Below are 401,948 nucleotides of genomic sequence, written 5' to 3' on the forward strand. Positions count from 1 at the left end.
GGCCCCGTGGCTCAACTGGATAGAGCAGCCCCCTCCTAAGGGGCAGGTTGCAGGTTCGAATCCTGCCGGGGTCGCCACTGATCTTACAGCGTAGTCAGTAGTTTGCGTGCTCAGCATGTGTTGTTGAACACTGCGGGCAACTACAAGCGCTGCGCCTCCGCTGCACTGACAGCCGTAGCGCTGCACGCAGATCGCCCTTTTACGCACAAAGGAGTGATGCGAGATGGCGACGATAAACAAGCGACCAAGCGGCAAGTGGCAGGCAACGGTAAGGTATCAAGGACGAAGCAGCAGCAAGTCCTTCACCAAGAGAGTAGACGCGATAAAGTGGGCCCGCGAAGCGGAGCTCCAAGCTGAGCGCGGTATGATAACGCAACGCAAAGGCGGCATGTCGGACAAGTGCACGCTCAGCTTTGCCCTCGCAAAGTACAGAGATACTGTAGCGCCTACACATCGCAGCGGAGACCGAGAGCAACGTTGCATCGACGCGATGTTGAAGCATCATCAACGGTTCACGCGTCTTCGGTTGGACACACTAACAGTTGCGGACGTATCCAAGTGGCGCGACGAGCGTTTGCAGAAGGTTGCCGCAAGCACAGTCGTTCGAGAGTTGACGCTGTTACAGGGTGCAGTTGGCCACGCGCTTGATGCAGGTGCCGTCAACGTGGTGCAGCAAGTGAAACGACCGCGCGTCGATGATCGCAGGGAACTACGGCTGCAAGCTGGCGAGTGGCAACGCTTGATGCAGGCATGCGATCAAGATCGCAACAAACTGCTGCGTCCGTTGCTTGTGTTGGCTGTTGAAACCGCGATGCGTCGTGGTGAGTTGCTTACGATGCAGTGGCGGCACGTTGATCTGCAACGTTGCACGGCACTGTTGCCAAAGACCAAGAACGGCCACGCGCGCACTGTGCCTTTGTCGCCCGTTGCCGTTGACTTCCTGTCAGCACTCTCACGCAACGATGATCACGTGTTTCCACTGAGCGGAGACTGTGTACAGCAGGGCTTTGAGCGTTTGCGCAGGCGTGCACAAGTTCAAGACCTACGCTTTCACGACTTGCGCCACGAGGCCTTGAGCAGACTTGTTGAACGAGGTTTGTCGCTGATCGAAGTGCAGCAAGTGAGCGGTCACCGCACGTTGCAGATGCTTCAACGCTATGTGCACCTGCAAACTGCCGACATCGTAGCCAAGTTGCATGCTGCAGAGTGACATGTAGCGTGAGTGCAAGCACTGTATGTTGTGTCATGCAGTGCATTCTCGTAGCATACACACATCATGTTGTACCTTCTGGCTTGACCTTTGAGCCAGTTTGTGCCACCTTCGGACGTACTGGGAAAGTGTCCCAGAAGTCCTGACCAAAGACCGCAACGTGCCATCACTCTGTCGGAGTGGCGTTGCGCAGGCGGCACCAGATCACCAGACATCGGAGCCGCCAACTTGCCACCGCTCAGCAAGCAAGAAACCGCAGATCGCATCGGGGTCTCACTCCGAACTCTGAACCGCATGATGATGGATCATCGGAACGGCGACACAACCGCTTGTCCTCCTTGGTATCGGCTTCGAGGTCGAGTGCAGTTCGACCAGTGTGAGGTCGATGCTTGGCTGAGAGCACTGCGGCGTCGGAACGATGGCTGTGAGACCCGATCGGCTACCCGAGATCAGGCAAAGCGGCTTGAAAGTGAGCAGATGACAGGGGCGGCGCTTCGCTTCGCCGAGGGGTCTGGATCTATTACCGTTCAGAAAGGCGGCCCAGTGACCAACGCGAACCAAGGATACAGCGATGACTGATCGACGTCGCATCTGGCTTCACAAACTGGTTGATGCACTGCCCTGCGAAACGTTCGACATACGCATCATCTCCCTTGGCGGCAAAGTCGTGGCTTGCCGTCAGTTTACACCAAAGCAGTTCGTCGCCGCAGCCGACTGGTTTGCAGCGATGTCGGCAAAGTCGCATCACGTTTTCTTCCGCCCTGACGGACCTCTGACCCATGTACTTGTTGACGACTTCAGCGCCGATGCACTCCACCTGATGGCGTGCGATGGCATAAGACCGAGCGCAGTTGTGGAAACCAGCGATGACAACTTCCAAGCTTGGGTCACGCTGTCTGGTCGTAACCACCCGCCCGATGTGCATGCAGTGGCTTGCCGTATCTTGGCCGAGCAGTACGCAGCTGATCGCGGTAGCGCCAAACCAACGCAACACGGCAGAGTGCCAACGACGCGCAACCCAAAGCCAGAACGCGTGTTGCCGGATGGAAAGCCACCACTCGTTCTGGTGCACCAAGATCGCCACCACACACCGCGCCTTCGTTTCAACTCGCGCCTGCTGGTAGAAGCGCAGGAAAGGGCCGCGCTGACAGGGACACAAGCATCGGTGAGAGCCAGTAACGAAGCATCGGACATCGAGGTTGTAGCGATGACTGACGATGCGCTCATGCAAGCGATGTTTGACGAGGTGCTTGCTCGCTTCCCTGATGACACGAGTAAGGCCGACGCTCACATGGCTACCTTCCTGCTATCAAGTGGCGCGACCCCAGAAGAGGTCACTGCGGCACTGCTGGCTTACTCTGAGAAGACCAGAACAAGAGTGGGCGAAGCGCGTGTTCGCTACGCTGAACAAACGGTTCAAGGCGCACTTCAGTACATCAACTAAGTGGCAAAGACAGTGCAGGCTACGGCGAAGCCGGGACAGAGAACAAACGGACGCGACAGCAGGACGAAGATGCCTGGGCGAACTGAGAGGCTCGATACAAACCAAACGAACGAAAGGAAGGAGGTGGCAAGGGATGACTGATGACCAAACAAACTCAGAGGGTCACGCTGCCAGTATGACCGGCCAACACGACAAGGGCGACGACACTCAGCGCGAGATAGAGAAGAACGGCCCTTCAAACTTGAACACTTCCTCAGATACAGAGGGCGGCTCTCTGGGGAACTGTTCAAGCTCGGAGAAGCCAGATCAGGCCAACATACAGGAGCATGCACTGCTTGATGCTGCATGCACAGCGACACGTATGACGGTCCTTGGGTATCTGCCAAAGGCGAAACGCAACGAAAACGGCAGCGTGAAGCTCATCAACGGCGAGGTGATGTTTGAGCCTGACTTTGATCGCCGACGCGAACGCAGTTCATCATGGACAGATGACATCGCGCTCCGACTTGTCCACGCGTTGCCTTCTCACAAACATGCGCGCTTCCTTGCTGCGGTGCAGGCGATGGTGAACCCGTTTGACTTTGCAGACTGTAAACCGCTTGGGAGTTGGAACCCTGACGGCACGTTTGAGCCTGACGGGGACGATCTGATGCCAGACGAGTGCAGGTACACGGTTCCGACTTTATGCATGCGTGTTGCCGATCTCTCGTTTGAGAACGCGCGCCGTTTCTTGCACCCGTCAGCGGACTTGTTGCGCGGTCGCTTGGCGAACGACGCCACGAGAGATGGTAAACCTTTCGACGGAGAGGTAGCCGGACAGTTGCACGTGGAGGTGTTCACCGAAGACGAGTTCAACGACGTGGTTGAGTGGTTCGCAGGTATCGGGCTGCTGCATGCCGCCGATGCCCCTAACGGCACGCGGCCAGCGTCAGTGAACACGTTGTCGATGGCGCAGTGCACGCCGACGATGAAACCGACACTGTTGCAAGGCGCACCAGTACAGGGCGTGGTAGCTCCACAGAAGACCAAGCGCGACGGGTTCAACAGCACTGGCGACGAACAGGCTGAGACGAAAGAGACCCCAAACGGCGTGACGTATCTGCGCCGACGCAACAAAGAACTCGTGGCCGAGAAGCGCAAGATGCGTTCCCAACGCGACGAGGCGCGAAACGAGCGAGACGAAGCAAGAGGCAGCAGCAAGCGTAAGTCGGAGTTGATCGAACTTCAGGAAGAGAGACACGCCAAGGAGCACTACAAACTAAGCAACCAAAGAGACGACGCACTTGCAAAGCTTGATGCACTGTCTCGCGTGTTCGAGGAAGGCATGGCGATCATACGTGGCGACGACACGCCACAGCAGAAGGTCGATGCACTTGGTAGCGTCTTCGTGGCGTCAGAGAAAGAACATGTGACCACAAAGAGCAGTCGGAGGGCGGCACGATGAGAAGCGGTCAGTCAACTACAAGGCCACACAACCAAGGAAAGTCGGCGGACGTTGTTGAACCTTCATACGCTTCGAAAACACTGAGTGTTCCGGACGTACAAGTCGAACTTTCGAACTCAGCAGCACTGCGCGCCTTTCACGGCTTGTCGCGGCATGGACAGGCGATGCTGATGGCGATGATACGGTGGGTGTCGCGCGGGGATCATGTCAGCGACAACAGCCCGATACTGCGTACAGCGGCAGAAGATGCAGGCGTGCCTGAGTGGTCGGCGCGTCAAGGCGTGAACGAGTTAATCGACTGCGGTTTGCTCGGGCGCACCCAAGAAGGCGTTGTGGTGCTACACCCGATGTTCTCTGTGATCGGGCATCGACTACGACGTGCTGGGCGGATGACCAAAAGCAGTGTCGGAGGTGATGACAACGTAGTGTTGTTCGGCTGACGGCACATCCCACGAGATAGTTTGTCTGATCTGGCTCGTTTCCCAAAGTGTTTGGCAGTTGCGCGAAAGACCTTAGTAACGAGTTCCACTAAGTCTTTGCCCAACTGAAAGACTATGGAGTTTGACAGATGCGAGTTCTGCGTTCGTTTACAGCCGGGTTTGCGGCACTTCTTCTTGCAACAGGTGGAGCGCATGCAAACGTGTGTGAGAGACAAGACAGCGCAGAGGACATAGCAACTGACACGTTCGTGTTTAACTCGGATAACACGGTAACGCATACGAAAGGGTTTCCAGAATATGGTGAAACCGATGCACTACCGTCTGAAGTTTACACTTGGACGTGCAACAGTGATGGTTGGCGAGGGTGTCGCCATAAACTTGAAGGTGGCGGCGCAGGCCATGTTTCGTTTACGAACTACAACGGGCAAGCTTACATAAGTGTAGTCTATCTTCGACGGGGCTGGTTCGGCAGGACTGATCGGTGGGAGGAGAACTACCCTGTGCGCTGTAACTTTCGCCTTCCCTTCCACAAAACGGTGACAACGAACTAACAGGCACGCTCGCAGATCGTTAGCCAGAACCAAACCCCTCGCGCTTGCGCCCTGTCATCTTCTCCGACCTTCATCACCTTATTGCGCTGCGCCATGCAAACTCCGCCTTCGCATAGCATAGTGTTGCAACAGTTCGTATAAGCAGGCGTCTGGTGTATCGGTGGAGGAAGTATGACGGCGGCTGAACTCGAAGACTATCTGCGCAACAAGATGCGCATGTCTCAGGTCTATCAACCAGCTATGCTGCGGGTGTTGCTTCAAGCTGGTGGACAGGCATCTACGCGTGACATCGCGCAAGGGCTGCTGTCTCACGATCAGTCGCAAGTTGAGTACTACGAGGACCGAACGAAACAGATGGTCGGCAAAGTGTTGACCAGTAACGGTATCGTCGAACCTATCAAGAAAGGCGCGCGCACTATCGGTTACAGGCTCGCGGTTGAAAACCTAACAACTGAAGATGCCGAGAGGCTTTCCGCCCTATGCGATGAGAAGATCAGCACTTACATCGACAAGCGCGGTGCAGCTATCTGGGACCATCGCCGAAACACTTCTGGCTACGTTCCCGGGTCAGTCAGGTACAAAGTTTTTTCACGTGCAAAGATGCGATGTGAGTTGTGCGGTGCACACGAGCATCAAGCGGCACTGCAAGTTGACCACATCATACCGCGCAACAAAGGTGGCAGTGACGACATCAGCAACTTTCAAGCGCTATGCAGCACGTGCAACGCAAACAAGCGCGACACAGACGACACCGACTTTCGAGGTATCCTCAAAAGCTACGACGAACGCGTAGAGGACTGTATTTTCTGCAACGTTGAGCAGGAACGCATCATCGCTGAGAACGAGTTGTGCTTTGCTATACGTGACGCTTACCCCGTCACGCACTTGCACACGCTCGTGATACCTAAGCGCCACGTCGCGGACTACTTCGACCTGCACCAACCTGAGCATAACGCAGCGAACGCCATGATGCGTGAACTCAAAGCCGACATAAACGCGCTGGACCAGTCTGTGTCTGGGTTCAACGTCGGAGTTAACGCTGGCGCGTCAGCGGGACAGACTGTGTTCCACGTTCACTTTCATCTTATACCGAGACGTGAAGGCGACGTTGCCGAGCCGCGCGGTGGAGTGCGGGGTGTCATACCCAGCCGCCAAGCCTACTAAATAACGGCATGTGCTTAGTTTCGAACGGACTTTGGCTTAACAATCGCGTCGAAGACTGCACTAGCCTGCAAAGTGGGTCAAAGGTCTATGGTTGCAGTGCGAGGCTTGAAGCGTGGTTGTAATCACTGTCCTCGCTGTCCACTCACCGCAGATCAGGACTTTAAAAGTGGCGAGAGAGAGTGTCGCAGCTTTCACTGCTATCGCGTGTGCCGGTTTGAGCTTACGAAACAAGGGTATGCACACACGCTGTTTGCTGTTGATAACCCGCCACTGATCGACTGTGAAAGCGGGTCTTTGGTTGAGATAAACATGGCTGCGAACGTTGCAGATCATATGTGTGCGCGGCACACTGGCGTTATGTGTAGGGGATGTTGTGGAGTTGAAGATGCACTTTAAGAACGTCGCGGCCGCCGTTGCCTTTGTGTTCACGTCGTCGGCTGCATCGGTTGCGCAGGAACAACCGATGACGGTTGAGCGTGCAAATCAGTTACTTGCGGTTCTTGGTCAGGCGCAACAGTGCATCGGACTTGCGTCAACCGCAGGGGATAACGACGAAAACAGGCGCATCGCAGAAGTCTTCCATACAGCAGGACGCGAACTTGTCACTGCTGTGAGAAGTGGGCAGATCGTTGTAAACAACTTCTATGAACTGCCGATTTGCGTGGGTTCTTTGATGCCGACCGACCGACCGCGTCTTCTCGCGGATGCAGAGGAGGCCTTCCAAGTTGGGTTAACTGTCGGTCGAGCAGTGCAGAGGTGTTGGGATGATGTGCAAGATGACTTGAAGGAAGCGGTGCCTCCACCAACGCAGATGACGCAAGAGACGATGAAGAAGTGGATCGACGACCGAAGTGTGCGTGCCCAGATATGGATGCGTGAACGTGGTTGTGCGCTCGTTCAACTGCCGAACTGACACGCATCGACAGCCGCTGAGGGGTGCTCGTGCGACATCCCTCCCACCGGCACCGGTTGCATCCTCCACGGCTTTGGGAAGTTGGCGGGGGAGTGTTGCCGTTGTTGGCCGATGTCCTTCGCATCTGTGCTTGATGTTCCGCTGCACTTCCGCTGCACTGCACTGCAATTCGGATCATGTTTGACACTTCACATCGCGTGTTTGTCGTAGAGGCACGTGCACTGCTGAACACCTCGCGTGTTGCACTTCACGGTACGGCATGCGACACTCAACCTACTGACAACATGGGTACTTCTGCGTGACAGAACGTGCATGTGGCGACAGTGCATGGCATCGTTTGTATAGTCGTGGCCCCGTGGCTCAACTGGATAGAGCAGCCCCCTCCTAAGGGGCAGGTTGCAGGTTCGAATCCTGCCGGGGTCGCCAGTTTTTGTAAGTCTCTATTTTAGTGATCATTTGGCGTGCGTGGTGTCACGGGGGTGGTGGACTTACACGACGAATTTAAAACACGAAAAGTAGGCCATGAGTAATGATAGGAACCTTGAGCAACCAAGCGGACCCGGTACAGCTTGGCGGGTTAGGATGTCTACGCCCAAGATTTTAAAGGGCACCACTGATCCAGAGACGGGTAAACCTTTTGGTCGAAACATCACAAGAAGCCTTGGAGGTGTTTAGCACAAAGTCACGGCACGACTAAGTTACGCGAGGTGGAACTTAGCAAGGTTCGAGAGTTGGAATTACAAGCGCTAACCTCAGAGCTCATAAGCAGTATATGACGATAGCCGCGAGTGCGATTGCTTACAGGAAAGCCTTCGGGCAGCGGTCGTATCGCGTTGAAACTCACCGCCAATCTTTCAACCTGCCGAACATGATCTCAATACGGTTGCGACGTTTGTAGCGTCGCTTGTCGTATCGGATGGGCTTCTTTCGCTGTCTTCGACCAGGTGTGCAGGCCTTTATCCCTTTGTCTTGTAACGCTTCTCTGAACCAATCGGCATCATATCCACGATCTCCAGGCAGCCAATCCACGTCCGGCAGACCGTTTAGCAGGGCCTTTGCACCGGTATCATCACTGACCTGACCGGCGGTCATAAAGAAGTTCAACGGGTGCCCCTGGCTGTCACAGATGGCATCTAGCTTCGTGTTCATGCCGCCTTTGGTGCGTCCCCTCTCGGCAGCATCCTGTAGATGCGCCTGCCAGGCAGTGTATCAGTCGTCATCGCCCCCTTTTTTGACCCCGAGGCTGGATGCCATGCGGTGCGCCTTCAGATAGGTCGCATCAATCACCACGGTCTTTTCTTCGCCGTGATCGGCGGACAGGCCCATCATCATTTCCGCGAAGATGCCCTTATCACTCCACCGCTTCCAACAGTTGTACAAGGTCTTGTGTGGCTCGTATTCCTTGGGTGCATCACGCCATCTTAACCCGTTACGATTAATGAATATAATCCCACTCAAAACACGCTTCTCATCGACGCGAGGTTTCCCGTGGGACTGCGAGAAGAAAGGCTCAAGACGCGCCATCTGCGTGTCCGTTAGTCAGAAGTGATCAGACATGTTAATCGCTCGTTTTCGAACCGTGAATCACGCCGCATAACTTAATCCAATGGGTCATGAGGCTGGTAAAACTAGTGTTCCGTTTCCAGCAAGCATCCTAATCTGGCTAGTATCCTGACTTTTTTTCTACTTTCCGACAAGAATTGCGTGTTCCCGTTCGATGACCTTTTCCCAATCGCCTTGCGCCTTCAGACCAGTCGAAGAGTCTCCCATTAGCGACGTGACCATGAGTCTTCCACGCGCTTTCGCTTCCTCATTCGAGAAACCGGCCTGTTCAAACATCCAGGCGGCAAATTGGAAGCGTTTGCCGATGGTTCTTTGATACGATTCTTTCACCTTCTCATCGGTATTCGCCCAGACTGAGACAGCGTGATCAGGCAATGCGGCGTCCTCTTCAATGACCTTTTTCATAAGAAGAAGAATTCGGTCTTCCGGGGGGCCGCCAAATGTCTTTGCCTGTGCGATCACTTTGTCAGTCAGTTCCTGCTCCCAATATCTGAGAACCTCATCCAAAAGCTCACGGACGTTTTTGAAATGCCAATAAAAGCTACCGCTTGTCAGGTTCATTCGCTTTGCCATTGGTACGATTTTTATCGCGGAAACGCCGCCCTCGTTCAGGACTTTGTAGGCCAGCAATATCCAGTCTTCTTTGGTCGCGGCGTTTTTGGGTGAGGCTCGGGTGATAGTTTCTGACATTCAGATTACAGCATTCTTTGTTTGACATAGAGCAGTCTATGGACTTACCGTAGAGAAGTCTATGGTTGACTGGGAGTTCACGACATCGTGCTCTCCCAAACGACATGCAGAAAAGGGGGGGATCAATGAATAGCATTATGAATTCCACGACTGGCGCACTATTGGCATTGGGTTTGTCGTTGGCTGGCACCGCTTCAGCGCAAAACGCGCTGCCGACTGGTCGAACTGCTTCTGCAATTGAAAATGGTGTTTATCCCGCGTCATACTTTCCCAACACTGAAATCCTTGGCGCGGATGAGATGCGTATCACTGCATTGGGGACGGGGATGCCCAACCAAACCAAAGCTGCCGTTTCGATTTCATTTTATGTTGAACTAGGAAATGGAGACGTTTTCCTGTTTGACGTGGGCACGGGTGCAACTGGAAACTTGTTTTCATTGAGACCGGATTTTGCGAAGGTCGATAAGGTCTTTTTCAGTCATTTGCATGTAGACCACGTTGGAGACTTCATGGGTCTTCATGTTGGGGGTTGGCTTTCGGGCAGATATACTCCGCTCCGCGTCTTCGGCCCGTCCGGATCAGAGGATGAACTGGGCACCAAAGCCTATGTAGAAGGAATGTCAAAAGCCTATGCTTGGGATCTGGCCACACGTACGGGGGCGCTGCCGGATGATGGTGCCAAGCTTGAAGTTACCGAATTCGATTACATGCAGGAAAACGAGATCGTTTATCAGGAGAACGACGTAACTATCCGGTCCTGGCCTGCCATCCACAGCCTAGATGGCTCGGTGAGTTATTCTCTGGAATGGAATGGGCTGAAATACGTCTTTGGCGGAGATACTTACCCAAACAAATGGTATGTAGAATATGCCAAAGGGGCGGATATCGCTTCTCACGAGGCTTTTCTGCCACCTGATGCTTTGGCCCCATATTTTGGCTGGGACATGAAACAGGCAACCTATGTAGCCACGCGCGTTCATACCGAACCTGCGGCGTTTGGCAAAGTGATGTCTGCGGTCGAACCGCGTATGGCGCTGGGGTATCATTCTGTTCTTTCACCCGAGAATTATCAGGCGATTTTGGAAGGTGTCCGTTCGACTTACGATGGACCGCTCACACTCGCGCGAGATCTTCAGGTGATCAACGTGACCAAGGACCAGATCGTTGTTCGGGAAGCGAGTGTTGATGACTATGCACTGCCACCAGCCGTGAGCGACGAGTATATCAATGCCCAACGTTCAAAAGAAAAAGAGCCGTCCGACAAAGTCAAAGCGGGAAAATGGGATGGTTACAGGCCACCGCCAATGCCGGAAAATTAAAGTTCAGGGGTGAACAAAATTCCAATTTGGCAGTATCTGTGCCGACTATTTCTGATGCTGAGCCTGATGGCCTCAGGTGCACGCGCCGTTTCGGCGGATGTCGTTCTGACTAACGGATCAGAAGTCGCCCCCAACATCGCTGTCCTTCATATCAAAGACGATGGGGTCTACGTCGACCTTGAGATCTATATCGAAGATATTCCGTTGTTTACTGATATGTTGCCAATCGGTTGGTCATCGGATTTCGTCGAGAGTAAGCCGGAGGCTGAAAAAGAGACCAATCAAGGTTTTGCCCAAGCCGAAAGTCGGGCGTTATCGATTGTTGGAAGGGACAATCAGCCCCTAAACGCTGAAATCAGAAATTTAGAATACCGAACACGCATCGACCGGGCCTCGCCACTTGCAGGTCAGCGGAATCCATTCTCGGGTCAAATTGTTCCCAGCCCGCCAAAAGATCCGCGTGTTCTGTTCGTCAAAGTGTTCTTTGCGTTTCAAAACACAGTTCCCAACGAGCTGACTATTATGCCTCCATCGCGGGATGGTGAACCACTGGCGACTATCGGGATGCAGGTTTTTGACCGACAGGTTCCGGTCACCGATTTCAGCTTCTTGTCAAAGCCGGCAGAGTTAAGGATTCACTGGCCTGATCCGTGGGATAGCCGTTTTTCTGCTGAAAGCCTAAATCGACAAGCGCAGGACGGGACATCCACCTTTCTCTACATCGAACCTCGTGAAGTTCGGCATGAGACGCTGATCCGCTTGCGTGAACTGGCGCCTTGGATTGGTGAAACTACCGAAGTCGGTCAAACACTTTCGCCACAGCGTAGCGCCATGATCGTAAACCAAGCGGCGTCCTTCCTGGCTTCTCGTAACCCGGTGACAATTGATGGCAAATTAGTGCAACCGTCGAACGCTACAGCAAAGCTCCTGGAGCTGACATCGCAGGGTTATCAGGTTGTCGAGCCTGGAAAGGAAGTGTCCGTGAACAATGCGTTTATCGGGGCTATCCTGTCTTTCTCATCGGCAGACCTTCCCAATCAGGTGACAGTCACATGGGATATGTTTGACGAGGAGATTTCCCGCGTCGCAACGATTTCAAACGATATCGCAGGGCCGTTCTTTGGGGCTGTTTCATCTGCTGACCCGCAGTTTCACTGGCAGAACCACCTGCTCCAGTACCAAAGAGCATCTGTTACTCAGATTCCAGTTGAGCAGCAGAAACGGCAGGACCCGGCTTTGGCGTTGATCGCCGGGATTATCAGCGCCGTCTCACTCGGTTTTCTCCTGCTAACCAGGGACAAAGTCGCAAAGTGTGCCAGTTGCGTTACTATGATTGCCGCTGCTTCGGCAACGTTTGTATTTTCGGGATATTTGCCGGAATTACCCTGGAATAAGCCCGAGCCCCCTGAGCAGCAGGTTGCGGAAGACATACTGCGCTCGATGGTCAAAAACTTGAACACGGTGACCCTGGAAACTTCGCCGGCAGCAAGAAAGGCGGAGCTGGCCCACATTGTAACGGCGGCATCTCTGGGCGACATCGCAACAGAGGTAGAGCGTGGTCTCGTGATCCGAACGCCAGGAGGCAGTCTTGCTACAGTTACAGATATTAGTGCCCTGAAAGTAGAGCGCGTTGACCCGACCCTTAAACCGGGTGGATTCAGAACTCTGGCAAAATGGACAGTGAAAGCCCAAGGTGGTCATTGGGGGCACGCCCATATACGCGCGGTTACGTTCCGAGTGCTGGCCGAGGTCATACCTGAGTCAGGGCAATGGAAGCTGGATGGATTAACTGTAATCGAGGCTCGCGATCCAAATGCATAAGTATTTAAGATCAAAGGTTTTTACTTTCGGCACTCTGTTTGTCGGTGTGTTTTTGTCACTGACGCTGTCAGCCTCGGCGCATTTTTTGCTTAACCTCAACGTTCGAATTTCGCATGTCGAGCATTCCGAAGGCGGTCTGCGTGTCTACATGCGTACGCCCATGCCTTATCTTGTTGCAGATAAGGTCGGTGATCAGAATGGTGATGCCTTGCCGGAAGCTGCACCATTCACGACCAATGCCATGAGCGACGGTCAGTTAGTCCACTTTGTCGACTTGCAGGCTTTCATGAGCGATCCCAATGGGCTGGGGCAATTCGCGGAAGGTGCGTTGCATCTGTTGGTCGACAATCAGCGCTTGAGAGGAACAGTTAAGTCCGTTCGCTTGCATCGCGTTGGAAATGAGCCCGGATTTGCAACTTTGGCCGAAGCTCAACAGGCCGTGGACACCGAAACGGCCTTAACGCCACCGCTTTTTGTTGGTGATACGATTGTCGATCTCGTCCTGTATTATGAGACTGACGGCCCGATCCAATCGTACAGCATTTCTAACGTACTAGACCCCGGCTTGCCGGATCAGCACCAAACGGCCAACCTCATTCTCGACTACGCGTCTGACACGCCTCAGATATTCCGATCTCGGGGCCTGATGACTGAACCATTGGTGGTTCAGAAGAAGGGGTATGGAGGATTCCTCAGTTTCGTCTGGGAAGGCATACGACATATCCTCGAAGGGTTGGATCATGTCTTATTTGTTGTGTGTTTGGTCATCGGAGCGCAGACACTCAGGGCACTATTGCTGCGTGCAACCGGTTTTACCGTTGGACATAGCGTAACTTTGTCGCTGGGGTTCTTCGGGTTTGTGCCATCGGGCGCGTGGTTTGTTCCTGCCGTCGAAACCGGGATCGCGCTTTCCATCATATTTGCAGCCGTCGCAGCGTTTATGAGTTTTAAGGACAGCGCGCGCTCTGAGGTCACGATGGTGCTTCTGACAACGCTAATTGGCCTCTTGCACGGGCTTGGGTTTAGCTTTGTTTTGCACAAGATCTTGCAGGTCACATCTCCAAACATCTGGCAAAGCCTGCTTGCTTTCAATCTTGGCGTCGAGCTTGGCCAAGTTGCCATTATTCTTGCACTCTGGCCCGCCTTGATAATGTGTCGGCGTGTGAACTCCAGTTTGTGGATGTCCCTGCGAGTGGGTTTAGCCGGTGGGTGTGCGGCTATCGCCTGCTTTTGGACCTTTCAGCGAGTTGCCGAGGTTTATTCCACGTTGGCTTAGGGTCATTGCGAAGGCGCGGTCCGTGATGGTCGCCTAAAACATGCGGACTTCGGCTGTTCCGAAGCATAAGACAGATTAGGCTCGTTGCAGTCGTTTGCTGCACTTGGGATGAACGCCCCCTATGTGGACAAATTAGACGCGTGAACTCAGCCGTGAGAAAAACTCCGCACACAACTGGCAAACTGGCTCAATGCTGTGGTCAGAACCTGACTCTGAACGCCAGCCCAACCAATGGCGCTGTTTCATAGCTCTGACGACTAATTTCCAATCCATTCGCATCATCTAGCGTCAGGCGGCCGTCAAATTCTGCGCCAGCAAAGACACTTAATGAAACCCCAGGGTTCGGGTTGTACCCAACAGAAAGAACTACAGGGATACTTTTATCCTCACCCACACCATTCGGGGCAAGGCCATCCCCATCCAACCTGAATCGAATCCTTTCCGATCGCGCGGTCAACGAAATGTCCAAGGTGTCATTCAACGCGTAACTCAGTGTCAGTCCAGGACCTTGCGTCGCTCCGACACCAGAGCCAGTATTCAAGTTCCAGCGATCGTTTATGTCCCAGTCGATCAGCAGTGCTGGAAAAAAATCTGTACCGCTTTCGTCAAATTGAGAAAACGCGCCAAAGGCCGGACCTATCGTCAAGCGCTCGCTCAGTTGCCAAGCAATTCCTGCAAAAATACCATGGGTTCTTCCTTCAGATGAGGAGGCCCCGCTTTGATAGTCCCATCTGATCTGTGGCGACACAAAAACTGTTGCTGTATCACTCACTCGAAGCCGCACAGGAACAGCGACGCGGAGGTCACGGATGTTTTCCCATGGCTGGTTGTTTGATTGGCTGAAGCGATAATCCAGTTTGCCAAAGCTGGTGGAAAGCCCAACTGAATTTCCTCCGTCCAGATTGTATAGTGCGGTCGCACGAAGAAATGTTCGACTTGCAGAGAATTCGCCAACGCCGCTCAAATCCGCATCCCCTTGAAAAGCGGCAAGCCCATCAACCTGATACGCCCAACCTAGCCGCGGCTGTGCAGTCAACGGAAACGCTGTGAAACATAGGGAAATAGTTCCAAAGCAACACGTTAGAATAAGGTTTTTCATATGACGTTTCCTAAGTGACGCTGGTTCCCTTTCGGGTTGCCACTCCTGAACCAGCGGTTCAAGTGCTTTAAAGTCTGTTATACGGACTTTGCATCCTTCTGCATTCTTGCTCCAAAGTACCGCAATCAGCCCAAAGCGGTCCTTCAAAAACGAGTCTTGGACAGGTCCACGCGCGCGGATGGGGGACGGCGGACCCCACTCACTTGAATATTTGATTTTATGCATGCTTTGTCGTACACTTTTGCTTTGGTTTTTTTGTCTGGGGGGCAGTCATGAAAACTCATTTTGAACCCACGATTATGTTGCATGCTGCAACCGCCTTGGCGCTTTCATTAGGAACGCAAGCAGTTGGCTTTGAAGGCGAAGTACCTCCAGATAAGGTGGTTCCTGCACAGACCTACTCTCCGTTTGTCGACCGATCTTATCCTGATCAGGTTCTATTTGGTGATCTTCACTTCCATACTGAAATCTCATTCGACGCAGGGCTTGTTGGGACTTCTTTGAACATCCACGACGCCTTCCGCGTGGCCCGCGGTGAGAGGATAACCTCAAATACCGGACAACCTGTTCAACTCATTAGGCCCCTCGATTTCCTCGCGATTACTGAACACGCGGAAATGTTGGGACTTGCGACCGCCGTTCGAGCAGCTGACCCTCGGCTTTTGGCTGACGAGTGGGGTCGTTTGACTTACGAAAGGTTCAATTCCGGGCAAGAAGGTCGGATGGAGGCGTTCGCTGATATCATCGAAATCGCATCAATCGAAGGGCGAGACCCGACCGCTGGATTGGATTTGGACGGTGACCTTTGGCAACAAATCGTGGAAACGGTCGACGAATACTACGAACCCGGCGTCTTCACATCATTGGCTGGGTACGAGTGGACATCAACTCCGAGAGGTAACAATCTCCACCGGGTGGTGATCTTCGGAGACGGCGCCGATAAGACCGGTCGAACCCGCCCATTTACCTATTTTGAAAGCGAAGACCCTGAGCCGTTGTGGGACTATCTGGCTGCGTACGAAGAAGAGACGGGTGGAAGCGCAGTATCTGTTCCCCATAACGGAAATATATCCAATGGAATAATGTTCGCGCCTACGAAATTCGACGGCTCACCTATGGACGCGGAATACGCCGCCAAACGCATTCGTTGGGAACCGATGCATGAGGTAACCCAGATCAAGGGGGACGAGGAAACGCACCCATTCCTGTCACCTGATGATGAGTTTGCGGATTTCGAAACCTGGGACGTTGCGAATATCTCGGGCACCGTCGCAAAGACCCCTGAAATGTTGCGCTACGAGTATGGGCGCTCTGCCTTGAAGGTCGGGCTCGAAGTTCAGCGGGAGACAGGCGTTAACCCATTCAAGTTCGGCTTCTACGGCACGACGGACACGCACACCGCGCTCCCGACCACGCGGGAAGACAACTACTTTGGTAAGTACCAACACACAGAGCCTTCAGCGAACCGTCACAACTTTGATGTAATCCCGGCCGAAGACCCGGCATTGCGTATCCTTACGGCGCAAGAATCGGCTGCAGGCCTCACCGCTGTTTGGGCGCGCGAAAACACCCGCGAGGAAGTCCACGGAGCAATCAAGCGTAAAGAGGCCTACGCTACGACCGGGCCGCGAATGCGAGTCCGGGTCTTTGGCGGCTGGAATTTTGATGCCGATGATCTGTACGCCTCGGATTTTGTTTCCAACGGGTATAAGAACGGCGTGCCGATGGGCGGAGACCTTAGGAACGCGCCGAATGGGGTTTCTCCCAGATTCCTGATCCGGGCGCTGCGCGACCCAGACGGCGCGAACCTCGACCGAGTCCAAATTATCAAAGGCTGGATCGACGAGAGTGGCGAAACTCATGAGCGGGTCTTCGACGTGGCCGTCTCCGATGGCCGAGAGATTGGAGAGGATGGCCGTGCACACGAACCAGTAGGCTCGACGGTAGACATTGAAAACGCGACATACAGCAACTCAATCGGTTCTGTGGAACTCGCCGGTTATTGGCAAGACCCAGATTTTGACCCGAACAACAACACGTTTTACTACGTGAGAGTGATCGAAATTCCAAAGCCGCGATGGACGACCATAGACGCAGCTTTCTACGATATACCGCTGCCCGAGGCGGTTCCCGCAGAAGTCCAGGACCGTGCTTACACATCGCCGATCTGGTTCAGCGCTGAATAGTGAAGCTAGTATTGCGACAAAGCTGGTTTTGAGCAATTTCGATTCCCACGGAACACGTCGGCAACCAGTTCCAATGGCTCGGAAACGTCCAAAGCGTGAGGACACCTTCTGGCTCTGTTGCAGTACAAATCAAACCCGTTCTGATGCCACCGCGTCTGCTCGCTGGTAACGCCGGCAGTGGCCGCACGCTGTTCTTTGCAAGATCAACTTTTTGCGCGTTGCCGTCGTTTGTGCGGAGCGCAGCATCCGTTTACTTCGGGCTCGTTGCAGTCATCTGACCAATTCTGTTGGATGACTTCTTTCTACCAAATTGCCGTCGTCGCGTGACCGCAACCACGCCGGTGATTCAGTCGGGGAATCGATTCTCAAAGACCAGATCACGCATTGTCACGACCCTTCGGCCTTCGGTCACAACCACCCTATACCACTTCCTGATTTTCAATGACTTACCAACCATGAGAGTCACGTCTTCCCAGTATCAGACTACATACTTTTGGTCTTCTGATACTCAGATTAATCGCCGGAAGCGGGACGGAGTGTCGGCACTCTTGCTACTGATTTACACTGGATGTCGCCTCAGCGAGATTCTGACGCTGCGCTGGGGCTATGTAAGTCGCACCATCTGGAATTGCAGGGCAGCAAGACCGGACGCCGCCGCATTCCTCTACCGAGAGAAGCCCATGACATCCTGATGGAATTGCCTCGTCAACCGGGAAATCCATGTATAAAATTAAGCGCTTCTGACAGTGGACCGCGAAATGACCTGTAAAAATCGCGGCGGCGCATACGTAAGTCGGCGGGCTTGGACGATGTCCGTATTTACACCCCCATTTGACCCTTCTGATGCGTCTCAAAGCTGCGTGTGGCGCGTTGCGGGGAACAGCTTGCCATAGATCGTTGGCAGATCAGGACGTGGTCCCAGTTCGATGCCTTGTTCGGCGATGCCATTGCCGAGGCTTTAGAGAAGGTACGATACTGCGAGCCTGATCTTGACGATGGAAACCACGCGCGGTGGTCTAACCATACAATGTAGGGCTTGGTTGCTGGATCATACGAGGATGACCTACTGGAAATGCGCAGCCACATCGACACCACAAGCGTTAAGCGCGCGCATCGCTATCAGCATATTAGGTTGATAACGACGCAATTGGCAGGTCTTGGAGTTACATTGGCCGCACTTGAAGGCATTCAGGAAAATGAACTGAGTGATTCTATCGACAGTGTTAGAGGCAAGCTCGCAGAGAGCATTAAGGCGGATCCTCAGCGAGCCGCAAAGAAACTGCATGAAGCCAAGAACAAATTCCGGTTCAAAGCGTAAACTGCCGACGAGGACCCACCTACTTTTGAACTGCGTCCGCGAGGGAAGTTTGCTCACTTAGCAGCCATTGGTGCGTTACTTCAATGCTGAGTTTGCAAAGTGCCACCTTCAAGGTAACCAACCCATCATTAAGCAAGACCCAACCTTTCGCTTCAAGTCGACACCAGCGCGACAACTTGCCTGCAACGTGAGATGTTCTAGGGTGTTAGTATTTGCACGCGACAAAAAAACGCCGATCTGTGCGTTGTTGGTTTAGAAAAACTCTTCGCGTGGTCAAAAATAGTCAAAATAGCAATGCCTTAAGTGTTTACTTGAAAGAATAAGACTACACATTCAACGAAACGGTTTTGTACACGTTTCTTCGTCAATCTATGCCGCGTGGTTGCTTGGTGGTTGCTGTAGGCGTGAGAAAATCTCGCCTATTCTTGCTAACTCTTTGAAAAAAGTGGTGAGCCGTGCAGGATTCGAACCTGCGACCCACTGATTAAAAGTCAGAAGCACCAGTATCCTACTTCACTATCTACACTTGTCCAAAATCGTCTGAGGGTGTCCAAAATATGCTATATTTTACTTGCATTTCCGACGAAATCCTTATTGCCCACCAGGTAAGTGGCGTCTACAATAGTCCGTGGCCGTCCAGCGGAATCCAACTAAATTTGTCCCCCATAAGTCCCCCAGAGGCCATTTCGTGAAGAAAGAGCTTACCAACGCATTCCTGATGAAGCTCAAACCCCCGTCTGTTGGGCGGGATGAGATATCCGACACGAAACGCTCCGGTCTGCGGTTGAGGGTTTACCCTGCCCGTGCGGTCTGGATGTACGAAAAGCGCGTCAAGGGCGGCGCGAAGCGCAAGCACACTTTTGGCACTTACTGCACATGGTCATCTACCGGAAAGCGGGAGGATGGAGCGATTGGGCTGGGGGAGGCGCGGGCACTTGCCCTAGAAATAGAGGCTGAGGCCGCACGTGGGATTGACCGAGTGCTTGAAGCCCAGCAAGCCCGCAGAGATCAGGAGCGCGCCGCCGCAACGGCCCAAACCCTTCAAGACGTTTTGGACGTATATGACGAACTGCACCTTTCCACCCTTAAACGTCAGGGTGAGAGAAAGCGCCAGCTTGAGGACGCATTGCGCAAACACCTTGCCCAGCCTATCGGCGACCTGACTCGTGCCAGCCTTCAAAAGCCGATTGATGATAAGGCCAAAGAGGGCAAGATGTTCATGGCGAACCGGATAAGGGCGGCTTTGAAACACTTCACGCGCTGGGCGTGGCGTCGGGAGTATCTGAGCGAGGATGTAGGTGACCGGTTGGAACGCGCCACCAAAGAGCAAATCAGGGATCGAGTGCTTAGCCTAGATGAGATACGGGCAATATGGAAATTGACCTATGAGCTTGGCGACCTTTGGGGGTCACCTGTTCGCCTTCTATTGCTGACTGTTCAGCGCCGCACCTCAATCAATAACCTGCGCAAAAGTGAACTGGAACTTGCAAAGTCGCGGTTCAGGAAGGCCATTTCGCAGGAAAAGAACGACCGAGGACACATCACCCACTTATCGGCCCCGGCAATGGCTGAGATTGAAAAGGTCCTAGCTCGCCAAGAGCAAGCTAAGGCAGAGGCCAAGAAAAGCAAAAAATCCGGTAAGACCCCTGCCGCATCAGACTTCCTATTCACCACAACGGGCCGCACCCCAATATCTGGGTGGAGCAAAATGAAAACCCGGCTTGATGAATTGCTTGGCGATGAGTTTGAGCCGTGGCGGCTACACGATTTCAGGACGGCATTTGCAACGCACATGGCCGAACGTGGGATACCTGAATCTGTGGTTGACCGGGTGTTGAACCACGCGGCCACTGCATCAAAGGCCAGTGCTGTTGCCCGTGTTTACAATCAGGCCGAATTGCTGGCGGAGCGCGCCGTGGCGCTGGATAAATGGGCCGAGTTAGTGACGCAGGAAAGCGCGGATGTGATTGAGCTTGAGGGGCGGCAAAATGTTTAACCCAATCGGATATGTGTCTCTCTATGAGATTGCCTCAAAATACCGCAGTGCTAACGTCAGTTGGGATGATTTCGCCAACCAGATTGGTCAAGTTGGATCGGTGGCGATTTACAGTCCCGGTGAACAGCCGGTACAGGTTTCTCTAGACTTGTTAAGCATGATCCAATGGGGCGAACGGATGGAGTTTGCGTTCATTGATGCAGGCTCCGGTGTGGTCTCACTCGCCAAGATTCGAGACGCGGCAAAAGGCATGGAACCTGAGTTGTTTGTTGGTGTCGCTATTCTATTTCGCCTTGATACGGCCAATCTGACAGGGCACCAAATTTCCCTAGATTTTGCACAGAAGTTGGAACCCTTTGAAGGGCAGCAGATTATCGTATCGGACATTGAGGCAGACAGGATCCGAGTTGCACTCAAGAACCTATCTCCTAAGCCCGCCAAGCGGTTCGCAACCACTGCTGAAAGAGACGCAGCTTACAACACATTTCTTGATAGCTTCCCTGGTCGAAAACCAACTCAGAAACAACGTGAAGAATGGCGAAAGGCTCATGGTATCACTAGGGACAAAGAGCGCCAATTGTGGGATGCCTACAAGCCCGATGATGGCTCTAGGCCGGGAGTAAAGTCCAAACGCGGGTAAATCGCGCGAAAATCTATCCATATTAGTAAACGGCGCGATTGGCGCGAATTCGGCGGTATTTTCGGCGCGAATAGAGCCTGACACCCTGTGTGCATCGAAGCAACACAGAGGTGAGCAGGATGGATAGCACTACTCAAATCACCGTTAGGCCGCGCGCCACGGATATCATTGGCGCAGTTGCCTACACCGGCATGTCCCGCGCAACACTGTATGCAGAGATGAAGACGGGGGCTCTTAAGTTTGTCAAAATCGGTGGCGCAACTCGTTTGGAATACAACGAGTTAGACCGCTGGTTTGACGAGAAATCAAAAGAGGTCGCTGCTTAAAACGAAACCCGCGCACCATGGGTCAAACATGGGCACGCGGCATTTCGTTTGTAAGTCGGTGGCTATGACTGCAAGAAATGTAACGTGTTCTGACCTAAAGCGCAAGCTTGAGGAATTGAGCATGAATACCAAAACACCCGAACTACTCGTAAGAAACGCATTGTGGGTTACCGCATGGCGTGACCTATCGCCAGACACCGAACCGGCTGAATACCGGGTAACCGATGAGTCAAGTGAAACCCGCAACATCTGGGTAAGTAAGAAAAGCGCCGCATGCTGGATTCGTTGATTGACGGCCCGGTTCACTGCGCATCACCCTGCAGTTTGAGCCACTTCGTCATGGGCCTACGAGAAGAGCAGAGCCTAAACATTGAGACGGTATGGTTCGACAAGGACCCAAAGGACGGACGCAGCCGGTTTGGTGTTTACAACCTTTTGGACAGCGTGACCCGTATTGGCGGTCAGGAGTTAGCGGCATGAAAACCCGCGAACTTCAGATCCACACTTCGTCGCAAGCATGGCCTCTCGGACTCTGCTGCACGCATCGTCGCAACGCTGTACTACGGGGAGGGCCGCTAATGGCTCTCATCACCCAGATCCCCAAGAACAGCCACGAGGAATACCGTGTCAGCCGGAATGACTTTCAGGGGCATGACCTCATCAATATCCGCGTGTTCTTCACCTCAAAAGACGGAGAGATGCTACCGGGCAAGCAAGGCGTCGCTTTCAAGGCGGAGTTGCTACCGGAATTCATAGACGCGCTTAGCAAGGCGGAGGTTGCTTAGATGGGGCGCGACAAGAGAAACGAAAAGCGCGTCGAGCATTGGACCAAGCTTGTTCGCAACATGATGGAGGAGCCCGCTTGGCGGGCTCTCTCTTCCACCGCGCAGGCCTTGTATCCATGGCTTAGGCTGGAATGGCACGGAGCGGCCAACAATAACAACGGCAGGATTTGCTTGAGCGTCAGACAAGCCGCTGAACGGTTAGGCGTGTCGTACAACACAGCCGCCAAAGGGTTTCGTGAATTACAGGCGAAGAGCTTCATCGCCGTGACGCGTCCGCCCAAACTCGGCACCAGTGGCGTCGCATCATCTCCGCTGTTTGAACTGACCGAAATTTCGCTGCCGACCGCACACGGGGAGGCAGGTCGCAGATTATACAAGCAGTGGTCTGAAGGGGCAGATTTCCCGGTCGTAAAAGCTCCAGTTCACAATCCGACTGGCAAGGGCGGAAAAACAAAACCCTGTCTTAAAAACTGCGACGAGACCGTCGTAGATTTTGCGACGAGAATGACGGAGGCGACGCAATAAATGCGACGGGCCGTATCAATATTTGCGACGAAAACGCCCGATTTCGGCAAGTCCCCGTCGCAGTTTTTAAGACATCCTTAATCTACCAGGGGGTCTGGGGGAAACAGACACCTTCTGGACCAACAGTCCAACAAACGAGGCATAAGTAATGACGGATGAACCCGACCGAAAAAACGGAACCAATACGGACGAACGAAACCCGGATGGCACTTTTGCGACTGGCAATCCCGGCAAGCCCAGAGGAACCCGAAACCGGGTCACTCGGGCAGTAGAGGAACTGCTTGAGGGGCAATCGGAGGCAATCACGCAAAAAGCGGTTGAGTTGGCGCTTGAGGGTGACAGCACGGCCCTGCGGCTTTGTCTAGAGCGGATAGCACCCACCAGAAAGGACGCACCGGTCAATTTCGACCTTCCCCCCATCAAATCCGCTTCCGACGCCTCAGAAGTCGCACAAGCGGTGCTACAAGCCGTTTCTCAGGGTGACGTGACACCTTTGGAGGGAGCGACGGTCATGGGGCTTATTGAGCAATACAGGCGGGTTCTGGAAACGACGGAACTAGAGAAACGAATAGCAGCTTTGGAGGCTTCAAAATGAGTGTTCGTAGCAGGGTGGAAAAACTGGAAAAGGACGCAGGAAACCAGTTCAAAGTCGTCGTCACTCAGGGCGAGTTCTTTGACAAGCACGGGAACCCAATTTCGACCGAAAACGGCTGGCCCCCCAATCTAAAAGAGGACGTTCATCGTGCCATAGTGAGCATTTCGGATTCAGAGGAAACTGTCACTTTGCAACGGAGACAAGACGAGTCGGGCGCTGAGTTCATGCGTCGCTTCGACCAGACAGGCATCGAGATAGGTAAGAAGGTTGGCACGACCGTTTGCCTGCCCTGGGATGCCAAGTGGACTTAATTGCATGTTTGAGCTTCGAGCCAGCCGGAGTCTGAGCGTGAAAAGACTGATTAGGATCATATTGACCAGCTCTGGGCCTACCAAGACAGGTACTGCCGCTCAGGTTCTAGCCCAAGGATTACTATTCGTGACAATCTCCTCTGGCTTGTGTCTCTTCGTTGCCATGCTGATCTTCGGTTTTCCCAAGCATAATGGCGGACCACTTCATTGGGGGAGGATCAGGCCAACTCATTTTGGCGTTTCAGTCGCGGCAATCATTTTAGCGACTCAGCCCGATGACCGCACCTCCGTTGCTCAAACCCCTAATTTTGCCTGAAGAGTGCTGGCTTCAGGCACCTGGGGTCAACAGTCAAGGTTACTCTGCCGCGATCGCTTTTTCTCGCTGAGTCTTTTCGCCTTCAATCAACAGAGTGCGGGTCGGAAACGGAATATTGATATCCGCTTCGTCCAACGCCTCTTTGACTTTGCGCTTCATGTCCGCCTGGTATTGGAAGTAGTCCGAAGACTTGCACCACACGCGGACAAGAAAATCGACGCTGCTGCTGCCAAGATTGTTCACCTGGATGAACGGTTCGGGGTCAGCCAACGAACGGGCGTCCGACATGATCGTCTCGCGAATGACGCGCTCGGCCTCCGCCAAGTTGACGCCGTATCCAACGCCGAACGTCCACTCGGCACGACGGGTCTCGTAAACGGAATAGTTCTTGATGGTGTTTCCCCACACCTCGGCGTTGGGAACGATAACCTTGACGTTTCCCATATCGGCAATTTCGGTGTAGTTCAGAGTGATGTCTTTAACGGTTCCGAGCACGCCATTCACGTCGACGAAATCGCCGATCTTGAGCGGCCTGAACAGGATGATCATCACGCCGGCTGCAACGTTGGACAATGTGCCTTGCAACGCAAGACCAATGGCCAAACCGGCGGCACCGATCAGCGCAATGATCGACGTCGTCTGCACCCCGAACGTGTTCAGAATGAACAGCCCGGTAAACGCCAGGATCGTATAGCGCGCCAGATTGCCAAGAAAGTTGAACAACGTATCGTCCAGGCGTTCCGATTTTTCACCGACGCCCCGGATCTTCCGGCTGACATATCTTGAAATCACAAGCCCGAGAACCAGAAGGATCAGCGCGGCAATCGTGTTCGCGACGAGGCCAAGAAGGGCCTCGAGCGTCAACAGGTCGCTCAGCGATTTCCCGTCATACAGCTCGGCATTCAGAACTTGCGACAGTTCGGCCCAAACGGTGTTCGTCACGGTCTCTGCGGTCTGTGCAATCTCGTTTTCCATGGGGTTCCTCGTCGTGTCTAATCGCCTGAGTTTTCGTGTCTTGCAGCGCGGCCCTGCCGCGTCAGACCTCGATCACGGCGCTAGAGGCAAAGAACATGGCCTGGCTGACGGCCGATTTGACCTGTTCTTCGGTGTAGGGTTTGGAAATCAAAAAGGCCGGTTCGGGCCCTTTGCCCGTCAGAAGGCGCTCGGGGAATGCGGTAATGAAAATGACGGGACAATCGCCGTGCTGGGCAATGATGCGGTTCACTGCATCGATTCCACTGGATTTGTCCGCCAGTTGGATGTCCGACAGGATCAGGTCGAACGGCTCGCGCTCGGCCAGTTCGATGGCGGCCGTCTCGGTGCGTGCGACCCCTGTGACCCGGTGGCCCAGGTCGGTCACCATAGTTTCAAGATCCATCGCGATGATTGCCTCGTCTTCGATGATCAAAATGCGCCCAGAAGTGTGGCGGGCCATTTCCTCGTAGGCGATATCGATCAGCTTCTGAGCCTCGGCGGGTTCTATCTGCATGATTGCGGCGATATCGCTGACCGAGAACTCTTCGACCGTGCGCAGCAGCAAGGCCTCGCGCGTGTTCGGCGTAAGGCGTGCCAGCTGGGCGTGGGCGCGCGTTTGGATGTCAGAGCTGTGGCCATCTGCGTCAACAGGCATTCCCGATGTTGACCAGATGCTGTGAAACACACGAAACAGCGCGACCCGCGGCGCGAGATCGGCATCGAACTGGGCGGGATCTGCAAGGATCGCTTCAAGCGATGCTGCGGCGTAGGCGTCGCCACTGTCCTGTGAGCCGGTGAGGGCACGGGCATAACGGCGCAGAAACGGCAAGAGCGGGCCAATTTGATCTGCGACGGAAACTCCGGTCAGCTCGGTCATCTATGTTTTCCTCATTTTTTTCTCTAAACTCGGGAACCAAACGCATACTGGGGCGTTATGGTTCCAGCAAAAGTAAAAAATTTTTGATGATGCCATGACAAAACCACAGCCCAGCCGAAGCCATCGGCAAGAAATAGAGCAAAGGATCGACGAAAACCTCAAGCGGGCTTTCGATGAGGTAGCCAACGAACCGGTTCCGGATCGGTTCGTCGATCTTCTTGAGAAACTGCGCAATCAGACCAGTGTTCCCAAAAGCGGTGACACGGGAGGCTCGGATGGTTGATCCGCGAGAAGAGCTTGTCGAACATATTGGCGCGATGCGTGCCTTTGCGATCAGCTTGTGCCGAAACGGGGCCACGGCCGATGACATCGTGCAGGACGCATTGATCAAGGCATGGAGCAATATCGACTCGTTTCAGGAAGGCACCAACATGCGGGCGTGGTTGTTCACCATCGTTCGGAACACCTATTTTTCGCTGCACCGCAAGCGCAAACGTGAGGTCGAGGATGTGGATGGCGCGATGGCCGAAAGCCTGTCGCAAAAGCCCGACCATGACGGACGGTTGGCGTTAAAGGATTTTGCTGTTGCATTTGGCCAACTGACGGATGAACAGCGCGAAGCCTTGGTGCTGGTCGGTGCACAAGGGTTTTCCTATGAGGAAGCAGCCGAGATGTGCGGCGTCGCTCTTGGAACGATCAAAAGCCGGGTGAACCGTGCCCGCGCGCAACTGGCCGAGCTGATGGATTTGGAAGATGACGAACCCATCGAATTGACCGATGCGGTGACGGCGGCGATCGTTCAGACGCAACCGGCGGCCTGACGATCGATGGATGCGAAACCGCGCAGCCTAACCGTCTATCTTGCCGCGCTGGTCACCTTGGCGCTTTTGCCTTTGGGGCTGATTGCGGTATTGCAGACACGCGCTGTGATTACCGAGGCCGACGAAAGATCTCGGGCCTCGGTTTTGGCGCGCACCATCGAAGCTGCCACCCGGGAACGGGAGCTTCTGCAGAAAGCTGTTGGTGCCAGTTCGGGACTTACCGCCGCGCTTTCGGCTGGAGGTATGGACAAAGCCGCTTGCTCGGACCTTATGCGCCGGTTCGTCGAACGCCAGCCCGAGTTTGTATTTGCCGGGTTTATCCAGGCGAACGGTGTCATGGCTTGCTCAACCGTCGAGAAGGACATCGATTTGTCGGACGCGCCCGGTTTCGGGCAGATCTCGGAAAATCCGCAGCTTACTTTTTCTGTCAGTCGTGCCGGGGCGGCGACAGGGCAATCAGTGATCATCGTGACCCAGCCGGTCCTGAACCGGACCGAGCTTGTGGGGTTCGTTTCCATCTCGATACCGCATGCGCTGGCTCGGACGCCCTTGGATGTTGGCAACATTGGAAGCGACGTCGTCATCGCCCTGTTCGACGCGACCGGAGAAGTGCTGTCGTCAAATGTGGGCTTGGATGAGGTCCAGAAATTCCTGCCGCCCGCGCAGGAAAATCTGTTGGTTCTGTCCAGTTCCGGCAAGACCTTTTCCGCCAAGACGGTCGGCGGCGAGGATCGGGTTTTTGCAGTTGCCACCATCATTCCGGGCGAAGTTGCCGTGATTGGCAGTTGGCCACGCGAGGCGGCGCTGGCCTCTGTCGGTGCAGGCAGCACGGCCCTGACGATTGCGTTTCCCATCCTGATGTGGGTGACCGGACTGGGAGTTGCCCTGTGGGGCCTGCATCGATTGGTGATCCGGCATCTCGACAGCTTGCGTTCGGCCGTGCGTCGTTTCGCGTTGGGCGAGCGCGACCCAATTGAAAGCCTCGCAGGCGCCCCGCAGGAGTTTCAGCAAATACAGACTGCATTCAACCGCATGGTCTTGGTGATCCGCGAGGCTGAGGCGCAGCACGAACGCGACCTTGTCGAAAAAACGCTGCTGTTGCGCGAGGTGCACCATCGCGTCAAAAACAACCTGCAACTGATCGCTTCGATCATGAACATGCATTTGCGCAAGGCCGAAACCCCCGAGGCCCGGCGCTTGCTGGAACAGTTGCAGCGTCGGGTTCGCGGCTTGGCCATGGTGCACCAGACCCTGAACCAGAACTCGCAGATGACGACGATCAACACCGAGGCTCTGATCGGGCATTTGGTCGCCGAACTGGCGCATCGACCGCCAATTCTGGGTCAGGTGGTCGAGGTTGACTGCCGGATCGCGCCTGTCGAACTGGGGCAGGATCAGGCCGTCACGCTGTCGATGCTGGTGGCCGAGGCACTGACGAACGCGGTCAAATACGTAGGCGTTCCGCAGGACGGACCGCCGACAATTTCGGTGGAATTGACCCGACCCGACGAGAGCACCCTGCACCTGAAAATCTCCAACACGCGCGGGCAGTCGGACGACGGTGCGGATCTGTTCCACAGCGGCGGGATCGGTCAACGGCTGATGCAGGCCTTCCTCCGCCAATTGGACGGTTCCGAAACCATAACCGAGACGTCATCGCATTATGTGTATGAGGTGACCTTCGAAATCTCCGAAGTAGAAGGCGATAGCGAACCTCAGACCATTGCGGATGAGAGAGGCGGTGATGCCCGTGCCGCAGCAGAATGACTTTGAGGTCCTGATTACGGCCGCGCAAGCCTGGCCCGCCTTGGAAAAAGCGGTTCTTGAGGCCCGGCACCAGATCAAGGCAAGTTTTCGGATATTCGATTTCATGACACGGCTGCGCAGCGACGAGGCGCGCCAGATCGGCGATACCTGGTTTGACCTGATCGAGCATGTCATCCGCAAGGGTGTCTCGTTTCAATTGGTCATCAGCGATTTCGATCCGATCTTCGCGACCGAGTTGCACGAGCTGAGCTGGCGCACGAAACGGCAGGCGGTTGCGCTGGCGGAAATCCTGGGTCCAGAAATCGCCTCGCGCTTGACCGTTCGCGTGTCCATGCACCCGGCACAGGCTGGCGCATTGCCGTGGGCCGCGCTGTTGCCGGCGGTTCTTCGGAAAAAGGCGCAGCGGATTCAGGAGCTGTCCCGCGAACGACGCGAACGGCAGGCAGTACGGCTGGGGTCGGACACGTTACCCCGGCTTCACACCGTGTCGCACCATCAGAAAGTCGCCGTGATCGACAATGAGATCTGCTACCTCGGCGGATTGGACTTGAACGAAAGGCGCTTTGACACACCGGATCACGATCGTCTGGCCAAAAACACCTGGTCAGACGTTCAATTGCTGGTCCGCGGACCCGAGGCCGCCGAGGCCGCGCGCCATATCGACCGGTTCGAACATGAAATCGCAACCGGACAAACGGCCCCACAGGCAACCCACCTGCGCCGCACCCTGTCCAGCCCGCGCCGGTTTGCATTCTGGCGGCTGTCGCCAAAGACCATCGCGCATGAGATCGAGGATGAGCACATAGCCGCCTTTCAAGCCGCGCGGCAACTTCTGCACATCGAGACCCAGTATTTCAGATCAACCCGGCTGGCCGAGGCCTTGGCTGAGGCGGGCCATTCCAAGCAGGATCTGAAACTGGTACTTGTTTTACCAGCCTTGCCCGAGGAAGTGGCCTTTGGCGGCCATGACGGATTGGACGCGCAATACGGGTTGGACCTGCAGGCCAAATGCCTGGAGATCATTCAGCAGGGGTTCCAAGACCGGGTTTCGGTGTCGACCCCGGTCCAACCGATTTCGGCCAGTGGGGCCGATGCCAGCGCTGAAGTTCTGAGCGGCTCTCCGATCATTCACGTTCACAACAAAGTTCTGGTGTTGGATGACCATCATGCTTTGGTCGGGTCCGCCAACCTGAACGGACGGTCTTTGCGGTGGGACACAGAAGTCGCCCTTCGGGTCACCGACCGGCAGAGGGTCGCGGTTCTGCGGCAGGCCCTGGTGGACCATTGGTGGTTCTCGGATGATCTGAGCAAACCGATCGAGCCCGATGCCATGTTCGCGTGGTGGGGGCGAGAGGTACAGGCCAACGGCGTGCGGTGCCCCGAAGCGCGCAGCGGCTTCCTGGTCCCGCATGACGCAGACGTTGCGCGCGACATGCGGCAACCGCTTCCGGGGGTAACTGAAAACATCGTTTAGGTGGGCGCGACCGGGCTCATGACCTTGGGGTTCATCAACACGCCGAACCACAGCAGGATCGGGAGTGCGACGATGGCGCCGACCGGCCCCCACAGCCAAAGCCCAAAGATGATGGCGATGAACACGACCAACGGGTTCACCTGCAGACGTTGGCCGACGAAGGCGGGTGTTACGAATTGTGCTTCAGAAAGATTGATCGCCAGGAAAACCAGGGGGGGCAACAGGGCCGCGGCTCCACCGAACTGGGTTAAACCGGCGATCAGAAGGCCGGTCAGGATCATCAGCGGGCCGAGATACAGCACAAAATTCAGAAGGCCGGCGGCCACCCCCCAGACCACGGCGTCATTGATGCCGATCAGCCCCAAGGCCACAGCCGTTACCGTCCCGAGGCCGATATTGACCAACGTCACGGCAGCGAAATAGCGATAGACCGCACGGTCAGCCAGATACAGCCGCTCTTTCAGGGGACCGGCTGCGGCATAGAGCTCGGGCCGGGTCAAAACGAAAAAGAACAGCGTGCCGATGAAAATCAGGATCTTTGATCCGAAGTTGGGCGCCAGCCACAAGGCATCCATCACCGACGGAAGGGCGGATTCCGTTTCCGCTGCCCCATCGGCCCCGACGGTTTCCTCGATCTCGCGTCCAAGCGTTTCGATACCCCGAATGAATTCGGACATCGCGGCGACCCAAGAGCGCAACTCGCGTTTGATGGCAGGCAACTGTTCGACCAGCGTGGACAGCAATGGTTCGAGCAGAAGGAACGCCGCGACAATGACGGTGCTGGTCACGAACAACAGTGCCGAGGCGGATATCACACGTGGGCAACCGACCTTCTCAAGCTTGTCGGCAAGCGGGGCGACCACGACCCCCAAAACCAACGCAAAGGTGATCGGAGCGACGATGGACCGGGCCAGGTACAAAGCGGTGATGATGGCGATCCCGGTCAGGATCGCCAGCATTGCACGCAAGGCCGATGGAGAGCTGAAGACAGTTGGCATGGGCGCGCTTCACTGACTGCGCAAAGCGTCAGAGGCCCGATCAGCCGCGTCATCCAGCCGTGCATTGGCCGCGGCATGCAGCTTGTCCAGTTCTTCGTTGAAAACCTTTTGGGCGTGACGCATCAGCTGATCGCGCCGATGGCCCAGCAGCTTGTCCTCCTTGCGAGTGTTGGGCAGCAGAGCGCCAGCCAGAATACCTACGCCCAGCGCCAATGCTCCGGCCGCCAGAGGCTGATCATGGACGAAGGTCTGCGAGGCCTTCGCCGCCTTCCGCGCACGCTTCTCGACCGCTTGCTGCGCACCGATTGCGGCCTTGCGCGCTTCGATCACACGGGCACGGGCCTGGGGTGAGAGCTTGTCCAGACCACGATCCAAGGCGGCGGACAGCACGCTGGCAGATTGGCTGTGTTCAGTCATTCCGGTCATCTCCTGTTTCATGCGGCTATCAGCGTCGGCAACACGCCGGTCGAACCCGTCGAAGGCCTGCTGCGGAGGTACGGCCTGGGGCGGGGATTGAGTTCTTTTTGCGCCAGACCCGGGACCCGCAACCAAAAGGGCTGCTCCTGCACCGAGCAGAGCAAAGGCGGCCGGGTTTTTTTGAGCCGCGGACCAGAGTTGCGCACCGATCTGCCCGCCATAGGCTTCGAGCGTCGATTTCGCCTCGTCTGCCAGGCGCGGCGGTGCCAGCGTATCCGACAGAGCATTCAGCGAGCGTGCAAGAGCGCTGCGTTCGTATGCGATCTGCGTTTCAAGAGGTGTCAGGTCAGACATGGGTCGACTCCTTCATCGCTTCGATGTCGCGCTGCAGGTTTTTCATGGCTTGCTCGGGGACCAGCGCGGTAGCGGACAGGCGGGACCGGCCAAAAAGCGCCAGGCACCCAGCAACCAGTGCCAAGCCCGCGCTAACGAGCAACGAGGCCATACCCACCGAAAAACCATTGGCGGCGATATATGCGACCAGGGATGTCGCCATGAGGTTCAGTGCGATCATCAAAAGGATCAGAGCAATGCCAAGGCAGGCCAGCCCTAAGCCCGCTCGCGTCAGGTTTCGGGACAACTCCTCCTTGGCAAGCTTTACCTCAGCCTGAAGCAAACCCGACAGATGTTTGAGCGCGTTTGCCAAAAGCCCCGGTGCAGATCGCAGATCGTTGGGGTTATGCATCGCGGCCACCATTCATTCGCGCCAACGCGCTGGTGTGGCCCGAGGTATCGACCGAGGTCCCATGCAGCAGCGATGGATCAATGTCCCAAGGATCTGCCCCAAACGATGCGGATTGGGCCGCGCCCGTATTGCGCGCGCTCAGGAAACGGGCCGCGGCAAACCCGGCCAGGGCAGCCGATCCGACGAACAATAGAGGGTTTTCGCGGGCGAAATCAGACACCTTTCGGCTCATACTGGCCAAGTCGGCAGAGCGGACTTGCCCAGCCACAGCTTCCATGTTGTCCGCAATCCTCGACAAGACCTGATGCTGCACCGATTGGTCGGGAAATGCATCGGCAGCTGCTTCGGCTGCATGAGCGGCGCTCTCAACCTCCTGCGCTGCGCTGTCCTTCAGTGATTCGGCCCGGGCCGAGGCTTCGGCGGTCACGGTGTCCTTGACCTTGCCGGCCAGATCCTGGGCATGGGCTTTTGCTTTCTCCGTGGTCTCGGTTCGACGTGGCATGGTTCGATCTCCTGTGTTGAGGTCTCGGTCCTCCAACGCATGGCCGGCGAGATTGTTCCCAAGACCAGTTCGAACGCCACTGAGGACACAGTTCGATAACTGCCCGACCCACTTTTTTTCCGGGGCCAACGCAGAAATATCGCCGGCGCCCGGAACCAGCTCGCGTTTGGCGCGTTTCATCGACAGCGAAGAAGCAATCGAAAGGAAATTACGATGAACTGGGACCAAATTCTTGGACGCTGGACCGAATTCAAAGGCAAGCTGATCGAGCGTTTCGGCGATTTGACCGATGATGAGATCGAGCAAGCCCGCGGCGATCGCGAGCAACTGGAAGGCATCATCCAAAAAAAATACGGAGATTCGAAAGAAGACGTTCGGGAAATCGTGGATCGCCTGATCAAGGACATGTAGCCCGAAGGTGGATGCGCACATCGCGCGGGGCGGCATCAAGTCAATGGCGCCCCACATACTCCCAAGATCGACCCCAACAGGTAATCACGAGCGCCATGAAACTGTCTTCCCTCATCAACACGCCCGTTGTCCCAGCTGGAACCGACCACGCAATTGGTCGCATTTCCGATATCGCCATTCGCGCTGGGCAGACCGAGTTGGAGTACGTCTTGGTCAATTTGAGCGTGGCCGGAGGGAATGACCCGGTGGCTTTCACCGCCGATACGCTCGAACTTGGTGCAAGCGAGGTAGTGTGCGCGTTATCCCAACACCAAGTGAATCATCTTCGACAACGCGAAGGAGGCGAAGATCCCCTTGCAGTGGACATTGAAGGCCTGCCGCCCCTGGTCGTAGGGCCGTTCGGCAACGCGATTGCGCCGGTTGTGATGGGGGCGGTCCTGAATGACGCTCTCCGCCAACGCCCGCAACCCACGCCACCCGGTAGCAACTTCCGATGGTTTACGAAGTTGCAGGGCAACCCAGTGTTTGACGTGACTGGTGAGTTGGGCAGATTCAAAGAGATTGAGTTCGACCCTGACACCAAGGCACTGCGGTTTCTTCTGATCGACGGGCGACCCGATATCCTGAGTGTTCCGTTCGCTGAGTTACGCAATATTCCCGACGACGAACACTACATGGTTCTATCCAGGTCTTCCGACCCGCTGCACCCGGTCTGAAGGTCTGGACACGGCTTTTCAAACCGCGCAGTTGCGCGGTTTTATTATTTTAAAACAAATATTTCCGAAATTTTTTGGGAACAAGTCGGGCCGTCATTCGTTTGTTCAACAAGACCGCGGGAAATGCGGTCAGAACAGACCAAAGGAGTGAGCTATGAAACGTTTTCTGACCACAACTTCGATCGTTCTGGTGATGTCGGCATCGGCCTATGCAGAAAGCTCGAATGTCGAAGAAGTCGGCAAGAACCTGGAAGAGGCAGCCGAGGCAGCCGGTGATGCGCTGTCGAATACCGCGCAGGACATCAAGAACGCTGCGCAGAACACGGCGGAAGACGTCGACCAGGCAGCCGAAGCAACCGGTCAGTACATCAGCGAAAAAGCCGGACAGATGGCCGATGTGGTTGACCCAACCACCATCGACATCGAGGGTTATGTCCCCGTTGCCCAAGGCACCATCCCGGCCGAAGATCTGACCGGCATGCGCGTCTATGACGTCTCGCAAGAGTGGATCGGCGAGATCGAAGAGGTCGTCGTCGACATGGGCGGATCGGTCGATGGGGCCGTGATCGGCGTTGGCGGGTTCCTCGGCTTGGGGGAAAAGGATGTTCTGATCGATTTCTCGCGCGTGTCGCTGATGCGTGAAGTCAATGGTGACAACACCTATGCCTTCGTTCACGCTGACAAGGAGATGCTGAAGGATATGCCGGCCTACGAAGGGTCATAAAACGGCTCCTCAGTCGCAAAGCATGTGATCAAGCCGCCGGCCGATTTTTCGGTCGGCGGTTCTTTAATTCCTGTCCATCCGCCACGTTTAGATCAGCGGGCGCGGAACGGCTTCGGTAATTTCGACCAAGCCAAGCTCGGCTAGACCCTCAAGATCGTTAATCTGCAGCACATTGTTGGACCACTCGGCCAGACCGAGATCCTTCAGCCGGCGCAGGGTCTTGTTCGTGTGAACCAGCGACAAGCCCAACGCATCCGCAAGATCCTGCTGCCGGTAGGGCAGCGGACACTGCAAGCCTTTGGCCAATCCGACAGCCTGCGACCTTGTGTAGAAGCGGTGCAGGCTCCACGCGATCTTCTCGATCGCGCCGCGCTGGCCGACGGTTGTCAGGGCGTCGCCCAGAAAATGCTCTTCGACGGCGGCCAGGAATGTCAGGTCAAAGGCGCGATCAGGCTGGTTCTGATATAACTCGAACAGCCGCGAGCGATTGAAAACGCACAGCCGCATCGTGGTTGTCGCTTCGACCGAGTGCCGCATCTCGCCCATGACGCCAGCCTGCAGCCCGACGAGATCGCCTGGAAGCACAAAGCCTATGACCTGCCTACGACCGTTTTCCAGCGTTTTGTAGCGAACGCCCATCCCGCTCAGGACCGTGAACAGATGCGCGGATTTCGCGCCCTCGATGAACAGTTGTGTTCCGGGTTCGGCCTGCATCTCGCCGGTTTTGAAACCCTGCATGAATCGCAGGTCGTCTTCCGAAAACGGCAGGAAGACGTCCATCTGCCTCAGCGGACAGTCCGCACATGCGATCAGAGAAATTTTTCGTTGCTGTGTCATAGTTTATTGCGGCGCTGCGGGATTGCCCTACGGTGGCATCGAACAGATTTTAGGATGGTATTTATGGAAGCCTCTTCCCGCAGCGTAGCAGATGTTTTGATTGTTACGGAAAACTTTATCGAAGCAGCGGACATCAGTGACGCCATCCCCGGAGTTTCGACCGATCGCATTGTCCATATCCGCGAGCTGCACGCGGGTGGGCATTTCTGGCAGGACCCCGAATTCGCCCCGGCCTTGAGCGTTCTGAGCTATCGCAGAAGTGAGACGTCATTTGACGCCGTCGCGCGGCTGTTGGCCGAGCGCGGCAGTGCACTGTTGCTGTTGGACCCGTCCCCCGAGGTGCAAGCGCAATTTGAATGTGCGGCACTGATACGGCCTTTTACTGCCGCAGATCTTACCCGCAAGATCGCAGCCATTGATTTCAGTGGGAACGGCTTGAAGATCGGCGCTGATCCTGGGTGAACTGGCACAAGGCCCATTTCACCATCTATACAATTGACTCAAAAAAAGCGCGGCCGATGCCGCGCTTTTTTATACCGACAATTTCCGCGCTGATCAGATCGCGCTGCGCGCTGCCTTCGGGCCAAAGATCAGCCAGCAGATGAAGCCAATGACCGGAAGCAACAGAACGAAAAGGACCCACAGGATTTTTGCACCGGTCGTCGCAGACGAGCCGATGATCGAAATAATGGCCCAGATCGACAAAACCAGGACGATCAGACCGCCAATGCCATATACTTCCACCATACCGAAGTTCCTTTCGAATTACTTGTCGTTGTTCCTACAAGGACACAACGCGATAGGTGGCTAAAAGTTCCCGACAAAGATCTGGGTGTGATCCCAGTTCTCGCACGAGGCTTGAGGATTTTTTGCGCCTGATGGAACCAAAACGACCGGCAGAACGTTGGGTTTGAAGGTCGATACAAGGGGTCAAAATGTCCAATACACACAACGCGCCGCGAGACGATCTTGTCGAGAAAGAGAGTGAGCGCGAAGCGGTCGAAGAAGCGTCCGGGCTGTCTCCGCGCCTGATATTCGAGACCATCCGCCAAAACGGTGAGGAGGAACTGGACCGCCCGACCAAAGCGTTGTTCTGGTCCGGGATTGCCGCTGGAGTGCTGATCAGCTTTTCGGTGCTGGGCGAAGCGATCTTGCGGGCACATCTGCCCGAAACCAGCGGGCGCTTTCTGATCGAGAACCTGGGTTATTCCCTCGGCTTTGTCTTGGTCATCCTGGGGCGGATGCAGCTATTCACCGAGAACACGATTACGACCGTCGTTCCGGCCATGATAAATCCGTCCGTCGCGTGCTTCACCAAAACCGCGAGGCTGTGGGCAATCGTTCTGGGTGCCAATGTGCTGGGGGCGTTTGCGATATCTGCCTTCCTGATCCATACGCCGGTGTTGTCGCCCCAACTCGTCGCGGTCATCAACGACCTGAGCCACCACGCCACCGGCATGGGCGCCTGGGTTGGCTTTCTGCGCGGAATACCGGCGGGGATCCTGATTGCGGCGATCGTTTGGATGCTGCCTTCGGCACAGAACAACGAGGTGCTGGTCATCGTAATCTTCACTTGGATGATTGCGGCCGGTGACTTTACCCACGTCGTTGCCGGATCGGTGGAAATGGCGGTTCTGATGCTTCAGGGGCAGTTGCCACCAGGCGCAGCCGTTTTCAGCTTTTTCCTGCCCGTTCTGGCCGGCAACATCATCGGCGGAACCGCTGTCTTCACGATGCTGGCCTATGCCCAGATCAAACCCGAAATAGAAGAAGATCCAAAGCGCGGTTGAGGCGCTTTGGGTCTTTGGGATGGCGGGTTGGTTGGCATGGCAGTGACGAATAGCGCTGTCAGCGATTCCTGATGAAAAACCAGATGAGTAGACCGGCCAAACCCAAGCCGAGCATGGCCGGCAAAACGTACTCGAAGCCCATATCGGTCGCGGTGTACCGCGTGTTCTAACCGCGGTCCGCCTTGCGCAACGCGAGGCCCAGCAGGACACCTACGCCCAACGCTCCGACCATTGCCAACCCCGGGTTCTCGCGCACGAATGCAGCACTTTTCTCGGATGTTTGTGTCAGCTGCTTTTGCGCCTCGTCGCGCGCCGTCTTCAACGCGTCACGCGTTGCGGTTACGCCATCTTCCAACGCTGATTTTGCCTCCTTGGCCACTTCGTCGATCCGCGCCGCCATCTCCACATGCGGAGTGTCCTGAGGGGCCTTCTTCGCCGTTTTCTGTGTCATGTCAGATCTCCTTTCATCGACCCAACGCGGGCGTTCGCCAAAGGTTCCACCAAAATGATCCGGAACCAATCTGGGGTTCTAAGCGTTGACCCGTCACTAGTCACAAAAATGAAAGGAAATCCCATGTTGTCCTGGGCGCTGATCTTTTTCGCACTTGCTATCGTTGCTGGCATCTTCGGGTTTGGCGGCATCGCGTCGGCCTCGGCCGGAATCGCGCAGATCCTTTTCGTGATCTTTCTGGTCCTGTTCATCGGTTCGCTGATCTTGCGACTGATCCGTGGGTAAACCCCGGCGCATCCGCACACCCTGAAACAGTACCCCGAGGTTCAAACCCCTATGAAAGATGCCGTCCATACCCAAACTGCCGCCGAATTGCTGATTGCCTGCCTGGAAGCCAACGGCGTGACCTGTGCATTCGGTGTTCTGGGTGAGGAAACAACCGATCTGATCGCCGCACTCGACAAGTCGAGCATCGACTTCGTCCTGTGCCGGCACGAGCAGTCGGCGGCGTTCATGGCATCGGTTCACGGTCGATTGACGGGGAACCCGGCGGTATGCCTCTCGACACTTGGACCTGGAGCGACCAATCTTGTCACCGGTGTGGCGGATGCCACGCTTGACCATGTGCCGCTGATCGCCCTCACGGGGCAGGGTGCGCGGTCCAGGCTGGGCCGCGAAAGCCATCAGATCATCGATCTCGAAGCGCTCTTCGCGCCAGTCACCAAGTTGAGCCGAACGCTGATGGTCGCGGATGAAATCCCCCAAGTCGTGGCCGAGGCCGTGCGATTGAGCAAGCTCGACAAACCCGGAGCCGTCCATCTTTCCCTGCCCGAGGATCTGGCCGAGGTCCCGATTCTGGCCGAACCTTTCGTGGCGCCGCCGCCAGCCGAGGTGCGACCGGCGGCAGATGCGGTCATCCGTTCCGCGCGCCTGCTGGCTGAGGCGAAAAAGCCCTTGATTCTTGCAGGGCACGGGGTCATCCGATCCGGCACCGCAAGCGACGTTCGGGAACTTGCGGAAAGCCTGTCGGCCCCGGTCGTCACGACGTTCATGGCCAAAGGCGTTCTGCCTCCGGGACACCCGCTCTCGCTGCATTCGATCGGTCAGCCGGGCAAAGAATTGGCATCAGAAGCCTTCGACCTGTGCGACCTGATCATTGCCATCGGGTTTGACCCGGTTGAATATCCACCCTCGAACATTTCGATGGGCGGTAAGAAGCCGGTTCTCGAGATCTCGGACGTGGCCTCGACTGTTGATGTGGACTGGCCGGTAAAGGCCGCTCTGACTGGCGACCTTCCACACTGCATCGACGTTCTTGCGAAGGCCACGGCCGAACGTCCCCCGCAAAGCTGGTTCAAAGGTCTCCAGCGGAGGATTGACGCCTCGCTGGAAGGTGGGCCAACACCTTCCGATGCCGCTTGTGTCGCGCCGTCGGAAATATGTCAGGCGATTTCCGAAACGCTTCGCGAAAGCGACGTTTTGCTGTCTGGCGTGGGCCTGCACAAGCTTTGGGTCGCCAGCAAGGTTCAAGCACGCCGGGCGGGTCAAATCATCATTCCGAACGGCCTGGCCGGTATGGGCCTTGCGCTGCCCGGAGCGATCGAGGCTGCCCGTCTGTTGGACGAGGGTCGGGTGATCGCCGTTTGCGGTGATGGGGACTTCCTGATGAATGTTCAGGAGATGGAGACGGCGGCCCGGTTGTGCGTGCCCGTGACTGTTCTGGTCTGGGAAGACAACGGCTATGGTCTGATCGACGAAAAACAGCCTGGTGCGCGCGAGTTTTCCTTCGGCAACCCCGATTGGGAGTCTCTGGCCCGATCCTTTGGCTGGATCTACCAAGATATCGAAAGTCACAGCAATCTTGCTCCTGCGCTGCAGGCGGCGGCTGACGTCGCCGTTCCAACCCTGCTGCGGGTGTCGGTCGACTATTCGGCTGATGGCGGGATGCCCACCGTCAACTGATTTTTCCGCCGAAAGTGGAACCAAATCCGGTTTTGGGCGTTTCTTCCCCAGTAGAAAAAAAGGAGTTGTCATGACCGACGCATTGAACGTTGTCCCGAACGAAAACCCGGTTTCCACTGGCGTGCGCGACACCGCACCCTTGGCCAAAGGTCTGGCTGATGTTCTGGCCGACACCTACCGGCTGACCTTCAAGACACATGCGTATCACTGGAACGTGGAAGGCCCTCTGTTCTATTCGATCCACAAGCTGACCGAAGAACAGTACGAAAACATGTTCGCCGCCGCTGATGAGATCGCGGAACGCATCCGCGCGCTGGGACACCTGGCGCCCTCGCGCATGTCCGACATCCTGGATTTCTCGGCCATCAAGGATCGCGAAGGGGACCTGTCCGCCGCCGACATGATCGAAGATCTGGCTGCTGATCACGAGCGGGTGGCGCACCGCCTGCACGCCCTGACCGAGCTTGCAGGAAGCCGCAAAGACGTCGTGACCGAAGATCTGGCGACCGAACGTTCGGCATTTCATGAGCAGGCAGCTTGGATGCTGCGGGCGATCTCGAAATCAAGCTGACGCGGTGACCGGGCGCGTGTGTCGTTTTGCGACCCAACTGTGCGCGTTTAAGGTCTTGGGAAGGCTTGCCGAAAAACCGGCAAGCCTGCACATTCCGATCTGGTGACTAGTCCAAAGGGCGGCAATGTCTGAAAAAAACACGAAAAGCCAAAACTTGGCCGAGGAGCGGACCGACTGGGCCGAAGACCGCACTATATTGGCAAATGAGCGTACGTTTGCTGGCTGGATGAGAACCGGAATGGCATGCGTGGCCATTGCCCTTGGCCTCAAGGCCGTATTTTCCGCCGTCGAACCCGAGTGGCTGGCGAAGGCTGCAGCCACTCTTTTTGTGTTGATCTCGCTGCTGATCTATTGGGGAGCGTGGATGAACGCCCGCCGCGTGTATTCCCGATTGGAAGCGCACAGCGCCCAACCGGCATCTCGCTTCCACTTGCAATTGGTTGTTGGAAGCCTGTCCCTCGGATCAATCGCATGTTGCCTTGTGTTGTGGCTTGTCTAAGCGGGCTTGCGCGGACATCGCCTTCGTGCCAGTCAAGACCGGACTCCTGAATCTCGTGGCGATCGCGGTCTAGGCGTCGTATAAGGCTCTGAGCTGTCGTTCCAACGACATGACGCATGTTGACTTGTGTGTCGAGGCCTGGAACGAGGCCATCATTGCACATAACCCGCCCGCGCAAATCAATAAACACTCGCCGATGAAAGCTGGTCAGCGTTTTTGACGAAAGATGATGCAGACGCACTTCCTTTGAAGGAATGCTAAAAAAACCTGACATCAGCTAGGCTGGCTACGGGTTTGAACTAGGGTTAGAAATCAGCGGCTTTTGTCCCCCCTGTGTCCCCCATTCAAAGCAACTGTTCTGCTGAGCAAGTAGCAACACAATCTCTACAGCGCATAACACATTATTCTAACTTAGAAAAAAGTGGTGAGCCGTGCAGGATTCGAACCTGCGACCCACTGATTAAAAGTCAGTTGCTCTACCAACTGAGCTAACGGCCCACTCTTTTGTTGGATCTGTCGATCCGTGGCGCTCTTTACGGCAATTCCCTGACCGGGTTCAAGCCCTTATTTCGCGCCTCGTTTCGCCGTAACAACGCGTGTTTCCGGCAACCCGATAGGCGGCCTAATTAGGCAGGTGGCGCTGGAGGGTCAACCCCTTTTTTGAGGAATCTTCGCGACAGGGTGGATTCATGTTCGGACCGACGTTATATGCCCGCCATGCAACAGAGACTCGACACCGGACTGCCCTTCATAAAGATGCACGGGCTGGGCAATGACTTTGTCATTGTTGACGCACGCGCACAGGATGCCCCGATCACGCCGGAACTGGCCCGGGGAATCGGGCATCGGCAATTTGGTGTGGGATTCGATCAGTTGGCCGTTATCGAAAAAGGTGAAGCCGACGCGCATCTGGTGTTCTACAATTCCGATGGATCAACCTCTGCCGCCTGCGGCAACGCCACCCGCTGTATTGCACGGTTGCTTATGGATGAGACGGGGCGCTCTGCCCTGAAGCTCACCACGGAACGGGGAACCCTTCATGCGCGGGATGCCGGCGATGGGCTCACTTCGGTCAACATGGGGCACCCGCAGCTGAACTGGCGCGAAGTTCCTCTGGCAGAAGAGATGGACACGCTGGAATTGCCAATCGAAGGCACCCCGACGGCAACGGGAATGGGCAACCCGCATTGCACGTTCTTCGTTGACAACGCCGAAGCGATCCCGTTGGCAGAATTCGGTGCGCGTTACGAATACCACCCGCTTTATCCCGAACGCACTAATGTCCAGGTGGCCCAAGTCATTGGCCCGGATCACATCCGTATGCGCGTCTGGGAGCGCGGAGTTGGCATTACTCTGGCATCTGGGTCTTCGTCCTGTGCAACAGCCGTGGCTGCCGCGCGACGCGGGCTGACCGGGCGCAAGGTGCGGATTGATTTGGATGGTGGCACGCTTTGGGTCGACTGGCGCGACGATGGTGTCTGGATGACCGGCCCGACATGTCACGTTTTCTCTGGCACTCTGACGCCTGAATTTCTGAGGTCGCTGGGATGAACCCGCCCAAGTTCACCACGTTGGGCTGCCGCCTGAACGCATATGAAACCGAGGCGATGAAAGAGCTGTCGCAACAGGCCGGTCTGACAGACGCTGTGGTGGTGAACACATGCGCAGTGACGGCTGAGGCCGTGCGCAAGGCCCGGCAGGAGATCCGCAAGCTACGGCGCGAGAATCCGAATGCCCGCCTGATCGTCACAGGCTGTGCCGCCCAGACCGAGCCCGAAACCTTTGCCCGGATGGACGAGGTCGATGCGGTCATCGGCAACACTGAAAAGATGCAGCCCGAGACCTGGAAAGGCATGGCTGCCGATTTCATCGGTCAGACCGAGGCGGTGCAGGTGGATGACATCATGTCGGTCACGGAAACGGCCGGCCATCTGATCGACGGGTTCGGCACCCGCTCGCGCGCCTATGTGCAGGTTCAGAACGGCTGTGACCACCGCTGTACCTTCTGCATCATTCCCTATGGCCGGGGCAACTCGCGAAGCGTCCCGGCCGGTGTGGTGGTGGATCAGATCAAGCGGCTTGTCGACAAGGGGTATAACGAGGTCGTGCTGACCGGGGTCGATTTGACATCCTGGGGCGCCGACCTGCCCGCAAGCCCCAAGCTGGGCGATCTGGTGATGCGCATCCTGAAGCTGGTGCCCGACCTGCCGCGCCTGCGCATCAGCTCGATCGATTCGATCGAGGTGGACGAGAATCTGATGCAGGCCATTGCAATCGAGCCGCGCCTGATGCCGCACCTGCACCTGTCGCTTCAGCACGGCGACGATCTGATTCTAAAGCGCATGAAACGCCGCCACCTGCGCGACGACGCCATCCGCTTTACCGAAGAGGCACGCAAGCTACGCCCCGACATGACCTTTGGCGCGGATATCATTGCAGGCTTCCCGACCGAGTCCGAAGCGCATTTCGAAAACTCGCTGAAGCTGATCACCGACTGCGACCTGACCTGGCTGCATGTCTTCCCCTATTCCAAGCGTGAAGGAACACCGGCAGCCCGCATACCGCAGCAGGTGAATGGAACGGTCATCAAGGATCGCGCCGCCCGCTTGCGCGCAGCAGGCGACGCTCAGGTCACAAAGCACTTGTCACAACAAATCGGCAAAACCCATCACATCCTGATGGAAAACCCGCATATGGGCCGAACCGAACAGTTCACCGAGGTTTCGTTCAAAGCACCTCAACCCGAAGGCCAGATCGTGCGCGCTGCAATCACCGGGCAGACCATGACCCAACTCACGGCCTGATTCCCTTCATCAGTAAAGAAAGACCCCGGGAAGAAACTGGCCAATGGCCAAGAAGGGGGGGCAAGGCCCTGTGACCCCTTCTGGAAACAAAAACCCCCGCAACCGGATGGCGCGGGGGTTTCAATTTATGCTTACTGAAAAGGGTCTCAGTCTTCTTTACGAAGTTTGCCCTTATGCGGAGCCCACAGGCGCTTGTTGACCAGATAGAGAAGCACCGACAGAACGGTCAGGAAAATCACGCCAACAAAGCCAGCGTTCTTGCGCTCCATCATCTTCGGCTCGGCCGCCCACATCAGGAACGCCGAGACGTCTTCTGACATGTGTTCGACCGAGTTCGAGTGCCCGTCAGCGAACTCGACCTGTTCATCCGCCAGCGGCGGTGCCATCGAAATCCAGCCGCCGGGGAAGGCCTTGTTTTCGTAGAGGACAGTTCCTGCCTCTTCCTTCTCTTCACCAGTATAGCCGTCCAGCAGTGAGGCAATGTACTCGGCTCCGCCCATGCCTTTGACCAGCTGATTGATGCCCAGACCGTAAGGTCCGTGGAAGCCCGCGCGGGCCTTGGCCATCAGGCTCAGGTCCGGTGCGCCGACACCGTTGTTCGCCGGGAAGTGGTCAGTCGGAATCGCCGGGCGGAAATCGTCCAGCTCGGGATCGAACACTTCGAAGTTGTCAGCCGCATAGGCGATGACTTCTTCTTCTGAATAGCCCAGCGCTTCCAGATCGCGCAGAGGCACGTATTGCAGACCGTGGCAGGCTGCGCAGACCTCGGTATAGATCTGAAGGCCGCGCTGCAGCTGATGCTGGTCCCAGGTGCCGAAGGGTCCTTCGAACGAGAAGTCGAAGTCTTCGATATGCTGCTCACCCCCACCTGCTGCAATGGATGCAACAGGGGTCAGGGCCAAGGCAAACGCGGCGCCGATTGCAAGTTTCTTGAACATGTTTCCGGTCCCTCTTCTTACTCGGCCGGCGTGGCGTCGGCATCAGCCTTGCCATAATGCGCGTTGAAGTCTTCTTCGATGGTCTCGGGCTCTGCCAGAGGCTTCTCGATCACTCCGAGGATCGGCAGGATCACGAAGAAATAGGCGAACCAGTAGGCGGACGCGATCAGCGAGAAGGTCGCATAGGGCTCTTCCGCGGGCATCGCACCCAGCCACATCAGGGCAAAGAAGTCGATGACCAGCAGGTAGAACCACCATTTGAACATCGGACGGTACTTACCTGAACGCACGTTAGACGTGTCCAGCCAGGGCGCCAGCGCCATGGCCAGGATCGCGCCGAACATCGCAAGAACACCGAAGAACTTGGCATCGATGATACCGCCGGTGATGAAGCTGGCGAATTGAACGACCCAGACCTCACCGGTAAACGCGCGCAGGATCGCGTAGAACGGCAGGAAGTACCATTCGGGAACGATGTGTGCAGGTGTCACCAGAGGGTTGGCTTCGATGTAGTTGTCGGGGTGGCCCAGGTAGTTCGGCATAAAGCCCACGACGGCCCAGAACACGACCAGGATCACGGCCAGCGCGAACAGGTCCTTGATCACGAAGTACGGCCAGAACGGCAGCGTGTCTTTCTCGGCCTCAGCTTTCGAGCCCCGGCGCACTTCAACACCTGTCGGGTTGTTGTTGCCGGTGGTGTGGAAGGCCCAGATATGCACCACAACCAATGCCGCAATGATAAACGGCAGCAGATAGTGCAACGAGAAGAAGCGGTTCAGCGTGGCGTTGTCCACGGCGGGCCCGCCCAGCAACCAGGTCTGAAGCGCGTCACCAACAAACGGGATCGCACCAAACAGGCCGGTGATTACGGTCGCACCCCAGAAGGACATCTGCCCCCAGGGCAGAACATAGCCCATGAAGGCGGTGCCCATCATCATCAGGTAGATCAGCATACCAATGATCCACGTGATCTCACGCGGGGCTTTGTACGAGCCATAATAAAGGCCGCGGAACATATGGATGTAAACCGCCACAAAGAACAGCGATGCGCCATTCATGTGCAGATAGCGGATAAAGTGACCGCCATTCACGTTGCGCATGATGTGCTCGATGCTGGCAAAGGCCAGATCAACATGCGGGGTATAGTGCATCACCAAAACGATACCGGTGATGATTTGCAGCGCCAGGCAGAACGCCAGAACGATGCCCCAGATCCACCACCAGTTCAGGTTCTTGGGGGTCGGGATCATAAGGGTATCGTACAGCAGGCCAACAATCGGCAGGCGGCTGTTCAGCCACTTCTCGCCGTTTGTCTTCGGCTCGTAATGATCGTGGGGAATTCCGGACATAAGTTTGGGTCTCCCTTAGCCGAGTTTGATTGTGCTGTTGTCCACCCATTCTGCGGGCGGGACAGGCAGGTTCTCAGGCGCGGGGCCTTTACGGATACGACCGGCGAGGTCGTAGTGCGAGCCGTGGCACGGGCAGAACCAGCCACCGAAGTCGCCGGCATCCCCCAAAGGCACACAGCCGAGGTGCGTACAAACGCCCATCTGAACGATCCAGGCACCCGGCGCTTCGCCTTCCGGTGACGGCATGACGCGGTTTGCGTCAGTCGCAGGCGCATCTGCGCTCAGGTTGAAGTTGCGTGCAAGCGGATCTGGCAGCGCATCAACACCTTCGGCGTCCTGTTCCTGGGCTTCCTGAATCTCGGCACCGGTGCGGTGACGGACAAAAACGGGTTTTCCCAGCCATTTTACCGTCAGTTGCGTGCCCGGCTCGACGCCGCTCACATCCACACGGATCGAGGACAGCGCCTGAACGTCTGCCGACGGGTTCATTTGGTTGATCAGTGGCCATACGGCTGCACCCGTTGCAACGACACCTGCGCCGCCAGCGACGTAGTACAGGAAATCTCTGCGGGTGCCTTCGTGGTCTTCTGCGTGGGACACGAGGTTATCTCCGATTATCTGGCGCCCGCGGACGGGCAAATAGCTCGCGCACCGCACGAATGCGGTGTCTTAACCGCGCTTACTATCGGGGAGAATAGTGTTCGTCCAGCGTTCATAAACGCGCAATACGCCGCATGTGTCCCTTCATGCACGTGACGAGGGGCTTTTTTTTGGTGATTCTCGTCCGCAACTTTGCCTGCGGCTTCGAATCAACGGGGGTTGATTCGAACCTCGAACTCCGTTTTGCAGGCGAAATCCAGCCCGATTCTGACCACCAGTCGGCCAGTCATTTGAGCGCGTATTCTTGACAATCAGCATCACGAAGCAACGATTGTCTGCTGGGTAAATCATATTCGCCAAATAGATGATTTAAATCGAAAATTGAGCGCAATTACACAGTTGCACTTTTTCCGTGAATACCGGACAGCGCGAAAATCGCGCGAACTCCTGCAAGGAGACCCCTATGTTAAAAATCATCCTGGCCACTGCAATATTCACATTGGCCCTGTCCTCGCAAACACTTGCAGCAGGTGATCCTGCGAAAGGCGAGGCGATGTACAACCGCTGTTCATCGTGTCATGCGATCATCAAGGACGGCGAAGTACTGGTCAAAGGCGGAATCACCGGCCCGAATCTCTATGGCGTCGTCGGACGTGTCGCCGGGTCCGAAAAAGACTATCGCTATGGCAGCGAGCGCCTGCCGGTCGGCATGTTCACCGATGACATGATCCGCGCCGGCGAAGAAGGTCTGATCTGGACCGAAGAAAACATCGCCGCCTATTCCAAAGACCCCATCGGTTTCATCAAAGAGTATCTGGATGACGAAACCGCCCGCCCGAACATGAGCGTCAAGCTCAGGAAAGGTGCGGAAGATATCGCCGCCTATCTGGCAACTTTCAGTTCCGAGTAATCCTGTTTCCCGGTGCTGGTTACGCCTTGTGCATCAAGGCGGCCAGCTGACCGGTTTCACTGCCAAATCCGCCGGGCACTTTGTCGGCGGCAGCGATTCTTGCCTCCTCCGGCTTGTTCTGGCCCAGTTTCCAGGTGCCCTGGATATCCTCTACCTGCATCCGGCATGGTACGATCATCCGCATCATTCTGGCCAACGCGTCATCAGACATTTTCCCGGTGACCCATGGCGCCTTGGGCAGCAGTCGATCTTCAAAGAATGCGGTTTGTCGATCCAGCAAATCACGCAGCTCGTCCTGCGGGCGCAGTTCAAGTTGTCCGGTCAGGTGCACGGCGACATAGTTCCACGTCGGAACTTGATCGGCGACACCGTACCAGTCGGGCGAGACATAGCCATCAGGCCCCTGCACCGCGATCCTGACCTCTTTCGGCCCGTGCAGCATACGGACAATGGGGTTTGATCGCACCAGATGAAGATCGACCACCGCACCGTCCTCAGACAGCAGAAAGGGCACGTGACTGATCAATGGCGCGCCGTCGCCGGAAATCGCCAGAACGCCAAAAGCCCGGTCACGGGCGAATTCAATATGACGCGCTCGATCCTCGGCGCGGAAGGCTGGATTTGGGTGCATGGGCGACCTCCTGCCAAATCTCTTGCAGATGGGGTTGGTTCTTGGCAAGGTCTGCCTCGTTCTCAGGGCGGGGTGGAATTCCCCACCGGCGGTATGCGGGCCATGACCCGCAAGCCCGCGAGCGGCTCTGCCGTGTCCACGATCCGAACGGCAGAGGCCGGTATTTGGACAAAGTGTGGAACCACGAAAGAGTGTCAGCAGATCTGGTGAGAGGCCAGAGCCGACGGTCAAAGTCCGGATGGAAGAGAACGTGCAAGCCGTGCCGGTGAACCGGCGCGCCTGCTCGTGATCGCCTTGGGTGACGTGTCATGCCAGGCTGGCAGCGAAGGTTTTCGCGACCGCCAGCAGGCCACCGAACTGAAAGGAGATCACGATGACACACACCCGCTATGCTTTTGTCAAAGCCAACTGGCATTCCGACATCGTCGACCGCGCGCTTGACGGATTTCTTGAACTGATCCCGGCCGATCAGGTCGATGTTTTCGACGTACCCGGCGCGTTCGAGATGCCGCTGCTGGCCCGCGATCTGGCCCAAACCGGCCGCTACGCCGCTGTCGCCTGCGCCGCATTTGTCGTGGATGGCGGTATTTACCGGCACGATTTCGTGGCGCAGGCCGTTGTCGATGGGTTGATGCGCGCGGGCATGGATACCGGCGTACCGGTCCTGTCCGTTTCCCTGACGCCGCACCAGTATCAGGAAACCGATCACCACAACGCCATCTACCGCGCGCATTTTGTTGAGAAAGGCCGCGAAGCCGCACAAGCTGCGCTGAAAATCACAGCGACCCGAACGGCGCTGATGCAGGCCGCCTGATCTTCATCTTTTCAAAAATACTCATTCGCGCCACCGCAAGGTGGCGCCCACCAATTCGCAAATCCCCTTGAGGCTCAAGGCGCTCCCCGCTAATCACGACGCTCAAAGGAGCACGCCCCATGTCGATGAACAGTTTTGGCCATCTATTCCGCGTCACCACCTGGGGTGAAAGCCATGGACCCGCCTTGGGTGCCACCGTTGACGGCTGTCCGCCGGGTGTCACGATCGACGAGGGCATGATCCAGCACTGGCTGGACAAGCGCAAACCGGGGCAGAACAAGTTTACCACCCAGCGGCGCGAACCCGATCAGGTGAAAATCCTGTCCGGCGTGTTCGAAGGGCAAACCACCGGAACGCCTGTGCAGCTCATGATCGAGAACACCGATCAGCGCTCGAAAGACTATGGCGATATCATCGACAAGTTCCGTCCGGGGCACGCCGATATCACCTATTGGCAGAAATACGGAATCCGGGATTATCGTGGCGGCGGGCGCAGCTCGGCACGGGAAACAGCATCACGTGTTGCAGCAGGTGGACTGGCGCGTGAAGCGATCAAACAGATCGCGCCCAACGTGCAGATCACCGGCTACATGACCCAGATAGGGCCGCATAAGATCGACCGCGCCAACTTCGACTGGTCCCAGATCGAACAGAACCCGTTCTGGACACCCGATGCATCCGCCGCAGAAGACTGGGCCGCGTACCTGGATGATCTGCGCAAGTCCGGCAACTCGGTCGGGGCCGTGGTCGAAGTCGTTGCGCGAGGCGTCCCCGCCGGGATCGGAGCGCCGGTTTATGCCAAGTTAGACACTGATCTGGCCGCAGCGATGATGTCGATCAATGCCGTCAAAGGTGTCGAGATCGGCGAGGGCATGGCCGCGGCTGAACTGACGGGCGAGGCCAATGCCGACGAAATATTCATGGGGCAGAACGGTCCGCAATACAGCTCGAACCATGCGGGCGGGATTCTGGGCGGTATCTCGACCGGGCAGGACATCGTCGTGCGCTTTGCGGTCAAGCCGACCTCGTCGATTCTGACCACACGCAAAACCATCACCAAATCAGGCGAAGAGACCGAGATCATCACCAAGGGCCGTCACGACCCCTGCGTCGGGATCCGAGCTGTTCCAGTGGGTGAGGCAATGATGGCCTGCGTGATCCTCGACCACCTTCTGCTGCATCGCGGCCAGATCGGAGAGAACCGTGGACGGATCGGCTGATCTGCGCGCACGTCTGCGCGCTGTGGTCGCACATCGCATGGAAACGGATCCGGCCCATGATCTGGCCCATCTGGATCGTGTTTGGACCAACGCCCGGGCCATCGCAGATGATCAAGCCGATATGTCCGTGCTGCTGGCGGCAAGTTATCTGCACGATCTTGTAAATCTGCCCAAGGACGATCCCGACCGGCATCTTGCCTCGCGCAGATCCGCAACGGAATCAGAGCCTATTCTTAAGGAAATCGGGTTTGAAGCCGATCAGATCCGCGCGATCCAGCACGCGATCGAAGCCCATAGTTTTTCGGCCAATATCCCCCCTGAAACGATCGAGGCGCGCATTCTGCGCGATGCGGACCGGCTTGACGCCCTGGGCGCCATCGGCATCGCCCGCAACTTTTCCGTTTCCGGAGCCTTGGGGCGCACTCTTTATGACCCGGCAGATCCTTTTGCCCAAGTCCGGCCACTGGACGACCTTCATTTCTCGCTCGACCATTGGAAGGTGAAGCTGCTGCGGCTGCCGGGTGACATGCTAACCGAAACCGGCCGACTGATTGCCGAGCAACGCACCGCGCGCATGATCCGCTTTCTTGAAGAATTCGCCGAAGAGATCGGCTGCTCCTTGCCGCAATCCTGGGTGAATTGCTGAACCCACCCGTTGATCTTTGCCCGGCAAAGGCGCAGGTTCGCGCCGATGACAAAACCCTTAACTTCGCATCGACCTCTGCTTGCGGTAACGCTGAAGCTGTGCGCCTTGTTCCTGTTCACGTCGATGTCCGCGCTGGTCAAAGCACTGTCGGATGAGTTCCCACCGGGCCAATTGGTGTTTTTTCGGTCCCTGTTCGCAATCCCCGTGATCATTCTTTGGCTCATCGCGCGAGGGGAGTTGTCGAAAGGCTTTGTGGTCAAGAAACCCATGGGCCATTTCTGGCGTGGCGTTCTGGGGACCAGCGCCATGGGTCTTACCTTTACCGGCCTCAGCCTGCTGCCGCTGCCCGAAGTCACCGCAATCGGCTATGCGACGCCGATCTTCACCCTGATTCTGGCCGCCGTCATGCTGGGCGAACGCATTCGGCTTATCCGTATCGGCGCGGTGGCTTTGGGTCTGCTGGGCGTCCTGATCATGATCTGGCCACGTCTTGGCACCACCAAGATGGAGGTCGCCGCCACCATCGGCGCGGTGTGCGTGTTGGGCGCAACCCTCGCCCGTGCCTTCGTTCAGATCCATATCCGGCAATTGGTCAAGGTCGATCACCCTGCGGCCATCGTGTTCTATTTCTCGATGACCGCGACGCTTCTGTCCGCCCTGACGGCATTCTGGGGGTGGTCAATACCAACGTGGAATCAGGCTCTGATCATGGTCATGATGGGCCTGATCGGCGGCGTTGCCCAGATTTTGGTCACATCCTCCTATCGGTTTGGTCAGGCCTCGATGCTGGCACCTTATGACTATGCAACCATGCTGTTTGCGATCGTGATCGGCTATGTCTGGTTCGACGAACTGCCAACGCTTGCAATCCTGATCGGGGCCGCACTGGTGATCGCAGGCAATGTTGTCGTCATCTGGCGCGAACACCAGTTGGGGCTGGAGCGCGGCAAGGTCCGGTCGGTTACAGACCCCAAAGCATGACTTTACCTTTTGCAATCTTCCCCTAGGTTGGGCCGAACAGTCAAAGAGGTTCCAAAATGAGCGACGCGCAGGATCACAAGGAAAAGATGCAGAAGGTGCAGGCCCAGCACCGCAAGAAAGTGTCCGAGGCCGTGGATCCAGGCCGCGGTCTGGTCCTGATCAATACCGGCAAGGGCAAAGGCAAGTCCTCGGCCGCGTTCGGCGTGGTCATTCGTGCCTTGGGCTGGGGCCAGAAGGTTGCTGTGGTGCAGTTCATCAAGGGCAAATGGAAAACCGGAGAGCGCCGTTTCTTCGAAGAGCGTGATCTGGTGACATGGCATACGATGGGCGAAGGTTTTACCTGGGACACACAGGACCGGGAGCGCGATATTGCAGCTGCCAATGCCGCCTTCGACAAGGCCTGCGCCCTGATGTCCAGCGGCGAATACGATCTGGTTGTGCTGGACGAGATCAACATCGCCCTGCGTTACGAATACCTGTCGGTCGAACAGGTCATCGAAGGTTTGAACGCGCGCTCGGAAAAGACCAGCGTATTCCTGACTGGCCGCGACGCGCCGAACGGGCTGCGTGACTATGCTGATCTGGTCACGGAAATGACCGAGGAGAAACACCCGTTCCAAGCGGGCATCAAAGCACAGCGCGGCGTGGATTTCTGAAGCAACGTTGCTGCAAGGCTGGCGGTGCATAGCCGCCAGTTCCGGTCATCGCCCTACCGCGTTGACCGGTTCTGTCATGTTGCAGGTTCCGGGAAACGCTGGCGTGTTCGGTTGGCGAAAGCCACAAGCGACAGCATCACCGGCACTTCGACCAGGACCCCCACGACCGTCGCCAATGCCGCGCCGGAATGAAGACCGAACAAGCTGATTGCGACGGCAACGGCCAATTCAAAAAAGTTCGATGTCCCGATCATGGCACAGGGCGCTGCGATCCGGTGGGGAACCTTCAGCGCATAAGCGGTGCCATAGGCAATGGCAAAAATCCCATAGCTTTGGATCAGAATGGGAACGGCGATCAGAACGATGACCGTAGGTTTCGCCAGAATGGTCTGACCTTGCAGGCCGAACAGGATGACCACGGTTGCAATCAATCCCATGACGGACCACGGCTTCACCCGCGAAGAAAAGGCTTCTATCGCCTGTTTAGAGCCTAATCTGCGGCGCGTGATCAACCCGGCGACAAGCGGCAGCACCACATAAAGGACCGTGGCCAAAACCAAAGTCTGCCACGGCACTTCGATGTCGGTGACACCCAGCAAAAAGGCCACGATCGGCGCAAATGCCACGACCATGATCAGATCATTGACCGAGACCTGAACCAGCGTGTATGTCGCGTCGCCTCTGGTTAGCTGCGACCATACAAACACCATGGCGGTGCAAGGGGCGGCCCCCAGCAGGATCAGACCGGCAGTGTATTGCGCCGCATCTTCGGGCGCGATCCAAGGTGCGAAGACATAGTCGAAAAACAGGACGGCCAGCAGTGCCATGGTGAAAGGCTTTATCAGCCAGTTCACCACCAGCGTCACAATCAGACCACGTGGCTGGCGGGCGACTCCGGCGACTGCGCCGAAATCGACGTTTACCATCATCGGGTAAACCATTGCCCAGATCAGCACCGCTACCACCAGATTGACGCTGGCGACTTCGGCGCTTGCCACCAGCTGCACCAGCCCCGGCGCGGCCAGCCCGATCAGGACGCCACCGATCATCGCAAGTGCAACCCAGATCGTGAGATATCGTTCAAAAATGCTCATGACAGCGCCTCAGCCGTTTGACCCGTAAGTTTGCCAGAGGTCAGCGCGGCAAGCCCGACCATCACGGCCGCTGTGCCCAGCACCATGGGCAGCCCCCCGACTTGATAGGTCAGGCCAGACAAGACGGTGCCGGCCAACCGCCCCGTCGCATTTGCCATGTAATAAAAGCCGACATCCATCGTCACACGCTCGGACCGGGTGAAGGCAAGAATCAGATAGGAATGCAGCGATGAGTTGACCGCGAAGATCGCACCAAAGACCAAAAGCCCTGCGACCAGCGTCAGGGTCAGCCAGGTCTCGGGCCCATTTGACAGCAAAACAGCCAGTGTCAGAGCCGCAGGAACACAGAACAGGATCGCCGCCCAGCTGCGTGCGGCACGGATCAGATCACCTTCGGTTCGATCTGACGCACGAAGAATCCTTGGCGCGTTGGCTTGCACGGCGCCATAGAGGATGATCCACACCGCCATGAATGTTCCGATCATGAAGAACGCGGCCCGATTGCCCTCTTCGGTGCCATCTGAAAGAACAGCATAGAAATAGATCGGGATGCCGACCACGAACCAGACGTCCCGCGCGCCGAACAGGAAGGCACGCGCCGCGGACAACCAGTTCACATTTGCTGATTTTGAAAAAACCTCAGAGAACTTTGCGCCCTTGCGCCCCTTCGGCAGGCCCGCTGGCATGAACAACATCACCGCGACCAGGATCACCGCCAGAGCGGCGGCCATGGCAAGCACTGCCGGAAGGAAGCCCAGTGTTGCAAGCATGGCGGCACCCAACAGGAATCCCAGCCCTTTGACCGCGTTTTTCGAACCCGTCAGAACCGCAACCCATCGAAACAACGCGCCTCCTTCGGAGGGAGCCAGCAATTTGACCGCCGATTTCGAAGACATTTTGGCCAGATCCTTGGCCACTCCGCTGGCCCCTTGCACGATCATGACAAAAGTGACCGAAGCCGCGACGGTCCAGTTCGGATCAAGCTGCGTCATGGCGAGCAACGCGACAATCTGCACCCCTAGCCCTGCATAGAGGGTCGAGGTCAACCCGAACCGTGCGGCGATCCAACCGGCGGACAGGTTGGTGACAATCCCGGCGATTTCATAAAGCACAAACAGATAGGCAAGTTGCACCGGCGAGAAGCCCAGGGTGTGAAAGTGCAACAGCACCAACATCCTGAGCGCCCCGTCGGTCAGCATGAAGGCCCAATAGGCAGCCGTGACCGCGATATAGGCCGACAGTCCTTCGGGGCGTTGCGTCACAATGATGCCCCGACCATCAGCGCGACATCCACCAGCCGATGCGCATAGCCCATCTCGTTGTCGTACCACGCATAGATTTTCACCTGCGTCCCGTTCACAACCATGGTCGAGGGCGCATCGACGATCGAAGAGCGTTCGTCATTGGTGTAATCGGTGGACACCAGCGGGCGCGTCTCATAGCCCAGAATGCCCTTCAGTTCGCCCTCGGCAGCGGCTTTGAAGAAGGCGTTGACCTCTTCAACCGTGGTTTCACGCTCAACTTCGAACACGCAATCGGTCAGCGAGGCGTTCAGCAACGGCACCCGAACCGCATGGCCGTTCAGACGACCTTTGAGTTCCGGATAGATCAGAGTGATGGCCGTGGCCGACCCGGTCGTGGTCGGGATCAAAGAGTTCAGTGCCGAGCGTGCACGCCTGAGATCCTTGGCAGGCCGATCCACGATTGTCTGCGTATTGGTTACGTCGTGAATCGTCGTCATCGATCCATGGCGGATGCCCAGGTTTTCGTGAATGACCTTCACGACAGGCGCAAGACAGTTTGTCGTGCACGAGGCCGCCGTCACGATCCTATGCGCCGCGGGGTCGTAGGTTCCGTCATTCACACCCATGACGATATTGGCCGTCGGCCCGTCCTTGACCGGAGCAGAGACAACAACCTTCTTCACCCCAGCGTCAAAATACGGTGCCAGCTTCGCTTCGGTCTTGAACACGCCGGTGCAGTCGATCACCACATCAACACCGTCCAGCGGCAACGCGCTCAGGTCTTTTGTGCCAACGAACGGCAGGCGGGTACCGTTGACCGTGATGCTGTCTGCATCATGGTCGAATTCCGCGTCCCAGCGCCCATGGACAGTGTCGAACTCCAGCAGATGCGCATGCATCTCGGGATCACCGACGGCATCGTTGATCCAGGCAATCTTTGCGCCTTTTTCAAGCAAAGGCTTCAGGGCCAGTTTTCCCATACGGCCAAGGCCGTTCAGTGCGTAGGTGGTCATTTCGTTTCCTCGGTAGGCGTGCGCCCGATTTCATCGACGGCGGATTGCAATGCGATCCGGTCAAGGCTTTCGACCGGCAATGACGAAAAGGCCTGAATCCGGCGCTTCAGTTCGCCGTAGGCGGTTTGAAAGGCCAGGCTTTTCTCGGCGTCGGTACCTTCGGCCTTGACCGGATCTTCCACGCCCCAATGGCCACTTATCGGTTGGCCCTCCCAAGCCGGGCATTCCTCGTTGGCGGCCTGATTGCAGACAGTAAAGACAAAATCCATGACAGGCGCGTCCGGCGCCGAAAACTCGGACAGATTCTTCGGCCGCAGGACCGAGATATCGTGCCCCTTGTCGCGCAGAACCTGCACCGCAAAGGGATTGAGTTCTGAACTGGGCCGCGTCCCGGCTGAAAAAACGTTGAACCGGTCGCCGCCGATCTGTCGCAGCAAGGATTCGGCAAAAATCGAACGGGCGGAGTTGCCGGAACAAATGAACAGCACATTGAACTTTCGGTTCGTCGCGGTGTCTTTGGGAAAGGGCATGCAGATATCCGGGCGGCCACGGCAGCAATCCACGATCAGGAAATCGAGCATTTGCTGCACAGTTTTCATTTCAATCGAATAGAGCAGAGACGTCCCGGATCGTTCCTGTTTCACCAGCCCCGACCGCTGCAAAGCATTCAGGTAGTTCGACATGGTGCTGGGTTTGATATCCAGCTCCGCCGCCAGCTCGCCTGCGGGTACCCTGTCAGGAAACCGTCGCATCAACATGCGAAACACGGTGATGCGCTGCGGGTGGCCAAGGGTGGTCAATTGATCGGTTATCTGTTCTATCATATTTCATGAATTATTGAAGTATAGCGAACGAGTCAATTTCATTCCGCGTCGTCACAAAAAATTCACGGACCAGAGTGCCAATTTGAAAGGTTGGCCACAGGCTTCCGGTTCACAACTTAAGGCCCGGCCGCACTGAGCAACGCCAAAACGGTTACAACCGGGCTTGCAGGCGCCAGACTGACAGTTTAAACGAAGCTTCGCATCCGGTCATAATGTGTTCGGTATGACCTACGGTGCCGCTGTAGCTCAGCTGGTAGAGCACGTCATTCGTAATTAGCGGGTCCCCGCTAGAATGACTTGCAAAACCAAAGGGTTCGCGGCAAGAGTATAGAATTAGTAGGGCCATAGTAGGGCCTGAAGGCCTCAATAGCTCAGCTGGTAGAGCAGGTCCTTCGTAAGGACAAGGTCGGGGGTTCGAGTCCCTCTTGAGGCACCATTATTTTTCTATTGTCTATCGGCCGAATTGTAGTTTCCGGCTCTAATCGGCCGTTCGATTTCGGCAAGCCGCCGCGTTGCAGCGTTACCTAAATCGGACATACGCTAAACGCATCCTTGCCAAAGCCGGCTAACAGCCTCATGTCTTGGCCTGGCATGAAATTCTGGGAGACGATCGTGGACGAGGAAATTGCAGAATTCATGCTCTTGGCCTCCAAATTCGAGTTTTTCTTGGTGAACCTCGACCAAACGTTTGCCCACGTGGACGGAGAGACAAGGGCGGTTATTGGCATTAATTGGGACCGTGTCGGCACGTCGTTGGAAGACAAGTTTCCTTTCGCTGATTTTAATTTTGCGAACTCGGGGTTTCGGATCTTCAAGGAAGAAGCACCCCAGTATCTAACCGCGAAAGAAGATGGCGGCCTTAAATGGGATAGCGATCAAGTTAACGTTTCGGATTGGCAGGTCTTACTGGGACGTAGCTATGCTCGCCTTCGAAACAATGTTGCGCACGGCAACAAGGCGCAGCTTCCAGCACCTTTCACACATGAGCGAACAAAGGAGTTTCTTGAAGCAGGGCACTGCCTGATCCATTTTGTCGCGAGAGCGCATGCCGCCGACGACAGTTGGAGTTACGCAATTCAGTTCCAGTAGCGATTTCTAATCCCACAAGTGAAGCGTAGCCGACCGTCAACCCGCAGTAGGCCCAAACCTGCCGTTCTTGAAGCCTTTCGAATGCTGCGTCGCAGCGCGTCAAAGTTGATTTTCGCTACGCACCCGAAATCGATGGTGGTTCGAATTCACTCAAAGTCGGGCGAAAGTGCCATTTCGCAGCGGTTTTTCCGACTTCAACGAGATTTAGCCTCGTTCCTAAAAGCGGGGCCTCATGAAGGTGACGAGGCCACCTCTGATGCAAAGGGTTGGTCCCGAGGTTTAGTGGCGTAGTAGGTCGATATAGGCCGCGCTACACGCGGTGATCGATTCACACAACGATCCTGGCCGCTTCCTGTAGTGAGATGGAAGGATATTTTTTGCGCGTTAAACGATGTTAGTTGAATGCTCTTAGGTTGAGTGCTTTAAGCGGCATGCACGCAAAGCGAACAACAAGCACGAACGCAGACGCGGTTCATTCTGACGGGGTAGAGATAGATGCATCTGTCGCGGATAACGATTGAGAATTTTCGTAACTTTTCGAAACTGGACGTGACCCTCGACGGGAATGTCGTTGTGGTGGGTGAGAACAAGGTCGGCAAGAGCAATCTGATGCACGCTCTCAGATTGCTATTCGATCCTTCTCTACCCGACAGCGCTCGGGAACTGGGCCTCGCGGATTTCTGGGACGGCCTTGATGGCCCTGACGAGGATGACAAAATAGCCATCAGTGTCGAGATCGAAGAATTCGACACCGACCTCGATATCCTTGCCCTTCTCACCGACTTTCGCCTCGATGATGACCCAGACACTGTCCGCCTGACCTACGAGTGTCGCGCACTACCAGGCCTGGGCCACGCGCCGGCTTCGGACGACGATCTGGAATTCATTTGCTTTGGAGGAGAGAGCGAAACCAAGCGCTTCGGGCACGACCTACGCCGCCGTCTGACAATGGACTTGTTGCCAGCACTTCGCGATGCAGAGGGTGATCTGGCAGCCTGGCGTCGATCGCCGCTGCGCCCGCTTATTGAAGAAGCCTTCTCCGAAATCGACCAGGCAGACCTTGACGAGATAGGTGAAGCGATCGAAGAGGCAACTGAAAAACTGACAGCTTTCAAGAGTGTCGGTGATCTTGAGAAAGACCTTGGTCATCTCTTTGCCGCCATGAGCGGCCCAAAGCAGGATGTCAAACCACGTCTGGGTTTTGGCGCAACCGATGTCACGCGACTGTATCGCAACATAAGGCTGTTGATCGATAACGGCCGACGGACAATCAACGACGCAAGCCTCGGCTCCGCCAACATCATGTTTCTAAGCCTCAAGGCGCTGGAATTGAGCAGGCTGATTGCCGAAAACCGTCGTGATCACACGCTTTTGGCCATCGAAGAACCTGAGGCACACCTTCACCCACATCTACAGCGATCAGTTTACCGCCACCTTTTCCAGTCGGTCGACAACCCTGACCAGCACAAACAGATGTCAGTGCTACTAACTTCTCACTCGCCGCATATCGCCAGCGTAGCCCCGCTACGTTCAATTCTCCTGCTTAAAGAAAAGGCTGACGAGGGCACGATCGGTCGCTCTACTGCATCGATAAAATTGACAGACGACGAGGCTGATGATCTGGCGCGATATCTGGATGTAACGCGCGCCGAGATGCTCTTCGCCCGCGGCATCATCTTGGTAGAAGGCGATGCCGAAAAGTTTCTTGTGCCTGTTTTTGCCGAGGCTCTCGGCCATTCTCTCGATATGCTCGGAATAACCGTTTGCTCGGTGGCGGGGACAAATTTCGCGCCATATGCAAAGTTCTTAACTTCACTGGGCATTCCCTTCTCGATTGTCACGGATTGGGACCCTATGCCGAAGAGCAAGCCCTTAGCCGTAAACCGGGGCATCAAACTTGCTATCGCGATCGAGCGAGCCAGAACGAAGAAGATCCAAAAGGCACTCGCCAAGGAACTCAAAGATATTGCCGAAAACAAGGATGAAGACGATCTTGCTGATCGCTTCGAGGATTTCGGCATCTATACCAATATCCGCACCCTTGAAATCGATCTGTACGAAGGTGGATTTTCAGCCGACATTCTTGCAACCCTCAACGAGGGAGAGTGGAGCAAAGCACGGCAGGCGCTGATTGATGGCTGGCTTGCCGATCACGACGGCATTGACCACGACGAGTTGCTCAAGCTGATCGATGCAGTCGGCAAAGGGCGTTTTGCCCAACGGCTTGCCTCGAAGATCGAAGGGCGAAAGCCACCGCGCTATATCGAAGACGCTATCCATTATGTGGTGAAACGTGTCTGATACGTCCATCTACCTGAAGGCTGCCGAAGACCTACGTAACAACCCAGCGCAATCGGCAGCCTACGAGTCCAAGGGAAACTGTGTTGTCCTTGCCGGACCCGGCAGCGGGAAGACAAAAACTTTGACCGTTAAGCTGGCGCGTCTTCTGTCCGAAGATATTCAGGAACCACGTGGCCTCGCCTGCATCACATACAACAATGAATGCGCACGGGAACTGGAAACAAGGCTCGCCGCTCTCGGTATAGAGCCCGGACGAAGAGCTTTTATCGGTACGGTCCATTCCTTTTCACTGACGCAGATCGTCCTTCCCTATGCCAAAGCCGCGGATATGGGGTTGCCCGATGAGTTCTGCGTAGCAACCCGAGCCGAACGGCGCCGGGCACTTGAGACAGCGTACAACCAGGTGATCGGCGGGCGCGAAAACCCGCAACAGCTTGATTTCAAAATGGGCACATACCGGCGGTCCATTCTCAACAGAAACAGCGCAGAATGGCGTGAGACCGATCCTGAGATGGCTTCATTGGTGGAGGCCTTCGAAGCCGAGCTCCGAGCGATGGGCCGAATTGACTTTGACGATATGCCGCTTCTCGCCGTAAGGGCGCTACGCGAGCATGAATGGCTGCAACGCGCTATTCTCGCTAAGTACCCCGTCCTCGTCGTCGATGAATACCAAGACCTCGGAAGGGCGCTCCATCGTATGGTCATGGGCCTCTGCTTTAGTACCGGGATGCGGCTGTTCGCGGTGGGAGATGCTGACCAGTCCATCTATGAATTCAATGGCGCAAACCCTCAGCTTCTCCGTGAATTGGCGGCCCGAAAAGATGTCGAGTGCGTGCGATTGCGGCTGAATTATCGATCTGGGTCCAAGATTGTCGAGGCATCAAGTTTTGCGCTTGGCGAAGCGCGGGATTATGAGGCCGCTGAAGGTGCAGAGGAAGGTACGGTCTACTTTCACCCTCAGCAAGGCAGCTACGAAAACCAGGCCGCTGAGGCCTTCAGTGTAGTCATTGCTGACATCGCCAAACGACATCCAGATTTGAAACCCGGGGACATCGCTATCCTCTACCCCGCCGCCTGGCTGGGCGACAAGGTTGCCGAAGTAGCGCAGCAGGTCGGCCTGTCAGTTATTAGAACAGACACTAACGCGATTTATTCTCGTACCAGCCGCCTGATGCGGTGGCTTGAACGATGCGCTGAGTGGTGTTGCGGTGGATGGCAGACTGGAACACCTCGCTTCAGCCATCTAGTCAACGAGGGAGCGCGCCTGTTCGCCGAGGAGATCAACACACCAGGGGCGCGCCTGGCTTTCCAACGTGCGCTCATGGACAGCCTATGGTCGCGGCGCGAAAGCGCATTGTCGCTGAGACAATGGCTTACGGATATTCGCGCCGCCTTCATCACTGATCTGATTGCCAAGTGCCGCACGATGAAAGACGAGGGCGAAACGTTGGACAATTTCATAGGACGCACCCAAGCGGGCAAGGACTGTTCAGATATGACTGTCGCTCAGTTTGCCGGCCAAGGCGAAGGAAACGAAAGCCTTCACTTATCGACGCTTCACAGCGCAAAAGGTCGAGAGTTCCCAATCGTAATCATGTTTGGCATGGACCAAGGGAACATTCCAAGAAAGGGTAGCAATGAATCCCAGAAACTCGAAGCGCGACGGTTGTTCTACGTCGGCTTCACGCGAGCCAAGTCAGAGGTACATGTCATGCATTCGGCGACACGCCCTTCGCCATTCGTGACGGAACTCAAAACACGGCTTGATGTACAGTGAGATTGATCCCGAACGCGGAAAAGGTGTCGAGGCATTCAAGCTTTAGTATGTCTGCTTTCCCATTTTTGAGATCGCGCTTTTTAGCCGCGGAGAATGTCCAATTCCCGCCCGTATTTACCATGCCCAAGAACAGTATCCTGGATAAGTACCCTTGAACGGACCTGCTGCCGCTTGAACCGTGGCGTACGTTCGAAATGGATCATACCTTGCGCATCTGCCACACAACCCTTTTGAAATCATAACCGCGCCGATGTCTTGGCCGTTGGGAAGTTCGCAGCGCCCTACTTCCCGATCATAGGTCCTATCGCCGTTTAAGGTGCATTTAAGAGTTTGACCTGAAACGAGCGTTCGCATTGCCGCTGTTGCCTGGTTTCCAAGAGGGGAACCTCTTTCATCACAAGTTAGACCATTCAATCGAATGGGCCGATCTGCGACCTCAATGGTATCTCCGTCGCGAACATGTGTGACCGAGCCCACGAATGTTTCTGAGGTGCTGAAAACTTGTAGCTCTGGGTTTGACCAGTAGACAGCCAGACCTATGGCCAAAGCAACAAGCCACAGAGGACTAATTCGCACCTGTTTCAGAGCCGGTCGTCGTCGGCGTTTTTGCCTAGGCTTCTGAAATTTTACGACATTGCCCGATCCCGATGCCGGCGAGCTATGATGTCTACGGCGGCGAAAACGGGCCATGACATGGCGCAATACGAAAACAACAACAAAACAGACGCCGACCAAAAACCCCAATGCAATCACATCGCTCGAAATCTCAGCCATGCTATCAACTTCTATCTAAATGGGACGCTCGAGCTCTGATATGAAATGCATCACATTGCATGTTCATATCAAATTGCCGCCGTCTGTCGCGCCAGACCAGAGTGGTGCTTTTCAGGCGAAACGATACCTCTGTCGCTACCGATAAGAACCTCAGTTTCATTACTGATTTCGGGGATCCCACACTGCAGCAGATACGCGTAGGTTTCGTCGTAAAATGCTGGTGGACGAGTAAGGTCTGTAAGTTCGCCATAGGGAACAAAGATCACAAACCCCTGCCGCGCCCTTGTTAATAAGACGCGATATGCATTCAATAGATAGCTGCGCTTTGTTTGATCTCGCACGTTTTGCCATTTTGTTCCTTTAAAGGCATGGAACTGCCATTCATCTTCAACCCTGCGTAGGTCTGCATCCCAACAGACGCCTGCCCAATCGAGCTCGAGCCCTTGAACGTCAAATTGTGTGGCAACTTCTTCCAGATAGTACGAGGATCGCACGTCAGTCTTTTCGTTTAGAAACCAGCTTGCTGGGTCGATGCTTGATTTGACGTGAATCCCTTCAGGGCGAAGTCTTAGGGCCCCTGACGAGGCGACAAGGCCATAGCGTTCCGTGCCTCGAGCATGATTTCGTAGCCAATTGCGCGCCAAATTTAGATCACGTGTGATCGCAACTGGGTAGCGGTCTCGGAGTTGGTCTAGCGTAGCACGCGCTCCATCGGCATTGCCATCTAAGATATAGCTGACAAACGCCGAGAGCTGCTCAGCCCGAAACGAGCGCATCGAAACTGATAGATGAAGGTCATGGTGTTTCTGAATATGCGGTGCCGACAACATTTCTATGGCCGTTCGATCAGCCGTGTAGTGGCGATCACTGAGCAAATCGGAAGCATGAACGTCCCAATTGGAAAAACGCGTTTTTAGCGCAGTTAGCCATTCTGAAAGCCCTGCCTCGCCGGTGTTGATTTCTTGCCCGCCGCCAATCAAGCAAACGATCGTGCACCAATCCTGACGGCGATCCATCACACTAATCAGAAATTCGGGCTCAGACATGTCAAAGTCGGTTTGCCCTCGTTTGGTTTGCATGAATTTTGAGGCTTGGTCACTTGTCCAAGCGCGTTGGGCCTCATCGAAGACGACCACCTTTTCAAATGGTACTTCATCTGAACCGACGTAGTGGTCTCGGAAATGATGGATATTTTGGATGAACTGTCGAACCGAGCGCAACGCATCGCTTTTCTTGATGCCATCACGGGTGACCTGGTCCCGAGCGAGCGCTTCTCTCAGTACGTCAACCAGCGGGCCATTGCCCGACAAAAACACGGCGTGTTCATCTTCGTGACGCTGGGCGCGTTTGGAGGCGATGTTCAGACCAGCTAAGGTTTTCCCGGCTCCCGGTACTCCGGTAACGAAGCAAATGGATTTTCGATTGGCTCGTTTGGAGGACTCGATGATTTCAGCAATGCGGTCAGACGTGGCCTTAAGGTTTATCGCGCCGGCGTCAGAACGCGAAATCTCATCGACGGAATGATCCCGGTACAGGGCCTCAGCTGCTTCTATGATAGTGGGCGTCGGGCGGTACCCCGATGCACGCCAGGATGAAACATCTACTTCGTCCGCGGGGGCGCCCTGCGGTCCCTCCAGGGTCAGTGCGGCACCCAACCCCATACCCCCTACCAAAACTGGGGCGGCCACCAGGTCGTCTGCCCAGCGCGTCTCTGTTGGCGTCGCTTGGGCCCGTGTCGCCACAAGAATGGGTACGATCGCCAGAGTGTGACTGCCGAGGTGGAAATTCTTTAAGTCCAGCGCGTAGTCGTGAACTTGGTCAGTCGCGTAGCGATCAAAGGTTGCTGAGCCTACTTTGAACTCGATCACGAAGACCATGCCGTTTCGGACCAGAACGACATCAGCTCGCTTACCCATGCGAGGAATGGAAAATTCCAAGAATATGTAACCGGTTCGATCAGCCTTCAGTTGATCCTTAAGTATCGTGATTTGCTTGATCCACGCGTCGCGTTGCTGGTGTTCCAACGCGTGGTGATGGGCGCGGGTAAGTTCACCAAGGATTGCGTCATCAGAGGCATACAGGAAATCAGCTACAGAAGAAAAAAAGTAAGAATCTTTCATGGTTTGTAATGTTTGCCTATCGGCGAATGAACACAACCAAAAAACGTGCAGGTTCGAAGGCAAATGTTTCGGAAGTAGAGCCCTTGTGTGCCCTCCTGCCACGCGTAAAAAGCGGCTGCGAACGGTTTTTCTGATTTTGAATTTAATACGGACCAAATGACCGGGCATTTGCAACCGGTGGCGGTGCTTAAACAAACCCGGCAAACCATACAAAGCCGGCGCGGGTGCCGCTTCCCGCGCCGTTACCTGGTATCTGATGCTCTCTGCAGTTCAGAACGGAAAATCATCTGGTGGTTGGCGTTCATATGCCGTTTCAGAACGCCCAACCACCTCGACGCGGTAGAGCTTGGATCCAGCTGAATCCGATTCCGCGCGAAGAACGCGCCCGTTCACGATCCGGTCTTTGTGTTTCATCAACAAACGGCCGATGCTCTTAGCGTTGAACTGTCCGCCTCGGGTCATGGAGGCCAGGGCCCGATAGAGGTCGCCAATCTTATGGGATTTGTTCTCTTCGGCCATCACCCCGATTTCCGCCAAACATTTTGCTTGCTGCCCGAGGGCGGCTTCCCAAACGTGAAGAAGGTTTGCCAATTCCGATTTCTGGGGATCGTCGATTTTATTGCGTTCCACAGTAATCACCGGGTCAGGCAAACCGAGCCAGATGATTGCATCCCGGATCAAATTCCATTCGCGAAACGAACCCAGGGGCGATGACTGCTTCGGCTGGCCGGCCGCGATGTACGCGCGCAAAACCGTCAACCCGGCGGAAACCAAGGCCGCGCGTTTCTCTTCTGCTTCAACTCTGGGATCAAAGTCGTGCTCTGCCAATTCTGGGTGCTCGGTCCGAGGATCGAGGCGGCAAACCAAAGTACGGCGAGCCATGTCTCCTGCAATTACGAGGTTGTTCCCGGTTGCCATGAAAAGCGCATTCGTAGGGGTACGCGCGAGTTCCGATTTACCCAGAATGCGAGCCGCCCAAATATCGGTGGTAAGTACAGCGCAGAGGGTATCGCCTCCGATGGGGCGTTCGCAGTTGTCGATTACTACGTTCGAATCGCCAGCGATCAACACTGTTGCAATACGCTTCTCGTCTTCTTCGTCGCTTTTCCCCTGCGAAATGATAGTGGGTGTGTGACCTGAAGCGATGATGCCGATTGTCTGGGCTATATAGGTTTTCCCGCTACCGGCGGTGGGCGCATCGATAGCAAACAACGGTGCCGTACGAAGCGATCTGCGCATAAGGGCAGTCAAGGTGGCTGCCAGAAGAACACTTTTGTCGACAGATTCCGCGAAAGGGAATTCGCGAAAGGGCATCAAGAGTGTCGGCAGGCTGTTCAGGGCATCGTTACGCGACGGGGCGTCAGGGACCGGTTCGAATTCAAAACCTTGAGGATTGTAGAGCAGCCCTGATTCATAATCGAAACCAGGTTGCTGCAGGATCGAGCCATCGGCACGCAACGTGGGCGTGGAAATCATCCCGGTCAGAACAGGTACGCGCCATTCACCCACGCGAGCCAGATAAGCGGCTGCGTGTTCATAGGGCGGATGCACAGGAACGCTACCGTCTTTAGTTACCTTTTCCCAGTTTGCCACGCGTGCAAACTTCTCACGCAGCCAGGGCGAAACGACCCTAGTCAGCACCAACGCACCGCCTGGGCGTTCGATACCCTCGGCACTGATTTGCTTCGGAATGCGGCTCACCCGAACGAGCTGTTCCCCACGTTGATAGACATCTGCCTTCGCCTCAATCAGCGCACCCTCGGCGTGATCGACTTCTTCAGGCAAGTTACCAGCCTCCACGAGAATGGTTGGATTGGCGTTGTTTTTCGAACGCGAAAATCCTTCACTTTTGAGGCCGATCCACTTACGCAACGTGTTTTCGAGCTCCTGAATATCCAAGCGGTCACAGAGCTCCGGCAAGCCCCAGATGGGATCACCTGCCCGCAGCTTCTCCCGAGATGCCAAAGACTTTCCGCCGCGATTTTCGGCCTCGTCGTCTCCAGCCGCAAACGCAACGGCGACAACGAGACGATCAACTTCTTCGTCGCTCAGTTCGGTACGGATCAGGGTTCCAGTAAGAGCCAAGCAGATGTTGTCCCGATCTCCTTGATGACGCGGATAGAACCGCAACACCACGGCCAACGCTGCGCAAATCCCGCACCGTTTTTTAAGTTCCTCGGCCGGTACGGTCGGGATCTTTGTGGGATCGCCCATCCATTGCACCTGTTCTCCTTCGGGGTGCATGGAAGGGGGGAACATGGTCTGTGCACCATCGCTGCGGATTTCGAGAACGACGCTGCGGCCAAATTTCAGGCTTTTTGCTGCCTTCGGTGGAATCTGGAACCGGGTGCTTTTCATCGGTGTGGTCATTGCCACGCGGTGACTGCGCGGGGAACTCATGCGCCCAAATGCGACGAAATCGCCAAGGATTTGATCGGCAATCGGGATTGCCTCCGCAATGTCTAGGTCAATGTCCGCCAGGCCATTCGAGCGTGCACCCAGTGCGACGCCGATATTGCTATCCGGCGAAAAAGCGGCGTCAATATCCGCGTCTTCCCACTTGCGGGATTCACCCCAGTTGCCGGCGGGTTTCTTGGAATTCGGAGGGAGCCGCAAAGGCTCCCATCCCATTTTTACATATGCCTTTGCTGCAATAGCAGGGCTTAAGTTTGCCGAAAGGTTCTGCGTTTTTTGCTCAGTCATCACCAACCCCCCGCTTGGCGAAAACATTGTCTTCAAGCCAGTCTTGGACGTCCTTGAGCGTGTACCAAAATTCACCGAGTTTTTCGGTGTACTTGGGACCGATGCCCATGACACGCTTGGTTTCCCAGTAAGTTGCGCTGGTTGCGGTCAGTTTCGCGAGTGCGCTGGTGTGCAGCAGCGTCGTTTCGCGAGAATGGTATGTTTCGACGCAAAGGACAAAAAAATCCCAAGTGACGCAGGGGGTCTCAGTCTTCATTGCGGCCTCCATCGATGAACGCCTCGATGGCGTGGCTGCAATAACGAACCGATTTGTTACCAAGCTTAACAAAATTCGGACCGACACCCTGAGTGCGCCATTTTTCGAGTGTCTGGGGACTAAGTCTCAGCAGGCGCGCAGCCTGCTTGGTTGTCAAAAGAGAAGTGTCTTTGGTGTGCATTTTGATGCCTCCGTTTTTTCCTAACGGTTCATCAAATCGCAGGTGTTTGGGCGCCAGAATATCGCCGCCAAACGGTTTATTTTTTCTACCGTTTAGCGAACAGCACCTTGGCGGCCGTTTTCAACATAGATTCGGGGGCTTTAGCGCCGACTAAGTCCGGCAATTTATCGTAAAGGTGATTTACCCAAATTGAGAATAGGTTATCTGTTCCTGTACGATATGGCAGCGTTGTACCACCGCTCATGTGTCGAAACCAAAATTCCTGGCACTTTACGCAGAATTCATTCACCCAGTCTGGATTTTCGCGCGATCCCCCTTTCCCCTCGAACTCTGCAGCTTCTGTTAATATCTCGTGTAGTTCGCCAACTTTGGAATTTAGCTCCGGGATTTCGTCAAATCTCTCCATACGTTCCAGCGCTGCACGTACTGTTTCGTTGCCAACAAGTGCGAAAACAGCCTCGTAAGCTTGCCCTAGTTTAGTAGCAGCTGTCTTAATAGATTTACGGGCGTCTTTGATCGTCGGTTGGTCTTTGGGCGGTGAAATATTGCCATCTATTTCACGCACCACAGATCGTGTGTTGATTAGCCGAACAAGATCGTAGAGCAGTTCCTCATGCTCAGCGCGAGCCTGAATATTGTGCTTGTTACACATTTCCTCATTGATTGCGGCCAACGCACTTCGCTGATCACTTGTCAGAGGCCGACCGTCCCACAGCCACGTGTTAGGAAAATCGGAATAGTCATACTCAGGTTCGTCATTCACGCGATCTGTTCCTTTCCCTGTTCATCGGTGTTTATCAGTTCCAATACGCGTGCTGAGACCTCGTTCACAGGGCCCCTCAGCCTTTCCACGTCACTGACAATGTAACCAGCTGTGACATCTCCTGATAGCCGGTGATTCAGAAGGCGCTTCAAAGCGTAGTGCGGGATGTCGAGGCTTTCCGCGATGGTGATGAAGGTGCGACGCAGGTCGTGCAGGGTGAACTTAACGCCGCTACGCTCACTCACGCGCGCAGTGAACTTCTTGGTTTCAACGACGTGGCCCTTGCGGCTCGTGCTAGGAAAAACCCAGAGCGACTTTTTGGTATGCATGCGCCGGTCCCGCAACAAATTCACGAGATAGTCTGACAGCGGAAGGTCCAGGGGGTCTCCGTTTTTGGTCTTTGGGATATGCAGGGCCCTTTCTTCCAGATCGATGTACTCCCACCGCAGCGAAGCAATTTCGGTGCGGCGCATACCAGTGAAAAGAGCGATCAAAAGAAAGTCGCGTGAATAGTCAGGCTCTGCCATGACGCCCTGCCACCATGTCGGGAGATCTGACGCTGAGACCACTGTACGCCGTCGCTGCTCCGGGAACCAGGCGCGCGCTTGCGTTAGTATTTTTACCGGGTTGGGAGGAAATTCATCGTGTGCAGCTGCTGTGACGTTATAGACAGACCGGAAATGACGCATAACGTTGTTGGCTGTGACTTCACCATGGACCATGGCGATACGCTGGTGACGCTTCAGAACCATCTGGCGACTGATCCCGGTAACGGGCTTACATTTCCAGTCTTTCAGATAAAGGTTGATGCTACGTTGATACCTGTCACGTGTACTCTCCGCTAGGTTGGGCCTGGTTTCGAAGAAGTTGTCAAATGCTTGGCCTAGGGTAACGCTCTCTTGTGCTATGCGCCGTTTTTCGGCATTTGGATCGATACCCGCAGCCATGTCGCTAAGAATGCCCAATGCACGTTTGCGAGCTGAATCCACGCCAAGCACATCAGCCCGTCCAATAGTTACACGGCGGGTACGGTTCTGTACTTGCCCTTCAGCAAAGTAAACTTTGGAGTTGGAACCAACCCGCAACCCGAACCCGCGTAACATTTCATCGCGGTAAAGAACCTGACCTTTGTGGGTATGTGGAAGCGCTTCGATCGCGCGTTTCGTAAATCTAAGTGTTGGCATTGAGACCTCCTTTGGCCTCAACTCAACTTAAGCGTAAAATCTCGAAATTACAATCATTATCAGATACTTATCATGTTTAAGGTGGCGTGTTCGCGCACGCGCACGCACGAGCAAAGAGGCACAGGATCACCCGATAAACAGATGTGGCAAGCGAACATGAATGTGTTTTTTGTGACTTGGGTGCCTTCAAGTGAGTATCTTGCACCGGAGCATTAGTACTCGCTGAGCCAGCCGAACCCGGTGCACATTTGCGCCTGATTGATCCGAGATCTGTCGATAGTGTGGGGTTGCCTGGGTTTCATTGACTATCAGAATTGCTCTGATGGCTTGATTTGCATTTCAGACCGGTTTTCCATTGCTTCAGTACCTAAGTTGGGTGGCGCTGTTTAGACGCACACGCAAAAGGCCTAGGTTATTTACGCGAGTCGGCGACTAACGGGGCAAACCTGGGTTAATGACAACACAGACCTCGTCTATTGGATTGGTCCGAGGAAATTAACCAATTCTGTTGCGTTACTTCTCACTTGGTCTTGGACAATGTTTTTTGTATCGCAGGGATTATGAATTTTGATGTACAAAAAGCACTTAGTCTGCCCGGCATTGATCACATCGTTTCCAAACGTGACGAAGTGGTTCACCGTTTTGGACCTCTTTTCCGAGATCCTTCTAGCCTTTCGCAGCAGGATTACCTCGATTTCCTAAGCTTCCAACACAATCACCACTGGACGGGCTTGGAGCGCTTGGGCCGCCCTGCGGCGGACAATATGGATAATTTGCGGAACGCCATAGCCATTTTAGTATCCACGCATTGGAGCAAACCCTCCGACTTCCAGTCGGAACTGCTTCAGCGCGAAGAATCGTGCTATGACCTTACCCTCTGGAATATGAGCCGCAGCCGGTCGGAAGGCTCATTTTCCAGAGGGTAAGGTCATGCAGTATGACACTGGCAAGCACTGCGTTTTCTACTACCGCTACCACTTCTACCACCGCTACCACATCGTCTGGTCGACGAAATACCGCTACAAGGTGCTGACCGGCCGGGTGCGCCTGCGGGTGCGCGACATCATTCGGCAGGTCTGCCGCGAGAACGAGGTCGACATCCTGCGCGGGGTGCTGTCATCCGATCATGTCCACTTGTTCGTATCGGTGCCGCCGAAGATCGCCATTTCCGATCTGGTGCGCAGGATGAAGGGCCGTTCGTCCCACAAGGTGCAAAGGGAATTTCCCGCGTTGCGCAGGTGCTATTGGGGCCGTCGGTTCTGGGGCAGGGGGTATTTCTCAACCACCAACGGCGCCATCACCGAGGACATTGTCCTGCAATACCTCGAAAATCACATCGCCGATCCTACCGACGCCTGTCGGTAGTGGTTCAGTCGACGAAACTGCGCCCTTGTCAGAGAGGTTCGATAATGCATCGGCCATGGTGCACGGTGTAGGCGCAGGCACTCTAACCCCGATTTTGCTTTTAGCATTTCCTGATCGCTTCGGAGTTTGGAACGGTACCAGTGAGCCGGAGATGCGTGAACGTGGGGTTTGGCCCGCATTTCCGCGCGGTGCCACCGACGGCAAAAAGTACGAAATTGTTAACACTGTACTGCTCGATCTAGCCGAAGACATGAATATTGATCTGTGGACGTTGGACGCTCTCTGGTGGCAGAGCAAGCTGGAACGTCAGAACACCGGCCACATAAAAGATGCAAGGTTTAAAGCAGTTTGGTCTATGGCGAACCAAGCGGAACAAACGGCAAAGCAGTCATACGGGCAGACTGTTGAACGCAACGTAAAAAACAAAGACCTCAGATTTGCGAAAGAGGCACTGATTGCACATCTGAATGAGTTGCTCGATGAGACCGGTGATCGTTGTGCTGTTACGGGTCTCACTTTGCAATTTGAAGGTTTAGATAACCAGTTGCGGCCGTCTCTGGATCGAATTGACAGCGGTGGCCATTATGAAGTGGGAAATTTACAGGTGGTGGCACGCTTTATCAACTTCTGGAAACGCGACACCGCAGACATCGAGTTCCGCCGACTTATTGCAATGGTTCGGGGCGAATAGGTAGTATCATCGCTCCTACGATGAAGTTGGAAGCCTGATGCCGCAGAAGAGCGCTATCGATCAATTCAAGAGCAGCATAACCGATGGCATAAACCTGAGCCGTCACCGAGGCTTTCCAATTCCGTTGGAGGGGGTAAGGCTGGCGGGCTGACCTGCTCGAAACCCGTCGATGGGGTGGGGTTGCCGGGGTTTGCATGGTTTGCCGGGTTTGCACTGGCGCATTGCCCCGCACATCTACCTGCTTTTTCGCCTGGCCATCTGTCGCGCTCAATATAAAGGCGCTTATTGGTCCTCGGGCTACTTACTGATCTTGCATAGGTTGTGTTTCCGAATATAAGTTGTCCGCAAGCTAGATGTCCTCGCGATTGGTCTAACTGGCAGAATAGATGCGCCAATCCTTGGAGGAGATATTGAATAAAAGCGTTTACGATGTGCGGAGAAACGTCGCAAAACTCCTGAACGGCGAGCTTAGCAACGAATATGTGGTTGTTGCCGCACCGGATCACCCCTTGTTGTTGCGTCCTGCTGATGTGGTGATCGGTGGTCAAGGAGGGCTAACGGCAATTGTTACGCCAACCCAAAATGAACTGAGGCGGCCTCAAGAGTTTTCGGATCGAATTGTCTTAAACATGATGGCGCTCCCGCCAAATACTAACTTCGTGTTTCTGGGGAGCGACATGCCGAAGTTTTCCGGGAAGCTGAAGTTTGCGGCCGAAATCAGTCCAGAAGAACGTAGTTGGAAGCGGGATTTGCAATTGGTTTCAAGCCAGTCTCAAACTACTCGGGAAGTTGAAAGGGCTGAGAAATATCAAAAGTTGTCTGCAGCTAGATTCGCAGATGCGTACCGTTTGGCACGTGCTCTTCAAAGGGGGCGGAAAAACTTCGACCAAAATTCAAAATCGGGAACAGTGCGGAAAGTGAAACGGGACCTAATTGCGAATGAAATTGAGGGAGCGTTTTTCGACGGAATTCCAGCGCTTCAATCGATCGCCGAATTGACCTTTGAAGGTGCGAGGCGCTGGTACCAGGACTTGGATGGCGAACCTGCTCCTAAATCAGCACCCGCAGGGGCACTTTTTTCTGACGTGGTCCCAGCCCGGCCGGGTGATCCAAACAAAGTACTAAGAGCTGCGGCGTTTGCTGGTTGGATTATTGCCCCTATGGCTTCTAGCCGTGCGATGGATGAAGTCGGAGAACTTATTGCACGTCATACGAGGCTTCTATGAGTACGATGCGTTCGAGAAACAAGCTCATGCAGGCCCTGGTTCGCGGTTCCACCATCTATGGGACAACACCGGAACTAAACCATGTAGATGCGGAACTAGAAGAACTGGGGCGTTGCAGAGGCATGCAGCCTGTAAAGCGTCAAAGGCTACTACAGGTTTTTCACGCAAGCCGAGCGCTGGACACTTGCTTGGCGAGCGTTCTCCGGAGTCATAACAGGACGCCGCGTTCCGGTATCGGAACGATGTTGAACCAATTGAAGACGCTTCCACCCAACGCCAGGGGTTATCTAGACCACAACACTGCCAGAGCGTTCAAATCAACGATTGCACATAAGCGGAATAGATATGCTCATCGCGCCGGAGAATTTCCGACTTCTTCACAAGAAGCCGACAGTTTGGTCGCGGAAGTTCATGCTTGCATGGCAATGATCCTGTGATCCTGTTCCTTGATCATCCCGATAATCTGCGCCTCGGTGAAACGGCTCTTTCGCATTCGTCTGCTCCTTCAAGGTTGGGCAGACTCTACATCATGGCGAGGGATTTCGCGGGGGGCAGGTCACATGGTTTGGCGGGTTTGGCGCCACCCCTAGCGCCGGTGCTACGGGGCAACCAAACAGCACTATACGCTAATCTTACATAAGGGCGCTTATCTGACCTTTGATATGAAGCGGACGCCAGCGGCTACATTGGTTGAACACTGCTGTTCACTTTACGATTTATGAACTCCGGAAAGGTCTGGCCATATCTTTCCAAAGTGGAAGCAGAGCAAACCACTGTAAGCCAACTTCCTTCTCTGCTTCGTTTAAGACGCGTCAATCCTGCATAAACCAATGCCAGGCTTTCCGCGTGTATCGCTTCAGTGACGTACACAACAAGTAGACGCGATTCCCAACCTTTGAAGCTATGTAGAGTTGTCGCTTTGATCCTGGCGTCACCCATGTAGAATCCCATTTTGCGGCGGCGGCTTTCCTGTGGATCCTTACTAAAGGTGCTCACTGCGTGAATGCGGTAGTCCGATAGACGATCTACAACACCGGAACCAGATTTCATATCGCCTACCAACACTGTGATATCTGCGTTGGCCAAGTCGTTTTTTCCAGTTTGGCGCATAAGAGCGAGAATTTCATCGGAACACACCTCTTCCGCATTATGTGGATCGCACTGCACCCAACGGAGATGGCTGCCACCAAAGTCAAATGCCCCCTGTTCCGGCTCAGGAAGGTCGATGGTGTCTTTGGGAAGAAATGCTTCAGCAAAGTTCCTAGCGAGGTCCATTGCGTCAGAGGGTAATCTGTAGCTCACGCTCAACTGAGACCAATCACCACGAAAGCCAGCCCCTTTCATGACGTCATCCGTCCACGACTGAGCGGTGCCGTAAACGTCTTGAGTTGCGTCCGCGACCAGTAGCATTTCCCCGTTCGGATTGCACGCTTTGCGCAACACGTTCCACCAAAGTGGGTGATAGTCTTGCCCTTCATCTACTAGTATGGCGTCATACGATTTCGCTCCCGGCTGGCTGAGTGCTTCTTCAGCCAGTTTCGGCAAAATGTTGTTCAATATGTCTTCTTGATGACCGCTTTTCCAGAGGTCGTTATACTTCTGTTCCCAGCCTGCGTCATGACAGGCATGTTTGCACCAAAGATGGAAGTGCGTGAATTGGATATTCTGGATGTTTGACGGTGTTTCCAGATCGCGGACGATGAGGTCCCGAAGGTAATGCCAAAGTGTGATGTTGAACGTCGCAACCAGGACTGACTTTCCTTCGTTAGCTAGCCTAGCTGCGCGTGCCGCCAATACTAAAGACTTTCCCGAACCTGCGGGCCCCTTTATGCGGCGAAAGCCTGTTTCAGTACGAGTTTCGGCAAGGGACCTCTGGTTCCGGTCTAGGGTCAATGGCGTTCTTTGCCTCGTTGAAAAATCTGGCTCAACCAGCCAACCACGCAAGTCTTTCGCATGGTCTTCTGACATTACTTTGGAGCTGGTTCGGAAAGACTCTGGGAAGACCGATGATATATCTCCAGATGACAGTTCTTCCATCCCGCTCACAGGTTGATACTTGGCGTAGGTGTCACCGGATGTTGATCTCAAAAACGGCTCGAAAAGATTTTTAACTTCGTTGGTACGAGCAAATGGAAAGATGACACCAGCGGTAATTGCAGCCCAACCGTTTCCCTTCTGTAGGCGAGGGCAATACAGATCAAAAATTTCTTTTTTATAAAGGTTTACCTTGCTGACTGGGTTGTCTTTTTGAACACAAAACGTTTTTCCATCCCGCTTTGCCCAGAGCGAATGACCCCCGACTTCTTTCTCGGTGAAGTATTGCATTGAGGCAAGGTTCCAGTCCTTCACTTCGAACACGCCGATACCACCATTAGGGTGTAGAAGGACAAAATCTGGCCTCAACCCATTCAGGTGAGGTTGAATGTAAATTTCCCAACCGTCCGAGAGTTTCTTGTTAAAGAGCTGTAATACCCTTTCTTCTCCAACAGTTAGTGGTTGCCGAAGTTGCGCATGCTCTGACAACGGTGGATAAACTACTCTTTGCTTCATTGATAAATTGGACCTTGTCTTACTGGTCTTATGAAAATGGGTTTGTCTTTGTGTCCATTTTAGCATTTGCCCAATGTTGTTCTTTTACCACCTTGACCTGGTAACTCTGGACGTAGCCCACCGATTGTGGGCGTATGAGCAAACTCACTGAGTCACGTTCTCTCCTGTCCCAAATTTTTGAATACATTTTGATCTATCGGCTATGTTGGTCATTTCTCTCGGACACCTAGGCTTTGAAAAATCGTGTTAATCTCCGACTCCAAATGCTGGCCTCTGTAGACAAATGAGGTTTCGTGTCGCGCGTACTTTCCGTGTCGATCGGCGCTAAGCCAGTTGTACGATCCAATTGCCAACAAGTTGTCGTCGACTGCTACGATCTTGCTATGCAGCCGAGGTACTTCGTGAAGTTGAACTCCGATATTGGCGAGGCTGTCTTTGGCCAATGACATCTGGGTTTGACCTTCATTTGTAGTTTTGGAGTTTAAAAGGGGATCTGAGAATACATCCACCTTGGCACCCCGACTAATCGCCTTCGCGAAAGCAGTTAGTAAGCCAACGTTCTCCATGGTACGTGCAATGATCCACGGACTGACGATTGAGTATTGGCGCCCATTCCCAGCGAGGGCATCAATCAAGAAAGCGTCGTGCTCAGCCGCATCGCGAAGCATCTGGAGCTCGCCACTATTATCCTGCAGATCGCTCCTGGGCTCCGTTTCAAACTCAAGTGCATTCTCCGTTGAGCTGAACAGGAAATCACCAAGCATCGAACGAGGTGATCCCGGAGAAGCAGTTGCCAGAACGTCCATGTCTCCGAAGACAAGACAACTGTCTTTAGCGCGGGACACAGTGACGTTGAGCATGCTGGCCGAGGCGTCGATGAAATTGCCGTCTGCATGTTTCGAGTAGACAGGGGAGAAGATAACCACAGGTCGCTCTGCACCTTGTAGTGAGTGAACCGTACCTATTGTCATGCCATCGCGTAAATCGACGGATATGCCTCTATTCGCACAGGCTGTCCTAATTTCACGCACTTGTCGGCCAAATGGCGTCACGACGCCAACAATTTGCTCAAGGCGCGCCTGATAGCGGCTTTCCAGTTCCGCTCTATTGGCGTCCAGCCACGCAGCAATCGTCCGAGCCTCAAGCAAATTTGCGCGACTATTTCCCAGCCGGATTGCTCGTCCGTCTACGTGCAAATATCCCAAACCTGGCAACTTGGCGTCAGCGGGAACTGGACCTCGAAGAGGACGCAGTTTGCCTTTGTAACAAAGTGCATTGCTGTATCCTATGATCTCGTCATAGCAGCGCCGATGTTCAAAGAGGTACAGCCCTTTCTCAAGTTCGGAATATGGTGAAACCTTACAAGCTTCCTGCGCAATCCTCATGGCGCTGCCGGACGTGGTGCATAAACCTCTCGCCGACAACTCACTCCAATCTTCATCGTTTTGGAGCAACCCAACTTCTCGTAGGTTCCCGACATCTACCGGCTTCGGCACGGACGAGATGGGTTCAATCTGCTGGGTGTCGCCAATCACAAGAGCACGTCTAGCCAGGGAAAAGCTCGCCCCGGAGACTTCCGGCAAGACTTGCCCAGCCTCATCCACAATCAACAAATCAATAAAGTTATACAAATAGTCTTTCGCCCATTTACCTCCGGTTTTGCGACTGTAAGTTAGTTTTCCCGGCAAACTGGCGAATGTGGCAACAGCGCAAGGTGTTAGCATCATGCGTCTATGCCAGCGAGGAACGAGCGTCGCCTTCCCTCTCTTGTTTGAGGAGCCTGCGATGCCCGCGAGGTCTTCCTCCATAGACAGCAACCAACGCCCTTCCCAATAGTGGGTCGCGAGCTGAAAGAGTCTAAAGCGAATGCTCAAATCGGCGGCGCGTTCCAAGTCCACGTTATCCTCGGCGCCGCAAACAGAGCATTTTGCGCGATGCCAGCGGTTCTGAGCATTCGCGAATGCGAAACGAAGACGACGAGCATTTTCTAGGTCCTGCTCGGCCTGTTTTGCCAATTGTTCGACAGAACTAAGGTTTCCAGTGACATGAGCTTCAACGTCCGCAACACGATTGAACCCATCAGCGTCCGGCATGAACTCGTGGATCGCCTGTTGGGCCGATAGTACCCGTTTTCTTTTGATGGTTGGCAGAAAACCTAAGATCGCCGTTAAGGTAGACTCAGCTGTTAGATGCTTTTCCAAGGCAGTTTTTGCGGCTTTGATCCGTTCCTCGTTGTGCTGCGCTTCTGCTACCGCCTCAGTTAGCCTCTCTTCTGCTTCGTCAGGGTTCTCACCGAGAACCGCTTCTACCGCTTGCTTTGCCTCTTTGAGGGTCTTGGCAGCCTCGTCCAGTTCTGAAAGCTTTTGAGCCTCTCTTGCCATTTCATTCTGAATGGTTCCGACAACGAGCTCTACGTTAACTTCCGACAGATCGGAAAATGCGAGCTTTGCTTTTTGAAGATACTCTTCCTTGGCTCGTGAGAAATACTCGACACTTTCGCAGGCTGTTTGAAAATCTTCTGTTTGGTACTTCTTTGCTGCTTCCAACTTACGAGAGTGCGATGGAAGGAATACTCCGAAACTCCAGATATCTGGTAGCCATCGTCCGGCAAATGGACCTTCTCCCTTGGCGAAGTCTTTTCCAAAGGCATCAATGATGTTTGTCACCGCCTGATTGTTGGTGGACGCAGCAACGATGATCGGTGGTTCCTTACCTTTGAGGGCAGCTTTGATCCAGAGACTAGCCACCGCCGAAAGCAGCATTGTCGTCTTGCCCGTGCCTGGCGGTCCATTCACAGCGATAACTTCCGCAGGAGACATGGCGTCAACGTAGGCCAATACCTGACGCTGATGCTCAGAAAGAGGAAAATGTGGATTAGAGTGGCCTAAGCGGCGACTGAATTCACTCTCAACCTTAGGGTCCGGAGGAGATTTCGATTTGCTCGGTGCAGCGACCTGCCTCAATAGAGGCGCATCTGGCTTCTCACTAAGCAACTTGTCGTAAAGATCTACGATGTTGCGGATTGTGGCACTGGCATCTTCTGCCAACTCGAGAAAACCGAAGCCCATAGACTGGTAGTCTTCGTCGCCATTCGGCCAGCCCTCTGCCACAGCGTCCACCATTTGACGACAGTGCCCGAGGTATTCTTGCCACGCGTTTTCATCGATCATGTCAGGCAAGGGTGACTCGGTCAGAAAATCATCGAGGTCGTCAACACTACCGATTGAAAATTCTCCGGATGGAAGTGGTGAAAGGACGTCTCGCGCCAGCGCGTTGCGCAATGGGGTGATCTGGCCATCACGGTCCACTGTTGCTTCCGTCACAACTGGTGCAACGATCTCCGGTAAGCCGTCGACACGCGCTGCGCCGTGCGAGGACTTTCGAGCCATAACGAGCGGCCAAAACCTCACGGCAACGTTCTTGGCCGATTTCTGGCCCCCAAAGACCTTGTCCAGGATCGCATCCGGCAGTGTCCCCGAACGGACCGTCTCCCTGGACACCTCTATGAACCGTTTTCGATCCCGTTGGGTGAACTTACCGTCACCTAAGGCACTGTCCGCTAACGAAACACGCCAATATTTGAGGATCTTCTCTGCTTCTTTGTCCATAATTCGCTTTTTCGCCGCGGAACTACGCGGTTGTTTGATTGGGAGCCGAGCCGGTGGCGCAAGTAGGCCAACAAGCCGAACAAAATAACTGAATTGAAATGCTAGCGCATTGTTTTGCAAAGATTATGGCGCGCGATTTTGAACTTAGCTAGAGAGAAAGAACATCGGCTTCGCTCCATCGTCACGAATTTTGAATCAAAGCAGCCGAATACGAGCGAAAAACAGTGGACCAGGTGGCTGCCGACGCCTTGTCTCAAAAGTAGGTGACTATTGACCAATCTACCTATCAATGGCGCTGTATCGGCGGCTCCAGGGCATATCACTCAAGTTCTTCTTGTGGTCGGGTCGTCATTTCCTTGAGCTCGATGCTAAACCAAAGCTTAGATGCAGCCGCAGAGCGCGATATCCAAGAATCATAAGCCTCTGATTTAAATTTAAAAATTTATGTCGCCAATTCACCGCCTGGTTTTGGAAGAAAGCCTCGTGGATCTTCTCAGTTGTGAAAACAAAGGAGCAATCACATGCCAAAACGAACTTCAATGACCTCCTCCGCAGTTAGCCGGATCAATAGTGCTACGGCAAAATCTTCTGGCGGAAAAGTGCCCAAAGGTTCCTTCGCGGCAAGGGCGGAATCTGCAGCCGCCAAGCGGGCCAGTTCCAAAGTTTCAAGGCTCAAATAACCAGAACTCATTGTGGCGGACGCCAAGAGTGTCCGCCATTATCAAGGATACAAATATGAAGTACTGCAACGACAAAGACATCCACAAAATGATTAAAACAGAAGTGAAGCTTGGGTCGGTTTTTTACCGCGGGGGCAAGCATGGAAAGCTTACTCTGCCCAATGGTGGCGTTCTTATCGTGCCCTCAAGCCCGAGCGATCGAAAAACGCTGTCGATATTGAAAGCACAAGTACAGTTTTTGAAGTCTCAGGGAGTTTAAGGGCAATGGAGAAAAATGAACTTAGCCCGATCCCTCAGATTAGTGAGATTGTCGCGTTCTTTTTGCAGAATTTCACTGCGCAGCCAGATGTAAAAACCAAAAAAGCAATGGATAAAGCCATCGAGAGACTTCGCGATGACACTCCTTTGAGCGTTGAAGATGCCGCGAAAATACTGAGAAGGTACGCTTCCAAAACAGTGGGTCTTTTGGATCCATCAAAGCAACTGATCAACGACCTGCGGATTGCCTTGCAAGGCTATATCGAACACGTGTCGGAAATTGATTGCGGGCCGCTTCCATCACACGAAGTGAGGCGTACCTTTGATCGATACGCGAGAAGCTATTGGTACATGGTTTTTTCCTTGTATTGCCCGCTTCTGGACGACCAACAAGTGCGGACGTTGATGAACGACCCGAATTCCGCGGTTCCTATTGCTTGGCGTGCATTTCGAGAGGGAAAATCTTGGAGCGAAGCGCTGGTTAAAATTTCCACTCTCAGGTGTTCAAAACGACAAGAAACTTGGGAAGCACAAGTAAAGGGCTGGGAAAACGGAACGGAAATGCGCGTTTCTACAATCTTGGAAATTGCTACCGTAGAGCGTGAGCAAGCCGTGGCGCTTCTTTTGGCGAGGGCTTACGCGCGCTACTGCCAACAAAACCTCGCTGCGAATTCCGCATACATGCCCGCCTATATCATCACGATTGAGCAAATTCAGCCAGCGCTACAGTCTCTGCTAGCCGGACCATATGCGGACTTAGAAACATTCGATCCAGTTACAGAAAATTCCGTGCTCGAGCTGGTAATGTTACTAGATCCAAACCGCCGCAAGGAATTGGGTGACCTAACCAAGGCAAGAGAGTGTATTAATGCCATCGAAGCGAGGCCAGAAAACCGTCTAAGGCTGCCTGAGTTACACATTTTCCAAGGATTACTTGAAGTTCAGTGTGGAAACTTTGAACAAGCGATGCTTGAGTTTGAGCAATCCGCAACATGGTCCAAGTGGCGCAGCCCACTTCAGTTTAGGACAGCACTATATCTCATCCTCATCACTGCTCCTGCTCTCAAAAGAAAACAAAAAAGCGTTTTCAAAAAATGGCGAGGTTGGGCTGAAGCCTATGGTTTAGCCACCGTTGAATTTGAGCAAGCCGGAAAGCTCGGAGAAAACTTTCCTTATCCTTTCGTAGAGACAAAACAACGCAAAACAATACCCACTTTGGAAACCAGTGAGAGCCTCGTGACCGTGCAAGACGTAATGCGCGCAATTATGGAAACAACAGGGGAAAATGCTGATCTCCCTGCACGCACAATAATAAACCAACAGGACAAAAGCGGTCGAACGTGCTTGCATCTAGCGGTTTGTCTTTGCAAGCCAGTTTGGGTGCAAAAACTGATCGATGCTGGTGCTGACGTTGAGGTGCAAGGCAAGTTTGGCCAAACGCCGCTCTATGACGCTGTTTCTTTGTTCCGAAAAATTTGGGCTGGAAGTTCGTGGTGCCCAAAGACGGAACTTCAAAACGCAGTGGGTCTGTTGCCGAAAAGATCACAAGCGAGCGTATCGCCGTTCTTGAGCGATGAGATCAAAGCACTGCTGTCGTCCCGTCCCGAATTTGCGCGATTGCTGAATGTACTTAACGAAGAGTTCGCGCCCAAGTTTCCCAAGGACGCCTCGAGGAGAATTGTGATGACATTGCTCCACGACGGAGGGGCCAACCCTAATACGCGCGTGGCAAATGAAGAGGATGGTCTGACGCCATTCTTGTGGGCAGCGGAAATCGGGGACCCTTGGTTGATCGAAACCTTACTGAACGAAGATGCCAACATATGCGATGCTAGCCAGGGGGCTAACGCTTATGATCGCCTTGTGCGCTTCGGGCACGTCGATGTGGCGAAATGTTTCGAAGATCGACTAAGGGATACTGACCAGAATAATGACGCGCAGCCCGAACGCATGCATTGATAGTGCGCTGGCGTATCGAATGTTGCCGTGCGGTTCTTTTGTGTCTCTTCGATGATCCACGCCGACTGCAGGCGAATGGCCGCTGTGTCGGTCGCTTCCGGTGGTCCAGGATTGGTGGTCTGAGCACCAATTCGAGGCCTCTCTGTGAAATGGAGAAAAATTTAGAGCTCCGATCACCAGAAGCACGGCTCACAACTTACACGTTAGCCGCACTGTGGCTAACGCTCTCCAATTCCGTCGGAGCGGGAAAGACCAGCGGGTGAACTTACTTGAGTGCCGTCGATGGGGTGGGGTCACCAGTAGGGCGTTGTTTGTGATTTAGTAGGGGATTAGTAGGGGATGTACGTCAAACGTTCGCGGGTACCATCCGACACAATCCAAGACCTGGACCGGAATTAATCAAATATTTGTAGTGCGTTATCCAAATCGAGGCGGTTTGAGCCGGTCACGTCCAACCCATGGACGCCAAAATTCGTAATGATGGGGTCGGGGGTTCGAGTCCCTTCAGCGGCACCAAATCTCAGATGTAAATATTTGATTTAAAAGGTATTATCAGTTTTCCTGCCCTTTCTATCCACCCCGATATCCACCCTTTGTAACACCGTGTCCGCGTTTTCCGATGGATATTTAGGGATTCCGAAGGTTGGTGACTGTTGGTGTAAACAAATGTTGAACTGCGGAAGCACGCGAAAGCCTGAACGGCGGGTCTAGCGAAAGAAGCACGGTGAAGAATTCACCGCCCCCCGAAGTGCTCTGAGTTCACGTTGCCTTAAGGTTAACTGCCAGCCTACCCAAGTATCGCAGCAGCGACTTGTTCGACATTTCCTCCCAATGCTCCAACTCCGCAACAAGGCGATAATACGTGCGCCAGTGCATCCCCTTCGGCTTCGTTCCTTCCATCAGATCCGGATCGTTCAACCAACCCAGGCGTTCGCGTATTTTATCAGCACGACTTTGGTTACGTTGAAAAGTAGTTTCTCGCTGGGACGGATATGCGAGTTGGTGGCAATGACGACACGCGAAAATACGCCCACCATAGAGCTTAGCGACACGTCGACCGCAACCGCGCGCTGGGCAAGCGAACCAGTAGCGATGGCCCCCGTAATGACAAGGCTGAGAAAGCAATCGCACCGGGTAGTCGAGGCTCTCCCACTCGTCGCCGTGGTCTCGGCTGCGATAGATGAGTCTCACACACCCATGCTCTGCCAGTACATCGATGCTGGCGACTTTTTTGCCTTCGATAGACCATTGCCATGAAAAGCGTCGTCCAGGCGTCAGAAAGCCCTCACGCGCCCAGCGCCGCGCATCGATGCTGCGATAGTCGGAAGTCGTGTTCTTTGCTCCCCAATGCCAGTGCCGACCACTTCCAATACCGCCCATCTGCTTCTCCAGATTTTATCGAAATCATAAGGGAGAAGCTTCCGCAAAGAAAGAGATGTTCTTACTATGTTCTTATGTCGGTATTTGTACAACGCACTCAAAGCGAACGTCCAAACTCTCTCCAGTGAATGACCGCTTCGAGCCCGAAGCGGACGTTCTTGCAAAGCAGGATGACCTGCAGTTCAACGCCTTAAAAACTCTATACCTTACGTCACCCTTTTCATCGGGTTTACCGGATGGTTTTACACGCGCGCCTGAGGTAGCCTTCAACAACTTCTTCGTCATCTTGAGGGGTAAGTTATGATCACCAAACGCGCATTTTTGTCCAGTCTCGCATCGACCACTGCGCTGGCGCTGGTCCCGGCGCGAGTCCGTGCTCAAGCCCCGGATGCCACGCTCTTCACGAACGTGCGTGTTTATGACGGGATGTCCGATGAATTGACCGAGCTCACGAACGTCCTTGTCGAAGGGGAAGTGATCAAGGATGTCTCGCCCGCTGCCGATGCTGCGCAAGAGGTGCCGCGCATCGATGGGGATGGGCGGACCCTGATGCCGGGGCTCCTCGACATGCACGTACACCTACAGTGGAACCAGGACCCAGCTGGCTTCCTGACGGCACGTCCAGATTACATTGCTGCATTGGCATTGAGCGAAAGTGAAGCCACCCTGATGCGTGGCTTTACCAGTGTTCGAGATACCGGTGGCGGCATTCTCGGTTTGGCTCGCGCCATAGACGAAGGCCTCCACCCCGGCCCGCGTATTCAGGCGTCAAACGCTGCGATCTCAATGACCGCCGGTCATGGCGACCTTCGGCCGCGGTCTGTGCGTCCGAGAGCCTTCGGCGGGCCGCCGTTCACGGAAGCGGAGCGACTTGGGATCACACTTTTTGCAGACGGAGTTCCTGAAGTTCTGGCGGCTGCACGCGAGCAGTTTCGGCAGGGTGCGCACTTCATCAAAGTCTTTTCAGGTGGCGCCGTGACCGGCCTCTACGACCCATTGGATATCAACGAGTATTCGCCGGCAGAACTCGAAGCGGCAGTAGACGAGGCCAAACGTTGGAACACTTACGCGACCTCGCACGCATACATGGACACATCGGTTCGGGCGGCTATTGAGGCAGGTTACCAATGTATCGAACACTGCAACCTCATGACGCCCGAGTCGATGGAGTTGGCCGTGGAAAAAGGCGTCTGGCTTTCAACCCAGGTTGGCTTCTTCGCGGCAGACATTCCGGCAGGGTTCTCGCCCGCCCAAGCAGAGCGCCAACAGATGGCGTTTGATGGTCTCGATGCCATGCTTCGACTAGCGCGAGAATCTGGCGCCAAGATTGCACTCGGAACAGACTTCGTCGGATCGAGGGAAACGAAAGCAACGCAGTTGGAGGAATTGCAGCTCAGGACGCCATGGTTCAGCAACGCCGAGATTCTGCGGCAGGCGACAGGTCTGAATGGACAGCTTTGGGACCTGACCGGCCCGCGTAATCCCTACCAGGCTGGTCCAGTCGGTGTCATCCAACCCGGAGCCTACGCCGATATTCTGCTCGTGGACGGAGACCCGATTGCCGACCTTACGGTCATGGCCTCTGCGGACAATTTCGATGTGATTATGAAGAACGGCAAAGTTCACAAGAACAATCTGGCCTGAGCCATTTGCCAAGGGTCAAGATAGACACTGGTGTTGCACGCGAATGACCGAAGAGTCCGCCTTGCTGACCTTGATGCCGATTGAACCGACTCAATGACCTACTGAAACCGTCAGATGACCGGTCTGAGCCCAAAGCGGCAGATTGCTGCACCTATTTCGAATGTCCGCTTCCGGACTGCCGCCCAGGATAAAGAAACAGACTATCTCGATAATGCGGATAACGGCATCAAAGTTGGCCTGACAAAGTGGCAACGCTATTGGAGTGCTTTAGTCAATGCAGAGACCAGCGCGTTCGGATCTTCCTCCATGCGGGGGAGAAGTACTGTTCTCACGACGTCGTTCAATGCCCTATCCGCTCGGGCAGCGGCTGGGTCATCGTGATCGACGAAGACTTCGAATGCTTCAGTGGCGGCTAAGACTGCGCCCGGCACATGCGCCACGCCCTGTAGCAATGCGCTAATGCCCAAATGTTCCACTTGGTTGCTATTGGTAGGGGGGCCGACGAACGCGGGATTGAACCCGTCAACTCCCCAAACCTGGCTCGCGGTTAGGCCTTCGCCCGTTGCATATTGATGGATGTGCGGCACACTAAAGTGGCCGATGTAGCCGTGGCTCCACAGGGGGCGGTGCGTTAAGGGATTGTACCTGCTTGTGCCTGATAACAGAGCTTGCCAGATCAACAGAGTGGCCTGTCCCTCTGTCTTGGCATGGCGTTCACGCTCTGCTCGCGCACTCTCTGGCAGCGTTTCGACATAGTTACGGGAAAGCGGCAGCAGCGCCAATGCGCCTTCCAATGCATTGGGCTTGCGCTCGAGAAAAGCCGCGTAAGCATCAGATAGAAGTGCGACGTGAATTGCTCCGGCATCTGATGCCATTGCTTCGGTGAGTGTGTATACAGTCCAGCCCGCCTCACGAAGCGCTGGCGTGCTCACATCCCAAAGCGTCGGCGGCAAGGCTTGACCGCGATCCGCGCTGACTGCCGACAATTCGCCTATGGCATCGGCATACGCGCTCAGTGTAGCTGCGTCGACCTTGTCGGCTTCCAGCCGAGCCAGGTGGTCATCGACGCCGAGATCGCTTAGCAGACCGGTCGGGTGAAGGCCGACTGCCAGAAGGCGTTGCTCCAACTCTGATGCGTTCAGGAGCGCCGGTTCAGGCGGTACTGCCTCCGCCAAGTCTCTGAGTGTTTCAATCCGTAAAAAAGGGCGAGATACAAGCCAGGTCGTGCCCGCCGCTATAAGAAGAGCAGCCGCTAGCCAGAGAAACGCTGACCGCTTCATAAAGTCTCCGACCCGCGCCACGTTTTTGCAAAAGACGGCAAGGGTCTTGTCCTATTCCTGCGCCAGATAATCTTCAAAACCCTTCACCGCGCCGTCAATGATCGTGCAGTTACCAGCTGCGCGCACTGTTGGGTCGTCCCAATACACATTCCAGAAAACGACGATACTTTGATCGTTCAAAATGCCCGGAAATACGGAAATCGCGGCGTTTGGCAGGTCAGCATATTTGGGTACATCCCACAAATAGTCGTGGCACAGTTGAAGCGCGTCAGTCGTTTGACGATCAAATGCATGGGCAGACGATGCAAAGCCAACCGCCAAAATCGTTGCTGTGATCAGGGCCTTCATTGGAGTCTCCATTTGCTTACGCAGTCTTCAATTCTCGACACTATGCAAGCTGCCGTCCGGCATCAAATACGGTAGCCTTAGATCCGAGACGCATGTGCTATCGATGCCTGCCCCGGGGTTTTCCAGAAACGCTTCACCAATATCGCGGGCGCATTGGCTGAAAACAAGGGCCCCGTGCCCTGTTTCCGGGAACAGGAACGACTGACTGTTGTGCAAAGTGTCTGCCGCTAGCCCACCCCAGGAAGATGCGGTCTGTGTGTCAATCTCACCAGACAGGACCAGTACCGCGATGTCGGAAAGCACGGGTTCAAGATAGTTGTCTCGAGGTATTGGTGTGAACTCACTGCAATCTGCAAATAGGCTCGGAATTTCAGCTAGAGCCGCTGTCATCAATGGACCGTAGCCCAACTCTGCTACCAAAGCGCCAAATCCCGCCGCTGAGTTGAAACCGTCCACAAAATCTTCCTGGCAAGCGTAGAGCAATAGCTCGAATTCACCCTCCATAATGGTTTGCAAAGCTGCGTTATCTGTTGCGATCAAGTTGAAAACGCGCTCGACATCTTCGGGGCCGAGCAAAGCGATCAATGAGGCCAACCGTCCTGCTGTCGCTTCATTAAAATGGGCGCGGACTAGGTCCAGCAACGCTCCAGCACGCGGCGTTTCAAACCGTAGGTTTAGATAGTCTTGCGCAAACGCCAAACGATCCGCTCGATCAGGCAACCCGGCCAGAGCATCTTCAAGAGCATCGTCAAAGAACTCTCCCAAGGAGGCCGGTTCTAGATCTCGGTCGCGATCCGCTTCAAGTTGCTCCAAAGCCGAGGACGCAGTGTCGGAAGCAATTTCCATTTGCGACATGGCGTTGATTGCAGCTTGCGCCAGAGCCTTTTCATCGGCGCTCAGGTCCAACGTACCCGCCAACAACGTTTCTGCGGAGGGCTGGGGAGGAAGGTCACCGTTGATGATTTGTGTGATGAGGTCGACCGTTCCGTCCTCAAGCTCTCTGACCAGTGCGGGCGCGTAAGTGGTGAAGCCCCGGATCGTTGGGTCGGACCAATCGTTTCTGCCGGAAAAAATGCTGAAAAGCATTTGCCCGGATATCTCGATCCCCGCAGCCTCCAATGGACGTGCCTCTAAGTCTTCAAGGAGGTTAAAATACCGCTGCGTTATATCGGGATACGCCTCCGCACAGACAGGATCCGCTTCACACGGTGCAAACGTATTAAAAATGGCCTCGGTGTGTGGGACGAACAGAGTGTCGTAAAGCGCGATTTGGGGTGGGGCGACGCTGTCTAAAACGACCGCACGCACACCCGCTGGCGCAGAGCGCATGACTTCTAGCGCGAGCTTGGTGCCATATGAAACGCCATAAATGTTGTACTCAGCGTAGCCAAGAGCCGACATAACAGCTCGCACATCTAAAGCATTTTGGGTCGTGTTGAACTGCGGAAGATCGAAGCCTCGTTCGGTCAATTCCGAAATGCAGTCGCGAACAAGTGCCGTCTCAAGCTGAGGTAGGTCAGCCCCGCCCAACTGATCGACGATTGGCTCCAGATTTTTTGCCAGAGTCCCGAAGCAATCCATATCCGGGGCACTTGCATCGACGCCGCGTTGATCGAACGCCACGACGTCCCTTCGCCCCCGCAAATGGTCAAAAAACAGACTGAGCGAGCGCACAGATTCAACTGAACCGCCGCCCGGTCCCCCGTGAAGGTAGACAACCGGGTCTGCCACGGGTGCCAGCGAATGAGCCTTGAAAACGATGAAGCTCAGGTCCAGGGTCCTGCTTTGAGCATCTCTGTGGTCCTCAGGTACTGCCACGATACCGCAGATTACAGTTTCTCCGTCAATCTCATCAGGGACCACGGGGCGCGAGCACGGAGTGATTTCGACCGGATAGCGCGTGTCGGCTCCACCCACGAATTGAGCTTCAAAAGCCGTCGGATCAGAAGGCTCTCCAAGCAAAGCAGACAGGACGGCAAATATTTGTTCGGGATTCATGGTCACACCACATGAGGCTGTTGATTTTTCTATAACCTTAGATCAGTGGACTGCATTTGCGAAGCGATTGAGAGTTGTCCTTCCGTCGCTTCAAATCCAAACACTACGGATTGAGAGGTTGTGTCAGAGCATCTTTGCAAAGGGCACCACCCTGTAGAATACGGAGATCGAAAACTAAACAACCAACGACAGCTTTGTCAGCATTTCGGAAGTCACCTTGCTTGGAATTGAAGGTCTGCTTTGGGCTCAGAGCAGTCGTTCGCTTCACTTGGCATGAACGGCCACTTTGCGGACAAAGCCGCTATTCAGCCTCAGCGACTGATCCGTCAGGATAGAGCCCAAAGCGGACATACCCAACCTCCGCAAAATGTGTTGCTTGATAAAGGGCAGACTGTCCGCCACTCTTTCCGGATTGGTAGTTTGGGGTTTTGTCATGACGGATAGTTTTGACGTTATTATCGTTGGCGCCGGAAGTGCAGGATGCGTGCTCGCCGCTCGTTTGACCGAAGATGTAAAGCGTTCCGTTTTGCTATTAGAGGCCGGTGGATCGGACGACGACCCCCGGGTTTCCACACCCGCAAAATTTGGCGCTCTCACTAATACACGCTTCGATTGGGCCTTTCGGACAGCTCCGCAGGGCGAACTTTCGGGACGCCAGATCGCCTATCCGCGCGGTCGATGTATCGGCGGCACTGGTTCGATTAACTACATGATATACCTGCGCGGGCATCCGGCAGACTACAACACTTGGTCCCAAATGGGCGCAACGGGCTGGGGATGGGACGGTGTGCTGCCCTATTTCAAGAAGGCTGAGAATTGGGAAGTCGATGGAGATCCGTCGATCCATGGAGACGGTGGCCCGCTGACTGTGACCAAGCCAGGTGAACGGTCGCCCTTGACCGAGACATTTATCCAAGCCTGCCAACAGGCCGGGATTCCGTTTAATGGCGATCTGAATGGCACGGAACTGGACGGCTGCGGTTATTTCCCCGCGACTTTGCAGGATAACCGGCGGGGCGGCACCGCGCAGACATACCTCTCCGCGGCGATGGGGCGCCCCAACTTGACCGTTGTGACAGGCGCGACGGTTATGTCGTTGCAATTTAAGGGCAGTTCTGTGACCGGTGTGAACTATGTCGCCAAGGGAGAACTGAACAATGCAACTGCACAGGAAACCGTCTTGGCAGCGGGCGCCATAGGTTCACCACAGATCCTGCAACTCTCGGGCGTTGGCCCAGCAGACCTGTTGAACAATGTCGGCGTCCCGGTGAAGCATGACCTGCCCGGTGTGGGCGAAAATTTGCAGGATCACTTTCATTACCGCGCCCGTTGGGAAATCGATCAACCCTTGACCTTCTTTGGCCGAAGCTCTGAGCAAACTGCGGAAGTTGAGCGCCTCTATTCAGAGGAGTCGCGCGGGCCCCTGACAACGAACCACTTTGAGTCTGGTGCATTTCTGAGATCCGGACCTCATGTCGATATTCCCGATATAGAACTGCTTATGATCCCATATTTCATAAGCTTGGGAGCCCCGGAGTATCGCCCACCGGATCGCCACGGTTTCACAATCTCTGGTTTTCCGACCCGTCCATGGAGCCGAGGGCGTGTGACTATTGCATCAAACGACCCATTGGATCGGCCCATTATCGATCCTAGATATCTTAGCGATCCGGCGGACGTCGATCTGATGCGCGCGATCATCAAAGAAGCGCGGAAGATTGTGTCACAGGAAGCTTTTGCGAAGCTCAATCCAGTTGAGATATCTCCGGGGGCGGACGCCCAGAGCGACGAAGAACTTTTTGCGGACATCCGCGAGATTTCGTCGACGTCCTTTCATCCTGTCGGCAGTTGCAGGATGGGGCAAAGCGATGATTGCGTCGTTGCTCCCGACTTGAAGGTGCGCGGGCTTGAAGGGTTGAGCGTTGCCGATGCGTCTGTGATGCCGCAGATGAACACCGGACATCCCAACGCGCCGGTGATTATGATTGCTGAAAAAGCTGCCGAAATGATCGCCGCGCGGGTCTGAGTGAAAAACTGCTAGGCGTCAGATAAGAGACATTTTTGCGAAAGGTTCACCAGTAACTTTGTCCCGCTTATGGGGATTTGCATAGTTTAGTTGCGAATGTCCGGTTTGGGCTGCGAGCGGCCACCGATGCGAAAAGCGGCGAATGGCCGTACCGAGCCCAAAGCAGTCAATCGTTTGACTTTTTTGAGCATTTCACAAAACTCACCGTGTATCACAATTGGGTGTACTCTCGCTTATCAAGTAAGAGGAGAAAGCTGATGGCAACACTGGGCCCGACACTTGCGGCACTATACGCTCAGCGTGCATTTATTATTAAGTTGTCACTGGGAGCCTTGGCTTATGTGTTAGTGGCGGGCGACGCACAGGCCCAAAGCGCACAGGGTTGCGTAGAATTGGGCTCTCCTCGGATAGAATATTCATCCGGATCTGAAAGCACTCGCGTTAATCAAACAATTTCAACGACGGAACGCACGTGTCTGCCGATCCCAAACGGACCCATTACAGGACTTACAATTGGAAACTCCTCTATCACGTCCTCTGGTGAAATTGAGTTGTATGTCCCGGGCCAGAATACCGTTCCAAGCAATGCTTCAGTTTTAACTCTCCTAAACGTTGATGTTGCGGCAGGTAGCGGAGACTTTGTTTCTCGTGAGGCCTTGGCTACGAACATCAACGGGAAGCTTAGAGTGAACCTCATTGGAACTTCGATTGGTTCCGGCAGATCAATGACGTTCGTTCCGTTCAACGGCGCGAATATCGACCCCACTGAAGTTTACTTCCAGTCAGACCGACCGTTAACCTACGACAACCTTACCGTTATAGGGGCTACCGAAGTGGTTTTCGGGGCGTACTATATCCAAACCCGGGTTGCCGAGGCTTCTGATTTCACACTGACGAATAGTTCGATTTCTTCAACCAGTGACATGGCGATAGCGGCAGGCACGACTGTTCGGCTTGATGCGGCAAGCAGTTTGAACACCGTAAACTTTGAGAATTTTGGCACGCTGGCCGGAACGGGAACCGTGAACGCATTCAACTTCACGGTTAAGAACGGAGGGGTGCTTTCGCCGGGCTTTTCAATTGGTACGCTCAACAATAGTGGCGGAATCGCCTTTGAAGCTGGGTCAAGGATCTTAAGTGAAGTCGATCCGACGGCCGGGCAGAAAGCCGACTTGGTTTCATCCAGCGGGCCAGTGACGGGGATTAACCGCGCTACCATACAAGTCGAAGCCGCTCGACCTGGTCTGTCTGCACAAGACTATGCTGCTGGCAACGCCTACACAGTTTTTCAAGCTTCGAGTTTTGATGGAAACTCTCCAACTCTTGTTGCCGGGGGATCTCTGCCCGCCCTATCCAGTCTGAGTATCTCAAACACACCAACCGCGGACGGTAGAATCGACATAGCGTTTTCGACCCTCCCCGTTTCGAGTTTACCGCAACATCCATCAGTTGTTGGATCGCCCAATGCAAGCAACCTTGCTGGTGCGGTGGCCAACACCACAAACACGTCGCCTGGAACCAACCTGACCAACGGCACAAATTTGGGCAATGCCGTTAACACGCTTACCAATTCAGGTTTGGCTGGGTTTAATCGTGTGCACGCAGAACCATATTCCTCCAATTTGACCGTTGGTCTGGAGCAACTTGACCTGATAACTAACACAGTGCTGAGCCACGCTGACTGCCGCAAGTATCAAGCAGTTGGCTTCAGCAATGAGGATCAACCCGTTGCAGCAGGCGATATCGACTTGGCCCAGAGCCCTAGCGGCGCAATAGACTGCTCAGATCGGCGTTGGTGGATCGACACGGCCTATGTGAGCGGGGACGTTGATGGAAGTAACGGCCTCGGGACATTCGACTATTCGCTGGGCACCATTTTGGTCGGAGCGGATGTCGCAAGTACCAATAGAGGTGTGGTCGGCGTGTATGCAGGTTTCGGAACGTCCTCCATGGATGAGCACGATCAAGTCGATCAGGACTTTTCGACCGACAGCTATCACGTAGGCGTCTATGGGCGTACAACAACCGGAACGTGGGAGTTCTCAGGGCTGATCGGTTACATGTTCGGTGAAACGGACGCCAAACGGAACAACCCTTCTGTTGATGGTTTTACGGGAGGCGAGGCAAAGTCGGATTTGGACCAAGAGGGCATCCACGCTGGTATCCAGGCACGGAAGTTGTTTAGCCTGGATAGCGGTACAAGGGTTTCTACGGTTTTTGGATTGAACTACGGGCGTATTCAACAAGGTTCAGGCACAGAGACCGGCGGTGGTGATTTCAACTACTCGATTGAAAAAGCGAACGCAGAGTCTCTGGTCGCTTCAATTGGGATTGACTATCAACAAGACTTCTTGACGGACAACGGGCTACTCACCCCAATCGCCTTTGCTCGATACGAATACGACTTCTTTGCCAACAAAGACAGTGAGCACGAAATCACAGTCACAAGTCCATTGTTCGGAACATTTACACAAGTCGGACAAAATCGAGGAGCAAATGGCTTCGTTCTCGGGCTTGGCCTGGGCTATCAGATTTCTGAGCAGGCCAGACTAACGGCAGGATATGGTTATTCAGTTCGATCCAATGGCCAAGAACATGGCCTAGGTGCAAACTTAAGTGTTCGGTTTTGATTTGGCAGTACGGTTGTTTCAAATTTAGGAATCACACACGCCGACCATCGTTGTTGGGCCTTTACAAACGGACCCAGCGGACGTCCGCTTTGTCCGCTACTCGGACCATGGTCCTGTTCAAACCAAAGTCCGGTTCCGCACATAAGCAGTCAGAGGGACGTCAAAGCAGACGTTGCCCCCGTGCTGAGCCCCATGGCTATATGTATATGTGTCCTGTTTCTTGTGACGCCTCTCGGATCAATTTCCGGTTTGGCGTCACAGTATTTAGGACGGCCTCAATTCAAACTGGCTCAACCACCACCCAACCGTCACAACCATTGGGACGGAGTGTCCTGTTTTTTGTGCGGGGCTTCTGTTTTTGCCGCCAAGACACGAAACGCTTCGTTGCTGGTTTTCCGTCGCGTGTCGGCACTTCGCCCAGCGCCCAGACTGATGCCTTGCCGATACCAGACGGACCAAGATGCGGGGATTTTGTCATGGTAATGAACCCGCGTTGCTGAAGTTCACGAAACCAAGGGCCAACCGTGTTGCGGTGAACGTTTAACGCCGTTGCCGCGTCGCGGTGGCTTAGAATGATATCGCCGTTGTTTGATCCGTTGTAGCGGCGTTTCAGTTCGACGTAGAGCGCCCTTGGACCCGGTGGCAGGGTTGCCCAGGCTTCAGACGCTTGCAGCCACTCAGGAAGCTGGACATGACGCCCAGTCCCCTTTTTCTGACGTTTGTACGGCCTTGCCATTACTTGCACCCTTTCTGGGTCATCAGGGCCAGCCAAACGCTCACTTCGCGGATTTCGGTCTTGTGTGAAATTATGCGCTCGTCCAATAGCGCCTTGCACGTCCAGAGAATCCGTCTCTGGTTTGAATACCATTGATTGCTGCTCATAACCGTGTGCCCTTCGTTGTTGAGCAAACAAGGCGCTGGGCGTATGGTGCAGACGTTCCCGCAAAGAACATTCCCGCCCCACGCCCAGGCGCCAGGTCTGGGTGGGGTGGGTCTTATTGCCTATGTGCGGCGATTGCAGCGTCGATATCAGCTTCGGCCCAATACAGGCGCGAACCGATTTTCACGGGCTTGGGCAATCGGCCCAATTCCACGTCGCGGTAGATAGTGGTGCGGCCTCGGCCACCGAGTTTTTCTTGCAGGTCGCGGAAGGTGAGATAACGCATCTGAGAACGCTCCTTTGTGCTGCGCGGTACACAAAAGGTCGGCCATTTTTTCGAATAGGGGAATAAGGAAACAAGATGTTCCCCTAGGGGACTATCAACTTCCCCCACTTGCTATAATCCGTGTCAGCTAGGCCTCAAACTACGTATCTGACTTACTAATTCGTTGGACGGTGTAACCGGTGGGTAACTGTTCTCAATCGTGCCGCCTTCAAACTGCACTTTCCATAAGTTCCAGTCTGATACGCTAGGCCAAGCTTCGATAATTCGCTGATAGTGCAAAACGGTGGACACCAACTTGAGTGTTTTAGGCAGTGGTTGGACCATAGGATGTGAGGGCCCACTATCAGCCCCGATAAGAGTTTTTGCCGCACAAATATGTGCTGCTGACCTGTATTTTCGGAAATAGGATTTGATCGTGGAGATGTCTCCAACAATAGCTTTCTCTTGGTAATCCCACCCGTTGGGTTTAGGTACCTTAAACAGTATCTTGTCGGAGCTGTACGCTAGCTCAGATGCGATTTTACTCGCTTCGTTGATGCTTGTTGGACTGCCGTCTTCATTTAAGTGCGCCATTATCAACGCAACTATGCCAGACAGATACACTTGTGCAGAGCGTTTATTTAGAGCGTGCAATACACTCTGAGTCACATCGCTGAAACGCCAATTCTTAGGGTCAGAATGATGGCTATGAAACTCTGATTGCAAAAGCTGAAGCGCCTGCAACGCACTTTTGTCGTCGTATGCGTAGAACGCCAGAATATCGAGGCTTTGAACAGCCGTCGGTTTAATACTTCCGTCGTTTTGGTTAATATAGAAGCAACGATTCATAGCTGTACAATCTTCTGGTCCGCTTTAGCCAATTGTTGCCGCGCCCATCGATCCATTAGCGTTTTTCTTTGTTCAAGAAAATCCGTTCGTCGATAACTCCGCTCCACAGCTCCGCCGACAACATGGCCCAGCGCCGTCTCTGCAATATCGTGCGGGGTATTGGTCGCCTCGGCAACCCAATCGCGGAAGCTGGATCGAAACCCGTGCGGACGCTCCACCATGCCGCGCCGCTCCATAAGCTTGCTCATGGTCATGTCCGATATCACGCCCTTGCGGACACCGGGGAATAGGAAGCCATCTCTCGCAAACGGAGTGGCCTCAGCAATTACACTTTGGGCCTCTTTCGACAACGGCACCCGGAAATCACTTGTCGCACCCTTGCGCCCTTTCATGGCCTCTGCGGGGATTGTCCAGATATCACCGTCGATCTGGTCAAGGTGCAGGTAACGCAGGGGATAGCTACGCACCGCTGTCAGTATCAGAAGGCGCAGCGCCAGTTCAGCGGTCGTGCCGCCATCCAAGGATTGATAGAACGCGGGCACATCCTTCCACGGCATGGCCGGGATATTGGTCACCTTGTGCCTTTGCTTGCCCAATAGGGCTTTAGCCTTTTCCGTCGCCTGCAGATCCACGTCCAAGCCCAGCGCTGCCGCATGGCGCATACAGATAGACAGGCGGTTCATGGCTTTGCGCGCCGTATCGGCCTTGGTGTGCCAGATCGGAGCAAGGGTGTCGCGTATGTCGCGCTGGTCAATCTGCGATACGGGCATTTTTCCCAGCTTCGGCAAAACGTGCAGTTCCAAGGGGCTGAACCACCGCCCAGCCTTCCCGTCGCCTTTCAATTCGGCCTTGCGGCTTTCAAAGGCGTCTTTGGCGATGTCGGCCAGAATGTTGAGATTGCGTTGAGCTTCGCGGCTCTGGCGTCCCCGCTCCTTTATGGCGTCTTTGCCAACCCGCACCACCGCCTGCCATTTCTCGGCTGCTTGCCGCGCTGCTTTCAACGAAACCGCCGGGAAGCTGCCAAGCCCCATTTCATGCCGCCGCCCGAACAGGGTGTAGCGCAGAAACCATTGCGCGCCGCCATCGGGCCGCTTGTGAAACCATAGACCGCCCCCGTCCGAATACTTGCCTGGGGCTTTAGCCTTGAGTTCAGCGCTGGAAAGTTTGTGTTTTGGCCGTGCCATTCTATATCCACCTTTCTACCCACCCCTAGATATGGGGTATAGTGGTACAGAATGGTATGGCGTGAAACAAATAAATGTATATTTCAGACATGGTTAGAGCAAGATGGGTGTTCCATGGTGCTCCAAGATTTTAGTTTTGGATGCTCTTCAGCGGCACCAGATTTTATCGAAATCGTAAGGGAAAAACTTCCGCAAAGAAAGATTTGTTTTTACTATGTTCTTGTGTCGGGATTTATATATAACGCGGTTAAAACGGACATCCGCACGCTCTATAGCGAATGAACGCTTCGAGCCCGTATTGACCGATGCTGTATTGATCACGAGCGTCTGGTCTCAAAAAAACGGGCCAAAATGTCACAAAATCAAAAGCGATGTTGTCAATGGTTCGTGACACAAGATTTATGAACGATTTCGGTGATGGTGCGAAAAGTGACAGAATCGACCGTTTTTGCAACAAACCGACCTGAGTTCTGCCACTTTGAGTAGAGACTGTGATGGGTTCGGGGCACTTATCTTCCCAAGGAATGTGTTGACACTGGCGGCTCCCATTCCGAGACTATGCAAACCGTTTCACCTCCTTGAGGTTCGCCGTTTGCCTAACCTAATTGCCTGTCCATCATGCGGCAAAGAAGTCAGTCGAAGGGCTCGATCCTGCCCACAATGCGGAGAACCAGAACCGGGAACGGCACAGCGGCAATATGACAAAGAGAGGCTTCTGAGCGAGTTTCAGGATCGAGTTTTGCCCGCCAAAGTGATCCATATCGTCGATTTTGGCGCTTATGCGCAAATCTCCTATGATGGGATGATTTTTGATGGTCTTGTCCACGTCTCACAACTCTCGAACTCGCGCTTAGAGCATCCTAATGAGATAGTTTCAGAAGGAGATACTATCTCCGTAAAAGTCCTGGGAATAAGTGAGCACGGTATACCCCGCTTATCAATGAAGGATGCGTGACCGGGAATTCTAAGATTTACATCGATCAACTCAGGGCGGTGCACGCACTTCAAACCCAATTCGACCGTTTTTGATAATGCGGCAATCGTCAAAGCAACCATTGGCGTAGCCGCAGCGAAGGGGCGCTTTGTCCGAATAGTGATCGCTCGCGATATTCGGGCGAACGACTACAACGAACCCATTTTAGCCATGAAACATGAGCGCGTTTTTGGTGAAGTGCTATCCCTCCGGAGTGTACCAAATGGGCGAAGTATAAGCCCGTTCTTGTGTGGATGTCGGTACTTCTTCAGGTAGTTCGTCGCCGAACCGAATAGCTTCGTAAACCGTCCATCGCGGCGTGGGGATTTCAAGCACGCGCGCGTAGTAAAAAGCCTTTTGTTCCGGATCAAATTCGGGATCAGACCAGACGGTTATCAATTCTGGCGATCCGATTGAGTTCGTGAACGTACCGGTTTCGACGTTCACGGTATTGCCGACAGGCGGCAGCTTGCCTTCCGCGCCGAGATCCCGATCGCCGGACCAGACGACATCAAAAACCTTTTCTTGTGTCTCACCGTCTTCTGTTACCCAGCCCTTGACTATCTGAATACGATCCAGATTACCCGAGTACGGATCCTTGAGTGCAGCGACGAGAAAATTTGGCGCTAAGGCATCACCGGGCGCTTCCGGTAGATCTGCCCCCATGGGTACGCCTTTGTCATAACCAATCTTCGCAGGAAGCCGCGATTGAGCGTCGTTTTCTTCGAAATCCCATCCCCCGAAGAAACGTACCGTGATCCGACTACCTGTTGTCCCATATACTTCCTTACGTTCCATCGCGTCGAAAATAGATGCTCGTGTATTTTCTTCGGCCCAAACCGCCGCATAACCAGAGGCAGCCATCTGCCAGCCCAGAATTTTGGTCGCTTCAAACTCGCCGACAACATGCTGCCAACGCCCAGGCTCAGGTTCCACGCCCGAGTGCTTACCAAAAAAGTTATCTTCCTGGGCTGTCGCCAAAGCCGTGTGACTGTCTGTGGATCCCACGACGCCGAACTTGTAAGGGTTGGTCCCAAGTTGCGCCTCAAGCTTCAGGCCATTTTTTAAAGCCTCGCGAGCATACTCGTACTGCAACATCCAGTCTTCTTTTGGGACAGGGCCAAGGTTTGCGACGTCCCATGTTTCGTAATCTGCAAACTCGTCATTTGGGCTCAGAAACGGGTGGGCCTCGCCGTCGCCTTTGATTTGAGTGATCTCGTACAGTGGCTCCCATTTGGCGCGTCTTTCCGCGTAATCTCCTGTGAGCGGTTCGCCGGTATCGGGGTTTGTCTCGACAGGAAACATCAAACCATTAGAAACATTTCCGTTGTGCGCCAATGCAAGGACGCGCCCGCCTGTCGTTTCTTCGTATCTTTCCATCCAATCCCACAGATCTTCCGGATTGAATGTCTCGGCAGTCGTAAACGGCAACATTTGCCGCGCCCGAATCCTGTCGTCCCTATAGATGACATTGCGGTGCAAGTTGTTGCCACCTTGCGTCGAGGTCCATTCGTAGCCGATAAACGCGGTAAACGATCCCGGTTGATGCATAAGCATCTGCAGTTTCCGTAAAGTCATCCCAAACTGACTGTACGAAACGACGGTCAGCAATCGCCTCCGGCAAAGCTTCACCGGTAATTCCAGCGAAAGTCTCGATAACCTCCATTGTCGCTCCAAGGGCAACATTCCCTCCTTGGTTCAACCTGTCGTTCCAGTCACGTAACGTTGGGTCGCCCATCAAAGTTGCGTTCCCCGCGACGATCTCGTTCATCGCGCCCATCGCGTCTGAATGGTCTGAAACAACGAGCCAATCCAGCTGGCGAGACAGCTTCGCCCGTAGGCCGTGAGAAGTAGTTACTTCTTCTCCACGCGCAAACCGAAACGCGTCTGAAGGCGAAAGAAGTACACCAAACGCACGCGCGTCGAGTGAGAGCGATGTATGCAAGTGGGTGTCGCCCCAAAGAGGTCTAGTTGGAAAGTCGCGTCCTGCATAAGGCGAAAACGCATCTGATGCAGGGGCATGCATGTCGGCCCCCGAGATGGTCATTTCACCAACTTGTCCACCCTCGGCGGTTTCCTGTGCCCAAGCAGAGGTCGAGGACAAACAGAGACAAAAGAATAAGGTCGCACTGAAAGGAACATTCATGGCTATATTCCCAGCTAATCAGATTATAACTCATGCGACCATTCTCATTTGCTTGCTGTCAACCTCGTTTTTGTTTCCGCGAAGAGCTTCTGTACTTGGTTGAATTGGTGTGTAAATACCCAAATCCCTCGCCGCGTCTTAGTCTCGTTTGCGGCGGAACCAAACAGCGGCTTTGTCCGCAGAGCATTCACTGATGCACTGCGCAACGAGGACTGCTCCGAGCCCAGATCAAACGTTCATTTCTAACCGCTTATAGCCTTTGAAAGTCGCATGCGGGCGTTCAGCTTAAGCCTGATGGTAGCTGCTTTCGTTGACTTCCGACTTCCTCAAAGTACGCACATGCGATTGCACTAGAGCTTGATGCGGAATGCCGCGAAGCCATCTGCACCATCTCCGGCATCTTCGATTAAAACGCCTTTGACATCGGCGATGTAGTCTCGGGCCTTTGGGCCGGTCTCGAATAGCACGGTTGTGTTCTCTAAAGGAGCAAATGACCAGTTGCCGTCCGCTTTTGGGTTGATCGTTCCCTGTTCGACAATATAGCGCACGATGACGTCGCGATTAGTGTCCGGGGCTTCGAACACGATTGTATCACCCAATGCGCCGGGGAATGAACCGCCACCCGATGCACGATAATTGTTGGTGGCAATGATGAACTCCATGTCATCGGTGACCGGTTCGCCTTGGAAGGACAAGTTCACAATTCGGGCCGCATCGGGATTCACCTCTTCCCCCTTTGGTCCAAAGCGCGACGGCTGCGACAGGTCGATCTGGTATGTTACGCCATCCATCACATCGAAATTGTAGGATGGAAACTCTGGATTCAGAAGAACCGCATCCTCTGAGCCTCGCTCGATCTGGTTGAACATACCGGCCGAACGCTCCAGCCAACCACGCAGTTGAACACCGTTCACTCGCACCGCGCGCACTGTGTTGGGATAGAGATACAGATCAGCCACATTTTTGATAGCAACATCCCCGACCGGGACGTCGGTGTAATAGTCCGGGCCCCCGCGACCACCCGCCTTGAACGGCGCCGCCGCTGACAGGATCGGCAATCCTTCGTGCTCGGTGCCTTTCAGCATTTCTTCGACATACCATTTCTGTGCGATCGAAACGATCTGTACAGACGGATCATCAGCAACCAATGCAAAATAGCTGTGCAACGGGGCAGATGTTTTGCCAACGGCTCGACGGACATAGGCGAGCGTTTCGTCGTGATCCTTCGCAACCGAGTCGAGAACCTTCTGATCGTCTCCGACCAATGCAGTGATTGAGCGGTCTTCATTGCGTTTGGAAATCGCGCGGGCCTCGGACGTGGTGGTAACCACGCGCCACTCATTTCCTTCCCGTTCCAGCAGCAGGTCCAACAACCCAAGATGTGAGCCCCAGAAGCCGCCCATAACAGCAGGTTTACCCATCAGGGTGCCCTTTTCGACGTCAATGCCGGGTCGGTCCGCAAATGTCGGCGAGGGAAAGACAAGGTGATTGTGCCCCGTGACCAGTGCGTCGATTCCGTCAACACCCGCCAAAACGACTGAGGCGTTTTCCATACCGTCCACATGATTGGCGTCCCCGATCCCAGAATGTGAAAGGGCGATGATTAGGTCACATCCTTGTTCCTTCATCTCTGGCACGTATGCCCGCGCGGTTTCGACGATATCGCGGGCCTGAACATTGCCTTCCAGATGCTTTCGGTCCCAGTTCATGATCTGCGGCGGCGTAAAACCTATGACGCCGATTTTGATTGAGTGCTTGGTCCCATCACCCATTTCGATTTCACGGTCGATGATTGTGTAAGGTTTTATCAGCGTTTTGTCGTCACGCGGAGTTGCGCCTTGTGTCTTTGAAACATTGGCCAAAACGACCGGGAACTCTGCGCCCGCGAGTGATTTTTCCAGGAAATCCAGCCCGTAGTTGAATTCGTGATTGCCCAGAGTTGCAGCATCATAGCCAACCGTGTTGAACGCGGTAATGATGGGGTGCGCGTCCCCTTCTTTCATGCCACGCTCATAGGCGATGTAGTCGCCCATTGGGTTCCCTTGAAGAAAGTCACCGTTGTCGACCAAGATCGAATTTGTCGCCTCAGCGCGAATTTCGTTGATGATTGAGGCCGTACGGGACAAGCCCACCGTGTCACGGGGTTTGTCAGCATAATAGTCATAGGGGAACACATGAACATGGATGTCCGTTGTTTCCATGATGCGCAGATGCGCTTGATTGTTGGATGCCAAAACTGAAAAAGGATGCAAGGTGATGGCCGCTGCACCGGCTGTTGTTGCAAGAAATTGGCGACGCGAAATTGACGAGCGGTTGGAAAAAGACATGGGTCACCTTTCGAGTTGGCTGGCAATGAGAATAGTTGCCGGTATTGCATAACGATCTTATGACAGTGTCTTCTAACACATTTTACAGACTTATTTCAGGGGGTATGGACGAGGCCATGCGCCAGATCCGTGAAGTCGCTAAATGATTGGATCAGGTGAAACCAAGCCGGGACTGGTGTGACAACGTATGTGAAGAATAGTCAGTGCCTTTTCCCATCACCCGTGCTGTATTGTCGGCGCAAAACTATTCTGGAAATGGTTGTTGGAGCCGGCATTTGCCGATGTGTTGCCCATGCCCGCCAGCGACGTACACTACCGATAATCGATGTGAACGACGCTGCCCGCGTTGCCGTTGCCATGACTTAAGAAGGACGCACCGGGATACATCTTTTGTTGTCACGCAATCTCCGTACCTGAGGCCCAGTGAAAGCTGACTGTAAACATTTGGCCAATCGTCGACTCAGAGCAGGCGGCCGAAAAACATTTAGCTCCGCCGCGACATTTCGAAAGTCTGGTGTTACTGACGGTGAGTTATGATGCTAAAACCCTCTTCGGGTGATGGTGGCACAAAATGCCGCGCAATACGCCGATATTGATCTTCCGTCGCTGCAAATGCATGCGCGCCTTCTCTGTTGCGCTTGTGCAGCCGGTGCAGACAAACCTCATCTGACACATCCAAAAAGTGAAGGTGGTGCTTCGCAGCAGTGTCTTCCAGCAGGTCGCGCATCCAGGCCCTGTTTTCAATTGTGTTCGCTGGAAAATCGAGAACGGCCGAAACGCCAGCCTTCAGCAGAGCAGCCACGTGAGGACCCATGACCAGTCGCAGTTTCAAAGCGCAGTCTACATAATCCTGCAGGGACTTCATTTGATCCCCAAACAGCGCGCTAAGCCATTCATCTTCTGAAATGAGCATGGCCCCGTCACTTTTCGCAAGTCTCGCTGCCAGAGTTGATTTTCCAGAAGCAATTTTGCCGCATAACAAGTGGAGCGTTGGAATAGCCTGTGACATAGAGCGAACTCCCGGATTACCTGATGGTCCCTGCGCTAAGTTGGTCTGCCAATTGATCAAACACCAACCTGATCCTTCGTGCGGTATGTAGCTCGGAGTGCGTCGCCAGCCAAATCGGGAACTTAAACGGCTCATGGTCGGGGAGCACGCGCTCGACGCCGGGTGTTAGGGCAGCCACGTCATCCGACATTACACTTATGCCAAACCCTTGGCGCACCAACTCCCAGGATACAATCCCGCTTTGTGAGCCGACCCGGAAGCTTTTTCGGGTGACCTTAATGCCCGCCGGATCAAGAAAACCGATCATCGTGTCAATGTCACCAAATCCGACAAAGTCCAACTTAGCGAGTTCGCCTTCATTTTTTGGCCGTCCAACCTGATCAAGGTACGAAGGTGCCGCGTAGAAATGTGCCGTGGCCTCGGCGACAAGCTTTGCCGTCAGATCCGGCTGCGTCGGACGTACATGTCGGATGGCGATATCAGCCTCACGTCGCTGTATGTCTCGTATGTCATTTGCAGCAACGATGTCTATCTCCAGTCGCGGTGCTGCAAGTCGGATCTTTTTCAGTATTGGCGGCAGCTGATAGGCAGACATCACATCGGACGCAGTTATCCTGACTTGCCCTTCAACAGCTTGCGATTGGCTTGTCGCAGTAAGTGAAATCCTGTTTGCCACATCCGCCATTTCTCTGACGTGCAACAAAAGCTCGGCGCCAGCAGTCGTCAAATTAAGCGACTTGCCGACTCTTTCGAACAGGGTGATGCCAAGCGCCATTTCCAGCGCGGCAACTTGCCGGCCCACAGTGGGTTGAGTTTGCTCAAGAACGCGCGCCGCTGCGGAAAACGAGCCTTCTTCGACGGTCGCAAGAAAGGACCGCACCTGATTCCAGTCGAAATTGATGGCTTTCCAGTTCATGCATTTATGCATAACACTTCTGCGAATTGGGGCAATTCCATAAATTAATGTTTGGTATTACAGGATACGGCGACAACCTTGTTAGAGAGTATTGAAATGGCTGCTTTGTCTAAGGATGCCGCGTTCTGGAGCAAAATCTCGCGAAAATATGCGGCAGACCCAATCCGCAACATGGAAGGGTACCTGAAAACACTGGAACGTACCAAGTCGTACCTGAAAGCGGAGGACAGCGTACTCGAAATCGGGTGCGGGACGGGTTCAACTGCGCTGCTGCTTGCACCGAATGTCGCCCATGTCACTGCCACGGATCTCGCTCCGGGCATGATCGAGATTGCCGATGAGAAGCTTGATAAAGAAGGGCTGGAGAATGTCACTTTCAAGGTGGCCGACGTTCTTGAGCACAGTCTTGACGAAGGCTCTTACGATGCCGTCTTGGCGCATAACTTGCTTCATCTTCTGCCCGATTTGGACCAAGCGCTCGAGCACATTGCTGCGCTGACAAAACCGGGTGGGCTTTTCATATCCAAAACCGTTTGCGCGCCTGAGAGCGGTGGTTTCAAGTTTGCGATGATCAGTCGGATCGCAATCCCAATCATGCAGGCTCTTGGGAAAGCCCCATTTGTGAATTTCGTGTCTGGATCGGTACTTGAGAGGAAAATTGCGTCCGCAGGCTTCGAAGTTTTTTATACTTCTGATCAAGCCTCGATGCTCCAGAGTCGTTATATCGTCGCGCAAAAATCATGAAGCTCCAGTTCGTACAGCTTCGTCCTTTGAAATGATCTTTGCATCACAGTGTTCTATATAAACCATTCTCAAGTGATCGGATGTTACAAAGGTCTGTTTCCAATTTAATTAAGCGACTGCGAGTGGCAGCATTGTCCGCATAGCGATCGTTCGCGATATTCAGGCGAATGTCAGCATCGATTCTCAAGCAGAAAAAAAAGTGGTCCAACAAACGCTTTGGCGTGGTTCCGAAATGCGGCGAATTCAGTCTTGACCAATTACGTGTTTGAAGCGCTGGAAAAAGGTATCGGCCAGTTCGTTTAGTAAAGCCATTTAAGTCGACAGGGTTTTAAAATTCACTTGCGCGTTTCCGCCTGAAATCCTGGAAACCACAAGGGCCCCAACAAAAAACTTCGAATTTGTGGTAGGTTATTCGGAGTTAACAAGAAATTTTGGGAGGACGAATATGAAAAACAGAACAAAATCCACCATAGTGGCGGCACTATTTGCCGCAACCGCTACGGCCGTTTACGCACAAGATGAACCTCCTATGAACTTCCTGATTATTTGGGGAGATGACATTGGGTTTTGGAATATTAGTGCCTACAACCATGGCATGATGGGTTATCAGACACCCAACATCGACCGTATAGCCAAAGAAGGCGCGCTATTTACTGACTGGTACGGAGAGCAGTCCTGTACTGCAGGACGAGCGGCTTTCATAACTGGACAATCTCCCATTCGTACGGGTTTGACGAAGGTCGGCCTTCCTGGCGCACCTGAGGGTATGCCCGTGGAAGACCCCACCATCGCTGGACTACTCAAAAACCACGGGTATATGACAGGCCAGTTTGGCAAAAACCATTTGGGTGACCGTGACGAGCACCTCCCCACCAATCACGGTTTCGATGAATTTTTCGGGAACCTCTACCACCTCAACGCAGAAGAAGAGCCTGAAAATCCAGATTATCCCAAGGATGAAACCTTTAGGGAGAATTTCGGCCCGCGCGGGGTGATCAAGTCAACCGCAGATGGCTCGATCGAGGACACCGGGCCGCTTACAAAAAAACGCATGGAAACCGTTGACGAAGAAGTCACGGCAAGCGCGTTGGATTTCATGGATAGAGCTGTTGAACAGGACAAGCCTTTCTTCCTTTGGTGGAATTCCACTCGCATGCACATTTTTACGCATCTTAAGGAAGACTCCGACGGAGTGACGGGACTTGGTGTTTATCCTGACGGCATGGTCGAGCATGATGGGCACGTCGGTGTACTACTTGATAAACTTGAGGAGCTTGGGATCGCCGAAAACACTGTCGTAATGTATTCAACAGACAACGGAGCCGAGACCTTCACGTGGCCGGACGGTGGTACTACACCTTTCCGCGGCGAGAAAAACACGCAATGGGAAGGTGGCTATCGTGTCCCGACGGTCATCAAGTGGCCGGGCGTCATCGAGCCGGGATCGAAGATCAATGGCGTAGCTTCACATGCGGACATGTTGCCAACCATTATGGCTTCTGTCGGCGAGCCAGACATCAAAGAAAGGCTACTTGATGGTGGCGTTGAAGCGATCGGTCGCCAATACAAGGCACATCTGGACGGCTACAATCTACTTCCGTCGCTCTCAGGTGAAACTGATGATTGGCCACGCAGTGAATTCATTTATTGGACTGACGATGGCAGCGTAGCCGCCTTGCGCTATGAACAGTACAAGGTGACATTCCTAAAACAGAACGCACATGGACTTGATGTTTGGCTCTCACCTTTCGAGGTGTTGCGCGCACCGATGCTTTCAAACTTACGGAGTGATCCGTTCGAGAGAGCCGAGGAAGAGAACGCTATGGGTTACCAGCGCTGGTTCCTTGAACATATGTTCGCGATAGCTCCTGCTGCCGCCTACGTTGGGCAGTGGTTGCAAAGCTTCGAGGAGTTTCCGCCAAGGCAGAAACCCGGCAGCTTCAACCTCGACAACGTTATGGAGGAACTCACCAGCCGTGCCGGCAACCAATAGCTCTGACGGAAGCCAGTGAGCTTGAATTCAAAGACAACACTCTGTCGAATTTCAACGCGCGAATCATCCCCTTGGACTGAAAATTGGCGCAGTCCATTGGCGCAGTCCAAGGGAGAGAATGAACGGCGGCTTTGTCCGCGAAGCAGTCGTTCACGCCGAGTGCACCGAATGACTCTGCCGAGCCCATTGCCGACTTTGCCGGGTGATTGAAAACAGAATTGACTTGAGTAATCCCAAAGCGATTGAGCGAGAAATTGGTTAACATTCCTGCCCGACACCCACGGTGGGAGCGCAACAGGGTTTTGGAAAAATGCAAGAAAATTCAAAAAATTCTATGTATGTATAAATCCCTTGGTATTCTTACGTTATGAATTCACTAACGAGAATTACGCGAGGTATAGGCGTCGCCTTTAAAGACGGCAGGGTGAAGGGCCTTCTAGCATTCACAGCTGGCATGATCCTGTGGGCGTCGGTGTTTTACCGTTATGTCGAAGGTTGGAGCTGGCTTGACTCTATCTATTTTTCTGTTGTGACAATTTCGACCGTTGGGTTCGGTGACTTTTCTCCTGAAACAGCGGCAGGGAAAATATTTACAATTTTCTACATCATCGTTGGGCTCGGTATCTTCGTGACTGCAGCGACTACGGTGGCAGATACAATCCTGTCCCAGGACGACAAGCAAGAGGACAACTAGTTTTGCCCCGCCGAGCCACTGCGATTTCATACCCAGGCAATACGTCGACCGAACAGCCCCTCTGAAATCCAGATTTGCGATATACTTCAAATGGTTGCAGGTTTTTTGGTATTTTAAATATACATATTAATTTTTTTGAGTGTAAAGTTTGAACAAACAAATCTTGGAGGGATGGTATGGAAAAGACTCAGGACGCGAAGATTGTCGATCTCGCGATTAGATTGCTGTTTCTCGGGCTATTCCTTTACAGCGCTTTGGTAATGGTGGCCCCGCTGGCAAGCGTGGTCATCTGGGCGACGATCCTGTGCGTCGCACTCTATCCGGTTTTCGATTGGCTGCAGTCCAGGTTGGGCGGAAGAAAGAAGCTTGCGACGACGATACTGGTATTGTTGGGCCTCGTTCTGACCTTGGGGCCGGTAGCGACAGCGGTATCCGGAGCAGCCGAACTTGGGTCTGGATTTGCAGAACAAGCTGACAACGGCGAGCTAAAAGTCCCACCGGCACCCGATGGCTTAAAGGAGCTGCCGCTGGTCGGAAACAAAATTGCTGAAGTCTGGGGCTTGTTTGAACGAAACCTTGACGGCGCGCTTGCCAAATACGGCGCGCAGATTCTTGAGATCACCAAATCACTGTTCGGAAAGGTGCTAAGCATCGGGCTTGGGCTCTTGGCGTTGGCCCTGTCCGTCTTGATCATGGGGGCTTTGTTCAGCCCTGGTCCAAGTCTGGTGCAAGGCCTGCAGCGCTTTGCCAACCGTGTCTTTGCGCCCCGTGGCGGTGAGTTCGTTACACTTGCCGGCGCTACGATCCGCAATGTGACAAAAGGTGTGATTGGCGTGGCTGCGATTCAGGCGGTCGTGGTTTGGATATTGTTGGCGCTGTTCGGAATTGGCTCGGCCGCCACGTTGGCGTTTGTCTGTTTGATCCTCTCGATTATCCAGATCGGGCCCGGCTTGGTTCTTTTGCCAGTGATTATTTACGCTTGGAGCACCATGTCCGGCGGTGCCGCGTTGATCTTCACAATACTGGCTATTCCCGTTGCGATAATGGACAGTTTCCTAAGGCCTGTATTCATCTCAAAAGGCCTCGAAACACCAATGTTGGTCATACTCATTGGTGTTCTTGGCGGCATGATGGCCTATGGCTTGATCGGCATTTTTATGGGACCTGTTCTGTTTGCCGTGTTTTATGAGCTGTTCAAGGTCTGGATCGACGCCCCTGCAGAAGCTGAAAGCGCGGCTGAAGGAGCCACGAAATGAGAAAGACGATTTGGACCACTTTGGCCGTCATTCTTGTTTTTCTTATCTGGTATCTTGTCGCTGACCGAAAAACGCCGTTTACCGGGAATGCCAGAGTAAAGGCCATTGCGACCCAGATCGTTCCACAGGTCACCGGTACAGTGACCGAAGTTCTTGTCGAAAACGGACAGATCGTCTCGGCAGGTGATATTCTGGTTCGGATCGACCCCAGGCCCTACGAAATTCAACGCAACAAGGCGGAAGCTGATCTAGAAGCGGCCACGCAGGAGGTGGGTGCATCCTCGGCAGAGGTAAGAGCCGCGCAAGCCAAACTGGCGCGGGCCCAGAGCGATCTGGACACAATACGCATTCAAACAGAGCGTGTTTTTGCGCTGGAAAGAAAGGGATTGATCGCCGTCTCAAAAGCCGACGATGCCCGAGGTCAACTGGCAGAGTCCGAAGCAAATTATGAGAACGCCAAAGCGGATCTTGAAAAAGCAAAGCAGAGGCTGGGTGACGACGGGATCGAAAATCCAAAAATTCAGCGCGCGTTAGCTGCCTTGGCGGATGCAGAGCTAAACCTGGAATGGACTGAACTGCGTGCTCCGGCGACGGGTGTCATATCCAATCTGTTGATCGCACCTGGTACGTATGCACGGTCCGGTCAGGACCTTTTGACGTTCCTGGATGCAACCGACATATGGATAGAGGCGTATTTTACGGAAAACAACCTAGGCCGGGCAGGGGTGGGTTCTCCTGTTGATGTCGTGTTGGATATGCACCCCGGTCAAATTATCCCAGGTGTCATTGAGAGCTTCAGCGCGGCTGTATCCTTGAGCGGTGGCGATGAACCTGGCCAGTTGGCCAGCCCGCCAAGTACCAAGGGGTTTCTGCGCGAACCAGAACGGTTTCCCGTTCGGATCGTGCTGCCGGGATATGAGGCCGGAAACGCCAAAGACGAACTGCGCTTCCAACTCAACGGGCAGGCCGACGTGATCATGTATTTGAGCGACAATTCCCTGCTGAATGTGGTCGGCCGGACCTATATCCGTTTGGTCTCAATACTATCCTATGCCTATTGAGGATCGAAAATCCGTTATCCGGCTTGCGCTGGGTGTGACCGGCGTTTTCGCCTTGGGTTTGTTTCTTGGGTGGCCTTTGGCGGTTGTGGGGTCAGTTTTCACCGCGCTGTTCCTACAAGCGCCCACCGCGCTGCCGTTGGCGGCATTCGCAAAGCTGTTTGTTTTCTCTATAGGATTGATGTTCATCTCATTCCTGTTGTCGTCCGTTTTCGCACCCTATCCCGCGGTATTCCTTATTCTGGTTGCCATCGGGATCATCCTGTCCTTCATGTGGTCAGTTTCAGGGGCCGGTGTTCTACCCGGTGTCATAGCACTCATGGGGGCGTTGATGATCCCGAACCTTGTATTGCAATCGCAGGATCTGGCGCTTGTGCTAGTATTTTGGATACCGATTAACCTGCTATTTGCAGGTTTCGTATCTACGCTGATGTTTGTGATGATCCCAGCGGAACCTCAAACAGTCGCCCAAAAGAAAGCCGACGCGCCACCAGATTTTGACCGGTACCGGCGGATCGTCAGAATGTCGCTTGTGACGCTTCCATTTGCCATGGTGTTTTTTGTGTCCGGGGCATCTGCTTTGTTGGTTCTGTTCTTTGTCGCTCTTTTGAGCCAGCAACTGGCCGCCATGCCGTCGACGGGAAAAGCCGTCGCCAAAGCTATGCTTACGGCAAACCTGCTTGGGGCAGCGGTGTCGATCATTTGTTACGAGGTAAACGTGATCGCACCGGTTATTCTGACGCCCATTTTGTTATGTCTGTTCTTCTGCTTCACCCTAGGAGCGCTTGGGAAATCGCAGGTCGCACTCGCAACAGCAGCCGGTTCGGCGTTGACAACGGTTCTGATCGTTTACGGTGGGTCGGTTGCGCCGTTTTCGGATGAGGCTGACGTCAAAAGTATCACGCGTGTTTTGCAAGTTGCAGGGGCCGCTTTCTTCGTGATTGTCGCTTATGTCATAGTGGACGAGTTCTGGCCGGAGAGGGAAATGCAAGTTTCATGAGTTGCCTGAAGTAAAGCTTTCAGGCGTCCACTCCAGCATCAAGAAGAATGTGCTTCGAAATCAGTGTTACTATCCAAGCGCGCGTCGACAAATCGGGTTAATCCGTTGCAGATTCAACACTGTTCTTCCGAATTTGGCAAACACGGCGCGCTTTTATTGCGGGCAGAAACACGGTTGCGATCGTATAAACCATCGTCTGCCTAGCCCGCCAAGTAGACACTCAAGCAAAGCTCAGCGAAAGTCGGCAGTGCGGATTAAAGCGGACGCTCAATCGCTTGGCTTTCGCTCTGGTTTGTATTCTGGAAGCTTGGACAAGGCCGATTTCAACGCGTCGCCCCACACCTCGGAAATGGTGCGAAAGTACTGATCGTCGGGTTCGAATCTGGACCGTGTGCCGCCTTCAAGACTGTCTTCATCGTAAAGAAGAAGGTCAAGCGGAGCTCCGACAGATAGATTGGCCTTGATCGTGGAGTCGAAGCTGACAAGCAGGAGTTTCACAGTTTCCGCAAAGCTCATCTCCGGATCATAGGCGCGCACCAGAATTGGACGACCGTATTTCGTCTCTCCAATCTGAAAGAACGGAGTGTCAGCGCCAGCCTCGATAAAGTTGCCTTCGGGGTAGATCAGAAACAGGCGAGACGGGCCGCCTTTGATCTGGCCACCTAAAATGAGTGTCGCATGAAAGGCGCTGTCGGCTTGCTGACCGGATTGGGAATGCTCCTGTATGACGTCGTTCAACGTAGCCGCGACCAGTTGCGCGACTTGGAACATTGTCAGTGCTTCCAGTATGGACGGCGAGCGATCTTCTGGCGCTTTGGTCCGCTCTTCCAGAAGGCTTATGGTGGCCTGAGTAGTCGCAAGGTTTCCGGCCGTTAGGATAGTGATCGACCGATCGCCATCAACTGTCCAATTGAACATCTTGTTGAAGGTCGAAACATTATCGACGCCTGCATTCGTGCGCGTGTCAGACATGAACACCAACCCGCGATTCAGCCGCATACCCACAGCATAGGTCATCAAATTCTCCGTTATTGCTGTGCGACCTGCAACTGCACTGTCAATTGCTCACCCGCTGCCCCAATTCTGTTCCCTATTACTGGGGCAGCTTGGGAATAGTCCAGACCGGTCGCGACGCGTACGTATCGATCGTCAGGTGAAATCCCGTTTGAAACGTCGAACCCGACCCACCCAAGCCCGTCCAAGTACACTTCGGCCCAGGCATGGGTCGCGTCCTGTAGTTCCGTTTCGTTCATCATCAGGTAACCCGATACATAGCGTGCCGGAACTCCGATCTGTCGTGCGCAGGCAATGAAAATATGCGCGTGGTCCTGACACACGCCGCACCCGGATTCGAGTGCGTCTTCTGCGCTCCAGCCCGGGTGCGAACTTCCAATCTCGTACGCGACCTCCGTGCGAATGCTTTCGGAAAGGGCATGCATCTTTTCCAGCGGTTCGCCTTTGGGCAACGCGCCTATCACTTCGGCAACCCCTTTCCCCGGCGTTGTCTGAGGGGTGCTCCTTTTGAATAGCCACAATGGAGTCGACCCTTCGTGACGCCCGAGGACGCCATGTGTGTCTTCCACTTCTACAACGCCTTCTGAAATCAACGAGATGCTTTGGGTGTTTACGTCGAAACTGATCAATTCCACGGTGTTGCGGTGGTAGTCTTCAAAAGTCAGTTCTTTGCGCCCGCCAGTGATTTGGGTGCTCCAACTTACAATGTTCTGATTGCGGAATGACTTTGGTGTCTTTCTCAGCTGTTGCAGCCCGAAGGGAACGGGTGCATCGAAATCGTATCGTGTCTCGTGTCGAATGTGCAGTTTCATTGGCTACTCGTAGAACCTGTAATCAACCTCGATCTGTCGACTTAAGCTGCCGAGATCTGTCAGAAAATCCTGAATGTACTCATGCAGACCGATTTCGAAGATATCAGAGATTTTTTGATCCAGGTATTTCTCGTAGAGGCCATTCGAGGCCTCGCAGGAAGGCCCGGCAAAGCCATAGTCTTTCCTTAGGTAAGAAAGGTTTTCTTGAATTTTTCTGCAGCAAAAGTGAAGGCTGCGCGGCATTCGCTGATCCAAGATCAAAAACTGTGCGATATCAGACGGTTGGGTTTTCTCACCGTGGGTCATTCGATATCCTCCGCCAGCGCCGACGGAACGGAGAATGCTTTCCCATTGGATGTTGTCCAGTGATGAGCCAACTGAGAAAGCTGTGGGCAGAAGAACGTAGTATTTCACATCCAGAATGCGCCCGGTATTGTCGGCTCGTTCGACGAAGGTACCAATGCGGGTGAAGTCGAAAATGTCATTGCGTAGCATCGTGCCCAATGTAGCGCCACGAACCAGGGCCGCCTGTTGGCGAATAAGCTCCAGCGTCGCAGGCAGGTCCCGCTCATTCACGCGGCGCTTCATGACATCATCAATCTGCATCCAGGTAGAGTTTACTGCGCTCCAAACATCGTGTGTCAGTGCGGTTCGGACAAGGCGCGCATTGTCTCTTGCCTGCTTGATGACTGACTTGATCGAGGATGGATTATCCGCATCACGCAGCATCCAATCCACCGCGTTGTCTTTCGAAACATCATCGTATTTGGCGTGGTACCCATCCAGAACGCCGGCCGTTTTCAGAACTGAACCCCATTCTTCGGTCGAATTCTTGGTGCGGGTCAACGCCATCCGCTGACCTGTTTCAAGCAGCCTGGCCGTGTTTTCCGCTCGTTCCAGGTAGCGGGACATCCAGAACAACCCACCAGCAGTTTTTCCCAGCATGGTCAGTCCTCCAGAACCCAGGTGTCTTTGGTTCCACCGCCCTGGCTCGAGTTGACGACCAATGACCCCTTTTTAAGTGCCACGCGGGTCAGGCCGCCGGGAGTGATCTTGATCCCCTCAGGCGACACTAATACGAAAGGCCGCAGATCGACATGTCTGGGGGCCAGCCCCGACCGCGCGAAGATCGGAACGGTTGAAAGCGACAGTGTCGGTTGAGCAATATAGTTCGCCGGCCGCGCTTTGAGCTTGTCGCGGAAAGCTGAAATCTCTTTCTTGCTGGCGGTCGGGCCGATCAACATCCCGTAGCCGCCAGACCCGTGCACTTCTTTCACAACAAGCTCGGACAGATTGTCCAGTACGTAGGACAGAGATTCGGGATCGCTGCAACGCCACGTGGGAACATTTTGAAGCAGGGGCTTCTCACCCGTGTAGAATTCAACGATTTCAGGCATGTATGAATAGATCGCCTTGTCATCGGCTATGCCTGTTCCCGGGGCGTTCGCAATCGTGATACCGCCAGCGCGATAAACGTCCAGAATACCCGGCACGCCTAATGCGCTGTCGGGGTTGAAATTCAACGGGTCCAGAAAGTCGTCATCCACTCTGCGATAGAGAACGTCGATGGGTTTATAACCTTTGGTGGTGCGCATGCAGACACGCCCGTTTACAACCCGCAAGTCGTGACCTTCGACCAATTCCACGGCCATCTGATCTGCCAAGAAGGCGTGCTCGTAGTAGGCTGAATTGTAGATGCCAGGCGTCAACACGGCGACAGTGGGTTCTCCCTCGGCGCAAGCTGGCGCGCATGCAGCCAGGGACCGTCTTAAACTACGCGGGTAATCGGAAACATTCCGGACATTTGTGGCGCTAAACAGTTCCGGGAACATTTTGAGCATGGTTTCCCGGTTCTCGAGCATATAGCTCACACCGGACGGCGTACGCGCATTGTCTTCCAGCACAAAAAACTCGTCCGGCCCGGTTCGCACCAAATCAACGCCGACTATGTGCGTATAGACCTTACCAGGTGGCGTGATGCCCAACATCTGCGGCAGGAACGCTTCGTTTGCGGCGATCATCTCAGCCGGCACACGGCCAGCGCGAACAATTTCCTGACGGTGGTATATGTCATGAAGAAACGCGTTGATTGCCCGAACTCGCTGTTCGATACCTCGTTCCAGCCGCTGCCACTCTCGTGCCGAAATGACACGCGGCACGATATCAAACGGTATCAGTCGTTCTTCTGCCTCTGCTTTGCCGTAAACATTAAAGGTGATGCCCGTCAGCCTAAAAACTTCTTCGGCTTCACGCTGTTTCGCCCTCAGCCGTGATACGTCTTCAGCATTGAACCAGCGGCCGATCTCTTCATATGGACCTCTGAGTGATCCATCGCCGTTGAACATTTCATCAAAATACTCACTCATGTGTTAAGTTTCACGCTCAAATCAGAATTTTCAAGTCGTTCAGGCTCGATTTGATACTGTCGTCGTAAGTAACGTCTAATTTTCAGGCGAATTGAATATCGTGGTGATCCTAAAACCGTGGCGTTGTTCGCGTTTCCAGCTGTTGAAGCACAACGCAGCGAACGGGCAAATGAAGCCTATAGATATTGCCAATTTTCTGTGAAGGATGACCGCCCAAACTCGGATAGAGAGCGTTAAGTTCGCGCCAAGACGCCACGAACTCCTCCAATGGCTTCATCAATCAGCCTAGCCATTTTGAGTAGTCGCTGACCAGAAGATGTGTCGGCGCGACGTCCTCCTGAACCTCGGCAAATCGGCCAATTGGGTCGCGAAAAACATTGTCGGTCTCGTCGTCATTGACGGTCGAGACCTCGCCGATCAGCACATCGCCACCTTCGCCCCAAAACGCGTGCCAATCACCAGGGCGAAGGGTGACGCTTTCACCGGGGGCCAGGCGCAGTTTCTCGCCCGGGCCGTAATCGCGGCGGATACCATCCAGCCAGACTACGCCGCCGCGATCCTCTGCAAAACCTCCGGCATCATCCGAGCCGAAAAGCTCGACCACTAGGGTCGCGCCACCACGGTTGATGATATCTTCTGCCTTCAGAACATGCGTGTGCATCGGCGAAAGCTGATCCTGCCGTGAAATCAACAGCTTCTCAGCGTAACACATGCCACCGCCTTTCGCTAAGTCGTTCTGCAGACCGTTGCGCAGGGTGAAAAGAAACAGGCCCATCCGATCAAAATCACCGTCGCCGTAATCAGTGATATCCCAACCGCAACGCGCGTCAATCACGTGACGGGCATCGCTTTCACGAGCCTTAAATTCTTCTGGCGTCCAATAGGCAAACGGCGGCAATGTGAAACCGTGAGAGCGTATTAACTCATCTGCTTGAGCCATAATCTCGTTGATGCGCGAACGTTTCATGCGGGCACTTTTTGAATCTTGAGAATTTCAATCACCATTGCAGCTGTCCAAGTGAAATCTCCACCCCCACACGGTTCACCGCTGATGGGATCATAGTATTCCGCAAAGCCGCTTTTCTCAATGAGGCGCAAGCTGCCAGCAAGGATACGTTGTGCCATTGCTTCCTGTCCTGATTGGATAAGCCCTTCGGCAATCATATAGTTCACGACCAGCCATGTCGGTCCACGCCAATAGCGTTTACTGTCAAAGGCGTCATCCGCCGGGTCGTGGCTTGGCACCAGATAATCGCATCGCTCGGACAGCAAGGCGATCCTTCGCACCAGGGCTTGGGCGCGCTCGGGAGGCACCTGAGCAATTGCCGCAAGTAACCCGCCGACCGTTGGCGTGTCTTGCAGAATCCCGGCGGCGCGGTTGTAACACGTGTATTGTCCAAGATTTGCATTCCATAAGCTTTCCAACGCTTCACGGCCCTTGGTGGCCATTTCGCGCGCTTCAGAGGCCATGGCAGGAATACCCAAAATCTCCGCTAATTCCGCAACATCGTCACAAGACCGAATAAGGATGGCATTGAACCCCGGGTCAACCAATCGGAAAGGCGAGGCGTCATGTAGTTTTGTGTTGTCCCATCGCAATCCGCGGAAGTGTTCCACCAACCAGATATACCTTTGGTACTGATCATCTGTCGGGCGATGATCGGGATTGGCATGTGTTGTATCGCGTCGCGTGAACGGTGCTATGCCCTCAGTCGGTACAGCATCCAGCCCTTCGTCCCAGTCCACCGAGTTGTCTCGCCCGGATTCCCACGGGTGAATGATTGCCACCAGCCCGGTGTTTTCTGGATCGCGGTTGCGGTAGAACCACTGATGCCATGCGTGGACCTTGGGCAGAAGTTCAGCAAGCCGCGTCCGGGTGGCGGCTTTGTCTTCGGCCCGATTATAGAGTTTGCGCAGGGCAAGTCCCGCAACCGCCGGCTGGGTGATACCGGTCGTCGGTACAGATTGGCCGGTTTGCCAGACGTCAGGACCGGGGAAATAGCCGTCATCGGGTTCGTGAAAAACGATATGGGGCACCATACCGTCTTCCCACTGATGGGCCATTAGGGTCTCGACCTCGACCCAAGCCCTGTCCATGTCAAAATGCGAAAAGCCTAGCGCAGACAATGCGCTATCCCAGTTCCACTGAAAGGGATAGAGACCGTGGGTAGGCACGGTATAACTGCCACGGTCGTTGCCTTCCATTACTTTGCAGGCCTGATCGATCAGCGCTTGGCTCATCGTGGTTCTCCTTTACGCAACGGCCAGAGTTGTTTTGGGGTCAAACCAGCGTCCGCGACCCTCTTGCGGCGCCAAGGTGAGTACGTCACCTGGTTTCACGTCGAGCTCACTATCCAGCACAGCGCGGAATTGGTGTCCGTCCACATCGCAAGTCACCAGCAAATGCGCGCCCAGAGGCTCCACAACTTTGGCCCGCGCTCCGAAACCCTGATCTGCAATGCGCAGATCTTCCGGTCGAATCGCCCATTTCAGCTCTTTGCCGTTTGCCGGCCCGTCAAGGTTTTGCCCTGCCACATTCCAGCGCCCGGAACCCGCTGCTTCGGCAGGAAGGAAGTTCATTGGCGGATTGCCGATAAAGCTGGCCACAAACTCGGCCGCGGGATCCCGGTACACCTCGATAGGCGAGGCGGCCTGAACTATTTTGCCCTGATGCATGACGCTGATCCGGTCAGCCATGGACATAGCTTCGACCTGATCGTGGGTCACGTAGATTGCTGTGGTTTTACTTTCAGCCAGAACACCCTTCAGCTCGGCCCGCATCTCCATCCGCAACAATGCGTCAAGGTTAGACAGCGGCTCGTCCATCAGGATCACATCCGGTTCCATCGCCAATGCACGGGCAACGGCGACCCGTTGGCGCTGACCACCCGATAGCTCGCCCGAATAGCGTTTCAGAAGCTGCTCGATATGCATCAATCCAGCGGTGCGTTCGACCCGACGTTTGACTTCCGCATCGGGCAGTTTCTGCATCCGCAGACCAAAGCCGATATTTTCGAACACCGTCAGATGCGGGAACACCGCGTAATTCTGGAACACCATCGAGATACCGCGATCCTTTGGCGACAGGTGATCCACCCGGCGACCACCGATCCAGACCTCGCCGGTGGTCGCTGTCTCGAGCCCGGCAATGATACGCAAAAGCGTGGACTTGCCGCAGCCCGAAGCACCTAAAAGCACCATGAATTCCTGATCCGAGATGGTCAGGTTGATGTCGTGCAGAGCCTGGTAGGACCCAAAGTTCTTGGCGATGTTTTTGATCTGTATTTCAGCCATAACAGTTTCCTTTCAGCCACCGCTCAGCGGTTGGCAATACCCCACATGGCAAAGAGATATTTGCGCACGGCGAAGATGAAAATCAGTGCAGGCACCACGAGAATGAACCCGCCTGCAAATTTCAGATGCAGCGGTGCTTCGCCCAGGGTCTGCAACAGGAACGCGGGAAGCGTCCGGTTTTCGATGGTCAGAACGGCGGCTGCGAAAACCTCGTTCCACGAGATCACGAAGGCAAAGATAGCCGAGGCCGTGATCCCCGGGAGGACCAACGGCAGGATCACCTTGGTAAAGGCGGTCAGCCGCGTGCAGCCCAATGTCCAGGCCGCTTCTTCCAGCTCAAGCGGAATGCCTGAGAATAGCGAAAAGGTTATGAGCACCGCAAAGGGGATTGCCAGTGTGGTGTGGACAAGGGCCAGACCGAAGGCTGTGTCATCCAGACCCGTGCGGATAAAGAGAACCGCCAGAGGCAACGCCAGCAGTGGCAGTGGGAAAGCCCGTGTCAGCAGGATCAAAAGGCGGAACAGTTCCTTCCCCCGGAAGTCGAACCGTGACAGGGCGTACCCAGCCGGGGCTCCGATCGCGATGGACATCACCATCGTCATCAATGCAACCACAACTGAATTCCACAGTGCCGTCAGCATTCCCTGGAACCCCGCAAAGAATTCCAAGGATCCCATGTCAAATTCCGGGAGGAAGCTCTTGGGGAAGCTGTTCACAGTATCCGGTGAGGACATCGTGTTCACAAACAATAGGTAGAGCGGGACGATCACCCAGGCGCACAGCAGGATAACCCCGGCCCGGTAAAGCCCCTTCCCCGCCTTACGTGCGTCGGGGGCAACTACGTCTGCAACAGCCGTCATATCGTGGCTCCTTTCGGGACGCGCAAGGCGCGCATAATGATCAGAGTGAAGACGATCGAGATAATCAGAACGATGATCGCGAGTGCTGCTGCTGCACCGCCATTTTGCAGATCAAACTGATAGGCGTAGATCTCGCCCATAAGCACCGGGAAAATCGTGCCCCCAAGGGCTGCGACCACAGCAAAAACCTCAAAGGCAAGGATGACGCGCAGGACCAGGGCCGTTTGCAGGGACGGGCGCAAAAGGGGCAGGGTGATCCGCGTGAATTGCTTCCAGCGCGAGGCTCCGAACACGTCTGCGGCCTCGTAGTATTCCTTGGGTATCAAGCCGATGCCTGCGACAAGGATCACAAGCATAATCGCGGTTGCGCGCCAAATCTCGGCCAGCATAATCGCAAGGAATACAATCCAGGGGGTCTGATAGCTCAGCAAACTCACAGGTTGGTCAGTGACACCCAATCCCACCATCATCGAATTCAGGAAGCCTGACTGCTCGAAGATAGCCAACCAGATGATACCAGCTGCAAGGTCCGAAATGCCCAGCGGAATGGTCCAAATGTACAGAACCAGATCGCGTCCCTTTTGCATCTTCGTGACCATTGTGGCCATCAGAAGCGAAAGGGCCAACTGGATCGGCACCACAGCCGCTGCCAGAAGAAAAGTGTTCTTCATTGAAATCGGGAACTTCCAGTAGTTCACAACCTCGCGAAAATTATCCAGTGAGAAACCGCTCTCGGTTCCAAAAGCCTGCTGCGCCACCAACGCAAACGGGTAAAGAAAGAACAGGCAGAGAAACAGAGTCACCGGGAGGATCAGAAGGTATGGCAATAGCCGCGCTTCCATCGGACCGCTCCTTCAAGTTGGGAAAATGCTGGGGAGCCGGGCCGCTATTTCAGCGGCCCGACCGTTGGAAAGGTCTTACTCAACCGGGCAAGCGCCTTCCGAAGGCGCATCAGGTGCCCAGCAGGGCGCGCCGGTTTCAGTCATGATTTTTTCAAGCTGTTTCTTCTGATCATCCAGTACCTGCTCGATGGGCTGGCCAGCCAGAACAATGCGTTCAAATGTATCTACGTAGACACGATTGAAATCACCGCCCATGCTGCCCAGACCTGCGGGCAACAATCCAGGATTGGCATCTGCCGAACCGCTCATCTTGGCAACGGCTTCACCGGCAGCTTTTACCGAAGGCGGCAAATCGTCTGGCAACTCGACGTCAACTACAGGGAAGAAGTTAGTGGCTCTCAGAGTTGCGATCTGCGTCTCTGGCTGCATCAGATAAGTTACCAGAGCTTTGGCACCTTCTGCATCTGGCGCGGTGCGCGGGATGGCAACACCTGCCAGAACAGGCATGAAGCCACGGCCGGTCGGACCTGCGGGTGCCGGGAAGGCGACGAAATCATCGGGGCGTTCATTGAATGCCTGCGCCAGGCGCGAGGTGTGATCGAAGACGATCCACGCATCTCCGTTCAATAGCTGTTCCTGCATAAACGAGAAGTTGGTTGATGCAGGGTTTGTATGGCTCCAAAGCTCTTTGAACTTCTCCCATGCGGTCACAGCCTCGGGCGAAGCAAACGTTCGCACGACACCGTTAGTGTAGGACGGGTAAAGATAGCCTTGGAAGAAACGGTGTTTCAGCCCTTTGGGCCCAGCCGGAAAACCGAATTTCTTCTGACCAGTCGCTTGTTCGACATTGGCTGTCCATGCGATCAACTGGTCATAGGTCAGCGCGTTAATGTCTGCACCTTCTGGCAAGTATTGCAGCGCTTCCTTGTTGGCGGCCATGATATAGCTCGCTTGCATCCACGGCATGTATTGCAGGCTGTCCGTTCCCAGCTTAGCCAGATCGTTGAAAGTGTCCGACGCCGACATCACACCCAGATCGCTGAGATCCATCAGATCATCGGGGTTCATTGCCGAGAAGTTGCCGTGCAAAGAGCCCAGCAGATCAATACTACCCGAGCCCGCCTGCAACTCGGCTTGGAGCCGGGTCAACCAAGGGCCATCTTCGTTTGGCTGGTAATCAACTTCGCCATCAAATCCACCAAGCACCTCGGCCCGCATGGCTTGCGCCTCTTCAGCAGGACGGGCTTGGGTCGACCAGAACAGAGTTTCGGCTTGTACGGCAGCTGCGCCAACAAGAATAGCCAAACCTGATACGGCACCCGCAAGTTTCGATTGAATGGACATGTTTTCCTCCGTTTGTCTGAGGCTGGCCAAAATCTGGCAACCTCCCTCCCTCGCCGACAATCTTGGATCAGTCTATGGCGAACGTTGGCACTATGATATATCGTTTTATCATGAGTCAAGTCGGATAGCCCGTTTATGCTTCCATATTTTACTTGAAGTATTCGATTTCGACTGCAAAATAGACAAAACGTTATATCTGCAAAAAAATCATCCATGGCGAAGAAACCCACCCTTTCCAGCGTTGCCAAAGAAGCTGGCGTGTCAGTACCAACTGTTAGTCAGGTCTTGCGCGACACAGGTCGAATTTCAGAAAAAACGCGTCAAAAAGTTTTGAGCGCGGCTAAGCGGCTTCGATACGTCCCAAATCACGCTGCGGCCACAATGCGATCGGGCGACAATCGCGAAATCGGCTTTATCCTTAACAAGTTGGCAAACCCGTTCAACGCGGAGGTCGTTAGCGGCGCTGTTAACCTGCTGGAGGCCGAGGGCTTTATGGTTTCGGTCCTCGATGCTCAAGGAGACCTTCAGCGCCAGGACCGCCTTCTGGAAGCCTGCATCAGATTTGGTCGACGTGGTCTGATATGGGTTCCGGCACTCAACACCAGCGGGGACGCGATGGGGCTTCTGGATGCTCACGGTGTTCCTGCTGTCACATTCATGCGAAAGGTGTCTCAGTCTCTGGATCACGTTGGTGTTCTAAACAAAGAGGCCCTCGTGCAGGCCACGCAACACTTGATTGATTTGGGGCACAGGCACATCGCCTACTTAGGCGGAACCGAACAGACGTCTGTGCGCGAAGAGCGCATCGCTGGTTATCTGAGTGCCTTGGGAAAATTGGGCGGCGTGCATCCGGTTATCTGGCCATGCGAAGAAACCAAACGCTCTGGTGTTGAAGCAATCACCGCACTTCGTCAGCAACACCCTGAGGTAACAGGCGTTGTTTGCAATGGCGATGTTGTTGCACTTGGGGCATGCTTTGGCTTGATCCAATCCAATTTGAAACCCGGGCGTGACTTTTCAGTAGTAGGTTTCGACGACATCGAAGATGCCGCCGTCTCGACGCCTGGCCTCACAACAATGGCGATCAACCCAAAAAAATTGGGTACGCGATTGGCCGAGATCCTTCTGGACCGCATGCGAACACCTGAAATGCCAGTTCGTCATTTCGAGTATTCTGCAACCCTGACAATTCGAGGAACATCAGGGGCAGCCTCTGACCAATAAAATGAACGTCTTGGTTGCTGTTGCGCGTCCATTCCGGGTAACGCACTGTACTGTCCGTCTTGCTATGGGCAAGCAACAGTTGGACAGCGCGCAAAGTACCCGTTTCTGATAGATCAACTTAGTCAACGCCGCTTTGGTGCGTCTGAGTGAATGGGTTCTCTGGCATGATGACACTCATCCAATCGCTTACACCTACTCTCGGACAAGCTTAGCGTATTGGCTCCGGGCCCAAGCTTCGACACCGCGCCGACGAACACATTATCCACTGCCATGATTGATCAACCGGTCTGCGGACGATGAAGTCGTCAGTTTGAGCTGATTGCCGCAAGGGGTCGTCTGCGAGGCGCGTGTCTGTGATCATGTTTTCGTTGTTTTTCCAGATGTGCGGTCATTTGACTGACCGCCAGAACCTCTTCAAACCCTTGTAAGGGTGCTCAGGAACGGCCGCGGGGAACAACCACGGGCATTGTGGGGCTCTCTCTTCTCGCGTTTTCGATAACAGCATAATGGCCGGCGAAGACAAAGGCAGATGCTCGCGCCGCGTCTGTGAGATGGCGGGAAAGCCCCGAAAGCGCCGGACATCCGGCCACCCGATCTGGCCCGGATTCTGCAACGGGTAGAAAAACCGCGCCGAAAACCGCAGCGGGTGTCAGCCACGCTGCGGCTTTGATCGTGATGCGAAGCGCCTAAACCTCGACTTTGACCTTGCCGATCGGGTTCGAGCAGCAGGCCAGAATGTACCCCGCGTCGATGTCGTCTTCCGAGATCCCTCCGTTGTGGACCATGTGGACCTCTCCGGCAGTTTTCTTGACCTTGCAGGTACCGCACACGCCGAAGGTACAGCCTGACGGAATGTTCAGGCCAACCGAGCGGGCGGCGGCAAGCACCGTGTCGGTCTCGGCAACCTTGGCCGTCACGCCCGAGGTCGCGAACAGGATCTCGGCGCTGCTGTCGTCGTCCAGAACAACGTCATCCAACTCGGGCTGATCCGCCTCGGTTTCCACCGGCGCGCCGAAGCTTTCCTGATGGTAGTTGTTCATATCAAAACCAAGACCGGCCAGCGCGTCGCGTACTGCTTGCATGAAGGGCTCAGGACCGCAGCAATAGACTTCGCGCTCAAGGTAATCCGGCGCCATCAGGCCCAGCATCAATTGGTTGAACTGACCCTGATATCCCGTCCATGGGCGGTAGCGGTCCGGCTCTTCCACCACGAATTTCAGGTCCAAACCATCCGTGCGGCTGGCCATCTGTTCCAAGCGCTGGCGGAAGATGATCTCGGATGGCCTTTTGGCGCAGTTGATGAAGACAACGTCCAGATCGCGGCCTTCGTCCCACATGCAGGTGGTCATCGACATCATCGGGGTGATGCCCGAGCCAGCCGAGATAAACAGGAACTTGCGCGCATCGCTCAACGCGTTGGTGAACAGGCCCGCGGGCCCAATGGCCTTGATCCGCATGCCGGGTTGAAGATTGTCCAGCATCCAGCGCGTGCCGATACTGTCGGGTTGCGCTTTGGCGGTGATGGTGATCGACCGCGGCCGCGACGGCGACGATGAGATCGTGTAGGTGCGATGCACAACGCCTCCGGGCTGGCCGGGCGCCGGAATCTCGAGCGTCAGGAACTGACCGGGGTGATAGGCGAACTGCGCCCCCGAGGGGGCCCGGAACGAAAAGCTGGCAGTGTTCGGCATCTCGGGCACGACCGAGACACATTCCAGCATCTCTCCATCTTGCCAGACGGCTGATGAAAGCGTGTTCAGGTCTTTCATCAGACTTACTCCGCCGCAATGGAGTCAGGGGCCAGGCGGGCCGACACTGTGTTGCAATACCAATCCACGAATTGCAGCACGCCGGATTCCTGAATGGCTGAATATGGGCCGGGCACATAGGCCGGGCTGTTGATGCCCTGCTGGTTGTCCTCGACCACCTGTCGATCTTCGTCATTCGTGGCGACCCAGACTTCGGTCAGGCGTTTCACGTCATAGTCAACGCCTTCAACCGCATCCTTGTTGACCAGCCATTTGGTCGTGACCTCGGTCTCTGTCGGGCCGATCGGCGTGACGCGGAAAACAATCGAGTGATCGGCAAGAAAGTGGTTCCACGTGGTCGGATAGTGGAACTTCAAAAGCGATCCCGCATCCGCAAAGGGCGACCGGCCCAACCAACGGCGCACGGCGGATTTCCCGTCCATCGTATAGCTCTCGGCCCCTTCTTTCAGTGGCATCCGCGCCAGTCTATATTGGCCGTCCTCGTGCAGATGGAACTGCGATGGCATACCCGCAGCCTGGCACCTGTCGAAATGGGCTTGCATGTAGGCTGGGGTTTCACCGCCTTCGATCCCCGTCACGCCCGGATCATCAGGGAAGGTCCGGCACAGCGCAGGGTGGTTGCCGCCGCAGTGATAGCACTCGCGATTGTTTTCCCAGACCAGCTTCCAGTTGCCGTTCTCGATGATCGTGCTTTCGAAGGCGATCTTGGCATTCGCAAGATCATGCGGCTCAAGATACGGGCGCGCGATATTGGCGAACGTGTCAAAATCCGGGGCGACATCCGCCAGACAGATATACACCAGCCCGGCAAGCTCGCGGCAATGAACCGTCTTCAAACCATGCTGTCTGGGATCAAACTCCGGCCCCATGTCGCGGGCCCACAGCAATGAGCCGTCAAGCTCGTAGGTCCATTGATGATACGGGCAAACCAGCTTCGGCGCGTTGCCTTTTGCCGCCTTGCATATGATCGAGCCGCGATGGCGGCAGGTGTTGTGAAACGCCCGGATCTGGTTGTCGGCGCCACGCACGATGATCATGCGATAGGCACCCACGTTGTATGTTACATAGTCGCCGGCTTTCACCAGTTCACAGGCCGGAATGGCAAAGAGCCACTCACGATAGTGGATGGCTTCCAGGTCGGTCTGAAAGATCTCGGGGTCGGTATAAAAGGCCCGTTCCAGAGCATAGCCCGGGATTCGACGCGCCAACAGGTTTTGGACATTGTTCACTTCTGGCTCTCCTGCCGCGCCCCGCGGCATTGCTTGGGCAGATGACAGGGAGGAACCGTCCGGAGGCGCGCGAGGACCACGTCCGAAACCCGTGCCCCCACCGCCACCCGCGGTTTGACATATCTGCAAGGCTGGTTTCCGGACTTGAAAGGGGCTTGCACCCGGTTGCGACACCTTCCCGGGATCCTCGTCCCAGTGGTTGATTGTCGAACCTGACCTTCCTTACCGTTGCGGGGGCAGTGCCGGAATTCCACCGGCTTCCCAATTCTCCGCTGTCTGAGAATCAAACAGCGGCACCTCACGATGGCAGCCTACTTTTTACCCGCTTGGGCGCTGAAATGCTTGCGACATTTCCGGTTTCAAAACAGACATGGAAATTTTCCGGCAGCGTGGACGGCGCCGGGATCACGGTCCTTGGCACAGGGGCGTGGCAGGCCCGCCAGCACGGCGTTCTGCAGGGGCCAATGGCCTTGCGATGGATGCGGCCACGTCTGACATCGGCGCCGTCAAATTGTCCCCCAACCGCGACGGCGAAGGCCCGGCTGCTCTGATCAGAAACGAAACGCTGCGCGTCGCCTGAGCATGGCTGGAAAAGAGAGTGTCGGGCCAAATGAAGGAGGTTTGCAGCAAGCCCTTTTGGGTGAAGTTGTTCCGTTCGGGATAGTGCTGGCTTGCCATGGGGCAGGTGAAGAAGGTGAATATCCGTCATGCGAGAGTTGCCAGTCCATCCTGTCAACGGCCGGTAGAAAACCTCATTTTGTCCATAAAAAATTGTCTTTTTCGGGAAAAACCATTACGTTTTCCGAAAATGGTGGAAAACACCGGAGGCAGTAAGAGAGCAGATGCCAAAACCGAAAACAGGTGTTTTGCGGACAACAGTTCCTTCACGCCTCATGGGAAAACGGGATGGTCTGTTTTTCCTCTGGGGGCAGATAGAACGCGCGCGCTTGAAGGTCGAGTGCAGCGAACGCGCCGAGGGCGCGGCCTCGGACGGGCCAAGGGCAAACACGGCCGGTGAGGTCAAGGGATCGACGACAGCATTGGTGGACGAATTTATTTTCTACTGACTTTTGTGATGAAACCGGGCCTGGTGGCCCTATTTCTTCTCGAAGAACAGAATGACTTCACCCAGACGGACGCCATAGCGCGAGACATACGCGCGGTTCAGCAGACGGTCGTCATCCAGCAGCCACATCCAGTCGTCGAATTTGACACGCATGGTCCCGTCCTTGATCGGCAGGTCGATCTTGTATTTCCAGTTGAACGTATCCCCGCGTTCAATCCCGCTGGCGGTGCCCAGCACGCCAGGAGCCGTGCCGGTCCACGTATCCTCTCCGGTTTTGGTCAATGTCCAGATGCGTTGTTCCGTCGCGCCATCGTCGTAGACGAAGTCTTCGACCAGGGTCAGGGTTTCGCCGTCCCATGTCCCGTCGATATCAACCGTGAATCTGCGGGGGATATTTCCCAAAACATCCTGAAACTGACCGTAGGCCACTGTTGTGCCCTCAAAAAACTCTTCCAGGTTCAACTGCCGGTCCGACAGAAACGTTTTTGGTACCTTCGGTTTGCTGGAGCAGGCGGCAAGAAGCGCAAGGCTTACGATGGCGACGCAGGCGATGAAAGAGCGAAAGGTGATCATTGCAACGGCTTCCTTTCCGAAGTCGCGTCATACCCGTTTGACCCACTTGAATGAATCGGTTTCGAACTGGGGCTTGGACGCATTGTGGCGATCAGTTCCGCGACCTTGACGCCAAACTTGCGCATCTCGGACCGATTCATGATGACGCCGGTTTCTGTCAGATACATCCAATCGGTGACATCCAACGTATGTCCACCGGCGTCATCTGGCAGAATGATGCGATAGGTCAGTTTTACCGTGGACCCCGAGATGATGCCCCGACCTTCGCCCACGATATCATCCGCCATTGCCGTGAACGTGTTGCCGGTTCCCAGCGTCAGGTACCATTTGCGCGTCATCTGTTTTCCGTTGGAATAGGTGAAGTATTCGGTCAGAGTGCCCGAGTTGCCTTGCCATTCGCCGAACATGCGCGCGACAAAACTGTTCGACATTTTGCCATTGGGGCCATAGATCAGGCCCTCGGACAAGATCTCTCCGTTCAGGTGTTTTTTCAGCGAAAAATTTGGCCCGGTGCCGCTGTAATCGGACGGCGATTGCGCGCGAAAGCTCAGCAGCCTTGCGCGGATGAAGACAGCGGTCAGAAGGACCAGAAGGATGATGGTGAAAGCGTTCATTTGCTTGTGACCTCGGTGGGCAGGGTCAACACCATCCCGAACGCTCCGACTTTCAGGATACAGGGCAGCACCGCATAGGCAAGATTGAGTGTATCCAGCGCCTGTGCGGAATTGGTTTGACCGGGGGTGAAACCGCTGCGTTCCAGCAGCGGCAGAGTGAAAAAGGCAGCCAGGGCGAGGCCCAGTTTGCCAGCGAAGGACCAGACGCCAAACGCGGCTGATGCGTTCAGCCCGGCCCGGGTAAGGACGATCGAGAACATGGCCGGCAACACGACCATATCTGCGCCCAGCGCCGCGCCCGAGGCGAGACAGATCATTGCAAAACCCGCAAGATTTCCTGCACTCAGTGTGGCAGCGCCGATAAAGCCGGCAATCGAGAGCGGCATGGCGATGATCAGAGTCTGTTTCGGGCCAATTCTGTTGCTGAGCTTTGCCCAGAGCGGGACGCTCGCGCCTGCGCTCAGGAAAAACAGGATCAACAAAGGACCCGCCTTGCCCGGCAGTTGCAGCCGGTCTTCCACAAAAAACAGAAACAGGGTGGAGGTTATGGCAACCGGGAGGCTGTTGACCAAAGCCAGCGCAAGAAGGCGCAAGCCACCGGCCTGACCCAGACCTGCAAAGGACAGGCCTGATCCGGTGATCGGTCTGCGTCGCCAGATCGGGATCGTCAGTATCAAGGTCAGAACGGACAGCAGCCCCAGAAACGCTCCGAATGCGGGGTAGCCTTGGGAGTGTGCCCCGAAAGCGACCAACAGGGCCGGAGCGCTGGCTGCGATGACCACCCCGGTCAACTGCCCGCCTTCACGATAGGCGGCCAGTGTCATCAGCTCTTGCGGATCGGTTCGCTTCGCCAGAGTTGCGCTGCGACCATACAGAAGAATGGTTCCCAGGCTGTACGCCGAGAACAGCAAGATCAGGATCGCGACCAGTTCCGGCACGCTGGCACCCTGCGGCAGATTGAAAAGCAGGGGAAACCCGATTGCCAGCCCCAAAGCCGCCATCGCCGCAAATGCAAGCTGGCCGCCGGGCCATCGGTCGATTGCCCAACCGATCAGCGGATCCTGCACCAGATCCACCAAACGGATCACCAGCAGCACCGTACCAATGACCCCAAGGCCAATACCCAGGTTCACGGCTGCAAAGCGCGGCAAGTGGATATAAAGCGGGATACCCGCCGCAGCGAGCATCAACGCATAGAGACTGACCCGGGGATAGAGCATCACCGCCCCTGTAGCCTGCGCGTGAAGGACGCGGACCGCGTGTTGTCTCCCAGGAACACGGACATGAAACTGCGCTTGATGCCCGGATACGCCATGGTGCAGGTCTTTTGCCCGTTCAGCCAGAAACTGACCTTGTCGGGACCATCAGAAACCGCCAGATAGCTGTCCCCTTTTGCCACGGCATTGAAACACCGGTTCAGTTGGTCGCGAACGGGTGCTGACCGGCCGATGCGGTCCATCTCGTCCAGGGTCGAGTTGACCAGCGCTTTCTTCTTGATGTTCTTGCGATAGGTCAGTTGCAGGGCGATATCTTCGCTCCAACTGAACGGCGCACCTTTGGGCGTATAGAGTTTGGCGTCATAGATCGGCAAACCCAGATACCGGAACGTCGCGGTTCCGCGCAGTTGGGCATCGTTCAGTTCTTCCGTGACCGGCGACGCAACCAGCCCATTGGGGATCAGCAAGGAAAGTGCAAGAAACGCTGTGCGCCATATCGCCTTATTCAGCGGCAACAGATAGGGCCGGGTCTTTCCCAGGAATGCCATTGTCAGCTCCGATGGTTTGCGGGGCGCCATTTATTCGAGCAACGACATGCATCGCGCTGGCTATCCCGTCTTCGTGAAATCCGTGCCGGTTGTAAGCACCGGCAAACCAAGTTCGGTTCTGTCCCTGCATCTCGCGGATTTGCCCTTGCGCCTTCAGGGCGGCCTTGTCGAAGACCGGATGGGCAAATTCAACCTGGTCATAGATCTTTTCCGCGGGAATTTCTGATGGAGCGTTCAGCGTTACAAACAGCGGGTCACTGTCCGGAATGTTCTGAAGCCGGTTCATCCAGTAGGTTACCCCCACATCTCCGGCTTGCGAACGATAGGTCCAGCTTGACCAGCAGGCGCGCCGCTTTGGCATCTGACCTGGGTCACAATGCAATGTGGCCGTATTGGGCTGGTAGCGGATTGCGCCCAATGCAGCGGCTTCCGCGGGGGTCGCGCCATCACCCAAAATGGAAAGCGACTGGTCCGAATGGGTGGCCAGGATGATTTCATCGAACTGATCCACGGCGCCCTGGCTGTGGATGGTGACGCCCATCTCGTCACGGGATACATTCTGAACAGGGCTGGCCAGACGTATTTCTGCCGTCCGCGCACGAAGGGCCGCGTCGATCCGGCGGACATACTCTATGCTGCCGCCTTTGACCGTGTACCATTGATGCTGGTTTGCGCGACCACTTGCCAGCAAAGCGTGATTGCGGAAAAACTGCACCAAAGAGCGTGCGGGGAACTGGTCCACGAACTCGACCGGCGTAGACCAGATGGCACCGCACATCGGCATCAGATAATTGTGCCGGAACCAGTGACCCAGCCGCAGCTGGTCCACCAATTCGCCAATCGTGGTGTCATCGTCCTTGGCGGCTTCGGGGGCTTCTTTGCCAAACCGCAGAATATCAGCGATCATTTTATAGTAAGCCGGACGCGCCAGATTGCGCTTTTGAGCGGTCAGTGTGCGCAGATTGTTCAACCCGTATTCAATGCGGCCATTGTCGATTGTCGCGCCAAAACTCATCTCGCTTTCGATCACGGGCACGCCCAGCTCATCAAACAGCCGGGTCAGGTAGGGATATGTCGCATAGTTGAAGACGATGAAGCCCGTATCGACCGGTTGATCCCCGTTCTTTCCGGCCATCACCGTGCGGGCATGGCCACCAAGCCGAGGTTCGGCCTCATAGACTGTCACGTCGTTGTTTTCTGAAAGATAGTAAGCGGCGGAAAGTCCCGAAATGCCTGCACCTACAATCGCGATTTTCTTCCGTACACCCCGGGGTTCGTCGAACATTCCAGCCTCTTTATGTGACAGTTTACAAAAAGATACGCAGGGTAGGCACAAGTGGATCAATCCGATTAGAAGTTTTTAACAGATGCACTACTTTGTGGCTTCTGGTTTGAGCTTCCGTGACCTGCGCTACCGTTTTGATCCGAAGCGGATGCGAGGCCGTATTATGGTGAAACACAACTGAATCGGCCCACACATGAGCAGCTTTGACGGCAAAACCATTTGGATCATCGGCGCAAGCGAAGGGCTGGGTCGCGCTTTGGCGCATGCGCTTGGCCAACAGGGTGCTTCCCTGATCCTGTCTGCGCGCAATCTTGAGCGGTTGTCCGAACTGTGTTCTGAACTGCCGGATGCGCGCGCGATCCGGTGCGATGTGACCGAGTTAGACTCTGTTCGTTCAGCTGTTGCCGAGGCGGGGCATGTCGACGGGCTGGTTTACAATGCAGGTGCGTATGACCCCATGCGTTCGGCCGAATGGGACACCGAGGCGTCGCTCAGGATGAGCGATGTGAACTATCTGGGTGCGCTACGGGTTCTGGGTGAAACCGTTCCGGGTTTTGTCCGGGCAGGCCAGGGAGAGGTTACTTTGATCGGGTCACTGGCCGGGTATCACGGGCTGCCCGCCGCAATCGGGTACGGAGCCAGCAAGGCCGCGCTGATTTCTCTGGCCGAGACGATGCGACACGACCTGGCGGGTACGGGCGTGACGGTGCGTATCGTCAATCCGGGCTTCATCAAAACCCGCCTGACCGAAAAGAACGGTTTCAAGATGCCGATGCTGATGTCGCCCGAGGATGCGGCGGATCGCGTGGTCAATGCGATGGCGCGTCGCCGTTTCCGTACGGATTTTCCGGCACCGTTTTCCTGGTTCATTCGTCTGATCGACTGTTTGCCGGATCTGCTAGTTTATCGTGGAAAATAGACTCTAACAAAACTGCCCCTGACAGAACCAGCCTGCGGACATCGCGCCCCCGTGGCCATAGAACAACCACAGGCGCTCGCCTTGTTCTGTCACCACCACCCAGTAATCGCGTACCCCGCTGCGCCAGTTGGGGTCATCCAGCCACCATTCCGGCGCGATGCGTTCCGGGCCGGTGGCCTGCGCCAGTTGCCAGTCTCGTCCACGCCAGCGAAAGGTGCAGGGCACATTCGGGGTTTCCGGGGCCATCACGGGTTCGGGCTGCCACATCTGCAAGGGGCGGGGGCGCGGCGGGGCAGGCCAGTCGCGCGCGGGTTCCGACCAGGCCGCCGCCAGCGTTTGCGCCGTTTTCTCGGGGATATGAGAGGCCGCAGGATGCCGCCGGGTGATCGCGTCCAGCCCGACCCGCGCGCCCAGCTTGGCCGTAAGGTCATCCACGGCTGTATTGCCCTCAAGCCGGTTGCAGGCCACGCGGCGCGCTTCGGCATGACCGGCGATGGTGCGGGCGTGGATGGGTTCTGTCTGGATCGCTTCAAGCCGCAGCAAGTCGATGCCATAGCCTGCGTCGATCTTGTCAACTTTCATCTCTAACAAAGGGCGAATGCGATTTTTGTCATAGGTCGGACGGGCCAGGCCGATCTCGATGATTTCAGCGGCCTGATCCGCACGGTGGGCTTCCAGACGCAGCGTGCGGGCCCCGCGCCCCTTCTCTTCCAGTTTGGTGCAGAGCGTTGGCAGAATCCGATCGACAGCGGCCATCACGTCTTCGACCAGGCCAATCGGGTTGGGCAGAGTCATCCGCACCGCAAAGTGATGTGGCGGACGGGCGGGCGAGACCGGCTCGGGCGCGCTGCCCATGGCCTGATCCAGGCGCAACACCAGCCCGCGGCCGAACCGCCGTGCCAAACTGGCACGCGGCTGGCCCAGCAGATCACCGATCCGGCGCAGGCCTAGGCGGTTCAGTTGCGCCACGGTCTGATCGTCCAGCCGCAGCGCCGCGATGGGCAGGGGGCTGAGCGCGCCATAGGCCTGCCCCGGCGCGGCAATCCGCGCGCCACCGCCCAGCGCCATCACCTGTGGCGCGGCCCCGCCCCTGGTCCAGTGCCGCCGCTTGCTTGCCCGGGCGCGGGTGGCGCGGGCCTCTTGGTTGATGGCGTCGCCGTTGCGGTCAGACGTGGCCTCTTGCCCGGCATAGCGGGCCAGCGCCCAGGCCGCGCCCAGCGTGTCGGCGATACCCATCTGCACGCTCAGGCCCATGTCGGCGCAGTCGGTCTCAAGCACGCTCAGCAAGGTCTCTTCACCGCCGAACAGATGGGCACAGCCTGACAGGTCAACGATCAGGCCATCGGGGGCCTCTTCGGCCACCCATGGGCTGAACTTGCCCGCCCAGCGGCGCAGCGCGGTCAGAAACGCAGCCTCGGCCGGGGCGTTGCGAGGGCGGGTGATCAAGCTGGCGCACATGGCATGGGCATCGCGTACCGGCTGACCCACGCGCAATCCGGCGGCCTGTGCCTCGGCATTCAACGACGTGACGATCTGCATGCTCGACTGTTCGGCCACAACGGCCAAAGGCCCGGCATGCAGGCCCCGCGCGGCGCGGACCAGCCGTTCGGCCCCCAGACGGGGAAACCACAGCGAAAGAATTCGGCGTTTGGGCATCGGCAGGCATCATTGATGTTCTTATTTTGTTCTTAATTCAGAATCACCTGCCGAGTCCACGCTTACCCGCAGGTCAGACGCTGAATAACACCGGTGTCGTTCACATAGACGTTCAGCCTGTCGATACGGTAATCCTGTGTGGCGATGTCATCCGGGCCCAAAACACGAGACCGTTCGGGAAGGTCGGCTTGAATCGTTGATACGGGCTGACCGACCGTTTCGGCAAAGGGCTCGCCCTTGCAAAATGCCAGATCAACAGGAGCGTCTTCTGAGGTGGTGGCGACATCCTGCGGAACGCTTGTGTCTGCGCAGGCCGCCAGAAAGATAAAGATCGGTAAAAAACGGTGCATTGGCGTTCCTCATTCTGGCAATGTCGTTTCTGCAATATCAAACAATTAGCCAACCTGCCAAGAAAGCACAGTTGAAAACACCCTGTATTTGACGCAGGGTCGGGGCAAAAGTGACAGGGAGATAAGTACCATGCGTACCCGTGCTGCCGTCGCCGTACAGGCGGGCAAACCTTTGGAAGTGATGGATGTGAACCTTGAAGGCCCAAAGGCGGGCGAGGTTCTGGTTGAAATCAAGGCCACTGGCATCTGTCATACGGATGAATTCACCTTGTCGGGCGCCGACCCCGAAGGCCTGTTCCCGGCCATTCTGGGCCACGAGGGCGCCGGCGTGGTGGTCGAGGTCGGACCGGGTGTGACCAGCCTGAAGCCAGGCGATCACGTGATCCCGCTCTACACCCCCGAATGCCGTGAATGTGAATACTGTCTGCATCCCAAGACCAACCTGTGCCAGGCCATTCGCGAGACGCAGGGCCAGGGCCTGATGCCCGATGGCACCTCGCGGTTTTCGACGCTGGATGGCGATCCGATCCTGCATTACATGGGCTGCTCGACCTTCTCGAACCACACGGTTCTGCCCGAGATTGCACTGGCCAAAGTGCGCGAGGACGCGCCGTTCGACAAGATCTGCTATATCGGCTGCGGCGTGACCACCGGTATCGGCGCGGTGATCAACACCGCCAAGGTGGAAATCGGCAGCCGCGCCATCGTGTTCGGTCTGGGCGGGATCGGTCTGAACGTGATTCAGGGCCTGCGTCTGGCCGGGGCCGATCAGATCGTCGGCGTCGACCTGAACCCCGCCAAGGTTGAGATGGCCACCAAGTTCGGCATGACCGATTTCGTCAACCCGTCCGAGGTCGAGGGCGATCTGGTGCCCTATCTGGTGAACCTGACCAAGGGCGGCGCGGATTACACCTTTGATGCAACAGGCAATGTGCAGGTGATGCGCGCGGCGCTGGAATCGGCGCATAAAGGCTGGGGTGAGTCGATCATCATCGGCGTCGCACCCGCAGGGGCCGAGATCTCGACCCGTCCGTTCCAGCTGGTCACAGGCCGGTCGTGGCGCGGCACCGCTTTCGGCGGTGCACGTGGGCGCACGGACGTGCCCAAGATCGTCGACTGGTACATGGAAGGGAAGATCGAGATCGACCCGATGATCACCCACACCATGGGTCTGGACGACATCAACACCGGCTTCGACCTGATGCATAAGGGCGAAAGCATCCGGTCGGTGGTGATTTACTGACAACCAGAAACTGCAAGGGCGGGGTTTAACCCGCCCTTTTTGTCTCCTATCTTCAGGATATTGATAAATATCTGAATAGAGGGACTAAATTGACCACTGAAGCAACGGAACGCCTGGCCGTTCTGATTGACGCCGAGAATGTTCCGGCAAAGCATGTTGCCGAGATTTTCGAAGAAGTTGCCACATTGGGTGAGGCAAGCCTGCGCCGGATCTACGGAGATTTCTCGGGCGGTACCCCGCAAGGCTGGAGTGCTGAGAAGCTGGCGGAATATGCCATCGTTCCGCACCAGCAATTCGCCAATACCACTGGCAAGAACGCCGGGGACATCGCCCTTGTGATTGATGCCATGGACATATTGCATTCTGGCCGGTTCGGTGGGTTTGTACTGGTGTCGTCAGACAGCGACTTTACCCGACTTGCCAGCCGGATCCGAGAACAAGGGTTGAGCGTGTTCGGGATCGGCGAGGAAAAGACGCCAAAAGCCTTTGTCGCGGCTTGCAACCGGTTCATCTACATCGAGAATATCAAAAAGGAGGAGGTGCAGGCGAACGATTCCCCGGAGAAAGCTAAGAAGCCCTCTGCCAAACAAGAGCTGAACCATGCTTATCAGTTGATCCGGAATGTCGTGCTCAAATCCGAGGAACCGGACGGATGGGCGGGCCTTGGCTGGGTCGGCAGTCAGCTCAGCATGAACTATCCGGATTTTGACACGCGAACCTACGGCTTCAAGCGGCTGAGCGACTTGGTACGAGCCACCGGGAAGTTCGAGGAAACAGGCGAAAACGGTGGCCGGAAGATCAGACTGAAAGATCAGTAGCGGCCGCCCTACGACCCTGGCCGCGCCGAGGCGCCGGTGTCGGAACGCGGCGAGCGGACACGCAGAACCGGCTTGTTCGGCGATACATTGGCCCGGCTCTCGCGCCAGACAACGAACACACCGGACGCGATGATGATGCTGGCCCCGACTGCGACCCACATGTCGGGCGTTTCGCCAAAGAACATCATGCCGAATATCGTGGCCCAGATGATCTGGCTGTACTGGCTGGGCGCGACCACGCCGGCGGGTGCAGCGCGATAGGCCAGGATGATCAGGTGCTGGGCGATCACGGAAAACACGCCGACCAGCGCCATCATGGCCAGATGCAACAGGGACGGCGGCTGATAAACGGCCGGTTGGGCCAGGCTCATGACCACGATCGCCAGCAGCATCGGATACAGGATCAGGACGGCCGAGCGTTCCTCGTTCCCGATCTTGCGCACCAGCACGGATGCGAAGGCGCTGCAGAATGCGGCCATCAGGGCGGCCAGATGGCCGAGCGTGATATCCGTTGCGCCGGGGCGCAGAACGATCAGCACCCCGATCAGACCCACGCCAACCGCAGCCCAGCGCTGGGCCCGGACGACTTCGCCCAGTATCGGAATCGACAGGACCGTGACGATCAGCGGGAAAGAAAACAGCAACGAATAGACCTCGGCCAGGGGCAGGACCGAAAAGGCATAGAACGCGCAGGACATGGCCGTGACCATCAGACCCGAGCGCAGCAACACCAACCAGGGGTGATGCGGCCGGAAGTTGCCCGTGGTCCGGTCCGTCAAGATCGTCACGGCCATCGGGACAAAGGAGAACAGCGTGGCAAAAAAGATGATCTGCATCACCGAGTAGGTCCCGCCCAGCGTCTTGATCAGCGCGTCATGGGTGGCAAAGACCGCAAAGCCCGCGAATGCATAGCCAAGACCCCGGAGGGTGGTGTTCTGAGTGCTCATGGGTCGGCCTCGGGTGATGTGTCGATGTGAAGGGGCAGCGCAAAAGGGGCTGTCTTGTCTCTGACTAACCCTATTTTCTCGACCCGCATAGCCCCTAATTTACCGCTAACATCGCAAGGCAGCCATGACGTGGGCTCAACGCAGGATCGGTGGCGCGTCCTTGGGCTGGCGGGCCGATTGCACCCCGGCCTTCATCCCAACACCGATGCGGCGCGCCAGAGCGACCCATGGTGTGGCGGTTTCCGGAGGCAGGGTCTCGGTGGCGACCTTTTCGAATAGGTCCAGCCAATGGGCGAACATCTCGGGCTTTACGTCCGGTCGTTCGATATGCACCCGCTGCGGGTTGCCGTCATAGCTGCGCTCGAACAGGATGGCGTTGCGCCAGAAGGATGCGATCTTTTCCTCATGCGCGGGCCAGTCGGTGACATGGTTGGCGAATACCGGGCCAAGTACCGCGTCCTGCCGCACTCGGGCGTAAAAGGCGCGAACCTGTGCGTTGATCTGCTCGGGCGTCGCGGGAAAGCGCGGCGGAAGGGTTGGTCTGGTCATGGTGGCCTGTTTTCGACTCTGTTTTTTGGCAGATAGGCGGTTCCGGCGTTATGTGACAGAGGTGGTATTGTCGCGCTGCCCTGGCGTCAGCAGGTGCCGCAGCAGAGCCACGGGATGCGCCCGCAGGCTCAGGCGGGTGGCGACGTAATCCTCGACCACCTGTTCGCCCAGCGACATCCGGGGCAGATGGGCGGCGGGCTCGTCCAGCGCCTCGCCTTCCAGATCCTGCGCGAACAGCGGCAGGGGCCTGGCGGTGGCGATCGCCTTGGCCTGCCACAGCGCCTCGCGCCGGGTCAGGCCGCAGGCGGCAAAGGCATCGGCCTCGGCCAGACGCTCGATCACCGAGGGGCCAAGGCCCGCGCGGCGCCAGACGTCGTCAACCTGATGATAGCCATTGCCGCGCGCGGCGGTCAGCCAGCTGGCGTCCTCCTCGCTCAGGCCCTTGATCTGGCGAAAGCCCAGCCGCAGGGCCAGCCCGCCATGGCCGTCGGGCTCCATCACGTTGTCCCAGAAGCTGGCATTGATGCAGACCGGGCGCACCTGCACGCCATGTTCGCGCGCATCGCGCACGATTTGGGCGGGGGCATAGAACCCCATCGGTTGCGAGTTCAGCAGCGCGCAGGCGAAGATGCCCGGATGGTGGCACTTGATCCAGGCGCTGGCATAGACCAGCAGCGCAAAGCTGGCCGCGTGGCTTTCGGGGAAGCCGTAGGAGCCGAACCCCTCGATCTGCGAGAAACAGCGCTCGGCAAATTCGGCGCCATAGCCGTTGCGCTGCATCCCGCGCAGGAACAGGGTGCGGAATTCGCTGACATTGCCGTGTTTCTTGAAGGTCGCCAGCGACCGCCGCAGCCGGTCGGCCTGTTCGGGGGTGAAGCCCGCGCCGACGATGGCGATCTGCATCGCCTGTTCCTGAAACAGCGGCACGCCCAGCGTCTTGCCCAGCACCTCGCCCAGTGCGTCCGAGGGGAAGCTGACCTCCTCCTCTCCGTTCCGGCGGCGGATATAGGGATGCACCATGTCGCCCTGGATGGGGCCGGGGCGGATGATGGCGACCTCGATCACCAGATCATAGAAATTGCGCGGCCGCATCCGGGGGAGGAAGTTCATCTGCGCACGTGATTCCACCTGGAACACGCCCACCGAGTCTGCCTTGCACAGCATGTCATAGACCGCCGGGTCCTCGGGCGGCAGGGTGGCGAGCGTATAGCTGGTCTGATGATGCTGGCCGATCAGGTCGAAGGCCTTGCGGATGCAGGTCAGCATCCCCAGGCTCAGAACATCGACCTTGAGGATGCCCAAGGAATCGATGTCATCCTTGTCCCAGCAGATGACGGTGCGGTCCTCCATGGTGGCGTTCTCGATGGGCACCAGCTCGTCCAGACGGCCCTCGGTGATGATGAACCCGCCCACATGCTGGGACAGGTGGCGAGGGAACCCGTTGATCTGATGCACCAATGTTAGAGTCTGTTTCAGGCGGCGATCCTCGGGGTCGAGGCCGATTTCGCGCATCCGTTCCGCCTCGAGCCCCGAGGCCGAGAAGAACCCCCACAGCTGCGAGGACAGGGCGGAAATCGTGTCCTCGGTCAGGCCCATGGCGCGGCCCACCTCGCGGATGGCGCGCTTGCCGCGATAGTGGATCACCGTGGCGCACAGCCCCGCGCGGTGGCGGCCATAGCGTTCATAGATGTGCTGGATCACCTCTTCGCGGCGCTCATGTTCGAAATCGACGTCGATGTCGGGCGGCTCGTCCCGCGCCTCGGAGACGAAGCGCTCGAACACCATGGTGCCCATTTCGGGGCTGACCTCGGTGATGCCGAGACAGAAACAGACGACAGAGTTCGCCGCCGAGCCGCGCCCCTGGCACAGGATACCGCGCGAGCGGGCGAAATGGACGATGTCGCGGACGGTCAGGAAATAGGGTTCGTATTTCAGCTTGCCGATCAGCGTCAGTTCATGCGCCAGCATCTTTTTGGCTTTCTCGGACGCCCCGGCGGGATAGCGCCATTTCAACCCTTCATGCGCCAGCCGATGCAGGCGCTGGGTCGGGGTTTCCTTGTCGCTGCCCTCGCTGGGATATTCATAGCGCAGCTCGTCCAGCGAGAATGTGAGTTCCTGGCTGAGCGCATAAGCGCGGGCCACGGCGTCCTCAAAGCCCTTGAAGATGCGCAGCATCTCGGGTTCCGAGCGCAGGCGCTGTTCGCCATTGGCCAGCGCGTGGCGGCCCAGATCGTCCACCTTGCGGCGCAGGCGGATCGCGGTCAGCACATCGGCCAGCCGGCGGCGCGACCCGTGATGCATCATCGGTGCGGCGCTGGCGATTGTGGGCAGGCCCAGATGATATGATTCAGTCTCTAACAAATGGAAAAATGCCGCATCCGCCCCGTCATAGCGGGGATGCATCAGCAGATGCATGCGCCCGGTAAAGCGGCGCGTCAGCTGTTGCGCCTGTGTTCGCCACCCGCTCGCGCCGCCGCTCGGACGGCCCGCCTGTGGCCAGAGTAGCAGGTGCAGACCGTCGGAAAACTCCAACAGGTCGGACAGGTGCAGGATGCACTCGCCCTTGGCCGCGCGCAGCCGTCCGGTGGACAGGAGGCGGCACAGGCTGGCCCAGCCCTGCCGGTTGATGGGCAGGGCGGTGACGGGCGGGGCATCGGTAAAAATCAGCCGCGCCGCCGGGATCAGGCGCGGCACTGCATGCACCGGGAACGAGGGTGGTTTCGGGATGTGATCGGGGCAGGGCGGGCCGATGGGCGTGTTCTGCTCCTCCCACGCGCGGCGCTCGCGCACCTTGCGGGCGATCTCGCGCGCCTGGGTATGGGCGCGGGCGATGCCGGCCACCGAGTTGTCATCGGCGATGGCGATGGCGGGCAGGCCCAGGGTGACGGCGCGCTCCATGTACTCCTCGGGGTGCGAAGCCCCGGTGAGGAAGGTGAAGTTCGACGTGATCGACAGCTCGGCATACATGGCGATTCCACATTATATTCACGTTTTGTTCTTTTTCGAGTCCTTTGCGCAGGAAACGGGTCGCCTGGACCAGGCCAGGCGCGCATGGTTGCAGAAAAAGGAGACCTGATATGTTCAAGATCACCGCTCTGCCCACTGACGAAGTCCGCGCCCTTCAGGCAGGTCAACCTGATGCATATGGCGCCGCGCCCGAGCGCGCCGTTTCGTCGGGGGCTGGCAATCCCTGTCGCCACTGCCTGAAGAACATTCCCGAAGGCGCAAAGATGCTGATATTGGCGCATCGCCCTTTTTTAGAGCCACATCCATACGCTGAAACAGGGCCGATCTTTCTGTGCGCAACGCCTTGCGAGCGCTATGAAGACGACGCCCTGCCCGAGATCTTGACCACTGCACCCGACTATCTGATCAAGGGGTATGGACCAGATGACCGGATCGTCTATGGCACCGGGGCAATCACGCCCAAAGATCAGATCGGCGCAAAAGTCAGCGATATTTTTGCCCGCCTGGACGTGGCCTATATTCACGTCAGATCGGCGCGGAACAACTGCTACCAAGCACGGATCGACCGGGTTTAGAGCTTGACCCGGTGCAGGCCCCGGCGCGGCTGGTCCTGATCGTCGGCCGGGGCATCGTCGGTGCGCGAGGAGGTCAGGGCCAGGAACACATCCTCGAGATCGGCCTCTTCGGTGCGCACGTCGCGGATGCGGATGCCCGCCGCCCGGACGGACTCCAGAACCTGCTCGGCGCTGGTCCGGGCGCTGCGATATTGCAGTATAAGGCTGCCGTCTTCACGTAAGCTGGCCTCGACGCCTTCGGTCACCGGCAGGTCGACCACCGGGGTGTCCGGCACAATGACCATGGTCCGGCTGTCCATGCGGCCCAGCAGGTTGGCGGTACTGTCCTGAGCGATCTTTTCACCGTGGTTGATGATGGCGATTTCGTCGCACATCTCCTGCGCTTCTTCCAGATAGTGCGTGGTCAGGATGATGGTCACGCCCTGCTGGTTCAGCTTGCGCACATTGGCCCACAGCATCTGGCGCAGTTCGATATCGACGCCCGCCGTGGGTTCGTCCAACACTAGGATTTTCGGGTGATGCACCAGCGCCTTGGCCAGCAGCAGCCGCCGCCGCATCCCGCCCGACAGCGTGCGGGCATAGGCCTCGGCCTTGTCGCTGAGGCCGACCAGTTCAAGGATTTCATCGCTGCGACGTTCGGATTTCGGTACGCCGTACAGGCCTGCCTGTACTTCCAAGGCGCCCCGCGGGGTGAAAAACGGGTCAAGGTTCAGTTCTTGCGGCATCACACCAATCGCGGCGCGGGACTGCCGCGGATTCTGATTCTGATCGAAACCCCAGATCGACACACGGCCCGAGGACTTCACCACCAACCCGGCCAGAATATTGATCAGGGTCGATTTCCCGGCGCCGTTCGGGCCCAGCAGCCCGAAAACCGAGCCCCTGGGAACAGTCAAATCAATGCCTTTCAACGCGTGTTTCTCAGGCTGACCCTTGCCGCCACGATAGGTCTTGCGCAGACCTTCGATCCTGATTGCCGCATCGCTCATGTGGCTCTTGCCCCCGGATTGCTCATCGCTCATAAACGCACCTAATACATGCCCGCGAGGCCGACAACCGAAGAAGGATCGCCAGCCGTGACCATCGAAGCGCCGGAAACCAAGATCGTCGAAACCGCCCGTGTCGCCTGTGACGGCGGCGAAGGCGCATTGGGCCATCCGCGCGTCTGGCTGCAAATCCCCGAGGATACAGGCTGGGTCGAATGCCCGTATTGCGACTGCAAATATGTGCTGAAGGGCCGTGAACAGGGCTGATTGCCCGACCAGCCGGGTTTTGCCCAAATCTTGCCTCGGTTTTCATGTTAGTGCTTTGGCGCAACCAAAGCAGGGATACGTGATGACCGGAATTTCGGCCACTGACAATGTTAACCCGGTTTTCGGCTGGGTTGGGTTCTGCATCGCATCTTTGGCGTTGTTTGCTGCGTTGTTTGTATTCTGGGCGGGGCCCTTTGCACCTCAGCAGACTGCGGGTGTGTCGCTGGGCGAACTGGCGGCCGAAATCGGCAAATCGACACTGAGGGCCGCCGCGGGGATGGAACAACCCGAGCCTGTTGCCCGCGCCCGCGATCTGGATGATTTCCTGCGGATCGGTGTCGCCATGCTTGGCGGGCTTGCGATCGTCATCTCGGCCGTTGGCATCCTGCGTCACGAAAAGCGGCGCCCTGCCATCGCCGGAATGGTTATAGGTACGGGGGCAATCCTGTTCCAGTTCTTTGCCTTTGCGTTTTTTGCGTTGCTGGGGGTGTTGGTGATCATGGCTTTGCTGAACAGTTTCTCTGACGTCTTCTCGGGATTGTTTGGCGGTTAGGCTGCGTTCTTGGCTGGTCACCCGCGTGACCCTGTGGCAGAACCATCCCTGACCGACAGGGAGCGCGCGCATGAGCAATTTCGGAAAAGGATGTCACCTGCATCTGATCGACGGATCGGCCTTTATTTTCAGGGCCTATCACGCGCTGCCTCCGCTAACCCGCAAGTCGGATGGTCTGCCGATTGGGGCGGTGTCCGGGTTCTGCAACATGCTTCAGAAATATGTCGAAGGGAACACCGGGCCGGATGCGCCAACCCATGTGGCGGTGATTTTCGACAAGGGGTCGCACACATTCCGGAATGATCTGTACGACCTGTACAAGGCCAACCGCGAAGCGATGCCCGAGGACCTGCGCCCGCAAATTCCACTGACCCGCGAGGCGACAAAGGCATTCAATATCGCCTGCAAGGAACTCGAAGGCTATGAGGCCGACGACATCATCGCCACCCTGACCGTGCAGGCGCGCGAGGCTGGGGGCCGCGTGACCATCGTAAGCTCTGACAAGGATCTGATGCAGTTGGTCGGTGACGGCGTCGAGATGCTGGATGCGATGAAGAACAAGCGTATCGACCGGGACGGGGTGATCGAGAAGTTTGGAGTTGCTCCTGAGCGCGTTGTGGATGTTCAGGCGCTGGCGGGGGATTCCGTTGACAATGTGCCGGGCGCTCCGGGAATCGGGGTCAAGACGGCGGCGCTGTTGATCAACGAATACGGTGATCTGGAAACACTGCTGGACCGGGCCGAGGAAATCAAACAGCCCAAGCGCCGACAAACCCTGATCGAAAAGCGCGATCAGATCGAACTGTCGAAGAAACTGGTGCAGCTGGACGAGAACACACCGCTGGATTTCACGCTGGATGACCTTGAAGTGAGAGAGCCCGATGCAGAGACCCTGCTGGGTTTTCTGGCGGATATGGAATTCCGCACACTGACCAAACGGATCGCCGACAAGCTGGGGGCCGAAGCACCGGCCATCGCCGATGCACCGACGCCTGCGGCCAAGGAAGTTGAGGCCGAGACGATCCCGTTTGACGCGGCAAGGTATGAATGTGTCCGTGATGCAGCGGCTTTGCAAAAGTGGATCGACCAGGCCCATGAACGAGGCTGGATCGCTGTTGATACCGAAACCACCGGTCTGAATGAAATGATCGCCGATCTGGTCGGTATTTCGCTGTGTGTCGAGGCCGGCGAAGCCTGTTACATCCCGCTGACCCACCGCGATGGTGCGGCGGATGATCTGTTCGGGTCGGACGCGCTGGCTGAAGGGCAAATGCCTCTGGATGAGGCGCTGACGCTGCTGAAGCCGGTGCTTGAGGATCCGTCGATCATCAAAATCGGGCAGAACATGAAATACGATGCCAAGATTTTCCGGCGTCACGGTATCGATGTGGCACCGATCGATGATACGATGCTGATGTCCTATGCCATGCATGGCGGTGAGCACGGGCACGGTATGGATACGCTCTCGGAACGGTATCTCAGCCACACGCCGATCCCGATAAAGCCGCTGCTGGGGTCAGGCAAGTCTGCGATCACCTTCGACAAGGTGCCGATCGACGAGGCCACCGCCTATGCCGCCGAGGATGCGGATATCACTCTGCGTCTTTGGCAGCTGTTCAAGCCGCAGCTCCACCGGGTGCAGGTGACGACTGTCTACGAGACGCTCGAACGACCACTTGTGCCGGTTCTGGCCGAGATGGAGATGCATGGCATCAAGGTCGACCGCGACGTGCTGAGCCGTATGTCGAACGCCTTTGCCCAGAAAATGGCCGGTTTAGAGGCTGAAATCCACGAACTGGCGGGTGAGAGCTTCAATGTCGGCTCACCCGCGCAGTTGGGTGAGATCCTGTTCGACAAGATGGGCCTGGAAGGTGGCAAGAAGGGCAAGACCGGCAAGTACTCGACCGGGGCTGATATTTTGGAAGATCTGGCGACCGAGCATGAACTGCCGCGCAGGGTGCTGGATTGGCGCCAGTTGTCCAAGCTGAAATCAACCTATACCGACGCGCTTCAGACCCATATCAACCCCGACACGGGCCGGGTGCACACGTCTTATGCCATCACCGGGGCGAATACCGGACGTCTGGCCTCGACCGACCCCAATTTGCAGAATATCCCCGTGCGCACCGAGGAGGGCCGCCGCATCCGCGAGGCCTTTGTCGCCGAGCCGGGCAATGTTCTGGTCAGCCTCGACTACAGCCAGATCGAGCTGCGCATCCTGGCGCATATCGCCGACATTTCGACCCTGAAACAGGCCTTTGCCGACGGGCTGGACATTCACGCGATGACGGCATCCGAGATGTTCGACGTGCCGCTGGATGAGATGACGCCGGATATCCGTCGTCAGGCCAAGGCGATCAACTTTGGCGTGATCTATGGCATCTCGGGCTTCGGCCTGGCGCGCAACCTGCGCATCCCGCGGGCCGAGGCACAGGGATTCATCGACCGCTATTTCGAACGCTTTCCGGGCATTCGCCAGTATATGGATGACACGGTGGCATTTGCCAAAGAGCACGGCTATGTCCAAACTCTGTTCGGGCGCAAGATCCACACGCCCGAGATCAACGCCAAGGGGCCGCATGCAGGATTCTCGCGCCGGGCGGCGATCAACGCGCCGATTCAGGGCACTGCGGCGGATGTGATCCGACGCGCGATGGTGCGGATGCCGGGTGCGATCAACGGGCTGCCCGCCAAGATGCTGTTGCAGGTCCATGACGAATTGTTGTTCGAAGTCGCCGAGGATTCCGTGGATCCGCTGATCGACGTGGCGCGCGAGGTGATGGAGGGTGCCTCGGACCCGGCGGTGAAACTGGATGTGAAGCTGAGCGTGGATGCTGGCCAGGGTGCGAACTGGGCCGAGGCGCACTAGCACCAGGTCAGCCTTCCGGGTCAGCCCTGTGGCCTGACCCACCCTTCGACCATACGTTTCACCGAAGGTCCTAGGACCAGGATCACCGTGAACGCGATGGGCCAGCAAAAGGCCCAGGACGCCATCCAGTCGCCCAGCGTTTCAGGATGGAACCCCACTGCCTTGACCGTAGCGATCCCGGTGACGATGCACGACATCAGCCCTGACATGATCAGTCCAAAGATGGCATGGGCAAAGCGGGCAGGAATCATATCGGGCATCCTCGAAAACGGCTTGCCCGATATGTGCGCCTTTCGGGCAGCGAATTCCAGACCAATGAACGTCGTTAACGTCGCATCCAAGCCAGGGTCGCATCCGTTCGAGCCGTCGAAGGCGCGTATTCGGCGCTGACCCAACCGCTGTAACCAGCATCATCCATTGCCGCGAAAAGCTGCGCGAAATCCGTAGGCCCGCGTCCCGGTTCAGAACGTTCGGGGGCGGCCCCAATCTGGGCGTGGACAACACTGGGGTGAAAACGCTCCCAGACGGCCAGCGCGTCGCCGTGGATCACATGTGCGTGAAAACTGTCATATTGCAGACCGACATTCGGGCGATCCACGCGGCCAAGTACCTCGGTCGCCAGATTATAGTCGTTCAGGAAATAGCCGGGTTGGGACATCGGATTGAGGGGTTCGATCGTGAAAGTCTGCTGCGGTGCGAAATCGGCGGCCCACTGTAAGTTTTGCACGAAGCAGTCCAACGCATCCGTCCCGGCCGCGTATCCGGACATGATATGAATGAAGCCCGGTCGCAGCACCTGAGCGTAGCGCAGAACGCGGCGGATATCAGACTGAAACCGGGACGCACCGCCGGGGATGGCGGCATAACCCGGCACGCCACCGGTATAATTCGGCGGGGGCGCGTTGATCAGAACCAGTTCGAGCCCGTTGGCCAGCAAGGCACGCCGGGTTTCTTTTGCAGCAAGTTCGTACGGAAACAGGATCTCGACCGCCTGGAACCCGGCATCTGCCGCTGCCTGAAACCGATCCAGATACGGAAGTTCGGCAAAGAGCAATGAGATATTCGCGGCGAATTTTGGCATAGGCGGCCCATGGATTTCTGGTGGCCCGACCTTATCCGCGCGTTGATTTCTGTGAAAGTGACAGAAAACGACAGTTTGTCGAAATTCGACCAGATCGACCCGATGAAATCGGAAACGCTTCCTGCATTGCGGCGAATCAATTTTCTGACGCCGTGCCAATGGAAGGTTTGAAAACGATGGCGATGAGCCCAGACCCCGTCCGCGGGAACAGCCTTTCTGCGCCGGCGGGACAGCATTCTGCCTTGTCGGGTAACGGGTTAGCCGTGGCTTCGATGCTGACATGGGCGGCGGGGTTTCCGGCGGCCGAGGTGCTGTTGCAAACATGGCCGCCCGTCGCCCTGTTGGCCGCGCGACTGGCGCTGGCCGTGTTGGTGATGGTGCCGGTCTGGGTGATTCTGGACGGGCCGCGCCGGGTTGTTTCAGCCCGCTGGGGTCATGCAATGACCGTCGGCGGCCTTGGAATCGGGTTGGGAATGTTCCTGTTGATCTTGGCGCAAAAGCTAACCGACCCGGTGACGGTGGCAATCATCGTCTCTTGCGCACCTTTGGTGGCCACATTGCTTGAATTGGCTGCTGGCACACGCCGGCTGAAGTGGAATTTTGCGCTGGGCGTAGCTGTATCGATTGTCGGCGGGTTGATCGCCACTAGCGCCTTGGCCCCGGCCCAGTTGGGTCTGGGCGCGGCCTGTGCGGTTGGATCAACGGTGCTATTTTGCTGGGCCAGCATGGCAACCGCCCGGGATTTCGCCGAACTGAGCCAGACCGGACGCACGACGATCACCTTTGTCGGAGGGCTGGCCATGGCATCGCTGCTGGTTTTCGGATCGGCGCAGTTTGGTCTGGACGTGATGCCTGCAACTGCGTTCGACATGCAACAGGCAGGCATGCTGATGATCTATGCGCTTATCTCAATGGGTCTCAGCCAGGTATTTTTCATCACCTCCGTCGGCAAGCTAGGCGTGGCGCTGGCCTCTTTTCACATCAATGTCGCGCCGTTCTACGTGATGCTGATCATGCTGATGCTGGGGGACGAATGGAACTGGACCCGGGCATTGGGTGCGAGCATTGTTGCAATGGCTGTCGTGCTGGCACAGGATCGCGCGCCACGGTCAGCTCAGGTCGGCTGAGGGGATCAGGCCAAAGAACTGCCTGCCTGACCAAACACCGAACCAGCCGTCATGGTACGTTCCGATCTCGACGAGGCGGTAAAAGCTTTTGCGGTCTATCCGAGCTTCGAGGTTGTCGCGGATCAATATGTAGGGTGAGGGTTCGTCTGTTTCAGGGTCGATAACAATTCGTATCGGATGATCAGCTCCGGCCACAGCCCTGTCGCCAACATGGGTTGTGAAGGTCAAGGACTGGTCCTTTCCATCCCCGTCCCGGTCGAAATCCACAGCGACAAACGGCGCGTCTTCGACAGTGATTCCCACCTTCTCGACCGGGGTGACGAGGAAGTACTTGCCGTCTTCCTTCTTAAGAATTGAGGAAAAAAGCTTCACAAGCTCGAAACGGTTGATGGGTGAGCCTAAATAACTCCATGTGCCATCTTTTGCGATCTTGATGTCCAGATCGCCGCAAAACGGAGGATTCCAGAGGTGAACGGGCGGTAAACCGTTGGTTTTGGCCGCTTTGACCGATGCCGCCAGACCATCTGGCGACGGTTTCACAGGTTTTTGTCCGCTCATTGCTTTTGCCATTTCCTCTCAGCGCGATACACTTCAATCATATTAGTCCACGGAAGGGAAAGTCATGACCGAACCTGCCGACCTCGTAGCCGAGATCGAAGCGCTGGAAAACAAGCTGCAAGAGGCCAAGGCCTCGATCACCCGCCGCTTCATCGGGCAGGAGAGGGTCGTGGACCTGACGCTGACCGCACTTTTGTGCGGCGGCCATGCCCTGTTGATCGGTCTGCCGGGTTTGGGCAAGACACGCTTGGTCGAGACTCTGTCGACGGTGATGGGCCTGCATGGCAGTCGCATTCAGTTCACGCCCGATCTGATGCCCGCCGATATTCTTGGTTCCGAGGTTCTGGACACTGCCGACGATGGCAGCCGCCATTTCCGGTTCATTCCCGGCCCGATCTTCTGTCAGTTGTTGATGGCGGATGAAATCAACCGGGCAAGCCCGCGGACACAATCGGCGCTGTTGCAGGCGATGCAGGAACGCACCGTTACCGTGGCAGGCGAGGACCGTTCATTGGGTACGCCGTTCCACGTGCTGGCAACGCAGAACCCGATCGAACAGGAAGGCACCTACCCGCTGCCCGAAGCCCAGCTTGACCGGTTCCTGGTGCAGATTGACGTCGAATACCCCGACCGCCAGACCGAGCGGGATATTCTGCTGGCCACGACCGGGGTTGAAGAGGAAGAGGCGCATCAGATTTTCAGCAAGGAAGAGTTGCTGGCTGCGCAGGTCTTGTTGCGCCGGATGCCGGTCGGAGAATCCGTCGTTGAACTGATTCTTGATCTCGTGCGGGCCTTCCGCCCCGAAGAACCCGGTGTGTCCGAACGGGTTGCCGAAACCGTGGCCTGGGGTCCGGGCCCCCGTGCCGCGCAGGCGCTGATGATGACGGTGCGGGCGCGTGCCATGTTGCAGGGACGCCTGGCACCAAATGCCGAGGATGTTCTGGATATGGCGCGCCCGGTGCTCAGCCACCGGATGGCACTGAACTTTGCGGCAAGGGCGCGTGGTGACAGCCTTGCAGAGCTGATTGACTCGACCGCTGTCAGGCTGATCCGGACCGAGGCCGCGGCGTGAATGCCGAGCTGACCCTTCGCGAAAGATCTGAAGCCGAGGCATCGCGGCTGCCGCCCCTTTTGGCGAGGGCCGAGCACTTGGCCGGAACCGTTCTGCTGGGCGACCACGGTCGACGGCGGTCCGGGATGGGGGATGATTTCTGGCAATACCGCCCGGCGCAGGTCGGCGACAGCCGTCGCATGATCGATCACCGCCGCTCGGCGCGGGGGGATCAGCAGTTCGTACGTGAACGGGAATGGCAGATCGCGCAATCCGTGATGTTATGGGTCGATCAGGGGGCTTCGATGCGGTTTGCGTCCGACAAGACCCTGCCGACCAAAGCGGATCGCGCGCGGCTGTTGGGGCTGGCGACATCCATCCTTCTGGTGCGCGGCGGTGAACGCGTAGGTCTGACCGGCACCACCTTGCCGCCCCGGCGCGGCAATGCGCAGATCATCCGGCTGGCGCAGGCCTGGTCCGAGGATAATCAAGCGGATTACGCCCCGCCCGAACACCGCGCCATGATCCCTCATGCCCGCGCCGTGTTCATCTCGGATTTTCTGGGCCCCATGGATGAGGTTGAACTTGCCCTGACCAAAGCCGCCGACCGTGGCGTGCGCGGCGTGGTTCTGCAAGTGCTGGATCCGGGTGAGGAGTCGTTTCCCTATCGCGGGCGCACCATTTTCGAAAGCGTCGGAGGGTCTGTCCGACACGAAACGCTCAAGGCTGCCGAGCTGCGGGACCGTTATCTGGAACGCCTGGCGCACCGCAAGGACGCGCTGAGGCAACTGTGCCGAGCGACGGGTTGGCAACTGGGCCTGCACCACACGGGCGACAGCGCGCAAGCGGCTCTGTTATGGCTTTATCGGGCCTTGGATGGGGGCACGCGATGACGGTTCTGGCGGGCATCGGCTTTACCGCGCCATGGGTGTTGCTGGGTCTTCTGACCCTGCCGATCCTGTGGCTGATCCTGCGCGCGGTTCCGCCCGCACCGATCCGCCGCTTGTTCCCGGCGGTCACGCTGCTGTTGGGCCTGAAGGATGACGAAAGCGTATCCGACCGCACCCCATGGTGGCTGCTGCTGCTGCGGATGCTGGCGGCGGCTGCGATCATCATCGGGCTGGCAGGGCCGGTTCTTAACCCGTCACGGGATGAAACCGGAACCGGGCCGCTGCTGCTGGTGCTGGACGCCAGTTGGGCCGGGGCCGCGCGCTGGCCGGCGACACTTGACCAAATCGACACGCAATTGTCGGAGGCCGGGCGCGCGGGCCGAACGGTTGCGATTTTGCGCCTGACAGAGCCGGAAACACCGGTGTTTCAGGCTGCGGAAGCGTGGCGCGGGCGTTTGCCTGGGCTGACCCCGAACCCCTGGCCGCCGAATGCGGATCAGATTGCTCAAACCATTGCCGCGTTGAACGCCGTTGACGGCGGGTTTGATACCCATTGGTTCAGTGACAGGCTGGACTATGCAGACCACGCTGAACTGGTGTCCATCCTTCAGGCGCGCGGAGATGTGACGGTCTATCAGGCGGCCTCCCGGCCCGTTGCAATCCGGCCTGCGGCCTATCAGGACGGGCTGATCCAATTGACCGTTCAGCGCGCGGGCCCCGGACCGGAAGACCGTGTGACGGTATTGGCGCAAGGCCGTGATCCGGCGGGTACGGCCCGGGTGCTGCATTCCGTTGAGCTGACCCTTGAAGCCGGCGAAAGCACGGCGCAGGCCGATCTGGCGCTGCCGTCGGAATTGCGCGCCCGTATCACGCGGTTTGAAATTCAGGGCCAAAGGTCCGCCGGGGCCGTGACTTTGACAGATGACAGCTTGCGTCGGCGTGAGGTTGCGCTGATTGCCGGAACCCTGAATCGCGAAGGGCTGGAGCTGTTGTCACCCCTCCATTACCTGACGCAGGTCCTGGTCCCGACCGCGGATTTTGTCGATGGCGGCCTGCTTGAGGTTCTGCCCGCCAACCCGGATGTGATCGTCCTGTCGGACGTGGCGCAGATGTCGGAGCCGGAAGAGGCCGCTTTGATCGAATGGGTCGAACAGGGCGGGCTTCTGCTGCGTTTTGCCGGTCCGCGCATGGCGGCCAGCGATCTGGGCAGGGATACCGAAGACACCCTGTTGCCGGCGCGGCTACGCAGCGGTGGACGATCCGTCGGCGGTGCGATGAGCTGGGGCGAAGCCAAGACGCTGGCTCCATTCCCCGAAAGCTCTCCGTTTTTCGGCCTGGATATCCCAAAGGACGTGGTTGTTTCGACCCAAGTCATGGCGCAACCAGACCCTAACTTGGCGGATCGCGTGATTGCTTCGCTGTCCGACGGGACTCCGTTGGTGACACGCAAGGCTTTGGGGCTTGGGCAGGTGGTGCTGTTTCACGTCACTGCGGATGCCGAATGGTCCAGCCTGCCGTTGTCGGGCCTGTTCGTCGAGATGCTGGATCGTTTGGCCGTGGCTTCGGCGGCCAAGTCGCGGCAAGAATCGCAACTGCAAGGCACCACGTGGGAGCCGGTTCAGATCATGGACGGGTTTGGCGCCCTGTCGGATGCCGGAACGCTGGCCGGTGTGGATGGTGTTCAGCTGATCTCGGGCCGGATCGGGCCAGATTTGCGTCCGGGTCTCTATGAAAGCGGCAAGCAGAAGCTGGCATTGAACGTGGTCTCGGAAGAAACCGAGCTGCGCCCGATGACCTGGCCCGCCAATGTGCCGATCAAAGGGCAGGAGGTCAGCACGGAAACCCCGCTTGGTGGCCTGTTACTAAGCCTCGCACTGATCTTGCTGACGGTTGACGTGGTTGCCTCGCTGGCCTTGTCGGGCAGGCTGGGTCTGGCGCGAACGGCGGCTGCCGCGATGGCCGCTTTTCTGCTGGTGCCGGACGTACAGGCGCAGACGCCCGAAGATACCGAATTTGCCCTTGCCGCAACGCACGAGCTTGTGCTGGCGCATGTGCTGACGGGTGAGACTCAGGTGGACGATATTGCCGAGGCCGGATTGCGGGGCTTGGCGCAAACCCTGTTCTTTCGCACCTCTGTCGAACCGGCGGACCCAATCGGCGTTGATCTGGAACGAGACGAACTGGCATTCTTTCCGCTTCTCTATTGGCCCATTACGCCGAACCAGCCGCAACCTTCGGCCGAGGCGTATATCAAACTGAACGCTTATTTGCGTTCGGGTGGGATGATCCTGTTTGATACGCGCGATGCGGATATTGCCGGTTTCGGCGCATCCAGTCCGAATGGCCGCAAGTTGCAGCAACTGGCCGGACCGCTGAATATCCCTGCATTAGAGCCGATTCCCCGCGATCACGTCCTGACCAGAACATTCTATTTGCTCCAGGATTTCCCGGGCCGCTATTCCGGCGCAGAAGTCTGGGTCGAAGCTGCACCCGGGGATGCAGAACAGATCGAAGGGATGCCTTTCCGAAACCTCAATGACAACGTGACACCGGTGGTTATCGGCGGCAATGACTGGGCCGGGGCCTGGGCCGTGGATCGCAACGGCCAGGCCCTTTTGCCTGTCGGTCGTGGGTATGCCGGGGAACGGCAACGCGAACTGGCCAATCGTTTTGGCGTCAATCTGGTGATGCACGTGCTGACCGGGAATTACAAATCCGATCAGGTCCACGTGCCCGCCCTTTTGGACAGGTTGGGACAATGACCGGAACCGTCATATTCGACCCTCTGATCCCGTGGCCGCTTTTGGCTGCTGTGGGGGCGATTGCCACTGTCGGAGTAGCTTTGGCCTTGTGGCGCGGTTTGTCGGGCTGGGCCTTGCGGGGATTGGCGGCCCTGGTTGTCATCGCGGCACTGTCCGGTCCGGTCTATCAAGTCGAGGACCGCGCGCCGCTGACGGATATCGTTTTGATGATCGAGGATGAAAGCGCCAGCCAGTCACTTTCGGACCGTGCCGAACAGACTGCGCAGGCCGCCGAAGATCTGGCCGCCGAGATCGAGGCGCGGGACAATACGGAACTGCGCCGCATTCGGGTCGGCGACGGTGACGGGGATGAGGGCACGCAGGTCATTGCCGCCCTGAATGAGGCCCTGGCCGAAGAACCGCGTGCGCGCATCGCAGGCATTCTGGTGGTATCGGACGGGATCGTGCACGATGCCGATCAGGCCCCGGAATTGCCGGCGCCGATGCATCTGCTGCAAACCGGGCGTGCGGACGACTGGGATCGCCGGCTTATCGTCCGAAATGCGCCTGCTTTTGCCATCATCGGTGAATCGGTGACTTTGACCCTGCGCGTTGAAGACAGCGGAGCAGCCCCCGCGGGTGCCGCGACAGCGCCGTTGGAGATTTCCGTGGATGGTGGTGAGCCTCAGCAACTGAGTATTCCAATCGGTCGGGATGTCGAACTGCCTGTCACCCTGCCTCATGGCGGGCGCAACGTGATCCAGTTTTCCGTGCCCCTGGCCGAAGGCGAGTTGACCGACCGCAACAACACCGCGCTGATCCAGATGAACGGCGTTCGGGATCGCCTGCGCGTGCTGCTGGTCTCGGGTGAACCTCATCCGGGCGGGCGCACATGGCGCAACCTGCTGAAATCCGACAGCTCGGTCGATCTGGTGCATTTCACCATCCTGCGCCCGCCCGAGAAGCAAGACGGCGTGCCGGTGGACGAATTGTCTTTGATCGCCTTCCCGACCCGCGAGTTGTTTCTGGAAAAGATCAACGATTTCGATCTGATCATATTCGACCGCTACAAGCGGCGCGGCATCCTGCCTGCGATCTATCTGGACAACGTCACCAGTTATATCAATGACGGCGGCGCGGTTCTGATTGCGGCCGGTCCCGATTTCGCCGGAGCTGACAGCATTTTCCGGTCGCCGCTGGCGCCGATCCTGCCGGCGCAACCTTCCGCGCGTGTCTTCGAGGAACGCTTTGTTCCGAAGGTCAGCGAGTTGGGTCAGCGCCATCCGGTGACAACAAATCTGGGCGATTCCGAGGATTGGGGGGCCTGGTTGCGCCAGATCGATGTGAACCATCGCTCGGGCGAGGTTCTGATGACGGGCATTGACGAACGCCCCCTGCTGGTTCTGGACCGAGTGGGAGAAGGGCGTGTTGCGATGCTGGCATCGGACCACGCCTGGCTGTGGAGCCGTGGCTTTGAAGGCGGCGGCCCGCAACTGGAGCTTTTGCGCAGGTTGGCCCATTGGATGATGAAGGAACCCGAACTCGAGGAGGAGGCGCTGTGGGCCGAAGCCAACGGGCAGTCCATGCGCATCATTCGACAGACGCTTGGGGATGATGTGGGTCCAGTGACTGTGACGCGCCCGAACGGGGAAACGCTGGAAATCACCTTGCAAGAGGTCTCTCCGGGGCGGTTCGAAGCGCAATACTATGGGCCCGAGATTGGTCTTTACCGTTTGCAGGAAGGTGACCACATGGCCGTGATCGGGCTTGGTCCCGCCGCGCCGAAGGAGTTTGAACGCACCATCGCAACGGGGGATGTTCTTGAACCGGTTTTGGCCGGCATGCGGGGCGGCGTGATCCGGGTGGAAGATGGGTTGCCGTCGATCCGCAACGTGCGCGCCGGGCGCCCGGCGGCTGGTCGGGGCTGGATCGGTCTGACCCCGCGCGATGCCTACGAGACACGGGATGTTACCCAGGCGGGTTTGCTGCCACCTTGGCTGGTTTTGCTGTTGGCGGGAGGTTTCCTGTTGGGCGGTTGGCTGCGCGAGGGTCGGCGCTAATCGATCCTGATTGACGCCCTGTCGGATTGACCTTGCGCATCCACCACGACAAGTGAGGTGAAGCCGGTCCCCGGATTGGGGATTTCGAACTCTCGTCGCCGCTGCCCGGTCAGCACCGGCACGCCATCCGCCAGTACGGAAAACGGCCCGACGCCGCCACGCAGTTTGACCGTCAGAGGTGCTCCTGACGTCTCTAACACGGCGTTATCGGGCGGGAACAGCAGGTCCGGCGCCGCGGGATCATCCTTGAAAGCTGTCGTGCGGGGGCGAAATCGCTGCAACGGCTGAGGCAATTGGGCCGCGCCCACAAGCAGGGTCGAAGGCGGCGGCGGGCGCAGGGGCGTGAGCTCGGGTTTCAACAGGTTGAAAGCCTCGGCCAACAGGGGTGCGGCAAGGTCGCCCCCGAATGCACCGGGAACAGGCGTTCCATCGGCGCGGCCCAGCCAGACCCCTATGACGTGCTGCCCGTCAAAGCCGATGGCCCAGGCATCGCGGTGGCCATAAGATGTGCCGGTTTTGTAGGCCAGCGCCCCTGTCGCACCGCCTGCCGGTGGCGCAAGCCCGGCCAGAATGTCCGAAACCTGCCAGGCCGAGGTTTCCGACAGAACGCGCCGGGTGCGCTGGGCGTCTGCCAGAACGTCATGATGTAGGATCGGGCCCGTGCCACCAGCTGCCAGAGTGGCGTAAAGCTGCACCAGATCGTGCAGGCTCAACCCCACGCCACCCAAAGAAATCGCCAATCCGGGTGTTGCGCCATTCAGACGTGGCTCTGACCTGGCCAACCGCAAAGCCGTCATCAACCGAGCGGGCCCCAGCTCATTCGTCAGGCGCACTACGGGGATGTTCAGCGACAGCTGTAGGGCGTCCCGCACTCGGACATCGCCACGGAAGGCGCCGTCGAAATTGCGCGGTGCGTATCGGCCAAACATCACGGGGCTGTCGCTGATCAGGGTCTCGGGATGGGCCAGCCCCTGATCGAAGGCCAGCCCGTAGACCAGAGGTTTCAGGGTCGATCCGGGTGACCGTACGGCCCGGGTCATATCCACGAACCCCTGACGGGCATCTTGGTACCCGGCAGATCCAACCGATGCCAGGACCTCGCCGCTGCGATGGTCGGCCACGATCAGAGCCCCGGAAACGCGTGGTCCGACGCGGTTGGCGGTCTGTGCCACCAAGGTTTCCAACCGGGCCTGCAATCCGGCATCCAGTGTCAGATCGAAGGCCTGGATTGCGGGTGCTTGCCGCCTCACGCGGTCAGTCAGATGGGGTGCAAAGCGCGGAAACGGATTCATCCGATCCGGAAGGGGGTCGGTCATGGCCGCACGCGCTTGGGCATCGGTCAGGACGGTGTGGCGCACCAGCCTGTTCAGAACCCGGTCGCGGGCCTGTCGGGCGGCCTCGGGCTTGCGATCCGGGCGCCGGCCCTCGGGGGATTGCGGCAATGCAACCAACAGGGCGCTTTGCGCGGGCGTCAGCCGCGTGGCGTCCTTTCCAAACCACGCGCGGGCGCCGGCACGGAGCCCTTCCAGATTGCCACCATAGGGGGCATGGGTCAGATAAAGGTTCAGGATTTGCTGTTTGCTCAGACGCCGCTCCAACGCCAATGCGACTCTGATCTGGCGAAATTTCCCGCTCCAGCGCCCGGTTGGGCCATCTTCGATCAACCGCGCCACCTGCATGGTCAGGGTGGACCCGCCCGACACGTTACGCCCGTTCCACAGGCTTTGCCCGGCAGCCCGCAGCATCGCGATGAGGTCCACTCCGGCGTGGGTCCAGAACCGTTTATCCTCGTACCGGATCAGCATCGCGATGAAATCCGGGTCAACTGCGCCGGGCCGCAGCCTCCAGATGCCATCCTCGACTGGAAACGCCCGCAAAAGCTCGCCATTCCGGTCCCGCATCTCGACCGAAGTTTCAGCCAGAACGGAAGGCAGCGTTGTGGCATCGACCCAGCGGTCAACACCATCCCGTGCCAGTGCCGTCAGGTAGAGTGCTCCGGCCAGCGCAAACAAGAGCCGCGACCGCCTAGGCATGACGACCACCCAAACAAGGGTATGGCGCAAGGCCGGTCACTGGATCTCGACCAGTCCGGTAGATGTCCGCGCCCGATTCTGTGGGCGGTACATGTCCTCGACCGAGGCCGCTGGATGATGGAACACGCCAGGTGTCACGGCGCGCGCCACGTAGGCCAGCGTCACGGTTTCACGACCGGACAAATCAACGGCGGCCAGGAATCGGTCCGAGCGGAACTCGGTATGGGTGGCGTCGGAAAGATCCAGCCAGTCCAGCGATCGGACATCGCCCGAGCGCAGCAGGCTCGGGTTGTCAATCTCGATCCCGGCGGCCAGTGGATCGTTCACCATCAGCCGAGCACCGCCGTTTTCGAACGGTGTAACTTGCAGCACAGTGACGAACCGATCACCCACGGCAAAGCGTTCTGAATCGATCAGATCGCCATCCATCGAGTAATACCGCCGTTCGATTGCATAGCCGGTGCCGCCTGCCTCGGGCGGAACCTCCGGGATGCCTGTGACCGTCAAGGTGATATCCGTCGCCTGACCGTCGGCGGCCGTGACGTTGATCTCGTCCGCCTGTCCGGATTGCAGAACTTTCACGAACGGACCGGAAACCGGCGCCCCGTTGACCATCAAGCCCGACCCCGTTGGGTCAGACACAAGCGCGTGCGCCGCCAGCAATGACCACGCGGCCTCCTGAGTGGACAACGGCGTGCGGCCCGTGCTCACCCGTTGGATCAAAGCATCGCGGTCAATCGCCTCGCTGCCCGCGTCCACGGCAAGGCTCAACAAGCCCGCGGCATCCCGCAGGTGGGTGCCGTAGTCAGCGCGCCAGACGTTCTGTTGCTGGTTCTGTTGCCGATCCAGCATCCGCGCGGCACGGTTGAACATCGCATCCGCGAGGGTCTGGTCGCCGTAAGAGGCCAGAGCTGCGCCCAATTGCGCCGCCGCCAGAGGGGTGTCGAAGGCATCCCCTTTGACATCCGCGTAATAGCGCAGATCGCCCATCGAGGCCGCGCCTTCCCGCGCAAGAACCATCAGGGCATAGGCGATGTCCTGACCGCCTTCGTCGAAATCAGGCGCGTAATTGACCCGGTTCCGAAGATTGTCCATCGCCTGAGCAAACGCCCGGTCCGGCACGGGATGCCCCTGAATGCGGGCACGGGACAGGAAATCGGTCACATAGGCGTCCAGCCAGAAATCCCCGCTGTCTGCGCGCCACAGGCCAAAGGCGCCGTTTGCGGCCTGACGGGTCAGGATACTGCGGATCGAATCGGCGATGCGTTGATCCACAACCGGGCCATCCCCCAGCCCCGTGGCTTGCGCAACGGATGACAGGTACAGCAACGGCAGCGCTTTGCTGGTGATCTGTTCGGTGCAGCCATAGGGGTAATGGTTCAGCTGATCCAGCAGACCGGGCGTGTCGAATTTGGCCAACGCTCCGGTGGACAGGATGGCCTTGGCCGAACCCGGCTGGAACCCGTCAAACACATCCTGCGAAAACAGGAAGCTATCGCCTGCGCCCAAGGCAAAACGCCGCGTCTGTGCAATCACCGGATCATTGGCCCGCACCGGCATGCGCAGGGTTTGCGACAGGTCCCGTCCATCAGGTGTGGTGATCGATACGCTGATTTCAGGATCGCCGATGGTGCTGGCCGTGATCGGGATCTCGAAAACTGCCTTGCCACCGACCTCCAGCACAAAGCTGGCCGGTGCCGCGCTCAGTTCCAAACCATCGGAGGCGGTCAGGCCAAGTGCCATTTCTCCGGGTGTGGCATCTGCATGGACGATCTCAAGACGCATTCGGCTTTGATCGCCCGGGGCAAGGAAGCGCGGAAGGCTGGCGGTGACGACCACCGGGTCGCGGACGATCATTTCAGCCTCGGCCTGACCGACGGCTTTGCGCGACCACGCGACGGCCATCAACCGGACGGTTCCGTTGAAGGCGGGAAGGGGAATGTCGATCTCAACCTCTCCATCCGCGCCGATCTCGACCGGGCCACTGAACACGGCCATCAGGTCTTGTGTCGGTGGCGGAGACTGGCGTCGCATCCCGCTGTCATTGTCGCCGCCCGAGCGCACTGTGCCCATGGCTCCGTTCATGCCGTCGATCAGTCGCCCGTAGACATCCCGCAGATCAACACCCAGGCGGCGTTGCCCGAAATAGTATCCTTGCGGGTCCGGGCTTTTGAACCCGGTGAGGTTAAGAATGCCCACGTCGACGGCGGCCAGCGTCAGCCAGACCGGTTCGTCGTCCACGGTATTTTCGACCCTGATACGGGCTTTTTGCGTCTGACGAGGTGCGGTGACCTCGGGCACATCGACAATTACGGAAAGTCTGCGGTCCCCTGGATCGATGCTGGCATGGGCCACGCCCATCGCCCGCGCCGGGTTCCGACCGGCTGCAACATCCATTGGGCGGATCACGGTTGCGGTGACATAAGCCCCGGCGCCCCAATCCTGGGTCACCTCAATAGGGATCAGAGTTTCCCCTTCGGGCACCTCCACGATCTGGCGGTGGATCAGACGGTTCGAAAGGACTTCGATCTGAGCGACACCGGCCATGCGGGGCACGATCCGCAACTGCGCCGTATCCCCGATGTGATAGCTGTCGCGATCCAACGACATTTCAAGCCGGTCCGGCGTGGTCGATGCATCGGCGGCCTGATACCAGCCCGCATAGAAATCGACGGCGGTTTCGGAATATGTTCCGTCAACTCGCTGCACCACCAGTTCATAGCGCCCCCATTCCACCGGTTGGGTCAGCATCAGAGGGTCAGAGGAGACGTCTACCTCGCCGGTGGCGACACGGCTGCGGCGCGTTGTCGGTTCCCAGTTCCAGTCGCCGTGAAGCTGGTACCACTGATAGCGCGTTTCTATCTTGTTCAGCGTCCAGCGGAGACGCATAGGAATGGGCGTCAGCTCAGGAGACAGGCCAACGATCTCGAATGCAGCCTCGGTGCCTTCCGGGATGACTTCGTCGAACAGAGGTTTGACACCAATAACAGGGTGCGGCGGCAGGACGGGCGCGGTCAGGCGACGCTCGACCGGGCGGCCTGAGCCATCGGCAAGCCGGGCGATGATTTCGGCCTCGATTGGCTTTCCCTCAGTCTCTAACACGGGGATTTTGACTGCTACGGTCGCGTGCCCCGTCGCGTCTGTGCGCGTGTCTCCGAAATATGTGCTCTTGATCGAGGTTTCTGCATCATAGCGACCAAAGCGATATCCGTCGTAGCCCGGGACTGTGTCCGCCGGGCGTGCGATGACCTGCCCGTCGATGCTCAGGTCCGACCCCGGCGCTCCAAACAGATAGCGCGCGTCGATCGAGAGCGGTGGACTGTCGCCGGGGCGCAAGGGTGCGTCGGGCAGGGTCAGTTCGAAATCGATCCGTTCGGGCAGGAAATCCTCGACAAGAACGGTCTGACGCGCCAGCGCATCGCCTTTTGGATCGGATTTGATTTCAATTTTCCATGCGCCGCGCGGTACGTCTGCGGCCACGGGCAGGGCAAAGACATGGCCCCCGGCAACACCGCCATCCGAGACAGACCGGCGGTATTCCACCCCGTCCGGGCGATACAGGATCGCCGTCAGAGGCAGGCCCTCGATGGCCTGAGCCTTGCCATCGCGGGACAGGGCGGTGACATGGATCACTTCGCCGGCCCTATAGGCACCTCGGTCGGTGGTCAGAAAGACATCGACCGGCCCCGCCGGTGCGCGCCCTTCAACGCCGCGATCCGACAGGTCAAAGGCAGGATCGGTCAGCGAGAGAAAGCTGAAATCCCTATCATCGATTGCCGCTGTCACCAGAGCAGGCGCGCTGGCCCCCTTGCCGCGTGTCAGGCCCGGATCGAACCTTGCATAGCCGGTTTCATCGGTCTGTGCCGATGAGATGACGGCGTTCGCCCCTGAGATCAGCGAAACTTCGACACCTTCGCGCGGTGCCGCGTCGCTTAGCCCGCGCACGGTCACGTGCAGCCCGTCAGTGCCCAGGGCGGTGCTGATCCCCAGATCAGAAAGCACAAACCATTGCGTTGCGCCGGGATCGTCATAGGGATCGGCCCCCGGAACGCGGGCGGTCAATGCATAGATACCCGCAGGTTGATCCGAGATCGCTTCGGCCATGGGAAGACGTGCCGTCATGGTCTGGTTCAACTGGTTTGAAACCTCGGCAGTACCCGTCCAGATGTCCTGGGCAATCTGGTCCGAGAATTCTTCCTCCTGCCATTCGCTGAGCGGGCGGCCGAAAAAGTCCTGTTGCACGGCCCGCAACAGGTTCCGGTCGCTGACCCGCCGCAGTGTCAGGTCAAGTTCGGTGACATTGACAGTTTCGACGGGCAAGGCCGCGTCGGCAGATTTCGGAAGGACATAGCTGCGCCCGGGAAACCGAACCGAAGGCGTCCGGTCGCGTACATAATGGATCAGTTCGATGCTGCGATTCAGTGCTTCGCCCGAGGCGGCAGGCAAGCCTTCGCGCAATGTCAGGCGATAACGCTGGCCATGCGCGACCCCATCGATGCAAAGCTGGCTGTCCTCGGCCTGCACGACCAGCCCGTCGGCGTCACGTTGAACGAAGGGATCATAGTCGACCCCGGCCTTGACCAGCGATTCCGAGAATTCGAAACAGATCCTGGGGGCTGCCGCATCGCTTTCGACCGAGCTGTCGACCACGCGGAAACCGTATTTGCCGATGGCTTTGTCCAATGCGGTCAGCACGTCTTCACGCGGCTGCACCTGCTCGGCCAGTTGAAGAACGGGAATCATGTCGCGCCCGCGCTCAACCTCTTCCAGGGCGTCCGCAAGGGTCATCAGGGCAGCGATCTGGGTGCCGGGGGTTTCGGCGCGCAGATAGCCATTGATCGACGCATTCAGCGCGCGGTTGCGCAGGTCGCGCCGCTCGTTCCAACCCGAAGGGTTCATGGCCAGCAGCAGGCGCGCATATTCCACCCAAAGATCCGCGCTGTCGCTGAGCGATACGGCCACACCGGTCCACTGCATCGCTTGTGCGACACTGCCCGTGTCGCGCGCCGCATCCAGAACGGCCTGAAGGTCATACCCCCCTGCCGGGTGCAGGAATCCCAGATCGCGGGCTTGTTTTCTTGCGTGCACCAGATCGTCAGAACTCAGGACGCTCAGTGCTTTTGCGCGCGTTTTTCCCAAGGTTAGGGTCTGTTCGCTGCTTGGCACCTTTTGCGCGGACAATGCGCCTTGATACGCCTCTTGTCGGTTCACGCCACTTTTGGGAAAGCAGGCATCGGATCGGGTGTTGTAGGTGAACGCCGTACATTGCGCGTTGGCCGAGCAGGCCTGAATACAGGACTTCAGATCGGTGTCGAACAACGGATCCAGATCCGACCCGTAAAAATCCGTATCCCGAGAGGTGACATAGCGGAACTCGGGCACCGCACTCTGCGCCAGAACGGCAGCGGGAAGGATCAGAAGGAAAACTAAGTAAGTTATTGAAATAAAAACAAAGCGGTGCATCGTGCTCTCCTCTTTGCGCTCAACCTTGCATGGCGCGCGCCTGTAGCGCAACGGCTTAAAGAGTTTTTCATTCCCTGTCGCGATGCTGAGATCCGAACGTCCCGGAATCGATCAAAATGAGTCTTGCAAACAAACTGGCACAGGAACGGCGTGCGCGTCTGGCAGCCGAACGAATGCTTGCCTTGAAACAGGCCGAACTTTCGGCCGCCAATCGCAAACTGGGCCAACACGCCATGGCGTTGACCAGGCGCATTGGTGAAACTCAGGCCGAAGTCGAAACCGTTCGTGGCGAAAACGAAAAGGTCAAATCCGATCTCACCGTCGCTCATGCCAAGATCGAGATTGCCGAACGCCGCCTTTGGCATTCGATCCAGACGATTCAGGACGGGTTTGCATTCTTTGACGGCGACAGCAGGCTCATCAGCGCAAACGCTGCGTATCTCAGCGTGTTTGAAGGGCTGGATGAGGTGGCGCCAGGGATTTCCTACCAGCGCATTCTGCAATTGCTGACCACCGAAGGAATTGTCGATACCGGTGACGAAATTGCCGAGGAATGGCAGGCCAGAATGCAGGCACGCTGGAATCGGGCCAATCCACCTCCGATCGTCATGCAACTGTGGAACGGTCACTACGTCCGCCTGATCGATCAGCGTGGCAGCGGCGGTGACGTGGTCAGCCTGGCGCTCAACATCACCGCGTCGGTCCGGCACGAATCAGAACTGAAGGCTGCCCGCGAACGGGCGGAAGCGGCCAACAGGGCCAAATCAGCCTTTCTCGCCAATATGAGCCATGAAATCCGCACGCCGATGAATGGTATCGTGGGTATGGCCGAACTGCTTGATGAATCTCCGCTGGACGAAGAACAGCGGCTCTATGTCAACACGATCCGCAATTCGGGTGAGGCATTGTTGGTCATCATCAACGACGTGCTTGATTACTCCAAGATCGAGGCAGACAAACTGGTTCTGCACCCTGAACCCTTCGATCTGGAGCGCTGCATTCTTGAAATCGCGATGCTGTTGCAGCCAAGCGTGCGTGACAAGGGGCTCACGTTGCTTGTGGATTACGACCTGTTCCTGCCCACCCTTTTCGTGGGCGATCCGGGCCGAATACGGCAGGTTCTGACCAATCTGGTCGGCAACGCAGTCAAATTCACCACGGAAGGGCATGTCCTGGTCCGTGTGACAGGCGTTCCGCATGCCCAGGCTCAAACATGCGACATCCATGTTGCCATCGAAGATACCGGCATCGGTATCGATGCGGACAAGATCAACCACGTTTTTGGTGAGTTCAATCAGGTCGAAGATGAACGCAATCGTCAATTTGAAGGTACCGGGTTGGGTCTTGCGATCACCAGGCGCCTGATCACCATGATGGGCGGTTCAGTCTGGGTCGAAAGCGAACCGGGTCGGGGATCCTGTTTCGGGTTCAGGGTGTCGCTGCCCACGGCAGAAGGCCCACAGCCCGAGCCTCCGAAACTGGCGGATTGCGTGAAACACGTCATGGTGGTCGAGGATCTGGCCGTAAACCGGGCCATTCTGGCGAAACAACTTGGCCGTTTGGGGGCCGAAGTGACGGTTTGCGCATCAGGGGCCGAGGCGCTGGCAGAAATGCATGACGCGATTGAACTTGTCCTGTGCGATCATGATCTGCCGGATATGGATGGCTTGGATCTTGCCGTCACCATCAAAGACCGTGGGTGGGGCGACGCTTCGGTCATCGTGATGTCTGCAAATCCATCTCTGATCCACACGCACGCAGCCCGTGAACTGATCGACGGTGTGTTGCAAAAACCGATCCCCAGGGCCGAGTTGTATTCCAGGCTCGTGGCTCTCAAGGACACCCCGCCGCCAGAACGTCGTTCGACGCAGCGAAAACCCGTTGCTGACGGCCGAGAAACCAAGGTCTTGGAAACAAGGCGCATGAAGGTACTTGCGGCCGAGGACAATCTTACCAACCAGCTGATCCTGAAAAAGATGGTCAAAGACCTGCATATAGATCTGCGATTTGCGTCCAATGGAATAGAAGCCGTCGAGATCTTTCAGGAATTTGACCCGGACTTGATCTTCATGGATATATCGATGCCAAAAATGGACGGCAAACAGGCCACTGCTGAAATCCGCAGGCTTGAGGTCGAAACAGGGCGTCATGTCCCGATCGTCGCCTTGACGGCTCATGCAATGGCCGGTGATGATCAGGGCATCCTGTCCGCAGGGTTGGATCACTTCATGACGAAACCGCTGCGCAAAAATCACATTCATCAAATGATCCTGCAATACCAACCAGATGGCGTAAGCGAAGTCATGGACAATCACCTCGCCCAGGAACATGCACCCATGAGTGACCGCAAACAGGATCCCACTTCATCTGGCTGAAAATATCCCGGGGAGCGCGAGGGGCTGGCCCCTCTCCCGGACCCACGGCCTAAAACCGTGGAAGGAAGTATCGATCAGGCTGTCAGGGTCTCAGGCCGAATAAGGTCGAACAAAGACAGGTTTATCCTTTTCCGACAGGTCAGCGCGATACGCGTAACCGCCCGAATCGAAATCCAGCAAGGCATCGGGGTCGGTCAGGCGGTGCTGAATGACATATCGCGCCATTGCACCACGCGCCTTTTTGGCAAAGAAACTCACGATTTTCGGAGTGCCGTTTTTGTCTTCCATGAACACTGGCGAGATGACGCGCAATTTCAGCGCGTTCGGGTCCACGGCGCCGAAATACTCCTGACTGGCGCAGTTGATCAGAACGTCGCTGCCGATCATGTTGCCTTGTGCGTTCAGAGCTTCGCTGAGCTGGTCGCGCCAAAACTCGTAAAGGTTTTTGCCGCGCCGTGTTTTCAGCTTGCTGCCCATCTCCAGCCTGTAGGGCTGTATCGCATCCAGTGGCCGCAACACACCATAGAGACCTGAGAGGATGCGCAGATGATCCTGTGCCCATGCCAGTTCGTCAGGATCGAGCGAAGCTGCTTCCAGACCCTGATAGGTGTCCCCCGCAAAGGCCAGCGCGGCCGGGCGCGTTGCATCAGCGTCTGGCATGTCGGAAAAAGCACGATAGCGATCGCGGTTCAGGCGCGCCAGATCATCGCTCAGACCCATCAGCTTTTTCAGATCGCCAAGGGTCAGATTGCGCGCGGTTTTGGACAGTCTGATCGCATCATCCTGAAAATCGGGCTGTGTGACTTCAACGTCCCGCTCTGTCCAGTCCAGCCGTTTGGCCGGGGAAATCACTACCAGCATACCTGCCCTCATTCCTTACCTGTCCCGGCGTATCTAGCCCGCCTCACGCAGCACGTCCAGAAAGGCGGTGCCAAACCTTTCGTGACGCCGGTCGCCCAGCACCTGTTCAAGCCCGCGCAGGTCATCCGGGCGCATCTGTGCCACCTTTGCCAGTTGCGAGGCCGAGCAGGTCAGAGGCTTGTCTATCCCGTCGGGACCGCGGGACAATTGGGACTGTACTTCCAGCAAGCGGTCATAGATGTCGCCCTGATCGCGACCGGCCAGCTTGCGGCGCGCCGGGTGCAACGCCCGGGCCTCGCCCGCGATCACTTCAAGGAAGGTGTCGCCATAGCGCTCCAGCTTCTTGGCGCCGACGCCGCCAATCCGGGCCATCTCGTCCAGCGTCATGGGGCGCTTTTCCGCCATTTCGATCAGGGTGCGATCCGGAAAAATGACATAGGCCGGGACCCTGGCGGATTCTGCCAAAGCGCGTCTTTTGGCCTTGAGAGCCGACAGCAAGGGCGCATCTTCTTCGGACACCATGGCTTTCACGGCGGGGTGACGGGTTGCCTTGCGCAGGGCGTCCTTGCGCAGGTTGATCTTTGCCTCGCCCTTGAGAATAGGTTTGGCGGCCTCGGTCATACGCAAGGCCCCGTGGCGTTCGGGGTCGGGGCGCACCAGATCGTGCCCCATCATCTGGCGGAATATCGCCTGCCATTGCGCGCGCGACCAGTCCTTGCCGATGCCCCAGGTGGACAGGCCATCATGACGACGGGCGCGGATCTTGTCGGTCTCGTTCCCCAGAAGGATGTCGATCAGATGACCGCTGCCAAACCATTCCTCGGTGCGAAGAATCGCGGACAAGGCCATTCGGACGGGTGTTGTTCCATCAAATACTTCGGGCGGTGTATCGCACAGGTCGCATTTGCCGCAGGGTGCGGCCTGTTCCCCGAAATAACCCAGCAGGGTCTGGCGGCGGCAGTGCAGCGCCTCGGCCAACCCCAGCAGCGCGTTCAACCGCGCATGATCCGCCATGCGGCGTTCGGGTGGCGCCAGCCCCTCGTCAATCTGGGATCGCCGCAAACGTATATCGTCGGGGCCGAACAGGGTCAGGGTCTCGGCCGGCCCGCCATCGCGGCCGGCGCGGCCGATCTCCTGGTAATAAGCCTCGATCGATTTCGGCAGGTCCGCATGGGCGACCCAGCGAATGTCGGGCTTGTCGATGCCCATGCCAAAAGCCACGGTGGCCACCACGATCAGCCCGTCCTCGCGCGCGAAACGGGTTTCGACGATGCGGCGGTCCTCGGCCTCCATCCCGCCGTGATAGTGGCAGGCGCTGTGGCCCTGTTCGCGCAGCGCCTGCGCCAGAACTTCGGTCTTGTTGCGGGTGCCGCAATAAATGATGCCCGACTGGCCTCGGCGGGCGTCCGCGAAATCCAGGATCTGCCTGCGCGGGCTGTCCTTGGCGGCAAAGGCCAGGTGGATATTCGGCCGGTCGAAGCCCCGCAGAAACTTGCGCGGGGGTGTGCCGTCGAACAGTTTCTCGACGATTTCGTCCTGGGTTTCCGCATCCGCCGTGGCAGTGAAGGCGGCCAAGGGCAGGTTCAGCGCGCGCCGTAGCTCTCCGATCCGTAAATAATCAGGGCGGAAATCATGGCCCCACTGGCTGACGCAATGGGCCTCGTCCACCGCGATCAGGCTGACATTGATCCGCCGCAACATGCCCAGCGCCGACCCGGCGGCCAGCCGTTCAGGCGCCATGTAAAGCAGTTTCAGCCGCCCGTCCTCGAGAGCCTCCCACACGGCATCTGTTTCCTCGGGGGTGTTGCCCGAGGTCAGCGCACCGGCCTCGACCCCGGCTTCTTGCAGCCCCCGCACCTGATCGCGCATCAGGGCGATCAGCGGCGAAATCACCACCGTGACCCCGTCGCGCAGCAGGGCAGGCAGTTGATAACACAGGGATTTGCCGCCCCCGGTGGGCATGATCGCCAGCACGTTCTGGCCGGCGGTTACGGCATCGACGATCTCTTCCTGCCCGGGGCGGAATTCATCGAATCCAAAGACATCTCGCAGCAGAGGCGCGGCGTCGAACATGTGCGTGGGTGCCCTGTTTCAAGATTTGACTGCTCTTGAAAGGACAATCACACAGTCGGAATCAGGGAACAAGAGGTCAGTAGAAATAGACCGCGTTGTTGATCAGTATGATCCGCAGCGCATAGACCCCGATCAGCACCACCAGCGGCGTCAGGTCCAGACCGCCCATGTTGGGCAGGATACGCCGGATCGGGCCATAAATAGGCTCTAACAGGCGGTTCAGCCCGTACCAGATTTGCGCGACCAGCTGTTGGTGCAGGTTGAGCACCTGAAAGTTGATCAGCCAGCTCATGATCACATGGGCCAGGATGATGAACCAGACAATGTCCAGGATCAGCAGCAGGATTTGGATCAGCGACAGCATGGGTTCTCCGTATTCTTGTTGGCCGAGACCTAAGCACCATGGCGACAAAGAGCAAGTGTCTGGCACTCAACGCTTGCGATTTGAATTAAAGCCCAGTCATATAATCGCAACGATAAACAGGGGCAAAGATGGCAGAAATATCCAAGCGCAGGCGCATCTGGGGCTGGTGGTTCTTTGACTGGGCCAGCCAACCCTACCACACCCTTCTGGTCACCTTTGTATTTGGCCCATACTTCGCAGGCGTCGCCGCCGGGTATTTCACCGCTGAAGGGCTGGATGCGCAGGCGGCTGCGGCGCGCGCGCAGACTGTTTGGGCGAACTGTCTGACGATCACCGGGTTGATCATCGCATTTGGCGCGCCGCTTCTCGGGGCGATGGCGGATGTCTCGGGGCGGCGCATCCCGTGGATATTTGCCTTTTCGGTCATGTATGCGGTCGGGTCTGCGGCGCTTTGGTATACGATGCCCGATGGCTCGAACATGTGGCTGATGCTGTCGGCTTTTGGTTTCGGCTTCGTAGGTGCGGAATATGCGCTGATCTTCATCAACTCGCAGCTACCCGATCTGGGCGATGACAGCGAAGTGGGCGAGATCTCGGGCTCGGGCTTTGCCTTTGGCTATTTTGGAGGGCTGATTTCGCTGGCGATCATGCTGGCGCTGTTTGTGGAACAGCCAAACGGCAAAACCCTGATCGGCATGGTGCCCGCCTTTGGTCTGGATGCTGCCACCCGGGAAGGCACGCGTTTTGTCGGCCCATTTACGGCAATCTGGTTCATTCTGTTCATGGTGCCGTACTTCCTGTGGGTCCGCGATGATGCGGCGATAGACAGGAAAGGAAGCGTGGGAGAGGCGCTGCGCCTGCTGTCGAAATCAGTGTCTAACTTGCGCTATCGCGTCAGTCTGGCCAGTTACCTCGGTTCGTCCATGTTCTATCGCGACGCGCTGAACGGGCTGTACAGTTTTGGTGGTGTCTATGCGCGGCTGGTGTTGGAATGGGATCTGATCAAGATCGGAGTATTCGGGATCGTCAGCGTTCTCGCCTCGGCCGTTTTTGCGTGGATCGGGGGGAAGGCAGACAAGAAATACGGCCCGAAGCCGGTTATATTGGTGGCGATCTGGGTATTGATTTTTGTCTGCGTCACAGTGGTGTCGATGGACCGGACGCAGATCTACGGCATCGGCCTGCCTGACGGATCCAACCTGCCTGACCTCGTCTTCTTTGGCTGTGGTGTGCTGATCGGTGGCATGGGAGGCATTCTGCAATCGGCCAGCCGTTCGATGATGGTGCGCCACACCGACCCTGAAACCCCGGTCGAAAGCTTTGGTCTTTATGGTCTGTCGGGGCGTGCGACCGCTTTTGCGGCCCCGTTGTTGATCGGGATTGCAACAACCGCAACCGGCAGTGCGCGTCTGGGGGTGTCACCAATCATTCTGTTGTTTATTCTGGGTCTATTCCTGATGCGCTGGGTCAGACCGGAAGGGGATCAGAGCAGATGATTTTACTACGTTTTTTGGCACTATTGGTAATAACCGCGCTGGCGCATACGGCATCAGCGCAGCCCTTGGCAAAGCAGTTGTTCGGGGCACAGAAGGTAAGCTCGCAACAAAAAGCAGCGGCGTTCGGCAGTTATTCGCGCGGATGTGCGGCCGGATCGGTTCAATTGCCCGAGACCGGGCCCACGTGGCAGGCAATGCGGCTGTCGCGCAATCGCAACTGGGGGCACCCCGAAGCGATCGATTACGTGCAGGACCTCAGCCGGTTTGCAGCGAAACAGCCGGGTTGGAACGGTCTCTATATCGGGGATATCAGCCAGCCGCGGGGCGGGCCAATGACTTCGGGCCACCGCTCGCACCAGCTGGGGTTGGATATCGATATCTGGATGCTTCCGGGTGACAACATGCGCCTGTCGCGCAAGGCGCGCGAGAATATTTCGTCCATATCGCTGCGCCGCTCGAACGGTGCCTATGTCAACAGCAACTGGACCAAACAGCACCACGCGGTACTGCGCGAAGCCGCCAAGGACAAGCGCGTGGCACGTATCTTCGTTTTCCCCGGGGCTAAGGTTCAGATGTGCAACGATGAAAAAGGCAACCGGGCCTACCTGCGCAAGATTAGGCCCTGGTGGGGGCATCACTACCACTTTCACGTACGCCTGAAATGCCCAAGAGGATCAAAGGGATGCGTCAACCAGGATGCACCACCCAAAGGCGATGGCTGTGCCGAGGCGCAACAATGGGTGCGTAACATCCTGAACCCGCCGCCGCCCGACCCGAACGCGCCGCCGCCCAAGAAACGCCGGGAATATGTGCTGGCCGATTTGCCGAAACAATGCGCCTCAGTCTTGCAATCCAAGTAGGTGCGGCACTGTTTCTCGCCACGGCTGCCTCTGGAGTGGATGTAAAAACCGCCACACATCAAAGCAGTTTTGCATGGCGTGACAAGGCGGATTGGTTCGGTGGATTCTCGGCGCTGCTCATTTCGGACAATGGGCAGCAGATGATGGCGCTGAGCGACCGGGCACGGTTGGTGACGGCGCGCATTGACCGTCTTGATGGCGAGATCACCGGCATTCGCATTCTGGGGCAATGGCCGGTTCTGTCCAGCAATGGGCATCTCATGTCCGGCGGCGTTGGCGATTCCGAGGGGATTGCGGCGGCTCCTGACGGTGGATTCTATATCTCATTCGAAGGGGTGCACCGCGTCGCCCATTACCCCGCACCGGGCACGAAGGCGCGTGTATTGCCACGCCCGCAGGCATTTCAGCATCTCGCCGACAACGGGTCCTTTGAAGGTCTGGCCATCGACAGGCGCGGGCGGCTGTATACGCTGCCGGAAACGAACCGCACCTCGGACGGAGATATTCCCGTCTATCGCTGGAATGGCCAAACCTGGTCGACCCCATTTGTTCTGCCCCAGCGTGGTTGGTTCAAACCGGTTGCCGCTGATTTCGGTCCTGATGGGCGGTTCTACGTGTTGGAGCGAAACCTCACGGCAATCGGGTTTCGCTCGCGCCTGCGGCGGTGGGATCTGACAGGCGACGTGCCAAACGCCGAGGAAACCCTGTTCGAAACCGGAACCGGCGCGCATGACAACCTCGAAGGCTTGTCGATCTGGCGGGATGATCGGGGACGTTTGCGGGCCACGATGATCTCGGATGACAACTTTCTGGCACTGCAACGGACCGAGTTGGTCGAGTATCTGCTGCCCGATTGACACGCGGCAGATGAAGGTCTAAACGCACAGCCTGCCTTGGGACGGTCCCTTGGCCAAGTCGCCGCTACCTTGTCAAAACGGGCATCAAAAAATGCAACGCAACTTTATTCCCGGCATTCTTGCCATGGCCGCCATCGTCGTGGCCTCGAACATCCTGGTCCAGTTCCTGATCTTTGATGGCCTGTTGACCTGGGGCGCCTTCACCTATCCGTTGGCCTTTCTGGTCACTGACATCATGAACCGCGTCTACGGTGTGGGCCCTGCCCGCAAGGTTGTTTTCGCGGGCTTCGTCACCGGGGTGATCTGCTCACTGATCGGCAGCCAGATCATGCTTCAGGGCGACGGGTTCACCTATGCCGCCGTGCCGCTGCGCATCGCCGTCGCCTCGGGCACTGCGTTCCTGATCGCGCAGCTGACCGACGTCACCGTGTTCAACGCCATGCGTGAAGGCCGCTGGTGGCGCGCGCCGCTGGTGTCCACACTGGTCGGGTCGGCGCTGGATACAGCGATCTTCTTCACAATCGCGTTCTCGGCTTCGGTGACCGTCTTCGGCGCCGATGCGGATGCGGCCATCAACTGGGCGTGGGAGCCCGTGCCCTTCATGCTGTCAGGCCCCGAGGCGCCCCTGTGGGTGACGCTGGCCTTTGCCGACTGGCTGGTGAAGCTGTCGCTGGCCCTGGTCGCGCTGATCCCCTTCAAGGTGATCGTCGCGCGCCTGACCGCACGGCCCGCGTAAAAAAACGCTTTGAGAGTGGCACAAGTTGTGTCACCATCCTTTTCAACCGCAACAGATAGAAAAGGAGGTGATCCGGTGTCGAGAAAGAGATTGGAGAGAGGTGTCGGAACAACCGGGGGGAAAGCCTGCTAGGGCAGCCCTTGGCGGAGCGTTCGCTCCGGCTGGTCGATTGATCTAACCGACCCGACCTCCTGAACTTTCGAAGGGCCGTCCCAAAAGGGGCGGCCCTTTCTGTTTCCACCCGTGCCCTGTAAGGTCGGGCCCATGTTGCGCATCACCGACGATATCATCTTGCAAGACTGGGAAATGACCGAAAGCTTCATGCGTTCCTCCGGTCCAGGTGGGCAGAATGTGAACAAGGTCTCGACCGCGGTCGAGCTGAGGTTCGAGGCCGCGCGCTCACCCTCGCTGCCCGATCCGGTCAAGGCGCGGCTGAAACGGCTGGCCGGGCGCCGATGGACCAAGGATGGCGCGATCATCATTCAATGCGAAGAAACACGTTCCCAAGCCCGCAACAGGGAAATTGCGCGAACAAGGCTGGCCGAGCTGATCGGCAAGGCGCTGGTCAAACCCAAGCGGCGCATCGCGACGAAACCCACCTATGGTTCGGTCAAACGCAGGCTTGCGGCGAAAAAGGCGCGGGGCGACGTCAAGGCGCTGCGCGGCAAGGTGTCCGAAGATTGATCTGGCATCTCGTCCGGGCGTTGATAGTCTGGCCTGCAAAAGGTGCAGGAGAGTAACACCATGAGGCTGGAGGGAAAAACCGCAATCGTCACTGGCGGTGCATCCGGGTTTGGTGCGGGGATCGTAAGGAAGTTCCTGGCCGAAGGCGCGCGTGTCATGATCGCTGACATCAATGGCGATGCTGCGCATGAACTCGCAACCCGGCTTGGGTCCGAGGCGGTGGCCCAGCAGGTCGATGTAGGCGAGGGCGCTTCGGTTCAGAAGATGGCGGATGCGGCTTTCTCAACCTTCGGCCATCTGGACATCCTTGTGAACAACGCCGGTGTGACCCACCTGCCAACGCCGCTGGAGGAGGTCAGCGAAGCGGATTTCGACCGTGTTTTCAACGTGAACATGAAATCCGTCTATCTGACCGCCCGCGCATTGGTTCCACCCATGAAGGCGCGCGGGGCGGGTTCAATACTGAATGTTGCTTCAACCGCGGGCCTGTCACCGCGCCCGAACCTGAACTGGTACAACGCTTCCAAGGGCTGGATGATCACCGCAACCAAAACGATGGCGGTCGAGCTCGCCCCGTCCGGCGTGCGGGTGAACGCGATCTGCCCGGTTGCCGGGGAAACGCCGCTATTGAAATCCTTCATGGGCGAGGATACGCCCGAAATCCGTGCCAAATTCCTGTCGACCATCCCGTTGGGCCGCTTCTCAACCCCCGAAGATATGGCCAATGCCGCCTGTTTCCTGTGTTCGGACGAGGCCAGCATGATCACCGGCGCCGCGCTCGAGGTGGACGGAGGCCGATGCATCTGACCCGCTCTTCATCTGGCCAAAAATATCCCCGCCGGAGGCAGCGCGCGCCAGCGCGCTTTCCCGCTCAACCGCCGAGCCTTGCATGATCCCCGGACCCAGAAACCTGATCACGGATGTCCCCGGCCTGAAGGTCGGCAACGCACAGAACGCAACTTTGAAATCAGGCGTCACCGTCCTGACCGGCGCGCAACCACTCCGAGCCTCGGTGCATGTGATGGGTGGCGCTCCCGGCACGCGCGAGACAGATTTGCTGGCCGCCGACAAGACCGTTGAAAAGGTGGATGCGATCGTGCTTTCGGGCGGGTCGGCCTTCGGGCTGGATGCCTGTTCGGGTGTCATGGACGCGCTGCATGCCCAAGGCCGCGGGTTTCAGGTGGGCTCCGCCGTGGTGCCGATCGTGCCCGGGGCGATCCTGTTCGACCTGCTGAATGGCGGCGACAAGGCGTGGCACGAGAATCCCTATCGCGCATTGGGCCGCGCGGCGTTCGAATCCGCGTCGGACCGGTTCGAACTCGGAACTGCAGGTGCAGGAACCGGGGCTTTGACCGCGATGCACAAAGGCGGGTTGGGTTCGGCCTCGGTTGTTTTGGACAGTGGTGTTACCGTTGGCGCATTGGTCGCGGTCAATCCGCTGGGCAGTGTCACCACGCCGGGTGACAGGCATTTCTGGGCAGCCCCCTTTGAAGTGGGCGGCGAATTTGGCGGGTTGGGGCCTGATTCCAATGCCGGACTTGGCCAACCAACGGTCAGTCGCAAGGCGCAGGTGATGCAGTCCGCGAACCCGGACAAGGCCAATACCACGATTGCCATCGTTGCGACGGATGCGGCCCTGACCAAACCGCAATGTCAGAGACTGGCCGTTGCCGCCCATGACGGTATTGCCCGCGCCATTGTACCCGCCCACACGCCGGGGGATGGTGATCTGGTATTCGGGGTCAGCACGGGCGCGCGGGGTGTCGCCACCGACACCGAACCTGGTGTCATCGGGCATGCGGCCTCGCTGTGCCTGGCGCGAGCTATTGCGCGCGCCGTGTATCTTGCGACTCCGGCCGCGGGCGATCTGTTGCCTTGCTGGTCCGAGGTACATGACAAAAGTTAAGGACATCCTATTTGTCGCAGTGGCACAGTAAGCGCGCGCGGCAATCTGCGCGTTGACTCTTTTTTGCGCCGACGGTCCATTCGGTGCAGCCAATTTCTATCGGAGCAAAAGCTATGAATCGCATCCTCGCTACCGCAATCGTCGGCCTTCTGGCCCTTCCTGCTTATGCTGAAGGTGACGCTGAGGCGGGCAAGAAAACCTTCAACAAATGCAAGTCCTGCCACATGATCGCCGACCCGGCAGGCGAAGTGATCGTCAAAGGTGGCAAGACCGGCCCCAACCTCTATGGAATCGCGGGCCGCACCGCCGGTACCGTTGAGGGTTTCAAATACGGAGACAGCATCGTTGCCGCCGGTGAGAAAGGTCTGGTCTGGGACGAAACTACTTTTGTCGAGTATGCTCAGGACCCCAAGGCATTTTTGAAAACCTATCTGGATGACACATCCGCCAAATCGAAAATGACCTTCAAGCTGAAAAAGGGTGCCGAAGACGTCTATGCCTATATCGCAAGCGTGTCGGGTGAATAACACCTGATACTGTGCACCACTGCACAAGGACCAAAGGCCGCAGCCCCTGCGGCCTTTGGTGCGATTGATAACAGTGTGGAACAGCGACACTTTGAAGTCAGCCGGTGGATTGCCAAGCAACGCCGCAAAGCCAAGCCGGTCCGGCAACAGCTATAATCAAAATCAGGGCTCGTCAGGCGGATTGGCAGCAGGAGAGGACAGATGGGTATCATGATCCCAGCTTGGGTCGATGGTGAGTTGACCCCTGTAGACAAGCTTGAAGTTCACGAGAAGGGGCTCAAGCACAAGGCTGTGTCGGTTTTTGTCGTACGGGGGACCGAGATCCTGTTACAGCGTCGCGCATTGGGCAAGTACCACACGCCCGGCCTTTGGGCGAACACCTGCTGCACGCATCCCGATTGGGACGAAAGCTCGTCCACCTGTGCCGTACGCCGCCTGCGTGAAGAGCTTGGGATCACAGGTCTGTATCCCGAATACCGACACCGGCTGGAATATCACGCCGATGTGGGCAACAGCATGGTGGAAAACGAGGTTGTCGACGTCTTTCTGGCCCATGTCCGCGGCCCGCTGAAAATCGCGCCCAACCCGGATGAAGTCATGGATATCCGTTGGATCGACTATCACGATCTGTTGGCCGAGGTGAAACGCCACCCGGACCGGTTTACGCCCTGGTTGAAGATATATCTTCACAACCACGCGGACACGATTTTTGGCCCGGATCTGATCATTTCTGCCAAATCATGACCTCGGCTGGAAATCCGTGCCTTGCAAGGGCGGCGCAAGCCGCCTAAATCAACGCGTCATGGCCAAGCAGAAGACAGACCCGAATTACAAAGTGATCGCCGAAAACCGGCGCGCCCGCTTCGATTATGCCATCGAGGACGACATCGAATGCGGTATCGTTCTGCAAGGATCCGAGGTCAAATCCCTGCGCGCGGGTGGCTCCAACATCGCGGAAAGCTATGCCACCGTCGATGATGGCGAGCTGTGGCTGGTCAACAGCTACATTGCGCCATACGAGCAGGCCAAAGTGTTCAAGCACGAAGAACGCCGCCGTCGCAAGCTGCTGGTGTCCCGCAAACAGATGTCCGATTTGTGGAATGCAACCCAGCGCAAGGGCATGACGCTGGTGCCGCTGGTTTTGTATTTCAACCACAAGGGGTTGGCCAAGATCAAGATCGGCATCGCCAAGGGTAAGAAAACCCATGACAAGCGCGAAACCCAGGCCAAGCGGGATTGGTCACGGCAGAAACAGCGTTTGTTGAAAGACCACAGCTAGAACGCCATCGCTGCCTGTACCGCACGTTGCCAACGCTCATAAGCCGCATCGCGTTCGGCTTGTTCCTGCGTTGGTTCGAACCGGCGATCCAGCGCCCATGTTTCCGCAAACCCGGCCTGATCCGGATAAATTCCGGCTTTCATGCCTGCCAGCCATGCGGCGCCCAGGGCTGTCGTCTCTTGCATGACAGGGCGGTCCACAGGCGCGCCAAGACAGTTCGACAGGCCTTGCATGGTCCAGTCAGACGCGGCCATCCCGCCATCGACGCGCAGGATGACATCGGCATCGGCGCCCCAGTCGCCCTGCATGGCATGCCACAGGTCGCGGGTCTGGAAGGCGATGCTTTCCAGCGTGGCGCGGGCAATCTCGGCCCGGCCGGAATTGCGCGTCAGCCCGAACAGCGCTCCGCGACAGTCAGGTTTCCAATAAGGCGCCCCGAGGCCGGTGAAGGCGGGCACAAGCACCACATGCTGGTTCGGATCGGCCAGAGCCGCCAGTTCGCCGCTTTGTGGCGCCGCATCAATGATCTGCAACGCGTCGCGCAGCCATTGCACTGCGGCCCCCGCGATAAAGATCGACCCTTCCAGCGCATAAGTTCGCCGGCCGTCCAGTTGATAAGCGATCGTCGTCAGCAGGCGGTTTTTCGACTGAACCGGCTGTGCGCCTGTGTTCAGCAGCGCAAAGCAGCCCGTGCCATAGGTTGATTTCATCATACCGGGCTGGAAACAGGCCTGCCCGATGGTGGCGGCCTGCTGGTCGCCTGCAACGCCCAGAATGGGGATGTCGCCCCCGAACAAAGTGGTGGTTCCGAAATCCGCGGCGCAATCCTTTACTTCGGGCAAAAGGTTCAGGGGCACGTCCAGCAGGTCGCAAATCTCGGCGCTCCACGTGCCTGAGTGAATGTCGAACAGCAGGGTACGGGCGGCGTTGGTGGCATCGGTTGCATGAACACGGCCTTCGGTCAGCCGCCAGATCAAGAAACTGTCGATCGTGCCGAACAGCAGGTCTCTGGCTTCTGCCCGCGCGCGGGCACCCGAAACGGTATCCAGCAGCCATTTGACCTTGGTGCCCGAGAAATAAGGATCCAGCAGCAGACCGGTCTGAGCGGTAACGTCATCCTCGCACCCGGCCTGTTTGTAGCGCGCGCAGATATCGGCGGTGCGGCGGTCCTGCCAGACGATGGCATTGTGGATGGCCTTGCCGGTCTGTTTGTCCCAGACAACCGTCGTTTCGCGCTGGTTGGTGATGCCGATACCGGCAATCTGATCCGCTGAAACGCCGGTGGTTTCCATCACCTCACGGCACACGTGCAGAACGCTGGACCAGATATCCTCGGGGTCGTGTTCAACCCAGCCTTCCTGCGGGAAGTGCTGGGGAAATTCCTGCTGGGCAGTGCCGACAGGCCGCATCTGCGCGTCAAACAGAATGGCGCGCGAAGACGTAGTGCCTTGATCGATTGCCAGAATATGGGTCATTTCCGCTCTCCCCCGGTATCGTTTTGCGGGACTTTAGCGCAAACAATGGCGAAGGGGCCAGTGCAGAAATCAGGCCGGATTGACAGGGATATTGTCGATCAGGCGGACACCGTCGGCCCAGGCTGTGACGAACAGGCGGGCGGGTCGACTTGCGCTGGACAGGCTTTCCAGCGTCTCGGCACAGCGCAGGTCGACATACTCGACTTCGGTGAACCCGACCTTCAGCAGGGTTTTCTTGGCATCCTGCGCCAGTTTGGCAAAGCCTGCTCCCTTAGCCAGATCGTCGGCCACCTGTTGCATGACGCCGTTCATTTGTTCTGCGACCTTCAACCCTTGGGGGGAAAGAAGAAGATTGCGCGACGACATCGCCAGGCCCGAAGGTTCTCGGACAGTCGGGCAGCCGATCACCTCGATTGGGATGTTTAGATCACGCGCCATCCGGCGGACAACCAGCAGCTGTTGATAGTCTTTTTCCCCGAAATAGGCTCGATCCGCCTGTGTTTGCAGGAACAGCTTGGCGACCACCGTGGCGACACCTTCGAAATGTCCGGGGCGGAAGGGGCCTTCCATCACGTCGGTCAGACCGGCAACCGATACCGTCGTCGAAAACCCTTCCGGATAGATTTCCTGCGGGTCCGGCACATAGATCGCATCCACACCATAAGGGGCCAGCTTTTGGGCGTCTTCATGCTCGGTGCGGGGGTAATTTGCCAGGTCTTCGGGATTGTTGAACTGCTTGGGGTTCACAAAAATCGTCACGATCACCCGGTCGCAGCCCTGTTTCGCCGCCTGTGCCAGTGACAAATGCCCCTCGTGCAGCGCACCCATGGTCGGAACCACGCCGATGGTCTCACCGTTTCGATGCCAAGTGGTGGTTTTGGCACGCAGCTCGGCCAGAGAGCGCAGAATCGGTGCGGTCATGTCTTTTGTCCTTTGGCCGGAGCCTGATCGGCAAAGACATGTTCATCCGCCGGGAAGGTCCGCGCGCGGACTTCGGCCGCGTATTCCGCGATGGCCGCTTCGGCCAACGGACCAAGCTCGGCATAGCGTTTGACGAATTTGGGTTTGAAGGCGGTGAAAAAGCCCACCATGTCGTCCACGACCAAAATCTGCCCGTCACAGCCCGCAGATGCACCGATGCCGATGGTCGGGATTGCAATCTCTTCGGTGATCTGGTTCGCCAGACCTTGGGGCACTTTCTCCAGAACGACCGAGAACGCGCCAGCCTCGGTCACGGCGCGGGCATCCGCCATGACGGCTTCAGCCTGCTCGTCCCGGCCCTGCACCTTGTAGCCGCCCAGCGTATTGATCGACTGCGGCGTCAGTCCGATATGAGCCATCACCGGAATGCCTCGTTTCACCAGAAAGCGGATGGTTTCAGCCATTTCCACCCCGCCTTCCAGTTTGACCGCGCCTGCATTTGTGTACGCCATCAGGCGTGCGGCGTTACGAAAGGCTTGCGCCGGGCTTTCTTCATAACTTCCGAAAGGCATGTCGATGACCATCATCGCACTTTTCAGGCCGCGTGATACGGCCTGACCATGCAGGATCATCATCTCCATCGTGACACCCAGCGTGGATTCCAGCCCGTGCAGCACCATGCCGACGCTGTCACCGACCAGCACAAAATCGCAATGGGCGTCCATCAGGCGCGCCATTGGCGTGGTATAGGCGGTCAAAGAGACCAGAGGTTCGCCGCCTTTTCGGGCGCGAATGTCCTCGGCGTTCGGGGCTTTCTTGCGGGCGGTGGCGCTCATGGATCGCTCCTGCAGTATTATGTTGCAGTGCGGCATAGCAGATCGGGAGGGGCCGAAGAAACCCCGGTTGCGCGAACATTCCCTTGATTGACCTGAGGTTTACAGGAAGACTGTCAGTAAAATGGCCCTGAAAACAAGGGCACAACCCATTTCAGTAGGGAGAGTTCACATGACAAAATTCCTGTTCCGGACATTTGCATCGACCCTGGCCGTAGGGGCCAGCCTGCTTGCCACGCAGGCTTTGGCCAAGTCGGACATCACCATTGCGATGCAGCTTGAGCCGCCGCATCTGGACCCGACAAGCGCCGCGGCGCAAGCCATCGACTCGGTGGTTTACACCAATATCTTCGAAGGCCTGACACGTTTCATGGGTGACGGCTCGGTCGTGCCCGGATTGGCGGAAAGCTGGGAGATTTCCGAAGACGGGACGGTCTATACCTTTAACCTGCATGACGGGGTGACCTTCCATGATGGCACCACCATGGACGCCGAGGATGTCAAATTCAGCCTTGACCGCGCAATCGCGGAAGACAGCGCCAACGCGCAGAAGGCCCTGTTTGCCGGTATCGAAACCGTCGAGGTCGTCGACCCGCTGACCGTGAAGGTTACCCTGTCAGAGCCGAACGGAAATCTCCTGTTCAACCTGGCCTGGGGGGATGCGGTCATCGTCGCGCCGGAAAGCATAGACAACATCAAGACCAACCCGGTTGGTACCGGTGCCTATACCTTTGGAAACTGGGTGCAGGGCGACAGTATCACGCTGAACCGAAACCCCGATTACTGGGGCGAACAGCCCGCATTAGAGACTGCAACGTTCAAGTTCATCTCGGACCCGACCGCCGCTTTTGCCGCCATGATGGCCGAGGATGTCGACGTGTTTGACAACTTCCCGGCGCCGGAAAACCTGCCCCAGTTCGAGGCCGACCCGCGCTTTCAGGTCCTTGTGGGGTCGACCGAAGGTGAGACGATCCTGTCCACCAACAACAAGCAGCCTCCGTTTGATGATATCCTTGTTCGTCAGGCATTGGCCCATGCCATTGACCGGCAGGCGATCATCGGCGGCGCAATGTTTGGCTATGGCACGCCGATCGGAACCCACTTTGCGCCGCACAATCCGGCTTACGTCGATCTGACCGCGCAATCCGCTTACGACCCCGAAAAAGCCAGAGAGTTGCTGGCAGAGGCCGGATTCGAAAATGGGTTTGAGACTACATTGCATTTACCCCCGCCGTCTTATGCCCGTCGGGGGGGCGAAATCATAGCGGCGCAGCTGGCCGAGGTCGGCATCACGGCCGAGATCATCAATGTGGAATGGGCCCAATGGCTGGAAACGGTGTTCAAGGGCAAGGAATTCGGTCTGACCATCGTCAGCCATACCGAGCCTATGGATATCGGCATTTATGCGCGGCCTGACTATTACTTTCAGTATGACAGCACGGATTTTCAGGCGCTGATGGACACTCTGAACACCACCACCGACCCCGAAGAACGCACCCGTTTGCTGGGTGAGGCGCAGCGCCTGATCGCAAGCGACTATGTCAATGGCTACCTGTTCCAGTTGGCCAAACTGGGCGTTGCGAAAGTCGGCGTTCAGGGCCTTTGGGAGAACGCGCCCACCGCCGCAATCGATCTGACTCAGATCAGCTGGTCCGAGTGATGTTACAGCCCGGGCCGCGCCGGGCGGCCCGGACCTTCCATTGTGTCAGGGTGTTCTCACGTATGTTCTTGCTCCGTGCCATTCCCGTCTTGGTTTTAGGTTTTTTCCTGGTGCTCGGTTCCTCTGTCGCGGCCACGGCGCAGAATGTGTTGGGGGGGCGGCTGGATGCCCTGCCCGGAACGCCCGAGAATCCGTTGAATGTTGGGATCGGCATTCGCATCGACCAGATCACCGGTGTTGATCAAAAGGCCGAAAACTATGGCGCGGTTGTGGTCTTGCGGGTGGAATGGACCGATCCGGCGCTGGCGTTTGATCCTGAGGAACTGGGGAGGGATATCAGGGTCTTCAACCCGCCCGACCTTGCCAATCATGCGGCAAGTATCGGGTCCGTTCTGCCGGCTTTTGTCATTCACAATCAGCAGTCCAACAAGTGGATCCACGAATCCGCCGCATCCCTGCGTTACGACGGGCGGGTGCTGTATGTCGAAAAATCGTCTCTTACACTCCAGGCGCCTCATTTCGATTTCCGAAAATACCCGTTCGACACGCAGGAGTTTCATTTCGAGGTCGTTTCGGTCTTTCCCTCTGAATACGTCACTTACCATCCGTTGAACGAATTCTCGGGCCTCGGAGATCAGCTGGGCGAAGAAGAATGGATTCTGAACAATGCACGGTTGGAAACATCCAGGGTCTTGGGTCTATCCGGCAAAGAAAGCGATCAGGTCGCGCTTGTTTTTGAGGGCAATCGACATCTGACCTATTACGTCATTCGGGTTTTCCTGCCGATGCTTGTCTTGATCTCGGTCGGCTGGGCGCTGTTTTTTCTGGATGAATACCGCCGGAGGATCGAGATTGCGGGCGGCAACCTGCTGGTCTTCGTCGCGTTCAACTGGGCAATATCCGCAGATCTGCCCAAGCTGGGTTATCTGACTTTTCTGGATTTTGTCCTTCAGTGTATGTTCCTGATGACCGGGGCGCTGATCGTGTTCAACGTCGCGCTGCGACGATTGAAAGTGTCCGGCAAGGAGGGGGCGGCGCGCACTTTGGACAATTATGCGATCAAGTGGATCTATCCACTGGGCTATGCCGCGATCGTTGCCTATGCGGTTTCCGCTTTCCTTCTGGTGCCTTAGACGCTGGACCCGTGCCTGATGTGACCCTAACGTGGTGCCAATGCTCCGCTACGTCCTCAAACGACTGATTTCCTTGCTTGTCAGCCTGGCCGTCGCCTCGGTGGTCATCTTCGCCGTGATCGAGGTTGCCCCGGGTGATCCGGCCTCGTTCATGCTGGGCGTCAATGCGCAGGAGGACACGCTGGCGGCGCTGCGGGCCGAGCTGGGCCTGGATGGGTCAAAGATACAGCGCTATTTCCACTGGGTTGGCGGCATGCTGGTGGGCGATTTCGGCACCTCATACACCTATCGCACACCGGTGTCGCAGATGATCGCTGACCGGCTGTGGGTGTCGTTGCCCCTGGCACTTTATGCGCTGACGCTGTCCACGTTGATCGCCTTTCCCGCCGGAATCTATGCCGCTGCGCGTCGGGGCAAACCGGGGGACCTTGCAGTGATGGGGGCGACGCAGCTTGGCATCGCAGTCCCGAACTTCTGGTTCGCGATGATGCTTGTGCTGATCTTCGCCATCAATCTGCGCTGGTTCAATGCGGGCGGGTTTGCCGGTTGGAACGACGGTCTGTGGGTCGGCCTGCATTCCCTGACCCTGCCTGCCGTGGCTCTTGCCTTGCCACAGGCGGCGATTCTGGCGCGCGTCATGCGGTCGGCCTTGCTGGACATTCTGGGTGAGGATTTCATGCGCACGGCTCGGGCCAAGGGCCTGTCCCGTCGTCAGGCCCTTTGGCGGCATGGGGTACGAAATGCGCTGATTCCGGTGCTGACCATCATCGGCTTGCAGTTTTCCTTTCTGCTGGCGGGATCGATCATCATCGAACAGGTGTTCTATCTGCCGGGCCTCGGGCGGCTGGTGTTTCAGGCCATTTCTGCCCGAGACCTCATCGTCGTGGAATCGGTCGTGATGCTGCTGGTCTTCGCCGTGATAACGGTCAATTTCCTTGTCGATCTTGCTTATGCGGCCGTGGACCCACGACTGAGGAGCAGGACATGAACCGGAACCTGATCCTTGGGGCCTTGTTGTCGTCGCTGGTGGTTCTGGCCGCGTTGGTCTCGTTCATCTGGACCCCCTACGACCATGCCGCGCTGGACATTCCCAATAAATTGCAGCCACCAAACGGGCAGCATTGGTTTGGGACCGATCATTTCGGCCGCGACATGTTCTCGATGATCATGGTCGGTGCGCGTACGTCAATTGCGGTGGCGCTGGTGGCCGTCGGCATCGGCATGGCAATCGGCGTTCCTCTTGGACTGGCGGCGGCCGCGCGCAAAGGCTCATGGCTGGATGAGGTCATCATGCGTGGCAACGATCTGGTCTTCGCTTTCCCTTCGCTGGTGATCGCCATCCTGATCACGGCCGTCTATGGCGCCGGAGCGATCAACGCCATTGTTGCGATCGGCATTTTCAACATCCCCGTCTTTGCCCGTATCACCCGCGGGGCTGCTTTGTCGCTTTGGGAGAGAGAGTTCATCCTCGCCGCCCGTGTGTCGGGCAAAGGGGCCGCGCGGATATCGGCTGAACATATTCTGCCCAACGTGGCCAATCTGCTGATCGTGCAGGGGACCATCCAGTTCAGCCTTGGCATTCTGGCCGAAGCGGGCCTGTCATATGTAGGTTTGGGCGCTCAACCTCCGACGCCCAGCTGGGGCCGGATGCTGGCAGACGCACAGACGATGGTCAGTTTTGCCCCGCATTTGGCTCTGATTCCGGGTCTGTCGATCATCGTCACGGTGCTGGGTCTGAACCTGTTGGGCGACGGAATGCGGGACTGGCTGGATCCCCGGATCAGGGTGGCGCGGGCATGAGTTTGTTGCAGATTGAAAACCTGTCGCTGACGATCCACGGGATACCGATTCTGAAACAAGTCAGCTTGTCGATCGACCCCGGCCAGATCGTGGCGGTGACGGGTGAAAGCGGCTCGGGCAAATCGATGACCGCATTGGCGGTGATGCAACTGCTGCCGCATGGGGCCAGCACGGAAGGTGCGATCTGGCTGGACGGTCAGGATCTGTTGACACGGTCAGAGCCCGATTTGTGCGCCTTGCGCGGCGCGTCCGTGGGGATGGTGTTTCAGGAACCGATGACAGCGCTCAATCCGGTGAAAACCATCGGTGATCAGGTAATGGAGACGATCCTGATCCACAAGGCGATGCCCCCGACCCAGGCCCGAACATGCGCCAAAGAGGTGCTGACCCGCGTCGGCTTGCCGCCTGATCGGTTCCCCCTTTCCCGCTATCCGCACGAACTGTCCGGCGGGCAACGGCAACGCGTGGTCATTGCCATGGCCATCGCTCTGCGCCCCAGGCTGCTGATCGCGGACGAGCCGACGACAGCGCTGGACGTCACGACACAGGCGCAGATTCTCGACCTGCTCAAGGGGTTGGTGCGCGAATACGACATGGGGCTGCTGATGATCACCCATGATCTGGCCGTTGTCTCTGATATGGCTGACCAGATCATCGTCATGCGCCACGGAGAAGTGGTTGAAAGCGGGGCCACACAGCACCTGCTGCATCACATGCAACACCCTTATACCCGAATGCTGTTCGAGGCGTCTGGTCATCAGGTCACTTTGGCGGAACCCGCGCACCCGCAAACGTTGCTGGAGGTAACCCAGGTTGTCCGGGACTACCGATTGCCCCGAAAAGGCCTGTTGGACGCGCCGCGCCATCACCGGGCGGTGGATGGTGTCAGCTTCTGCCTCAACCGAGGCGAGCGGTTGGGGCTGGTCGGGGAATCCGGATGCGGAAAATCGACCCTGACACGGGCAATTTTGGGCTTGGAGGAGGTTCAGTCCGGTCAAATCCGGCTGGGTGGTCAGCCGGTATTTTCCGGTCACAAACCCAACCTTGCCGTGCGTCGGAGGATGCAGGTTGTGTTTCAGGACCCATATGGCAGCTTCAACCCCCGCCACCGCGTCGCGCGCCTGATCACCGAGCCTTTCCACCTGCTGGACACCCCGCCCACCGGATCAGATCGACAGGATCGGATCTCGGAAATATTGACGGCCGTCGGCCTCAACCCCGACGAAGCGGGCAAGTACATCCACGAATTCTCGGGCGGGCAACGACAAAGGATCGCCATTGCACGCGCCCTGATCATCCGGCCCGATCTGATCCTGTTCGACGAAGCGGTTTCGGCGCTTGACGTTTCGGTCCGTGCACAGATCCTCGATCTGCTCGCTGAACTGTGCGACGCCTATGACCTGACCTATCTGTTCATCAGCCATGACCTGAGCGTTGTCCGCACGATCACCGACCGTGTGCTTGTGATGCAGTCCGGGCGGATCGTCGAACAGGGTCAGACCAAACAGGTGTTCGAAAACCCGCAACATCCCTATACGCAAACCCTGATTTCCGCTGCGCCCCGGTTGCCCGAGATAAGGCCACTGATTGCATAAAGTTCCTTGTTAGAGCCTGAATGGAGGCCTAAAATGACCCAGAAGATTTGGTTTGATCCCACCTTGTGCCTGATCGACGGGCGTTGGAGCCAGGCGGCTGCGGGCGACAGCCTGCCCTTGATCAACCCTTCGGACGGGACCGAGATCTGCCGGATCGCCCGAGGGTCCGAGGCGGATATCGACGCGGCGGTACAAGCCGCCCGTTCTGCGTTGAATGGTGATTGGGGGCGAAAGACGGCGTTGGAACGCGGCCGCATCCTGACACGGTTGGGCCAGCTGGTGCTGGACCGGGTGGACGATCTGGCGCAGCTCGAGGCGATGGATGTCGGCAAACCGCTGACACAGGCCCGGGCAGACGCGGTCGCCCTGGCGCGCTATTGCGAGTTCTATGGCGGCGCGGCCGACAAGGTGATGGGCGAGACCATTCCCTATCTCGATGGCTACACCGTCTACACCCTGCGCGAACCGCATGGGGTGACGGGCCATATCGTGCCCTGGAACTATCCGATGCAGATTATCGGGCGTTCGGTCGGGGCGGCGTTGGCCATGGGCAACGCCTGTGTTCTGAAACCTGCGGAAGAGGCCTGCCTGACCGCGCTGGCCTTTGCCCATCTTGCGCAACAGGCCGGGCTGCCAGCCGGAGCATTGAACGTCGTGCCCGGTCTGGGGGCCGAGGCGGGTGCGGCGCTGTCGGGGCATCGGGGAGTCAACCATATCTCGTTCACCGGTTCGGTTGCCACCGGGGCCCTTGTGCAGCAGGCGGCGGGACGCAATGTGGTGCCCGTGACGCTGGAACTGGGCGGGAAATCCCCGCAATTGGTTTTTGACGATGCCGATCTGGATGCAGCGCTGCCGTTTCTGGTGAATGCGGGGATCCAAAATGCGGGCCAGACCTGTTCGGCCTCGTCCCGGATCCTGGTGCAGCGGGGCGTCTATGAGCAGGTCAGATCGCGCATGGCCAAGGCCTATGAAGAACTGACGGTCGGCCCGGCGATGCAGGATCTGCGCGTTGGACCGTTGATCTCGGACCGGCAGAGACAGATTGTCAGCGGCTTTCTGAAAACCGCCACGGACCTGACAATCGCTGCGCAGGGACAGATTGTCGATGACGCACCAGAAACCGGAGCCTATGTCCGGCCCACTTTGTTCGCAGACGTGCCGCCAGATCATCAGTTGGCACAGGACGAGATTTTCGGCCCGGTTCAGGTTCTGATCCCGTTTGACACCGAAGAACAGGCTCTGACCATAGCGAATAGTACGGAATACGGCCTGGTCGCCAGCGTCTGGACGCGGGATGGTGCGCGACAGATGCGGTTGGCTAAAGCGCTGCACTCAGGTCAGGTTTTCATCAACAACTACGGTGCAGGCGGCGGCGTTGAATTGCCGTTTGGTGGGGTGGGAAAATCCGGCCATGGCCGCGAAAAAGGGTTCGAAGCTTTGTACGGCTTTTCACAGTTGAAGACAGTTGCCGCGTTTCACGGGTAACATTTACCCAGGCAGTTCAGATCAGCTTTGCTTCCAATGCGTGATTGCCCCAAATCTGTGATGTCCGCGTGGCAGAATGCCCACTGAACCAACCTCCGACGACTTCGTCGGCAACCTTGGCGCTGGGGGGGAACTTTTGTCTGCCGCCGTCTGCCAGGATCACCAAGTCAAACCAGACCCGAACTGAATACGGCGCATTGATCCGGCCTGAATTCAGGTTGTACTTGTGCCAGTGTACCGGGCAGCTTAGGAAAACGACCTTGTTGAATTGTGCCCCCATCTCGGCGGCTTTCATGACGACATTGCAGCCGTGGCTGTGGGCAACCACATCGCAGCCGTGATAAGCCTCAAGATCTACCCAGTTTTTCAGGTGTTTGGCAGCAATATGTCGGCCGCGGTCGGACCACCGGCCCTCCCATTCATAGTAGTTCTGCCCTGAAAAGATGTCGTTGCGATGCGGCCTGATGTAATTGTGCAGATCTCCGACATGGGGATAGTACCATGTAGGGTCGGGATTGACTTCGAAGTGAGTGCCATGAACCAGAAGCAACCCCGGCGCACCGGCTTTCTGTTGCGCGGGCGCCGGTGGAACCTTCGAACCCGGCGGGTCTGAAATCAGAGCGGACGACAGCACAGTAAGCAAATCTTGCGAGAGCGGCTCCAACTGCGCCCAACGTGCCATAAACACACCAAGCCAAAGACGTGGCGGAAAAGATTCCGGCGAATACAGTTTGAGGCACGAACTCAGTGCGGCAAGAGCAACAATTGAATCAGGGGCCGCCAGCCCAAGCTTCAAAGCAGCGTCAATATGTTCGACGCTCGGCTGTTCTTCTGCTGCTCTGATCGCCTCGAACAAACGTTGGTAATACCCCTCAGGCTCTGGCGAAGTAAGCAGGTCAACGGGCCTTGGATCGCCGGGGCCATCAAAGAAACGCATATATTCGTGGGCGGATATTTGGCGGTCGTCAATTGGCCGGAATCCGAGCATGACAAGCTGTTTGGACAGAACGGCATCGTCGGTTTCTTCCCAATCGCGGCCCAACAGTAAAAGGTCGCTGTCATCGCCTTCGGCTTGCAGAAACTGCGCGCGGGATATCAGGTATGCGGCGTAGGAAAAAAGTGAAAGCTCATCCCGGGATCCCCCGGTATCGTAGAAGTTCCTTGGTTCAAAAATCATTGTATCTCAACCTTAATGCTCAATGGGAATGCCTTCCAAAATAGCATCAGGTGAGGTGCCGATAAATGATGAATGCACCGCCGTGGTTCAGACGATCACCTCGATCGCCTTTTGCGCTCCGACTCCAAACACCCGCTTGTAGCGTTCGATCTGGTCCTCCGGACCCATCGCCTTTTCAGGGTTGTCCGACAGTTTCACCGTCGGGCGGCCATTGGCGGATACCGCTTTGCAGACCAATGAGAACGGTGCCAGCGCGTCATTGGGGACGAGTCCGCGAAAATCGTTGGTCAGCAAGGTTCCCCAACCGAAGGAAATATTGGCGCGGCCCGCGAACTGGGCATGCAATTCCTGAATTTTCTCGACATCCAGACCATCAGAGAAGATGATCCGCTTCCCTGTCGGGTCTTCGCCGCGTGCGTTCCACCAGTCTATTGCGACCTCGGCCGCTGCTGCCGGGTCTCCGCTGTCGATGCGAATGCCGGTCCATCCCGCCAACCAGTCAGGAGCATTGTCCAGAAACCCCTTGGTGCCATAGGTGTCGGGCAGGATGATGCGGAGGTTGCCGTCATGCTCGTCATGCCAGTCGCTGAGCACGTCATAAGGCGCCTGCGCCAACGCTTCATCCGTATCTGCCAGCGCGGAATAGACCATGGGCAGTTCATGCGCATTGGTGCCGATGGCCTCGACCTCGCGTCGCATGGCGATCAGGCAGTTTGAAGTTCCGGTAAAGGATGCGCCCAGCCCTTCGATCATCGCCTGCACGCACCAATCCTGCCACAGGAAGGAATGCCGCCGTCTGGTGCCGAAATCCGCGATCCCAAGCCCGTTTATCGAGCTCAACTTTTCGATCTTTTCCCAAACCCGGGTCATCGCGCGGGCGTAAAGCACCTGCAATTCGAACCGGCGCATGTCGTTCAGCACCGCGCGCGAGCGCAGCTCCATCAACACCGCCAGCGCGGGGATTTCCCACAACATGACCTCGTGCCACTTGCCTTCAAAGGTCAGTTCAAATTGGTCACCTTTGCGTTCAAGGTGATAGGGCGGCAGGCGCAAATTCTCGAACCACTCCATGAAGTCAGAGCGGAACATCTGCCGTTTTCCATAGAACATGTTGCCGCGCAGCCAGGTGCTTTCCCCACGGCTGAGGCTGAGAGAGCGGATGTGATCTAGCTGTTCCCGCAGCTCGCCTTCATCGATCAAACGCGCCAGAGGTACGTGATTCGACCGGTTGATCAACGAAAAAACGACATCTGTTTGAGGCTTGTTTCGAAACACTGACTGGCACATCAGCAGTTTGTAGAAATCAGTATCGATCAAAGACCGTACAATCGGGTCAATCTTCCATTTGTGATTGTAGACGCGGGTCGCGATGTCGACCATGGGGAACTCCTGCGATTTCCGTAGTTAGATCAATCGACTCTGGAAATAGCAAGAGTCACTGATTTGGTGACAATGCCAGTTTGACGTCACAATACCGGCATATTGTGCATTGTTTTTACCGGTTAGTGAGAAGAGGGGATGGAAAGTCGAAACTGAGTTTGTGAATGGGTATCGAGTACGATTTTGATATTGTTAACGTAGCGCTGGAAGATCTGGACCCCGAAAAGCTGGGGTCTGCCTCTGATAGGGAACGCCAGGTATGTGCGGTGTTCCGCGATATCAGAGCTGCGGACGCGTTGCGTGGAACATCGCCGAAAATCCGCAAGATTTTCATGGATGCCGGATTCAGCCTCGAGTCGCGCAACAGCGGCATCGTGCCAGGTGTTTTTCCGGCCGAGGATCATGCGGATCGGGTGCGAATTCTGCGGTCGCTGTTTGACAACATCAGGACGCGTGGAATTCAGGGTGAATATTGCGGCGATTTCAACCTTTGGGATTTCCTGCATTATGTGCGAACCGCGCAACCCATGGCTGGGATCGTACGCAGCCGACCGATGCGCGTTCCGCCACCTCCGTCAAACCAAACCAACCCGGAACGTCGCACGATACCAGGGCGCATTGGGTTCGCGCTGGGTCTGGCGGTTGTTCTGTTCGTGATGATCAAGCTTCTGGCCGCCGCGGGCGCCACACCTTAGGTCAATACGACTCCGGCATCCCGCATCGCCTGTTCGGCGGCTGCCAGCGAACCGTCCATATCAATCGCGCGGCACGCGCCCATGCGGACCGTGACATCGAAACCCAACCTGGCGGCATCTACCGCAGAATAACGCACGCAGTAATCGGTGGCCAATCCCACAAGGGTCAAACGGTCGATGCCGCGTGTATCCAAATAGCCTTTAAGGCCTGTCGGTGTCTGGTGGTCATTCTCGAAGAATGCGGAATAGCTGTCGATGGCACTGCGGAACCCCTTGCGAAGGATCAGGTCGCCATACGTGCGCAATTCGGGATGAAACCCGGCGCCGCGCGTGCCCTGCACGCAGTGGTCGGGCCACAGAACCTGTGGGCCATAGGGCATGTCGACCAGGTCGAACGGGTTTTTGCCGTCGTGGGAACTGGCAAACGAAGAATGCCCCGCCGGATGCCAGTCCTGAGTCAGGATCACGGCATCGAATTCATCCATCATGGCGTTTATCGGTGCGACGATCTCGTCCCCTTCTGCCACGGCCAGTGCCCCACCTGGGCAGAAGTCGTTCTGGACATCGATCACGAGCAGAGCATGGGTCATGGCGGCCTCCTTTTACCGCTCTATCGGTAGGCGGCGGCGCGCGGGGCGTCAATGCAATCCCTTGCGACTCTGGGTCTGCAAAGGTAGATCGCGCATATGTACACAATCGCTGCCCTCTATCACTTTACACGTTTCGCGGACCCGGCCGCGTTGCGCGACCCCTTGCTGGACCTGTGCCGCGCGCAGTCTGTCACAGGTACGCTGCTGCTTGCCCAGGAAGGGATCAATGGCACGATCGCCGGCCCGCGGACCGGAATTGACGCCGTGCTGTCATATATCCGATCCTTGCCCGGTTGCGCTGATCTGGAGTGGAAAGAAGCGACCTCGGACCACCCGCCTTTCGGCAAGATGAAGGTGCGGTTGAAGAAAGAGATCGTGACCATGGGCCAGCCCGACGTGGACCCGCGCGCTCGCGTCGGCAACTATGTCGACCCGCAGGAGTGGAATGACCTGATCCGCTCTGACGATGTGGTTTTGATCGACACGCGAAACGATTACGAAGTGGCAATCGGGACGTTTGAAGGCGCAATAGACCCTGAAACGGCCAGTTTCCGCGATTTCCCGGCATGGTGGGAACAGAACAAGGACCGCTTTCACAACAAGCGGGTCGCCATGTTCTGCACGGGCGGTATCCGTTGCGAGAAATCCACCAACTACCTGTTGGGGCAGGGGGTCGAAGATGTCTATCACCTCAAAGGCGGTATCCTGCGATATCTTGCGGAAATCCCCGCCGAAGACAGTTCCTGGCAGGGTGAATGCTTTGTTTTCGACAATCGCGTTTCGGTTGGCCACGGGCTTGTTGAAGGGCCGCACAAGCTTTGTCATGGATGCCGGCGTCCTATCCTGCCCGAGGATATGAAGCGCCCGGAATACGAGCACGGCGTTTCATGCCATCAATGCATCGATGAGACGTCCGATGCTGACAAAATGCGCTTTCGCGAGCGGCAAAAGCAGATCCTGCTGGCGCGGGAACGGGGTGAGGCGCATCTGCGGCAGGATTGAATTCGGGTTGCGGGCGATGCCTTTAGGTCGGATGATTGCCCGAAGACCGGATTGAAGGGGCGTTCATGCACCGCAAACCCACGACATTGGACGAATGGAAATCGACGCTGATTGCGGCACTGGGGCTGGTCCTTGCTAGCTTCCTGGCTTGGTATGGCCTGTCCCGCCTGAGCGAGGCGGCTGCGGGCGATACGATTGGCACAGTCGCCTCGATCGGGTTGTTGATCTGGTTGGTGTCACAATCCTGGTATTACATGACACAGGTGAAATCGCCCCGCAGGCTTTTGTTTCTGATGGGTGTTTCGTTCATACAGGTCGTTCCATTCCTGTTCGCCGCAGTTTACGGGGCCTTTGGGTATAACGACCACTGTGTCATTGGTGCGCAGGGTCCGGGGGATATCCTGTATTTTTCCTATGTCACCTTTACCACAGTCGGATATGGCGACATGTCCCCGACCGGTCTGTGCCGTGGGCTCGCCGTGTCCGAGGCCGTAACAGGCTATATCCTGCTGGGTATGTTTGTTGCCGCAGCAGTTTCGCTTTATGCCCGCAACCACAATCCGGATAGACCCTAATTCGGGACTATTTGTTGTGATCGATCCAGCGCGACATCATTTTCTTGTCGCGGAAACACTCGGATGGGATCGGGCGGCGCTTGCTGCGTGAAATCCGCTCGGCAAACGCGACTTGTTTTCCCGTCGGGTAATTGTCGAACTGCGAGGTCCCGCGTGGTTTGTGTGCGGAAATCCAGTCAGACAAAAGCCGCCGATCACGCTGTGCCTCAACCGGAATCTCAAGGGCTGACTTCTCGGCAATCGCACGCGCATACCGCATCTGCCGATCGGTGACCGGAAGCAGGTGATAGTCGTTGTTCGGCCCGTTCAGGGCTGTGGGACGTGTTTGCTGGGCCATCGGTTTGTCCTCTGACTACGTAGAACATAAATAGAACATTAACCAAAAATTTCAAGGTTTACGGGGTTCGACAGGCGTAAAGCCGCCCCTTCGATGATTTTATTGACTGGTCAATCAATAACCGATAGGCCGATTTTTGACTGACCATTTGTCCCGTCCTGACGGGTGCGAAAGAAAAGGACACGGTATGAAGTTTCAGCCCCGGGCCAGCCATTTCATTGACGGCGAATATGTCGAAGATACAAACGGCGCGGCCATCGAAGTGATCTATCCCGCTACAGGCGAAGTGATTGCACGGTTGCATTCAGCGACGCCGGCGATCGTGGAACAGGCTCTAAACAGTGCAAAAAACGCTCAGGCAGCATGGGCGGCCCTGTCCGGGACGGAACGTGGCCGCATCCTGCGCCGCGCCTCTGATATCATGCGCGAACGCAACTACGACCTGTCCGTTCTGGAAACCCATGATACCGGCAAGCCGATTCAGGAAACCACAGTGGCCGATGCCACCTCGGGGGCCGATGCGCTGGAGTATTTTGGTGGATTGGCAGCCTCTCTGACTGGCGAGCATATTCCGCTGGGCGGGGGGGATTTCGTCTATACCATCCGCGAGGCGCTGGGCGTGTGCGTCGGGATCGGCGCCTGGAATTACCCCACGCAGATCGCCTGCTGGAAAGGTGCACCTGCACTGGCTTGCGGCAACACGATGGTATTCAAACCTTCGGAAACCACGCCCCTTTCGGCATTGAAAGTGGCCGAAATTCTTGTCGAGGCCGGCGCACCCAAGGGTGTCTACAACGTGATCCAGGGATACGGTGATGTCGGTGCTTCGCTGGTCTCTGATCCGCGCGTGGCCAAGGTCTCTTTGACAGGTTCTGTGCCGACGGGCCGCAAGGTCTATGCTGCTGCTGCGGATGGCATGAAGCATGTGACCATGGAACTTGGAGGCAAATCCCCGATGATCGTCTTTGACGATGCCGACATCGAAAACGCTGTTTCAGGTGCGATCCTGGGCAATTTCTATTCTTCGGGTCAGGTTTGTTCCAACGGCACCCGCGTCTTTGTTCAGAAAAGTATCAAAGAGGCCTTCCTGAGACGTCTCTCGGAACGTCTGGCGCACGCGAAAATCGGCGATCCAATGGACGAGGACGTCAGCTTTGGCCCGATGGTCAGCGAGAACCAGATGAACATCGCCCTGGGCTATATCGAAAAGGGCAAAGCCGAAGGCGCAAGACTGGTTTATGGCGGTGAACGGATCGAAAGAGACGGCTATTTTGTGCAACCCACGGTTTTTGCTGACGTCACGGACAACATGACCATCGCGCGCGAGGAAATCTTTGGCCCCGTCATGTCGGTGCTGGATTTCGAGACCGAGGAAGAGGTGATGGCCCGCGCCAATGACACCGAGTTCGGTCTGGCCGCAGGTGTCTTCACGAATGATCTGACCCGGGCGCATCGAATCGTGGCCGGATTTGAAGCTGGCACTTGCTATATCAACACCTACAACCTTGCCCCGGTTGAAGCGCCGTTTGGTGGATCGAAGATGTCCGGTGTCGGGCGCGAGAACTCGAAACTGGCGATCAATCACTTCTCGGAAATGAAAACCGTCTATGTCTCGATGAATGATGTTGAGGCTCCGTACTGAATCAAGGACGGTGGTCCGCTGTTTTTGACGTCTCTGTTCCCGGTGTCTGACGCCGGGAGCAGGGGAAACGCCAGCCAGTGGTGTGAAATACTGCACTGGCAATACCGATGCCTGTCAGCGTGCCGGAAAAGGCGGGCTTGCAGAATTTGTGTCCAAAGACGTTGCCATCCCAAGCCGGTTGGCCCGGCCTGATGAGGAGACACGTCCGCGATTTCTCTGACCACGGAACTCATTGAAGGTGCGGAACTTTTACCGCCGTATTTCGGATGTGGCGTCTCGTTTTCACGCATCTGCCGCAAATTCCACGGCACCGGTTGCTTTACGGGCGGTCAGCCGTCGTGACCTTTTTGGTTAAGGAACGTGGCCTGAAATTCGGCGGCCTGTTCTTCTGTGTCATGTCTGGAACACAACATCCTTGAAAGAAGTTGGAGCCATGTTTGCATCCCCGCCTGATCGGGTGTTCTGATTGGACCCGCTTTGAAGCAACTGCGCCGGGGCTCCCAACGCTGCCAGCGGTTGAAACGCATCGCAGGGTATACCGGGACCGGCGTTCACTTTGCCGGGTGCGGCCGGAACAGTCGCGATATATGTCATTTTACTCCAACTGCGTTCAACATCTCGTCGATCCGCTGGCGGGCCGACTGGCTGTCCTTCAACAGGTTTTCCGCATCCGCCAGCGGTTTTTCCGCCAACCGTTCCGGCAGGTCAGACAAGGCTTGGGTCGTTTGGTTCAATGCCGCGTATTTCCCGCCCGCAGGTTCCAGCCTTTTATCCGATACTCCGGCCAGCCAGAAGTACCGGTTTGCCGCTTCGTTTTGTTCGAGATCTCGGAGCATTTCGCCGGCGGCTGCAAAATCTTCTGTTGAAACCATCGCCTGCGCGCGCAAGGCAATCGCCTCTGCGGAATTGTCATCAGCCAGCTCCAGCAGGGCTTGATGAGGGCGCCCCGACAGCAAAGCGGCCCGAGCCCGCAACCGAGCCCGATCCGAGCGCCGAGACTGATCTTCCGGTTTGTTCGCCAGCGCGAATGTCTGCTGAGCAAAGCCCAGATCAGCAAGACGGCTTGCCAATGCAATTGCAGTATCGGTTGTCAGCACTGCCGTCATGTCTGGCTGCATTACCTCCATCGTCTGGCGTAGAAAGGTTGCGTCATCCGATCTTTCAGCAAGCAATTGCAGATGCCGATTGATCGCGCCGTCACTATCGGGTCCGGGTGGCTGCGCTTTGATCACGTCAAATGCACGGTCGAATTCCTGGCTCAGGCTCAGAGCGATCGCATAGGTGCGGTTCATCATCGGGCCCAGCTCCGATCGCCTGAACTCGACCGCATAAGATGTCGCCAGATCAAGCTCTTGAGAAGAAACAGCTTTGCGTTCAGACCAACGTTTTTCCACCAGGCGCGCCAAAGCCAGCGGAGATTCAGTGGCGGCGTCGGTAGAGGTTATAACCTCGGTCAACAACTCTTCTTCACGGTCACTGTCCCCTTCCGCCTTGGCAACGCTGGCTTTGGCCTGAGCGACACTGGATATCGTTTCCGGTTCAATCCGGTCAACCGAACGAAGGATTCTGCGGGCAGCCTCCAGTTGTTGTGCGCTCACCAGTAATTCTGATAACCGCGGCCCCAGCTGGCGGCGAAGATGATCTGGCAGTCTTGAATACGCGTTTTCGATTGCTTCCACGTTTGCGTCAGGTGCCAGTTCCCCTTCGGACAACACAGCCCAAAGCGCGGCATCGCTGTCACATCGTTGCAGGTCGTTGAATGGATTCCTGGGCAGCGGCGGCCGGTTATCTACAACCCGCGCAATTGCCGCAACGGGTTCGAAGCCCTCTGGCGGCGTCTCCAACAGCCTAAAGACACTCAACGCTTCGGCTCCGAAACCGAAAGAGGCGTAGAGCTTGGCCAGGTTCATGGCCTTTTCGCCGTCAAGTTTGTCAAACTCTTTGTACAGCCCAGAGCGGAGAGCTGATACCTGGTCCGGAAAAGGCGTGTCCCCTGACCAGGACGCAAAATTCATCTCAGCAGTCGAGATGCAGGCCGGTCTGTGGTCAATTGGTTGCAGTTCTGCGTTCAATACATTCTGCAAATCGTCCAGAACCGTGGTCAGACGTACGTTCGAACGCAATCGGGGCGGCACAACGCTTGTACCGGACGGGGCGGTATTGCGTGGCCCGACAGGAGCAAGCTTCAAATCCAGCAACTTGCGATCGGTCCCTTGCAGAAGACGAGTGGACAGCTGGTCTTTTATCCCCTGCTCAGTCATGGTGAGGAGCGGAAGATGCAACCCTGTCTCAACCGATGGCGGTTTGCCTTCGGCCGTTTTTCCGATCAAGGGTGGCGGTACATTCTCAAGAAGCGGCGGCAACAATTCCCCTGGCGCGATGTCCAGTACGATCATCGAGTTTCTGTACAGAAACGCCGACGCCACGCAGTCGCACCCGAACTCCAGCTCCAAAGCGCTGCCGGGGTTTTCCTGCGACAATGAGGCCAGGCGGTTCGTGGTCAAACGCCCAAAAACCGAGCTGGTTTTGAATGTGACATCGTCCAGGGCAATGGTAAGGCTGGCGCCGTTCTTCCGTTGCGCCAGCACCCAGCGGGTGTCCGGTGGCACGTCGAAAACCAGACGTGTGAATCCGTCATGCTCACCGGATCGCACCACCACGTCCTGTGCAGTCACGGCAGATGCAGCCATGACCAAAACCGCAATCAGAAACCCGATGCGCTTCATGCCGCAGCCTGCTTGAGCTCTTTCAATGCGCCTTCCAGCTCGGAAAAGTCCGGGCGGTTATGGGTTGGGGTGTTCTGGCGTCCGACTTCAATGCACATGGCGGCATTGTGGTTGTGCAGGTTGGCCACCAGTACTTCTTTTATCAGCTGATAAAAGTGGTTGTCTTCTTCAGCCACGGCTTTCAGTTTGCCTGCGAAGGGGCCGACCAGACCATAGGCCAGAAAAACGCCCAAGAACGTGCCTACCAGGGCACCCCCAATCAGCTTCCCCAGCACTTCGGGCGGCTGATCGATTGATCCCATTGTCTTGATCACGCCCAGAACCGCAGCAACGATCCCCAGCGCGGGCAGGCCGTCTGCCACTGTTTGAAGCGCATGGCTTGAGTGCATGGCGTGATGAAAATTCGCCTCCATGCGCTTCTCCAGAACCTCTTCAACCTGATGCGGATCGTCATAATTCATCGCCGCCGACCGCATGGTGTCACAAATCAGGTCGACGGCCTCCTTGTCTGATTGGATCTTGGGGTATGCGGAAAACAAGCTGGAGTTTTCGGGGTCTTCTATATGCTGCTCGACCTCAACAGGGTTGGCGCGGGCAATGCGGATCAACGAAAACAGAAGGCACAGAAGGTCACGATAGTCTTCGGGCTTCCATTTCGGGCCCTTGAAAACCTTGGCCATGTCTTTGATCGTATGTTTCACGCCGCCCATGTCATTGCTGATCAGAAAGGCTCCTACGGCGGCACCACCGATCATCATCATTTCGAAGGGAAGAGATTTCATGATGATGGTCATCTTGCCACCTGCCGCGAGATAGCCGCCGAAGACCATTACGAAGATGACAACAATTCCAACAATTCCAATCATTTGAGATCTCCAGATGAGTTCTGTGCGATACCGGGCAACACGGGGGACTACTCCTGTGGGGCCGAGGCGTTGCGTCCGGCCATGACAACGCTGATCGTATAGGCCGCTTCGGGGCTCAGGCCCGCCAGTACGCCAGCCGCTGCGTCTGCCGGCATGCGGGACAGGAACCCTGCGGCAAAGGTCGGGTCCATAGTTTCAAACAACGCGGCTGCGTCCTTGGGTTTCATGTTCTGGTAAACATCCGTCAGGCGCGCCAGATCGTTCTCTGCCGCCTTGTCCGCAACCGCCAACGTGGCACGCAGGGCATCTTCTGCTTCCTTCAGGGCCGTCAGACGCGTTTCAACGGCCTGGGTTGCGATCTCCAGTGCTTTTTCCTGATCGCGCAATTCAGCCTCTCGCTGTTTGACGCGTTCCTCCCGGCGCAAAAGTTCTGCTAGCACAACCTGAACATCGCGTGTTTCGGACGCGGCGGGCTTGTTTTCCACGGCTTCGGGTGTCGCCGGTTTGGCGAGCGCGGGTCCTGCCTCCAAGCCAACGCGAATGGCTGCCGAGCCGATCATCAGCAATGAGATGACAGCAAGCACACCGCCGCGCGGACGTGTATCGTGTTTGGCGTTGCGCGCAAGGCTCATGCCTGCGCCCCGTTCTGTTTGCGGTCATGGCGGAAGAACATCAGGCCCTCTGGCGCCTTGGGTTGCTCTTCACGCGCACCAGTTTCGGCCGGTTCCGCTGCTTTCTCGTGCTTGGTGCCCTGTTCCTCTTCAGGCTGGGGCTCGTCTTGGACAGGCTTTGCCGTTTCCGGGGCGGCAGTTTCTTCTTCGGGGATGACATCATGCAGAGATGCCATCATCAGCTCCAGGTGCTGAGCCACGGTCTCAGCCCTTTGCGTCAGCGCCTTCAGCTGATCCCCCGATTGATCCGAGGCATTTCGCGCGCTGTCCAGGGATTTCTTCAGCTCTTCTGCCTGGGTCGACAACACGGCCACCGCGCCACCGACGCCTTTTTCAAGATCGGTGAACCGCCTGAGGCGGCGCGACAGCACAAAACAATAAAGACCCGCGCCCAACGCACCGGCGACCAGAAAAATATCCGCAATCAGCTCCAATTCCGCCTCCTAATTCAGTACAAATTCCATCACCAGCACATCGCGAACGCGCCCTTCGCCAACAACAATTCCAATGCGTCGCAGCAGGTGACCTCGGATGCGCGTCAATGCCAGCGAATCCTCCAGGTCCTTCAATTCAACGGCTCGCAGGTATCCGTTCAGGACATCCATGATTCGTGGCTGCATTTTTTTCGCATCAGCTATGTACGGCGCGTTAACTTCGAGCTGAGCGTGGAACTTCAAATGTCGCGAATTGCCGGAATTCACCGATACAACAACCGGCGGCAGATCAATGAACCCCACATCCGCCAGCGCTTTGGCAGGTTCCTCTTTCGCCTCGTCCTTGCCGGCCTCAACCGCGGCCTTGCCACCCAGCGGAATCAATCCGGATGACGTCAGGAAATACCCGCCCGCAGCGCCGGCGATGGCAAGAAGCATCCCGATCAGCATTCCCTTTTTCCCTTTTTTCCCGGTGGGTTCCGCCAGTTCGTCGGTTGCGTCGGTCATGACGTCCTCATTCATCAGTTCCGACCCCGTCATAACCGCGCAGGGACTAACCGATTGTTAAGAGCAATCGTCCAAACAGAGGGTGCGTCGGGCAGAATGCCGGCGAGTCGGAGGTGAGCGTGCAGCAGATTGGAACTGTCTGGGCTAATTTGGACAGGCGTAAACAAATCATCGTCGCCGGTGCGGTTGCGCTGGTGTTTCTGGGAATCCTTGGCATGTCGCGCCTCATGACGGCTCCGTCCATGACGCTGCTTTATGCGGGTCTGGAAAGCGGTGCCGCCGGGGAAATAGTACGCGCGCTGGACCAGCGCGGCGTCACATATGAAATCCGGGGCGGATCGATCTACGTATCCGGCGCGCAGCGCGACGAGCTGCGAATGACCCTGGCCAGCGAAGGCCTGCCCGCAAACGGCAACAAAGGGTACGAACTGCTTGATTCGCTAAGCGGTTTTGGCACCACCTCTCAGATGTTCGATGCTGCCTATTGGCGCGCGAAAGAGGGTGAACTGGCGCGGACGATTGTCGGAAGCCCGCATATAAGTCAGGCGCGCGTCCATATTGCCAACGGGACGGCAAACCCGTTTCAGCGCAGCGTGTCGCCAACGGCTTCGGTTTACCTCGTGCCATCCGGGACCGAAATTACCGGGGATCAGGCCAAGGCCATCCGGTTCCTCGTTGCCTCGGCCGTCAGCGGCCTGACGCCCGAGAACGTTACGGTGGTTGATTCGCACGGGGCCGTGATTGGCGGGCAGGATACCGCAGCGCCTGCGGACACTGCGGACGACAAGTCGCGCCAGTTGCGGGAACGTGTTCTGCGTCTGGTCGAGGCGCGTGTCGGTACAGGCAATGCCGTGGTCGAGGTCAGTGTGGACACCGAAACCAAGACGGAATCCATTCGCGAGCGGCGCTTTGACCCCAAAGGCCGCGTGGCGATCAGCACGGATGTCGAAGAACGTTCGGACAGCGCCCGAAACCAGTCATCGGATGTCACCGTGGCGTCGAACCTGCCGGATGGCGATGCGGCGGGCGGGGACGAATCGAACTCGACGGCTACCCAGACTCGTGAGCGGGTGAACTACGAAGTCTCCGAGACTGAGTTGGAAGTTCATAAGGCTCCCGGCGCGATCAAGCGCCTGACGGTTGCAGTTCTGGTCAATGGGAAAAGATCAGTGGACGCCTCTGGTGCCGAAGTCTTCACGCCCTTGCCCCAGGAAGAGCTGGCCGCTCTGGAAGAGCTCGTGGCGTCGGCAGTCGGGTACGATGCGGCGCGCGGGGACGTTATCACACTGAAATCCATGGATCTGCCGTCGGTCGAACCACAGGGCACCCTGGTATCGTCGTCGCTCTGGCACAACGTCCATCTGGACGTCATGTCCTTGATACAGATGGCCGTGCTGGCTTTGGTTTCGCTCGTGCTGGCCCTGTTCGTGATCCGCCCGATCCTGACGAATGCGACACCGACACCGGCGCTGCTGGCGGCGGCAGGAGGGGCGGATTCGGATACCCTGGCACTGACAGGTGAAATCGCTCCGGAGGAACCGGCAGAGCTCTCGACCCTGCCGGCAGAGCGTGGTGTTCCGGCTCTCGGCTCGAACGCCACGGAGGATCCTGTCGACCGGCTGCGCGCTATGATCGGTGACAAGCAGGAAGAAACTGTCGAGATCCTGCGCAGTTGGCTTGAAGAAAGTGAGGAGCGGGTGTGATGTCGATTGCCCATCTTCTTGAGGATTTCACCACCCAGACCGGTACGGGGCCTGTTCTGATCTTGAATGAGGACACGCTGGAAGAGCAACGGCTCGCTGCCTTCGAAGACGGGTATGGGGCCGGTTGGGAAGATGCCTCGCGGGCGCAGGAGCAAAGCCGCGGCCAGATTTCGGCTGAATTGGCAAGGTCGCTTGAGGATATGTCTTTCACCTATCACGAAGCCATCGCCCGCATGACCCTGTCGTTGGAGCCCATGTTCACCAGCCTGGTTCAGACCGTACTGCCTGAGATGGCCGAGCGCGGCCTTGCAGCCCGCATCGTGGAGCAACTCTGTGAAATGGCGCGTTCGCGGATAGAGCAGCCGATGCAGATTTTGGTGCCGCCGGGTTGTGCCGAGAGTGTCGCAGCGCTGTTGCCGCAAGATCTGCATTCCACTCCTCAGGTGATCGAACACTCTGAACTGGAGCCGGGTCAGGCCCGCCTTCAGGTCGGCACGAGCCGACGTGAGGTTGATTGCAACGCTTTGCTCGCCGCCATCGAACAGACCTTTGACGCTTATGTCTTTGAGACAAGAGAGGCTTTGTCCAATGAATGACACCCAGATCCCGAAATCTGAAAAACCCAACCCCTTCGACTCGGTCCCGATTGAAGTGACCGTTTCCGTTGGTCGTGCGCGCCCATTGATCAAGGACCTGTTGAACATGGGAGAGAATGCCGTGCTGACCCTGGACAAACGGATCGAAGACCCGGTTGACCTCTATGTTGGGGATCAGTTGGTGGCGCGCGGGCTGTTGGAAGAAATGGAAGGCGATCAGGCAGGGCAGCTTGCAGTGCGCTTGACCGAGATTGCGGATTTGCACAACGGAATCGGTTGATGCGCTATGTAATCTGCCTGGCTTTGGTGGCCGTGTTGACGCCCTCACTGGCCGCTGCCCAGGATTTGACCTTGTCCTTGGGCGAGGGCGGGTCGATTTCCGCCCGGACGATCCAGCTGATTCTGCTGATCACAGTACTGAGCATCGCTCCGGGGCTGGCGATCATGATCACCTGCTTTCCCTTCCTGATCACCGTTCTGTCGATCCTGCGGCAAGGGATTGGCCTGCAACAATCTCCGCCCAATATGCTGTTGGTCAGCCTGGCGTTGTTCCTGACCTATTTCATCATGGACCCGGTGTTTTCAGAAGCATGGGCGACAGGGATACGACCGATGATGGAAGAGACGATGGAAGTGGAACCAGCGCTGGAGCGCGCGTTAGAGCCGTTCCGCGCCTTCATGGCGGCCCGACTGGATGCGGACACGTTCTATGCCATGGCGGCTTTGCGCCCCGGTGGTGAGGCTATGGAGTTGTCCGCACAAGCGCCATTGTCGGTCTTGATGCCGTCCTTCATGCTGTCGGAAATCGCACGGGCGTTTCAGATCGGGTTTCTGATTTTCCTGCCGTTTCTGATCATCGATCTTGTCGTGGCTGCTGTATTGATGTCGATGGGCATGATGATGGTGCCACCGGCCATCGTATCCTTGCCATTCAAGCTGGCGTTTTTCGTGATTGCCGACGGGTGGGCTCTGATTGCGGGCGCATTGGTGCGCAGTTACATGCCGTGAGCTCGACATGTAGCCGCGGCGCGCTGAAAAAACAGGCGGTCAGGCGCCTCTGCCCCACTGTTGTCAAAGGCGTAATTCAATGCCTGGTCGCAAGTGAAACGGATCAACCCGTCTTTTTCAGGTCTTTGATCAACTGGTCCAGGTTGCCTTTGCGCGCGTCCAGCATCGCGCCGATTTCGGTGCGTTCGGTCAGCAACAGATTCACGCCTTCGATGAACATGTTGTAGAATTTTTCACGCCCCGACTTGTCCGAAACAAGGAACGTCACATCAAACGGCGCCGAGCCGCGCAGCTTGACCATTGTGCGCACTTCATATCCGGCCTTGATCTTGCGGGCATTGCGCACGTTGACCTCACCGCCGATGAACTCGCGGAAGCGGCGACCATATTTGCGGGAAATATAGCCCTGAAACGCCTTGGTGAATTGCTTCAACTGGGATGGGGTGGCCGTGCGGGCATCGGCACCGAGGGCATAACGCGCCATGATCGGGACGTCGGCATATTGCACAAAGATCTTCTCGAAATCACGCAGCATCGCATTCTCTGACTTGCCCGATGCGATAACCCTGTTGATGTCGTTGACCACACTGTTGACCAGTGCCTTGGCTGATGCCTCGGTCTGGGCAAATGCGGATTTGGGCAGGACCGCCAAGGCCAGACCAGCTGCGACAAAGCTACGGCGGTTCAACTCGTTATTCAGCATAGGGGTCCTCGTATGGGTCTAAATAGGGGTCCCTGACCGGGTCTGTACCGGTTTCGGCATAGGGGTCGGAATACAAATCCAGATAGGCGTCTTCGTCATCTCTTGCCAGTTCGAAGCGGCGGTTTTGCAGATAGATCAGGCGGGCCTGCGCGTAACTGTCTGCGCTTTCATACAGAATCGAGTCCACGGTATCCGAGAACCGCCCACGATCGCCCATGCGGCGAACGACTTCGGCATAGACGCCCAGATTGTCAGCGGGCCGGACCGGGGTAAAATTGATCGGATTCGAGAACAGGTTGATCACGACCCCGATGGCATCCCTTTGGGTCGACGGGCCATAGAAAGGCAGTTCAACATAAGCCCCTTCACCGACCCCCCAGACATGCAGGGTCTCACCGAAATCAGTATCGACGGGCGGCAGGTTCAGCTCATCTGCGGGCGCGGACAGGCCAAAGCCGCCCACGGTCATGTTGATCACAAAGCGCAGCAGCGCATTGCCCATCTGTTTCGGGTTGCCCTGAAGCAGATAGTCGACCGCTTGTCCGGGCAGCGAGATGTTTTCTGCGAATGTGCTGAAACTTGTGACCATGGGATCAGGAACGATCTTCACGTACCCTTTCGACGCAGGTCGAAACAGAAACCGGTCAACGCCCAGATTGAACTTGTGAATTCCCCGGTTCGCGTTTTCGTAAGGGTCAAACACTTCGCTGCGTGAGGCGCCCTCGGGCGGTGTCGTTGCACAGGCGGACAGAATGGCCATGAGTGACAGGACAACCAGGTGTTTCAGGCAAAATCTGCTCGACACGATCTTTGCTTCTCCCAAATGCCCGACATCCGTTCTGTCGGGCCAACAATCACAATTCACCAATACTAACACGCCGGTAAGGCACAAGTTCTTGTCACATAGTCGTTTCAGGTCTCAAATGAAACACCTAGCGTGTAACCTGTTCGTCAGGTCCGGGTAAAGCAATTGAGCATCTGCAAGTCATAATAAGTAAAGATATGCTCAGATCGCATGCAAGCCGGAATTTGCCGCATTCCGTCTTTCCACGGATGTGCTTCCCGGTTAGCGTCCGGCAGAGTCAATCAGGGAAGGACCCTCTCAATGAGCATCGCTGCAAAATTGGAAAGCCTCGGTGTCACGCTGGGCGACGCACCCGCGCCAGCGGCAAATTATGTGCCGTATGTACGTGTGGGCAATATCGTGTACGTGTCCGGCCAGATATCGAAATCAGACGAGCTGATCACCGGCAAGCTGGGCGATGACATGGATGTCGAGGCCGGAGCCGCAGCGGCGCGGGTCTGCGCGATCAATCTGCTGGCACAGGTCAAGGCGGCCTGTGGCGGAGATATCGACAAACTGGTGCGTGTCATCAAGCTGACCGGTTTCGTGAACTCGACCGCAGATTTCACTGCGCAGCCGCAAGTGATCAACGGTGCATCCGACTTCCTGGTCGAAGCGCTGGGCGACGCCGGTCGCCACTCGCGTTCTGCCGTAAGTGCTGCGTCGCTGCCTTTGGGCGTGGCGGTCGAGATCGAAGGCATTTTCGAGATCGAATGATACCGCCCCTGCCAGCTGCGTTTTTGCAGGCCCCGATTGCTCATCGGGCGCTGCATGACGTCTCGAAAAACCGCCCGGAAAACAGCCGGGCGGCCATTCGTGCCGCCATTGATGCCGGATACGGGATCGAGATCGACCTTCAGCTGACATCTGATGATCGTGCCGTCGTATTCCATGATTACGACATGGGGCGTCTGACCGGCCAGCCCGGGCCGATCCGGCAGGTGTCGGCGGCGGCGGCGTCCGAATTGACCCTTCTGTATGGTGATGACGGCATTCCAACGCTGGATGAAGTGCTGGATATGGTCGCAGGCCGGGTGCCGCTTCTAATCGAGCTGAAGGATCAGGACGGCATTATGGGTATGAATATCGGTGCCCTCGAGCACGACACCGTGCGCGCATTGCAGGGCTATGACGGCCCGGTGGCCCTGATGTCCTTCAATCCAAACTCGGTTGCGGAACTGGCGCGGCTGGCCCCGCACCTGCCGCGCGGCATCACGACTTGCGCCTATGAGCCCAGTGTCGAGCTTCTGCCGCAAGACGTCTGCGACACCCTGCGCGACATTCCTGATTTTGAACGTGTCGGGGCCGGTTTCATCAGCCACGAGGCGGAAGATCTTTCCCGCCCGCGTGTGGCCGAACTGAAGGCGCAAGGCGTGCCGATCCTGTGCTGGACTGTCCGAACGCCCGAACAAGAGGCAGAGGCCCGCATGGTTGCCGACAATGTGACCTTCGAAGGGTATCTGGCTGCGCATTCAGCTTGAACCTTGCCGCTTCGGTCACAGATAAAGGGCTGGTGCGGAGGAAACATGGATCAGGCCCAAATCGAAGTTCAGGTCATTGGGTCTCTGTCGCGGATTTCAGCGGCCGAGTGGGATGCCTGCGCCTGCCCCGAGGCCGCCGATGGTGGACGGCCCCTTAATCCCTTCACCACGCATCGCTTTTTGCTGGCGCTTGAGGAAAGCGGCTCGGTCGGGCGCGGTACGGGTTGGCAACCGCAATACCTGACCGCCTTTCTTGACGGGATCCTGATCGCAGCGGCCCCTATGTATGCCAAATCGCACAGCCAGGGCGAATACATCTTTGACCACAGCTGGGCCCATGCCTATGAAAGCGCAGGCGGGCGGTATTATCCCAAGCTGCAAATCGCGGTGCCGTTCACACCCGCCACCGGGCGGCGGTTTCTGGTGCGCCCGGGCTATGACAGGATCGGAATGTCGGCTTTGGTGCAGGGTGCCGTTCAACTGGCGGCCGACAATCAGGTTTCTTCGGTTCACGTGACCTTCTGTACAGAAGCCGAGGCATTGGCGGGTGAGCAGATGGGGCTAATGCTTCGCAGCTCGCAACAGTTTCACTGGCTGAATGATGGCTACGCCGAATTCGATGACTTCCTTGCGGCCTTGTCCTCACGCAAGCGCAAGAACATCCGCAAGGAACGGGCGCAGGCCAATGGCTTTGGCGGTGAAATCCGCACATTGACGGGCGATGACCTGCGCCCGGAACACTGGGATGCGTTTTGGCGGTTCTATCAGGACACCGGGGCGCGAAAATGGGGCTCACCCTATCTGACGCGCCGGTTTTTTGACATCGCACAAGAGACGATGGCGAATGACATGGCCCTGTTTTTGGCTGAACGGGATGGTCATGCCATTGCGGGTGCGCTGAACTTCATAGGCCGCGAAACGCTTTTTGGGCGGTATTGGGGCTGCATCGAACATCATGCCTGCCTGCATTTCGAACTGTGCTACTATAGGGCGATAGACTTTGCCATTGCCCACGGTCTGGCCCGGGTGGAAGCGGGCGCTCAGGGCGAACACAAGCTGGCGCGGGGCTATTTGCCGACGCGCACGCATAGCTTGCACTGGGTCGGCGATCCGGGTTTTGCCGATGCCGTCAAAAAATATCTGGACGCCGAAGGCCGCGCAGTGGGAGAAGAGATCGAGATTCTGACGGATTACGGCCCGTTCAGGAAATCGAACCCGGAGGAACAGCAATGACTGAACTTTTGTCCGCCGAGACCCGTGGCCCGCTGCTGGATCCGCTGTTCAAAAACGGCTGGACCATGGTCGAAGGCCGCGACGCGATCACCAAGACCTTCATTTTCGACAACTTCGTGCACGCATTTGGCTGGATGACGCAAGTGGCGATCTGGGCCGAGAAATGGAACCATCATCCAGAATGGTCCAACGTCTACCGCACGGTCGAGGTGGTCCTGTCCACCCATGACGTAGGCGGCCTGTCGTCACTGGACGCTAAGCTGGCTCGAAAGATGGACAGTCTGTGCTAGCGGTCGTTGCCTGACCCCTGGCCACCGGCAAGCGACGCAGCCGTGCCCATCTGCTTGAATTCCGCAGGTGTGACGGTGCCATCGCTGACATCGATGGACCGTGGGATGCCAGTGGTCTTGTTCCCGATCTGGCGCACGCTGCGCGCCGCTGGGTTGATATCCAGACACCGGTTTTCATAGCAGGTCAGGCCAGACGGATTGATCTGGATGCGGGCCTGTCCGTCAGGCCCCGTCACCACGGGAGCTTCCGGAACGTCACAGGCCGCGGCCAGTGCCAAAGCACCCATTCCGATCCATTTCTTCATAGCAAGCTCCTTCAAGCGGGCTTAGTCCAGTTGACCATTACCATTCTGATCTGCCGCGCCGAAATCTTCATTCATCTGTGCATCATATTCAGATCTTGAGATAAAGCTGTCCTTGTTGCGGTCAACATTCTGGAACTGCTTTATGTCCAGAAACGGCTTGGCCTCGGCCTGACCCAGTGTGCCGTTCTTGTCTTCGTCCATGGCCTGAAACGCATAGTCCGAAAAAGCGTCGAACTCGTCTTTGGACAGGAACCCGTCATTGTTTGCGTCGATGGCATTCAATTCTTTTTCATGCAGCTCGGCCACGGTTTCGGCATTGGTGGCCGAGGCCAGGAATGCAGCTGTGAATACAAAAATCGCCCGTTTCATGTCCAATCTCCTCAGCATGCAAATCTTTGGCCTTCAATGCCACCGGCGGCAGCGCCGGCTGCGGTCAGGATCGTCTTGCCCGATCCGCCGCCGAACTGGTTGCCGATTGCACCGCCGATCAAGGCGCCGCCCAATGTGCCGCTGAGGCAGGCAATCTCGTGCTGTCGTGCGGCTTGCTGTTGCGGGGTTGGGGCCGGACCGCAGGCTGCCAAAAGCGCTGCGCCGGTCAGGATGGATGAAAATACCTTAAGTTTCATAAAAATCTCCCCAATTTTGTGCGACGAGTATTCGCGCATTGAGGCAGTGCTTCAAGTTAAATTGGGTTCACGCGGCCCCGGACAGACCGGGGCCGGCCAAATTCAGATCACCTCCAGCAGGCCTTCACCCGCCGAGATCCCGCAGGCACCGGGGTTTTCTTCCAGGTTCAGGGCCGTGATCTTGCCGTCCTCGACCAGCATCGCATACCGTTTCGAGCGCGCGAACAGGCCAACGGGCGGGGCGTCGAAATCCATGCCGATGGCTTTGGTGAATTCTGAGGCCGCGTCTGAAACCATGGTCAGTCCGGCCGCGGTCGCGCCGGTGGATTCACCCCAGGCCTGCATGACGAACGGGTCGTTGACCGACAGGCACATGATCTCGTCCACGCCCTTGTCGTCGAACTGCTTTTTGGTGCGAATGAAGCTTGGCACATGTGCGGAGGTGCATGTGCCGGTATAGGCGCCGGGCACAGCGAAGATGACAACCTTGCGCCCTTTTGTCTTGTCCGAAATCCGAACTTCCTCCGGCCCGTCGGCCCCCATCTGGATCAGTGTGGCTTCGGGCAGAGTGTCTCCTGTTGAAATCATTTTTCAGCTCCTGTCGTTTGGATTTGCAGAATTGGGCTAAGCCGCAATATAGGTGGTCAAATCTGAGAGACCACGGGAAAACTGCAGGGTGGGCAAAGCATGAGCCATATTGTCGTGATTGGCGCGGGTCAGGCAGGAGCGTCCTTGGTGGCGCGGTTGCGCAAGGACGGATTCGACGGAGAGATTACTCTGATCGGGGCCGAGCCGCATCTGCCGTATCAGCGCCCGCCTTTGTCCAAGGCCTATCTTCTTGGAGAGATGGAGCTGGAGCGCCTGTTCCTGCGACCCGAAAGCTTCTATGCCGAAAACAACATCACTCTGCGGCTTGGCCAGCGCGTGACCGGCATCGACCCCAAGGCCAAAACGGTCACTGTTGGGGACGAAGTCATCCCGTATGACGAACTGGCGTTGACCACCGGGTCAGATCCGCGCCGTCTGCCTGCCGCCATCGGAGGCGATCTGGACGGCGTGCACGTGGTGCGCGACCTGGCCCATATTGACGAGATGGAACCCAAAGTGACCGAAGGCGCCCGCGCGTTGATCGTGGGCGGCGGTTACATCGGGCTCGAGGCCGCCGCCGTCTGCGCGAAACGCGGCGTCAAGGTCACCTTGGTCGAGATGGCCGACCGCATCCTGCAACGGGTCGCTGCGCCCGAAACCAGCGCGTATTTCCGCGCGTTGCACAGCGAATACGGTGCCGACATCCGCGAAGGCGTCGGGCTGGATCGTCTGATCGGCGAAAATGGCCGGGTTGTGGGGGCCGTGTTGACGGACGGCACGACGCTGGACGTTGATTTCGTGGTGGTCGGTGTGGGCATCACCCCCTCTACCCAACTGGCCGAGATGGCAGGGCTCGAACTGGACAACGGCATCAAAACCGATGCCCATGGTCGCACGTCTGATCCGTCGATCTGGGCGGCGGGCGATTGCGCCTCTTTCCCCCATGGCGAAGGGCGTATCCGTCTGGAAAGCGTCCCCAACGCGATCGACCAGGCCGAAATCGTGGCGCAGAACATGCTGGGCGCGGCCAAGGATTATGTGGCAACCCCATGGTTCTGGTCGGACCAGTACGACGTCAAGCTTCAGATCGCGGGCCTGAACACCGGATATGACCGCGTGGTGACCCGCAAGGGCGAGGGTCAGACCGTGTCCTTCTGGTATTACAAGGGCGACAGGCTGATTGCTGTGGATGCGATGAATGACCCGCGGGCATACATGGTCGGCAAGCGATTGATCGAAATGGGCAAGACCGCTGATCCCGAAGTCGTGGCAGACCCGAACGCGGACCTGAAACCGCTGCTCAAGTCGTGAGGATCATAGCCGGAGAATTCCGGGGCCGCGCCCTCGCCCCGGTCGGCAAGGGTGACGCGGGCGCGCATCTGCGCCCCACCACCGACCGCGTGCGTGAAAGCCTGTTCAATGTGCTCAACCACCAGATCGATTTTGACGGTTTGCGGGTGCTGGATCTGTTCGCGGGAACCGGGGCGCTGGGGCTCGAGGCGCTGTCGCGGGGGGCGTCGCATGTCACCTTCGTCGATGACGGGCGGGTGGCTCAGGGGTTGATACGCAAGAATATCGACCTGACCCGCAGCGCCGACCGTACCGACTTGGTCTGCCGCGATGCGACCCGGTTGGGCGACAACCCCGGCGCGCCATACGATCTGGTTTTTCTGGACCCGCCTTACGGGAAATCCATGGGGCAGAAGGCCGTCGCCGCCTTGGCCAATGGCTGGATCGCGGATGATGCATTGTTGGTTTGGGAAGAAAACGCCCCGATGCAGGCGCCGGCCGGGTTCACATTGCAAGACAGTCGCAAATATGGCGACACGCATATTTCCTTGATGTGGAAAGGTGTGCCAGGCTGAGACGATCCGCGCGGTTTGGCCGGCGGCCTGTGTTTGCAATGACGGGACAGCTTGGATAGGCCGAGCGCGAGGTACAGCAGGAATCCCATATGCACGATCTTGTCATTTTCGATTGCGACGGCGTTCTGGTGGACAGCGAGGTGATCTCGAACCAGGTGCTGGTGGACAATCTGGCGCATCATGGCCTGCATCTGGCACTGCGTGAATGCATGTCCATGTTCGTGGGCGGAACCATGGTGGGGGTGCGGGACAAGGCCCGCGCGATGGGTGCCGTTCTGCCCGAAGACTGGATAGATCAGATCTATGCCGAAACCTATGACCGCCTGCGCGCAGGTGTGCCATTGGTCCCCGGTATCGCAGACCTGCTTGCGGGGCTGGATCAAAAGGGTATCCCCTGTTGCGTCGCGTCGAATGGCAGCCCGGACAAGATGAAGATCACTCTGGGTCAGAACGGGCTTTGGGACCGTTTCAAAGACGTGATGTTCTCGGCCCATGTGCTTGGCACCGGAAAGCCGGACCCAAAGATGTTCCGCCTGGCCGCCGAGCACTTTGGCGCAACGGCTCCGGTAGTGATCGAAGACAGTCACAGCGGTGTCACGGCGGCGATCCGCGCCGGCATGCGTTGCCTTGCTTATGCGCCTCATGGCGGCGGTGAAAAGCTGGCGGATCTGGGGGCCGAGGTGATCACGGACATGTCACAGGCGCATGGGGTGTTGGGACTTTGACCCGCGTTTGTGCTAATGTGCACGCATGGACTGCACCCTGACACCTTTTGCCTGGACCTTTTCAAGCGACACCGAAGCCGCTGCCGGCCCCGAGCGCAAACCCATGCGCGCGCCGGTCTTCATCCACGACGCGGTTACGCCGTGGGGGGCTGAAACGATGCTGCTGAAACTTCTACGTGAGCAGGCCGCTGATCAGGACGAATAAGTCGGGTGAAATTTGCCAGCGGGTGACAGGGTAAAGATATCGACCCCATCCGAGGTGACGCCCACCGAATGTTCGAACTGTGCCGACAGCGATTTGTCGCGGGTCACGGCTGTCCAGTCGTCCGCCAGAGTCTTGGTTTCGGGACGACCCAGATTGACCATGGGTTCGATGGTAAAGAACATACCCTCTTCCAGCACGGCACCGGTGCCCGGGCGACCATAGTGCAGCACGTTCGGTGGCGCGTGAAACACACGACCCAGACCATGACCGCAGAAATCACGCACGACGCTCATCCGATGTGCTTCGACATAGGACTGGATGGCATGGCCGATGTCACCAAAGGTATTGCCCGGCTTGACCATCTCGATGCCCTTGAACAGCGCGTCATGGGTCACCTGGATCAGCCGTTCCGCCTTGCGCGGCAGCTTGCCCGCCACATACATGCGCGAGGTGTCGCCAAACCAGCCATCGACGATGACGGTGACGTCGATATTCAGAATATCGCCGTCCTTCAGCTTTTTCTCACCGGGAATACCGTGACAGACAACGTGGTTCACGCTGATGCAGCTGGCGTGCTGATAGCCTTTATAACCTATGGTGGCCGAGGTCGCACCGGCGTCTTCGACCATCTGCGTGATCAATCCGTCAAGTGTGCCGGTGGTTTGACCGGGAAACACATGTTCTGCAATATCATCCAGAATCCGCGCAGCCAGCGCCCCTGCCGCGTGCATCCCTGCAAAGTCACCTTGTTCATAGATGCGAATGCCGTCCTTGGTCAGGCGGCCACGATGCTCTTTCATCGACGCTAAGCTCCAAATGTTGCGCGCAGCATTCCTTTTACGCTGCTTGTGCAGAAAGTACCAGAGGGCGCGCGTTCAGACTGCGTAAACCATGCGAGAAACTTGGTTCCGTTGGCTCAGGATTCAAGAGTAGGGGCTGCATTGCAGCATCTCGGACCCCACCGCCTCGACCGCAATCCGTACGGCTACTGGCTTGGAAACTTTTCACGGCAGGCGGATCAGTATCTAATGATTGCACTTTTTCTTGAGAAAATCAGGGAACCGGATGCATGTCACAGAAACGAGAATTGATCTCTAACGGAAACCCCATGGAAAGCATCGTTGGGTTCAGCCGAGCGGTTCGGGTCGGGAACTTCATCGCGGTCGGTGGAACCGCACCAGTCGATGCTGAGGGCAACACTGTGGGTGTCGGTGATGTCTATCTGCAAACCAGACAATGTTTCGAAATCATCAAAGATGCGCTTGAGCGTGCCGGGTCAGGGCTGCACGATATTGTCAGAACGCGTGTCATCCTGACCGAAATCGAAAACTGGAAACAGGCGATCGAAGCCCGAAAGCTGTATTGTCTCGATGCTCGCCCTGTAGATACTATCATGGCCATCGAACGATTTGTGAATCCCGAGTGGCTGGTCGAGATTGAGGTTGATGCTGTCGTTGCGGACTGACTCAGCCGGCCAAAATCCTCATTTCAGTCTGCACCCAAACCCCCGACGGCGTTATCCGCGTCCCGCAAACGATCCGTTCCACCCCTTGCGCCTGCGCCGCCTCAAACGCCGCCGCATAGGCCGGATCAATATCGGCCGCCAAAGCAAACCGGTCGCAATCGGTTCGCTGAACCAGATACAGCATGATCGCCCGGTGCCCTTGCGCGGCCATCGCGGCCAACTCGCCCAGATGCTTGGTGCCACGGGCTGTGACGCTGTCGGGAAACTCGGCCAGTCCGGGCTGGCGTGACAGTGTCACGCTTTTCACCTCGACATAGGCATCCGGCAGGCCCGGCCCCGTCAGCAGGAAGTCGATGCGGCTGTTGTCGCCGTATTTCACCTCGGGCCGGACGGTGTCATAGGCGGCCAGTTCGGGAATCTCACCGGCTTCCAAAGCAGTGCGCAGCGCCCGGTTCGGGACCGAGGTATCGACCCCGGTAAAATGCCCGTTCTCGTGGTCCACCAGCCGCCATCCGAATTTCAGCTTTTTCTTCGGATCGTCGTTGGGTTCCAGCCAAATCTTTTCGCCGGGCTCGGCCAGCCCCATCATCGACCCCGGATTGGCGCAATGGGCCGTTACCTCACTCCCGTCCTCAAGCCTGCAATCGGCCAGAAAGCGTTTGTAGCGGCGGATCAGCCGGGCTGGGACAAGAGGGGTTTCAAATCGCATGGTTCAGGGCCTATACCTGCCCCTGAGGACGATCAAGAGGGGACAGCGCCATGGCCAATCCAACCGCAGCGATGCTGGTGATCGGGGATGAAATCCTGTCGGGTCGCACCCGCGATGCGAATATGCATTTTCTGGCGCAGGAACTGACCAAACACGGCATCGACCTGAAAGAGGTCCGCATTGTCAGCGATGACGCCCCTGCCATTGAAGCGGCCGTCAAAGCGCTGTCCGACGCCTATGACAATGTCTTCACCAGCGGCGGCATCGGCCCGACCCATGACGATATCACGGCCGATTGCATTGCCCGCGCTTTCGACACACCCATTGATGTGCGCGATGACGCGCGCGCGCTGTTGCAGGCTCATTACGACAAATCCGGGCTGGAATTGAATGCCGCCCGCCTGCGCATGGCGCGTATTCCGGACGGTGCGACGCTGATCGAAAATCCGGTTTCGACGGCGCCCGGGTTCACGCTTGCGAATGTGCATGTCATGGCGGGTGTGCCGTCGGTTTTTCAGGCGATGGTGGCGAGCGTTTTGCCAACATTGACCGGAGGCCGCCCTTTGCTGTCGCAAACTCTGCGTGTGGACCGCGGAGAAGGTGATATCGCCGCAAACCTGGCGGCCTTGGCCGAAGATTTCAGCGACCTGTCCATCGGATGCTATCCGTTTCAGATCAACGGTGCCTTCGGGGCCAATGTGGTTGTGCGCGGCACCGACGGAGGCCGGATCGACGCGGCCACCACTCGCCTGGCGAAAGAGCTTGAGCTTTGAGCGATAACTGGGCGGAAATAGTCGACGGAACATGGCCCGCCGCACGCTATCAGCGGCTTGGCCCGTTTCTGCTGCGTGAGGGGCAGGGCGGAGGGTCGCGCGTGTCTGCGGCCAGTGCATTGGGCCCGGCCAATGAAGACGATATCGACGCCGCCGAGGCCGCGATGCTGGCCATGGGGCAAAAACGCATCTTCTGCCTGCGGCCCGGGGATGAAGCCCTGGATGCAATGCTGGCCCAGCGGGGATACGACATTCTTGACCCGGTCAACATATATGTCTGCCCCGTCTCTCGGCTGATCGATCAGCCGATCCCACCGGTCATGGTGTTTTCAATCTGGGAACCGCTTGAGATCATGCGCGAAATCTGGGCCTCGGGCGGGATCGGACCCGAGCGGATCGCGGTGATGGAACGTGCCAAGGGCCCCAAGACAGGATTTTTGCTGCGTCACAACGACAAACCCAGCGGCGTGGCTTTTGTGGCGATGCATGCAGACACTGCGATGGTCCACGCGCTGGAAGTGTTGCCCGAACACCGTCGTCAGGGATTGGGCCACTGGACCATGCGCGCGGCGGCATTCTGGGCGCGTGATCACGGTGCGCAGAACCTCAGCGTGATCTGCACCAAGGCCAATGAGGGCGCCAACGGTCTTTATCGTGCCCTCGGGATGGAGATCGCGGGCGAATACCATTACCGTCATCTTGTCTGAACCGAAGAGGCCGCCGTGACACAGAAAGACATGCCTACCGCGCTGAACCTGCCCATGGTCGATCCGCTGCCGCCCGAAACGCAGAAATACTTTGATATCTGTGTCGAAAAACTGGGCATGGTGCCGAATGTGCTGAAAGCCAACGCATTCGATATCGACAAGCTGAACGCCTTCACCGCGATGTATAACGACCTGATGCTGGCTGACAGCGGGCTGACCAAACTGGAACGCGAGATGATCGCGGTCGTCGTCTCGTCGATCAACAAATGCTTCTACTGTCTGGTCGCCCATGGGGCGGCTGTGCGTCAGCTTTCGGGCAATCCGCAACTGGGCGAAATGCTGGTGATGAACTATCGCGTCGCCCCGCTGGAGCCGCGTCAACGGGCGATGCTGGACTTTGCCGCAAAGATGACTACCGCCAGCGCCGAGATTGAAGAGCCCGACCGCCAGCGCCTGCGCGATGCAGGCTTTTCCGACCGCGACATCTGGGACATCGCCAATGTCGCCGGGTTTTTCAACATGTCAAACCGGGTCGCCAGCGCGACGGCGATGGTGCCCAACGAAGAATATCACGCACAGTTTCGATGATCCGCGCCGCCGCCCTTGTTGCCCTGCTAATGACAGGACCTGTTGCCGCGCAGGACCTGACCCTGCCGGCCAGTGCCCGACAGATCAGCGACCGAACATCGCCACTGGACAGCTATGACCTGCCGACGGGGTCTTATGCAAATGGCTCGGTTCCCGCAGAAACGCGCGAAGGGCGCGTGGAGCGCTATACGTGGCGGCTTCAGGCGGGGTCGAGCACGACATTGCAGCTGCTGGCACCGTTGCGGGATCAGATCGAGGCGCAGGGCTACAAGATCCTGTTCGAATGCGACGCGCGGGTTTGCGGTGGTTTCGACTTTCGCTTTGGCACCGAAGTCGTGCCAACCCCGGACATGTATGTCGCCATTCAGGATTACCGGTTTTTGTCGGCCACCAAGGGGCCGGTTGCCCTTAGCCTGCTGGTCAGCCGCAACCCGCCGGATGGCTATGTGCAGATGATCCGGGTCACACCCCAGGACGCGCCGGACCCGGACCCTGTGGTGGTAGAGCAAGCCGTGGAAGGCTCGGTCGGGGTGTTGGAGGCCTTGGCGACAACGGGCCACGTGATCTTGGATGACCTGCATTTTCCGACGGGCGAGGTTGCCCTGGGCGAAGGGCCGTTTGACTCGCTGACCTTGCTGGCCGGATACTTGACCGCCAACCCGAACACACGCCTGGCGTTGGTGGGGCACACTGACGATACCGGTGCCTTACAGGCAAATATTGCGGTCAGCAAAAGCCGGGCCGAGGCGGTGCGAACCCGCCTGATCGATGCGCATGGCGTGGCACCCGACCGGATCGAAGCGCAGGGTGTTGGCTATCTGTCTCCGCTCACATCGAATGCAACTCCGGAAGGGCGCGATCTCAACCGTCGGGTCGAAGCCGTATTGCTGGTCAACTGACCCACCACAGGTACAGCGGCAATCCGACGGTGATGTTGAACGGAAACGACACCCCCAGCGACAAGGTCAGATAGATCCCGGCCTCGGCCTTTGGAAGGGCGATCTTCATCGCGGCGGGAACCGCGATATACGAAGCCGAGGCTGACAGCACCATGAACAGGAACAAGCTGCCCTGTGGCAAGCCGATCACGGCACCTACCGCCCAGGCCATAAATGCGCCGATCAGGGGCATCAAGACACCAAAGGCGAACAGGCCAACCGACAGCTTGTCTCGGTTGCTGATCAGGCTGCGCCCTGCCGACAAGCCCATATCCAGCAGAAACAGGCACAGAATTCCGGTGAAGGGCGTCACGATGAAGGGCGCGATCATCTGCATGCCTTCACCACCGGTGATGGCTCCGATCAGGAAGGCACCGGTAAGCAGCACGATCGAGCCGTTGGCCAGCAGATCGCGCCACAGCTTGTCATCCTTGACGCCATTGCTTCCGGTCTTGTGCGCTAACCAAAGTGCCGACAGGATTGCAGGCACCTCCATCGCAGCCGCAACGGCCACCATGAATCCGTCATGGGTCAGCCCCACCAGATCCAGCAGGCTGGTGGCTGTAACAAAGGTTACGATCGAGATCGAACCATAGTGCCCTGCCACCGCCGCCGCGTTCAGCGCATCCAGGCGTGTCATCACCCTGAGCAGGCCAAAGGCCACGAATGGGATGGCAAAGGACAAGGCGACACCGCCCAGCAGCGTCAGGAACAGTTGCAGATGAATGCCATGCGCGGCCAGACTGGCACCGCCTTTGAACCCGATGGCCAGCAGCAGGTAAAGCGACATGAACTTGGCCGCGCCCGCCGGAATGGACAGGTCACTGCGCACAAAGGCCGCCAGAAGCCCAAGAGCAAAAAACAGTATGGTCGGCACCAGCAGGTTGCTGGACAGTGTTTCGATCACTCCGGGCATAATTAACTCCTGATCCCTCGTTTTCGGGTTAGGTGCCTTGCAAAACTGATTTCGCCAAATACTATCTTTCTAAGTTATAAATAGTTTTAGGCTATGCAATGCGCCCGACATTACGACAGTTGGAATACATCGTTACGGTCAGTCGCCTTGGGCGATTCAGTTTGGCAGCCGAGGTGCTGAATGTCAGCCAGCCCAGCCTGTCGACGCAAATTGCGACTGTAGAACAAGAGCTTGGCGTTCGGATCTTTGAGCGTAACCGTGGTGGTATCCAGGTGACGGCGAAGGGAGAAGAGTTCATCTTGCGCGCACAGAAGATCCTGGCAGAGGTCAAGGACCTGCGCCACGCCATGTCGAACGATATGCCCGTCGGAGGACGATTGCGACTGGGGGTTTTGCCTTCGATCGGGCCTTATCTGTTGCCGCAAGCCATCAAACAGGTGCACCGGATTCGCCCCGGATTGCGCATTGTGGTGCGCGAGGAAAACACACTGGATCTGGAACAGGGTCTGAAATTCGGTCGCTTTGATCTGATATTGTCCACGCCCGAAGACCATCCGAATACCGTGCAACACCGGTTGTTCAACGAACCTCTTTGGGTCGCGGTTGCCGTTGATGACGTTCTGGCGCGGGATTTGCAGGGTGTCAGTGCCACCGATCTTCAGAACCGGATCTTCCTCACCCTGGATCAAAGCCACCGCCTGTCGCGCATCGTCTATGCATTGGCGGCGGAATGCGGTGGGGTTGTTTCGGATGAGTATGAAGGCACGACGCTTGATTCCATTGTTCTGATGGCGGCTTCGGGTGTAGGTGTTGCGGTACTGCCTGATCTTTATGCTCGCAGACAGGGCATCTACCGCGACGAGGTGCGCTTGCGACCGCTGTCCATCGCCAATGCAAATCGCGATATCGCCCTGTTGGCACGCAGTTCCGAAACCCCACCGCCGGGTCAGAATGTGCTGACGGACAGCTTGCGCACTTCCGCCCGGTCCATGGGACTGTCAGTAATCGACCCGTAAAAAAAGGCCCGCACTTTTACATGCGGGCCAAAGGTTGGTCTTCAGGGAGAAATTACCAGTCCATCGGACCCTTCCCGTGGAAGGAATCAACGAGGAAATCGATGAAGGCCCGCACTTTGGGTTGCGTAAAGCGGCCCGGCGGGTAGACAGCGTAAACGCCTTGAACTTCGTCAGGCAGGGACGGCATTGCATCGACAACCAGCCCGGCCTTTAGGGCTTCAGCGTAAAGATAGCTGGGCAGATATGCGATACCCAGGCCGGAAACCGCTGCGTTCAACAGGGATTGGCCATCATTGACACTCAACCACCCGGCGGTACGAACCTGACGTTTTTCGCCGGATGGCGCGGTCAGTTTCCAGACATTGCCCGAGGATTGGCTGGAATAATGCAGCAGCTTGTGTTCGTTCAGATCATCGATCTTCTGCGGCCGGCCGAACCTTTCGACATAACTGGGCGCGGCGACCATGCGTTTGACCGTCTCGGTCAGTTTGCGGGCGCGCAGTGTACTGTCTTCCAGCTCACCAATACGCACGGCCACGTCAAATCCTTCGGAAATCAGCTCGACATAGCGGTTGTTCAAAACCATGTTCACAGTGATGTCGGGGTAGGCTGCAAGGAACTCGGACAGAACAGGTGACAGGTGATTGACGCCGAAATCCGTGGCAACGCTGATGCGCAAAAGACCAGACGGGGCCGATTGCATTGACGTGACCAATGAATCCGCTTCTCCGGCATCATTCAACACGCGCCGCGCGCGGTCATAATAGGCCAGCCCGATTTCCGTTGGTGAAACCCGGCGCGTGGTGCGGTTCAACAGCCGCGCTCCCAGCCGCGCCTCAAGGCTTGATACGTGTTTGGACACAGCTGATTTGGAGATGCCCATCTTTTTGGCCGCATCGGTGAAGCCACCCTGGTCCACCACATTGGCGAAGGCTTCCATTTCGGTCAGTCGGTCCATACTCGTTCCCCAGATCTTGATTTCCGTCCTGACTATGGCGCTGAATCTGGGCGGAAACGGGGCAGACATGGGATAATATCAGGGATTTGAATCGGATCGTTTGCGTATGGGAAACGTAGAAACAGTGGTTTCCAAACTCGCCTCAGGCATTGTGATGCTGTGTTTTTCAGACAATCGCGCTAAGATCTCACATTGAGAATGGCATTTTTGTGACCAGGGAGGAGATCATGAGAACCTTTTTCGCCATTGCTGCGCTTTGCCTTTCGGTGGGCTTTGCGCATGCCGGAGGAGAGACCCCATCGAATCCTGATGCAAAGGTCTATTTCGTCAACCTGTCGGATGGCGATACCGTGCAATCACCGGTCACGGTTGTCTTTGGCCTAAGCGGCATGGGCGTCGCGCCCGCCGGAACCGAGAAAGAAAACACCGGGCACCACCACCTGTTGCTTGACCGTCCCCCGCTGGGTGAAGGCGAGGATGGCGCGGATGAGTTGGCAAATGGTTTGCCCGCCGACGATAATCACATGCACTTCGGAGGCGGTCAGACCGAAGTAACGCTGGATCTGGCGCCGGGCCAACACACCCTGCAATTGGTTCTGGGCGACGCCGGGCATGTGCCGCATTCCCCGCCGATTGTATCCGAGGTTATCACGATCACCGTGGAATAGCCGCAGGTCGTTGAAACCGTCCGTTCGGTTCATGTGATGGAAAGGCATTTACATTTCGGCGCACTTAGTGAATCTGCCTGCATTTGCAGGGGGGTAATAATGTCGCTGGAATTCTTCGTCACATCATTGATTGTTGTTTTGCTGCCGGGTACCGGCGTCATCTATACTTTGGCTGTCGGTCTTGGGCGCGGGTTTCGCGCAAGTCTCGCCGCAGCCTTCGGATGCACACTTGGGATCGTTCCGGCGGCCTTGGCCAGCATCATCGGACTTGCAGCCTTGCTGCACACCAGTGCCGTCGCGTTTCAACTCATCAAATATCTTGGCGTCTTGTACTTGTTCTACATGGCATGGGGTATCCTGAAGGACGGCGGTGCCATGGATGTCGCGGCGGAGAAATCCGCAAAAAGCGACTTTGGAATTGCCGTGACAGGAACGCTGATCAACGTTTTGAACCCAAAGTTGTCGCTATTCTTCCTGGCCTTTCTGCCTCAATTCCTGCCGGCGAATGCAGCAAATGCAGGAATAGAGCTGGCCAAACTGGCGCTGGCCTTCATGGCCATGACATTTGTTGTTTTTGTCGGGTATGGGGCATGCGCCGCACTGGCGCGGGACTATGTGATCCGGCGCCCTGCTGTGATGGCGTGGATAAAGCGGTGTTTCGCAACCGCTTTTGGTGCCTTGGGTGCAAAGCTCGCGCTGTCGGACTGAAGACACTCTGAACGAGTGGCTTCAGAACTCCGCGGCAAGGCGTGTGCCCTGATTGATTGCGCGTTTGGCGTCCAGTTCCGCGGCCACATCCGCGCCGCCGATCACATGCGGGGTGATCCCGCGTTCGATCAGCGCGTCGGCCAGCGACCGCTCGGGCACCTGTCCTGCACACAGAACGATCGTATCCGCCTTGATGACGGTCGGATCGGCGCGCTCTTCTCCGAACGAGACATGCAGCCCCTCGTCGTCGATGCGTTCATAGTTCACGCCGCCGACGAAGTTGACATCCTTCATCTTCAGCGTGGCGCGGTGGATCCAGCCGGTGGTCTTGCCCAGCCCCTTGCCATGCGCCTGCTTCTTGCGTTGCAACAGCGTGACCTGCCGCTTGGGCGCCTCGGGCTGCGGGCCTTCGGGCGCCAGGCCTGCGCGGTGCTGCTCGGGGTCGGCGACGCCCCATTCCTTCATCCACAAGGGCAGGTCGGTGGTGGGCGAATGGCCTTCCTCCAACAGGTATTCCGACACGTCGAAGCCGATGCCGCCCGCGCCGATCACGGCCACCGATTTGCCCACCGGGGCCTTGTCGCGCAGCACGTCGACGTAGTTCACGACATTGTCGCTGTCCTCGCCCGGGATCTGCGGGTCGCGCGGGTTGACGCCCGTGGCGATCACCACCTCGTCGAACCCGACCAGATCGTCGGCGCCGACTTTGCGGCCCAGTTCGACCTTGACGCCCAGATCGTTCAGCATGGTGCGGTACCAGTCCACCAAGCCCCAGAACTCTTCCTTGCCCGGCACCTGCTTGGCCATGTTCAGCTGGCCGCCGATCTCGTCGGCTTTGTCAAACACGGTCACGTCATGGCCGCGCTCCGCCGCCGTCATCGCCGTGGACAGGCCCGCCGGCCCCGCGCCCACGATGGCCACGCGCTTGGGCGTGGCGGCCTTTTCGATCACCAGCTCGGTCTCGTGGCAGGCGCGCGGGTTCACCAGGCAGGAGGTCAGCTTGCCGCTGAAGGTGTGATCCAGGCAGGCCTGGTTGCAGGCGATGCAGGGCGCGATCCTGGCCGAGTCACCTACCATCGCCTTGGCTACGAAATCCGCATCCGCCAGCATCGGCCGCGCCAGAGAGACCATGTCGGCACAGCCCTCGGCCAGCACCTGCTCGGCCACTTCGGGCGTGTTGATCCGGTTCGAGGTGATGACCGGAATCCCCACCTTGCCCATCAGTTTCTTCGTCACCCAGGCAAAGGCCCGGCGGGGCACCGATGTGGCGATGGTCGGAATCCGCGCCTCGTGCCAGCCGATGCCGGTGTTGATGATCGTGGCCCCGGCCTTTTCGACCGCTTGCGCCAGTTGCACCACCTCTTCGAAGGTCGAACCATTGGGTACAAGGTCGATCATCGACAGCCGGTAGATGATGATGAAATCGGTGCCCACCGCCTCGCGGGTGCGGCGCACGATTTCCAGCGGCAGGCGCATCCGGTTCTCATAGGACCCGCCCCAACGGTCTGTGCGCTTGTTGGTGTGGGTCACCAGAAACTGGTTGATGAAATACCCCTCGGACCCCATGATCTCGACCCCGTCATAGCCCGCCTTTTGGGCCAGCACGGCGGCGTTCACGATGTCGCTGATCTGCTTCTCGATGCCGTCCTCGTCCAGTTCGTTGGGGGGGAAGGGCGAGATCGGCGACTTCACCGGGCTGGGCGCCACGCATTTCGGCCCGTAGGCATAGCGGCCCGCATGCAGGATCTGCATCGCGATCTTGCCGCCCGCCTGATGCACACGGTCGGTGACGACGGAATGATTGGCCACGTCCTTGTCGCTGGTCATCATTGCAGCCCCCGGCAGGACCGAGCCTTCGAGGTTCGGCCCGATGCCGCCCGTGACCATCAGCGCCACGCCACCGCGCGCGCGGGCGGCATAGAACTCAGCCACCCGGTTCCAGTCGCCGGTTTCCTCCAGCCCGGTATGCATCGAGCCCATCAGGACCCGGTTCTTCAACGTGGTAAAGCCCAGATCCAGTGGTGCCAGCATGTTTGGGTACACAGTCATGGCAAAACTCTCCCTCCTGAATTTGCGTGATAGATTGACGTTCGCGTAAACTTTGTCACGCGAAACCCCACGTCACCCTCTTTGCTGTTACGCCGGTGATTGCTAGAGGTGGGCGGAACAACACGATGAGGCCGCGCATGACACCCGAAGAAATTGCCAAACTGCCCTATCGCCCCTGCGTCGGGCTGATGCTGATGAACGATCAGGGCCAGATCTTCGTCGGCCAGCGCAACGACCGGTTCGAGGACGCCTGGCAGATGCCACAAGGCGGCGTGGACAAGGGCGAAGACCCTCGTGATGCGGCCTTGCGAGAGCTGTTGGAAGAAACCGGTGTAACCGGCGAACTTGTGGAAATCGTGGCCGAGACCGAGGGCTGGCTGCCCTATGACCTGCCGCATGACATCGTGCCCAAAATCTGGAAGGGCCGATATCGTGGGCAGGAGCAGAAATGGTTCCTGATGCGGTTTCTGGGAACCGACGACCAGATCGACATCCAGACGGATCACCCCGAGTTCACCCGCTGGAAATGGCAGGACCCCGAGCGCCTGATCGCCGAGATTGTGCCCTTCAAGCGCGAGGTCTACGAGCGCGTCATGGAGGCCTTTCGTGGGGATCTGCGCTAAATAAGGCTGTCGTAATTCCGCGCCGGGATCCCGGCTCAGGCATTCTGTTTTTCGTAGACAGGCGTGCCGTCGGGCTCATAGCCGATGACCCCCGGTTCCCACCACCAAATCGGGTTCGCCTTGAAACTGTCGCGCGCATCCAGCCGGTCGAGCAGCGCCGAAACTTTGCCATACCGGTCCAGCTTCAGATCCACTCCAAGCGGCCTTGCCTGCACGAACCGCACATGGGCGGCCAGAAAGATATCCTGCATCGACAAGTAGCTCGGCACGAAACCGTCCTCGCCGCTCAGCCGGTCTTCCAGCCAGCCCAGGATATGGGTCAGCTTCTCGGCCGACCGCTGCAGATGCGCGTTCTGGTCCACGCTCACGCCGGACCATTTCATTTGCGAGATGGTCGTGGCCGCGTAGCCGAAGGTCTGGATGGTCGAGAATACAAGCTTGTCCTGCCACTGCGCGCCCCCGGGCCGAAAGGCAAAGGGTGCCAGCTTGGGCGCGGCCTGCGGCCTGTCCGGATAGGTCGACAGCAGGTATTCGACGATGGTGCCGCTTTCCCACAGCACAAGATCGCCGTCCCAGAATGTCGGCACCTGCAATGTCGGAGTCGCCTGCGCGCGTTGCTCGGCGCTGGGCGTGGTGATTTCCTCTCGCCTTTCGTAATCCAGCGAAAGTTCGTCCAGAACGATCCTGACCGCCCTTGCAAATGGCGATCCCGTCGTGAACAGCAGTACTCTCATGACACCCCCCCCTTTTTAATGCGAAAAGCATAACGCTGTCAGAGCTAGCCCTGCCAGCAAAAAAGGGCTTCGCGGCCCGGTGTTCAGGCCGCGCTCGCAGGGTCGAGCCGAATTTTTTCCCGAAGAAAGGCGCGGGAAACCCGCGTCCTCAAACCAACCCTTCTTCCCTCAGCAGCTCCAGCATGTTCGCCTCGGGGCGGGGGCCGATATGGCTGATGACCTCGCGGGCGCAGGCATTGCCGATGCGGGCGCAGGTCTCGTAATCGCGTCCCGTCGCCATGCCGAACAGGAACCCGGCGGCAAACTGGTCGCCGGCACCTGTTGCGTCAACGGGGACGACCTTCTCGACCGGTACGTCAATGCGAGCATCGCCGTTCATAACCGTCACCCCGTCACCCGAACGGGTGCAGACCACCAGCGGGCAGATCGCCGACGTACGCCGCAGCGCCTCTTCCAGGTCGTCGGTCTCGAACAGGGATTTGATCTCGGCCTCGTTGCCGATCACGAAATCCAGCTCGTTTTCAATCAGCAGCAGGAAATCCACACGATGCCGTTCCACACAGAACGGGTCGGAAATGGCGATCCCGGCCTTGCCGCCACCCTTGTGACAGGCACGTGCGGCCTCAAGGAATGCCGCCTTGCCTTTTTCCTTGTCGAACAGATACCCCTCGAGGAACATGATCTGGCTGTTTCCTGCGACCTCATCCGGAACGTCCTGAGACGACAGTTCCGAGGAAATGCCCAGATAGGTGTTCATCGACCGCTCGCCATCAGGCGAGACAAAGATCATCGAGCGTGACGTGGGCAATTCGCCACCCGGAACAGGCGGGTTCACGAAGTCGACGCCATCTTCGTTCATCGCATCTGCATAGAACCGGCCCAGAGCGTCATCGTGTACCCGGCCGATAAACGCTGCATCCAGCCCAAGCGCGCCTGCGCCCGCAATGGTATTAGCTACTGAGCCGCCCGGCGTTTGAACTCGGCTTTCCATCGAGGCGTACAGCACCTCGCCGCGTTCCTGTTCGATCAACTGCATGATGCCTTTTTCGATGCCCATCAGCTCCAGAAAGCTGTCATCGGCCTGGGAAATCACGTCCACAACGGCATTTCCGATGCCGGTCAGTTGATAAGTCTTCATAGGGTTTTGTCCTCGAATTGGCAGAGATCACGGATGATGCAGGTCGGGCATTGCGGCTTGCGCGCCTTGCAGTGGTACCGGCCATGCAGGATCAGCCAGTGATGCGCATGGAGTTGAAAGTCAGCAGGAATATTGTCTTCGATGGCGCGTTCGACCGTGTCCACATCCTTGCCCGGGCAAATGCCGGTGCGGTTGCCGACGCGAAAGATATGGGTGTCCACCGCCTGCGCCGGTTGTCGCCACCACATGTTCAGAACCACGTTGGCCGTCTTGCGGCCCACACCCGGAAGGGATTGCAGGGCAGCCCGGGAATTGGGAACCTCGCCGCCATATTCGTCAACCAGGATACGGCTGAGCTTGATGACGTTCTTGGCCTTCTGGCGGAACAAGCCAATGGTTTTTATGTGCTCGATCAGGCCTTCCTCGCCCAGATCCAGCATCTTTTGCGGCGTGTCGGCGATCTTGAACAGGTCGCGCGTCGCCTTGTTGACGCCCGCATCCGTGGCTTGCGCCGAAAGGGCCACGGCGACGACCAGAGTATAGACGTTCACATGCTCCAGCTCGCCCTTGGGTTCCGGGTCGGCCTCCTGAAAGCGCGTGAAAATCTCGCGGATCGTATGATAGTCGAGTTGCTTTGCCATCCGGGTCTTAATGCCGTCCACCGGGCTCTGACACAAGCCCAAAGCCAATGCGCAAGTTCCGGGTCGCGGCAGCGTGGCCTGCGCGCTATGGTTTTGTCAGAAGATGAGGTGGAACCATGAACGTCCAGACCCCGGAAAGCGGATACCATTACAACGTCATGCGCCGCGCAATCGAGTTGATTGATCAGGGCGGCGAGGGCCTGAGCCTTGATGAGCTGGCACGCCAGATGGATATGAGCCCGGCCCATTTCCAGCGCCTGTTCTCGCGTTGGACCGGAGTGTCGCCAAAACGGTACCAACAATACCTGACACTGGGCCATGCGAAGGCATTGCTGCGCGAACGGTTCACAACACTGGAAACTGCACACAATGTGGGCCTGTCCGGCAGCGGACGTCTGCATGATCTGTTCCTGAAGTGGGAATCCATGAGCCCCGGCGAATATGCCCGCAAGGGCGAAGGTCTGACGATCTATTGGGGGTGGTTCGAATGCCCCTTTGGCCCCGCGCTGGTCATGGGTACCGACAAGGGCATCTGTGGCATGGCCTTTGGGGCCGAGACCGGCGAAGAGGCCGCGATGGAAGATATGATCTCGCGCTGGCCCAAGGCGACGTTCGTCGAAGATCCGATGCGCTTGCGTCCTTGGGCGCTGAGTGCTTTTGGCGCTGCCAGCGACCGGTTGGAGCCAACACCGGTTTTCCTGATCGGATCACCTTTGCAAATCAAGGTGTGGGAAGCGCTGATGCATATCCCGACCGGGCAGGTCACGACCTATTCCGAGATCGCCCAGCGAGTCGGCTCGCCGCAAGCCGTTCGCGCCGTGGGAACGGCAGTTGGCCGCAACCCGGTCAGTTGGTTGATCCCCTGCCATCGGGCATTGCGCAAATCAGGGGGTCTGGGGGGCTATCACTGGGGCTTGCCTGTCAAGCGTGCCATGCTGGCCTATGAGGCGGCGCAGGCAGACGCCTGATTGACATACGGCCCGGCCGCTGCCAAAAGGCACCTCAGGTTCGGGTCCCCTGCCGTTCGCGGCCATTGGCTTTGGTGAAACCCGGTTTGAAAAGCATCTGTTGCCCTTTCCCGGCGCGCGGATGGAAATGCGAGCCCCGTCCTGACTTCGCGCCCGTTCAAGGAAACGAGGCACATGATGACACGATCCCGAACCGTTGCTCCGGTTGAAGAGCTGAAAGCGCAGGCGAAACGCCTGCGGGAAGAATTGAAAACGAAGGGCGTTTCGCTGTCGCACAGTGCGGCGTTGGAACTGCTGGCCCATCAGCATGGCGTTCGAGACTGGAACACCTTGCACGCAATTGCCGGAAACCGGATGCATCTGCGCGTGGGTGATCGGGTCGAAGGGCGCTATCTGGGTCAGGCGTTCACGGCCGAAATTCGCGGTATGACCATTCTTGGCGATGGCGCGCGTCGCCGAGTGACCCTGCATTTCGATGCGCCGGTAGATGTGGTGCGCTTTGACAGCTTTTCTGCATTTCGACAGCGCGTCACCGGCGAGATTGGGTGGGACGGTCAATCCCGGCGCCGCACGTCCGATGGCGTACCCCAGCTTGTGGTACGGCCCCTATAGGGGGTTGTGGGCGGGGCCAACCGCGTTGCCCCGCCCGATCTGTCTGCTTAGCAGGTATAGTTACTCTGCCGCCCAACCACCGACAGCTTTGATCTCGAGGAAGTCCTCAAGCCCAAAGACGCCGCCTTCACGCCCGTTGCCGGATTGCTTCATGCCGCCGAACGGTGAGCCCGCGCTGCGCGATTGTCCGTTCATTTCGACCATGCCCGACCGCAGCGCCCGCGCCATGCGATTGGCACGCGCGCCGTCCTGCGTCTGAACATAGTTGGTCAGGCCATAGGGTGTATCATTGGCGATTTCGACAGCCTCTTCTTCGGTGTCGAAGGGGATCATGGTCAGAACCGGGCCAAAGATTTCTTCGCGGGCGATGGTCATCTGGTTGTTTGCATCGGCAAAGACCGTGGGGCGGACATAGTAGCCCTTGTTCAGCCCCTCTGGCCGTCCTGTGCCGCCTGCGACCAGCCGCGCCCCTTCATCGATGCCTTTCTGGATCAGGTCCTGAATCTTGGACCACTGAACTTCATTCACCACCGGTCCGATATGGCGGCCTTCCTCTAAGGCAGGGCCAACCTTGACCATGTTTGCAACCTCGGCCGCGGTTTCCACAGCCTTGTCATAGATCGGGCGTTGCACCAGCATCCGGCTGGGGGCGTTGCAGCTCTGGCCGGTGTTTTGCATCATGTGCAGCACCCCACGCTTGACCGCTTTTTCGTCCGCGTCCTCAAAGATGACGTTGGCCCCTTTGCCTCCAAGCTCAAGATGTACTTTCTTGAGGGTATCAGCCGCATTTTTGGAAATCGCGGTGCCTGCGCGGGTCGAGCCGGTGAAGCTGACCATGTCCACATCCGGATGGCCCGAAAGTTGCGAACCAACCCCCGCGCCGTCGCCGTTGACCAGATTGAACACACCGGGCGGGAAGCCTGCCTCGTCCATCATCTCGGCAAAGATCATCGCGTTCAGCGGGCTTTGTTCCGACGGTTTCAGCACCATCGTGCAGCCCGCAATCGCAGCAGCCCCAACCTTGAGCGTGATCTGGTTCATCGGCCAGTTCCACGGCGTGATCAAAGCGGCAACGCCAACCGCCTCGTAAATGATGCGATCATTCGGCGCATGATCCCCCAGCGGGCGCTCAAATTCAAACGACCTGGCGGCGCGGATGAAGTTCTTCAGGTGATAGATGCCGGCGCCCGCCTGCGCCGAGCGCGCCAGATCGATCGGGGCGCCCATTTCCAGCGACATCGCCTGCGCCAGATCCTCTGCCCTGGTTGCATAGAGTTCGACCAGTTTTTCCACCAGCGCGATGCGGGTTTCCACTGGCGTGGCCATCCAGCCCGGCAGGGCGGCCTTGGCCGCGGCAACGGCCGCATTCGTGTCGGCTTCGGCGCCAAGCGAGATCACGGCGCAGGGGTCCTCGGTCGAGGGGTTGATGACCTCGAAGTCATTGGGCTGCGATGGGGCCACCCACTGACCATTAATATAGAAATCCCGCTTTTCGATCATCCTGAGCCCTCCTGAAGGTCTGCCTGAAACCGGCTGTTCGGGGCCACTCTGTCACCCATGCACAGGCTGAGCAATAGTGAATTTGATCAAATTATTTTTGGGCAATGCCCACGAAATCCGTATCGCCAGGCGCGATGGACGGTTTAACCTGCACACAAAGTGATTAGGTTCCAAACAACCGATTCAGGTTTTTCACAGAGAAGGAGATGCCCCATGGGTTTGCGTATCAACGACACCGTTCCGAATTTCACGGCAGAAACGGATCAGGGCACCATTCAGTTTCACGACTGGATTGGCGATAGCTGGGCCATTCTGTTCTCGCACCCAAAGGATTTTACACCTGTTTGCACCACCGAGTTTTCGGCCGTTGCGCAGTTGAATGACGAATGGGCCGCGCGCAACACCAAGGTGATCGGCGTATCGGTCGATGGTATCGAAGACCACAAAAAGTGGAAGAAGGACATCGAGGAATATGGCAAGGCCAAACCCGGCTTTCCGATCATCGCCGATGACGGTCTGGCTGTGTCCAAGGCTTTCGACATGCTGCCTGCCGAAGCATATCTGCCCGACGGCCGTACACCGGCTGACAGTGCCACGGTGCGTTCCGTCTTTATCATCGGCCCGGACAAGCAGCTGAAGCTGTCGATGACCTACCCGATGACCGTGGGCCGGAACTTTGCCGAAATTCTGCGTGCGCTTGACGGTTTGCAGATGTCGGCCAAGGGCGTTGCGACACCTGCCAACTGGGTGCCGGGTGAAGACGTGATCATCCCGCCAACCGTGTCGAACGAAGACGCCAAGGCCAAGTTTGGCGAGTTCGAAACGATCTTCCCCTATCTGCGCAAGACCAAAGCGCCGTCGTAAGCCGGTTGCCGGGTCAGGGGGGCTGTCTGCCCCCCATCGTGCCCGCTGGCACGATTCCCCCCGAGGATATTTTTTCGCCAGATGAAGCAGGCGGTTGTTGCAGTTCGGGCGACCACCGAAATGTCCTACCCGTGCTGTATTTTCGGGGTTTTCCGGGTGCCCCCGCGCCTGAGGCGCGAAGGCAAAGAGGGGCAGGAAACCGAAGAGAAACCTGACACCCGAAGCAATCAGAAATTATGGCGAAGTCCGAAATTGATGCTGAAAGTATCCAGATCGTCCTCTACGTTGCCGGTCAAAGCTCCGTTGGGGGCCAGGCGCTGCGACGAAACATCAAAGGCACGGGCGTAACGGGCATCAACGGTGAACGCTGTCGACGCGTTGATGTCATATGCCACACCGGCGATCAGCTGGGCGGCCAAGGTGGTGTCGGAGTCGTCCAGCGCCACACCCGGCCCGTAAGAAAAATCCAGATCCGAATAGGTGGCCCCCACACCAAACCCGGCAAACGGTGTCAGCGCGCCGGCCTGTTTGAAATCGAACAGCAGATTGGCAAATAACGAGGTTTGCGTGACGTCGCCCGAGATATTGCCCTCGGGCCCCGGACCATTGCCGGTAAAGTTCACACCATCCACGTCACTGTCGCGATAAGACAGTTCCAGCTCGATCCGCGTTCCGATGATGTCGTTGGACCATTGCGGGATTTCCGTGCCTATCGCGAGGCCCAGTCCGAAACCTGCGTCGAATTCGGTATCGACCGATTGCGTCGCGCCACCGATCGTCCCGGTGAAATCGCTGTCCTGTAGCTGGCTGTAGCCGATGAAGCCGTGAATATAGGTGCCGTCGCCCAGGCTCTGCGCGGCAAGCGCCGTTGCGCTGATCGCCAGAGCCGAAGAGGCGAGAATGAGGCGCGTGAACATAACCATCTCCAGTGTTCCAAAGTCCGCATGCCATGGATGTGGACGAGGCTTGCCCAAAAAGAAAGGCGCCGGGCCTTCACTTCGTTTCACAGGTTTTTAGGAATGTGTGAGTGAATAGACATGAGGTTCTGCCACTGTTTCAGGGCACATCCCTGATCAACGGTTCTGACAGGAGTTCGTCGACAAAAAAACTGAGCAACTGCACCCTGCTGGAAACGCCCGCCTTTCGATAGACCGCAGCGCTTTGGGCCTTGATCGTCCCTTCTTTCGTCTGTCGCATTCCGGCGATTTCCGCGATGGAAAGACCCTTGATCGTCAGCATGGCGACGTCACGCTCAGCATCACTGAGCTGCCACTCGCTGAACTGGGTTTCGATGACCTGCGCAAAAGCCCCTTGCGCCACTTGCAGTTGCCGTTGCATGTCGCGCACCCGTCTGGACTGGGAACGGATCAGGGCGATCGTGGCGCTCAGGCCGCCGACAAGCGCCAGCGACAGAAACAGTTCGAACGAATGAAGGTGACGAAACCCTGCGCCGTCGCCGCCTGTCCAATCCAGCACCGCATCCGTCATGAAAAAGGCGGCGCAGAGGGCCTGCACCACCAGAAGGAGCCAGAGCAAAGACGTTTGAGGTACTTTCATGCGGCCCCTTGGACGTTGCAGGTTCAGTCGTCGTCCTCTTCGAGCTCGATGGCTGTCACCACCCCGTCCGTGTCAGACAGAACCAGTTCAGTTTCCACGCCATCCTTGGTGAGTTCAACCTCGATCTTCCCACCTTCGAATTCGATCTCTTCGATCTGGTACCCCTGGGCTTCAAGCGCCGTGCGGATATCGGCTTCGCTTGTGCCCAGTTTGTCGCCCAGTCCGACATTGGCCAAAGCAAGAACCGGTGCGGTTGCGATCAATCCCGTCAGTGTCAGCAGTTTCAAGGTTTCCATATCGCATCTCCTTTTTTCGTTGTGGCGATGCGGTCGAACTGGGGATGGCAGCGGACACCTGCGATTGGTTTTTGGTTGAAACAGGGCGAATGGAACCAAGGTTTATGCCATTTGCGGCCGTTTGCGCGCGTCAGGTTCAGATTGCAATCAAGTTGTGATAGTTTGTTTTGCGGAAACATACGGGCATGTGACCAACGATGTCGGGCTTTCTGACTGTCCTGAACAGGAGAAAACCATGGCTTTTACAGATTGGTACGTCGAGGGAGAAAGCTTCGGAAACTGCAACTGCGGCTATGCCTGCCCCTGCCAGTTCGAGGAATTGCCGACGCATGGCGATTGCCGCGGCTTCGAGGTGCTTGAAATATCCTCCGGATATTTTGGCGAAACGGATCTGAGTGGAACCAAGGCTGCGTTGATCTATGCATGGCCCGGGCCAATATTCGAAGGTGGCGGCGAAATGCAGGTGATCGTCGACCCCGCGGCCTCACCGGCGCAGCGCGATGCGTTGGAAAAAGTCTTTCACGGCGAAGAAACCGAAGAGATGGCAACCCATTGGTACGTGTTCCGGGCCATGTGTGAGACGGTGCACGACACGCTGTACCTGCCGATCGAGCTTGAGATGGATATCGAAGGACGAACGGCCAGTGTTACTGTTGGCGACGTTCTAAAGTCGACCGGGCGCCCGATTCAGGCCCCGCATGGTGGCGGCGAACACCGTGTACGTATCGATATTCCCGGTGGGATCGAATTCACCATTGCCGAGATCGGCAGCGCCTCGACCCGAGCCGATGCGGCGATCAAACTGGATCTGAAAGACAGCTACGGCCAGTGGCACCTGTTGAAACATGGCCCCGGTGGTGTCGCGCACTGACCTGCGGTCAGGCGGCTTTCGCGGATTCATTGGGGCGGACTTTCCAGCCCGGAACCGCCAGATCCGCCGACAGCACCCGGACTTCGAAAGGTTTGAGGACCGGCAATGCGGTCGAACCGTAACTGCCTTCACCATTGGCAAGTTCCGGGAACAGTTCGAACAGCTCGCTTCGGGTGGCGGGTGCCATTGCCCCAAGGCTGGTGTCGCCGGGGTAAAAGGACTCGGACCAGATTCCTTCGACATTCACCAACTCATGCTGATCAAAGAGGATATGAATGTACTCCACCCCATGTGCGGGCGTTTCCTGAACGATGGTATGCCCATTGATCAGCCCCTTTGCGTGGGCCAGCATCGCCGCTTCGCAATGCATAAGCTCCATCATGGTCGAGGTCACGGCAATCCGGTGCTGTGGGGAAATGACGAGATCGCGGCTTGGGCTGTTCGACCCGAAACAGCCCGCCTTGATCCGTACAGGGGACAGGTGCGTGTTTCGCCGCAACTCAGCCGCGGACAACCGGCGCTTGCCGATCCAGCGGACCGGGCGGGCATGGCCGCCGGCGGTGATGACCGGGTCGCCGGGCTCCAGCGCCTCGACCCGGCGCAGCCCAGTTGGTGTCTGGATCAGAGATCCTGAGGTGAAACACACGAAAGAAGGCAAAGTGTCATACGCGGATGGCGGCGCGGTGCCGGCAAAACTGGTATCTGAAATCGTGTCATTCAGTTCGGCCTGACCCGAAGTGACTATGATGTAACGCGGGTTTGAAAACTGGATCAGGATGAACGTGACCGGCGCGCCATCGACCGTTCCTGTGTAGTTTTCGAAAGTACTGAAATTCTGGGTCGAGCCGGAAAAGCCGGGAAGAGACCCGAGGTCAAGTTGCGAGCTGCCATCCGGGTCGGGATCTTGCAGCAGAGCGTCATTATCCGTGACGTCGACCGAATACGCAGCAGTAATATCAACAATGCGGTTGCTGAACGGGTCTGCGCTGATTTCATAAACAGTAATCGATGCCACGGTCGAACAGCTTCCTTGAAAACGGCAATATCCCCCTTAAGGTTGAGCTAATACACGCAATAAGTGTTAATAATTGATTTACCAAAGTTGCGGCGCAGTTAACCGTCCTGCTGCCGCGCAAACAAAAAGGCCCCGGATGAAACCGGGGCCTTCCGCTGTGGGTCAGAGGGGCAGATTACTCTGCGTTTTCCTCTTTCTTTTCTTTCTTTTCCGGAACGATCTCTTCGCCGGTCTCCTGATCGACGACTTTCATCGACAGGCGCACCTTACCGCGATCGTCAAAGCCCAGAAGTTTGACTTTGACTTCCTGACCTTCTTTCAGAACATCCGACGGATGGTTCAGGCGGCGGTTTTCGATCTGGGACACGTGGACCAGACCGTCGCGCTTGCCAAAGAAGTTCACGAAGGCACCGAAGTCGACGATCTTGACCACTTTACCGGTGTAGATCTGACCTTCTTCCGGCTCGGCCACGATCGAATAGATCATGTCATAGGCCTTCTGGATCGATTCACCATCGGGCGAGGCGATCTTGATGACACCGTCGTCGTTGATGTCGACCTTGGCACCCGAAACCTCGACGATCTCGCGGATGACCTTACCGCCCGAGCCGATCACTTCGCGGATCTTGTCGGTCGGGATGTTCATGGTCTCGATGCGCGGGGCGTGGACCGAGAAATCGTTGGTCTCGGACAGGGCTTTGCCCATCTCGCCCAGAATGTGCATCCGGCCTTCCTTGGCCTGTGCCAGGGCGGTTTCCATGATCTGCGGCGTGATACCGGCAACCTTGATATCCATCTGGAGCGAGGTGATGCCGTTTTCGGTGCCCGCAACCTTGAAGTCCATGTCGCCCAGGTGGTCTTCGTCACCCAGGATGTCGGTCAGAACAGCGTACTCACCGTCATCTTCCAGGATCAGACCCATGGCCACACCGGCAACTGGCGCTTTCAGCGGAACACCTGCATCCATCATCGACAGCGAACCGCCGCAGACCGACGCCATCGAGGACGAGCCATTGGATTCAGTGATCTCCGACACCACGCGGATGGTGTAGGGGAAGTCGGTCGGTGCAGGCAGAACAGCCTGCAGCGCGCGCCATGCCAGCTTGCCGTGACCGATTTCACGACGGCCGGGCGAACCCACGCGGCCCACTTCACCCACCGAATACGGAGGGAAGTTGTAGTGCAGCAGGAAGTTCGATTTGAAGTTGCCATGCAGCGCGTCGATGAACTGCTCATCGTCACCGGTGCCCAGCGTGGTTACAGCCAGCGCCTGTGTTTCACCACGGGTGAACAGGGCAGAACCGTGGGTCCGGGGCAGAATCGAGGTTTCCGCAACGATCGAGCGGACATCGGTGGTCGAACGACCGTCGATCCGTTTGCCGCCCCTGACGACGTCGCCACGCAGAATGCCGGCTTCCAGCTTTTTCATCGCGGAACCGAGGTTGCCGTCTTCTAGCTGCTCTTCGGTCAGCGCCTCTTTGATCGCTTCGCGGGCGGCGGCAACGGCGGCGGTGCGCTCTTGCTTGTCGGTGATCGCGAAGGCGGCGCGCATTTGCTCTTCACCGGCGGCCTTAACGGCGGCATAAAGCTCGGAGTAATCCGGCGCCTGGAAGTCAAACGGCTCTTTCGCGGCTTCTTCCGCCAGCGAGATGATCAGGTCGATGACCGGTTGGATCTGCTCATGCGCAAAGTTCACCGCACCCAGCATTTCCGCTTCGGACAGTTCGTACGCTTCCGATTCCACCATCATCACGGCGTCTTTGGTGCCGGCCACAACCAGGTCCAGACGCTGTTCGGGGTTCAGGCGCAGGTCCTGCATGTCGTCCACGGTCGGGTTCAGGACATATTCACCGTCGGTGTATCCCACGCGGCAGCCCGCGATCGGGCCCATGAACGGTGCGCCCGAGATGGTCAGAGCAGCCGAAGCAGCAATCATCGCAACGATGTCGGGATCGTTGACCAGATCGTGGCTCAGCACGGTACACATCACCAGGACTTCGTTTTTGAAGCCGTCAACGAACAACGGACGGATCGGACGGTCGATCAGACGCGCGGTCAGCGTCTCTTTCTCGGTCGGGCGCGCTTCGCGCTTGAAGAAGCCACCCGGAACCTTGCCGGCGGCATAGTATTTCTCTTGGTAATGCACGGTCAGCGGGAAAAAGTCCTGACCGGGCTTCTGTTCCTTGGCGAAGGTCACGTTGGCCATGACGCTGGTTTCGCCCAGGGTGGCAATCACGCTGCCGTCAGCCTGACGGGCAACCTTGCCGGTTTCCAGTGTAAGCGTTTCCTCGCCCCACTGCATCGATTTCTTCGTTACATCAAACATATGCGTATCCTAGATGGGAGCACTCCCGCCCCTGCGGGTCTCCCGTTTTGCGTGGCGGCCCCATTGCCGCCGACCCCAATTTATCTTCCATTCGAGTGCCGGGGTCAGGGCACAACGTCTCAGATACCGCGCGCATACATGAGAATGCGTTGGAAGGAAAGCGAAACTGCATCGGATGGCCGTTTCATGCCGGGACTGGCTTGTGCTGCCACCGGGCGCAAAAGATTCAAGCCCGAACAACGATCAACTTATCAAGTCGCTGTTGGTTCTTCAGGTCCGGGGTTACGGGAACCCGGAACAGCATGTAGCGCTAACATATCCGCAATCGAATGCATTTTGTAAAAATATGAAGGCAGTATAAGCTCTTATCACTATGCCTGCGGTCGAAATGACGGAAGCGCGCCAAGGGGGTTAACTAACTCATTCCCGTCCGCCGACCGAATACCTTGGCGTTTGCAGACAGCGAACAGAAGGGCAATCGAATGGCACAAACAAAGAAGATGCTGGATCCGGACCCCCGGATTTACGACTTCGAAACGGAATATGAACTGGGGCAGGATAACGTCCGGCCGTTTGGCTTGGACATTCACAACCCGGTCTTTCTGATCTCGAGTATCATGATCTTTGCGTTCGTTCTGATCGCATTGGCCAACCAAGAGGCCGCAGCTACGTTTTTCGGCTGGCTCCGGCCTTGGCTGACCAGCACGTTCGATTGGTTTCTGGTCCTTTCGGTAGATGCAATCACCCTGTTTTGCCTCGTTCTGATCATCCTGCCCGTCGGCAGTGTGCGGATCGGCGGCAAGGACGCCAAGCCTGATTATTCCTACGCCGGATGGATTGCGATGATGTTCGCCGCCGGTATTGGTATCGGTCTTTTGTTTTTCGGTGTGATGGAGCCGGTCTACTACAACTTTGCCGAAGACGGGAATGCGCGCCCACTGGGTATCGATATCGCTGTTCCGGGCAATGAGTATATCGGCGTTGTTGGAACCATTCACCATTGGGGGCTGGAAGGCTGGGCGGTTTACGCCGCAGTCGGCCTGAGCCTGGCGATTTTCAGCTACAATCTGAACCTGCCCCTGACTTTGCGTTCGGCCTTCTATCCAATTCTGGGTGAACGGGTCTGGGGCTGGTGGGGCCATATCATCGACACGTTGGCGGTTTTTGCCACGTTGTTCGGATTGACCACATCGCTCGGTCTGGGTGCTCAGCAGGTTGCCGCTGGCCTTTACGAGGTCTTCGGCATCGAACCCAGCCCCACCGTCGTGGTTCTGCTGATCATTGGCATTACGTTGATCGCGCTGGGCTCGGTTTTGCTGGGCATGGATGCGGGCGTCAAACGGCTGAGTGAGATCAATATGATCATGGCCGTGGGGCTGTTCCTTTTCGTCATCGCTGTGACAGGAATAGGCACCGCCATCGCGCGGTATTTTAACGTGATGACTGATTACGTGCTGCACCTGCCCGCGCTGTCGAACCCGTTCGGACGGGAAGACACCAGCTATTTCCACGGTTGGACGACCTTCTACTGGGCATGGTGGATTGCATGGTCACCGTTTGTTGGCATGTTCATTGCCCGCATTTCAAAGGGCCGTACGGTGCGCGAGTTCGTAATCTGTGCGCTGCTGGCACCAACCGCCGTCTGTGCCCTGTGGATGTCGACCTTCGGTGGCGCAGCCATCGACATGCTGAACGCAGGCGGAGCAGAAGGAGTGCGCGCGACCGTGATCGACAGCTACGCCCCTGAGGGAGCGTTGTTCGGTTTCCTGAAGGAGCTGCCGCTGTACGGCATCGTAGCCCCGATCGCCCTTGTCCTGATCGTGATCTTCTTCGTCACCTCGTCTGATTCCGGATCTTTGGTGATCGACACGATCACCGCAGGCGGCAAGATGGACGCACCCGTGGTTCAGCGCGTGTTCTGGTGCACTTTGGAGGGCCTGGTTGCCATCGCATTGCTGTTGGGAGGCGGTCTTTCCGCATTGCAGGGCGCGGCGGTTTCAACCGGCATCCCCTTTACGCTGGTGGTTCTGATAATGTGCTACTGCCTGTGGCTGGCGTTGAAATCAGAAAAGGCGAAAATGTAGAGCCGAAGATTTTTCCCATGAACGAGACGCCCGCCGATTGGTGGGCGTCTTCGGTTTTGTGGAGCCTGCATAAAGTGAAGAGATCTACGCGGTGTCTTGACCGGAATTTTACACCCGTCAGCGCGAAGAAAACCGCACAGGTCGGGCTCTGCGCTTGATGCAGCATGCCGAACACCCGGGCGCAGGATGTCAGCAAAGCAGGGAAGCTGCCAACTTTACGCTGCCCGGGAAACTTGCCCGCTTTGCCGCATGTTCCGGGACGTTGCTATTGCGTTGACATTGAATACGCAGAATAGGACGTTCACGCGAAGAAAACCGCTTTGGACCACCCTTCGGAGGAATGAGTGTCAATTGTTGATGTCCTGGCTGCGCGCCTGATCGAAGATGTCAAATCCAATGACCTTTCAGGAAGCTTTCTGATGCTTGGGCGGCAGGATTGGATCGGTGCGCGCCGGTCTACGTCCGCCGCATTGTTCAGGGAAACCTTGCAGAAATACTTGCCCGGAGTGGCCGAAGCTGACCTTTGCAACCCGGATGATGGATATTCGGAAACGTTCTTTCGGAAACTTGGGTTCTTGGAAGTGGATTCGCTGGATTTTTCGGATTTCGAAGGTGCGAGCATCGTTCAGGATCTCGCGGGGGACTTGCCTGAAAATCTGGTTGGTCGGTTTGACGTTATCTATGACGGTGGAACATGCGAGCACGTGTTCGACTTGCCGACGGCCTACAGAAACATCGACAAGATGCTGAAGCCCGGGGGTGTGTTTATCGCACATTCGCCATCGAACAACTGGATCAATCACGGCTTCTATCAGATTTGCCCAGAGATCGTGTACGGCTTTTGGGTCAACGCCATGAACTATGAGGCTCTGAAATGCGTGTGGCAGCCATTGAGGCCATACGCCGCCCGTGACGTGGTGAAGATGACGGATCCCAACAAGACAAAGAAACGTCCGCGACCGCTGGGAACTTTTGGTCCGGGATTGCCTGTTCTTCTGGATTATGTGGTTCGAAAACCTGTTGCCGGCACCAAGACAAGTGCAAGTGTGTCGCAAAGTGACTATGCCACGCGCTGGGAAAACACGCAGAAAGCTTAGAACCAAGTGCCGCAACGGACATTCCCTGACGGCCACGGAATGCTCAGCTGCTCTGGCAAGTTAAGGGGGATGTATCGCTTGCGGCGGATCCAACGGAAAACGCCCGCCGGTTGGCGGGCGTTGAACCGGAAAACCCGGTTTCAGGTCATTTGCAAAAAAGCGCTTAGCGGCGGATGCCCAGCTTTTTGATCAGGTCCTGGTAACGTGCTTCTTCTTTGCCTTTCAGGTAGTCCAGCAGCTTGCGGCGCTGGGCAACCATCTTCAGCAGACCGCGACGACCGTGGTTGTCTTTCTTGTGGGTCTTGAAGTGCTCGGTCAAAGTGGTGATGCGCGAGGTCAGGATGGCAACCTGTACTTCGGGCGAACCGGTGTCGCCCTCTTTGGTTGCGAATTCTTTCATGACGCGTGCTTTTTCTTCAGCAGTGATCGACATCGGGGTCTCCTTCAAAGGTTAGAGTTGATGGCGCAGGCCGGGATGTCGTCCAGCACAGGCCCATGGAGAAAACCGCACCGATTCCGATGCGGATGGGCGCGTATAAGCGCATTTTCACCAAATGGCAAAGGGAATTTGCGGGCTCAGACCATCTGCCCGTACTGGGCCAGTTGCGCTTCGGTGATCAATTGTATGTCGGCCACCGTCATGCCTTGAGCCCCGTATACCTGCGCCACTTCCTGACCGTTGATCATGACCCGGGTCAGGTTGGCGTTTTCAGCGTCGGGTTCTACCTCGATCTCCGGGTCAGCCTCATCCTCCCAGGTGACAAGCAACTTGTCCTCACCGGGTTGGAATCCCATGACGGTCACGTCTTCGTCACCCGGGCTCAGCACGATGTCATCGGCGCCCTGCCCACCGTTAACCACATCCCCGCCGCCTGCCACAATGGTGTCGTCACCGGCGCCCCCATTCAGGAAGTCTTTTTCGGCTGCGCCTTCTTCGAGGCCAAAGACAAAGTCATCGCCGTCGCCGCCAAAGACCGTATCTTCACCTGCGCCACCGTTCAGGGCATCGTCTCCGAACCCGCCCTGCAACGCGTCATCATCGGCCCCGCCCGTCAGAGTATCGTCGCCTTGACCGCCATAAAGTTCGTCTTCGCCTTCGCCGCCATCCAGGGTGTCGTCCCCGAAATGGCCGAACAGGGCGTCGTCCCCCTCATTGCCGAACAGAAAGTCGTCATCCGCCTCTCCGTGCAGAACATCATCACCCTGACCGCCCGAAATCGTGTCCGTACCTTCGCCCCCGTGCAGAACGTCATCGCCCTTGCCGCCGTCGATGGTATCATCGCCGCCAAACCCGTTGATCTGGTCGACACCGTCCTGCCCGGTGATCTGGTCAGGGCCATCGCTGCCGGCAATCACGAGGTCTCCTTCGAATTCAGAGATTACGTTGCCAGTGGACTGGGTTTCGATGTCGGGATTCACCGGGTCCTCGACGTTTTCGCCAATCTCAAGAAACTCTCCGGTGTCGGGTTCCGTTTCCGGGGCCTCGTTGGGCCCGTCCTCTGAAACGTCCTCGTCTTCGATCAGCATGTCGCTCATCGCGTATGCGGCACCGCCGATGGCGGCGAGTCCGATCAATCCGGCCAGAAACATGACACCTCTCCGATCGCAGAATGCTCCGAGGGTGAACATCCCATGCAATTGGCAATCGGGTCAAAGTCAAGTTATTGAAATGGTTAATACTTTATCACCATTGCTCGGGCTGTTGGCTGTAGGCGATATAAAGCGGGTGCTTGGGGTGGCCGTCTTTGGTCAAGCCCAGATGGAACAGCGGCTGGCCGGTCCGGCGCAGCAGGGTTTCCACCGCCGGGCCCCGGTCCAGATGCGCACCATGGGTGCCCCAGGCGGCGATGACCTGATCGGCCCACCGAACACCTTCAAGAATGGCGGCGTCATTTTCCGGGCCTACCGGATCGGCAGCGGCACGCATCTTGCGCGGATCGGTGTCGCGCCAGGCAAAGATGTTGGTCACCTGAAACGCGCCGAACCCCAGCGCCCGGGCTCGACGTTCGCAGCGTTCAACCGTCGGGTCGTTCTGCACTTCGGTCGCGGTAGACGGGTTCAACATGACAAACAGCGCCTTGCGCCCTGCCGGGTCCCACACGCGGGTCAGGCTATAGCGGTATTTCTCGCAGTCGGAGTAGATGGCGGTCGAGGGCGCATCGCCCTTGGTGTGCGTTCGGGTGATCATGCCTTTCGCCTAACACGTGGTTCAGGCGGCGAACACCCGGCTGGGATGCAATTCGCCTGATTTGTAAACCCCCACGGCCACGGCCTTGCCATCCAGCGAGGCCCATGCCTCGTCGCCGTATTCAACATCCGCGGCCAACACCATGCCCGGGTTGCCATTGCGCAGGCGGGTTGCGCCTTCGGGGGTGCATTTAAGCTCTGGCAGGTCGGACAGGCCGGCTTCCAGCGGGTGCAGATAGTCGTCCAGCGCCGTTGTCTTTGCCATTTCGTCGATCTGTTCGATGCTCACCCCGTCTTCGGCCTCGAACGGTCCGGACCAGATCCGGCGCAGTTCCCGGACGTGGCCGTGGCATCCCAGCGCTTCACCCAGATCGCGGGCGATCGAGCGGACATAACCGCCCTTGCCGCAGGTCATCTCCAACACCACATGATCCGGGTCGGGGCGGTCGACAAGGATCAGTTCCTCGACCCAAAGAGGCCGGGCTGTCAGTTCCACGTCTTCGCCGTCGCGGGCCAGTTTATAGGCGCGCTGGCCGTCGATTTTCACGGCGGAAAACTTGGGCGGAACCTGCATGATGTCGCCCAGAAACGGGGTCAACGCCCGCTTGATGTCTTCGTCTGACGGGCGGGCATCGCTTTCGGCAATTACTTCGCCCTCGGCATCGTCAGTGTTGGTGGCCTGGCCCAGACGGACAGTGAAGGTGTAGGCTTTCAGAGCATCCGTGATGTAGGGAACGGTTTTGGTCGCCTCACCCAGAGCCACGGCCAGCACGCCGGTCGCTTCGGGGTCAAGCGTGCCCGCATGGCCCGCCTTTTTGGCATCCATCGCCCAGCGCACCTTGTTGACCACAGCGGTCGACGTTATGCCCGCGGGTTTGTCCACCACCAGCCAGCCGGAAATGTCGCGACCCTTGCGTTTGCGTCCCATATAGCACCTTCAATCTTGCTGAGGCGCGCGACCTAGCGGATCGCCATCGTCCTGTCAATTTCAAGGTGCGTCTTCGACCACACCCACGATCGGCCCCAGCGAAAACCCGACATCGGACCGATTGTTCGCGCGGTCATACATGCGAGAGATATTGCCATCGAAGAACAGCGCATTCGGAGTTTCCAGCACGTCGCGGAACAGACGGCCGAATTCGTGGAATGTGACGTAATCTTCGGAAATCACGAACACCGCACGGGTGCCATCGGTGCTGGTGCCCACCCCGTTGCGCACATAGAGCGAGGTCGAATCGGGCAGGAACCGGGGGTGCAATTCACCATCGATCACCAGCATCGGGCCGGATTGGCTGGCGAACCGGCAGTCGGGGGCCCGGTCGATGAAATCCAGCGTCTCGAACACGTCAGCGCGGCCCGCGCGGATGCAGAACACGCCGTTGGGCAGCAGGCCGAAATTGCCGGGGCCGGGGTTGGAGATCACCCGCATGACCTCTTTGCCGTTCTCGACATAATGGCCGACGGGCGAACGGTCATCGTGGTACATGCCCGCGTTCATTGCAAAGGCCAGACGCTTGCCGCCGGGGGCCAGCGCCTCGTTCACCGACGAGAAATGCCCCAGCAGATCCCCGTTTTCGTCGTTGAGAAACAGGCGCAGGTCTTCGTTTTCCGCGTCGACTTCGCAGACGGTATAGCGCTTGTCGTCATGGGTCAGCTTTTCGCAAGTGACCGCAGAGGCTTGCGCGGCCCAGACAACCGCGCCCAATGTGACGAATGCTCGGATCACTCGTCCAGATCGCGGCGCACCGCGTCCTGTTCGAACATGCGGCGGGTGTCGTCCAGGCGGTCAAACGTGTCATCAAGGCGGAACCGAAGATCGGGCGAGAATTTCAGGCCGACCTTTTTGCCAACCATGCGCCGCAGTTCACTTTTGTTGCGGGCGAGCAGATCGATCACGTCCTCCTGCCCTTTGCCGCCCAGCGGCAGCACATAGGCGGTGGCGATTTTCAGATCGGGCGAGGTGCGCACCTCACCTACGGTGATCGACATGCGGTTCAGGTCGGGGTCGTGGACATCTCCGCGCGCTAGAACCTCGGACAGGGTGCGGCGGATCAGTTCGCCGACGCGCAGCTGTCGTTGGGACGGGCCGGGGCCATCGTGGAATTTGTTCTTTGCCATAGTCCCCGATCTAAGCGCAAACCGGGGCTTTGCCAAGCGGGCGCGAACGGGGTAGGAGGCTTTGAGCAGTTTGCAGCAAGGGAATACCGCCATGACCCATATTCCGGGGATCGTCATCACAGGGGCTTCGGGCCGCATGGGGCAGATGCTGATCAAGACCGTAACCGACAGTGATCAGGCGCGTCTGGTCGGCGTGGTCGAGCGCACGGGGCATGACTGGGTCGGTCAGGATGTCGGCGAAGCCATGGGTGGCCAGGCGCTGGGCGTCAAAGTTACCGATGACCCGCTGGAAGCCTTCGCGCAGGCACAGGCGGTGATCGACTTTACCGCGCCCGAGGCGACGCTGGACTTTGCCGCTTTGGCCGCGCAGGCGCGTTGCGTGCATGTGATCGGCACAACCGGCATGACGGATGAGCAGATCGCCGCGCTGGAACCGGCCTCGCGCCACGCGGTGATCGTGCGGGCAGGGAACATGAGCCTTGGCGTCAATCTGCTGGTGCAACTGACCAAGAAAGTCGCGGCTGCGCTGGATGAGGATTTTGATATCGAAATCATCGAAGGGCATCACCATCACAAGGTGGACGCACCATCCGGCACCGCGCTGATGTTGGGCGAGGCCGCTGCCGAGGGGCGTGGCGTCAAACTGTCGGATGTGGCCGATCGGGGGCGGGATGGCATCACCGGTGCGCGCAAGCGTGGTGACATTGGCTTCCACGCCATTCGCGGCGGCGACATCGTTGGTGAACATGACGTCCTGTTTGCCGCACCCGGAGAGCGCATCGTCCTGCGCCATCTGGCCAGCGACCGCGCGATTTTTGCCCGTGGTGCGCTGAAGGCGGCGCTGTGGGGGCAGGGCAAGGCGCCCGGTCAGTATGACATGGTGGATGTGCTGGGGTTGTAGGCGCTTCCGTCAGATGTAGACGCGCACAAGGACATAGGTAAAGAAAACGGCGACCCAAAAGAGCACTGCGACAAGAATCGATGCGAAACCTAGCATAAATGATTGTAATAAATTGGCATTGGGGACGATCCTTATGCCATTGGGCACATTTAAGTCGTGGCACTTTTCAGCCATGAAAAAATAGTTGGCCGCCCCATAGGCGTTCAGAATCAGCCTTCTGCGTGATGGCGGAGAGCCGCGCGTTCTGATCCAGAACTCAATAAATTCATCTTTGAAGTTGAATATCGGGAAAACCGAAGCGAGCAAAATTGCTGCTGCCCAACTTGTAAGTGTCATGATTGTCACGAAACCAAACATGAACAGGAACAGGAGCCCCAAATTAAGTTCCTTTCGCAGTGCAACAGTTGCGTTTTGACAAGAGCAAAAACAGGCTTTCCAGAGGTACTTTTTTACCCTGTTCCAATTTAGTCCACTCGAATCTGGCGGTTTTGAGATGATTCCATCTACGTTCAGAGGATTTGCTGGGTTTTACGCGGTAGACGCTTTGTCTTGGGGCGCTAAGGTCCAAGTATGCAAACCCTGAATTCTCGCGTGGCTATCGGGCTATTGCTGGCAGCGTTCTATCTGACTCTGCTGCCCTTTGTGATGCATGGGTTCGACACGATCGGCGTTGGGTTTTCGCAGGACGCCGCCCGGCACAGCTATTTGTTCGCTGATGGTAAGAATTTCGGCAATGCCGCGATGTTGGTGCACATTTTGGCAGGTACTTTTCTGGTCGCACTCGTCCCGCTTCAACTGTTGAAGGGGCTGCGGCTCAAGTACAATCGATTTCACCGCATGATGGGAGCTTGTCTGGTGGCGCTGGCATGGATCACCGGGCTGGCGGGCATGATCTATATTCCCCTGCGCGGAACCATCGGTGGGCCGCTGATGTCTGCCGCCTTTTTTCTGTACGGGCTGTGTCTTTTCACGGCTGCGCTGATGGTGGCGCGCAGGGCTTTGGAAGGGGATCGCGCAGGCCATTGGTCATGGGGATTGCGGTTGTTCTGGCTGGCGTTGGGGTCGTGGCTTTACCGCGTGCATTACACACTGTGGTATCTGCTGACCGGCGGGTGGGGGTCAGAACCCGATTTCTCGGGCCCGTTCGATCGGATTCAGAATTTCGCGTTCTTTGTGCCTTATCTGCTGGCCGTGCAGATTTGGATTGCACGCCGGCGCCCGAGGCATCAGGGGGCGTTGGTCACAAATCTCTGACTTTGTCTGCCCGCAGCGGGCAGGCCAGATAAACGCCGAACTCTTTGCCGATATCGGCGCTGACCCGCGCGTGGACCCGGCCCTGACGATCCAGAAAACGCTGGTTGTCCTCGACCGGGAAAATCCCCTCGTGCCAGATGCCGGGATGGATATAGAGCCCCTTTGACCCGTCACACCAGAACGCCACCACCTTGTCCGGGGTCAGATTGTCGCCAGGCAGGGCCGCGGGCACGATGAAGGGCTTGTTGTCCAGCGGCCAGAACATCTGCCCGCCATCGGGGTGATAGTTCATATGCCACAGCAACACTTGATCCCGTGGGGCCGTTTGTCGGTCGGTTTGCGCCTGCTGAGGGTCGGCGGACCAACCCAGCACGTAATGGCCTTTGACCGCCTCGTTCTCACCGTAAAGCACGTCACCCTGCCAATCGCATTTGAACGTGCCTTCAACCCAGCCGCCTTCGTCACCCGTGCCGTCGTCAATCGGTCGCCAGCCCTGCTGCGGCCAGCGTACGATCTCGATTTCGAAGGTTCTGGGGTCGTCGACCAAACAGCCGTACCCCTTGACCGTGCTGTCCGTCGCCCGGATCAGAGGAACCTCGTGCCACGGCAGGGATGGCTTGGAACTGGCCTCGAAGATGTACTCGGGTGCGGTCATGATGCCCCCAGGTGCTTGTCGACCATGCGCTGCACCATAGGTGCGAAATGGGCGAAATCCGGTGTTTCCATATCCGCCCGTTTGCCGGCCTCATCCAGATACCGGACCTGAATGATCTCTTTCAGGTTCGGATTGGATTCGAAGGCGGCGACTTCTTCGGCGCTCATCGGGCCGCCTTGCAGTTCCAAGGTATGGACCGAGGCGGCAGAGAGGCGGTTGAAATATTCGGGCTTGGTGGCGCAGAGATACCGTTTGGCGGCCACGTGATATCGACAGCAATCGGTGATGACCGAAGGGAAGAACTGCTCCAGCACCTCAGCACCCGCATCTTCGTGGTGGCGGTCTTCGGTATCATCGGGGTGGTAGGTCCCGAATTCGGACGTGAAATGGCCGATATCATGCAACAAGGCGCCGACGATGATCTCTTCAGGCTGGCCGTTCTGTTCGGCGATGGTGGCGCCCTGCAGCATGTGCTGGGCCATGGTGACGGGTTCTCCAAGATATTCCTCACCGCCGCGGCGTTCGAAGATATCCCCGATGAAGGCGACGATATTGTCCCGGTTCAGGGTCGAGAAATCGGGCTTCATTCTGCTGCCTCCGGCTGCGTCATCTCCATCGCCGCCAGTGTGGACAGCAACCCGTCCTTGTCGGCATAGCATCCCTGCAACCAGCGCGAACCGGCACCGGAATAGCCCAGCCGTGCATGCAGGACACGGGTGTTGTCGACGATGAAGCTTTCGCCCGGCTCCAGTTTGAACGACACGCCCATGGCCGGGTCGTCGATGATCTCGCCCAGTTGGCGGTAAGCCGAGTAATAGGCTTCCATCCTGTCGAAAGGCACGTCCACGAATGGCGCTGAGGAACGGTTGTTGAAGCGAATGCCAACCAGTTCGCCATCCGGCGACAATTCGATCATCGGACGGCGAGACCGCAGGCAGACACCGTCTGACCCCTTGTATTCAAACCGCGCCGGGTAGCCTGCCAGCAGCGCAAAACCTTCGGGGTTCTGCGCACGCAGCTTTTCGGCAGCGCGAAAGCCATCGACCACGATCGAGTCGCCCCCTTCGGCGCTGTTTTCCAGACAATAGAGGATTTGCAGCGTCGGCACAGGGTCGCGATAGGGGTTGTCGGTGTGGGCCTGCAAGCCAAGCCCGGTATAGGCGAGGTTGGTCGGGTTCACTTCCGTCCGAACCTCGAAATAAGGGCCATAGTTGGTTTCGCGGACATAGCCGAACAGGTCGGCCACTTTCAAAAGCGACTCTGGTTCGGTTGGCCCGCCCGTCAGCTTGGCAAAGCCGTAACTCGCCACAGACGCCAGCCAGTTGCGTTTGGCCGCAGGGCTGGCATGAACCTCGTTCCAGTCGCCAGAGGGGGCGGCGATCCCGCCTTCCCAGGTGATGATGCCGGGGCCGGTGCGACCCAGCGTGTCGTCCCGTTCGCAATCATAGTTGTGTTCGGCCAGCCATTCGGCCGGGAAAGTAACGGTTTTGTCTTCGGGCTGGAACGTGACCTGAAGGCCGCCCGCGACAACCTCGGCTGAACTGACCGAGATGTCAGCAGGGATATCGCCGATGGTGATCAGCCGCTGGCCGTTGCCCGGGGCCCGGGTTTCCGGGTCCAGCGCGTTGTCGCGCAACCAGACGGCGTGAAAGCGGGCTTGCGTTCCTGTGTCGAACGCGACGGTGACGACCGAAGTGTCATGGGTGGCGGTGCGCAGCATTTGGGGTCTCCTGTTCGGCGCGAGCTTTGGTTGAGCAGATACGCTGTTCATGGCATTACGACAATTAATCCATATTTCGGCTGAGGCTTGGAAAATCTAATGGCTAAGAAGAAGATCGGGCTACCGCCACTGGACTGGCTGCGCGTGTTCGAGGCCGCCGGGCGTCTTGGTGGGTTCTCGGCAGCAGCCAAGGAATTCGGGCTGACGCAGGCCGCTGTCAGCCAGCGGATCGGCAACCTCGAAGCCTGGCTGGGCCGATCCTTGTTCGTGCGCGAGGCGCGGGGCGTGTCACTGACGGTCGAAGGTGAAAGCTATCTGCCTTTGGTGCAGGACAGCCTTCGCGCGCTGGAGCGCAATACCGAGGACCTGTTTGGCAAATCCCCGCGCGAGCTGCGCGTGGCCGGCTTGTCGTCGAACATCCACGCACTGGTTCTGACGGCGCTGACTCGGTTTCACGAGATGCAGCCAGGGGTTCGGGTGATGACCGACTCGGTCGCGCGCCGGTCGTCTTTGGACGAAGATCGAACCTGGCTGCAAATCCGATATGGTCGGGGTATCTGGGCCGGGCGTGATGCCGCCCTGATCGCGTCTGAGGTCCTTGCCCCCATGGCGCCGCCGGGTGTCAATTGGGGCGCCCCATTGATTGACCTGCGCGGAGAACGCCCCGGCTGGAGAGAATGGAGCCAGAAAAGCGGCCAGCAGGACTTGCCGCAATCAAAAATCAGCTTTGATTCGATGGAACATGCGATTTCGGCTGCGCGGCGCGGCATGGGTGTGGTTTTGGGATCCGTTCCCTTGGCCCTTGCCGACCTGCAAGAGGGGCGGTTGCGGCGGCTGGATTTACCCGAATTACACACCAAGGACGGGTACTGGCTGACCTGGCCTGAAGACCGGGCGAAGTCCAGAAAACAGCGTGCCCTGATCGAGGATTTCCTCAAGGCGCTGCGTGGTTGACCGTTCAGAAATCGATGGCGATACCCTTCTTTTCCCAGTCACCGTAACGGGCCGGGTCCGGTCCGTCCCGGCCACCCAGCTCTTTCGGCAATTCCCGGGCCTCGGCCTTGGCTTTGCGGCGGCGTTCTTCCGCTTCGGCCAGGGCGCGCTGGGCGGCGGGGGGCAAGTCTTTGCGGTCGTCACTCATGACATCGGGTTCCTTTCCGTGCGCAGTCTTGATATACGCCCGCGTCCGCCATTGGCAATGCGGACGCAGGTCACATGAAGGCGGTACCATGTCTAACAGCGCGACAGCAGCACGGCGCAGCGCAATCTATCTTCTGGATCAGGTTCTGGGCGAAGGTCGCCTGCTGGCCGAGTGTCTGGCGGCGGGCGCAGTGGATCGCTTGGAACCCGAGGATCGCGCGCGTGCCCAGCGACTGGCGTTGGAAACACTGCGTGGGCTGGAACGGGCCGACCGCCTGCTGGCCAACCACCTGAACCGAACACCCGCTCTGACGGTCCACAACGCGCTGAGACTGGGTGCGGTCGAGCTTTGCAACGGCGAAGCCGCCCATGGCGTCGTCAATTCCATGGTCGAGATCGTCAGCCGTTCGCGCAAGCATGGCCGCCTCAAGGGGTTGGTGAATGCCGTTCTGCGCAAGGTTGCGGCAGAAGGCCCCGAGGCGTGGCCGAAGATGCGCGTTCCGCGTTTGTCGGACTGGTTGCGTGAACCGCTGATCGCAGCGTGGGGCACTGATGCCGTTACCGGAATCGAGCGGGCACATTTCGCGGGTGCGCCACTGGACCTTACCTTGAAACCCGGGGCGGAAGGCCCTTCAGGCGAGATCCTTCCGACCGGGTCGGTGCGGTTGCACAATGCGGGTCAGGTCTCGACCCTGCCGGGGTACAAGGCCGGAGACTGGTGGGTGCAGGATGCGGCGGCCGCATTGCCGGTTCGCGTTCTGGCCCCGAAGGCGGGCCAGAAAGTGCTGGATCTGTGTGCGGCGCCGGGTGGGAAAGCGATGCAGCTTGCGGCCGCAGGGGCCGATGTCACGGCACTTGACGTGTCGGAATCACGGATGGAACGGGTGCGCGAAAACCTTGCAAGGACCGGCCTCAGGGCGAAGGTCATCGTGGGCGATGCGCTGGAACACGAAGACCGGTACGACGCGATCCTGCTGGACGCGCCGTGCTCGGCCACGGGTACGATTCGCAGGCATCCTGACTTGCCGTTTGCCAAGGACGGTTCGGAATTCGGCGGCCTGATCGAGCTCCAGTCGCGCATGTTGGCCCATGCGTGGGGCTTGCTCAAACCCGGTGGGCGTCTGGTCTATTGCACCTGTTCCCTGCTGCCGGACGAGGGGGAAGTTCAGGTGGAAGAGGCGCTGGACATGTATTCGGACATGAGCGTGGATCGCGACGCGCTGAACGTACCCGGTGTCGAAACGGATTGGATCACCGAGGAAGGCGGCTTGCGATTGCGACCGGATTATTGGCCGGATCGGGGTGGTATGGACGGGTTCTATGTCGCGTGTCTGACCAAATCCGTCTGAACGCACGCTTTTCGATGACTTGACGATCGGCGCGGTCTATCGTTGGGTCTCAAGCGCCAGCAGAGCGCAAGGGGCAGAGTAACACGCGTCATGTCGAAATCAGACACCATGGCCAGTCGGTGGATGCGGTTTCAGAACCGTTTCTATGCGCACCTGAGCCAACGGCAAAAGGCGGTCACAGGGTTTGTTGCGCAACCGGATCCGCGCTCGGTGGGTTCGTTCGCCCGTGGCCGGCAACTGGTTGCCGGAAATCTGTTGTTCGCCGGTTATCTGGTCGAGGCCGAAGATACCGGGCTTTGGGACGTCACCGCCCCCAGCGCCGGCTTTGACGAAGAACGTCACGGCTTTGCGTGGCTGGATGATCTGGCCGCGGTCGGAGACATGCGTGCGCGGGAAAAGGCGCAGCGCTGGGTCTGGGGATGGATTGAATCTCATGGCCGCGGGCAAGGGCCCGGCTGGGCGCCTGATCTGACCGGACGTCGGGTGATGCGCTGGATCAACCACGCGCTTTTTCTGCTGCGAGGGGCGGATGAAAAACAAAGCAAACTGTTTTTCCGCTCGTTGGCCCAGCAAACATGGTTCCTGTCCAAGCGCTGGCATGCCGCGACCCCGGGACTGCCCCGGTTCGAGGCGCTGGCCGGACTGGTACAGGCCGGGCTGGCGCTGGAGGGTCTGGAGCGGATGGCCGACCCGGCCCTGCGCGCCCTGGCCGGGGAATGCGACCGTCAGGTGGATGCGCAGGGCGGAATTCCAACCCGCAATCCGGAAGAATTGCTCGAGGTGTTCACGCTGCTCAGCTGGACTTCGGCGGCGCTGAATGATCTTGGTCGCGGGACGCCTGCCGCCCAGGCCAATGCGATCAAACGGATCGCGCCGACCTTGCGCAGCCTGCGCCACGCGGATGGGGCCTTGGCGCGGTTTCATGGTGGCGGGCGCGGTGTCGAGGGGCGACTGGAACAGGCCCTTGCCCAAAGCGGCGTCAAACACAAGGCGGCCACCGAATTGCCGATGGGCTATGCCCGTCTGTCGGCTGCACGCACCACGGTGATCGTGGATGCCAGCATACCGCCGTCGGGGGCGGCCTCTTACAATGCGCATGCCTCTACTCTGGCGTTCGAGTTGACCTCGGGGCGGCGGCCGCTGATCGTGAATTGCGGGTCGGGGGCCAGTTTCGGGCTGGAATGGCGCCGCGCAGGACGGGCGACGCCGTCGCACTCGACGCTTTGCCTGGATGGGTACTCAAGCGCCCGGCTGGCCAACCCGGTGTCGGGGCGTGAAGCGCAGGCGCTGGTGGACGCGCCACAGGAGGTGCCCGTTGATTTCGAGGATGCGTTCGAGGGCATCCGCTTTATGGCGGGGCATGATGGGTATGCCAAGGTCTTTGGTCTGACCCATGCACGGACCTTTGAATTGCGATTTGACGGGCGCGAACTGACGGTCGAGGATATTCTGCTGACTGCGACCGACAAGGCAAAACGTCAATTTGACAAGGCGATGGACGCTTCGGGCCTCAAAGGCATTGGCTATGACATCCGGTTTCACCTGCATCCGGATGTCGATGCGGCGCTGGATTTGGGCGGTGCGGCGGTGTCGATGGCGCTCAAAAGCGGTGAAATCTGGGTTTTCCGCCATGACGGCGTTGGAAAATTGTCCGTCGAGCCAAGCGTTTACCTTGAAAAAGGGCGTTTGAAGCCACGCGCGACAAAACAGATCGTTCTATCCGGGCGCGCAATGGAGTATGCGACGCGCACCCGGTGGACTCTGAGCAAGGCACAGGACACAGCCTATGCCGTGCGCGATACGCATCGGGACGAGCCCGAGTTAGACTGACGCCAAAAGGACCTTTGGACCCATGACCGATCTTCACCCCGTGCGCCGCGCGTTGCTTTCCGTATCCGACAAAACCGGGCTGATCGAGCTGGGCAAGGCGCTGGCCGAGCGCGGGGTCGAACTGCTGTCGACCGGCGGCACGGCCAAGGCGCTGCGCGATGCAGGGCTTGCGGTGAAGGATGTCAGCGAGATCACCGGCTTCCCCGAGATGATGGATGGCCGGGTCAAGACCCTGCACCCGATGGTGCATGGCGGGCTGCTGGCCCTGCGCGACAACGACACCCATGTTGCAGCCATGAACGAACACGGCATCGGTGCAATCGATCTGTTGGTTGTGAACCTGTATCCGTTTGAAGCAACCGTGGCCAAAGGCGCAGGTTACGATGAGTGCGTCGAGAATATCGACATCGGCGGTCCGGCGATGATCCGCGCGGCGGCCAAGAACCATGCGTTCGTAAACGTGGTCGTGGACGTTGAAGACTACGAAAAACTGCTGGGCGATATGGATCAGCACGAAGGCGCGACCTGTCCGAAATTCCGCCGCAAGCTGGCGCAGAAAGCCTATGCCCGCACCGCCGCCTACGACACCGCCGTGTCCAACTGGCTGGCCGACGCGCTGGAGCTTGAGGCCCCGAAACGCCGCGCCTTTGCCGGCGAGCTGAAACAGACCCTGCGCTATGGCGAGAACAGCCACCAGTCGGCGGTCTTCTACACCGATGGCACCAATCGCCCCGGCGTGGCGACCGCCGTGCAGCATCAGGGGAAGGAACTGAGCTACAACAATATCAACGACACCGACGCGGCGTTTGAACTGGTGGCTGAGTTCGACCCGGCGCAAGGCGCCGCCTGCGCCATCATCAAACACGCCAACCCCTGTGGTGTGGCCAAAGGCGCGAATCTGTTGGAGGCCTACAAAGCGGCCTTCGACTGCGACCGTACCTCGGCCTTTGGTGGCATCGTCGCGCTGAACCAGCCGCTGGATGCGGAAACCGCGCAGGAAATCACCGGTATTTTCACCGAAGTCGTGATCGCCCCCGGCGCATCGGATGAGGCCAAGGCGATCTTTGCCGCCAAGAAAAACCTGCGCCTGCTGACCACCGAAGGTCTGCCGGATGTGACTGCAGGCGGCAAAACCGTGCGTCAGGTGGCCGGCGGGTTGCTGGTGCAGGACAAGGATAACGGCTTTGTCGGCTTGGATGATCTGAAAGTCGTGACCAAGAAGGCCCCGACCGACGAACAGATGCGTGACCTTTTGTTTGCCTGGAAAGTGGCAAAGCACGTCAAGTCCAACGCCATCGTCTATGTCAAAGACGGTGCCACGGTGGGCGTCGGCGCGGGCCAGATGAGCCGTGTGGACTCGGCCCTGATCGCCGCTAAGAAAGCCGAACGCATGGCTGATGCGCTGGGCTTGGCCCAACCGCTGACCATCGGTTCGGCCGTTGCGTCGGACGCGTTTTTCCCCTTCCCTGACGGCCTGATGGAAGCGGCCGAGGCAGGCGCAACCTGTGTGATCCAACCAGGTGGGTCCATGCGGGATGACGAAGTCATCGCCGCTGCGGATGAGGCCGGCCTGGCCATGGTCTTCACCGGCATGCGCCATTTCCGTCACTGATGCGGTCACGCCTGCTTCTCTGGGCGGCGCTGACCGCCTTTGCGATCGACCAGATCAGCAAATATCTGGTCGTTCATGTCATGCGCGTGGCCGATCAGCCCGGCGGTATTGATGTTGTGCCGCCGCTGCTGGTGTTCAAATACGGCGAGAACCGGGGCATCAATTTCGGCCTCTTCCAAGGAAATTCGGAGGCTGCGCGCTGGATTCTGATCGGTATTTCCGTGGCGATCTGTGTTGGCGTGCTTGTCTGGCTCGGCCGTGCAGCCCATTCGGGTCTGATGCTGTTTTGTGGCGGCCTGCTGATCGGCGGTGCGCTGGCGAATGTGGTGGATCGGGTTCTTTACGGCTTTGTTCTGGATTTCCTGAACATGTCCTGTTGCGGCATCAACAATCCGTTTGTTTTCAACCTCGCAGATGTCTTCATATTTGCAGGAGCCATCGGGCTGGTGCTGTTTGACGGCAAAAAGGCCTCGTGACGCGCGGAATGATATGCGATAAAAGCGCCTGAAACAGGCTGGAGACACCAATGCGGATGCCGCGCGCCCTATTTGTTTTGATTGTTGCCGCTGCGGTTGCGGCGTGTTCGAATCCCGGTCTGCGGGATCTGGAGGCTCCGGGCCCGGGGCCGGATGAGTTTTCGGTGCTGCCGGTCAAGCCGCTGACCCAACCTCAGGACTATGCTTTCTTGCCTGCACCCACGCCGGGTGGCGCGAATCTGACGGATCCGAACCCAAATGCCGATGCGGTGGCTGCGCTGGGCGGCAATGCTGCCGCGCTGAACCCGAACGCGGCTGTGCCATCCTCGGATGCAGCGCTTGTCACGGCCTCCAGCCGCTATGGTGTTTCCCCCGATGCGCGGCAGGTGGTCGAGGCTGATGACGCCGCGTTCCGCAAACGCCGGGGGCGCTGGACCGGCCTGCGTCTGTTCCCGGTCGACCGCTATGGGCAAGTTTACGAAAAACAATCGATCGATCCGTTCGCGGAAACAGAAGCCGCCCGTCGGGCCGGCATCGAAACTCCTTCTTCGCCGCCGGGTGAATAATTCTTAACTTTCCGTCATCGGGCTTGAACCCGGGCCGCGTCACCGTAGTTTGAATACCAGAAACGAAACGGAGGATGCCCCATGGTTCGGGCCCTGGCCTTGTCGGCTGCCCTGATCGCTGCCACCCCGGTTTTTGCCGAGGACGGGAAAGAAGCGGTCACCACGTTCACATTGGACAACGGAATGGATGTCGTCGTGGTCGAAGACCACCGCGCACCGGTCGTACAACACATGGTCTGGTACCGTGCCGGATCCGCAGATGAGCCGATCGGATCCTCGGGTGTGGCGCATTTTCTGGAACACCTTCTGTTCAAAGGCACCGACACGCTGGCCCCGGGTGAGTTTTCGGCCACCGTCGCAGCCAATGGCGGCAACGACAACGCCTTTACCTCGTATGACTACACCGCATATTTTCAGCGTGTCGCGGCCGACAGGCTAGAGTTGATGATGCGGATGGAATCCGACCGGATGCGAAACCTTCGGCTGAGCGAAGAGGATATTCTGACCGAACGGGACGTGATTCTTGAGGAACGCAACCAACGTACCGAAAACAACCCGCGCGCCCTGTTCGGCGAACAGATGAGTGCGGCTCAGTATCTGAACCACCGCTACGGCGTTCCGATCATCGGCTGGATGCACGAGATGGAGGATCTGGACATGGAGGACGCGCTGTCGTTCTACCAGACCCATTATTCACCCAACAACGCCATTCTGGTGGTCACGGGTGACGTTGATCCCGACGAAGTCCGCGCGCTTGCCGATCAGTATTACGGTGTGATTCCCGCCAATCCGGACCTGCCCGAGCGGGTGCGGTCACAAGAGCCGCCGCAAACGGCCGAGCGTCGCCTGACCTTCAAGGACCCGCGCGTCGCCCAGCCTTACGTTCAGCGCAGCTATCTGGCCCCGGAACGCGATCCGGGCGAACAGGAAAAAGCGGCGGCTCTGTTTCTGCTGGCTGAATTGCTGGGTGGAAGCACCACCTCTTATCTGAACGAAAAGTTGCAGTTTGATCAGCAGAAGGTCGTCTATGCCGGGGCGTTCTATCGTGGTGTTTCGCTGGATGACACGACCTTCGATCTGATCGTCGTTCCGGCCGAGGGTGTTTCCCTGCAAGAAGCCGAAGACGCCATGGACCAGGCCGTGGCCGACTTCATCGCCGAAGGTGTGAACGAAGACGACCTTGAGCGCATCAAGATGCAGCTACGCGCCGCCCAGACCTATGCGCGCGACAATGTGGACGGCATCGGCAACCGCTATGGCCGGGCCCTGACCAGCGGTCTGACGGTCGAAGATGTGCAGGCCTGGCCCGAGATCCTTCAGGCCGTGACCGGTGATGAGATCATCGCCGCAGCCCGCGAAGTTCTGCAACCCGAGGCGTCTGTTACCGGCTGGCTGATGCGCGATGACGAGGTGACGCAATGAAACGGTTTATTGCAACGCTGGTTGCCTGCCTGGTCGCCCTGCCGGCTTTGGCCGAGATCGAGATCGAAGAAGTGACCTCGCCCGGTGGCATCAAAGCCTGGCTGGTCGAGGACCATTCCATCCCATTCACCGCGCTGGAACTGCGGTTTCGTGGCGGCACGTCGCTGGACGACCCTGACAAACGCGGCGCGGTCAACCTGATGAGCGGGCTGATCGAAGAAGGCGCGGGCGATATGGATGCGCGGGCCTATGCGCGTGAACTCGAGGCTCTGGCCGCTTCGTTCCGATACAATGCCGGCGACGATGCAGTTTCGATTTCCACGCGTTTTCTGTCCGAGAACCGGGATGAAGTGGTCGATTTGCTGCGCACGACGATCCACGAGCCGCGTTTTGATCAGGATGCGGTTGATCGGGTGCGCGCCCAGATTCTGTCGGGCCTGCGCTCGGATCAGACTGACCCGAACGAAATCGCAAGCCTCACCTTTGCGCAGATGGCCTACGGGGATCACCCCTATGGATCCGAAGGGAAAGGCACCATCGAAAGCGTCTCGGCCCTGACCCGTGACGACGTGGTCGCGGCTTATGAAGGCGTCTTTGCCAAGGATCGCCTGTACGTGGGGGCCGTTGGCGATATAACGGCAGAGGAACTGGGGATCCTGCTTGATACACTGCTCGGCGACTTGCCAGACACCGGCAAGCCCATCCCCGGCAAGGCCGAGGTGAACATTCCCGGTGGCGTCAGTGTTGTCGAATTCGACACGCCTCAGTCCGTGGCCTTGTTCGGTCAGGCCGGGATTGATCGGGATGACCCGGATTTCTTTGCGGCCTTCGTTCTGAACCACATTCTTGGCGGCGGCGGGTTTGAAAGCCGGCTGATGCAGGAGGTGCGCGAAAAGCGCGGCCTGACCTATGGGGTCGGGACCTATCTGGTGCCCAAGGATCTGGCCTCGGTCTATCTTGGGTCCGTGTCCTCGGCCAATGACCGTATCGCCGAAGCCATCGACGTAATTCGCGATGAATGGGCGCGCGCGGCCACTGAAGGCGTGACGCAAGAGGAACTTGACGACGCCAAGACCTATCTGACCGGCGCCTATCCGCTGCGGTTTGACGGCAATGGTCAGATTGCCGGGATCATGGTTGGGATGCAGATGGAAGGCCTGCCGATCGACTATATCGCCACCCGGAATGACAAGGTGAACGCGGTGACATTGGAAGACGTAAACCGCGTTGCTGCCGAACTGCTTGACCCGGACGGTTTGCACTTTGTCGTCGTTGGCAAGCCGGTTGGCCTGGAAACAACGAACTGAACCTGTGGGGGTAAGCTGCGGCTTACCCCTTTTTCATGCTCCGCAGCATGTCTCCCATCATCTGGCCGAACTTGCCTGAGCCACGCTGATACAGCGCCCCGTCCACGGCCAGAACCGTACCGCTGATGTAACTCGCCATGTCCGAGGCCAGAAACAGGCAAGCGTTGGCCACGTCCTGCGGCTGACCCCAACGGCCCAGCGGCACGTCGCGGCGCAAGGCCTCACCGGCATCGGGTGTGGGGGCAAGGCGCTTGGCGCCTTCCGTGCCTTCGATGAAGCCCGGCACGACCGAGTTCACGCGAATGCCCTCGACGCCCCATTCCATCGACAGGGTGCGGGTAATCTGGTCAACCCCCGCCTTGGCGGCGCAGACGTGGGCCTGGCCCTCGTAGGGCAGATAGGATTGCGGCGCCGAGATGTTGATGATGTTTCCGCCGGGCCGTTTCAGATAGGGATAGGCGCCTTTCAGCACATGCACGGTGCCCATCAGGTCGATCTCGACCACGGTGCGGAAGGCGTTGGCCGACATCTCCGCCATCAGCGCGGGAAAGTTGCCCGCCGCACCCGAGATCAGCACATCGAAATCACCAAATGCGTCGTGGAACTGCTTGAGGCCAGCCGCCACCGCATCAGGGTCACGCACATCGAACGCTGCCCCGATCGCATCCTGTGCACCTGCGGCTTTCAGCGCGGCGACGGTGTCATCCACCTTGTCCTGCGACCGGCTGGCCACGGCCAGTTTGGCACCTGCCGCCGCGAAAGCCTCGGCAATACCGCGGTTGATACCGCTGGTTCCGCCGATGACGATGACGGTTTTTCCTGAAAAATCCATGTAGGCCTCCCTTGGCGGGGAGCCCTACTCGCCGTAGGGCACCCAGATGTTTTTCACTTCGGTCGAAGCCTGAAGGAAGCGGCGGGAATGGTCCATGCCCCAATCAAATGCCGTCGCGTTATTGACCCATGTCCGTTTCAGGTTCCCGGCCGAGACGACCTCGATCTCCTTCGACAGGTCGGTGGACGAGAACGACCAGACCGCATCCACATTCAGGTGTGAGGCCAGCGGTTTCGCCAGTTCTGCATGGCTGCCGGTCAGGATGTTGACCACGCCGGCGGGCACGTCCGAGGTGTCCAGCACCTGATAGAAATCGGTGGCCGCCAGCGGATAGGGCTCGGACGCCACCAGAACCACCCGGTTGCCCATCGCGATCGCCGGGGCCATGGCCGAGACCAGACCCAGCAGAGGCGCCTCGTCGGCACAAAGCGCGCCGATCACGCCCACCGGTTCCTTCATCGCAATCGCCACGCCCCGGATCGGAACGCCATGCACCTGGCCGTCATATTTGTCGGCCCAGGCGGCGGCGGTGAACAGGCGCTGGATTGCGGCGTCCACCTCTTTCGCGCCATCCTTACGGCCGGTCATCGCGTCGATGCGATGCGCGAACTCGTCGGCGCGGGCCGAAAGGTTCTCGCCGATATAGTACAGGATCTGCGCCCGCAGATGGCCCGTGGTCTTGGACCAGCCCTTGGCCCCCGCCGCGGCCTCGACCGCGTTGCGCACGTCCTTGCGGTTGGCAAGGCCCACGTGGCCCAGCAGCCCCGCCTTACCCCAGACCGCGCGGGAATAGCCGCTGTCAGGCCGCGCCTGCTTGCCGCCGATATACAGCTTGGCCGTGCGGTCGACCGGGTCGACCGGGCCGCCTTCGCCCACGATAGGTTCGATCTTGGCCAGCGGCTTCGCCTTGCCCTTGGGCTTGGTATAGGCGCTCAGCCCTTCCCAGCCGCCTTCGCGGCCAAAACCGCTTTCGCGCACGCCGCCAAAGCCCGCGGCCGCGTCGAACAGGTTGGTGGCATTGACCCAGACCACTCCCGCGACCAGCTTGGGCGCGATGTCCAGCGCAAGGTTGACGTTTTCGGTCCAGACCGTGGCCGCCAGCCCATAGCGGGTGTTGTTGGCCAGTTCGACGGCCTCGGCCGGGGTGCGGAAGGTCGACGAGACCAGAACCGGGCCGAATATCTCCTCCTGCATCAACGGGTCCGAGGTTTCGAGCCCGGTGATCAGCGTCGGGGGGTAGTAGCAGCCATTTGCGGGCAATTCGCAGGCAGCCTGATGCACATGACCCACCGTATTGCTGTCGACCATGGAAGTGATCGTCTGCAACTGAACCGGATCCACCACGGCACCTACGTCGATGCATTTGTCCAGCGGGTTGCCGATGCGCAGCGTGTCCATGCGGGCGCGCAGCTTGGCATAGAACCGTTCGGCGATGCCTTCCTGCACCAACAGGCGCGAGCCCGCGCAGCAGACCTGGCCCTGGTTGAACCAGATCGCATCGACCAGACCTTCGATGGCTGAATCGATGTCGGCGTCATCAAAGACGATATAGGGCGACTTGCCGCCCAGCTCGAGCGTCAGGGCCTTGCCAGACCCGGCGGTGGCCTCGCGGATGCGGCGGCCCACTACGGTCGAGCCGGTAAAGGCGATCTTGTCCACGTCCGAGGCCACGATCATCTCACCCACTGCACCGTCGCCGGTGACGATGTTGACCACGCCCTTGGGCAGACCGGCCTGCATGCAGATATCGGCAAACAGCAGCGCCGTCAGCGAGGTGTATTCGGCGGGCTTCAGAACCACCGTGTTGCCCATGGCCAGCGCCGGGGCCACCTTCCACGCCAGCATCAGCAGCGGGAAGTTCCACGGGATGATCTGGCCGCAGACCCCCAGCGCCTGTGCGTCGGGCAGCTCGGTTTCCATCAGCTGGGCCATGCCCGCGTGATAGTAGAAATGCCGCTGCACCAGCGGAATGTCGATGTCGCGCGATTCCCGGATCGGCTTACCGTTGTCCAGCGTCTCGAGCACCGCGAACAGGCGGGCGTGTTTCTGGATCAGCCGCGCGATGGCATAGAGGTATCGGGCGCGGGCGGGGCCGCCCAGCTTTTCCCATTTGGGCTGGGCCTTGCGGGCGGCGGCAACGGCGGCGTCCACATCGGCCTGTGTGGCTTGGGTCAGCTTGGCCAGAACCTCGCCCGTGGCCGGGTTGCGGCTTTCAAACCCCTTGCCCGGCTTGGTGAAGGCCCCGTCGATGAAATGGCCAAACGTGTCGCCCTGATCGACCAGCCATGCCAGGGCCTCGGCGGCGCTTTCCGGGGCGGGTCCGTATTCCATGGTCTCGAAAATCTCTTTGACTGTCATTGTTCCTGTCCTCAGCCCATCGGGTGCCGGTAGCCGGCCGAGTATGCCCCGGTGACGAAATGTTCCAACTGCCGCTCGATATCACCCAGCAGCGACGAAGCGCCGAACCGGAACAGGTCGGGTTGCAGCCAGCGGTCGCCCAGCTCGTCCTTGATCAGAGACAGGTAGACCAGCGCGTCCTTGGCCTTGGAAATCCCGCCCGCGGGCTTGTAGCCCACGCGATGGTCGGTGCGGTCATAATAGTCGCGGATGGCGCGGATCATCACCAGCGACACGGGCAGGGTGGCGTTGACGCTTTCCTTGCCGGTCGAGGTCTTGATGAAATCGGCCCCCGCCATCATGCAGACCAGCGAGGCACGCGCCACGTTGCGCAGGCTGCCCAGCTCACCCGTGGCCAGGATGGCCTTTACATGCGCCTCGCCGCAGGCGTCGCGGAACGCCTTCATCTCGTCATACAGCGCCTGCCAGTCGCCTTTCAGCACATGGCGGCGCGAGATCACGATATCGATCTCTTCGGCCCCGGCCTTCACGCTTTCCTCGATCTCGGCCACGCGCAGGTGAAAGGGCGACAGGCCCGCCGGAAAGCCGGTGGACACGGCCGCGATCGGAATGCCGGTGCCTGTCAGCGCATCCACCGCCGTTTCGATCATGTCGTGATAGACACAGACCGCGCCGGTGGTGATCGGCGGCATGTCCAGCGCTTTCAGCAGGTCAGGTGACACCGGCTGCCGTGCCTTGGCGCACAGGCGGCGTACGCGGCCCTCGGTGTCATCGCCCGACAGGGTGGTCAGGTCGATCATGGTGATCGCCTTCAGCAGCCAGGCGGCCTGATGTTCCTTTTTGACCGACCGGCGCCCGGGCAGGATCGAAGCCCGGCGTTCGATGGCCGAAGTGTTGGCCTGCACGGCGCGTACCCAGTCCAGGTCCAGATTCATGCCGGGATTCCGGGCTTCGGTCACTTGTGGCAGATGCGCGGTGCGCACGGGGCTTTCTGAGCTCTGCGTATCCATTGTCACGTCCTTTGGGAGGTTTGCGACAAAATCGCACGGGAGACCGGGGAATGGAAGATGCAGGCGAGCAATGTTTGGATAATTTTTGACCAAATGGACAAAATGTAACTGCTTTCTTGCGAATAATTCGCATTAGCGTTGACTTACTTGCGAATGGTTCTCATATTCAGTTCGAACGAGAAGCAAAAACTGAGGTAGAAGATGATTCGCCGGAATTTTCTTGCGGTATTGGCGCTGGCCTTTTCCCTGCCGGTCACGGCCTGGGCCGATGCACCCCTCAAGGTTGTGGCCACGACAGGCATGATTGCTGACGCGGCACGTCAGGTCGGTGGTGATCAGGTAGACGTCAAGGGGCTGATGGGGCCGGGCGTCGACCCGCATGCCTATCGTCAGACCCGCAGCGATATCGTGGCGATGACGCGTGCGGATCTGATCCTGTGGCATGGTTTGTACCTCGAAGCGCAGATGGAAGACTTCTTCCATGACCTTGAACGCAAGCGAACCGTGGTTGCAGTTGCCGAAGGTATCGACACGTCGAAGCTGCGCGCGCATGACGATTACGCCGACAAATATGATCCGCATGTTTGGATGACGCCCGAATTGTGGCGGGACGTGGTGCTTGAAGTGCAGGCAGCCCTCACCGAGGTGCGTCCTGAAGCGGCCGAGGTTTTTGCAGCGAATGCGCAGGCACACCTGGCAGATATCGATCGTCTGACAGCCTATGCAGATCAAGTTCTGGCGTCCGTTCCGGACAACAACAAGGTTCTAGTAACCGCCCATGATGCCTTTGGTTATTTTGGTGAAAGCTTCGGGTTCGAGGTTCTGGGAATTCAGGGCATCTCGACCCAGTCCGAGGCGGGACTGAACCGGATAGGCGAATTGGTAGATCTGCTGGTTGACCGCAAGATCACGGCTGTTTTCGTCGAAAGCTCGGTCTCGGATCGTTCGATCCGCGCGCTGATCGAGGGCGCGGCCGCCAAGGGTCATGAGGTGCACGTGGGGGGCGAGTTGTTCTCGGACGCCATGGGTGAAGAAGGAACCTATGAAGGCACCTATCTTGGTATGCTGGACCATAACATCACGGTCATTGCCAGTGCTTTGGGTGGCGATGTGCCAGATCGTGGCATGGACGGAAAACTGTCGGCGGGGTTTTGATCGATGCTGGGCCTGATCAGCAATGAAGGCGTAACCGTCGGTGAGACGGGGTTGGCCGACAGCCCCCTTGCCCTGCGCGGCCTGACGGTTTCCTACGGGCAGAAACCTGCGGTGTTTTCAGTCGACATGACCGTACAGCCCGGGGCGATGACCGCGATCATCGGGCCGAACGGAGCCGGGAAATCCACATTGCTCAAGGCGGCGCTTGGCATCGTTTCCCCTTTGTCAGGTCAAGTGACCGTGTTTGGCCAGCCATTGGACACGCAGCGCGCGCGCATTGCCTATGTTCCTCAGCGTGCCAGCGTGGATTGGGATTTTCCAACGCGCGTCATCGACGTGGTTCTGATGGGCCTGTCGCGCGAACTTGGCTTGCTGGGCCGTGTGCGTGCCCGCCACAAGGCGTGCGCGATGGATTGTTTGCACCGCGTGGGAATGCGGGATTTCGCGGATCGCCAGATCGGGCAGCTGTCCGGCGGGCAGCAACAACGTGTCTTTCTGGCGCGCGCGCTGGCGCAGGGCGCGGATCTGTATCTTCTGGACGAACCTTTTGCAGGCGTCGATGCCGCCACCGAGAAAGCCATCATCTCGGTGCTGAAATCCCTGAAAGAGGCGGGCAAGACGGTTGTCGTTGTGCATCACGACCTTGCGACCGTGACCGATTATTTCGACCATGTCTTCCTGATCAACACCCGCAAGGTGGCCGAGGGACCAGTGGCCGAGGCCTTCACGGCGGAAACGTTGCAATCAGCATATGGCGGTCGACTGGCAACCGCGCAGATCGATCAGATATCGCGCGCGCTGGGGTAACGCATGCTTTGGGATGCTTTGACCCTGCAACTTGGCTACAACGCCACGCTGGTCGCCATCGGTGCAACCTTGCTGGGTGTGTCAGCCGGTGTGACGGGGACGTTTCTGTTTCTGCGCAAGCGTGCCTTGGTCAGTGACGCAATCAGCCACGCAACCCTGCCGGGCGTCTGTCTGGCATTCATGGTTTTGGTCGCACTCGGAGGAGACGGGCGCAACCTGCTGGGCCTGTTGGCAGGATCGGCCGTCTCGGCCTGGATCGGCCTTCTCTGCATGAACTGGCTGACGCGTCACACGCGTTTGGCCGAAGATGCCGCCATCGGAGCAGTCCTGTCGGTCTTCTTCGGCTTTGGCATCGTGTTGCTGACGGTCATTCAGACGATGGGCGTAGGGCGTCAGGCCGGGCTGGAAGGCTTCCTTTTGGGGTCCACTGCCGGGATGCTCTGGGCTGATGCGATGATCATTGCGGTCGGCGGCGCTGCGACGCTGCTGCTGGTCATGATCATTCGTCGCCCGATGATTCTTGTGGCCTTCGATCCTGAATATGCCGCAGCACGCGGGTTGCCGGTGCACAGGATCGATCTGGCCATGATGGGTTTTGTCATGGCCGTGACCGTGGTCGGCCTGAAAATCGTGGGTCTGATTCTGATCGTGGCTTTGCTGATCATTCCCGCCGTGACCGCGCGGTTCTGGTCCGAACGCTCGGACCATGTGGTTCTGCTTGCGGGATCGGCCGGCGGGTTGGCGGGGTACATTGGCGCGGCCATTTCGGCCTCGGCGCCAAACCTTCCGACGGGGCCGATCATCGTTCTGGTCAGCTTTGCCTTTTTTGTCGTGTCTTTGTTTCTGGCGCCGATACGTGGCGTTTTGGCCGCAGTGCTGCGCCATTTACGCTTTCAACGTCGGGTGCATATTCGTCAGGGTCTTTTGGCCTTGGCGCAGGGGCAAAAGATCTATGAGCCCCTGACCCTGCGCTTGCTACGCCGCGCTGGGCTGGTGCGCGCGGACGGCGTTGCGACCGACATCGGCAAAGCCCGCGCGGCCAAAGCGTTGCGGGACGAAAAGCGCTGGGAAATCGTGCGCGCAGATCAGGCGCATGAGGCAACGGCTGCGCTTTATGACGGGTTGCGGGACATCGAAACCGTCCTGACCCGCGATCAGATCGCTGAGATAGACCGTCGCATCGGTGGGCCAATGGGGGTGCCGGTATGAGTGGTGAAGAATTTGTCCCCCTGTCTCTGACACCGTTGCTGATCGGTACATTCGCGGCCATTGCCTGCGCGTTGCCCGGCAATTTTCTGGTGTTGCGCAAACAGGCATTGATCGGAGACGCGATCAGCCATGTGGTGTTGCCGGGAATCGTCGTGGCGTTTCTGATCACAGGGGCGATATCGACCTGGCCCATGATGCTGGGCGCGGCGGGCGCTGCCGTTGTGGCCGTGGTGCTGATCGAAGCCATTCGCCGATTGGGTCAGATCGAACCCGGGGCCGCCATGGGCGTGGTCTTTACCACCATGTTCGCCGCGGGCGTCCTGCTGCTTGAGCAGACGGATACGTCGACGGTGCATCTGGATGTGGAACATGCGCTTTACGGCAATCTCGAAAGCCTGATCTGGCTGGACGCCACCGGATGGTCGTCCTTGCTGGACACAGAGGCGCTGTCCGGGCTGCCCCCGGAATTACCCCGCATAGCGCTGACACTGGTAGGTGTGTCATTGTTCACCTGGCTGTTCTGGCGGCCGCTGAAGATCTCTACCTTCGACGAAGGCTTTGCCCGGACCATTGGCATTCGCACCGGCGTTCTGGGCATGGCATTGGTCATCACCGCGGCAATTGCGGCGGTGGCGGCCTTTGACGCGGTGGGCTCGATCATCGTGATCGCCATGTTCATCTGCCCGCCTGCCGCGGCGCGGATGTTGACCAACCGGCTGGAAGCGCAGATTGCCTGGAGCGTTGTGTTCGCCATCGCCTCGGCGGTTTCGGGCTATGTGCTGGCAGGTTATGGCCCTCTGTGGCTGGGCGGCGCGGATGCCGTCAGCGCGGCGGGTATGATCGCCACGATGTCAGGCCTGATTCTTGCGGCGGCAGCGATGTTCGGACCCTGCCGGGGCAGGATCGGCGCGCGCATATCTGCCTGATCAGGCATTTTCCCGCCACACATGCCCACACGTCATCGGCCAATCTCTGCCAAGAAACTGAGCGTGAGAATCTTAAGCAGATTTTCCGACAGGTGCGTGATACATGCGATCTCATAAATTAGCTGAAACACACCACTCACTTGGCACGTCCGGGTGATCCTGAATGAGTTCTTGTTCGCGGATACCCGGGCGCCCCCTCTCCTTTAGAATGTGCGGTTCAAACCGGTGGCAGAATCGTGCGCGACTATGCTAGGTGTAGGGGTATGGCGCAGGCAAACCCCAATATCGGCGAAAAACGCCCCATAATTAGGCAGCTCGACGATGCCGCAATCAACCGCATCGCGGCTGGTGAGGTGGTGGAACGACCGGCCTCGGCGGTCAAGGAACTGGTCGAGAATGCAATCGATGCCGGGGCCACGCGGATCGCCATCGATATCGCGGATGGCGGCAAGACCCTGATCCGGGTCACGGATGATGGCTGCGGTATCGCGGCGGAAGATCTGCCGCTGGCCCTGTCCCGCCATGCCACGTCAAAGATTGACGGTTCGGACCTGCTGAACATCCACACTTTCGGCTTTCGGGGCGAGGCGCTGCCGTCCTTGGGTGCTGTTGGGCGTCTGACCATAACCAGCCGCGTTCCCGGCGCGGATGCGGCGCAGGTGCACGTCGCGGGTGGCAAGATGGATGCGGTCAAACCCGCCGCCCTGCGCGCGGGGACTGTGGTCGAGCTGCGCGATCTGTTCTACGCCACACCGGCCCGCCTGAAATTCATGCGCACGGACCGGGCCGAGGCGCAGGCGATCACCGATATTGTGAAGCGGCTGGCCATGGCCGAACCTTCCGTGACATTCGCCCTGCGGGATGTATCCGGCGGCGGCGAGGGTCGCGTGACCTTCCGTGCGGATCGCGAGAACGGAGATCTGTTTGATGCGCTCAACGCCCGACTGGCCCGCGTGATCGGGCGCGAATTCGCAGAAAACGCTTTGCAGATTGATGCCTCGCGTGATGGCATCCGGCTTTACGGCTATGGCGCCCTGCCGACCTACTCGCGGGGGGCTGCCGTGGCACAGTATCTTTTCGTCAATGGACGCCCCGTGCGCGACAAGATGCTGACCGGCGCACTGCGGGCGGCCTATTTCGATTTCCTGAGCCGCGACCGCCACCCGGCTGCGGCGTTGTTCATCGACTGCGACCCCACGCTGGTTGACGTGAACGTCCACCCCGCGAAATCCGAGGTTCGGTTCCGGGATCCCGGTGTCGCGCGGGGGCTGATCGTGTCCAGTCTGCGCCATGCTTTGGCGGAAGCCGGGCACAGGGCATCCTCGACCGTGGCGAATGCGACGCTGGGCGCGATGCGGCCGGAACCCGCACAGCCTGCTCCGGCGCGGGTTTACCAGATGGATCGCCCGTCACCTACCGCGCGCACGGCGGCGTATCGCGCGCAGGCTCCGGGTTTTGCCGAGCTGGCCAACGACTACAGCGGCAGCATTGTCGAGCCGACCCCGGTTGCGCAGGTCGCCGAGGTGCAGGAGCAGCCTCAGGTGCAGGATCTGCCGCTTGGTGCAGCCCGCGGACAGGTGCACGAGAATTACATCATTGCCCAGACCGCCGATGGCATGGTGATCGTAGATCAACATGCTGCACATGAACGGCTGGTTTATGAGAAGCTGAAAACGCAGATGGCCGAGAATGGCGTCGCGGCGCAGGCCCTGCTGATTCCGGAAATCGTGGAATTGTCCGACGGGGATTGCGCCCGCCTGATGGCCGTCGCAGATGACTTGACGCGCCTTGGCCTGACCATCGAGCCCTTCGGCGGAAGCGCCATTGCCGTACGCGAAACCCCCGCCATTCTGGGTGAAGTCGATGCACGCGCCATGATTCTCGACATCCTGGATGAACTTGCCGATCAGGGTGAAAGCCAGATGGTGCAGGCAAGGATCGAGGCGATCCTCAGCCGGGTGGCCTGCCATGGGTCGATCCGATCCGGTCGTCGGATGCGCGCCGAAGAGATGAATGCCCTGCTGCGTGAAATGGAGGCGACGCCGCATTCCGGCCAGTGCAACCATGGGCGGCCCACCTATGTGGAACTGAAACTCAGCGACATCGAACGCCTGTTCGGGCGCAGTTGATCCTGCGGCCCGGCGGGGCTATGAAGAATAAAACAAGAACACGCGAGTTATGATGATCGAGATTGCAGGCACCCAATATGCATTGAATGACCCTGTCATACTGGTCGGGGGTGGCGTGGTGGCGTTGATTCTGCTGCTGCTGTTTCTGTCGTTGCGGGCGGCCAACCGCTCGGCCCGGATGGCGGAACCTTTGGCGCGGCAGATGGCGCATCTGGGTCAGCATGTTCAGCAACTGGGCCAGGGGCAGGAACAGTTGCGCGGCGGTCTTCAGCATGTCTCGGACACTCAGGCCAACGCGCAGATGCAGGTGATTCAGACGGTCGAGGCGCGTTTGGCTTCAGTCCAGCAACAGATGAATGACCGGTTGGCGGATAATGCGATGAAATCGGCGCGTGCGCTGGCCGAGATGCAGGAACGGATGAAAGAAACGTTGCATGGCTCGTCGAAACAGACGGCGACCTCGCTGACCCAATTGCAGGAACGTCTGGCCGCCATCGACAAGGCACAGGACAATATCACCAAACTGTCAGGCGATGTGCTGTCTTTGCAGGATATCCTGTCAAACAAGCAAAGGCGCGGGATGTTCGGTGAAATCCAACTGAACGATATCGTGTCCAAGGCGCTGCCCGCTGACAGTTATTCGTTGCAGGCCACGTTGTCGAACGGCAGGCGGGCGGATTGCCTGATTCACTTGCCGAACCCGCCGGGACCGATCGTGATCGACGCAAAGTTCCCGTTGGAGGATTTCGAGGCGCTGGCCGCTGCGCAGACGAAGGCGGATGTCGAGAGATGCTTGCGGGCCTTCGGCGCTGCGGTGAAAGTGCATATAAAGGCGATTTCCGAAAAGTACATTCTGGACGGGGAAACCGCGGACGGTGCCTTGATGTTCGTACCTTCCGAGGCGATTTATGCCGAGCTGCACGCGCGTCTGCCCGACGTCGTGCGTGAAGGGTTCGCCGCGCGGGTCTGGATCGTGTCCCCGACGACGTGCATGGCCACGTTGAATACCATGCGGGCTATCCTGAAAGACGCGCGTATGCGCGAACAGGCCGGAGCGATCCGCAAAGAGTTGGGGTTGCTGCACAAGGATGTGGACCGCCTGGGTGATCGCGTCTCGAACCTGGATCGTCATTTCGGGCAGGCGGCCAAGGATATCTCGGAAATCAAGATCAGCGCCGAAAAGGCTGGCCGACGTGCGCAGCGTTTGGACAATTTCGACTTTGAAGAAATCGAGACCAAGGCCGAAAACGGCGTTGTGCCCCTTGCTCGGCACGAAGGTTGAAATCTACTGGATGGACAGGTCCAGGTTGTACCCCACGGTTTTTCCGGTATCCCTGTCATTGCCCATCAGATAGACGCGGATCGTATAGTCTCCATCGTCGGGCAAGGTGATCCGGGCCGTATTGCCGTCAATCGACCCGTTATAGATCGCCACACCGTCGCTGCCCGGCGGCAGGATGTTGAAATAGATCACGCCGTTACCATTGGTGTCGCTGACCTGAAGATCGGCAAACATCTCCTGTCCGGCTTTGGCGTCCAGCGAATAGTCGAAGTACTCATCTCCTGAGATGGTTCCGCTGACCATGGTGCCAAAATTGCCGGGCTGAAACTGAACCTCGGCCGACATTTGGGCCGATGCGACGGGCGCGATTGCAACGAGAAGGACGCACACAGCAAGTCTTGCGAACATAATCATTCCTTTCAAAACACGCCGTACGCGTCCCTCGCGGGCAAATTCAGATGCGCAGGAAGGGTTGGAACAGGCGTGGCATCAACTTGGTGAATTTCAACGGTGCATCCGTAACCGCCAGACAAATACAATCTTCCGAAATGTCCGCCACAGGCGTGTGTTCCAAATCCTCGTCCGCGATCTCGACGTCGCCACGGGCGAAGCGATCCACTTCGTCCGAGAATGCGCCCTGAAGCACCATCGTCAATTCTATACCGTTGTGGCTATGATCTGGTACAGCCGTTCCGGCTGGAATGAACAGCAACCGGGCCGAGGCCTCGCTTGTGGTTGGAAGAATGGCCTGTTTCACACCCATGCCGATCGGTTTCCATCGGATATCTGAAACCGTACCGCCGACATAATCCTGCAATGGGGCCGGCAATACCGGGCAGTTCGGACGCGCCGGTTTGGACGCTGGCGCACCTTTGGAGATCAACGCCATAGTCGCGGCCAGAGATTTGTCACTCATGGCGATGGATTCAGTCTGTTCCTCCAGAACATGCCCACCCACGGCGTCGTAACTTTCCGCCCGCGCACGGCAATGTTCGCACAGCGACAGATGCGTCGCGACCATCAGGTCGAATGCCTCGGGCAGACTGCCTGCGGCATATGCCATCAGCAGGTCATCTGTCAGGTGATGTTTGATCGATTTACTCATCGTACTCATCTCAGTTCATTGCATGGCGCAAGCGGTCCAGCGCCAGCCTGATTCGTGATTTGATCGTTCCCAGGGGCAACCCGGTCTGAGACGCAATTTCCCGATGACTCAGATCACCGAAATACGCCTTTTCGATCAGCTCTCTCTGCGCGTCTGGCAACGCTGTCAAAGCGGTGCGAAGCTGCGCGGTTTCTTGTTGCAGCGCGATGACATCGTCCTGCTCAGGCTCGGCCTCGGGACCCCACCACAATTCTTCGGGTTCGGGGCGGCGTTGCTTGCGCAGAACGTCAATGCGCTTGTTCCGAGCAATCGTGAATACCCAAGTAGCCACTGTTGCCCGCGTCGGGTCGAACAGATGGGCTTTGTGCCACAAGGTCGCCATCACCTCCTGCGCACACTCCTCGGCCATTGTGGCGTCTGATCCTGACTTCATCAGGAACGCCTTGATTCGTGGCGCGAAGTGCTGGAACAGCTCGGCAAATGCGGCCTGATCCTGCGCGTCGCGGATGCGCCTGACGTGATCCACCCATTCGGTTCTGGTCTCGCGCCTGCCGTTACTTCCGTTCACCCGTCTACCCTTGATGCGTTTCTTTTCGCGCCGAGGCTGAAGGGCGGCCGGTTCAGCCGCAGGTTCGTCCAAGGTCACGGTATCGATCTCGGTAAACATAACCTCATTACGGCGCGTTCCCCAAGCCGGATCACTTTATCGGGACATTATGATCCAAATTGTGCAAATTGCCGTATCGGAATTACCAGCATCTGAAGGAAATCAGTGTAGTTCAAGGCATTTACGGGAAGGCCAGAAAGCAGCGGATGACGCAGGAAATAGACCATATCGCGGGTCATACCTATCACGGGCGCAAGGGTGCGATTGAAAACGCATTCCGATACTCGGTCGATTACATCCTGCTGGATCCCGAAGCAGAGCTGGACACCCCTTTGCTGTTTTCGGTTGATCGCGCGAATGTCACGAACTGGCGCACCAGCGATCATGGGGGAGAGCCGGGTCATGGGGAAGGGGCCCAATGGCTCCGCGCGCGATTTGATGAAATGTCGGTGCAACAACCGGCGCGTTTCAAGTTGCTGACGCAACCGCGCGTTTTGGGTCACGTTTTCAATCCCGTCAGTTTTTGGTTCTGTATTGACGACAGCGATCACCTTTATGCCGTGGTGGCCGAGGTCACCAATACCTATGGCACCCGGCACAGTTACCTGTGTCACAAACCCGATTTCTCGGTCATCGAACCGACTGACAGGGTGGTGGCGGACAAGCTGATGCACGTTTCACCGTTTCAGAAAATCGAAGGCAGCTATACGTTCCGCTTCGACTATCGCGCGGATCGCGTCGGTGTCTGGATTGATTACGGCCGCGCTGACGGTGGGCTGATCGCGACGCTGACCGGCCCGCGGCAACCCCTGACCAACCGCGTGATTCTGTGGTCCTTGCTGCGGCGACCATTCGGCGCCCGGAGAACCTTTGCACTGATCGTCTGGCAGGCTTTCAGGCTGTGGCTGAAAAAAGCCACCTTTCGCCCGTTTCGCAGGCAACCGGTACCGGACCAGCCGATTTCGCGTGCGCGGAACTAGGGCCGTTGTTTGCGTAAGATCAAAGACTCGGCCCTTGTTCGGTGATTGTGATGGCACGACAACCGCGAACACGAGGAGCTGATGCATGTTGGAAATATCGGCAAGAAAGGTCGCTCAGATTGCCATGATGGGGCGCGAGCTGAACCGGGCAGAAGGTGAAATGCGCGCCTTCATCGAACGTATGAGCGAAGACGAGCAAGCCGAACTGGTTGCCATCATGTGGATCGGCCGCGAGAGCTTCTTCCCCGAGGATCTGGCCGAAGCGATCGCCACTGCCAAGGCCGAGGCCTCGACCCCCTGCGCCGACTACCTGATCGGCACTCCGCACATGTCAGACCACCTTGAGAACGGTCTGGACGCGCTGGGGATATCAGCCGAGGACGTTGAAAACGATCTGATGTGACCTGCGTGCAAAGGGGCGTTTTCTGCGACGGATCGATATTCGCGTTATCTTGATCCGCCACTGATGATCCGCCACTGAAAAGACATGTCGCGGGCCTGGATCGAAGTTTGCAATCAACGCCTCGGTCCAGCCCAAACTTTCCCTCCATACGAGTCTTAACAAACCTTAATGAACCGGTTTGGCAACGTTAAGGCAGCCTTCCCAAATTTGATGTCAGGAAGACAAAGACATTGAGTTCAGGAGGAGAAAGACATGTCACATACACAAACATTCGAAGGCCGGGGTGGCCTGCTTGACGGTCTGTTTTCAAACTATGCAGAAGCAAAGGTCGAGCATTTCCGCCGCCGGATTTTTTCGAAAACCGTGCGGGATCTGGAAAAGCTTGATGACGTACAACTGGCCGACATCGGCATCCAGCGGGATCAGATCAAAAGGCGCGCATATGAAAGTGTGTATCACAACAAGCCATACCGGCAGTGATCAAGCATTCAGCGTGAACTGAGACAATCCCCAAAAGCATGTTAGCGAGGTTACCAGAATGTTCGACGTCGTACCGCCCACCAATCAACCGGCTCCGGCCGCCAGTGCGCTTTTGCTGTTCGATCGTGCCATGCGGATCCGTTCGATCAGCCCTGATATTGTCCGCGCAGCCCAGCATCTGAATGCTTTGACCGATCATCAGTTGTCCGAGCTGGGCATCAACCGTAGTGATATCGAAGATACCATCCAGCGGTATATCTGAAGGCCGGGTGAGGGAAACCCGAACGAGGACAACATGCATAAATTAAGAAAATGAAAGCCATTCCAGACAGTCTGGAATGGCTTTTTTCATTCAGGCCGTGTGCTCGACGATTTGCAGATGCTGGGCCAGCTTGTCGATTTCACCCATCCATCCCTGCACCAGCTTGGGATCGCTGGGGGCCGCGTGAACACCGGCCGGGATGGCGCGGTTCAATACGGCCTCGACGGCAAGTGAGACCGGAATCGACACCAGACGCGCCATTGCCGTGCCGCGTTCGTCGCCGCAGGCGTCCATGACATAGGTCTTGTGCCAGACTTCGATGCCGTCTTTCTCGGCCTTCAATCCCACGCACAACACAACACGATCAGGCTCGCCTTCGTCATAGGCGTTTTCCTCCCAGAACTGGTCCGACATCTCTTTCAGACGCGCATCCCCTTCCGGGCCGGACAGGGTTTCGATCACGGTGAACACATCCGACCACGCGTCGGCCCAGCCGTTCAGACGCAGGGTGCCGCGGACGAATTCCTTGACCGGCCAGTGATCCTCGAAATGATACTGCGCCATGAAGGGGATTGAATCGCGGTTCGGGTAGACCTCGAAGCTTTCCGGTGTCGGCAGCGGGGCGATGTAGCTGCAAATCGCATCCCAGGGGCGGGCAACGTCCAGCGGCGCGTAATCGCGGATCGATTTCGACGGCGACCGCAGCGCTTTCAACACGCCCAGCGGCGACCAGCTGAATTTATAGCGGAACGGGTTGGGGTTCTTGGGAATGCCGCCGCAATAGGAAATGAAGCTCAGGTGGTTTTCCGGGTCGAACGCATCGGAGCCGCGGTAGTCGTCGATCAGGGCATGTGCCATCAAGTGATCGATGCCTGGGTCCAGCCCGACCTCGTTGACCAGTGCGACACCGGCCTCGCGTGCCTTGTCATCCAGCGCGCGCATCTCGGGCGCGATATACGAGGACGAGACGAAATTGGCCTGTTTCGAAATCGCCAGTTCCGCAAGCGGTACATGCCAGTCGCCAGGCAGCATCGAGACGATCACATCGCCCTTCTCCAGTACGGCGCCAAGCGCGTCGATGTCGAAGGCGCGGATGTCGTCGGTCAGGTCTCCGACCTCGGCCCTGGCCTTGTCGACGGTCCGGTTCCACACGGTGACTTTGTGGCCGCCTTCGATCAGGCGACGCAGGCCGGGAATGGCCGAGAGGCCGGTGCCACACCAATGAATGGTCATCGTTCAGAGTCCTTCAATATGCGTTTTGTAAGTTGCTTCTGCCCGACCCCAGACACCGCTGTCCAGATCGGCCAGAGTTAGCAAGGACGGCAGCAGTTGCGCGGCATAGTCTTCCGAGCTTTCGACCGGCAGCATCGACGGCAGGTTGTCGATCGCCATCACGTCCATCACGGGGTCGGTGGCCACGCGCAGGGCGGGTTCTTGCCACGTGGTGGCGCGGTCATAGACGGGCACCGGGTTGTAGTCGCTGTCCGGGTCGCAGGCCACGTCACCGATGGCGGTCAGCTTGCGCGGGGCGGTCAGCGCTTCGCGCGGGACGAAGACAGGCGTTCCGGGGCGCGCGAAGATGCAGTTCAGGAACAGATCATGGTCGAGGATTTCCGGGAAAGGCCCACCGCTGGCGGTTTCGGCCATGTCCCACTTGGTGACCGCGACGCCCATCGCCTCACACAGGTCAGCGGCGCCGGTGCCTACACGGCCCAAAGCTCCGATGACGATGGCGCGGGGGCGGGGCGCGCCGGTGGCGTCCAATTCCGCCAGAAGTTCGGCGTTCAGCGCGTCCTTGCCGGGATAGACGCCGACGGGGCCGCAGATCCCGCCCCGTTGCTGCGCCGCCCAGGTCTTGAGCGTTACTGCTGCGCCCGCGTAGCCTGCCCAATAGCCGAATGCGGCGACCCGGCGACCATCCTCATCCACGAGGTATTCCAGATCATAAAGCGTGCCGCCGCCCGCCTTGAACCGTTCCAGCAGAGCCCGGCCCGAATGCTGGCCCTTGAAGGCATGGCCGAACATGATGTGGCGGTGGGGCAGGGGCGTGCTGTCTTCGGGCAGTTCCTTGAGGCCGAAGATGATCGCGTCCAGCGGCGCCTCGGGCCAGGAATTCTCGGGCGCGATCTCGCAGCCTGCGTCCTTGTAGCCGTCCAGTGGAATGGCGCGGGCATGGCTTTCCTCGACCGTCACGCGGATGCCGGCCGCGATCAGTGCGGCGGCGCCTTCCGGCGTCAGCCCAACCCGTTCTTCGTTCGGGCGCTGTTCTGCCCGGACCCAGAGATGTGTCATCTTATTTCCTTTTGTCAGAGCATTCCGGCGGCCCGCACCGCCTGAACCGAAGGGCGTGCCTCCATCGCCTCACGGAAGGCGACGATTTTGGGAAAGACCGAAACGTCCACGCCATCGCCTTCCAGCCAGCTGCACACCACATACAAATAGGCATCGGCCAGCGAGAACGCCTCGCCCAGCACAAATGGACCACGCAGGCCGTTCGACGAGATATAATCGCAGGACGCGGTCATCGTCTGCGCGACCTTGTTTTTCATGTCTTTCCAGCTGGATTTCTTGTCGGCCCAGCGGTGCCCGCGCAATTTGTGCGCGTGGTTCACATGCATGGTCGAGGCAAGGTAGAACATCACTTCACGCATCCGGGCCGCCATCACCGGATCAGCCGGCACCAGCCCGGCCTCGGGGGCCTTGGCTGCAACAAATTCCAGCAGGGCTCCGGTTTCAGTCAGGATGCCGCCATCCACCACGAGCGCCGGAACGCGGCCTTTGGGGTTTATTTGCTTGTAAGCTGGTTTCGTCTGTTCGCCCCCGGCGAAGTCGAGCTTGACCGCTTCGTATTCCAGCCCGGCCTCTTCCAGTGCTATCGCGACAGCGACCGAGATGGTACGGGGTGCATAGTAAAGCTGCATCAGGCGTCTCCGGTCTGGTTACAGGTGGGTCTGCGCGAACTGCCGCTCAGGGGCTTCCAGATGCGGAACGGCATTGAAAAGAACCGGGCTCAGCTGAGCACCAATCGGATGCAGACGATGCATCGACGTGTTCATGATGGCAAGGGCCACCCGTGCCATTGACGGGATATCCAACCCCATCGCCTGACGCACCACCATCGAAATCAACCCGCCCGAGGTCACGACAATGGCCGGTCCGCCCTCGGTTCCGATCTCGTGCAGCGCGTCGCGCACGCGCGTCTCGAATTCTTCGAAGGTTTCCGGCGGGTTCTCGATTTCGCCGTTGGCCCAGGCCGCAAAGGTTTTGGGCAGATGTTCGACGAAACCTTCGCGGTCCGTGGGGATCGCAACACCGTGTTGGTCCTCGAACAGTTGCGCCAGCGTGAAATACTCGATCTCGTTCAGTCGCGCGTCACGGATTGGATTGGGCAAGTCCATACTGGCCGCCGTCTCGGCGTGGCGGGTCAGGGTGCCGCAATAGACCCGGGTATAGTGGCTGCGGGTATCACGCAGATGCGCCCCCAGCCAGCGCGCCTGCTGATGCCCCAAGTCGCTGAGCCTGTCGTAACTTGCCTCGTCTCGCGCCGTTGTGTTCGCCTGCCCGTGACGCACCAATGTGATATGTGACATGTCGGTCCCTCTTGGGCCGAAGTCTTAGGGCAGGTTCCCCTCCGGTGCCAGAGGGGTTTCACGCCTGTCGAAAAAAACCTCGCTCCTTTTCTGTTTCTGGCTATGGTTCGCCCGGAACAAGCCTTCGGAGGGGTTCATGACCGTCGATCACACGCGTTTTCTGACCGACCTGCATAAGTTGCGTGAATTCGGTGCCTCGGGTGTGGGCAAGGGGGTTGTCCGCCCCGCCTATTCCGACGCGGATATCGCCGCGCGCCAGTGGCTTGCCGGACGTATGCGCGAAGCAGGCCTGACCCCGCAGTTTGACCCGGTGGGAAACCTGTTCGGATTGGCGTCCGGTCCTTCGCTGCTGATGGGATCACATTCCGACAGTCAGCCCGAAGGCGGTTGGCTGGACGGCGCCCTTGGCGTCATTGCCGCGCTGGAAGTTGCGCGTTCCGTCGACCGGCCCGTTTCGGTCGTCAGCTTTCAGGACGAAGAGGGGCGGTTTGGTGTGACCACCGGTTCTGCTGTCTGGTCGGGCGGGGTGTCTCTGGAAAAAGCCGATGTGTTGACCGATGGGGCGGGTATCAGCTTTGGCCAGGCCCGATCCTCCATGGCAGACTTGTCCCGGGGCTTCGTGGACCCGTCCCGTTTCAACGGCTTCATAGAGATGCATATCGAACAGGGCCCCTCGCTGGACGCGTCCGGAGACCAGATCGGAGTCGTCACCGATATCGTTGGCATCCGCGATATGCCGATCACCTTCGAAGGTCAGCAGAACCACGCCGGCACCACCCCCATGCACCTGCGCCGCGACGCATTTCAGGCCCTGTCCCTGTTCAACACCCGGCTCAATGAGCGGTTTCGCAATGTTGTCACCCCGCAGACGGTCTGGACCATCGGGCGGGTCAACCTGCATCCAAACGCTTCGTCAATCGTGCCGGGACGGGTTCGGTTCTCGATGCAATGGCGCGATGCTGACGCAGACCGTTTGGCCCGGATGGAGGAAGTCATTCGGGCGACGGCACAAGAAACTGCTGAGCAAATGGGGATGAGCCTGGATTACGGTCCCATGCTGGGGCTGGATCCCGTCGCCATGGATCAAACCTTGCGCCGCGCTCTTGAACGCGGTGCGGAACAGGTTGCACCGGGTCGGTGGCGCAGAATGCCCTCGGGGGCCTTGCACGATGCCACCAACGTGTCGCGCCTGATGCCGGTCGCGATGCTGTTCACGCCCTCGATCGACGGAATCAGCCATGATTTTGCAGAAGATACGGCAGAGGCCGATTTGATTGCGGGGCTCGAAGTTCTGGTGCGTGCCGTACGGTCCCTCTCTGTCTAAACGCCACTTTGCAACAAAAAATTGCGAGGAAGGTGTTGCATGGACGGTGAAATCCTTCCCCCCGGCATCCGGCAGGACGCCGGGGATTTCACGCGATGGAAACGAGGGTTGTTGCCTAACGGAAAAAAGTTTCCTATAGGAACATTCGTGATGCATGCGTCTGTATACCGCCTCTTCTTCGGATCGGTGTTTCACTAGAAACCGGGTGGAATCATTGCATTCTATGCGGCTTGGGGCAGACTGACGGTTATGCATTTTGACCTTTGGATAATCGGAAGTTGACCGGATCATGACCACACCGAAGCGCACGCCTCTCCACTCTTTGCACGTCGAGCTTGGCGGCAAGATGGTTGATTTTGCTGGTTGGGAGATGCCTGTTCAGTATCCTTTGGGGATCATGGGGGAGCATAAGCAGTGCCGTGAGAAGGCGGCGGTGTTTGATGTGTCTCACATGGGTCAGGTGATCCTGCGCGGTGAGAATGTGGGTGAGAAGCTGGAAGCTTTGTGCCCGCAGGCCTATGCGACGCTGAAGGAAGGCAAGGCGCGGTACGGGTTCTTCACCAATGCCGAAGGCGGGATCATGGATGATCTGATCGTGTCGAATGCCGGGGATCATTACTTTGTGGTGGTGAACGCGGCGCTGCGCCATCAGGACATTCCGCATATGAAAGCGAACCTTGACGGCGTCGAAGTGACCGAGATCTTCGACCGTGCGCTGGTTGCGGTCCAAGGTCCCAAGGCCGAGGATGTGGTGGGCGCACTCTGCCCCGCGGCCCGTGACCTGAAGTTCATGGAAACCACCCTGGCCGATATCATGGGCGTCGAATGCCGCATCTCGCGGCTGGGCTATACCGGCGAGGACGGGTACGAGATCTCGATCCCCGAGGACAAGGCGATCGAGATCACACGGGCCTTCCTGGCACATGAGGATTGCGAGGCCGCCGGTCTGGGCGCACGCGACAGCCTGCGGCTTGAGGCGGGGCTGTGCCTGTATGGCAATGACATCGACCAGAGCACCTCGCCGATTGAGGCCTCGTTGGCTTGGGCGATCCAGAAGCGCCGCAAGGAAGAAGGTGGTTTTCCGGGTGCGGAGCGTATCCAGCGCGAACTGGCCGAGGGCGCATCGCGCAAGCTGGTGGGCATCAAGCCCGACGGCCGCGCGCCGGCGCGTCAGGGCGTGGAAGTGCAATGCCTTGAGGGCAACAGCATCGGTCAGATCACCTCGGGCAGCTTTGGCCCGACGGTGGGTGGCCCGATCGCGATGGGCTATGTGTCCGCGGGCCATGGCGCGCCGGGCGAGAAGGTGAACCTGATCATCCGGGGCAAGGCGCAACCGGCGCAGATCGTGGCGCTGCCCTTCGTCAAACAGAATTACAAGCGTTGAAGTCAGGAGAGAGAAGCATGGCAACCTATTATTCCGAAGAGCATGAATGGCTGAGCGTCGAAGGCGACACCGCCACGCTGGGCATCACCAAACACGCGGCTGAACAGCTGGGTGAGGTGGTCTTCGTCGAGCAGCAGGAAGCGGGCGGCGAGTTCGAGAAAGACGGCGAGATCGGCGTGATCGAATCCGTCAAGGCGGCCTCGGAACTCTATGCACCGGTCGATGGTGAGATCGTCGAGGTGAACGAGGCGCTGGCCGACAATCCCGGCGCGCTGAACGAAGACCCCGAGGGCGAGGCCTGGATCTACAAGATCAAGATTGCGGACGCATCGCAGCTCGAGGATCTGATGGACGAAGCCGGATACAAGGCCTTCATCGGGTAAACCCGAACGGAGTCCCGGCATGGGGCTCCATCGAATCAATTGATGCCGCCGAATTTGGGCCCCGCCCTTCATCTGGCAAGAAATATCCCCGCCGGAGGCTCCCGCAGTCTCCGCCGGCCCTGACCTATCCATGGGAGCGCTGCAATGGCCTTCAAACTGACCGATTACGAAGCCTATGATTTTGCCAACCGCCGCCATATCGGTCCCAGCCCGACCGAGATGCGTGACATGCTCAAGGTGATCGGCTTCAAGACGCTGGACGAACTGATCGACGCCACCGTCCCCCCGGCGATCCGGCAGAAACAGCCGCTGGACTGGGGTCCGGCGATGACGGAACGCGATGCGCTTTTCCACATGAAACAGGTGGCGGGGAAGAACAAGGTTCTGACCTCACTGATCGGTCAGGGCTATTACGGCACCACCACGCCTGCGCCGATCCTGCGCAACATCCTGGAAAACCCGGCCTGGTACACCGCCTACACGCCGTACCAGCCCGAGATCAGCCAGGGCCGTCTTGAGGCGCTGTTGAACTTCCAGACCATGGTCAGCGACCTGACCGGGCTGGATGTGGCCAACGCCTCGCTGCTGGACGAGGCGACCGCGGCGGCCGAGGCGATGGCGATGGCCAAGCGCGGCGGCCGGTCCAAGGCCAACAACGCGGCCTTCTTCGTCGACAAGAACTGCCACCCGCAGACCATCGCGGTGATCAAGACCCGGGCCGAGCCTCTGGGCATCGACGTGCAGGTCGCCGACCCGGATCAGCTGGACGCGGGCGCGGTATTCGGCGCGATCTTCCAGTATCCGGGCACCTATGGCCATGTGCGCGACTTCACCGCCGAGATCGCGGCGCTGCATGAACACAAGGCCATCGCCATCGTCGCCGCCGACATCCTGTCGCTGGCGCTGCTGAAGTCACCGGGCGAGATGGGCGCCGATATCGCCATCGGCTCGACCCAGCGCTTTGGTGTGCCGATGGGCTATGGCGGCCCGCACGCCGCCTATATGGCCACCACCGACAAGCTGAAGCGATCCATGCCGGGCCGGATCATCGGTGTGTCCATCGACAGCCGCGGCAACAAGGCCTACCGCCTGTCGTTGCAGACCCGCGAGCAGCATATCCGCCGCGAGAAGGCGAATTCGAACGTCTGCACCGCGCAGGCGCTGCTGGCGGTGATTGCCTCGATGTATGCGGTCTATCACGGCCCCGACGGCATCAAGGCGATCGCGCAATCGGTGCACCGCAAGACCTCGCGCCTGGCCGCCGGCCTGGAAGAGGCGGGCTTTGCCGTGGAACCGGAAGTGTTCTTCGACACCATCACGGTCGAGGTCGGCCACCTGCAGAAGACGGTGATGGAGGCCGCCGTGGCGCGCGGCGTCAACCTGCGCAAGGTGGGCGAGACCCGCGTCGGCATCAGCCTGGACGAACAGACCCGCCCCGAGACGATCGAGGCGGTCTGGGGCGCCTTCGGCATCGACCGCAAGGATGACAGCTCGAACAAGCAATACCGCCTGCCGGATTATGCGCTGCGTGAAAGCGCCTATCTGACCCACCCGATCTTCCATCAGAACCGGGCCGAGGCCGAGATCACCCGCTATATGCGTCGTCTGGCCGACCGTGACCTGGCGCTGGACCGGGCGATGATCCCGCTGGGATCGTGCACCATGAAGCTGAACGCCACGATCGAGATGATCCCGGTCACCTGGCCCGAGTTCAGCAACCTGCACCCGTTTGTTCCGCAGGATCAGGCGCAGGGCTATCACGAGATGATCGCCGATCTGAACGACAAGCTGTGCCAGATCACCGGCTATGACGCGATCTCCCAGCAGCCCAACTCGGGCGCGCAGGGCGAATATGCGGGCCTCTTGACCATCCGCAACTATCACTTTGCGCGCGGCGAAGGGCACCGCAATGTCTGCCTGATCCCGACCTCGGCCCATGGCACCAACCCGGCCTCGGCGCAGATGGTGGGCTGGCAGGTCGTGCCGGTGCAGGCGGATGAGAACGGCAATATCGATGTCGCCGACTTCCGCGCCAAGGCGGAAAAGCACTCGGATCATCTGGCCGCCTGCATGATCACCTACCCGTCCACCCATGGCGTGTTCGAGACCACCGTGCAGGAGGTCTGCCAGATCACCCATGATCACGGCGGCCAGGTCTATATCGACGGCGCCAACATGAACGCCATGGTGGGCCTGTCGCGCCCCGGCGATATCGGCGGCGATGTCAGCCACCTGAACCTGCACAAGACCTTCTGCATCCCGCATGGCGGCGGCGGCCCCGGCATGGGTCCGATCGGCGTCAAGGCGCATCTGGCCGAGCACCTGCCCGGGCACCCGGAATACGGCACCGCCGTGGGTCCGGTCTCGGCGGCGCCCTTCGGCTCGCCCTCGATCCTGCCCGTATCCTGGGCCTATGTGCTGCTGATGGGCGGCGCGGGTCTGACCCAGGCGACCAAGGTGGCGATCCTGAACGCCAACTACATCGCGGCGCGGCTCAAGGATGCCTATCCGATCCTCTACACCTCGGAAACGGGGCGTGTGGCGCATGAATGCATCCTCGACACCCGGCCGCTGGACGCCGAGGCGCATGTCACCGTCGATGACGTGGCCAAGCGCCTGATCGATTCAGGCTTCCACGCGCCGACGATGAGCTGGCCGGTGGCCGGAACCCTGATGGTGGAGCCGACCGAGTCCGAGCCCATGGCCGAGCTGGATCGTTTCTGCGATGCCATGCTGTCGATCCGGGCGGAAGCACAGGACATCATCGATGGCAAGATCGACGCGGAAAACAACCCGCTGAAAAACGCCCCCCACACGGTGCGCGATCTGGTCGGCGACTGGGACCGCCCCTACACCCGCGAACAAGCCTGCTTCCCGCCGGGTTCCATGGGCGTCGACAAATACTGGTCCCCCGTCAACCGCGTCGACAACGCATACGGTGACAGAAACCTCGTATGCACATGCCCCCCAATGGACGCATACGCAGACGCCGCGGAATAGCATCAAGAACCCCGCCGAGTTTCGGCGGGGTTTTTTCGCCAATCGGAAACTCCTGTTCTGATTTGAGCCCTTTTGGGATGTCGTTTTCACCCAGCGAAGCGTCTTTTTCGCTTGCTGCGGGTGCGAAGGGCCCATAGCTCTGTGCGTGGGACACCCCTCCCCAACGAGGGGCGTGTATCTGGAAGGGTAATACAGATGAGCACTCAAGAACCGGCGACGCGGCCGGCCAATCCGCGTTTTTCCTCGGGCCCCTGCGCCAAACCCCCCACATTTGATCTGACCAAACTGGCCGATGCGGCCTTGGGACGCTCGCACCGTGCCGCCGTTGGCAAGGACAAGCTGAAAGCGGCCATCGAAGGCACGCGCGAGGTGCTTGGCATTCCGGCAGATTACAGGATCGGCATTGTTCCCGCCTCGGACACGGGCGCGGTTGAGATGGCTCTTTGGTCGCTATTGGGCGAACGCAAGGTCGAGATGCTGGCGTGGGAAAGCTTTGGGTCCGGTTGGGTGACCGATGTGGTCAAGCAGCTTAAGATCGACGCCGAGGTGAAGACTGCCGATTACGGACAGATCGTGGATCTGGCATCGGTCGATTTCGCCAATGACGTTGTATTTACCTGGAATGGCACCACCTCGGGCGTGCGCGTGCCGAACGGTGACTGGATCGCCGATGATCGTCAGGGTCTGACGATCTGTGATGCGACCTCGGCTGCCTTTGCGATGGACCTGCCCTGGGACAAGCTGGATGTGACCACTTTCAGCTGGCAGAAGGTTCTGGGCGGTGAAGCCGCGCATGGGATGCTGATCCTGTCGCCGCGCGCCGTTGAACGGCTGGAGAGCTACACCCCTGCATGGCCGCTGCCGAAGATTTTCCGCCTGACCAAGGGTGGCAAGCTGATCGAAGGCATCTTCACGGGGGCGACGATCAACACGCCGTCGATGCTGGCAGTTGAGGATTATCTGTTTGCACTGGATTGGGCGCGCTCGGTGGGCGGTCTGAAGGGCCTTATTGTCCGCGCGAACGCCAGTGCCGGTGCCGTGCATGCGTTCTGCGACCGGAACGACTGGATCGAAAACCTGGCCGAAGACGCTGCGACGCGGTCCAACACATCCGTCTGTCTGAAATTCACTGATGCCCGAATTCAGGACGGCGCAAGCTTTGCCAAGGCCGTGGCCAAACGGCTGGAGTCCGAGAATGTCGCGCTGGATATCGGGGCCTATCGCGACGCGCCTGCGGGCTTGCGGATCTGGTGCGGCGGTACGGTCGAGACCTCGGACATCGAAGCGATGTTGCCTTGGCTGGCCTGGGCCTTCGAGGCCGAAATCGCGGCGCAAACAGAAGCCGCCTGATCGCATCCCATCTTCACCGGGCCGCATCGGCCCGGACCTCTCAATACATTCAAGGACCACAAACATGGCTCCCAAAGTACTCGTTTCCGACAAACTCAGCGAAACCGCCGTTCAGATTTTCCGTGATCGCGGCATCGACGTGGATTTCATGCCCGATCTGGGCAAGGACAAGGACAAGTTGGCCGAGGTGATCGGCCAGTATGACGGTCTTGCCATCCGCTCGGCCACCAAGGTCACGCCGACCATTCTGGAAAAAGCTGACAAGCTGAAGGTGATCGGCCGCGCCGGAATCGGCACTGACAATATCGACAAGGAAGCAGCGTCGAAAAAAGGTGTGATCGTGATGAACACGCCATTCGGCAACATGATCACCACTGCCGAACACGCCATTGCGATGATGTTTGCCGTGGCGCGACAGATCCCCGAGGCCTCGACTTCGACCCATGCGGGCAAGTGGGAAAAGTCCAAGTTCATGGGCATCGAACTGACGAACAAGACACTCGGCGTCATTGGTGCGGGGAACATCGGTGGCATCGTGTGCGAGCGCGCGCTTGGCCTGAAGATGAAAGTCATCGCCTATGATCCCTATTTGGGCGAAGAGAAAGCCGCCAAGATGGGCGTGGAAAAGGTAGAGCTGGACGAGTTGCTGTCCCGCGCCGACTTCATCACCCTGCACGTGCCGCTGACGGATCAGACCCGCAATATTCTGAGCTGTGAAAACCTTGCCAAAACCAAGAAAGGCGTGCGCATCATCAACTGTGCTAGGGGTGGTCTGGTGGATGAGGAGGCTTTGGCCGAGGCGCTGCAATCCGGTCACGTTGCGGGAGCCGCGTTTGACGTGTTCAGCGAAGAACCCGCCAAGGACAATCCCCTGTTCAATCTGCCCAACGTGGTCTGCACGCCGCATCTTGGTGCAGCAACGACTGAAGCGCAGGAGAATGTGGCGCTGCAAGTGGCCGAGCAGATCTCGAATTATCTGCTGACAGGTGCGGTCGAGAACGCTTTGAACATGCCCAGTGTGACGGCGGAAGAAGCCAAGGTGATGGGGCCGTGGATTAAGCTGGCCGGCCATCTGGGCAGCTTCATCGGCCAGATGACCGATGAGCCGGTCAAGGCGATCAATATCCTGTACGATGGTGTTGCCGCTGAAATGAACCTGGCGGCGTTGAACTGCTCGGTGGTCGCCGGGATCATGAAGAAGTTCAACCCCGAGGTGAACATGGTGTCGGCCCCGGTTGTCGCCAAGGAACGTGGGATCAAGATCTCGACCACCAATCAGGACAAATCGGGTGCCTTCGAAGGCTATATCAAAGTCACCGTTGTGACCGACAAGCGCGAGCGTTCCATCGGTGGCACCGTGTTCAGCGACGGCAAGCCGCGGTTCATCCAGATCAAGGGCATCAATATCGACGCCGAGGTCGGTGCCCATATGCTCTACACCACCAACGAAGACGTGCCGGGCATCATCGGTGCTTTGGGGCAGACCATGGGCGAGAACAACGTCAACATCGCGAACTTTACCCTTGGTCGATCCGAGGCCGGCGGAGAAGCGATTGCGTTGCTTTATGTCGACGAACCCGTTCCGGCCGAGGCACGCGCCAAGCTGGCGGAAACGGGTCTGTTTACGCAGATCAAGCCGCTGGAATTTGATGTCACCTGACGTGGCCTGTTGAGTTTGAGAAACAGTTCAGGACCCGGTTGACCGAAGGCCCGGGTCCTTTGTTTTCTCGGGCTGCAATCTGCGGCACAAGCGAGCTGAACCTTACCGTCGGAGGATCTATGACACAGCCAGTCTACGTTGTTGGTGATCTGCACGGGCAGGTGGCAGAGCTGGAACGCGCGCTGTCTCTGATCCGGGGCGATGGCGGCCCGGATGCCCAGATCGTGTTTCTGGGTGACTACGTGGATCGCGGCCCGGACAGCCGCGGGCTGATCGAGCGTCTGATTGCCGGGCGCGATGCGGGCCTGAACTGGATCACTCTGCTGGGCAATCACGATCGCATGTTCGCCTGGTTCATGGAGGATACGCCGCGTCACGATCCGCATTTGCTTGTAGGATATCACTGGCTGCATGAAAGGCTGGGTGGGGTCGAGACCCTGCGCAGTTATGGCGTGGAATTCGAAGGCCAGATTCGCCTGGAAGATCTGCATCAGATGGCGCAGGCGGCGGTGCCGAAATCGCACCTGACCTTTTTGCGAGATCTGGTTCTGATGCATCAGACGCCCGAACTTGCCTTTGTTCACGCAGGCATTCGCCCGGGCGTACCGCTCAACGCGCAGCGCGCCAACGATCTGGTCTGGATCAGGCAGGATTTTCATGCTCATCGGGGCCCGCATCCCAAGCTGATCGTGCATGGCCATACTCCGGTAGACCGGGCAACGCATTATGGAAATCGCATCAATCTGGACACAGGTGCCGGATATGGGCGCCCGGTGGGTGTCGCGGTGTTCGAGGGGCAGACCTGCTGGGAATTGACCGATCAGGGCCGTTTGCCTTTGACCCCCTAGATCACCTCGCCCGGCCACGAAATTTGGAGATTGAATATGTATGTCGCCACTTTGCTGACCAATCCGGCTGCGCCTTCGCTGGACAGCGCATTGCCCGAGTCATTGCGCAATGCGTGGGGTGGCGGGGACATCCTCTGGCTCAACCCGGATGAGGCGGCAGAGTTCGAGTTGAACGCCATCCCCGACAATCGCTGGGACGTTTGGGCAGACCTGCAAGGGATGGGGGTGGACCTGATCGTGCAACCTGCGCAAGGACGGCGCAAACAGATGCTGCTGGCCGATATGGACAGCACGATGATCCAGCAGGAATGTATCGATGAACTGGCGGATGAGGCCGGCGTCGGCGACCGGGTCAAGGACATAACGGCCCGTGCCATGAACGGAGAGCTTGATTTCGAAGGCGCCCTGATCGAGCGGGTTGGTTTGCTGAAAAATCTGGATGAACGCGTCATCGGCAAAGTTCTGCAGGAACGGATCACCCTGATGCCCGGAGGCAGGGAATTGCTGGCGACGATGCGGGCCAACGGGGCCTATACAGCATTGGTATCCGGTGGCTTTACGGCCTTTACCGCGCGGGTGGCAGAGCTTTTGGGGTTTGATGAAAACCGGGCCAACACTTTGCTGGCGGAAGATGGCAAGCTGACCGGAGACGTCGCGCGTCCTATTCTGGGGCGTCAGGCCAAGGTCGAAGCGCTGGCGCAGATTTCAACGCGTCGGGGGCTGTCGGAAGGTGACGTGATCGCCGTGGGTGACGGGGCCAATGACCTTGGAATGCTTGGCCGGGCCGGGACTGGGGTTGCCCTTCATGCCAAACCGTCGGTGGCCGCACAATGTGATGTGCGGGTGAATCACGGCGACCTGACGGCGCTGCTTTACCTGCAAGGCTATTGCCGCGCCGATTTCGTAGGCGGCTGATCAGGGCTATCTTTTATTTAACATTTGTGTTAAATAAGGGGTATGAACACACTTCTGACCACGTTTTCCGCTTTGTCCGATGCCACCCGGTTCTCGATTGTCGAGCAACTGATGGAGCAGGGCGAACTGCCTGCCGGTGATCTGATCGACGGGCGCGGCATGTCCGGCGCCGCGATTTCGCGCCACCTCAAGGTGTTGCGCGAGGCCGGGTTGGTGCAGCAACGCGTGCAGGGAACCCAGCGCATGTATTCCATCCGATCCGAAGGATTGCGGGCGATTGCCGACTGGACGATTTCCAAGCGGCAATTCTGGGAAGGCAGCCTGGATCGTCTGAGTGAAATAATTGAAAGGGAGAATTCATGGCCGACCTGAAACTGGAACGGGAATTCCCCGTCAGTCCCGAAGAACTGTTTGCATGGATCAGCGATGGTGCCAAGCTGTTGCAATGGTGGGGGCCCGAAGGGATGCACGTGCCGGACCACAACCTGGATTTCTCGCGCACCGGTCCTTGGTACTCGGTGATGGAGAACGGCGAGGGCCAGCAATACAAGGTTTCGGGCCACGTGACGCATGTCGACCCGCCTAAATCGGTGGGTTTTACATGGGGTTGGCATGACGATCAGGATCAACGCGGTGCCGAAAGCCACGTGACCCTTTCCGTTTCCGCAACCGAAAACGGTGCCCGCCTTGTGCTGGACCACCGTGAGCTGGCCGATGCCGAAGCAGCTGCGAACCACACTCAGGGTTGGACGTCTTCGCTGCGCAAACTCGAAGCACTTTGCACTTAGGTTTTTTGTCACGGAGGAGCGATATGCCCAAGTTTCTGTTTGTCTATCACGGGGGTCACACCCCGACCGACCCCGCCGAGATCGAGACGACCATGGCGGCCTGGGGCGCCTGGTTTCAGGATATGGGCGACGCCCTCGATATCCCCGGAAACCCAGTGGGGCAGTCTTACACCGTCAGCAACAACGGAGTGGTCGATAACGGCGGCGCAAACCCGGCCTCGGGCTTCACGGTGATCAAGGCTGACAATATCGACGCTGCGACCGAGATGGCCAAGGGCTGTCCGATGGTCGTCAACGGCACAGGCTCGGTTGAAGTGGCCGAAATCCACGAAATCGAGATGTGAGGGCCTTAGTCGGGGAAACCCGTCGCAGGCTTGATCACGCCGCATTCCAGCCCGCGACGGCTGTATTGCGTGGCGTTCATGAATTTGCGGGTGGCCGGGTGTTCGGCCTCCAGCACGCCAAGGCTGACAAGAATGGCGGCAATCGCGCATTCACTGGCGCGGGTGGTGCCATCGGTGATCTTCAGCGCAACGCCCATGCGTTTTTCCGGAATGATGGCCACGAACACGGCCTCGGCCCCGGTTTTGATGGCCACACGTCCGTTCATCGCGAGCATCAGTTCGGTGCAGGCCCGGTTCTCACCGGCAACAAGTTCCGGGTGTTTGACCATCGCGGCCACCAGCTGCATCGCTGCATCGCTGGAACGGTCGGACCGGTCTGCGGCTGAAGCAAACCACGCCATCGAACGTGCCAAACCGAAAAGCGATGTGGCGAAATTCGGGGCGGAACAGCCATCGATGCCGTATGCCGGGCTGGTCTCGCCCGTTGTTTCTTCGACGGCAGACAGGCAGGCTTGTTGCACCGGATGATCAATTTCAAGGTATTCCGGCCCGGCGCCCATATGCTGTGCCAGAGTCAGAAAGCCGCAATGCTTGCCTGAACAATTGTTGTGGATCTGGCAAGGCGTGTCGTCCGCCAAAATCAGCCGGTCGCGCGCGGCGGTGTCGGCGGGCTCCTGTGGGCCGCACCGCAGATCGTGCTCGTTCAACCCCAGATGGTCCAGCCACGCCGTCACGCGATCTGTATGGATCGCCGCCCCGTTATGCGAGGCGCAGGCCAACGCGAGGTGTTCGCTGGTCAGCCCGTATTTCGCCGCCGCCCCTGATGTGACCAGCGGAAGCGCTTGAATCATCTTGGCGGATGACCGCGGATATATGACGGATTGCGGGTCGCCCCAACTGCGCACGATCTGGCCCGTGTCATCGCAAATAACCGCATGACCCAGATGCAGACTTTCCAGCAGAGGGCCGCGCCAAAGTTCTGTCATGGGTACGGGCTGCGTCATCTGGACCTCCGAAATTTATGCGCAAAATTCTGCCAATCGCCCTTTCGCCTGTGGCGAAATCTGCGTTAGTGTGTGTATGTCGGCAATCATCGGAAGACGCAAACGAATAGACGAACTGGCAGGGTTCGCAGACGTGTCCGATGGGTATGAGGTAAGGGTCGAGCTAGGAGGCTGGACAAATGGGATCAATGCTCGTTCGCACAATAGCGGGCCTGTGTGTGGCAGGCATCGCAGCAACATCTGCAATCGCCCAACAGGCGACAAGCACCAACCGCGTTGCTGCAAAAACGGATTGGAGCGTTTTTGTCGAAGACGATCCCACCGAATGCTGGAGCGTCTCGGCACCCAAGGAAACCGTAAACACCCGCGGTGGACGTGTGGTTTCCGTACGGCGCAGCGATATCCTGCTGTTTGTGTTCTATCGCCCGAATGCCGAGGTGAAAGGCCAATTGACCTTTACCGGCGGCTACCCGTTTGCCGCGGGTTCGACGGTGAACCTGAATGTGGACGGGACCGAGTTCGAACTGTTCACAGAAGGCGAATGGGCCTGGGCCGCATCGGATGCGGATGATGCCAAGATCATCACCGCCCTGAAGCGCGGAACCGAGGCTGTTCTGACCGCCCGGTCCGAGCGCGGTACGCAGACGAAAGACACCTTCTCGCTGCTGGGCTTTACCGCAGCGATTGAAGACGCTGAGAAGCGCTGCACCAACTGATCTTGTCGCGTCGAGTGTTGAAAAGGCCCCGCCTCGTAGCGGGGCTTTTGACGTCTGGTCATCTGCCAGTTTTGATCCGTATCAAAGTTTCGCACTCGGCAATGTGAACTAAGTGGTTCAGCCACCTAGAGAGGACATCGTGATGAAACAGAAAACTTGGATCACTCTGGTTCTTGCCGCATCCGTCGCCGTGCTGAGCGCTTGCGAGAAGAACGCTGATTCCTATCCGATATCGGGCGAGCAATGTGGCCCGGAAGATCCGGTTCAGACCCTGGACGCCAGTGATTGCTACACACCGCCGCCGGTAAACTGATCAAAAAGGCCCGGCATGTGCATCGTGCCGGGCCTGCCAGCTTAGGAAACCTTTTGATCTTTGCACAGGTTCCTATATAGAGGCGCATCCCAAGCCCGATTCCTTTGAGATACGCCAATGTCGCCCAAAGCGCCGATCACCCAAGACGTCATGACCATCCCGCGCAAACTGCTCGACGGGAAGATCAACCTTGTCGGCCTTACGCGCGACAGGTTGCGCGACACCTTGATTGAACACGGCACGCCCGAGAAACAGGCCAAGATGCGCACCGGCCAGATCTGGCAGTGGATCTATCAATGGGGTGTACGCGATTTTGCCCAGATGACCAATCTCGCCAAAGCCTATCGCGCACAACTGGCCGAGCATTTCGTGATCGAAATCCCCGAAGTGGTGACGCGTCAGGTGTCCGAGGATGGTACCCGAAAGTATCTGTGCCGCATCGCCGGCGGGCATGAGGTCGAGGTGGTCTATATCCCCGAAGAAGATCGCGGAACCCTGTGCATCTCGTCTCAGGTGGGCTGTACGCTGACCTGTTCGTTCTGTCACACCGGAACCCAAAAACTTGTACGAAACCTGACATCCGCAGAAATCGTCGGCCAGATCATGATGGCGCGCGACGATCTTGAAGAATGGCCAACCCCCGGCGCACCCAAGGACGAAACTCGCCTGCTGTCGAACATCGTTCTGATGGGCATGGGCGAGCCGCTTTACAATTTCGAAAACGTCCGCGACGCGATGAAAATCGCCATGGACCCCGAGGGCATTTCTCTGTCACGCCGGCGGATTACCCTGTCGACCTCGGGCGTGGTGCCCGAGATCGCGCGCACGGCCGAGGAAATCGGGTGCCTGCTGGCGATCTCGTTCCACGCCACCACCGATGAAACCCGCGACGTTCTGGTGCCAATCAACAAACGTTGGAATATCGAGGAACTGCTGACAGCTTTGGCCAGCTATCCCAATGCTTCGAATTCCGAACGGATCACGTTTGAATATGTGATGCTGGATGGTGTGAATGACAGTGACGAAGATGCGCATCGTCTGATCGATCACATCAAGCGACACAACATTCCGGCCAAGATCAACCTGATCCCGTTCAACGAATGGCCCGGCGCACCGTACAAGCGCAGCTCGAACAACCGCATCCGCGCCTTCGCCAACATCATCTATCAGGCCGGCTATGCCTCGCCCATCCGCAAGACACGCGGTGAGGACATCATGGCGGCTTGCGGTCAGTTGAAGTCGGCGACCGAGCGGGCGCGCAAATCACGCAAACAAATCGAGGCCGAAACGGGTCTGAGCCGATAGGGTTTGGTCCATCTCGGCTTGGCTTGATCGGATCGCGCCTTAAGTGTTTTCTGGCTCTGTCTGCACGTCACAATTGTTTTGTTCAAACTTAATGTTTCAGATGCTGAAACCACATGCATAATTTGCTATATTTCTCGAGCCCGTCGCTGAATTTGCCTCTTCAATTCGATGCACAAGCCGGTGAGGTGTCCGGGTCAGAGATGGCGAGTTATTGCGATTCCGCTAGACTGTTCCAAGTGGTGCAGAAAGCGCTCAGGTGAACTGAATTTCAGGTGGGCCACGATTATGAATGCAAGTTCTTTTTCGATCATCCGTTTTGGTGCCGCTGCGCTTGCTATCGTCTCGGGTTCAGGCTTGGCCTTTGCTGACGGCCAGGACGCTCATATCGCAATCGAAAACCCTGCCGAGTTGAGCAAACAAGAGGCTTTGGAACACTACCGATCCCTCAATCGCCGCATGGCGCGTGGCTACGCCGTGGCGCAACTGGACCTAATCCTCAACTACCAAAGCTGGCCGCTTTTCAACGATGCGCCCTATATTTCGGCAACCCACGGGCAAAGGTATGTGAACAGCTATGCCAATCGCATGGCGCATAACTACGCGACGTTGCAGGAAGGTGAAGAACTTCCCATGGGGTCGGTTCTTGCCAAGGACAGCATGACCGTGACGGATGAAGGTCACGTGCATCCCGGTGCTATGTTCGTAATGGAGAAACTGGCAGAAGATGCCAGCCCGGACACGGCGGATTGGCGTTACATCATGGTCTTGCCGGACGGCTCGGTCTTTGGGGACACTATGGGCGACCGCGCCGGTGCCGTGGCCTATTGCCATGTCTGCCACGAACAGGTGGCAGATCGGGACTATACGTTTTACGTGCCGGAAGAGTATCGAACACGCGACTGAGCCGGCTCAGGCTTGTTGCGCGCCCGGCAGCTTCAGTTCCGTCGCCTCGCGGCGGCTGAGTTGTTCGCCTTGTTTGCGCTTTGACAGAACTTCACGGGCCAGCGCGTATTTGTCGTCCTGCCAGAAAATCAAGCAGCCGTTGCAACCTTTGCCACAGCAACCCTCGGTGCCGATGCGGTTGGTTTTGAAACGGCGTTCGGTGCCGTCTTCGCCGATCTTTTCAACCAAGGCGTCGCGACGGCGGGCATAGGCGCCAGGGTTGTCACGGCCCGAGGTTTCCAAACCCTGCAACAGCTTGTCAAAGCGGATGCGGCTCCAGTGTTCGTCGGTCAGGGCGCGTTCCTTGCGCAGAACGGAATAGACGGGGAACCGGGCGCGCAGATCGTCGATATCCTCGTGGTCGAACAGGGTGAAGGGCAGGCGGATCACTGTTTTGGTGCTGCCATGCACCACGTCCATCCGCGCACCATCGGATGCGCGTTCGAAATCATAAACCCGCAGCAGAACCGTCTCGCGCGAGATGGGCGAGACGAAATCCAGCACATCGCCCGGTTCCAGCTTGTTCTTTACCTCGACCAGAAAGGCATCCTCGGTCACTTCGGTGACGATCCCGGCATATTCCCACTGCGCGATGGACGCCGTGTGCTCGTAATCATGGGCGTAGTTGGTCAGCCGCCCCTCGTGGAAGGCCAGCGTGTAGCCGCGGTTTCCCACAGTCTCCAACTCGCGCATATAGGGTTTCGGGTCCCAGTTCTGGGGGTCGGCATAGTAATCGTCGATGGCCATGCGATAGGCCCGCGCGACGATGGCGGCGTAGTATTCCGACTTGCCGCGCCCCTCGACCTTGAGGCTGTCGACACCGATCTTCAGGTATTCGTCCAGCTTGGGCATGATGCACAGATCGCGCGAATTGAGGATGTAGGAACCGCGGTCGTCTTCCTCGATCGGCATCAGATCACCGGGGCGGCAGCCTTCTTCCAGCAGGAATTCGAACAGGTCGGCGTTTTCCTTGGTAATGCGCAACTCCTGATGGGTGCCATCCTTCAGGCGCAGTTTCAGCGCATAGTTCCAGCGGCAGGAATTGGCGCAGTTGCCCTGGTTCGCGCCGCGTTCCGCCATGAAGTTCGACAGCAGGCAACGGCCCGAATAGGTCATGCACATGGCCCCGTGGACGAAGGCCTCGAGCTTGATGTCGGGGCATTTTTCGCGGATCTCCACCAGTTCTGGGTAGGAAACCTCGCGTGCCAGAACCACCAGTTCCGCGCCCTGATCCTGCCAGAACTTCACCGACAGCCACGAACAGATATTGGCCTGGGTCGAGATATGCAGCGGCAGTTCCGGCGCGCGGTCCCGCACGTACTGGAACACGCCGGGGTCGGCGATGATCAACCCGTCCGGCTGCACTTTGCGGACCGTGTCGATATATTCGTCCAGCTTCGGGATGTCCTTGTTGTGCGAGAACAGGTTCAGCGTCAGATAGGCGCGCCGGCCATGGCTGTGGCAGAACTCGACCCCTTCGATCACCTCTTCCAGCGAGAACTCGGATTTTGTGCGCAGCGACATATCGGGCGTGCCCAGATACACCGCATCCGCCCCGTACAGGACAGCGAGTTTAAGCTTGCGCAGATTGCCCGCAGGCATCAGCAATTCAGATCTGGACTGGGTCATGGCGCCACCTGTCAAAGGATCAAGCCGGCCTTCTAATCCAAATGTTTCGAGTCCAAAACCCCGTTATCTGCGACGGAATCGCGCTGTACCGATGACCTTGACCAGTTGCTGCCGCACAGGTTCGGGCTGCGCCTCGATCGCGTTCAGAACTTCGCGCAGTTCGGCCCGCAGCCCATGCAACTGGTCGATCAGTGAGATCATCATCGACAGCGCATCCGCCTCCATGTCGTACTGTTCGTGCAACTCACAGGCCAGTTCCAGACGGGCGACGTCGATGTTTTGATAAACCAGCCCTTGATCCGACTGTTCTGGAATCACGATTTCCGCCGCCAGGTATTCGGTCAGGCGGTCCGAGGTCAGGCGGGTGACCGTTTCGATCAGTTCCTTTTCGGTCAGGGTCATGACGGCATTCCTTTCCGCGGATCGTAGCTGTGTGTTTTGCGCCAGGTCTCCATGAACTGTTTCAGATCGTCATCGATTTTGTTGGGCATCGAGACGGTCAGTTCGATCAACTGATCCCCACGCTCGGACGAGCCGCGTTTTTTGACACCCTTGCCCCGCAATCGCAGGGTTTTACCACTGCTGGTGCCCGCCGGTACGCTGACATTCACGCCGCCATCAATCGTAGGGGCGGGGACTTTGCCGCCCAGAATCGCCTCATCAATGCTGATGGGCAGCGTGATGTGGATGTCGTCGCCCTGACGATCAAACACCGGATGACTGGCGACCGAAACAGTTACCAGAGCGTCGCCAGGAGGGCCTTCGCCATATCCCGGGGCCCCTTTGCCCCGCAGGCGGATGGTTTGGCCGTCGGTAATACCTGCAGGGATTTTGACTTCGATCCGGTCGCCGTCTGGCAAGGTCAGTTTCTGGCTGGCACCGAACACGGCATCCAGAAAGCTGATCTGCAGCGAATAGTTCAGGTTGTGCCCCGGCGCGTGAAACTCATGGCCGCGCTGGCCGCCAAAACCGCCACGGCCCCTCATGAACTCGGCGAAGATGTCGGACATGTCGTCCGGGTCTGCCTGACGTCCGCGATAGGGGTTTCCAGCGGCTTCAGCATATTCACGGTAGTACTGTTGTTGCGGACGTTCCTGCCCCGAGGCGTCGATCTCACCATTGTCATACCGGGCACGGGTTTCCGGGTCTTTCAGCAGATCGTATGCGGCGGCGGCGGCTTTGAACTTTGCCTCAGCCTCGGCATCGCCGGGCTTCAGGTCCGGATGGCAATCCTTGGCGATACGCCGGTAGGCTTTTTTGATATCGGCTGTACTGGCGTCCTTCGAGACACCAAGAACGGTGTAGGGGTCGTCGCTCATATCACTCTCTCAGGTCAAGGACGGGTCTGATCAGGATGAAGGTGTTCTACCATGCGATTTCAACGGGTAAAACGAAAGAGGCGATTGAATTGTTTCGTAAAATCCCGAAGACCTGATAGTATCTGCATATTTATAATTGTCGAATGACGGAGACCGCCGCATGTCACGCAGAATAAAATCCGCCCTGGCCCTGCTGGCCGGGAATGCCATTGGGTTGTTGCTTGCCGCGCTGATATTGTCGGGATTTGCGATCAAGCCGATCTCGTTCATCGTGGTGGTGATAGTCTTCACCGTCGTACAAGTTGTCGCTGAACCCCTGATCCTGAAACTGGGCGAAAAGAAAGCGCCCGCCCTTAAAGGTGGGATCGCCCTGATCGTGACCTTCGTGGGCCTTTTCGTGACCGACCTGATTGCAGCCGGGCTGACCGTTGGCGGGGTTTCAAACCTGCTTGCGGCAACATTGCTGGTCTGGCTGGGGGCGTTGATCGCCAGCGTGGTACTGCCGATCTACGTGTTCAAAGAACTGCGTGAACCCAAAAAGTAATCACACGACGTTCAGGCTGGTTTCGATAGCGTGCCACAGTTCTTCCACGGGCTCGCATCCGACGGACAGGCGGATAAAGGCCGGATCAACGTCGTCGCCCCAGCGCGCGCGCCGCTCGGCCGAGCTGTGGACGCCCCCGAATGACGTGGCCGGGCGCAGAAGCGGGCAATTGTTAATGAAGGCTTCGGCCTGTTCTTCGCTGTTCAGCGTCAGGGACAGAAGAAAGCCGAAACGTGTGGTCTGTTCTTGCGCCAGTTTATGCGACGGGTCGTTGGCCAGCCCGGGATAGCGCACATGTTTCACTGCGGGATGTGCCGCCAGGCGTTCGGCCAATACTTCGGCCGAGCTGCACATCCGGTCGAACCGAACGTCCAGCGTTTCAAGGCCGCGATGCAGCAGCCATGCTTCATGTGGCCCCGGTATCGAGCCAGAGACTTTCCGCCATTCCCCGACCCGTTCCATGATGTCGCCGTTGCGGCTGGCCACATGACCCATCAGCATGTCGGAATGCCCGCCCATCGCCTTGGTATCGGACGAGACGACCACGTCGATGCCCAGATCAAGAGGACGCTGACCCAGCGGAGTCATCGTCGTATTGTCGGCAATGGTTATGCCCCCGGCAGCGCGCACCCGATCCGCCACCTCGGTCAGATCGATCATGTCCAACCCCGGATTCGAAGGGCTTTCGGCAAAGACCACATCGAACCCGTCAAAACCGCCTTCGGCAAAGGCGATGGTGGGGCGTTCTTCAACGATCACACCCAGCCGCGACAGGAAACGATCGGCCAAAAGGCGCGTCACGTAATAGCCGTCGGAGGGGATCAGCAGGCGTGATCCGGCCTTTACGGTGGCAAACAGTGCCGCGGAAATCGCCGCCATGCCCGAGGGAAAGCCGAGGCAGGGCGCGTCTTCCAAATGCGACAGAACATGCTCCAGATGCACCCAGGTCGGGTTGTCCACCCGACCGTAACTCGCCTGCCCGTCCGGGGTGCCCGGCAGGTGGTACATGCTGCTTTGGGTCAGTGGCAGCGCTACGGGTTCGCCCTTGCTCAGGGCATTTCCACGCAGATGCAGCATCTCTCCGGTCTTGGGCGCCATGGTTCAGCGCCCCGGAATTTCGTCGCGGGGCGGGGCGGGCTCCCAGTTTTCGATGATCTCGACCGCTTCCTGCGCCGTGTCCACAAAGCGGAACAGATCAAGATCCTCGTCCGAGATGGTTCCGGCATCGGCCAGCGCTTTCCAGTTGATGACCTTTTCCCAGAATTCGCGACCAAACAGCAGGAAGGGCACGCGGTCCATCCGGCCGGTCTGAATCAGGGTCAGGGATTCGAACAGCTCGTCCATGGTTCCGAAACCGCCGGGGAAAATCGTGATGGCGCGGGCGCGCATCAGGAAGTGCATCTTGCGGATGGCGAAATAGTGGAAGTTGAAGCTGAGATCCGGCGTCACATAAAGGTTCGGGGCCTGTTCGTGCGGCAGAACGATATTCAACCCGATAGAACATCCGCCCGCATCCTGTGCCCCACGGTTGCCTGCCTCCATCACACCGGGACCGCCGCCCGTGACAATCACGTTTTCACGGCAGCCGGTCTCGTTCGATTTCACGGTCATCAGCCGCGCAAACTCGCGCGCCTCGTCATAATAGGCCGACAGACCAGCCAGCGTTTCCGTTCGTGCGGTGTGTTTCTGCGATGGTTCAGGGATGCGCGCGCCGCCGAACATCACGATGGTCGAGGTGATCTCGCGCTCGCTCATGATCATCTCGGGTTTCAACAATTCCAGTTGCAGACGTACCGGGCGCAGCTCGTCCCGGCACAGGAATTCGTCATCGGCAAAGGCAAGGCGATAGGCGGACGATCGCGTTTGCGGCGTGTCCGGCACTTCGCTCGCGGTCGAGCGATCTGTCTGCGCATCGCGAAACGGATTGTGGCGGTCTTCTCTCATGGGTGATCGATCCCTGCTTGCGTGTTTTCCAAACAGCTATAGGGTTCGCGGGCAGAGTGCCAGTCACGGAAAGACAAGAATGAATTGGAAGAGCGAAATATCAGCGGCGCGGGATCGTATCGCCGGACATACGCAGGTGACGCCGGTGATCGAGAGTCGAATTCCGGGCCATCCCATTGAGCTGAAGCTGGAGCACATGCAACACACGGGCAGTTTCAAGGCGCGCGGTGCGTTCAATACGTTGCTGAGCCTCGACGTACCCGATGCGGGTGTCGTGGCTGCATCCGGCGGCAATCATGGTGCAGCGGCGGCCTTTGCGGCGCAGGCGCTTGGATATACGGCCAAGATTTTCGTGCCCGAACTGGCGGGGCCATCCAAGATTGCATTGATCCGGCAAACCGGAGCGGATCTGAGCGTTGTGCCCGGCGAATACGCCAATGCGCTGACACAGGCGCAGGCGCATGAAGCGGAAACCGGAGCGATGCAGATTCACGCCTATGATGCGCCGGCTACCGTGGCGGGGCAGGGGACCTGCTTTGCGGAATGGGATGCGCAGGGTCTACAGGCAGATACGGTTCTGGTCGCCGTGGGCGGGGGTGGGCTGATCGCCGGGGCGTTGGCCTGGTTTGACGGAGCGCGCAAGGTCGTGGCGGTCGAACCCAAGACCTCTTGCGCATTGAATGCGGCGTTGCAGGCCGGTGAACCGGTGGATGTTTCCGTATCCGGGATCGCGGCAAACGCGCTGGGCGCGCGCCGGATCGGGCAGATCTGTTTCGACCTGGCACAGGGGATGACGTCGGTCCTGGTGTCGGATGATGCCATCGCGGCGGCGCAGAAGATGCTGTGGCAGGCGCATCGTATTCTGGTGGAGCCGGCGGGCGCCACGGCGTTGGCAGCCTTGACCTCGGGCGTGTATCGGCCCGAACCAGGCGAGCGCGTGGCCGTTCTGGTGTGCGGCGCGAATATCGCGCCGGACCCGCTTGCGGGGTGAATTATCTGGTTGAGGATAGCTGCCGTAGATTTTATCTATAATTTATGACCGCTACGATCTCGGACACGATTTATCAGAACCTCAGCCAGCAAATCATAACCGGAGAGCTGGGCGCCGGGGAAAAGCTGCGGCAGGATCATATTGCGCGCACCTTTGACACCAGCCATGTTCCAGTGCGGGAAGCCCTGTTGCGGCTTGAGGCGCATGGATTGGCCCGGCACGAGCCACGCCGGGGCATGCGGGTCACGGCGCTGGACCCGGCAGAGGTGCGAGAGGTCATCGAAATGCGCGTGGCGTTGGAAACACTGGCGTTGCAGCAATCGGTTCAGAACATGTCTCCGGTCGCATTGGACAAGATCGATCGCGCACGCATCGCCTGTGACGAGGCGCAGACGATGCCCCAATGGGAGGCGTTGAACAGAGCATTCCATCGCGCCATCCTGACACCTTGCGGGTTGCCCCGTCTGTTGCACACCATCGACGATCTACATATCGCAAGCGCACGCCACTTGTTTGCGCACTGGCGGTCGAAATGGGTGCAACAAACTGACAAGGATCACGCCGCACTTGTTCAGGCGCTCAGGCGGAAGGACCTGAGCACGGCAAAAGGTATTCTGACCCGACATATACGCCGCGCCAGCTGAATAGCGCCTTTCAGACGCAAAACGGCCCGTGTTCGTCGCATTGCGCCATTGGCCCGGCTTGCGTATAGGCCAAACCAACATGAACAGATTCTGTAGGGAGACGCCCCATGTCCAACGCGCAACTGGAAGCCGCCATCGAAGCCGCCTGGGAGGCACGCGACACGATCACACCCGCCACGGCAGGTGAACAACGCGAAGCGATCGAAGACACGCTGAATGCGCTGGACAGCGGGTCTCTGCGTGTTGCCGAAAAGCTGGAAAACGGTGACTGGCACGTGAACCAGTGGGCCAAAAAGGCGGTTCTGCTGGGCTTTCGCATCAAGGACATGGAAATTCAGACTGGCGGTCCGCAGGACGGCGGCTGGTGGGACAAGGTGGACAGCAAGTTCGCTGGTTGGGGTGAAGATCAATGGCGCTCGGCTGGATTCCGTGCGGTTCCCAACTGCGTTGTGCGCAAGTCGGCCTATATCGCGCCGGGCGTGGTGCTGATGCCATCCTTCGTCAACCTTGGTGCCTATGTGGATGAAGGCACCATGGTCGACACCTGGGCGACCGTCGGCTCATGCGCGCAGATCGGCAAAAACGTCCACCTGTCGGGCGGTGTGGGTATCGGCGGCGTGCTGGAGCCGATGCAGGCCGGCCCGACCATCATCGAGGACAACTGCTTTATCGGCGCGCGCTCCGAGGTGGTCGAGGGCTGCATCGTCCGCGAAGGCTCGGTTCTGGGGATGGGCGTGTTCATCGGCAAATCCACCAAGATCGTGGATCGGGAAACCGGCGAAGTGACATATGGCGAAGTCCCGCCCTATTCGGTGGTCGTCGCGGGTTCGATGCCGTCAAAGAACAACATCAGCCTGTATTGCGCGGTGATCGTGAAGCGGGTGGATGAAAAGACCCGGTCGAAAACCGGCATCAACGAATTGCTGCGGGACTGATCGCCCCGGTTGTACAGAAAGGCCGGAGCTGACCCGCTCCGGCCTTTCCAGTTTTTGGGGTGTTACGCGTATGTGACCGAACCTTGGTCAGAGCCGGTCCTGAGATTGTGTCCAGGCTCGGACGAACGCTCTGTGTGGATCAGCGATTTTCACCCTGCATAGCGTCAACTTCTGAGCTTCCTGCGTTGGTTTCCGTGCCTTCGCTTTCGTTGTCGCCGCCGCCTTCGTTTTCTCCACCACTCTCGTTATCGCCGCCGCCTTCGTTATCGCCTTCGCTTTCGTTGTCGCCGCCGCCTTCGTTTTCTCCACCACTCTCGTTATCGCCGCCGCCTTCGTTATCACCTTCGCTTTCGTTGTCGCCGCCGCCTTCGTTTTCTCCACCACTCTCGTTATCGCCGCCGCCTTCGTTATCGCCTTCGCTTTCGTTGTCGCCGCCGCCTTCGTTTTCTCCACCACTCTCGTTATCGCCGCCGCCTTCGTTATCACCGCCGCTTTCGCTGTCGCCGCCGCCTTCGTTATCGCCGCCGCTTTCGCTGTCGCCGCCGCCTTCGTTATCGCCGCCGCTTTCGCTGTCGCCGCCGCCTTCGTTATCGCCGCCGCCTTCGTTATCGCCGCCGCCTTCGTTGTCGCCACCGCTCTCGCTATCGCTACCGCCTTCGCTTTCACCGCCGCCGTCTTGGGCGTAAGCTGCACTTGGCGTCACAAAAGACAGCACGGCGACAGCAGGTACTCCGGAAAGCACAATCACACTTGCAGTTGTCATCATTAACTTGGACAGAACACTCATTTTAATTCTCCTGTAAAAAATGACTTACGCAGTGGCTGCATCTTAGAGTTGGCTTCTCTTCACCGTTGTGAAAGGCAGGAAACGCGTCGAACTCAGCAGGAAATGGCCAAAATTGAGGCCAAAATGTGGCAGAAATGTGCCCGATTCAACTCAGGGAATGGAGATGAAACGCTGCTCAATTTTTGGGCGAAAACGGGAAAAGGGCTTTGCTGAGTCGCATTTCTGCAAGTCCTCAGTGCCTATGGGCGGGGCAAGGGGCTGCGTAAGATCCCATACTTAAAGCTAGGATCGATGGAAGCAGTTGACCCTTCAAAACGCCGCGCGTAATGCAGGGCCCATGGAAAAGCGCAAGAAGCCCTCACGTCAGCAAGTCTATACCCTTCTGGTCCAGATCGGCCGTAAGGATGGCGACGGGCTGCCCGACGGTGCGACCGGGGCGGCACTGATCTGCTACGCCAGTGGCGTGGACGAAGCCGAAGCCGTGCGCGAGACGGTGGCTATTCTGAAGCAGGCCGACACCGCGCCTTTGGATGTCGCCGGGTACGGGACCTTGGCCGAGCGTGAGGCACAGGGACATGAAATCGAACCTGACGAACGTGCCCTGATGCAGCGTGCTCTGGATGAAAACGCCGTGATCGTCGCGCAGATGACACCGTTCTTCGGAGACGAGGCGCAGGCCTAGTTCCGCATACCGAACCACTTGCGATAGATTTCGTCATAAGTTCCGTCTTCACGCAATGACAGCAGAGCCTGGTTGACATCCTCGACCAGAGGCGACCCGGTCGGGAAAGCGATGCCATAGTTCTCGCGCAGGAAAACGCCGCCTGTCATCGACGCCGTTCGCCGGCCTTCATGGGCCGCATAGTAGGACAGGATTGGCGCGTCGAATACGACGGCATCCAGTTGTTTGGACTGGAACGCATCCAGCATCTGCTCCAGCCCGGGATAGCCGGTGAATTCAATATCACGCCGGTTCAGAAAACTTGCTGCGGTCGAGTCTGTGATTGTCCCGACACTTTTGCCATAAAGGTCATTCACCGAATTCACGCTGCCTGTGATCGCATCCACGGTCATGACCGAGGTGATGCGGGCCGTGAAAACGGACACGATGAACAGTGACGAAACAACCAGAACGACACCCAGAAGCCGGCCGAACGGCGTGCGCGGCATCCTCTCTTCGAACCCGCCGTTCACGACGAGGTTCAGCGCCCACCAGAACGAGGGAAACCATGCCTCGTTCAGCTTGCGATCGAAATAGGGTTGAGCACTACGCTCAAAGCTCCACATCAACATGCCGCCGCCCAACAGAATGGCGAAGGCCAGGCCGATGGCGATAAACAACTCTTTTGAGAGCAGCGCATGCAGCAGCGAAGGCTGGCGCGCGGCTTCCGATGGCACCATGATCTGTAGGCCCGCCTCAAAGATCGGCTGGCTGAAGTCCATTTGCGTTTCCCGCAGCGCAGTGATCGAGATATTGGCGACTGCAAGATCGGCGGACCCATTCTGAACCGCCTCCAGCATATCCGAGAATGAATCGACCCGATTGATGGAATAGTCCCAGTTCAGCGCCTCTGATAGCGCGGCGAGAAGATCCATTGAAAAGCCGGTTTCCGCACCGTCTTCGACATAGGAAAACGGGGGGCGGGTCACCGTCGTAACCGTTAGAGACTGTGCCATGCTCTGCTGCGCTAGGACGGCGAAAGTCAGGCAGATCAGTGCGTAGAATGCGCGCTTCATTTTCATTCACCTGTTTCGCGGCCCTGTAACGCGATTGTGCAGCGGGCGGCAAGATGGTCGCCGGGTAAACCGCCATGATTTGTTAGGGTGTCGCTTTGATATCTGCACATTTGGTCGCAACGATATTTTTGCGAATTGGGGTTGGAAAACCGGCCAATTCGTTGAATCTGTGCGCGAACCCGCGAAAGATACAGTTCCAGAGGCCATTGCATGACCGACCCCGTCCAATTGACAGCCGATCTGATCCGTTGCCCATCGGTCACACCTGCCGAGGGTGGCGCGCTGGTTCTGCTGGGATCGGTGCTGGCGGATGCGGGGTTTGAATGCACGCGTGTCGACCGTGGTGGCGTCAGCAACCTGTTCGCACGATGGGGTCAAAAAGGCCATCCGCGCAGTTTCGGGTTCAACGGCCATACTGATGTTGTGCCGGTCGGCGACGAGGCCGCGTGGACGATGCCACCTTTCGGGGCCGAAATACGCGATGGTGTGATGTATGGGCGTGGGGCAACGGATATGAAATCCGGCGTTGCGGCGTTTGCGGCGGCGGCAATCGATTTCGTGCGCGACACCCCACCGGACGGAGCCATCATCCTGACGATCACCGGCGACGAGGAAGGCGACGCGCTAGATGGCACGACCGCCTTGCTGGATTACATGGACGGCGCGAATGAACATATGTCTGTCTGTCTGGTGGGTGAGCCCACCTGCCCGAACAAGATGGGCGAAATGATGAAGATCGGCCGTCGCGGGTCGATGACCGCATGGTTTACGATCACCGGTGTTCAGGGGCATTCGGCTTATCCGCATCGTGCCAAAAACCCTTTGCCAGCCATGGCGCGGCTGATGGATCGGCTGGCGGGGCACGAACTGGACCAGGGCACGGACCACTTCGATGCGTCGACATTGGCAGTGGTGACAATCGACACCGGGAATGCGGCCACCAACGTAATCCCGGCGCAGTGCAAGGGAACGGTGAATATTCGTTTCAATGATCTGCATTCCGGGGCCAGCCTGAGTGACTGGCTGAAGACGGAAGCAGATGAGGTGGCCGCTCAGTTCGGCGTTGAAATAGATGTCACAATCAAGATTTCAGGCGAAAGCTTTCTGACCCCGCCGGGGCCCTTGTCGGATCTGGTGGCCAAAGCGGTAGAGGCGGAAACAGGCGCATCGCCCGAGCTTTCGACGACCGGTGGTACGTCGGATGCGCGTTTCATCAAGAACCATTGCCCGGTTGTAGAGTTCGGTCTGGTCGGTCGCACGATGCATCAGGTCGACGAATGCGTCGAGGTGGCCCAGATCCAGCAACTCAAATCGATTTATACTCGTATCCTGACCGACTATTTCGCCTGATCCATGCAGCGCACATTGGTGATCATGGTGAAGGAACCTCAACCGGGCCGCGTCAAAACACGGCTTGGACGAGAAATCGGCATGGTCGCGGCGGCGTGGTGGTTTCGACACCAGACCCGGTCCTTGATCCGGCGGCTGCGAGATCCCCGTTGGCGAATCGTTTTGGCCGTCTCACCCGATCAGCAGGGTCTGAACAGCCGGGTATGGCCTGCGGACCTGCCGCGCGCCGCGCAGGGGCGTGGGGACCTGGGGGATCGCATGGGGCGGATGCTGCGCGGGATGCCCAAGGGGCCGGTTTGTCTGATCGGTGCGGATATTCCGGGCATTTCGCGCCGCCATATTGCCCGTGCTTTCGACGCATTGGGGCGTTCTCAGATGGTGTTTGGGCCAGCACCGGATGGTGGCTATTGGCTGGTCGGCGCGCAACGATATGCAGCCTTGCCGGCAAGTCTGTTCCAAAACGTGCGCTGGTCGACAGAACACGCATTGGCTGACACGCTGGCCTCGATTTCTGGCGGTCGGGTGTCATTGCTTGATCAGCTGCGCGATGTGGATACGGTTGCCGATCTTGAACCCTGAGGCTTTTTGGTCATGACGCGGTCGCAAACGCGTGCTAGGCCGGACGTATGACTCGCATCCCTACCAAGCAGGAGGTCCTGGACTGGATCTCGGCGAACCCCACCCTGACCTCAAAACGCGATATCGCCAAAGCCTTTGGCATCAAGGGCGCGGATCGGATTGATCTGAAACGTATCCTCAAAGAGCTTGAGGCCGAAGGCCATCTTGAGAAGCGCAAGCGCAGTTACCGCGACCCGGATCGCCTGCCGCCGGTCAGCGTGTTGCAGGTAAAGGCGCCGAATGCCGATGGCGACCTGTTCGCGCGGCCGCTGGAATGGCATGGCGAGGGGGTCGAGCCCATCGTTCTGATCATTGCTCGCGCCAGCGACCCGGCGCTGGGCGAAGGTGATCGCATTCTGGCTCGTCTGACCGTGGTGCATGAGGAAGATCACAATTACGAAGCCCGCCTGATCCGCCGTATCGGGACGAACGCTCGGAAAATCGTGGGTATCTTCCGCAAAGGGGCTGAAGGCGGGCGGATCGTGCCGATCGACAAGGCCGGATCGACCGAATGGCTGGTGGCCGAAGGCGCTGCGCTGAGCGCCAGGGATGGCGAACTGGTCGAGGCTGAACAAGCCGGGCCGAAAAACCGCATGGGGCTGCCACGCGCGCGTATCGTAGAACGGCTGGGCGACCCGACTGCGCCCAAGGCCGTTTCGTTGATCGCGATCCATCAGCACGGCATCCCGGATGATTTCCCCGACAAGGTGATTGCCGAGGCCGACAAAGCCAAGCCTGTCGGCCTGAAAGGCCGCGAGGATCTGCGGGATATGCCTTTGCTGACGATCGATCCCTCGGACGCGCGCGATCATGACGACGCCTGTTATGCCCATGCAGACGATGATCCCAAGAACCCTGGAGGGCACGTCATCTGGGTCGCCATTGCTGATGTCGCCGCCTATGTGCGGCCCGGCACCGCGCTGGACGGCGAGGCGCGCAAGCGCGGCAATTCCAGCTATTTCCCCGACCGCGTCGTGCCGATGCTGCCCGACCGTCTGTCGGGTGATCTGTGTTCGCTGCACGAAGGCGTGCCGCGCGCCTGTATCGCGGTGCGTATGCAGATCGACGCGGATGGCAACAAGATCGGTCACCGGTTCGTACGCGGTCTGATGCGCTCGGCCGCGTCCCTGAACTATGCCGAGGTGCAAGAGGCCATCGACGGTCATCCGAACGACCGCACTGGGCCGTTGCTGGAGCCGGTTCTGAAACCGCTTTATGCTGCATATGCCGCGCTGAAAAAGGCCCGTGCTGATCGCCAGCCGCTGGAGTTGGACCTGCCGGAGCGCAAGATCGTTCTGAACGACAAGGGCGAGGTCGAAAGCGTGGCCTTCCGCGAGCGGCTGGACGCGCACCGGCTGATCGAGGAATTCATGATCCTGGCCAACGTGGCCGCCGCCGAGACGCTGATCGCCAAGCGCAGCCCGCTGCTGTTCCGGGTGCACGAAGAACCCGCGCCCGAAAAACTGGAAAGCCTGCGCGAGACGGCGCAGGCCGCCGGGCTGAATCTGGCCAAGGGGCAGGTGCTCCAGACCCGTCACCTGAACGCGCTGCTGAATGCTGCCGCCGGTACCGAGGATGCCGAGCTGATCAATCTCAGCACCTTGCGGTCGATGGCGCAGGCCTATTACAGCCCGGAAAACTACGGCCATTTCGGGCTGGCGCTGCGCAACTACGCACATTTCACCTCACCCATCCGGCGCTATGCCGACCTGATCGTGCACCGGGCGCTGATCTCGGCCCATGGCTGGGGCAAGGACGGGCTGACCGAGGACGAAATTGCCCGGCTCGAAGAAACGGCCACGCATATTTCAGATACCGAACGCCGCTCGATGATGGCCGAGCGCGATACGACCGACCGCTATCTGGCGGCTTATCTCAGCGAACGTGTGGGCAACGAATTCACCGGGCGGATCAATGGCATTGCCCGGTTCGGGGCCTTCGTGAAAATGGACGAAACGGGCGCGGATGGCCTGGTGCCGGTGCGGTCTTTGGGGCGCGAATTCTTCCATTTTGATCGAGAGGCCGGAACGCTGATGGGCTCGGATTCCGGGCTGATCATCGCCATCGGCCAGCGGGTCACGGTGCGGCTGACCGAGGCGACACCTGTGACCGGCGGGTTGGAGCTGGAACTGCTGTCCATCGACGATCAGGCCCTGCCGCGCGGGCGCGGGCCCGCCAAGCGGTCGACGCGACGCAAGGCAGCCAGCACCAAGCGCAAGAAGGACAAGATCAAGCGCAAGGTCGAACGCAAGCGCCGTCAAAGGTGATAGGTCAGCGCCCGGGCAATCAGCCAGCCATGGCGGGTTTCATCGATCTGGCGCGGGTCATCGAACAGGATGGCCCGGTTCCCGTCAATCCGGTCCTCGCCCGGAAAGGCCGTGGTGAAATCACCGATCAATCGGCTTTGGCAGTGCACGAACAGTGCGAAATCCGAGGATTTGTGAGCCCCCAGCCGGATCGTTGATCCTTTGGGGGCAAGATAGGCGGGCTGGCCCCAGCGCAGCTCTTCTCGCAATGGATTGGCGGCGGGCAGAGACTCTGCTGTATTCAGTATCAGATCGCGAAGCGCCAGGGCCCCCGCGCGTGCTTGCGGGGGCATGGCTTCAAAGGCCGAGGCGACCGAAGGGTCATCAAAAGGTTTCATGCAATCGGTATCGCCTGTTCCATCCGGTCTACGTAACTGTTCAACAGATTATCCTGTTTGATCCTGCGGGTCAGTGGGGTATCGGCAGGCGTTGCGCGCATGGCGCCGAGCATCGGGCCGACGCTCATATCTGCTGAAGTCGGTTGATCCGCCAGCAGGAAGCGGGATTGCCACAGATGGGCCGAGATCGCCTCGAGATCGCGTTCGACCCGGTCCATGCGCTCGGGCAACGAGAACCGGCCGATCCCTTGTGACGTGATTCCTTTCAGAACGGATTTTCGGATCGCATTGGACGCCGGCTTTCGGATCAGAGCCGGAATTCCAGTGAAAAAGGTTTCGCGAAGGATCGGCCAGACCTCGTCATTGCCCCAGCGGTCCAGAACGATGTGGAAATACAGATGCTCTTCGGCCATTCGTACCAGCGCGCGGGATTGCGCTTTTTCCACATCCGAAAGCCCCTGATCGAACTCCGCCCCCTTCTGTTCCAGCCAATCGCGGATCAGATCGCTGTCTGGTATCAACCGCTCTGGCGTGCGCAGCACTGGCAGTTTTTGATGCGGCATCCTGCGCGGGTCAAGCATGTCCGAACGCTGCCAGACCTGACCGGAGTGCTGAAGCATCAAGGCTGTCTTGACGCAGAACGGGCTGGCGCTGAACAGGCCGAAGGCGGAAGGATAGGTGAGAAGGGTCAGCATCGCATGGCTCCGTGTTTTTGACGTGCCGGATGAGTAAACCGGCCTGATGACAGTTTTTGTCATTAGGGATAGGCTAGGGTTCATCATGTCCCGCACCGCCCGATTGTTCCAACTGATGCAAGCTCTGCGTTCTGGCCCATCGCCCAGAACGTCTGAACAACTGGCGCAGGATCTGGGAGTTTCTGCCAGGACGATACACAGGGATATTGACGCGCTGCGTGGTCTGGGGGCCGTTATTGACGGTGAGGCAGGGTTTGGGTTCACTCTGATCGAAGATGCGACATTGCCGCCATTGGGTTTCACCGATGACGAGCTTGAGGCCCTGGTTCTTGGCCTGCGCGAAGTTCAGGTGATTGGTGATCCGGCCTTGTCAGATGCAGCCAGCGCCGCCCTGCGGAAATTGCAGGGGCGATTGCCACAGCGACAGTCCCATCGGCTGAGCCACGCGGTTCTGGCGGCAACGCGGTTCAATCGCCCGCCCGCGCCGACCATCGACGTGGCCATTTTGCGGCAGGCGACGTGGGACGAACGCGCGGTCGAGTTCTCGTATACGGACGCAAAAGGCGATGCCACACATAGACGGGTCAACCCGCTGAGCATCGTCTATATGGATCGATCAAATGTGTTGCTCGGCTGGTGCCACCTGAGACAGGATTTTCGCGTCTTCCGGTTGGATCGCATGCAGGACATGTCCGTGACAGATCAAAGCTTTAGACCGAGCCGGGTGCCCATGCTGCGCGAAGTTTTGGCGCAAATCCGCGCAGCGCGCGCAGCGCAAGAACGCGATGAGGGTGCCTGAGACTTTGTGATTCGCCGATTTTGCGCTACGCTGAGGTCGAGCAGTAATCAGGAAAAATCGGAATGCAAAAATGCGTAGGCGGCGTCATGACCGTCGCATTGTGGGCATCCATGGTGCAGGCGGACATATCGGAAAAAACGACTTGGCCAGACAGTGCAGTGCCCGGCGAAACGATACAGCTGGCCTCGGCGGATGTGGCGGTTTCGATCCGTCCGGTCCCGCGCCCGGCGGTTGAGGCTTTGCGGGTGTCCGCGGCCGTGACCGCACGGTTTCAGGCCTGGCTCGGCGCGTTTCAGGAGCGCGCGAAGCAGCAGGGTATATCGGAAAGAACATTGAACAGGGTGTTCTCGGACATGATCTTTGACGAGGACATCCTGAAACGAGACCGCAATCAGGCTGAATTTTCGAAACCGATCTGGGAGTATCTGGATTCCGCCGTCTCGGACACGCGCGTTTCCAATGGTCGTGCCGCGATGCAACGACATCGGCAGGTGTTTCAGCAAATCGAGGCGGAATATGGCGTTGAAAAGGAAGTGGTCGCGGCAATCTGGGGGCTGGAAACATCATTCGGCTCTTATCGTGGCAGCAACCGGACGCTGAGTTCTTTGGCGACACTGGCCTTTGATGCACGGCGGGCGCAGTTCTTTGAAACGCAGTTGATCGCCGCCCTGAGGATCGTGCAGGCAGGCGATGTCAGCGCCAAAAACATGCTGGGCAGTTGGGCAGGCGCGATGGGGCACACGCAGTTCATGCCAACCTCGTATCTGGATCACGCGGTTGATTTCGATGGCGATGGTCGGCGTGACATCTGGTCGGATGATCCGACGGATGCGCTGGCCTCGGCCGCGTCCTATCTGGCGCGGCACGGATGGAAAAAGGGGCAACCCTGGGGCGTCGAGGTGCGCTTGCCCGAAGGGTTCGACTATGCCACCGCCAAACGGGACTACACCCTGCTGCCGTCAGATTGGGCGGCGCGTGGCGTGGTGGGGCGTGACGGCAAACCTGTCCCGGATCACGGGCAAGCCGCAATCCTTTTGCCCGCCGGGGGGCAGGGTGTGGCGCTGATGATTTTCGACAATTTCAGCGTGATCGAGGCCTACAACGGCGCCGACGCTTATGTGATCGGTATCGGGCACCTGTCCGACCGGCTTGCGGGTGGCGCACCGTTTCAGTCCGACTGGCCCCGAGGTGAACGGGCGCTGAGCTTCACCGAGAAGAAAGAGCTGCAAACCCGCCTGACCGATGCGGGGTTCGATACAAAGGGTATCGACGGGCGCACCGGGCCGAACACCATCAATGCGGTTCGCGCCTACCAACTGGCGCAGGGTTTGGTGCCGGACGGCTATCCAACTGCGACACTTTTGGAGCGGCTGCGGTGAACGACAAGAGGCGACCCAGACGGGCCGCCCCTTTGTAGAAGCCTTTTTCTGAACTCAGGATGCGGCTTTCATCAGCCCCTGAGCGATGATTTCCGCCTGTGCTTCGTCCAGAGATTTGTAAATCCGCACGAACATCTCGTCGATATCCGCCGGGGTCAGGATCAGCGGCGGCGAGATGATCATACGGTCGCCCACGTGGCGCATGATCAGATTGTTGGCAAAGCAACGGTCACGGCAGATATAACCGATCGTGCCGGGCTCGGACGCGAACTTGGCGCGGCTGGCTTTGTCGGGTGTCAGAGCGATGGAGGCCATCATTCCGACAATCTTCGCCTCACCCACCAGCGGGTGATCGGCCAGCGCCTCCCATTTCTCTTTCAGATAGGGGGCGGCAACATCGCGCACATGCTCGACGATCTTCTCTTCTTCCAAAATGCGCAGGTTCTCAAGCGCCACGGCGGCGGCGACGGGGTGGCCGGAATAGGTGTACCCGTGGTTGAATTCCGTCCCGCCAATCACTTCGGCGATCTCGTCATTCACGATGGACCCGCCGATCGGCGCATAGCCCGAGCTGAGCCCCTTGGCGATGGTCATGATATGCGGTTTGATGCCCACGGTTTGCGATCCGAACCAGTTGCCGGTTCGGCCGAACCCACAGATCACCTCGTCTGCAATCAACAGGATATCGTATTTGTCGCAGATGCGCTGAATTTCCGGCCAGTAGGTATCGGGCGCCACGATCACGCCGCCTGCACCCTGAACCGGCTCGGCGATGAAGGCCGCGACACGGTCCTCGCCCAGCTCCTGTATGGCCTCTTCCAGCTCGCGCGCGCGGGCCAGGCCGAAGTCCTCGGGCGACATGTCGCCACCTTCGGCCCACCAGTTGGGTTGTTTGATGTGGTGAATGTTCGGGATCGGAATGCCGCCCTGCGCGTGCATGCCTGCCATACCGCCCAGCGAAGCCGACCCGACGGAAGACCCGTGATACGCGTTTTTCCTGCTGATGATGATATTTTTGTCCGGCTGCCCCTTCTCGGCCCAGTATGTGCGCACGAGGCGGATATTGGTGTCGTTTGCCTCGGACCCGCCAGCTGCGAAAAAGACATGGTTCAGATCACCTGGTGCCAGTTCGGCGATTTTGGCCGCCAGTGCGATTGCCGGCACATGGGTCGTCTTGAAGAAGGTGTTGTAGTAGGGCAGTTCGCGCATCTGACGCGCCGCGACATCGGCCAGCTCATCGCGGCCATAACCGATATTGACGCACCAAAGACCTGCCATTGCGTCCAGGATTTCCTCACCTTCGCTGTCGGTCAGGTAAACCCCGCTGGCGCGTGTAATCACGCGGGCCCCTTCCTGCCCCAGCGCACCATTGGCCGAGAAAGGATGGATGTGATGCGCCGCATCCAGCGCCTGCAATTCGGCGGTCGGCATATGGTTGGTTATGGTGGACATCGGAGAATCTCCTACAAGAACGCGGTTGCGGATCACAATATGATCAAATTCATCGCTGTCAATCGAATCAGGCTGAGTTAAGCGGAAGTCAGGGCGTCCGACATCAATTCCATGCCTTGTTCGATGTCCTGAGCCGTTGCCTTTGCCGCTTTTTCGGCGTCGCCTTCGCGCAACGCGGAAATTATATCCTTGTGTCGATCCGGCAGGCTTTGAGTCCCGAATCGACCACACACGACACGCAGCGAAGGGCCGAACCGCAACCAAAGCCTTTCGGCGAGATCACTGAGAATCGGTGCGTTTGCATGAGAGTACAGCGTTTCGTGAAACGCCTGGTTCAGACGCAGATATCCGCCTACGTCCCCGTCGGCGATCATACGGTCCAAATGCGTATCGAGTCGCTCGAGATGATCGATGTCCTCGGCCTGCAAATTCGACGTCGCGCGCCTTGAAAGCTCTGATTCTATTGAGGTTCTGGCAAAGATCATTTCCTGGATATCGCCCGGGGACAGCAGCGGCACGCTTACGCGCCGATTGCCCTGGAACACCAATGCCCCGTCCGAGATCAACCGGCGGATGGCTTCGCGCACCGGTGTCATGCCAACACCCAGCGAATCAGTCAGGCCCTGGATCGTGACAGGTTGGCCCGGAACCAATTCGCCGAACAGGATCTGTGATCTGAGCGTTTGATAAACCTGCTCATGCGCGGGCTGTTTCCCTTTGTCGTTTGTCGACGCAGATGCCTTATTTTTGATCAAATCCAATTGGTTCTTCCCATTTCGACTAACCCTGACTTGTCAGGTGACAGACCTCGTGAAACCATACGCTGGATCGAGGAAAAACGCAAAACTTGATCAAATCCAAAAAAACGGGAAAATAGCCGTACACTTGCAGGGAGAAGAATATGACAATCAAAACGCTGACCATGACAGCGGTCATCGCATTGGGGACTTCGGCGGCATTCGCCGAAGAGGTGCGTGTTTACAACTGGTCCGACTATATCGACGAAGATTTGCTGAGCAAATTCGAGGAAGAAACCGGTCTGACCCTGATTTACGATGTGTTCGACAGCAATGAGGTTCTGGAAACCAAGATGCTGGCCGGTGGTTCGGGATACGATGTGGTGGTGCCGTCGGGCACATTCCTGCAACGTCAGATTCAGGCGGGCGCATTTCAGGAACTGGACATGGCCAAGTTGCCGAATGCGGTAAATCTGTGGGACGTGATTCAGGAGCGTACCGCAGGGTATGATCCGAACAATGCCTACTCGATCAACTACATGTGGGGAACGACGGGCATCGGTGTGAACGTCGACAAGGTCAAGGAAGTCTTGGGTGACGACGTGGCCTTGAACAGCATGGATTTGGTTCTGAAGCCGGAGAATATGGAAAAGCTGGCCTCGTGTGGCGTTCACTTCCTTGATGCGCCAGCCGAAATGATACCGATGACCTTGCAGTACATCGGTGAAGACCCCGACAGCCATGACCCGGAAGTGATCAAGAAGGTCGAAGACGTTCTGACAAGCGTTCGCCCCTACATCCAGAAGTTTCACAGTTCGGAATACATCAACGCGCTGGCCAATGGCGATATTTGCGTAGCCGTGGGTTGGTCCGGTGATATTTTGCAGGCGCGGGACCGCGCGGCCGAAGCCGACAACGGTGTGAACATCGAATACCACCCGTTCGCAGAAGGGTCGTTGATGTGGTTCGACCAGATGGCAATTCCCGCCGACGCGCCGAATCCGGAAGGTGCGCACAAATTCCTGAATTTCATTCTGGATGCCAACAACATGGCTGCTGCGTCCAACTACGTGTACTACGCCAACGGCAACAAGGCGTCTCAGGAATTTCTTGAGGAAGACGTGATCGGCGATCCGGCAATTTATCCGGATGAAGCCACGATGCAGAACCTGTACATCACGACTCCGTACCCCGCGAAGACACAGCGGGTCGTGACCCGTCTTTGGACCAAGATCAAGTCAGGCACCTGATCCGGTCAAAAGCGCGGGGCGGTCTGGCGATCGCCCCGCCGCACTATTGTCCAAACTGACCATGCGGGGGCTGCTTTGAGTTCTGACGTTTTTGCGCCGTGGAATGACCCACAGGCGAAACCCTTGATCCAGTTCCAGAACGTGACCAAGCGCTTTGGCGAGTTCACGGCGATCGACAACCTGTCTCTGGATATTTTCGAACGTGAGTTTTTTGCCCTGCTAGGCCCTTCAGGGTGCGGCAAAACAACGATGATGCGGATGCTGGCCGGGTTCGAGACCCCGACCGAAGGCCACATCTTGCTGGGCGGGCAGGATATCGACCCCATCCCGCCGAACAAGCGGGCCGTGAACATGATGTTCCAGTCCTATGCCCTGTTCCCGCATCTGAGTGTCTGGGAAAACATCGCTTTCGGTCTGCGCCGAGACAACATGCCCAAGCACGATCTGGAAGACCGGGTCGAAGAGATGCTGCGCCTGACCCGGCTGGAACAGTTCGCCCGTCGCAAACCGCATCAGATCTCGGGCGGTCAGAGGCAGCGCGTCGCACTGGCGCGCTCGTTGGCCAAAGCGCCCAAGCTTCTGCTGCTGGATGAACCGCTGGGGGCGTTGGACAAGAAGCTGCGTCAGGATACCCAGTTCGAATTGATGGATATCCAGGAAAAGACCGGCACCACCTTTGTCATCGTCACCCATGATCAGGAAGAGGCGATGACAGTTGCCACCCGCGTCGCGGTGATGGATCAGGGCCAGTTAAAGCAAGTGGCCACCCCGGATCGGATCTATGAAAACCCTGAATCTGTTTATGTCGCTGACTTCATCGGAGATGTGAACATCATCGAAGGCCGCGCGACGCCATCCGGAGAGGACGCCTATCAGATCGATTGGGCCGAAGGTCAGGCCCCGTTCACGGCATCTTCGCCTGCCGGTTTCTCAGACGGTCAGCCCTGCCATCTGGCGATCCGCCCCGAGAAAGTGACGATCTCTGCCGAACGGCCCGTCGATGCGGTCAACGCCGTGCAGGGCAAGGTTCACGACATTGCCTATCTGGGCAATCTGTCCACCTATCACGTTGAATTGGCAAACGGCACAATCATCAAGGCGCAGACGGCCAATACTCGCCGCATCTCGCGCCGTTCTTTCACCTGGGAAGACCCGGTCTGGCTGTCCTGGACAGCCACGGCTGCGGTTCTGCTGGCCAACTGATGCGCCGCGCCGTTCTGATCGCCATTCCTTACGTCTGGCTGTTGGCCCTGTTTCTGGTGCCATTCTTCATCGTTCTGAAGATTTCGCTGTCGGATACCGCGCTTGCCATCCCGCCTTATACCCCGACTTTGGACCTGTCAGCCGGTTGGGCGGGGATAAAGGAGTTTTTCAGCCAGCTTGATCTGGAGAATTATGTCTGGCTGACCGAGGACGACCTGTATTGGAAAGCCTACCTGTCCAGCGTCAAGATCGCTTTGATTTCGACATTCCTGACACTGCTGGTAGGTTATCCCATTGCCTACGGCATGGCCCGCGCGCCTCAGGAATGGCGACCGACACTGATGATGCTGGTCATCCTGCCCTTCTGGACCTCGTTCCTGATCCGGGTTTACGCTTGGATGGGCATTCTGTCGAACGAAGGGTATCTCAACCAGATCTTACTGTGGACCGGCATCATCTCGACGCCGCTGACGATCCTGAACACGTCAACTGCCGTCTATATCGGCATCGTCTACACCTATCTGCCTTTCATGATCCTGCCGATCTATTCTGCGTTGGAACGGTTGGACGGATCATTGATCGAAGCGGCCGAGGATCTGGGGTGTTCCCGTTTGCAGGCCTTCTGGCTGGTGACCATCCCGCTGTCCAAACCCGGTATCATTGCAGGGTGTTTCCTGGTGATGATCCCCGTGATCGGTGAATTCGTGATCCCATCCCTTCTGGGTGGTTCCGGTACGCTGATGATCGGCAAGGTTCTGTGGGAAGAGTTCTTTTCGAACCGTGACTGGCCGGTGGCAAGTGCGGTGGCCATCGTGCTGCTGCTGATCCTTGTCATTCCCATCGTGCTGTTCCAGCGCAACCAGCAGAAACAGGCGGAGGCCGAGGGATGAACAGATTGAGCTGGTTCAACACGGTTTCGCTGACGCTGGGTTTTGCGTTTCTGTACATCCCGATGATCATCCTGATCGTCTTCAGCTTCAACGAAAGCAAGCTGGTCACGGTCTGGGCCGGGTTTTCGACGAAATGGTACGGAGAGCTGCTTCGGAACGAAGCGTTCCTTGATGCTGCCTGGGTCACGATCCGGGTCGCGGTCTTTTCGTCGACGCTGGCGACTATTCTGGGAACGGCCGCCGCTTATGTGCTGGTCCGCAGCGGGCGTTTCTTTGGCCGGACACTGTTTTCCGGCATGATCTATGCACCGCTGGTCATGCCCGAAGTGATCACCGGCCTGTCGCTGCTTTTGCTGTTTATCGGCATCGGCCTGGATCGGGGTATTCTGACCATCGTTCTGGCGCATACGACCTTTTCGATGTGTTTCGTTTCCGTTGTCGTATCCTCGCGCCTCATCACCTTTGACCGGTCGTTGGAAGAGGCTGCGCTGGACCTTGGATGTTCGCCCGCGCAAGCCTTCCGTCTTGTCACCCTTCCGATCATCGCACCTGCGGTAATCTCGGGTTGGTTGCTGGCCTTCACCTTGTCACTTGATGATCTGGTGATTGCATCCTTCACTTCGGGGCCGTCGGCAACGACATTGCCGATCAAGATATTCTCGGCCGTGCGCCTTGGCGTCAGCCCGGAAATCAACGCGTTGTCGACGATCATGATCGCTGTGGTGACGGTCGGGGTAATCACGGCCTCGCTTGTGACCAAACGCGCGATGGTACGGCAGCAGCAGGACGAAATGGCTGCCGCGCGCACCGAATGAAGCGGATTTTTCCAGACTACGCCTATGGCAGCGACCCTCGCGACGGCTGTTGGTGGGACGAAACCGTTGCCAGCCCGGATTGGCCAGAGGTTCAAGGCGGCATGCATGTGGATGTGGCCATCATTGGGGGCGGATTTACAGGCGTTTCGGCTGCTCTGCATTTGGCTGAAAACGCTTCGGTTGCGGTGTTCGAAGCCGGCGCACCGGGGTGGGGAGCCTCGGGCCGCAATGGTGGGTTTTGCTGTCTTGGCGGCTCAAAGCTTGGCTACGAATCCATGCAGCGCCGGTTTGGCCTCGATGCTGCCTTGGACTATGCGGCAGCGGAACAGGAAGCGGTCCGACTGGTCGCCGATCTGTTGGCACAGCATCAGATCGATGCGGATACCCACTCCAGCGGGGAAACCCAGCTGGCGCATTCCAGGCGGGCGATGGACATGCTACGCCGCAATGCCGACGAGGCGGGAACCCTGCACGAAGCCAGAGACCTGCCCGCGAAGGGCATGGGTGGCGCGTTTCATGGTGGATACACTTCGCCGGTTGGTTTCGGGTTGAATCCCCGCAAATACCTGTTCGGGATTGCCCGAGCCGCCGAAGCAATGGGCGCGCATCTGTTCCGGAATTCCCCGGTTCTGAGCGTTGAAAAAACGGCGTCCGGCTTTGTGTTGCAAACGCAGAGCGGGACAGTCAAAGCGCAGGCGGTGTTGGTGTGTACCAACGGCTATTCCAGCGAGGATATCCCGGCCTGGATGTCCGGACGATACATGCCTGCTCAGTCGACCGTCATGGTAACGCGACCCCTTGGTCGAACCGAGCAGATGGCACAGGGATGGACATCGGATCAGATGTGCTATGATACGCGCAATCTGTTGCACTATTTCCGCCTGATGCCGGACGGGCGCTTTCTGTTTGGTATGAGGGGCGGCCTGCGGTCATCGGCAGAGGCTGAAGCAGCCATTCGGCGAAAGGTTCAGCAGGATTTCAAACATATGTTTCCTGCTTGGTCGACGGTCGAGGTCACTCATATCTGGTCCGGTTTGGTGTGCCTGTCGCGGGCCCTGACACCTTTTGTCGGCCCCGTTCCGGATCAACCGGGGATGTTTGCCGGTTTTGCATATCACGGCAATGGCGTCGCCATGGGCACGTATTGCGGTCGAGCATTGGCGCGGTTGGTTCTGGGGCAGGACGCCAGGCTGCCGGTCGTGATGATGCAAACACCGGGTCGGTTTCCTTTGGGTCGCTGGCGCCGTGTGCTCATGCCGCCAGCCTACGCCATGCTGGCGCTGGCCGACCTGCGATGAGGCGGGGCGTTACAGAATTGCGGTTTCCAAGTTCAACCCTGTCGCGTAATCGGGCGCACCATTTTCAGCGCGCCAGAGGCAATACGTCGCCATGCGCCACGCATACCATGGCCTGAGTTGTTCATAGCGCGCGACGATTTCGGGCCTGCCGTAGGCCGAAAGAAACTGGTCTTCCTCTTTCTTCGACAGCGGTGAGCCTCGGTAAAGCTGCTGCATTGCAGGCGACAAAAACAGCGCAAGGTCTTCGCAGGGATCGCCCAGGGCCGGGCATTGCCAGTCGATCAAGGTCAGACCACCGGTCGCCACCAGGATATTGCCTGCCACGGGGTCGCCATGGATCAGGCACGTCTGTTGCGTGGGTGCGACCGAATTTGATGGTTGCAAATCAGCGAGTTTGTCGCGCCCGTTTGAAGTACAGCCTTGCAGAATTCTTTTTCCATGAGCGCGCAAGTCTGCGCTGCCATTGCATCCGGCTGGCGCCTGGACGGCAATGGGCAGGGTATGAAGCTTGCGCAGCAAGGCGCCAACCTGTGCTGAATCCTGCCGCCAGGGGGCTCCGGGGGCGTGGTCGTAAAACACCCAACGGGCTTCATCGTATTGCCCTGTGGCCCGCAGCCTTGGCACGAAACCCGTGGTGCCAAGCGCCTTCAGGCATTGGGCCTCCAACTCTGCATCATTGCGAAACAAAGGATTGCGCAATGCCGTGCTGTAGAGTTTCAGGACTTTGTCACTGTCGCGGCCCTTGACCTTCCACACCCTGTTGGTGCGCCCGCCGTACAAGGTCGCGAACCGAGGATGCGCGTTGACCAATCCTTGCGCGTGAAGATGGTCAACCAGATCACGAGGGGGGGCAGGCAGGTCGGTCAGAGGTTCCATCACTTCTTATGGCGAGTCGATTTGCCAAGGTTTGGCCCGTCCCGCCCGACAGATCAAGCACCAGTTCGGACTGCGGTGACCTGAGTTGCGGGAATCACTTGACCGCCCTGCAAGGTCAGCAAAACAGCATCGTCGCCAACCTGTGCTTCGACGACGCGATTGTAGGCGGCGACAGGTTTTTCAGAGAGCAACTTGTCGCCCTTGTAGCTTTCCAGGGTTGCGGTGTAGTTGCCTGATGCCAATGGATTGCCCGAAGAATCCACTCCGGCCCAAACAAACTCCTCGGTTGTCGTGGGCACGGTGACATTATCGATTACCGTGCCATCACTGTCGCGGATAACCAATTTCGTCGCGTCCGCATCAGGGTCGGCCTGGGCGAACAATGTCACGGGCTGGCCGTCAAAGTGAAAGGCTGATGTCGAGCGGACGTCCATGCCCACCCAGCTTGCAAGCTCGTTCAGTTTCGTGCCGCCCAATGCGGTGGCCAGGTTGGACAAGAGGTCATTGGTCTGGACTTGTTGCTCGACCATCGAGAACTGCGCCAGCTGAGACGCAAATTCGGTCGAATCCATCGGCTCCAACGGATCCTGATTCTTTGCCTGCGCCGTTAGCATCAGCAAGAATGTCTCAAAGTCCGACGTAATCGCGGAATTCTGAGATGCCCCGGCCTTTTGTTGATCCGCAACGGGCTGCGTGGTGTTGACAGGCGTAATCATTTGTCAAAACCTCATGTCGATGCCCCGGCCCGAGGCCAGATACTGTGTGTGGGAAGTTGTGTGATCGATCCGTTCATGCGGCGCAGCTTCTGATTGTGAAGGGGATTGTGTGTCAGCGTCGTTTGCATCCTTTTGATGTGCGCCAGAACCCCAAGAGGTTCCCAGATCAAAGCTCAGATCCCCATAACCCAGCTTCTGAAACTCTTCTGTCAGAACGGATAAATGACGCCGCATTAAATCGAGGGTTTTCGGGCGCTCGGTCGCAATGGTGATTTGCAGGCCGTCCTCCCGGCCGTTCAGAACAATCGACACACGTCCAAGCTCTTCCGGATTCAGCGCTATTTCCGTTGCTCCTGATCCGGTGCGGGTCTGGACGGCTACCGACAGCTGACCAGCAATCGCCCGGGCGATTTCCGCTCGGGCGGCAGTGGACGGAGCGGTGAGTTGAGGCACAGACTCACGCGAGGTCAGCGGCAAAGGTTCCTCTCTGGCGGCAGGCAGGGCCTCAGCTTCGACAACGGGTGCCACGGGTTCGGCTTCAACGGCAGTTGCCATCAGCTGAAGCTGCGCCACCGAGGGCGCCCGGTCAGGCGCTGACGATTTGGGCGTCAGAATGTTCACTTCGGGCAACGGCTTCTTTTCAGGGTCCAGCGGGAGGGGGACGGCCCCCGTTTGTTCGACCGTGCCTTTGGGCTTTGCAAGCTGATCAAACATCTGGCCGATTTCGGTCATGGCTGTCACGTGCACAGGTTGGGGCGTCGGACCCTGCACCTTCTGCGAGAGCGCCGGAACCGGGGAAGGTGTGTCGCTTTGTGTGGGCAAACCTTTTGGTACCGATACCGGTGGTTGATCCGGTATTTCCGAGGGTGCTTGTTTTACCTCCGCCACCCGAACCGGCACCACCTTTACCTTGCCCAAGTCCGGGGTTTCCAGGAATGCAGAAGGGGGTTGCTGTTCGCCGATGTGTTCTGAAATCGGGGTGGGATGGGCCGTTGCAGATGCCTCGGCCGATGTCTCCGGCACAGGTTCGGGCACTGCTTCGACACTTTTCAGTTCGGCATTGATGGCAGCGTTTTCGCCTTCTGGGTGGCCGGTGGCACCAACCTCTTGCCCGAGGACAACCTGAAAGCTTTCTGAGCCAGTGTTTTGGCCCGGAGCCTTACGCGATGTGACGGCTTTCTCGGGTGTGGTCGGCGTTGCGTTCGCCAGCGTTAGGGGGGTGGGCATTTTGCTCCGGCTCCGTGTAACTGGTCGGAACACTGCCTGTAGGAAGTTACGTTTATTTTAACCGCTTTCACCTTTGATCGAGAAAGTTCGAAGCAAATTCGGAGAATGCCATGAAGGTTTCAACCCTTCCTCACGTATCTCAATCACAGTCACCCCAGACCCGGCTGAAAAACGCCGCCATAGAGCTTGAGGCCGCGTTTCTGGCCGAAATGCTGAAATCTGCCGGGTTGGGAAAGACCCGTCAGTCCTTTGGCGGTGGCGCCGGTGAGGATCAGTTTTCTTCGATGCTTGTTCAACATCAGGCGCAGCAACTGGCCCGGTCCGGCGGCGTGGGCCTTTCCGAAATTCTGTTCAAGTCACTGATGGAGAAAACCGATGACGTCTAAGGCCGATAAAGCGTTGATCAAGTCTTTGGAAGAAGTCCTGGATTTGGAACGTGCCGCACTTGTACAGGGAGATCTGGACCGTTTGTCCAGCATGGTGCCTGAAAAAGAAAAGCTGATCGGGGCAATCAATGATCTTCAGGTGCTGGAAAGTGAGGCACTGATTCGCGTTCAACAGAAAGCCGAGCGCAATCAGGCGCTGCTGAACAGCGCGGCTGAAGGCATCCGGGCGGTCGCCAGCCGAATGGCTGAATTGCGGCGCGTTCGGCAGGAATTCAGCACCTATGGTGCAGACGGACAGCGAAGTGAATTCGCGGTGCGCAGCACGGCAAAGCTGGAAAAGCGGGCATAGGCAGAAGTTTGATTCAAATCCGAAATTTCTGGGCCGGGCGCTTTAGCACTCCGTTAGGGGATCGGGTTCAAAATTGGTGTTGCACCTGAGATCAACAGGTGGCGCGAACGGCCACGCGGCGCGTCGCACAGGTCAGAAAGACACCAATGCCCGCAAATAGTGCGGGGTGAACATGGGCAAAATGGCCCGAACGGAAAAGGATGAAAGCTATGTCCAGCATTCTGACAAACAATGGCGCGATGGTTGCGCTGCAGACTCTCAAGTCGGTCAACAAAAACCTGGCGATGACCCAGAACGCAATCTCGACCGGCAAGGATGTCGCAACGGCCAAGGACAACTCAGCAGTTTGGGCGATTTCCAAAGTGATGGAGTCGGACGTCAAAGGTTTCAACGCGATCAAGGACAGTCTTGCGCTTGGCGAATCGACCGTCGCCGTTGCGCGGAACGCCGCGGAAACCGTCACTGATCTGCTGACCCAGATGAAAGGCAAGATCGTCGCGGCGCAGGAAGACAACGTTGATCGCGGCAAAATCAATGATGATGTGACTGCACTGAAAGATCAGATCGCGTCCGTCGTCAGTGCGGCGCAGTTCAATGGTCTGAACCTGGTTGACGGCTCTGCCGGTTCCGCTTCGATCCTTGCATCGCTGGATCGTGACAACACAGGTGCTGTGACCTCGTCGTCCATCACCGTTGCAGGGCAGAACCTGTCGACCGGTGGTTATGTCACCAAGCAGGTTTTTGACGGTTCGACCGGCGCATCGACAGGCAACGATCGCGTCGGCGCAACCATCGATAACGGCGCAACCGCCGCAACCGCGCTGGTCACCGACGAATCCAGCGGTGTTTTTGCCGCCGGGGACAAGGTCGTCGTAGCGATCAACGATCAGGTCGTATCCTATACCGTTTCCGCCGAAGACGCTGCCGCGACAACAACCGGTGATCTGGTTGCTGTTGGGTTGAAATCGAAGATTGAAGAGCTTGGGATTACCGGTCTGACCGTCGATTATGACTCGGGTACAGCCGGAACTTTGTCTGTTACCAACGGTACGGGCTCGGACATTTCGTTTTCGGCTCAATTCGTGAACGCCGGTGCAGGTGGTCTGGGCGCGCTGGCCGGCATTGATGTTTCGACCGGTGCGGGTGCGACCGCTGCCCTGGCCGCCGTTGAGTCGCTGATCGATACTTCGATCGACGCGTCGGCTGCTTTCGGTTCCTCTCAAAGCCGGATCGAAACTCAGAAAGAGTTCATCTCGAACCTGTCCGACTCGTTCAAGTCAGGTATCGGTTCGCTGGTCGACGCGGACATGGAAGAGACTTCGGCGCGGTTGCAGGCGCTTCAGGTTCAGCAACAGTTGGCGACGCAGTCGCTTTCGATCGCCAATCAGGCACCGCAGTCGATTCTGTCGCTGTTCCGCTAATTCGCGAAATCGGTTGGGGCGCGGTCTTCGCGCCCCATCAATGACTGCCTGATGACGGCCCTTTGGAAGGATTTCAAGTGACACCGCAAACCCTAGCCCATCAAACCTATGCGCAAACCGCCGCGCCGACTCGGACGCCTCGAGACACGGAATACGAAGCGATTTCAAGGATCACACGGCGTCTGAAGGCAGCAACGGCACAAAAGGCAACGGATTTTTCGGGCTTTGTACAGGCCGTGCACGAAAACCGGCGGCTATGGGGGGTGCTCGCCACCGGCGTTGCCGATTCCGAGAATGCCCTGCCCAACGACCTGAGAGCCAGGATCTTCTACCTTGCCGAATTCACCGAACAACACAGCAGCCGCGTTCTGGGAGACGGCGCAACCGTTGAACCGTTGGTGGAAATCAACACGGCCGTATTGCGCGGATTGCGCCAGATGAGGGCAACTTGATGAGTGGTTTGGTCCTGAAGCTTGCCCCGAAAGAAAGGGTTCTGATCAACGGGGTCGTGATTGAGAACGGCGATCGCCGCGGCCGGTTTTCGATCATGACGCCACAGGCAAATGTACTTCGACTGCGGGATGCGATTCATCCGGATGAGGTGAATACGCCGGTGCGCCGCGTCTGTTATGCCGCGCAGCTTGTATTGTCGGGGGACATCGAACCTGGCCAAGCACGTCAGCAATTGTTGCGCCGCGTGGAAGAGCTGAGCCAGGTTTTTACGGATGCAGATAGCCGTCGGGTCTTGGCCGAAGCCACGGATGCCCTGGTTGCAGAGCATTATTACAAGTGCCTCAAATCGCTTCGCTCGCTTCTGCCGCGCGAAGAGCGGCTGATGGCTTACCAGCAATGACATTCCAACCGGTCATCCCAAGCGGCGGAATCGTGGGCTGGCGGTTTCTGCAACGTACCTATGAAGGTCAGCTCCAGAGTTTTTCGTCGTCCGCTGCGAATGAAAGAGAGACAAAGTATTTTCTGGACAACATTGGGAAAATCCAATCCGCCGAAGAGCTGGTTTCGGATCGCAGGTTGTTGCAGGTCGCTTTGGGTGCGTTCGGCTTGGAGGGAGATTTGGACAACCGGTTTTTCATACGCAAAATCCTCGAGGATGGGGCACAGGCGGATGACGCGTTGTCCAATCGATTGGCCGACAAGCGATACCGGGAATTTTCTGACGCCTTTGGGTTTGGTCCCGGTGCTGTCCGAAAAACCGCGCTGACGTCCGACATGGAGCAAATCGCCCAGGCCAATTTGACGGCCCGGTTTGAAATTGCCGTTGGCGAGTCGGATGAAACGATGCGTATTTCGCTCCATGCACAACGAGAGCTTTCAGATCTTGCCAACAGAACCTCAAGCGCAGACACAAAGTGGTTCGATCTGATGGGGTTGCCGCCCTTGCGCAGCATGATGGAAACGGCACTTGGACTGCCGTCATCCTTTGCGCAGCTGGACATTGACAAACAACTGGTCGAGTTCAAGGCCAGGTTGCTCAAACTGACCGGCTCGGAGGATCTGGCACAGTTTTCGAACCCAAAGTCCATCGAGAAACTGACCGACACCTATTTGGCCAGAAGTCAGATTTCGCAACTTCAGAACACGATCTCGCCGGCGCAGACCGCATTGATCTTGTTGGGGGCCGCTTGAGCAGAACGCCTCCGGATCGAAGTGATCGGTGGAGCATGATCGCAAGGGCGTCACGCTGATCAAGGCAATGCGGTTTTCTTCAGAACTGCAACGAAAGGCCTCAACCGTTCAGAATCTCATCGGCTGCGGTTCGCAAAGCATATGATCTGACGGGTCGGGACACGTTGTGCAGATTGACGTCTCCCAGCGGTACAGCATTGGAACAGGCCGGTTCGATGTCTTCTGAAACGACAATGCGGTGCCCTTGCGACTTGCCGAACTCGCCCAAACGTGCGGCGATGTTTGCGGCCTGACCGATAACTGTGAAATCAAGCCGTTCGCGAGATCCCACATTGCCGTAGGTGACACGCCCATACGCGACGCCGATCGAACAGTCGCAATGCCTGTCCGTACCTTCTTTGCGCAGCTCTCCCAAAGTTTCGACGATTTTGATCGCCGAGCGCTGGGCATTGGTGCGGGCCGTACTGGCATCCTCGTCCGTTGCAGGGAAGACGGCCAGCACAGCGTCGCCAATGAACTTCAGGACTTCTCCGTTGTTGTCATGAACAATGCCCGAGACCGTTTCAAAGAACTCGTTCAGGAGATTGATATACTCGCCCCGGCCCAGCTTCTCTTCAAGGCTCGTTGAATTGCGGAGGTCGCAGAACATGATGGCGGCGTCGATCTCATCCCCGTCACCTCGCCTGATTTCGCCGCCCAATACGCGCGCGCCGGTGCGTTTGCCGACATAGGTTTCCAGCAGGACCTGCGCGTTTTCGCGCTGCATGAACACTTCGTAGAAACGGGCGATTACCGAGGAACATTCAAAGACAAGGCCCAGATTTTCGGTGGTAAACCCGTCCGGGTGATCGCAGGTCAGCGTCAGAACATTGGTGCGCCCGTCGGAAAACGGCAAGGGCATGGCCACGTAATCTGTTGCGCCCTTGGCCCGCAGATCCTCCATGATCGGGAAGCTGTTTTGCGGGTTTTCATCATTCAACCTTTGCCGCACGCCACCCAGGCCGTTCGAGACATGCCGCAAGGGGCTGTTGATGAAAGCTGGGTGATCATAGATTTCGTATGTCGGAGCCCTAGTCAGAATCTCTTCTTCATCTTTTTCCCAGATATAGTGCTTTCCCGCGATCAGGGGATGAAGAGACCAGGCCAGAATGCTCAGCCTTTGTATTGCGATGCCGTGCTCCAACATCTTTTCGGCCAGCGCTTTGGTAAAGCTTTCGGGTGTTGCCGCGGTCGAAGCACCACGCATCAACCAATCAATCAGGGGCCCGCTGATGTTGCCGTCTTCAGGTTCACGAAGGCGGTTGTCGCCCAGATCGATTTTCGTATAGGCGCCGGGCACAAAGCCGATACAGCCTTGAATGGCCGCGCTTTCGGGCAGGGCTTCTTCATAGGCCCAGACAGAATTGGCCAGGTTTTCGGAACCCAGATTGATGTCGTGATATGTGGCAGTGCCTTTGAACGGGCAGAATGTTTGCAGATCTGTTTCTTCGCTCAGATCAACACAGACATCCGCGCGGGGAACATAGATCGTGGGCGGCAGGCGCGTTTCATACATCACCTTGGCATCTGTGCTTTCAGCCAAAAGCACATCATTGCGGTAAATGGCAATTCTGCCATTCAGCGATTCAACCGAGATTCCATACCCATTGATTTTTGGTGCGGCGTGGACGTTCATATGCGACCTCCCTTGCCTGGGTTTTTTCTAGAATGGGGCTTTGCATCCCACATTCCAAGTGGCGCAGAAGGGAAAAGTACCAACGCATACGGTCATGCAGCAAGGCTCAGACCATTTGTATCACGTCTTTTTCGATGGACAGCATATACCCTTTTTTGGCGATGTTCTTGACCAGAAGTTCACTGACCATCTGGTTGCCAAGCGCATCCCGCAACCGTTTGATCCGCGTCGCGCCTGCGGCTTCGTCGCAATCGGCCTCATTGCGGCCGGAAATCATCGCCTCGATCTGGGCGCCGGACAAAACCTCATCATCCAGTCGCGATTCAGCCAGAACAGACAGGGTTTCCATGGCGGCGGGCGTGAGTTTGAAATCCATGTTGTTGAGGTAGACGGTGTTTTCCTCGCGGCTGATCAGCAACGAGGTCACCTGAATGCCGGTGCGTTCGATCTGCGCCATGCGTCGGTTCAGCAGTACCAGCATCACCAGAAAGACCAACGCCGAGGCCATCATGGTGCAGGCAAAAACCAGCAGCACATAGATCACCATCCGATAACTGGACAGGGTGTCGGCGAAGGCGGTGCCGGACTGGGCCAGAATTTCAAGCAACCGGATTTCGGTTTGCGAGGTCAGATCGGTCTCGATGAACAATCGCTCGACCCGCGCGTTGAATGCGTTGGCGTCCGGCAGGGTCCAGAACAGGAAAACGGCGGCGGTGATCAGAATGGCGACAATGGCTGCGACGCCCAGCACGACCAGACGGACCCCCGACCGGCGTGCGTCAGAAACGGAGATAGAATTTTCCGGCATTGCCTTTCCTCTGATCCAACCCTTCCGGCCCGAAAACGGACTGCACTTCAAGCAAGGTCCAGCCTGACGCGCTCAGGCGCTGGGCGATTTCTGCCTGGGCCTGGCCCTTGTCGCAGTTCGAGACCTGAATGACCCCATAGTGCAGACGCAACGGGTTGTCTTTCTTGGCCTTGTAATCCGCATAGCAATCCGCCGCAGACGCAGCAGAGCCAAGCGATATCAGGACCGCAAAGGTCAGAGAAGAGAGGATCTGTTTCATAGGCCGCATCCTGCGCATGAGTTGCCGCGATATTCAATAACCCAAGGGGTTTGCGGGCACTGATATCCGATAACACCGGGCCGTTATTGCTTGTCTGGACCGGTCGCCCCCAGTGTCAGGGCAATCAGGACGCGCTCCGTCACACGGTCGCCCAAACACTATGAAGGACACGCATCATGCACAGGAAATTCATCGCTTTCATCGTTGCGACCGCGGTCGCAATAACCGGGGTTTCTGCGTCTCAGGCACGGGCTGCGGACGCAAAGGACATTCTTGGCGGGCTGGCGGCCATCGCGCTCATCGGGGCCGGGGTTCACTATTACAACAAGGAAAAGAAAAAGGACCGGGCAACTCGCGACCAGACCTATACACCGGCACCTTACACGCCGCAACCGGTGCGTCCTCTGCCGCCGCGCGTGGCGCGCTATGATCTTCCCCAGCGCTGCCTGCGCACATTCAACGGGTATTCACAGGATCATCCGTTGCTTGGGCCGAAATGCCTCAAGAAGCACTACAAACATGCCAATAGCCTGCCGCAAGAGTGCAAAGTCGGTTTCTGGAATGGCCAAAAGGTCAAGCGGGCATACGAACCCGCGTGCTTGCGCCAGAAAGGATACCGTGTCGTTTACCAGTAATGCCGGTTGAGCAGGAGCGGCGCCAAAGACGCGCCGCGTGAGAGAGGGCGGTGTGGGCTGCCCTCTCATTTTTTCTTGCGGCGCTGTGTGAAACACGGTTTTCCAAAAGGATGACAAAACCAGATTTCGAACTTGAACAGGCGCTGCTGGAGCGGGGCCATTGCCGTATCGCGGGTGTGGATGAGGTCGGGCGCGGCCCTTTGGCCGGCCCGGTCGTCGCGGCAGCGGTGATCCTGAACCCACAGGCCATCCCCGAAGGGTTGAATGATTCCAAGAGGCTGACGGCCAGACGTCGGGCCGCGTTGGATACCGAGATCCGGCATAGCGCCGAGTTTGCCGTGGCCGAAGCCTCGGTCGCCGAGATTGACGAGATCAACATCCTCAGGGCATCGCATCTGGCGATGCTGCGCGCGGTCGAGGCTCTGTCGCCGGCCCCTGATTTCCTGCTGATCGACGGGAACATGATTCCACGCGGCCTGAAAATCCCGTCGCAGGCCGTCGTGAAGGGGGATGCCCGATCGGTGTCAATTGCAGCCGCGTCGATCCTTGCGAAAAACTGGCGCGATCAGGTGATGGTGGATTTGGCGCAACAGCATCCGGGATATGGATGGGAAACCAACGCCGGTTATCCGTCAAAACAACACAAGGAAGCACTGCAAAATCTTGGCGTGACCCCACACCATAGACGTTCGTTCAAGCCGGTGCACAATATCTTGTATCAAGAGTAAATCGTAAGTCGCTGATTCAAAAAAGAAATTGACGCCGATTCGTCTTTGACTCATCCTTGTCTCAACCAAATGAGCGCAAAAGCGCCGTGGACACTTGAGGCAGTGATATGACGACAACCACCAAAAAGGGCGCAATAGCGCCCCCTTTAAACACGATTCTATCCGGGGACTGCATCGAAGTGATGAACAGTCTTCCCGAGGCATCCGTTGACCTGATTTTTGCGGATCCGCCCTATAATTTGCAGTTGAAAGGTCAGCTGCATCGCCCGGACAATTCTCAGGTGGATGCGGTGGATGATCACTGGGATCAGTTTTCCAGCTTTGGTGCCTATGACCAATTCACCCGCGCGTGGTTGAAGGCGGCACGCCGTCTGCTCAAGCCAAATGGTGCGATCTGGGTGATCGGCTCTTACCACAACATCTTCCGCGTTGGTTCGGCGTTGCAGGACGAGGGCTATTGGATTCTGAACGATGTGGTCTGGCGCAAGTCAAACCCGATGCCCAACTTCCGCGGCAAACGTTTTACCAACGCGCATGAGACGATGATCTGGGCATCCAAGCGCGAAGGGGCCAAGTACACCTTCAACTATGAGGCGCTGAAGGCCCTGAACGAAGGCGTGCAGATGCGCAGCGACTGGGTGCTGCCGATCTGCACCGGGCATGAACGTCTGAAGGATGAAAACGGTGACAAGGCACACCCGACGCAAAAGCCGGAATCACTGCTGCACCGTGTTCTGATCGGCTCGACCAACCCCGGGGACGTGGTGCTGGATCCGTTCTTCGGCACCGGAACGACCGGAGCCGTCGCCAAGATGCTGGGCCGCGAGTTCATTGGTATCGAACGCGAGGAAAGCTACCGCAAGGTGGCCGAGAAGCGCATTGCCAAGGTCCGCAAGTTCGACCGTGAGGCTCTGGAAGTCAGCGCCAGCAAGCGCGCAGAACCCCGCGTTCCCTTCGGCCAACTGGTCGAGCGTGGGATGCTGCGCCCGGGCGAAGAACTCTATTCAATGAACAGGCGTCACAAGGCCAAGGTCCGGGCCGATGGCACATTGGTCGGTGACAACGTCAAAGGCTCGATCCATCAGGTGGGCGCCCATCTGGAAAATGCGCCGTCCTGCAATGGCTGGACCTATTGGTGCTTCAAGCGTGACGGCAAAACGGTTCCGATCGACGTTCTGCGCCAGCAGATCCGGGCCGAGATGAACTGATACAAAGAACACCGCCGGTGCCTGTGGCCTGACACAAGGCACTACGCCTTGCCCCGCCGATCCTACGGCGGGGTCTTTTGTTTTCGGATCAACAGTGATTGCATGTTGTTGACCCTGACACTGCAAGAAAGATCACGGCCATGACCGAGACAACAGCGCAGCCCCGCCGCAGTCTGTTTTTCACGGAACCTGACACGTTCGATCTGGACAACAAATACACCGAGGCCGCGTTGGAGCGGCACAAGCGTGAAGGGTTGGAACTGGCCGTTCGCGCGCGCTGGGTGGCGATGGCACTGACCGGGGTTCTTCTGGTTTTCCTGAACCCGCAATGGGAGGTGCTTTGGTATCACTTCATTCTGCTGCTGATCTGCGCCAACGGTTGGCTGATCCGCCGTTCCGGTCGGGTGGGACAATCGCGGGTCGAGCTTCTTTTGATCTTCGTGGATTTGCTGATCATGACCCTTGGAATGATTGTGCCCAACCCGTTCAGCGACGATGTCCGCCCTCTGGCCATGCAATACCGGTTTGACAACTTTCAGTACTTTTTCGTCATCCTGGCGGCTGGAACCCTAGCCTATTCCTGGCGCACGGTCATTGCCATCGGTTCGTGGACGGCATTGATGTGGACGATCGGTTGGATCGTTGCCTCGTGGGTGGCAACGCCGATTCCGGGCATCAGCGAAAAGGTTGCAGAGGCCTTGCAGGGCTATCCGGATGTTGCCGAACTGTTGGACCCCAACAGTTTCATGGTCCCTCAACGTATCCAGCAAGTGATCGTATTCATAATGGTCGCGGTAACGCTGGGCATTTCGATGCGGCGTCTCAATCAATTGTTGATGAACAACGCGGGATTGGAACGGGAACGGGCCAACCTGTCGCGGTATTTCTCGCCCAATGTGGTGGATGAGCTGAGCCAGAACGATGAGCCGCTGAAACAGGTCCGCAAAGAAGATGTGGCCGTTCTGTTCATCGATATCGTCGGGTTCACCAAATACGCCGCCGGGCGGGATCCATATGAAGTGATCGAGGTTCTGCGCGGGTTTCATGCCCGTATGGAAACCGAGGTATTCCGGCACCACGGGACCTTGGACAAGTATCTGGGCGACGGTTTGATGGCGACCTTCGGCACTCCGGTGCCAACGCCCCTGGACGCGAGCAATGCCCTAGACTGCGCGCGTGCGATGGTGGGTGTGATCGACCGTTGGAATCTGGAACGCCGCCGGGCGGGTGAGCCTGAAATCCATGTCGGCGTTGGGGTGCATCACGGCTCGGTCGTGCTTGGGGATATCGGTGCCAACCGGTTGGAATTCGCGGTGATTGGCGATGCGGTCAATGTGGCGGCCAAGCTTGAGGCACTGACGCGTGAGTTCAAGGCGCGTATCGTTGTCAGCGATGCCGTGCGTTTGCGGGTTGAGGAAGAAAACCCGCAGGCGCGGGAGGTCATGGCCGGTTTTGTTGCCTGCCGCGACCAAACCGTGCGAGGGGTCGAGGCGCCGATGGATGTCTGGGTGATGAAAAGCTGAGGGCCTCCCGCCCGTCAGAACAGCATCGCAGATGCAGTGCTGACAGTTGGGCCAAGCAGCGCGCCTGTGCGCGCTGCGGTCACGATTTTGGCATGGGGTTCAAGGATTTGTTGTAGGGGTGCCAGTCGGTGATCTCGGGATAATAGTGGCGTCGCCACGCGCGAACGCGCGGGTTCATGACCCGCCGCCAAAGCGGCGGTATCATCGCGGCCACAGTCATGACGGGATAGCCATAGGGCAATTGCGGTGCTGCGTCCGACGCGTGATGTTGCAGCAGCGGAAACCGGCGATTGGGTTTGTAATGGTGGTCCGAATGGCGCTGAAGATTGATCAGCAACCAGTTCGAAGCTTTCTGCGAGGCATTCCAAGAATGGCGTGGCAGGACATGCTCGTACCGTCCCTCGCCCAGGTGTTTTCGGGTCAGGCCGTAATGCTCGACATAATTGACCAGCTCGAGCTGCCAGATCGCGACACCAGCCTGAAGCAGAAACAGCGCCACGCCGGACCATCCTCCGATCAGGCCGGCAAGTGCCAGCATCCCACCTTGCAGCGCCCAGTACCGCCAGAACGGGTTTGAACGATCTGTCCACGGTCTGTCGATACGGGCCAGCTTGTTGCGCTCGGCGCTGAAGGCCGAAACCCAGCATTGCCACAGAACGCGGGGATAGAAGCGATGGAAACCTTCGTTGTAGCGCGCCGTTACCGGATCGCGCGGGGTGCCAACATGGCGGTGGTGGACCAACAGGTGCTCGGACCGAAAATGAGAATACAGCACCATGGCAAGAAGGATGTCCCCCAGCCAGCGTTCCAAGCGGCTTTTCTGGTGCACCAACTCGTGGCTGTAATTGATCCCAATCGTGCCCGAAATGACGCCCATGCCAAAGAAGAGGCCGATTTTCTCAAGCGTTGACAGATGGGTGTTGTGGGTTGCGTACCAGATCAGACCAAAAAGGGTGACGAACTGGATCGGGGCCCAGAGTTTTGTCAGCAATATGTACCATTGCAGCGCCGTGTCCGGCGTCTCGGGGTCGGCGTTTTGAGTGTTGAGCCCGGTGATCCGGTCCAGCACTGCAAAAGCCCACCAGGTTGCGGCAGGAACCAGCAGGACAGACCATCCACCGGTAGCAGCTGAAAACCAGACCAGCGGAATCAGCAAAAACGACACCCAGAAAGGGGATGCAGATTGCCAGCGGGACAATGTGCCTGTTGCGATCATCTTTTCTGCTCCGACTTTATGGAGATATCCTAGCCATGGCCCGAAGACTTACACAACGGACTTATTGTCCTCGCCAAAGATCATAGGCCTTGCGCATCACGGTTGGTAGGTCGCCGGGCCTGAAGCTGTGCTTGTCTACAACTGTCAGATGTTCGGGTATGTCGTGATCGGCGGCATCCGTGGTCCAGATCCGCAAAATCAGGTGGAAATGCGTAAATGTATGGCGCACTTCGCCCGACAACATCTTCCAATTCGCGGGGAACGGAGGCCGTTCGGCCGGGGCATCGTTCCACTCTGATCCGGGCCAGCCCAGCATTCCGCCCAACAAACCTTTGTCAGGCCGGCGTTCCAGCACCATGGCCCCGTCTGCGCTTTGCGCAACATACACGTGCCCATACCGCGTGGGTTTGGGCTTTTTGGGTGTTTTTCGTGGCAGGTCGGCCTGGGTGCCTGCGACGCGGCTCTGACAGGGGTGACGCAGGGGGCAAATGCCACATGTCGGCGACTTCGGCGTGCAGATGGTTGCCCCCAAATCCATGACCGCCTGCGCGTAATCGCCGGGACGTATGGCCGGGGTCAGGGCCGACGCCTTTTCCTTCAGCAGGGGTTTGGACCCGGGTAGCGGATCGTGAATGTCATGGAGCCGGGCCATGACCCGCTCGACGTTTCCGTCCAACACGGTTTCAGGCTGATCAAACGCGATGGCCGAGATCGCAGCGGCGGTATAGGGGCCTATGCCGGGTAGGTTCAGCAGCGCTTCAAAGCTGTCGGGAAACCGGCCATCGTAGTTCTGCGTGACGGCACGGGCGCATTTCAAAAGATTGCGGGCGCGGGCGTAATAGCCAAGCCCGGCCCATTCCCCCATGACCTGCTCGTCCGGTGCGGCGGCCAGAGCCTGAACCGTAGGCCAGCGGGTGGTGAAGCGCAGGAAATAGTCGCGAACGGCGGCAACTGTTGTTTGCTGCAACATCACTTCGGACAGCCAGACCCGATAGGGATCGGGGCGCATCCCGGCGGCGCGATCTGCCGGACCGATGCGCCATGGCATTTCGCGGGCGTGCCGGTCGTACCATTCCAGCAACGCATCACTGACGGTGAATTCAGCAGAGTCACGCAAGTTTTATTCAACTCCCGGTCGGGTTTCGCTGGCACATGGTGGCCTGCCCAGTACAATAGAGGTGTAGGAGCAGGAAACCAGATGCAACGCAGACGTTCTTCGACCCGCGGGTTCAAACGCACCGCATCCTTGCTGAACGATCAGATCCGGCGCGCCGGGGAAAGCCGGGGTTTTGCCGTGTCACGGCTTTTGACCCACTGGGCCGAGATTGTCGGCCAGGAAACCGCCGCCATCGCGCGGCCGGTCAAAGTGGGTTATGGCAAGGGCGGATTTGGTGCCACCCTAACTGTGTTAACGACCGGGCCACAGGCTCCGATGCTGGAAATGCAGAAGGAACAGCTGCGCGGCAAGGTAAACGCGGTCTATGGCTATAACGCCATCAGCCGTGTCCGTATCACCCAGACCGCTCCGACCGGATTTGCCGAGGGGCAGGCCAGTTTCGACCACAAGCCGAAGCAAGCCAAACCCCAGATTGCGCCTGACATTGCCGCCGAGGCTGACAAAATGTCACGCGATGTACATGATGAAGATTTGCGCGCGGCTCTTGAACGTCTCGGGCGCAACGTTTTATCCAAACAGAAACGCTGAGAAAGGGCTGAAAATGAGCCGTATTGCAACCGTAATCTGTGCGGCCGTCGCCGTGGCCGCTGGCGGCTATTGGCTGACAGGGTCGAACACCAATGTCACCATTCCACTGGTCAGTGCCGCCGAAGCGCAGGAGGCAGACCTGGATACTTCGACGATCGTCGAGATGGTGTTGGGCGCCGAGGATGCACCTGTCGAAATCATCGAATATGCGTCCTATACCTGCCCGCATTGCGCGAGTTTCCATCAGGGCGCCTTCAAACAACTCAAGAAAGACTTCATCGACACCGGCAAGGTCAAGTTTACCTATCGTGAGGTGTATTTTGACCGCTACGGCCTTTGGGCATCGATGGTTGCACGCTGCGCTGGCCCCGAAAAGTTCTTCGGTATCACAGACCTGATCTATGAAGGGCAGGCAGAATGGACACGCGCAGGTGGTCCGGCCGAGATCGTGGACGAGCTGCGCAAGATCGGTCGTTTGGCCGGCATCGATGGCGATCAGCTCGAGGCTTGCCTGCAAGACGGTACCAAGGCGCGGACATTGGCTGCGTGGTATCAGGAAAACGCCGAACGCGATGGTATCCAGGCGACGCCATCATTTGTGGTGAACGGCAAGAAGGTCGACAACCAGTCCTACGCTGACTTCAAAAAGCTGATCGAAGACGAACTGGGTGGCTAAACACCCTTTTCCGGTTGGCCCTGTCTGGGCCGACCGGGCCTATTGTGGTGCAGGTGCTGCCTTCAGCAGCATGTCGCGGACCTTGTCGGTTTCGCCGACCCGCAGACGCACCGGCAGAGTGATCACTTTGCTCCGAAAAGCCGGGGGCAGACGTACGGCATCTTTCTCGGTCGTTATCATCTGAGCACCCAGTTGGCGCGCCTCGTTTTCCAGACGGGCCATCAGTGCCTGAGTCAGAGGCTGGTGATCGTCCAGGGCTTCGGCGCGGACCAGGTCTACGCCCAGCTGCCGCAGGGTTTTGAAGAACTTTTCGGGGTGGCCGATACCAGCAAATGCCAAAGCGCGTGTGCCGGTCCAGTCCATGCCGGTTTGCAGGGGCTCGATTGCTCCGGTGACATGGGGAACGGACAACTTGTCGCCCCACTGAGCAGTGAAAGCCATTTGAGCGGCCTCATCGCCCAGAGACAACACAAGGTCGGCCCGTTTCAACCCGATGTCGACCGGTTCCCGCAGTGGCCCGGCAGGCAGGCACAAACCGTTTCCGAACCCGCGTTGAGCATCGACAACAATGATCGAGAAATCCTTGGCCACTGAGGGGTTTTGAAACCCGTCATCCAGCACGATTACCGTGGCGCCCGCCGCTGCGGCGGCCCGTGCGCCCGCCGCTCTGTCCTTTGCAACCCAGACTTCGGCAAACATCGCCAGAAGCAGCGGCTCGTCTCCTACTTCGGCAGCCGTGTGCCGGGCCGGATCAACCTGCACCGGCCCGTCCAAAGAGCCTCCGTGCCCCCGCGTGACGACATGTGGTTCGTGCCAGGCGCCTCGAAGCTGTTCAAGGGTCCAGATCACCGTTGGTGTTTTACCGGTTCCACCAGCATTAAGGTTGCCGATACAGATCACGGGCACACCCGGCTTTTCGCCGGATTCCGAGGCGATCCTACGGGCGGTTGCCGCTGCATATAGGCGCCCCAACGGTGCCAGCATACGCGCCCTCAGATCCGGTTGATCCGGAGTCGTGTTCCAGAATTCAGGTGCCCGCATGATCCGCACCCCGCTGATCCAGAATATCCTGCACCATTTCGATCAGGGCGTCAGCCTGCGGTGCGCCTTCGGTCAACAACTGCCATCCAGCCAAAGCCATGCCGGCAGCTTGATCCGGTGCCAGAAGCTGCACAACGGCGTCACCCAGTTCGGTTGCCGTCTTAACCTCTTTGGCGGCGTTCACCTGTTGCAGGCTGGAATAGAATTCCTGATGACGCTGCACATATGGTCCGAACATGATCGCAGACCCCAGCGCGATTGCTTCGGACGGGTCCTGACCGCCCGCGCCGCGTTCCAGCGAGCTGCCCATGAAGGTCACTGGTGCCATGCGATGCCACAGGCCCAGGTTTTCGGGGTCCGATGTCAGGACGACCTGAGTGGTGTCTTCAATCATGTCCCCTTCATCCCAGTTGATGCAGCGCAGGTCCATCGATTCCAGCCGCCGTCTCAGCGGCGAGACTTCCGGCTCGTTTGCCACGTGCAACACCAGAACCAGCCGATGCAGCATCCGCAGCGCCTGACGGTGGGCTGTCAGAACCGAGATGAATTCCTTGTCCTGAACCCATGCTGCCAGCCAAACCGGACGCCCGGCAAGTGTATGAGTGGTCTCGATAAGTTCGTCTTCTGGCCAGGGCCGGGGGTTGGGGCTGATCCGCAAAGGCGGTGATTCCGCAACTTTTCCGGATTGGATTCCGAGGCGGCGGATCTGTCGAGCCGTCTCGGCGGATGGCGTGAGAATCTTGCGGAAACAGTCAAAGGTCACCCGCGTGATGTCCGGCAACCAACGGGCGTTCCGGGACAGTGTGACGCTGAATTGGGCGTCGAACAGGACCAGCGGGATCGCCTGTTCGTCAGCGCGCGTGACAATGTTGGGCATCAGATCGCCACCGACCCACAACCCCATGTTCGGACGCCAGTATTCGATAAACTCGCGGGCGGCGCCACTCTGTTCCTGTGGCAGGTTGATCAAAGGGAACCTGCTGTCCGGCCAGTTGGACAGATCCTCATCCGGGGGGGCTGTCAGCAGGAAATTCAGCTTGGCCCTGACCTGCGACAGCCGACGGCAGAAGTCGGTCACAGCCCGCAGCCGATCCGGTGTGGCAACATGGATCCATAGCAACTCACCTTCGGGGCGCGGCGGGTTGGATTGCGGCGCAACCCCGTTGCGCAACCCCCATGACAACACCCTGTAGGCGGCCAGGCTGAGTGAGCGCGGTTTGCTCATGTTCCGATTCCCGGCCCGGCCGGATCCAGCAGTGCCGACAGTTGCTGATGAATCGAGGCGCTGGCGGCGATCACGCCGTTCAACCTGGGATGCATATTGTTGAAGATCAGCCGTTGACCCGTACGGTCGGAACAGACGCCGCCGGCTTCTCGGATGATCAGGTCGCCGGCGGCAATGTCCCATTCCCAACTGGGGCGCAGGGTCAGCATGCCATCGAACCGCCCCTGCGCGACCAAAGCCATGCGATAGGCAAGTGACGGACGATAGGCGCGTTCGAAATCTGGCGCCTGCGCGTCGCGCCAGTGCCGAGTGTCAAGATTTGGCTTGGCGGCCAGAATTTCTGATTGCAAAAGCTCTGCGGTATCCGAGGTCGTGATCGTCTTACCATTGAGAGTGGCGCCCTGACCCTGTGCCGCCGTGTACAGCAAATCCCGCATCGGCAGGTAAATGACCGCCGCCGTCACCACGCCGTTATCGGCGACGGCTATGGAATGCGCCCAGGTGCGCGCGCCTTCTGCAAAGCTCCGGGTGCCGTCGATCGGGTCGATGATGAAAGTGCTGTTACGGTCCAGCCGGTCGGTGGAATCCTCGGATTCCTCACTGAGCCAGCCATAGCCCGGTCGCGCCGAACACAACCGCTCCTCCAGCATCGTGTTCACGGCAAGATCCGCCTCGGTCACTGGGCCGGCGCCATCGGGTTTGTCCCAGCGCTGTGCTTGCGTGCCGGAATAGCGCGTGGCGATCTTGCCGGCCTCCAGCGCCGCCTCGATCAGCAGGGGCAGATCAGTTGCCGGCAAGTGTCATTCCTTCGATCAGAAGCGACGGAACCACGCGCGACAGGTATGGGCGGGCATCGTTCGCCGGGATGATCCGGCGCAGCATGTCCCGCAGATTGCCCGCGATGGTGCATTCATTGACCGGATGCGTGATCTCGCCATTCTCGACCCAGAAGCCCGATGCACCCCTTGAATAGTCACCGGTATTGGGGTTGATCGTCGATCCGATCATGGACGTGACCAGCAACCCGGTACCCATATCGCGCAGCAGGTCGGCGCGGCTTTGGTCACCTTGTGTCAGGCTCAGGTTCCAGTTGCTGGGCGATGGCGGGCCCGAGACCCCACGAGCGGCATTTCCCGTGGACGCCATATCCAGTTTTCGCCCGCTCGACAGGTCCAGCGTCCAGCCGGTCAGAGCGCCGTTTTCCACGATTGCCCGGCGTTGTGTCGGCAGACCCTCGGCATCAAAGGGACGCGAGCCCGAAATGCGCGGGCGGTGTGGGTCTTCGATCAGGGACAGGTACGCAGGCAGAACGTCCTGCCCCAAACAATCCTTGAGCCAGGATGCGCCCCGTGCGATCGCTGCGCCATTGCTGGCGGCCAGAAGGTGGCCGATGAGCGAGGACGAGATCCGTTCGTCGAAGAGCACCGGAAAACTTCCTGTCTCAGGTTTGCGCGCACCAACCTGTTGCACGGCGCGTTCGCCTGCTGTGCGCCCGATTTCTTCCGCGCTGCGCAGGTCGGATTGGAACGTCCGGCTGTCGCCGTCATAGTCCCGTTCCATCCCGGTGCCTTCGCCCGAGATCGCAACACAGGAAACCGACCGGCTGCTGCGCGCGTACCCGCCGGTGAACCCGTTTGTCGCGGCCAGATGCACATGGTGGGTTCCGTAACTTGCGGCCGCATCCGACACCTGGGTAACGCCGGCGACGGCCAGTGCTGCGGCCTCGGCCGTCAGAGCATCCTGCATCAGGGCTTCGGCAGACGGGGCTGGGGCGGGGTCTGACAATTCCAGTGACTCTATGTTCCAGTCTGTGACCAGCTGGTCCTTGTCAGCCAGCCCGGAAAACGGATCTTCGGGGGCCTCTCTGGCCATTGCGACAGCTCGTTCCGCCATGGCGCGCAGGGTTTCAGGGCGGCTGTCGGAACTGGACACAATGGCGGATCGTTTGCCCAGAAACACCCGCAATCCCAAATCAGTCCCTTCCGAGCGTTCGGCATGTTCCAGCGCGCCGCCCCGCACTTCGACGGAAACAGAGGATCCGTCGATAACGATGGCATCCGCCGCGTCCGCGCCTGCCTTGCGGGCCACGTCAAGCAAGTGATGGCTGATTTCTTCTGGTGAGCAGGTCATGAGGCCTCCGGGTTGATTGCCAAGGACCTAGCCTTGGACCGCCCGTCTCGCAAGACCTGTGACCAGATTGTGCGTTGAGGATCGCGGTGAACCCGTGCCGTTTCAGAGGTTTGGGCAGGGGTTGGCAGGACAGAGAAAGGGCCGCATGTTGCGCGGCCCTTTCCGTTGATTGTCACTTGATACGTTGACCATTCGCTAGGATCTGGCCGTCTTCGGTGAACTCGATCTTCGAGTTCAGTGTGTCAGGTTCTTCGCCCGGAACTGCCATCAGACCCATCATCATGCGGGCGCCCAGCGCGTCTTCGTCCGAGATGATTCCCATTCCGATCAGGGTGTCGATCAACTGGTTGGCGCCAACCAGCTGAAGGTTCGCCACGCCGCTTGGGCTGGGCAGGCCATCAAACTCTTCGGTGTTGGTGTTGTCGAAAGCAAAATCACCGTCACCGGTCAGTTTGGCGCCAACTAGCGAAACCAGCAGTTCGTTGATCTTCAGCGAGTGCAGTTCCCCCGGCGCTTCGTCGGATTCGACGTCGATTTCAGGATCGAAGATATTCATCAGCACTTTCGCGGTTCCCGTCGCATCCAGCGCAATCGTCGCCGGATCACGCGGCAGCGCGCCCGCAGGATCGAAAATGCCCCACAATATGTCCGACATGGTGAAATCGGTCAGGTTCAGCCCAAAGCCGAAGGGTTGAACCTCGTCCGATTGCTGGATGGGGAATTCGAAGTTCAGGCCCGCCTTGGCCATCGAAAGTTCGATCGGGAACGGCAGGCCCGCCGTGGTAACGGCCATCTTCGTGCTGTTCTGGTCAATGTCATAGACGATACGCTCTGCATCGATGCTGGCTGCAAAACGCCCGCCTTCGGACGTGCTGTTCATCGAGAACGCCTGACCTTCGCTGGTCCCGCTCAGATCCGTGCTGCCCGCGGCATAGGTGAAGGTGCCGTCAAACGAAAAACCAGCCTTGTAAAAGGCTTCTGGGTCCGAAAAGTCAAAATCCGGCGGGACCACGTTGTTGCCCTCAAATGCCAGTTGATCGAGTTGACCGTTGATCAACCCGCTTTCGCCGCTTTCAGGATCCTGAAAGTTCAGATCATAAGTTAACGTGGCTGCGTTGAACGTCTGGCTGATGTTCCGATTGTCACCGATCTGCATCCGCGAGCTGCCGGACAGATCGCTTGCTTGGACATCGATGCCAAACACATCATTGGGCAGAGCCTCACCATCGACCTCAATCGAATCCAGTTTCACGCCCAGATTGTCAGCCTTGTAGTCATAGGTCATGTCGTCCGGTGTGCCTGACACGACCATTTTCAGTTGGTTGTGGGAATAGGTGACAGTGGCTGCGAAGTTTTCGTCTTCGGCCTGACCGGTGATTTCCATGGGAAAGCTTTCCGGCAGGTCAATGGTAACGGTCCCGTCACCATTTTCGGTCAGTGTCATTTCCGGCATGACCATCTGAAACTGTCCGTCCTCTTCGGGAAGGGCCACTGAAAGTGTCATGTTGGAAATCGTGGTGACGTCGCCCGAGATGCTTTCGTCTCCTGTGACGGTGTAACCCATCGAGGTGAAATAGCTCTGCCAATCGGACCAGACGTCATCGGCCGACAGATCGGCAAACGCCCCTTGGGTGGCAACGGCATAAGCCAGGGCAGCGCCGCAGCTGCGGCGAAGGAAAACGGACATAAGGTAACCCTTCTTGATCAATTTGTGGCGCATGGTCGGTTTTGTGGCGGGTATCGTCAAGGGGGCAAGGGCTGGACCCTTTCCCCGTTTACGCGCTACGGCTGTAGCCGACAGAGATTGCAATGCGTGAGGAAGGGCAAATGCAGGGAAAAACTGTTCTCATAACCGGGGCCAGCCGAGGAATTGGGGCCGAGGCAGGGCGCGTTTTTGCCGCAGCCGGCGCCAATGTCGCATTGGTGGCTCGCAGCAAGGACCAGATTGACGCTCTGGCGGCCGCATTGGGCGATCAGGCCATCGCATTGGCCTGTGACGTCAGCGATTTCGCGCAGGTGGAACAAGCCGTGGCCACATGCGTGGACCGGTTCGGTGGGTTGGATGTTCTGATCGGCAACGCGGGTGTGATCGATCCGATTTTTCATCTCTCGAATGCTGACACCGAGGCGTGGAGCAAGGCCATCGACATCAACCTGAAAGGTATTTTCTACGGGATGCGCGCTGCGTTGCCGGTGATGCGGGCTGCGGGAGGGGGGAGCATTCTGACGATCTCGTCCGGTGCTGCATCGAACCCGGTCGAAGCCTGGAGCCACTATTGCGCCTCGAAGGCCGGGGCCAAGATGCTCACGGAATGTCTGCATATGGAAGAAGCCCATAATGGTATTCGCGCCATGGGCCTGTCACCGGGGACGGTGGCCACCGATATGCAGCGGTCGATCAAGGCCAGCGGCATAAATCCCGTCAGTCAGCTGGACTGGGATGTGCATATCCCTGCGGACTGGCCCGCACGGGCGCTGTTGTGGATGTGCTCGGATGATGCCGATGAGTTTCTTGGCACTGAAATTTCGCTGCGGCTTGAAGACATTCGCAAACGGGCCGGGCTGATATGATCGATTTGACCAAAGAGGACGGCCTGTGGACCGTCACGATCAACAATCCCGGCAAGGCGAACGCCCTGACCGGGGCCATGCTCGCGGAACTGGCCGAGATCGCCGAATCCGCGACAGAGGCCAAGGCGTTGATCCTGACCGGCGCGGGCAAAGTGTTCAGCGCTGGGGCAGATCTGGACGAAGCGCGCGCCGGTCTGGCCAAATCGGATATCTGGGAAAGGCTGTCCGGCGCCATTGCCGCGTTGCCCTGTCTGACCGTTGCCGCACTGAACGGCACTTTGGCAGGCGGGGCCAACGGTATGGCGCTGGCCTGTGATCTGCGCATTGCCGTGCCGTCGGCCAAGTTCTTCTATCCGGTGATGAAGCTAGGGTTTCTGCCACAACCGTCCGACCCCGCGCGGCTGGCGGCTCTGGTCGGACCGGCCAGGGCCAAGTTGATCCTTATGGCGGGTCAGAAAATCACCGCGCAGGAGGCCTATGAGTTTGGCCTGGTGGACCGGATTGTCGATCCCGATCACCTGATGCAAACCGCACGCGATCTGGTGGCCGACAGCGTGAACGCCGACCCCGAGATCGCGGCGGGAATCGCAAGGTTGTGCTCATGAGGCTGTCTGCACTGCGCCTGCGGGTCGCTGACCCGGATCGGCTGGCCGCGTTTTATCGCGACATTCTGGGCATGTCCGTTGGCCCAGCAGACACCGGCCACCGTGTCGGCTATGACGGTGCAGACGCAGATATTTTGTTGCTGCCGGGTGGAGGAGGGTACACCCATGACAAGGGGCAGCGGTACTGGAAGATAGGAATCACTGTGCCGGATGTCGATCTTGCTGAGGCTCATCTGCGCAGGTTCGACGTTCCAGTGAGCACGCCGAACCAGTTTCTGGACATCGGCTACATGTGCCATCTTGCGGATCCCGAAGGATTCGTCATCGAACTGCTGCAACATGATTTCGAAGGCAATCGGCCGCCGCATGCAGCGGACCCCGACGCGCCTTTTGCGAAAGCTCGGATCGGTCAGATTACCCTTCGAACCGGCGATATTGCCGCCGAAGACGCGTTCTGGCGCGCCCGGGGCATGTCGTTGCTGTCGATGCAGGAGGTCGCCCCTTACGGCTTTGACCTGCATTTCTATGCCTTTACCGACGAAACCCCGCCCAATCCTGACCTTTGGGCTGTTGAAAACCGCGAATGGCTGTGGAAACGCGCCTATACGACGTTGGAATTCCAACATGTTGCGGGCGCACAATTCGCTCATGTACCGGACTTTCAGGGTATCGAGATCGAAGGCCTGTCCGAACCTCTCACAGATATTGTCGGCGACCAGATCCTGCCAGGTTGATCAGCGCCCGCGCCGCTTGCCCGGAACTTTCGAACGAAACCCGGGTGGACGTTTGCAGACCCAAGTCAAAAATTTCTCGAGCCTTGGATGCGCACGCAGGGCCTCGACTGTGTTGAAACTGCGTGCCAGTTCGGCTTCGGTCAGGGTGGCGTGCACCTCTTTGTGGCAGATCTGATGCAGCAGAACGGTAGGTCCGCCCTTGCCTCCTTTGAGTTTTGGGATCAGATGATGCAGGCTGCCACCCCCGTCGGGGATCGGGCGGCCGCAAAGCGGGCAGATCGGATCGCTGTTCGTCATGATGATGTGAAACTTGCGCCTGTGACGGGCGAAGGCAAGAGGGTGCGAATGGCGCAGGCAGTGGTGATCGGAGCAGGCCCCGCCGGGTTGATGGCGGCCGAACAGCTGGCCGCAGCCGGGCATTCCGTGTTGGTGGCCGAGGCCAAACCTTCGGTCGCGCGCAAATTCCTGATGGCCGGGAAATCGGGGCTGAACCTGACCAAGGACGAGCCGCTTGATGACCTGATCCGCGCCTATGGTGAAGCGGCAGATTGGTTGCGTCCGATCATGTCTGAATTTGATGCCGAAGCTGTTCAGCACTGGGCGCGTGGGTTGGGGCAGACGTTGTTTGTCGGCTCGACGGGGCGCGTGTTTCCCGAAGCAATGAAGGCCTCGCCCTTGTTGCGGGCCTGGTTGGCACGATTGGACAAGGCCGGGGTCGAGATCAGGACCCGCTGGCGTTGGACTGGCTGGGAAAGTGATGCGCCGGTGTTCGACACTCCGGACGGGCGGCGCAGTGTTTCGACGGATGTCACCGTGCTGGCACTGGGCGGTGCAAGCTGGGCCCGCCTTGGCTCGGACGGTCACTGGGCGCAGATATTGGCCGGAAAAGACGTGGCTTTGGCACCCTTTGAACCCGCGAACTCAGCCATTTCCGTTGATTGGAGCCCATATATGCAGCCCCATTTCGGGGCCGCATTGAAATCGATCCGATGGATGGCAGGCGATTTGGAGAGCCGAGGAGAGGCTGCGATTTCCAGAACCGGTCTGGAAGGCGGAGGGCTGTATACGCTGACACCGGCCTTGCGCGCGGGGCAGCCATTGTTTGCTGATCTGACGCCTGATCTGGACCAACAGGCTCTGCTGGCGCGGTTGTCCGCGAAACGGTCGAAAACAACACTGTCCCAGTGGATGAGAAAATCGCTGAACCTGTCTGCTCAGAAAATCACCCTGTTTCATGAAATGGCAAAACGCGGCGGCCACTCTCAACCCGTGCAAGTGAGCATATTGAAAAAGCTGCCTATCCGGCATGCCGGCCTTCGCCCGATGGAAGAAGCCATTTCGACCGCAGGTGGTATCAAACGGACAGCGCTGGATGACGGGCTGATGCTGACAGCCCTGCCGGGTGTGTTCTGCGCTGGGGAAATGCTGGATTGGGAGGCCCCGACCGGGGGCTATCTGCTTACGGCTTGCCTGGCGACCGGGCGCTGGGCCGGTCGGTCTGCCGCCGACTGGCTGGAAAAGGCTGAGTGACCTAGCGGGATCGCGCCAACATCGCCAAACGGATCATCGCGCGTTCCACCAGCGCCATTGCGGGGGCTGTCTGCCCCGCAGACCGCAGCGCCAAATCCGTATCGGTTAGAACCGTAAGCGCGGTTTGCAGCTTGGCCGCACCCCAACCTTGTGCCTGCCGCAGGATACGGTCACGCCGTTTGCCGTAAACCGGCGGACGCAGCTTGCCGATGCCCTGCGCAGCACCACCGGGATCAGAAGCGCAGGCATAGAGTGTCCGAAAATGCCGCATCGCTCCGATACACAGAGTCACGCCATTGGTGCCCTGCGCCTGCAATCTCCGGATCAGCGGCCCGATCTCACCGGCGCGGCCTTCGGCAACGACGTTGAGAACATCATCCAGCGCCGCCTCGGTCGAGCGCGGGGCGCAGGCCTCGATATCTTCGATTGTCAAATCAGTGCTGTCACCGCGTTTGTAAAGAGACAGTTTTTCAATCGTTTGGGCGAAATCACCGGGGCTGAGGCTTACTGCCAATTCGCTGATTGCAGACATGACATCTCGGGGCACGTTTTTCATACCCGACTCGGCAAGAACCCGTTCCACTTCGGCGCGTGAGGGCGGGTCGTCATAAATGCCGACGGCATAGGCGGCAGGGTGGCCTTCGAACGCCTTGCGGATTTTCGAACTGGGTTTCAATTGCCCCGCGGTCACGATGATCTGGGCGTCTCCGGGGGCCCAATCTTCGAGCGCGGCCAGAATTGCCGACGCCGCGGTTTCGGTTGCGTCTTCCACGAAAACGGCACGTGGACCGGGAAAGAAGCCGACCGCCTTGACCGCGTCCAGCAGCAGGGCGGGATCACCACGCAGATCGCCACCGGGCATGCGGGTCAGGCGCATTTCTTCTTCGGCTTGGGGGCCAAGCAGAGCGGCCAGCACCTGTTGCCGCTTGAGCGCAACCCGCATCGCATCCGCGCCATAGATAAGCAGCCCGGTCTTGTCCGCGTCCGGCTTGGCAAAATACCCCTCAGCCTCGCGCGGGCTCAGCTTCATGCGGCCAGATCCGGTGTGGCGTAAAGACGGTTCATGATCTGACCCGACAGAATCATCATCAACCGTCTCTTGGCATCGCGCTCATCCGCCAAGGTGGAAACGGTCGATCCTGCGGCAGAATATGACACGAAATCCGCCACCGAGCCCGAGGCGATGATCTGACCGGTTGCGTTGGAGCGCAGCGTGTATTGCGCGCGTCCGTCGATCGTGTAGCGCTGCGTTTCGTTTGTGGTGGTGATTGCTGCGCCACGCGTTACGGTCGAAACTTGAACATCCAGCTTGTAATCGTTCACCGACCCGGCGCTTCGCCCCAGTTGCTGTTCCAGATTTTGGACCAGCAAATAGCTTTCCACGGTGTTGGGCGCCGACACCTCGACGCGGCCATATAAGGCCGAACCCGATCCACCAGGTGCATAGACGGGCTCAAAGCCGCAGGCGGCCAGCGCCAGCGGCATCAGCAAAAACGTTCTGCGATCAAACGACAACATTCACAATCCGGCCTGGAACGACGATCACTTTCTTCGGCGCATTCCCTTCCAGCGCCTTTTGAACAGCTTCGGTGCTGAGCGCAATTTTTTCAACCTCGGCTTTGTCCAGATCCTTGGCCACGCTGATTTCCGCGCGACGCTTGCCGTTGATCTGGATCGGCAAGGTGACGGTGTCATCAACCAGCATCGCCTCGTCGGCGACGGGCCATGGCGCAACGGCAACAAGGCCTTCGCCGCCCTGATGTGCCCAAATATCTTCCGCCAGATGCGGTGTCATCGGCGACATCAGCTGTGCCAGCGTTTTGATGGCCTGCTTTTGGGCCGCAGCACCCGCCTTGGATTTCGCCAGCGTGTTGGTGAAGGCATAAAGCTTGGCGATGGCCGCGTTGAAGCCAAAGCTTTCAACACCCAATGTCACATCGCGGATGGTTTTGTGCATCTCGCGCAGCAGTTCCTCATCGCCTTCACCCGTGGCGTTCGGGTCCATGGCGCCGATCTTGTCGCAGAGATTCCAGACACGGTTGAGATGCTTGTACGCGGCCTCGGCCCCCGCAGCCGTCCATTCCACGTCCCGTTCGGGTGGCGAATCGGACAGCACGAACCAGCGGGCTGTGTCGGCACCGAAGGCCGAGATGATGCTGACCGGGTCGACAACGTTCTTCTTGGACTTTGACATTTTGGCCGATGGGATGATCTCGACCTCTGTGCCGTCAGCCAGTTTTCCGTCCGTGACCTCTTCGGGCAGGTGATAGACCGGACGGCCGTTGGCATCGCGGGTCTGGTAGATCTCGTGCGTCACCATGCCTTGGGTAAACAGCGCGTCGAAGGGTTCGATGGCTTTGTCCGGCAAATGCCCGGTTATGTTCATCGCGCGGGCGAAGAAACGCGAATACAGCAGGTGCAGAATCGCGTGTTCGATCCCGCCGATATACTGGTCTACATTCATCCAGTATTCCGCCTCGGCCAGATCGGTGGGCGTTTCCGCTCGCGGAGCGGTGAATCGGGCGAAATACCATGACGAATCCACGAATGTGTCCATCGTGTCGGTCTCGCGCTTGGCAGGGGCGCCACAGTTTGGGCAGGCGCAGTCGCGCCAGGTCGGGTGGCGGTCCAGCGGGTTGCCCGGTTTGTCGAAGGTGACATCATCGGGCAGGCGAACCGGAAGGTTCTCTTTCTTTTCAGGGACCACACCACAGCTTTCGCAGTGAACGACAGGAATCGGACAACCCCAATAGCGCTGACGGCTCAAGCCCCAGTCTCGCAGGCGATATTTCGTGACCCCTTCGCCCCAACCGGCTTTTTCGGCGAAATCGATGGTGGTGTTGATCGCCTCTTCTCCGGTTGCTTCGGTCAAGCCTGCGAAATGGTTCACCCAGCGGACTTTCTCGGTCTTTGGCGGGACAAAGGCGATCTTGTCGACCGGCGTGTCGTCGTCCAGCGCAAAGAACGTATCGATCACCGGCAGATCGTATTTGCGGCAGAAATCAAGGTCGCGTTGGTCATGGGCCGGGCAGGCGAAGATCGCGCCGGTGCCGTAATCCATCAGGATGAAATTGGCGATCCAGACCGGCAGTTCCCAGTTCGGGTCCAACGGGTGCTTGACGCGGATGCCGGTGTCGAAACCCAGCTTTTCGCCAGTTTCGATGGCCTCTTCCGTGGTGCCGCCCTTGCGGCATTCGGCAACGAATTCAGCGACCTCCGGGTTCTCGGCCTCAAGCTGTTTGGCGATCGGGTGATCGGGCGAGATCCCCACGAAGGATGCGCCCAGCAGCGTGTCGGGGCGCGTCGTGTAGACAGTGATCGGTTCCCCACCATCGGTGCGCTCGAACCCGAATTGCAGGCCGCGCGACTTGCCGATCCAGTTTTCCTGCATCAGTCGAACCTTGGCGGGCCAGTTTTCCAGCGTGTCCAGAGCGTTCAGCAGTTCTTCGGAATAATCCGAGATCTTGAAGAACCACTGCGTCAGCTCGCGCCGCTCAACCAACGCGCCCGAGCGCCAGCCGCGCCCATTTTCCACCTGTTCATTGGCCAGAACGGTCATGTCGACCGGATCCCAGTTGACCACGGCATTCTTGCGATAGACCAGCCCGGCCTCGAGCATGTCGAGGAACAGCGCCTGCTGCTGGCCATAGTATTCCGGATCACATGTGGCGAATTCACGGGACCAGTCGATCGACAGGCCCAGTGGCTTCATCTGGGCGCGCATGTCGGCGATATTGCCGTAAGTCCACTCTTTGGGGTGGCCGCCGATCGCCATGGCAGCGTTTTCCGCCGGCATCCCGAACGCGTCCCAGCCCATGGGGTGCAGAACATTGTGCCCGGTGGCCAGCTTGTGCCGCGCGATGACGTCGCCCATCGTATAGTTGCGCACGTGCCCCATATGGATTCGGCCGGACGGGTAGGGGAACATCTCAAGCACATAGTATTTCGGCTTGTCCGCCTTGTGGTTGGCGGTGAAGATTCCTGCCTTGTCCCAGGCCTCTTGCCATTTTGCTTCGATTTCGGTGGCCGAATAGCGCGACATTTTGCGGTCCTTCGTGAATGAAAACGCCGGGTAGGAACCCGGCGTGGTATTAGTGTGATTTTCGGCGGAGTGCTAGAACTTGTTGTCCGCGATGCGCAGCTGACGCGCGCGGGACAGAATCGCATCCTCTACAGCACGGGTTGTTGCCGCGCTTACCGGGGCGCCGCCGCTGGATTGCAGGGCAACGGACAAAGACCGGGCCGCAAGCGCCGGATCACTGATGTGTACGGTCGCCCTGTATGACCGTCCTCCGCCCGGAGGAGTGCCGTAACCCGTTACGATCACTCCGGTAAACGGATCGACCTCCTGCACAGGCAGGAAATTCAATATGTCCAGAGAAGCTGCCCACAAGTACCGGTTTACATTGGTGGTCTGCTCGGCCGTGCTGCGGTCGAAAATGTCCCACAGCGTCGAACGTTCAGGATCGTTCAACTCGCGTTCATCGGAATTACCGCTGGCGGGATTGGGGGAATATGTCGAAGTGCTTCGATTCTGCCCGCATGCCGCAATAGTGGTGGTCAGCATGATTAATCCCAAAATCGTAGGCAGGCGCATTGTCAGCAGGTCCTGTTTTCACTTGTTGTGCAGTATTCAGGGCATACTCCTAGCCAAGGACCCTCGCTGCAACAAGCCTATTCTTCTGAAATGTAAGCGTGTCAGCCTGATCCGGGCAAAAACGAACTGTGGCATCCTTGCACCAATCTGACCCCAATGACGTGACCGGGTTTATGCCAAGCTTGCGCAATGGGGGCAAAAAGAGCGAAACGGTGTCCGTGCTGAGACATATGCCGAGGCATGTGTCGAGTAGATAACTCTTTTGAATGAAACCGAGGGAAACAAGATGAAAAAAGTTCTCTTCGCATCGACGGCGCTGATCGCGACCGCAGGCGTTGCAGCAGCTGAAGTTAACTTCAGCGGTTACGGCCGTTTTGGTATTGGCTACGTTGAAGACCGTACCGCAACCACAACCGTGAACGGACCTGGCGCAGACGGCCTGATGGGCACAGCCGATGACGTCTCCGCAACTTCGACCGCACAGTCTGACGACGCTATCCTGGTCTCGCGCTTCCGTCTGAACATCGACGGCATCGTAGAAACCGACGGCGGCGTTCGCTTTGAAGGTCGTGTTCGTCTGCAAGCTGACGAAGACGCCAGCACCGGTGAAGCAAACTCGGCCGGCCTTAACGGCGCACGCTTCTCGGTCATCTACGGCGGTCTGCGTGTTGACGCGGGCAACGTCGCAGGTTCGTTTGACAACCTGGCAAACTACTACGGCAACGAAGTTGGTCTGGAACTGTTCGCAGGTCAGTACTCGGGCGTTGACTATAGCTTCCTGGCTTACTCGTCGACCGGTTCGGGCGCGAACGCTGTGTTCTTCCAGTATTCGGTTGGTGACTTCTCGTTTGGTGCATCTTATGACCAAGCGCAGGTTACAACTGTTGCAGCTGGTGGTACCACTTCGACCACCGTTGACGCAGACCGCTGGGACATCAGCGCAACCTACACCTTCAACAACATCACAGCCGCTCTGGCCTATGGTCAGACCGACGGTGGCGCAGGCAGCGATCCGAGCCTGACCGTTCTGACTCTGGGTGGCGAATGGGGTGATTTCTCGGGTACTCTGTTCGTTGCAGACGACAAAACCCGAGTCGCAGCAACTGACGGCACCGCATGGGGTCTGTCGGCTGCCTACAACCTGGGCGCTGCAACCACCCTGCTGTTCACCTACGGTGACGGTAACGCCTCTGCTGACACTCAGCAGGTTGCTATCGGTGCGATCTACGACCTGGGTGGCGGTGCATCGCTGCGCGGTGGTATCGGCCGTGACGATTGTGACAGCTGCGCAAGCGACACAATCCGTGCCGACTTCGGTGCTCAGTTCAACTTCTAAGCTGATCTGAACCGTACAGTTTAAGGGCGGGTCTTCGGACTCGCCCTTTTCTTTTGTGCCGACTTGGTGTTTTTCTGCGCCAAAGACAGATTGAGGGCCGCATGTCGTTGCAAGAAATCACCGCACGTATCGCCAAAGCCGAAGCCAAAGCTCAACGACAGGCCGGTTCGGTCAAATTGATTGCCGTGTCCAAGGTGCAGCCCAACGAACGGGTTCAGGCGGTGCTGGAGCAGGGCCACAGGTGTTTTGGTGAGAATCGCGTACAGGAGGCGGCCAGCAAATGGCCCGCTTTCAAAGAGCAATTCGATGCCGTCGATCTGCATCTCATCGGCCCGTTGCAGACCAACAAAGCCAGGCAGGCGATGGAACTGTGTGATGCGATCCATTCGGTCGATCGCCCCAAACTGGCCAAAACCCTGGCGCGGCTGGCGCAAGAGTTGGGATACTGCCCCGACTTGTTCATTCAGGTCAATACGGGTGAAGAAGCGCAGAAGGCCGGCGTTCTTCCCGCGGACGCGGACGGGTTCATCGCGGAATGCCAGTCTTTGGACCTTCCGGTGCGCGGGTTGATGTGCATCCCGCCGGTCGATGAAGAACCCACACTTCATTTCGCACTTTTGGCCAAGATCGCCGCACGCAACGGGCTTGAGGGGTTGTCGATGGGTATGAGCGGTGATTTCGAGCAGGCCATCGCCTTGGGCGCGACCCATGTCCGCGTCGGGTCGGCCATTTTCGGCGAGCGGGTCAAACCTCTGGGATGATCAGGCGCGTTCCAGGAGAGATTCGCCCTGCAATCCAGTGCAAATGGTCCCGACGGAAGGCGATGCAACCTTCGGTCGGGTAGCCGGGCCTGCGCCACTGGTGCAGAAAAATCGCCGATCCCCTGCCGGGAACCGCATTCGGCCAGTTCCAGTCGGTCAACAGGACCAGATCGTAAAGCGGATCAGCCCGGCGCAGTTTTTCATGACTGAACGCATAAGGGGCGGGCACCATGTGATTGTAGCGGCTGTCCTCGACGTCATCCGACCACAAGTCCCGCGGCCCAATCGGGATCGCCCAGAAGTTGGGGGCGACCAGCCGGTCGGGCCGGTAAAGCATGCCGACGATTCGATGGCATCCGGTAGGTGTCGCACCATCGCCCTCGTGTTTCGTGTTGCTCAATCCGCCTTTGCCAATGGAACACGGAAACGTTCTGCCCAGAAACCGAACGCCGTTCGGGGTCAGAACCAAATCACTTGGGGTCACAGCAAGTGCCCGGATTTCGCGGCTTTCGTGGCCAGGTATCCCCGGTTATGCGCGGTTTCGCCCACTTTCAAAGGAACGCGCTCGGTCACGGCGATACCCGTGCGTTCCATCATCGAGATCTTGGCGGGGTTGTTGGTCAGCAGGCGCACCGAATTGAAACCCAGCGATTTCAGGATATCCGACCCGAGTCGGAAATCGCGCTCATCATCCTCGAAACCCAGCCTGTGGTTTGCTTCTACCGTGTCAAAGCCCTGATCTTGAAGAAAATAGGCGCGCATCTTGTTGGCCAGCCCGATACCACGCCCTTCCTGGTTCAGATACAGAAGAACGCCAGCCCCTTCGGCCCCCATTTGTGCCAGCGCGCCGCGCAGTTGCGGACCGCAGTCGCATTTCAGGCTGCCCATCAGATCGCCCGTGAAACAGGCGGAATGCAACCGGGCCAGAACCGGCTTGTCCCGATCCGGGCGGCCGATTTCGACCGCGTAATGTTCTTCTCCGCCATCTTCGGGGCGAAATACATGCAGGCGACCGGCCTCGGAGACTTCCATCGGAAGACGCGCGGCGACCACCTCATGCAAGGCGCTGCGGTCCGCCAGATGCGGCGCGGCGCGTGTGTGATCAATGCAGGTCAGGCCATGCGAAGCGGCCAAGGCCCGACCGTCTTCGACCGGCACGACGACCGCAGCAGGAAGAATGCGAGCCGACTTGGCCAACGCAATCGCTATGCGGTGCAAATTGGCGTTACCGTGGCGCTCGGTCATAAGCGGCCCTTTCATCGGAGCGTTCAGATCGTCCGAGGGATCGGCAACCGCCTGCACCCATGTGATGTCTGCATCGGCGGGAATCGAAACCCGCGCGAGATCACCGTCATAGGCCCGCGCTTTAAGAGTTTCAGCCCGCCGTCCGGTAATGGCCACCACCGGTTCCCCAAGCTTTTTCAGATCAGCCAGGCGCTGTGGGCTGAGTGTTTCAGCAGAGATCGCCACAACGCTAAAGCCACTGTCATCGGTCAGCACCACAGGAACGCCCATGCGCAGATCGGCCCGGGCCCGGGCAAGAAGTTCGGTGATATCGGGGATGAGGCTCATCTATGTTACCCTATAACGCTCAGCCCTTCTCCTAGCTGTTTCGAAAGGAAATGTGAAACATTTCTGCCAACTCTGACACGAAGGCGTGAAACCGTTGCAGCAAATCTTGTTGATTGCATATTCCGCGCGCAAGTGATGGAAAAGCGTTTGGAGGATCGGGAAATGGCTCAACTCAAGAAAATCCTGTTGGTGGACGATGACGAGGATCTGCGCGAGGCGCTCAGCGAGCAACTTGTCATGACCGAAGACTTTGACGTTTTCGAAGCGTCAGACGGCCAGTCCGCGATGGAGCGCGCACGCGAAGCGATCTATGATCTGGTTATTCTTGATGTGGGTTTGCCGGATACCGACGGGCGGGAACTGTGCCGCCTGATGCGCAAACAGGGCGTCAAAAGCCCGATTCTGATGCTGACCGGTCATGACAGCGATGCCGATACGATCCTGGGCCTGGACGCCGGCGCGAATGACTATGTTTCCAAACCGTTCAAATTTCCGGTATTGCTGGCCCGGATCCGCGCTCAGCTGCGGCAGCACGAACAATCCGAGGACGCAGTATTTGTTCTTGGCCCCTATACGTTTAAGCCGGCGATGAAGATGCTGATCACGGAAGAAGACCGCAAGATCCGTCTGACCGAGAAGGAAACCAACATCCTCAAGTTCCTGTACCGATCAACCGACGGTGTCGTGGCACGGGATGTGCTGTTGCACGAAGTGTGGGGATACAATGCCGGGGTCACGACCCACACGCTGGAAACCCACATCTATCGTCTGCGTCAGAAGATCGAGCCCGATCCGTCCAATGCGCGCCTTTTGGTCACAGAATCGGGTGGATATAGGCTCGTGTCTTAACTGGTTGTGGATTGATGTGGATCAAAGTGATACTCTGCACTCATAATTAGGTTACTCCCAACCCGTGCATGTCCGGGTTATGACATGTACCTCCCTGTTGGACTGCCGGGCCGAATGGCCCGGCTTTTTTTCGCTGCTGAGGGGCGGTTTCCACACAAGGCAGACAGCAGCACTGACCGGTATTCGACCAATGGTGGAGGTGAGTTCTGCCGCGGTTCACCCTTCCGCCGGGGCAACGGCGCGCTGGTAAAGGTGCCACGTGGTGTGGCCTAAGATCGGAAGGGTAAAGATCAGGCCCAGAAACGCCGGAACCAGCGACAGCAGTATGGTGACCGAGATGATCGCCGCCCAGCCGAGCATGACCGCCGGGCTTTCGGATACGACGCGCAATGAGGTCAACATGGCAGAGATGAAGTTGGTGTCCCGGTCTAGCAGCAAGGGCATGGCGACGACGGTCACCGAAAACAGTACGGCTGACAGGAACGCGCCGACACAGGTGCCTACGGCAAGGAAGATCCAACCCTGCGGCGTAAAGAAAACGGTGTTCAAAAACCCGTCGAAGTCCGAGAAGGATGCGTTCTGGAGGATGATCGCCAGCCAAAGCCGGACCTGGTAGATCCACACCCAGAAAATGAAAAGTGTGACAAAGGCCATCCAGCCCAATTCGCGTTTGCGTTGATTGGCCATGACGCTGAGGATTTCAGCCCAGCCAAAGCTTTCGCCTTTCTGCAAGCGGCGCGACATTTCATAAAGCCCGGCGGCGGCGAAAGGCGCGACCAGCGGAAAACCGACAATGGCGGGAATGATCATCCAGATCTGGCCAAGCCAGATCAGAGCCCAAACCAGCAGAATTCCGAATACTGCATAGAACAGACCGAAAAAGCCGCTCAGGACAGGGCGGGCCAGAAAGTCGGAAAACCCGGCTTTCAGCGACGCCCTGATGTCATCCGTCGTGATCTTGTTGACCTGCGGCATGTCCCGCTGCTGAGGCGTCAGATTCTCCGGTGGCGTGGAACCTGCGGTCTCGGATGCCATGACACACTCCTCCCAAAGCATGGTGCCGGGCCGGTCTGTTCGCGAACAGACCCAGCGGTGAAACAGACATTCCTCATTCGCAGACAAGTCTGCATCAGGCGAGATATCAGGGCAAGGGAAAGCATGAATGTGACGCCCGCCTAACTGCCGGCCTGTGGTCCTGGCATCGGGCCGCCTTTTCTCGTGGCAACTGGCGTTGTGCCACGCTAACCTGCGCCAATCGCGACAAAGGAATCCCCGACATGCCTTTCACCCTTGCCACATGGAACATCAATTCTGTTCGCCTGCGCGAGCCTATCGTGCTGAAATTGCTGCAAGAAGAAGCCCCTGATGTATTGTGCCTGCAAGAGTGTAAATCACCGGTTGAGAAAATCCCGACTGAAGGGTTTTCCGAGCTGGGCTACACCCACATGATCGCGCGCGGGCAGAAGGGGTATAACGGCGTCGCCATCCTGTCGCGCCTGCCGATGGAAGAGGTGGGCGACAAGGATTTCGCGGGTCTCGGACATGCCCGCCATATTGCCGGGCGGTTGGAAAATGGTGTCACGATCCACAATTTCTATGTCCCGGCGGGCGGCGACGTGCCGGACCGGGAGGTGAATGAGAAATTCGGCCAGAAGCTCGACTATCTCACTGATATGCGCGATTGGTTCCGTGCGGAAAAGCCGGCTAAATCCATCCTTGTCGGCGACCTGAACATCGCTCCGCGTGAGGATGATGTGTGGTCACACAAACAACTGCTGAAGGTCGTCTCGCACACGCCCATCGAGGTCGAGCATCTGGCCGAGACACAGGAAGCAGGTGGCTGGGTCGATATCACCCGTCAGGACATCCCGGAAGGGCAGCTTTACAGCTGGTGGTCCTATCGCGCCCGGGATTGGGATGCGGCGGACAAGGGGCGCCGGCTGGACCATATCTGGGCCACGGCCGATATCTCGAACGCGGGCCATTCCAGCCGTATTCTGCGAGACGCCCGTGGGTGGGAAAAACCAAGCGATCACGCTCCGGTCTTTGCCAGTTTCGACGTCTGATCCGCAACTCAGCACTTGGTTTCCGCGGCAAGCGGCTGCATATAGGGCGCAAGTTCGAACGAAAGAGTGATTGCCATGGACCTTCTGAACGGCGGAAACGCCCCAGCAACCGATCTGATCAAAGACGGGACCGAGGCCACTTTCATGGCCGATGTGGTGGAAACCTCGCAGGAAACACCTGTGATCGTCGATTTCTGGGCACCTTGGTGTGGCCCGTGCAAAACCCTTGGGCCGATGCTGGAAGAGGCTGTGACAGCCGCGAAAGGCGCGGTGAAGATGGTCAAGATCAATGTGGATGAGGCACAGACAATTGCCGCGCAAATGCGCATCCAGTCGATCCCGACCGTCTATGCCTTTTTCAAGGGCCAGCCTGTGGACGGGTTTCAAGGCGCGTTGCCGGGATCCGAGATCAAGGCTTTCGTCGACCGTGTGATCGAAGCCGCAGGGGGGGAAAGCCCGGGGGGCCAACTGGATGATGCCGTGCAGGCTGCTGAGGAAATGCTTGCCGAAGGCGCGGCTGCGGACGCGGCTCAGACCTTTGCCGCAATTCTCGGTGAAGATCCGAACCACGCCGCGGCGTACGGTGGGCTGGTGCGGGCGCATATCGCCACCTGTGATCTGGAGCAGGCAGAAGCGATCCTGAACGGCGCTCCGGCCGAGATCTCCACATCGGCCGAGCTGGAGGCCGCACATGCGCAGCTGGAGCTTGCAAAGCAGGCAGCAGATGCCGGCCCCGTCGCCGAGCTGACGGCGGCTGTCGAGGCGGATCCGGACAACCATCAAGCCCGCTTTGATCTGGCGCAGGCGCTGCATGCGAACGGCAATGTGGAAGAAGCCGTGGCACAATTGCTGGAACTGTTCCGCCGGGATCGTGAATGGAATGAAGGCGCAGCCAAGACACAGCTTTTCACCATCTTCGATGCGCTCAAGTCCAATGACCCGATTGTTCTGAACGGACGTCGCAAACTCAGTTCGATGATATTTGCCTAATCTCTCATCAGAGCTAGACTCGGATACATGATGCATCCCGCCGACCTGCCGGAAACGGTATCAGTTTTTCCCTTGCCCGGGGCGCTGCTGCTCCCGCGTTCGCGCTTGCCGCTTCACATATTCGAGCCGCGCTATCTTCAGATGCTGGACGACGCGTTGAAAACCAAGGAACGGTTGATCGCAATGGTTCAGCCGAATCCTTCGGTCAATGACGACGACAAGCTGCACCGTATTGGATGCGCAGGGCGGGTGACGCAGTTTTCGGAAACCGAAGATGGCCGGTACCTGATCACGTTGACCGGCATATCCCGGTTCAGGGTCATGTCAGAGCTGGATTCGTTCACGCCCTACCGGAGGTGCGCGGTCTCGTGGGACGGGTTCGACCGTGATCTGGGAAAGGCCGAGAAAGACAACGGGTTTGACCGCAACGCGTTCCTGACACTGTTGGAGCGTTTCTTTTCATCCCGTCAATTGTCCACCGACTGGGATTCGCTCAAGGACGCAGAGGATGAGCTTTTGGTGAATTCCCTGTCGATGCTTCTGGATTTCGACCCCGAGGACAAACAGGCCCTGCTGGAAGCCCCCTGCCTGCGCACCCGGCGCGAAACGTTGGTGACGCTGATTGAATTCGCCTTGCGCGGCGGATCAAACGAGGAAAAACTGCAATGACCGATCCTGAACACGCCTTTGATCGCCACATGCTCGAGGCGATGATCTGCCCTCAGACGCATACGACCCTGCACTATGACGCCGAAAAGCGAGAGCTTGTTTCAAAAGCGGCGGGTTTGGCTTTTCCCATCCGCAACGGCATTCCGGTCATGCTGGTCGATGAGGCCCGGCAGCTGGATTAAATCGGGCGCCCTTGCAACAGCTTGGGCAGATCCCCGGTCAGCCCGGCCGCTTCGCGAACGAAACCGCGACGGAGGCCGGGCAAAGCGCCGACAACCCCCATGCCAATGTCACGCCCAAGCCGCAGCAGCGGGTTGTCGTTGGAAAACAGCTTGTTGAAGATATCCGTCGCCATCGCCAGCGAGGCCGTGTCGAAACGGCGCCATTCCTGATAGCGCTCCAGTACCATCAACGAGCCGATATCCTCGCCGCGCCGTCCCGCCAAAGTCAGAACCTCAGCCAGAGCGCCGACATCGCGCAGGCCAGCGTTCAGGCCCTGACCGGCAATGGGGTGCATTCCGTGCGCGGCATCCCCGACTAGCGCCATGCGATCATTGATGAAGGAATTGGCGATGGTCAGGTTCAGCGGATAAGTGAAACGATCACCCGCCAGACTGATTTCACCAAGAAAATCGCCAAATCGCGGGCGTAGCACTTGCACGTAGTCATCCTCGGGCAGGGCGTTGATGTGCTGTGCGGTGTCGGTGCGTTCGCTCCAGACGATGGAACTGCGATTGCCAGTCAACGGCAGAATCGCCAGCGGACCGGGTGGCATGAAAAACTGATGCGCAATGCCATTATGCGGCAGCTCATGTTCGATGGCGCAGACCAATGCCGTCTGGCCGTAATCCCAACCGGTGCGTTTGATGCCGGCCCGCGACGCGGTTCCGCTGCGGCGACCGTCACAGCCAACCAGCAGGCTGCCGCCCAGGGTTGTGCCGTCATCCAACGTCACGGTCACGCTGGCCGCGTCGGCCTGTTGCGAAACGACGGATTTGCCGCTTACCTGGGTGATGCGCGGTTCTTCGGCCATCGCGTCCAGAAAAGCACGGCGCAGGTGGCGATCCTCGACCATATATCCCATCGGGCCTTCTTCGATTTCGGCATGGTCGAAATGCATGAAAAAAGGCGATGGCCCCGTTCCGGCATGTCCATCTGTGACCTTGATTTCCAGCATCGGTTGGGCGTGCTGCGCGACGCGGTCCCAAATGCCGATGGCATCCAACAAACGCTGTGAGGCCAGAGCCAGCGCATAGGCGCGCCCGTCGAATGCCGCGTTTCTGCGCACCTTTTCGACCAACGCATCGATCACCGTGACCGAATGACCGGTTTGTGCCAGTGCCAGCGCCAAAGCCGGGCCGTTCAACCCGCCGCCCACGATCAGAATGTCAGAAGCCTGTGTCATGCCCTGCAATATGCGCGCCCTTTCGGGATTGTCCATGTGCAGTCCTGTCGCTACCGTCACCCAAAGACGAAAAACCGGGAGGGATGAGATGCAGGATTGGTTGACAATGACCGCGTGTGATTTGGGCCGTGGCATTGGCATGGGTCAGATCGATCCGGTCGAACTGACGGAAACCTACCTGTCCGCTATTGACGCTCATCCGCATCGGGACCGCATCTATGCCCGCATTACCCATGACCGCGCCCGGGCTGAGGCTGAAGCCGCTCGGCAACGCGCGCAACTGGGCCTGCGCCGGTCGCTGCTGGATGGCGTCCCGATCAGTTGGAAAGACCTGTTCGACACCGCCGGCACCGTGACCGAGGCGGGTTCGGCTCTGCTGAAGGATCGCGTGCCGGATGCGGATGCGCTGGTGCTGCGCAATGCCACTCAGATGGGCACCGTTTGCCTGGGTAAAACACATATGAGCGAGTTGGCCTTTTCCGGCCTTGGGTTGAATCCGATCACCGAAACCCCGCCCTGCATTCATGACGAGGCGGCAGTGCCCGGGGGGTCGTCTTCGGGGGCTGCGGCCTCGGTCGCGTGGGGGTTGGCGGCGTGTGGCATCGGCTCGGACACGGGTGGTTCGGTGCGTATCCCGGCGGCTTGGAATGATCTGGTGGGGCTGAAAACCACTGCGGGGCGGCTCAGCCTGGAGGGTGTGGTGCCGCTGTGCCTGCGTTTCGACACGGTTGGACCTGTGGCGCGTTCGGTCGAGGACGCGGCGCATGTGCTGGCTCTGCTCGAGGGGGGAACACCTGCTGATCTGCGTGGCGCTTCGCTGAAAGGACGCCGTTTTGCCGAATTGCAGAACATTGCCAAGGACGACCTGCGCGACACACCGCGCAAGGCATATGACGAAGCCGTTGCCCAACTTGCCGACGCGGGGGCCGAGATCGTGCCGTTGGAAGTTCCCGAGTTGAACGAGGCCATGACGTTGACCAGCATCGTATACACGACCGAGGCCTATGGGCTGTGGCGCGATGTCATCGAAGCCAAGCCCGAGGCAATGTATCCCGAGATTCTCGAACGCTTCCGCATTGGCATGGGCTATTCGGGCCCCGACTATGTGGCGGCCTGGGCCAAACTCAAGGCATGCCGCAGCGCCTGGGACGTGGCGACCGCCGGGTTTGATGCGGTTCTGGCGCCGACAGCGCCGATTTTGCCGCCCAATCTGGAGCGCTTGCTCAGCGATCACGACTATTACGTAACCGAGAATCTTCTGGCCTTGCGGAACACGCGGATTGGCAATCTGATGGGGCTGGCGGCGCTGAGCCTGCCCACCGGAACGCCCGGCTGCGGGTTGATGATGCTGGGCTATCCCGGCTCGGAAGAGGCGTTGTTGCGGCTGGGTTCGGCAGCGGAAACGGTGCTGGCCTGAATGCCACAATCCCCTGATTCGGAACCTCTTTGTCTGGACGAAGAGGCACACGGACTGTAATCTGCCAAAAAAACGGGGCGCCAATGACCCCGATATTGAGGCAGTACCATGGTTTTCCCCGAGCGGTTTTCGAACCTACCGGCTTATGCATTCCCGCGTCTGCGCGCCCTGTTGAATCACCATCAGCCGGGCGGTGATGTCGTTCACATGACCATTGGTGCACCGACACATGATTTTCCGGCTTGGGTGACGGATGTCATCATGGAAAACGCCGCCGGGTTCCAGGGATATCCCCCGAACGAAGGGTCGGATGACCTGCGCACGGCGATTACGGATTGGATCAAGCGGCGATATGGGGTTCAGATGGACCCTGATGCCAACGTGATGGCGCTGAACGGCACGCGCGAGGGGCTATACAACGCCGCCATGGCTTTGTGCCCGGAACAGAAGAACGGTCAGCAGCCGATCATCCTGTGCCCGAACCCGTTTTATCAGGTCTACATGGTCGCCTCGCTGTCGGTGGGCGCGCAGCCTTGTTTTGTGCCCGCCACCGCCGCGACGGGCCATCTGCCGGACTATGCCGGCCTGCCTGCGGACGTGCTGAACCGCACCGCCGTGGCCTATATCTGTTCACCCGCCAATCCGCAGGGGGCCGTTGCCTCGCGCGAGTATTGGGCCGACCTGATCCGCCTGGCCGAGCGGTACGATTTCCGTATTTTTGCGGATGAGTGTTACTCCGAGATTTACCGTGAAGAAGCCCCGACAGGTGTTCTGACTGTCGCGCAGGAGCTGGGCGCTGATCCTGAACGGATCACGCTGTTCAACTCACTTTCCAAACGTTCGAATCTGGCCGGTTTGCGGTCGGGGCTTATCGCCGGTGGCCCAAAGACGATCAAACAGGTAAAGCAGTTGCGCACCTATGCCGGGTCGCCTCTGCCTCTGCCCTTGCAAGCTGCCGCGGCAAAGGTTTGGGCGGATGAGGAACACGTTCGCGAAAACCGCGCGCTGTATCAGGAAAAGTACGCCATTGCGGATGAGGTATTCGCAGGCGTGCAGGGCTATATGGCGCCCGAGGCCGGTTTCTTTCTGTGGCTGCCGGTCGAGAATGGTGAAGACACCGCATTGAAAGTCTGGACGGAAACCGGTGTCCGGGTCCTGCCGGGCGCATATCTTTCACAAGGCGATCCGGGAAAGAACCCGGGCGAAGGATTTATTCGGGCTGCATTGGTGGCCCCAAAAACAGAGTTGCAGCGTGGTCTGATCACACTCCGCGACTGCATCTATTCGTGAGGTACGAGGGCAAAATGGCATCATATAACGCGCGCAACCGCGATCCATTGCTGGACAGCACAACGCAGGCAGCCCTTGAGCGACGCAGCAAGGAGTTGATTGGCATCGCCCTGATCCTGTTGGGTTTGGCTGCGGCCGCGATGATCTGGTCCTACACGCCCGATGATCCAAACTGGATGGTGTCCACCGACGCGCCGGTGCAAAACTGGATGGGGCGGATTGGGGCCTCGATCGCCGCACCCTTGTTCATGATCGTCGGCTGGGGAAGCTGGGGCATCGCATTGGTTCTGATCGGTTGGGGTTTTCGGTTTGCGGGCCATTTCGGGGAAGATCGCGCCATTGCGCGTCTGATTTTTGCGCCGATCTGGATCGCCGTCGTCTCGGTGTATGCCGCAACCCTCGTTCCTGATGCAGACTGGCGCGCGACCCACAGCTATGGTCTGGGCGGTTTGTTCGGCGATACGGTCATGGGCGCGTTGTTGACGCTGTTGCCGATTTCGTCACATTTTCTGGTGAAGCTGATGTCGCTGGCCATGGCGGTCGGGATGATTGCGCTGGGTATTTTTGTGCTGGGTTTCACCAAAACCGATGTCAAGCGGGGTTTCCGGGCCTTCTTGCTGGGGCTTGTGATGGCATATGATATGCTGATGACCCTGATGGGCCGTGGTGCAGCCTCGGCTGCGCAGGCGGCACGAGATCGTCGCGCGCAATGGGAAGAGCGCAAACTTGCGCGAACCGCAGGGGCCGAGGCCGTGTTCGAGGATGATCTGGCTTATACCGATCCAATCTTTGAAGAACCTGAACCGGAAAGTCCCGAACCTCCGGTCAAGTCCGGTCTGTTGGCGCGTATGCCGTCACTCATCAGGCGCCCCGATCCCATGCCCGAGCCAGAGCTGGTCGATCCGGAACCAATCGCGGGTTTCGACGAAATGCCGGGTGAAGATCGCATCCGTTCGAAAATCTCGGCCGCTGTGCGCAATCGAAAAGTGGCCACCGGTGAGTTGACACCCGAACCCGACCCGAACCTTCCGCTGACCAAGGGCCGTGGCCGTCGCCCGGGCCCGCTGATCCTGAACGCAAGCCAGCCGGATGGCCTGCCAATGGAACCGCCGGTGACAGCAGCAGGACTGCCGCCCGAGCCGCCCGTAACAGCGGGTGACATGCCAGACTGGCAAGAATCCACGCCGTTTGAAAATGCGCCCGAACCCATGCGGAACCACTATGCACCCGAGCCGGATCTGGAGGACGAGGTATTCGAGGATGTCGAAGAAGCTGTTTTGCAACGACGGCCGGCGATGAAAATCCCGGTAGCCGAACCGCGCAAGCCCGTGGTCGCGCAACCGGTACGCCGCACACCGCAACCGTCTCGCCGCGCACAGGCCGAGGCACAGCCTGCACTATCCTTTGAAGAGCGGCACTCGGACTTCGAATTGCCACCCCTGGGCCTTTTGTCGAATCCGGCCAGCATTCAGCGCCACCATCTGAGTGATGAAGCCTTGGAAGAAAACGCGCGGATGTTGGAAAACGTGCTGGATGATTACGGCGTGAAGGGTGAGATCGTCAGCGTTCGCCCCGGCCCGGTCGTCACCATGTACGAACTGGAGCCCGCTCCGGGGCTGAAGGCAAGCCGCGTGATCGGCCTGGCCGATGACATCGCGCGTTCGATGTCGGCACTGTCAGCGCGGGTTTCGACCCTTCCGGGCCGTTCGGTGATCGGCATCGAACTGCCGAACGAAAACCGCGAAATGGTGGTTCTGCGCGAAATCCTGGCCAGCCGCGATTTTGGCGATGGCAACCAGGCACTGCCGTTGGCCTTGGGCAAGGATATCGGCGGCGAGTCCGTCGTGGCAAACCTCGCCAAGATGCCTCACCTACTGATTGCTGGTACAACCGGTTCCGGTAAGTCGGTGGCGATCAACACCATGATCCTGTCGCTGCTGTACAAGCTGACGCCGGATGAATGCCGCCTGATCATGATCGACCCGAAGATGCTGGAACTGTCGGTCTATGACGGCATCCCGCATCTGCTCTCACCGGTTGTGACCGACCCGAAAAAAGCGGTGGTCGCCCTGAAATGGGTCGTGGGTGAGATGGAAGATCGCTATCGCAAGATGTCCAAAATGGGTGTCCGCAACATCGCGGGCTATAACGGCCGGGTGAAGGATGCGCTGGCCAAAGGCGAGATGTTCAGCCGCACGGTGCAAACCGGGTTTGACGATGAAACCGGCGAACCCACATTCGAGACGGAAGAATTCGCGCCCGAAGCGATGCCCTATATCGTCGTCATCGTCGATGAGATGGCCGACCTGATGATGGTGGCGGGAAAGGAAATCGAAGCCTGCATCCAGCGTTTGGCGCAGATGGCGCGGGCCTCGGGCATTCACCTGATCATGGCCACACAGCGCCCTTCGGTCGACGTGATCACCGGTACGATCAAGGCGAACTTCCCAACGCGGATTTCCTTCCAGGTGACGTCGAAAGTCGACAGCCGCACCATTCTGGGTGAAATGGGGGCCGAACAGCTGCTGGGGCAGGGCGACATGCTTTACATGGCTGGGGGTGCCAAGATTACCCGCTGCCACGGACCCTTTGTCTCAGATGAAGAGGTCGAGGAAGTCGTCAACCACCTGAAACAGTTCGGTCCGCCGGACTACATTGGCGGTGTCGTCGACGGTCCGGCCGAGGAAAAGGCTGACAATATCGATGCCGTTTTGGGCCTGAACACAGGCGGCAATACGAACGGAGAGGACGCGTTGTACGATCAGGCGGTGGCAATCGTGATCAAGGATCGCAAATGCTCGACCTCGTATATCCAGCGGAAACTTGCCATCGGCTATAACAAGGCGGCGCGCTTGGTTGAGCAAATGGAAGACGAAGGTGTTGTTTCGTCAGCAAATCATGTCGGGAAACGCGAAATCCTCGTCCCCGAGCAATAGGATATTTAATAACAAGGGCAGAAGACCTATCTGTACGGCATGAAACAGATTGCTTTTGCCCTTGCTTTGACACTGGCCGCACCCGCCGCATGGGCGGCGGAGAAGCTGCCGCTCTCGCAGATTTCCAATTACCTGAACGGGTTGAAGACGGTTCAGACGACATTCACCCAGGTGAATGACGATGGCTCGCTGAGCACCGGCAAGCTGTGGATGCAGCGCCCCGGCAAGATGCGGTTTGAATATGACCCGCCCAACAGTGCCGTGGTGCTGGCAAGATCCGGAAGCGTTCAGATCTTTGATCCGAAATCGAACCAGCCGCCCGAGCAATACCCGCTTAAGCGCACGCCGCTGTCCATCGTGCTGGCGCGCAACGTGAACCTGAGCCAGGCGAATATGGTTGTAGGTCACAGCTTTGACGGCACGGCCACCGTCGTCACCGCGCAGGATCCCAAGAACCCCGAAGCGGGCCGGATCGAACTGATGTTCACGGACAATCCGGTCGAGCTGCGCAAGTGGGTGATTCACGACAATGCGGGCAGCCAGACAACGGTATTGCTGGGCGCCATGAATGAAGGCGGTCGCCTTGATCAGAAGCTGTTCTCGGACAAAAAGAGAAGCGGGTCAGGCAATCGCTGACCCGCTTGTATGTGTCAATACCGGCAGTTTGCCAACTGTGCCTGATATAGTTGTGCGCGTGCGTCCACGTCATTGGCAACGTTCAACAACCAGGATTTGCTGTTGTAGCTGCCACGGGCGTACCCTGTGTGACCTTCGTGATAGGCCAGGTATTGATTGCGCGTATCTGCCGGGTGGATACCGTTTCGCTCGTAGCTTTTGTTCATGTACCAGCCGATAAAATCCGAGGCGTCGCGGATGCGATCGCGCTTGGCCCGGCGTTTTCCTGTTTCACGCTGGTACTGTTCCCATGTGCCGTCCAGTGCCTGACCATAGCCGTAAGCGCTGCTTTGACGACCCATCGGGATGACGCCCAATACGTATCTATGCGGAGTGCGCGCATCGTGCCGATAGCGGCTTTCCTGATAGATGGTCGCCATCTGAACGTGAACCGGTACGCCCCATTTGCGCTCGGTGTTCTTGAAGGCTTTGATATAGTCGGGTTTTTCACGCGCAATACTGCACGCATCGTTTAATCTGCTGGGCGGCTGTTTAGAGCCGCCCCCACAGGATGCCAGAAGCAGCACCCCTAGGAGTACGAAAAGAATTCTGCTCATGTGCCTCGTGCCTTTTTTTGTGTATTCTAGCGCAGATTGAGCGCTGAGGAAATCACAATCGCCATAAAATGATAGCCAGAACAGCCGGTAACGCCGCTACGGAAAGCACTGTGGACACCATGACCATGCCGGCGACGGCATCGGAATCGGCCCCGAACCGTTCGGCCAACAGGTAAGAGGTTACGGCAACCGGCGTACAGATTTGAAGAACCAGAACGCCAAATGCGATCGTACCCAAATCAAACCATCCTCCGATTCCCCATCCAAGCGCAAAGCACACCGCCAGTTTCAGCGCTGACAGCCACAGCGCCCGCCCCAGGCTGTGCGAGGTCAGGCGGGCGATTGCCACACCCAACGTGACCAACATCAGCGGGACGGCCATTTGCCCCAAAAGCTCCAGCGTGTTGGTCAGAAATGTCGGCGTCTGCCATCCTTGCCACAAAAACACTGCGCCAAGGATCGTCGCCCAGGCCATTGGTTGGCGCGCAACCTGTCCCCACGCACCTTTCCCGGCGACCAGATAAATCCCGTAAGTGAAAGAAAACAATGCGGTAACTGACAGAAAGACAACAGCATATCCCAGACCAATCTGACCAAAGGCAAAGATACACAGCGGCAGGCCCAGATTTCCGGTATTGCCGAAGATCAAAGGCGACAGATATGTTCGCGGGTCCAGTCTCAGCCCTCGAACGATCAACCAGAACACAACCACCAGCAGCAGATTTGCGACCAGCGTCGCCATCGTGAAGCGCGACAGATCACTGCCCGGGATTTCGGTTTGCATCAGGGCAACAAAGATCAGACTGGGCATTGCCAGCATCGTTGCAAAGCGCGTGACGAATTGCAGGCGGTATTCGAAACCCAGCTTAACCCATGTAAAACCAACAGCCGCCAACAGAAAAACCGGCGCCACGATTTCGAACACTGTCAGTATAAGGTTCACAGACTGTTTCCCTGATTTTCACATCAATGATTGGCTTTTCCGCCCGGAAACGGGTAAAAAAAGCGTTGGGGGCTGATACAATGCTAAAGACACGTGCAAAATACGGCTTGGGCCAGGTGGTTCGTCACAAGAAACACCCTTTTCGAGGGGTGATTTTTGACGTGGATCCCGAGTTTTCGAATACCGAAGAATGGTATCAGGCAATTCCGGAAGACAGCCGCCCAAGGAAAGAGCAACCGTTCTACCATCTGCTGGCCGAGAACGACCAATCCTTCTATGTTGCTTATGTTTCAGAACAAAATCTGGTTGCAGACTATTCAGGCGAACCGGTCGAGCACCCGGATATTCCCAATATGTTCGGACCGTTCGAAGATGGTTCATACCCCCTGCATTTCCACCTGAACTAGCAGAGCCGAACCGGCGGGCGTAGGTCTGCCGCAGATCAGTATCCAAGCGCACAGCCGTCCTTGCGTGGGTCGCTGGCGCCTTCAAAAACGCCGTCGTTTCGGATTCGGATCGCTTGCGCTCCGCCAAGAGGTGTTTCCGGCACTTCAATATTGTGGCCGATATCGGACAATTGTTTCGCGATCGCCTCGCTGTACCCACGTTCCAGTTTCAGAACCGATCCGTCAAAGAAGGCGCGCGGCGCATCGATGCTTTCCTGCAACCCAAGCCCGAAATCGGTAAGATTTGACACGAAACGCGCGTGTCCGGTTGGCTGATAGGCACCGCCCATGACACCAAATGGCATCGTGACCCGACCGTTCTGCGCCAACATTCCCGGAATGATCGTGTGCATCGGGCGTTTGCCGCCGCCCAGTTCGTTGGGGTGGCCGGGTTGCAATGTGAATCCTGCCCCGCGGTTTTGCAGCAATATGCCGTATTCTTCCGACGCGATACCGGATCCAAAGCTGTGAAAGATCGAATAGATCAGCGAAACAGCCATTTGGTCGCGGTCGACGACGGTGATGTAAACCGTGTCCTTGTGAACCGCTTCGGTCAGAGGCGCCGCAGCAGGCATCGCCTTTTGGGGATCGATCAAAGCAGCCAGTCTGGCAGCGATATCCGGATCCAGAAAGCGCTCCACTCTTGCCATGTGGTCGGGATCCGCGATGAACCGGTTTCGAGCGTCATAGGCCAGTTTGGTGGCCTCGGCTTCGATATGAATACGCTCTGCTCCGAATGGATCCATCGAGGCCATGTCAAAATGCTTGAGGATATTCAGCAGCAAAATCGCGGTTGCGCCCTGGCCGTTCGGCGGGTGTTCCACCAGATCCACACCTTTGTAGGCCCCAGGTATCGGCTGCGTTTCAGTACATCTTGTGTGATGAAAATCCTCAGCGGAATGGACACCACCCCTTTCCGAAAGCGCGGTGATCATATCGTCGGCGATTTCACCTGAATAGAACGCGTCGCGCCCGTGGGCCGCGATCTGGCGCAAAACCTCCGCCTGTCCCGGCGCACGGAAAACCTGCCCGATCGACGGGGCTTGCCCGTCAATCAGATAGTGGTCGCGGGCGGCGCCCTGAAGTGTTGCGGCACCCGATTTCCAATCGAAAGCGACCCGAGGAGCCACCGGAACACCCGCTTCAGCATAATGAATCGCCGGTTTCAAAATCGCGCCCAACCCCAGGCGACCCTCGGTCTGGGCCAGGTGGCAGAAGGCATCGACGGCTCCGGGAATGGTCACGGCATCCGGCCCATTCAAAGGTACGGATGACAGGCCCTCATCGCGCAACACCTGGGAGTGCGCGGCAGCCGGCGCGCGACCCGATCCGTTGAGTGCGCGTATCCTGCTTTCGCCGGCGCGATTGAACAGAACGAAGCAATCGCCGCCCAATCCGGTCATCTGAGGTTCGCAAATCCCCAAAAGAACAGCCCCGGCAATCGCGGCATCCATCGCGTTGCCGCCCTGGCCCAAGATATCGATGGCCACTTTGGCCGCCAGCGGATGCGACGTCGCGCACATGCCTTGCGTGGCAAAAACTTCGGATCGGCCCGGATTATGCAGATCACGCATGGCGAATTCTCTCTCGTTGGAACAAGAGAAAGCTATTCACTGATCAGCGATTGTCCAGCGATTTCAGGATGGGAAGTTCCTCGGCGCCATTCACTGGGTGGGGGCTGTGATATGTGGCGCCGAGGGAAGCTATCTGAGCTACGAGTCACTGTATGGCGGCTGTTTGCGGCGCGACAATGTTTCGAAAATGACCTTATTGTGACCAATTATGGTCGATCACCCGTTGGGTTCAAAGTCAAACCGCAGGGACAGACGGTTGCATCCCCCGCGCCGCTCGTACCTGATATCACTGGTGAGGCGATGAATCAGGAACCAGCCGAACCCACCTTCGGGGAGGTCTTGCAGATCCGTTCCAATCGGAGCGGGGGTGCCATCCGGAAGTCGGTATCCAGGCAGCGGGCGCCCCGTATCCGAGATCAAGATGTCCAGAAGATCCCTGTCCAATCTGCAGGTGACCTGAACCTTGGCCGCAGCGATGCCATTGTAAGCGTGTTCCACGACGTTGTTGATGGCTTCAGCCAAAGCAATCTTCACATCACCGGCTTTATGCGGGGGCAATCCCCGTTCCGCCAGACCGACGCTGAGCTTTGCAATGCCCTCGCTGGCCTCTGATTCCGTCGCAGGGAAGGTCAATTCCAGACAGGTCTTGTTTTCAATCGGCTCCACGCCATCTATCCCCTGCTGCCGTCAGGCGTCTGTCTCTGACAACGCGTCATCCAGTGTTTCAAAAAGCCTGAAAACCGTATCCATGCGTGTCAGGCGAAAAACTTTTTCGACCACTGGCTGCAATCCGGCCAGATCAAGCCTCCGGTCCTTGCCCAGCTGTTTCATGGAGGCAACGATTGCACCCAGACCGCTGGAGTCAATGAACTCGACATCGGACAGATCCAGCACAACGCGATGAGCGCTGTCCTCGGTATTGGCGCGCATGTCTTCCTTGAACTGAATGGCCATTGCAGCATCGATCCGGTCGGCATGAACGGTGATGATCTGAGTTTCGCCGGTTGTCTTGCTGGTCAGCCCCATGATCCTGCCGCCTTCCAAACTGAAATTGAGTCGTAGAAATACGCTAGACGGCAATTCTTACCATTCGGTATTCAAGAGCCCGAAAGCAGGAGGAAAACCCGGATGAGAGACGTTGTTATAGCAGGGGCCGCCCGTACACCGATGGGCGGGTTTCAAGGCATGTTTGACGGTGTTGCTGCGGCTGACCTCGGGGGCGAAGCAATCCGCGCGGCTTTGCAGCAGGCAGGGGTGCAGACGGTCGACGAAGTGCTGATGGGCTGCGTTTTGCCGGCGGGGCAGGGCCAGGCACCTGCGCGGCAGGCCGGATTCGCGGCGGGATTGGGCGAAGAGGTTCCCGCCACGACGCTGAACAAAATGTGTGGTTCGGGGATGAAGGCCGCTATGATGTCCTTTGACCAAATTGCATTGGGTCACGCAGATACGATGGTTGCGGGCGGCATGGAAAGCATGACCAACGCGCCCTATCTTCTTCCAAAGATGCGCGGCGGTGCCCGCATTGGCCACGGCCAGGTGGTTGATCACATGTTCCTCGACGGCCTTGAAGATGCCTATGACAAAGGCCGCCTGATGGGGACTTTCGCCGAAGACTGTGCCGAGGCGTATCAGTTCACCCGTGAAGCACAGGATGAATACGCGCTGCAATCTTTGTCCAACGCGCTGTCTGCGCAGGAAAATGGCGCATTCGATCAGGAAATCACGCCCGTTACCGTCCGGACCCGAAAGGGTGAAACTCTGCTGGAGACAGATGAGCAGCCAAAATCCGCCCGCCCCGAGAAGATCCCGACGCTGAAGCCTGCGTTCCGCAAGGACGGTACGGTGACGGCGGCCAACTCGTCTTCGATTTCGGACGGCGCGGCGGCGCTGGTCCTTGCGTCGGCAGAAACCGCCGAAGCGCAGGGCATGACGGTTCGGGCCCGGATTTTGGGGCATGCGAGTCATGCTCAGGCGCCCGGCCTTTTCACGACGGCTCCGGTTCCGGCGGCGCAGAAGCTCTTGTCACGCATTGGCTGGAGCAAGGATGACGTCGACCTGTGGGAAGTGAACGAGGCCTTCGCGGTTGTTCCGATGGCATTCATGCACGAAATGGGCTTGCCGCGAGACAAGGTGAATGTGAATGGCGGCGCCTGCGCCCTGGGCCATCCCATCGGTGCCTCTGGTGCCCGCATCATCGTTACGTTGTTGAATGCGCTGGAAAAACGTAACCTCAAACGGGGCGTCGCGGCGATCTGCATTGGCGGGGGGGAAGGCACGGCCATTGCCATCGAACGCGTTTGACCCTTCATCTTTTTCCAAATACTCCGGGGGTTCGGGGGCCGTGCCCCCGACCATCCGAAGGGGTTGCAATCAATGACTGCCGATTATGAGACACTTGCCAAAACCATCGCGGCCCTGACCGAAGGCGAAACGGACCAAGTTGCTCTTATGGCCACTGTCGCCTGCGAGGTTCACCATTCCGACGATCGTTTCGACTGGACCGGGTTTTATCGTGTCACCGAACCGGGCGTTCTGAAAATCGGCCCCTATCAGGGTGGGCATGGTTGTTTGGTCATCCCGTTCGAACGGGGCGTCTGCGGTGCAGCCGCAAGAACGGGCGAAACGCAACTGGTGCCGGATGTCGATGCGTTTCCGGGTCACATCGCCTGCGCCAGCTCAACCCGGTCCGAACTGGTTCTGCCCGTGCGGGATTCGTCGGGAAAAGTCATCGCCGTTTTTGACATTGACAGCGACCAGCCGGATGCTTTCACGCAACAGGATGCGCAAAACCTGGAAGACATTCTGACCGCCGTGTTTGCCGGGCACTGACCGTTGCGGTCGTTGCTGATGTGCATCAACCCAAGGGATTCCCGGGCGATCGTACGGCCCGGCTGACTTCGTCTTGCAGGCTTTGAAGCGATCTCCTATCAAAATCCATAGCGAAGTTTCGTTTTGGGGTGTTTCTCAGGGATGCAAGAGTCTGACATCAATCCGACGGTCGCGGATGAAGCGCCTCCAAAAGGGATCAGACGCGCCCATATGGCGACATTCCCGGATCGCATCGGCGTATTGCCCCATTCGGTGGCAAGCATCGCGCATCAAGTCGACAGGGTTTTCATCTGCCTGAACGAATATCAGGAAGTTCCCGATTTTCTGGGCGAGTTCGACAACGTCACCGCCGTGATCCCTGACCGGGATTACAAGGATGTCGGCAAGTTCATTTTCCAGCCGGATCCGGCAGATACCGTTTTTCTGGTCGACGATGATATCGAATATGCGGACAACTATGTCCGTCAGACCATACGCCGGGCGCGGGGCGTCGGACTGGAAAAGCGTGTCTTCGGCTATCATGCCACGACGTTCACAAACCCGACGCCCAGGTCGATACGGCAGCGCACGTTGTTGCGTATGAACCAACGGCTGACCTACTCGACCAGGGTACACCAGTTGGGAACCGGAACCGTCATGGTGTCCGGGTCGATGTTCCCGACACTGGAATACATGGAAGGCAGCGAGAAGTTCGTCGACGTGCGTTTTGCCCGTTACTGTTTCGAAAACGGCATCGAAATGTGGACGCTGCCCAGAAATCGCCGCCGATTTCCCAGCTTGCTTGCCGGGCTTGAGCCGGAAAAGCGCGAAACGATCGCCGACAGTTTCACCCGTCGCTGGCCTCAACATGTGTTGGATGAAGTGAAGGTTTTTGCCGGCCTTCAATTCTAAAGCCGGGCGGGCTTTGCACGATTCAGGCTTTTCCAAAACTATCTCTGTCGCGAAGGGTTTCCCATGTCGCCGCAGCGCGACGGGGGAACGATATGTGCTGTCTTTTTGAAATGAAGCCCTTGTACGGCAAAAACTGAAATCCGGCTGCTGCGCCCCTGCGGTTTTTCTGGTGTTTCAGGGGCCTGTGCGCCTGCTGGTCCTCAATTCTGTCTTTCGCACACGATGAGGATCGACACCCCATTGAAACCGGGCGTGAAAAAACGCTTGGAAATTTCACCGTCTTGCTTCATCGTGAAAAACGAAGGAAGAATTTCATGAGATTCGGAGCGGCCTGTGAACAGCCAAGCCCCCCAAAGCGCGACCCTTGGTGCTGACCTGAGGGCCTTGCGCAAGGCCCGAGGGTTGACCCTGACCGAGATTGCAACTCGGCTGGATCGCTCTGTCGGTTGGTTGAGCCAGGTTGAGCGCGATTTGTCCGAGCCTTCAATCTCGGACCTGCGCCAGATTGCCGAATGCCTCGGCGTGCCCATGTCGATGCTGTTTGCGCATTCCGCTGCCCCCGCAGACGAACAGGGCTACGTTGTGCGCGCCGGGTCGCGTCGCCCGATGGGGTCGGGCGAAGAAGGGCTGATCGAAGAGTTGCTGTCGCCGGATCTGACCGATGATTTCGAAATGGTGCATTCCACTTTCGAGCCACATTCACGGATGCAGACGCCAGCCAATCGCCCGACGCAGGAAGTGGGCTATATGATCTCGGGTCGATTGAACCTGACGATCGGGGCGCGTGAATTCCTGGTGGGGCCTGGTGACAGCTTTCGGATCAAACACGAACCTTATCAATGGGCCAACCCATATGATGAGCCTGCCGTGGCCATCTGGGTCATTGCTCCGCCGGTGTACTGATGTCGTTTGAGGCCTGGACCATATTCGCGCTGTTCTGGGTGGTATTCGTCACCACTCCGGGGCCGAACGCGGTCAACTGCATCTCGAACGGGATGAGCCTGCCATTTCCAAAGGCGATGATGGGTGTATTGGCCATCCTGACACAGGCCAGCATGTTTTTGATCCTGTCCGCGCTGGGCGTCACAGCCCTGATTGCCGCTTCTCCGACCGGTTTCTTCATGGCCAAGCTGGTCGGAGCGGGCTTTCTGATCTGGCTGGGCGTGCGGGGGTGGATGAACGCAACAAAGCCCGCACCGGTTTCAGAGCGCCCGGCCCGGCACGTTTACCTGCACGCGCTGGCAGTGGCCACGATCAACCCCAAAAGTGTCGCCGGATATCTCGCGGCGTTCTCGCAATTCGTTCAGCCCGAGGTTCCGATCTGGCAGCAGATGGTCGTGATCATGCCAACCGCGCTGATCATCACCACGCTCAGCTATACCGGTTTCACCGTGTTGGGCGCCTTGATGGGCAAGGCGGCGCTGGGCGCGGTGTTCAATATCTGGGTGCGCCGGGTGATGGCGGCCTGTTTCATAATTTACGGCGTGTTGTTGGGAACCAGCACAGCGCCTGCGGCAAGGGGGTAGTCTTATGTACAGCGGGTCCTGCCTTTGCGGTTCAGTTGCTTTCACCATCGACGGAGACCTTTCTCCGCCTTCGATCTGCCATTGCGGGCAGTGCCGAAAGCAATCCGGCCATGTCTGGGCCTCGACCACGACCCATCAGGACAACCTGAGTTTCTCGGCCCGCGACACGCTGGAATGGTTCCGGGCGTCAGACATCGCACGGCGCGGGTTTTGCAGCAAATGTGGCTCGTTTCTCTTCTGGCAACATAACCAAGAGGACACGATTTCGATTTCCATGGGCGCATTCGATGCCCCCACGGGCCTAAAGCTCTCGAAGCACATCTTTGTGGCTGACAAGGGCGACTATTACGACATCACGGACGATCTGCCCCAACGGGCACAGTAACAGGGACCAAGACACATGAGTGATTTTCCGACAAAAGCCCGCGTGGTCATCATCGGTGGCGGTGTGGTGGGGGCTTCCTCGCTGTATCATCTGGCCAAGAAAGGCTGGACCGATTGCGTTCTGCTGGAAAAGAACGAACTGACCGCAGGCTCGACCTGGCACGCGGCCGGTAACGTTCCGACCTTTTCGACCTCGTGGGCGATTATGAACATGCAGCGCTATTCGACCGAGCTGTATTCGCGTCTGGGCGAAGAGGTCGACTATCCGATGAACTACCATGTTTCGGGGTCGATCCGTCTGGCGCACAGCAAGGAACGGATGCAGGAGTTCCAGCGGGCCATGTCGATGGGTCGCTATCAGGGAATTCCGATGGAGATGTGGACGCCGGAGCAGGCCAAGGCACGCTACCCTTTCCTGGAAACTCATGATCTTGAGGGAGTCCTGTATGACCCGACCGACGGTGACATCGACCCGGCGCAGCTGACGCAGGCGCTGGCCAAGGGCGCGCGTGACATGGGCCAGAAGATCATTCGGTTCTGCCCTGCCACAGGCGTGAGCCAGCATGACGACGGCACCTGGACCGTCCACACCGAAAAGGGCGATATCGACTGCGACTATGTCGTCAACGCCGCCGGCTACTACGCGCAGCGTGTGGGTGAATGGTTCAAGCCTTATGGTGGTCGCACCGTGCCAGCGATGGTCATGAGCCACCAGTATCTGCTGACTGACGAGATCCCCGAGGTCGAGGCCTGGTCGAAGGAAAACGGTGGCAAGCTGCCGCTGCTGCGCGACGTGGATATCTCCTACTACCTGCGACAGGAAAAGCACGGCTTCAACCTTGGCCCATACGAGCCCAACTGCAAGGGCCACTGGATGACCGAGGACGACCCGATGCCCGAGGATTTCAGCTTCCAGCTGTGGAACGACGATCTGGACCGGATCGAGGACATCGTCACCGACGCGATGGAGCGGGTGCCGCTGATGGCGACCTCGGGCGTGGGCCGCGTGATCAACGGGCCGATCCCTTATGCGCCCGACGGCCTGCCGCTGATTGGCCCGATGCCCGGCGTCAAGAACGCCTTCGAGGCGCATACCTTCACCTTCGGCATCGCCCAGGGCGGCGGCGCTGGCAAGGTGCTGGCCGAATGGATCGTGGATGGCGCCACCGAATGGGATATGTGGGCCGTCGATCCGCGCCGCTATACAGACTACACCGATCAGGACTACTGCAACCAGAAGGGCATGGAGGTCTACGGCAACGAATACGCCATGCACTTCCCGCATCATGAATGGCCCGCCGCGCGCGACAAGAAGCTGTCGCCGGTTCACGCCAAGGTCAAGGAACTGGGCGGCGTCATGGGCGTCTACAACGGCTGGGAGCGCGCCAACTGGTTCGCGCAACCGGGCGATGACACCTCCGAGGAAAGCACCCACACCTGGGGCCGGTCCGGCCCGTGGGAGCAGCGGATCAAGGAAGAATGCGAGGCCGTGCGCGACCATTGCGGCGTGCTCGACCTGCCGGGTTTCTCGCGGTTTGTCGTCAAGGGCGAAGGCGCGGCCGAGGCGCTGCGCGGGCTGGTCACCGGTGGCCTGCCCAAGGTGGGCCGGATCAACCTGGTCTACATCGCCGACGATCGCGGCCGCATCCTGACCGAGATGTCCTGCATGCGCCTGGGTGAGGATGACTTCGTGATGATCACCGCCGCCACCGCGCAATGGCATGACCGCGACATCCTTGTGAACGCGATGCCCGCGGGCGTCACCGTCGAGGACGTGACTACCACCCGCGACACGCTGATCGTGACCGGGCCGAAATCGCGCGAGATCCTGTCGGGCTTGACCGATGCCGACCTTTCGTTGGGCTGGCTGACCCATCAGGCCGCCACCGTGGCCGGACAGCCTGCGCACCTGATCCGCGTGTCCTTCGCCGGTGAACTGGGCTGGGAGGTGCACGCGTTGAACGAGCACATGCCCGCGATCTATGACGCGATCCTTGCCGCCGGGGCCAAGCCGTTTGGCATGTATGCGCTGAACAGCCTGCGCATCGAAAAGGGATACCGCGCGTGGAAGGGCGATCTGAGCACCGACTACTCGCTGCTGGAAGGTGGGCTGGAGCGCTTCGTCAAGTTCGACAAGCCGCAGGACTTCCCGGGCAAGGCCGCGTTGCTGGCCGAAAAGCAGCGTGGAGTGAAGAAGTCTTTCGTTACGCTGGTCGTCGAGGCCGGTGACTGCGATGCGCCTTACATGTCCTGCATCTGGCAGGGCGATCAGATCGTGGGCGAAACCACGTCGGGCGCCTGGGGCTATCGTGTCGGCAAGTCCGTCGCGCTGGGTATGATCAAGTCAGAACTTGCAAACCCAGGTACCGAGCTCGAGGTGGAAATCTACGGCCAGAAGTGCCGCGCCGTGGTACAGGAGGATCAGCCGCTGTGGGATCCCGCAAACGAGCGGCTGCGCGCCTGACAAAAGGAGGCCCATATGCGCCCGCGATATTCCAAGCAGGGACCCGGTGAGGGTCCCAACTATGACTGGGAGAACGACCATACCTTCGTGAAGGTTTCCGGTCAGGACACGGGCGGGGCGTACACCCTGATGGAAGACAACTTGAAGGCCAGCTTCGCGCTTGGCCTTCATCGCCACGACAGCCACGCCGAGACTTTCTATTTTCTCGAGGGCGCCGTGGATTTCTACGTCGACGGAGATTGGCACCTGTGCACGCCGGGCACCACCATGCATGTTCCGCCGGGTGTGCCGCATGCCTGCCGCGTCGCCGACAACAAACCGGCACGAATGCTCATGATCTTTCAACCCTCCGGGTTTGACGGTTTCCTTGCGGAACTGGCAACCATGACCCAGGCAGATTTTGAGGACGAGGCCAAGATGGACGATCTGAATGCCCGCTACGACATCGTGCCGATGGGGCCGGTTCCGCACCATCCCGATGACCAGACCTGAGAAGCCAGCGAAATGAATGCTCCAAAGACGATGTGCGGTGTCTATCTGACCGGTCACGGTAGTCCCGAAGTTCTGGAATGGCGTAAGGATATTCCGGTTCCGGTGCCCGGGCCCGGGCAGGTTCTGGTCCGCGTGGTTGCGGCGGGCGTCAACAATACCGACATCAACACGCGGATCGGATGGTATTCCTCGGACGTCACCGGCGCGACGGACGCGGTTGACCAAGAGGTCGAAGCCGGCGGTTGGGGCGGCGCGCTGTCCTTTCCCCGCATTCAAGGCGGAGATCTTTGCGGCATAGTCGAGCAGATCGGGCCGGGTGCCGGGTTCAAACCGGGGCAACGCGTGACCTGCCCGATCAACCTGCCGCGCCCGCGCCCGGGAAACCCGCAGGGCTTCATTGCGCTGGGTTCCGAAATCGACGGGGCTTTTGCGCAGTACTGCCTGGTTGAAGCCGATGATCTCTATGACGTCAGCGCCTCGCCCCTTTCGGATGTGGAAATCGCCGCCATTCCTTGCGCCTTCGGGACGGCGGAAAACCTGCTGACCCGCGCAGGCGTGACTGCCGGGCACAAGGTGCTGATCACCGGCGCCTCGGGTGGCGTCGGGCTGGCGGCGGTGCAACTGGCCGCCCTGCGCGGGGCGTCGGTTTGGGCTGTAACAGCGGGCACGAAAGCCGAGATCGTGAAATCCCAGGGGGCCGAGAATACGTTTGACCGGAACGACCCGCTTCCGCAGGATATGTTCGATGTGGTGATCGACGTTGTGGGTGGCCCGGCCTGGCCATCGCTGATCCTTTCCCTGAAATCCGGCGGGCACTATGCCGTTTCGGGGGCAATAGCAGGCCCGATTGTCGAAGCTGATCTGCGGGACATATATCTGCGCGACATCACCATACATGGGTGCACGCACCAGGCGCCCGAAGTCTTTGACCGTCTTGTTGAACTGGTGAATACCGGACGGATCAAGCCACTGGTTTCCCGGACCTATCCGTTGAAGGATATTGGTATTGCACAGGCTGATTTTCAGTCAAAGACTCTTCCGGGAAAACTGGTATTGGTGCCCTGAGGAGTAATGACATGGCGGATATCACTCTTTTGGACGGCTCTATCGGGCAGGAACTGGTAAAACGCAGTGGCGACCGGGCGACACCGCTGTGGTCGACGCGCGTGATGATCGATCACCCCGATTTGGTCGCGGAAGTGCACCGCGATTATTTCAGCCGGGGTGCGACGGTCGCGACAACCAATACTTATGCCGTCCATCGCTCTCGTCTGGTGCGGGTGGGGATGGAGGATCATATGCCTACCCTGATCGACACCGCCCTGACACAGGCCGTACGTGCCCGAACGGAAACCGGGGGGCGGATTGCGGGTGCACTGGGGCCATTGCTCGCTTCATATCGCCCCGACCTTAACCCGGACCCTGCGGACGCGGCTGAAAAGTTCGCCGAACTTGTGGCCATGATGGCCGCGCGGGTCGATCTGTTTCTGATCGAGACCGTATCTTCGATACAGGAAGCCGAGGGCGCAATGCGTGGCACGGCCGGATGCGGAAAACCGGTTTGGCTGTCCCTGTCGGTCAATGATGACGATGGCAGCCTTCTCAGGTCCGGCGAAGCGTTGGCGGACATTGCTCCGCTGGTGGAAGAGTTTTCACCCGATGCCGTGTTGATCAACTGTTCCCGCCCCGAGGCGATCCCGGCGGCGCTGGAGGTTCTGTCCGGCGTGAATCGGCCATACGGGGCCTACGCCAATGGTTTCACGCATATTTCGGATGGCTTCCTTCAGGATGCGCCGACCGTGGATGCCCTGCAAGAACGGCATGACCTTGGCCCCGGGCCTTATGCGGATCAGGTGATGCGGTGGATCGATCAGGGGGCAACGATTGTTGGCGGGTGCTGCGAAATCGGGCCGGATCATATCGAAGAACTGGCGAACCGGTTGCGGGCCGCCGGTCATAACATCGTTTGAAGAAAATGGCGGCAGAATCTACTTCGGACGCTCCAAAACAGGCCATCCGGCATTTCGACATCCTTGTCGCGCCGGGTTTCGTGCTGTTGGAGCTGGCGTCGTTGGTAGAGGTATTGAGGCTGGCCAACCGCGTATGCCCAAGCCCTCCGTTCACCTTCACCTATCGCTCGCTCAAAGGTGGCCCGATTGCCAGCAGCAGTAACGCCGTGGTTCAAACAGAAGCGGTGCCGTCACAGCCGAGGGCGGATTACCTGTTCGTAATCGGCAATTCAGACCCGGACCATCCGGATTTGTCGTTGGGGCGGGTGGTGTCGGACTATACCTTCCGGGACGCCAAGGTGTTCCTGCTGGCCGAAGCCGCCAGCCGCTATATCGACGAGCAGGGAACAGCCGACCTGGCAACCCATTGGGAAAACGCATCGTTCCTGCGGGAACGCGGCGCCCGGTTCGAAGCCAAACTGTCGATCGCAACCGAAAAGGGCGCGGTTGTGACATGTGCCGGGATGGAGGCCACGACGGATATCGCCTTGGCGGTGATCGGGCGCCATATCTCGGGGCCTGCGAAGATGACCGTGGCCGACATCATGCTGCATGAGAATATCCGCGATTTCGCTTCGATGCAGCCATTCTCGGGCGCCAAATTGACGGCGACAGGCGATTCGAAGCTGGATCAGTGCATAAAGCTTATGCAGGCCAATATCGAAGACCCCCTGCCGATCAATCAGATCGTCGAATCGCTGCACCTGTCGAACCGGTCCCTCGAGCGTAAGTTCAAAACCTTTTTTGGAACCACTCCCAACGGATTCTACCGGGAAATGCGACTGGCCAAGGCAAATAACCTGTTGCTGAACACCACGATGAGCGTACGCGAAATTGGTTTGGCCTGTGGTTTTCCGAACGGGTTTTCGTCTGTTTACAAAAGCTTCTTCGGGGTCACGCCCTTTGTCGTACGTCGGCAAAAGCGAGCGGCATCACATCGGTGAAAACTGCGGATTTCGTGACGTTTTTGGTGCATTTGTTGTCGATCTTCCGTGGCAACCTATGCCAAACCTGACACAGCGGAGATTTCAGGATGGTTGATCTTCCCAGCAAGGCCCGAGCGGTCATCGTCGGCGGTGGCGTCATCGGATGCTCGGTCGCTTATCATTTGACCAAGAAGGGTTGGAAAGACGTCGTGTTGCTTGAGCGAAAGCAGCTGACAAGTGGCACCACCTGGCATGCAGCGGGTCTGATCGCACAGCTGCGCGCCACCGCAAACATGACCAAGCTGGCGAAGTACAGTCAGGAGCTGTATGGCTCACTCGAAGAGGAAACCGGTGTCGCCACGGGCTTCAAGCGCTGCGGGTCGATCACCGTGGCGCTGACCGAGGAACGCAAAGAGGAAATCTATCGTCAGGCTGCGATGGCGCGGGCGTTTGGCGTCGAGGTCGAAGAAATCTCGAATGAGCGCGTGCAGGAACTGTATCCGCATATCAATCTCGAGGGCGTCAAGGGTGCAGTTTATCTGCCGCTGGACGGGCAGGGTGATCCGGCCAACATCGCGCTGGCTCTGGCCAAGGGCGCCCGCCAGCGCGGCGCCATCGTCAAGGAACGGGTAAAGGTCACCGATATCGTCAAACAGGGCCGCAGCGTGACCGGCGTGGACTGGGTGGCCGATGACGGCAGCGCCTCGGGCCATATCGAGTGTGACATGGTGGTCAACTGCGCCGGCATGTGGGGGCACGAAGTTGGCCGAATGGCGGGCGTAAACGTCCCGCTGCACGCCTGCGAACATTTCTACATCGTGACCGAGAACATCGACGGCCTGACGCAGCTGCCGGTGCTGCGGGTGCCGGATGAATGCGCCTATTACAAGGAGGACGCCGGGAAAATCCTGCTGGGCGCCTTCGAGCCCAACGCCAAGCCTTGGGCGATGGCGGGCATCCCAGACAGTTTCGAGTTCGATCAGCTGCCCGAGGATTTCGACCATTTCGAACCGATCCTCGAAGCCGCCTGCAACCGCATGCCGATGCTGGCCGAGGCGGGCATCCACACCTTCTTCAACGGCCCTGAGTCCTTCACGCCCGACGACGCCTATCACCTTGGCCTTGCGCCCGAGATGGACAATGTCTGGGTCGCCGCCGGCTTCAACTCGATCGGGATCCAGTCGGCGGGCGGCGCGGGCATGGCGCTTGCCGAATGGATGGACAGCGGCGAAAAACCCTTTGACCTGGGCGATGTGGACATCAGCCGGATGCAGCCGTTCCAGGGCAACAAGCAGTATCTTTTCGAACGGTCCAAGGAGACGCTGGGCCTGCTCTATGCCGACCACTACCCCTATCGCCAGAAAGCCACCGCGCGCGGCGTGCGCCGGACGCCATTCCACCACCACCTGAATGAACACGGTGCCGTGTTCGGTGAACTGGCCGGGTGGGAGCGCGCCAATTGGTTCGCGAACGAAGGGCAGGAGCGCGAATACAACTACAGTTGGAAGCGTCAGAACTGGTTCGAGAACTCGGCCGCCGAACACCGCGCTGTGCGCGAAAACGTGGGCATTTACGACATGTCCTCCTTCGGCAAGATCCGGGTCGAGGGCCCCGATGCCGAGAAGTTCATGAACTATGTCGGTGGCGGCGACTATGCCGTGCCCAATGGCAAGATCGTCTACACGCAGTTTCTGAACCGTTCCGGCGGGATCGAGGCGGATGTCACCGTCACCCGCCTTTCCGAGAACGCCTATCTGGTGGTCACCCCGGCGGCGACGCGCCTGGCGGATCAGACCTGGATGATGCGTCGTTCGGGCAATTTCAACGTGGTCATCACCGACGTCACGGCGGGTGAAGGCGTTTTGGCGGTGATGGGTCCGAACTCGCGGGCCTTGCTGGAGAAAGTCTCGCCCAACGACTTCTCGAACGCGGCAAACCCCTTCGGCACCGCGCAGGAGATCGAGATCGGTATGGGCCTCGCCCGCGCCCACCGCGTCACCTATGTGGGTGAGCTGGGCTGGGAGATCTATGTCTCCTCCGACATGGCGGGCCACGTCTTTGAAACGCTGCACGATGCGGGGAAGGGCATGGGGCTGAAACTCTGTGGCATGCACATGATGGACAGCTGCCGGATCGAAAAGGGCTTCCGCCATTTCGGCCATGACATCACCTGCGAAGATCACGTGGTGGATGCGGGGCTGGGCTTTGCCGTCAAGGTGGACAAGGGCTGCGACTTCATCGGCCGCGAGGCGGTGATCGCGCGCAAGGAAAGCGGCCCGAAATCGCGCCTTGTGCAATTCCGCCTGACCGATCCCGAGCCGCTGCTGTTCCACAATGAACCGATCATCCGCGATGGCGAGTATGTAGGCTATCTCAGCTCGGGCAATTATGGCCACACGCTGGGTGGCGCCATCGGTTTGGGTTACGTGCCCTGCGAAGGGGAAAAAGCCGCGGACGTTCTGGCCTCGACTTACGAGATCGACGTTTGTGGCACGAAAGTTCGGGTCGAGGCGTCGCTCAAGCCGATGTATGACCCGAAGTCCGAACGGGTGAAGGTGTGACCACGGGGTTTGGTGGGGGCGCTGCCCCCGCCGCCTTCGGCGACTCCCCCGGGATATTTTCGGCCAGATGAAGAGCGGGTCCCTTGTTCATCTAGCCACAAATATCCCGGAGCGCGAGGCAGAGCCTCGCATTTCAGACCTCACCTAAGAAGCGTGGTCTGACAACTCATCAAACATTGTTATGTGACACTTCACTGTTTTCAGAGTTTTCAACCCGTTCACTTCTGCCTTAAACCGAACCGGTATCAACCGGAGACCCGATGTGGCAGACACGCTTCTACCTTCACAGAACACGGACACACCAAAGGGGCTTGCGTTGGCAGTCACGGCCTATGTCCTGTGGGGGTTCTTGCCTCTGTACATGAAAGCGCTGGATCATATGGGCGCGGTTGAGGTTGTAGCGCACCGTGTTATCTGGTCAGTGCCTGTGGCCGGGTTGTTGCTGGTTGTCCTGGGCCGAACCCGGGATCTGAAGGCCGCGCTTGGCAATCCGAAGATGTTGGGTATGGCCGCTTTGACAGCAGCGCTTATTTCCGTGAACTGGGCGATTTACGTATGGGCCATTTCCACGGGCAACGCACTGGATGCGGCGTTGGGTTATTACATCAACCCCCTATTCAGTATCGCGCTGGGGGCAATCCTGTTGAGGGAACCCCTGACACGGACACAATTGTTCGCGGTCGGATTGGCCGCGCTGGGTGTGGTAGTACTTGTGGTGGAAGCCGGTCGTTTGCCTTGGGCGGCTCTTGGGTTGATGATCAGTTGGGGGTTCTACGCGTTCTTCAAGCGCTCGCTGCCGATTGGGCCGAACCAGGGTTTCCTGCTTGAGGTCCTGATCCTTTTGATTCCGGCACTGGTCTATGTCACCTTTCTGGGTGTGCGGGGCACTGGTCATTTCGGTGTCGCGATGTCGGACACCTTATTGTTGTCCTGTGCAGGGGTCGTGACGGCGGTGCCGTTGCTGGTCTATGCAAACGGCGCCAAACTGGTGCGCCTGTCCACGATGGGCATCCTGCAATACATCGCGCCGACCATGATCTTCATTACAGCGATAACCCTGTTCGGCGAGAAGATAGACACGGGCCGGATGATTGCATTCCCACTGATCTGGGCGGCTCTGGTCGTTTACTCGATCCCTATGATCCGGCAGGCGCGCGGTCAGGCCTGAAGCAACAGGCGCGCGGCTGCATCCGCCCAAAGCGCATACGCCCGGGGGCTGGGATGATAGCCATCCGGTGCAGCCAATGCCGGATCGTCCGGCAGGTCGAGTGGCAGGTGTTGAACATGCGGGAATGCAGCCGCAACCTCTTGCAACCCTTGATCCAGGCGCGCAGCCTGGCATCCAAGCACCCAGGCCAGCGGCTGAGGCAGGGCCGGAAACCTGTTCATCTGCGGGACTGCGGTTGCGACGATGCGACGAGCCCCCAGGTTTTCTGAAAGCAAGCGGATAAGGCGGGTCTGGCGGCGCGCAAATTGCTGGCGTGTCACAGCCCGGGTGACATCATTGACTCCGAGTGCCGTAACGACAGCATCGAATTCGCCTTCCATTTGCGAAAGACGCTCGATCGTGTCCTGGGTGGTGTGCCCGGTTGTCGCTTCCAGCCGCCATTCGACCGCATAGTGCCCGGCCAGACGGTTGACCAGATGGCCGGATAACGCCTGATCCTGCGTGCCTGCGCCCACTCCGGCTGCCGAACTGTCACCGGTGATCAGAAGCCGCAGACGCGGCCCGCGCCCTGTGCGGCCTTCGCGCGGGCCAGTCGGTTCCGGCAGCAACTGCGCGTTCCTGCGTACCGATAGGCCCTGCGCGGCAAGCACCGGAAGCAACGGAACCCGCAAAATCTGATCGGCAGCCAGTGAACGAGGCATTGTCAGCTCAGCGCGTTTTTGAATTCCAGAAAACGAGCGTCTGTCATGACCCGCGCCATCATTGCATCGCGCAAGGCACCTACCGTTTTGTAGGGGCGCATGACGACCTCGAAAACCTGGATCAACCCATCGTCGTTCAACGTAACAAGATCCACGCCGATACCATCCAGATCACCGACTTTGCATTGAAACTCCAATGCCCAGTCTTTCCCGTCGCCCATGGCGCGCCGATAACGAAAATCTGAAAACACCTGCCCGACATGCCCCAGAACGGCAGCGACCGGTGCGCGCCCTGTCCAGGTGCTGTAGTATGTGGGCGGCAGGAACTGCACATTTTCGGCCAGGAGCTGGTGGATCAAGGTCTCATCGCCTTTTGCGACAACCTCTTGCATGCGTTCAATTGTCGGGTGCATGGCATCTCCTCCACTTTTGAAGAGAAGGTCACCGAACATGGGCGGGCATGCAAGGACGACGTTGCGGGAGGTCACGAGCTGGGATAGGCACCCTGCATGAGCGACACCTATGATCCCCCTCAAACCCCGCTGGATGTGTTGCATGAAGATGCACAGCTGATCGTGGTGAACAAACCATCGGGCCTGCTTTCGGTTCCGGGGCGGGGCGCGCATCTGTCAGATTGTCTGTTGACCCGGGTGCAGGATGCATTTCCACAGGCCCTGCTGGTTCATCGGCTGGACCGGGACACGTCCGGTGTCATGGTCTTTGCCCAGACACCGCACGCGCAGCGCAACCTGAGCATGCAATTCGAGCAGCGTCAGACCCGCAAAACCTATATCGCCCGTGTCTGGGGGCAGCTGGAACCCAAGACCGGCACCGTGGACTTGCCTCTGATCGTGGACTGGCCCAACCGGCCCAGACAGATGGTTTGCCATGCGACGGGCAAACCTGCCGTGACGGACTGGCGTGTCGTGAAGACCGAAGGCGATACGACGCGTGTGCGTCTGTTTCCCAAAACGGGCCGGTCTCATCAACTTCGCGTTCACATGCAGGCGCTGGGCCACCCGATCCTGGGCGATCCATTTTATGCGACAGGCGATGCGCTGGACTTCCCCAGATTGATGCTGCATTCAGAAGAACTGCGTCTGAAACACCCGGAAGGTGGGGTTTCGATGAAGTTTCGGGCCCGGCCCGAGTTCTGATCTCAGGCCGTGCTGGTCCAGAGCATCTTCAGATTTCCCAACGAAAATCGTCTGGATCGTTTTTTTGAAACGGGCTGCTTGCACTGCCGAGCCATGGCGATTTCGCGCTCGATCTCGAAGGCGCGCAGGGTATGGTCCTGAGACCATTGCCCCAACCTGAGCGTCATCATGACATGGGTGTCGAGGTATGGCATTTTTCGTGCTCCTTCTTTCGATGCCATTCCAATCTGGCCCATCATTCCTGACACCCTCTTGTCAGTGGGGTGTGCTAGGATGTCAGCATGTTGACAGGAGGATGCAATGCGCCGTTCGACCCGATTGTTTGAAATCATCCAGATCCTGCGGGCTGCGGGCGCTCCGGTCACGGCAGAGGCGCTGGCCGCAAGGTTGGAGGTGTCCGTGCGCACGGTTTATCGGGATATTGCCGAGTTGCAGGCGCAACGGACGCCCATCGAAGGTGAGGCCGGTATCGGGTACGTGATGCGGCGCGGCTACGATCTGCCGCCGCTCAATTTCGATGCAGAAGAAGTTGAGGCCTTGTGGGTTGGCCTGTCTCTTCTTGCGCGTACCGGCGACAGTCAACTGCAAAGGGCCGCCAGCCGGATATGCCAGAAGATCGACGCGCTGCACTGCCCTGCTGACTGGTTGCAGGTTGCCCCATGGGGTGCCCCGGCGGATGATCCAAACAAGGGTTGCGTTTCGATCGCGCATTACCGCGAAGCCATCAGGGCAGAGCGGAAAATCCGTATCACCTATGAAGATGGCGAAGGCGAACGCACGGTTCGGGTCGTGCGCCCTGTGGCGCTGATCTATCACATCGAATGCACGATGCTGGCAGGCTGGTGCGAATTGCGCAACGGGTTTCGCCATTTCCGCACCGACCGTATCTGGTCCAGTGAATGCACCGAAGATAGCTTTTCAGGACAAAGCGGGTCATTGCGCGAGCTCTGGCAGGAGCAACAGAATGCAGAAGTGTTCGTTGAAACGGTTTGAATACGCGTTTGGCGGGTATTCGCCGACTTCACCGCATTGTTGCTTGAGCCGCCAAGCCTGCCCAGTGATATACTGCGGAAAACGAAGCACGCCCGAATAACGGGTGCTGGAGCAGAAGGTGATATCATGACGATTTCCAAGTTTTTCGTGGCCACAGGTTTGTGTTCAGCCCTTGTGTTGGCGGCCTGTACCGACCCGGGCACGCTGACAGTACAAGACGACCCGAACCAGAACGCCAAACAGGGCGCCGTTCTGGGTGGGCTGGTCGGCGCTGGAATCGGGGCGATTGCCAATAATTCGAACCCCGGTCTGGGCGCGTTGGCCGGTGCTGCAATCGGTGCTGCCGGGGGCGGCGTGATCGGCAACCAACTGGACAAGCAGGCTGCGGAGCTGCGTCAACAGCTGGCGAATGACGGAATTACAATCGTCAACGCAGGCGATCGCCTGATTGTGACGGTCCCGAATGACATCACCTTTGACACCGACAGTTCGACCGTGCGCCCGGCGTTGCGGTCTGATCTGGTGAAAGTGGGCCAGAACTTGGTCAACTACCCGAATTCGAACGTGCAGATCATCGGGCACACTGACAGCGACGGAGACGCAACCTACAATCAGGGCCTGTCAGAGCGTCGCGCGAATGCCGTGGCCGACATCCTTCAGGCCAACGGTGTCAGCTACAACCGTATTCGCACGATCGGGCAGGGCGAAAACAACCCCGTCGCGTCCAACCTGACGCCCGAAGGAAAATCGCAAAACCGGCGTGTCGAGATTGTCGTGGTGCCCAGCGGAAACGCGTAACCACTGCGCGGCATCAACAGCGGGGCCGCCCAATGGGCGGCTCGGATTGCGCAATGACTGTGCGTCAAATGGGGTTTGGATCGGGGTGATCTCGGTCTAACTTGCGGGAAACACAGAAACGGAGCTTTCCCGATGTCCCAACCGACCCTTCTTGGCCTGTCCGGTTCTCTGCGCCAGAACGCGACCAACCGTAAGCTTCTGCGCGAGGCGGCACGGTTGTTCGATCCGGCAAGCTTTGTCGAAGCGGATTTGAACCTGCCCCTCTACGATGGTGATCTGGAAGACGGAGAAGGGATTCCCGAGGCGGTTCATACGCTGGCCAATCAGATCGCACAGGCCGATGCGGTGATCATTTCGACACCTGAGTACAACAAGGGTCCATCAGGCGTTCTGAAGAACGCGCTGGACTGGGTCAGCCGAACGCAAGGCAATCCATGGGCCGACAAACCGGTTGCGGTAATGTCGGCGGCCGCTGGTCGTGCAGGCGGGGAACGCGCGCAGATGATCCTGCGGGCCTGTATGGTTCCATTTCAGCCGCGCATCCTGCAAGGGCCCGAAATCCATCTGGCGAACAGTTCGAACGAATTCGACGATCAGGGAAAGCTGCGTTCGGACCGGTACGAAAAGTCTTTGCATGACTTGATGCAGAAACTCCGGGCCGAGGCCGGTTTCTGATCGCGGGTCAGGCAAATGACGCAAGAGCGACAGACCGATCTCTTGGATCCGGCCCGCGCGACCGCATTTCAGGTGGCGCTGGGCGGTGTGCCGTCGATCGCCAGTGGTTCGGAATTGCCGCCCTTCTTCCATCAGCTTTATTTCTGGACCCCGCAACCGGCCGCCGAATTGGGTCGGGATGGGCATCCCAAGGTTGGGGGCCTGATCCCGGATATGGGATTGCCGCGCAGAATGTGGGCCGGCGGGCGGTTGACCTTTCACGTTCCTCTGATCGCAGGGATCACCGCCGAAAAGAAATCGGTTCTTGAAAGTCAAAGCGCCAAGGTGGGGCGGTCCGGCCCGTTGGGCTTTGTCACTTTGCGGCACGAGATCTGGCAGAACGGTCAGTTGCGCGTGACAGAGTGGCAGGATCTCGTTTATCGCGAAGATCCTGCGCCGGATGCTGAAATGCCCCAACCGCCCAGAGCGCGCACCGATGAGACCGATTGCCGCGAAGTCGGGTTCGATTCAACGTTGTTGTTTCGATACTCGGCCCTGACCTTCAATTGCCACCGTATTCACTATGATCTGGACTATGCGCGCGATGTTGAAGGATATGGCGGGCTGGTCGTGCACGGGCCGCTTCTGGCGCAGCTTCTGATGCTTTTCGCGGTTGACCTGATCGGTCCGCTCGCCTCGTTTTCGTTCCGCGCGACTTCGCCATTGATGCATTTCGAAACTGCCCAGTTGTGCCGGAGGGGTGAAAACATGTGGGTACGCGGCCCTGGCGGGCGGCAATGCATGCAAGCCGTCGTGCAGTCACAATGAGGCTTCGGGCCGGAACTCATCAGGGATCGTATCCCGATCTTCAAGCATAAGATCGGCCATGACCTCGGCGATTTTGGGGGCCATGCCGAAACCGATTTTGAACCCGCCATTGGCGATGAACTGCCCCTGATGCAGGGGATGGGCGCCCAACATCGGCGCACGGCTTTTGCTGCGCGGGCGCACACCGGCCCAGCGTTCGATCACCTCGGCCCCGTGCAACAGGGGCAGGACGCGCGTGGCGCGGTCTATCACGTCGTCCAGAGCTTCGTCCGTGCTGGTCGGGTCCTCATAATCCCGTTCCGAGGTCGATCCGATCGCAAGTGTTCCGTCTGCATGCGGGACAATGTGAATCGCGTCGGCGAATAGTTGCGGCACTTCCCCCGCGTCGAAGCGCAACAGGGCGGCCTGCCCTTTGACACCATTTCCGACGGTCTTGCCGTAGGCGTCGTTCAGTTCCTGCAATCCTGCAAGGCCCGTGGCGTGGATGACCTGCCCCTTGTCCTCGGCTTCACTGACAATGTGAACGCCCATGACCTCCAGGGCTGCGACCAGCGCGGCACAGGCCCGCCGGGGGTGCATTCGTGCCGCCAACGTATCGCGAATGACAAAGCCTGTGGGGCTGGGTGGGCACCAAGAACCCGCTTGGGCCGTGGTGATGACACGCCATTCCGCCCGGCCTTGCCAAAGCTCATCTGCGGTGCCTTCGCGCTGGCAGGCCAGTTCCAGACCACGCGCGTCCGGGATCGGCTGAAGGCGGCCCAGCCGGCCATAGCCGGGAGAAACCCCGCCGGTGACTTCGATCTGTCGCCAGAACGGTTCAGCCATGATCAGACTGTCGAACTGAAATGCTTTCTTGGCGTTCCAGTTTTCCGGCACATGCGGGGCCAATGCGCCGACCAGACCTCCGCTGGACCCGGCGCCGGGACCGGACGGATCGACAACCTGCACTTTCGCACCGCGGAGCGCACAATTCCAGGCGATGGACAGGCCGAAAATTCCTGCGCCGCGAACCGTCACATCGACCATTGCCAATTCCCTTTTCCTTGTTCAGTGTCGCGCCGCTTAGCTACAGGATTCCCCAATGGCAGACCAGCGCGCCGAATTGACGTGGACCGAAGATCAGATACCGGTCTCGGACCGCTTCGACGACCCATATTACTCGTTGCAGAACGGGCTGGAAGAGACGCGCCATGTGTTTCTGGCGGGAAATGACTTGCCTGCACGGTTTGCGCCGGGGTTTCACATTGCCGAGTTGGGTTTCGGCACCGGCCTGAACCTGCTGGCCGCCTGGTCGGAATGGGAGGCATCCGGCCAGAAAGGGCCATTGCGCTTTACCAGTTTCGAAGCCTTTCCCATGGCACCGGACGACATGCAGCGCGCGCTTGGGGCCTTTCCCGAATTGCATCCGTGGAGCAGCCGGTTTTTGGCGCATTGGACAGGGCGCACATGTATGTTGGATTCGCTTCGGTTTGAGGTGGTGATCGGCGATGCACGCAAGATATTGCCGAACTGGGACGGAATGGCAGATGCCTGGTTTCTCGACGGGTTTTCACCAGCCAAGAACCCCGAATTGTGGGGCGCGGACCTGTTGCAGGACGTGGCAAGCCACACTGTCACGGGCGGTACCGCGGCCACGTATACGGCCGCGGGTTTCGTGCGCCGGGGACTTGAGAGTGCAGGTTTCAACGTAACCCGCACGCCCGGCTATGGTCGCAAGCGGCACATGACACGGGCACACAAAGCATGACCCAGAAGAACAATGTCGGTGCGGGCATCGCTTTGATGGTGGGCGCGACAATTGTCTTTGCGTTGCAGGACGGTATCTCGCGCCATCTGGCCGGAACCTACAACACCTACATGGTGGTCATGATCCGCTATTGGTTCTTTGCGGCTTTTGTTATCGCTCTGGCCGCGCGGGCCCCCGGTGGGCTGAAGGCGGCCACAAAGACAAATCAGTTGGGTTTGCAGATCCTGCGGGGCTTGTTGCTGGCGGCCGAGATCTGCATCGCGGTCTTTGGCTTTACGGTCCTTGGCCTGATCGACAGTATGGCGGTTTTCATCTGTTATCCTCTGCTTGTCGCCGCGCTGAGCGGGCCGGTGCTAGGCGAAAAGGTCGGATGGCGGCGATGGGCCGCGATCGGTGTCGGCTGCATCGGCGTTCTGATCATCCTGCAACCGGGCGCCGGGGTCTTCAACCCATGGGCTGTCATACCTTTGATTTCTGCATTGCTGTTTGCGATCTATGGTCTTTTGACGCGATATGTCGCCCGTCAGGACAGCGCGGCGACCAGCTTTTTCTGGACCGGTGTCGCCGGTGCCGTGGCGATGACCTTGATTGGCATGTGGTTCTGGGAGCCGATGGCGCGCGGCGACTGGCTCTGGATGGCGCTGCTTTGCGTCAGTGGGGTATTCGGGCACTGGTTGCTGATCAAGTGCTACGAAGTGGCAGAAGCCAGTGCGGTTCAACCCTTTGCATATTTCCACCTGGTTTGGAGCGCGATCCTGGGTATTTCTATCTTTGGCGAAACGTTGCGCCCCGAAGTCGTGGCGGGCGCAACCATCGTCGTAGCCGCAGGTTTGTTCACCTTATGGCGCGAACGCCGCCAGAGATGATCCGATCAGCTCCTGCGAGAACGGAATCGGAAGGGCGGGTTGCCCCAGGCGGGCACGGTAGACCGGCAGGCTTTCGGTCACGCGCATCACGTAGTTCCGCGTTTCGCTGAACGGGATCGTCTCGATCCAGTCGACGATATCGACCTCGCCTGTGCGTGGATCACCATAGCGTTCCATCCACGAGATCGGGCGCCTTGGCCCTGCATTATACCCCGCCGCCATCATCACAACGTTGCCGTTGAAATCGGCCGCCAGACCAGAAAGATAGTTGGCCCCAAGCTTTGCGTTGTATTGCCAGTCCGTGGTCAAACGTCCCGTCTGATGGCCGCTGAGAATGCCCAGCTCGCCCGCAACCAGCTTGGCCGTGGCGGGCATTACCTGCATCAAGCCGCGTGCACCCGCACCGCTGACGACGACCGGGTCGAACTCGCTTTCGCGGCGCGCGATGGCCAATGTCATTTCCTTGGCCATCGGCAATCGCATATCTGCAACGGGATGGACTGGGTAATAGGCTGCGGGCAGAACGGTGCCCGTGGTCGCCGCCCGTTTGGCGATCATCACGGCCAGATGCGGCTGTTTCAGTTCGATAACCAGGTCGCCCAATTGATTGGCCTGCACTGGATCAAGGCTTTCGACCAGATGGGTCAGGAACCGCTCGGACAGGTTTGCTTCTCCGGCTTTCAACAACAGCAATCCGGCCTCCAAAACGCTGGAATCGGCAAACTCCGCCTGCCGCCAATGCGGCGCGCGACGCGGATTGGCCAGTTCCGCATCAAACGGTCGTCCGATCCGTTCTGCGGCCAACAGACCGTAGAATGAGGTCTGGTAATCGGCCCCCATTGCATAGGCGTCATACGCCTTGTCCGCGTCACCCAATGCCGCGTAAGCGCGCCCAAGCCAATAGCCACCACGGCCTTTCGAGATCGGAGATTTCACGGCGTCCGAAAAGTTCTGGAAGTGGCGAACGGCGGTGGCAGGATCGTTCAGTTTGCGAAGCGCCAGAAAACCGGCCAGCCATTCAAGATCGGCATAGCCGTAACCCATTTCGGGGGTCATGTGATGATTGGCGGCCACGTCATATGCGCGCGCCGCACGGCCCGATCGCATCTCAAGCCGTGCAAGACGGCGCCGTCCCTCCGCCCATTTGTCAGGCTCACCCAGTGCGTCAGGCCCGGTAGAGCGTGCCAGCATCAGATCGACGGCGCTGTCATCCAGTTCTTTCTTGTCGCGCCAGACAAAACGATCGAAGGCCAGCCCGGGCGCATCCGCCAGAGACTTGGGAACTGCTGCCACCTTGGTGTCCACACCGGGTTGGCGTTTCTGCAATGCTATGCGCGCTTCGGCCAGTTTGCGTTCGTCCGGACCGACCAAAGGCAACATCTGTCCGGCGCTTACAAGATGACCGTCCCAAAGCATTCTGTCCAGCCGCGCCGCGTGATGCGGTTTCAGAAGTTTGGCAAAGTTCTCCAGATAGCTTTTTTGCAGACCCGAACCCATTGGCATGGTGCGCCAAGCGGTCACAATGTCGGCCTCCGCTTCTCCGATGCGTCCCTTGGCTTTCAGGGCGACGGCATAGTTCAACGCGCCCTCTGCCGTCTGAGGCGGCATGTCGGCATAGAATTTCAGAACCCTGTCTGGATCGGCACCGGTGAAAACAGGCTCGCTCTTGCGGCGCAGCCATGCCAGCCCGGGCCAGTCCGGGCGACGTTCGAGAAACACCAACACGTCGCCAGAGCTGCCGAAGCCCTCGCGCAGCCAGTGCCAGACAATGATATCGCGCGATACAGAACCTCGCTGGCCGGATACGCGCAACGCTGCGTTCCAGTCGCCTTTGCGCATTTCGTTAAGTCCAGCGCGCAAATCAGCAGCAGCATCTGCCCGTGCTGAATGCGTCGCAGTCACCGAATACAGAATCACAGCAGTCAACAGTGCCAGAAAGCGTGTCATCCCTTGCATTTCCCAACCAACCGAGGATAGAGCCTGTGAGGATAAACCGTGCGTCGCTGGGATCAACTCACAAAGCTGGAAACGTGAGGGACCGCGGCGTAAAAACTGCAAAATGCACCTTGAAGGAGCGTGTCATGTTCAAAGGCTCGATGCCAGCCCTCGTCACCCCGTTCAACAACGGCGAGTTGGACCTGAAGACGCTCAAACATCTGGTGGACTGGCAGATATCCGAAGGCTCGACCGGGCTGGTGCCTGTGGGAACAACCGGTGAAAGCCCGACGCTCAGCCACGAAGAGCATGAAACGGTGATCGAAGAGGTTGTTAAAACCGCTGCGGGCCGCGTTCCTGTCATTGCCGGTGCCGGGTCGAACAACACGGTCGAAGCTGTCCGCTTCGTTCAGTTCGCGGAAAAAGTCGGAGCGGATGCGGCACTGGTCGTCACGCCGTATTACAACAAACCAACTCAGCGTGGCCTGATCGCTCATTTCGAGGCGCTGCATGCGGCCGCGGATATCCCGATTATCATCTACAACATTCCGGGCCGCTCAGTCATTGACATGACACCTGCCACAATGGGTGAACTGGCCAAGCTTCCTCGCATCGTCGGGGTCAAGGATGCAACGGGCGATCTGGCCCGTGTCAGCCAGCAGCGTGCAACTTGCGGCGCAGATTTCTGCCAATTGTCCGGTGAAGACGCCACGGCCCTTGGGTTTAACGCCCATGGTGGTGTTGGCTGCATCTCGGTCACCGCAAACGTGGCCCCCAAGCTCTGCGCCGAATTCCAGCAGGCCACGCTGGCCGGAGATTATGCAAAAGCGTTGGAGTATCAGGACAAGCTGATGCCGCTGCATGAGGCAATCTTCATCGAGCCGGGCCTTGTCGGTGCCAAATATGCACTCAGCAAACTGGGCCCTTGCAGCACCGAAGTCCGCTCACCCCTGACCGAGCTGGAAGACAGCACCAAGGATGCAATCGAGGCCGCAATGGCCCATGCCGGCCTGATCTGACTGGTATTTCAGAATACGACGAAGGGCGGCCTCGAACCTTGAGCGCCGCCCTTTCTTTTTGATGTATCCAGACTTCATCTGGCTCAAAATATCCTGGGGGAGTCGCGGCTTGCCGCGGCGGTGGCAGAGCCCCCTCAGCGTTTGCCGTAATACAGCCCCACGACATGTTCGGCCTGCGCAAAGAACAGCCAGCGCGACGTTGCAACACCTGCCAGATGCGAGGCCACGGCCAGCAGGGCGAAGACGTGATTGAACGGCAATAGCAACAGCAGAACCGGCAGCACGAATGCCAGAACGAACGAGATCAACCGCAGTTTTTCGGCGTGTTTGCGCCCGACCACGTGAACGAATTCTCGCAGCAGATAATTGGTGCCGGTATGGGGCGGCTCAAAGGCGCGGACGGATCCGCGTGCGCCAAGCCCGGTGGCTGTTCCCAGATCCGTTCCCGATGATGCAAACGCCTGATCCCCTTTGCGCCAGTATAGTATCTGCACCAGCGCCGCGATCAGCAGCAGCGGCAGAGCTGCGCTTGTCTGACCTGCCAGCAAAGCACCACCGGCCAGGCTGAAGCTGAGGAACATGGCAGGTGTCAGGTTCATGTTCCAGCGTGGGATGGTCTTGAGCTGCGTGTAGATCATCGAGGTCGTGAACACTGTGGCCAGCGACAACCCTGCGCCGATCCAGCCCAGAAAACCCCAGCGCTGGTCCAGAAACACCACGCCAATCGCATAGAGCCCCATGATGACCAACGCGAGTACGGCGCACCAACCTTCACGGCTGAGCCAGCTGGTTTTCCATTGAGTGAAGGCCTTCAAGGCCCGCTCCGGATGGCCCAGGTGGAAGGTCGAAGCCAAAAGCCCGCCGACGGCCAGACCATAGGCAATGGCGAAGAACACAAAAGCCACCCAACCCGAGACAGCCGGAAACCCCAGGCCAAGAAAGAACAGCAGTCCAAATCCCAGACCGGACAGGGTGGTGAACAGAATGACGGAGGGTGCGGGATGCATCAGAGTTTCTCCAACGCCTTGTCGAGCCAGCCGAGGAACCCTTTGGGCTCGTCAGCGATGGGGGCCAGCAGGGGGGCCAGTATGTCGATCTGGTCTTCCACGGTGTCCTTGGGGCGCGGGGGCAGGTATTTGTTGACGGGTTTGGTGCCCATTTCCGGCATCAGGTCCATGCCACCCCGTTCTGCAACCAACTGGCTGACATCGCTGTCAGGGTCGCCCAGATCGCCAAAGTGCCTTGCGCCCGCAGGGCAGGTGCGAACACAGGAGGGGATACGGTCGACCTCGGGGAGGTTTTCATTGTAGATGCGGTCCACGCAAAGTGTGCATTTCTTCATCACGCCTTCGGCCACATCCAGTTCCCGCGCACCGTAGGGGCAGGACCAGGCGCACAGGCCGCATCCGATACAATCGCTTTCATTGACCAGGACGATGCCATCCTCGACCCGCTTGTAGCTGGCGCCGGTGGGGCAAACGGTAACACAGGGCGCGTCTTCGCAATGCAGGCAGGACTTCGGGAAGTGGATCAGCTGGGCATGACCGTCGGCAGGTTGCACTTCGTAGGAATGCACGCGGTTGAGAAAGGTGCCCGAAGGGTTTGCACCGTAGGCGTCCTGATCCGAAAGAGGGGCACCGTAATTTTCCGTGTTCCAGCCTTTGCAGGAAATAACGCAAGCGTGGCAGCCGACACAGGTGTCCAGGTCGATGACCAGGCCCATCTTGCGGTCAGTGGAGTTTGGTAGCTGGGTCATGTCAGGGAACCTCTGCTGTTGAGGGCAGGTGAGGGGGCCAGCCCCCTCTTGAGCCTGCGGCTCAATTCACCCCCGGGATATTTTTGGCCAGATGAAGTGCGGATCCGGGTCATTTGCCCACCTTCCAGGCCAGGTTCTCAGGGCCGGTTCCGACAGGAGATTTGATCGGGTCGAAATTCGGCTGGCTTTGCGCATCGGCAGGTGCGTCGGCTTTTTCGATTTTGACCTTCAGGTCGAACCATGCCGCCTGACCAGTGATCGGGTCCGAATTGGCCCAGCGCATTCCATCATCTTTGGACGGCAGCAATTCGTGAATCAGGTGATTGAGCAGGAAACCTTTGGTCGCTTCTGGCGCGTCGTCCTGCAAGGCCCAGGCGCCCTTGCGTTTGCCGATGGCGTTCCATGTCCAGACCGTGTTGTCATTCAGCGCGGCCATCTCCATCACCGGCACGGTGATCTCACCGTGGGGGGAGCTGACTTTTGCCCAGTCGCCGTCTTGCAGGTTGTGTTCTCGCATCAGTTTGGTCGGGACGTACAACGGGTTTTGCCCGTGCAACTGGCGCAGCCACGCGTTCTGTGTGCCCCAACTGTGATACATGGCCATTGGGCGCTGGGTCAGCGCGTTGACGGTGAAGCCTTCATTGCCCTGCTGGTCGGTTTCGTACCAGATCGGCAGCGGATCCATGGTGTCCTTGATGCGCTGGCGCAGGTGCTCGGGCGGCTGGCGGTCACCGTGACCTTCAGCAGCCAGCTGGAACCGGCGCATCGGTTCGGAATAGAGCTGGAACAGATAGGGCTGAGGGCTGTCATAGATGCCCATCCCGACGGCCCAGTCCTGATAGGCGGTGTTCCACGGTTTGTAGTAATCCGCGCCTTCCGGGATATGCGCCACATAAAATCCGCCGTTTTCGATATACCGATTCAGCTGATCCGGATTGACCTCGCCGCGGCCTTCCTTGTCGCCGTCTGGACCCCGGAAACCGGCCAGCGGGCCGATGCCAGGGCGTCGTTCGTGGTTTACGATGTAATCCGCGTAGTCTTTCCACTTTGGGCTGCCGTCTTCATTCGTGAAACCCGGCAGGCTCATGCGGTTGGCCAGCTCGATCAGAACCGACTGGAAACCACGCACGTCTCGGTCGAGTTCGACCACCGGCCAGCGAATGGCGTCTGCCGCGGCGTCTGCCTCGCAGATCGGGCGATCCAGCAGCGAGATACAGTCGTGCCGCTCGAGATAGGTGGTGTCGGGCAGGATCAGGTCGGCATAAGCCACCATTTCCGAAGAATAGGCGTCGGAGTAAATGATGCGCGGGATGACGTAATTGCCGTCATCGGTCTTGGCCGTCAGCATCTCCATCACACCTTTGGTGTTCATGGAGGAGTTCCACGACATATTCGCCATGTACATGAACAGGGTGTCGATCTTGTAGGGATCACCAGCCGCAGCGTTCGAAATCACCATGTGCATCAACCCATGCACGGACATCGGGTTTTCCCAGGTGAATGCCTTGTCGATGCGTTGCGGTGTGCCGCAGTCGTCCAGCAGCAGGTCTTCGGGACCTCGTGGAAAGCCCAGATGCGGGCCGTTCAGCGGGCGTCCCGGACGCCTCTCGCCATGAGGCGTCGGGTGTGCTTCGACCGGTTTGGGATAGGGTGGTTTGAAGCGGAAACCGCCCGGTACCTCGACTGTTCCCAGCATGATCTGCAGCACATGCAGAGCGCGGCAGGTCTGGAATCCATTGGCATGGGCTGATACGCCCCGCATGGAATGGAAGCTGACGGGACGACCAATCATCTTCGAGTGCTTTTCACCCCGAAAATCAACCCATTCCTGATTCAGTTCGATCGCTTCGTCAAAAGCGACCCTGGCGATTTCAGCGGCAATGGCCCGGATACGTTTGGCGGGGATGCCGCAGCGATCGGCCACCGCCTCGGGCGCGTGTTCGTCGCTGAGGTATTTTTCGGCCATCAGGTGGAAAACGGGGCGGTGCGTCACACCGTCCTTGTCATAGGTCGCCGACAGGTCCGGGCGCACGCCGGGCTTGTCGAATGCGGTTGGCTCGCCCGTCTTGCGATCAATAACCAGCGGCTTGCCGTCCTCGTCGCGCAGGAACAGGCCCTTTTCCGCACCCTCGCTTGCGTTCACCAGAACCGGCGCATTGGTATAGCGGCTCAGGTAATCCAGATCGATCTTGCCGGCTTTCATCAGAACGTGGATCAGCGACAAAATGAACAGCCCGTCTGTTCCGGGTGTGATGCCGACCCAGTCGTCGGCAACAGCGTTATAGCCCGACCGGATCGGATTCACTCCGATCACCCGTGCGCCGCGCGCCTTGATCTTGCCGATCCCCATTTTTATCGGGTTGCTGTCATGATCCTCGGCGACGCCGAACAGCATGAACAGTTTGGTGTGATCCCAGTCGGGTTGTCCAAACTCCCAAAACGCGCCACCCATCGTGTAAATGCCACCGGCCGCCATATTGACCGAGCAGAAGCCGCCGTGGGCTGCGTAGTTCGGAGTGCCGAAATTCTGGGCCCAGAAACTGGTGAAACTTTGGCTCTGGTCGCGGCCAGTGAAAAAGGCCAGCTTCTGCGGTGCGGTTTCATGCAGTTCGTTCAGCCAGCCCACAGCAGTGCTGAGCGCCTCGTCCCACTCAATCTCGCGAAATTCACCCGAGCCACGTGGGCCGACACGCTTCAGCGGTTTGCGCAGGCGAGAGGGGGCGTTGACCTGCATGATCCCGGCAGAGCCCTTGGCGCACAAAACCCCCTTGTTGACCGGATGGTCCCGGTTTCCTTCGATATAGGCAACCTTGCCATCTTTCATGTGAACGTTGATGCCACAGCGGCAGGCGCACATATAACAGGTGGTTTTGCGGACCTCGTCCGAAACTTTCGGAGACGTTTCAAGGATCGGCTGCTGATGGGTCATTGGCGGGTCCTGTCGGTTGTGTCGGGAGGACTTTGTCACTTTCCTTCCGATTTGAGAACATCGTTCTGGAAACGACGCGAGTTCTGAGTTTTATTCCCTGATAGCTTGCAGTGCCGTCACGGCGATCATCTGGCTCACATCTTCGGCGCTGCATCCGCGGGAAAGATCGTTGGCGGGTCGGGCCAGCCCCTGCAAAACCGGGCCGATCGCGGTGTAACCCCCCAGTCGTTGCGTGATCTTGTAGCCGATATTGCCCGCGTCGAGATTGGGAAAGATCATCACGTTGGCCTGACCAGCGACCGAAGATCCGGGCGATTTGCGATCCCCGACCGAGGGCACGAAGGCCGCGTCGAACTGAAGCTCGCCGTCGACCTCGAGATCCGGGGAACTTTGGCGCAGTGTTTCAGTGGCCTCGATCACCTTATCTACGTCGGGATGCTTTGCGCTGCCCTTGGTTGAAAAGCTGAGCATGGCGATCTTGGGGTCAACCCGCAGCAGTGCCCGCGCCGATCTGGCCGAGGCGACGGCAATTTTGCTCAACTCGTCAGCGCTGGGATCGATGACCAGGCCGCAGTCCGAATAGAGCATCGCCCGCGCTCCGGGCTGAGCGTTTTCCGGCGGGTACATCAGGAAAAAGGATGATACCATTCCGGCATCAGGGGCCATGCCGATCACCTGAATTGCCGCGCGTACAATGTCTCCGGTCGTGTGAACGGCACCACCTACGGTTCCAGTGGCCCGCCCGCTGCGTACCAGCATAGCGGCATAGACTGGCGGTGTTTCAACGGCGGCTCGGGCCTTGGCCGGATCGACGCCCTTGTGTTGGCGCAGTTCAAAATAGCTTTGGGCAAATTCCTCGGTCAGGTCCGAGATTGCCGGGTCGTGAACCATGACGCCGTCAGAGCGAGCGGCATTCTGGTTCTTGAGGGCGGCTTCGACCTCGGCTTGTGGACCGACCAGAATGACATCGGCCAGTCCGGCCTGGTGGGCGGCCAGCGCCCCCGCAACGACGCGGGGATCACTGCCTTCGCATAAAGAAATCACAGGGCGCGAGGCCGGGGCGCACTGACGCAACAGCTCAATGGGTGTCATTGTCATACGCTCTGGCCTCGTCCTTTGATCACGCTTCCTGAGCTTTCATGTCGTCGGCCGAGATTCCTGCGACGGCGACGGGTTTTTTCAT

393 protein-coding genes, 4 tRNA genes, 4 pseudogenes and 2 riboswitches are annotated in these 401,948 nt (G+C 58.1%); of the genes and pseudogenes, 223 read left to right on the forward strand and 178 right to left on the reverse strand.

From position 1 onward, the window contains the following. From GS614_RS08050 to GS614_RS08080, 7 genes are all read left to right on the forward strand, one after another. Positions 1 to 77, forward strand: a tRNA-Arg gene (locus GS614_RS08050). Positions 78 to 223: 146 nt separating this feature from the next. Next, positions 224 to 1,210, forward strand: coding sequence for a site-specific integrase (locus tag GS614_RS08055; protein ID WP_171725965.1), 987 nt, complete (start codon positions 224 to 226; stop codon positions 1,208 to 1,210). Positions 1,211 to 1,781: 571 nt separating this feature from the next. Next, positions 1,782 to 2,654, forward strand: coding sequence for a DNA-primase RepB domain-containing protein (locus GS614_RS08060; protein WP_171725966.1), 873 nt, complete (start codon positions 1,782 to 1,784; stop codon positions 2,652 to 2,654). Between the two features lie 133 nt (positions 2,655 to 2,787). Beyond that, positions 2,788 to 4,098, forward strand: coding sequence for a hypothetical protein (locus tag GS614_RS08065; RefSeq protein WP_171725967.1), 1,311 nt, complete (start codon positions 2,788 to 2,790; stop codon positions 4,096 to 4,098). Further along, positions 4,095 to 4,538: a hypothetical protein gene (locus tag GS614_RS08070; protein WP_216601133.1), complete on the forward strand. Its 444-nt coding sequence runs from the start codon at positions 4,095 to 4,097 to the stop codon at positions 4,536 to 4,538. Before GS614_RS08065 ends, GS614_RS08070 begins: the two co-directional genes overlap by 4 nt. A gap of 722 nt (positions 4,539 to 5,260) precedes the next feature. Further along, positions 5,261 to 6,253, forward strand: a complete 993-nt coding sequence (locus GS614_RS08075; protein WP_216601134.1) for an HIT family protein — start codon at positions 5,261 to 5,263, stop codon at positions 6,251 to 6,253. A 385-nt stretch (positions 6,254 to 6,638) separates the two neighbouring features. Continuing rightward, on the forward strand, positions 6,639 to 7,166 hold the full coding sequence (locus tag GS614_RS08080) for a hypothetical protein (protein WP_171725969.1): 528 nt from the start codon (positions 6,639 to 6,641) through the stop codon (positions 7,164 to 7,166). Positions 7,167 to 7,185: 19 nt separating this feature from the next. Here the strand turns inward: GS614_RS08080 and GS614_RS22425 are convergent. Further along, positions 7,186 to 7,344: pseudogene (locus GS614_RS22425) on the reverse strand (hypothetical protein); the annotation flags it as partial. Positions 7,345 to 7,515: 171 nt separating this feature from the next. Between GS614_RS22425 and GS614_RS08085 the strand changes: the two are divergent. Then, positions 7,516 to 7,592, forward strand: a tRNA-Arg gene (locus GS614_RS08085). Positions 7,593 to 7,964: 372 nt separating this feature from the next. Here the strand turns inward: GS614_RS08085 and GS614_RS08090 are convergent. Beyond that, positions 7,965 to 8,723 (reverse strand): annotated as a pseudogene (locus GS614_RS08090) (IS5 family transposase). A 126-nt stretch (positions 8,724 to 8,849) separates the two neighbouring features. Then, positions 8,850 to 9,359 (reverse strand): TetR/AcrR family transcriptional regulator, encoded by a 510-nt coding sequence (locus tag GS614_RS08095; RefSeq protein ID WP_171725970.1) that lies wholly within the window; start codon positions 9,357 to 9,359, stop codon positions 8,850 to 8,852. 185 nt (positions 9,360 to 9,544) lie between these two features. Between GS614_RS08095 and gntH the strand changes: the two genes are divergently transcribed. From gntH to GS614_RS08110, 3 genes are read left to right on the forward strand one after another with little or no spacing between them, the layout of a single operon-like run. Beyond that, positions 9,545 to 10,738 (forward strand): guanitoxin biosynthesis MBL fold metallo-hydrolase GntH, encoded by a 1,194-nt coding sequence (gntH, locus tag GS614_RS08100; protein ID WP_171725971.1) that lies wholly within the window; start codon positions 9,545 to 9,547, stop codon positions 10,736 to 10,738. 9 nt (positions 10,739 to 10,747) lie between these two features. Next, on the forward strand, positions 10,748 to 12,559 hold the full coding sequence (locus GS614_RS08105) for a hypothetical protein (RefSeq protein ID WP_171171406.1): 1,812 nt from the start codon (positions 10,748 to 10,750) through the stop codon (positions 12,557 to 12,559). Between the two features lie 52 nt (positions 12,560 to 12,611). Further along, complete coding sequence (locus tag GS614_RS08110; RefSeq protein WP_171725972.1) at positions 12,612 to 13,835, forward strand: HupE/UreJ family protein; 1,224 nt, start codon at positions 12,612 to 12,614, stop codon at positions 13,833 to 13,835. 199 nt (positions 13,836 to 14,034) lie between these two features. On the opposite strand, the gene GS614_RS08115 is transcribed toward GS614_RS08110, so the two are convergent. Continuing rightward, complete coding sequence (locus GS614_RS08115; RefSeq protein WP_253285322.1) at positions 14,035 to 14,934, reverse strand: hypothetical protein; 900 nt, start codon at positions 14,932 to 14,934, stop codon at positions 14,035 to 14,037. A gap of 272 nt (positions 14,935 to 15,206) precedes the next feature. On the opposite strand from GS614_RS08115, the gene GS614_RS08120 reads away from it, so the two are divergent. From GS614_RS08120 to GS614_RS08160, 9 genes are all read left to right on the forward strand, one after another. Next, positions 15,207 to 17,120, forward strand: a complete 1,914-nt coding sequence (locus GS614_RS08120) for a DUF3604 domain-containing protein (RefSeq protein ID WP_171725973.1) — start codon at positions 15,207 to 15,209, stop codon at positions 17,118 to 17,120. 1,072 nt (positions 17,121 to 18,192) lie between these two features. Continuing rightward, on the forward strand, positions 18,193 to 18,438 hold the full coding sequence (locus tag GS614_RS08125; protein ID WP_171330544.1) for a hypothetical protein: 246 nt from the start codon (positions 18,193 to 18,195) through the stop codon (positions 18,436 to 18,438). Between the two features lie 688 nt (positions 18,439 to 19,126). After that, positions 19,127 to 20,434, forward strand: coding sequence for an integrase family protein (locus GS614_RS22430; protein WP_171725974.1), 1,308 nt, complete (start codon positions 19,127 to 19,129; stop codon positions 20,432 to 20,434). Next, a complete protein-coding gene (locus GS614_RS08135) occupies positions 20,427 to 21,074 on the forward strand; it encodes a hypothetical protein (protein WP_171725975.1) in 648 nt (215 codons plus the stop codon). Before GS614_RS22430 ends, GS614_RS08135 begins: the two co-directional genes overlap by 8 nt. Before the next feature lie 119 nt (positions 21,075 to 21,193). Then, positions 21,194 to 21,400 carry a helix-turn-helix domain-containing protein gene (locus GS614_RS08140; RefSeq protein ID WP_171725976.1) on the forward strand — a complete coding sequence of 69 codons (207 nt, stop codon included), beginning with the start codon at positions 21,194 to 21,196 and terminating at the stop codon, positions 21,398 to 21,400. Between the two features lie 578 nt (positions 21,401 to 21,978). Then, entirely contained in the window at positions 21,979 to 22,185 is a 207-nt protein-coding gene (locus GS614_RS08145) for a transcriptional coactivator p15/PC4 family protein (protein WP_171116879.1), read from the forward strand. Further along, the gene (locus tag GS614_RS08150) at positions 22,186 to 22,710 is read left to right on the forward strand and encodes a hypothetical protein (RefSeq protein WP_171725977.1); all 525 of its coding nucleotides are present in this window, start codon (positions 22,186 to 22,188) and stop codon (positions 22,708 to 22,710) included. A 148-nt stretch (positions 22,711 to 22,858) separates the two neighbouring features. Then, positions 22,859 to 23,305, forward strand: a complete 447-nt coding sequence (locus GS614_RS08155; protein WP_171725978.1) for a DUF5681 domain-containing protein — start codon at positions 22,859 to 22,861, stop codon at positions 23,303 to 23,305. Further along, the gene (locus tag GS614_RS08160) at positions 23,302 to 23,616 is read left to right on the forward strand and encodes a hypothetical protein (RefSeq protein WP_171725979.1); all 315 of its coding nucleotides are present in this window, start codon (positions 23,302 to 23,304) and stop codon (positions 23,614 to 23,616) included. Before GS614_RS08155 ends, GS614_RS08160 begins: the two co-directional genes overlap by 4 nt. Before the next feature lie 355 nt (positions 23,617 to 23,971). Here the strand turns inward: GS614_RS08160 and GS614_RS08165 are convergent, their stop codons facing one another. After that, complete coding sequence (locus tag GS614_RS08165; RefSeq protein ID WP_171725980.1) at positions 23,972 to 24,907, reverse strand: mechanosensitive ion channel family protein; 936 nt, start codon at positions 24,905 to 24,907, stop codon at positions 23,972 to 23,974. A 61-nt stretch (positions 24,908 to 24,968) separates the two neighbouring features. After that, the gene (locus GS614_RS08170) at positions 24,969 to 25,784 is read right to left on the reverse strand and encodes a response regulator (RefSeq protein ID WP_171116889.1); all 816 of its coding nucleotides are present in this window, start codon (positions 25,782 to 25,784) and stop codon (positions 24,969 to 24,971) included. Between the two features lie 94 nt (positions 25,785 to 25,878). Between GS614_RS08170 and GS614_RS08175 the strand changes: the two genes are divergently transcribed. The 4 genes from GS614_RS08175 to GS614_RS08190 are packed head-to-tail and all read left to right on the forward strand — an operon-like array spanning position 25,879 to position 29,846. After that, positions 25,879 to 26,067 (forward strand): NepR family anti-sigma factor, encoded by a 189-nt coding sequence (locus GS614_RS08175; RefSeq protein WP_170452416.1) that lies wholly within the window; start codon positions 25,879 to 25,881, stop codon positions 26,065 to 26,067. After that, positions 26,060 to 26,605, forward strand: a complete 546-nt coding sequence (locus GS614_RS08180) for an RNA polymerase sigma factor (protein WP_171206435.1) — start codon at positions 26,060 to 26,062, stop codon at positions 26,603 to 26,605. Before GS614_RS08175 ends, GS614_RS08180 begins: the two co-directional genes overlap by 8 nt. Before the next feature lie 6 nt (positions 26,606 to 26,611). After that, positions 26,612 to 28,372 (forward strand): sensor histidine kinase, encoded by a 1,761-nt coding sequence (locus GS614_RS08185; RefSeq protein ID WP_171725981.1) that lies wholly within the window; start codon positions 26,612 to 26,614, stop codon positions 28,370 to 28,372. Next, positions 28,350 to 29,846 (forward strand): phospholipase D family protein, encoded by a 1,497-nt coding sequence (locus GS614_RS08190; protein WP_171725982.1) that lies wholly within the window; start codon positions 28,350 to 28,352, stop codon positions 29,844 to 29,846. The genes GS614_RS08185 and GS614_RS08190 overlap by 23 nt, the downstream gene beginning before the upstream one ends. Here the strand turns inward: GS614_RS08190 and GS614_RS08195 are convergent. The 4 genes from GS614_RS08195 to GS614_RS08210 are packed head-to-tail and all read right to left on the reverse strand — an operon-like array spanning position 29,843 to position 32,508. Then, positions 29,843 to 30,844, reverse strand: a complete 1,002-nt coding sequence (locus GS614_RS08195; RefSeq protein WP_171725983.1) for an AI-2E family transporter — start codon at positions 30,842 to 30,844, stop codon at positions 29,843 to 29,845. The two genes, GS614_RS08190 and GS614_RS08195, sit on opposite strands and share 4 nt — an antisense overlap. 9 nt (positions 30,845 to 30,853) lie before the next feature. Beyond that, positions 30,854 to 31,615, reverse strand: coding sequence for a DUF883 family protein (locus GS614_RS08200; RefSeq protein WP_171725984.1), 762 nt, complete (start codon positions 31,613 to 31,615; stop codon positions 30,854 to 30,856). Next, the gene (locus GS614_RS08205; protein ID WP_171725985.1) at positions 31,608 to 32,006 is read right to left on the reverse strand and encodes a phage holin family protein; all 399 of its coding nucleotides are present in this window, start codon (positions 32,004 to 32,006) and stop codon (positions 31,608 to 31,610) included. Before GS614_RS08205 ends, GS614_RS08200 begins: the two co-directional genes overlap by 8 nt. After that, the gene (locus GS614_RS08210; RefSeq protein ID WP_171725986.1) at positions 31,999 to 32,508 is read right to left on the reverse strand and encodes a hypothetical protein; all 510 of its coding nucleotides are present in this window, start codon (positions 32,506 to 32,508) and stop codon (positions 31,999 to 32,001) included. Before GS614_RS08210 ends, GS614_RS08205 begins: the two co-directional genes overlap by 8 nt. Positions 32,509 to 32,721: 213 nt before the next feature. On the opposite strand from GS614_RS08210, the gene GS614_RS08215 reads away from it, so the two are divergent. The 3 genes from GS614_RS08215 to GS614_RS08225 all read left to right on the forward strand — a co-directional run bounded on the left by GS614_RS08215 (position 32,722) and on the right by GS614_RS08225 (position 34,359). After that, positions 32,722 to 32,919: a CsbD family protein gene (locus GS614_RS08215; RefSeq protein WP_171116905.1), complete on the forward strand. Its 198-nt coding sequence runs from the start codon at positions 32,722 to 32,724 to the stop codon at positions 32,917 to 32,919. Between the two features lie 95 nt (positions 32,920 to 33,014). Next, on the forward strand, positions 33,015 to 33,635 hold the full coding sequence (locus GS614_RS08220) for a PRC-barrel domain-containing protein (RefSeq protein ID WP_171725987.1): 621 nt from the start codon (positions 33,015 to 33,017) through the stop codon (positions 33,633 to 33,635). A 154-nt stretch (positions 33,636 to 33,789) separates the two neighbouring features. Further along, on the forward strand, positions 33,790 to 34,359 hold the full coding sequence (locus GS614_RS08225) for a PRC-barrel domain-containing protein (protein WP_171725988.1): 570 nt from the start codon (positions 33,790 to 33,792) through the stop codon (positions 34,357 to 34,359). Positions 34,360 to 34,446: 87 nt separating this feature from the next. On the opposite strand, the gene GS614_RS08230 is transcribed toward GS614_RS08225, so the two are convergent. Beyond that, a complete protein-coding gene (locus tag GS614_RS08230; protein ID WP_171725989.1) occupies positions 34,447 to 35,196 on the reverse strand; it encodes a Crp/Fnr family transcriptional regulator in 750 nt (249 codons plus the stop codon). Between the two features lie 63 nt (positions 35,197 to 35,259). Here GS614_RS08230 and GS614_RS08235 point away from each other — a divergent pair, with 63 nt between their 5' ends. Next, complete coding sequence (locus GS614_RS08235; protein WP_171616521.1) at positions 35,260 to 35,658, forward strand: hypothetical protein; 399 nt, start codon at positions 35,260 to 35,262, stop codon at positions 35,656 to 35,658. Positions 35,659 to 35,751: 93 nt separating this feature from the next. Here the strand turns inward: GS614_RS08235 and GS614_RS08240 are convergent, their stop codons facing one another. Beyond that, positions 35,752 to 35,943, reverse strand: coding sequence for a PLD nuclease N-terminal domain-containing protein (locus GS614_RS08240; RefSeq protein ID WP_093961670.1), 192 nt, complete (start codon positions 35,941 to 35,943; stop codon positions 35,752 to 35,754). Between the two features lie 188 nt (positions 35,944 to 36,131). Here GS614_RS08240 and GS614_RS08245 point away from each other — a divergent pair, with 188 nt between their 5' ends. Continuing rightward, a complete protein-coding gene (locus GS614_RS08245) occupies positions 36,132 to 36,986 on the forward strand; it encodes a formate/nitrite transporter family protein (protein WP_171616519.1) in 855 nt (284 codons plus the stop codon). A 166-nt stretch (positions 36,987 to 37,152) separates the two neighbouring features. On the opposite strand, the gene GS614_RS08250 is transcribed toward GS614_RS08245, so the two are convergent. After that, positions 37,153 to 37,437, reverse strand: coding sequence for a DUF883 family protein (locus tag GS614_RS08250; protein WP_171616516.1), 285 nt, complete (start codon positions 37,435 to 37,437; stop codon positions 37,153 to 37,155). A gap of 123 nt (positions 37,438 to 37,560) precedes the next feature. Here GS614_RS08250 and GS614_RS08255 point away from each other — a divergent pair, with 123 nt between their 5' ends. The 4 genes from GS614_RS08255 to GS614_RS08270 all read left to right on the forward strand — a co-directional run bounded on the left by GS614_RS08255 (position 37,561) and on the right by GS614_RS08270 (position 40,469). Further along, positions 37,561 to 37,722 (forward strand): DUF1328 domain-containing protein, encoded by a 162-nt coding sequence (locus tag GS614_RS08255; protein ID WP_093961673.1) that lies wholly within the window; start codon positions 37,561 to 37,563, stop codon positions 37,720 to 37,722. A 51-nt stretch (positions 37,723 to 37,773) separates the two neighbouring features. Continuing rightward, on the forward strand, positions 37,774 to 39,399 hold the full coding sequence (locus tag GS614_RS08260; RefSeq protein WP_171725990.1) for an acetolactate synthase large subunit: 1,626 nt from the start codon (positions 37,774 to 37,776) through the stop codon (positions 39,397 to 39,399). Positions 39,400 to 39,469: 70 nt separating this feature from the next. Then, entirely contained in the window at positions 39,470 to 39,970 is a 501-nt protein-coding gene (locus tag GS614_RS08265; RefSeq protein WP_170360286.1) for a Dps family protein, read from the forward strand. A 124-nt stretch (positions 39,971 to 40,094) separates the two neighbouring features. After that, entirely contained in the window at positions 40,095 to 40,469 is a 375-nt protein-coding gene (locus GS614_RS08270; RefSeq protein WP_171116923.1) for a YidH family protein, read from the forward strand. Between the two features lie 422 nt (positions 40,470 to 40,891). On the opposite strand, the gene GS614_RS08275 is transcribed toward GS614_RS08270, so the two are convergent. Further along, positions 40,892 to 40,967: transfer RNA gene (locus GS614_RS08275), tRNA-Lys, on the reverse strand. A gap of 210 nt (positions 40,968 to 41,177) precedes the next feature. On the opposite strand from GS614_RS08275, the gene dapF reads away from it, so the two are divergent. Further along, positions 41,178 to 42,020 (forward strand): diaminopimelate epimerase, encoded by an 843-nt coding sequence (gene dapF / locus GS614_RS08280; RefSeq protein ID WP_171725991.1) that lies wholly within the window; start codon positions 41,178 to 41,180, stop codon positions 42,018 to 42,020. Next, positions 42,017 to 43,273 carry a tRNA (N(6)-L-threonylcarbamoyladenosine(37)-C(2))-methylthiotransferase MtaB gene (gene mtaB, locus GS614_RS08285; RefSeq protein WP_171725992.1) on the forward strand — a complete coding sequence of 419 codons (1,257 nt, stop codon included), beginning with the start codon at positions 42,017 to 42,019 and terminating at the stop codon, positions 43,271 to 43,273. The genes dapF and mtaB overlap by 4 nt, the downstream gene beginning before the upstream one ends. 146 nt (positions 43,274 to 43,419) lie before the next feature. On the opposite strand, the gene GS614_RS08290 is transcribed toward mtaB, so the two are convergent. From GS614_RS08290 to petA, 3 genes are read right to left on the reverse strand one after another with little or no spacing between them, the layout of a single operon-like run. Then, positions 43,420 to 44,211 (reverse strand): cytochrome c1, encoded by a 792-nt coding sequence (locus tag GS614_RS08290; RefSeq protein WP_152459511.1) that lies wholly within the window; start codon positions 44,209 to 44,211, stop codon positions 43,420 to 43,422. Between the two features lie 17 nt (positions 44,212 to 44,228). Further along, entirely contained in the window at positions 44,229 to 45,560 is a 1,332-nt protein-coding gene (petB, locus tag GS614_RS08295) for a cytochrome b (RefSeq protein ID WP_171725993.1), read from the reverse strand. Positions 45,561 to 45,575: 15 nt separating this feature from the next. After that, positions 45,576 to 46,160: a ubiquinol-cytochrome c reductase iron-sulfur subunit gene (gene petA, locus GS614_RS08300; RefSeq protein ID WP_152459513.1), complete on the reverse strand. Its 585-nt coding sequence runs from the start codon at positions 46,158 to 46,160 to the stop codon at positions 45,576 to 45,578. Positions 46,161 to 46,623: 463 nt separating this feature from the next. Here petA and GS614_RS08305 point away from each other — a divergent pair, with 463 nt between their 5' ends. Next, positions 46,624 to 47,070, forward strand: a complete 447-nt coding sequence (locus GS614_RS08305; protein ID WP_171725994.1) for a cytochrome c family protein — start codon at positions 46,624 to 46,626, stop codon at positions 47,068 to 47,070. Between the two features lie 19 nt (positions 47,071 to 47,089). On the opposite strand, the gene GS614_RS08310 is transcribed toward GS614_RS08305, so the two are convergent. Next, a complete protein-coding gene (locus GS614_RS08310) occupies positions 47,090 to 47,701 on the reverse strand; it encodes an FMN-binding negative transcriptional regulator (protein WP_171725995.1) in 612 nt (203 codons plus the stop codon). Between the two features lie 54 nt (positions 47,702 to 47,755). Then, a riboswitch (FMN riboswitch) is annotated at positions 47,756 to 47,955 on the forward strand. A gap of 119 nt (positions 47,956 to 48,074) precedes the next feature. Between GS614_RS08310 and GS614_RS08315 the strand changes: the two genes are divergently transcribed. The 5 genes from GS614_RS08315 to cobO all read left to right on the forward strand — a co-directional run bounded on the left by GS614_RS08315 (position 48,075) and on the right by cobO (position 52,018). Then, entirely contained in the window at positions 48,075 to 48,515 is a 441-nt protein-coding gene (locus GS614_RS08315) for a 6,7-dimethyl-8-ribityllumazine synthase (RefSeq protein ID WP_152459516.1), read from the forward strand. 119 nt (positions 48,516 to 48,634) lie between these two features. Beyond that, the gene (gene aroC / locus GS614_RS08320; RefSeq protein ID WP_171725996.1) at positions 48,635 to 49,735 is read left to right on the forward strand and encodes a chorismate synthase; all 1,101 of its coding nucleotides are present in this window, start codon (positions 48,635 to 48,637) and stop codon (positions 49,733 to 49,735) included. Continuing rightward, positions 49,719 to 50,381: an HD domain-containing protein gene (locus GS614_RS08325; RefSeq protein WP_371809389.1), complete on the forward strand. Its 663-nt coding sequence runs from the start codon at positions 49,719 to 49,721 to the stop codon at positions 50,379 to 50,381. The genes aroC and GS614_RS08325 overlap by 17 nt, the downstream gene beginning before the upstream one ends. A gap of 45 nt (positions 50,382 to 50,426) precedes the next feature. Continuing rightward, positions 50,427 to 51,362: a DMT family transporter gene (locus tag GS614_RS08330; protein ID WP_171725997.1), complete on the forward strand. Its 936-nt coding sequence runs from the start codon at positions 50,427 to 50,429 to the stop codon at positions 51,360 to 51,362. A 56-nt stretch (positions 51,363 to 51,418) separates the two neighbouring features. Then, positions 51,419 to 52,018 (forward strand): cob(I)yrinic acid a,c-diamide adenosyltransferase, encoded by a 600-nt coding sequence (cobO, locus tag GS614_RS08335; RefSeq protein ID WP_152459520.1) that lies wholly within the window; start codon positions 51,419 to 51,421, stop codon positions 52,016 to 52,018. A gap of 74 nt (positions 52,019 to 52,092) precedes the next feature. Here cobO and arsB read toward each other — a convergent pair whose 3' ends face one another. The 4 genes from arsB to GS614_RS08355 are packed head-to-tail and all read right to left on the reverse strand — an operon-like array spanning position 52,093 to position 56,193. Further along, on the reverse strand, positions 52,093 to 53,112 hold the full coding sequence (gene arsB / locus GS614_RS08340; protein ID WP_171725998.1) for an ACR3 family arsenite efflux transporter: 1,020 nt from the start codon (positions 53,110 to 53,112) through the stop codon (positions 52,093 to 52,095). Continuing rightward, positions 53,109 to 54,374 carry an organoarsenical effux MFS transporter ArsJ gene (arsJ, locus tag GS614_RS08345; protein WP_171725999.1) on the reverse strand — a complete coding sequence of 422 codons (1,266 nt, stop codon included), beginning with the start codon at positions 54,372 to 54,374 and terminating at the stop codon, positions 53,109 to 53,111. Before arsJ ends, arsB begins: the two co-directional genes overlap by 4 nt. Continuing rightward, entirely contained in the window at positions 54,371 to 55,369 is a 999-nt protein-coding gene (locus tag GS614_RS08350) for an ArsJ-associated glyceraldehyde-3-phosphate dehydrogenase (protein ID WP_171726000.1), read from the reverse strand. Before GS614_RS08350 ends, arsJ begins: the two co-directional genes overlap by 4 nt. Beyond that, on the reverse strand, positions 55,366 to 56,193 hold the full coding sequence (locus GS614_RS08355) for a helix-turn-helix domain-containing protein (RefSeq protein WP_171330561.1): 828 nt from the start codon (positions 56,191 to 56,193) through the stop codon (positions 55,366 to 55,368). Before GS614_RS08355 ends, GS614_RS08350 begins: the two co-directional genes overlap by 4 nt. A 360-nt stretch (positions 56,194 to 56,553) precedes the next feature. Between GS614_RS08355 and GS614_RS08360 the strand changes: the two genes are divergently transcribed. The 4 genes from GS614_RS08360 (at position 56,554) to GS614_RS08375 (ending at position 61,360) form a co-directional block, all read left to right on the forward strand. Continuing rightward, a tRNA-Thr gene (locus GS614_RS08360) sits at positions 56,554 to 56,629 on the forward strand. A gap of 176 nt (positions 56,630 to 56,805) precedes the next feature. Continuing rightward, entirely contained in the window at positions 56,806 to 57,282 is a 477-nt protein-coding gene (locus tag GS614_RS08365; RefSeq protein ID WP_371809390.1) for a hypothetical protein, read from the forward strand. Between the two features lie 495 nt (positions 57,283 to 57,777). Next, a complete protein-coding gene (locus GS614_RS08370) occupies positions 57,778 to 59,583 on the forward strand; it encodes an ATP-dependent endonuclease (RefSeq protein ID WP_171726002.1) in 1,806 nt (601 codons plus the stop codon). Next, positions 59,576 to 61,360 carry an ATP-dependent helicase gene (locus tag GS614_RS08375; RefSeq protein ID WP_171726003.1) on the forward strand — a complete coding sequence of 595 codons (1,785 nt, stop codon included), beginning with the start codon at positions 59,576 to 59,578 and terminating at the stop codon, positions 61,358 to 61,360. Before GS614_RS08370 ends, GS614_RS08375 begins: the two co-directional genes overlap by 8 nt. Positions 61,361 to 62,202: 842 nt before the next feature. Here the strand turns inward: GS614_RS08375 and GS614_RS08380 are convergent. The 6 genes from GS614_RS08380 to GS614_RS08405 form a co-directional block, all read right to left on the reverse strand. Then, positions 62,203 to 64,422 (reverse strand): DUF2075 domain-containing protein, encoded by a 2,220-nt coding sequence (locus tag GS614_RS08380; RefSeq protein ID WP_216601135.1) that lies wholly within the window; start codon positions 64,420 to 64,422, stop codon positions 62,203 to 62,205. A 102-nt stretch (positions 64,423 to 64,524) separates the two neighbouring features. Beyond that, on the reverse strand, positions 64,525 to 66,957 hold the full coding sequence (locus GS614_RS08385) for a bifunctional DNA primase/polymerase (protein ID WP_171726004.1): 2,433 nt from the start codon (positions 66,955 to 66,957) through the stop codon (positions 64,525 to 64,527). Then, on the reverse strand, positions 66,950 to 67,213 hold the full coding sequence (locus tag GS614_RS08390; RefSeq protein ID WP_171726005.1) for a hypothetical protein: 264 nt from the start codon (positions 67,211 to 67,213) through the stop codon (positions 66,950 to 66,952). The genes GS614_RS08385 and GS614_RS08390 overlap by 8 nt, the downstream gene beginning before the upstream one ends. Further along, positions 67,203 to 67,394, reverse strand: coding sequence for an AlpA family transcriptional regulator (locus GS614_RS08395; RefSeq protein ID WP_171726006.1), 192 nt, complete (start codon positions 67,392 to 67,394; stop codon positions 67,203 to 67,205). Before GS614_RS08395 ends, GS614_RS08390 begins: the two co-directional genes overlap by 11 nt. A gap of 85 nt (positions 67,395 to 67,479) precedes the next feature. Further along, complete coding sequence (locus GS614_RS08400; RefSeq protein ID WP_171726007.1) at positions 67,480 to 68,157, reverse strand: hypothetical protein; 678 nt, start codon at positions 68,155 to 68,157, stop codon at positions 67,480 to 67,482. Further along, positions 68,154 to 69,341, reverse strand: a complete 1,188-nt coding sequence (locus tag GS614_RS08405) for an integrase family protein (protein ID WP_171726008.1) — start codon at positions 69,339 to 69,341, stop codon at positions 68,154 to 68,156. The genes GS614_RS08400 and GS614_RS08405 overlap by 4 nt, the downstream gene beginning before the upstream one ends. A 560-nt stretch (positions 69,342 to 69,901) precedes the next feature. Here GS614_RS08405 and GS614_RS08410 point away from each other — a divergent pair. From GS614_RS08410 to GS614_RS08425, 4 genes are all read left to right on the forward strand, one after another. Further along, positions 69,902 to 70,267: a hypothetical protein gene (locus GS614_RS08410; protein WP_216601136.1), complete on the forward strand. Its 366-nt coding sequence runs from the start codon at positions 69,902 to 69,904 to the stop codon at positions 70,265 to 70,267. Positions 70,268 to 70,271: 4 nt separating this feature from the next. Then, entirely contained in the window at positions 70,272 to 70,706 is a 435-nt protein-coding gene (tnpA, locus tag GS614_RS08415; RefSeq protein ID WP_171726009.1) for an IS200/IS605 family transposase, read from the forward strand. A 25-nt stretch (positions 70,707 to 70,731) separates the two neighbouring features. Next, positions 70,732 to 71,397: a hypothetical protein gene (locus GS614_RS08420; RefSeq protein ID WP_216601137.1), complete on the forward strand. Its 666-nt coding sequence runs from the start codon at positions 70,732 to 70,734 to the stop codon at positions 71,395 to 71,397. A gap of 410 nt (positions 71,398 to 71,807) precedes the next feature. Continuing rightward, on the forward strand, positions 71,808 to 72,623 hold the full coding sequence (locus GS614_RS08425; RefSeq protein WP_171726010.1) for a hypothetical protein: 816 nt from the start codon (positions 71,808 to 71,810) through the stop codon (positions 72,621 to 72,623). A gap of 681 nt (positions 72,624 to 73,304) precedes the next feature. Here GS614_RS08425 and GS614_RS08430 read toward each other — a convergent pair. The 3 genes from GS614_RS08430 to GS614_RS08440 form a co-directional block, all read right to left on the reverse strand. After that, positions 73,305 to 75,173: a nuclease-related domain-containing DEAD/DEAH box helicase gene (locus GS614_RS08430; RefSeq protein ID WP_171726011.1), complete on the reverse strand. Its 1,869-nt coding sequence runs from the start codon at positions 75,171 to 75,173 to the stop codon at positions 73,305 to 73,307. Between the two features lie 209 nt (positions 75,174 to 75,382). After that, on the reverse strand, positions 75,383 to 78,781 hold the full coding sequence (locus tag GS614_RS08435; protein ID WP_171726012.1) for an AAA domain-containing protein: 3,399 nt from the start codon (positions 78,779 to 78,781) through the stop codon (positions 75,383 to 75,385). A gap of 517 nt (positions 78,782 to 79,298) precedes the next feature. Continuing rightward, positions 79,299 to 79,472, reverse strand: coding sequence for a hypothetical protein (locus tag GS614_RS08440; RefSeq protein WP_171726013.1), 174 nt, complete (start codon positions 79,470 to 79,472; stop codon positions 79,299 to 79,301). Between the two features lie 17 nt (positions 79,473 to 79,489). Here GS614_RS08440 and GS614_RS08445 point away from each other — a divergent pair, with 17 nt between their 5' ends. Together GS614_RS08445 and GS614_RS08450 are read left to right on the forward strand one after the other, a co-directional pair. Continuing rightward, the gene (locus tag GS614_RS08445; protein WP_170817197.1) at positions 79,490 to 79,720 is read left to right on the forward strand and encodes a hypothetical protein; all 231 of its coding nucleotides are present in this window, start codon (positions 79,490 to 79,492) and stop codon (positions 79,718 to 79,720) included. Between the two features lie 5 nt (positions 79,721 to 79,725). Next, positions 79,726 to 81,678 carry an ankyrin repeat domain-containing protein gene (locus tag GS614_RS08450; RefSeq protein WP_171726014.1) on the forward strand — a complete coding sequence of 651 codons (1,953 nt, stop codon included), beginning with the start codon at positions 79,726 to 79,728 and terminating at the stop codon, positions 81,676 to 81,678. A gap of 759 nt (positions 81,679 to 82,437) precedes the next feature. Here GS614_RS08450 and GS614_RS08455 read toward each other — a convergent pair. Then, entirely contained in the window at positions 82,438 to 83,058 is a 621-nt protein-coding gene (locus GS614_RS08455; RefSeq protein WP_171726015.1) for a hypothetical protein, read from the reverse strand. Positions 83,059 to 83,358: 300 nt separating this feature from the next. On the opposite strand from GS614_RS08455, the gene GS614_RS08460 reads away from it, so the two are divergent. Then, entirely contained in the window at positions 83,359 to 84,702 is a 1,344-nt protein-coding gene (locus GS614_RS08460; RefSeq protein WP_171172662.1) for an amidohydrolase family protein, read from the forward strand. 254 nt (positions 84,703 to 84,956) lie between these two features. Here GS614_RS08460 and GS614_RS08465 read toward each other — a convergent pair whose 3' ends face one another. Genes GS614_RS08465 through GS614_RS08475 form a run of 3 tightly spaced genes read right to left on the reverse strand, consistent with a single transcriptional unit; the run spans position 84,957 to position 88,328 of the window. Then, entirely contained in the window at positions 84,957 to 85,982 is a 1,026-nt protein-coding gene (locus GS614_RS08465; protein WP_171116952.1) for a hypothetical protein, read from the reverse strand. A 51-nt stretch (positions 85,983 to 86,033) separates the two neighbouring features. Next, on the reverse strand, positions 86,034 to 86,330 hold the full coding sequence (locus GS614_RS08470) for a hypothetical protein (RefSeq protein WP_170660744.1): 297 nt from the start codon (positions 86,328 to 86,330) through the stop codon (positions 86,034 to 86,036). 27 nt (positions 86,331 to 86,357) lie between these two features. Next, positions 86,358 to 88,328: an alpha/beta hydrolase gene (locus GS614_RS08475; protein ID WP_171116954.1), complete on the reverse strand. Its 1,971-nt coding sequence runs from the start codon at positions 88,326 to 88,328 to the stop codon at positions 86,358 to 86,360. A gap of 433 nt (positions 88,329 to 88,761) precedes the next feature. On the opposite strand from GS614_RS08475, the gene GS614_RS08485 reads away from it, so the two are divergent. After that, a complete protein-coding gene (locus GS614_RS08485) occupies positions 88,762 to 90,354 on the forward strand; it encodes a GMC family oxidoreductase (protein WP_171726016.1) in 1,593 nt (530 codons plus the stop codon). 257 nt (positions 90,355 to 90,611) lie between these two features. Further along, complete coding sequence (locus GS614_RS08490) at positions 90,612 to 92,984, forward strand: autotransporter outer membrane beta-barrel domain-containing protein (RefSeq protein ID WP_253285323.1); 2,373 nt, start codon at positions 90,612 to 90,614, stop codon at positions 92,982 to 92,984. Between the two features lie 280 nt (positions 92,985 to 93,264). Here GS614_RS08490 and GS614_RS08495 read toward each other — a convergent pair whose 3' ends face one another. The 5 genes from GS614_RS08495 to GS614_RS22110 all read right to left on the reverse strand — a co-directional run bounded on the left by GS614_RS08495 (position 93,265) and on the right by GS614_RS22110 (position 96,988). Then, on the reverse strand, positions 93,265 to 93,852 hold the full coding sequence (locus GS614_RS08495) for a hypothetical protein (RefSeq protein WP_253285324.1): 588 nt from the start codon (positions 93,850 to 93,852) through the stop codon (positions 93,265 to 93,267). A gap of 127 nt (positions 93,853 to 93,979) precedes the next feature. Beyond that, complete coding sequence (locus tag GS614_RS08500; protein WP_171120901.1) at positions 93,980 to 94,150, reverse strand: AlpA family transcriptional regulator; 171 nt, start codon at positions 94,148 to 94,150, stop codon at positions 93,980 to 93,982. A gap of 123 nt (positions 94,151 to 94,273) precedes the next feature. Further along, complete coding sequence (locus tag GS614_RS08505; RefSeq protein WP_171233360.1) at positions 94,274 to 94,978, reverse strand: hypothetical protein; 705 nt, start codon at positions 94,976 to 94,978, stop codon at positions 94,274 to 94,276. Beyond that, positions 94,975 to 96,162, reverse strand: coding sequence for a site-specific integrase (locus GS614_RS08510; protein WP_171120897.1), 1,188 nt, complete (start codon positions 96,160 to 96,162; stop codon positions 94,975 to 94,977). Before GS614_RS08510 ends, GS614_RS08505 begins: the two co-directional genes overlap by 4 nt. Before the next feature lie 616 nt (positions 96,163 to 96,778). Continuing rightward, positions 96,779 to 96,988 carry a hypothetical protein gene (locus tag GS614_RS22110; RefSeq protein WP_171616948.1) on the reverse strand — a complete coding sequence of 70 codons (210 nt, stop codon included), beginning with the start codon at positions 96,986 to 96,988 and terminating at the stop codon, positions 96,779 to 96,781. On the opposite strand from GS614_RS22110, the gene GS614_RS22435 reads away from it, so the two are divergent. Then, positions 96,914 to 97,117, forward strand: coding sequence for a S1 RNA-binding domain-containing protein (locus GS614_RS22435; protein WP_371809393.1), 204 nt, complete (start codon positions 96,914 to 96,916; stop codon positions 97,115 to 97,117). The two genes, GS614_RS22110 and GS614_RS22435, sit on opposite strands and share 75 nt — an antisense overlap. A gap of 219 nt (positions 97,118 to 97,336) precedes the next feature. Here GS614_RS22435 and GS614_RS08520 read toward each other — a convergent pair whose 3' ends face one another. The 5 genes from GS614_RS08520 to GS614_RS08535 all read right to left on the reverse strand — a co-directional run bounded on the left by GS614_RS08520 (position 97,337) and on the right by GS614_RS08535 (position 103,533). Further along, on the reverse strand, positions 97,337 to 98,692 hold the full coding sequence (locus GS614_RS08520) for a DUF3604 domain-containing protein (protein WP_253285325.1): 1,356 nt from the start codon (positions 98,690 to 98,692) through the stop codon (positions 97,337 to 97,339). Further along, positions 98,595 to 99,281, reverse strand: a complete 687-nt coding sequence (locus tag GS614_RS22115; protein WP_253285326.1) for a DUF3604 domain-containing protein — start codon at positions 99,279 to 99,281, stop codon at positions 98,595 to 98,597. The genes GS614_RS08520 and GS614_RS22115 overlap by 98 nt, the downstream gene beginning before the upstream one ends. A 350-nt stretch (positions 99,282 to 99,631) precedes the next feature. After that, positions 99,632 to 101,608 carry a bifunctional 2',3'-cyclic-nucleotide 2'-phosphodiesterase/3'-nucleotidase gene (locus tag GS614_RS08525; RefSeq protein ID WP_171726018.1) on the reverse strand — a complete coding sequence of 659 codons (1,977 nt, stop codon included), beginning with the start codon at positions 101,606 to 101,608 and terminating at the stop codon, positions 99,632 to 99,634. A gap of 517 nt (positions 101,609 to 102,125) precedes the next feature. Beyond that, on the reverse strand, positions 102,126 to 102,617 hold the full coding sequence (locus tag GS614_RS08530; protein WP_171726019.1) for an ATP-binding protein: 492 nt from the start codon (positions 102,615 to 102,617) through the stop codon (positions 102,126 to 102,128). A 16-nt stretch (positions 102,618 to 102,633) separates the two neighbouring features. Beyond that, entirely contained in the window at positions 102,634 to 103,533 is a 900-nt protein-coding gene (locus GS614_RS08535) for a LysR family transcriptional regulator (protein ID WP_171726020.1), read from the reverse strand. 96 nt (positions 103,534 to 103,629) lie between these two features. Here GS614_RS08535 and GS614_RS08540 point away from each other — a divergent pair, with 96 nt between their 5' ends. The 6 genes from GS614_RS08540 (at position 103,630) to GS614_RS08565 (ending at position 110,278) form a co-directional block, all read left to right on the forward strand. Beyond that, complete coding sequence (locus tag GS614_RS08540) at positions 103,630 to 104,277, forward strand: class I SAM-dependent methyltransferase (protein WP_171726021.1); 648 nt, start codon at positions 103,630 to 103,632, stop codon at positions 104,275 to 104,277. A gap of 445 nt (positions 104,278 to 104,722) precedes the next feature. Then, positions 104,723 to 106,270, forward strand: a complete 1,548-nt coding sequence (locus tag GS614_RS08545; RefSeq protein ID WP_171640275.1) for an arylsulfatase — start codon at positions 104,723 to 104,725, stop codon at positions 106,268 to 106,270. A 424-nt stretch (positions 106,271 to 106,694) separates the two neighbouring features. After that, on the forward strand, positions 106,695 to 106,964 hold the full coding sequence (locus GS614_RS08550; protein ID WP_371809391.1) for a potassium channel family protein: 270 nt from the start codon (positions 106,695 to 106,697) through the stop codon (positions 106,962 to 106,964). Between the two features lie 176 nt (positions 106,965 to 107,140). Continuing rightward, entirely contained in the window at positions 107,141 to 108,220 is a 1,080-nt protein-coding gene (locus tag GS614_RS08555; RefSeq protein WP_171726022.1) for an AI-2E family transporter, read from the forward strand. Further along, positions 108,217 to 109,281: an HlyD family secretion protein gene (locus tag GS614_RS08560; protein ID WP_171116978.1), complete on the forward strand. Its 1,065-nt coding sequence runs from the start codon at positions 108,217 to 108,219 to the stop codon at positions 109,279 to 109,281. The genes GS614_RS08555 and GS614_RS08560 overlap by 4 nt, the downstream gene beginning before the upstream one ends. After that, a complete protein-coding gene (locus GS614_RS08565; RefSeq protein WP_171726023.1) occupies positions 109,271 to 110,278 on the forward strand; it encodes a DUF2955 domain-containing protein in 1,008 nt (335 codons plus the stop codon). The genes GS614_RS08560 and GS614_RS08565 overlap by 11 nt, the downstream gene beginning before the upstream one ends. Before the next feature lie 267 nt (positions 110,279 to 110,545). Here the strand turns inward: GS614_RS08565 and GS614_RS08570 are convergent, their stop codons facing one another. The 10 genes from GS614_RS08570 to GS614_RS08615 all read right to left on the reverse strand — a co-directional run bounded on the left by GS614_RS08570 (position 110,546) and on the right by GS614_RS08615 (position 120,810). Next, positions 110,546 to 111,295, reverse strand: a complete 750-nt coding sequence (locus GS614_RS08570; protein ID WP_171726024.1) for a peptidase — start codon at positions 111,293 to 111,295, stop codon at positions 110,546 to 110,548. An 11-nt stretch (positions 111,296 to 111,306) separates the two neighbouring features. Further along, positions 111,307 to 112,104: a transglutaminase family protein gene (locus GS614_RS08575; RefSeq protein WP_171726025.1), complete on the reverse strand. Its 798-nt coding sequence runs from the start codon at positions 112,102 to 112,104 to the stop codon at positions 111,307 to 111,309. Positions 112,105 to 112,107: 3 nt separating this feature from the next. Next, entirely contained in the window at positions 112,108 to 113,049 is a 942-nt protein-coding gene (locus tag GS614_RS08580; RefSeq protein ID WP_171726026.1) for an alpha-E domain-containing protein, read from the reverse strand. 2 nt (positions 113,050 to 113,051) lie between these two features. Next, on the reverse strand, positions 113,052 to 114,470 hold the full coding sequence (locus tag GS614_RS08585; protein WP_171363485.1) for a circularly permuted type 2 ATP-grasp protein: 1,419 nt from the start codon (positions 114,468 to 114,470) through the stop codon (positions 113,052 to 113,054). Between the two features lie 280 nt (positions 114,471 to 114,750). Further along, positions 114,751 to 115,437, reverse strand: coding sequence for a D-lyxose/D-mannose family sugar isomerase (locus tag GS614_RS08590; RefSeq protein ID WP_171363484.1), 687 nt, complete (start codon positions 115,435 to 115,437; stop codon positions 114,751 to 114,753). After that, positions 115,434 to 116,711, reverse strand: a complete 1,278-nt coding sequence (locus GS614_RS08595; protein ID WP_171617158.1) for an amylo-alpha-1,6-glucosidase — start codon at positions 116,709 to 116,711, stop codon at positions 115,434 to 115,436. Before GS614_RS08595 ends, GS614_RS08590 begins: the two co-directional genes overlap by 4 nt. Positions 116,712 to 116,723: 12 nt before the next feature. Then, positions 116,724 to 117,764: an ABC transporter ATP-binding protein gene (locus GS614_RS08600; protein WP_171116994.1), complete on the reverse strand. Its 1,041-nt coding sequence runs from the start codon at positions 117,762 to 117,764 to the stop codon at positions 116,724 to 116,726. Between the two features lie 23 nt (positions 117,765 to 117,787). Further along, complete coding sequence (locus GS614_RS08605; RefSeq protein ID WP_171206652.1) at positions 117,788 to 118,624, reverse strand: carbohydrate ABC transporter permease; 837 nt, start codon at positions 118,622 to 118,624, stop codon at positions 117,788 to 117,790. After that, complete coding sequence (locus GS614_RS08610) at positions 118,621 to 119,466, reverse strand: carbohydrate ABC transporter permease (RefSeq protein ID WP_171330528.1); 846 nt, start codon at positions 119,464 to 119,466, stop codon at positions 118,621 to 118,623. Before GS614_RS08610 ends, GS614_RS08605 begins: the two co-directional genes overlap by 4 nt. A gap of 75 nt (positions 119,467 to 119,541) precedes the next feature. Beyond that, positions 119,542 to 120,810, reverse strand: coding sequence for an ABC transporter substrate-binding protein (locus GS614_RS08615; protein WP_171640261.1), 1,269 nt, complete (start codon positions 120,808 to 120,810; stop codon positions 119,542 to 119,544). A gap of 213 nt (positions 120,811 to 121,023) precedes the next feature. On the opposite strand from GS614_RS08615, the gene GS614_RS08620 reads away from it, so the two are divergent. Further along, positions 121,024 to 122,034 carry a LacI family DNA-binding transcriptional regulator gene (locus tag GS614_RS08620; protein WP_171330527.1) on the forward strand — a complete coding sequence of 337 codons (1,011 nt, stop codon included), beginning with the start codon at positions 121,024 to 121,026 and terminating at the stop codon, positions 122,032 to 122,034. Positions 122,035 to 122,071: 37 nt separating this feature from the next. Here the strand turns inward: GS614_RS08620 and GS614_RS22120 are convergent. From GS614_RS22120 to GS614_RS08630, 3 genes and pseudogenes are all read right to left on the reverse strand, one after another. Then, positions 122,072 to 122,190, reverse strand: a pseudogene (locus GS614_RS22120) (integrase); the annotation flags it as partial. Positions 122,191 to 122,720: 530 nt separating this feature from the next. Further along, positions 122,721 to 123,803 (reverse strand): hybrid-cluster NAD(P)-dependent oxidoreductase, encoded by a 1,083-nt coding sequence (locus GS614_RS08625; RefSeq protein WP_171330525.1) that lies wholly within the window; start codon positions 123,801 to 123,803, stop codon positions 122,721 to 122,723. 5 nt (positions 123,804 to 123,808) lie between these two features. Further along, the gene (locus tag GS614_RS08630; RefSeq protein WP_171330752.1) at positions 123,809 to 125,062 is read right to left on the reverse strand and encodes an SRPBCC family protein; all 1,254 of its coding nucleotides are present in this window, start codon (positions 125,060 to 125,062) and stop codon (positions 123,809 to 123,811) included. An 81-nt stretch (positions 125,063 to 125,143) separates the two neighbouring features. Beyond that, positions 125,144 to 125,348, reverse strand: a riboswitch (cobalamin riboswitch). 54 nt (positions 125,349 to 125,402) lie between these two features. Here GS614_RS08630 and GS614_RS08635 point away from each other — a divergent pair. Further along, entirely contained in the window at positions 125,403 to 125,612 is a 210-nt protein-coding gene (locus tag GS614_RS08635) for a hypothetical protein (RefSeq protein ID WP_171330523.1), read from the forward strand. A 262-nt stretch (positions 125,613 to 125,874) separates the two neighbouring features. After that, complete coding sequence (locus GS614_RS08645) at positions 125,875 to 126,099, forward strand: hypothetical protein (RefSeq protein WP_171330521.1); 225 nt, start codon at positions 125,875 to 125,877, stop codon at positions 126,097 to 126,099. 29 nt (positions 126,100 to 126,128) lie between these two features. Here the strand turns inward: GS614_RS08645 and GS614_RS08650 are convergent, their stop codons facing one another. Genes GS614_RS08650 through GS614_RS08670 form a run of 5 tightly spaced genes read right to left on the reverse strand, consistent with a single transcriptional unit; the run spans position 126,129 to position 130,335 of the window. Continuing rightward, positions 126,129 to 126,671 (reverse strand): DUF3833 family protein, encoded by a 543-nt coding sequence (locus GS614_RS08650; RefSeq protein WP_171726029.1) that lies wholly within the window; start codon positions 126,669 to 126,671, stop codon positions 126,129 to 126,131. Next, complete coding sequence (locus GS614_RS08655; RefSeq protein ID WP_171726030.1) at positions 126,668 to 127,285, reverse strand: DUF3833 domain-containing protein; 618 nt, start codon at positions 127,283 to 127,285, stop codon at positions 126,668 to 126,670. The genes GS614_RS08650 and GS614_RS08655 overlap by 4 nt, the downstream gene beginning before the upstream one ends. Further along, on the reverse strand, positions 127,282 to 128,505 hold the full coding sequence (locus GS614_RS08660; protein WP_171206659.1) for an MFS transporter: 1,224 nt from the start codon (positions 128,503 to 128,505) through the stop codon (positions 127,282 to 127,284). Before GS614_RS08660 ends, GS614_RS08655 begins: the two co-directional genes overlap by 4 nt. Beyond that, positions 128,505 to 129,050 carry a hypothetical protein gene (locus GS614_RS08665; protein WP_253282525.1) on the reverse strand — a complete coding sequence of 182 codons (546 nt, stop codon included), beginning with the start codon at positions 129,048 to 129,050 and terminating at the stop codon, positions 128,505 to 128,507. Before GS614_RS08665 ends, GS614_RS08660 begins: the two co-directional genes overlap by 1 nt. After that, complete coding sequence (locus GS614_RS08670) at positions 129,004 to 130,335, reverse strand: NAD(P)/FAD-dependent oxidoreductase (RefSeq protein WP_171726031.1); 1,332 nt, start codon at positions 130,333 to 130,335, stop codon at positions 129,004 to 129,006. Before GS614_RS08670 ends, GS614_RS08665 begins: the two co-directional genes overlap by 47 nt. A 193-nt stretch (positions 130,336 to 130,528) precedes the next feature. Between GS614_RS08670 and GS614_RS08675 the strand changes: the two genes are divergently transcribed. Next, the gene (locus GS614_RS08675; protein ID WP_171172141.1) at positions 130,529 to 131,254 is read left to right on the forward strand and encodes an SDR family oxidoreductase; all 726 of its coding nucleotides are present in this window, start codon (positions 130,529 to 130,531) and stop codon (positions 131,252 to 131,254) included. Between the two features lie 3 nt (positions 131,255 to 131,257). On the opposite strand, the gene GS614_RS08680 is transcribed toward GS614_RS08675, so the two are convergent. Further along, the gene (locus GS614_RS08680; protein ID WP_171726032.1) at positions 131,258 to 132,910 is read right to left on the reverse strand and encodes a DNA polymerase Y family protein; all 1,653 of its coding nucleotides are present in this window, start codon (positions 132,908 to 132,910) and stop codon (positions 131,258 to 131,260) included. A gap of 62 nt (positions 132,911 to 132,972) precedes the next feature. Further along, positions 132,973 to 133,260 (reverse strand): I78 family peptidase inhibitor, encoded by a 288-nt coding sequence (locus tag GS614_RS08685; RefSeq protein ID WP_152459479.1) that lies wholly within the window; start codon positions 133,258 to 133,260, stop codon positions 132,973 to 132,975. 130 nt (positions 133,261 to 133,390) lie between these two features. Between GS614_RS08685 and GS614_RS08690 the strand changes: the two genes are divergently transcribed. Next, positions 133,391 to 134,503, forward strand: coding sequence for an S-(hydroxymethyl)glutathione dehydrogenase/class III alcohol dehydrogenase (locus GS614_RS08690; RefSeq protein WP_171117014.1), 1,113 nt, complete (start codon positions 133,391 to 133,393; stop codon positions 134,501 to 134,503). Positions 134,504 to 134,592: 89 nt separating this feature from the next. Continuing rightward, entirely contained in the window at positions 134,593 to 135,321 is a 729-nt protein-coding gene (locus tag GS614_RS08695; protein WP_171726033.1) for an NYN domain-containing protein, read from the forward strand. 8 nt (positions 135,322 to 135,329) lie between these two features. Here the strand turns inward: GS614_RS08695 and GS614_RS08700 are convergent, their stop codons facing one another. The 3 genes from GS614_RS08700 to GS614_RS08710 form a co-directional block, all read right to left on the reverse strand. Continuing rightward, positions 135,330 to 136,268, reverse strand: coding sequence for a DMT family transporter (locus GS614_RS08700; RefSeq protein ID WP_171117018.1), 939 nt, complete (start codon positions 136,266 to 136,268; stop codon positions 135,330 to 135,332). A gap of 135 nt (positions 136,269 to 136,403) precedes the next feature. Continuing rightward, a complete protein-coding gene (locus tag GS614_RS08705; protein ID WP_152459475.1) occupies positions 136,404 to 136,817 on the reverse strand; it encodes a group III truncated hemoglobin in 414 nt (137 codons plus the stop codon). A gap of 48 nt (positions 136,818 to 136,865) precedes the next feature. Further along, positions 136,866 to 139,784, reverse strand: coding sequence for an error-prone DNA polymerase (locus tag GS614_RS08710; protein ID WP_171726034.1), 2,919 nt, complete (start codon positions 139,782 to 139,784; stop codon positions 136,866 to 136,868). 110 nt (positions 139,785 to 139,894) lie between these two features. Here GS614_RS08710 and GS614_RS08715 point away from each other — a divergent pair, with 110 nt between their 5' ends. Beyond that, positions 139,895 to 140,359, forward strand: coding sequence for a DUF1203 domain-containing protein (locus GS614_RS08715; protein ID WP_171172128.1), 465 nt, complete (start codon positions 139,895 to 139,897; stop codon positions 140,357 to 140,359). On the opposite strand, the gene GS614_RS08720 is transcribed toward GS614_RS08715, so the two are convergent. Beyond that, positions 140,356 to 141,348 carry an ABC transporter ATP-binding protein gene (locus GS614_RS08720; protein ID WP_171206754.1) on the reverse strand — a complete coding sequence of 331 codons (993 nt, stop codon included), beginning with the start codon at positions 141,346 to 141,348 and terminating at the stop codon, positions 140,356 to 140,358. The two genes, GS614_RS08715 and GS614_RS08720, sit on opposite strands and share 4 nt — an antisense overlap. 87 nt (positions 141,349 to 141,435) lie before the next feature. Here GS614_RS08720 and GS614_RS08725 point away from each other — a divergent pair, with 87 nt between their 5' ends. The 3 genes from GS614_RS08725 to polA all read left to right on the forward strand — a co-directional run bounded on the left by GS614_RS08725 (position 141,436) and on the right by polA (position 145,034). Then, positions 141,436 to 141,612 (forward strand): zinc-finger domain-containing protein, encoded by a 177-nt coding sequence (locus tag GS614_RS08725; RefSeq protein ID WP_152459472.1) that lies wholly within the window; start codon positions 141,436 to 141,438, stop codon positions 141,610 to 141,612. Positions 141,613 to 141,694: 82 nt separating this feature from the next. Next, the gene (locus GS614_RS08730) at positions 141,695 to 142,165 is read left to right on the forward strand and encodes a hypothetical protein (RefSeq protein WP_152459471.1); all 471 of its coding nucleotides are present in this window, start codon (positions 141,695 to 141,697) and stop codon (positions 142,163 to 142,165) included. 70 nt (positions 142,166 to 142,235) lie between these two features. Continuing rightward, the gene (gene polA, locus GS614_RS08735; RefSeq protein ID WP_171726036.1) at positions 142,236 to 145,034 is read left to right on the forward strand and encodes a DNA polymerase I; all 2,799 of its coding nucleotides are present in this window, start codon (positions 142,236 to 142,238) and stop codon (positions 145,032 to 145,034) included. 20 nt (positions 145,035 to 145,054) lie between these two features. On the opposite strand, the gene GS614_RS08740 is transcribed toward polA, so the two are convergent. Beyond that, positions 145,055 to 145,285 carry a DUF2798 domain-containing protein gene (locus GS614_RS08740; protein ID WP_171117031.1) on the reverse strand — a complete coding sequence of 77 codons (231 nt, stop codon included), beginning with the start codon at positions 145,283 to 145,285 and terminating at the stop codon, positions 145,055 to 145,057. 74 nt (positions 145,286 to 145,359) lie between these two features. After that, the gene (locus GS614_RS08745) at positions 145,360 to 146,115 is read right to left on the reverse strand and encodes a hydroxypyruvate isomerase family protein (RefSeq protein WP_171726037.1); all 756 of its coding nucleotides are present in this window, start codon (positions 146,113 to 146,115) and stop codon (positions 145,360 to 145,362) included. A gap of 158 nt (positions 146,116 to 146,273) precedes the next feature. On the opposite strand from GS614_RS08745, the gene GS614_RS08750 reads away from it, so the two are divergent. Next, on the forward strand, positions 146,274 to 147,242 hold the full coding sequence (locus GS614_RS08750) for a DMT family transporter (protein WP_171117036.1): 969 nt from the start codon (positions 146,274 to 146,276) through the stop codon (positions 147,240 to 147,242). Here the strand turns inward: GS614_RS08750 and GS614_RS08755 are convergent. Beyond that, entirely contained in the window at positions 147,225 to 147,800 is a 576-nt protein-coding gene (locus GS614_RS08755) for a DUF1285 domain-containing protein (protein WP_171117276.1), read from the reverse strand. The genes GS614_RS08750 and GS614_RS08755 overlap by 18 nt on opposite strands. A gap of 64 nt (positions 147,801 to 147,864) precedes the next feature. Here GS614_RS08755 and GS614_RS08760 point away from each other — a divergent pair, with 64 nt between their 5' ends. The 4 genes from GS614_RS08760 to GS614_RS08775 are packed head-to-tail and all read left to right on the forward strand — an operon-like array spanning position 147,865 to position 154,542. Then, positions 147,865 to 148,872, forward strand: coding sequence for a MoxR family ATPase (locus GS614_RS08760; RefSeq protein WP_171117038.1), 1,008 nt, complete (start codon positions 147,865 to 147,867; stop codon positions 148,870 to 148,872). Then, positions 148,869 to 149,744, forward strand: coding sequence for a DUF58 domain-containing protein (locus GS614_RS08765; RefSeq protein WP_171172113.1), 876 nt, complete (start codon positions 148,869 to 148,871; stop codon positions 149,742 to 149,744). Before GS614_RS08760 ends, GS614_RS08765 begins: the two co-directional genes overlap by 4 nt. Then, positions 149,741 to 152,503: a DUF4159 domain-containing protein gene (locus tag GS614_RS08770; protein WP_171726164.1), complete on the forward strand. Its 2,763-nt coding sequence runs from the start codon at positions 149,741 to 149,743 to the stop codon at positions 152,501 to 152,503. The genes GS614_RS08765 and GS614_RS08770 overlap by 4 nt, the downstream gene beginning before the upstream one ends. Next, positions 152,500 to 154,542 carry a hypothetical protein gene (locus GS614_RS08775; RefSeq protein WP_171726038.1) on the forward strand — a complete coding sequence of 681 codons (2,043 nt, stop codon included), beginning with the start codon at positions 152,500 to 152,502 and terminating at the stop codon, positions 154,540 to 154,542. The genes GS614_RS08770 and GS614_RS08775 overlap by 4 nt, the downstream gene beginning before the upstream one ends. Here the strand turns inward: GS614_RS08775 and pbpC are convergent. Both pbpC and GS614_RS08785 read right to left on the reverse strand, forming a co-directional pair. Next, entirely contained in the window at positions 154,539 to 156,575 is a 2,037-nt protein-coding gene (gene pbpC / locus GS614_RS08780) for a penicillin-binding protein 1C (protein ID WP_171726039.1), read from the reverse strand. The genes GS614_RS08775 and pbpC overlap by 4 nt on opposite strands. Before the next feature lie 36 nt (positions 156,576 to 156,611). Then, a complete protein-coding gene (locus GS614_RS08785) occupies positions 156,612 to 162,038 on the reverse strand; it encodes an alpha-2-macroglobulin family protein (RefSeq protein WP_171726040.1) in 5,427 nt (1,808 codons plus the stop codon). A gap of 116 nt (positions 162,039 to 162,154) precedes the next feature. On the opposite strand from GS614_RS08785, the gene GS614_RS08790 reads away from it, so the two are divergent. After that, positions 162,155 to 164,413, forward strand: a complete 2,259-nt coding sequence (locus GS614_RS08790) for a response regulator (protein ID WP_171726041.1) — start codon at positions 162,155 to 162,157, stop codon at positions 164,411 to 164,413. A 90-nt stretch (positions 164,414 to 164,503) separates the two neighbouring features. Here the strand turns inward: GS614_RS08790 and yaaA are convergent, their stop codons facing one another. From yaaA to GS614_RS08805, 3 genes are all read right to left on the reverse strand, one after another. Beyond that, positions 164,504 to 165,274, reverse strand: coding sequence for a peroxide stress protein YaaA (yaaA, locus tag GS614_RS08795; RefSeq protein WP_171726042.1), 771 nt, complete (start codon positions 165,272 to 165,274; stop codon positions 164,504 to 164,506). Between the two features lie 33 nt (positions 165,275 to 165,307). After that, on the reverse strand, positions 165,308 to 167,347 hold the full coding sequence (recQ, locus tag GS614_RS08800) for a DNA helicase RecQ (RefSeq protein ID WP_171726043.1): 2,040 nt from the start codon (positions 167,345 to 167,347) through the stop codon (positions 165,308 to 165,310). Between the two features lie 76 nt (positions 167,348 to 167,423). Continuing rightward, complete coding sequence (locus tag GS614_RS08805) at positions 167,424 to 167,711, reverse strand: YggT family protein (protein ID WP_005980077.1); 288 nt, start codon at positions 167,709 to 167,711, stop codon at positions 167,424 to 167,426. Between the two features lie 128 nt (positions 167,712 to 167,839). Here GS614_RS08805 and GS614_RS08810 point away from each other — a divergent pair, with 128 nt between their 5' ends. From GS614_RS08810 to smpB, 10 genes are all read left to right on the forward strand, one after another. Continuing rightward, a complete protein-coding gene (locus GS614_RS08810) occupies positions 167,840 to 169,207 on the forward strand; it encodes an MFS transporter (protein ID WP_171726044.1) in 1,368 nt (455 codons plus the stop codon). Beyond that, complete coding sequence (gene mepA / locus GS614_RS08815) at positions 169,204 to 170,067, forward strand: penicillin-insensitive murein endopeptidase (protein WP_171363464.1); 864 nt, start codon at positions 169,204 to 169,206, stop codon at positions 170,065 to 170,067. The genes GS614_RS08810 and mepA overlap by 4 nt, the downstream gene beginning before the upstream one ends. Further along, positions 170,040 to 170,924, forward strand: coding sequence for an esterase-like activity of phytase family protein (locus tag GS614_RS08820; protein ID WP_171726045.1), 885 nt, complete (start codon positions 170,040 to 170,042; stop codon positions 170,922 to 170,924). The genes mepA and GS614_RS08820 overlap by 28 nt, the downstream gene beginning before the upstream one ends. Positions 170,925 to 171,015: 91 nt before the next feature. Further along, positions 171,016 to 171,660, forward strand: coding sequence for a queuosine precursor transporter (locus GS614_RS08825; protein ID WP_171117059.1), 645 nt, complete (start codon positions 171,016 to 171,018; stop codon positions 171,658 to 171,660). Positions 171,661 to 171,924: 264 nt separating this feature from the next. Continuing rightward, positions 171,925 to 172,344 carry an alternative ribosome rescue aminoacyl-tRNA hydrolase ArfB gene (gene arfB / locus GS614_RS08830; RefSeq protein ID WP_171117060.1) on the forward strand — a complete coding sequence of 140 codons (420 nt, stop codon included), beginning with the start codon at positions 171,925 to 171,927 and terminating at the stop codon, positions 172,342 to 172,344. A 60-nt stretch (positions 172,345 to 172,404) separates the two neighbouring features. Further along, positions 172,405 to 173,151, forward strand: a complete 747-nt coding sequence (locus GS614_RS08835) for an SDR family oxidoreductase (protein ID WP_171117063.1) — start codon at positions 172,405 to 172,407, stop codon at positions 173,149 to 173,151. An 82-nt stretch (positions 173,152 to 173,233) separates the two neighbouring features. Next, the gene (locus tag GS614_RS08840) at positions 173,234 to 174,250 is read left to right on the forward strand and encodes a P1 family peptidase (protein WP_171726046.1); all 1,017 of its coding nucleotides are present in this window, start codon (positions 173,234 to 173,236) and stop codon (positions 174,248 to 174,250) included. A gap of 113 nt (positions 174,251 to 174,363) precedes the next feature. Beyond that, positions 174,364 to 174,777 carry a cytochrome c family protein gene (locus tag GS614_RS08845; protein ID WP_171172089.1) on the forward strand — a complete coding sequence of 138 codons (414 nt, stop codon included), beginning with the start codon at positions 174,364 to 174,366 and terminating at the stop codon, positions 174,775 to 174,777. 201 nt (positions 174,778 to 174,978) lie between these two features. Further along, the gene (idi, locus tag GS614_RS08850; RefSeq protein ID WP_171172087.1) at positions 174,979 to 175,521 is read left to right on the forward strand and encodes an isopentenyl-diphosphate Delta-isomerase; all 543 of its coding nucleotides are present in this window, start codon (positions 174,979 to 174,981) and stop codon (positions 175,519 to 175,521) included. Between the two features lie 58 nt (positions 175,522 to 175,579). Beyond that, positions 175,580 to 176,056 carry an SsrA-binding protein SmpB gene (gene smpB / locus GS614_RS08855; protein WP_152459447.1) on the forward strand — a complete coding sequence of 159 codons (477 nt, stop codon included), beginning with the start codon at positions 175,580 to 175,582 and terminating at the stop codon, positions 176,054 to 176,056. On the opposite strand, the gene glpK is transcribed toward smpB, so the two are convergent. The 3 genes from glpK to panB form a co-directional block, all read right to left on the reverse strand. Beyond that, positions 176,053 to 177,531, reverse strand: coding sequence for a glycerol kinase GlpK (gene glpK, locus GS614_RS08860; RefSeq protein ID WP_171726047.1), 1,479 nt, complete (start codon positions 177,529 to 177,531; stop codon positions 176,053 to 176,055). The two genes, smpB and glpK, sit on opposite strands and share 4 nt — an antisense overlap. 69 nt (positions 177,532 to 177,600) lie before the next feature. After that, positions 177,601 to 178,452, reverse strand: a complete 852-nt coding sequence (panC, locus tag GS614_RS08865) for a pantoate--beta-alanine ligase (RefSeq protein ID WP_171172085.1) — start codon at positions 178,450 to 178,452, stop codon at positions 177,601 to 177,603. Continuing rightward, the gene (gene panB, locus GS614_RS08870; RefSeq protein WP_171206684.1) at positions 178,449 to 179,288 is read right to left on the reverse strand and encodes a 3-methyl-2-oxobutanoate hydroxymethyltransferase; all 840 of its coding nucleotides are present in this window, start codon (positions 179,286 to 179,288) and stop codon (positions 178,449 to 178,451) included. The genes panC and panB overlap by 4 nt, the downstream gene beginning before the upstream one ends. A 169-nt stretch (positions 179,289 to 179,457) precedes the next feature. Here panB and GS614_RS08875 point away from each other — a divergent pair, with 169 nt between their 5' ends. The 6 genes from GS614_RS08875 (at position 179,458) to GS614_RS08900 (ending at position 186,958) form a co-directional block, all read left to right on the forward strand. Then, positions 179,458 to 180,945 (forward strand): ABC transporter substrate-binding protein, encoded by a 1,488-nt coding sequence (locus GS614_RS08875; RefSeq protein WP_171726048.1) that lies wholly within the window; start codon positions 179,458 to 179,460, stop codon positions 180,943 to 180,945. Between the two features lie 110 nt (positions 180,946 to 181,055). Continuing rightward, complete coding sequence (locus GS614_RS08880) at positions 181,056 to 182,078, forward strand: hypothetical protein (protein ID WP_367397107.1); 1,023 nt, start codon at positions 181,056 to 181,058, stop codon at positions 182,076 to 182,078. 40 nt (positions 182,079 to 182,118) lie between these two features. Continuing rightward, positions 182,119 to 183,066, forward strand: a complete 948-nt coding sequence (locus GS614_RS08885) for an ABC transporter permease (protein WP_171117079.1) — start codon at positions 182,119 to 182,121, stop codon at positions 183,064 to 183,066. Continuing rightward, entirely contained in the window at positions 183,063 to 183,878 is an 816-nt protein-coding gene (locus tag GS614_RS08890; RefSeq protein ID WP_171206687.1) for an ABC transporter permease, read from the forward strand. Before GS614_RS08885 ends, GS614_RS08890 begins: the two co-directional genes overlap by 4 nt. Beyond that, positions 183,875 to 185,473, forward strand: a complete 1,599-nt coding sequence (locus tag GS614_RS08895; protein WP_171726049.1) for an ABC transporter ATP-binding protein — start codon at positions 183,875 to 183,877, stop codon at positions 185,471 to 185,473. The genes GS614_RS08890 and GS614_RS08895 overlap by 4 nt, the downstream gene beginning before the upstream one ends. A 33-nt stretch (positions 185,474 to 185,506) precedes the next feature. After that, positions 185,507 to 186,958 (forward strand): aldehyde dehydrogenase family protein, encoded by a 1,452-nt coding sequence (locus GS614_RS08900; protein WP_171726050.1) that lies wholly within the window; start codon positions 185,507 to 185,509, stop codon positions 186,956 to 186,958. Between the two features lie 16 nt (positions 186,959 to 186,974). Here the strand turns inward: GS614_RS08900 and GS614_RS08905 are convergent, their stop codons facing one another. Together GS614_RS08905 and pncB are read right to left on the reverse strand one after the other, a co-directional pair. After that, positions 186,975 to 188,135, reverse strand: a complete 1,161-nt coding sequence (locus GS614_RS08905) for a hypothetical protein (RefSeq protein ID WP_171726051.1) — start codon at positions 188,133 to 188,135, stop codon at positions 186,975 to 186,977. 87 nt (positions 188,136 to 188,222) lie between these two features. Then, a complete protein-coding gene (pncB, locus tag GS614_RS08910) occupies positions 188,223 to 189,515 on the reverse strand; it encodes a nicotinate phosphoribosyltransferase (protein WP_152459437.1) in 1,293 nt (430 codons plus the stop codon). 164 nt (positions 189,516 to 189,679) lie between these two features. On the opposite strand from pncB, the gene GS614_RS08915 reads away from it, so the two are divergent. Beyond that, positions 189,680 to 190,210, forward strand: coding sequence for a hypothetical protein (locus tag GS614_RS08915; RefSeq protein WP_171726052.1), 531 nt, complete (start codon positions 189,680 to 189,682; stop codon positions 190,208 to 190,210). On the opposite strand, the gene pncA is transcribed toward GS614_RS08915, so the two are convergent. After that, positions 190,207 to 190,800: a bifunctional nicotinamidase/pyrazinamidase gene (gene pncA / locus GS614_RS08920; protein ID WP_171363454.1), complete on the reverse strand. Its 594-nt coding sequence runs from the start codon at positions 190,798 to 190,800 to the stop codon at positions 190,207 to 190,209. The two genes, GS614_RS08915 and pncA, sit on opposite strands and share 4 nt — an antisense overlap. Positions 190,801 to 190,896: 96 nt before the next feature. Here pncA and GS614_RS08925 point away from each other — a divergent pair, with 96 nt between their 5' ends. Both GS614_RS08925 and GS614_RS08930 read left to right on the forward strand, forming a co-directional pair. Then, the gene (locus GS614_RS08925; protein WP_171726053.1) at positions 190,897 to 191,802 is read left to right on the forward strand and encodes a rhodanese-related sulfurtransferase; all 906 of its coding nucleotides are present in this window, start codon (positions 190,897 to 190,899) and stop codon (positions 191,800 to 191,802) included. Between the two features lie 65 nt (positions 191,803 to 191,867). Continuing rightward, on the forward strand, positions 191,868 to 192,377 hold the full coding sequence (locus tag GS614_RS08930; RefSeq protein WP_152459433.1) for a potassium channel family protein: 510 nt from the start codon (positions 191,868 to 191,870) through the stop codon (positions 192,375 to 192,377). Between the two features lie 7 nt (positions 192,378 to 192,384). Here GS614_RS08930 and GS614_RS08935 read toward each other — a convergent pair whose 3' ends face one another. Beyond that, positions 192,385 to 192,714 (reverse strand): hypothetical protein, encoded by a 330-nt coding sequence (locus GS614_RS08935; protein WP_171117096.1) that lies wholly within the window; start codon positions 192,712 to 192,714, stop codon positions 192,385 to 192,387. A gap of 187 nt (positions 192,715 to 192,901) precedes the next feature. Between GS614_RS08935 and betB the strand changes: the two genes are divergently transcribed. After that, positions 192,902 to 194,356, forward strand: coding sequence for a betaine-aldehyde dehydrogenase (gene betB / locus GS614_RS08940; protein WP_171117098.1), 1,455 nt, complete (start codon positions 192,902 to 192,904; stop codon positions 194,354 to 194,356). A 590-nt stretch (positions 194,357 to 194,946) separates the two neighbouring features. On the opposite strand, the gene GS614_RS08945 is transcribed toward betB, so the two are convergent. The 5 genes from GS614_RS08945 to fliL are packed head-to-tail and all read right to left on the reverse strand — an operon-like array spanning position 194,947 to position 199,560. Then, the gene (locus GS614_RS08945) at positions 194,947 to 197,082 is read right to left on the reverse strand and encodes a hypothetical protein (RefSeq protein ID WP_171726054.1); all 2,136 of its coding nucleotides are present in this window, start codon (positions 197,080 to 197,082) and stop codon (positions 194,947 to 194,949) included. Continuing rightward, positions 197,079 to 197,948 (reverse strand): flagellar motor stator protein MotA, encoded by an 870-nt coding sequence (motA, locus tag GS614_RS08950; protein WP_171726055.1) that lies wholly within the window; start codon positions 197,946 to 197,948, stop codon positions 197,079 to 197,081. Before motA ends, GS614_RS08945 begins: the two co-directional genes overlap by 4 nt. 47 nt (positions 197,949 to 197,995) lie before the next feature. Then, positions 197,996 to 198,580 carry a MotE family protein gene (locus tag GS614_RS08955; protein WP_171172053.1) on the reverse strand — a complete coding sequence of 195 codons (585 nt, stop codon included), beginning with the start codon at positions 198,578 to 198,580 and terminating at the stop codon, positions 197,996 to 197,998. Beyond that, positions 198,577 to 199,053 (reverse strand): hypothetical protein, encoded by a 477-nt coding sequence (locus GS614_RS08960; RefSeq protein WP_171726056.1) that lies wholly within the window; start codon positions 199,051 to 199,053, stop codon positions 198,577 to 198,579. The genes GS614_RS08955 and GS614_RS08960 overlap by 4 nt, the downstream gene beginning before the upstream one ends. Positions 199,054 to 199,062: 9 nt before the next feature. Continuing rightward, positions 199,063 to 199,560: a flagellar basal body-associated protein FliL gene (fliL, locus tag GS614_RS08965; RefSeq protein WP_171726057.1), complete on the reverse strand. Its 498-nt coding sequence runs from the start codon at positions 199,558 to 199,560 to the stop codon at positions 199,063 to 199,065. A 119-nt stretch (positions 199,561 to 199,679) separates the two neighbouring features. Here fliL and fliF point away from each other — a divergent pair, with 119 nt between their 5' ends. The 4 genes from fliF to fliP are packed head-to-tail and all read left to right on the forward strand — an operon-like array spanning position 199,680 to position 202,867. After that, positions 199,680 to 201,263 (forward strand): flagellar basal-body MS-ring/collar protein FliF, encoded by a 1,584-nt coding sequence (gene fliF / locus GS614_RS08970; protein ID WP_171726058.1) that lies wholly within the window; start codon positions 199,680 to 199,682, stop codon positions 201,261 to 201,263. Continuing rightward, positions 201,263 to 201,859 carry an ABC transporter ATP-binding protein gene (locus GS614_RS08975; RefSeq protein WP_171726059.1) on the forward strand — a complete coding sequence of 199 codons (597 nt, stop codon included), beginning with the start codon at positions 201,263 to 201,265 and terminating at the stop codon, positions 201,857 to 201,859. Before fliF ends, GS614_RS08975 begins: the two co-directional genes overlap by 1 nt. Beyond that, on the forward strand, positions 201,852 to 202,139 hold the full coding sequence (locus GS614_RS08980) for a FliM/FliN family flagellar motor C-terminal domain-containing protein (RefSeq protein WP_152459423.1): 288 nt from the start codon (positions 201,852 to 201,854) through the stop codon (positions 202,137 to 202,139). The genes GS614_RS08975 and GS614_RS08980 overlap by 8 nt, the downstream gene beginning before the upstream one ends. Next, a complete protein-coding gene (gene fliP / locus GS614_RS08985) occupies positions 202,139 to 202,867 on the forward strand; it encodes a flagellar type III secretion system pore protein FliP (protein WP_171117115.1) in 729 nt (242 codons plus the stop codon). Before GS614_RS08980 ends, fliP begins: the two co-directional genes overlap by 1 nt. Positions 202,868 to 202,970: 103 nt before the next feature. Here the strand turns inward: fliP and GS614_RS08990 are convergent, their stop codons facing one another. Together GS614_RS08990 and GS614_RS08995 are read right to left on the reverse strand one after the other, a co-directional pair. Further along, on the reverse strand, positions 202,971 to 203,570 hold the full coding sequence (locus tag GS614_RS08990; protein WP_171363445.1) for a phospholipid-binding protein MlaC: 600 nt from the start codon (positions 203,568 to 203,570) through the stop codon (positions 202,971 to 202,973). Beyond that, complete coding sequence (locus GS614_RS08995) at positions 203,560 to 204,330, reverse strand: VacJ family lipoprotein (RefSeq protein WP_171726060.1); 771 nt, start codon at positions 204,328 to 204,330, stop codon at positions 203,560 to 203,562. Before GS614_RS08995 ends, GS614_RS08990 begins: the two co-directional genes overlap by 11 nt. Before the next feature lie 345 nt (positions 204,331 to 204,675). On the opposite strand from GS614_RS08995, the gene GS614_RS09000 reads away from it, so the two are divergent. Genes GS614_RS09000 through GS614_RS09015 form a run of 4 tightly spaced genes read left to right on the forward strand, consistent with a single transcriptional unit; the run spans position 204,676 to position 207,418 of the window. Continuing rightward, positions 204,676 to 205,131 (forward strand): RidA family protein, encoded by a 456-nt coding sequence (locus GS614_RS09000; protein ID WP_152459420.1) that lies wholly within the window; start codon positions 204,676 to 204,678, stop codon positions 205,129 to 205,131. Continuing rightward, positions 205,128 to 205,895, forward strand: a complete 768-nt coding sequence (locus tag GS614_RS09005; protein WP_171172044.1) for a glycerophosphodiester phosphodiesterase family protein — start codon at positions 205,128 to 205,130, stop codon at positions 205,893 to 205,895. The genes GS614_RS09000 and GS614_RS09005 overlap by 4 nt, the downstream gene beginning before the upstream one ends. 45 nt (positions 205,896 to 205,940) lie before the next feature. Beyond that, a complete protein-coding gene (locus GS614_RS09010) occupies positions 205,941 to 207,128 on the forward strand; it encodes a GNAT family N-acetyltransferase (protein WP_171726061.1) in 1,188 nt (395 codons plus the stop codon). Next, positions 207,125 to 207,418, forward strand: a complete 294-nt coding sequence (locus GS614_RS09015; protein ID WP_152459417.1) for a 4a-hydroxytetrahydrobiopterin dehydratase — start codon at positions 207,125 to 207,127, stop codon at positions 207,416 to 207,418. The genes GS614_RS09010 and GS614_RS09015 overlap by 4 nt, the downstream gene beginning before the upstream one ends. Here GS614_RS09015 and GS614_RS09020 read toward each other — a convergent pair. The 4 genes from GS614_RS09020 to GS614_RS09035 all read right to left on the reverse strand — a co-directional run bounded on the left by GS614_RS09020 (position 207,415) and on the right by GS614_RS09035 (position 208,937). Beyond that, positions 207,415 to 207,723 (reverse strand): hypothetical protein, encoded by a 309-nt coding sequence (locus tag GS614_RS09020; protein ID WP_171726062.1) that lies wholly within the window; start codon positions 207,721 to 207,723, stop codon positions 207,415 to 207,417. The genes GS614_RS09015 and GS614_RS09020 overlap by 4 nt on opposite strands. A gap of 21 nt (positions 207,724 to 207,744) precedes the next feature. Beyond that, entirely contained in the window at positions 207,745 to 208,092 is a 348-nt protein-coding gene (locus GS614_RS09025; RefSeq protein WP_170346724.1) for a hypothetical protein, read from the reverse strand. Positions 208,093 to 208,103: 11 nt separating this feature from the next. Continuing rightward, the gene (locus GS614_RS09030; RefSeq protein ID WP_152459414.1) at positions 208,104 to 208,349 is read right to left on the reverse strand and encodes a glycine zipper 2TM domain-containing protein; all 246 of its coding nucleotides are present in this window, start codon (positions 208,347 to 208,349) and stop codon (positions 208,104 to 208,106) included. Between the two features lie 102 nt (positions 208,350 to 208,451). Further along, complete coding sequence (locus GS614_RS09035; RefSeq protein ID WP_171726063.1) at positions 208,452 to 208,937, reverse strand: peroxiredoxin; 486 nt, start codon at positions 208,935 to 208,937, stop codon at positions 208,452 to 208,454. A 99-nt stretch (positions 208,938 to 209,036) separates the two neighbouring features. Between GS614_RS09035 and GS614_RS09040 the strand changes: the two genes are divergently transcribed. The 4 genes from GS614_RS09040 to GS614_RS09055 all read left to right on the forward strand — a co-directional run bounded on the left by GS614_RS09040 (position 209,037) and on the right by GS614_RS09055 (position 211,732). Beyond that, entirely contained in the window at positions 209,037 to 210,248 is a 1,212-nt protein-coding gene (locus GS614_RS09040) for an NAD(P)/FAD-dependent oxidoreductase (RefSeq protein WP_171363442.1), read from the forward strand. After that, positions 210,245 to 210,802: a 16S rRNA (guanine(966)-N(2))-methyltransferase RsmD gene (gene rsmD, locus GS614_RS09045; protein ID WP_171726064.1), complete on the forward strand. Its 558-nt coding sequence runs from the start codon at positions 210,245 to 210,247 to the stop codon at positions 210,800 to 210,802. Before GS614_RS09040 ends, rsmD begins: the two co-directional genes overlap by 4 nt. 89 nt (positions 210,803 to 210,891) lie before the next feature. After that, positions 210,892 to 211,527 carry an HAD family phosphatase gene (locus GS614_RS09050; RefSeq protein ID WP_171726065.1) on the forward strand — a complete coding sequence of 212 codons (636 nt, stop codon included), beginning with the start codon at positions 210,892 to 210,894 and terminating at the stop codon, positions 211,525 to 211,527. A 25-nt stretch (positions 211,528 to 211,552) separates the two neighbouring features. Further along, positions 211,553 to 211,732 carry a hypothetical protein gene (locus tag GS614_RS09055; protein WP_171726066.1) on the forward strand — a complete coding sequence of 60 codons (180 nt, stop codon included), beginning with the start codon at positions 211,553 to 211,555 and terminating at the stop codon, positions 211,730 to 211,732. Here the strand turns inward: GS614_RS09055 and map are convergent. Further along, the gene (map, locus tag GS614_RS09060) at positions 211,720 to 212,532 is read right to left on the reverse strand and encodes a type I methionyl aminopeptidase (protein ID WP_171726067.1); all 813 of its coding nucleotides are present in this window, start codon (positions 212,530 to 212,532) and stop codon (positions 211,720 to 211,722) included. The genes GS614_RS09055 and map overlap by 13 nt on opposite strands. A 269-nt stretch (positions 212,533 to 212,801) precedes the next feature. Here map and GS614_RS09065 point away from each other — a divergent pair, with 269 nt between their 5' ends. Next, positions 212,802 to 213,197, forward strand: a complete 396-nt coding sequence (locus GS614_RS09065; RefSeq protein WP_253283520.1) for a RidA family protein — start codon at positions 212,802 to 212,804, stop codon at positions 213,195 to 213,197. 1 nt (position 213,198) lies between these two features. On the opposite strand, the gene sfsA is transcribed toward GS614_RS09065, so the two are convergent. Beyond that, a complete protein-coding gene (sfsA, locus tag GS614_RS09070; protein WP_171206706.1) occupies positions 213,199 to 213,906 on the reverse strand; it encodes a DNA/RNA nuclease SfsA in 708 nt (235 codons plus the stop codon). A gap of 50 nt (positions 213,907 to 213,956) precedes the next feature. Between sfsA and GS614_RS09075 the strand changes: the two genes are divergently transcribed. Genes GS614_RS09075 through GS614_RS09090 form a run of 4 tightly spaced genes read left to right on the forward strand, consistent with a single transcriptional unit; the run spans position 213,957 to position 216,873 of the window. Next, positions 213,957 to 214,679: a molybdopterin-binding protein gene (locus GS614_RS09075; RefSeq protein ID WP_152459406.1), complete on the forward strand. Its 723-nt coding sequence runs from the start codon at positions 213,957 to 213,959 to the stop codon at positions 214,677 to 214,679. Then, complete coding sequence (locus tag GS614_RS09080) at positions 214,676 to 215,386, forward strand: GNAT family N-acetyltransferase (protein WP_171726068.1); 711 nt, start codon at positions 214,676 to 214,678, stop codon at positions 215,384 to 215,386. Before GS614_RS09075 ends, GS614_RS09080 begins: the two co-directional genes overlap by 4 nt. 30 nt (positions 215,387 to 215,416) lie before the next feature. After that, entirely contained in the window at positions 215,417 to 215,974 is a 558-nt protein-coding gene (locus GS614_RS09085) for a peroxidase-related enzyme (RefSeq protein WP_152459932.1), read from the forward strand. Then, complete coding sequence (locus tag GS614_RS09090) at positions 215,971 to 216,873, forward strand: OmpA family protein (RefSeq protein WP_171206709.1); 903 nt, start codon at positions 215,971 to 215,973, stop codon at positions 216,871 to 216,873. Before GS614_RS09085 ends, GS614_RS09090 begins: the two co-directional genes overlap by 4 nt. On the opposite strand, the gene GS614_RS09095 is transcribed toward GS614_RS09090, so the two are convergent. Beyond that, positions 216,866 to 217,828, reverse strand: a complete 963-nt coding sequence (locus GS614_RS09095; RefSeq protein WP_171233437.1) for a sodium-dependent bicarbonate transport family permease — start codon at positions 217,826 to 217,828, stop codon at positions 216,866 to 216,868. The two genes, GS614_RS09090 and GS614_RS09095, sit on opposite strands and share 8 nt — an antisense overlap. A 98-nt stretch (positions 217,829 to 217,926) precedes the next feature. On the opposite strand from GS614_RS09095, the gene GS614_RS09100 reads away from it, so the two are divergent. Then, a complete protein-coding gene (locus GS614_RS09100) occupies positions 217,927 to 218,844 on the forward strand; it encodes a hydrogen peroxide-inducible genes activator (protein ID WP_171726069.1) in 918 nt (305 codons plus the stop codon). A 52-nt stretch (positions 218,845 to 218,896) separates the two neighbouring features. On the opposite strand, the gene GS614_RS09105 is transcribed toward GS614_RS09100, so the two are convergent. Continuing rightward, the gene (locus tag GS614_RS09105) at positions 218,897 to 219,802 is read right to left on the reverse strand and encodes a LysR family transcriptional regulator (RefSeq protein WP_152459401.1); all 906 of its coding nucleotides are present in this window, start codon (positions 219,800 to 219,802) and stop codon (positions 218,897 to 218,899) included. Between the two features lie 227 nt (positions 219,803 to 220,029). On the opposite strand from GS614_RS09105, the gene GS614_RS09110 reads away from it, so the two are divergent. Together GS614_RS09110 and GS614_RS09115 are read left to right on the forward strand one after the other, a co-directional pair. After that, positions 220,030 to 220,470: a DUF4399 domain-containing protein gene (locus GS614_RS09110; RefSeq protein ID WP_152459400.1), complete on the forward strand. Its 441-nt coding sequence runs from the start codon at positions 220,030 to 220,032 to the stop codon at positions 220,468 to 220,470. Between the two features lie 99 nt (positions 220,471 to 220,569). After that, entirely contained in the window at positions 220,570 to 221,178 is a 609-nt protein-coding gene (locus GS614_RS09115) for a LysE family translocator (RefSeq protein WP_171117145.1), read from the forward strand. Between the two features lie 21 nt (positions 221,179 to 221,199). Here the strand turns inward: GS614_RS09115 and GS614_RS09120 are convergent, their stop codons facing one another. Continuing rightward, positions 221,200 to 223,227 (reverse strand): NADPH-dependent 2,4-dienoyl-CoA reductase, encoded by a 2,028-nt coding sequence (locus GS614_RS09120; protein WP_171726070.1) that lies wholly within the window; start codon positions 223,225 to 223,227, stop codon positions 221,200 to 221,202. 137 nt (positions 223,228 to 223,364) lie between these two features. Between GS614_RS09120 and GS614_RS09125 the strand changes: the two genes are divergently transcribed. Then, entirely contained in the window at positions 223,365 to 223,850 is a 486-nt protein-coding gene (locus GS614_RS09125; protein WP_171726071.1) for an RNA pyrophosphohydrolase, read from the forward strand. 35 nt (positions 223,851 to 223,885) lie between these two features. On the opposite strand, the gene GS614_RS09130 is transcribed toward GS614_RS09125, so the two are convergent. The 3 genes from GS614_RS09130 to nth all read right to left on the reverse strand — a co-directional run bounded on the left by GS614_RS09130 (position 223,886) and on the right by nth (position 226,363). Then, positions 223,886 to 224,584 carry a glutathione S-transferase family protein gene (locus GS614_RS09130; protein ID WP_171726072.1) on the reverse strand — a complete coding sequence of 233 codons (699 nt, stop codon included), beginning with the start codon at positions 224,582 to 224,584 and terminating at the stop codon, positions 223,886 to 223,888. Positions 224,585 to 224,732: 148 nt separating this feature from the next. After that, positions 224,733 to 225,722: an adenosine kinase gene (locus GS614_RS09135; protein WP_171617009.1), complete on the reverse strand. Its 990-nt coding sequence runs from the start codon at positions 225,720 to 225,722 to the stop codon at positions 224,733 to 224,735. After that, the gene (nth, locus tag GS614_RS09140; RefSeq protein ID WP_171726073.1) at positions 225,719 to 226,363 is read right to left on the reverse strand and encodes an endonuclease III; all 645 of its coding nucleotides are present in this window, start codon (positions 226,361 to 226,363) and stop codon (positions 225,719 to 225,721) included. The genes GS614_RS09135 and nth overlap by 4 nt, the downstream gene beginning before the upstream one ends. 116 nt (positions 226,364 to 226,479) lie before the next feature. On the opposite strand from nth, the gene GS614_RS09145 reads away from it, so the two are divergent. Together GS614_RS09145 and GS614_RS09150 are read left to right on the forward strand one after the other, a co-directional pair. Next, on the forward strand, positions 226,480 to 227,331 hold the full coding sequence (locus GS614_RS09145; RefSeq protein ID WP_171726074.1) for a bifunctional helix-turn-helix domain-containing protein/methylated-DNA--[protein]-cysteine S-methyltransferase: 852 nt from the start codon (positions 226,480 to 226,482) through the stop codon (positions 227,329 to 227,331). A 174-nt stretch (positions 227,332 to 227,505) separates the two neighbouring features. Further along, positions 227,506 to 227,943, forward strand: coding sequence for a glyoxalase superfamily protein (locus GS614_RS09150; RefSeq protein WP_371809392.1), 438 nt, complete (start codon positions 227,506 to 227,508; stop codon positions 227,941 to 227,943). Between the two features lie 60 nt (positions 227,944 to 228,003). Here GS614_RS09150 and GS614_RS09155 read toward each other — a convergent pair whose 3' ends face one another. Then, positions 228,004 to 229,443: an aldehyde dehydrogenase family protein gene (locus GS614_RS09155; protein ID WP_171726075.1), complete on the reverse strand. Its 1,440-nt coding sequence runs from the start codon at positions 229,441 to 229,443 to the stop codon at positions 228,004 to 228,006. Between the two features lie 213 nt (positions 229,444 to 229,656). Between GS614_RS09155 and GS614_RS09160 the strand changes: the two genes are divergently transcribed. Then, positions 229,657 to 230,307: a peroxiredoxin gene (locus GS614_RS09160; RefSeq protein WP_171726076.1), complete on the forward strand. Its 651-nt coding sequence runs from the start codon at positions 229,657 to 229,659 to the stop codon at positions 230,305 to 230,307. Positions 230,308 to 230,534: 227 nt separating this feature from the next. Here the strand turns inward: GS614_RS09160 and GS614_RS09165 are convergent, their stop codons facing one another. From GS614_RS09165 to GS614_RS09175, 3 genes are all read right to left on the reverse strand, one after another. Next, the gene (locus GS614_RS09165) at positions 230,535 to 231,224 is read right to left on the reverse strand and encodes an outer membrane protein (protein WP_171726077.1); all 690 of its coding nucleotides are present in this window, start codon (positions 231,222 to 231,224) and stop codon (positions 230,535 to 230,537) included. Between the two features lie 139 nt (positions 231,225 to 231,363). Further along, positions 231,364 to 231,864 (reverse strand): helix-turn-helix transcriptional regulator, encoded by a 501-nt coding sequence (locus GS614_RS09170; RefSeq protein ID WP_171117166.1) that lies wholly within the window; start codon positions 231,862 to 231,864, stop codon positions 231,364 to 231,366. Positions 231,865 to 231,887: 23 nt separating this feature from the next. Next, positions 231,888 to 232,160 (reverse strand): PepSY domain-containing protein, encoded by a 273-nt coding sequence (locus GS614_RS09175; protein WP_171172001.1) that lies wholly within the window; start codon positions 232,158 to 232,160, stop codon positions 231,888 to 231,890. 235 nt (positions 232,161 to 232,395) lie between these two features. Here GS614_RS09175 and GS614_RS09180 point away from each other — a divergent pair, with 235 nt between their 5' ends. Further along, complete coding sequence (locus tag GS614_RS09180) at positions 232,396 to 233,031, forward strand: DUF1326 domain-containing protein (RefSeq protein ID WP_171206719.1); 636 nt, start codon at positions 232,396 to 232,398, stop codon at positions 233,029 to 233,031. Between the two features lie 214 nt (positions 233,032 to 233,245). Here the strand turns inward: GS614_RS09180 and GS614_RS22440 are convergent. Then, positions 233,246 to 234,046: pseudogene (locus tag GS614_RS22440) on the reverse strand (Hint domain-containing protein); the annotation flags it as partial. Between the two features lie 175 nt (positions 234,047 to 234,221). After that, positions 234,222 to 236,372 (reverse strand): polyribonucleotide nucleotidyltransferase, encoded by a 2,151-nt coding sequence (gene pnp, locus GS614_RS09190; RefSeq protein WP_171206721.1) that lies wholly within the window; start codon positions 236,370 to 236,372, stop codon positions 234,222 to 234,224. A gap of 482 nt (positions 236,373 to 236,854) precedes the next feature. Here pnp and GS614_RS09195 point away from each other — a divergent pair, with 482 nt between their 5' ends. Together GS614_RS09195 and GS614_RS09200 are read left to right on the forward strand one after the other, a co-directional pair. Beyond that, positions 236,855 to 238,456, forward strand: a complete 1,602-nt coding sequence (locus GS614_RS09195; protein ID WP_152459384.1) for a BCCT family transporter — start codon at positions 236,855 to 236,857, stop codon at positions 238,454 to 238,456. A gap of 344 nt (positions 238,457 to 238,800) precedes the next feature. Then, the gene (locus tag GS614_RS09200) at positions 238,801 to 239,553 is read left to right on the forward strand and encodes a class I SAM-dependent methyltransferase (RefSeq protein WP_171117175.1); all 753 of its coding nucleotides are present in this window, start codon (positions 238,801 to 238,803) and stop codon (positions 239,551 to 239,553) included. Between the two features lie 163 nt (positions 239,554 to 239,716). Here the strand turns inward: GS614_RS09200 and rpsO are convergent, their stop codons facing one another. From rpsO to rbfA, 6 genes are all read right to left on the reverse strand, one after another. Then, positions 239,717 to 239,986, reverse strand: coding sequence for a 30S ribosomal protein S15 (gene rpsO / locus GS614_RS09205; RefSeq protein ID WP_152459381.1), 270 nt, complete (start codon positions 239,984 to 239,986; stop codon positions 239,717 to 239,719). Positions 239,987 to 240,129: 143 nt separating this feature from the next. Continuing rightward, positions 240,130 to 241,143: a calcium-binding protein gene (locus GS614_RS09210; protein WP_171330401.1), complete on the reverse strand. Its 1,014-nt coding sequence runs from the start codon at positions 241,141 to 241,143 to the stop codon at positions 240,130 to 240,132. A gap of 94 nt (positions 241,144 to 241,237) precedes the next feature. Continuing rightward, positions 241,238 to 241,741, reverse strand: coding sequence for a DUF1643 domain-containing protein (locus GS614_RS09215; protein WP_170346689.1), 504 nt, complete (start codon positions 241,739 to 241,741; stop codon positions 241,238 to 241,240). A 21-nt stretch (positions 241,742 to 241,762) separates the two neighbouring features. Next, the gene (gene truB, locus GS614_RS09220) at positions 241,763 to 242,668 is read right to left on the reverse strand and encodes a tRNA pseudouridine(55) synthase TruB (RefSeq protein ID WP_171726079.1); all 906 of its coding nucleotides are present in this window, start codon (positions 242,666 to 242,668) and stop codon (positions 241,763 to 241,765) included. A 60-nt stretch (positions 242,669 to 242,728) separates the two neighbouring features. After that, on the reverse strand, positions 242,729 to 243,466 hold the full coding sequence (locus tag GS614_RS09225; protein ID WP_171726080.1) for a phosphodiester glycosidase family protein: 738 nt from the start codon (positions 243,464 to 243,466) through the stop codon (positions 242,729 to 242,731). Further along, positions 243,463 to 243,858 (reverse strand): 30S ribosome-binding factor RbfA, encoded by a 396-nt coding sequence (rbfA, locus tag GS614_RS09230; RefSeq protein ID WP_152459376.1) that lies wholly within the window; start codon positions 243,856 to 243,858, stop codon positions 243,463 to 243,465. Before rbfA ends, GS614_RS09225 begins: the two co-directional genes overlap by 4 nt. Positions 243,859 to 243,949: 91 nt before the next feature. Between rbfA and dapB the strand changes: the two genes are divergently transcribed. Further along, positions 243,950 to 244,759 carry a 4-hydroxy-tetrahydrodipicolinate reductase gene (gene dapB, locus GS614_RS09235; RefSeq protein ID WP_171363421.1) on the forward strand — a complete coding sequence of 270 codons (810 nt, stop codon included), beginning with the start codon at positions 243,950 to 243,952 and terminating at the stop codon, positions 244,757 to 244,759. Between the two features lie 9 nt (positions 244,760 to 244,768). Here the strand turns inward: dapB and GS614_RS09240 are convergent, their stop codons facing one another. Beyond that, on the reverse strand, positions 244,769 to 245,137 hold the full coding sequence (locus GS614_RS09240; RefSeq protein ID WP_171171983.1) for a hypothetical protein: 369 nt from the start codon (positions 245,135 to 245,137) through the stop codon (positions 244,769 to 244,771). Positions 245,138 to 245,329: 192 nt separating this feature from the next. On the opposite strand from GS614_RS09240, the gene GS614_RS09245 reads away from it, so the two are divergent. Beyond that, on the forward strand, positions 245,330 to 246,013 hold the full coding sequence (locus GS614_RS09245; RefSeq protein ID WP_171171981.1) for a DUF2306 domain-containing protein: 684 nt from the start codon (positions 245,330 to 245,332) through the stop codon (positions 246,011 to 246,013). On the opposite strand, the gene GS614_RS09250 is transcribed toward GS614_RS09245, so the two are convergent. The 3 genes from GS614_RS09250 to GS614_RS09260 are packed head-to-tail and all read right to left on the reverse strand — an operon-like array spanning position 246,000 to position 248,388. Further along, entirely contained in the window at positions 246,000 to 246,668 is a 669-nt protein-coding gene (locus GS614_RS09250) for an ureidoglycolate lyase (protein ID WP_171171979.1), read from the reverse strand. The two genes, GS614_RS09245 and GS614_RS09250, sit on opposite strands and share 14 nt — an antisense overlap. Then, on the reverse strand, positions 246,665 to 247,255 hold the full coding sequence (locus GS614_RS09255; RefSeq protein ID WP_171117191.1) for an HD domain-containing protein: 591 nt from the start codon (positions 247,253 to 247,255) through the stop codon (positions 246,665 to 246,667). The genes GS614_RS09250 and GS614_RS09255 overlap by 4 nt, the downstream gene beginning before the upstream one ends. Beyond that, positions 247,252 to 248,388, reverse strand: a complete 1,137-nt coding sequence (locus GS614_RS09260; RefSeq protein ID WP_171726082.1) for a TauD/TfdA family dioxygenase — start codon at positions 248,386 to 248,388, stop codon at positions 247,252 to 247,254. Before GS614_RS09260 ends, GS614_RS09255 begins: the two co-directional genes overlap by 4 nt. 99 nt (positions 248,389 to 248,487) lie before the next feature. On the opposite strand from GS614_RS09260, the gene GS614_RS09265 reads away from it, so the two are divergent. Then, positions 248,488 to 249,342, forward strand: coding sequence for a LysR family transcriptional regulator (locus tag GS614_RS09265; protein WP_171726083.1), 855 nt, complete (start codon positions 248,488 to 248,490; stop codon positions 249,340 to 249,342). Between the two features lie 4 nt (positions 249,343 to 249,346). On the opposite strand, the gene GS614_RS09270 is transcribed toward GS614_RS09265, so the two are convergent. Further along, on the reverse strand, positions 249,347 to 249,529 hold the full coding sequence (locus GS614_RS09270; RefSeq protein WP_152459369.1) for a DUF1674 domain-containing protein: 183 nt from the start codon (positions 249,527 to 249,529) through the stop codon (positions 249,347 to 249,349). 88 nt (positions 249,530 to 249,617) lie between these two features. On the opposite strand from GS614_RS09270, the gene GS614_RS09275 reads away from it, so the two are divergent. The 7 genes from GS614_RS09275 (at position 249,618) to GS614_RS09305 (ending at position 258,090) form a co-directional block, all read left to right on the forward strand. Beyond that, positions 249,618 to 250,877, forward strand: a complete 1,260-nt coding sequence (locus GS614_RS09275) for an RsmB/NOP family class I SAM-dependent RNA methyltransferase (protein ID WP_171726084.1) — start codon at positions 249,618 to 249,620, stop codon at positions 250,875 to 250,877. Positions 250,878 to 250,967: 90 nt separating this feature from the next. Next, positions 250,968 to 252,707, forward strand: a complete 1,740-nt coding sequence (locus tag GS614_RS09280; protein WP_171171969.1) for a heparinase II/III family protein — start codon at positions 250,968 to 250,970, stop codon at positions 252,705 to 252,707. Between the two features lie 22 nt (positions 252,708 to 252,729). Then, complete coding sequence (gene purH / locus GS614_RS09285; RefSeq protein ID WP_171726085.1) at positions 252,730 to 254,319, forward strand: bifunctional phosphoribosylaminoimidazolecarboxamide formyltransferase/IMP cyclohydrolase; 1,590 nt, start codon at positions 252,730 to 252,732, stop codon at positions 254,317 to 254,319. Then, positions 254,319 to 254,795, forward strand: coding sequence for a signal peptidase II (gene lspA, locus GS614_RS09290; protein WP_171726086.1), 477 nt, complete (start codon positions 254,319 to 254,321; stop codon positions 254,793 to 254,795). Before purH ends, lspA begins: the two co-directional genes overlap by 1 nt. Positions 254,796 to 254,845: 50 nt before the next feature. After that, positions 254,846 to 255,361: a DUF3035 domain-containing protein gene (locus tag GS614_RS09295; RefSeq protein ID WP_171117208.1), complete on the forward strand. Its 516-nt coding sequence runs from the start codon at positions 254,846 to 254,848 to the stop codon at positions 255,359 to 255,361. Between the two features lie 81 nt (positions 255,362 to 255,442). Continuing rightward, on the forward strand, positions 255,443 to 256,783 hold the full coding sequence (locus tag GS614_RS09300; protein ID WP_170346674.1) for a pitrilysin family protein: 1,341 nt from the start codon (positions 255,443 to 255,445) through the stop codon (positions 256,781 to 256,783). Then, positions 256,780 to 258,090, forward strand: a complete 1,311-nt coding sequence (locus GS614_RS09305; RefSeq protein ID WP_171726087.1) for a pitrilysin family protein — start codon at positions 256,780 to 256,782, stop codon at positions 258,088 to 258,090. The genes GS614_RS09300 and GS614_RS09305 overlap by 4 nt, the downstream gene beginning before the upstream one ends. Before the next feature lie 22 nt (positions 258,091 to 258,112). Here the strand turns inward: GS614_RS09305 and GS614_RS09310 are convergent, their stop codons facing one another. The 3 genes from GS614_RS09310 to deoC are packed head-to-tail and all read right to left on the reverse strand — an operon-like array spanning position 258,113 to position 262,290. Beyond that, the gene (locus tag GS614_RS09310; protein WP_170346672.1) at positions 258,113 to 258,922 is read right to left on the reverse strand and encodes an SDR family oxidoreductase; all 810 of its coding nucleotides are present in this window, start codon (positions 258,920 to 258,922) and stop codon (positions 258,113 to 258,115) included. A 24-nt stretch (positions 258,923 to 258,946) separates the two neighbouring features. After that, the gene (locus GS614_RS09315) at positions 258,947 to 261,280 is read right to left on the reverse strand and encodes an aldehyde dehydrogenase family protein (protein WP_171726088.1); all 2,334 of its coding nucleotides are present in this window, start codon (positions 261,278 to 261,280) and stop codon (positions 258,947 to 258,949) included. An 11-nt stretch (positions 261,281 to 261,291) separates the two neighbouring features. Next, positions 261,292 to 262,290 (reverse strand): deoxyribose-phosphate aldolase, encoded by a 999-nt coding sequence (deoC, locus tag GS614_RS09320; protein ID WP_171726089.1) that lies wholly within the window; start codon positions 262,288 to 262,290, stop codon positions 261,292 to 261,294. Between the two features lie 201 nt (positions 262,291 to 262,491). Between deoC and GS614_RS09325 the strand changes: the two genes are divergently transcribed. The 6 genes from GS614_RS09325 to GS614_RS09350 all read left to right on the forward strand — a co-directional run bounded on the left by GS614_RS09325 (position 262,492) and on the right by GS614_RS09350 (position 269,798). After that, on the forward strand, positions 262,492 to 263,445 hold the full coding sequence (locus tag GS614_RS09325) for a metal ABC transporter solute-binding protein, Zn/Mn family (RefSeq protein WP_171171957.1): 954 nt from the start codon (positions 262,492 to 262,494) through the stop codon (positions 263,443 to 263,445). Positions 263,446 to 263,448: 3 nt separating this feature from the next. Continuing rightward, a complete protein-coding gene (locus GS614_RS09330; RefSeq protein ID WP_171726090.1) occupies positions 263,449 to 264,252 on the forward strand; it encodes a metal ABC transporter ATP-binding protein in 804 nt (267 codons plus the stop codon). A 3-nt stretch (positions 264,253 to 264,255) separates the two neighbouring features. Further along, complete coding sequence (locus GS614_RS09335; RefSeq protein ID WP_171726091.1) at positions 264,256 to 265,461, forward strand: metal ABC transporter permease; 1,206 nt, start codon at positions 264,256 to 264,258, stop codon at positions 265,459 to 265,461. Next, on the forward strand, positions 265,458 to 266,387 hold the full coding sequence (locus tag GS614_RS09340; RefSeq protein ID WP_171726092.1) for a metal ABC transporter permease: 930 nt from the start codon (positions 265,458 to 265,460) through the stop codon (positions 266,385 to 266,387). Before GS614_RS09335 ends, GS614_RS09340 begins: the two co-directional genes overlap by 4 nt. A gap of 263 nt (positions 266,388 to 266,650) precedes the next feature. Next, the gene (gene mutL / locus GS614_RS09345) at positions 266,651 to 268,516 is read left to right on the forward strand and encodes a DNA mismatch repair endonuclease MutL (RefSeq protein WP_171726093.1); all 1,866 of its coding nucleotides are present in this window, start codon (positions 266,651 to 266,653) and stop codon (positions 268,514 to 268,516) included. 52 nt (positions 268,517 to 268,568) lie between these two features. Next, positions 268,569 to 269,798: a DNA recombination protein RmuC gene (locus GS614_RS09350; RefSeq protein WP_171117231.1), complete on the forward strand. Its 1,230-nt coding sequence runs from the start codon at positions 268,569 to 268,571 to the stop codon at positions 269,796 to 269,798. Between the two features lie 3 nt (positions 269,799 to 269,801). On the opposite strand, the gene GS614_RS09355 is transcribed toward GS614_RS09350, so the two are convergent. From GS614_RS09355 to GS614_RS09365, 3 genes are read right to left on the reverse strand one after another with little or no spacing between them, the layout of a single operon-like run. Then, entirely contained in the window at positions 269,802 to 270,206 is a 405-nt protein-coding gene (locus GS614_RS09355; RefSeq protein WP_171726094.1) for a hypothetical protein, read from the reverse strand. Between the two features lie 46 nt (positions 270,207 to 270,252). After that, complete coding sequence (locus GS614_RS09360) at positions 270,253 to 270,903, reverse strand: ChrR family anti-sigma-E factor (RefSeq protein WP_171726095.1); 651 nt, start codon at positions 270,901 to 270,903, stop codon at positions 270,253 to 270,255. A 10-nt stretch (positions 270,904 to 270,913) separates the two neighbouring features. Beyond that, a complete protein-coding gene (locus GS614_RS09365) occupies positions 270,914 to 271,570 on the reverse strand; it encodes a sigma-70 family RNA polymerase sigma factor (RefSeq protein ID WP_152459351.1) in 657 nt (218 codons plus the stop codon). A gap of 146 nt (positions 271,571 to 271,716) precedes the next feature. On the opposite strand from GS614_RS09365, the gene GS614_RS09370 reads away from it, so the two are divergent. From GS614_RS09370 to GS614_RS09385, 4 genes are all read left to right on the forward strand, one after another. Continuing rightward, positions 271,717 to 272,490, forward strand: coding sequence for a DUF1365 domain-containing protein (locus tag GS614_RS09370; RefSeq protein ID WP_171206746.1), 774 nt, complete (start codon positions 271,717 to 271,719; stop codon positions 272,488 to 272,490). Positions 272,491 to 272,575: 85 nt separating this feature from the next. Next, positions 272,576 to 272,893, forward strand: coding sequence for a DUF3775 domain-containing protein (locus GS614_RS09375; RefSeq protein ID WP_152459349.1), 318 nt, complete (start codon positions 272,576 to 272,578; stop codon positions 272,891 to 272,893). Positions 272,894 to 273,145: 252 nt separating this feature from the next. Beyond that, on the forward strand, positions 273,146 to 273,373 hold the full coding sequence (locus tag GS614_RS09380; RefSeq protein ID WP_152459348.1) for a DUF1127 domain-containing protein: 228 nt from the start codon (positions 273,146 to 273,148) through the stop codon (positions 273,371 to 273,373). Positions 273,374 to 273,431: 58 nt separating this feature from the next. Then, positions 273,432 to 273,635: a DUF1127 domain-containing protein gene (locus GS614_RS09385; RefSeq protein ID WP_152459347.1), complete on the forward strand. Its 204-nt coding sequence runs from the start codon at positions 273,432 to 273,434 to the stop codon at positions 273,633 to 273,635. 90 nt (positions 273,636 to 273,725) lie between these two features. On the opposite strand, the gene GS614_RS09390 is transcribed toward GS614_RS09385, so the two are convergent. From GS614_RS09390 to GS614_RS09405, 4 genes are read right to left on the reverse strand one after another with little or no spacing between them, the layout of a single operon-like run. Then, entirely contained in the window at positions 273,726 to 274,868 is a 1,143-nt protein-coding gene (locus GS614_RS09390) for a saccharopine dehydrogenase family protein (RefSeq protein WP_171726096.1), read from the reverse strand. Positions 274,869 to 274,871: 3 nt separating this feature from the next. Continuing rightward, a complete protein-coding gene (locus GS614_RS09395; protein WP_171726097.1) occupies positions 274,872 to 275,927 on the reverse strand; it encodes a saccharopine dehydrogenase in 1,056 nt (351 codons plus the stop codon). Positions 275,928 to 275,941: 14 nt separating this feature from the next. After that, positions 275,942 to 276,556 (reverse strand): glutathione S-transferase family protein, encoded by a 615-nt coding sequence (locus GS614_RS09400; protein ID WP_171726098.1) that lies wholly within the window; start codon positions 276,554 to 276,556, stop codon positions 275,942 to 275,944. Positions 276,557 to 276,574: 18 nt separating this feature from the next. Next, positions 276,575 to 277,225, reverse strand: coding sequence for a histidine phosphatase family protein (locus GS614_RS09405; RefSeq protein WP_171726099.1), 651 nt, complete (start codon positions 277,223 to 277,225; stop codon positions 276,575 to 276,577). 136 nt (positions 277,226 to 277,361) lie between these two features. Between GS614_RS09405 and GS614_RS09410 the strand changes: the two genes are divergently transcribed. The 11 genes from GS614_RS09410 to GS614_RS09460 all read left to right on the forward strand — a co-directional run bounded on the left by GS614_RS09410 (position 277,362) and on the right by GS614_RS09460 (position 289,221). After that, positions 277,362 to 278,549, forward strand: coding sequence for a Zn-dependent hydrolase (locus GS614_RS09410; protein ID WP_171726100.1), 1,188 nt, complete (start codon positions 277,362 to 277,364; stop codon positions 278,547 to 278,549). Positions 278,550 to 278,835: 286 nt separating this feature from the next. Further along, on the forward strand, positions 278,836 to 279,933 hold the full coding sequence (gene gcvT, locus GS614_RS09415) for a glycine cleavage system aminomethyltransferase GcvT (protein ID WP_171726165.1): 1,098 nt from the start codon (positions 278,836 to 278,838) through the stop codon (positions 279,931 to 279,933). A gap of 17 nt (positions 279,934 to 279,950) precedes the next feature. Continuing rightward, on the forward strand, positions 279,951 to 280,316 hold the full coding sequence (gene gcvH, locus GS614_RS09420) for a glycine cleavage system protein GcvH (RefSeq protein ID WP_171726101.1): 366 nt from the start codon (positions 279,951 to 279,953) through the stop codon (positions 280,314 to 280,316). 144 nt (positions 280,317 to 280,460) lie between these two features. Beyond that, on the forward strand, positions 280,461 to 283,316 hold the full coding sequence (gene gcvP, locus GS614_RS09425) for an aminomethyl-transferring glycine dehydrogenase (protein ID WP_171726102.1): 2,856 nt from the start codon (positions 280,461 to 280,463) through the stop codon (positions 283,314 to 283,316). Positions 283,317 to 283,511: 195 nt separating this feature from the next. After that, the gene (locus GS614_RS09430) at positions 283,512 to 284,666 is read left to right on the forward strand and encodes a phosphoserine transaminase (protein WP_171726103.1); all 1,155 of its coding nucleotides are present in this window, start codon (positions 283,512 to 283,514) and stop codon (positions 284,664 to 284,666) included. Between the two features lie 64 nt (positions 284,667 to 284,730). Continuing rightward, on the forward strand, positions 284,731 to 286,326 hold the full coding sequence (gene serA / locus GS614_RS09435) for a phosphoglycerate dehydrogenase (RefSeq protein WP_171642058.1): 1,596 nt from the start codon (positions 284,731 to 284,733) through the stop codon (positions 286,324 to 286,326). 119 nt (positions 286,327 to 286,445) lie between these two features. Beyond that, complete coding sequence (locus tag GS614_RS09440) at positions 286,446 to 287,174, forward strand: metallophosphoesterase family protein (RefSeq protein WP_171726104.1); 729 nt, start codon at positions 286,446 to 286,448, stop codon at positions 287,172 to 287,174. A gap of 36 nt (positions 287,175 to 287,210) precedes the next feature. Further along, positions 287,211 to 288,089, forward strand: coding sequence for a phosphoserine phosphatase SerB (gene serB, locus GS614_RS09445; protein ID WP_171726105.1), 879 nt, complete (start codon positions 287,211 to 287,213; stop codon positions 288,087 to 288,089). Positions 288,090 to 288,131: 42 nt separating this feature from the next. After that, entirely contained in the window at positions 288,132 to 288,461 is a 330-nt protein-coding gene (locus GS614_RS09450) for a helix-turn-helix transcriptional regulator (RefSeq protein ID WP_171119968.1), read from the forward strand. Then, on the forward strand, positions 288,449 to 288,877 hold the full coding sequence (locus GS614_RS09455) for an SRPBCC domain-containing protein (RefSeq protein ID WP_171119967.1): 429 nt from the start codon (positions 288,449 to 288,451) through the stop codon (positions 288,875 to 288,877). The genes GS614_RS09450 and GS614_RS09455 overlap by 13 nt, the downstream gene beginning before the upstream one ends. 23 nt (positions 288,878 to 288,900) lie before the next feature. After that, complete coding sequence (locus GS614_RS09460; RefSeq protein ID WP_171119966.1) at positions 288,901 to 289,221, forward strand: YciI family protein; 321 nt, start codon at positions 288,901 to 288,903, stop codon at positions 289,219 to 289,221. A 5-nt stretch (positions 289,222 to 289,226) separates the two neighbouring features. On the opposite strand, the gene GS614_RS09465 is transcribed toward GS614_RS09460, so the two are convergent. Beyond that, complete coding sequence (locus GS614_RS09465) at positions 289,227 to 290,225, reverse strand: asparaginase (RefSeq protein WP_171205235.1); 999 nt, start codon at positions 290,223 to 290,225, stop codon at positions 289,227 to 289,229. Between the two features lie 179 nt (positions 290,226 to 290,404). Between GS614_RS09465 and GS614_RS09470 the strand changes: the two genes are divergently transcribed. The 4 genes from GS614_RS09470 to GS614_RS09485 all read left to right on the forward strand — a co-directional run bounded on the left by GS614_RS09470 (position 290,405) and on the right by GS614_RS09485 (position 293,462). Next, positions 290,405 to 290,941: an invasion associated locus B family protein gene (locus GS614_RS09470; protein WP_171119964.1), complete on the forward strand. Its 537-nt coding sequence runs from the start codon at positions 290,405 to 290,407 to the stop codon at positions 290,939 to 290,941. 142 nt (positions 290,942 to 291,083) lie between these two features. Continuing rightward, entirely contained in the window at positions 291,084 to 291,254 is a 171-nt protein-coding gene (locus GS614_RS09475; protein ID WP_171119963.1) for a hypothetical protein, read from the forward strand. 117 nt (positions 291,255 to 291,371) lie between these two features. Further along, on the forward strand, positions 291,372 to 292,559 hold the full coding sequence (gene rlmN / locus GS614_RS09480; protein ID WP_171119962.1) for a 23S rRNA (adenine(2503)-C(2))-methyltransferase RlmN: 1,188 nt from the start codon (positions 291,372 to 291,374) through the stop codon (positions 292,557 to 292,559). Positions 292,560 to 292,844: 285 nt separating this feature from the next. Further along, complete coding sequence (locus tag GS614_RS09485; RefSeq protein ID WP_171119961.1) at positions 292,845 to 293,462, forward strand: cytochrome P460 family protein; 618 nt, start codon at positions 292,845 to 292,847, stop codon at positions 293,460 to 293,462. Positions 293,463 to 293,468: 6 nt separating this feature from the next. Here GS614_RS09485 and GS614_RS09490 read toward each other — a convergent pair whose 3' ends face one another. The 3 genes from GS614_RS09490 to GS614_RS09500 form a co-directional block, all read right to left on the reverse strand. After that, positions 293,469 to 295,130 carry a U32 family peptidase gene (locus GS614_RS09490; RefSeq protein WP_171726106.1) on the reverse strand — a complete coding sequence of 554 codons (1,662 nt, stop codon included), beginning with the start codon at positions 295,128 to 295,130 and terminating at the stop codon, positions 293,469 to 293,471. A gap of 63 nt (positions 295,131 to 295,193) precedes the next feature. Beyond that, the gene (locus GS614_RS09495; protein WP_170345537.1) at positions 295,194 to 295,532 is read right to left on the reverse strand and encodes a hypothetical protein; all 339 of its coding nucleotides are present in this window, start codon (positions 295,530 to 295,532) and stop codon (positions 295,194 to 295,196) included. After that, entirely contained in the window at positions 295,529 to 296,449 is a 921-nt protein-coding gene (locus GS614_RS09500; RefSeq protein WP_171726107.1) for a DnaJ C-terminal domain-containing protein, read from the reverse strand. The genes GS614_RS09495 and GS614_RS09500 overlap by 4 nt, the downstream gene beginning before the upstream one ends. Before the next feature lie 160 nt (positions 296,450 to 296,609). Between GS614_RS09500 and GS614_RS09505 the strand changes: the two genes are divergently transcribed. Further along, positions 296,610 to 296,993 carry a hypothetical protein gene (locus GS614_RS09505; RefSeq protein WP_152459320.1) on the forward strand — a complete coding sequence of 128 codons (384 nt, stop codon included), beginning with the start codon at positions 296,610 to 296,612 and terminating at the stop codon, positions 296,991 to 296,993. Here the strand turns inward: GS614_RS09505 and GS614_RS09510 are convergent, their stop codons facing one another. Together GS614_RS09510 and GS614_RS09515 are read right to left on the reverse strand one after the other, a co-directional pair. Beyond that, entirely contained in the window at positions 296,994 to 298,091 is a 1,098-nt protein-coding gene (locus GS614_RS09510) for a cystathionine gamma-lyase (protein WP_171726108.1), read from the reverse strand. It abuts the gene before it with no gap. Between the two features lie 3 nt (positions 298,092 to 298,094). After that, the gene (locus GS614_RS09515; protein WP_152459318.1) at positions 298,095 to 298,937 is read right to left on the reverse strand and encodes a TIGR00730 family Rossman fold protein; all 843 of its coding nucleotides are present in this window, start codon (positions 298,935 to 298,937) and stop codon (positions 298,095 to 298,097) included. Between the two features lie 79 nt (positions 298,938 to 299,016). On the opposite strand from GS614_RS09515, the gene GS614_RS09520 reads away from it, so the two are divergent. The 3 genes from GS614_RS09520 to dapD all read left to right on the forward strand — a co-directional run bounded on the left by GS614_RS09520 (position 299,017) and on the right by dapD (position 301,507). Further along, complete coding sequence (locus GS614_RS09520; protein WP_171119957.1) at positions 299,017 to 299,928, forward strand: threonine/serine dehydratase; 912 nt, start codon at positions 299,017 to 299,019, stop codon at positions 299,926 to 299,928. Between the two features lie 44 nt (positions 299,929 to 299,972). Continuing rightward, on the forward strand, positions 299,973 to 300,572 hold the full coding sequence (locus GS614_RS09525) for a GntR family transcriptional regulator (RefSeq protein ID WP_171205242.1): 600 nt from the start codon (positions 299,973 to 299,975) through the stop codon (positions 300,570 to 300,572). A gap of 107 nt (positions 300,573 to 300,679) precedes the next feature. Further along, positions 300,680 to 301,507, forward strand: a complete 828-nt coding sequence (gene dapD / locus GS614_RS09530; RefSeq protein ID WP_171119955.1) for a 2,3,4,5-tetrahydropyridine-2,6-dicarboxylate N-succinyltransferase — start codon at positions 300,680 to 300,682, stop codon at positions 301,505 to 301,507. Positions 301,508 to 301,646: 139 nt separating this feature from the next. Here dapD and GS614_RS09535 read toward each other — a convergent pair whose 3' ends face one another. Continuing rightward, the gene (locus GS614_RS09535; RefSeq protein WP_171726109.1) at positions 301,647 to 302,294 is read right to left on the reverse strand and encodes a hypothetical protein; all 648 of its coding nucleotides are present in this window, start codon (positions 302,292 to 302,294) and stop codon (positions 301,647 to 301,649) included. A gap of 337 nt (positions 302,295 to 302,631) precedes the next feature. Here GS614_RS09535 and GS614_RS09540 point away from each other — a divergent pair, with 337 nt between their 5' ends. After that, on the forward strand, positions 302,632 to 302,976 hold the full coding sequence (locus tag GS614_RS09540) for a hypothetical protein (protein WP_171726110.1): 345 nt from the start codon (positions 302,632 to 302,634) through the stop codon (positions 302,974 to 302,976). On the opposite strand, the gene GS614_RS09545 is transcribed toward GS614_RS09540, so the two are convergent. Next, positions 302,973 to 304,031, reverse strand: coding sequence for a transporter substrate-binding domain-containing protein (locus GS614_RS09545; RefSeq protein ID WP_171119953.1), 1,059 nt, complete (start codon positions 304,029 to 304,031; stop codon positions 302,973 to 302,975). The genes GS614_RS09540 and GS614_RS09545 overlap by 4 nt on opposite strands. Before the next feature lie 210 nt (positions 304,032 to 304,241). On the opposite strand from GS614_RS09545, the gene dapE reads away from it, so the two are divergent. Genes dapE through rnr form a run of 3 tightly spaced genes read left to right on the forward strand, consistent with a single transcriptional unit; the run spans position 304,242 to position 308,266 of the window. Beyond that, positions 304,242 to 305,381, forward strand: a complete 1,140-nt coding sequence (gene dapE, locus GS614_RS09550; protein WP_171726111.1) for a succinyl-diaminopimelate desuccinylase — start codon at positions 304,242 to 304,244, stop codon at positions 305,379 to 305,381. 3 nt (positions 305,382 to 305,384) lie between these two features. Beyond that, a complete protein-coding gene (locus GS614_RS09555) occupies positions 305,385 to 305,960 on the forward strand; it encodes a TIGR04282 family arsenosugar biosynthesis glycosyltransferase (RefSeq protein WP_171119951.1) in 576 nt (191 codons plus the stop codon). Between the two features lie 47 nt (positions 305,961 to 306,007). Next, positions 306,008 to 308,266, forward strand: coding sequence for a ribonuclease R (gene rnr, locus GS614_RS09560; RefSeq protein ID WP_171726112.1), 2,259 nt, complete (start codon positions 306,008 to 306,010; stop codon positions 308,264 to 308,266). On the opposite strand, the gene GS614_RS09565 is transcribed toward rnr, so the two are convergent. Together GS614_RS09565 and GS614_RS09570 are read right to left on the reverse strand one after the other, a co-directional pair. After that, on the reverse strand, positions 308,257 to 308,643 hold the full coding sequence (locus GS614_RS09565; protein WP_171726113.1) for a DUF1801 domain-containing protein: 387 nt from the start codon (positions 308,641 to 308,643) through the stop codon (positions 308,257 to 308,259). The genes rnr and GS614_RS09565 overlap by 10 nt on opposite strands. After that, the gene (locus tag GS614_RS09570) at positions 308,640 to 309,338 is read right to left on the reverse strand and encodes a glutathione S-transferase family protein (protein WP_171726114.1); all 699 of its coding nucleotides are present in this window, start codon (positions 309,336 to 309,338) and stop codon (positions 308,640 to 308,642) included. The genes GS614_RS09565 and GS614_RS09570 overlap by 4 nt, the downstream gene beginning before the upstream one ends. Positions 309,339 to 309,423: 85 nt before the next feature. Here GS614_RS09570 and GS614_RS09575 point away from each other — a divergent pair, with 85 nt between their 5' ends. Further along, a complete protein-coding gene (locus GS614_RS09575) occupies positions 309,424 to 310,137 on the forward strand; it encodes a YafY family protein (RefSeq protein WP_171726115.1) in 714 nt (237 codons plus the stop codon). Positions 310,138 to 310,199: 62 nt separating this feature from the next. Beyond that, positions 310,200 to 311,516, forward strand: coding sequence for a lytic murein transglycosylase (locus GS614_RS09580; RefSeq protein WP_171726116.1), 1,317 nt, complete (start codon positions 310,200 to 310,202; stop codon positions 311,514 to 311,516). A 54-nt stretch (positions 311,517 to 311,570) separates the two neighbouring features. On the opposite strand, the gene GS614_RS09585 is transcribed toward GS614_RS09580, so the two are convergent. Together GS614_RS09585 and GS614_RS09590 are read right to left on the reverse strand one after the other, a co-directional pair. Further along, entirely contained in the window at positions 311,571 to 312,968 is a 1,398-nt protein-coding gene (locus GS614_RS09585; protein ID WP_171726117.1) for an aspartate aminotransferase family protein, read from the reverse strand. A gap of 77 nt (positions 312,969 to 313,045) precedes the next feature. Then, entirely contained in the window at positions 313,046 to 313,729 is a 684-nt protein-coding gene (locus tag GS614_RS09590; RefSeq protein WP_171119944.1) for a GntR family transcriptional regulator, read from the reverse strand. 140 nt (positions 313,730 to 313,869) lie between these two features. On the opposite strand from GS614_RS09590, the gene GS614_RS09595 reads away from it, so the two are divergent. The 5 genes from GS614_RS09595 (at position 313,870) to GS614_RS09615 (ending at position 319,161) form a co-directional block, all read left to right on the forward strand. Continuing rightward, positions 313,870 to 314,955, forward strand: coding sequence for a polyamine ABC transporter substrate-binding protein (locus GS614_RS09595; protein WP_171726118.1), 1,086 nt, complete (start codon positions 313,870 to 313,872; stop codon positions 314,953 to 314,955). Between the two features lie 75 nt (positions 314,956 to 315,030). Next, positions 315,031 to 316,158, forward strand: a complete 1,128-nt coding sequence (locus tag GS614_RS09600; RefSeq protein WP_171205253.1) for an ABC transporter ATP-binding protein — start codon at positions 315,031 to 315,033, stop codon at positions 316,156 to 316,158. Beyond that, positions 316,158 to 317,048, forward strand: coding sequence for an ABC transporter permease subunit (locus GS614_RS09605; RefSeq protein ID WP_152459301.1), 891 nt, complete (start codon positions 316,158 to 316,160; stop codon positions 317,046 to 317,048). Before GS614_RS09600 ends, GS614_RS09605 begins: the two co-directional genes overlap by 1 nt. Then, the gene (locus tag GS614_RS09610; protein WP_152459300.1) at positions 317,045 to 317,863 is read left to right on the forward strand and encodes an ABC transporter permease; all 819 of its coding nucleotides are present in this window, start codon (positions 317,045 to 317,047) and stop codon (positions 317,861 to 317,863) included. The genes GS614_RS09605 and GS614_RS09610 overlap by 4 nt, the downstream gene beginning before the upstream one ends. After that, positions 317,860 to 319,161, forward strand: coding sequence for an FAD-binding oxidoreductase (locus GS614_RS09615; RefSeq protein WP_171726119.1), 1,302 nt, complete (start codon positions 317,860 to 317,862; stop codon positions 319,159 to 319,161). Before GS614_RS09610 ends, GS614_RS09615 begins: the two co-directional genes overlap by 4 nt. 9 nt (positions 319,162 to 319,170) lie before the next feature. On the opposite strand, the gene GS614_RS09620 is transcribed toward GS614_RS09615, so the two are convergent. From GS614_RS09620 to GS614_RS09630, 3 genes are read right to left on the reverse strand one after another with little or no spacing between them, the layout of a single operon-like run. Continuing rightward, on the reverse strand, positions 319,171 to 320,037 hold the full coding sequence (locus tag GS614_RS09620) for an aminoglycoside phosphotransferase family protein (RefSeq protein WP_171726120.1): 867 nt from the start codon (positions 320,035 to 320,037) through the stop codon (positions 319,171 to 319,173). 53 nt (positions 320,038 to 320,090) lie between these two features. Then, a complete protein-coding gene (locus GS614_RS09625; RefSeq protein ID WP_171726121.1) occupies positions 320,091 to 320,753 on the reverse strand; it encodes a flagellar hook capping FlgD N-terminal domain-containing protein in 663 nt (220 codons plus the stop codon). Positions 320,754 to 320,756: 3 nt separating this feature from the next. After that, complete coding sequence (locus GS614_RS09630) at positions 320,757 to 321,980, reverse strand: flagellar hook-length control protein FliK (RefSeq protein WP_171726122.1); 1,224 nt, start codon at positions 321,978 to 321,980, stop codon at positions 320,757 to 320,759. A 110-nt stretch (positions 321,981 to 322,090) separates the two neighbouring features. On the opposite strand from GS614_RS09630, the gene GS614_RS09635 reads away from it, so the two are divergent. The 6 genes from GS614_RS09635 (at position 322,091) to GS614_RS09660 (ending at position 325,780) form a co-directional block, all read left to right on the forward strand. Next, on the forward strand, positions 322,091 to 322,366 hold the full coding sequence (locus GS614_RS09635) for a rod-binding protein (RefSeq protein ID WP_171230574.1): 276 nt from the start codon (positions 322,091 to 322,093) through the stop codon (positions 322,364 to 322,366). Continuing rightward, entirely contained in the window at positions 322,356 to 322,715 is a 360-nt protein-coding gene (locus GS614_RS09640) for a flagellar biosynthesis protein FlgN (protein ID WP_152459294.1), read from the forward strand. The genes GS614_RS09635 and GS614_RS09640 overlap by 11 nt, the downstream gene beginning before the upstream one ends. A gap of 209 nt (positions 322,716 to 322,924) precedes the next feature. Next, positions 322,925 to 324,136, forward strand: coding sequence for a flagellin (locus tag GS614_RS09645; protein WP_171119936.1), 1,212 nt, complete (start codon positions 322,925 to 322,927; stop codon positions 324,134 to 324,136). A 77-nt stretch (positions 324,137 to 324,213) separates the two neighbouring features. Beyond that, on the forward strand, positions 324,214 to 324,588 hold the full coding sequence (flaF, locus tag GS614_RS09650) for a flagellar biosynthesis regulator FlaF (protein ID WP_170345565.1): 375 nt from the start codon (positions 324,214 to 324,216) through the stop codon (positions 324,586 to 324,588). Beyond that, a complete protein-coding gene (flbT, locus tag GS614_RS09655) occupies positions 324,588 to 324,989 on the forward strand; it encodes a flagellar biosynthesis repressor FlbT (protein WP_152459291.1) in 402 nt (133 codons plus the stop codon). The genes flaF and flbT overlap by 1 nt, the downstream gene beginning before the upstream one ends. Further along, positions 324,986 to 325,780: a DUF1217 domain-containing protein gene (locus GS614_RS09660; RefSeq protein ID WP_171726123.1), complete on the forward strand. Its 795-nt coding sequence runs from the start codon at positions 324,986 to 324,988 to the stop codon at positions 325,778 to 325,780. Before flbT ends, GS614_RS09660 begins: the two co-directional genes overlap by 4 nt. A gap of 100 nt (positions 325,781 to 325,880) precedes the next feature. On the opposite strand, the gene GS614_RS09665 is transcribed toward GS614_RS09660, so the two are convergent. The 3 genes from GS614_RS09665 to GS614_RS09675 form a co-directional block, all read right to left on the reverse strand. After that, entirely contained in the window at positions 325,881 to 327,455 is a 1,575-nt protein-coding gene (locus GS614_RS09665) for a DUF427 domain-containing protein (RefSeq protein WP_171205259.1), read from the reverse strand. Between the two features lie 106 nt (positions 327,456 to 327,561). Beyond that, a complete protein-coding gene (locus GS614_RS09670) occupies positions 327,562 to 328,263 on the reverse strand; it encodes a helix-turn-helix domain-containing protein (RefSeq protein ID WP_171726124.1) in 702 nt (233 codons plus the stop codon). Then, the gene (locus tag GS614_RS09675) at positions 328,235 to 328,522 is read right to left on the reverse strand and encodes a hypothetical protein (protein ID WP_171119933.1); all 288 of its coding nucleotides are present in this window, start codon (positions 328,520 to 328,522) and stop codon (positions 328,235 to 328,237) included. Before GS614_RS09675 ends, GS614_RS09670 begins: the two co-directional genes overlap by 29 nt. A 176-nt stretch (positions 328,523 to 328,698) precedes the next feature. Here GS614_RS09675 and GS614_RS09680 point away from each other — a divergent pair, with 176 nt between their 5' ends. The 4 genes from GS614_RS09680 to GS614_RS09695 all read left to right on the forward strand — a co-directional run bounded on the left by GS614_RS09680 (position 328,699) and on the right by GS614_RS09695 (position 332,616). After that, the gene (locus GS614_RS09680; protein ID WP_171726125.1) at positions 328,699 to 329,157 is read left to right on the forward strand and encodes a hypothetical protein; all 459 of its coding nucleotides are present in this window, start codon (positions 328,699 to 328,701) and stop codon (positions 329,155 to 329,157) included. 110 nt (positions 329,158 to 329,267) lie between these two features. Then, positions 329,268 to 329,885 (forward strand): ribonuclease HII, encoded by a 618-nt coding sequence (locus GS614_RS09685; RefSeq protein WP_171726126.1) that lies wholly within the window; start codon positions 329,268 to 329,270, stop codon positions 329,883 to 329,885. A 107-nt stretch (positions 329,886 to 329,992) separates the two neighbouring features. After that, complete coding sequence (locus GS614_RS09690; protein ID WP_152459284.1) at positions 329,993 to 331,093, forward strand: site-specific DNA-methyltransferase; 1,101 nt, start codon at positions 329,993 to 329,995, stop codon at positions 331,091 to 331,093. Positions 331,094 to 331,233: 140 nt separating this feature from the next. After that, positions 331,234 to 332,616: an adenylate/guanylate cyclase domain-containing protein gene (locus GS614_RS09695; protein ID WP_171726127.1), complete on the forward strand. Its 1,383-nt coding sequence runs from the start codon at positions 331,234 to 331,236 to the stop codon at positions 332,614 to 332,616. A gap of 79 nt (positions 332,617 to 332,695) precedes the next feature. Here the strand turns inward: GS614_RS09695 and GS614_RS09700 are convergent, their stop codons facing one another. Together GS614_RS09700 and mutY are read right to left on the reverse strand one after the other, a co-directional pair. After that, positions 332,696 to 333,832 carry an alkane 1-monooxygenase gene (locus GS614_RS09700; protein ID WP_171726128.1) on the reverse strand — a complete coding sequence of 379 codons (1,137 nt, stop codon included), beginning with the start codon at positions 333,830 to 333,832 and terminating at the stop codon, positions 332,696 to 332,698. Positions 333,833 to 333,893: 61 nt separating this feature from the next. Further along, positions 333,894 to 334,949, reverse strand: coding sequence for an A/G-specific adenine glycosylase (gene mutY, locus GS614_RS09705; protein ID WP_171119928.1), 1,056 nt, complete (start codon positions 334,947 to 334,949; stop codon positions 333,894 to 333,896). Positions 334,950 to 335,030: 81 nt separating this feature from the next. On the opposite strand from mutY, the gene GS614_RS09710 reads away from it, so the two are divergent. Together GS614_RS09710 and GS614_RS09715 are read left to right on the forward strand one after the other, a co-directional pair. Beyond that, a complete protein-coding gene (locus GS614_RS09710) occupies positions 335,031 to 335,537 on the forward strand; it encodes a DUF721 domain-containing protein (protein ID WP_171230586.1) in 507 nt (168 codons plus the stop codon). Positions 335,538 to 335,550: 13 nt separating this feature from the next. Further along, positions 335,551 to 336,213 (forward strand): DsbA family protein, encoded by a 663-nt coding sequence (locus tag GS614_RS09715; protein WP_171119927.1) that lies wholly within the window; start codon positions 335,551 to 335,553, stop codon positions 336,211 to 336,213. Between the two features lie 39 nt (positions 336,214 to 336,252). Here the strand turns inward: GS614_RS09715 and lpxK are convergent, their stop codons facing one another. From lpxK to GS614_RS09740, 5 genes are all read right to left on the reverse strand, one after another. Then, positions 336,253 to 337,254 (reverse strand): tetraacyldisaccharide 4'-kinase, encoded by a 1,002-nt coding sequence (lpxK, locus tag GS614_RS09720; protein WP_171119926.1) that lies wholly within the window; start codon positions 337,252 to 337,254, stop codon positions 336,253 to 336,255. Continuing rightward, positions 337,241 to 338,479 (reverse strand): 3-deoxy-D-manno-octulosonic acid transferase, encoded by a 1,239-nt coding sequence (locus GS614_RS09725; RefSeq protein WP_171172275.1) that lies wholly within the window; start codon positions 338,477 to 338,479, stop codon positions 337,241 to 337,243. Before GS614_RS09725 ends, lpxK begins: the two co-directional genes overlap by 14 nt. After that, positions 338,476 to 339,276, reverse strand: coding sequence for a 3'(2'),5'-bisphosphate nucleotidase CysQ (locus GS614_RS09730; RefSeq protein ID WP_171172273.1), 801 nt, complete (start codon positions 339,274 to 339,276; stop codon positions 338,476 to 338,478). The genes GS614_RS09725 and GS614_RS09730 overlap by 4 nt, the downstream gene beginning before the upstream one ends. After that, entirely contained in the window at positions 339,263 to 340,609 is a 1,347-nt protein-coding gene (locus GS614_RS09735; protein ID WP_171726129.1) for a TldD/PmbA family protein, read from the reverse strand. The genes GS614_RS09730 and GS614_RS09735 overlap by 14 nt, the downstream gene beginning before the upstream one ends. A 172-nt stretch (positions 340,610 to 340,781) precedes the next feature. Further along, entirely contained in the window at positions 340,782 to 342,296 is a 1,515-nt protein-coding gene (locus tag GS614_RS09740; RefSeq protein WP_171205317.1) for a DUF2125 domain-containing protein, read from the reverse strand. Between the two features lie 140 nt (positions 342,297 to 342,436). On the opposite strand from GS614_RS09740, the gene GS614_RS09745 reads away from it, so the two are divergent. The 3 genes from GS614_RS09745 to GS614_RS09755 are packed head-to-tail and all read left to right on the forward strand — an operon-like array spanning position 342,437 to position 344,519. Beyond that, positions 342,437 to 343,180, forward strand: a complete 744-nt coding sequence (locus GS614_RS09745) for an SDR family oxidoreductase (protein WP_171172269.1) — start codon at positions 342,437 to 342,439, stop codon at positions 343,178 to 343,180. Further along, positions 343,177 to 343,785 (forward strand): enoyl-CoA hydratase/isomerase family protein, encoded by a 609-nt coding sequence (locus GS614_RS09750; protein WP_171726130.1) that lies wholly within the window; start codon positions 343,177 to 343,179, stop codon positions 343,783 to 343,785. Before GS614_RS09745 ends, GS614_RS09750 begins: the two co-directional genes overlap by 4 nt. Further along, positions 343,782 to 344,519, forward strand: a complete 738-nt coding sequence (locus GS614_RS09755; protein WP_171726131.1) for a VOC family protein — start codon at positions 343,782 to 343,784, stop codon at positions 344,517 to 344,519. The genes GS614_RS09750 and GS614_RS09755 overlap by 4 nt, the downstream gene beginning before the upstream one ends. On the opposite strand, the gene GS614_RS09760 is transcribed toward GS614_RS09755, so the two are convergent. Beyond that, positions 344,520 to 344,816 (reverse strand): HNH endonuclease, encoded by a 297-nt coding sequence (locus GS614_RS09760; protein ID WP_171726132.1) that lies wholly within the window; start codon positions 344,814 to 344,816, stop codon positions 344,520 to 344,522. Between the two features lie 48 nt (positions 344,817 to 344,864). Here GS614_RS09760 and GS614_RS09765 point away from each other — a divergent pair, with 48 nt between their 5' ends. Beyond that, positions 344,865 to 346,049 carry a TIGR03862 family flavoprotein gene (locus tag GS614_RS09765; protein WP_171233752.1) on the forward strand — a complete coding sequence of 395 codons (1,185 nt, stop codon included), beginning with the start codon at positions 344,865 to 344,867 and terminating at the stop codon, positions 346,047 to 346,049. A 1-nt stretch (position 346,050) separates the two neighbouring features. On the opposite strand, the gene holA is transcribed toward GS614_RS09765, so the two are convergent. From holA to GS614_RS09785, 4 genes are all read right to left on the reverse strand, one after another. After that, complete coding sequence (gene holA, locus GS614_RS09770; RefSeq protein WP_152459268.1) at positions 346,051 to 347,079, reverse strand: DNA polymerase III subunit delta; 1,029 nt, start codon at positions 347,077 to 347,079, stop codon at positions 346,051 to 346,053. After that, the gene (gene lptE / locus GS614_RS09775; RefSeq protein ID WP_171726133.1) at positions 347,076 to 347,567 is read right to left on the reverse strand and encodes an LPS assembly lipoprotein LptE; all 492 of its coding nucleotides are present in this window, start codon (positions 347,565 to 347,567) and stop codon (positions 347,076 to 347,078) included. Before lptE ends, holA begins: the two co-directional genes overlap by 4 nt. Next, positions 347,554 to 350,091 (reverse strand): leucine--tRNA ligase, encoded by a 2,538-nt coding sequence (gene leuS / locus GS614_RS09780; RefSeq protein WP_171617274.1) that lies wholly within the window; start codon positions 350,089 to 350,091, stop codon positions 347,554 to 347,556. Before leuS ends, lptE begins: the two co-directional genes overlap by 14 nt. A gap of 72 nt (positions 350,092 to 350,163) precedes the next feature. After that, complete coding sequence (locus tag GS614_RS09785; RefSeq protein ID WP_171364501.1) at positions 350,164 to 350,646, reverse strand: DUF3576 domain-containing protein; 483 nt, start codon at positions 350,644 to 350,646, stop codon at positions 350,164 to 350,166. Between the two features lie 286 nt (positions 350,647 to 350,932). Here GS614_RS09785 and GS614_RS09790 point away from each other — a divergent pair, with 286 nt between their 5' ends. Both GS614_RS09790 and GS614_RS09795 read left to right on the forward strand, forming a co-directional pair. Then, positions 350,933 to 351,982 carry a porin gene (locus GS614_RS09790; RefSeq protein ID WP_171230599.1) on the forward strand — a complete coding sequence of 350 codons (1,050 nt, stop codon included), beginning with the start codon at positions 350,933 to 350,935 and terminating at the stop codon, positions 351,980 to 351,982. 101 nt (positions 351,983 to 352,083) lie between these two features. Further along, complete coding sequence (locus GS614_RS09795) at positions 352,084 to 352,743, forward strand: YggS family pyridoxal phosphate-dependent enzyme (protein ID WP_170345592.1); 660 nt, start codon at positions 352,084 to 352,086, stop codon at positions 352,741 to 352,743. Here GS614_RS09795 and GS614_RS09800 read toward each other — a convergent pair. Both GS614_RS09800 and ribA read right to left on the reverse strand, forming a co-directional pair. Further along, positions 352,727 to 353,227 carry a L,D-transpeptidase family protein gene (locus GS614_RS09800; RefSeq protein ID WP_171726134.1) on the reverse strand — a complete coding sequence of 167 codons (501 nt, stop codon included), beginning with the start codon at positions 353,225 to 353,227 and terminating at the stop codon, positions 352,727 to 352,729. The two genes, GS614_RS09795 and GS614_RS09800, sit on opposite strands and share 17 nt — an antisense overlap. After that, a complete protein-coding gene (gene ribA, locus GS614_RS09805) occupies positions 353,224 to 354,315 on the reverse strand; it encodes a GTP cyclohydrolase II (protein WP_171726135.1) in 1,092 nt (363 codons plus the stop codon). The genes GS614_RS09800 and ribA overlap by 4 nt, the downstream gene beginning before the upstream one ends. Before the next feature lie 162 nt (positions 354,316 to 354,477). Here ribA and GS614_RS09810 point away from each other — a divergent pair, with 162 nt between their 5' ends. Further along, complete coding sequence (locus GS614_RS09810) at positions 354,478 to 355,164, forward strand: response regulator transcription factor (RefSeq protein ID WP_117872957.1); 687 nt, start codon at positions 354,478 to 354,480, stop codon at positions 355,162 to 355,164. Between the two features lie 216 nt (positions 355,165 to 355,380). Here GS614_RS09810 and GS614_RS09815 read toward each other — a convergent pair whose 3' ends face one another. Beyond that, entirely contained in the window at positions 355,381 to 356,199 is an 819-nt protein-coding gene (locus GS614_RS09815; protein WP_171233758.1) for a DUF2189 domain-containing protein, read from the reverse strand. A gap of 242 nt (positions 356,200 to 356,441) precedes the next feature. On the opposite strand from GS614_RS09815, the gene GS614_RS09820 reads away from it, so the two are divergent. The 4 genes from GS614_RS09820 to GS614_RS09835 all read left to right on the forward strand — a co-directional run bounded on the left by GS614_RS09820 (position 356,442) and on the right by GS614_RS09835 (position 359,071). After that, on the forward strand, positions 356,442 to 357,230 hold the full coding sequence (locus GS614_RS09820) for an exodeoxyribonuclease III (protein WP_171119910.1): 789 nt from the start codon (positions 356,442 to 356,444) through the stop codon (positions 357,228 to 357,230). A gap of 75 nt (positions 357,231 to 357,305) precedes the next feature. After that, complete coding sequence (gene trxA, locus GS614_RS09825) at positions 357,306 to 358,220, forward strand: thioredoxin (protein ID WP_171726136.1); 915 nt, start codon at positions 357,306 to 357,308, stop codon at positions 358,218 to 358,220. A 27-nt stretch (positions 358,221 to 358,247) separates the two neighbouring features. Beyond that, positions 358,248 to 358,889, forward strand: coding sequence for an LON peptidase substrate-binding domain-containing protein (locus GS614_RS09830; protein ID WP_171119908.1), 642 nt, complete (start codon positions 358,248 to 358,250; stop codon positions 358,887 to 358,889). Then, the gene (locus GS614_RS09835) at positions 358,886 to 359,071 is read left to right on the forward strand and encodes a Trm112 family protein (protein WP_171119907.1); all 186 of its coding nucleotides are present in this window, start codon (positions 358,886 to 358,888) and stop codon (positions 359,069 to 359,071) included. Before GS614_RS09830 ends, GS614_RS09835 begins: the two co-directional genes overlap by 4 nt. On the opposite strand, the gene GS614_RS09840 is transcribed toward GS614_RS09835, so the two are convergent. Further along, on the reverse strand, positions 359,068 to 360,330 hold the full coding sequence (locus GS614_RS09840; RefSeq protein ID WP_253285327.1) for an FAD-dependent monooxygenase: 1,263 nt from the start codon (positions 360,328 to 360,330) through the stop codon (positions 359,068 to 359,070). The two genes, GS614_RS09835 and GS614_RS09840, sit on opposite strands and share 4 nt — an antisense overlap. 52 nt (positions 360,331 to 360,382) lie before the next feature. On the opposite strand from GS614_RS09840, the gene GS614_RS09845 reads away from it, so the two are divergent. From GS614_RS09845 to GS614_RS09860, 4 genes are all read left to right on the forward strand, one after another. Beyond that, a complete protein-coding gene (locus GS614_RS09845; protein WP_171726137.1) occupies positions 360,383 to 361,711 on the forward strand; it encodes an amidase in 1,329 nt (442 codons plus the stop codon). Between the two features lie 108 nt (positions 361,712 to 361,819). Next, positions 361,820 to 363,001: an aminotransferase class I/II-fold pyridoxal phosphate-dependent enzyme gene (locus GS614_RS09850; RefSeq protein ID WP_171726138.1), complete on the forward strand. Its 1,182-nt coding sequence runs from the start codon at positions 361,820 to 361,822 to the stop codon at positions 362,999 to 363,001. Positions 363,002 to 363,015: 14 nt separating this feature from the next. Beyond that, positions 363,016 to 365,937, forward strand: coding sequence for a DNA translocase FtsK (locus GS614_RS09855; protein WP_171726139.1), 2,922 nt, complete (start codon positions 363,016 to 363,018; stop codon positions 365,935 to 365,937). 39 nt (positions 365,938 to 365,976) lie between these two features. Further along, a complete protein-coding gene (locus GS614_RS09860; protein WP_152459252.1) occupies positions 365,977 to 366,573 on the forward strand; it encodes an outer membrane lipoprotein carrier protein LolA in 597 nt (198 codons plus the stop codon). 14 nt (positions 366,574 to 366,587) lie between these two features. Here GS614_RS09860 and GS614_RS09865 read toward each other — a convergent pair whose 3' ends face one another. Continuing rightward, positions 366,588 to 367,169 (reverse strand): lytic transglycosylase, encoded by a 582-nt coding sequence (locus GS614_RS09865; protein ID WP_152459251.1) that lies wholly within the window; start codon positions 367,167 to 367,169, stop codon positions 366,588 to 366,590. Between the two features lie 52 nt (positions 367,170 to 367,221). Further along, positions 367,222 to 368,112, reverse strand: a complete 891-nt coding sequence (locus GS614_RS09870; protein ID WP_171726140.1) for an AEC family transporter — start codon at positions 368,110 to 368,112, stop codon at positions 367,222 to 367,224. An 80-nt stretch (positions 368,113 to 368,192) separates the two neighbouring features. Between GS614_RS09870 and hspQ the strand changes: the two genes are divergently transcribed. After that, the gene (hspQ, locus tag GS614_RS09875; protein WP_117872061.1) at positions 368,193 to 368,519 is read left to right on the forward strand and encodes a heat shock protein HspQ; all 327 of its coding nucleotides are present in this window, start codon (positions 368,193 to 368,195) and stop codon (positions 368,517 to 368,519) included. Between the two features lie 35 nt (positions 368,520 to 368,554). Here the strand turns inward: hspQ and ggt are convergent, their stop codons facing one another. From ggt to GS614_RS09890, 3 genes are all read right to left on the reverse strand, one after another. Further along, positions 368,555 to 370,132, reverse strand: a complete 1,578-nt coding sequence (gene ggt, locus GS614_RS09880) for a gamma-glutamyltransferase (RefSeq protein ID WP_171726141.1) — start codon at positions 370,130 to 370,132, stop codon at positions 368,555 to 368,557. Between the two features lie 216 nt (positions 370,133 to 370,348). Next, complete coding sequence (locus GS614_RS09885; RefSeq protein ID WP_152459248.1) at positions 370,349 to 370,798, reverse strand: ATP-binding protein; 450 nt, start codon at positions 370,796 to 370,798, stop codon at positions 370,349 to 370,351. A gap of 21 nt (positions 370,799 to 370,819) precedes the next feature. Continuing rightward, positions 370,820 to 371,158 (reverse strand): STAS domain-containing protein, encoded by a 339-nt coding sequence (locus GS614_RS09890; RefSeq protein ID WP_117872067.1) that lies wholly within the window; start codon positions 371,156 to 371,158, stop codon positions 370,820 to 370,822. A 102-nt stretch (positions 371,159 to 371,260) separates the two neighbouring features. Here GS614_RS09890 and GS614_RS09895 point away from each other — a divergent pair, with 102 nt between their 5' ends. From GS614_RS09895 to rarD, 13 genes are all read left to right on the forward strand, one after another. Next, entirely contained in the window at positions 371,261 to 372,433 is a 1,173-nt protein-coding gene (locus GS614_RS09895) for an acetyl-CoA C-acyltransferase (protein ID WP_171726142.1), read from the forward strand. A 72-nt stretch (positions 372,434 to 372,505) separates the two neighbouring features. Next, positions 372,506 to 372,961, forward strand: coding sequence for a GAF domain-containing protein (locus GS614_RS09900; protein WP_171617253.1), 456 nt, complete (start codon positions 372,506 to 372,508; stop codon positions 372,959 to 372,961). Between the two features lie 141 nt (positions 372,962 to 373,102). Then, complete coding sequence (locus GS614_RS09905; protein WP_171726143.1) at positions 373,103 to 373,852, forward strand: hypothetical protein; 750 nt, start codon at positions 373,103 to 373,105, stop codon at positions 373,850 to 373,852. 333 nt (positions 373,853 to 374,185) lie between these two features. Beyond that, a complete protein-coding gene (locus GS614_RS09910) occupies positions 374,186 to 374,755 on the forward strand; it encodes a helix-turn-helix domain-containing protein (protein WP_171726144.1) in 570 nt (189 codons plus the stop codon). Continuing rightward, the gene (locus GS614_RS09915) at positions 374,755 to 375,378 is read left to right on the forward strand and encodes a LysE family translocator (protein ID WP_171726145.1); all 624 of its coding nucleotides are present in this window, start codon (positions 374,755 to 374,757) and stop codon (positions 375,376 to 375,378) included. The genes GS614_RS09910 and GS614_RS09915 overlap by 1 nt, the downstream gene beginning before the upstream one ends. 4 nt (positions 375,379 to 375,382) lie before the next feature. After that, positions 375,383 to 375,763, forward strand: a complete 381-nt coding sequence (locus tag GS614_RS09920) for a GFA family protein (RefSeq protein WP_171726146.1) — start codon at positions 375,383 to 375,385, stop codon at positions 375,761 to 375,763. A 15-nt stretch (positions 375,764 to 375,778) separates the two neighbouring features. Continuing rightward, complete coding sequence (locus GS614_RS09925; RefSeq protein ID WP_171726147.1) at positions 375,779 to 378,226, forward strand: FAD-dependent oxidoreductase; 2,448 nt, start codon at positions 375,779 to 375,781, stop codon at positions 378,224 to 378,226. Positions 378,227 to 378,241: 15 nt separating this feature from the next. Continuing rightward, on the forward strand, positions 378,242 to 378,718 hold the full coding sequence (locus GS614_RS09930; RefSeq protein ID WP_171726148.1) for a cupin domain-containing protein: 477 nt from the start codon (positions 378,242 to 378,244) through the stop codon (positions 378,716 to 378,718). Between the two features lie 12 nt (positions 378,719 to 378,730). Continuing rightward, positions 378,731 to 379,783, forward strand: a complete 1,053-nt coding sequence (locus GS614_RS09935; protein ID WP_171726149.1) for an alcohol dehydrogenase family protein — start codon at positions 378,731 to 378,733, stop codon at positions 379,781 to 379,783. Positions 379,784 to 379,794: 11 nt separating this feature from the next. Then, positions 379,795 to 380,688 carry a homocysteine S-methyltransferase family protein gene (locus tag GS614_RS09940; RefSeq protein WP_171726150.1) on the forward strand — a complete coding sequence of 298 codons (894 nt, stop codon included), beginning with the start codon at positions 379,795 to 379,797 and terminating at the stop codon, positions 380,686 to 380,688. A gap of 5 nt (positions 380,689 to 380,693) precedes the next feature. Beyond that, on the forward strand, positions 380,694 to 381,671 hold the full coding sequence (locus tag GS614_RS09945) for a GlxA family transcriptional regulator (RefSeq protein WP_171205295.1): 978 nt from the start codon (positions 380,694 to 380,696) through the stop codon (positions 381,669 to 381,671). 89 nt (positions 381,672 to 381,760) lie between these two features. After that, a complete protein-coding gene (locus GS614_RS09950; RefSeq protein WP_171726151.1) occupies positions 381,761 to 384,214 on the forward strand; it encodes an FAD-dependent oxidoreductase in 2,454 nt (817 codons plus the stop codon). A gap of 262 nt (positions 384,215 to 384,476) precedes the next feature. Continuing rightward, on the forward strand, positions 384,477 to 385,382 hold the full coding sequence (gene rarD / locus GS614_RS09955) for an EamA family transporter RarD (RefSeq protein ID WP_171119891.1): 906 nt from the start codon (positions 384,477 to 384,479) through the stop codon (positions 385,380 to 385,382). Here rarD and GS614_RS09960 read toward each other — a convergent pair. Both GS614_RS09960 and GS614_RS09965 read right to left on the reverse strand, forming a co-directional pair. Further along, positions 385,373 to 386,083 carry an SGNH/GDSL hydrolase family protein gene (locus tag GS614_RS09960; protein WP_171331718.1) on the reverse strand — a complete coding sequence of 237 codons (711 nt, stop codon included), beginning with the start codon at positions 386,081 to 386,083 and terminating at the stop codon, positions 385,373 to 385,375. The two genes, rarD and GS614_RS09960, sit on opposite strands and share 10 nt — an antisense overlap. 2 nt (positions 386,084 to 386,085) lie before the next feature. Further along, positions 386,086 to 386,496 carry a nuclear transport factor 2 family protein gene (locus GS614_RS09965; RefSeq protein WP_171726152.1) on the reverse strand — a complete coding sequence of 137 codons (411 nt, stop codon included), beginning with the start codon at positions 386,494 to 386,496 and terminating at the stop codon, positions 386,086 to 386,088. Positions 386,497 to 386,592: 96 nt separating this feature from the next. On the opposite strand from GS614_RS09965, the gene GS614_RS09970 reads away from it, so the two are divergent. After that, positions 386,593 to 387,240, forward strand: coding sequence for an RluA family pseudouridine synthase (locus GS614_RS09970; RefSeq protein WP_171119888.1), 648 nt, complete (start codon positions 386,593 to 386,595; stop codon positions 387,238 to 387,240). Between the two features lie 2 nt (positions 387,241 to 387,242). On the opposite strand, the gene GS614_RS09975 is transcribed toward GS614_RS09970, so the two are convergent. Continuing rightward, positions 387,243 to 387,434: a hypothetical protein gene (locus tag GS614_RS09975; RefSeq protein WP_170345624.1), complete on the reverse strand. Its 192-nt coding sequence runs from the start codon at positions 387,432 to 387,434 to the stop codon at positions 387,243 to 387,245. A gap of 106 nt (positions 387,435 to 387,540) precedes the next feature. On the opposite strand from GS614_RS09975, the gene GS614_RS09980 reads away from it, so the two are divergent. From GS614_RS09980 to GS614_RS09995, 4 genes are all read left to right on the forward strand, one after another. Continuing rightward, positions 387,541 to 388,233: a YafY family protein gene (locus GS614_RS09980; protein WP_171726153.1), complete on the forward strand. Its 693-nt coding sequence runs from the start codon at positions 387,541 to 387,543 to the stop codon at positions 388,231 to 388,233. A 126-nt stretch (positions 388,234 to 388,359) separates the two neighbouring features. Further along, positions 388,360 to 389,031 carry an OmpA family protein gene (locus GS614_RS09985; protein WP_152459228.1) on the forward strand — a complete coding sequence of 224 codons (672 nt, stop codon included), beginning with the start codon at positions 388,360 to 388,362 and terminating at the stop codon, positions 389,029 to 389,031. A 132-nt stretch (positions 389,032 to 389,163) separates the two neighbouring features. Continuing rightward, the gene (locus tag GS614_RS09990) at positions 389,164 to 389,706 is read left to right on the forward strand and encodes an NADPH-dependent FMN reductase (protein WP_171119885.1); all 543 of its coding nucleotides are present in this window, start codon (positions 389,164 to 389,166) and stop codon (positions 389,704 to 389,706) included. A 15-nt stretch (positions 389,707 to 389,721) separates the two neighbouring features. After that, a complete protein-coding gene (locus tag GS614_RS09995) occupies positions 389,722 to 390,513 on the forward strand; it encodes an acyl dehydratase (protein ID WP_171726154.1) in 792 nt (263 codons plus the stop codon). Here GS614_RS09995 and GS614_RS10000 read toward each other — a convergent pair. Next, positions 390,505 to 391,539 carry an FAD-binding oxidoreductase gene (locus GS614_RS10000; RefSeq protein WP_171726155.1) on the reverse strand — a complete coding sequence of 345 codons (1,035 nt, stop codon included), beginning with the start codon at positions 391,537 to 391,539 and terminating at the stop codon, positions 390,505 to 390,507. The two genes, GS614_RS09995 and GS614_RS10000, sit on opposite strands and share 9 nt — an antisense overlap. Before the next feature lie 55 nt (positions 391,540 to 391,594). Between GS614_RS10000 and mnmD the strand changes: the two genes are divergently transcribed. Then, positions 391,595 to 392,260, forward strand: a complete 666-nt coding sequence (gene mnmD / locus GS614_RS10005; RefSeq protein WP_171331713.1) for a tRNA (5-methylaminomethyl-2-thiouridine)(34)-methyltransferase MnmD — start codon at positions 391,595 to 391,597, stop codon at positions 392,258 to 392,260. Next, a complete protein-coding gene (locus tag GS614_RS10010) occupies positions 392,257 to 393,126 on the forward strand; it encodes a DMT family transporter (RefSeq protein WP_171233785.1) in 870 nt (289 codons plus the stop codon). Before mnmD ends, GS614_RS10010 begins: the two co-directional genes overlap by 4 nt. Here the strand turns inward: GS614_RS10010 and GS614_RS10015 are convergent. Further along, positions 393,100 to 395,073 carry a lytic transglycosylase domain-containing protein gene (locus tag GS614_RS10015; protein ID WP_171172203.1) on the reverse strand — a complete coding sequence of 658 codons (1,974 nt, stop codon included), beginning with the start codon at positions 395,071 to 395,073 and terminating at the stop codon, positions 393,100 to 393,102. The two genes, GS614_RS10010 and GS614_RS10015, sit on opposite strands and share 27 nt — an antisense overlap. 134 nt (positions 395,074 to 395,207) lie before the next feature. Here GS614_RS10015 and dapA point away from each other — a divergent pair, with 134 nt between their 5' ends. Continuing rightward, entirely contained in the window at positions 395,208 to 396,080 is an 873-nt protein-coding gene (gene dapA / locus GS614_RS10020; protein ID WP_171726156.1) for a 4-hydroxy-tetrahydrodipicolinate synthase, read from the forward strand. Between the two features lie 134 nt (positions 396,081 to 396,214). On the opposite strand, the gene GS614_RS10025 is transcribed toward dapA, so the two are convergent. From GS614_RS10025 to pta, 4 genes are all read right to left on the reverse strand, one after another. Next, complete coding sequence (locus tag GS614_RS10025; RefSeq protein WP_171364496.1) at positions 396,215 to 397,087, reverse strand: DmsC/YnfH family molybdoenzyme membrane anchor subunit; 873 nt, start codon at positions 397,085 to 397,087, stop codon at positions 396,215 to 396,217. Beyond that, positions 397,087 to 397,836 (reverse strand): 4Fe-4S dicluster domain-containing protein, encoded by a 750-nt coding sequence (locus tag GS614_RS10030; RefSeq protein ID WP_171726157.1) that lies wholly within the window; start codon positions 397,834 to 397,836, stop codon positions 397,087 to 397,089. Before GS614_RS10030 ends, GS614_RS10025 begins: the two co-directional genes overlap by 1 nt. A 109-nt stretch (positions 397,837 to 397,945) precedes the next feature. Beyond that, positions 397,946 to 400,765: a molybdopterin oxidoreductase family protein gene (locus GS614_RS10035; RefSeq protein ID WP_171617223.1), complete on the reverse strand. Its 2,820-nt coding sequence runs from the start codon at positions 400,763 to 400,765 to the stop codon at positions 397,946 to 397,948. A 90-nt stretch (positions 400,766 to 400,855) separates the two neighbouring features. Continuing rightward, entirely contained in the window at positions 400,856 to 401,863 is a 1,008-nt protein-coding gene (pta, locus tag GS614_RS10040) for a phosphate acetyltransferase (protein ID WP_171726158.1), read from the reverse strand. Positions 401,864 to 401,948: the final 85 nt, after the last annotated feature.

Source organism: Ruegeria sp. HKCCD6604, assembly GCF_013110635.1.
Taxonomy (GTDB): domain Bacteria; phylum Pseudomonadota; class Alphaproteobacteria; order Rhodobacterales; family Rhodobacteraceae; genus Ruegeria.

Coding starts and splice junctions, on each gene's coding strand:
- GS614_RS08055 (WP_171725965.1), top strand. CDS start 224: ATGGCGACGATAAACAAGCGACCAAGCGGCAAGTGGCAGGCAACGGTA.
- GS614_RS08060 (WP_171725966.1), top strand. CDS start 1,782: ATGACTGATCGACGTCGCATCTGGCTTCACAAACTGGTTGATGCACTG.
- GS614_RS08065 (WP_171725967.1), top strand. CDS start 2,788: ATGACTGATGACCAAACAAACTCAGAGGGTCACGCTGCCAGTATGACC.
- GS614_RS08070 (WP_216601133.1), top strand. CDS start 4,095: ATGAGAAGCGGTCAGTCAACTACAAGGCCACACAACCAAGGAAAGTCG.
- GS614_RS08075 (WP_216601134.1), top strand. CDS start 5,261: ATGACGGCGGCTGAACTCGAAGACTATCTGCGCAACAAGATGCGCATG.
- GS614_RS08080 (WP_171725969.1), top strand. CDS start 6,639: ATGCACTTTAAGAACGTCGCGGCCGCCGTTGCCTTTGTGTTCACGTCG.
- gntH (WP_171725971.1), top strand. CDS start 9,545: ATGAATAGCATTATGAATTCCACGACTGGCGCACTATTGGCATTGGGT.
- GS614_RS08115 (WP_253285322.1), bottom strand. CDS start 14,934: ATGAAAAACCTTATTCTAACGTGTTGCTTTGGAACTATTTCCCTATGT.
- GS614_RS08120 (WP_171725973.1), top strand. CDS start 15,207: ATGAAAACTCATTTTGAACCCACGATTATGTTGCATGCTGCAACCGCC.
- GS614_RS08125 (WP_171330544.1), top strand. CDS start 18,193: ATGCGCAGCCACATCGACACCACAAGCGTTAAGCGCGCGCATCGCTAT.
- GS614_RS08135 (WP_171725975.1), top strand. CDS start 20,427: ATGTTTAACCCAATCGGATATGTGTCTCTCTATGAGATTGCCTCAAAA.
- GS614_RS08140 (WP_171725976.1), top strand. CDS start 21,194: ATGGATAGCACTACTCAAATCACCGTTAGGCCGCGCGCCACGGATATC.
- GS614_RS08145 (WP_171116879.1), top strand. CDS start 21,979: ATGGCTCTCATCACCCAGATCCCCAAGAACAGCCACGAGGAATACCGT.
- GS614_RS08150 (WP_171725977.1), top strand. CDS start 22,186: ATGGGGCGCGACAAGAGAAACGAAAAGCGCGTCGAGCATTGGACCAAG.
- GS614_RS08155 (WP_171725978.1), top strand. CDS start 22,859: ATGACGGATGAACCCGACCGAAAAAACGGAACCAATACGGACGAACGA.
- GS614_RS08160 (WP_171725979.1), top strand. CDS start 23,302: ATGAGTGTTCGTAGCAGGGTGGAAAAACTGGAAAAGGACGCAGGAAAC.
- GS614_RS08165 (WP_171725980.1), bottom strand. CDS start 24,907: ATGGAAAACGAGATTGCACAGACCGCAGAGACCGTGACGAACACCGTT.
- GS614_RS08170 (WP_171116889.1), bottom strand. CDS start 25,784: ATGACCGAGCTGACCGGAGTTTCCGTCGCAGATCAAATTGGCCCGCTC.
- GS614_RS08175 (WP_170452416.1), top strand. CDS start 25,879: ATGACAAAACCACAGCCCAGCCGAAGCCATCGGCAAGAAATAGAGCAA.
- GS614_RS08180 (WP_171206435.1), top strand. CDS start 26,060: ATGGTTGATCCGCGAGAAGAGCTTGTCGAACATATTGGCGCGATGCGT.
- GS614_RS08185 (WP_171725981.1), top strand. CDS start 26,612: ATGGATGCGAAACCGCGCAGCCTAACCGTCTATCTTGCCGCGCTGGTC.
- GS614_RS08190 (WP_171725982.1), top strand. CDS start 28,350: ATGCCCGTGCCGCAGCAGAATGACTTTGAGGTCCTGATTACGGCCGCG.
- GS614_RS08195 (WP_171725983.1), bottom strand. CDS start 30,844: ATGCCAACTGTCTTCAGCTCTCCATCGGCCTTGCGTGCAATGCTGGCG.
- GS614_RS08200 (WP_171725984.1), bottom strand. CDS start 31,615: ATGTCTGACCTGACACCTCTTGAAACGCAGATCGCATACGAACGCAGC.
- GS614_RS08205 (WP_171725985.1), bottom strand. CDS start 32,006: ATGCATAACCCCAACGATCTGCGATCTGCACCGGGGCTTTTGGCAAAC.
- GS614_RS08210 (WP_171725986.1), bottom strand. CDS start 32,508: ATGCCACGTCGAACCGAGACCACGGAGAAAGCAAAAGCCCATGCCCAG.
- GS614_RS08215 (WP_171116905.1), top strand. CDS start 32,722: ATGAACTGGGACCAAATTCTTGGACGCTGGACCGAATTCAAAGGCAAG.
- GS614_RS08220 (WP_171725987.1), top strand. CDS start 33,015: ATGAAACTGTCTTCCCTCATCAACACGCCCGTTGTCCCAGCTGGAACC.
- GS614_RS08225 (WP_171725988.1), top strand. CDS start 33,790: ATGAAACGTTTTCTGACCACAACTTCGATCGTTCTGGTGATGTCGGCA.
- GS614_RS08230 (WP_171725989.1), bottom strand. CDS start 35,196: ATGACACAGCAACGAAAAATTTCTCTGATCGCATGTGCGGACTGTCCG.
- GS614_RS08235 (WP_171616521.1), top strand. CDS start 35,260: ATGGAAGCCTCTTCCCGCAGCGTAGCAGATGTTTTGATTGTTACGGAA.
- GS614_RS08240 (WP_093961670.1), bottom strand. CDS start 35,943: ATGGTGGAAGTATATGGCATTGGCGGTCTGATCGTCCTGGTTTTGTCG.
- GS614_RS08245 (WP_171616519.1), top strand. CDS start 36,132: ATGTCCAATACACACAACGCGCCGCGAGACGATCTTGTCGAGAAAGAG.
- GS614_RS08250 (WP_171616516.1), bottom strand. CDS start 37,437: ATGACACAGAAAACGGCGAAGAAGGCCCCTCAGGACACTCCGCATGTG.
- GS614_RS08255 (WP_093961673.1), top strand. CDS start 37,561: ATGTTGTCCTGGGCGCTGATCTTTTTCGCACTTGCTATCGTTGCTGGC.
- GS614_RS08260 (WP_171725990.1), top strand. CDS start 37,774: ATGAAAGATGCCGTCCATACCCAAACTGCCGCCGAATTGCTGATTGCC.
- GS614_RS08265 (WP_170360286.1), top strand. CDS start 39,470: ATGACCGACGCATTGAACGTTGTCCCGAACGAAAACCCGGTTTCCACT.
- GS614_RS08270 (WP_171116923.1), top strand. CDS start 40,095: ATGTCTGAAAAAAACACGAAAAGCCAAAACTTGGCCGAGGAGCGGACC.
- dapF (WP_171725991.1), top strand. CDS start 41,178: ATGCCCGCCATGCAACAGAGACTCGACACCGGACTGCCCTTCATAAAG.
- mtaB (WP_171725992.1), top strand. CDS start 42,017: ATGAACCCGCCCAAGTTCACCACGTTGGGCTGCCGCCTGAACGCATAT.
- GS614_RS08290 (WP_152459511.1), bottom strand. CDS start 44,211: ATGTTCAAGAAACTTGCAATCGGCGCCGCGTTTGCCTTGGCCCTGACC.
- petB (WP_171725993.1), bottom strand. CDS start 45,560: ATGTCCGGAATTCCCCACGATCATTACGAGCCGAAGACAAACGGCGAG.
- GS614_RS08305 (WP_171725994.1), top strand. CDS start 46,624: ATGTTAAAAATCATCCTGGCCACTGCAATATTCACATTGGCCCTGTCC.
- GS614_RS08310 (WP_171725995.1), bottom strand. CDS start 47,701: ATGCACCCAAATCCAGCCTTCCGCGCCGAGGATCGAGCGCGTCATATT.
- GS614_RS08315 (WP_152459516.1), top strand. CDS start 48,075: ATGACACACACCCGCTATGCTTTTGTCAAAGCCAACTGGCATTCCGAC.
- aroC (WP_171725996.1), top strand. CDS start 48,635: ATGTCGATGAACAGTTTTGGCCATCTATTCCGCGTCACCACCTGGGGT.
- GS614_RS08330 (WP_171725997.1), top strand. CDS start 50,427: ATGACAAAACCCTTAACTTCGCATCGACCTCTGCTTGCGGTAACGCTG.
- cobO (WP_152459520.1), top strand. CDS start 51,419: ATGAGCGACGCGCAGGATCACAAGGAAAAGATGCAGAAGGTGCAGGCC.
- arsB (WP_171725998.1), bottom strand. CDS start 53,112: ATGAGCATTTTTGAACGATATCTCACGATCTGGGTTGCACTTGCGATG.
- GS614_RS08350 (WP_171726000.1), bottom strand. CDS start 55,369: ATGACCACCTACGCACTGAACGGCCTTGGCCGTATGGGAAAACTGGCC.
- GS614_RS08355 (WP_171330561.1), bottom strand. CDS start 56,193: ATGATAGAACAGATAACCGATCAATTGACCACCCTTGGCCACCCGCAG.
- GS614_RS08370 (WP_171726002.1), top strand. CDS start 57,778: ATGCATCTGTCGCGGATAACGATTGAGAATTTTCGTAACTTTTCGAAA.
- GS614_RS08380 (WP_216601135.1), bottom strand. CDS start 64,422: ATGCCCGGTCATTTGGTCCGTATTAAATTCAAAATCAGAAAAACCGTT.
- GS614_RS08385 (WP_171726004.1), bottom strand. CDS start 66,957: ATGACTGAGCAAAAAACGCAGAACCTTTCGGCAAACTTAAGCCCTGCT.
- GS614_RS08390 (WP_171726005.1), bottom strand. CDS start 67,213: ATGAAGACTGAGACCCCCTGCGTCACTTGGGATTTTTTTGTCCTTTGC.
- GS614_RS08395 (WP_171726006.1), bottom strand. CDS start 67,394: ATGCACACCAAAGACACTTCTCTTTTGACAACCAAGCAGGCTGCGCGC.
- GS614_RS08405 (WP_171726008.1), bottom strand. CDS start 69,341: ATGCCAACACTTAGATTTACGAAACGCGCGATCGAAGCGCTTCCACAT.
- GS614_RS08410 (WP_216601136.1), top strand. CDS start 69,902: ATGAATTTTGATGTACAAAAAGCACTTAGTCTGCCCGGCATTGATCAC.
- tnpA (WP_171726009.1), top strand. CDS start 70,272: ATGCAGTATGACACTGGCAAGCACTGCGTTTTCTACTACCGCTACCAC.
- GS614_RS08430 (WP_171726011.1), bottom strand. CDS start 75,173: ATGAAGCAAAGAGTAGTTTATCCACCGTTGTCAGAGCATGCGCAACTT.
- GS614_RS08435 (WP_171726012.1), bottom strand. CDS start 78,781: ATGGACAAAGAAGCAGAGAAGATCCTCAAATATTGGCGTGTTTCGTTA.
- GS614_RS08440 (WP_171726013.1), bottom strand. CDS start 79,472: ATGAGTTCTGGTTATTTGAGCCTTGAAACTTTGGAACTGGCCCGCTTG.
- GS614_RS08450 (WP_171726014.1), top strand. CDS start 79,726: ATGGAGAAAAATGAACTTAGCCCGATCCCTCAGATTAGTGAGATTGTC.
- GS614_RS08455 (WP_171726015.1), bottom strand. CDS start 83,058: ATGGGCGGTATTGGAAGTGGTCGGCACTGGCATTGGGGAGCAAAGAAC.
- GS614_RS08460 (WP_171172662.1), top strand. CDS start 83,359: ATGATCACCAAACGCGCATTTTTGTCCAGTCTCGCATCGACCACTGCG.
- GS614_RS08465 (WP_171116952.1), bottom strand. CDS start 85,982: ATGAAGCGGTCAGCGTTTCTCTGGCTAGCGGCTGCTCTTCTTATAGCG.
- GS614_RS08470 (WP_170660744.1), bottom strand. CDS start 86,330: ATGAAGGCCCTGATCACAGCAACGATTTTGGCGGTTGGCTTTGCATCG.
- GS614_RS08475 (WP_171116954.1), bottom strand. CDS start 88,328: ATGAATCCCGAACAAATATTTGCCGTCCTGTCTGCTTTGCTTGGAGAG.
- GS614_RS08485 (WP_171726016.1), top strand. CDS start 88,762: ATGACGGATAGTTTTGACGTTATTATCGTTGGCGCCGGAAGTGCAGGA.
- GS614_RS08490 (WP_253285323.1), top strand. CDS start 90,612: ATGGCAACACTGGGCCCGACACTTGCGGCACTATACGCTCAGCGTGCA.
- GS614_RS08495 (WP_253285324.1), bottom strand. CDS start 93,852: ATGGTATTCAAACCAGAGACGGATTCTCTGGACGTGCAAGGCGCTATT.
- GS614_RS08500 (WP_171120901.1), bottom strand. CDS start 94,150: ATGCGTTATCTCACCTTCCGCGACCTGCAAGAAAAACTCGGTGGCCGA.
- GS614_RS08505 (WP_171233360.1), bottom strand. CDS start 94,978: ATGAATCGTTGCTTCTATATTAACCAAAACGACGGAAGTATTAAACCG.
- GS614_RS08510 (WP_171120897.1), bottom strand. CDS start 96,162: ATGGCACGGCCAAAACACAAACTTTCCAGCGCTGAACTCAAGGCTAAA.
- GS614_RS08520 (WP_253285325.1), bottom strand. CDS start 98,692: ATGCTTATGCATCAACCGGGATCGTTTACCGCGTTTATCGGCTACGAA.
- GS614_RS22115 (WP_253285326.1), bottom strand. CDS start 99,281: ATGAATGTTCCTTTCAGTGCGACCTTATTCTTTTGTCTCTGTTTGTCC.
- GS614_RS08525 (WP_171726018.1), bottom strand. CDS start 101,608: ATGTCTTTTTCCAACCGCTCGTCAATTTCGCGTCGCCAATTTCTTGCA.
- GS614_RS08530 (WP_171726019.1), bottom strand. CDS start 102,617: ATGTCACAGGCTATTCCAACGCTCCACTTGTTATGCGGCAAAATTGCT.
- GS614_RS08535 (WP_171726020.1), bottom strand. CDS start 103,533: ATGAACTGGAAAGCCATCAATTTCGACTGGAATCAGGTGCGGTCCTTT.
- GS614_RS08540 (WP_171726021.1), top strand. CDS start 103,630: ATGGCTGCTTTGTCTAAGGATGCCGCGTTCTGGAGCAAAATCTCGCGA.
- GS614_RS08545 (WP_171640275.1), top strand. CDS start 104,723: ATGAAAAACAGAACAAAATCCACCATAGTGGCGGCACTATTTGCCGCA.
- GS614_RS08555 (WP_171726022.1), top strand. CDS start 107,141: ATGGAAAAGACTCAGGACGCGAAGATTGTCGATCTCGCGATTAGATTG.
- GS614_RS08560 (WP_171116978.1), top strand. CDS start 108,217: ATGAGAAAGACGATTTGGACCACTTTGGCCGTCATTCTTGTTTTTCTT.
- GS614_RS08565 (WP_171726023.1), top strand. CDS start 109,271: ATGCCTATTGAGGATCGAAAATCCGTTATCCGGCTTGCGCTGGGTGTG.
- GS614_RS08570 (WP_171726024.1), bottom strand. CDS start 111,295: ATGACCTATGCTGTGGGTATGCGGCTGAATCGCGGGTTGGTGTTCATG.
- GS614_RS08575 (WP_171726025.1), bottom strand. CDS start 112,104: ATGAAACTGCACATTCGACACGAGACACGATACGATTTCGATGCACCC.
- GS614_RS08580 (WP_171726026.1), bottom strand. CDS start 113,049: ATGCTGGGAAAAACTGCTGGTGGGTTGTTCTGGATGTCCCGCTACCTG.
- GS614_RS08585 (WP_171363485.1), bottom strand. CDS start 114,470: ATGAGTGAGTATTTTGATGAAATGTTCAACGGCGATGGATCACTCAGA.
- GS614_RS08590 (WP_171363484.1), bottom strand. CDS start 115,437: ATGAAACGTTCGCGCATCAACGAGATTATGGCTCAAGCAGATGAGTTA.
- GS614_RS08595 (WP_171617158.1), bottom strand. CDS start 116,711: ATGAGCCAAGCGCTGATCGATCAGGCCTGCAAAGTAATGGAAGGCAAC.
- GS614_RS08600 (WP_171116994.1), bottom strand. CDS start 117,764: ATGGCTGAAATACAGATCAAAAACATCGCCAAGAACTTTGGGTCCTAC.
- GS614_RS08605 (WP_171206652.1), bottom strand. CDS start 118,624: ATGACGGCTGTTGCAGACGTAGTTGCCCCCGACGCACGTAAGGCGGGG.
- GS614_RS08610 (WP_171330528.1), bottom strand. CDS start 119,466: ATGGAAGCGCGGCTATTGCCATACCTTCTGATCCTCCCGGTGACTCTG.
- GS614_RS08615 (WP_171640261.1), bottom strand. CDS start 120,810: ATGTCCATTCAATCGAAACTTGCGGGTGCCGTATCAGGTTTGGCTATT.
- GS614_RS08620 (WP_171330527.1), top strand. CDS start 121,024: ATGGCGAAGAAACCCACCCTTTCCAGCGTTGCCAAAGAAGCTGGCGTG.
- GS614_RS08625 (WP_171330525.1), bottom strand. CDS start 123,803: ATGAAAGACCTGAACACGCTTTCATCAGCCGTCTGGCAAGATGGAGAG.
- GS614_RS08630 (WP_171330752.1), bottom strand. CDS start 125,062: ATGCCGCGGGGCGCGGCAGGAGAGCCAGAAGTGAACAATGTCCAAAAC.
- GS614_RS08635 (WP_171330523.1), top strand. CDS start 125,403: ATGGAAATTTTCCGGCAGCGTGGACGGCGCCGGGATCACGGTCCTTGG.
- GS614_RS08645 (WP_171330521.1), top strand. CDS start 125,875: ATGCCAAAACCGAAAACAGGTGTTTTGCGGACAACAGTTCCTTCACGC.
- GS614_RS08650 (WP_171726029.1), bottom strand. CDS start 126,671: ATGATCACCTTTCGCTCTTTCATCGCCTGCGTCGCCATCGTAAGCCTT.
- GS614_RS08655 (WP_171726030.1), bottom strand. CDS start 127,285: ATGAACGCTTTCACCATCATCCTTCTGGTCCTTCTGACCGCTGTCTTC.
- GS614_RS08660 (WP_171206659.1), bottom strand. CDS start 128,505: ATGCTCTATCCCCGGGTCAGTCTCTATGCGTTGATGCTCGCTGCGGCG.
- GS614_RS08665 (WP_253282525.1), bottom strand. CDS start 129,050: ATGGCATTCCTGGGAAAGACCCGGCCCTATCTGTTGCCGCTGAATAAG.
- GS614_RS08670 (WP_171726031.1), bottom strand. CDS start 130,335: ATGTTCGACGAACCCCGGGGTGTACGGAAGAAAATCGCGATTGTAGGT.
- GS614_RS08675 (WP_171172141.1), top strand. CDS start 130,529: ATGAGCAGCTTTGACGGCAAAACCATTTGGATCATCGGCGCAAGCGAA.
- GS614_RS08680 (WP_171726032.1), bottom strand. CDS start 132,910: ATGCCCAAACGCCGAATTCTTTCGCTGTGGTTTCCCCGTCTGGGGGCC.
- GS614_RS08685 (WP_152459479.1), bottom strand. CDS start 133,260: ATGCACCGTTTTTTACCGATCTTTATCTTTCTGGCGGCCTGCGCAGAC.
- GS614_RS08690 (WP_171117014.1), top strand. CDS start 133,391: ATGCGTACCCGTGCTGCCGTCGCCGTACAGGCGGGCAAACCTTTGGAA.
- GS614_RS08700 (WP_171117018.1), bottom strand. CDS start 136,268: ATGAGCACTCAGAACACCACCCTCCGGGGTCTTGGCTATGCATTCGCG.
- GS614_RS08705 (WP_152459475.1), bottom strand. CDS start 136,817: ATGACCAGACCAACCCTTCCGCCGCGCTTTCCCGCGACGCCCGAGCAG.
- GS614_RS08710 (WP_171726034.1), bottom strand. CDS start 139,784: ATGTATGCCGAGCTGTCGATCACGTCGAACTTCACCTTCCTCACCGGG.
- GS614_RS08715 (WP_171172128.1), top strand. CDS start 139,895: ATGTTCAAGATCACCGCTCTGCCCACTGACGAAGTCCGCGCCCTTCAG.
- GS614_RS08720 (WP_171206754.1), bottom strand. CDS start 141,348: ATGAGCGATGCGGCAATCAGGATCGAAGGTCTGCGCAAGACCTATCGT.
- GS614_RS08730 (WP_152459471.1), top strand. CDS start 141,695: ATGACCGGAATTTCGGCCACTGACAATGTTAACCCGGTTTTCGGCTGG.
- polA (WP_171726036.1), top strand. CDS start 142,236: ATGAGCAATTTCGGAAAAGGATGTCACCTGCATCTGATCGACGGATCG.
- GS614_RS08740 (WP_171117031.1), bottom strand. CDS start 145,285: ATGATTCCTGCCCGCTTTGCCCATGCCATCTTTGGACTGATCATGTCA.
- GS614_RS08745 (WP_171726037.1), bottom strand. CDS start 146,115: ATGCCAAAATTCGCCGCGAATATCTCATTGCTCTTTGCCGAACTTCCG.
- GS614_RS08750 (WP_171117036.1), top strand. CDS start 146,274: ATGGAAGGTTTGAAAACGATGGCGATGAGCCCAGACCCCGTCCGCGGG.
- GS614_RS08755 (WP_171117276.1), bottom strand. CDS start 147,800: ATGAGCGGACAAAAACCTGTGAAACCGTCGCCAGATGGTCTGGCGGCA.
- GS614_RS08760 (WP_171117038.1), top strand. CDS start 147,865: ATGACCGAACCTGCCGACCTCGTAGCCGAGATCGAAGCGCTGGAAAAC.
- GS614_RS08770 (WP_171726164.1), top strand. CDS start 149,741: ATGACGGTTCTGGCGGGCATCGGCTTTACCGCGCCATGGGTGTTGCTG.
- GS614_RS08775 (WP_171726038.1), top strand. CDS start 152,500: ATGACCGGAACCGTCATATTCGACCCTCTGATCCCGTGGCCGCTTTTG.
- pbpC (WP_171726039.1), bottom strand. CDS start 156,575: ATGCCTAGGCGGTCGCGGCTCTTGTTTGCGCTGGCCGGAGCACTCTAC.
- GS614_RS08785 (WP_171726040.1), bottom strand. CDS start 162,038: ATGCACCGCTTTGTTTTTATTTCAATAACTTACTTAGTTTTCCTTCTG.
- GS614_RS08790 (WP_171726041.1), top strand. CDS start 162,155: ATGAGTCTTGCAAACAAACTGGCACAGGAACGGCGTGCGCGTCTGGCA.
- yaaA (WP_171726042.1), bottom strand. CDS start 165,274: ATGCTGGTAGTGATTTCCCCGGCCAAACGGCTGGACTGGACAGAGCGG.
- recQ (WP_171726043.1), bottom strand. CDS start 167,347: ATGTTCGACGCCGCGCCTCTGCTGCGAGATGTCTTTGGATTCGATGAA.
- GS614_RS08805 (WP_005980077.1), bottom strand. CDS start 167,711: ATGCTGTCGCTGATCCAAATCCTGCTGCTGATCCTGGACATTGTCTGG.
- GS614_RS08810 (WP_171726044.1), top strand. CDS start 167,840: ATGGCAGAAATATCCAAGCGCAGGCGCATCTGGGGCTGGTGGTTCTTT.
- mepA (WP_171363464.1), top strand. CDS start 169,204: ATGATTTTACTACGTTTTTTGGCACTATTGGTAATAACCGCGCTGGCG.
- GS614_RS08820 (WP_171726045.1), top strand. CDS start 170,040: ATGCGCCTCAGTCTTGCAATCCAAGTAGGTGCGGCACTGTTTCTCGCC.
- GS614_RS08825 (WP_171117059.1), top strand. CDS start 171,016: ATGCAACGCAACTTTATTCCCGGCATTCTTGCCATGGCCGCCATCGTC.
- arfB (WP_171117060.1), top strand. CDS start 171,925: ATGTTGCGCATCACCGACGATATCATCTTGCAAGACTGGGAAATGACC.
- GS614_RS08835 (WP_171117063.1), top strand. CDS start 172,405: ATGAGGCTGGAGGGAAAAACCGCAATCGTCACTGGCGGTGCATCCGGG.
- GS614_RS08840 (WP_171726046.1), top strand. CDS start 173,234: ATGATCCCCGGACCCAGAAACCTGATCACGGATGTCCCCGGCCTGAAG.
- GS614_RS08845 (WP_171172089.1), top strand. CDS start 174,364: ATGAATCGCATCCTCGCTACCGCAATCGTCGGCCTTCTGGCCCTTCCT.
- idi (WP_171172087.1), top strand. CDS start 174,979: ATGGGTATCATGATCCCAGCTTGGGTCGATGGTGAGTTGACCCCTGTA.
- smpB (WP_152459447.1), top strand. CDS start 175,580: ATGGCCAAGCAGAAGACAGACCCGAATTACAAAGTGATCGCCGAAAAC.
- glpK (WP_171726047.1), bottom strand. CDS start 177,531: ATGACCCATATTCTGGCAATCGATCAAGGCACTACGTCTTCGCGCGCC.
- panC (WP_171172085.1), bottom strand. CDS start 178,452: ATGACCGCACCGATTCTGCGCTCTCTGGCCGAGCTGCGTGCCAAAACC.
- panB (WP_171206684.1), bottom strand. CDS start 179,288: ATGAGCGCCACCGCCCGCAAGAAAGCCCCGAACGCCGAGGACATTCGC.
- GS614_RS08875 (WP_171726048.1), top strand. CDS start 179,458: ATGACAAAATTCCTGTTCCGGACATTTGCATCGACCCTGGCCGTAGGG.
- GS614_RS08885 (WP_171117079.1), top strand. CDS start 182,119: ATGCTCCGCTACGTCCTCAAACGACTGATTTCCTTGCTTGTCAGCCTG.
- GS614_RS08890 (WP_171206687.1), top strand. CDS start 183,063: ATGAACCGGAACCTGATCCTTGGGGCCTTGTTGTCGTCGCTGGTGGTT.
- GS614_RS08895 (WP_171726049.1), top strand. CDS start 183,875: ATGAGTTTGTTGCAGATTGAAAACCTGTCGCTGACGATCCACGGGATA.
- GS614_RS08900 (WP_171726050.1), top strand. CDS start 185,507: ATGACCCAGAAGATTTGGTTTGATCCCACCTTGTGCCTGATCGACGGG.
- GS614_RS08905 (WP_171726051.1), bottom strand. CDS start 188,135: ATGATTTTTGAACCAAGGAACTTCTACGATACCGGGGGATCCCGGGAT.
- pncB (WP_152459437.1), bottom strand. CDS start 189,515: ATGGTCGACATCGCGACCCGCGTCTACAATCACAAATGGAAGATTGAC.
- GS614_RS08915 (WP_171726052.1), top strand. CDS start 189,680: ATGGGTATCGAGTACGATTTTGATATTGTTAACGTAGCGCTGGAAGAT.
- pncA (WP_171363454.1), bottom strand. CDS start 190,800: ATGACCCATGCTCTGCTCGTGATCGATGTCCAGAACGACTTCTGCCCA.
- GS614_RS08925 (WP_171726053.1), top strand. CDS start 190,897: ATGTACACAATCGCTGCCCTCTATCACTTTACACGTTTCGCGGACCCG.
- GS614_RS08930 (WP_152459433.1), top strand. CDS start 191,868: ATGCACCGCAAACCCACGACATTGGACGAATGGAAATCGACGCTGATT.
- GS614_RS08935 (WP_171117096.1), bottom strand. CDS start 192,714: ATGGCCCAGCAAACACGTCCCACAGCCCTGAACGGGCCGAACAACGAC.
- betB (WP_171117098.1), top strand. CDS start 192,902: ATGAAGTTTCAGCCCCGGGCCAGCCATTTCATTGACGGCGAATATGTC.
- GS614_RS08945 (WP_171726054.1), bottom strand. CDS start 197,082: ATGAAGCGCATCGGGTTTCTGATTGCGGTTTTGGTCATGGCTGCATCT.
- motA (WP_171726055.1), bottom strand. CDS start 197,948: ATGATTGGAATTGTTGGAATTGTTGTCATCTTCGTAATGGTCTTCGGC.
- GS614_RS08955 (WP_171172053.1), bottom strand. CDS start 198,580: ATGAGCCTTGCGCGCAACGCCAAACACGATACACGTCCGCGCGGCGGT.
- fliL (WP_171726057.1), bottom strand. CDS start 199,560: ATGACCGACGCAACCGACGAACTGGCGGAACCCACCGGGAAAAAAGGG.
- GS614_RS08975 (WP_171726059.1), top strand. CDS start 201,263: ATGTCGATTGCCCATCTTCTTGAGGATTTCACCACCCAGACCGGTACG.
- GS614_RS08980 (WP_152459423.1), top strand. CDS start 201,852: ATGAATGACACCCAGATCCCGAAATCTGAAAAACCCAACCCCTTCGAC.
- fliP (WP_171117115.1), top strand. CDS start 202,139: ATGCGCTATGTAATCTGCCTGGCTTTGGTGGCCGTGTTGACGCCCTCA.
- GS614_RS08990 (WP_171363445.1), bottom strand. CDS start 203,570: ATGCTGAATAACGAGTTGAACCGCCGTAGCTTTGTCGCAGCTGGTCTG.
- GS614_RS08995 (WP_171726060.1), bottom strand. CDS start 204,330: ATGGCCATTCTGTCCGCCTGTGCAACGACACCGCCCGAGGGCGCCTCA.
- GS614_RS09000 (WP_152459420.1), top strand. CDS start 204,676: ATGAGCATCGCTGCAAAATTGGAAAGCCTCGGTGTCACGCTGGGCGAC.
- GS614_RS09005 (WP_171172044.1), top strand. CDS start 205,128: ATGATACCGCCCCTGCCAGCTGCGTTTTTGCAGGCCCCGATTGCTCAT.
- GS614_RS09010 (WP_171726061.1), top strand. CDS start 205,941: ATGGATCAGGCCCAAATCGAAGTTCAGGTCATTGGGTCTCTGTCGCGG.
- GS614_RS09015 (WP_152459417.1), top strand. CDS start 207,125: ATGACTGAACTTTTGTCCGCCGAGACCCGTGGCCCGCTGCTGGATCCG.
- GS614_RS09020 (WP_171726062.1), bottom strand. CDS start 207,723: ATGAAGAAATGGATCGGAATGGGTGCTTTGGCACTGGCCGCGGCCTGT.
- GS614_RS09025 (WP_170346724.1), bottom strand. CDS start 208,092: ATGAAACGGGCGATTTTTGTATTCACAGCTGCATTCCTGGCCTCGGCC.
- GS614_RS09030 (WP_152459414.1), bottom strand. CDS start 208,349: ATGAAACTTAAGGTATTTTCATCCATCCTGACCGGCGCAGCGCTTTTG.
- GS614_RS09035 (WP_171726063.1), bottom strand. CDS start 208,937: ATGATTTCAACAGGAGACACTCTGCCCGAAGCCACACTGATCCAGATG.
- GS614_RS09040 (WP_171363442.1), top strand. CDS start 209,037: ATGAGCCATATTGTCGTGATTGGCGCGGGTCAGGCAGGAGCGTCCTTG.
- GS614_RS09050 (WP_171726065.1), top strand. CDS start 210,892: ATGCACGATCTTGTCATTTTCGATTGCGACGGCGTTCTGGTGGACAGC.
- GS614_RS09055 (WP_171726066.1), top strand. CDS start 211,553: ATGGACTGCACCCTGACACCTTTTGCCTGGACCTTTTCAAGCGACACC.
- map (WP_171726067.1), bottom strand. CDS start 212,532: ATGAAAGAGCATCGTGGCCGCCTGACCAAGGACGGCATTCGCATCTAT.
- GS614_RS09065 (WP_253283520.1), top strand. CDS start 212,802: ATGTCACAGAAACGAGAATTGATCTCTAACGGAAACCCCATGGAAAGC.
- sfsA (WP_171206706.1), bottom strand. CDS start 213,906: ATGCGATTTGAAACCCCTCTTGTCCCAGCCCGGCTGATCCGCCGCTAC.
- GS614_RS09075 (WP_152459406.1), top strand. CDS start 213,957: ATGGCCAATCCAACCGCAGCGATGCTGGTGATCGGGGATGAAATCCTG.
- GS614_RS09085 (WP_152459932.1), top strand. CDS start 215,417: ATGCCTACCGCGCTGAACCTGCCCATGGTCGATCCGCTGCCGCCCGAA.
- GS614_RS09090 (WP_171206709.1), top strand. CDS start 215,971: ATGATCCGCGCCGCCGCCCTTGTTGCCCTGCTAATGACAGGACCTGTT.
- GS614_RS09095 (WP_171233437.1), bottom strand. CDS start 217,828: ATGCCCGGAGTGATCGAAACACTGTCCAGCAACCTGCTGGTGCCGACC.
- GS614_RS09100 (WP_171726069.1), top strand. CDS start 217,927: ATGCGCCCGACATTACGACAGTTGGAATACATCGTTACGGTCAGTCGC.
- GS614_RS09105 (WP_152459401.1), bottom strand. CDS start 219,802: ATGGACCGACTGACCGAAATGGAAGCCTTCGCCAATGTGGTGGACCAG.
- GS614_RS09110 (WP_152459400.1), top strand. CDS start 220,030: ATGAGAACCTTTTTCGCCATTGCTGCGCTTTGCCTTTCGGTGGGCTTT.
- GS614_RS09115 (WP_171117145.1), top strand. CDS start 220,570: ATGTCGCTGGAATTCTTCGTCACATCATTGATTGTTGTTTTGCTGCCG.
- GS614_RS09120 (WP_171726070.1), bottom strand. CDS start 223,227: ATGACTGTGTACCCAAACATGCTGGCACCACTGGATCTGGGCTTTACC.
- GS614_RS09125 (WP_171726071.1), top strand. CDS start 223,365: ATGACACCCGAAGAAATTGCCAAACTGCCCTATCGCCCCTGCGTCGGG.
- GS614_RS09130 (WP_171726072.1), bottom strand. CDS start 224,584: ATGAGAGTACTGCTGTTCACGACGGGATCGCCATTTGCAAGGGCGGTC.
- GS614_RS09135 (WP_171617009.1), bottom strand. CDS start 225,722: ATGAAGACTTATCAACTGACCGGCATCGGAAATGCCGTTGTGGACGTG.
- nth (WP_171726073.1), bottom strand. CDS start 226,363: ATGGCAAAGCAACTCGACTATCATACGATCCGCGAGATTTTCACGCGC.
- GS614_RS09145 (WP_171726074.1), top strand. CDS start 226,480: ATGAACGTCCAGACCCCGGAAAGCGGATACCATTACAACGTCATGCGC.
- GS614_RS09150 (WP_371809392.1), top strand. CDS start 227,506: ATGATGACACGATCCCGAACCGTTGCTCCGGTTGAAGAGCTGAAAGCG.
- GS614_RS09155 (WP_171726075.1), bottom strand. CDS start 229,443: ATGATCGAAAAGCGGGATTTCTATATTAATGGTCAGTGGGTGGCCCCA.
- GS614_RS09160 (WP_171726076.1), top strand. CDS start 229,657: ATGGGTTTGCGTATCAACGACACCGTTCCGAATTTCACGGCAGAAACG.
- GS614_RS09165 (WP_171726077.1), bottom strand. CDS start 231,224: ATGTTCACGCGCCTCATTCTCGCCTCTTCGGCTCTGGCGATCAGCGCA.
- GS614_RS09170 (WP_171117166.1), bottom strand. CDS start 231,864: ATGAAAGTACCTCAAACGTCTTTGCTCTGGCTCCTTCTGGTGGTGCAG.
- GS614_RS09175 (WP_171172001.1), bottom strand. CDS start 232,160: ATGGAAACCTTGAAACTGCTGACACTGACGGGATTGATCGCAACCGCA.
- GS614_RS09180 (WP_171206719.1), top strand. CDS start 232,396: ATGGCTTTTACAGATTGGTACGTCGAGGGAGAAAGCTTCGGAAACTGC.
- pnp (WP_171206721.1), bottom strand. CDS start 236,372: ATGTTTGATGTAACGAAGAAATCGATGCAGTGGGGCGAGGAAACGCTT.
- GS614_RS09195 (WP_152459384.1), top strand. CDS start 236,855: ATGGCACAAACAAAGAAGATGCTGGATCCGGACCCCCGGATTTACGAC.
- rpsO (WP_152459381.1), bottom strand. CDS start 239,986: ATGTCGATCACTGCTGAAGAAAAAGCACGCGTCATGAAAGAATTCGCA.
- GS614_RS09210 (WP_171330401.1), bottom strand. CDS start 241,143: ATGTTTCTGGCCGGATTGATCGGACTCGCCGCCATCGGCGGTGCCGCA.
- GS614_RS09215 (WP_170346689.1), bottom strand. CDS start 241,741: ATGATCACCCGAACGCACACCAAGGGCGATGCGCCCTCGACCGCCATC.
- truB (WP_171726079.1), bottom strand. CDS start 242,668: ATGGGACGCAAACGCAAGGGTCGCGACATTTCCGGCTGGCTGGTGGTG.
- rbfA (WP_152459376.1), bottom strand. CDS start 243,858: ATGGCAAAGAACAAATTCCACGATGGCCCCGGCCCGTCCCAACGACAG.
- dapB (WP_171363421.1), top strand. CDS start 243,950: ATGACCCATATTCCGGGGATCGTCATCACAGGGGCTTCGGGCCGCATG.
- GS614_RS09245 (WP_171171981.1), top strand. CDS start 245,330: ATGCAAACCCTGAATTCTCGCGTGGCTATCGGGCTATTGCTGGCAGCG.
- GS614_RS09250 (WP_171171979.1), bottom strand. CDS start 246,668: ATGACCGCACCCGAGTACATCTTCGAGGCCAGTTCCAAGCCATCCCTG.
- GS614_RS09255 (WP_171117191.1), bottom strand. CDS start 247,255: ATGAAGCCCGATTTCTCGACCCTGAACCGGGACAATATCGTCGCCTTC.
- GS614_RS09260 (WP_171726082.1), bottom strand. CDS start 248,388: ATGCTGCGCACCGCCACCCATGACACTTCGGTCGTCACCGTCGCGTTC.
- GS614_RS09265 (WP_171726083.1), top strand. CDS start 248,488: ATGGCTAAGAAGAAGATCGGGCTACCGCCACTGGACTGGCTGCGCGTG.
- GS614_RS09270 (WP_152459369.1), bottom strand. CDS start 249,529: ATGAGTGACGACCGCAAAGACTTGCCCCCCGCCGCCCAGCGCGCCCTG.
- GS614_RS09275 (WP_171726084.1), top strand. CDS start 249,618: ATGTCTAACAGCGCGACAGCAGCACGGCGCAGCGCAATCTATCTTCTG.
- GS614_RS09280 (WP_171171969.1), top strand. CDS start 250,968: ATGTCGAAATCAGACACCATGGCCAGTCGGTGGATGCGGTTTCAGAAC.
- purH (WP_171726085.1), top strand. CDS start 252,730: ATGACCGATCTTCACCCCGTGCGCCGCGCGTTGCTTTCCGTATCCGAC.
- lspA (WP_171726086.1), top strand. CDS start 254,319: ATGCGGTCACGCCTGCTTCTCTGGGCGGCGCTGACCGCCTTTGCGATC.
- GS614_RS09295 (WP_171117208.1), top strand. CDS start 254,846: ATGCGGATGCCGCGCGCCCTATTTGTTTTGATTGTTGCCGCTGCGGTT.
- GS614_RS09300 (WP_170346674.1), top strand. CDS start 255,443: ATGGTTCGGGCCCTGGCCTTGTCGGCTGCCCTGATCGCTGCCACCCCG.
- GS614_RS09305 (WP_171726087.1), top strand. CDS start 256,780: ATGAAACGGTTTATTGCAACGCTGGTTGCCTGCCTGGTCGCCCTGCCG.
- GS614_RS09310 (WP_170346672.1), bottom strand. CDS start 258,922: ATGGATTTTTCAGGAAAAACCGTCATCGTCATCGGCGGAACCAGCGGT.
- GS614_RS09315 (WP_171726088.1), bottom strand. CDS start 261,280: ATGACAGTCAAAGAGATTTTCGAGACCATGGAATACGGACCCGCCCCG.
- deoC (WP_171726089.1), bottom strand. CDS start 262,290: ATGGATACGCAGAGCTCAGAAAGCCCCGTGCGCACCGCGCATCTGCCA.
- GS614_RS09325 (WP_171171957.1), top strand. CDS start 262,492: ATGATTCGCCGGAATTTTCTTGCGGTATTGGCGCTGGCCTTTTCCCTG.
- GS614_RS09330 (WP_171726090.1), top strand. CDS start 263,449: ATGCTGGGCCTGATCAGCAATGAAGGCGTAACCGTCGGTGAGACGGGG.
- GS614_RS09335 (WP_171726091.1), top strand. CDS start 264,256: ATGCTTTGGGATGCTTTGACCCTGCAACTTGGCTACAACGCCACGCTG.
- GS614_RS09340 (WP_171726092.1), top strand. CDS start 265,458: ATGAGTGGTGAAGAATTTGTCCCCCTGTCTCTGACACCGTTGCTGATC.
- mutL (WP_171726093.1), top strand. CDS start 266,651: ATGGCGCAGGCAAACCCCAATATCGGCGAAAAACGCCCCATAATTAGG.
- GS614_RS09350 (WP_171117231.1), top strand. CDS start 268,569: ATGATCGAGATTGCAGGCACCCAATATGCATTGAATGACCCTGTCATA.
- GS614_RS09355 (WP_171726094.1), bottom strand. CDS start 270,206: ATGTTCGCAAGACTTGCTGTGTGCGTCCTTCTCGTTGCAATCGCGCCC.
- GS614_RS09360 (WP_171726095.1), bottom strand. CDS start 270,903: ATGAGTAAATCGATCAAACATCACCTGACAGATGACCTGCTGATGGCA.
- GS614_RS09365 (WP_152459351.1), bottom strand. CDS start 271,570: ATGTTTACCGAGATCGATACCGTGACCTTGGACGAACCTGCGGCTGAA.
- GS614_RS09370 (WP_171206746.1), top strand. CDS start 271,717: ATGACGCAGGAAATAGACCATATCGCGGGTCATACCTATCACGGGCGC.
- GS614_RS09375 (WP_152459349.1), top strand. CDS start 272,576: ATGTTGGAAATATCGGCAAGAAAGGTCGCTCAGATTGCCATGATGGGG.
- GS614_RS09380 (WP_152459348.1), top strand. CDS start 273,146: ATGTCACATACACAAACATTCGAAGGCCGGGGTGGCCTGCTTGACGGT.
- GS614_RS09385 (WP_152459347.1), top strand. CDS start 273,432: ATGTTCGACGTCGTACCGCCCACCAATCAACCGGCTCCGGCCGCCAGT.
- GS614_RS09390 (WP_171726096.1), bottom strand. CDS start 274,868: ATGACCATTCATTGGTGTGGCACCGGCCTCTCGGCCATTCCCGGCCTG.
- GS614_RS09395 (WP_171726097.1), bottom strand. CDS start 275,927: ATGACACATCTCTGGGTCCGGGCAGAACAGCGCCCGAACGAAGAACGG.
- GS614_RS09400 (WP_171726098.1), bottom strand. CDS start 276,556: ATGCAGCTTTACTATGCACCCCGTACCATCTCGGTCGCTGTCGCGATA.
- GS614_RS09405 (WP_171726099.1), bottom strand. CDS start 277,225: ATGTCACATATCACATTGGTGCGTCACGGGCAGGCGAACACAACGGCG.
- GS614_RS09410 (WP_171726100.1), top strand. CDS start 277,362: ATGACCGTCGATCACACGCGTTTTCTGACCGACCTGCATAAGTTGCGT.
- gcvH (WP_171726101.1), top strand. CDS start 279,951: ATGGCAACCTATTATTCCGAAGAGCATGAATGGCTGAGCGTCGAAGGC.
- gcvP (WP_171726102.1), top strand. CDS start 280,461: ATGGCCTTCAAACTGACCGATTACGAAGCCTATGATTTTGCCAACCGC.
- GS614_RS09430 (WP_171726103.1), top strand. CDS start 283,512: ATGAGCACTCAAGAACCGGCGACGCGGCCGGCCAATCCGCGTTTTTCC.
- serA (WP_171642058.1), top strand. CDS start 284,731: ATGGCTCCCAAAGTACTCGTTTCCGACAAACTCAGCGAAACCGCCGTT.
- GS614_RS09440 (WP_171726104.1), top strand. CDS start 286,446: ATGACACAGCCAGTCTACGTTGTTGGTGATCTGCACGGGCAGGTGGCA.
- serB (WP_171726105.1), top strand. CDS start 287,211: ATGTATGTCGCCACTTTGCTGACCAATCCGGCTGCGCCTTCGCTGGAC.
- GS614_RS09450 (WP_171119968.1), top strand. CDS start 288,132: ATGAACACACTTCTGACCACGTTTTCCGCTTTGTCCGATGCCACCCGG.
- GS614_RS09455 (WP_171119967.1), top strand. CDS start 288,449: ATGGCCGACCTGAAACTGGAACGGGAATTCCCCGTCAGTCCCGAAGAA.
- GS614_RS09460 (WP_171119966.1), top strand. CDS start 288,901: ATGCCCAAGTTTCTGTTTGTCTATCACGGGGGTCACACCCCGACCGAC.
- GS614_RS09465 (WP_171205235.1), bottom strand. CDS start 290,225: ATGACGCAGCCCGTACCCATGACAGAACTTTGGCGCGGCCCTCTGCTG.
- GS614_RS09470 (WP_171119964.1), top strand. CDS start 290,405: ATGGGATCAATGCTCGTTCGCACAATAGCGGGCCTGTGTGTGGCAGGC.
- GS614_RS09475 (WP_171119963.1), top strand. CDS start 291,084: ATGAAACAGAAAACTTGGATCACTCTGGTTCTTGCCGCATCCGTCGCC.
- rlmN (WP_171119962.1), top strand. CDS start 291,372: ATGTCGCCCAAAGCGCCGATCACCCAAGACGTCATGACCATCCCGCGC.
- GS614_RS09485 (WP_171119961.1), top strand. CDS start 292,845: ATGAATGCAAGTTCTTTTTCGATCATCCGTTTTGGTGCCGCTGCGCTT.
- GS614_RS09490 (WP_171726106.1), bottom strand. CDS start 295,130: ATGACCCAGTCCAGATCTGAATTGCTGATGCCTGCGGGCAATCTGCGC.
- GS614_RS09495 (WP_170345537.1), bottom strand. CDS start 295,532: ATGACCCTGACCGAAAAGGAACTGATCGAAACGGTCACCCGCCTGACC.
- GS614_RS09500 (WP_171726107.1), bottom strand. CDS start 296,449: ATGAGCGACGACCCCTACACCGTTCTTGGTGTCTCGAAGGACGCCAGT.
- GS614_RS09505 (WP_152459320.1), top strand. CDS start 296,610: ATGTCACGCAGAATAAAATCCGCCCTGGCCCTGCTGGCCGGGAATGCC.
- GS614_RS09510 (WP_171726108.1), bottom strand. CDS start 298,091: ATGGCGCCCAAGACCGGAGAGATGCTGCATCTGCGTGGAAATGCCCTG.
- GS614_RS09515 (WP_152459318.1), bottom strand. CDS start 298,937: ATGAGAGAAGACCGCCACAATCCGTTTCGCGATGCGCAGACAGATCGC.
- GS614_RS09520 (WP_171119957.1), top strand. CDS start 299,017: ATGAATTGGAAGAGCGAAATATCAGCGGCGCGGGATCGTATCGCCGGA.
- GS614_RS09525 (WP_171205242.1), top strand. CDS start 299,973: ATGACCGCTACGATCTCGGACACGATTTATCAGAACCTCAGCCAGCAA.
- dapD (WP_171119955.1), top strand. CDS start 300,680: ATGTCCAACGCGCAACTGGAAGCCGCCATCGAAGCCGCCTGGGAGGCA.
- GS614_RS09535 (WP_171726109.1), bottom strand. CDS start 302,294: ATGAGTGTTCTGTCCAAGTTAATGATGACAACTGCAAGTGTGATTGTG.
- GS614_RS09540 (WP_171726110.1), top strand. CDS start 302,632: ATGGAAAAGCGCAAGAAGCCCTCACGTCAGCAAGTCTATACCCTTCTG.
- GS614_RS09545 (WP_171119953.1), bottom strand. CDS start 304,031: ATGAAGCGCGCATTCTACGCACTGATCTGCCTGACTTTCGCCGTCCTA.
- dapE (WP_171726111.1), top strand. CDS start 304,242: ATGACCGACCCCGTCCAATTGACAGCCGATCTGATCCGTTGCCCATCG.
- GS614_RS09555 (WP_171119951.1), top strand. CDS start 305,385: ATGCAGCGCACATTGGTGATCATGGTGAAGGAACCTCAACCGGGCCGC.
- rnr (WP_171726112.1), top strand. CDS start 306,008: ATGACTCGCATCCCTACCAAGCAGGAGGTCCTGGACTGGATCTCGGCG.
- GS614_RS09565 (WP_171726113.1), bottom strand. CDS start 308,643: ATGAAACCTTTTGATGACCCTTCGGTCGCCTCGGCCTTTGAAGCCATG.
- GS614_RS09570 (WP_171726114.1), bottom strand. CDS start 309,338: ATGCTGACCCTTCTCACCTATCCTTCCGCCTTCGGCCTGTTCAGCGCC.
- GS614_RS09575 (WP_171726115.1), top strand. CDS start 309,424: ATGTCCCGCACCGCCCGATTGTTCCAACTGATGCAAGCTCTGCGTTCT.
- GS614_RS09580 (WP_171726116.1), top strand. CDS start 310,200: ATGCAAAAATGCGTAGGCGGCGTCATGACCGTCGCATTGTGGGCATCC.
- GS614_RS09585 (WP_171726117.1), bottom strand. CDS start 312,968: ATGTCCACCATAACCAACCATATGCCGACCGCCGAATTGCAGGCGCTG.
- GS614_RS09595 (WP_171726118.1), top strand. CDS start 313,870: ATGACAATCAAAACGCTGACCATGACAGCGGTCATCGCATTGGGGACT.
- GS614_RS09605 (WP_152459301.1), top strand. CDS start 316,158: ATGCGCCGCGCCGTTCTGATCGCCATTCCTTACGTCTGGCTGTTGGCC.
- GS614_RS09610 (WP_152459300.1), top strand. CDS start 317,045: ATGAACAGATTGAGCTGGTTCAACACGGTTTCGCTGACGCTGGGTTTT.
- GS614_RS09615 (WP_171726119.1), top strand. CDS start 317,860: ATGAAGCGGATTTTTCCAGACTACGCCTATGGCAGCGACCCTCGCGAC.
- GS614_RS09620 (WP_171726120.1), bottom strand. CDS start 320,037: ATGGAACCTCTGACCGACCTGCCTGCCCCCCCTCGTGATCTGGTTGAC.
- GS614_RS09625 (WP_171726121.1), bottom strand. CDS start 320,753: ATGATTACGCCTGTCAACACCACGCAGCCCGTTGCGGATCAACAAAAG.
- GS614_RS09630 (WP_171726122.1), bottom strand. CDS start 321,980: ATGCCCACCCCCCTAACGCTGGCGAACGCAACGCCGACCACACCCGAG.
- GS614_RS09635 (WP_171230574.1), top strand. CDS start 322,091: ATGAAGGTTTCAACCCTTCCTCACGTATCTCAATCACAGTCACCCCAG.
- GS614_RS09640 (WP_152459294.1), top strand. CDS start 322,356: ATGACGTCTAAGGCCGATAAAGCGTTGATCAAGTCTTTGGAAGAAGTC.
- GS614_RS09645 (WP_171119936.1), top strand. CDS start 322,925: ATGTCCAGCATTCTGACAAACAATGGCGCGATGGTTGCGCTGCAGACT.
- flbT (WP_152459291.1), top strand. CDS start 324,588: ATGAGTGGTTTGGTCCTGAAGCTTGCCCCGAAAGAAAGGGTTCTGATC.
- GS614_RS09660 (WP_171726123.1), top strand. CDS start 324,986: ATGACATTCCAACCGGTCATCCCAAGCGGCGGAATCGTGGGCTGGCGG.
- GS614_RS09665 (WP_171205259.1), bottom strand. CDS start 327,455: ATGAACGTCCACGCCGCACCAAAAATCAATGGGTATGGAATCTCGGTT.
- GS614_RS09670 (WP_171726124.1), bottom strand. CDS start 328,263: ATGCCGGAAAATTCTATCTCCGTTTCTGACGCACGCCGGTCGGGGGTC.
- GS614_RS09675 (WP_171119933.1), bottom strand. CDS start 328,522: ATGAAACAGATCCTCTCTTCTCTGACCTTTGCGGTCCTGATATCGCTT.
- GS614_RS09680 (WP_171726125.1), top strand. CDS start 328,699: ATGCACAGGAAATTCATCGCTTTCATCGTTGCGACCGCGGTCGCAATA.
- GS614_RS09685 (WP_171726126.1), top strand. CDS start 329,268: ATGACAAAACCAGATTTCGAACTTGAACAGGCGCTGCTGGAGCGGGGC.
- GS614_RS09690 (WP_152459284.1), top strand. CDS start 329,993: ATGACGACAACCACCAAAAAGGGCGCAATAGCGCCCCCTTTAAACACG.
- GS614_RS09695 (WP_171726127.1), top strand. CDS start 331,234: ATGACCGAGACAACAGCGCAGCCCCGCCGCAGTCTGTTTTTCACGGAA.
- GS614_RS09700 (WP_171726128.1), bottom strand. CDS start 333,832: ATGATCGCAACAGGCACATTGTCCCGCTGGCAATCTGCATCCCCTTTC.
- GS614_RS09710 (WP_171230586.1), top strand. CDS start 335,031: ATGCAACGCAGACGTTCTTCGACCCGCGGGTTCAAACGCACCGCATCC.
- GS614_RS09715 (WP_171119927.1), top strand. CDS start 335,551: ATGAGCCGTATTGCAACCGTAATCTGTGCGGCCGTCGCCGTGGCCGCT.
- lpxK (WP_171119926.1), bottom strand. CDS start 337,254: ATGCGGGCACCTGAATTCTGGAACACGACTCCGGATCAACCGGATCTG.
- GS614_RS09725 (WP_171172275.1), bottom strand. CDS start 338,479: ATGAGCAAACCGCGCTCACTCAGCCTGGCCGCCTACAGGGTGTTGTCA.
- GS614_RS09735 (WP_171726129.1), bottom strand. CDS start 340,609: ATGACCTGCTCACCAGAAGAAATCAGCCATCACTTGCTTGACGTGGCC.
- GS614_RS09740 (WP_171205317.1), bottom strand. CDS start 342,296: ATGTCCGTTTTCCTTCGCCGCAGCTGCGGCGCTGCCCTGGCTTATGCC.
- GS614_RS09745 (WP_171172269.1), top strand. CDS start 342,437: ATGCAGGGAAAAACTGTTCTCATAACCGGGGCCAGCCGAGGAATTGGG.
- GS614_RS09750 (WP_171726130.1), top strand. CDS start 343,177: ATGATCGATTTGACCAAAGAGGACGGCCTGTGGACCGTCACGATCAAC.
- GS614_RS09755 (WP_171726131.1), top strand. CDS start 343,782: ATGAGGCTGTCTGCACTGCGCCTGCGGGTCGCTGACCCGGATCGGCTG.
- GS614_RS09760 (WP_171726132.1), bottom strand. CDS start 344,816: ATGACGAACAGCGATCCGATCTGCCCGCTTTGCGGCCGCCCGATCCCC.
- GS614_RS09765 (WP_171233752.1), top strand. CDS start 344,865: ATGGCGCAGGCAGTGGTGATCGGAGCAGGCCCCGCCGGGTTGATGGCG.
- holA (WP_152459268.1), bottom strand. CDS start 347,079: ATGAAGCTGAGCCCGCGCGAGGCTGAGGGGTATTTTGCCAAGCCGGAC.
- lptE (WP_171726133.1), bottom strand. CDS start 347,567: ATGTTGTCGTTTGATCGCAGAACGTTTTTGCTGATGCCGCTGGCGCTG.
- leuS (WP_171617274.1), bottom strand. CDS start 350,091: ATGTCGCGCTATTCGGCCACCGAAATCGAAGCAAAATGGCAAGAGGCC.
- GS614_RS09785 (WP_171364501.1), bottom strand. CDS start 350,646: ATGCGCCTGCCTACGATTTTGGGATTAATCATGCTGACCACCACTATT.
- GS614_RS09790 (WP_171230599.1), top strand. CDS start 350,933: ATGAAAAAAGTTCTCTTCGCATCGACGGCGCTGATCGCGACCGCAGGC.
- GS614_RS09795 (WP_170345592.1), top strand. CDS start 352,084: ATGTCGTTGCAAGAAATCACCGCACGTATCGCCAAAGCCGAAGCCAAA.
- ribA (WP_171726135.1), bottom strand. CDS start 354,315: ATGAGCCTCATCCCCGATATCACCGAACTTCTTGCCCGGGCCCGGGCC.
- GS614_RS09810 (WP_117872957.1), top strand. CDS start 354,478: ATGGCTCAACTCAAGAAAATCCTGTTGGTGGACGATGACGAGGATCTG.
- GS614_RS09815 (WP_171233758.1), bottom strand. CDS start 356,199: ATGGCATCCGAGACCGCAGGTTCCACGCCACCGGAGAATCTGACGCCT.
- GS614_RS09820 (WP_171119910.1), top strand. CDS start 356,442: ATGCCTTTCACCCTTGCCACATGGAACATCAATTCTGTTCGCCTGCGC.
- trxA (WP_171726136.1), top strand. CDS start 357,306: ATGGACCTTCTGAACGGCGGAAACGCCCCAGCAACCGATCTGATCAAA.
- GS614_RS09830 (WP_171119908.1), top strand. CDS start 358,248: ATGATGCATCCCGCCGACCTGCCGGAAACGGTATCAGTTTTTCCCTTG.
- GS614_RS09835 (WP_171119907.1), top strand. CDS start 358,886: ATGACCGATCCTGAACACGCCTTTGATCGCCACATGCTCGAGGCGATG.
- GS614_RS09840 (WP_253285327.1), bottom strand. CDS start 360,330: ATGGACAATCCCGAAAGGGCGCGCATATTGCAGGGCATGACACAGGCT.
- GS614_RS09845 (WP_171726137.1), top strand. CDS start 360,383: ATGCAGGATTGGTTGACAATGACCGCGTGTGATTTGGGCCGTGGCATT.
- GS614_RS09850 (WP_171726138.1), top strand. CDS start 361,820: ATGGTTTTCCCCGAGCGGTTTTCGAACCTACCGGCTTATGCATTCCCG.
- GS614_RS09855 (WP_171726139.1), top strand. CDS start 363,016: ATGGCATCATATAACGCGCGCAACCGCGATCCATTGCTGGACAGCACA.
- GS614_RS09860 (WP_152459252.1), top strand. CDS start 365,977: ATGAAACAGATTGCTTTTGCCCTTGCTTTGACACTGGCCGCACCCGCC.
- GS614_RS09865 (WP_152459251.1), bottom strand. CDS start 367,169: ATGAGCAGAATTCTTTTCGTACTCCTAGGGGTGCTGCTTCTGGCATCC.
- hspQ (WP_117872061.1), top strand. CDS start 368,193: ATGCTAAAGACACGTGCAAAATACGGCTTGGGCCAGGTGGTTCGTCAC.
- ggt (WP_171726141.1), bottom strand. CDS start 370,132: ATGCGTGATCTGCATAATCCGGGCCGATCCGAAGTTTTTGCCACGCAA.
- GS614_RS09890 (WP_117872067.1), bottom strand. CDS start 371,158: ATGGGGCTGACCAGCAAGACAACCGGCGAAACTCAGATCATCACCGTT.
- GS614_RS09895 (WP_171726142.1), top strand. CDS start 371,261: ATGAGAGACGTTGTTATAGCAGGGGCCGCCCGTACACCGATGGGCGGG.
- GS614_RS09900 (WP_171617253.1), top strand. CDS start 372,506: ATGACTGCCGATTATGAGACACTTGCCAAAACCATCGCGGCCCTGACC.
- GS614_RS09905 (WP_171726143.1), top strand. CDS start 373,103: ATGCAAGAGTCTGACATCAATCCGACGGTCGCGGATGAAGCGCCTCCA.
- GS614_RS09915 (WP_171726145.1), top strand. CDS start 374,755: ATGTCGTTTGAGGCCTGGACCATATTCGCGCTGTTCTGGGTGGTATTC.
- GS614_RS09920 (WP_171726146.1), top strand. CDS start 375,383: ATGTACAGCGGGTCCTGCCTTTGCGGTTCAGTTGCTTTCACCATCGAC.
- GS614_RS09925 (WP_171726147.1), top strand. CDS start 375,779: ATGAGTGATTTTCCGACAAAAGCCCGCGTGGTCATCATCGGTGGCGGT.
- GS614_RS09930 (WP_171726148.1), top strand. CDS start 378,242: ATGCGCCCGCGATATTCCAAGCAGGGACCCGGTGAGGGTCCCAACTAT.
- GS614_RS09935 (WP_171726149.1), top strand. CDS start 378,731: ATGAATGCTCCAAAGACGATGTGCGGTGTCTATCTGACCGGTCACGGT.
- GS614_RS09940 (WP_171726150.1), top strand. CDS start 379,795: ATGGCGGATATCACTCTTTTGGACGGCTCTATCGGGCAGGAACTGGTA.
- GS614_RS09945 (WP_171205295.1), top strand. CDS start 380,694: ATGGCGGCAGAATCTACTTCGGACGCTCCAAAACAGGCCATCCGGCAT.
- GS614_RS09950 (WP_171726151.1), top strand. CDS start 381,761: ATGGTTGATCTTCCCAGCAAGGCCCGAGCGGTCATCGTCGGCGGTGGC.
- GS614_RS09960 (WP_171331718.1), bottom strand. CDS start 386,083: ATGCCTCGTTCACTGGCTGCCGATCAGATTTTGCGGGTTCCGTTGCTT.
- GS614_RS09965 (WP_171726152.1), bottom strand. CDS start 386,496: ATGCACCCGACAATTGAACGCATGCAAGAGGTTGTCGCAAAAGGCGAT.
- GS614_RS09970 (WP_171119888.1), top strand. CDS start 386,593: ATGAGCGACACCTATGATCCCCCTCAAACCCCGCTGGATGTGTTGCAT.
- GS614_RS09975 (WP_170345624.1), bottom strand. CDS start 387,434: ATGCCATACCTCGACACCCATGTCATGATGACGCTCAGGTTGGGGCAA.
- GS614_RS09980 (WP_171726153.1), top strand. CDS start 387,541: ATGCGCCGTTCGACCCGATTGTTTGAAATCATCCAGATCCTGCGGGCT.
- GS614_RS09985 (WP_152459228.1), top strand. CDS start 388,360: ATGACGATTTCCAAGTTTTTCGTGGCCACAGGTTTGTGTTCAGCCCTT.
- GS614_RS09990 (WP_171119885.1), top strand. CDS start 389,164: ATGTCCCAACCGACCCTTCTTGGCCTGTCCGGTTCTCTGCGCCAGAAC.
- GS614_RS09995 (WP_171726154.1), top strand. CDS start 389,722: ATGACGCAAGAGCGACAGACCGATCTCTTGGATCCGGCCCGCGCGACC.
- GS614_RS10000 (WP_171726155.1), bottom strand. CDS start 391,539: ATGGTCGATGTGACGGTTCGCGGCGCAGGAATTTTCGGCCTGTCCATC.
- mnmD (WP_171331713.1), top strand. CDS start 391,595: ATGGCAGACCAGCGCGCCGAATTGACGTGGACCGAAGATCAGATACCG.
- GS614_RS10010 (WP_171233785.1), top strand. CDS start 392,257: ATGACCCAGAAGAACAATGTCGGTGCGGGCATCGCTTTGATGGTGGGC.
- GS614_RS10015 (WP_171172203.1), bottom strand. CDS start 395,073: ATGACACGCTTTCTGGCACTGTTGACTGCTGTGATTCTGTATTCGGTG.
- dapA (WP_171726156.1), top strand. CDS start 395,208: ATGTTCAAAGGCTCGATGCCAGCCCTCGTCACCCCGTTCAACAACGGC.
- GS614_RS10025 (WP_171364496.1), bottom strand. CDS start 397,087: ATGCATCCCGCACCCTCCGTCATTCTGTTCACCACCCTGTCCGGTCTG.
- GS614_RS10030 (WP_171726157.1), bottom strand. CDS start 397,836: ATGACCCAGCTACCAAACTCCACTGACCGCAAGATGGGCCTGGTCATC.
- GS614_RS10035 (WP_171617223.1), bottom strand. CDS start 400,765: ATGACCCATCAGCAGCCGATCCTTGAAACGTCTCCGAAAGTTTCGGAC.
- pta (WP_171726158.1), bottom strand. CDS start 401,863: ATGACAATGACACCCATTGAGCTGTTGCGTCAGTGCGCCCCGGCCTCG.